The following is a 461,373-nucleotide window of genomic DNA, read 5'->3' as shown; positions in this document are numbered from 1 at the left end:
TTTCTGAACAGATTGCAAGATCTCCAGAAATCCCTCAATCCTTAAAAGATAAAGCGAGACAATATTACGGGGAGATCGAGAATTATTTTAAATCAGGTATTCGGCAAAAAGTATTCAAATCATATAACTCCATGGTTATGGAAGAATTGTTTTTTGGAAATGTTGTATCCCTAGTAAAAATTCACGAAAATGAAAAAGTGAAATTATTAGATAAACATATTAATCAAGCAATAGAAATATCCTGGAAAGGGTTTCTTAGAGATTAATTTTAAAAAAAACAATAATAAAAGTATCCTACAGACATATATCGATAGGATACTTTTATTATTGTTGTATTATATTTGAGCTAGCCTAATTAAATATTACATCTACGCAGGAATCTTTATATAATTTTTTGACCGCTGCTTGTATGGCTTTTTTGGGCTCTTTTGTCTTTCCTATAGATTTACCTTTATAATAGACACCTCCGTTTCCTTTCCAAGAAAATTCATCACTATGAGATTTAATAACTCTTACTCCATCCTTTTTAGTAATCTGAAAAGACTCCAATTTTTGATCGTATTCTAATCCTGCAGGAAAATAAACTTCTGTAACAAATTTAGTGTCTCCATTTCCATACATATAACAAACACACTCTCCTATATCTTTTGCTTCTGAAACCCTCACCATATTATTTTGAACAATCCTCCACCTCTCATTAACTTTTACACCCACCAAGTCCATCAACATGGTTCCCCTCTCCGCTAATTTCTTATCTATAAATGACTCAAAATTAACCACTGCAGAAATGATTCCTGCATTCTCTTTTTGGTTTTGAAAAACAACTTTGTCTAATGTAAGTTTAAAACTATAATTATCATCATTAATGATATCATCCAATTGCGATGAAATATTCTTTTTATCGTAATCTTTTCTTACCAAAGCTCCTGATAGATTAACATAAACTGTATTTCCACTATATTTCTCATCAAATAGATATAAAACACTATTTTTTTTTGCTCCTCTTTCTAAATCATTAATCTTATTGATATAATCCATCAATAATTTTTTTATAGGTTCTTTGTCATTCGCATGAGCAACATATGCGTTATTATAGATAAAAACGATAATAAGTATTAGTGTAATTTTTTTCATAGTGTATAAGGTAATGGTTAAACCTTTTTAATATACGAAATTTTACACAGATTTCCGAGAAGTATTTATACAACTTATTTAGATAAAGAACTTAATTCCAATAATTTATTCATTGTTTTAAGGTTTCTAGCTGTGGCTTGACACTTTAGTTTCTTTTCAAAGAAATTACTGTGAAGCTTTGTTTTACCATAACCATTTGCAGCGAATAAATAGACTACATCTTTGGTTATACTAAACTCTTCTGGAACAAACGAAACTAAAGACAGTTCTTCTGAAACTTTTATATCTGGATGCTCATATAGAAGCATAAAATACATTTTTTTACTTTCAAGCTCATCCTCTTTGATTTTATTAATAAATGGATTATTCTTAAGTATCTTATCTAATTTTTCATAAGTAATCATCAAAACAGGAACATCAAAACCAAACCGCTCCTCAATACCAACTCTAATTCTCATTTCTAACGATCGAATATCTTCTGAACTATGTTGAACAATAACATTACCACTTTGGATATATGTAACCACCGAAGTAAATTCTAAGTTTAAAAAAAGCTGTTTAAGATCAGCCATTTTAATCTTTTTATGACCCCCAACATTAATTCCTCTCAATAAGACTATGTATGTATTCATATTTAAGATATAATAGCTTGAGCAGCAATATACGCACCTGTCCAGGCATTCTGAAAATTAAACCCTCCTGTAATTGCGTCAATATTTAATATTTCTCCGGCGAAGTATAGATTCTTATATTTCTTACTTTCAAAAGTTTTAAAATTAATCTCCTTAAGATCAATTCCACCAGCGGTAACAAACTCTTCTTTAAAGGTACTCTTCCCTTTGACCTTAAAAATTCCTTGAGTCAATTCTTCTGATAATTTAAATAATTGAGATTTATTAATATCTGCCCATCGAGTAGTATTATGTATCCCAGACGTAAGAACTAAGCTTTGCCATAACCTTTTTGGTAATTCAAATTGAGCATATTTAAAAACCTGTTGCTTAGGGTTTTTATTTTTTAGTGATTTTAGCACATCTACCACCTCTTCTTTAGTATAATCCTGTAGCCAATTAACAATAATCTCAAAATTATACTGATAGGAATTCAACTCTACCGCGCCCCAAGCGGATAATTTGAGTATAGCGGGACCACTCATACCCCAATGTGTAATAAGCAAAGGACCATCACTAGTCAATTTGGAATTCTTTACTGCAACCGAAGCTTCTGTAGCGATTCCTGGCAATTCTTTAATTCTACTATCTTTTATATTAAATGTAAATAATGATGGGACAGCATCAATAGTTTTAAGATCTAACTCATTAAGTTTTGTCCATATCTTAGGGTTACTTCCGGTAGCCAACATTAATTTTTCAGCTTCAAAATCACCTTGATTCGTAATTACCTTCCAAATTTCTTCTTCCTTATAAAAATTTTTGACAACATGATTTTTTAGAACTTCAATACCAAGTTTTTTTGATTCTGAAAGGAAGCAATCAATAATAGTCTGTGAAGAATCAGAAACAGGAAAAATTCTTCCATCATCTTCTATTTTTAATTCTACTCCACGACCACTAAACCATTCTATAGTATCACCAGTCATAAAAGTATGAAAAGGACCTATAAGTTCTTTCTCTCCCCTAGGGTAATTCTTGCTTAATTCATCCGGAACAAACTCTGCATGAGTAACATTACATCTTCCACCTCCCGAAATTCTTACTTTGGATAAGACCTCTTTCCCTCTTTCTAGAATCCCTATCTTAAGGTTAGGGTTCTTTTCTGCTACATTTATAGCTGTAAAAAACCCTGCTGCACCTCCACCAATTATTAAGAAATCATATTGCATTAAGCAAAATTAGGGAAATCTGTAATGATACCATCAACCTTCCAAGTTTTTGACGACTTTATCTTAGACGAATCATTTACCGTCCATGTATACACTTTAAACCCATTGTTCTTCGCCGAAGTGACTTCTTCTTTTTGTAAAGAAAGTATTGGAGTATGCAGAGAAAATGCTTCTAGCACTACTGCAACCTTAAGTATTGATGGAATACTTTTTTCCGTCAAAACACCTAATTTAAACTTAGAAGTTTTCGATTTTATCTGAAATAATTGAGAATGATCAAAACTAGACAAGATAAAATCATCATAATCCCAATCTGAATCTTTGATTTGTCGTTCTAAAAGCTCCAGGACAGGACCAGCAGTCCCTATTCCTTTTAGCTCTATATTAAGTATACATTTGGCGTTTACAAAATCTAACACCTCATTAAGTGTTGGAATTCTATACCCTTCTTTTGTTCTATATTTTTTTAACTCCTGAAACGTAAATTCAGAAACTTTCCCTTTACCATTTGTTGTTCTCTCTAAGGTTTCGTCATGGATTACAACAAGCTCTCCTGATTTACATTTATGAATGTCTATTTCAATTCCGTCAACATTATATTTAAAAGCCTCAGCTATAGACTCTACTGTGTTTTCTGCAACTAATCCAGCTGCTCCACGATGTCCAATTATCTTCATAATTAAAACTATTTTCTAAACCACAAAAATATTAGCACAAAACATCTTACTATTTCAAGACGTTTGTGTTTTCCTTAAATTATCAATTATTTAAACGCTGCAATTCCTGTTATATCCATACCAGTTATCAAAAGATGAATATCATGAGTTCCTTCATAGGTAATTACACTCTCTAAATTCATCATATGCCTCATAATACTATATTCTCCTGTAATCCCCATTCCTCCGAGAATTTGTCTAGCTTCACGTGCTATTTTTATCGCCATATCGACATTATTTCTCTTTGCCATAGAGATTTGTGCAGAGGTAGCTTTTCCTTCTTCTCTTAACACTCCCAATCGCCAAGCTAGTAACTGCGCTTTAGTAATTTCAGTAATCATTTCTGCCAATTTCTTTTGCTGTAACTGAGTACCTCCAATCGGTTTATCAAACTGAATTCTTTCCTTAGAATATCGTAATGCGGTATCATAACAATCCATAGCTGCCCCTATTGCTCCCCAAGCGATCCCAAAACGAGCTGAATCTAAACAACCTAGCGGAGCTCCTAATCCACTTTTTCCTGGTAATAAGTTCTCTTTTGGCACTTTTACATTATCGAAAATAAGCTCTCCAGTTGCAGATGCACGTAATGACCATTTATTATGTGTTTCTGGTGTAGAAAAACCTTCCATACCTCTTTCTACAACAAGTCCGTGAACTCTTCCTTCTTCATTCTTTGCCCAAACTACAGCAATATCTGCAAAAGGAGCATTTGATATCCATAACTTTGCCCCATTGAGTAAATAATGATCTCCCTTATCTTTAAAATTAGTTGTCATCCCGCCTGGATTAGATCCATGATCAGGTTCCGTAAGCCCAAAACATCCCATAAATTCTCCAGACGCTAACTTAGGAAGGTATTTATTTCGTTGGTCTTCAGTTCCATATTTCCAAATTGGATACATCACTAATGAAGATTGTACTGATGCCGTAGAACGTACTCCAGAATCTCCTCGCTCTATTTCCTGCATAATTAAGCCGTAACTAATCTGATCCAGTCCTGCTCCACCATATTTTTCTGGAATATAAGGTCCAAAAGCTCCTATTTCTGCTAATCCCTTAATAATTTGATTAGGAAATTCTGCACGTTGCGCATATTCTTCTATAATAGGAGACACATCTCGTTTTACCCAACTACGAGCAGCATCACGAACCAATTTATGTTCGTCTGTCAAAAGTTCATCTAAATTATAATAGTCTGGTGCTTCAAAAAGATCGGGCTTCATTATATTTTCTATTTATATTTTATACTATTTTCAAAATTATGGTTATTAAACCGCTAACAAATGTAATTAATGAAAAAAGAGCAACCAATTTTTTTTGACTTCTTAAAATATATTATAAAACACTGAGGATAATTTATAGGTAAAATTTAATTGTTGACACAATGTATACAAAGTAATCTATAAGTATAGAACCCAAGTAATTTGTTGCAAATTTCCGCATTACTCACTTTATTTCTACACATTTTAGATACCCTTAACATTATTAATATTTTATTTAAAACACTATCTATCAGTATTTTAAATTCAAAACTGTCTAAAAACATCCTCTGGCATAGTTATTCCAATTAATTAATCATCGAAATAAAGAATAATTAAAACCTAAAAACAAAATGAAAAATTTATTTGCATTACCAGTATTAGCTTTTGGACTTTTATTAGGAACTCAGAATATAAATGCACAGGAAACATCTTCTGATGAAACTGTAGAAGTTATTACTCAAGAAAAATATATCGAATTAGCTGTTGAAAATTTACCTCAACCAGTACTTGACGCTGTGGCAAAAGATTTTGCAGGTGCAACGATAAGCAAAGCTGCTGCAAAAGAAGATGCATCTGAGTTTAAATTAGAACTTACAAAAGAAGATGGTGAAACAGTTGAAGTATTATGTGATGCTGAAGGAAACTGGATTGGCAAAAGTTAACCGTATTAAAAATCTTTAAGAGTGTTTGTTTATAGAAATATAGACTAAACTTCGTAGAGTGATTGAATTTGGAAAAAGAGGAGTTATTTATAGCTCCTCTTTTTTATTTACATTTTTAAATAAAAATCTTTAGTTAACTCTATATACTCAGGAGTATACTGATGCCTACCAGTTTCAATAATTAGCTCATCCTTTTCGATTTCAACCTGATCAAAACCAAACAACAACAAACTTCTCTTAATTTCAGAAGAAGGATTTCCCTGAACCCTAGTTATCTTTTCCGGAAACAATCCCGCACTTTTAGCAATGTTTATGGCGTTATTCTCTTCTTTAAAAGGCAGCACAACCGCAAACTTACCTTTTTCAGAAAGTAAGTGGGAAGCTCCTATAAAAAGATGTTCAAATGGAAGCGCATCCTCGAATCTAGCTATGGCACGAGTAGCATCTTCAGTTTTATAAGTATCAGTATAAAATGGAGGGTTACTAATTAATAAATCATATTTATCATCGATCTCTTGAAAGAATTCCTGAAAAGAAGCATGATAACAAAATAAACGATCACCCCAATCAGAAGCTTCGAAGTTTTCCACTGATTGCTCATATGCAGCAGCATCAATCTCCACAGCATCTATAATCTCCGCATAAGAACGCTGAGCCATTATCAAGGCAATTACACCGGTTCCTGTTCCTACATCGAGGACGGAAGACACATTATCTGATAAAGGAACCCAAGACCCTAATAAAACAGCATCAGTTCCTATTTTCATGGCACACCTATCTTGATGTACAGTAAACTGTTTAAAACGAAATGGTTTAGACATATATTAAAGATATAGATCTATCAATCCCTCTGGAGTACTTACAAAAACTGTATTTGTTTTTCTATCTACCTTATCTATAAATTCATCATTCATTGGTATCAATATCTCAATACCATCACGATCAATCTCAAAAAGAGCTTGAGCAGTACTATCATTTATATGCTTAATAACACCTACCTCCCCAAAAGCAGCATCTACAATCTTAAAACCTATCACTTCATGGAAATAAAATTTATCTCCTTCCAGTTTTGGCAAAAGATTTAAGGGTAAATATATTTCTGATTTCATTAGATCATCTGCATCCTCTTCTGAGTCTACATCTTCAAATTTCACTCGAAGCAAATCACTTTTATGAAGTGAGCTTTTTTCTATAAAAAATGGAACCAAGTTTTTATTATAATTAATAAAAACTGATTCCATTTTTACATAATTTTCAGGTTCATCAGTATCAAGTTTTATCAATACCTCACCTTTAAAACTAAATTTGCTTACGATTTTGCCTAGATAGAAGCAATCTTCTTTCTTCATCGTTAGTAATGCAACTATTCTTCCTCGTTGCTAGCTTCTTCAGTTACTTCTTCTGCTGCCTGTGCAGCAACTTCTTCCGCTTTTGCAGCAGCCTCAGCCTCAGCGGCTTCAGCTTCACGCTTAGCGTTTACTTCTTTTTCTGCAGCAATAGCTTTTGCTTTTGCATCAGCTTCTGCTTTTGCTAGAGAATCTTTCTTAGCAGTTACAGAACCTTCTTTTTCCTGAACCCAAGCATTGAATTTTTCCTCAGCTTGTTCTTCAGTTAAAGCTCCTTTTCTAACACCTCCTGCAAGGTGGTTTTTTAGCATTGCTCCTTTATAAGACAAAATAGCTCTAGCGGTATCAGTAGGTTGCGCTCCATTTTGTAACCATTTTACAGCACCATCTACATTTAAGTCAATTGTTGCTGGGTTAGTGTTTGGATTGTAAGTACCGATTTTTTCTAAAAATCTACCATCTCTTTTTGCTCTAGCATCAGCTGCTACGATCCAGTAAAAAGGTTTTCCTTTTTTACCGTGTCTCTGTAATCTAATTTTAACAGACATATGAATTAATTTTTGGGTACTCGACCCCGATTATAATTAAGTGCGCAAATGTAATCATTTTTAGCAAATTAGCTTCAAAATAATTAATCTTTAATTCTAACAGAAATTTACCTAATACTAGTCTTATTAAAAAACGAACTCTTAAAAGGAAATAAGTAACATAAATCAATAACCGTAAAAACTTACTTTTTGAACGTTAAATATTATTTTTTGTGTATTTCATCGGTATTATTTTGACATTAATCGTTTAAAAAAATGATTTTGTTTGCCAAAAAATTGTTTTATACAGATTTTCATGATATGTTTGCATAAGTAATTTTAGTTACAGTTAGCTGTATCTAGATTTTTTAAAGCCCCAAGCGTATGATTAAAAAAATTACTCCAATACTGGCAATTATATGCCTTTTTCTTAATTCTTGTACTACTGATATCGAGGTTAACACACCCGGTTTACAAGCTACTATTGACGGAAAATTATTTAGACCAGAGATCAAGAAAGCTATAATCCATGATGATGGCACATTAGTGATTGTAGGTAATACAGGTACTGAATCTATAAGTTTCACCACTTCATCAACAGACGTAGGAACCTATAGACTAGAACAACAAGCTATTAATACTGTAAGTTTTGAAGAAAATGACATAAAGTTTATTTCGGAGAATGGAATAAGTAACGGACAAATTGTAATAACAGAAATCTACAACAATCAAGTTTCTGGTAATTTCTATTTTGAAGACTTAAAAGGAACAAATGGTAAATCCGTAAGTTTTAGAAATGGATGGTTTTACAGATTACCAATTGAAAATTTTGTTCCCGAAGTACAAGAAGAAGAAGAGGAAGAAATTATCATAAATGTTGAAGAAGAGGAAGAGGAAGAAGATCCCGAAATAAATCCTTGTCTACTCAATGCTTCTTTAGTCGCTATGATTAATGGTAATGAAATGATTACTGATGATCACGATGCCATACCATTTGGAGTAAACAATCCTTCTATATTGATCAAAGCAAGTAATGAAAATGAAGAAATAACGATTGTTTTCCCTATTGACGTAACTGTTGGAGAGCATTCTTTAACTGGATCAGGCGCTTACAGTGCTACTTACAGTTTATACAATGATAAAGCATCAGCTGTCTCCGGAACATTGACAATAACTTCTCATGATACTGAAACAAAATGTATCAGTGGTAGTTTTGAATTCACCACTACAAGTGGAGTAGTTGTTACCGAGGGACGTTTTGAGTACGGATATTAATCACAACTCAACTATAATTCGAAAAGCGTTCACTAACCCAGTTAGTGAACGCTTTTTACTTACTACAAGTATTGGTATTTATTCAGCACCTTTTATGTTTTCTTCATCTTTAATAATATCACAAAGAATACTTCAGACATTAATAGTTAATAAATCTGAATAACTTTTAACCAATGTAACCTATCATTTTGGTTATTTTTGTGAATCACTTCCTTTGGAAGCTTGAACTTTCTCGAAACTGATCTTTTTATGTATTTAATTTTTGATACCGAAACCACAGGTTTACCTAAACGCTGGGATGCTCCTATAAGTGACACTGATAATTGGCCAAGGTGTATACAGATTGCTTGGCAATTACATGATGAAATGGGGAACTGTATCGAGCATCAAGATTATTTAGTAAAACCTGAAGGATTTAACATTCCTTATGACGCAGAAAAAATACATGGGATTTCCACTGCTCTAGCAGAACAAGATGGTATTACTCTAGAAGAAGTTTTAGAGAAATTTAATATCGCCTTATCAAAAACTAAATTCGTTGTAGGTCAAAATGTTGGCTTTGATGTTAATATTATGGGAGCTGAGTTTTACAGACTTGGTGTTGATAATGCACTACAAGAATTACCCGTTCTGGATACCTGTACAGAAACTACTGCTAGCTTATGTCAGATTCCCGGAGGACGTGGAGGAAAATTTAAACTTCCAACGTTAACAGAATTACATCAGTATTTATTTGGAACTGCATTTGGAGAAGCCCATAACGCAACAGCCGATGTAGAAGCCACTACTAGGTGTTTTCTGGAACTAATACGTAAACAAGTTTTTACTCAGGAAGAACTTGATGTACAACCTGATTATTTCCAAAACTTTAAAGAAATTAATAAAGAGCCTATTCAACTGATAGGTCTTAAACACATAAACCTAAAGAAAGCTTCACAAAAGATACAAGAAGCTCTGAATCAACAAGGAGGTTCTGATATTTCTCAACAAGAGATTAAAGACAATATTGCCGCTCTAGATTCTGTAAATTTCGCACATCTTCATAATCATACTCAATTTTCTGTTCTACAATCAACTACTAGTATTCCTGATTTAGTAAAAGAAACTGCCAAACATAAAATGACAGCAGTAGCGATGACAGATCATGCTAATATGATGGGAGCTTTTCATTTCGTTTCTGCTGTTACAAATCATAACAAAAGTGTAAAAGCAGCAAATAAAGAAGCTATAGAAAATGGTGAAGAACCTACAGGTGTAGAAATAAAACCAATCGTTGGTGTTGAATTCTTTGTTTGCGAAAATCATAAAGACAAAACCAGAAAAGATAACGGGTATCAAATAGTTTTACTTGCTAAAAACAAAAATGGATATCACAATTTAGCAAAAATGTCTTCTATAGGTTTTGTAGATGGATTCTACTATTTACCTAGAATTGACAAAGAAGTTATTAAACAATATAAAGAGGATATCATAGTACTTACTGGAAACCTCTATGGAGAAGTTCCTAGTAAAGTATTAAATATTGGTGAAAAACAAGCAGAAGAAGCTTTGCTGTGGTGGAAAGAAGAATTTGGAGATGACTTGTATATAGAGGTTATGCGCCATAATCAAGAGGATGAAAATCGTGTAAACCAAGTTCTGATAGATTTCTCCAAAAAACACAATATCAAAACCATTGCCTCTAACAATACTTATTATTGTGAAAAAGAAGATGCCAATGCTCACGATATTCTTTTATGTGTAAAGGATGGTGAAAAACAGGCTACGCCAATTGGTAGAGGAAGAGGATATCGTTACGGCTTACCAAATCAAGAATATTATTTTAAATCTTCTAAAGAGATGAAAAATTTATTCAAGGATCTTCCTGAAGCTATTGTTAACATACAAGAGGTCATTGATAAAATAGAACCTTTTGTACTAGCAAGAGATGTATTATTACCTGCATTTAATATTCCTGAAAAATTTCAATTTGAAGAAGATCTAGCCGACGGAGGTAAAAGAGGTGAAAATGCATACCTAAGGCATATCACCTATGAAGGCGCAAAAATACGCTATGGAGAAATCACCCCTTCTATTGATGAACGACTTGATTTTGAATTAAAAGTAATTGAAAAAACTGGATATCCAGGATATTTCTTGATTGTAGAAGACTTTATTCGTGCAGCTAGAGACATGGGAGTATCAGTTGGTCCTGGACGTGGATCCGCAGCAGGATCTGCAGTTGCCTATTGTTTATGGATTACCAATCTAGATCCTATTAAGTATGATTTACTTTTTGAGAGATTTTTAAATCCGGATCGTGTAAGTATGCCCGATATTGATATTGATTTTGATGATGAAGGACGTGGACGTGTTATGGATTATGTAATTGAAAAATACGGCGCCAATCAGGTAGCGCAGATCATTACATATGGTACCATGGCAGCTAAATCTTCTATTAGAGATACTGCTCGTGTACTTGATCTACCTCTTGGAGACTCAGATCGTATTGCCAAATTGATTCCTAACATGTCCAAACTAGGAAAAATATTTGGCGTAGATGAAGCTACGTTAAAGAAGAAATTTAGAAGTGACGAATTAGAAAAAGTAAATGAACTTCTGAAAATTGCAGAAGGTGATGATCTAGAAGCAGAAACCTTAAATCAAGCAAGAATACTAGAAGGTTCTGTGAGAAATACAGGGATCCATGCTTGTGGAGTAATTATTACTCCCGATGATATTACCAAGTTCGTTCCTGTGGCATTAGCTAAGGACTCGGATATGTACTGCACACAATTTGACAACTCTGTTGTAGAAGATGCAGGACTGCTAAAAATGGATTTCTTGGGATTAAAGACACTAACTTTAATCAAGGATACAGTTAAGATTGTAAAAGCTAAACACAATGTAGATCTTGATCCGGAGAATTTCCCATTGGATGATGAAGAAACATATGCATTGTTCCAGCGCGGAGAAACCGTTGGGGTTTTCCAATATGAATCTCCTGGAATGCAAAAATATATGAAGGAATTAAAACCTACTGTTTTTGCTGATCTTATTGCAATGAACGCATTATATCGTCCAGGTCCATTAGAATATATTCCTAGTTTTATTAATAGAAAGCACGGTACAGAAGAAATTATTTACGATTTAGAAGCCTGTGAAGAATACCTAAAAGAAACTTATGGAATTACAGTATATCAAGAGCAAGTAATGCTACTATCACAGAAGCTTGCGGATTTTACCAAAGGTGAAGCAGATGTACTTCGTAAAGCGATGGGTAAAAAGCAAAAAGCTGTTCTGGATAAAATGAAACCTAAATTCATTGAACAAGCTGCCGCCAAAGGTCATGCCGAAGAGAGTCTAGAAAAAATATGGAAAGATTGGGAAGCTTTTGCGGCCTATGCCTTTAACAAATCTCACTCTACCTGTTATGCATGGATTGCCTACCAGACAGCATACCTAAAAGCACACTATCCAGCAGAATATATGGCTGCTGTACTTTCTAATAACATGAACGATATCAAACAGGTTACTTTCTTTATGGAAGAATGTAAACGTATGAAATTAGAAGTACTAGGACCAGATGTTAATGAATCCTATCGAAAATTTTCTGTAAATAAAGATGGCGCCGTTAGATTTGGTATGGGTGCTATCAAAGGAGTTGGAACTGGTGCGGTAGCAACTATTGTGGAAAACAGAAAAGAAGACGGTCCTTACAAATCTATTTTTGATATGGCAAAACGTATAGATTTGCGTGCTGCCAATAAAAAAGCTTTTGAAAGTTTAGCACTAGCAGGTGGTTTTGATTCTTTTGTTGAAACACATAGAGGTCAATATTTCTTCCAAGAAGGAGATAATGTTACGTTCCTAGAAAAAGCAATGAAATATGGATCTAAGTATCAGGAAAATGAAAACTCTTCTCAAGTAAGTTTATTTGGTGAAGCCAGTGATGTTCAGATTCCTGAACCTGTAGTTCCTCCTTGCGAAGAATGGGGGACGATGGAAAAACTCGCTAGAGAAAAAGAAGTTGTTGGTATATATCTTTCCGGACATCCTTTGGATGATTTTAAATATGAAATGAAATATTTCTGTAATGGTAGTTTATTAAATTTTGCTGATTTAGAAAATAATCTAAATCGTGAAATCTCGTTTGGTGGGGTTATAACAGGTGTAGAACATCGTACATCAAAAAACGGAAAAGGTTGGGCGACATTTACTATCGAAGATTATAATACAGCACACGAGTTCAGAATTTTTGGAGAAGATTATTTGAAACATCGCCCTTTCTTGGTACAAAGCACCTTTGTATACGCCAAAGCTTTTATAAAAGAAGGTTGGGTAAATAGAGATACAGGTAAAAAAGGGGATCCGAGAATACAATTTAATAGTTTCCAATTATTACACGATGTCATGGAAACTTATGCCAGAAAATTGACTATACAACTGGACATTAATGATCTTTCTGACAAAAGAATAGATGGTTTAAAAGAATTATTAACGGAACATGCCGGAAACCATACTTTGAATTTTGTGATATTTGAAATGGCCGAAAAACTTAAATTACATATGCCAAGTCGAAAACAAAAGGTAAATATTTCTCAAGAATTATTAATGGCTCTGGAAAATGACTCAGTATATTATAAGTTGAATTAAGCAACATAAAAAACTTTATTTTTTCTATAATTCTTATAGTTAAAAACAATGACTTAACATGTTAGTTATCTAACACTTACAATTTATTTTATGTTCCTAAAAAAACATAAAAACAAGTTAATTATTTATTAAAAAAGCACTCTTTTTGAAATACCTCTTCTAGCTCAATTACGCACTAAAGTCTTTAAAATCAGTAATTTTTGAAATTAATCAAATTATAAAACAATCTTATTTGTTTTATTTTGAAATTTCCCTGTGTAAGTACAAAATATTGATATCGTCTCAACATATATATCAAATCTTAAAACCTTTGATACTTTTAAAACGATTGGCCGATTGTTTCTTTTTTTCAAATTTTTTAGAATATAACTTTTAAAACACAAAAAATGAAGAATTTTAAAACCACGCTTTTAAGTATTTTTGCTGCCTCATTACTCATAGCCTGTAGCACTGACGACAATATTATTGCAGAAGATCAATTAACAATAACTGAAACGGCAGAAGATGCTCTAGAAAAAGAAGCTCAATCCAAAGGCCTATTTCAATCATTTAGAGCTTTAAGAGAAGCTAAAGTGTTATTAAAAAGTATTCGTAGAGATGGAGGAGTCCCTTATAATGTATTTAATCCTGTACTTAGATTCACCTCTCCGCAAAATGTTTTTTTACCTAGTGTATTAGGTATTGATTATAGAATTGACAGATCTGTTGTACCAGCTGGACCTACAGCAAGGTTCCCTATGTTTAAAGGTTGGGAAACTTTACCCGATGGAAATCTCAGAGAAGCATATTATGTTATAACTGAATCATCTGATAAGTTGATGGCTAAAAAACTAGGAGTTATTTTTTCTCCAAGAATGGCTGCATCAGTAGGATCAGGAGGTGAGCAAAAAGGATACTTTACCCGAAGAGGAAGACTCGTTTTTGAAGGATCTGTAGATTTTTCGCCTAAAAGATCCTTAGTAGCTGGAGGAGCTGATGGTTTATTATTTGGTTTTCCACCAGCAGCGGCTAATCCTGGAGCGATAGCTGACTCTAAATGGTCTTCTTATGTAGTATTACCTAGCGGTGTAGTTATTAATGCTCAATTGGTAGCTAACAGCACAGGTATTCACGATAGAATTCCAAATCCAAATGGAAATAGCATTGAAGATCAAGACGACCTTGATAACCCAAACTTAGCTATCAATCAAGCCTCAGTGGTAATGCAACTTTTAGATGGATGGCAAGATGGGAAACCATATTATTTTCATATAGTTACTGATACATCTGATCCAGGACCAGCAGCAATAGAGCTAGGGGTTTTTGCTCCTAGATTGGCAAACCTTCCAACATTTGGGTTATTTCCTGGAGGCTCTATGTTACCTTTTAGCCCAACAGCAAATGGTAGAACCACAGACACAGATGGTTTTGGAGTACAAGGTTTAAATACTGCTTCTTTAAGTGATCAACAAGTACAGGACCCAACAAACACCTTCCCTATTGATCCTAGAGACGAAAGATATGCACCAATGTGGGATGCGCACGTTACAGAATTTACAGTGCCAGAAGAGAATCGTCCAATATTAAGAAGTTTTGATCAAGTAAATCAACTTTTAGAAGAAGGAATTTTAATCCCTTTCAGAGGAAATGCCAATCCTAATCCATTAGCAAATTCACTATCTGATTTACTAACGGCAACAGGAGCCATTATAAACTGCCCGGTAATTACGCAACCTGCAGCGAGTGTAATTGGAACTCAGATTGGATTGCCTCGTAATAATTAATCCAAAATTATATAAAGTGTAGAAAAGCTCAGAAGTATTATGAATTCTGAGCTTTTTTTTAAAATCATCCTCCAAACATCCCAGTTCTTGGCCTCATCTGATTACCAATTGCATCTTCGTCTGATGTATTTGACGAATTATTATTACCTCCTTTAATTGTTATAAGAGTTTCTCTTTTAATTTTATGAGTCTCTAAAATAGTCTTAATAGTTTTCATATCCGGATAATTAAATTATATCTATAAATATAAGAGAAAACAAAAACATAAAGCCGGCATCAAGTTGTTGAATCACAACTTAAGATACCGACTTTGCAAAAGGAGAATATTACTATTTATCGACAAGCTCTTACTTTTGCTTCAAGACCATCTCTATAAGATTCAAAGCAATCTTCATGATCATGGACATGACCACCAATATTATCGACTAATTTGCTCTCATAACCACTATCTCCAAACCTATCTCTTTCTACATGGTAAAATATATCATAGGCTCCATTTGGCGGAGTAATTGCTGTTTTAGCTCCGTCGGTTGTATTAAATTTCCAATCAATTTTATCATAAGAGACATCGTTAGTAAGATTGTTCTTATACTCTATCCCAACCCTAAAATTATCTGCCAAATTATTTGTAAATATTATCTGATTGTGTGTAACACCTACCTTAGTACAATTTAAAGCTACATAATTTGTTGAATATCCCATTTTTGCTAAACTATTATCTTTTAAGAATCGTATGGTATATGCAATAGGAACTCCTGGATTATTTCTACTGTATGTTGCATTTTCACCTTTTATGATGGTTTGCAGGTCTCCAAAATTTTGTGCAGACACCGCTTGAGAAGCTACTGCAGCATTTCCTCCTATAGTAACGGTAGTAATATTAGATTCATTCAAGATTTCTTTATACTTTGCTTCTAAAGTTCCAGAAGCACTGGTTACACCACTAGCATAGTTAAAAGCACCTGTTAATTGAGCCTCTGTTGCTTCTGCCGTAGTCTCCATTCTAAACATAATAATCCTACCGTAATTTACCGAATGTACATATGCTGGTGGTGTACCAGAATTAAATGCATTCTCAACTTGTGCTAATGATACATCCGCTCCAAATACAGCTGCCGGATTACTTGGTGTATCCATCGTTATTGTATAAAAAACTTGCTTAAATACCATGATAGCTACTCTTCTGGTCGAAGTGGTTTCATAATTAAATTGCGCAGATACATCCCCAGTCGCCCATTCTGTATTCATACCTACTTCTAAGCTCATTTGTTTAGAGCTATAAGAAGTACTTGCAGCATAAGAAGAATTAGATGGGTTCGTGTATCCTTCATCATAGGCATTGGCATTCCAATATTCTAATGCTTCATCAATTTTAGCTTGTACATTAGAATTTATTGGATCTTCTACTCTAATGTTTCCTGCTTCACCAATACCTGGCAGATCTAAACGGATTGTCATTGGTGCCCTACCCAAGGTAAATGCTTCTGGCAAACCATCTCTCATAGATTCATTTCCAACCACTAATGCTCCTGGCCAAATGATTCCTCTAGTTGGTCTTAGAATTGCCACATCCTCAAAATTCGCTTTAAGATTATAATCTACACGAACACAGGTTGTTTTTTCGCCTTCTAAAGTGGTTACATCAGTAGTTGTTTCACCTGGCGTTTTCAATAATGCTTCTCCACCAGTTTCTTCAACACCCAATAACTGATTAGCATCATATTCAAGATTATTTATAAAATCATTAATAGTATTCGCTTCGGGATTAGTAGATTCTCCTGGAATAGGATCTTCATCCTTACTACATGAACTGCAAGCAATACAAGAACATATTAAGCTAATTAATATAAACGCTTGGGGCATTTTTAAAATTGAAGTTTTCATGATTTATGTTTTTTCGATTCAACGTGTCAAAACTATTTGAAAACTCACCTTTTGCCTAATTTTCAGTATGGACAAAGTATGGACAGTTATTAAAAATCAATGAATTACATAAATTCATTGTCTTTCGTTTTATTGTAAGTTCATGTTGTACATTTCTTAGTGTTTTCAGCAATTTACACAATTTTAAGTAGGGGAAAAATTCATTGTAAAAAGAGGTTTTCTTATAAAAAAGCTTATTTGCAAAATGGACAAACTCTTATAATTACAGTATTTATTACCTAACTTAGATGAAAACTAAATGATCCTCTTTTATGAAGTTTTCTGCTTTTATTCTGCTCATATTTCTTTTTAGTCTTCAAAACATATACAGCCAAAATCAAAAGGTGATCGACAGTATGATAAGAGTCTATGACTCTCTTCCTGACAATTATGAAAAAGTAATGACATCTGCCAGATTATATTATGCAGAAGTATATACCAACCCTCAAAAAGGAGAAAAGCACGCAAGAAATTCAATTCGGATATCTCAAAAAATTGATTACACATCAGGAGTGACTGTAGGCCATTTTCATATAGGTGTATATTTTTATCTGGTTCGCGACTTAGATTCTGCAAAGTTCTATTATAACAAAACATTAGATCTTGCCCAAACATCACAAGACCGAGTTATGATCTCGAAGGCGTATTCTGAATTAGCACAGATTGCACAGGATGAAGGAAGTTTTGAAAAGGCACTACAATTAAGGGATTTTGGTAATCAAGAATTTAAAGAAGCTAACGATTATCTAAATTATGGAATTGGAATTGGCAGTAAAGCAATGATTTACAACGATAAAGGTGATTTTAAAAAAGCTGTAGAACAAAGTTTATTGGCCTTAAGAATTTTAGACACAATAGATAGAGAACCTTATCGGAAAGCTGATATCAATTCTCAGATTGGAAATATTGAAGCTCGACGCAATAATTTACACCAAGCTATAAAATACTATAATGATGCTTTAAATATATATATAGAAACAAATGACAATATCTATATAAGCAATACATATATTAAAATAGGTGAGTCCTACCAAAGTCTTAAAAATTATAAAGAAGCAAAAAAAAATATCAGCTTAGGATTGGAAATAGCTAAAAAATATGACATCAAAGACAATATAATGAATGCATTCTCCGGACTTGGAGAAATTTATACAAAAGAAAAAAAATATGAAAAAGCAGTGGAATATCTAAACAAAAGTCTAGAAATGAGTACTGAAAATGATTTTTTGAATCATATTTCTATCCTTAATACTATGGGATATGTGCTAACTCAAAAAGGAGAAGAAAAAAAAGCATTGCAATACTTGCAGACATCTATTAGAAAAGCAGATTCTTTGGGAGCTATTTTTCAATTAAAAAATGCTTTTCAGCAAAGAGCCGCCACGTTTGAATCTTTAAAAGAGTATCAAAAAGCCTTATCAGATACAAAAGAGTTTACTCGAATTGCGGACAGCCTCGATAATGTTACCAAATCAAAACAGATTGAAGAACTTAAAATAACTTACGAAACAGAAAAAAAAGAAGCTGCCATAGCTCTTCAAGAAAAAGAGATTGAGAATTTAAATAAAGAGGTAGAAATCAGCAACCTTAGAAAAGGTCTATATGCCGGAGGAATGATCTCGTTTATTGCAGTATCTGGGTTATTATTCTTCGGATTCAAACAACGTATAAAAAAGAACAAAATAGAACGTGAAAAACAAGAAGAAATATACAAACAAGAAATCGAATTCAAAAAGAAAGAACTGACTTCTCAAACATTGCATTTAGTCCAAAAGAATAGTTTTATACAAGAATTAAAGGAAAATCTAGAACGTATTAAAGATTCTCCAGAACTTTTTAAAATAGAATTCAGACGTTTGGTATTATTACTAAAAAAGGAAAGTGCAGAAGATAAAGACTGGGAAGTATTTAAATCTTACTTTGCTGATGTTCATAATAACTTCGACAATAAACTTAAATCAATCTATAGTGAAATCTCTGAAAAAGAAATACGACTAGCTTCTTTTTTACGAATGAATCTTACTACCAAAGAAATAGCAACTATGCTAAATGTATTACCTGATAGTGTTCTGAAATCTAAGTACCGATTAAAAAAGAAATTGAATCTTGATAAGGAAACAGATTTGTATCAATTCTTAAATACTTTATAAACTCTTCTGTTTTTAAATTATCCTATCTTGTGAAAAGAATAGCACATCATAATACATGCAAAAGAATAGGTTTTACATTATAAGTATTGGTATTATTACTCTTGGTATCATATTCTATTTTACTTTTTATCAAGAAAAACTAAACAGTACAAGCGAATATATTGCTATTACCCCTATAGCAACTCATACAAATGGAATGGAGTTTATTAGTTCTTCAACCTGTGTTGAGTGTCATCAACAAATCATAGAAGATCATTATAAAACTCCACATTTTAATTCATTCCAACCTGCAAGCAAAAACATTATCAAAGGTAGTTTTGAGGAAAACAAAAATACTTTAAACTTAAATGACAAGACCATTTTTAATTTCATAGAAAAGGACTCAGGGTTTTACCAGGAACCCATAATTAATAATCAGAACACCCCTTTTTACTCAGCCAAAATGGATATTGTAATAGGTTCAGGTACTAAAGGACAATCCTTTTTAATGTGGAATGCTAATAACTTATTCCAGCTGCAAGCTTCTTATTTCACTCCTACTGACAGTTGGATTAATAGTCCAGGTGCTCCTGATCAATTAGCTCCTGCCAGACCTGTATTAGAACGTTGTCTAGAATGTCATACCACCTACGCCCAGAATATCTCAGGAAACAAAAACAGTAATCAATTTCATAGAAAAAATCTAGTATACGGAATAGATTGTCAACGTTGTCACGGACCTGTAAAAGATCATGTAATATATCACAAACAAAACCCACAGGATAAAGTGGCTAAACATATTATAAAATACAGTTCTTTATCGCGTCAACAACGATTAGATGCGTGTGCTTTATGTCATTCTGGTTTAAGGACAGAAACAACAGAGCGTGCTTTTTCTTTCATGGTAGGAGACACATTAAAAAAGTTTTCATTCCCTGACTACGATGAATCAAGTCTTTCAGAACTGGACGTTCACGGAAATCAATATGGTTTATTAAAAGCCAGTAAATGTTTCACAAAAAGTGTCGCTCTTGATTGTACAACTTGTCATAATCCACATAAACAAGAAAGAGGAAATTTTGCTTCGTTTAACCAAAAATGTATGGATTGTCACACAACTTTGCAAAAACCTATTGGCTGTTCAGGCGATAAAAATAGAATTGAGAAAATGGACAATAATTGCATACAATGTCATATGCCGTTGGTAAAAAGCAAAACTATGAAGATACAGATTTCAAAAAATGAAGAAATTTCTGTTGATGTTAGAACACATCTTATAGGCATCTATAACCTGAAGAATAATTAACCAGTAAATAAAATAATAAAAACAATTATTCTAAGTCAGAACAATTTAATAGTATATTTGGGTATCAGCAAATTCAATACCCCTATAGTCAAAACTAATATTATGACTGTAAGCTTTGGGAGAATTATTGACTAATTTTGTGAAATTAAAAATGAATAAAAATTTAAATAATAAATAACTATGGCATTAGAAATAACAGATGCTACTTTTGATGAAGTAGTACTTAAGAGTGATAAACCAGTATTAGTTGATTTTTGGGCAGCATGGTGTGGCCCTTGTAGAATGGTAGGTCCTATCATCGAACAAATCAGTGAAGAGTATGATGGAAAAGCAGTAGTAGGTAAAGTAGATGTAGATGCAAATCAAGAATTTGCGGCAAAATATGGAGTAAGAAATATCCCTACTGTATTAGTTTTTCAAAATGGAGAAGTAGTTGGTCGCCAAGTAGGTGTTTCTCCTAAAAACGTATATGCCGAAGCTTTAGATTCTTTAATCTAATAAAGTATATTTTTTCATATAGAGAAAGCCACATAGACATGTGGCTTTTTTGATTTTAGATTATTAAATAATGAATCTATTTTTCGTTATTGTACTGGAAGCGATACGTGGAAATTTAATAATAACACCATTAATCAGAATATACATCAAAATTGTTTGATTATATGAAAACTGTATAAATTCTCTTACTTAGGTAGATGACTGTAACCATTAATTCGCGCTATATTTAATTACATTCGCTTTTGTTTCTCAAATCAAACATTAGCAACCCCAAACAATAATCCATTTGTTTTCTTGCTTCTGTTAGTGAAAAACTATGTACTCTAATACAAAACCTGTTAGTATAATCAGAACTTGTCATAAGAAAGGGAACAATCTCATCACATATATTAAATGCTCCATTAAGAATCTTTAATTCCTCTATCATATATTAAATCGCATCCTTCCTTGTTCTTCTTTAAATAAATCGATTTGTGGAAGATCTTAAAAATTACAAATCCCGTTTCCATAAGAAACCTTATGATCTCCACGAATAGGAATCAAATCTGATTGTAATCGACCACCCGTTCGATTAAGAAGCTCATAAATAACAATGTTTTTCATTTATACTCAGTATTGTTAATCAATTGATATGCAATATAAAGACCAGAAATAATTACAATATCAACATCTTCGCGATCTGAAATTTCATTAAATTTTAGTTAGACCTGTTATTTAGAATTTAAAAAAATATAAGGAGGTGTTTCCTCAAATCTCCATCATTATTTCAAACAATAAAAAGCGTAAAAACCCCTGTTTTTAAAACTAAACACAAATTAAAAACAATAAAACAGGGGTTTTTACCTATACTAAAAATTCCCCTAATTATATAGCTTTGAGAAGCAAGGCTTAACTAAAATACAACTCACTATTATGTCTGGTAAAAAGAAAATAAAATCTCAATATGAACAGGTAAAAGAAATCCTTAATTTATTACAAGGAAAAACAGTTCCTAGTTATCAAGGGTTACATGCTTTTTGGTTAGATCCAGAAACTTTTATGACGGCCTCCTTATATGGACAACGATTAATTGCGCCTAAAGCTGGTAATGACTCTAATCAAGATCCTAATGAATGTTGTGGAACTAAGAGTTCATCATCCTCATCAATCTCATCAAAACAACCTGCTAATAATAATACTGGATGCTGTGGATCAAAAGAAAAGGCCTCCGATACAGCTTCATTACAACCAGCCGTAACTGCTGTGCAACAGCCGCCTACATTAGAATCGATAGGAGATTGCTGGCCATCAGGAGGTTCTGGTGGCGGTGGCAATAATCCTACTAAAAAACGAAGTGATAATTCTGCAATTATTATAGGACTTAAAGGTCAATATCCATTTGATGATAGTATTTTCCCAAAACTATTATGGGATGCAGATGCCTCTGCTTCAACGGATCAAATACAGACCATTGCTAACTGGATAGATGCTGATTGTCCCTTAACTCTAGAGGAAGAAAAAAATAATCAATCAGAAATACTAAGGGCCTCTACTACCAATAATCATGTAGCACTTGCTAAAGGAGAATTACTCCATCAAGTATCCACCAATAAAACCAATAAGGATCATCGAGATAATAAAGGGTTAACTATCAGAAAAGAAGTAAGCTCGCTAACTTCTGAAGAACTAAAAACGTTTAGAGAAGCGCTGAACTGTATGTTTCAATATACGGATTATTGGCAAGATGAAAGAAGTTTTGACTATTGGGCAAGGATTCATACAGATTCTTGTCAGCATGGATGGGAGCAATTTACCACTTGGCATCGATTATATTTATATTTTTTCGAGCAGAAACTACAAGATTATGACCCGAATATTGCTTTGCCATATTGGTCATGGACTGACTATGCAGATCAGAACAAAAATACCTTTAACAATAAGGAATATGATCTAGGAATACTGCCAGAAGCCTATGGTTGTTACCTTACCGAAAAAGGATTAAACAAATTAAAAGATCAAAAAAATTCTGAAGGTAAATCCATACTAAATAAAAAAGAAGTTTCTGCATTAGAAAAAATTGTAAAAAAAGGTACCATATACAATTCTGGTCTACGTTTTTTAAAAGCTGCCAGAATCCCTTATGAAATTATCAATGTAAATAATGTAGCTGTATGGTCAGACAAAATAAGAATCATTTACGACACTTTAAAAGAAACTAATCCATTATGGTTCCCGAATCGATGGCCAGGATCTATGGGACCTCTTTCTCAATACCCAACAAAAGATGACATCAATTTACTTCTTTCATTGGATAACTTTGGTGATTTTGGAGGAGGACCATCATACGATCATCATTATGGATCTTTGGAAAAAGTACATAATGGTATGCATAACTTCTCTGGTGGCACTAATCCTACTTACCCAGATAATAGTGATGAATGGAAAAAAATATACCAAAAGTTAAAGCTAACTCCTGATCCTCAAAGCAAGGAAAATCCAATATATGGATGGATGACAGACAATAGAATAACTGCTTTTGATCCGTTGTTTTGGGCACATCATTCTAATGTTGATCGATTATGGGCTAGATGGCAGGAATTACATACTGGAACTCCTCAGGAAATGAATGCGGTTCTAGCACCGTGGTCTATGACAGTTCAGGATACTATGAGTATTCAAAAACTAGGATATACCTATATGAAAGATTCTGTCTTTTATAATGTATCAAGTAAAGTAGGATTAATAAAATTTAATAGCGCACCGACTAAAGTTTCTTCAAATACATTAGATACGCATCGCAAAGCAGAAATTAAAATTCATAGAGTACAACGAGGAAATCTACAAAATGCTCATATCAGAGTATTCTTAAACTCACCTAAGGCTACTATCGACACTCCTACTAATGGGAATGAACACTTTGTAGAAGAAATTTCTACGTTTCACGGAAGCTGTTATGGAGGTCCAGGACATTGTAATTTACCTCTGGACAAAACAAGGCAATTTGATTATAGACAACTACACCACCATGAACCCAGAAACTATAAAATTAATGCTACCGATGCTGTACAACGCGTCTTAAACAATGGCGATAAAGATATTACAATACAACTAGTGATCTTAGGTATTGATGGAAAACAGATTGATAATGCGGTATATATCGATGGTGTATCCTTAAACTTCATGGACTAAATAAAAGCAACATATAATGGACAACACATATACTACTTTTAAAATTCATCCAAGTATTGGAATTGCAAGACTTGGTAATACAGAGGATGACTTCTACCTTACTCCAGAGCAACCTGGGACATTACCTATTGCCTGTGATGAAATGGGAAGAGAACAAAAAGACTCAAAAGGAAATCCGATAAGAGTAAGCTCTTTTAAAGACAGTAGTGATCTTTCTAAAATTAAAAAACAAGCAGCAAGGTTTAGAGTATTTGCTTATAAAAGCGAAAAAGATACTCAAGGAGAAGAAATTAAAATAGGAGGAACTTATGATTTTGTATATCAAACTGCTGTAACAGCTCCTCGGATAGTCCAAGGAAAAGTAACCGACATTGATTGGACAGTACATTTAGCTAACAAAAAAGCTTCTTGGTATGAGTTTCAAGAAACAAATGGACAGCAAGGATATGCACCTAATCATCCTCTTAGAAATCCTGAAGTTACGCAACCAGACTTAAGAAGACAACTGATTATTGATCCAGGACCACTAACAGTAAACCTTAAAAATAATAAAGGTGCTTTTGCCAAATTCGGTTCAGAAAGTAAAAAAATGGATATTAGTAAATATAAAAAAGTATCATATCCACAAACTTTTCCTCCTTCGGATATACAACCAAATTCTATAGAAACATTAGGTAGTTTATTAGTGAATGAGCAAGAAAAAAACATCCGATTGATTGTATTAGGAGGAAATGGAAATTCCGGTTCCACAAAAACTCCTGTTATAGAAAGTTTTGTTAATAACAATGGCTGGTTTGATGATATTTCAGATGGACCTGTGACTGCAAAAATCGAGTACACCTTCACAGATATTACTTATGAAGGTGATAAAGAAATAAAAACCAAAACTACTGGAACTATGGACGTACAGGTTCCTGCTTGGGTTGTGGTTGGTTATCCACGATATGTTCCTGAAATGGAAGATATGATCACAATGGACGAAAAGATGTATGATCTTTTTGTTCGTAAAATGGCATATGATCCACAAGTCTTCGGAGTACCTCCATTCACCAAAGAAAACAATAACCCACAAACTCCAGAAGAGCTAGACATCTGGAGAAACGAAGCCCGATACAACCCAGATTATTATCCAAAATTTTACAAAGAATTATGGCCTCAATTACGAAGGCCTGATGACTTCAAATACACTTTTGTTTTTGATTTTTTTGGAGGTGGAGACCCACATAATAGAGGAACTGGAGGAAATTTAAATTATGAAACACTTTCTATTCCTCCAGAAAATGGAAAAGATCCTTATTACAGATTAAGGCAATTTATTTTAGGGATTATGAGGCAAACCGATCAACTAAACGACTATGAAGTGGAAGGCAATTATAATTCTACTTCAAACAAACCACGTTTAATGCCAATGCTTTGTGGTGATAATCCACTTAGTAATACTGCTCCTCAAAAGTTTCTATCCATGACAGAAACACAATTATTCTTTTTAAAACAATGGGCTAGCGGAAAATTTGTAAATGAATGTGTTGAGTGGGGAGAAAATAATAAAAAATGCACCAATCCTTGGTCTAGTCCGCCTAAAACTGGGATTGGAATTGACAGAGGTGTACTGAGTAATGTTTTAGGCGGTGCTTTTTGTCCAGGAGGAGAACTCTCTTGGATTGTAGATAATCCTGCCATCTACAGTGAACCGTATAGAATCAAACACGCTACATATATAGCAGGAGGACTAAGCCTTCCTCAACCTATTGCCAATCAAGATGGCAGTGCAGCTCCAAACCTTTCTAAAGGTCTAGAACCAGGGGATCTTACCAAATATATAGGAATTCCTTGGCAAGCAGATTTTCATGAATGTACATTTCAGAATATAAATACCACCTATGAAAAATGGAATACTATTTATCCTGAATCCGTTGGAGATCCGGTAGAACAGCAAATAGCGTATAACATTCCTTGGTGGCCTGCTCACAGGCCTATTGTAGTGCCTGAATCCCTAAATGGTTCACAGGTTTATTGGGCATCTGGAATCCCTAATAACAATGCTGGAGATTTACAAATGGTTCAAGCCTGGAAAGACCTAGGGTTTTTAATAACTGAAGGAACCGGAATTACAAGACAATTTTATCAGATAGAACGTAATAATGAAGCTTTAGGAGAACCTGTAAAACCAGGAGATCGTGTATTAGGGCAAAGTTTTGGAGAATCTAATAAGGAAAATAACAGAAATTAAGACATTATGAACACACCAATTAATTCAGTTCCTGAAATCCTAACCGGAACATGGACGTATCGAAGTTTTCTAAGCAATCCTGATCTAGATGCAGATTTTGATTCTTTAGAATTTGGAAGAGGAAATATTAAAATAAACGAAGCGCCTATGCAGACCTTAGATGGTTTAATATACGGTCCTGGATGGGAACTTAAACTAACAGGTAGTATTGGATATGGAAATCCTTTTACACTTCAGTTTCAAGGAAAAGGAATTGTAGGTGGTGCCGAATGGATCTATAATTATTTGGGATACTATTTACCAAATTGGATGAACGGTATAGATCAGCGACCAGCTATTGTTGGATCAATTGTTAGAGAAATACCACATCCAACGGGACCAAACGGAAAATCAACAGCTCCAGCTGGAGTAGTTGCTCAATGGATCGCTGTAAAACAAGATCCAAGTTAATGAATAACGACGCTATCACATATGATGTAATTATAATCGGCGCAGGTGTTGCTGGATGTGCTACCGCTATTTCTTTAAAAAATGAAGCTCCACACCTAAACATTGCAATTATCGAGCGTGCTTCTGAACTAAAAACTGAAGACCCAACCTCCTATAGAATAGGAGAAACATTACCGCCACACGCATCTCAACAATTACAAAATTTAGGCATATGGAAATCCTTTTTAAAATGTAATTTCATCAATGCATACGGAACTTCTGCAGCTTGGGGTTCTTCAGAATTATATCATAATGAATATATATATTCTCCTTATGGATATGGATGGCATTTAGATAGGATAGTTTTTGATCAATTTATGATTAAAGAAACTAAAAAAAAAGGAGTCTTTACCTATTTCGAGACAAGCGTAATATCTTCAGAAAAGACCTCAAACTATTGGCACCTACAAATTAACACTAAGAAAAGACAAACTGCCATAAAATGCAGCTTCGTAATTGACGCCACAGGAAAAAAAGCTGCTTTTTCTTGCCTTCAAAAAACTTTCAAAATAAAGGAAGATCAAATGGTTGGGATTTATCGCTTTTACGATATTTCTAATCAAAATGAAAATAAATCTAGGTTAGGAAATGGAACTTGCGTAGAATCTGATCCATACGGTTGGTGGTACAGCGCTACTTTACCAAATAAAACACTTGTAATTGGATACATGACAGATACTGACATTGCCAATGAAATGCAATTAAAAAAAACAACTGTTTTTAACGAACTGCTTTATAATTCCTGTTACACCTATTCTAGAACACTCAAAACAAAAAAACTTTCGGAACCTAGAGTGGTCGCAGCACACACACAATATTTAAGTTCTGTAGTAGGCAACTCTTGGCTAGCAGTAGGTGATGCAGCATCTAGTTATGACCCTATTTCATCTTTAGGAATTTTTAAATCTTTAGCTATGAGTCAATTTGCTGCCTACGCAACTTTAGATGATTTAAAAGGTAACCGATCTGGATTACATAAATATCAACAAATCATAACAAATGATTATCTAGGATACCAAAAAAAGATACAAGAATATTATAACCAGGAAAGTCGATTTACCTCATCTCCTTTTTGGAAAAGAAGACACACAAACATCAACTATAACTAATTAACCTTAAACCTTCATATTATGAAACATGCATTACAACTTTTTAAATCGAATACAAATCGAGTCATAGCTATTTTATGTATTTCATTTATATTATTTTGCTGTAACGATAAAGTAACTGTGGAAGAAAATAATGATACAGCAGAAATAACCATAAATAATGATGATTACAAAAAAATACCTCCTCCAGTAAAATTTTCTGCTGATATCCCTGTAGATGTAAATCCAATAGTTCAAAAAAAGCTTAAAGACAAAAACCAACTATTTAAGCTTAACGAAAAATTTAATGAATACAGTTGGCAAGCTTTTATAGCAATTATGTGGCCTAGAAATGACAAGGGAGCTCCAACACCAAAATTTACAGACAAAGGGGAACCAACTTGGTTAGGATGGAAAGAAGCTTTTCAGGTATACCGCGCAGACGGCAAAACACCTGCACCTTGGGGAAGTCCAAGAACTGCTTCAGGATTAGGATTATCTAATGATGTTCTTACTAATACAAACGCTAGAGTAGTACTTTCTTCTAGGACACCAACAACCCCAAAAAATTTCGATATAGCAGATGAAGTGGATCAGGCTTTTGCGGGAAAACTTTTTGATCAAAATGGAAATGTAGTGGTATATGAAGTACTAATGAACAAAGAAGAGTTTGATTATATAGTTACCAACAAGCTTTATAATATCAATGGGCAAACAAAATTTTCTGAAAATGGAGTAATCGCAGATTTTCCTAAAGGTAATTATGACGAGAAACAACTTGGTGCTATAGAAATTAAATTTGCATGGAAAATCCTTACCGATAGCGATCATAAAGATCGATACTATCGGGAGGAAGGATATATTATTGGCCCAGATGGTTCTTCTTTAGTCAAAAAGGATTTGGGTATGATCGGTTTTCATATTAGTCAAAAAACTCCAACTGGAAAGCAATGGGTATGGTCTACTTTTGAACATATTGATAATTTAGATCAAAATATCATCGAAAAAGATGGAAAATCAACTGTAATCCCTCCTTCTCTTACAGATCCTAACTGTGAGATTTGTCCTGTAAATATCGACGTGACAAATGGTGGTACAACCTATACACATAACAAAGGAATACACGGTGATTTTTGGACTATTTCGAATAATAAAACTAGTAAGTATTTTGCTAATAGCGATGTTATGAAAACTCAAGCTAAACGTATGGTAGATATTCCTGTGCGAGTAACTCGAGTAAATGAAAAAATGCAAGCTTATTTTAAACAACAAAAGAGTGTTTGGCAATATTATCAGTTAATTGACACTCAATATCCAACAGATCAAAATGTACTCCCTGGAAATCATACAGAAAGTGGATACAAGGTCCCAAATTCTGTAGTCAATAAACCTGGTGGCAATCCGAATCTGGCTTTGCTGACTAATATTACTATGGAAACTTTTTTTCAGTCAGGAAACCAATCAGCCTCTAACCTAATGGAGGGAAATCCCGCTAGTGACATTACCATTTTTGGTACAGAAAGTTGTATGGGTTGTCATTCTAGTGCCGGAATCTATGAATACAAAAATGGAAAATTGACATCGGGAGATCAATTAAGTGGTGATTTTAGTTGGCTACTAGGCAAAGCGAAATGGGAAGAAGGAAAACCTAAAAAACCATCCAACTAATCTAATATATAGTGAAGTTAAATTATATCAAAAAACATAAGACTTTATTCTAATAAATTAAATACCCTTTTTGCCCAAAATCAAGTTTAACTTTAAAAACGCAGCAGCAAATGTACTATTCTAAACAAAACTCTTGTTCTTGTAATACAGAAGTTTCTACAAAGCAGGTTGGTAAACATACCAAGAAAATTAATGTTTTGAATATTCTATCTGCTGTTGTGTTTTTTTTATTTCCAAAATGCGCTTTCTGTTGGGCAGCTTATGCTTCTTTCTTTAGTTTTATTGGACTCGGTAAATTGGACTATAATTCTAAATGGAAGTATGTTATTCTTACTATATTTTTATCAGGAAGTATAATCTTAATGTGGAGACATTACAAAAACAAATCTTGGATTAATATTCTTCTATACACTTTTGGGCTATCTATTTTACTTCTTACCTATTACCTCAACTACAGTCAAACGTGGTGGTTATATATAGTTGCTTTTTTAATGATTCTAAGTAATTTTCATTTAAAGAAAAAACAAGTACTTAGTCATCCTTAATATTTATTAAATAGTATCCCATAAAAACATATAGTATTGTATATTTATACAAAAAGTACTGTATATGTCATCCCAATCCCGTCTGGATCGTGCTTATAAAAATGCAAAAGTTATTTCTTTTGATGACAGTTCTAAGTTCATCTTATTTAGCGATTGTCATCGAGGCGACAATAGTTTTGCAGATGACTTTGCTAATAACAGAAACATCTATTTTCACGCACTAAAGCACTATTATAATGAAGGATATACCTACTGCGAATTAGGAGATGGAGATGAACTATGGGAAAATCTTAATTTCGAAATCATTCTTAGAGCTCATAAAAATGTCTATGAGTTATTGCAGAAATTCTTTTTTGAAAATAGACTAGAAATGATTTGGGGAAATCATGATATGGTATATCGAGATCCAAAATATGTAAAAAAATATTTAAGCTCTTATTTTGATCGAAAAACTAATAAAGAAACACCACTTTTTCCGGATATAATATTCCAAGAAGCTATTATATTAAAACACACAACATCCAATCAAGAGATTTTTTTATTACACGGACATCAAGCAGATTTCATGAATTATGTAGGTTGGAGAATTAATAGATTTTTGGTTCGTTTTTTATGGAAACCTCTACAAGTAGTAGGAATAGCAGACCCTACAAGTCCTGCCAAAAATTATAAAGAAACTATCAAGGTAGAGCGAAGAATCAAGAAATGGATTGCTAATCAAAAAAATCAGTTTACTATTATTGGTCATACGCATCGTCCTCGTTTTCCTGAAGCGGGCGAATTAGCCCTATTTAATGATGGTAGTTGTGTACATCCAAGATCAATTACTGGAATCGAAATAGAAAACGGTTGTATCACCTTAATAAAATGGCAAATTGCTACTACAGAAGATGGCTCTCTAAAAATAATTAGAGTTCCACTGGAAGGACCTCAAAAATTAACTGATTTTATTACAGAATAACATAGTTAATAATGCAGAATTTAAACGAAATACTCGATCAGATTCCAGTTCGGCACGACGTTTTTTCCTATATCATGTTTTTAGGAATCACTATAGGTTTCCTGTTGAGTTTTGTAATTCTTTTACGAAGCTATAAAAAAAACATCGCATTTCGGTTTCTTGCACTATTCCTTATTATACAAGGCACTATTACACTGGATAACTTTTTATGTTATACCGGTTTAATGAAATATACCATTGGGTTTAATGATTCTAGTGAGCCTCTAGTACTTATTCTAGGGCCAAGCATATATCTATTTGTTTATACCTTATTAAAGCGAAAAAGGATCGCATTAAAACATAGTGGATTGCATCTAATTCCTGCTATTTTGTATGGTATTTCTCAGCTGCAATACTATCTTCAACCTGATTCGATTAAACTCAATGCCTATCTCAACGCATATTTTCCAAAATTAAAAACAGCGTCCGTCCCCGACAACATAGACTATAGTTACCTTTTGATCAAAGATGAGTTTAGATGGCTAATACTAGCAAGCTTTACTATATACATCTTGTTATCATTTAGAATCCTTTACTTTTATTTACGAAAACAAAACACAAGTCTTAGTCGAAAAACAATTCATAATAAATACTCCTTTACTCGTAATCTAGTTATTTCATTTCTGATCGTTTTTATTATAATTTTTTCAATTTATTTGAATTATGAAGATGATTCGGGAGATCACTACATAACTGTTTTTGTAAATTTTACGGTTATTATAATTGCCTTAATTATGGTGTCCGAATCTAGGTTTTTTGAAAACACATGGATTGCTGATAAATACGAAACTTCTAGTTTTAAAGATCAGAAAATCTCCATAGAGGAAATCAAAGAATTTGTAGAAAAGGATAAATTTTATCTACAAAGTTCTGCCTCTTTAAAAAAACTTTCAGAAGAGTTAAATTCAAGCTCTAATTACATATCCCAGGTCATCAATACATCTACTGGACTTAATTTTAATGATTTTATTAATCAGTACAGAATTGAAACATCCAAATTACGTTTAACAGACCCTAATTACAGTCACTTAACTATAGAAGCTATAGGAAATTCTGTTGGATTTAACTCAAAATCAACGTTCTACAATTCTTTCAAAAAACATGTAGCTATGTCTCCTAAAGCATTTGTTACACTAAAAAAAGCTACTTGACCGTAGAATAAAATGTCTAAAATTACAATTCTGCACGTAATTCGATTAATTTTCAATCCAATTAGAAAAGAAATATTTCACTTTTGGAAAAACAAATTTTTCAAAAGATATGGACAAAAATATTCGTCGTTGTGACCTAGATTGGTTACGAGTTATTGTATTTGGTTTACTAATTTTTTATCACGTTGGGATGTTTTTTGTTCCTTGGGGATGGCATATTAAAAACAATGAAATTTCTGAAGGAATGCGTTGGCCAATGTTATTTTTAAATCAATGGCGTTTACCTATACTATTTGTCATATCAGGCATGGGAACTTATTACGCATTATCTAAACGAAGTTTATCAAAGTTCAACTTAGAGCGATGCTTACGACTTGGTATTCCATTGATATTTGGTATGCTGGTAATAGTACCTCCTCAGATTTATTTCGAAAGATTGGTTACAAATCAATTTACTGGATCTTATTTTTATTATCTAGCAACAGAAGCTTTTATTGGAGTTTATCCAGAAGGAAATATCAGCTGGCATCATCTTTGGTTTTTACCGTACCTATTAATATTCTCCATTATTCTTTCTCCTTTATTTATAAGAATTAAGAGAAATCCATCACGATTCATTAATTGGATACGACGACAAATTCAAAAACCCTATGGATTATATTTATTTATTATACCATTATATCTAATAGAATCTTTAATAGAACCTTTCTTTGATATTACACATGCCTTAATTGATGATTGGTTCAATTTTATTAACTCTATAACCTTGTTTTTATTTGGTTTTATATTAATAGCTATTGGTAAAGAATTCTGGCAATCGATCGAGAATATAAAATCTAAAGCACTAGTTATTGGTATTATTGCCTTTTCCATTCAGCTTTTTATATGGATACAAGGAAAAGACAGTTTTCTTATTCACTTTACTGAAGCGTTGGTTAAAGTAACTAATTTATGGTCTTGGATATTAGTGTTATTTGGTTATGCTGCAAAGTATTTAAATAGAAAGAGTGAAACTCTATCTTATTGCAATAGAGCAGTATATCCTTTTTATATTCTGCATCAAACAATCACGATTATAATTGGGTATTATTTAATGAATTTAGAATGGAATATACTCCCAAAATTTATTGTAATGGTATTAGGAACTTTTTTAGGAAGTTGGATAATCTATCACTTCCTAATATTGAAGATTCCTTTGCTACAAACACTTTTTGGACTAAAAAAAAGATAATCATTAGTCTATTGAGGTATTAGGTATTGTTAATTCATTGTCATTTGGGACCGTGTATTCTGTGCACGATCCTTTTTTAAGATTATAGCTTTCTAATGGGATTTCTATCCAATATTCATCTCCAAAGAATTTGAAAAAATAACGCTTATCTACATGAACTTCGAACACGTCTTGAACCTCATAATAACCATCTTTTTCTACTATATTACCAGCTGAATCTTTAGATTTTATAGAGATATATTTTTCTTTTAGATAATGAATATATGTAGAATCTTTACAAAAAAGAAGATTTTTGGGCTCTGCTGTTCCTCCATTCCAATTAACATCTCCATTATTAACGGTAAACTTATAACTATAACTATGAGTAGTACCGTAATTAGAATTTGTTATAATACCTCTATGAGTAGTACTTTTATTAGTCTTTTCGACTACTAAATGCGTATCATTTCCTAATAACGTATTTGTTATATCGATACGTTCTGTAGTTTTTGATCTACAACTTGTAATTAAAAAAATTAACCCAAAACTAATGATCTGTAGATAAACTAATTTTTTCATTACTATCCTTCTTTAGGTTTTTAGAATTGAAACTAAAAAGTATATGCTCAAGAAAACTATTTTTCTTGAGCATATACTTATAAAATTTATTACATCTACCTTTATTCGATGTTTACAACTTCCTCGATTTGAGGAGCATATTTTTTGATAGTCATCTCAACTCCTGATTTTAAAGTCATTTGATTTACACTACAACCAACACAAGCTCCTTCCAACTGAACTTTGACTCTTTTATCATCTTCAATACCTACTAATGAAATATTACCTCCATCACTTTCTAAAAAAGGACGAATTTCATCTAGTGCTTTCTCTACATTAATCTTTAATTCTTCAGATGTCATTTTCTATTTTTTTACTGCAGAACACCCTGCCATTGTTGTTATTTTTATCGCCTCTGTTGGTGGAAGGTTTTCATTTCTATCCACAACTTCCTGAACAACATTTCTTGTTAATTCTTCGAAAGCCTTTTCTATAGGAGTTGCTGTTTGCAATGCTGCAGGTCGACCTACATCTCCTGCCTCACGTATACTTTGTACTAAGGGTATTTCTCCTAAAAACGGAACCTCAATATCTTCTGCAAGATGTTTAGCTCCTTCTTTACCAAAGATATAATATTTATTCTTAGGAAGCTCTTCTGGAGTAAAATATGCCATATTTTCTATAATACCTAGTACAGGTACACTAATACTTTCTTGTTGAAACATTGCTACTCCTTTTCTAGCATCGGCAAGTGCTACATTCTGAGGTGTACTAACTACTACTGCTCCTGTAATCGGTAAAGATTGCATAATCGATAAGTGAATATCACCTGTTCCTGGAGGTAAATCCAGCAATAGAAAATCTAATTCTCCCCAAGCGGCATCAAAAATCATCTGATTTAATGCTTTTGCTGCCATTGGACCTCTCCAAACAACGGCTTGATTGGGTTGCGTAAAAAATCCTATCGATAATATTTTTACTCCGTAATTCTCTACAGGCTTCATTTTGGATTTATCACCAACCTTTACTGATAATGGTCTCTCTCTTTCTACATCGAACATAATCGGAGCAGATGGTCCATAGATATCTGCATCTAATAGCCCAACGCTAAATCCCATTTTTGATAAGGTTACTGCCAAATTAGAAGTCACAGTAGATTTACCAACACCTCCTTTACCAGAAGCAACAGCAATTATGTTTTTAATCCCAGGAATTGCTTTTCCTTTAATTACATTTTTTTCTGATTGCTTAGGAGCGGGGGCTTCTACTTTAATATTTACTTTTATTTTAGCTTTTTCATATACCTTTTCATGAATAGCTTTCATAATATCAACTTCTGCTCTTTTCTTAATATGCAATGCAGGAGTAGATAATTCTAAATCAACGATTACTTCATCTCCAAAAGTGATAACATTTTTAACGGCACCGCTCTCCACCATATTCTTTCCCTCTCCAGCAACTGTAATTGTTTCCAAAGCTTTTAATATCTCTGATTTTTCTAACTTCATGTGTATTTTTCCTTTTTCTAAAAACGAATCAATATAGAATGATTCTGAAGGCAAAGATAGGTCTAAAAGTTAAGATTCTAAAACCTATAAACATTGGAATCTCCTATGGCTATATCATGAGTAACAATATACCTATATGCTTTAATGGTATGATTTGTGATAAACTAGAATTTCTAGATTAAATCAATCATTATTTATGAAACGAACACTTTTTTTCTCATTACTATGCATCATCATTTCATTCCATTCCTTTGGTCAAGGAAAACTAGAAAAAGCAGAAAAAGGATTGAACAAAAGTAGCAACTATTACTCATCATCTTCTAGATCTAGAACATCGTCCAGTTCCTCTTATGAAGATAATTCTCTTTGGGGTGGATTAGCTATGGTTTTTATAGAAATGGGGTTATACGCAACCTATTATGGTTTAATTGAAAGTCCTACAGAAAAAGAACATCTTGCTAGTAATGCATTTATTACTAAATATCCTTATCACAGCTCTAATAGAGGAAACTATGCATATAATTGGGATGGAGACACTAACCTTTCTAGAATTACCTTAACCAATCGATTTGTCGCTGAAAACAATGAACTATATGGTAATCATATCAATGCGGATTTTAGATTTTTAAAGAGAGTTAGTATTGAAGCGGATTACCTGCAATTATGGGAGAACAATACTTTTTTTGGAGATAATTCTCTTGCTACATTTACATTTCTAGCAAAATATCATAGAGTTCGTACAGAAAAATTTAATGCCTATTGGGGTATGGGTGCTACCTATATTGCGGGAGATGTAGAGGAATTAGGATTTACCTATGCTATCGGAGCAGAATACTTTTTTGCAAAACCACTAAGTATAGAACTAAATTATAACCAATCTTTAATTAATACGCGCTCTTCGGATAAGTTCAATGCATTGCTTAACTATCATATCAACCAATTTAAATTTAATGGAGGATATGAATACCTACGAATTGGTGGTATTGGTTTTTCTACGTTTTCTGTTGGTTTAGGAGTTTTTATTTAAGAAATAGGAAGTAGTACGAAATTTATAATTCTTCCATAGGATCCCAAAATAATTTTTCAAAATTCTGTATTTGATTATCAATTACTTCAACACCTTCATTTTCTAATAACTGTTGCATTAAGTTTGTTCCATCAAAATGATGCTTTCCAGTTAAAATTCCTTTTCTATTTACCACTCTATGCGCTGGTACATCTTCTTGTTTACCAGAAGCATTCATAGCCCAACCCACCATTCTCGCACTTCTTGCTGCTCCAAGATATTTTGCAATAGCACCATAGGAAGTTACTCTTCCATAAGGAATTAGTTTTGCTACTTCGTAAACTCTATCAAAAAAATTATCATTCTTATCCTTCATCCCAAGTATAAATTATTCTAGCTAAAGTTAGCATAACCAAAACCAACATTAGTATTCCCATAAAATAATTAGAATACTTAGTTATAGAAGCTGTCTTCTTTTCTATTTTAAGAAAAGAAAGCACATAGAAATATAAGGTTACAAAAGTTCCTGTTCCCGCCGCAATCCCAAAAGCTACGATTCTCAATGCATCATATTGTATCTTTCCACTTACACTCATTGCTGCTGCTATAGTACAGAAATAGGGTATTGGTAACACATTTACAAGAGACATCATCATTCCTTTAAAAAGACTACGCGAACCCGCATGTTTATATACTTTAATCTTGGTTCTTCTTTGTTTTGCTTTTACAAAAAAATAAATAGCCATTAAGAAAAATATTACTGCTCCTGTTCTGAGTAACATATTTTTTACATAAGGATTAAAAAATATATATTTTGCGAGTAAAATAGCTAGTAAAGCTTGTATAAAAACCACCGCAGAAGCACCGATTGCCACTAAGATACCATTTTTCTTACCTCTTTCTAAACATGTCTTGGCTACAGTCATGTTAATTAATCCTGGAGGAATAACCCCCACCAGGGATGCAAAAAAAGTAACGAGAAAGAGTTTAGTAGTTTCCAAATCGATGACGCAATTAGGTAATTTTAAACTGAATGTAAGTTATAGGTTTATTTTCTTCCAAATATTGTTTTTCATAAAAAGTTTGAATGGAAGTTACTGCTTCTGGAGATCCTTCTTGATGATATACATTATGGTTAGCATACAACACTTCATGACCTTCTCCGTGTAATAATCCTAGCGTATACCCATGCATAAATTCACTATCAGTTTTAAGATGCATTATTCCATCTTCTTTAAGAATTTTTTTATAGCGTTGTAAAAAATCATGATTGGTCATTCGATGTTTTGTACGCTTGTATTTAATCTGTGGATCAGGAAAAGTTATCCAAATCTCATCAATCTCTCCTGTATCAAAAATATGATCCACCAATTCTATCTGAGTTCGAATAAAAGCAACATTGTTCATCTCTTTCTCAATAGCTGTTTTGGCTCCTCTCCAAAACCGAGCACCTTTTATATCTATTCCAATAAAATTTTTATCAGGATATTTTTCTGCTAATCCAACAGTATACTCTCCTTTACCACATCCTAGTTCTAATATAATCGGGTTTTCGTTTTTGAAAAACTTCTCTCTCCATTTCCCTTTAAATCCCAGAGAATTACTAAGTACTTCCTCTCTTGTAGGCTCCACTACATTCTGAAAACTCCTATTCTCATTAAACCTTTTTAATTTATTCTTACTTCCCACCTGTTTATCTTCTTCTATATGTATTTGACTATTTAACTTGTTTTATGTTACATATAAGTCTTGATTTCTTTTTCTTCATTAAAAAGAATCAATCCTAACTACCTAAAAACATATACAATACATCCATTACGCTATTGTATTGTTGATTTCACCCTTTTTATACATCTTTAATATTATGAAAAGATTATTGCACTAACCTAAACATAATTTTTTGGTAAAATTAAGGAAATATATACTTAGAAGAATACTATTAATTTTAAAATAGCACTAGCAATTTTTGAATGATTAACTTACAAAACCTTAGATTTTGAGTAAAAAAGTACTTGTAGCACCCCTTAATTGGGGTTTAGGTCATGCAACCCGCTGTATTCCGATAATTCATGCCTTAATTCACGAAGGTTTCGAGCCTGTTATAGCCTCTGATGGAGCAGCACTAGCTTTATTAAGAAAAGAGTTTCCAGAATTAAGAACAGAAGAGATTCCTTCTTATAATATAGAATATTCTAAAAAAGCTAGTAATTTTAAACTAAAGATGTTGCTTAATAGCCCGAAAATTGCACACGCAATTACAGCCGAAAAAAAAGCGACTAAACGTATTGTAGAATCTGATGATTTTTATGGTATTATATCCGATAATAGAATGGGAGTTAGATATAAAAGCCTACCATCTGTATTTATTACCCATCAGCTTACGGTTCTAAGTGGTAAAACAACCTCCATTAGTACAAAAATCCATAATAAATATATTAAGAAATTTGATGTTTGTTGGGTTCCTGATATGGCGGATGATCCAAGTTTAAGTGGAGAACTTGGTCATCCAAAACACAGTAACATTCCTGTTACTTACCTAGGCCCTTTAAGTAGATTTAATTATCAAAATTTACCTAAGAAATATGATATTATGGTACTATTATCTGGGCCGGAACCGCAACGTACCATGTTAGAAGAAAAACTGTTTCAGGAATTTGAACGTAGTGATAAAAAAATAGTTTTTGTAAGAGGTATTATTGAAGAAAATCAAGAGACCTATATTAAAAACAATATCACCATACATAATTACCTTACCGGAATAGCCTTAGAAAACACTATTAACAGTAGTAACATCATAATTTCCAGATCAGGATATACAACCGTAATGGATCTTGCTAAATTAAAGAAAAAAGCCTTTTTTATACCTACGCCGGGTCAATTTGAACAAGAATACCTGGCAGAACGACTTACTAACAATAAGCTGGTTCCCAGTTGCAAGCAAAATGAGTTTACACTAAAGAAATTATATGATTTAAATGCTTATAAAGGGTTAAGTAGTTTTAGCACCGACATCGACTACAGGGAACTTTTTCACTTTTTCCAAAGTAAATGAAAATTCACTTCCTATTCGATAATCACTTTCTACATAAATGCGTTCATGATGTGCTTCGATAATATGTTTTACAATAGCTAGGCCAAGTCCAGAACCTCCTTCTTTACGGGAACCACTTTTATCCACTCGATAAAAACGTTCGAATAATCTTGGTATATGGGCTTGGGCAATACCTTCGCCATTATCAGTTACTCTAACGATTACTTTATTTTTAATTAGATTTTCTATACTTACTTCTGTTGTACCATCTTCTTTCCCATACTTAATAGAATTAACGATCAGATTGGACAGTACCTGTTGGATTCTTTCCTTATCTGCATGAACAATTATTGGATCTTGATAATTCATATCAAACGTCAAAGCAATGTTCTTTTTTGATGCCTTCATTTCGAATAGATCAAAAACACTTTGCACCAATTCTATAATATCAAAATTAGTATAGTTAAGATTTAAATCTCCCACTTCTAATTTGGTGATCATATCCAAATCTTTGACGATATAGATAAGTCGTTCTACTCCTTTATTAGCACGGTTTAAGTATTTATCCAGAATCGCAGGATCATTCATCGCTCCATCAATCAGTGTTAGAATATATCCTTGCACTGTAAATAATGGAGTTTTAAGCTCATGAGAAACATTACCCATAAACTCTTTACGATAATCTTCTCTAACCTTTAGGCTTTCTATTTCTGTTTTTCGTTTTTGAGCAAATTTTTCGACTTCCTTAATTAACGTTTTCATATCCGTCGTAACTGGACTTTCGCCTAAAGTATCCATATCCAACATTTCAATATCATCGTATATCTTTCGTACCCTTCGATAAATAAATTTCTGAACACGATATTGTATAATAAGAAAACATATCCCATAACACAGTAAAATAAAACCTGCTATAAATAGTAAATTAAATTGATTTTGGGTATATAAAAAAACGCTCACTAAGAGCGTTAATAATAACGTTATGTACAAAGATGACAGGTATGCAAACCTGTACGATCTCTTAAAATTTTCTGCCATTATACTACAAACTTATAGCCGACTCCTTTTATTGTTTTAAAACTTTCATCTCCTAATTTTTCTCTCAATTTTCGGATATGAACATCAATAGTACGTCCGCCTACAATTACCTCGTTACCCCAAACCTTATCAAGTATATCTTCTCTTTTAAAGACTTTACCCGGTTTAGAGGCTAATAAAGATAGTAATTCAAACTCTTTTCTTGGTAATATTATTTCTTTTTTATCCTTTACAATTTTATACTCATCTCTATTAATAACAAGATTTCCTATCTTAACAACATTATCATTAGAGTCATCTTCTTTTAATCTACGCAATAATGCTTTTACCTTACTAACCAATACTTTTGGCCTAATAGGTTTGGTTATATAATCATCTGCCCCGGCATCAAATCCTGCCACTTGAGAGTAATCTTCTCCACGAGCTGTTAGAAAAGTAATAATTGTATTTTGTAAATCTGGTATTTTACGAATCTGCTCGCAAGCCTCTATACCATCCATTTCTGGCATCATCACATCTAAGATGATCAAATGCGGTTTTTTCTTCTTAGCAATTTTAACAGCTTCATTACCATTTTCTGCCGTTAAGACGTTATAGCCTTCGGCAGTTAAGTTATAGCCAACTATTTCTAAAATATCCGGCTCATCATCTACTAGTAAAATTGTAATATCTTTTTTATTCATTTTCTTATTGAATTACTTCACTATCGTAAATATACTAAGGTTAAAATGAAGTATTGATAAACATTTATCCAGGAAACAATAAACTAACGTAAAAATTTCATAAGCATAACATTAAGTTAACTTAATAAAATTGATTCAATAATTAATCTTGATGATCTCTATAAGTAGTTAGCAAATTCATAGTAGCCGTTATAAGATCTTTCGTCTCCATAAGAAGTCCAAAATAGAGCGTTGTATTTTTAGGACTACTTTCTTCTGTTCTTGTTCGTTCTACTTGTTTGTTAATTTTATCATTTACTAATGTAAACAATCCTTGTTTTTCTTCAATAATACTATTCAGACCATTAAATTCTCTACTATCGAAAATATTCTTGATACTAACAAAAAACTCTTGTAATTGATCCTCGATTTCTTTAAGATCCTTGATTTGGTTAAATCGTAGTTTTTTGTGATTATTATTCACGTGCTTATGACTGTTTTTAGAAATATAATCTAAAGACTGAGTGATGTCCTCTAAATGTCCTAGAATCGAAATATAAAAGCTACTAGCTCCTACACTTGATTCATCAAGGTTTTTAATAAAATAGAAAATACTATCTCTTAATTCTTCGACCTCAGTTTCTAATTTAGCAATTCCTTTTCTACTCTTTTTAAGAGATGCAAGATCATATTTTGCCAAACTATCTACGGTACTACTATAAATTTTATTCCCTCTATTTACAAAAGATTTAATATTACCAGCACTTTCTTCAATCACTCCTTGGATAGAACTACTCTCTGATTTCTTAAGACTATCTTCTGCTTTATCTGCTCTGGTTTTATTGCGATATCTAATAGTATTTCTTACCAAAAGTATAATTGCTACCAACAATAAAATACCGGTCATAATCGGCTGATTAAAGTTGATCAAAAATGCTATTAATGCAGCTGCCAAAAATGCACTGATTGCTGTAAAAAACCAACCTCCAATTACATTTAACACTCCTGCTACACGATACACGGCACTTTCAGTTCCCCAAGCTCTATCTGCTAATGAGGTACCCATTGCCACCATAAATGTTACATAGGTTGTGGACAGCGGTAGTTTCATAGAAGTTGCTATAGAAATCAGTACTCCTGCGACCATAAGATTTACAGCAGCTCTTACCATATCAAATGCCGGAAGATCTTCTTTTCTAGCAACTACAGGAGCCGCTACTTGTTCAAACTGTTTATCCGAAAACTTCTTAAATGAAGCAGGTGTAATTGATGATATAACTTCAGAAATAAAAACCGTTCCTCTAACCACACCTCTTGAAAGAAAATTAGGACTAAATTTCTCATCTCCTTCTCCTTGACGCGATAAATCAATCGAAGTCTTCACAACATTTTTTGCTTTCGAAGAAAACCAAAGTGTTAAAACCATAATAAGTCCTGCTCCTAATAAAAGTAAGGTTGGTGTTTCTGCTTTACCGCTTAATGAAGACATCAAAAACTCAGTAGCTGGAACTCCAGAGGAACTCCACATTTGATACCCTTCCCAAGCAGCTATTGGAACACCTATAAAGTTAACCAAGTCATTACCTGCAAAAGCAAGCGCTAACGCAAAAGTTCCTACTATTATAATCAACTTATATATATTCACTTTTAAAAAGCTCATAAACACATAAGAGATCAAGGATAATAATCCAAATCCAGCTACTACTATAGACAAAACATTAGTTTCTAAAAAACCTCTAAGTGTTGTAGATATCGTTCCAGTTTCTGCATTTATGAGAAACAAGTCTTTCTTTGCTTTTGCTAACTCCTTAACCGTCTCATAAGAACTTTCAAAATACAAGTTAGCCCATTCTAAAAACCCTAGTTTGGTGTCATTAGAAAATGTATCAACTACTAATTTAGCGTAATTGGTACCTTTAATACCTTTAATAAAAATAAAATAAAGTATTGCCGTTAATGCAATTCCTCCAAACAATGCTCCTACCCATTTTGCTTTTTTAGCAAAATTAAAAGACAATAATAATCGGGACACATATTGAACAATTGCTCCTATAGAAAATGCAACCACTACTGAGAGTAAAATCCCTGCAATAATTTCACCTGCTTTTTTAGTATTGATATAATCCCCTAAATCTCCGAAGGATAGATCGGCATCCGCAGCAATCTTAATCAAAGCTACACAAACTGCAGCTCCTAACAATTCAAATACTATAGAAACCGTTGTTGATGTTGGCATACCTAAAGTATTGAAAAAATCCAATAGCAAGATATCGGTAATCATAACCGCCATAAAAATGATCATGATCTCATCAAAATAAAACTCGCCAGGAACAAAAATACCTTTACGAGCAACCTCCATTAATCCACTGGAAAATATTGCTCCTGCAGCTATTCCTATACTAGCAACAATCATAATAGTTCTAAAAGAAATCGCCTTAGATCCTATCGCAGAATTTAAAAAATTAACCGCATCGTTACTAACCCCAACCACTAAATCAGCGATAGCTAAAATAGCTAGCGCAACAATCATTAAAATATAAATGTCGTTCATATTTTTCTTACAATCTTATAAACCACAAAAATGTTACTAATAATCTAGTCGTATGTTATTGAAATGTTATCTTTTTTCTCTATTCTAAAAATGATGTGCATCCTGATTATGATTAAAATCATAATCATCTCAAGACGAATATCATTTATGCAAATCAACTTTTAAAAAACACCTTCTTACTAAAAACTTTAATCAGTTTTAAAGCAATGTTTTTTCAGGCCTTATTATATACTAGTTTTGAGAAACCTTTATAGAAATCAACACTTCAAAAAATTGACCTTATCGAAGTTTAACTTTATATATCCCCAATACATATAACTTAATTAAACCACTCATTTTTTTCAATTTACAACTTCGAATATTGACAAATATAATATTGTTTACATTGTAATTTGCTATTTTTCAAATACTTATGGATTTAATGTTAACTTAATGTTATGCAAATGTTGCTTAAAAGTAAAATTAGTGTTATATTTGTAATGTAATCATTAAGAATCCCCCAATTAAAAAATATATTATGAAGAATTTATTATTAACATTTGCGATCCTTTTTTCTGGAGTGATGATGGCTCAAGATGCGAAACCTACTTTCGAAAAAGAAGGAAACTCAATAAAAGGAACTTACTTTTATGACAATGGTGAAATCCGTCAACAAGGATTTTACAATAAAGAAGGAAAGTTACACGGAGAATGGAAGTCATACGATGTATCTGGAAAGAAAATCGCTATGGGACAATATAATAATGGAGTGAAAACTGGAAAATGGTTCTTTTGGAAAGGTGAAAAACTATCAGAAGTAAATTATTCAGATAACTCTATCGCTTCTGTAACAACTTGGTCTAACAAAAGCGACGTTGTTGTTAATTACGAACAATAATTAAAATTTGCCAATATAATTAATATGAAACGCTCAGAAATTCTGGGCGTTTTTTTATTATACACATCTCAATAAAACTAAAAAAAACATTTCCTTTTCGAAGTTTATAGACAGAATTCAAAATTCATTTTTTAAAAATAAATTTACATAAACTACAAATAGCACGCTTCTTAACAATTAGGTAAACAAAAACAAATCACCTCTAAACACCTTATAAATTAACACTTTATACAAAAATCATTTTCCTAAAAACTAATCACAATAATCTTATTAATCCTTTTTAGGTAACAATTACATAACACTATAATTACTCTTATTTAATTTCCAAGTAACGCACAGGTAACAATAGCTAACGTTATTTGCACCGAATTTAGAACACGTTATGAGAAATATTGTTATTCTCTGTGCACTATTCGTTGTTGGAATAGTTAGTGCGCAGGAAACTGGCTCTATAGCCGGTACTTTGCTTGATAAAGAAGCAAACAGTCAACCATTACCCTTTGCTAATGTTTTAATCAAAGGAACTAGTAAAGGTACTACTACAGATTTTGATGGTCTATACACTATCGAAAATTTAGAACCTGGAACATACGTTGTAGAATTTAGTTTTGTTGGATACGAAACACTTGAAAAAGAAGTTATCGTAAAACCAAATGAAACTACTACTGTAAACGCATCCATTGGTGCTAGTGCAGCAGCCTTAGATGAAGTTGTTATTAAGACAACTAGTAGAAAAAAAGAAAGTGTGCAAGCACTTCTTTTAGATCAAAAAGGTGCCGTAGTTCAGAAACAAAGTATTGGAGCTCAGGAACTTTCGAACAAAGGTGTGAGTAACGCTGCTGGAGCTGTTACCAAAATTTCTGGAATCTCAAAACAAGAAGGTGGAGGTAATGTTTATGTTAGAGGTCTCGGAGACAGATACCTGAACACAACATTTAATGGTTTATCATTACCAGCAAATAATGTAGATAAGAAAAATATAGATCTTGGGCTTTTCTCTTCTGATGTTATTCAAAATATCGGTGTAAGCAAAACATATGCTGCTAATTTTTATGGTGATTTTGCAGCAGGTAATGTAGATATTATTGCCAAAGAACATGTCGGAAAAGCATATATTAATGTAGATCTAGGTAATACAATAAACACAGCTGCAATCGGAGAAAAGTTCGTTAAGAGTGAAGGAACGGGATTCTTTGGATTTTACAATAGATATAAAAATGATCCATTTGCTGTTGTACTATCTCACGGTATTGATCCAGTTTCATCAGAAGGACCGGTTGGACTTTCTGGATCCATAACTGCAGGAAAATCCTGGGAAATTGGTGAGGAATCAAAACTAAGCATCTTTGGAACCGCTTCTTTTGGAAGTAGTTATGAATACGCAAGAGGACAAGCGGCAAATGTAACTGCCGCAGAGAATCAAATATTTAGAGATGCTGAAAGCTTTGAATATAGCCGTACTACTACTGCAATGGCAAATATTGTATATCGAATTAATCCAGATCATAGAATAAAGTTTACTTCTTTATTTATTAATGATGCAACAGATGAAGTAGGTCGTTTTGGAATCGACGGTAATGGATTTAACAGAAATACTATTGCAGATATTGACGATTTTGGTTTTTTTACTCAAAATGTTCAATTCGAACAAGACATGATTTATGTGAATCAACTATCTGGAGTTAGTAATATTAATGAAAAAATAAAAGTAGATTACGGAATTGGTTTTAACAGTGTTCTTGCTCGTCAACCAGATAGAAAGCGTATTGCATTAGAGCAGTTTGACCTGGCATTAGATAATGATCCAACTACAAACCCAGTTCTTTTCCGTAACGTAGATTTTGATAACCAACGTTATTTTCAAAATATCGAAGACCAAGAATGGAACGGTCGTATAAACGTAGCGTACGAGCAATCAGAAAATTTGTCCTTTAATTTTGGGTACAATGGACGTATAAAACAACGTGATTTTGATAATCAACGTTTTGGATTAAGTATTATTGAACCGAGAACAGAAGTTACTGATGTTAATGATTTTAATTCAATTTTTAATATTGATAATCTGGGTGTTACCTATAACACAGTAGTGATAAATGCTTTAGATCCTTCAGCCGGATTAGGAAACACAAACCTTCCGGGACTTCCAGAAAACACTTATACTGGAAACTTAGATATACACGCCTTATATGCTAATGCAATCTATAAATACGGAGAAAAATGGACATTTGTTCCTGGATTGCGTGTAGAATCATTCAAACAAAGCATTGAATACGATGTAATCAACCTTGCATTTAACAATCCTGGACGTAATGAGGCAACAGAGACTTTTTTATTACCTAGTTTAAATGTAAAATATGCATTAAACGAGGATCAAAATTTACGTTTTTCTGTGAGTAGAACCGTTTCTAATCCAGAATTTAAAGAGGTTGCTCCATTTGTATATGAAAATGTAACTGATCGTATCGGTGGTAATCCAGACCTATTAAATGATCCTGCATTCTCTTCTATTATCAATCTAGATTTAAAATACGAATGGTTCTTTAATAGAGGGCAGATATTTTCTATTGCTGCTTTTGCAAAACAAATTAATGATCCTGTAAACTTAGTATCTGCGAATGATGCTACAGGAACACAACGTTTCTTTAGAACAGGTGACAAAGCAGAAGTTTTTGGTCTTGAATTAGAAGCACGCAAAGCTTTGTTAGTAAACACTGAAGAAGAAAGTCTTCTTTCTGCAGGTCTAAATGTTACGTATACGGCTACAAAACAAGATTTAAAAACTGTTTCAGGAACCTTCAATACCAATTTTAATAGAGATTCTGATCAACTACAAGGTGCATCACCATTTTTGATCAATGCTGATGTAAGTTATACGCCAACTTTTGGAGATTATAAGCCTGTAGCAAACCTTGTGTTTTCTTATTTTTCTGATCGTATCGATGCATTAGGAGCAGGGCAATTAGGAAACATAGTTGAAAAGGGAGTGCCGACATTAGATTTCGTCTGGAAAAACAAAGTACGTGACAACTTTGAAATTAACCTTAGTATTAAAAACCTGTTGAACCCAACGATTGAAAGAGTTCGAGAAAACGCTACAATATCTGAAGATGTACTTACCACTTTAGGCATTCCATTTAGTAGAAATGCAACTAATGAAATCAATCCAATAGATGAATTTGCGCTGTCTAGTTATAAAAGAGGAGTGAATATCGGATTACAATTTAAATATACATTTTAACCCAATTAAAACGAACACGAATACAATTAATTAAAATAAAAATCATGAAAGCAAACATATTTCTTTTAAAAATTACTGTCATTGCAATGCTTTTCGCAGCATGTGCAAGTGACGATACATCAGACATAACGATTAACATCAATGGTGATGGTTCTCCAGTTGATCCTACGAGTGAAGTTATAGGAGGTACTCTTACAGAAGACCTTACTCTTGAGTCAAATACTGAGTACTCGCTTACTAGCGCACTTATAGTTCCTGAAGGTTTTACATTAACTGTAGAGCCTGGTGTAGTTGTACGTGCAGCAACCGGATCTGATGTATACATCGCTGTATTACAAGGAGGAATAATCAACGCAGAAGGAACTTCTTCTAACCCAATTGTATTTACTTCTGCTACCTCAACTCCTAATCCTGGAGACTGGGGAGGTTTAATCTTATTAGGTAAAGCACCTATAAACTCCGTTGTTGGAGGAGATGCAACTTCTACTTCCGAAATTGGAGGATTACCATACGGTGGTAGTGTAGTAGATGACAACTCAGGGATCCTTAGATACGTTCGTATCGAATATTCTGGTGGTGCAGCGGATGCAGCTTCAGAAAATAATGGATTTTCATTCTACGCAGTAGGAAATGGAACTACGATAGAATACATACAAGCTTTTGAAGGAGCAGATGATGGAGTAGAGTTTTTTGGAGGAACGGTTAACGCTTCATTCATATCTGTTGTAGGTTCGCAGGATGATTCTGTAGACTGGACTGAAGGATTTACAGGAACTTTAACAAATGTATATATCGAGCACAGACAATCTCATGACAAAGGAATAGAAGGTGATGGTTTTAATACAGATATCGGAAACAACTCTAACCCTGTATTTTGGTCTGCTCCTACAGTTACAAACCTAACCATTAATGGACTTGGTTCTTCTAATGAGAATGAAGCTATCAGATTACGTGCGGGAACAAGAGCTGTATTTACCAATGTGTTATTAGAAGGTTTTGCAGAAGGTTTTGACCTTGATGATACCGAGACTGGAAACGGTGTATTAAGTGATGAAACTTCTGTTACAGATATCACTTTTGATGATATTACTCTTACTCTTAAAAATGATACTGGAGCCACTTTTGGAGAAGCAGATGTAATCACTGGCGTTGGTAATGGAACCGGTGCAGATTACAACTCATGGAATTCTGGATGGACTCGTAACTAATTCGAAATAAGAATTCAGCTAATTATAAGCTATTTAAAAGCATCTTGAAGATTTTCAAGATGCTTTTTTTTACGAGATCTTATTTTAAATAACTGTAAAGCACTTCTGAAAGTTTAATACCATTTAACGTTGAGATAATACTTTTTTAATAATTAAAAATAAAAAAGTCTATTATTAAAATATCATAATAAACACGCTCAAAACCAGTAAACGCAACAAAACCTACTGAAAAACAAACAATTAATTCTCGATGCAATCTAAAAAAAACAAATCACAGTGCTAAAAACCTAAATCAAACCTATCTATTACTTTTCGGTAAAAGTTACACTTCCTTAATTCAAGAATAATAATAAGTTAAAACAAATCACAGCTAAACTCCTGTAATTTGCTTTCAGATTTTATCCCAAAAAAATATTTAAACAAATACAAAATTATCAGTTCAGTTTCTTTAAGAATCAGAAGATATTCGATTGATATAAAGATACGTGTTCGTAGAAGGCTGGAAGATCATTATTGTCCAACAACAATAATGTTTCTCTTCAGCCTTCTCTTTTTTTATTAGACTCTTAAAAAGAAGCTTTTTTAAGAGTTTACAAATAAGACTATTATAAATGCAAGAGAATTTTAAGGTAATTCCTAAAAAAATACAAAAATATATTAAGTATAGTTAGCACGAGTTTATCTGATTGTTAACCCAAAAATCTAAAATAGCCCCCATTTAACACTAAGATAATCTTTTTGTAAAGTTTTATACAAATTAACGTAATCTGCTCCTGTGATTTTCAAAAAACAAAATCAATTTTAGCAGGTAAAGCGAAATATATTTTAACTACTTGATTATTAGTATTTTATTTTTAATATTTAATCGGTAAAACAAAACAAAAAAGAGTACTAAAAACAACTTTTCTCTCATTTATACCAAATTACAATCCCTTAAACTAAGGATAATAGTAGGATAAGATTTCTTACTGTAAAACCGTATTTATTTGTATCAGATTTTTTAAGGACACGAAATGAGAAAATTTTTCACAGTTATCGCACTGTTTTATCTTGGATTAAATTTTGCACAAGAAACCGGATCCATTGCCGGAACACTTCTAGATAAAGAAGTAAACAACCAACCATTACCATTTGCCAATATTGTTATTGTAGGTACAACTCAAGGTACATCCTCGGATTTTGATGGAAAATATGAAATCACTAACATCACTCCAGGAACATACACCTTAGAATTTAGTTTTACAGGATATGAAACGTTACGTATTCCTGATGTAGTTATAGAGCCTAATAAGGTAACTGTAATTGACACTGCTCTTGGCGCTACTGCAGCAGCGCTTGAAGAAGTCGTGATAAAAGTGCAAACAAGTAGAGAAAGAGAAGAAGCTTTATTATTAGAACAAAAAAATGCAGTTCAAATAAAAGAGAGTATAGGAGCAGAACAACTAACACGACTTGGAGTATCTAACGCCTCCGCAGCTACCACCAAAATATCTGGTGTATCTAAAGCAGAAGGATCTGGAGATATTTATGTACGTGGTTTAGGTGATCGTTATCTAAGCACTACTCTTAATGGATTACCGATACCTTCCGACAATATCGACAAAAAAAATATAGACTTAGAATTATTCCCAACAAGATTTATTGGAAATGTTTCCATAAGTAAAACCTTTGCTCCTTCTAATTCGGCGGATCTTGCTTCTGGAAATATCGACATCGTTTCTAAACAAGTTACAAAAACCAAAGATATTGGTGTAAGTGTTAGTGCAGGAGTCAATTCGAATGCTGCAGATAGTGATATTTTTAGCAATTTTAAGACAACAGCTAATAACAATGATATTTCTTTAGGAATATATAGCCGTGAATTTGAAGCTAATAATCTTGTAAACGCTTTAACCCAACAGTCTTGGAACACAACAGAAGCAACTGCACCTATTAACTATGGATTTGGATTTAATATTGGAGGAATATTAGGTGAAGCTAGAAATCTTAAACTTTATTTCAGTGGAGGTCAATCCGTTGATCACGAATATAGAGAAGGTTTGTTTAGAGAATATGATCAAGGGAACTTAAGAGATATCGTACCAGAAGATGATTTAAGACGTTGGTTACGTACTGTTAACTCCACAGCAATGTTACACAGTCAATATAAGATTAGTGATGATCATAAACTATCTTTTAACAGTTTTGTCATTAACAAAGTTTTTGAAGAAACCTTAGAAGCTGGGCGTGAACGTACTACAGAGTTTTTCGAAGAACTAGATAATATTGAAGAAGGATCTCAGTTTCTTAGAGATCAAAATATAAAGAATACTTTTCTTTCCGCAACGCAGCTTATTGGAGAACATAGACTTTCTGAAAAGAATAACTTAGAATGGGCAGCGGGATTTAATTATTTAGTAGCTAATGAACCTAATAGAATTCGTAATGAGGTAAATATTCTTAATGACAACCCAAATACACCTGAGAACGAAGATGGGATTATAGAACTTGGATTTACCGGAGGGTTTCAGCAAAGAAAATCTGTTCAAGAAATTACCGATCAAGAAATTAATGCTAGAATCTCTGATAAATGGGTTCTTAAGCAAAATGAGGATGAAGAAGACATTTTTGTCTTAAATGTAGGTGGAGATTTTAGAAATAAAACCAGAGATTTCTTATCTCAATTTTTCGGAGTTGAAGAAGGTAATGTAGAAATCAACCCTACATCAATAGATGCTTTAGGTGATATCTTCACTCAACAAAATTTTGACACTGGTGCACTACAACTTAATACGCAGCCAATAGATACTTATGACGCAGAACTTCTTTCTTACTCTGGAAACGCAAACTTTACAGGAACATTTAACAAGTTCACAGCACAAGTTGGTGTTCGTTATCAGAAAGATGAAATCGATGTTAACTTTGATGTAGGAAACTTTGTAAACCCTCTTACAGGACAAGCAAGAATTGGATCTTCAAATAAAGAATACGATAATTTCTACCCATACTTGAACTTAAAGTATTCCGTAAACGAAAAATTAGCATTACGTCTTTCAGGAAGTTTAGGACAAACATTACCTGAATTTAAAGAAATTGCACCTTTCCAGTACGTATCTCAAGTTGGTCAGGTATTTCAAGGAAATCCTAATGTAGAAAGATCTCAGAACTATAACGTAGATTTTAAAGTAGAATTTTTTCCAGAAAATGATGAGTTAATATCCTTCAGTGCCTTCTATAAGAGAATAGAAGACCCTATAAACCGTGGATTACAAAGAGGAGGAGAGGATATTTTCTCTTACTTCAATACAGGTGATAGAGCTCGTATTTTAGGATTCGAACTAGAAGGAAGAGTATATATAATTAAGAAACGAGAATCAAATCCTAATTTAAGACTTAGTGGAAACATATCTTATTTAGATCACGTGCAGGATTTAAAAGATGTTATTAGAGAAGACGGAACTCTTGAACAGACCTTTAAGTATGGGAACAGAACGGAAATTGGATTAGAAGGAGCTTCTGATTGGATCTCTAACCTATCCTTAACTTTTAACTCTGGTGAAGAATTCCCATATGAACTTACACTTACAGGAAACTATACATCGGATAAGATTTTTGCTTTAGGAGCTCCTAGAAACCAACAGCAACCAGATGTTTTCTTCAATGGTGAAATTATAGAAAAAGGGTTTGTTACGTTAGACTTTATCGCTAACAAACAGATAAATGACAATTGGAGCATTGGATTAACTGCTAAAAACTTATTAAATCCTACAATAGAAAGAACACAATTTATTCAGGAAGTTGTAAGTGGGGATCAATTTGAAGATACCATCTTATCATATTCTACAGGAGTAAACACTTCTTTAAGTGTTAGTTATAAATTTTAAAACTTTATTTTAATTAAATATAAACAATGATGAAAACGTTAAGTAAATTATTAAGCTTTGCACTAATCACAGGATTACTTTCAGTTTCCTGTGGTAGTGATGATGACAATGGTGGACCAATAATTCCAACTGATGATTCTATCCTAAATGGCCTTATCAGTGAAGATCGCACATTAGACGCTAGTATTGAATATTCAATTACAGGAACTGTAACTGTTGCATCAGGAGTTACTCTTACTATACCTGCAGGTACTGAAATCGTATCAGAACCAGGAGTAGATAATTATCTGGCAATATTGAAAGGAGCTGATATTGATGTTCAAGGAACAGCAGCTAATCCAGTAATTATGCGTTCTAATGGTACAGCAGGAGCTTGGGGTGGTTTATTAATCTGTGGTGATGCTACGACTACAGAAGGAGCAGATGCAATAGCGGAAGTTGGAGGTCTTATTTATGGAGGAAATAATGACACTGATAGTTCTGGTAATATCGATTATTTAATCATTAGAGATGCTGGTGCACAAATTACTACAACTTCACAATTCAATGGCCTTACATTATATGCTGTAGGTTCTGGAACTACTATCGACAACGTAGGTATCATCAATGGTACGGATGATGGTGTTGAATTTTTTGGAGGAACCGTAAATGTAAATAACTTATACTTACAAAACAATGAAGATGATGCTGTAGACTGGACAGAAGGTTGGAATGGAACACTTACTAACGGATATGTTCTAAACACTATCTCAAATTTCTCCACTGCTATCGAAGCAGACGGTGCAAATAATAACCCAACACTTATTAATTTTACTGCAATCTCTTCTACTGGAGGAACCGCAATCCAAATCAAAAATGATTCTGGTGCTACTATCAACGGTTTAACTTTAACTGGATTTGATACATCTTTCGATTTTAGAGATAGCGCTCCAGCTTCTAACTTACAAATTGACGGAGCTGATGCAGATACTGCTGATGACGCTGTATTTAGTACATCTTCTACAAACGCTAGTTTATTTGCTTGGGTAATTGATGCAGGAACTGGTTCTGGTAATGTACTTCCTGCTACTATTTCTAGCGATCTTACGCTTGATGCTTCTGTAGCATACGAAATAAGTGGACCTGTTTTAGTAAGTAATGGTGCTACTTTAACAATTCCAGCTGGAACTACAATTACTTCTGAGTCTGGAACTGCAAACTACTTAGCTGTATTAAAAGGAGCTTCTATAGATATCCAGGGAACAATGGCTGATCCAGTAGTAATGGAGTCAAATGACGGTCAAGCTTGGGGTGGATTGCTTATTTGTGGTGACGCTACTACTACTGAAGGAGTAAACGCTATTGCTGAAGTAGGTGGTCTTGTTTATGGTGGTACTAACGATACAGATAATTCTGGTACTATTAATTACTTAGTTCTTAAAAATACAGGTGCTCAGATCAATGCTGATTCTCAGTTCAATGGTTTAACTCTTTATGCAGTAGGTAGTGGAACTACAATTACTAACGTTGCTGTTATCGGAGGTTCTGATGACGGAGTTGAATTCTTCGGAGGAACTGTAAACATGACTAATTTCTATGCAGAAAATCTTGAAGATGATGCTGTAGACTGGACTGAAGGATGGAACGGTACACTTACGAACACATTCGTAAACATCACCATCGCTGATTTCTCTACTGCCATCGAAGCTGATGGTGTAAATAACAACCCAACACTGGTTAACTTTACTGCAGTTTCTACAATGGGAGGAACAGGGATACAAATCAAAAACAACTCTGGAGCAACTATTACTGGTCTTTCATTAACTGGATTTGATACTCAGTTTGATTTTAGAGATAGCGCGCCAGCTTCTAACCTACAAGCTGATGGTGCTGATGCAGCAGAAGCTACAACATATAGTACTTCTACGACAGTAGCAGCTGATTTTGCTTGGGCAACTTCTTTATAGAACTAAATTATAAAAGAAAGAGATAAAATCTCATCTTATATAGAAAACACCCTCAAATTTGAGGGTGTTTTTTGTTTATACTTTTACTGATTTCCAAGTGCCCTTCCTAAACCATATAATTCCAACAACAGCAATTAACACTTCTGCAAATGTAATTGCTAAGAAAACTCCCATAGCTCCCCAATCCAATACTATTGCAGCTAAATAGGCGAATGGTAATTGAAACACCCAAAAGCAAAAGAAATTAATAATAGTTGGTGTTTTGGTATCTCCTGCTCCATTAAAAGATTGAATAATCACCATACCATATGCATAAAACACATAACCTGCTGCAATTACTCGTAAACTTAAAGCTCCATATTTTACCACTTCAGGCTCACTGCTAAAAATTTTGATAATTACCTCTGCAAAAATTAAATATAGTACAGATACAACAATCATAAAATAAGCATTGTATTTCCCAGTTTTCCATACTGATTGTTCTGCTCGATCTGGCTTAGCCGCTCCTAGATTTTGCCCTACTAATGTTGCAGCCGCATTACTCATTCCCCATGATGGCATTAATGTAAACATCAATACTCTGATTGCAATAGTATACCCTGCAAGTACCTCGCTCCCAAACTCCGCCATAATGCGCATTAAAAATACCCAACTAGAAGTACCTATAATGAACTGACCAATCCCGCCAAGAGACACCTTAATTAAATTAATCATCACTTTCGATCTAAGAACAATATCCTTAAAAGTTACTTTAATTTTACTCCACCCAAAGAAAAGAATTGCAAGTTGTAATAATACTGCACTACCTCTACCAATTGTTGTTGCAATAGCAGCTCCCTGCACACCAAAACTTGGTATTGGTCCAAAACCAAAAATAAAAAGTGGGTCCAGAATAATATTTAACAAATTAGAAACTATTAGAACTTTCATAGCAACAGAAGCATCTCCTGCTCCTCGGAAAACCGCATTAATCAAAAACAATAACATAATTGTTATATTTCCTCCTAATAAAACCTGAGTATACCCATATCCATCAGCTATTAAATCTGCCTCAGCACCCATAAGAGCTAAAATTTCTTTCGGATAAAGTATCCCTATTATACTAATAATTACCGCTACAGAAATTCCTAAAAAGATAGATTGAACTGCCGCTTGTGAAGCTCCTTCAATATCCTTTTCTCCCACTCTTCGAGCAACGATAGCTGTAACACCCATACTGAGTCCAATTGCCACTGCATAAATTAAAGTAATCACGGATTCTGTTAAACCTACAGTAGCAATTGCATTTGCACCTAAGTTAGAAACCCAGTATGCATCAACTAAAGCAAAAATAGATTCCATCATCATCTCTAAGATCATAGGAATTGCAAGCATAAAAACCGCCTTACGGATACTTCCGGACGTAAATTGTTGTTCTTTGCCGCTAACGGCTAGTTTAAAATATGAGAACAGTTTGGTGGGAGTAAGTTTATTTTGTGTCATGAATAAAAGAATTACGTTGAAAAAAAGATATAAATGGAAACTGGCTAAAGAAGATTTCTCTAGCTATATAATATCGATACCGATATTTCCAAAAAGACGTACCTAATTCTTTATAACTTCATAATAAACAAATATCTACTTTTTTTATGAAACTACAAAAATCAAAACAAGGATTTAAAAATGGTAAAACCGTAATTATGAAAATAAAATGGTTTTTTTGTAGAGATTTAACATTTAAAAACGACAACCCTAACTCAATTATTAATAAAATATTGTACTTTTATAGTCCCAAAATAAAGTTTTATGAAAAAAATCTACTTACTACTCATACTTACTGGCCTTTTTGTACTCTCCTTTTCTAAAGGAGTTAGTGCACAATCCACTATAAAAACAGACGATCAAGAAGAAGTTCAAGTATTTCCAAATCCGGTTTCTGGTAATATTCTTAATATTACTTCTAAATCTGGGAAATCAATGACTTGTAGGGTTTATAGTGTTTTAGGTAGAACCGTATTATTTAAAGTAATCACAACTAAAGAGCAGTTAGATATTTCATCGCTCCCTCCTGGTGTTTATGTTTTAAAAATTAAGATCGGAGAAGAAGATTTTTCTAAAAAATTAATTAGACAATAATTGGTGATATTTTATTAATAATAATAAAAATATTTAATAAAGTCAGTTTTTATAACATACAAACACGCTATTTTATGTAGTGTGTTTTTTTATACCTTTGTTTTAAAATAACCTCCATACGCCTATATGCTCTCTGAGACAATTTTTACGATTCAAAATAATGAAGATTTTGAAAAAATGGCGATAAGAGTATTTCAACATCAATATATTAATTGTCAGGTATACCAACGTTTTTGTAATCTTCTTGGAATTACCAAAAGCGCTGTTACTACAAGTAAAGAAATCCCATTCCTACCTGTAGAGTTTTTTAAACAAGAAAAAATTACTAGCTCACCTTCTAACGTTCAACAAGTTTTTACTAGTAGTGGAACAACTGGTAGTATTACAAGTAAACACTATGTAACCAATTTAGGTATTTATGAAAACAGCTTCTCTAAAGGGTTCAAACACTTTTATGGAGATATAACAGATTATACAATATTGGCACTATTACCATCATATCTAGAACGCGAAGGTTCCTCTCTAGTATATATGGCGGATAAATTAATTAAGGACAGTAAACAAACGAATAGTGGTTTTTACCTTGATGAAACTAAAAAGCTTATCACGACCCTTAAAGAACTTACTAAAGAACATAAAAAAATTATATTGATTGGTGTTTCTTTTGCTTTATTAGATCTTATCGAAAGTAACGATATTCAACTTAATGAGAATACTATTGTTATGGAAACGGGAGGAATGAAAGGTCGACGAAAAGAGATCATTCGTGAAGAACTGCATCAAATTCTAAAAAAAGGATTTGGTATTTCTAAAATCCATAGTGAATACGGCATGACAGAGTTATTATCTCAAGCATATTCTAAAGGTGATGGTCTTTTTCATTGTCCACCATGGATGAACATTTCTACACGAGATCCTGAGGACGCACTTACTCCCCTAGAAACGAATAAAACAGGAGGAATTAATATTATTGACTTGGCAAACATAAATTCATGTTCGTTTATTGCTACACAAGACCTCGGAAAAACCTATGATGACGGAAGTTTCGAAATTCTCGGTCGATTTGACAACAGTGATATTAGAGGTTGCAACTTAATGGCGCTATAACCTGGTTTCTTTTATAGATCATCTATTTACTTAAAAAATCACAAAGAACAAATTTTAAAAAACTTTTGTTTTTTATGCAACTTTCACTTTTATGAAACGTATTTATAAGTGAAAGAAATTTTAGATTGAGAATACATAGAACTTGTATTCAACTATACTAAAAAAACTTATAATTATGTTAAAATTGTAATGTTCTGTTTTTTTAACGACTGAATGGATGTAACAACAAAAAAACATTGCATAAAATGAAAAAGTTCATAGTCTTATTGTTTTTAGGATTAGCTACAACGGTCTCAGCACAGCAAGTTGATTATAATGTAAAAAAGGGATTTGTAGCCGAAGGATATGATGTTACCGAATACTTTAATAATAAAGCGACAAAGGGTGATAGTAGATATACGGCAACCTATGATAATGCAAAATATAAATTTGTAAGTCAATCTAATCTGGAGAAATTTAAAAGCAATCCAGAAAAGTTTATCCCACAATACGGAGGATACTGCGCTTATGCGGTTGGAGCAAAAGCAGAAAAAGTAGACATTGATCCTGAAACATATGAAATTAGAGATGGTAAACTGTACTTATTCTACAATTCTTGGGGAATAAATACATTGACAAAATGGAATGAAGAAGGTGCTGTGGTATTAAAAGAAAAAGCCGATGTGAATTGGCAAAAAATAAAAACGAAAAAATAATCGAATAAGTTTCGATAAACAATATAGAACGCTAAGTTTTTTTCAATAATTGATTGGTTAGTTGACAAAGCCTACTAAGAAGAAATTCTGGTAGGCTTTGTTTTTTATGTTATTTAATATGAGTTCAAAAAGCTTATACTGCTCTAATCACAAAATAGTTTTTCTTTCCTCTTTGTAATAATACAAATTGATCATTAATGAGATCTTCAGTAGCTATTGAATACCCTTCTTTGATTTTTTCTTTATTTACGGAAATAGAGTTCTCCTTAAGCGCTCTTCTAGCTTCTCCATTAGATTTCAAAAAACCCGTATGCTCAGCTAGCGCACCAATTACATCCAATCCATCAGCAATCATACTCTTAGAAATTTCAGCTTGTGGAACTCCTTCAAAAACGTCTAGAAATGTGGCTTCATCTAACCCTTTTAAATCTTCAGAAGTAGATCTTCCAAATAAAATATTAGAAGCTTTAATAGCATTATCAAGATCTTCCTGAGAATGCACCATAATTGTAATTTCGTCAGCTAATTTCTTCTGAAGAATTCTTTGGTGTGGTGCTTCGGCATGTTCAGTAACCAAATTTTCAATTTCATCTTTAGTCAAAAATGTAAAAATTTTAATGTACTTCTCTGCATCCTCATCACTGGTATTTAGCCAATATTGGTAAAACTTATAAGGAGATGTCCTTTTAGCATCTAACCAAACATTTCCTCCTTCAGATTTACCAAATTTAGATCCATCCGATTTTGTAATTAATGGACAGGTCAAAGCATATCCTTTTCCACTACCGATACGTCTAATTAATTCGGTACCTGTAGTGATATTACCCCATTGATCGCTACCTCCCATCTGTAGTGTACAATCATGTTCTTTATACAAATGTAAAAAATCATATCCTTGTACCAATTGATATGTAAATTCTGTAAAAGACATTCCATCAGAAGACTCCGAAGAAATTCTATTCTTTACAGAATCCTTAGCCATCATGTAGTTTACCGTGATATGTTTACCTACATCCCTAATAAAGTCAAGGAATGAAAAGTCTTTCATCCAATCATAGTTATTTACTAAAACTGCAGCATTAGCGGCATCGCTTTCAAAATCTAGAAACTGAGCTAGCTGTCCTTTTATTGACTCTTGATTATGGCGTAATGTTTTTTCGTCTAAGAGATTACGCTCTGCAGATTTACCAGATGGATCTCCGATCATTCCAGTAGCACCTCCAACTAAAGCAAATGGTTTATGACCCGCTCGTTGATAGTGTGCTAACAACATAATTGGAACTAAATTCCCAATATGCAAAGAATCTGCAGTGGGATCAAACCCAACATATGCAGCTCTCATCTGTTCCATTAGGTATTCTTCTGTTCCAGGCATGGCATCATGCAACATTCCTCTCCAGCGTAGTTCTTCTATAAAGTTTACGGCCATTTTAGTAGTATTCAATTTATCCGGCAAAGATAGAAATATGGATTATATACTACTATGAATAATTAAGAAATCATTTCTAATACAACGATTCTAAATCTCCTTTCAGTTGTATTGCTTTCTCTTTGTAAATTCCATTAAATTTGATAATTTCATTCAAGATTTCTATAGAAGTATCTGTTTTTCCTAACTTAAGATAAGTAAGAGCTCGATACCAACTAGCACCTTCGTGATATTTACTTTCCTCTTTTATTTTTTCAAATTGTAATAGCGCTTCTTTTTCTTTTCCCATATGGAGATAACTATTTCCTAGATAAAGTTCTAATTGTTCTGAAGTAACTAAGGAAGTGTTCTCTTCAAACTTCTCTACCACCACATCATGATTACCTTGAGCATAATTCTTCATAATAATATCCAATTGTGCTAGAGCATTTCCCCTTGTAGCATCTTCTACTGGATATAATTCATAATAAGATCCATATAAATTAGAAAAATCATTAGATGAATTAAAAGTATTCCATAATAATGTTCCAGCACCAATAATCACAACTATAGAAGCCGCAATTTTTAAATATGGGAAAAATGATGTTTTAGTATCTTCTAATTTTTCATTTTTTACTTCTTCTCCAATTTTTTGTAATTTCTTTTTAAAATCCAACACATCTGTATCACTTAAAACTTTGTGCAATTCTTCGTGTTTCTCTACTTCATGTTTAAGTTCTGGATTAGTAGCCATTTCCGTTTCAAAAGCAATTGCTTCTTGTTCGGATAATGTTTTATCTAAATATCTTTCTATTTTTTCAAATAATTCCTGAGTCCTTTCCATACCATTATTCTTTTAACGAAGTTATTTTTAACTCCTTATACATGGGATCCTTTTCGATTTTTTCAAGAAGTGATTTTTTACATTCAAATTTTTTCTTTCTTGTATATCCATCAGAATACCCTGTGATATTTGCGATCTCCTTCATACTATTTCCATCAAAAACTAGATTTAGTAATTCTTTACAACTATCACTTAATTTAAGAAAATATTTCCTGTATACATGCTCACGTTCCTTATTTTCTATGTCCTCTGCTATAGACGCTTCTATTTCTTCATTAGCTTCTATTGCATCATTATCTACAATTAATTTCTTTTTCTTTCGTAATCTACTTCTCCAAATATTCTTACATACTGCATATAGATACGTTCGTATCGAAACATTCATCTCTAATGTACCTGATTTAAGTTTCTGATAAATAACTATCATCGCATCCTGGAATACATCTTCTACATCTACATCATCTCCAGAATTCTTTAAGATATATCCTTTAATGTAATTATAATTGTCTTTATAGAAAGATTTAATAACCTTAGCATCTCCTGCTGCAATTCCTTCTAAAATTTTTCGTTCTTCATTAATACTCATAGGTTAATGTCATCAAACGGCAATCTGTTACCTTTATTTTAAATTTTATTTTATTAGTAAAAGTAACATTTTTACCTTCTATGCTATAAATAAATAGATAACGTTATCTATTTTTGATTGAAATCTTATAAAAAACAATTTTAAGACAATTTTCAAAAACATCCTCTTTTCTTAACTTAAAATAATCAGTTATTATATAAAGAGGTGGAATAAGTTAATCACCATTTGCCTATCTTGTAATCTATGGAACGACTAGAATATCTTTTTAATCTAAAGATCTTATGCTTTTTTATTCTTGTCATTCCTTTTAACAAAGTTTCCGCACAATCAGCTCAGGATAGTATTTTAGCTGCCAAATATTTAAAAAAAGCAGAGTCACTATTAGCAGAAAAGAAACTAGAGCGCTCTGTTATTTATTTTAAAAAAGCACTGGATGTTGAACTTAAAATATATGGACAGAATCATGAAAAAACCATTATTTATTACGATCGAATCGGTCTTATCTATAAAAATATTGGACAACATGAAATTGCTCTTGATTATTTTAAAACCTTTTTAAATCTTGCCATCAAAAGATACGGAAGGTATCATTTTTATGCAGGTTACGGGTTTTTAAACATCGGAGTTACTTATAAAAATCTATTCCAATATGATTTAGCCTTAGAAAATTATGAAAAGTCCTTAATTACATTTCAACATCTCAGAAAAAAAGATATGATTTGTTTCATATATAACAACATAGGAATTGTTTTTACTAAGAAAGGAGAAAACACTAAAGCTATTGAATACTATAACAAAAGTATAAAAATAGGTGTTAAATTATTTGGTAAAAACTATATAGAAAATGGAAAAAGTTACCAAAACATTGGAGTGCTCTATAGCAATAAAAAAGAGTATGATAAATCATTATCCTATTACAATAAAAGTATAAATATATACATTAACGCATATGGTAAAAATAGCTTAAGAGTCGCTAAACTTTATTCTGATATAGGGGATATATATAACCGTAAAAAAGAATATGACCTCTCTCTAGATTATTATCAAAAATCCCTTGAAGCCTACTCTACAATTTTAGATCTAAACGATCCAAAAATTGTAAATCTGAACTTAAGAATCGCTAGTATTTATATCAGAAAAAAGAAATTTGAAGAAGCCATTAAATATTATGAAAAGGGATTAGACACCTTTAAGGAAACATATGGGACAAACCATTTACTTACATCTGACTTCTATTATAATATTGCCAAAGCGTATGACAAAAAGAAGGATTTTAACACAGCTATCACTTATTATAACAAAGCTGTAATTGCAAACAAAAAAGATCAATCATCTAATAATGATGAAACCTTTTTTGATCCTAGCAAGTTTTATGATTTAAAATTACTGCTGACCGTTCTTCATGGAAAAGCAAAAACATTACAATCTAAATATATTGAAAATGAAAACATAGAAGATTTATGTATCAGCCTAAAAATATATGAGGAAGCAGATATCCTTATCGATTACATCAGAAAATCTTATCAGAATTATCAAGATAAAATAGCATTTGCCTCCAGTGCAAGAGAAGTCTATTCTGATGCTATAAAAACTCAATTCCTATTTTATAAAGAAATAGAGGAACAACAAATTCTTGAAAAGATAATTTACTATATCGAGAAAAGCAAAGCCAACACACTTAAAGATCTAATCAACGAATCAAAAACAAAAGAATTTGCAGGATTATCTAAAGAATTATTAGAGTTAGAAAAAAACCAAAGAATTAAAAGAGCGTTTTACCAATCTAGAATCATAGAAGAAAAATCCAAATCCGTTACAAATAATTCAAGAATTCAAGAATATGAGAACAAGTTATTTCGCTTAAAAAATATAGAAGATTCATTAACCATCATTATAAAAAACAACTATCCCAAATATCATAGACTGAAATATCAAAATACAATTATCCTAGTTGATGATATTCAAAAAACACTAAAAAACAACACTACTTTATTGGAATTATTTGTATCCGATGATATCATTTATGCATTTATAATTACCAAAAACAAAATAGAAGTAAAGGAACTAAATAGTCCCGAATTAGAAGAAAAAATCAAAGAATTTAGGAGAACAATTACAGGTAAGCAAACACTAGAATATAAAACGGTTGCTTATGATTTATATAAGAATTTAATAGCGCCTTTAAAGCATTTATTTAATGGGGGCGAATTAATCATTGTACCAGATGGAGCTTTATGGCATCTTAATTTTGATTTATTATTAAGCAAGAAAGATGACTCTAACAATCCAAAAGAGTTATCATATTTATTGAAAGAACATGTAATTTCGTATGCAAACTCTGCTAACTTATTGCTAGCACCACGAGAAAAAAGTGTTTTCAATTTCAAGCAAATGCAGAAGGAATGTTTAGCATTTTCTTTCTCTAATAGCAATGATCAACAAAACTCAAATACTATTAGCTTATCTGCTCTTACTGAATATGAAAACGATCTTCCTGGAACTCGAAAAGAAATCAAATCAATTGCAAACATCATCAATGGAAACTACTTTTATGGATTAGAAGCTGTAGAAAAGAATTTTAAAAAAAATGTGAGTCAATATAATATTCTGCATCTTGCATTACACGGTGAGGTTGATAACGAAAAACCTGAAAACTCTAAACTCTTTTTTACTCAAAGTAATGATTCTATAGAAGATGATCTTTTACATAGCCACGAATTATTTGCATTAAACATCCCTGCAGAACTCACCGTTCTCAGCGCCTGCAATACTGGAACAGGAAAAATCGCCAAAGGCGAAGGCATTATGAGTCTTGGAACTGCGTTCCAATACGCTGGTGCTAAAAGTCTATTATTGAGCAGTTGGGAAGTATCTGATCAAACCACACCTGATTTAATGAAACATTTTTATACTAATTTAAAAGAAGGCATGAGTAAATCAGAAGCGTTACAACAAGCAAAACTTCAATACTTAAACAACGCCAATATAAATCGTATACATCCCTTTTATTGGGGAGGCTTTTATGTTTTAGGAGACACTACTCCGATTCAATTTAACCGCTATTATAATTGGTATTGGTCGATAACTATTTTTTCAATACTTATTTTACTTATTCTAGGATATCTTTGGTACAAAAAGAAAAAACAGACTTTATAAAACTCTAATAACTAGAATCGCTATTCATCTAAAAAGGTTACTACTTTTTAACAAACCAAACTTATTATTAATCACTGATTGTTTACATTAGTATTATAGAATAAAAACTATGATATTAGTTACCGGAGCTACAGGCTTAGTAGGCACTCATTTATTAATTAAACTAGTAGAAGAAAAGCAGCACGTACGTGCATTATACAGAACAATTGATAAAAAAGAATATGCAAAAAATATATTTGCTCAATGCTGTAAACCTGAAGATAAAAATATATTTGACACTATAGATTGGGTACAAGGCGATCTTAATGATATTCCTAATCTTACAAACGCTTTTGATGGAATTACTCACGTATACCACTGTGCAGCTATGATATCATTTAATCCTTCTCACTATAAAAAACTTCGTAAAACTAATATACAAGGCACTGCTAATGTTGTAAATTTATCACTGATTCATAATATACAGAAGCTTTGCTATGTAAGTTCCATAGCAACAATAAGCGAAAACAATTTACAAAAACCAATTAATGAAACTTCGGAGTGGAATCCAGAAATTTCTGATTCTGTTTATGCTATTACAAAATATGGTGCCGAAATGGAAGTTTGGCGTGGCACACAAGAAGGATTAGATACTGTAATTGTAAATCCAGGTATTATTATTGGTCGTGGTTTCTATAATTCTGGAAGTGGATATTTATTTAAGAAAATCCATAAAGGAATGAAATTCTATACCACAGGCACCACAGGATATGTCGCAGTAAATGATGTAGTAAAAATAATGCATCGACTTATGAATAGTGAAATAAAAAATCAGCGATACATATTAGTATCAGAAAACTTGAGCTTTAAAAGTGCATTCTCAATGATTGCTAAGGCACTTAATAAACCTTCTCCCAAAAAGAAAGTATCTCCATTTTTAATGAAAGTTGCTTTTTACTTACAAAAGTTCAGTCATACATTCTTTAAAACAAAAAGAACCATATTTAAGTCTTCTATAAAAAGTGCTTTCTCTAATTCCTTTTATGAAAATGATAAGATAAAAAAAGAACTTACCTATAGTTTTACTCCTATGGAAAAAGCTATTGAGACTACTGCTTCTTTTTTCCAGAAACAGCACTAGGATTGGTTCTTTTCCTTACAGCATTTTCTTTTTCTACGTCCATTAATTCTTCTTTAATAGATTCTAGTTCATCCAAATCTTCAGACAAAACTCTATAATCATTAATCTCGTTTTTTATTTTCTTAATAGAGTCTGATATCTTTTTTAGTGAATCCTCTTCCTTTTTTAGCTTTTCAAATTTAATTTTTGAGATCTCTATATTGCTTTTCACCTTTTTAAAAATCTCTTCGTATTGATCCAACTGACTAGTATACCAATTATTATTGGCTTCAAATACTAAACTGTCAATCCCATGTTTTTCTAAAATATACGACTCCGGATTTATTTTTTGGATATCAAAAACCTTTTTATAACTTCCTTTTGCAGCTTTTACAAAGGCAATATCGGTAAGTATTTCAACCATCTTGTCCTCTGCAATAAGATTATCAGGTTTATCAGGCGAGTTTAATTTTTGACAAGAAAAACTAACCAAAATGATTGCAAAAACACTATATACTAAGCTCTTTTTCATCTATCAAAAGTTAATCGTTGCGCATTTTTAACATCATAAAATTTAAAATTCTTATATACTAAACTTCCATTGACGAATGTATGAGTAATTCTTGATTTGAAGGTAGTTCCTTCAAATGGCGACCAGCCACATTTATATGCTATATTATCGGTATTAACAGTCCACGGAGCATTTAGATCTACTAAAACCGCATCAGCACAATACCCTTCTTTAATGTAACCTCTCTTCTCAACCTGAAATAAGATCGCGGGATTATGACACATTTTCTCTACAATTTTTTCTAAAGAAATCTTATCTCTATGATAAAACTCCAACATCGCAGGTAATGCATGCTGCACTAATGGCCCTCCTGAAGGCGCTTTTGTATATACATTGTCTTTTTCATCCTTAGTGTGTGGAGCGTGATCTGTAGCAATCACATCTAATTTATCATCAAGCAGTGCTTGAAACAAAGCATCTTTATCTTTTGGAGTTTTCACAGCTGGGTTCCATTTTATCAAAGTACCTTTTTGTCTATAGTCCTCATTAGAAAACCAAAGGTGATGTATACACACCTCTGCCGTGATTTTTTTATCTTTTAATGGTATTTTATTTGTAAATAACTCTAATTCCTTTGCCGTAGAAAGATGAAAAACATGCAATCTCGCTCCGGTTTTTTTAGCTAAAGCAACAGCTCTAGAAGATGATAAATAACACGCTTCTTCACTTCTAATTATGGGATGCATATCAATGGGAATATCATCTCCATATCGCTCTTTATATATTGCAGTATTATTTTTAATCGTTTCCTCATCCTCACAATGTACCGAAATTAACAAGTCCGTCGATGAAAATATCTTTTCTAACACTTCAGGATTATCCACTAACATATTCCCTGTAGAAGAACCTAAAAATAACTTAAGACCTGCTACATTATTCGGATCGACCTTTAATATTTCTTCGAGATTATCATTTGTACCCCCAAACATAAAAGAGTAGTTAGCATAACTAGTTTTAGCTGCTATATCAAACTTTTCTTCAAGCTTTTCTATGGTGGTTGTCTGTGGATTTGTATTTGGCATCTCGATAAAAGAGGTTATTCCTCCTGCTATAGCAGCTCTAGATTCTGTCTCTATCGTGGCCTTATGTGTTAGCCCTGGTTCTCTAAAATGAACTTGATCATCTATAACTCCTGGCAAAAGATATTTTCCTTCTGCATCAAACACCTGCACATCTGGAGATTTAGCACTAATTTGGGAAGCTATTTCTTTAAAGAAACCATTCTCTATGTATACATCTCCGTTAAAAATCTTTCCTTCATTAACAATATTAGCATTCTTAATCAATACACTATTCATGATCATATTTCATAACTATTAAACATACTCTTTAATTTCATTAGTAAAACTCCAAAAACAGCTTCAGAAATAATTCCTTTACTCATCTTAGAGGTACCACGTGTTCGATCCGTAAATATTACGGGTATTTCTTTTATTTTAAATTTTGACAAATATGCTTTGTACTTCATTTCTATCTGAAAAGCATATCCAACAAACTTTATTTTATTTAGATTAATTTTCTCCAAAACTTCTCTTTTGTAGCAAACAAAACCTGCAGTAGTATCATGAATATTCATTCCAGTAATAAAGCGCACATATTTTGATGCTAACCAAGATAAAAGCACTCTACTCATTGGCCAATTAACAACATTGACACCTGTTACATATCGCGATCCTACCGCCACCTGTGATGTACCTTTAGCACAAGCATTATATAATCTTATTAAATCATTTGGATTATGTGAAAAATCTGCATCCATTTCAAAAATATATTCATAAGATCTTTCTAATGCCCATTTAAATCCAGTTATATAAGCTGTCCCCAGCCCCAACTTACCTTCTCTTTCTAATAAAAACAAATGTTCCGGATACTCTTCCTGTAGCTCCTTAACTTTTGCTGCTGTACCATCTGGAGAGTTATCATCTACAATCAAAATATCGAAATCACGCTGGAGTGCAAGCACATTTTTTATAATACGCTCCACATTTTCAATCTCATTGTAGGTAGGAATAATTACTACGGCATCCACCATCTAAGCTGTTTTCAGGCAAATATAACTAAATAATCACTAGATTATTTTTAGTTTTTAAGGCTATTATTATTGTTTATTTATATAACTATCCTAAAAAATTAGTGTTGCATCTTTATTTACAACACTTTATTTTATTATGTTATACCTATGACTTAATTTTACCCCTTTAGAAGAGTATGAAATTTATTGCAAGAGAACTTATTTCGACAGATTGGATCACCATAGTAATTATGGTATCAATTACGTTATTAGCATCTGCTAAACTTATAAATTCTATTCGTTTTTCTGAATTTATAATGCTTTTTAATACTAATAAATATATAGTTGTTAATCAAAAAGGAAATAAACTTTCTACATTTTTCAACTCAGTTCTTATTCTAGCACAGATTCTTTCTATATCTCTATTTGCATACTTATGTATAGAAGCTTTCCAATGGCAAGGAGATACTATTGATATGATGCTCTATTTTAAAATTGTTTCTCTTTACCTTTTTGTGTTTATCTGTAAAATTTTAGTTGAAAAGATCATTTCAACAATATTTTCAATAGAAACTTTGATTGAAGATTATTTATTCTATAAAATATCATATCGTAATTTTTTGGGGGTTATTTTATTACCTCTTAATTTATTATTCGTTTATAGTGTGAAACCTTCAAAAATTGTTATGATTGTTTTGATAGTTTCTTTACTATTATTAAACCTAATCATACTTTTTTCTGTATACAGAAGGAATGAAAACGTCATTTTAAACAACTTGTTTTATTTTATTTTGTATCTTTGCGCTCTTGAAATCGCACCCTATTTTATGCTGTACAAGCTAATTATATAATTATTAGGATGACGTATTAGAAATAAAGACTATATATGAAAGTGAAAACGATTTTGGTCTCACAGCCAGAGCCTAAAGTAGAAAATTCGCCTTATTTCGAACTTGAGGAGAAAGAAAAGGTAAAAATTGACTTTATACCGTTTATTCACGTAGAGGGCGTAGATGCTAAGGAAGTGAGACAACAAAAAGTAGATTTATCGCAATACACCGCGATTATACTTACCAGCAGAAACTCTGTAGATCATTTTTTCAGAATCGCTGAAGAAATGCGTTTTAAAGTTCCTGACGCTCTTAAGTATTTTTGTCAGAGTGAAGCAGTTGCTTATTACTTGCAAAAGTATGTAGTTTACAGAAAAAGAAAGATTTACGTGGGTAAACGTACTTTTCAAGAGTTAACTCCTCTGATTAAGAAATATAAAAATGAGAAGTTTTTATTACCTTCTTCCGATAAATTAAAGCCAGAAATTCCAGACACTTTAGATAATTTAAAAGTACAATGGAAGCAAGCTATCTTTTATAAAACAGTAGTTAGTGACCTTTCTAACTTAAGAGATGTATTTTATGATATTTTAGTGTTTTTTAGCCCTTCTGGGATAAAATCACTATTTGAAAACTTCCCTGATTTCAAACAGAACGATACACGTATTGCCGTTTTTGGAAATTCTACAGTAAAAGCTGCTAAGGAACATAATTTGGAAGTAAACATACAAGCTCCAACTCCAGAAACACCTTCAATGACTATGGCTTTACAGAAATACATTAAAGAAGCAAATAAAAAATAAACATATACTAATTATCTATTTAGATAGTTAGTAAAATAAATAAAGCCAGGAACTTAAATTCCTGGCTTTATTTATTTCCGAAAATTACTTTTTCGTTATCTATTCCTAAAAACCATATCGTTGTGGACCTCCTCTACGGATCTCCTCATTTGCATATGATTCAAACTTTTTGAAATTTTCTCTAAATGCATTTGTTAACTTAAATGCAGTTTTATAATACTTTTCATCATTATCCCAAGTTGCTCTTGGGCTAAGTAATTTTGTTGGAACTCCTGGGCACTCTCTTGGCTGAGCAACTCCAAACACAGAATGAATATGATAGTTGTCATAAGAATATAATCCTAGATCACCATTAAGAACCGCCTGAATCATAGCACGTGTATATTTTAGCTTAATCCTAGTCCCAACACCATAAGGTCCACCGGTCCATCCTGTATTTACTAACCATACATTTACACCAGTATCCTTCATTTTTTTAACCAACATTTCTGCATATTTAGCAGGATGTAATGGCATAAATGGCGCACCAAAACAAGCAGAAAAAGAAGGTGTCGGTTCAACAACTCCAGCTTCAGTTCCAGCAACTTTTGCCGTATACCCCGATATAAAATGATATGCGGCTTGACTTGGAGTTAGTTTTGAAATAGGAGGCATTACACCAAATGCATCAGCAGTTAAAAAGAATATGTTCTTTGGGTTTTTACCAATAGAAGACTCCTGAATATTTTCAATATGATAAATTGGATAACTTACTCGTGTATTCTGAGTTATTGAAGTATCTGCATAATCAACCTCTCCATCATTATCCATTATTACATTTTCCAGAATCGCTCCTTTTTTAATAGCTCCATATATCTCTGGTTCTTTTTCTGCAGAAAGGTCAATTACTTTTGCATAGCAACCACCTTCGAAATTGAAAATAGTATTTTCTTTTGTCCATCCGTGTTCATCGTCTCCAATTAATTTACGATTAGGATCCGTAGACAATGTAGTTTTACCTGTTCCAGAAAGACCAAAAAAGATAGCTGTATCTCCTTGTTCACCAACATTAGCTGAGCAATGCATTGGAAGCGTCTCTTTATATACCGGTAATATGAAATTCAATGCAGAAAAAATACCTTTTTTGATCTCACCTGTATATCCAGTTCCACCAATAAGTGCTATTTTTTTTGTAAAATTTAATATTGCAAAATTATGCTGGCGTGTACCATCAACCGATGCATCAGCCATAAAACCCGGAGCATTAATCACCGTCCATTCTGGATCAAACTCTTTTAACTCCTCTTCTGTTGGCCTAAGAAACATATTATAAGCAAACATATTAGACCAAGGATACTCATTGATCACTCTTATGTTTAATTTATAATCGGGATCTGCACAAGCATAGCTATCTCTTACAAATATCTCCTTACCGGAAAGGTATGAGATAACTTTATCATACAGCGCATCAAAAGCATCTGGCTCGAAAGGAATATTGATATCACCCCACCAAATTTTTTCGGCGGTTATTTGATCTTTTACAATAAAACGATCCATTGGTGAACGACCGGTAAACTCACCCGTGTTAACAGCTAATGTTCCATTTTTGGTAAGTTTTCCCTGTTCTTTTTGCACCGTTTCTTCCTGAAGCTCTTCTGGAGATAACTGGTAGCGTATTGTTGCATTTTCAATACCGTAATGCTTTAACGAAATCGTTTTCGTAATTGGATACAGTGGTTCCATAAAAATATGTTGTGTTTGTTATGTTTGACAAAATTATAAATAAAAACTACACCAACCGTCAAAAAAATCACTTAATCTTAACAAGGGAAATTATAAAGAAAATCCAACCAAAAATTAACATTAACCCTCCTAAAGGTGTAATAAAACCAATACTTGATAAAGAAATTCCTAATAATTCATCCATGACCAAAAGATAAATTGATCCAGAAAAAAGAATCATTCCTATTAAGATGAAATAAAAAACACGTTTTTTGGCAACATCTTGTATTATAGTCATGTTACCTAAAATAATACAAAAAATCGCATGATACATTTGATAACGAATACCCGTCTTAAAGGATTCGATATTACCCCCATCTACCATTTTCTCTAATCCATGTGCTCCAAATGCCCCTAACAATACGGCTAATAAAGCCGCAACTCCTCCGGTAATCAAAATTGTTTTATTCATTCCTTTTTCAGCAATAATTGATCATTTTTTTAAATAAAAAATGAATTTTAGACAAATTTTATCTCAAAATATAATGAATACGCCAAAATAGAGAACTTACTTTTTGATGTATTTACTACATTCGCATCAAAGTTATCAAAATAATATTTAGATATGCGAAAGATACTAGTCATTGGCGCAGGTAAATCAACAGCAGTTTTAATCAAATATTTTCAGGACAAATCTATTTCTGAAAATTTAGATATTACCATTGGAGACATTTCTCTTACAAACGCAAAAGCATTAGCTGCTAACCACCCTAATACCAAGGCTATTACACTAGATGTTTTTGATCAAAACTCTAGAAAAAAAGCTATCGAAAGTGCAGATATTGTAGTCTCCATGTTACCTGCACGATTTCACATTGAAGTTGCCAAAGATTGCCTAAGATTAGAAAAATCAATGGTAACTGCTTCTTACGTGAGCCAGGAAATGAAAGAACTGCATGAAGAAGTGAAGAAAAAAGGACTTATCTTCATGAACGAAATCGGAGTAGATCCTGGCATTGATCACATGAGTGCTATGCAAGTGATTGATAGAATAAGAAATCAAGGAGGTAAAATAATTTTATTCGAATCTTTTACCGGAGGACTTGTAGCCCCAGAAAGCGACACTAATCTTTGGAATTATAAATTCACTTGGAACCCCAGAAATGTGGTAGTTGCAGGACAAGGAGGTGCTGCAGAATTTCTTCAAGAAGGAACGTACAAATACATCCCTTATCATAAACTATTTAGAAGGACAGAATTTCTAGAAGTAGAAAAATATGGTCGTTTTGAAGCATATGCGAATAGAAATTCATTAAAATACCAAAGCATATATGGCTTAGAAGACATTCTAACTTTGTACCGTGGTACAATAAGAAGAGTAGGGTTTTCTAAAGCTTGGAATATTTTTGTACAATTAGGAATGACCGCAGATGATTACACCTTAACCAACTCAGAACACATGAGTTACCGTGATTTCACAAACTCATTTCTAGCATACTCACCGACAGATTCAGTAGAATTAAAGCTACGCCATTATCTAAAAATCGATCAAGATGATATCATATGGGATAAGTTATTAGAACTCGACATTTTTAACATTGATAAAAAAGTCGGGATTCCTAATGCAACACCAGCACAGATCTTACAAAAAATTTTAATGGACAAATGGACATTAGATGAAGGTGATAAAGATATGATTGTTATGTACCATAAGTTTGGATATGAACTTAATGGAGAGCGTAAACAAATAGACGCTACGATGGTTAGCATTGGAGAAGATCAAAAATACACTTCTATGGCAAAAACTGTTGGACTCCCTGTGGCAATGGCCACGTTAAAAATACTAAATAAAGAAATCACATCTACTGGAGTACAAATACCTATTACCGAAGAAATATATGCACCTATTCTAAAAGAACTAGAAGAGTACGGAATTATATTTAATGAAAAAGAGCGTGAATACCTAGGATATAATCCTGATGGTGTTAAAGGATAATTCTAAAAAAAGTCCTAATTCTAAATCTTATCCTCTATTTTTGGTTAATAATTGTAATCATATACCTTTATGAAAAGCCAATATGGTAATCTAAAAATAGACGGTATAGACAAAGAGATTCTTCGTAACCTTATGGAAGATGCGCGAAGACCTATCCTCGAAATTGCCAGAAAAATTGGTATTTCGGGTGCTGCTATTCACCAAAGATTAAGAAAACTAGAAGCTTCAGGTCTTATCGCAGGATCTAAATTTATTATCGATCCAAAAATATTAGGATACAAGACTATGGCTTTTGTCGGAGTGTACTTAGATAAAGCTGTCAGCAACCCTAAAGCGGTTAGACAGTTAAAAGATATCCCTGAAGTTATCGAATGCCATTACACCACTGGAAATTGGTCGATTTTTATTAAAATCCTTTGTAAAGACAATGAACACTTGATGAATGTATTGAATAAAGAAATACAAGCCATTGAAGGTGTTTCAAGAACAGAAACATTTATATCTTTAGACCAACAAATAAGCAGACAGATCAAAATATGACAATCAAGATTAGTCCTTTTACTATTGGCTTAATAGGATTTCATCTTTTATTCTTGATAATAAAAATTTTCATTGGAGATTTTTTCTTAATGGATTCCTATGAATATTATGAATTAGCTAAGAACATTTTAACTGATTTCGAATTCTACTCAAGAGATTTGAATGACGCTATAGATTACCGACATTATACAAAAAGACCTCCTTTATATAGTATATTTATCATTATCTCTTCTTTATTTTTAAAAACCAAAATAGGGATATTACTGTGTCAAAATCTTATTTCCATATGCAGCATATTACTGATCAAAAAAGTGTTTGAGGAAAATAATTTCAAAATAAACAATGGTCTATTTTTCTTTTTTATTATTACATCTATAAATCAATTCATATACAGCAATCTTATAATGAGTGAGATTTTTTTTCAATTCATTATAGTACTGCTCGTCTATAGATTGCATCAGTGCTTAAAAAACCCTTCTTGGAAAAATATCCTTTGGTATCAAATAGTTATAATACTATTGTTTCTAACAAAACCTGTTTTTTATTTATTTATAGTTCCTAATATTCTTATCACCTATTTACTATATAAAAAAACCAAAATCCGATTTAGCCCTCTTAGCGCTATCCTACCAATCCTAATTTTTATTTTATACTCTTCATGGAATTTTAAAAGAACCGGAAGCACTGATTTTTCAAGCATTCAGAACATTAATTTATTAGAATGGAATCTGAAATACTTTCATGAGAATAAATTCGGTGCAGAAAAAGCTAAAACAATTTCTGATCAAATCAAACAAGATGCAATAGCAATTAATAGTTACAAAAAGCAACAAGATTTTATAAAAAGAGAAGTGATCTCGTATCTAAAAGATGACATCGTAGGCTACGGTATATTTCACGCAAAAGGATGTGTACGAATATTTATAGATCCGGGTAGATTTGATTTATTTAATTTTTTCAAAATGCATTCTGAGAACCCAGAAATTGGTCTACTACACCATATTAATAACAAAGGTATTCGAGGAGCAATAACCTTTCTAAAAAACCAACCGATACCCCTTCTTTTTATCTTGAGTATTATTTTGATTTTTAACCTCTTAAAAGGCGTTGGATTTATTTGGTTTTGGATAAAGAATTATCGTGAAACAAGTTTCATATTAGCAACAATATTATTTATTATTTTATATATCGTTGCACTGACAGGTCCTTTGGGAGCTTCAAGATTTTTCGTACCTATTCTGCCTAGTTATTTAGTTATATCCGTATTAGGCTTTAGTAATTTAACAACTTCACTAAAGAGTTACTACACAGAGAAAAAAGAAAGAAATTATTGAATTAATACATCCTTAACTTCACCATCTTCCTGATATTCTGTATCTGTATTAATTTTCCATAAATCAATTTTGGTGTTGTTTACGATATTCTCTGCTGCTAGGATTCCCATTAAAATAGAATGATCCTGATTATTATATTTAAAAGCACCATATCTACCTATTGGAGTTAATTTGTCTATCCCAATAAGATAATCTTCTATAACATCAAGATGCTCACGATATCCTATTTCGTATACAGGATAACATTTAGGAACTCGTACAATCTTGGTATTTTCTATTATTTCTGTCTCTCCTATTAATTTTAGAGTTTTCAGCTCTTTGATAGCTATATCGCTAAGATATTGATCCTTTTCTTTCCATATTGGGTCTGCATCAAAAGCCCAAAATTCTAAACACAGAATAGTGCTGTTTTTACCTTTATTTAAACTTGGACACCAATTCCTAAAATTGGTAATTCTCCCATGTCTAACTTCTGGAGAATGCACGTAAATCCAATTATCCTCAAATAAATCATCTCTATCTATCTCTAAATACACCAAAATTGTGTTTCTAAAATATAACTTATTAGAGGCATCTAAAACCGACTTTGGAACAGAACCTATTCCTTTGAGCAAAGAGGTTAGCGGCATAGATGATATTACATAATCGGCTTCGTGTTTCTCTCCATCAACTGTTATTACTCCTTTACACTGATTATTCTCTATAACAATACTCTGAACAGGTTTATTTTTATGTATAACTCCACCGTTATCTTCGACATAACTTGCTGAACGCTCATATAGAGTACCTGTACCATTTTTAGGATATGAAAACTCATCCACCAAAGTTTTATGTTTATTTCCTTTATTTCCCTTTAAGGCGTTCCACACCGCTTCAAATAAAGAGAGTCCTTTTATTCGTTGTGCAGCCCAATCAGCATCAATTTTAGAGCAGGGTATACCCCACAATTTTTCTGTATAATATTTAAAGAAAATAGTATATAGCTTTTTTCCAAAACGATTAGTAACCCATTTTTCGAAGGTTTCCGGATTTCTAATTGGGAATATGCGCTGTTTTCCGTAATAAAATAGAATACTAAAAATAGTAGCAATTGATAAATTGCTCAATACATTTAATAATTTAAGAGGGTAATCAAAAAACCTTTTTTTGTAATATATCCGCGTAAGACGACTTACTAATGTATAATCTTCTTTTATTATTTCATCAAAAAAATTATTGATTTTAGGTTCTTTAGAAAAGAATCTATGAGGTCCTAAGTCAACTCTTTGTCCCCAAAGATCAAAACTTCTAGACATTCCTCCAATATACGGAGATGCCTCAAAAACCACTACATCTATATCATTTTTACTAAGCGTATAAGCGGCGCTTAATCCTGCCGGTCCAGCACCAATGACAATTACCTTTTTCACCAATTTATTTTATATATATAAAATTAGTGCCAAAAGATACTGAAATAAAAACAAGACAAAGCCTAATATCTTTCTATATTACCTAATCTCTTCTCCCTAAAAACATAGATATAAAATAAAGCAATGTGGCTAATGATCCTAAAGCAGCTACTAAATACGTTCTTGCCGCCCATTTTAATGCATCTTTTGCACCAGCGTATTCTTCTTGATTAACGATTCTATTATCTTCTAACCAAGCTAACGCACGATTACTAGCATCATACTCCACCGGAAGTGTAATAAAAGCAAATAATGTAGTCACTGCAAACAAAATAATACCTATTAGAAAGATTGTATTTCCTAGTAAAGAACCTGTAAAAGATAATCCTAAACCAACCATGATAACAAGGTTAGACAATTTACTAGCAATACCTACCGCTGGAACGATCTTAGATCTCATTGTAAGCCAACTATATGCTGTTGCGTGTTGCACTGCATGACCAACCTCATGAGCTGCTACGGCTGCAGCGGCTGCATTTCTTTGGCTATACACTACCTCACTTAAATTAACTGTTTTATTTCTCGGATTATAGTGATCCGTTAATTGTCCTTTAGTCGAAATAACCTTTACATCACGTATCCCATTATCATCCAACATTTTTTGAGCAATCTCAGCCCCACTCATTCCATTTTGTAAGTGTACATTAGAATAATGCTTGAATTTACTTTTTAGCTTATTACTAACATAAGAACTTACTAAGAAGATAACCCCTGCTATTACATAATATCCCATCATAATTAAAAACTTTTTGTTATTAAATTTACAACAATAAAAGCAAAAACCTCGCCATAAAGACGAGGTTTTCAGTTAAATAAACTTGAGTTAGCCAATAAGTCGAGTTTAACTTAAATAGTTATTTACATCTTCCAGAGGAAGGTTAAATGCTTCTGAAATAGCAGGATACACAACATCTCCATTGATTACATTTAATCCTTTTTTAAGAGGTTCGTTATCTGCACAAGCTGCTTTCCAACCTTTATTTGCTAATTGGATAGCATATGACAAAGTTACATTTGTAAGTGCCAAAGTTGACGTATAAGGTACTGCTCCTGGCATATTTGCTACAGAATAATGCACCACATCATCTATAATATAAACTGGATCTTGATGTGTAGTTGGTTTTGTAGTTTCAAAACACCCGCCTTGATCTACAGCTACATCTACCAATACCGTTCCTGTTCGCATATCTTTAAGCATATCACGAGTGATAAGCTTAGGTGCTTTTGCTCCTGGTATTAATACACCTCCAATAATTAAATCAGACGTTTTTATATGTTTACGAACTGTATATTCGTTTGAGAATTCAGTATTTACGTTAGCTGGCATTACGTCATCTAGGTAACGTAATCTTTTCATACTAATATCAAGAATAGTTACATCAGCTCCCATTCCTGCTGCCATCTTAGCTGCTTGAGTACCTACTACACCACCACCAAGAACTAATACCTTAGCTGGAGCAACTCCAGGCACACCACCAAGAAGAATTCCTCTTCCTTTTAATGGTTTCTCCAAATATTTAGCTCCTTGTTGGATCGACATACGTCCCGCTACTTCACTCATCGGTGTAAGCAATGGCAAACTACGATCAGGATCTTCTACTGTTTCGTAAGAAATACAAACCGATCCATTCTCGATCATAGCTTTTGTTAAAGGCTCACTTGATGCGAAATGGAAATATGTGAATAATAACTGATCTTTCTTGATCAATTTATATTCTGGTTCTATAGGCTCCTTCACCTTTATAATCATTTCTGCCGTTGCATACACCTCTTCTATAGTAGGTAATATTTTTGCACCAGCTTCAATATATTCTTCATCACTAAAACCACTCTGAAGACCAGCATTTTGCTGAATGAAAACAGTGTGACCATGTCCAACGAGCGCCATTGTACCAGCAGGTGTAACACCTACTCTGTTCTCGTTATTCTTGATTTCCTTAGGAACACCAATTATCATATTCTTATTTTTGGGTCGAAAATAGAAGTTTTCTTGAAATAAACCAATAAAATACACTTAAAAAATATCTTATCCGTAATTTAACAAAACTTAGCAAAACTTGTTAAAAAACAATCAGGATTGGTAGTTTTCTTTAGTTTTTATAGCGAATTTTAAAATAGAGTAATAAAAAGCCTGATATCAAAGTAATCAGATTACATAAAATTATAGGTAAACTTTTTATCAAAAGACCATAACCCAACCAACATGATACTCCGATCACAAAAATTAATAACATCGACAGTGATAAACTTTCTGCAGATTTAGTCTTCCAGGTTTTATACACTTGTGGCAAAAAAGCAGCTGTAGTCAAAGTTGCTGCAACAAATCCAAGAATTTCTACCGAGTTGATCATATCTGTTACTAAAAAAGTCATAAACTTATTATAGTCACACTGAACCTGTCGAAGTATTACAACACAAAAGTCTTCGACAGGCTCAAACTGACATAAATTTCTTTCTAAGAACTACCCAACAACATTTACAATCTTACCTGGCACTACGATCACTTTTTTAGGTGTTCGTCCATCCAATTGTTGTTGTGTTTTTTCGTGTGCCATAACTGCAGCTTCAATATCCTCTTTACTTAAATCCAAAGGAAGTTCCATTGTAAAACGCATCTTACCATTAAAGGATATAGGATATTGTTTTGTGCTTTCTACCAAATGTTTTTCCTCAAAAATTGGAAAAGCAGCTGTAGCTATAGATTCATTATGACCTAATTTATTCCATAATTCTTCTGCTATATGCGGAGCATATGGAGAAACTAGTATCAATAATGGTTCTAAAATTTCTTTGCTATTACATTTCTGAGCAGTTAATTCATTTACTGCAATCATAAAGGTACTTACCGAAGTATTAAAAGAAAAGTTCTCTATATCTTCTTCTACCTTTTTAATGGTTTTATGTAAGGTCTTTAAATTATCCTTTGTAGGTTCTGCATCCGTTACACCAAAAGCATCTCCATTATGGTATAGTTTCCATAATTTCTTTAAAAATCCATGTACACCAGTAATTCCTGCTGTATTCCAAGGTTTTGCTTGCTCTAATGGCCCTAAGAACATTTCGTATAATCGTAAACTATCGGCTCCATATTGATCGCAAACACCATCCGGATTTACTACATTAAACCATCTTTTGGACATTTTTTCTACCTCTCTCCCGACAATGTACTTACCATTTTCAAGTTCAAATTCTGCATCCTTAAATTGCGGTTGCCAATTTTTTAAATCCTCAGGCAATAACTCATCAGATGCATTTATCATATTAACATCCACTCTAAGTTCCTCTACATCGTACTGATCTTTCAATCCTTTGGAAACATATTTATTCGTGCCACTGATCCTATAAACAATAGCACTAGTGCCCAAAATCATTCCTTGGTTGATTAGCTTCTTCGCAAATTCATCCACAGGAACAATTCCTCTATCAAATAAAAATTTCTGCCAGAAACGTGCATATAATAAGTGACCAGTTGCGTGCTCACTTCCTCCTATATATAGATCTACTTCTTTCCAGTAGTTAATTGCATCTTGCGAAAAAACCTCATCTTCGTTATTAGGGTCTATATATCTATTAAAATAATACGAACTTCCCGCCCAACCCGGCATAGTATTTAACTCCAAAGGAAAAACTGTATCATGATCTATAAAATCATTAGATACGACTTCATTTTTAGTAGTATCCCAAGCCCAAACATCTGCTCTACCTAATGGCGGTTCACCTGTTTCGGTTGGTAAATATTTTTCTACTTCAGGTAATTCTATTGGTAAATGTTTTAGCTCAATCATTTGCGGCATACTGTCTACATAATACACCGGAAACGGCTCTCCCCAATATCGCTGACGACTAAATACAGCATCACGCAATCTATAATTGATTTTACCTTTTCCTTGACCTAACTTTTCTAATTCGTAAATCGCAGTTTTTACTGCTTTTTTATACTTTAATCCATTTAAGAAATCAGAATTAGCAATGATGGTATTGTCTTTATCCGCAAACGCTTCTTCAGAAATATCTACTCCTTCAAAAATATTAGGAATATCAATATCAAAGTGTTTTGCAAAATCATAATCACGTTGATCTCCACAAGGTACAGCCATTACAGCTCCTGTACCATATCCTGCTAACACGTAATCGCCAATCCAGATTGGCACAGGTTCTTTTGTAAATGGATGCTCTGCGTAAGCACCTGTAAAAACCCCACTGATTGTTTTTACATCAGCCATACGATCACGTTCACTACGTTTTGCTGTAGCTTCTATATATGTATTTATCGCTTCTTTTTGTTCGGGAGTAGTAATTTTAGCTACCAATTCATGTTCTGGAGCCAATGTCATAAAACTTACACCAAAAATAGTATCGGGACGCGTAGTAAAAACATCGATCACCTCATCATGACCTTTTACATTAAAGGTTACACTTGCTCCTTCTGAACGACCAATCCAATTCGTTTGAGAATCTTTTAGAGGCTGTGGCCAATCAATCGTATTTAATCCGTCAATTAAACGTTGTGCATATGCAGAAATACGCATACTCCATTGCGTCATCTTTTTACGGATCACCGGATAACCGCCACGTTCAGAAACTCCATTAACGATTTCGTCATTTGCTAACACTGTTCCTAATTGCGGACACCAGTTCACCTCTGTTTCAGCAAGATAGGTTAATCTATATTTTAATAATACTTCTTGTTTTTCTTTAGATGAAAAAGCATTCCAACCTTCAGACGTGAAAACAATCACATCTTCATCACATACTGCATTAATATTTGTATTTCCTTCTTCGGAAAACAATTGTTCTAATTCAGAAACTGACCTTGCCTTATCAGCATCATTATCATACCAAGAATTAAAAAGCTGAATAAAAATCCACTGTGTCCATTTATAAAATGTAGGATCACTCGTTTTAACTTCTCGACTCCAATCAAAAGAAAAACCAATTTTATCTAATTGTTGACGATATCTAGCAATATTATCCTTGGTAGTGATTGCAGGATGTTGCCCAGTCTGGATAGCATATTGCTCTGCTGGCAACCCAAATGAGTCATATCCTTGCGGATGTAATACATTGAAACCTTTGTGACGTTTATATCGAGCATAGATATCACTAGCAATATATCCTAATGGATGCCCAACATGAAGTCCAGCTCCTGACGGATAAGGGAACATATCAAGTACATAATATTTTGGTTTATCGCTGTTATTTTCAGCTTTAAACGTTCCATTCTCTGCCCAATAGGCTTGCCATCTGGCTTCAATCGTATTAAAATCGTAACTCATGATCTGAAATTAAGACCGCAAATTTACGATTTTATGCGAGTTAAGTATACTTTTTTATCTTAGTTTTTAGCCTTTCTAGCTTTTGCTTCCATTGGTTGTAAACAACTATAAACAAATGCGTTTGTAGGTGTCTCTACGCCTAGTTTTTTACCTTCTTTTACAATAAATCCATTAAAATTATCTAACTCTGAAGGCTTACCCTCCATAATATCCCGCTGTGTAGAGGCTGTTGCAGTATATGGCTGTTTACCAATAAAATTCATAATTCCTTCTACAATGTTTGGTGGCATTGCAACTTCTTTTTTTAGAGCGACTTGATATATCTCCAGAACAGTATTTCTAAGCATTTTATTCAATTCTGGATGCGCATACATTTCTCCTATTGTCGCTCTAGTTAATGCTCCTAAACCACTAACGGTAGCAATGAACATAAATTTACTCCAGATATCTCCTTGAATATTCTCTGAAACTTTATTCTTAAACCCTGCTTTATCAAAAACTTCTTTTACTTTTAATAAACGCTCCGAAGTATTTTCATTTAATTCTCCAAAAATTACCTCTGGAGCATGACCGAAATGTGAAATAACTCCAGGAGATTCAATTTTGCTATAAATCTTACACAACCCTCCCAAAACATATTTTGGATCAATGACAGACATTACTTTTTCAGCATTATCTGCGCCATTTTGAAGGGGAATTACAATAGTATCTTCTTTTAGCATTGGCTTAATAAGTTCTGCAGCTTCTATAACCTGCCAAGATTTAGTACAGATCAATATCAGATCCGCCTTATCAACTTTTTTGATATCATCCGTTACAAGAAAAGGCTTAGTTTCGAAATCGCCATCAATACTTTTAATCTTTAATCCATTATTAAGTATTGCTTGAAGATGGGTTCCTCTAGCAATCATAGATACTTTTTGTCCAGAATGAGATATTTTACCTCCGAAATATCCTCCAACACCACCAACACCAATAATTACTGTATGCATATTTATGGATTATTTGATCAAATGAGGCAATCCCTAATTTAAGCATTAGACCATTATTAAAATTCCTTTGTACGGAATATACTCTTTATTAAGATTTCAAAAAAAGAAAATGGCGATAATATCAATTACCACCATTTTATCACTTAATAAAAATCTTTACTTTAACAAAGTTGAGAAGCAGTAGTATGGCAGAGTGCTCTGCGACTTGCTAGACTAATTCCTCCTCCTTTAATCTTATTTAAATTAAGTAAAGAAATCTTTGTTTTTTTAAGCTTTAACGTTTTGATGTCTTTTTTCATAATGGTTTTAAGTTTTAGTGAATTATAAATTTAACACCCAATCTTATCACATATTAACAATTGAGCGTTTTGGTTTATTTAATGTTGAAGTTCTACTTAAATCTGTGGAATTACGAAACAAAATAAAATAACCTGACAGAGTTTTAGTATCCAAAAGACATTTTAGACAAACATATAGTTAAAACCGAAAAATTTTTACTCTTATTATTCGTTATCCAAATAGTAAAAATTAATTACACCTCTTAATATCGAGATCCTGTTTTAGTAACAGGATTAATTTATTATTTTTACCTGCAAAACAAATCTCTATGGGCTCATCTTTCGAAAAATATCAGAAGCGTAGACTAATATCCTCTTACTTCTCTGTGGTGATTAGTATCTCTCTGGTACTTTTCCTTTTAGGTTTATTAGGGCTTTTGGTATTAAACACTAAAAAAGTAGCTGATCACTTTAAAGAAAAAATTGCACTTACCATTTATTTAAAAGATACTGCAAAAGAAGTAGAGATAAAACAGATGGAAAAAAGTTTAGCACTTGCAGAATACACAAAATCAACTACCTACATTTCTAAGGAAGAAGCGGCCGAAGAGCACAGCAAAGATATAGGAGAGAATTTTATGGATTTTCTTGGTTATAATCCTTTACAAAATTCAATTGATGTTTATCTTAAAGCTGACTTTGTAGATCAAGTAAAAATTGATGAAATTACTACTACTATTACCAAAAAAGATTTTGTTGACGAAGTAACATATGATAAGCCTCTAATTTCTTTGTTAAATGATAATATCAAGAAAATAAGCTTTTGGGTATTACTAATTAGTGGGATTTTTACTTTTATCGCAGTACTTTTAATTAATAGTTCTATACGACTTTCCGTTTATTCTAAACGATTTATTATTAAGACTATGCAGATGGTAGGAGCCACGAAAAGATTTATACGCAAACCTTTTGTTTGGAAAAGTGTTCGTTTAGGAATGATAGGTGCTATTGTTGCTCTAATTGGTGTTGCTGTAGTTTTATATTATTTAGATAAGGCTTTTCCGGAACTAACATTGCTTAGTGATAAAATATTATTGATAGGTTTGTTCGGAGGAGTTTTTGGGATTGGAATTTTAATTACCTGGATTAGTACTTTTTTTGCTACCCAACGTTTCCTAAATCTGAGAACTGATGAATTATATTATTAAAGAGTAAATTCATGAAACCAATTTATTGGAACGTTGACCCAGAAATCACAACTCTTTTTGGTGTTTTTCCATTAAAATATTATGGATTGTTATTTGTAATAGGACTGCTATTAAGCTACCGAATTCTAAAAAAAATATTTATTACAGAAAACATTTCTTTAAAAAACCTGGATACACTTGCTAACTTTATATTTATTGGCACGCTAGTAGGTGCAAGATTAGGACATTGTTTATTTTACGATTTTGAATATTTCTCGCAACACCCTTTAGAAATTTTCCTCCCATTTAAAATATCCTCCAATGGTTGGAATTTTACTGGTTTTACAGGTCTTGCCAGCCATGGCGGTGCGATTGGAATTTTAATCGCCATTACAATTTTTATAAAAAAGACCAAACTACCTTTTTTATGGATTATGGATAAAATAGCCATTGTAATTCCTATTGGATGTGCTTTTATTAGATTTGGCAACTTTATGAATTCAGAAATCTATGGCAAACCAACCAATAGTAATTATGGAGTTGTTTTTATGAAAGATGATTTAATCGCTAGACACCCTACTCAATTGTACGAAGCCTTTTCTTTTCTAACTATTTTTGTAATTCTGTGGTTTATAAATAAAAAGAAAACATTCTTTAACCAAAATGGAGTTGTATTTGGTATATTTTTGATTTTAATGTTTTCTGCTAGATTCATCATAGAATTTTCTAAAGAGAATCAGGTAGCTTTTGAAGATAGTATGGTATTAAACATGGGGCAAATGCTTAGTATTCCATTTATTGTTGCTGGTACAATTTTAATAATTTTGAAAATCAAGAAAACAGAAGTAGTTACTTCTCAAACTTAAAGCATATGAAAAAATTAGGAAAAATATGGTTTGCTTGTGCTTTTATTCTTTTTATAGTTTTTATAACAATTGCTTTTCAAACCTTTAAACCTATACAAAATGTACAACCAGATGATGTAATAAAAATAACAGGAGTTGTTTCAAAAATAGAAGAACGAAGTGGTTTTGATATTGCCATCACTTTAGAAAACGATCCTCATTACTATTATATCAATCGTGGATTAGAATATGGATTAACTATAGAAAAGTTACAAGATCAAATACTAAATAAAAAAGTGGTTTTGTATCCTATTCATAGATGGACTATATTTACACCTGACAAGATCATGGGACATATAGCTAAACTAATGATTGATGATCAGGTAATTTTTAATGAAATTAACAACGACATTCATGAGCAAACATTCTAACAATACTTCAGTGCACAAACCGGATTTTGTTTTTGGTAAAAAGAACTATGTAGTAATGGCTATCGGAATTGCAGTAATTGCACTAGGATTTATTCTTATGGCAGGAGGAGGAAGTGACGATCCTAACGTTTTTAATCCTGACATCTATAGTTTTAGAAGAATCCGATTAGCTCCTATGGTCGTTTTAATTGGTTTTGGAATTGAGGTCTACGCTATTTTATTGAATCCTGACAAGAAGAAAAACTAACAAACAAACAATTTCTATTCTGGTAATTATATATTTGCATCGAAATTTACAAATTGTTCCTTATGGAAACTATTGATGCGATTATTTTAGGTGTTATTCAAGGGCTTACAGAATTCTTACCTGTTTCTTCTAGTGGCCATTTAGAACTTGGCAAAGCTATTCTTGGTGATGAAAGTGTCCCAGAAGAATCATTACTGTTTACAGTAGTCTTACATTTTGCAACTGCGCTTAGTACTATTGTTATATTTAGAAAAGATATTTTTCAAATTATCAAAGGTCTTCTACAATTCAAAAGGAATGATGAAACCATGTTTTCTTTAAGAATTATAGTATCAATGATTCCCGCAGTATTAGTTGGTTTATTTTTTGAAGAACAATTGGAACAACTTTTCGGAGGAAATATTCTTCTAGTAGGTTTTATGTTAATTATTACCGCAATCCTTTTATGGCTAGCTGATAAAGCTAAGGATACCAATAAGATAGTTACTACATCTAATGCATTTGTTATAGGAATCGCGCAAGCGATTGCTATGCTACCTGGAATTTCCCGAAGCGGTGCTACCATTTCTACTTCTGTATTACTTGGTAATGACAAAACAAAAGCGGCTCGATTTTCCTTCTTAATGGTAATTCCATTAATTTTTGGTAAAATTGGAAAAGACCTACTAAGTGGAGATTTAAATTTTTCTGCAGAAAACAATACACCTTTAATTCTTGGGTTCATTGCTGCATTTATATCAGGCCTTTTTGCCTGTACTTGGATGATTTCTTTAGTAAAAAAGAGTAAATTATCATATTTTGCCTTATATTGTGTTATTGTTGGCGTTGTAGCCATCATTTTTGGTTTTATTAAATAGCCCCCAATAATGTTAACCGAACAAGATTATAAAGACGGTCAAGTCCTTTTGATCGACAAACCTTTACAATGGACATCCTTTCAGGTTGTTAACAAACTTCGTTGGTTAATTCGTAAAAATTTTGGGATTAAGAAAATAAAGGTAGGACATGCAGGAACTTTAGATCCTCTTGCTTCTGGATTACTTATTATATGTACCGGTAAATTCACAAAAAGAATACAAGAATTTATGGGGCAAACCAAGGAATATACTGGAACTATTACGCTAGGAGCAACCACTCCTTCTTATGATTTAGAAACAGAAGTTGATCAAACTTTTCCTATAGATCATATTTCGGAGGAAATAATACACACCACCACAAAACAATTTATTGGTGAAATCGAACAATATCCTCCTGTTTTTTCTGCTTTAAAAAAAGATGGAAAACGACTCTATGAATATGCTCGAGAAGGAGAAGAAGTAACAATCGCATCTAGAAAAATTACAATTACAGAATTTGAAATTACAAGAATAGAATTACCCGAAGTAGATTTTAAAGTAGTCTGCGGAAAGGGAACATATATTAGATCATTAGCACACGATTTTGGAAAAGCATTGAAAAGTGGTGGTCACCTAAGTGTTTTAAGAAGAACTAAAATAGGTGAATTCTCGGTACATGATGCTATCAGTCCAGAAACATTTGAGAAACAGCTACGTACAGAAATTGAAACCGCATAAAATATTGTAACAGAAAAGTAGTTATAGATACCTATGGAATTTATAGAAAGACATAAAGCCTTAATAATCACATCAATGTTGATGGGTATTTTCGTTTTGACACTCTATAATATCAACATGGTCAACAAGAAAAAGGAACAATCTGAGATTCTTATGGAAATTCCAGAAGAATTAATGGAAGAACTTACCAAGGAAGAAGAACCAGAAATTCCCCAAGAAGAAGATCGACAATTGATAGCTTCTAAAAGGACTCATGATGCCTTTAATGAAGATTTTGAGGATTCTGAAGATTTCGAACAAAGAATAAAATCCCTTACCGAAACTGCAGAAGCAACAGAAGAAACCTCCAACAGTGATCAACTTACCGAAGGACAAGAGGCAATCGAAGAAGACATCACAACTGAAGAAGTTCCTGAGGCAAAAAAAGAAGAAAAACCAATTACTGAAGAGGTAAACAATCGAAATAGCTCCGTTACCTTTACCTTAAAAGGAAGAGAAAAAAAGGATATCCCTAATCCGATTTATACCTGTAATGGAAGCGGAAAAGTTGTTGTAAAAATTGAGGTGAACCAAAACGGCTATGTAACTGATGCAAAAATTGACAAAAAGAAATCCACTACTAGGAATGAATGTCTTTTTGACAATGCTTTGGACTATGCGCAAGATGCTCTATTTTCTTCTTCAGATTTAAAAGAACAAAAAGGATTTATTACCTATTACTTCAATTATGGAGGGTAAACTATAATAATTTCAACAAATCTTCTGCCACATTTTGTCCTTTATCCTTATTATACCAAACTTGTAAATCTTGTTTAAATTGTGGATCTAAACCTCCATGCTTCTCTTTATAATCGTTTACCATTTTAGTAGCAACAGATGGTCTTGGTCCCCAAGTATTTAATACTTGTTGTGTATCTTTGTTATATGCTATTAACTTAGGTATGGATTTTCCACCATTAGTTAAAAAATTATTCATTAACTCATCATTATCATCTCTGGATACAATTCTAAGATCAATCCCTTCATTCATCTCAGAAAGCTTATTGATTACTGGTAAGGATTGCGCAGCATCACCACACCAACCTTCTGTAAGTACTAACCAAGTAATATTTGTTTCCGCTTTTGAAACTGTATCGGCTATGGTTTCATTAATTTTTATAGTCTTATCTAATCGTTTCATTCTACGATCATTTAACATACTATAATTAGTAAGTGCTTCAGATTGTTCGTGTCCGGTTGATTTTCCTTCAGCTAACAAACTGCTCACTATATTTCTATATTCTTGATAAGAATAGGAGTTCTCTATTCCTCCTTCTATTAATTCATTTATTGTCATTGTAGTTGTATCCATGATTATTTGCTTATATCTTACACAATAGGACGATATAAAAGCTTAAAACTTACAAATAGTGTGCTATAACGAATAACCAAATAGCTTTTCAAAAATACATTTTATGCTTCATTTATTATTTAGATAAAATTATCTTTTTCAGTAAATGACAACTTTGAATTCATAAAAAAACAATTTCCTATCAATTCAAAATATATATTAGAATAATGTATTTTTAAAAAATCAAAAATCAAATCATGGAAAAACATAGATGTGGTTGGTGTGTTGGAGATTCTTTATATGAATCCTATCACGATAATGAATGGGGAGTTCCTCTACACGATGAGCGTCTTCTATTTGAATTTTTAGTTTTAGAAACATTTCAAGCTGGATTAAGCTGGATTACCATTCTTAGAAAACGAGAAAATTTTAGAGTTGCTTTTGACAACTTTGATTATAAAATCGTAGCCCAATATAATGAGTCTAAAAAAGAAGAATTGCTTCAAAATGCAGGGATTATTAGAAATAAATTAAAAGTAAATTCCGCAATTACCAATGCTCAAAATTTCATGAAAATCCAAGAAGAGTTCGGAAGTTTTGACTCTTATATCTGGGGATTTATAGACAGCAAACCTATTGTAAATAAATGGAACCATCATAAAGAATGCCCTGCTACCACCGAAATTTCTGACATTATTAGTAAAGATTTAAAAAAACGCGGTTTCAAGTTTGTTGGATCAACGGTTATTTACGCATTTATGCAAGCCATCGGAATGGTAAATGATCACACTATAGATTGTTTTAGATACAATGAAGTTTAAAAAATGGCTGGCGAAAAGAATTTAACCACACTTATTCAAAAAATGACTCCAGAACTACAACCTGGAGTGTATGTTTTTACAACAGTAAAAACAACAGATTTAATTGAAAGAAAAGATATTATCTGTGAGTTCAAAGAACAAAAAGGAATTACACTAGTTTTAAAACGCGAAACAGCTGATAATCTTAACTTAAAATACGAATTTATTGCCTCTTGGATAACACTAAAAATTCTTTCTTCTCTTGATGCAATTGGGTTTACTGCAATTTTTTCTGCAGAATTAGCAGCTAATGAAATAAGTTGCAACGTGATCGCAGGTTATTATCACGATCACATTTTCGTTAACACGAAGGATGCAGAAAAAACAATTGAGATTCTTAAAAGATTATCGCAAAACTATCCGAATAAAAACTGATTACTCTATAATTTCACTCCGTATGATAGATCCCCAGAATCGCCTAATCCAGGAATAATATAACCTTTACTATTTAATTTTTCATCTATGGCAGCGATCCAAAGATGCGTATTTTTTGGAAAAACATCCTTAATATATTCTACACCCTTGCGAGAGCCAATAACAGATATGATATGAATTTGCTTTGGTTCTCCATGACTTTTCATAGCGTTTATAGTGTTCTCTAATGTTTTTCCTGTGGCAAGCATAGGATCCGCTAATAACAGTGTTTTATTTTCTAAAGAAGGAGATGCTAGATAATTAACAATCACTTCAAAATCATCAGTATCATCAACATGATCTCTATAAGCAGATATAAATGCATTTTCTGCAGTATCAAAATAATTAAGCAGTCCCTGATGTAAGGGCAAACCTGCTCGTAAAATAGAACATAAAACCAATTCTTTTTCTGGTACAGAAATTTCTCTATTGCCTAGTGGCGTTTGAACACTCTTTGTAGTGAATTCTAAAGTTTTACTTAACTCATAACCTAAAACTTCTCCTATGCGCTCTATATTTTTTCTAAAACGCATCCTATCTTTTTGGATCACTTGATCCCTAATTTCACCAATAAATTGATTTAAAATAGAATTTTCTGTTTCAAGATTGTGAATAATCATACTAAGTAAAATTTAATAGATATAAAACTACTTTAAATATTCCATAAAAGCATCTCTTGGGATTTCTTTTGCTCCTAAACTTTCTAAATGATCAGTGTGAACCTGACAATCTACCAATTGCACTCCTTTTATCTGTAAAAACTCAATTAACTTAATAAACCCATATTTAGATGCATTACTTACTTTAGAAAACATACTCTCTCCACAAAATATTTTTTTGTCTTCTAACCATATACCATATAAACCACCTACTAATTCGGATCCTTGCCATACTTCTGTAGAAACTGCGTAACCTTCCTGATGAAGTAATGTGTATGCATGTTTCATATCTGATGTTATCCAAGTACCTAATTGATCAGGACGACTTATAGTTGCACAATTACTAATTACTTGGTCAAAGTTTTTATTAAAAGTAACTTCGAAGGAATTCTTTCGAAGTAGTTTTCTCATACTTTTACTAATTTTAAGATCTTCCGGAAAAAGAACCATTCTGGGGTCAGGACTAAACCATAAAATTGGTTGATCATCATCATACCAAGGAAAAATACCATTATAGTATGCGTGTAACAATCTAGGGATAGAAAGATCTCCTCCTACCGCCAATAACCCGTCTTTATTAGTCGCAGATACGGGTGGAAAATCTATGGAATCATTAAGTATATACAAATCTGAATGCTCTAACGTTTCTACAACGTTAAATATCAATTAGTTGTTTGAATTGACCAAAAAAATCGCAATATTTGTTAGAACCTTTTAAGATAAATTTTGTTCATCATTGCTTTTTTGAGTTTTATTAAAAGGTTAACCTAAAACCACAATATGAAAAGTCCGATACTAATGTATCGGACTTTTTACTTTTATACTAGGTACTAGGACAAGCCTAGTGCTAATCTATATGTATTGATTTACCTAAAATGGTAAATCATCATGATCTTCTTCCTTAAGGTTTGTTGCAGGTTCAAACGCATCTGCTGGTGGCATAGGAGCTGAACCAGAAGGAGCAGCTGCCTGTAAGTTTTCTATTCTCCATCCTTGGATTGAGTTAAAATATTTAGTTTCTCCTTGAGGATTCACCCATTCACGACCACGCAAATTGATACTTATTTTTACATCTTGACCTACCTGAAAGCTGTTTAATAAATCACATTTATCCTGAACAAACTCTACCATTATATGTTGCGGATATTGTTCTTCTGTAGTAACCACTATCTCACGCTTTCTGAAACCATTGTTTCCAAAAGTTTGTGTCTCACCGACCATCTTTACTTTACCTTGTACTTCCATCTTTTTAATTATTGTATTGCTGCTAAAATATTCCAGGCAGTATAAATATCATCCATATCTAAATACTGCTGTGCAAATTTATGAATTTCTATTAGGTTAGCATCCTGAATTTTATCCTTAATATCAGTATTGTTATTAACAAAATCTTGAACCTCAACATTTGTAGGTATTCTCTGTACATTACCTAATTTTCCTAAATCATTTCCAGTAAACACAGTACTATTTTTTACATTATCGGGCAAAGCATCTATACCTATACCGATGGTACTTAAAGGTTTTGGAACCTCAAACATACCCATATTGGCTCTTGTGTACCAATTACCACCCATACGAGCAACTTGATCAATTTTATATTGATCAATCTTACCATCATTATCAAGTATCTCTTTTTTAACATGCATTAGTAACACTTCGCAAATAACAAGGTTCCCAGCACCTCCTTCATTCCCCAAAGAAACTATCTCATTCACTTTACACTCAAACTGAACAGGAGCTTCTGCTACTCTAAACGATTTTATCTTTTCGGATGGCAACATCGTTAAACCAGCTTTATCGAACTCATTTACACCTTCAGGATACTCAGTGCTAGACAATGACATTTGCTGAACAATATCATAATTAACAATATTGATAACCACTTCCTTTGAAGCTATGCTATTTTCTAAAGTATGCTTAGTCGAATTATCTCTTACTCTTCTTGCAGGCGAAAAAATAAGAATTGGCGGATTAGCACTAAAAACATTAAAAAAACTAAACGGCGAAAGGTTAGGATTACCATCTTCATCGATAGTACTTGCAAAAGCGATAGGCCTAGGGCCAATTGCTCCAAGCATCATTCCATGTAATTTTCCTGTGGAAACTTCTGAGGGATCTATACGTATCATAAATAAAATCTATTACACAAAGATACTTAAACTTTATAGCTCTTAGGCTTCAATCGATTGGTTTTACTTACCTTAGTTTAGAAACAATAAATTAGTTTTAAAACGTTTATATTTAGAGTTTGGTAACACATTTTTTATGAATTTTTCTGATGAACGTAATCTAGCTAGTTACTTTATAATATTTGCGGTTCTTGTAATTACAGGTCTTGTACTATGGAACACATCTTTATTTCTTCAACGATTAAAAAAGGATGAAAATATTAAAATGCAAGTTTGGGCGCAGTCGTTTAAGGCATTAAGTAGTTCTGGAATAGACGGATCTAGTGATTTAAGTCTAGATGAATATTTAGAATTATCTAACCTTATTAATCGTACCAACACTACTATTCCAACAATAATTACAAATTCTGAAGGTGATTTTATTAAAAGTCCATCAGGAGAAATAAATATCGCAAGTACCACACTTAACCTACCAGACAATGTTACTGAAGAAGAACTCGTTGATTATTTAGCACGAATGAAATCTGAAAATGAGCCGATAGTATTAGATCTTAAAGGAACGGTGCAATATGTGTATTATGGAAATTCTTCTATTCTTAATAAATTAAAATATTACCCAATAGCAATTGCTTTAATAATCTTTCTATTAATTGGTGTTATTTATTTCTTCTTTACCACCTCTAAAGCTAGCGAACAAAATAAGCTCTGGGCAGGTATGGCTAAAGAAACTGCTCATCAAATTGGAACACCTCTTTCTTCTTTAGTTGGATGGAATGAAATTTTAAAAGTAGAACATGTTAATCCCGAATATATAGTAGAAATAGAAAAAGATATTTCTAGATTAAAAGTTATTACAGAGCGTTTTTCTAAAATTGGATCTATTCCCAAATTAGAAGAAGTAGACATTGTACAAGAAACGAGTGAAGCATATACTTATCTACAATCTCGAAGTTCTAAGTTGATTAATTTTTCAATTAATTTACTTGAAAAACCAATTCCGGTTCATTTAAACTCTCAGTTATATAGCTGGACTATTGAAAATTTAGTTAAAAATGCAATTGATGCCATGCGCGGTAAAGGGGATTTAAATATTGATTTATCAGAGGACTCCAAACGAGTATACATTAGAATTACAGATACGGGAAAGGGAATTCCTAAAAGTAAGTTTACTAAAATATTTGAACCTGGTTATACCTCTAAAACTAGAGGTTGGGGACTTGGTCTTTCGCTAGCTAAAAGAATCATTGAGGATTATCACTCTGGTAAAATTAGAGTTTTAAGATCGGAAATAGGCAAGGGCACTACTTTTCAGATTACATTAAGTAAATCTGATACTGTTAGTATAACATAATTCTCTTATAAACGTTATAAGCTACAAACCTTATAAAGTGAAAACCGAGTATATTGTTTTAAAAGAAACTGTTCTAAATAATAATTGTCCTGAATGTTATTCTACAGAAAGCTTATTACTTTCATTTAAGCAAAAGAAATCATTTTCTAAACTTTTTGTCAAAACTAAGAAAGAAGTTATTGAAAGCATGGATTGCAAAAAATGTGAAACTACTATTTTTCCAGGACGTTGGACAGATGATATCGAAAGAGTATATAATTATCACAAAAAAACCATTAACCTAAAACCATCAGGAATTAAATTTACTGGGTTATTTTACCTAATAGTTACTTTAGTAATTGTTATAGGAGTTGTATTAGGTATATTTCTTCTACGCCCAGAACTTTTTCAAATGTAATATTGTATTACTCATATTGACTCATTATTTCTCGTAATTCATCTGGGATACTAAAAGTCTTATCTATATTAAAATCAAAACAAACGGCTACATCATTACCTATAGCGCATAATACTTCATTATCGTTATAAAGTTCATGATACAATCCAAAACTAGAGTTTTTTATAAACGCTACTCTGGTTTTAATCAATACATTTCCAGGAAAGAAAAGTGGGTTTTTAAAATCACATTTTGTAGAAACAAGCATCGGTCCTTTCTTAGTTTCGGTATGTAATTTGGCCAATCCAGAAACTTCCCAAAACTGAACGCGAGCACTTTGCATATACTTCATGAAATTCACATTATTTACATGCTGATACGTATCCATTTCACTCCAATCAATTCTTAATTGTAGCGACAATTTAAATTCTGAAGTAGTACTCATTTTATAAATTCGATTGAATCTTTTCGGCTAATATTTCAAATTCATCTTTGGTCATGGCTACTTTCGATTGAAAAGTCATCTCTTTCATTTCATTAATCGGTATTAAATGAACGTGAACATGGGGTACTTCTAGACCTACTACTGCAATACCAACTCTCTTACAAACAACAGATTTTTCAATTGCCTTAGCTACTTTTCGAGAAAAACGCATTAATTCGATATAAGTTTCTTCATCGAGATCAAATATTTTGTTTTCTTCTTTTTTAGGAATACATAAGGTATGCCCTTTTGCATTTGGATTTATATCCAAAAAAGCATAAAAATGCTCATCCTCAGCGACTTTATAAGAGGGTATTTCGCCATTAATAATCTTAGTGAACAGGGTAGACATCCGTTAAAACTTTTAGTTGGTTTATTAAAACGGAATATAGGATATTTCTGGCAAAATAAAGGTCATAAAAAAACCTTTCTCATTTTTTTAAGAAAGGTTTTCGTAACTACCTGTAATATTTTACTCTCGTGTAATTTCTACAACATCAAATTTCATAATCCCATTAGGGACTTGAATTTCTGCTACTTCTCCCACACTTTTTCCTAAAAGACCTTTTCCAATAGGCGAATCAACAGATATCTTACCTGTTTTAAGATCAGCCTCACTCTGCGCAACTAACTTATATGTCATTTGTGCGCCATTCGTTTGGTTTTTAATTTTAACTGTAGAGTGTATTAATGCTTTTGAGGTGTCTAATTGAGATTCATCAATTAAACGCGCTCCAGATAATGTTGCTTCTAATTTAGAAATTCTCATCTCTAGTAACCCTTGTGCTTCTTTGGCCGCATCATACTCAGCATTTTCACTTAAATCCCCTTTATCACGAGCTTCTGCAATAGCCTGCGACGCCTTTGGTCTCTCTATATCTTTAAGGTTATTTAATTCGTCTCTTAACTTTTTTAGCCCTTCTGCAGTGTAATAAGATACTTTGCTCATAACTTCATCGTTTATATAAATACAAAAAATCCCACGGCTATGGGACTTTAACTATAAACAAATATAATAAAAAATAATACCGAATCACATTTTTACTTAATTTGGTCATTTAAAAAATTGCACTTGGATTAGTAAAGAATATCTTTCTTTATTATTAATACAACAAAAAATGAAAAAGATAATATTAGTAGTTTTTATTTCAGTATTTATTCTCTCCTGTAGTAACGATGATGGGCGTTCTAATAATCCTAATCTCCCTTCTATTGGTTTTAATCATACGGTAAATTTAGACTTGCCACAATTTAACGAGCTTAAATTTCCTGGAAACTTCGAAGTAATCAGAATTGAAGGAGTAGGGATAAAAGGAGTTATTATTTATAATATAGATAACACTTTGTATTCTGCTTTTGAATTGAGTGATCCTAATATCACTCCTAGTAGCTGCTCTGCATTAAGCGTAACAGGGATTAGAGCTGAATCTAATTGTGGAAATGATAATGCTTATGAAATTATTAATGGACAACAATTAGAAGGAGAAGGAGGGTTTCCTCTTTTAAGATATCAAATTAGAAGAGAAGGAAATATTTTAGTCGTTTCTAATTAATAGGTGGACAAACCATCTTTTAAATTAATTAAATGAAGGTCATCCCTATACTCACGGATAATTTCGATCGCTTTTTTACTACGTAAACCAGATTGACAGCAAACTACAATTGATTTTTTATTGTTTAGCTCAGAAGTTTTGGTGGATATCGTATCTAAAGGGATATGAATACCTCCAATATTATAATGCTCAAATTCTTTTTGAGACCTAACATCTAGAATTTGATAGTTTTCTAAATTTTTCTTTAGTTCAGTAGCAGAAATTTCCTTGAAAGTATTTGATTTAATACCACAGAAAAAATCATAGTCGTCAACCAATTGATCTATATAGATATTTTCATTTTTATTAAAGCTTAATATTTGCTGTTGTAAGGTAAGGGCGTCAAAATAGAGTAATTTCCCTTTTAAAACTTCTCCTATACCAACGATTATTTTAATAGTTTCATTTGCTTGAAGGTTTCCTATAATTCCGGGTAATATTCCCAAAACTCCTATATCCGAACAATTTGGAACAGCACCTTCTTCTGGAGGGTTAGGAAATAAGCATCGATATGTAGGACCATTTTCATAATTCAATACAGAAACTTGTCCTTGAAATTTAAATATAGAACCAAATACTAACGGCTTATCAGTAATCACACACGCGTCGTTTACTAAATACCTAGTTGGAAAATTATCACTTCCGTCTACGATAATATCATACTCGGAAAAAAGTTCTAATGCATTATCATTATCCAATTTTTCTTCATATACTTTAAAAAACACAAAAGGATTTAGTTTTGATAATTTTTCTGAAGCTACCTTAGCTTTTGATTTTCCAATATCATCTACCGTATATAAAACTTGTCTTTGAAGATTTGTTTGGTCAACAACGTCGTTATCTATAATCCCAATAGTGCCAACACCGGCAGCAGTAAGATACTGTAAAATAGGGCAGCCCAATCCTCCTGCGCCAATCACTAAAACCTTAGCCGACTTTAATTTTTCTTGGCCTTCTAAACCTATCTCATTTAATAAAATATGACGGCTATATTGTATTTTTTCTTCTTTATCTAGCATTTTACGAACAAACTATAAAGGTATTACAATTTATTTCCAATTATGAGCCCAATCTTTCCAAACTACCTCCAACCCTTTAGATTTTAACATCATTACTACTTCTTCCGTAGAACGTTCGTCAGAAATTTCAAACTGTTCTAGTGATTGAGGTTCTACGGCATAGCCTCCAGGATTTGTCTTAGACTCTGCACTAATAGAAGTAATCCCTAGATTCACAATATTTTCTCGAAAAATTTCACTTTCTCTAGTAGACATAGATAACTCTACATCCTCATCCAATAAACGGAATGCACAGATTAACTGCACTAAATCAGCATCTGTCATTTCAACTTTTGGTTCTAATCCACCACTATGAGGTCTCAACCTGGGAAATGATATAGAATATTTGGTTTTCCAATACGTCTTCTGTAAATACTGCAGATGTAAAGCAGTAAAAAAACTATCAGCCCTCCAATCTTCTAAACCAAATAAAGCACCTAGACCTATTTTATGAATTCCTGCGCGTCCCAATCTATCTGGAGTCTCTAATCGATAATCAAAATTTGATTTTCTTCCTTTCGGATGATGTTTTTTATACTCTCCTTTATGATATGTTTCTTGATATACTAAAACCGCATATAAACCACTATCAATCAACAACTCATAATCTTCTTGATCTAATGGTTGTACTTCTATAGTGATATTAGCAAATTGAGAATGTATTAATTTAATTGCTTTATTAATATAATCTACCCCAACCTTTTTATTGGCTTCTCCAGTAACTAAAAGAATGTGGTCATAGCCTTTGGATTTCAAAAAAGCTACTTCTTTAAGTATTTCCTCATTGGTTAAGGTTCTGCGAGGAATTTTATTAGTCATACTAAAACCACAATATGTGCAAATATTTTGACATTCGTTACTTAGATACATGGGCGCATACATCTGTATCGTATTTCCGAACCGTTTCTTTGTAACCTGATAACTCAATTGTGCCATTTGTTCCAAATATGGTTTAGCAGCTGGAGAAATTAAAGCTTTAAAATCCTCAATAGTCCTATTATTTGCATCTAAAGCTTTCTGAACATCCCGTTCAGTTTTCCTAAGAATATCGGATAAGACGGAGTCCCAATCATATTGGTCAAATATGTGTTTGAAACTAGTCATTCAAAAAACTTGTTAAAGGGCTACTTGCTTCTGCGTGCTTTTTGATTGGAGCCAATTTAGCTTTATATGCCAACCTACCTGCTTCAACCGACATTTTAAAAGCTTTAGCCATCGCTACTGGGTCTTCCGAAACAGCAATAGCTGTATTTACTAAGACTGCATCAGCACCGATTTCCATTGCATGAGCTGCATGAGATGGACTACCTATACCAGCATCTACTATTACAGGAACATTACTCTGATCTATGATTATTTCTAAAAAATCCAATGTCTTTAATCCTTTATTACTTCCTATTGGCGCTCCTAAGGGCATTACACATTGCGTACCTACTTCTTCTAATCGTTTACATAAAACAGGATCTGCATGTATATAAGGCATCACAACAAAACCAAGTCTTACGAGCTCTTCTGCCGCTTTTAATGTTTCAATAGCATCTGGCAATAAATATTTTGGATCCGGATGAATCTCTAATTTAATCCAATTGGTCTCTAGAGCTTCTCTTGCCAACTGAGCAGCAAAAACAGCTTCTTTAGCATCTCTAACTCCAGAAGTATTTGGTAATAAATTAATTCTTGGATGATCTAAATGAGTCAGTATATCATCATCTTCATTTGTAACATCAACTCTCTTAAGTGCCACAGTTATCAACTCACTCTCAGAAACTACTAATGCTTCTCTCATCTGATCCGATGAACTAAATTTCCCTGTTCCGGTAAACAACCTAGACGAAAACTGTTTGTCTGCAATTTTTAATGTATCCATTGTGTTTTTAGCTTTCGGTTATAGCCATTAGCTTTTTTATATTTTTTATTCTTTCTTCTAAATCATCTTGCTTTGTAAGCATTCCTGAGACAGCAATTCCGTTTATTCCAGTATCTAAAATTTGACCTATGTCATTCTGCTCAACACCTCCAATTGCAACTATTGGCGTATTATGATCATCTAATTCTGAAATAATTTTTTGATATCCATCTAACCCCAATACTGGACTTAACTTTTTTTTGGTATCGGTATGTCTAAAAGGTCCTAATCCTATATAATCCACTCCATCTTCCTTATGTTTTATACAATCTTGTAATGTATTAGCGGTACCTCCGATAATAAAATTATCTCCTAAAATAGTTCTCGCCTCTTTAGGATTCATATCTTCTAATCCCAAATGCACACCATCAGCTTGAGAAGCTTTTGCTATGCTTACGCTATCATTAACAATCATAACAGCTGCATATTGATCACAGATTTCTCTACATTTTAAAGCCGTATTTAATACCGTAGCAGGATCCATATCCTTTAAACGTAATTGTACCCATCGAACACCAGCTTCACATGCTTCTCCAATATGTTGTAAATGTTCTTGTGGAGATTTGCCTTGAGAGATATATTGTAGTGTAGTCATTATATTTTAGAATTTATGATACGCCAAAAGCGAGGTGTTAGAACTTAGCACTTTTTCTATGTATCGCTTTCCTCGATAACAGGATTTTAATAACGGAAAACCTTGAGACAGATATGCTGTTATCGCCGATGATAACACACAACCACTTCCATGTTTTTCAGTCATGTTTTTGTTTTTAGGATTTAATACAAAGTAAGTTCCCTGTTTGGTAAATAATTCGTCTTTTCCCAGCATTTCTTCTCGATGGCCTCCTTTTAGCAATACATTCGTTTTATTAGAAATATGTTGTATCGTTTCTTCAATAGTTTTATCAGGATAAAAAGCATTAATTTCACTATAATTTGGAGTCAAAAGATATATTTTATCTAATATCTCTTCGAATTCAGGTGCTACAATTGAAAGCTCATGAAAATCATAAGCCGAACTTGATTTTAAAACTGGATCTAAGACAATTTTCATATTACTATTCTTCTCTAATAGAAAGTCAATAATATCAAGAAGTACTTCCCAATTTTGGATAATCCCGATTTTTACATAATCAATCTTAAATCTTTTCAATAAAACTTCTATCTGATTCTTTATAATTTGTTCTTCGATCCAATGACATGCCTCAAAATCTTTGTCATTCTGAATAGTATTTGCCGTACAAACTGCTATTCCATAACATTTTAAAGCTTCAAAAGTTTTAATGTCTGCTGTTAATCCTGCTCCCGAAGAAGGGTCAAAACCGGCAATTGTAAGTACATTAGGACGATTTTGCATATAGAATCTAAATCGTGTCTTTTAACACTATATTATTTGCTTCCTGTATTTTAGAAAAACTATTTATAGGATCTTCAGTATTCCAAATACCACCTAAAATACCAACTCCTTTAAATCCTAAATCATAGGTTTTTTGTAAAGTAGTTTCATTAATTCCTCCCATTCCGATAATGGTATGATTCAAGTCATTTACATCAAAACCTTTCCCTTCATAACCTGCTTTAGAAATTGATCCAAAAACCGGACTTAATAAAACATATTCGAAATCTGCTTTACATGCTTCAATATCCTCTTTAGAATGAAAAGAACTTGTCACAGAAAACCCTTTATTAGTATAAACTTTAATAGTAACTTCTAATGCATCTTCTAGATCAATACGTGCTTGCTCTTGTAAATGAATCCCTCTTAATTTATATTCTTGAGTAAGCTCGGGAAACTGATGCGTCATTATTCTATTATGATATTTAGCCTCTATTAAATCTAACAAAGATCGATATCCATCAATCGTAAAAGTCGGTTTACGAAGATGTAATATTTCTAAATCAGCTTTAAATAATTGATTAATCTGATTGGCTTCGTTAGGAATTGGTTTTTCTGATGTTAATACTATAATCATCTTTTTGGTGTCAGGTAATTGGACATCAAGCATTGAGTATCATAATTACAGAAACTCAATGCCCGACAACTTATACTTATAGATATACTTCGCTTCCCTTTTCTTTAAACTCCTCTGCTTTCTCCTGCATTCCTTCTTCTAGAGCTTTCTGATCATCAATTTCTTTTTGAGCAGCATAATCACGTACTTCTTGTGAGATTTTCATAGAACAAAATTTTGGACCACACATACTACAAAAATGAGCAATCTTTGCTCCTTCTGCCGGTAATGTCTCATCATGATATTCTCTGGCTCTTTCTGGATCTAGAGCTAAATTGAATTGATCTTCCCAACGGAATTCGAATCGGGCTTTACTTAATGCGTCATCCCTATGTTGTGCTCCTGGATGTCCTTTTGCCAAATCAGCCGCGTGAGCTGCTAACTTATAGGTAATCACACCAACGCGAACATCTTCTTTATTAGGCAAACCTAAATGTTCTTTAGGAGTTACATAACATAACATGGCTGTACCATACCAACCGATCATTGCTGCACCGATTCCTGATGTTATATGATCATATCCTGGTGCAATGTCAGTTGTTAAAGGACCTAATGTATAAAAAGGTGCTTCTCCACAAGCTTCTAATTGCTTATCCATATTTTGTTTAATCATATGCATAGGAACGTGCCCTGGTCCTTCTATAAAAGTTTGTACATCGTGTTTCCAGGCAATCTTTGTTAATTCACCTAGCGTTTCTAATTCTGCAAATTGTGCTTCGTCATTAGCATCAGCTATACTCCCTGGACGTAAACCATCTCCTAAAGAGAAGGCTACATCGTAGGATTTCATAATCTCACAAATTTCTTCAAAATGAGTATATAAAAAACTTTCTTTATGATGTGCTAAACACCATTTTGCCATAATAGAACCTCCTCGAGAAACAATTCCTGTAACTCTTTTTGCTGTCATAGGAACATATGCTAAACGTACACCCGCATGTATTGTAAAATAATCCACTCCTTGTTCTGCTTGCTCTATCAAAGTATCTCTAAAAATCTCCCAAGTAAGGTCTTCTGCTTTTCCATTTACCTTTTCTAAAGCTTGATAAATAGGCACTGTACCAATTGGTACTGGAGAATTACGAACGATCCATTCTCGTGTTTCGTGAATATTCTGACCTGTAGAAAGATCCATAATATTATCAGCTCCCCAACGGCAAGCCCAAACCGCTTTTTCTACTTCTTCTTCTATACTAGAAGTTGTAGCAGAGTTACCAATATTGGCATTTATCTTTACCAAAAAATTACGCCCCAAGATCATTGGTTCTGCTTCTGGATGATTTATATTAGAAGGGATTACTGCTCTTCCTCTAGCTACTTCTTCTCTTACAAACTCTGCTGTAATTTTTTTAGGAATACTTGCTCCAAAATCTTGACCTGGATGTTGATTAGCAATTCTGGTAGCTTCTTCAATTTTTTGATTTTCTCGGATAGCAACATATTCCATTTCAGGAGTTATGATTCCTTGCTTAGCATAATACATTTGGGAAACATTCTTTCCTGCTTTTGCTCTCTTAGGCTTTCTTAAATGGTTAAACCTAAGATGATCTAAACTTGCATCATTTAGACGTTGATTACAATATTCTGAAGAAAAATTATCCAATTCTTCTACATCACCACGATCCAAAATCCATTGTTCTCTAATACGCTCAATCCCTTCATGCACATTAATTTCTTTGCTCGGATCGGTATATGGCCCACTGGTATCATATACTACTACTGATTCATTGGGTGTTTTCTTACGAGTCATCGAATCTACGGTATCACTTAACTCTATTTCTCGCATGGCCACTTTAATCTTTGGATGGATATTTCCATTTACGTAGATCTTCTTAGAACTTGGAAAAGGAGTTGTTGTTATTTTCCCCTCCTGTGGTGCAGTATCTTTTTTCTTCATAAGTAAGTCGTTTTAACTTTTTAGTAAGCCTAGTTAGTATTTTATTTATCCTCCTTGTGTAGCACGAATGATGGTAACATTATCATTTACCTTAACGATGGTATCACTCCAAGTATCTTTGGTTATGATTTGATTATTAATAGCAATAGCAATTCCGTTTTTAGAAAGTGATAGCTCTTCTAATAGAAAATCTATCGAACTATTTTCTGAAATAATTTGCTTTTGATTATTAACGTTTATGGTCATTTATTTAGATTTAAATCCATAAACTTTAGGTAAAACCTGTTCTTTGAGAAGAAAATCATATTCTTATATATCTTATCATATAAGAAATGAGATTAACTTTTCCCTTCGTCAGTACTAACTGCATCAGGTTCAAAGGGTATTTCTCAGACTCCATAATAAGGAGTCACCCCTAAAGTTCATTTGATAAAAATAATAAAACCCAGAAAACTATACTAAGAAATATTAGTTTTCTAGGTTTTTTAACTTAAAATTTTAATGTTGCTCCGAGTAAAAAGTTAATTCCAGCTTGTGGATAGAATCCTGCTCCTTCAACCGTTGTAACTGTTCCTGGATTACTAAAATCATCATCAAAAGTGAAGAAATACCCATTAGACACATATTCTGCATCAAAAATATTATTCACTAAACCTGTTAGCACAATAGATTTAAAAACTGGTATGTTTTTGATCTCATATACTACGTTTAGGTCATTTATAAAGAAGCTATCCAATTTAGAGGTTTCACTATCTATATTACCCATATATTGTTCTCCAACAAATTTAGAAAGAAATCCAAGTTGAAGGTTTTTTACAGGTTGATATATAAACATATTCCCTGCTACTATATTTGGAGAATAAGAAATATTAGTGTTTCCTAAATTTACTAAACTACCATCTCTAGAAGTTACAAAATCTTTATTTTTATTGGTACTAATAGCTATATTAGGCTTTACAATAAATTTGTCCGTAATAGTTATATCGGCATCAATTTCTATCCCTAAACGATAACTCTCTCCACTTGTAGCTCTTATAGGTGCTCCTACATCATCCAATGCTCCGGTAAGTACTAATTGATCTTTATACCACATGTAATATAAATTAGCATTTACTATCGTTCTCTTTTTATTAAACCTCCAACCTAATTCGATATCATTAAGTTTTTCTGCCTTGTTAATTCCATTTTCAAAATCGCTTCTTCTTGGCTCTCGATTCGCTCTTGCATAAGATGCATATAATTGATTAGAAGCATTGATTTGGTATGTAGTTCCCAATTTTGGATTAAAGAAATCATAGTCTTCATCTACTTCTAATGGAACTCGATCGGATGTTAAACCAGTTGTTTTATACCCTACAAAACGCCCTTGTAAATCTACAAATGCGCTCCATTTATTGTTAACTCTATAGGTAGTTTTCCCAAAAATGGTAAACTCATTTTTCTTTCCATTACCGAAATAATAGTTATCCCTGATTTCTGATCCTCCAGCATTTTGTGCCCAAATTACTTCTCCAAAATGATCACCATCATAAAAACTATAAAATGCACCAAAATCAACATCCAAATTATTATTCTTATAATTAGCGGTGGCATTAATTACATAAAAATCATTGTCTAACCATCGACGACGAACTAAATCCGTAGTATTGATAGTTTCACCACCGATAACAATAGGAGTAAAGTCATAATCAGCAAAATCTTCATCCTCCTTGTACTGCTCAAAAAACCCTCTACCATACGTATAATTAAGTCCCACATTAGTAGACCAATAATTATTATATTTCTGGTTCCAGTGCAATTGATAATGATCTTGTTTATAGTTATCTACTTCGTTATCATAAAAACGTGTATTTCCGTCCTCATCTGTATATTGACCTGCAGGATTAAAAGTACGATCACTTTCTAGAGTTGCTTGATCTATTCCGAACCAAGATTGATATGTAATTTCATGCCCTCCAAAAGCAACTGCCTTAATTAATGTATTTTCATCTACATAAGAACCTTGTAAAAAATATGATTTCAAATCCGATGATGCTCTATCGATATATCCATCAGATGCAATTGCCGATAAACGACCTGCAATTTCTATATGATCATTGAGCAATCCAGTACTAAACTTAAGATTATGCCTTCTTGTACCAAAAGATCCAAATGAATTAGAAATTTCTGCATTTGCATTTTCGGAAACAGCATCCGTTAGTAGATTTAAACTAGCTCCAAAGGCTCCAGAACCATTGGTAGAAGTTCCAACTCCACGCTGAAGTTGTAAGTTTTCTACAGAAGATGCAAAATCAGGTAGGTTAACCCAAAAGGTACCTTGACTCTCCGCATCATTAAAAGGAATTCCATTTAAAGTAACATTTACTCGGGATGCATCACTACCTCTCACTCTAATATATGTATACCCGACTCCTGCTCCTGCATCCGTGGTAGTTACAACGCCTGGTAAATAGTTAAGTAATATTGGTATATCCTGACCAAGATTACGAGTAGCCAATTCTTCTTTAGAAAGATTAGAATGTGTTATTGGTGAATCTGCATCAACACGAACAGATTTAACTAGAACTTCATCTAGTTTTTCAACTTTATTAGTTATGGAATCTTTTTGCTTTTCCTGAGCCGAGATTTGTAGACTCACTAAAAAGATGATGAGATAAAACAATATGTTTTTCATTCGTAAAATATTGTTACGAATAAAAGGAGTAATTATTCAACGATTAAAATTAATTTGACCTAATTACACTGTATAACAAGCATAATTATTATTCCCTAAAGTACTATTATCCAAAGATATTAATAACTTCTAGCGTCCCTTGGCAGCATTACCTGCCCAGGTTCATCGGGTATGATCTCAGCTTTGTCTAAAAAAATTCTTTTTTTAAGACGTTGCACCCCTTTGAGATTTTGCCGCAAAAGTACTATGTTTAATTGATTTATTGTAACTTTATTAAAGATAAAAACAATGCTTCTGTTTTTTTGAAGTTAGTATAGTATGAAAAATACAAAACGTTCTATTACGTTAAAAATAATTGCTGGTTACACACTGGCAATTGTACTTGCAGTAATTGCTTTTTGGGTGATCTACAGGCAGTTTAGCAATTATTCTGAAATCACTAAAATTAAAAATGACAACAATGAAAAACTTTTCTTAGTTGGCGAAGCCATAACCGGTCTTTACGAGGCAGAAAGTCTAACAAGAAATATCATCCAAACCTCAGATACAGAGAAATTCAAAAATTATAAAACAAAAATTGATTCTATTATAAGTACCATAGATAGAGTTAGTACAATGTCTCTTGACACATTACAATCCAGAAAAATTGACAGCATTAAGGTTTTAATTGACAATAAAAACCAAAACTTTGAGAAACTTATTGCAATATATGAGCAAAGTAAAGAAAAAGGGTTGCAGGAAAATGTAATGGACCAACTAAAGAAGAATGAGAATTTTGGGAATTATACCGATTATGATAAACGCTTTAGAAAATATAGTCCTCAAAAAAAAGAGGCTATTATAGCTTGGTTAGAATATACGAGAAAAGATAATGAAGAGCGTTTAACCAATCAAACTATTGATTCTATTGCCAGATCTATTTATCAGGCACTTTCGGATGCTGAGGAAAAAGAAAGAAGATACCAAAGACAGATCAAAGCTAGAGAAAATAAACTCTTAAAGAACGATCAAATTATTACTCGACAGCTTCGAGATTTGATGGCTGCTATAGAAGATAATGAGCGAAAGGAATATGTGGCGAAACTAGAACGATCTAATAATATTCTTGATAAAACTGCTCAATTCATTATAATTATTACTGCAATTAGCTTAATAATCGCTATTACTTTTCTCTTTTTGATCACCAAAGATGTATCAAAGAGTCAGAAATATCGAAACGAATTAGAAGCAGAAAAGACCTACAAAGAAACTTTACTAAAAACTAGAGAATCGTTAATAAACACAGTAACTCACGATCTTCGCTCTCCTTTAAATACAGTTATTGGGTATTCCGATTTATTAGAAAAAACAGGGTTAACTAATAAACAAAAACACTATTTAGGACATCTAAAAAAATCCTCTGATTATATTCTTCATTTAGTAAATGATCTCTTGGATCTATCTAAACTTGAGGCTGGTAGAATGGTTATAGAAGAATTACCTTTTTCTCCTAAAAAGTTAATAGAAAATACTATTACCAGTATCATCCCTGTGAACGATACTAAAAACCTAGAGGTTTTTATAAACGTGGATAAAAGTCTAAACAAGCAGTACTTAGGAGATCCATTTAGAATCAAACAAATTCTCACTAACTTATTAAACAACGCCTATAAGTTTACTGATCAAGGTTCAATTACTATAGATGGTAAAATAACTGAAAACGGTCTTGCGGAAAAGGAGCTTATAATTTCTGTAAAAGACACCGGTATTGGAATTACTAAAGAACAACAGAAATACATTTTCGAAGAATTCTCCCAAGGAGATGACGATACGGAAAAAAAATATGGTGGTTTTGGTTTAGGTCTAGCAATTACCAAAAAAATAATCAAACTACTTAATGGAAAAATCAAGTTAGAGAGTGAAGTTGAAGAAGGAAGTAATTTTATATTTTGTATACCTATTGAACTTGCTAAAACTCAAATTACAGAAGAAGACAATGAATCTGTAGAAATTCAACATTTTACAAACAAAAAGGTCCTTATAGTAGATGATGATCTCAGCCAACTAGATTTAACTAGTGAAGTAGTATCACTAATAGGGTTATCATATGATATAGCAGAACATGGAATAGATGCATTGGAACTTTTAAACAAAAACGAGTACGATCTAATTCTGACCGATATACAAATGCCTAAAATGGATGGTTTTGAACTACTAAAAGAAATTCAGAATAATTCTAAATATAACAATTTACCAATTATTGCGTTATCAGGTAGAACTGCAGTTTCTTTATCAGAATATGAAGATGCAGGTTTTTCTGGAAGCCTTCGTAAACCATATGCTCCACAAGCTTTAATAGATTTAATCGCAGGTGTTTTAAAAATTAAAACCATCGATGTAGATCTTGGGTATGAAAATAACACGTCTGATCAAGAAAAAGACGCCAATTACTCATTAAACGATCTAATGCTTTTTGCTCAAGGAGATTCAGAATCTTTATATGCTATTTTAGAAACTTTCTGCAATAGCACAATAGATCACATAACAGAATTAAAATCTGCCATTAGCAATGAAGACTTTGAACAAATTAAAAGATTAGCTCATAAAATGTTACCCATGTTTAAGCAAATAAAAGCAAGGGAAATTGTTCCTATTTTAAACACTTTAGAACATCAAGACGATTACGAGTTCACACCTAATAAAATACTTTCACTTACGGAAGAAGGAATACACAAAATAGAAGATTTAATCAATAAATTAAAAGTCAAAAATTAAAGACTTATATCGTATTGTTTTAACTTATTGTATAGTGTTTTTCTATCGATATCCAACATACGTGCTGCTTTAGCCTTATTGCCATTTGCTTTTTCTAAAGCATCCAAAATCAACTCCTGTTCATTCTGATTTTTAAACAAACCGTACGTTTGTTTAGAATTATGAGAAGCATACGCTATATCACTAGGTAGTATATCCATAGTTATCATCTCATTTTGAGATAGCAAAACTGATCTCTTTACAATATTTTTCAACTCCCTTAAGTTTCCTGGCCAATCGTATTTTTTAAAAGTATCCAATACCTCATCCGCAAAACCTACTACATGCTTATCTAGTTCTACATTAGATTCTTCTAAAAAATAATTCGCAAAAAGCATCAAATCTTCTATTCTATCTTTTAATGGAGGGACTTTTATCGAAAATTCATTTAGTCGATGGTACAGATCTTCTCTAAATTCTCCTTCTTTAACAGCGTTACTAAGATCTTCATTGGTAGCAGCAATAACCCTAATATCTACCTCTATTTCTTTATTACTACCTACTGGCTTGATTTTTCGTTCTTGTAACGCCCGAAGTAGCTGAACTTGCAATTCATAACTAAGATTACCTATTTCATCTAAAAACAGAGTACCTCCGTTAGCAGCTTCAAAATGTCCTACTTTGTCATTTACTGCCCCTGTAAAAGATCCTTTAATATGACCAAAAAATTCACTTGAAGCTATTTCTTTCGGAATTGCACCACAATCTACAGGAACAAAAGGTTTATCCGATCTTTTACTAGCTTTATGGATACTACTTGCCACATATTCTTTTCCTGTACCACTATCCCCTATAACTAGCACAGACATACGCGTAGGTGCTACCAATGCAACGTATTCATTTAATTTTTTAGAAGCATCACTAATTCCCTTTACAAAAGAATTATTATTAGCAATAACTACATCGTTCTTCTTAGAATCTTTATTTCTATTTGGTTCTAGCTCCTTAGTATCAGCTTTTAAAGCATTTTCTATAATCTGAAGTATCTTATCTGGATTAAATGGCTTAGAAACATAGTCAAAAGCACCTTGCTTAATAGCACTAACTGCCATATTAATTTCTGCATAACCCGTCATAACTACAACTTGAGTCTTTGGGTTTTTCGCTCTAATATCTTCTAATAAGGTAATTCCATCTCTATCCGGCAACCTTACATCAGTGAGTACAACATCAAATGTATGCTCTTGAATTTGCAAAACTGCTTCGCTACCAGAAAATGAAGTAGATACATCATATCCTTTTTTCTGCAAAAAAGTTTTAAGCATTGTACAAAAAGCAACATCATCTTCAACAATCAGTAATTTGGACATATTGACATCATTTAATTCTAAATGTATTACATAAAATTAAACATTAAAAACATTTAATAATTCTCTACATCAAAGAAACGTAAAAAATAAAAAAGAGACCCTTGGGATTGGGTCTCTTTTTAGCACTAAACAACTTTATATCGTCTTTTGGTTGCAAAACGATATCCTTTTCTACCCCTAGATTTAAGATTTGTCGTCTGGCTTTATCCATTCGCCATTAGCGCTAGCAAATACAACTTTAGTGTAGTTATCTTTACCTTTAAGAATAATTTTATAAGTATTATCCTTTGAAATGTAGGCTTTGTGTATACGTAAGTTTTCAAAATCTCTAGCAGCAGCATCTTGAATTGACATTGGTAATTCTACAATTTCGATCTCTGCATACTCCTGTACTTCATATTCATAATCCATAAATTCCCATCCGTCATTTTCAGCCAACTCATCTTGAGCTATCACTCCTTGTGCTGATATAATGCTAACTACTATCGCGATGATCATTTGTAAATTTTTCATTTTTATAATTATTGTAAAAACTAGTCTTACGGTATTATAAATAGGAATAATTGTTCCAAAAAATAAATAGCAAAAGAAAATGATTTAAAATACTATATTACAGGTGTTTAAGTATTTTCTGCGAAAATAAAAAACTGTAGAAATTTGTAAAATCCACACAAAAGTGTAGAAATTTTACACACTTTTAATACGATTATTATTACAACAGTGGTTTTCTACGATTAGACTTTTTTAAAGCTTGTCTTTTTTTGCTTTCTAATCGTTTTTTAATAGAAGATTTAGTGGGTTTAGACCGTTTTCTTGGTTTAGGAGCAAGCAAGCTTGCTTTTAAAATATCCAAACATCTACTAATTACAAGTTCTTTATTTCTATGTTGACTTCTAGTATCCCCACAATTTAAAATGAGCTCACCAGATTTGGTAATTCTTGAAGTCAACTTTTGAGTAATTCTTAATTTTTCTTCATCAGTCAACCCTTTAGAATCCAAAATATTAAAAACAAGCTCAACTTTAGAAGACACCTTATTAACATGCTGGCCTCCTGCGCCAGAACTTCTAACCGCTTTAAATTTTAATTCATTAATTATGATAGCAGTGTTCACGAGAAAAGTTTTACTTGATGTGCTGACTTTAATAAATCATTTACCGTTTTAACAGGATTAAAAGTAGTTAGCGGAACTTCTACAAAAACACTAATCCAATTTGCCATAGCTCCATTCCACAAACCTGGTAACTCTAATGCTTTTAAAACCTTACCATTAAGTGATTTTGTCGTTATGAATCCAGCATCTGGGTCTACAAAATTCAATAAATTAAATTTATTCCCTTTATAATCGCGAACGCCACAAACTAAATCTACTGGATTAAAATGAGTAGCACTTTTTAAAATATCCTGCTGTCTATTGTCCTCGGAGTTTATCTGAGGTGTTTCGATAATTTGTAAAACCAGTCTTCCATTTTCTTTTTTAATCCAAAAAGGCCCTCCACCAGGTTCTCCTTCGTTAATTACCATACCACAAACTCTAATAGGCCTATCTAATGATTCTTTTAAAAATTGAAGTTTATAATTTTCTGAAAACTTATCAAAATCCAAAGGCAATCTCACATTAAGCTGTTCCACCAAAAACTTCTTGATATCCTTTAATTCCGCTTCTGTAGGAGCTTCTTTATCAATTGCATTTAATATTCTAAACGCTTCATCCTGAATCTCAATTAACTTACCAGCTAATACCTTTTTATACCCAGACACTTCGTCTTGATATTTCCTAACCACGACATTATCAATATTTTTAATATATATAATATCAGAATCTAAATCATTCAGATTTTCAATTAAAGCTCCATGTCCTCCTGGTCTAAACAATAACGAGCCATCTTCTTTTCTAAATGGTTCATTATTTTCATCTACTGCAATCGTATCTGTTTCTGATTTTTGAAAAGAATATGTAATTATAAAATTTGTATCAGTCTCTGCTTCTACTTTTTTCTTAATTCTCTCGAATTCATCTTTAAAAGCGTCTAAATGTTCTTTAGAAATGGTAAAATGTAATTTAGAATCACCATTCATATTTTTATTATATCCAGCAGCTTCAAACAAATGTTCCTCAAAAGAAGTCGATATGCTATTCGTATATTTATGAAATGGCAACAACCCTTTTGGATATACCCCAAAATTCAATCCTTTTTCCTTCAACATCATTTCCACAAAAATATGAAGCTGTCGCCCTTCTGAGAGTGATGCAAAATTAGGGTAAGCACTTTTCACTTTTTGCATAACGATATCATAGAAAGGAAACTTCTCTAGTCCTATTAAAAAAAGCCGAATTGCATTAGCTTTCTCATGATTGGTATATGAATTTAAACTTTCTTTTTGATACTCATAATTATCTAAAAACTTGAACAATTCCTTAAACATTCTCGTTGCGGCTCCAGAAGCAGGAACAAATTTGGTTGTATCTAGATTAGCAGATCTTGACTCATATAATTTAGTTAACTCAGATTGATAGTGCTCAGAAAATTTTAAAATTCCATTATCTAAACTAGCTGCGCTTCTTAAGGCTACAAAAGGAATTTCGTTCTTAAATGTCTCTATCTGAGATAATACTTTTTCTACAGTTAATTCTTTTGATCTTATTAGTTTAATATCCTTATCCGTAATATTCACTTTGCTTCTTTTATTAATTGGTCAATGATAACTTTTGCTTTCTTAAAACGAGTATCTGGATCTCCTTTTAATGTAACATAATTACAATTATTTTCTTCTAAAGATTCTTTGAAATTCAAAAACATCTCTTCTCTCTGATCCGGCTTATCCCTTAAATCATCCGGAACCCAAGGAGTGTCAATATAAGTTAAAAGATACAAATCATATGTGTTTTCTAGCGAAAATTTCTCTATAACTTCTGGGACCAATCCATCATAATAAGCCTCAGAATAGACTTTAATCTCCAAAAGATTTGTGTCACAAAAGATTATTGGATCATCTTTTTTAATCATTTGATTTTCTAACTTCATTTGTCCCGTAGCAATGGGAATCAAATCTTCATAGACACAAACTTCTTTAAGTCTATTCCATTTATCTTGAAGATATATTCTCATATATTCTGGCACCCAAGAAACATTATAATGATTTGCCAATTGTCTGGATAAAGTAGTTTTACCCGTTGATTCAGGGCCAAATAATACAATTCTTATACAGTCACTGGGTTCTTGTCTAAGCTTTTCTTCCATCCTAAATATCCTTGAATTGCCATAAATGTAAATATCACATACTGAAAACTGGTAAAAGTAAACCCTTTATAAAAGTACAAAGGAATAGAAATAATATCTCCTATAATCCAAAAAATCCAATTCTCTATTTTTCTTCTTGCCATCAACCACATCCCAACAAAAAATATTGCTGTTGTCAATGTGTCTACATATGCGGTCCAATCATTCCATTTATCAAATGTTCTATAAACAACAAATACAAAAATTAAAGTACCAATAAAAATTAAAAATTCTATTTTCTTTTCTGTAGAAGTTGCTCTAGAAATGGGAGTTGTATTTGTTTCATCTATTTTCTTTGTCCATATATACCAACCATATATACTCATCACAAAATAATATGCATTGATCATCATATCACCCAATAACGACCATTTTAAAAGTAAATACACATAAATAGAAGTACTGATTAATCCGGTAGGATATACCCATATTTTATTAAACCAAGCAAAAAAAACACTTGCTATCCCGAATAATACTGCAATAACTTCTAAAGAAATATCTAGTGTAGAATATTCCGAATATTGTCCGAAAAGGAAATCAAAAATTTGGCTCATAGTCACTTCTATTACTTTTCACCATTTTCATATAAACCAAAACATGCTCCATATCCCCAAAGGCTTTCCTAATTTCTTTAGTTAAAAACGGCATTACCTCATCATAACCTCCATATACCTGAGTACTCAAAGGATTTTCTAATACTATAAATTTTGAATCTCTAAGTCTTTTTATAAACTTAATAATGTGTTCTTCAAAATCATTTTGTAAAGGGGTAAGTGTTAACTCTATTGATATCTGCATCTTGTCAAATTTTCAAAAATTCTAGTTCTTATACTCAGACATAGGGCAAAGCATATACACAGGTAAACCCATCAAATTCTAAAAAAGTTATATCATAATGACTAATCGTTTCATTATAATGAATACTGCCTGCAGTAAAAGGCATATTTAGATCAAATGGCATGATGTGTATATTTTGCTCAAAACTCAACCCTGCAGTACCATATAATTTATATAAGGATTCTTTTGCTCCCCAAATAACGGTCAACACTCGGGTTTTGTCCTCTTGTTGATTTACAAAATCTTGTTCAGAATCTACAAACTTATGAGCAATTCTAAGAATTTTTTCGCGTTGTTTTTCAATATCAATACCCACAAGTTTATCGCTTATAATAATTCCTGCATACTCGTAAGAATGTGTTATTGAAATTTGCTTTCCATCTTTTAGATGTGGCTTACCAAAATCATCATAATATAAATCGTGATCATTGTATCCAAAAACTGCTAATAAATGACGGACACTCATAAACCCTCTTCTATGCATATCAGATTTCATATTATCAACGCGATTCTGACAATGATCTGTTAACTTAATTCCTTCCGACAGCGTCTCAAAAGACTCTTCTATCTTCCAAATCAATATATTAGTACTATCATCTACTGTTATAGTTTTGTAAAGAGGCATGTGAATTCTTAAAGTTATTATGTACCTTTGCAAACTGAAATTCAGGACATCAGTATCTTGATTTTCAGGAGACGAATTTAGAATAATTTAGTGCGAAATACTAAAATTATTGCACTTCATAAACATAAAACAGATACTATGAGTACCAAAACAGTACCTTATGTTCCTTACAAAGTTAAAGACATTTCATTAGCTGCCTGGGGAAGAAAAGAAATCGAACTAGCAGAAGCTGAGATGCCAGGTCTTATGTCCCTTAGAGAAGAGTATAAAGACGAACAACCTCTTAAAGGTTCTCGTATCGCAGGATGTCTTCATATGACTATCCAAACTGCTGTGTTAATAGAAACATTACAAGCTCTTGGTGCAGAGGTTACTTGGAGTTCTTGTAACATATTTTCTACACAAGATCAAGCTGCAGCTGCTATTGCTGATGCAGGGATCCCTGTATATGCTTGGAAAGGCATGAACGAGGAAGAATTTGACTGGTGTATTGAGCAAACTTTATTCTTTGGAGAAGATCGCAAACCATTAAATATGATTCTTGATGATGGTGGTGATTTAACAAATATGGTATTAGATCGTTATCCGGAATTAGCTGAAGGAATTAAAGGTTTATCAGAAGAAACTACAACAGGTGTTCATAGATTATACGAAAGAGTAAAAAACGGAACATTACCAATGCCTGCTATCAATGTAAATGACTCTGTTACTAAATCTAAATTTGATAACAAATACGGATGTAAAGAAAGTGCAGTAGATGCAATAAGAAGAGCAACCGATGTGATGCTAGCAGGAAAACGAGTTACTGTTTGTGGTTATGGTGATGTTGGTAAAGGTACTGCAGCTTCTTTTAAAGGTGCAGGAAGTATAGTTACTGTTACCGAAATTGATCCTATCTGCGCATTACAAGCTGCTATGGACGGTTTTGAAGTAAAGAAACTAGAAACTGTTATTGGAAATAGTGATATTGTTATTACTACTACTGGAAATAAAGATATCGTTCAAGGGCAACATTTTGAAGCCTTAAAAGACAAAGCTATTGTTTGTAACATTGGGCATTTTGATAATGAAATCGATATGGCTTGGTTAAACGAAAAGTATGGCCACACTAAAGATACCATCAAACCTCAAGTCGACAAGTACAACGTAAACGGAAATGATGTAATCATTCTTGCAGAAGGCCGTTTAGTAAACCTTGGTTGTGCTACTGGTCATCCAAGTTTTGTAATGAGTAATTCATTCACAAACCAAACATTAGCACAAATTGAGCTTTGGAAAAACAGTGAAAGCTACAAGAATGAAGTATATATGCTACCAAAACATTTAGATGAAAAAGTAGCAAAATTACACTTAGAAAAGATCGGAGTAGAATTAACAGAATTAAGAAACGATCAAGCTGAATATATTGGTGTAACTGTTGAAGGTCCTTTTAAACCTGAACATTACAGATACTAAAATCAGATAATAATTCCTCTACTTAAAATTGAATTTAAGTTTTTAGCAGGAATATATTATAAAAAACTCCTTGTTTTAGACAAGGAGTTTTTTTATCAGCTTAAACCATAAATAGTTTACAACCCCAATCTACTTAAATCGTAGAAATAAAAATCCTTTTGCTCATTCATTGCAACAAAAAGACCCTTTGTAAAAGTAGTACCCAAGGGAATTGTAACTACATCACACCCATCTGTTGCCGTAGTTCCTAAATTTATAGCCTTAATATAGCTATTATCTTTTCTAGAGAAAACATTAAATTGTCCTTTTTGCTGATCAGACACAATTAAAAAACCCTGACCATTTTCTTTGGAAGCAATCGCAATACCTTCAATATCTTCTTTAAAAAATTCACCTCCAAAAAAAGCTAATTCTTCATTTCCCATCTTAACGTCTGCATAATATTTTCTAATACCAACACCTTCATCAGAATAATATACAAACCCAAGCTCATCGTCTACAGCTATTGCTTCTATCTCCTTTTGCTTACTAAACTTTCCAAATTTCCTAACTAACTTAGCATGTACTCCCAAACTATCACTTACCAATTGATATTGGTAGAGGTAATCATTTTCGGGGCCTGATTTCCTGCTTACAATTGCGGTAACACTAAGGTTATCCGGATTTTTATACAAACCTATTCCCATAGGCCTTCTTAACTCTAGATTTTTTTCATCTTCAAAAACAGGAAAACCACCATCATCAAGTGGTTTCATATCAGGAACCGAAAATAAGCGGATTTGATTTTTTTCTCTTTCAGTAAAAACAATAATATCTGTTGTAGTAGAATCATTTAACCTAAATCCATATTCCAAATCGATATTATTTGGGTATTTTATATCTCTGATCACTTTTTCAGGAATTACCTTCCCATCTAAATCAAAGGCATAAATAGCTCCATTAGTATCTTTATCAGTTCCAAAAATTATACTTTTTGAAGGATCAGTTGGATGAACCCATATAGCAGGGTCATCAGTATCATATAACACTTTTTCTGTAATCAAATCTGGTTTGATTAACGGTTCTTTTTTATCGCACGAAATAATAAGTGAAGCACTCACTACAAGAATTAGTCTATAAATTTTCATAAAATAAATTATCTGTATTATTTCTTAAAAAGATCATATTTCAAACCAAAAGTAAGGCGCCTTTCGTAATATTCTGCCTGCATTATTCTTTCTGATATTCCCTGATAAAAACGTAGTGGTTGATTGGTAATATTATTTAAATCTGCATAAACACTTAAATTCTTCGTAATTGCATAGCTTACATTAAAATCCAGAAAAAACTGTTTATCATAATACCTGTCTTCAAAAGAGTTTCCACCTATCTCATCTATATATGCATCAGAAAAATTGGCAGACAATTGTAAGCTTAGCTTATTGTTGTTATATCCTAAAGATCCGTTAAACATATTTGGTGATGTATTCGGAAGATCGAGATCTGATCGTTCTTCTCCATCTTCATTTCGGATTCCATCTGCACTAGAAGTAAGAAATGTGTAATTAAGATATACACTAAAATTCTTAGCAAAACCAGGTAAAAAATCTAGTTGACGTTGAATAGATAACTCTGCTCCAAAAATAGAAGCCTTTTCTCCATTAAGTGGCTGAAAAATATCAAACCCCTCTGTACCTGCACCAAATCGATCATCCTCAGTTTCTCCTCTAAAAGTATAAATAAAATTATCTATTTTTTTGTAAAATAAACCTCCAGATAATATTCCAACTGATTTAAAATAATGTTCAGCCATTACATCAAAATTCATAGAAGTAGTTGGGTCAAGATCAGGGTTACCTGTAACAATCTCCTCATCCCCAAATAATACATCAAGAGACGGCACTAAATCAACATAATTGGGTCTTGCTAATGTATTGGTCCAAGCAAATCTAAAAACGGTTTGCGAATTAAGATCATATTTCAAATGTATTCCTGGCAACACATTTATATATGATTGCTCTTCTGTTACTTCACCCACTCTATTTTCTTCATCTTCAATTTGATTTCCAGTAGCATTAATTTTGGTATGTTCTAATCTAATACCTGCCAATACGCTAAACTTTTCTGAAAGCTTTTGATTCGTCATAAGATATCCTGCCAACACATCTTCTTCTACATCATAATTAGCTCTTAAAAACTCATCAGGAACTGATTCTCCATCCACGAGACTAAGACTTCCTAACCATCTTTCATCTGCATATAATCCGGCCTGATATTGACTTCCAGCAAGAAAATCAGGATCACTATAACTACGGGTAGGAACATTTCCCAACGTAGGAACACTTCCTTCTAAATCAAATTCAAAAAAGTCATTATCTCTTAATTTACTTTTCAATCTACTTCGTATTCCAAACTTTATAGTTCCATTACCATTACCAAAAAAATCAGAGGATAATTCAGCATTTACAAAGAAGTTAATATCTTGCTCTTCTGTATATTGATTTTCTTCGGTAATCTCACCAAATTCAAAAGCAGATACATCATTAGCATCAGTACTATTAACAGGCGTATATATCGGAAATTCTGGATCAGAGTTATCATTAATTATACTATATTCTGATTGATATTCCGCATATCTTTCATTAAGCCTTTCCTCCGATGCTTTAGCAAATGAGGCCATCCAATCTATCTTAACATTCCCAAACAAATGATCTCCACCTAAACTATAATTCTGCATACGCTGATCTTCTAATCTTCGGTTTTTACTCCTATTATTATCTATTCCGCCTTTCGTTTGTCGCGCTACTTCGACAGGAAAACGGGTAAGATTTCCATTTACCACCTCAAAATCGCCTGCTTCGATATCTTCCGCATCTAACATTTGATGCTCTAAACGAAACCTATTTTCTCTATCATCGCGCCAGTTATAAATTGTTTTCAGATACATCGAATTGTTATTATCAAATTCGTAATCAAAATTTGCTGCAAAACTTCTTCTAATTCTCTGAACGAGATATGTTCTTATCTGAAATTCATTAGTATACGGATTTACAGAAACCTCATCTAATATTGGTTCGCCATCAGCATCATCGACACCTGTATAAAACTCAAACTCATCTGTCCATTGCGCCTCGATATTGTCAGACCCAAAATCATTATCGTTAATTGATGCTGATAACATCCATCCAAACTTTTTGTTTTTAGATCGATCTCCAACTAAAAAGGAACCATTTAATATTCTTTTATCTGTAATGAAATTAATTCCTGAACCCAAGGTAGCAGAAAGCCTAAACCCTTGTGGAGCTGTTCTAGTTACTAGATTAACAGACCCTCCTAAAGCATCCGCCTCCATATCGGGAGTTACTGCCTTATTAACCTCTATGGTTTGAATCATATCGGACGGTATTAAATCCATTTGTACATTTCTATTATCACCTTCTGCAGAAGGGATTCTACTTCCATTTAATGTTACAGAATTTAACTGAGGAGATAAACCTCTTACAATAATATTTCGTGCCTCTCCTTGATCTACCTGCATAGTTATCCCTGGAATACGCTTTACCGCATCTCCAATGTTAGCATCAGGAAATTTTCCTATTTGATCCGTTGATACTACATTAGTAATATTAATATTATTCTTCTGCGTATTTAAAGCTCTTGCTTGCCCGCTATTTCCATAAGCCGAAATAGTAACATCATCTAATTGAACACCTTCTGCTTGTAGTGATAAAGAGACAAAAGTAGTTCGAGAAGAAGAGACATTTACTTTTTTTTGTAAATCAGCATATCCAAGATATTTCACTAAGATCATATAGCTACCTTCCTCTATATTTACAAGTGTAAACTTTCCGTCAAAATCAGAAATGGTAGCTTTGTTTATCGAATTAATTATAATAGAAGCTCCTGGCATGGAAATTCCATTCTCATCGGTAATAATTCCTTTAACAGAACCTTTTTGAGCATGTACAAAATGTATACTCAAAAAGAAAATGAGCGTTACAGATACTAATTTTAGTAATTTGATTGGTGTCATTTGTTAGTGTTTTAAAATCACTATAAAACTACTGCTACACAATGTTTTACTTTAAAAACGTAAAGCAACAAAGGATAAACATTTTTCTTAATAACGATAAACAACAAGGCAACAATTAAGATTTATTTACATTACAATAACATAGACTAAAAGAACAGTGTATTTTTCTGGTTTTTATTACAAAGCAATCATAAAATTAACCAACTCTTCTTTCTGATTGATAGGTAATTTTTTTCGTAATCGATAACGAGCTACTCTTACACTATCTGGAGTAACTCTAAGAATGGAAGCAATTTCTTTTGAAGATAAATTGAGTCGTAATAACATTCCTAAACGCAATTCTGAAGGTGATAGTTTGTCTTCAGATAACTGGGATAATCTCTTAATAAAATCTGGATGAATCTCTTTAAAAAAATTATGGAATTCGTCCCATTCTCTTTCTTGCTTTAAGTTGAAATTAATCTCTTTTACTATACGTTTTATATTGGTATTTACATCTATCCCTTTTCTATCCGCTATATTAGATAGGGTAGAAGACAAATCAGATAAAATTTTATTTTTCTGAGACAGATGAAGGCTATATCTGGATAATGTAGATGTCTTTAAGTGAATTTCCCTTTGTAAGTTTTTTTCTTCAAACTCCTTCTTCTCTAATTCTGCTTTCAAAGTTCTTTGTTCAAACTCCTGAATTTTTAAGCTCTCTTTCCCTTTCTTTCGATAATAAATATATAGGACACTTACAATTAACATAATAGCAGCTAAACTAACTAATAACAGATTTTGATTAGCACGACTAATTTCTTTTTGTTGCAATAATGTACTTATTTGAGCTTCTTTTCGTTTGGTTTCATAAATTACCTGAAGTGTATTCAGTTGATTAATATTTTCAGACAGAATAAGCTCTTCATTAATTTTTTCACTTTTGGAAAGATGATCAAAAGCTTTTTTAAAATCTCCCATAAGGTTATAAGTTTTAGAAAGATCCTTGTGAGCGCTTTTAATTTGATATTTATCATGAAAATACAGTGCCCATTGATGCGCTTTATTGGTATATTCGATAGCCTTACTATAATTTCCAGTTTTTCTACATATATCTCCTAGATTATTAAAAACACTGATTTTTCCAGCCTTATCCATTTTTTCAAAGTACTCATTTGACTTTTTAAAATATTCATAAGCTACATCATACTGTTCTAAATCTTCGTATATACTTCCTAAGTTTTCATTTACAACAGCAACACCTTCAATATTCTGAAGTTCCGAGAATATTTTAAGACTCTCTTTTTGATATTGCAAAGCGCTAAGGTAATCGCCTTCTTTTTCAAAACAAGACCCTAGCAATCTTTTAGCAATAGCTACTCCTTTTTTATATCCGAATTTAGAGGATATTAATTTGCTCTGATTAAAATACTGCTTGGCTTTAGGAAAATTCTTTGTAGAGAGATATATGTTACCTATCTCGTTTTTCAGAAGGACAAAAAGAGTGTCTTTCTCTTCAATTAAAACTAGAGCCTTATTATATTGTTCTAAAGCTTCATCATATACTCTTGCATTTTGATAAAAGCTACCTAAAAGATAATACTTCTCAGCAATACTAATAGGTGATCCTTTTTTCTGAGCAGTTCTTAACTCTACTCTTAAAACCTGCAATGCATCATTAATCTGTTTCTTATCTTTTTCTAAACTATTATCAACCTGTGCAACAACTTTACAAAAAGAAATGATTAACAATATACATATAAGTAACCATGACAATTCTTGTCTCATAAAAATCTATTCCAAAACTCTTACTAAAAAGTAAAAATCTTATAAATCTAGTGATACACCTATTATAGAATGTTATTTAGATATTATTTTTATGTTACACCTTAGTCTTTTATTTCCTCTTTCGGAAAATATAGCTCATCCATACGGGATCATTTTCCTCGGACACCACAGATTGACGATCTACGAACTCCCAATTAGCAGCATTCATATAGTTTAACAAATCAGAAGTCCCTTCTAAATCTTCGATTTCCTTAATCGTAATCTGCTTACCTTCCAATGATCTTTGCTCTTGTACTTTCACCCTTTTAACTCGCCCACTATTATTAGCTTTTTGGACTACGATGATTTCTAAATAATCGTATTTTGGTATTTCCTGGGATATTCCTATGCTTGTGATTAATAGAAAAACAAAAAAGAACAAAATTTTATGCTTTGATAATTTCATAAGAGTTATAGTTTAAGAGTTATAGTTTAAATAAAAAGCCCTTTTCAAATTAATTTGAAAAGGGCTTCATCTTTATTACAAAGGAAAATATTCTTATGCTTCAAAAGGAACTATAGAAACATAAGATTTATTATCTTTTTTCTTAGTGAATTTAACTACACCGTCTACTCTTGCGTGTAATGTGTGGTCTTTACCAGCATAAACATTCTCACCTGGTTTGTGTGCCGTACCTCTTTGTCTTACAATGATGTTACCGGCTATGGCAGCTTGTCCACCAAAAATCTTAACACCTAAACGTTTCGATTCTGATTCTCTACCATTCTTAGAACTACCAACTCCTTTTTTATGAGCCATTTTCTTAAGGTTTTATATCGTTAATAATAACGGAGATTATTTTTCAATCCCGCCGTCTAATTTATCTTGCCATTCTTTTAACTCGTCCCACTTACCATCAGCAGCCATTTCAGCTTGCTTAGGCCAAGTATCAGGAACATGATTTCCACGTACGTCTTTAATGAACTCTGCAATTTGCTTAGGATCTGCTTTAGAAAGATCAGCAAAAGTAACGATTCCATTAGCCTTTAAAGTTTCAGCTATTTTTGGTCCGATACCTTCAATCTTTTTTAGATCATCCGCTTTAGCTGATTTCTTAGGAGCAGCTTTCTTTGGTGCTTCTTCCTTTTTAGGAGCAGCAACTTTAGCTTCTACTTTCTTTTCAGTTTTTGGTGCAGCTTTTTTAGCTTCTTTCTTTGGTGCAGCTTTTTTAGCTCCAGAAGCAACTATACTTTCAATTACGATTTCAGTAAGAGATTGACGGTGACCATTTTTAACACGGTATCCTTTACGTCTCTTTTTCTTGAAAACAATAACTTTATCACCTCTAAGGTGTCTTGTGATTTTTGCTCCTACTTGAGCTCCATCTATAGCCGGGGCGCCTAAAGTAACTTTGTCTCCATCTGCAGTAAGAAGTACTTTGTCAAAAGAAACTTTATCTCCTTCTTCTCCTGCTAAACGATGAACAAAAACTTTTTGGTCTTTTGCAACTTTAAATTGCTGCCCTGCTATCTCTACAATTGCGTACATAGCGTAACGTTTAATTAATTTTTTATATAAAGAACTATCACTTATCTAAAATAAGCGGATGCAAATATACTGCTAATTAATTAACTGACAAATATTTTACGCTTTTATAGGAGGAGAATTATGAGTTTTTTTTATGTTCCAGCTTTCTTTTAATAATTGCATAAAAGACAATGTTAAGACAAAGGTAGTTGCAAAACCCATAATAGCTGCTACAAACACTACTATTCCTACACCCACATGGTAATGCGAACTCCAATTAGCTAGCATTTCTGGAAGAAAATTAGTATTTATATTGGTAACATAAATAGCAAAGAAAATAGTAAAAATAAGAGTAGCATTGAACCCTGTGAACAATCCAGCCATAAAGCCTTTTTGATATTCAAATTCGCTTCTCTTTTCGAATTTATAATCTTTCATAGCTTTATACAATCCAAAGGCAACAATTATTCCATTACCTAAACTAAAAACGGGATTTGTTTGCACCCCAAATAATGATAAAATTAGAAAATACGCAATCAGCCCTACTGCGATTAAAGAACCATATCTAACGGGAATTGTAGACTTTTTCATAATTTTTATTATTTAGATTTAACAGAAATTTATGGATAATTAGTCATTCTTTGGCTTAAAGAACTGTTAATTTATTAAAAACAAGTACTTTAGGTCGATAAAATTCTTTTTCGTTAAAATCATAACAAAATGCGATCTTTGCAAAAATTCAATAAACAAAATTATTACTAATGAAAAATAAACTTTACACAATCGCTTGTGCGCTCTTGATTGGAATTTCCGGAAGTGCTCAAGAAGTAGAATTTACAGAATATGACTTAGATAATGGTCTACATGTAATTTTACATCAAGAAAATAAAGCACCTGTAGTAACTGTAGGTGTTATGTATCATGTAGGAGCAAAAGATGAAGAAAAAGGAAGAACCGGTTTTGCTCATTTTTTCGAACACCTATTATTCGAAGGGACAGAAAACATAGAAAGAGGAAAGTGGTTTGATATCGTTTCTGCAAACGGTGGAAGAAACAACGCTAACACTACTCAGGATAGAACTTATTACTACGAAACATTACCTTCTAACAATCTAGAACTAGGGTTATGGATGGAATCTGAACGTATGTTACATCCTGTAATCAATAAAATTGGAGTAGACACCCAGAATGAAGTTGTAAAAGAAGAAAAAAGACAACGAATAGATAATGCGCCTTATGGTAAAATTATTTACAAGACTGGGATAAATAAATATCTGTTCAAAAAACACCCTTATGGTCAATCTGTGATCGGAAGTATGGAAGACCTTGACGCTGCTAAACTTGATGAGTTCGTAGCTTTTAATAAAAAATACTATAACCCAAATAATGCAACCTTAGTAGTAGCCGGAGATATCCAAATTGAAGATGCTAAGAAAATGATTTCGGATTATTTTGGTTCTATTAAAAATAATGGAGAAAAAATAACAAGAACGACAATAGTAGAAGATCCTATTACATCAGAAATCACTGCGGTAGAAAAAGATGCAAACATCCAAATCCCTGCAAAAGTATTAGTATACAGAACGCCTAAGCAAACTGAAAAAGACGCCTATGTGTTAGATTATATCTCTACTATTTTAACAGGAGGAAACAGCTCTAGAATGCAGAAAAACATGGTAGAGGATAAAAAAATGGCATTACAAGTAATCGCCTTTACAGATTCTCAAGAAGACTATGGCACTTATCTAATGGGAGCTTTACCTCTTGGAGATGTTAGTTTAGATAAACTTCTAGCAGAAATGGATAGCGAAATCGAAAAGTTACAAAATGAACTAATTTCTGAAAGAGAATTCAAAAAACTTCAGAATCAATTTGAAAATAACTTCGTAAACTCTAACTCCAGTATCGAAGGAATTGCAAATTCACTGGCTCGTTACAACATGCTTTATGACGATACTAATCTTATCAATAAAGAAATTGAAATCTACAGATCAATTACCAGAGAAGACATTCAAAATGTTGCTAAGAAATATCTGAATAAAAATCAACGTCTTAATCTTGACTACTTACCGGAGTCAAGCAAATAATATAAATGAATACAGAAATGAAAAAAAATATAACCTTTATCATAGCTTTTTTATTGGTTGCAATAAGTGCTCAAGCACAGATAGATCGATCAAAAATGCCAAAATCAGGACCTACTCCTGTTATAAATTTAGGAGAGCCATATACATTTAAAATGGGCAATGGACTTACCGTTCTTGTTGTAGAAAACAAAAAACTACCAAGAATCACAGTTAGCTTATCATTAGATAACCCACCAAATGCCGAAGGCGATAAAGCAGGAATCGAAGGAATTGTATCCCAAATAATGGGAAAAGGGACTAAAGAAATTAGCAAAGATGCTTTTAATGAGGAAGTCGATTTTCTTGGTGCTTTCATCAATACTGGAGCATCAGGTGGATTTGCGCAATCTTTATCTAAATATTCTGATCGAATCATCGAACTTTTTGCAAAAGCTTCCTTAAATCCAAACTTTACGCAAGAGGAACTAGACCTTGAAAAGAAAAAACTTATCGAAGGTATTAAATCAGGAGAAAATAGTGCAGAAGCAGTTGCTGATCGAGTAAGAAGCGTTCTTGGTTACGGAAAAAATCACCCAGCTGGAGAGTATATTACAGAAAAAACAATTAATAATATCACCTTAGCAGATGTAGAAACATACTACAGAAACAACTTTGTCCCTGCAAATGCATATATGGTAATTAGTGGAGACATCAGTAATGATAAAGCTAAAGAATTAGTAGAAAAGAATTTTACTTCTTGGAAAGCTGGAAAAGCTCCTTCTTTTGGAATGCCAGAAGTTAAAGACGCGCAATACAGACAGATCAATTTTATCGATATGCCGAATGCTGTACAAACAGAAATGGCTGTAATGAGCGTTTCTAATCTAAAGATGGCTGACGAAGATCATCACGCTGCATTGGTAGCTAACTATGTTTTAGGAGGGTCATTTGGTAGTTATATCAATATGAACCTAAGAGAAGAGCACGGGTACACATATGGAGGACGATCTACATTACCAAGAAACAAAAACTTTAAAACGCTATTTAGAGCTACAGCTAAAGTAAGAAATATGGTAACAGATAGTGCTGTTGTAGAAACTCTAAAAGAAATTAAAAGAATCAGAACTGAAGATGTAGATGACGAAGTATTAAAAAATGCGAAAGCAAAATTCTTAGGAGACTTTATTCTAGCTTCCGAAAATGATAGAACAATAGCAGCAAGAAGTATTGATATCAAAACTCAAAATCTTCCAAAAGATTTTTACGAAACTTTTATTGCAAAAATCAACGCAGTTAGCAAAGCTGATATTAAAAGGATTGCTAACAAATATTTTAATCTAGACAAAGCTAGAATTGTATTAGTTGGTAAAGGAAGTGATGTTCTAGAAAACCTAGAAAAAATTAGCTTCGAAGGAAAGAAAATTCCTATTCTATATTTTGACAAATATGGAAACAAAACTGAAAAACCTGATTACAATGCAGCTACCCCAGAGGGAGTTACTGCCCAGTCAGTTTTAGATAATTATTTAAAAGCTATAGGCGGTAAAGATAAATTGACAGCAGTACAATCTACCTTCACTACAGCCGAAGCATCTATGGGAGGAGCAACACTACAGATGATATCTAAAGTTACTTCGAAAAACCAAACGCTTACTGATATATTATTTGGAGGCAACTCTGTAAACAAAAATGTGTTCGACGGTACTAAAGGATATGCTATGGCTCAAGGTCAAAAAATTGACTATACAGAAGCTCAAATTGCTGATGCAAAAAAAGAAATATACCCTTTCCCGGAACTAAAAAATACAGATGCTAAACTAGAAGGTCTTGAACCTTACGAAAATGGTAAAGCTTATAAAGTTAAAATAAGCGATAAGAGAACCTCTTATTTCGATACAGAAACAGGATTAAAAATAAAAGATATTGTAATCCAGGAACAAGGAGGTCAAAAAATACCTTCTACAATTGGATATAGCAACTACAAAGAAGTAAATGGAATCAAATTCCCTCATACAATGTCAATATCTGCTGGTCCACAGAAGTTTGATTTTAATGTTTCAGAAATTAAAATTAACGAAGGAGTAACAGAAGAAGATTTTAAATAAAATCTATAACTCAGTTATTTATAAAGGTCCGTTATAATAAACGGGCCTTTATTTTTTTCGATTAGCGATATATACTCCTAAAATTATTATCCCAGTAGCAATTACTTGATAAAAAGAAAATTCTTCGCCATCCAGTAACCCCCACATCAAAGCTACTATCGGAATTGTATACGTTACCGAAGTGGCAAAAACAGGACTACTCATTTGAACTAATTTATTGAATAAAACCTTAGCAATTCCGGTTCCCACTACTGCAAGAATAGAAATATACATCAAACTCGTATGTACTTCTGGATTACTTATTACCGTATTATTAAAAAAATCAGAATAATATAACACTACAAGAGAAGGAATTACTAACACAATAAAATTACCATTAGCTATCGCCATAGGAGAAATTTCTTGCATATAACGTTTTATAATATTCACATTGGTTGCATAACAAACCGAAGCACAAAGCACTAACGCTGCGTACCAATAATTCTGATTAGGATTTATAGAAGCTCCTTCCCAAATAAGAGCCAAACATCCAATTAACCCAACGACAACACCAATTAATTGATTTCTACTAAATCGAATCGAGAATAGCAGCACCCCTAATATTAAGGTAACAAGTGGAGTTGTAGAATTAAGAACAGAAGCAATACCACTATCTATTTCCGTTTCTGCAAAAGCAAATAAAAATGCCGGAATAAATGTCCCTAAAAAACCAGAAATAACAATCCACTTCCATTCTCCTTTCTTAATGGTTTTCATACTTCGGAAACCAATCAGGAATAAAAAAATTGCTGCGAACAGAGTCCTTAAAGCCCCTAACTGCATAGGAGTAAGACCTATCAACGACTTCTTAATTAATATAAACGAACTACCCCATACTAGCGAAAGTATCGCAAGATATATCCATTTTAGTTTTGAGTTTTGCATCGATCATTTTATAAGCTGCAAAAATCAATAAAATTAAACAAGCGATACTCTTTTATGTAAAAAAATTAACGAACGTTTAGCGTTCTTCTTCCCATTGAATTGTTTCCATAAAATGAACAACATCATTTCTTAAATATTTCGCTGCAGGAAGAATTGAATCATAATTTGGTTTTACTTTAAAATACACTGAACCAGAAACAAAATGATTAAGACTATCTGTTACATAAAATTGGCAAGAAGAAGCAGCATTTCCCGTAACTTCAAAAATGCTTCCATAAACTTTTTTATCCGGCAGAATAAAATCTTTTTGATCTATTCCATCGGCTTTAATATAGTGTTCTTGTGTTAAGTTTTGTGCATCTCTTAATAACGAATCTAAGTTCTTATCCACATTGTAATACGAAACATAAATAGTTGCATTCAGCTTCGGGTAATCTATATTATACCAACATTCTTTATTGTTTTTAGCTTTTTTAAAATTTGCAATATTATTCTTCTCAAAAGTATATGAACAATCCAATGTAGCCTTTTCATATTTTGGTGTTGGATAAGCCAACCGTAACATTCCTTTAGGCTTTGGTAAAACATCTCCACCACAAGAATATAAAGCACTTGCAACTGCAATCACAAAAAAATTATAGATTTTACTCTTCATTAATCGTTAATTTAATCCTTTTGATACGTTTATTATCTAGAGATTCTATTTTAAAAACATATTCTTCTAATACAATTACATCCCCTCTTTTAGGAAAGCTTCCGGATATCTCCAATAGCAATCCTGCAATCGTTTCTGCATCCCCTTTTTTACTCTCAAAAACTGTTTGATCTTCCAACTTCAATACTTTATAAAAATCTTTTAAAGAAGTTCTTCCTTCGAACACATAATTGAGATCATCTAACTTAGAAAATATTAAATCTTCATCATCAAATTCATCACTAATATCCCCAACTATTTCTTCAATAATATCCTCTAAAGAGATCAAACCACTTGTTCCACCATATTCGTCTACTACAATTGCCAAATGATTCTTTTTATTCTTAAAATCATTAAGCAAATCATCTAACTTTTTGTTTTCCGGAACAAAATAAGGTTCTCTTACAAGATCTACCCAATTATAATCTTTATGATTGATATAAGGCAATAAATCCTTTACATAAAGAATACCAATAACTTTGTCAATACTATCTTCATATACTGGAATACGAGAATATCCTTTTTCTATAATTTCAGGAATAACCTCGGTATATTTCATATCGCGATTTAAGGCAAAAATATCTATCCTAGGTTTCATTACCTGTTTAGTATCAGTATTACCAAAAGAAACAATACCTTCTAAAATTTTCTTCTCCTCAGAAGTAGTATCGGTGTCTGAGGTTAACTCCAACGCTTGTGATAATTGATCAACACTGATATTCGATTTCTGCTTACCTAATTTATTATGAATTCGTATCGTCACACTTCTCATTGGTAAACTAATCGGAGTAATAACCCAGTCCAAAACTCTTAATGGTCTTGCCATAAAATTGGCAAATTTCACTTTATTTCTACTCGCATATATCTTTGGTAAAATTTCTCCAAATAATAAAATAAGGAATGCTACAATAATTACCTCTACAACAAATCTTACATCCATCCAACCCCACCAAATGATATCAAGATCTTTAAAATAAATCTCTCCTAAAGCATCAAAGAGTAATACAATAGCAATATTTATAAAATTATTAGCCACTAATATTGTAGCTAACAATTTCTTTGGCCTACTTAATAACTTTGATATTATCTTTTGATTTGCAGTTTCTTCTTCTCCTTCTATTTTAAGATCTGAGGGAGTAAGCGAAAATAAAGAAACCTCACTACCCGAGATTAAAGCAGAACAAATCAATAGTAAAATAAGGGCAAGTAAATTAATTGCCTGCATGGAATCAAAAGCAACAAATAAAACAAATAAAGGTTCGGGATCAGGATCCAAATTATAGCGGTTTAGTTAAACATATTAAAACGGAAGATCATCTTCTTCCATTTCTGTAGATAGGGATGATATCGATTGTGTTGTACCTACTGAAGGGTTTGCATTACTTACCGGCTGACTGCTTGCAGTTGTTTCGGATTGTTGTCCTTCAGTTTTTGGAGTTAAAAATGTAAAATCGGTACACTGTATCTCTGTATTATATCGATCTTTTCCTTGTTCATCTTGCCATTTTCTAGTTTTAAGACGACCTTCAATATATACTTTATCTCCTTTCTTTAAATATTTTTCACAGATTTCAGCTGCTTTATTACGCACCACAATATTGTGCCATTCTGTAGAAGTAACTCTCTCTCCAGTGGTTTTGTTTACATAAGAATCATTAGTTGCCAGCGGAAATCTGCCAATACAGTTTCCTCCTTCAAAATAATGCATCTTTACTTCATCTCCTGTATGACCAATAAGCATTACCTTATTCAACGTTCCAGACATATCCTTTATTATTTATAGTAAATGTAATAAAAAAGCATCATACCTAAAAAAAGCTATCTATAAAATTACCTAATAATATAGGAACTGGATATTCGCGAATATTATCTATTTTAACCTGCTCTAGTTCAGTATTGATTTTGGGCTTTTTATTGGTTTTTATGATATAAAATCGAGTATATAAGTGCTGGTGCGAAAGTTTATGTATTTTAAATGTTTCTTCATAGCAAGTGATATCATAAGATACATCTTCTAATAAACTTTTAAACAGAACATGTTCTTTTATATAATCAAGGTCTACGTCATTCTCGCTTTCTATCAGTGGAAACTCGTATAAATTCTGCCAGATACCTTTGCCTGTTCGTTGTTTAATAATAGTATATTGATCACTGACAGAAAATATCAGGTAATTGAAATATCTTTTCTTGACTTTAGTTTTTTTCAATTTAACCGGTAATGATGTAACTGTTCCTTTATTTAATGACTCACAACTATCATTTAATGGACAAACGATACAATATGGATTTTGTGGCTTACACTGCAACGCTCCAAATTCCATAATCGCCTGATTATAGGTAGCGGGTTGCTCTGGATCAATTAACTCAAAAGCAATTTTCTTAAACTCTTTAATTCCTTGAGTACTATTAATAGGAGTGTTAATATTAAAATATCTAGATAAAACGCGATATACATTACCATCTACCACAGGAACCACTTCATTATAACATATCGAAGCTATAGCACTGGCGGTATAATCACCCACACCTTTTAGTTTTAATAAATCATTATAGTTAGAAGGAAAAATACCATTAAGCTCATTTGCTATATATTTCGCAGTAGCATGTAAATTTCTGGCTCTAGAATAATAACCTAATCCTTGCCATAGTTTTAGCACTTGTTCTTCTTCTGCATTTGCTAAATCAAAAACAGTAGGATACTGATCGGTAAATGACAAATAATATGGTAATCCTTGTGCAACTCGCGTCTGTTGAAGTATGATTTCGCTTAACCAAATGTGATATGGATCGATTGTTTCTCGCCATGGCATCGATCTTTTGTTTTGTAAGTACCACGTAATGAGTTTTTTATAAAAAATCATGTGAAAATTGTAAGTTTTGTAAAATTAAACCTTTAAAAGATGATAATTTCATCTTAAGTATTGATATTTTGGATTTTAAATTGCTATATTTGCCCCCTTGAAAATTTAAAAACCCCTAAATAGGTAATATAATGACTAAAGCAGATATTGTAGCAAAAATTTCAGAAAAACTAGGAATTGAAAAAGGAGATGTTCAGGCAACTGTTGAAACCTTTATGGAAGAAGTAAAAAGTTCTTTAGAGAGCGGTGATAATGTATACCTTAGAGGTTTTGGTAGCTTTATCATCAAAACAAGAGCTGAAAAAACTGGCCGTAACATTTCTAAAAACACTACAATCAAAATACCTGCACATAATATTCCTGCCTTTAAACCGGCAAAAGTATTTGTGGAAGGTGTAAAAACTAACGTAGAAGTTAAGTAACAATTAATAATCAATAAATAGACGCACTATGCCAAGTGGTAAAAAACGTAAAAGACACAAGGTAGCTACGCACAAGCGTAAAAAGAGAAGAAGAGCTAATCGCCATAAGAAAAAGTAGTTTTCTAACTACTTTTTCTATTTAAGAATGTTCTTTGAAATCGAAATAAAGTATCTTATATCACTACCTTTATAAGACTTTATTTCAACGGAATTATAAAATTCCTGTGAAAAAATTTGTTTAATCCATCTGTCTCGAACATATCGAGGTGGATAAAAATCTAATCAGAGTGAACAAAGAATTGATCATTAGATCTGGTTCCTCTACTGATTTTGCCTTATTAAAAGATGGAAAACTAATTGAATTACATAAGGAAGAAGACGACAGCAATTTTGCAGTAGGTGATATTTTTATTGCCAAAATCCGTAAAGCTGTTCCAGGTCTTAACGCCGCATTTGTAAATGTGGGTTATGAAAAAGATGCATTTCTGCATTACCACGATCTGGGCCCTCAAGTATCTTCTTTACTTAAATTCATTAAACGTGTAAGCACAGGTAAATTAAAAGATTATTCTCTTAAGAATTTTCCTTTTGAGAACGATATTGATAAACACGGAGTAATAACCGATGTGTTAAAATCAAATCAATCGCTATTAGTACAAATAGTAAAAGAACCTATTTCTACAAAAGGCCCTCGAATTAGCTCAGAGCTTTCGATTGCCGGTAGATATATTGTATTAGTACCTTTTTCTAACAGAGTATCTATTTCTCAGAAAATAGAATCATCAGAAGAAAAAGAACGTCTAAAAAGACTGGTAAAAAGTATTAAGCCAAAAGGTTTTGGAATTATTGTTCGTACAGTAGCAGAAGGCAAGAAAGTAGCAGAACTAGACAGAGATTTGCAAAACTTGGTGGGTCGCTGGGAGTCTATGTGTAAAAAATTATACAAAGCACCCCATCCATCAAAAATTTTAGGTGAAATGAATAGAGCATCCTCTATATTAAGAGATGTTTTTAATGACACCTTCACTTCGATCGTTGTAGATGAAGAAGATCTCTACAACCAAATCAAAGATTATCTGCAAGAAATTGCACCAAAAAAAGAATCTATCGTAAAGTTACACACGTCTAAAGTACCTGTTTTTGAAAAACATGGTATCGAACGACAAATCAAAACAAGTTTTGGTAAAACGGTATCCATGAGTAAGGGAGCCTATCTTGTAATCGAACACACTGAGGCAATGCACGTCATTGACGTAAATAGTGGAAATCGATCTAACAAAGCCAAAAACCAAGAAGACACTGCACTAGAAGTCAACCTAATCAGTGCATCCGAAGTAGCACGCCAACTACGTCTTAGGGATATGGGAGGTATTATTGTAGTCGATTTTATAGACATGAATAATGCTGATAACCGCAGAACACTTTTCAACCACTTACGTGAAGAGATGAAAGACGACAGGGCAAAGCATAAAATTTTACCGCCAAGTAAGTTTGGCCTGATTCAAATAACGCGACAGCGTGTACGACCAGAAATGAATATCAAAACCCGTGAGGAAAACCCTAACGGAGGAAATGGCGAAGTTGAGGCGCCAATAGTTTTAGTAGATAAAATAAAGGTCGATTTAGAAAAATTAATTAAAAAAGAACATAAAAAGTTAACGCTTAGCGCGCATCCTTTTATTGCAGCTTTTTTAACTAAAGGATTTCCATCCGCCCGATCTAAATGGTTCATGGACCATAAAAGATGGGTAAAAATTATACCTAGAGACGCTTACACGTATTTAGAATATCATTTCCACGATAAAGACGGAGAAATGATAAAATAAAATGAAACCCAGCTTACATTGTAGGCTGGGTTTTTTTGTTTATTATATTTGTAATAATGTACCATAAAACACCCGAATCAATTACCGTTACAGAAGCAATTAAAAAGATGGAGCACTACTGTGCTTATCAAGATCGTTGTCATAAGGATGTTTCTCAAAAACTTAATACTATGAAACTGATTCCTGAGGCAAAAGAAAAGATCATTCTACACCTTTTGGAACATAATTTTCTTAATGAAGAACGTTTTGCTAAAAGTTTTGCAAGAGGAAAATTCCGAATTAAGAAATGGGGTAAACAACGAATTATTAGAGAATTAAAATTCAGACAAATATCCGAATACTGTACTAAAGTAGCGTTAAAAGAAATCTCTGAAAATGAATACCTAGAAACTTTTCATGATTTGGCAGAAAAGAAATTTAATTCAATAACAGATTCGGACACCTTCAAAAAAAGAAAAAAACTAATTGATTATCTTCTCTATAGAGGGTGGGAAAACCAATTAGTTTTTGAGAAAATTAATGAGCTTTTTTAATCACAAAAAACACCACTTAGTTCCGATTACTTAATATTTCTACAGCTCTATCTATTCCACTATCTTTTTCTTCTAAATAATCATCATTTGCGAATAGAGGAACTCTGTTTACTTCAAGAGGTCCTACTCCAATTGACTCGTATATTACTCCTTGAGCATCACTATATATTTCATTAGACAATCCAACAAATGCTCCGTTTGGTAATGCGTGAACCAAAATATCAGAAAAAACTCCATTCGTGTTATCACCTACAATAGTAACATATGACAAATCTTTCAGGCATAGAGTGAAAATTTCTGCAGCACTAGCGGTTAATGGGCTTGTTAGTAAAATAATCTCATCAGTGAACTGAAAATCTCCTTTAGGGCTAACCGAAACGGAAGTCGTTTCTGTAAAACTATCTCCTAACCTAGCTTTCTTAGAAAATGCAGATCTTTCTTGATCCATAAATCTAGATGCTATCTCTACAGATACCATATCATAACCTCCTCCATTAAAACGAACATCTATTATTAGTTTAGAAACTCCAGAGTTTTTAAAATCATCCATCATCTCATCCAGAACAATATTCAAAACCTGTAATTCTGTACTTTCATCATCACTATACCCTTGCATTCCTAAAACATTTATATAACCAATAGTATTATTAATCATACCCCAAGCAATATTTCCACTCTCATCTAGTTGATATTCTCCACCAAGGTATTTTAACCCGATAACCTCTAACCGTTGATTATAAAGCGCATTATAAGTTTCATCAGAATCTATAATTAAATCTCCTGTTAATCCTGCATTTAATCGCTCTAATAAATTGGGTAAACCAGCATCTATACTAATATTATTTTCTTCATCATCAATTGCAACATGACCATCATTTAGCAATAAAACTAGTTCACCAATAATCTGATAAAAATTTTCGGAAGTTACTTGTTCACCTAAATCTTCGTATTGCGACCAATCCACATTTCTAGTTTCAAAAAAAGCATAATAATCATTAAAAATATTCCAGAAATGATCATAATTAACTTTTGGATCATCAGTCTCCGAAATCTGATCAGCTAAACAAAATTCATTTTGATTCTCTAACCTTATAAATTTAATATCTGAGGCTATTAATTCTGATCTCCCAATCAGTTCATTATTATTCAGCATCTCTAATTGAAGACCTGCTAATTCTTCTATTTTAAAATTATCATCCGCAATTGAACAACCAGAAGTATTTACATTATAAAGGATGTCTTGATCATCTGTAAACTCAATCACATACCCTTTATCTTCTGCTAACCAAAACCCATTTATAGTATCTTCTTCAATTACTGGAGTATCATCATCTGATTTACATCCAATTAAAAAAACCATAATTAATACTAAGAAATACTTTTTAAAAAAATCTAAAATCATAACATCACATTTTAAGAATTATATCACTATTGACAATTAAACAATCAATCAGTTGCATCAGATTAATCCAAGAATCAAAATGAATTGATCCAACCTTTGATTTGATTCAAAACTAGATAGCTAATAAAAAAATGGTGTTCGGAATTATTAAAATTTAAAAAAACTGTACCTTTTTATGATCAATTTTAAACTGGTTTGGGGTTAATCCAGTTTCTTTTTTGAAAGAAGTGTAAAATGTAGACTTAGCTTTGAAACCTGCTTCTAAACCAATTGACAGTAAACTATATTTATCAAACTCTTCATTAAGTATCATCTCCTTTACTTCATTTACACGATAAGAATTTATATAGGCGGTAAAATTCTTTTTAGTAACATCATTTACGATCTGAGAAAGATAACCTGAGCTTATATTTAAGGTCTGTGCGACCATCTCTTGATTCAAATTAGGGTTTCGATAGATATAATCTTTTTCCAATAAACCTTCTAACTTTTGGAAATATATATTGTCTTTGGAAAAAGAAAGCTCCAGAGTTGAAACTTTAGGGTTTTTAGGCTCTAGAGTATCTTCATTAAAATTGACATCACTATTCTTGAAATTACTTATTTTCAAAGAGTAAATCCCATTATATACAATCCAAAATATAAAAAATGAGGTAATAGTGCATATGATAGAGATGCCTATATCATAACCTATATTAAAAATCATATCAGCAACGTCTATTAAGATCCAACAAGTTACTAATGAAACCTCATATACACATAATTTTTTGAGCCATTTACCAGGTATTTGGCTAGTATATTTGTTATGCTTAAGAATATTATAAGTCCAAATAGCAATTACAAAATTATAAGAATAATATCCGAATTCTTGCAGACCAAAAGCCCATTCATACATTAATGCTTGATCAGATAAAAACGATATTTCCCATTTGTAAATGTGCTCTAAATTATAAACTACATTCAATATAACAGAAAATATAAACGGAATGTACAACCAATTCCATTTTCTCTCTACTACAAAATCTTGATCAATTGATTTTAATATATATAGGAAGAAAAAAACTGGGAATAAGAATATCCACTCTATATCATATAAGATTAAAAACTCGGGATATTGTTCATATACATTTAAGGTATCTAGATATACATTAAACATCAAAAACGCTAAAATCAAGATTGAATACCCTAAATATTTATTTGTGGAACTTTTAAAATAAGGAGAAAACAAAATCGCAAAACCAAAAAGAAATCCTTGCGAAACACTTATTAATAGAATAATATTCACAAATTCCATCAAGAAAGATTTATAATTTCTAATAATAAAGACAAAAAGAAATTAAAAAGGTTGCAAGCTTTCTATAATTATAAGCTATTCCGTTTATTGGTTCTTTTAATAGCCAACTCATTTTTATGATCCATCCATTTCTGACCTCCAATCCTGCGCATAACATTATCGAAATAGCGCATAAAAAGAATGTTGTATGCTGCTTTATTCATATTCCCAAATCTAGTTGCCATTGCTCGAATGCTCATTGAAAATCCGGGAGTAAGGTAAGTCATTTGATGCCAATATCCTTCTGGCATATACAACGTTTCGCCATGTGTAAGATTTGCAATATATCCATTTGCTTTCTTAAGAGCAGGCCATTTTTCTAAATCGGGATTTGTAAAATCAATTTCTTGATGGGCGATTAATGCATGAGGGACCTTGTACAAATACTTCGTTTCCGAAGGAGGGAACAGAATACATTGTTTTTCTCCATGAAAATGAAAGTGAAGAATATTACCTAAATCTATATCATAATGCATAAATACTTTGGAACCGCCACCACCAAAGAACAAATAAGGCATTTTTTTTAGTAGTCTCAATCCTATTTCAGGATATTTATAATCCTCTCTAAGTTTTGGCACCTCTTTCAACAAGTTATACAAGAAAATTCTATAATTGGTAGGTTTCTTTTTTAAGAGGTCCACATACTCACTCATTTTCATGCTTGTATGGGGCTCATTAAACTTAAACTCAGAATTTATCGGTCTATCATCAAACAAAGGCACTTCTTTATCTCCAGCAACTTCATTAATATAATCTAAATTCCATTTCTGATATGCCGGCCAATCTTCAATTAGTCGTTCTATTACTACCGGTTTTTGAGGAATAAAATAATCCCTCAAAAATTCTTCTTTAGTAATTGTTTCTACTCTTGATATTTGCTCTAAATTTAATCCCACTAACTAAAAAATAATTCTAAAACTTTGTTTTTCAAAGTTTACTAAACTTCAAAATTATTTATTAAGTAAAGCTTCTTTCCCCTTTTGTTTAGCAAGTTCATTCTTTTCAATGATATGCTCAGGCCTAGACCATTTAGGTTTTTCTCCTTTAGCTTCAAACTTAGAGTTCTCAGCTTCAACTGTATCGGGTTGTGCCTTCTTAACAAATGGTTTTTGTGGGTTCAATCCTAATTTTTTAAACATTTCCATATCCTGATTAACATCTGGATTAGGAGTTGTCAATAATTTATCCCCTGCAAAAATTGAATTTGCTCCTGCAAAAAAGCACATAGCTTGTCCTTCTCTACTCATTTCCGTTCTCCCTGCCGAAAGTCTTACTTGTGTCTGTGGCATTACAATTCTAGTTGTAGCTACCATTCTAATCATATCCCAAATTTCCACAGGTGTTTGATCTTCCAGTGGTGTACCATCAACTGCTACAAGTGCATTAATAGGAACAGATTCTGGCTGTGGACTTAATTTTGCTAAAGCTACCAACATACCAGCACGATCTTCAGCCTTTTCACCCATTCCAATGATTCCTCCACTACAAACAGTAACGTTAGTTTTACGCACATTATCAATAGTCTGAAGACGGTCTTCATAACCTCGGGTAGAAATCACTTCTTTATAATATTCTTCTGATGTATCTAGATTATGATTATAAGCATATAATCCCGCTTCTGCCAATCTCTGAGCTTGATTTTCTGTTATCATACCTAATGTACAACAAACCTCCATCTCTAACTTATTGATAGTTCTCACCATCTCTAATACGTTATCAAACTCTGGTCCATCCTTTACATTACGCCAGGCAGCTCCCATACATACTCTAGAACTCCCAGATGCTTTAGCTCGAAGCGCTTGTGCTTTTACTTGCTGTACACTCATTAAATCATTACCTTCTATATCAGTATGATATCTTGCAGCTTGAGGGCAATACCCACAATCTTCTGGACAACCTCCTGTTTTAATAGATAGTAATGTAGAAACTTGAACTGTATTTGGATCGTGATATTCACGATGTACAGATGCCGCTTCATAAAGCAACTCCATTAATGGTTTATTGTATATATCTAATATTTCCTGTGATGTCCAATCGTGTCTAATAACGCTCATAAATCAATGGTATGTGAATTTTCAAAAGTAATTGTTTAAAATCAAAAAACACAAATTAGCTTTATCAAATTCGATAGTTTTAATAACAATCTATATTAACTTTCATGGTAGTTCTAACAGAATACTAACCGCATTTCCTCCAAATCCGACAGCGTTTACCATAATTTTATTCAATTTTTTAGGAATTACATTATGCTTTATATAAGGGACTGATATAAATTCCTGATGTTTCATCATTAAAACAGCCAATTCCATGCTTAAAATTCCACTAGCTCCAAATGTGTGACCTATTTTCCATTTATTGGTTGTTAACGCAGGAACAGCTTCTCCAAAAACAGCCTTAATTGCATTATATTCTGCTTGATCTCCTTTTACAGTTCCAGGAGCGTGTAAAACCACTGCATCAACAGCTTCTACCTTCGTAGTTCCTAAGGCCATCTTCATTGATTTCTGGAAACAATCCGCATTTGTAGATATGGATATATTATGTGTTAATGATTCAGTAGCATATCCAATTCCTGTAATCAACGCAATAGCGTTTTCTAAAATTCCATTTTCCAAACAAGCCACTCCAGCACCTTCTCCCAAAAACATTGTATTACTAGTTTTATCCCAGTTCATTGCCTGACAAGGATAAGGATCTTTAGATTCTGATGCATAAATTTTTAAAGCCTTCATTTGGGCGATAGTAAAAGGAGTTAAAGGAGCTTCGCTACCACCAACTAAAAACTTATTACTTAAACCAGATTGTAACCAAGCAACACCATTTAATACTGCGTGCAGAGCAGTAGAACAGGTAATAGAATGACTTATATCCGGCCCATTAGATCCTAAATCCTGAGCAATCCAAGAAGATACATTACCCAATGTAGTTGTTGGCGAACTTAATGTAGAGGATTGATTAGTTTCTATAAATTCTTTATGATATTTTTCAAAAAGACTCGTTGCTCCTCTAGAAGATCCAACATTAATTCCAAAATCTACTTCATCTCCCCAGTTCGCATCTTTTACAGCATTTCTTGCTGCTAATAAAGCAAACAAAACAGAATCATCCAAAGAAGCATATTGAGAATTCTTTTCCTTCAGTTTTTCTATTTCTTTTCTTGATATTGAATTTAATTTTGCAACTGGCGCTATACTTCCAGCAAAGTCTTCAAAAGTAATCCGATGTGATGATTGTTTATATAAGTTCCAGATCTCCTCAGATGAAATTCCTAGAGGGGATATAGATGAAATTCCAGTTATCGATATTGGGTTTTGCAACACTTAATTTTTGAACAAATGTAGGGGTTTGTTCTCGCATGTTCAACTGTTAATTTATTAATTGATATAGGATCATAATTATCAAATTACTTTTTGATTTTTAGATGAGAATATACTTTTTCCTTATAACTAATTCCAATAGGAATTTCTATAAGACCAAGTTCTATATCATGCTGGGTATAGGCCGTTATTTTATCCAAATTAATGATGAAAGATCTATGAATTCTTAAAAATGATTTTTCGGGGAGTACTTTTTCAAAATCACTGATTTTATATTTCGTTTGTATCTCTTTTGTATTCGTATATATTTTTATATAATCCTTTAGACTTTCTACATACATAATATCATCAGGATGTATTTTATGATATTTATTTCCAGTTTTTACAAGTAAACATTCTTCTGTAGATTCCTTATTCTTTTCAGAAAACAAAATCGTCTCTTGTTCATTTCTAAAAAAACGTTCTATTGCTCTAAAAAATCTTTCAAACGTAATGGGCTTCAGTAAATAATCTAAAATATCTAAATCATATCCCTCTAGCGCATATTCTCTATATGCAGTAGTAATAATAGTTTTTGGAGGAGTTTTTATGGTTTTTAAAAATTCTAACCCCGTAATATTTGGCATTTTTATATCTAAAAATAATAAATCAACCTTCTCTTTTTTTAAAATCTCTAGCGCTTTGATTGCGTTATTGCAAGTAGCAACTATCTCTAAAGAATCTATTTTAGAAATATGGTTTTCTAGCAGCCGTATTGCCAGTGGTTCATCATCTACAAGTAAACATCTAGTTTTCATTAGTAATTTTTATTTTCAACTCGACCACAAACAAGTTTTTCTGGTTGCTATTTATTTCTAATTTATATTGGTTATTATATAATAAATCTAACTGCTTTTTGATATTGGCAAGTCCAATTTTCTTTTTTTGACTATCATCTGGGACAGCATCAACGGTATTAGAGATATTAAATATAAATAATCCGTTAGTATAACTAATCAAAATATCGATCTTAGGAGAACCACTATCTTCTCCAGCACCATGCTTAAAAGCATTTTCTACAAAAGAGAGTAGAATCAGTGGTGCTATATTTATATCTTTTTCTATATGCTTTTCTAGAGTCACCTGTAATCGATCATCATACCTTAACTTTTCTAATTCTATATAGTTCTCTAACATCTTTACCTCACCTTTTAAAGAACCGTATTTATCCGTACATCGGTACAAAATATAATCTAAAATCTCAGATAGTTTTTCAATAGAATAAGCTGTTTTGGAAGAGTTTTCTAATGCTAAAAGGTAAATGTTATTCAAGGTGTTAAACAAAAAATGCGGGTTTAGTTGCGCTTTTAATAAATTTAATTCTGTTTCAATTTTTTCTTTATCGATTTGTAACGTTTTTTGTTTAGCCTCCATATAATGAATAAAGAATTTTATAAAAAGGAATCCTAATACTACAGCATAAATAGGAGTGAAGTATTCTGATAATAATTTCTTCCAATCCAATATTATTTCTACTAAAGACTCTTGCCTATAAGGCAGCGTTCTGGTAAGTGTTTCTGAAACATGAATAATTAAATATCTCGCTAAAACAATAGTCACGTATACAGTCAAAAACAGAAATAATATATATAGAAACTTCTTACTACTAACAATATATTTTGGGATCCAATAATATGCTAAAAAATAGGATCCGATTAGTTGTGGAATTAAAAGACATAGCTGACGAACCCAAGATGTATACAAAGTATGTTCATCAAGGATTCGGTCCCTTGCAATAAAACTTAGAATTACTACAACCCAAAAAATCAAATGTCTCGTCCATTCCTTTTTCTGTAGTCTTACTATTAATTTTTCCAAAAAGATCCAATCAAAAACCATATAATCTAAAGTAATAAATATGTCTAGATTATTTTTAACTATCGACGAATAACTCCATAAAACCAATGAATCATCGAGTTTTAATGACAAATACAATAGGTCTTTGAAAACCACTTTTCTAGGCGTTTACTTATCTAAGTAATCGATATCAAAAAATAATAGGTTATAAATTTCCAATTTTTGATAAAACATTAAAAATTATATCAAAATGAAACGAATAGTATACCTTATAATTTTAGCTTGTGTATCTTTTACATTTGGTCAAAATAAAAAAATATCTATCCTAGAAGGCCCCGGAATATTTACCATTAAAGGAGGTAAAGGGAATGAAAACAAAATCATTACGGTTCATTATTACAAACCAAAAAAATTCAATCCTTCATCAAAGGTCTTATTAGTGATTCCTGGGTCTGGCAGAAATGGTGATAGTTATCGAGATAGCTGGATTGAAGAATCTGAAAAGCACAATATTCTAATCTTATCTCCCAGTTATCCTGAAATAGAATATCAGTATGAGGATTATCATCTAGGAGGAATTGTCAAAGATGTAAATACCCGCGAAAGCATATCTTTCATCGAAAATACAAATCAGGTCTTTCTTGATGAAGACAAAACTTCTATTCAACTAAATTTAGATAAAACAACATGGATATATCATGATTTCGATACCATATTTGAATCAGCAATAGCTGCTCTAAATAGTTCTCAAAAAAGTTATGATATATTCGGACATTCCGCAGGAGGGCAGATATTACATCGATTTGCTATTTTGCATACCAAATCGAAAGCAAATAAAATAGTTGCTGCAAACTCTGGTAGCTATACATTAACCGACTTTGATACAAAATATCCATTTGGTATAGAAGATCTTAACCTTTCGAAACAAGAATTAAAAAAAGCTTTTCTACAAAAGCTAATAATTTTTGTTGGAGAATTAGATAATGAAAATGAAACCGGCGGAATTTTACTGCGTTCCAAAACTGTTGATAAACAAGGATTACATAGATTGGCAAGAGCAAAGTACTTTTTTAAAGTAGCCAAATCAAAAGCCAAAGAAATGGGATATCCATTTAATTGGGAGCTAAAAATAATTCCTAATGTTGGTCATAATATGAGAAAAATGGGTGACGCGGCAGGAAACTATCTTTATGAATAAATATATCTTGTAACAAAACAGCAAAAATTCCTACCTATAGAGTAACCAAAAAGCACTTTATACTATGGAAGAACAAATATCTAAAAAAAGTTGGTTTAGCAGAAATTGGCCTTGGGTAGTACCAGTTGGTGGTTGTTTTACTATAATCGTCATTTTCTTTGTATTCCTTGGCTCAGTTGTCTTCGGGGTTTCTAAAGCTTTTACAAACTCTGGACCATACCAAGACGGCCTTTTAAAAGCACAACAAGATGAGTATATCGTACAAATGTTAGGAGAGCCAATAGAAACTAATGGTATAATGAATGGTAGTTTAAAATTTGAAAATGATCAAGGTTCTGCCGACATCTCTATCCCAATCAAAGGTCCTAATGGAGAAGCTAAAATATACATTGTTGGTACTAAACAAAACGACACTTGGACGTATTCTGAACTATATGTAATATTAGAAGAAACAAACGAACAAGTCGATTTATTGTGGGGAAAAGGATCAGAAGAAAATTAACCCAAAAAGTATTATAAAAAATAAGAGGGCTCTTTTTCAAGAAGTCCTCTTATTTTTTTTGAATAGGCTCTACAAGATTATTGCTTATAAGTATATGTTATTGTATACACTGAAGACAACTCATCTTCATCAATCACAGTTAATGTTGCAGAAGTTGGATAATTATCTGCATCGTATACATATTCAATTTTAAGTTCGCCAACTACTTCACCAACTTCATCCTTGTAAACAATAGATTTAATGTTATTTAAAGGAAATAGTGCACGTGCTCTAACAATTTCAGGACTTTGTGGCATCATACTAAAGTTTAATTGAACTTTATCTAAAACCTCAATTAAACCGGCAGCTTCAAAAGTGTAGAAATAAGGATTCGGCGCAGCATCATAAGTTATTGTTGCAATATATTCTTCTATAGTTTCTTCATACTCTCCTGTATTTTGATTGTATTCATAATACTCCTCGAGTACACTAATGGAAATTGGGTTTCCACTGATATCATACTCTAATACATCTCCTGTTTCGAACGCATCATATGGATCTTGATATAATTCACTTAAACTAAAAGGATCACCATCTCCTGTAATCGTTGACAATTCGTCGTTTTCATGCACTAAAACAGCGGTTTCGATTCCGTTAGATGCACTTGTTACTTTATTATTGGCATCGTAGTTCACTGTAAACACTTGATCTTCTTCGTCAACTTGCGCAGGGTTAAATTCAACGCTTTCTATTAATTTTTTTGCAGTATCCCCGTTGGCATTATCAAATTCATCAGAGACAGAATCACTATCACAACTTGCAAAAATTGTAATCGCAGATAGAAATAAAAGTTTTTTCATTATTAAATGGGTTTAATTATCCTCGCTATACACGAAGTCGATAGTTAGTGTCTTAAAAGCGATATTTGTTACCCTAAAATTTGATCAAATTTTATAGTTATTTTATAGCTATCTGTTTACAAAGAGTTTAAAACAGAAATAATTGTATCATAAATTTTATCTAACTGATCTTTCTTAATAACATAAGGCGGTAATAGATAGATTGTTTTTCCTAACGGACGAAGACAAACCCCATTTTTCATAAAATGATCAAATATCTGATATCTTTTTTTGCCATAACGATCCATCTCTATATCCAAATCTAACGCATAAATAACTCCTTTTTGTCTGGTAGTTTTTACCTTAGAATGGTTTCGTATGATCGCATCAAAATTCTGATGTGATTTAATAATAGTATTAATGTTATTTTGAATTTCTTGGGATTTCAAAAGTTCTATTCCGGCTATTGCAACAGAACACGCTATTGGGTTCGCAGAGTATGTATGTGCATGAAAGAATGCTTTACCAATAGAATCGTCTAAAAATGCATCATATATATTTTGAGTACAACTAGTAACAGCCATAGGCACAAAACCAGCAGTTAAAGCTTTAGACATAGAAATAATATCAGGCTTGGTTTCTATATATTCTGAGGCAAAGTGTTTTCCCGTCTTACCAAAACCGGTCATCACCTCATCAGCAATGGTAATGATATTATTCGTTGCACAAATTTTTAGAATTTCATTAAGACACTCTGTATCAAACATATGCATAGCATTAGCTCCTTGTACAAGAGGTTCATAGATAAAAGCAGCTACATTGTATGAATTGATAATCCCTAGTAATTGTTTTATTACCTCATCAAAATTTTCTTTGTTTGGTGTTGGAATTCGTTGTACATCAATAAAAAAATCCTCAAAAGGACCATTATAAACAGATAATCCTGATGCAGACATAGCTCCAAATGTATCTCCATGAAATCCATCCTGAAAAGCAATAATCGTATTTCTTTTTTCTCCTTTATTAAAATGATATTGCAATGCCATTTTAATCCCTACTTCATTTGCTGTAGATCCATTATCAGAGAAAAATATCTTTTCCTGATTATTTGGCAATATATCAATCAGTTCTTCAGAAAGCTTAATTGCAGGCTCATGCGTAAACCCTGCAAAAACAATCTGATCTAACCTACGCATTTGTTCCTCTACTTTTTTCAAAATATATGGATTACAATGTCCATACATAGCGGTATACCAAGAAGCTATCCCATCAATATATTCTTTCCCTTGATCGTCATATAGCAAAGCTCCTTCTGCTTTTATTATTGGCAATGCATCTGGATGAATTTTATGCTGTGTTAATGGGTGCCAAAGATGTTTCTTATCTCTTTCTTTTAAATTCATAAAGCTTCTAATTTATCTTTAAAAACGGATGCATACTCTTTTACCACCATAGTATCAAAATAAGGTTCATTATCTATTCTACCTATAACTCGAACACCTGTCATTTTCTGAATAATATCTTCTGTAGTTACGTGCTCTTCTCCGCTAAAAATAATTACCGGATCAAATCCTTTTTCTTGTAATAATTTTACTGTTAGCAATGTGTGATTTATACTGCCCAAATAATGTCTAGAAACAACTATTACATTATAATCAGAACTTATAAGATCTAGAATAGTTTCTTCTTCATTAAGAGGAACTAATAATCCTCCCGCTCCTTCAACAACAATATCATTATTAGTTTCCGGCAATTTTACTGTTTTTAAATCTATTGTAACCCCATCAATTTCTGCTGCTGCGTGAGGACTCATTGGAGTTTGCAATGCATAACTATTTGGATGAAATTTTGAAGTAGTATTAGACACTAATTCTTTTACTTTATCTGTATCTGAATATGTAAGATCTCCTGCTTGAACTGGTTTAAAATAATCTGCTTCTAATGCCTCTACGACTATAGCCGACACAATCGTTTTTCCGACATCGGTTCCAATACCAGTAATGAATATTTTTTTTGACTTTGTCTCAGAATTACTAGACATGATATGATGTGTTTTTAATTTTTGGTAAAGGTAGCTAACAACTCTAAAACTTCAGCAAGTTCTTCTTTTGTATTATAACTATGCAGACAAAATCGTAATCGTTCTTTTCCATCAGGAACTGTAGGCGACATAATCGGCTTAACATCAAAACCCTTTTCCTGTATTTGCGATGCAATCTTTTTTATCCTCTCATTACCAGAAATAACACAACAATGAATTGCTGAATTACTTTCTATAAAAAGAGATCGCTGTTTTGTTTCCTCTAATTTTTGCTGAAAAAATAAAATGTTCTGTTTTAACTTTTCAATTTCCAATGTTGTCTGGAGTTCTATCAAAGCAGTCTGAATTGTAACTAAAGAATGAGGAGGTAATCCAGTAGTATAAATAAAACTTCTGGCAAAATTTACCAAATAGCTTTTCAACTCAGAAGATCCCAATATAGCCGCACCATGACAACCCATCGCTTTTCCGAATGTATGTATACGAGCAAATACGCTATCTTCCAATCCTAATTGTTGGACAAGACCAACACCATTATCTCCAAAAACTCCTGTAGCGTGAGCTTCGTCAATTATAAGCTGACACTTATTCTCTTTACAAAATGTACTAAAAGCACCTAGATCAGGTGTATCTCCATCCATGGAAAACACCGATTCTGTAACGACATACACTTCTAAAGGTTCGCTACTACTTTTTTTATTCTCCCTAGTTTGTTGAAGCCTTTGTTTTAAGTCATCTATATCATTATGATTAAATTTATAAGACCTAGCATTACTCATCTTTATTCCATCTCGAATAGAAGCATGTATAAATTCATCGTATAAAATGATATCGCCTCTTTGTGGAACAGATGAAAAAAAACCAACATTTGCGTCATATCCAGAATTAAAAATCAAAGCAGCTTCGGCATTATGAAAAGTGGTAAGCATTGTTTCTGTTTCAACATATAATGGGTGGTTCCCAGACAATAATCTAGAACCTGTAGCGCCATTTTGATGAATCCCTTTTTCTATTAATGATTTATGAGTATTATCAAAAATTAACTTAGAAGAAGAAAAACCTATATAATCATTCGATGCAAAATCTATTACCGCAGCTTGTTCAGAAAGGCTGCGTAATGCCATATTATCTTCTCTATCCTTAAGTCTTTTCTCAAGTTTTTTTGGAAAACCATTCATGCCGTAAAAATACAATAAAATGGAACCATTAGAATTATTCTAGCTTATACTTGTAATTTTGAAAAACAACAATTAAGTATTCTTTTTTGATAAAAAATTATTGTTTTTCAATAATTTTTATATATTTGTTATCGTAAAACGATAATAATTATGGAAACAAAACGAATTATAACATTAATGAAAATAGTATCCTGGATATTATTTATTGGCTTATGTATCAAACTAGGAGCCTTACTAATATCTGGAGGAATTAGTCTATTAATAAACCCAGAAGCCACAGAAAACTTATATCTAGATATAGACTTGTCTAATCTTTACGAGTCTTCTGTTAAGTATTATACTTTTGTATTATCATTAATTATTTCAGTAACTGCTCTAAAAGCTTATTTGTTCTATTTAGTAATTAAGATTTTTTCAATAATTGACTTTGATAAACCCTTTACCAAAGCTGTAGCCAGATTAATTTCTTCTATTAGTTATGTATCCTTATGGACAGGTTTATTAGCATATATAGCAAATCACTATTGCAAGTGGTTACAAAAAAAGGGATTTATATTTGAATTAGACTGGGGAAGTTCTGAATTCCTTTTCATGGCTGGAATTATTTTTATTATTGCATTCATCTTTAAAAGAGGAGTAGAAATTCAATCCGAAAACCAATTAACTGTATAATTATGGAGCTAAAAATGTTTGGAAAAAAATCCCTATCAACTGTATTATTCTATAGTACACGATTAATAATGATGGGGTATGGAGCTTTTCTACTATTTCTAATAGTATCCTTAGTAAGTAATAATTTTATTATCACGGAATCAGATGAATTGCAGATATACATCCCTTTTACGACTTCTATGATAAAAGGAGGTTATAATACAATTACATTTATAGGTGTTTTCTGTTTTCTAATACTGTATTCAGCGTTTTTCTTAGTACTATCTTTGATTTTTAAAACATTTAGTGCTGAAAAACTTTTTACAGAAGAAGCTATAAAATACTTAAGATGGTTTACCATATTAAATCTAATTTTACCCATAGCTTATGTAATTATAGGAATTCTGATAAGCAACAAAATTGTTTTTAACGATATAACTCCTGGACTGCTACACTTGGGATTAGGTATTTTTGCAGCATTTATTGCTACCATATTCAAATTAGGTTTTACACTACAAGAAGAAAACGAACTAACAATATAGCTATGCCAATAATTATAAATCTAGATGTTATGCTCGCTAAGCGAAAAATGAAAAGTAAAGAGTTGGCAGAAAAAATAGGCATAACTACGGCCAACTTATCTATTCTAAAATCAGGAAAAGCTAAAGCTATACGTTTTTCTACTTTAGAAGCAATCTGTGAAGCATTAGAATGTCAACCATCTGATATTCTGGAATACCAACCTTAATTTTTTAAACCAATCAATCAAATGAAATCAATCGCATTATTACTTAGCCTATTCTTAGATACTTTTATGTAAAAACCCTTTCCATTACTAAAATTCTATAGAATTCCAAGGATTCTAACTATCAATTTATTGAGCTCACAAAAAGCCTCGATAGGTCACTCCTTTGTCTCATTTTAAAAATTAAACTCATGAAAAAATCAAAAAAAATACGCGTATTCATTTTTTATCCAGTTTTAGGTATAATTCTAATTATGCTTACTCTTATCTTGTATAAGCTCAATCAAAGTTCTGTTTTCTTTTCTGAAAATGGAATATACACCTCACTTCAAGTGCCAATAAAAGAAAAATTTATAGATATCAATATCAACTTATCAGGTACCGCTGATTCTACCAGTTTTACTAAGGATTTTATAGAAGGACCTATAGTTACTTATGATAAAAATCAGGACATATCAGTGGATTGGTTTTTTAATGGTACTGTACACCACAAAAATTACAATAACAGTATTAAAAATTTTAGCATATATACAGGAGATAAACAACTAGATTTTATGTTACCAAAAATCAACAAACCTGCAATTGAAATAAACAATGCTCCTGATAAAATTGCATTTATAAGTGATATTCACGGAGATTATACATACATGGATTGTACGCTAAAGAATCTAAATGTTATTAATTCTGAAGGAAATTGGAACTTTAATAAAAACCATTTAGTAATTGCAGGCGATATGGTTGACCGTGGTAATGAAGTTAGTAAAGTCTTATGGAAAATAGTTGCTCTATCAGAACAAGCAAGAGAAGCTGGCGGTATGATACATTATCTTATTGGAAATCACGAACAATATATTCTTAAAGGAAATTTTAGTCGAGTAGATCCTCTTAACCTATACGCAATACAACAAATGATGTCTTTTAAAGATGCTTTTTCTGATAAAACCTATTTAGGAAAATGGCTAAGAACTCGACCCGTTATTGTTAAAGTTGGTTCTATGATTATTACCCATGGCGGAATAAGTCCAGATACAGCTAACAAAAACTTTAGTTTACAGCAAATTAATCAAGCAATGTGGGATTATTGGGAAAACAAATCAGTAGATGATAACCTAAAAGAGGTTATTTTAGGAAAAACAGGTGTTACGCAATACAGAGGTTACGTTAGACAAAACGATGAAGTTAAAAAAGCAACTCCACAACAAATCGATACTATTCTTGATACCTATAATGCATCCCAAATCATAGTTGGACATACAAATGTTGCGAAAATCAAACCTCTTTATAATGGAAAGATATATGATATTAATGCTATCGAGACATCTTCTGAAGCTTTAGTTTTTGAAAACGGCTCATTAAACGTCGTTGATATTGGTATTATTAAGCAAGAAAATACTCACAATATGTATCATAGAGATTTTTCTTTTGGTAAAATAAACGATTGGAAAATGATAACATCTACAATAGGAAATATTATTAGACTCTCTTCAATTAGTCATCCGTATTAAAATTTAGACAGTATTTCCTTTGATCTCTCCGCATGAAAGGTTAGGTTCATATTACATTATAATTATAAAAAGAAACTGTAATTGTATAGACAAGCTGCACAATTACAGTTTCTTTTTTATCCTCTAATAATTATCAATAAGATATTACATATAACTATCTCCTTTTCTTTTTAGGAGTTTCTTCTTTTAGAGAAACAATATTCATTTTTTCTTTCAAATGATTAGCTAGTATTTTCTCGATCAATTCTTCTTTTGTAAGATGATGGAAAACAGTTTTAATTTTTTCTTTAAACTCAGCTGACACATCATGATTGGGCTTAGTTTTAAATATTTTCTTAGCCCACAAAAGTGTATTATTCTCTTCTATACTTTGCGGATCTGCCTTTTTGAATTCCTTAAATGTAATTCCTAATTCTTCTGTAAATTCGGCTAAATCCTCAACTTCTTCTTTTTGCAATACTGTTAATGAAAGCCCTTTGGCTCCAGCTCTTGCCGTTCGTCCACTACGATGTACATAGGTATCATACACATCTGGTAAATGGTAATTCACCACATAGGATATCTCTTTTACATCGATTCCTCTAGCAGCTAAGTCTGTAGCGACAAGAATATTAATATGACCTTCTCTAAATTGCCCCATTATCCTATCACGTATAGACTGCGATAAACTTCCATGAAGTGCTCCTGAAGAGAACTTGTTAATTGCTAAGTTTTTTGCCAATTTATTAACTGCCGCTTTCGTTTTACAGAAAATAATCCCACGCTCTCCTTCTCTAGCACTAAGAAAATGCATGAGAACTTCTAATTTTTCTATAGGCTCTACAACCACATATTGATGATCGATTCCTTGATGACCAATCGTTTCCATATCTGCAGTCACCTGAATCACATGTTTAGACATATAATTCTGGATTAATTGCTTTATGGTCCCTGGCATTGTAGCAGTAAACAAAATAGTCCTTCTTTTCTTTGGTAAGACTGCAACGATTTCATCTAATCCTTCTTTTAAGGAATTCATCATTTCATCAGCCTCATCAAGAATCAAATAATCAGCAGCTGTGATATCAATTTTATCACGCTTTATTAAATCAATTAAACGTCCAGGAGTTGCCACTACGATATGAGTGGTGTTTTTTAAACGTTCTATTTGTGGTTTAATAGGAATTCCTCCACATATAGAAGCGATCGACATGGTAGGTAAATAGGTAGAAAAGGACACTAAATTATCATAAATCTGTTGTCCTAATTCTCTTGTTGGAGCAAGGATTACCGCCTGAACTTTTGGAGTATCTAAATCAATTAATTGTAATAAAGGCAAACCAAAAGCTGCTGTTTTCCCTGTTCCTGTCTTTGCTAATCCTACAAAATCATCTTTCTTTTGTAACAAAACAGGAATTGATTTCTCCTGAATATCTGTAGGAGTAGAAAATTTTAAGTCTTCTAAACTCTTTTGCAAAGGAGCAGTAACTCCTAGATTTAAAAACTGATTTGACATAAAAATATTTTGGTCAAAGATAGGTGTATAATACTATCTTTATATCTAAATTCTAAAGTTAAAAAGATGACTATTCAACATCTAAAATATACGACTGTAACATCTCACGAAGAATTAGAACAAATCCTTCTCCTTCAACAAAAAAACCTAACTACTTTAATTTCCTCAGAAGAGAAGAAAAAAGAAGGTTTTGTTACGGTAGAACATGATTTTGAAATCTTAAAAAAGATGAATGACCAACAACCTCATATTATTGCTAAAGATCACGGTAAAGTTATTGGTTATGCGTTATGTATGACTTCGGACTTTGGGAATGATATTGAAGTTCTCAAACCTATGTTCAAAAAAATAGAAAACTCATTAGATCAACCAAACAAATATATCGTAATGGGACAAGTTTGTGTTGATAAAGAGTATCGCGGCCAAGGTGTTTTTAGAGGTTTATATCAACATATGAAAACCAAACTACAGAATACATACGATCTTTTAATTACTGAAGTAGCTTCAGACAACATACGCTCCTTAAACGCTCACAATGCTATAGGTTTCAAAACACTCCTAATTTATGAAGCTGACCAGATATCTTGGCATATTATCTATTGGAACTGGGAGTAATTTTTTCTACCTCCACAGGTTTTTTATCTAAATCATACCCAAGATTTTTTCCTTTATCAATCCTAGGAACACCTTTTGTCATCCATGTTGGCACTGGTTTATCTTGTAAATAATAATCGAAGAATTGCATCATTCTAATAGATAAATCCTGTCTATTCTTTTCTTTTCTAAGATTATGTGCTTCATCATTATATACCAACAACCAAGCAGGTTTTCCTAATCTACGCATACCCATAAACATTTCTATACCCTGATAATAAGGAACTGCTCCATCTTTATCATTATGCATCATAAGTAAGGGAGTTTCTATTTTAGGAATTCCAAATAACGGAGAGTTTTCAATATATAAATCAAAACCGTCCCATAAATTCTTTCCAATTCTACTCTGAGATCTTTCATACTGGAATGCTCTACTCAGTCCAGATTGCCATCGAATTCCTCCGTATGCAGATGTCATATTACTTACTGGAGCTCCTGCCATTGCCGCTTTAAACTTATTAGTCACAGTTACTAAATATGCTACCTGATATCCACCCCAACTCTGACCTTGAATTCCTATGTTCTCACTATCTACATAGCCTAATTTCTCTAAAGCTTCTACTCCAGAGACTACACAGTTATATGAACTTGGACCAGGTTTTCCATCCTCATACACAATATCTGGTACAAACATAATATAATCATTACTTACTAAATATGATGGATTTACGATAGAAGCACTTGGTCTAGGTGTATAATATGTTCTATAACTATCGGACCTCTTTTCATAAAAATAAGTAATAAGAGGATACTTTTTAGAGGGATCAAAATCTTCTGGTTTATAAATAATTCCATCTAGTTTGGTACCATCATAAGCTTTCCAACTAAAAAGCTCTGCAGTACCCCATTTAAATTCTTCTTTCTGAGGATTAGCCTTTGTTATTTGGGTTATATTTTCAAAATTATTATTGGTATAATGTAGATCTTGAAACGTATTAAAATTTTGTTTCCTAAAAGTAATAACTTCTCCTTTTTTTGCTTTGTTGTATTCATCTAAAAAGAACTCAGTAGGTTTAATTTTTTCAACTAATTTATTATCTCTCAAAACATATAACCCAGAGGATTTAGTAGTCTTATCAAAACTTGTAATCAATAAATCTTGACCAGAATAAGATGCATTATCTCGATTTTCAGAATCTAACCTTTCTGTTCTATATTCTATGTTCTTTTTCCTACCAATGGCAGTAATATTAATAGGCTTAGTTTCTCCAGACATAGAAACCTTCCAAATATCAAATTTATCATAAATTAAGCCATTCCCATCTTTATCAAAACCTCCAAAACCATAAGGATAGGGTAGCATTGGATGATCGTCATCTTCGTCATAAAAAGCAACTTTTACTTTTTCTGTAAGATTAACTTTCTTTAGAGTAGATAATTCCAAGGAAAACCAATGCTTCTTAAAAATATCGTAATATAATGCATACCTCCCATCTGGGGACAAAAAAGGTCGTAAAGCAGTTTTGGTAAGTCCTAAACGTTTTTGACCTGTATATGTATCTATAACATAAAAATCTCTGGTCCAAGGCAACAACCAAGAACGCTCACTATCATAGGGGGTTCCTGTAGCTCCTAATATGTATTTTTGCTGTTGATCTTTATCGAAAATAAGATCCTCAAATGTATCATCCTGTATATGTACTACAGACGATTTCTCTGTGTCATAATATGAGATAAACGCCCTTTTTTTTAATTCCTCAAACCGTGCACTTTGTTCGGGCTGTATCATTTTATCTTTCCAATTCCATACATCTACTTGCGGAATTTCATCTTCTAAAAGTGTCGTATCCTGAATAAATTCTACTTTAGGTTTAGAATAAAAATAAAGTCTACTACCGTTTTCAGAAAAGAAGGATGTCTGATCATCTTCTAACTCCCAATTGTTTCTCAGATTTTTCCCTAAAACATCAACTAAATCTATTAGCTTTTGATTTTTATAATAGAATAACTCATACTGTAAAGAATCTACATGAGTGGAATCTTTAGCAGCTATAAATGAAAAATGTTCTCCACTCTTATCAACCGACAACTTATTATAAATATATCTAGTAGAATCTATCAAAAACTTGGATTTAGAAACAATATCATATTCAAATACTCCTATATCTTTTTTCTTTTTCTTTTCATCTTTCTTAGTATAATAGAACTTTTTTCCCTTCTCTGAAAGAACAAAATTTTTGATCTGCAAAATAGTATCTCGCTCCTTAGTCTTTAGATCATATACCAGCACGTAGTTCTGTTTAAATGCCTTTCCTAATTTAAGTTTTACTGTATCTTTTGCTTTAGCCTTTAGCGTATCCTTTTTCTTTTTTTCTGGTTTCTTATTCTTAAATTTTTCTATTACCAGCCAACCATTAGAATCATCTGGAACTTTATAAGAGCTTACTCTTGTAATAGAGTCATAAATTTTATTGGCTTTTACATCGTAAACAAAAAGATCATCTTTTGTAGTTTTATCTTTTTTTAATTTTTTCTTTTTCTCTTTTCGTACAGTTTCATACTTCGGTTTTCGTTTAAAAACTACATAACTCTCATCCTCTGTGATCGAAGAATCATATCCGTTAAAAAAAGTGAATTTTTTATTACTTTCTGTATTATAAATCTCTATATAGCCATCTCCTCTTTTTGTAGCGGTCTCAATCACGGAAACTATTAATTTCCCTGAATTAGAAATTTTGGTATCAGTAATACTCTTCCATAAATCATAATCATCATGGGTCAAAGATCGTTTCTGAGCAAAAATCAATGTTGTAAAACTGAAAAAAAATAGAGCAATTATGTTCTTAATCATTACGTTTAGCTATGTTTTCCCCGAAATGTATAAAACGTTTTACCTACAAATATCTCTTTAACATAATTTTATACAAAATTCTTACTATAATCTAATTTTTAATCAATTATAATATAAAAAAGGAGCCAAGTACATCTATGCTTTGGCTCCTCTATATACATTCAACATTATTTTTGATTATTCTATCCCCAAGGATGGATTGTAGATATAAGTTTTACTAAAACTTCCTAGTCCATTAAAATATTCATCCACTAAATGCGCAGGATAATATGCAATACCTCCTGCTAATAAACCTTGATTGCCTCCGTCATTTTTATCATCCCAATTCCAAGGCGCATTGGCGCTTCCATTACCATAGGATTTCTGAAATGATTTAGCATTACTAAAAAGATTAGTATTAAAACGCTGATCCCACATACCTCCATTTTCAAATATATTAACTAATTTATATTTTACGTTTCTATCATAAATATCGGATGGGTATTCGCTAGTAGTTTTACTTGGAAAATATACTACATAATCGCTTCCTCCTGGTTGTTGTTTTGCGTGTGCTTTGACACCATGACCTTTTGCCTCGGCAGAAGTTTTAAATCGACTAACTCCGTTATGATTTTGTGTAGTCAAAGTTCCATCTATGCTTTCATTTCCATTGGTTAACCCAGAATTAGATGCCATATAAGAATAAAAATCGGAGTGAAATACCGTTACTGCTCCGATCGCTTTACCATAAGTAGAATTATCTTTTTTAACTATAGTAAGCACTCCTTCCAGATCATTTTCATGTTCATCAAAATGATACAAAAACCATATATCCGTCCAATCTCTAGGGTGAAAAAAAGCATACGTAATAAAGTAATGTGTACTTGTTTCTACCACAGAATAATATCCCACTGCATTTCCTTTTCTGGAAGTATTGGCAATATTATCCCAATTATTTTTAGCATTAAGATCACCATCGAAATCATAACGAGTAATATAATCTGCTTTTCCACTTAAACCATGAGAACCTGTGCGATCTACATCTTGATAATGTACAGGAGCGTGCTGATAAGCTAGATCCAAATAGAAATTAGAGTTTTTATTTTCTGGTAATTTCTCGTCAAAAAGGTAGATATCCTCATTTGATTCACATCCACAAAAGATTGTAATTAAAACTAAAAGTGCAAGAATTTTTTTCATGTTTTGGTAATTTAAAAGTTAGTTAAACACTAAAAATAATACTGTAATTCTTAGTTTGGTTTAGTTCAACTTTAAGACTTTATGAAACTAACATTGATCAAAAGTTATGAATGTTATCTTTCTTTAAAAATTACTTAACAAAAAAACATCTAGTCAATTTATTACATCCATAAACCTTTGAACATATTCATCTTCATAATCAAATATCGCTTTAATATGCTTTCCTTTAATCTCCCAAAACTGAGTATTTGTTTTATTTGAAGCTTCATAAAGCTTCTTCCCCAACTCATAAGGAACCTGTTCATCAGTATCACTATGGATAATGATTACTGGCTTACTTATCTTTTTTATTTCCTTTTCAGCAGGAAAATCATTATTCATTAACAATGGTATCATCCATCTGAAGTTTTCTAAGTTTATTGCTTTGGCATATACTTTTCCTATATCAGGAAACGAATTAAACGTACCCTCTACAATTACTCCAGCTATTTTATCACTGCGCTCTGCTGCATTCATTATAGCAAATGATCCTCCCAATGATTGCCCCCAAATCACTATTGGTTTTTCTGTCATATTCTCATCAACTATGATCTTATCAAATACATATAAAGCATCTTCTTTTAGCATTAATGAATTATCAGCTACTCCAGTAGATCTTCCAAAATTCCTACGTTCGAAACTAAATACTTGAAATCCTTTTTTCGTTAAAATCTCATAATACTTTTGGGATGCCATTAAATGCATACCCTTACCAGAATAATGAATAATAGTAGCTATTGGATCCTGAGTCTTCGGTTTAAAAAGAACTCCATGTAATTGAGTATTCTGATCAATTTCAAAATAGTACTCTGAATGATTCATAGAGGTTTCAAAACTTTCATATTCTAATCCATTGGTGTGATAAATCATTGCATCAGTATATCTAGAAAATCTGATGTATAGTATACTCCCAACTATCAAGAGAACTGTTGCTGCGATAACTATCTTTCCTGCTTTAATAAATGTCTTCATTTGTAATATTTCTAATCGTTTAATGATTCAAATAAACGTGCTATACTACACACAAAAAAAAGAATGTGATGATTACATACTTTCTGTGGTAGAGAAATATTTTTTGTGGTGAAATTTTACTTTTCTGGGGTCAATTCATATGGGATTTTACCTCATCAAAATAAGTTTTAGACACAGGAATGACTTCTTCTATATTATCCAAACGCACTTTACCATTCTGCGCATTACCTTCTAATGAAGAAATATAACTCGGATTAATAATATACGATCTATGGACTCTAATCATACTTTCTAATTGATCAAATACCGAAGAAAGTGTGTTACGCATTACTTTCTTCTTTATCTCTTGTCCTTCTTCGTAATAAATGTTCACGTAATTATCTTCTGACTTAACATAGATAACTTTTGCTAATACCACCAAAAAAGATTCCTTTTTCAAAGAGCTTTTTAGCAAGACTGCTTTATCAGAATCCTTATTAATTTCTTTTTCACTCTCATTAGTTTTTCCATAGTAGTTTCTTACAAACATAGATACTATAGATAAAATTATTCCAAAACCAAAAAACATTAATCTAAACCAAGTCACAAAAAAATCAAGATAAATATGTTCTGGTTTCTTATTTATAAATAGTTCTGTATAGAAAAAAGCAATAATAATAGCTAATGAAACGTAGAGAAAACTAAATACTAACTCCTCTTTCCATTTCCATGTTTTATTACTAACGTAGTACCAACTTGATGAAAAATAAAGAGCAATATAGACTATCAACGAGATAATACCATATCCTATAAAATAAAGATTCTTATATGGGTTATTAAAATTACCTGCTCCAAAAGGCTGTAAAAAAATTAGTATAAAAACTACCAGAAAACTTAAAATAGTCGCAATCAGTAAATGATCCCTAAAGGACGTAGAATATGGAAAAGACTTATTAAAAAACATAAAAAAATCCCTGTTAGTATATAACAGGGATTAAATATAATAATCTTTAGAATTGTAATAACTAATAAAAATACATTTAGTCAGCTAAAACGATTACTTTGTTATCTTTCATTTCGATAGTTCCAGAATTGATAGAAAGAAGTGTAACTCCATTTTCTTTAGAAAACTTCTCTGCTACTTCTTCTTCTAGATTCATATCTCCATACACTTTTACATTTCCTTTTCCTAATAAAGAAACTATTGGTGCGTGATTATCCAACATCTGAAATTCTCCGTTCACACCTGGCACAGCAACAGAAGTTACCTCGCCACTAAATAAAACTGCTTCTGGAGTTACTATTTCTAAATACATATTTTATAAGTATTAAGTATTGAGTAATTAGCACATAAGGAGAAAAATCACTCTCACTACTTCAGTACTAACTTCTCTATACTAATTTATGCTTCAGCTAACATTTTCTCACCAGCTTCGATAGCTTCTTCGATTGTTCCTTTAAGGTTAAACGCTGCTTCTGGTAAGTGATCTAATTCACCGTCCATAATCATCGTAAATGCCTTAATAGTATCTTTAATATCTACTAAACATCCTGGGATACCTGTAAACTGTTCTGCTACGTGGAAGGGCTGAGATAAGAAACGTTGTACACGACGTGCACGTCCTACCGCTAACTTATCTTCTTCAGATAATTCTTCCATACCAAGGATAGCAATAATATCTTGTAATTCTTTATAACGTTGTAAAAGCTCTTTTACTCTTTGTGCACAATTATAGTGTTCATCACCTAATATATCGGCTGTAAGAATTCTTGATGTAGAATCTAATGGATCTACAGCTGGGTAAATACCAAGCTCAGCAATCTTACGAGATAATACCGTTGTTGCATCTAAGTGAGCAAATGTTGTTGCCGGTGCTGGATCCGTTAAATCATCTGCAGGTACATAAACTGCCTGTACAGATGTAATAGACCCTTTCTTAGTAGAAGTAATACGCTCCTGCATCACACCCATCTCTGTAGCTAGTGTTGGCTGATATCCTACAGCTGATGGCATACGACCTAGAAGTGCTGACACCTCAGAACCTGCTTGTGTAAAACGGAAGATGTTATCTACGAAGAAAAGTACATCTTTTCCTTGTCCATCTCCAGCTCCATCACGGAAATATTCTGCAATCGTAAGACCAGAAAGTGCAACACGAGCACGTGCTCCTGGTGGCTCATTCATCTGTCCGAATACGAAAGTAGCTTTAGATTCTTTCATTACTTCTTTATCAACCTTAGAAAGATCCCATCCTCCTTCTTCCATAGAATGCATAAAGTCATCACCATATTTGATAATTCCTGACTCTAACATCTCACGAAGTAAATCATTTCCTTCACGAGTTCTTTCTCCTACTCCAGCGAATACAGAAAGACCACCGTGACCTTTTGCTATATTGTTAATCAACTCTTGGATCAATACTGTTTTACCTACTCCAGCACCTCCAAATAATCCAATTTTACCTCCTTTTGCATAAGGCTCGATAAGATCAATTACTTTAATACCTGTAAATAAAACTTCTGTAGAAGTTGATAAATCTTCAAATTTTGGTGCTTGACGGTGGATAGGAAGACCACTATCTCCTGCTTTAGGAAGATCTCCTAAACCATCAATTGCGTCACCAATTACATTAAATAGACGTCCGTATACATCTCCTCCGATAGGCATCTGAATTGGAGCTCCTGTTCCAACAGCTTCCATTCCTCTGCTTAATCCATCACTGGAATCCATCGCAATAGTACGAACAGTATCTTCACCAATGTGAGACTGAATCTCTAACACCAACTTGGTACCGTCTACTTTATTAATTTCTAACGAATCGTAAATTTTTGGTAATTCAGTACCGGCAGCGAATGCTACGTCTATAACCGGACCTACAATTTGTGATACTTTACCCGTAACTTGAGACATTATATAACTATTTAATGTTTAGTATTTAACTATTTAAAAAGACCCTTTTTCCGAATGTATCGAATACGACCTTTTTTCAGGCTGCAAATATAGGCTTTTAAAATGAATAAAATAGCCTCTTTTATTTTGTTTTTTCAATGTTGAAATCTAAAGTTTATATACCGTCTAAAAAGTATTGATTTTAGTACCGTTTTATTTGATTTTAAAATCATAAAATTGTAATTTTCCTACAAACATAAAGTCTATTTCTAATTTTTTTAAACTATGGAAACATATGCCGAAGCGTTAACTTATGCTATTCCAGGTTTCATAGTTTTAATTTTTATAGAGTATTTAATCGGTAGATGGAAAGGAGTTCAGGTAAACCAATCTATGGACACCATTTCTAGTATTAGTTCTGGTATTACGGATAGTTTAAGAAGTTTAACAGGTCTAGCAGTAATTATTATTAGTTATGATTGGATGGTAGCTCATATTGCATTAATTAAGATCGAATCTTCTCTTTTAGTATATATCTTAACATTTATAGGGTTAGATTTTGTAGGATATTGGTCTCACCGTTTTAATCACACTATAAATCTATTTTGGAATAGACACATTATACATCATAGTAGTGAAGAATTTAACTTGGCATGTGCGCTTCGTCAAAGTATTTCTGCTATAGTTTCTATTTATTTCTTTCTTTATATACCATTAGCCTTATTAGGCATCCCTGCAAGCGTTGTAGCTCTTGTTGCTCCGATACATTTATTCGCGCAATTTTGGTATCATACTCGCTTAATAAATAAAATGGGCCTTTTAGAACATATCATTGTTACTCCATCACACCATAGAGTTCACCACGCAATAAATGATGAGTATCTTGACAAGAATTATTCTCAAATTTTTATTTTTTGGGATAAGATTTTCGGAACATTTCAAGAAGAGATTCTTGAGAAACCACCGGTATATGGTGTCAAAAAACAAGTAAATACCTGGAATCCGTTTCTAATTAATTTCATACATGTTTGGGGGATATTTAAAGATGCCTGGAGAACTAAAAATACTTTTGATAAAATTAGAATTTGGTATATGCCAACTGGTTGGAGACCAGAAGATGTTAAAGAAAAATATCCTATTAAAATCATTACTGACCCTTATACAAGAGAAAAGTATCAAACAGAGAGCTCGTTATTATTAAAAATATGGTCTTGGATACAATTAATAATTACCATAGCGCTACTATATTACTTATTAATAAACTTTGGTGATCTTGACTTTATAGAAATTATAAACTACGCAATCTTTTTAGTTGTTTCGATATTCGCTTATACTTCCTTAATGGACAGAAACATTATTTCTATTTACGTAGAATTTATAAAACTTAGCCTTGGGGTATATTTCATTGCTAAAGAAGGTAATTGGTTTGGAATTGATGCAATACTATCAGGAATGACAACTATAATATTCATATATATTATTTCATCATTTATAATATCAATTTACTTTCAATTTATCGAAAGAAAGTATGTTACTAGAACAAGTAGACCTACAATGTAAAGAAGCCAATAAAGAAGAATATTTCTTTATTGGCTTTCTATTTAAAACATTTGAATTCTATTGTAACATCGGCGAATAAAACGTAGGATAATCTACCGCTTTTACCATTGGCAAATTAGAACCATAAGTTGCATTAATTGCTTTCATAGTTTCATTCGCAAGGAGAGCATATCCACGAGCTGTAGGATGCACTCCATCTAATGAAAATGCTCCACCAAATACTAGATCATCCTGTATAAGAAAATCATCAAAAGTAATTCCTGTAGAAGCAACTTCTACCAATAAAGCATTAGCATCTACCAATGCTAGTCCTGCTTGTGTCGCAGCAGCAGAAATTGTATTATTAAACCCTGCTGTTGCTATAGCTATCGTCTCTTGTTCTTCTGGAGTCAACACCCATCTATCCGCTAAAGGAATTGCTACTCCATTTACTGTTTGTGGATTTCCAGGAATAGCTTCTGTACCAATAAAAGAAGATGCAGTTAAAACTAATAAATCTTCCGCGGTTGCTTGACGCATATTCGTAAGAGCTGCGTTTATAGACGTTAAATCAGTTAAATCTTCATCTATAATTACAACGGCATTGCCTTCACCTTCACTGAAGGTAATTTTTCTTCTCGCTACTTCAGCTGTTGCTAATTCTAAAGAAGTCATATCTGAGGTAGGAGGAAAAAGAGCACCTAGAGTTGCTGGGTTAGCAGTTAAAAAAGCTAAAGTTGCATCTAATCCACCATTATATGCCCCATAAGCACCAGCACTATTTAAAAAACCAGCAGTTGCCGCATCTAATGGAACTGGATTATGTGGTACTGTTGTAAAATGAGCAATTGATGTCACATCTGGAATATTTGCGATTACACCTTTTGCTCCGCCAGATGTCAAGCTAGCTATCAATGCATTATATGCACCATCAAATGTACCGCTATCTGTAATAGGATCTGTTCCATCCCCTCCACTTAATGCATATCCTAACACATCATTATTTCCGATCCATAAAGAGAAAAACGTAGGGTTTTGATCCATCGCATCTTCTATTACAGATGCATTTGGCTCTGATGCCATACGTACAAAATACGGATTCGCAAGTGGTGGGTTTAAAGCTAAACCAGCTGCATTACCATATCCATTAGCTAATAAATGAAAACTTTTAGCCCCAGGAACTCCCATATTGTTAAAGCTCGAACCAAGATTTGTTGTAGCCTCTGTTCCTGGCGTTTCTGGTGTAAAGTCTAACATATCAGGAACAATCCCCAAAGGATAAGGTCCAGAACCAAAGTCATCATCTGGATTAACATCACTATAAAAATATAATCTAGGTCCAAAACTACCATTCGCCATTGGCATACCACCAAAAAGAAAGCCACCAATATTATCACCCATTAAAGGTTGGGTAAATGTTCCTCCTCCTACCAACGCAAATTGTTGCGCCAGAATATTGGGCATAGAATTTTCTTGTGCCTCAATAAATAAAGCTCCATCTGTAAAGCCAGCAGTCAAGGAGTTTCCTAGTGCAACATAGGTAGAAAAATCGGCTGTTCCAGAAGTCAGTACCACTTCTTCTGTGGTTGCAGAATCATCATCTGATTCGCAAGCTATAATCCCAAAAACTATTAAGATTAATAACCATTTATATTGAATATTCATAATCTATTATTTCTTAAAATCGTTTATATTATTTTACAAATTATTTATAGATACCCCGATATAATATTGAGATCCAATAAATCCAGTACCAAAAGCAGTAAAGTACTCGTCTCCTAGGATATTGGTAGCACCTCCTTTTATTGTTGCTTTTAATTTAGGAATAGTATAATTAATTTGTGCATTCACAACATTAAAAGACGGAACATCTCCGTCACCAAAAGAAGCTTCCCAGAAATAAGAATCACTCCAAGTCCAACTAGTATTGAATCCAAAATTTTTAAATAATCTCGTATTACCAAAAGATGCCTTTACTTTATGTTCTGGAGTATTAAAATTTGTTCTAAAATCAGGATCTTCATTTTCATCAAAATCTTGCTTTGTAAATGTATAATTAACACCTATATCAAAATTACCAAATACCTTAGTATCGACTCCAATGGTTCCTCCAAATGACTTAATATCTACATCAGAATTAGTGTACGCCTGATATACCTCTGTATCGCCATTTTGTAGAGCCGCAAGAGATAATGTTCCATCTCCTACCTCTCCATAAAGAGGAACTAAGACATTCTCTGTAGAAATAAAATCAGTGTAAAGGTTGTAATAACCACTTAAATCAATTATAAACTTATCAATCTTACCTCGGTATCCAAGCTCTACCGCAACAACTTTTTCAGGCTCTACTAAATCAACATTTGAAACTGTAGGAGTGCCTGCTAACACAGAGTTTAAAGAAAATGAATTCTCATAAGCTTGCCTTCCAACTACGTCTGCAGTGCTACTTCCAGTTAATAACTGACCATCACCACTTAGATCAAAAGTTCTAACATCTCTATCCAAGTTTTCCGAAGCAGATCCTACAAGAATTGCTCTCCCAACATTAAGTCCTATAAACAAATCCTGCGTTGTTGGATTTCTAAAACCAGTTTGCGCAGATAGACGAATATTATGATTTCTATCAGCACCAGCAGTATATCCTAAAGATAATCTTGGAGAAAAGTTTCCGTCGAATAGTTCGGATTTATCATATCTTATTGATCCTGTTATTTTTAATCTATCATCAATTAACTTCTTTTGGATCTGTGTATAAACTCCAAATTCCGAATAACGAATTGGACCATCGAAATCGGTAAATATAGTACCTGCAGAATTCAACTTATACTCTCTAAATGACCCTCCTACTTGAATGTCTGCAAAGCTCTTTGTAATATGACTAAAATTGTAATTAACGTCTACATGTCTCAATTGACTCTCATCCTGAAATTTAGATCCTGTAGCAAGATCAGGGTCTGTAGTCACTGTATTAAATGCACTTTCAAATTCTGGTGTTCCCGGTAATAATCTTCCTGTGTCTGCCGTTTGTCTAGCGATTAAATGCGCTTGTTCTGGCAACTGACCAGCAAGAGTTGCTTGGGCAAATGCCCCCGCATATTCTCCAAACCAAGTTAAGTCATCTTTCCATAGTCTATTTATATTAATTCCTGTAAATCTAGAATCATAGGAATCTCCTGCATCTTCATCTGTAATATATCCTCTAATAAAAAAGTTATCATTTTTGATCTCTAATTTATGTTGTTGTAAGAAAAAATTACGAATAGAGTACCTGTTTGCTCCTTGGTAAATCGTCGTTCCCCGACCAACTTTTCCTAAATAAATAATTTCGAAATCATCTGCAAAAGGACGATAATGTAAAGCCGCATCAAACTTAATACTTTCCGCGTTGTAATTATTTAGATCACTTTCTAAATAACCAGTTCTACTTACTTCTTCATTAGGTAATAAATTCTCTGCTCCAGCTGGTAACACTCCAAGATTTACTAAAGCCACACCAACTCCTCTGATATTAGTACTTACTTCATCTCCATAAACATTAAGCCCATCATAATTAGGATCTAATCTAGTACCTGTAATATTATCATCCGACACACTTACCTCACTCGTTGCAAACCAATCTGTACCTCTTAAGTACGAGAAATTAGCTTTTGCAGCAAACTTATCAGAAAATGCGTGCGCAATTCTAATCCCATAATCATAATACTCGTTATCCCCTGAAGCATCTTGAGAAGTAATACCTCCTTTAAAATATGCACTTATTCCTTGATGATCAAAAGGATTTTTACTGGTCATAAACAATATTCCATTAAAAGCGTTCGCTCCATATAATGCAGAAGATGCCCCAGGAAGTAATTCTATACTATTTACATCCAATTCTGTCATCCCCAATAGATTACCAAGAACAAAATTTAATGCAGGAGCAGAATTATCCATTCCATCTACTAACTGCACAAATCTAGTATTAGCAAAATCCGCAAATCCCCTAGTATTTACAGATTTAAACGTCAGACTATTAGTATTAATATCAACACCTTTTAAATTCTCTAATCCGTCATAAAAATCAGCAGCTGGTGTAGTTTTTATTTTCTTAATACCAAAACGCTCTACGCTCACTGGAGATTCAAACACTCTTTCGGGTGTTCTAGAAGCAGAGATAATAACTTCATCTAATTCTGTTCCTTCTTTTAAAGTAATCGTTAAATCATTTGAGCTAGATGTAATATCTACATTTATAGACTCAAAACCAACACTACTTACTATAATAGTAAAAGGAGGGGTTTCCTCCAGTGTTAATGTAAATAATCCATCAAAATCGGTAACAGTACCTACAGAAGCCCCTTGTAAAGCAATGTTCGCTCCAGGAATTGGTTGATTATTATCATCAACGACCTTTCCACTAATTGTTGTTTGTGCAGTAGAAATAATGCCTAAAAAAAGCATTATCACTAACGTAATTGTCCTCATATCCTAAATTAGTTTTTATGTTATGACAACAATATACGTTTTTTTGTCAATTCTTTAAAAAAAAGTTAAAATCATGTGTTTTTCATAAACTTAATACTCATATTTTGATTATTTCATTATTTGTTTCTTTAATAATTGATTTTCAAATAAAATAACATCATTAAATAGTGCTCTGTTATTTAATGATGTTATTTTGTTTTTATCCACAAAAAAGCCTGTCTTAAAATCAAGACAGGCTTCCTAATAATCTTATTTTTAATTAACAAACAACTGATTTACAGATGCTTTATCAAAAGTCAATTACATTATTATCACTAATATATTCATTTGAACTAGAAATTATTAATTGTCAATCCAAGGTAATATAGTGAACCAATTGGAGCAGTTCCCACCGCAGTAAAATACTCACTACCTCCTATATTAGTTCCACCAAGCTTAAGAGTAGTTTTTAATGATGGTATTCTATAATTAACCTGCGCATCAAAAACAGTAAATGATGGAACATCACCTACAGCAAATGCAGATTCCCAAACATACTCTTCACTCCATTTAACAGCTGTATTGAAACCAAAATTTCTAAATAAATTATCATGTCCGAAATTTAATTTCACCTTATGCTCAGGTGTGTTAAAATTCGTTCTAAAACCTGGATCTTCATTTTGATCAAAATCTTGTTTAGCATAGCTATAACTTGCACCTAAATCAAAATCTCCAAATACTTTAGCACTAACACCTAATACAGCACCATAAGAGTTAATATCTACATCAGAATTAGTAATCGCTTGAAAACCTGCGAAGTTTCCTGTTCCGATTGCTCCTTCAGCTTCTGGAGTACCTACGCCCCCAGCTAAAGGGCTAACTACATCAATTGTAGAAATAAAATCTTCATACATATTATAGTAACCACTTAGATCTAATAAAAATTTACCAAAATCCGCTCTATATCCTATTTCAATAGCTGTTACTCTTTCTGGCTGTACAATATCTGGATTAGCGATTTCTAAATCTGCAGTTCCACCAGACCTGATAAATGCTTCTACAGATTCTGCGGTATACGAATTTTCATAAGCTGCACGACCTGTTATCGCCGTACCATTTATTGTCCTTGTAAAACGATCTAAATTATCCGGTGCAGAACCTACAATTGCTCCCTCACCAATATCAAGTCCCAAATATAAATCCTGAGTAGTTGGATTTCTAAAACCTGTTTGGATAGAAGCACGAAGATTACGATTTCTATTCTTACCAAGCGTATATCCTATTGAAAATCTTGGAGAGAAGTTACCATCAAATAATTGTGACTTATCATAACGAACCGACCCTGTTAACTTTAATCTATCGTCTAATAATTTTTTCTGAATTTGTGAATACACACCAATTTCTGAGTAGTTAATTGCTCCATCAAAATCAGTATAAAACGTACCAGCAGAGTTTAAGGAATACTCTCTAAACGATCCCCCAACTTGGATATCAGCAAAATTATTTGTGATATGACCTAAATTATAATTAGCATCTACATGTCTTAACTCCGTTTTAGATTTAAATCTTGATCCCGTTTGAAAATCTGGAGTACTAGTTACTTCATTAAAAGCACTTTCAAAACCAACCGAGCCAGGCTCTAATCGATCTCTATCTGCAAAAGCTCTTGCAGCTTGATGTCTTTCCTGATCTGTACCTACTGCCGTTGCGAATGTAGTCGCGTACTCTCCGAACCAATCTTCATCGCTTTTCCAGCTTCTGTTAATATTAATACCTGTAAATCTTAAATCGTAAGTATCTCCAGCATCTTCTGCAGAAATATATCCTCTTACAAAGAAGTTATCATTTCTTACCTCTAATTTATGTTGCTGAAAAAAGAAATTTTTTAAAGAAAACCTGTTTGAATCTTGAAAAATCGTTTGTCCTTTTCCTAATTTACCTGCATAAATAATCTCAAAATCATCATTAAAAGGTTTGTAATGAACCGCTCCGTCAAACTTAATACTTTCAGCGTTGTAATCAGTAAGATCAGATTCATTATATCCAGTTCTGGTAACAACTCCTGCTCCAGGAAGAAGTGCTCTTACCTCATCACCATATACATTTAATCCATTATAAGCAGGATCTAATTCTCTACTTAATCCCGGGTTTTCTATATTATCTCGACTTACTGCAAACCAATCTGTACCATTTAAATATGAAAAGTTTGCCTTAGCTGCAAAATTATCTGTAAAAGCATGAGCTACTCTTACACCTACATCATAAAATTCATTATTACCCGCAGCATCCTGAGATGTAATACCTCCTTTGGCATAAGCACTAATACCTTGCTTCTCGAAAGGACTTTTACTAGTCATAAATAAAATACCGTTAAAGGCATTCGCTCCATATAATGCAGAAGAGGCTCCAGGAAGAAGCTCGACATTTTCCACATCCAACTCATTCATTCCGATAAGGTTTCCTAATGCGAAATTTAATGATGGAGAAGTATTATCCATTCCATCAATTAATTGAACAAAACGAGTATTCGTAAAAGAAGCAAAACCTCTGGTATTAATAGACTTAAAAGTTAAACTATTTGTATTTACATCTACTCCTTTTAAATTCTCCAAACCATCATAGAAATCAACAGATGGTGTGTTTTTAATTTCTTTAACACCAAATCTTTCAATACTTACTGGTGATTCAAATAAACGTTCTGGTGCTCTGGAAGCCGATATTACTATCAAATCAAGAACGTTACCTTCCGTTAGAACTATAACCACTTCTTCTGATTCTGAAGTTACCTCTACAGAACTAGCTTCATATCCAATACTACTTGCTATAATTGTAAAAGGTGGTTTTTTTGTTACTTTTAACGTAAAAAGGCCGTCAAAATCTGTAACTGTTCCTATTGCATCTCCTTTCAACGAGATATTAGCTCCTGGAATTGGTTGATTAAATTCATCAACTACTCTACCGCTAATTGCAGTTTGAGCATTACTAATAACGCATGTAAATAGCGCTATTATAAAAGTAATTTTTTTCATAAATAGGTTATTTTTAAGGCTTAAGTTTGTTGGGGCAACTTAAATTTGTAAAAACGAAATCTTTATAATTTCGGCCGCGAAACTACTAAAAAAAGTTGTCAAATAACAATTTTTGCATTAGTTTTTATCGATTAAATGCAAAAAAGTACGATATATCGTACTTTTTTGCATTTAAAATATGTATTTCGTCTATTTACATCTACTACTCTACGGTTACAGATTTTGCCAAATTTCTTGGCTGATCTACATTCTTATCCAACATAACTGCAATATGATATGACAATAACTGAAGTGGTATTGTAGTCAGTAAGGGAGTCAAAAACTCAATAGTTTCTGGTATCTCAATTACATGATCCGCAAGTCCTTTTACAGTCTCATCACCCTCAGTTACGATTCCAATAATCTTTCCTTTTCTAGATTTAATTTCTTGAATATTACTAACAACCTTATCATAATGCCCTTTTTTAGTTGCAATCACTACCACTGGCATCTGCTCATCAATTAATGCTATAGGACCGTGTTTCATTTCTGCAGCAGGATATCCCTCTGCGTGGATATATGAAATTTCTTTTAATTTCAAAGCACCTTCTAAAGCTACTGGAAAATTATATCCTCTTCCTAAATACAAGAAATTCTTAGCGTCTTTGTACGTATCTGCAATTAATTTTATATGTTCATTGGACTCTAAAGCAATCTTTACTTTTTCTGGAACGCGCTCTAACTCCTGAAGATAATAATGGAAGTCACTATTAGAAATAGTTCCTTTTCTTTCTGCTAATTTTAGCGCAATTAAAGAAAGTACGGTAATCTGAGTGGTAAATGCTTTTGTGGAAGCAACACCTATCTCAGGTCCTGCATGAGTATATGCACCTGCATGGGTCTCTCTAGAAATAGAAGATCCTACCACATTACAAACTCCAAAAACAAAAGCCCCTCTTTCTTTGGCCAATTTAATAGCAGCCATAGTATCAGCTGTTTCTCCACTTTGGGATATTGCTATAACAACATCATCTTGATGGATTACTGGGTTTCTATATCTAAACTCAGAAGCGTATTCTACCTCCACTGGGATTCGTACTAACTCTTCGAAAATATATTCCGCTACAAGACCAGCATGCCATGAGGTTCCGCATGCAATGATAATAATACGTTTGGCATTTAATAATTTAGCCAAATTATCATCAATTCCTGCCATTTTAATAATCCCTTCAGCAACTCTTATCCTACCTCTATATGTGTCGCTAATTGCACTTGGTTGCTCATAAATCTCTTTAAGCATAAAATGATCGTAACCACCTTTTTCAATTTGCTCTAAATTAATTTGCAACTCCTGAAGATAAGGATCAACTAGACTATCATCCTTTATTTTTCTTACTTTTATACCTTTTTTTCTACGAACTATTGCCATCTCACCATCTTCAAGATATATAGCGTTGTTTGTATACTCTATAAATGGGGATGCATCCGATGCAATGAAAAACTCATCTTCTCCAACTCCTATAGCCAAGGGACTTCCTAACCTAGCCACAACAATTTCGTCTGGTTTTCTTTTATCAAAAACAGCAATTGCATATGCTCCCACTGTTTGGTTTAAGGCAATCTGAACTGCCTTTCCTAACTTTACATCTTCTTTAGTTTTTACATCTTCTATCAGATTTACTAATACTTCTGTATCTGTTTCTGATGTAAAAGTATATCCTCTATTTATTAATTCCTTTCTAAGAGATTCATAATTTTCAATAATACCATTATGAATGATTACCAAATCACCAGAATTGGAATAATGCGGATGAGAATTCACATCATTTGGCACTCCATGAGTAGCCCATCTAGTATGACCAATACCAACACTCCCACTAGTAGAAATTTCATTCACTAACCTTTCTTCCAGATCGGCTACTTTACCTTTGGTTTTAGATAATTTAATATCCTCTCCATCGTACAGAGCGATTCCTGCTGAATCGTACCCTCTATATTCTAATCTCTTTAATCCTTTTAATACAATTGGATAAGCCTCCCTATGACCTATATACCCTACTATTCCACACATGGTTTAATTTTTTTGTCAGTTAATTACTTATTGATTCTGTATAAAAAATATCAAGCTTTAAACGCTTTTCTTCTGGAACATTGGTTCCATTTCCATAAAGAATTGTTCCTTCATGGGATATTATAGATGAAAAGGGGATAATTTCATCTTCAGTATTAGTGGGGGTAAATCCTTCGGCATTTGCCGTAATATTAACATTTTGAGAAACTGACAATCCTAATTTAACATTATCATCACCCTCATTCAAAACACCTGTAATATGCCTTGTTAATCTAATTTTATAAAACTCACCATTTTCGTCGTTATCTCTTGTTATCACACCCAAATGTTCGGTAACAGAAATAGTTGGGTTTGTCGAATTGGATGTAGGATCAAATGTATAATCCAAAAGAACCTCACCTGTATCCAAATTAAATATATAAATTCTTTCTGGCTCAGTATCTCCAGAAGATACTTCATCTTGATTTATATAAAATTTCATACTTACTTCATTAATAAGCCAATTCTGCCTTCTTAAAAAATCCAGCTCATTTTCCTGCTCTCCATCTTCATTTACTATTAGACCTGAAAACAAGTCTATAACAGCATAAGATCCTTCTCCACCCTTAAGATATAAATTTTCTTCACCATTAATAACATCTTGGTCATCTAATTCGTCTTCTATTGTAGTATTAAAACTTGTTTCAATACCATTAACAATATTATTAAAAAAACCTAATTCCAGTTCTTCTGAATCTCGAACTATATCAGTTGTATCATCATCCTCATCTTCGTCTAAAGTATCAACTTTATCAAAAGAATAATGAAGTGTAATATTTGCATCAGCTATATCAAAAAACACAAGACTTCCGTCGAGACTATTTAATTCTGCCTTAAAATAAACACCTCTAAAATAATTATTAAAATTATTCACATTACTTAACTCGATACTACCCTCCATATCCAAAAATACAGTAGTAAAATAATCTATAAGCTCTTGATTACCGACTCTAGCATTACTTGGATTTAGCTCTGTCGCCTCGAAGGCAGCTGCATCAGAAATTAATACTTGTCTTAATGCTGGTATTGTAGTACTTACTTGAGGATCTGTATCCTCATCTGTATCGTTATCCTCTGTAAGAAGCGAAACTTCATTTTCATCTGGTCTGAAATCATTGATTTCAAACAACAATCTACCCTCTACGGTTGGCCCAAAATTTTCTCTTATATCATTAGAATAATATACTTGTCTTTGTTCCGATCCTTCTTCTAAATCAAAATCTCTTAGAAAATATTCAGACCTATAAAGTGATAAATTCACAGTTCCTGATCCATAAATAGAATCAACTTCAAATGTATTCGTTACTTCTCCATCATCATCTGTAACTGTCTCTACTAACTCACTAAAATAAGGCAGTCTAAGTACTACACTATCTAAAACTGCATTATCTCCAAAAGTAGGACTTACTCTAGCAGGCAATACCTGTGATAACACATTGTAAGTAGATTGTCCGTATATCGGATCATTGTAAACACCTAGTAAATAGTTAGGCAAACCACTGGTTTGTACTCTTTCGAATCTCTTACTGTAGGCTACAGGAACCGCATTATACTCATTATCCTCGAAGTTCACATCTCCAATCACCTCACTTCCAACCGAATTAAAATCATCGTCACAAGATACAATAGTAAAAATAACAGTTACTATAACTGTTATTTTGATCAATACATTTTTCAAATTCATAATAGTTCCTATTGCTATACCAACACCTCTGTCTGATAGAAGGCTTCATAGGCATCTGCAAATTCATCTGGTTTTTTATATTCTAATACAGGTTGGTCGATAGTTTCTAAATGTTTAGAAAGTTCTGCTGGAATTTCTTCAGACCCAATAATAATCGCATCAGAATTATCAATCGCAACTTTCATAACATTGTTATACGTTGGTTTTGCTAAATCAGTGATCTTATCTTCATCAATACCATCAAATTTTACTTTCTCCAGCATGTTTTTATCCAATGTTCCTTTATATCCATGATCATAAACAGAAGTTACAATCTTACTATCATTAAACAAAGGTTCATTCGCATAATAGTTTCTAAGATATAGAGGCAGCATTGACGCTAGCCATCCATGAACATGAATTACATCTGGCGACCAATTTAATTTCTTAACTGTTTCAATTACACCTTTTGCAAAGAATATTGCTCGTTCATCATTATCAGGGAACAAGTTTCCTTCTTCATCAGTTAGCGTTGCCTTTCTTTTAAAATAATCCTCATTATCAATAAAATAAACCTGCATCCTTTCTTTAGGAATAGAAGCAACTTTGATAATTAAAGGCATATCTAGGTCATTAATGACTAGATTCATCCCAGATAAACGAATTACTTCGTGTAACTGGTGTCTTCGTTCATTAATATTTCCATATCTAGGCATAAAAATTCTAATTTGCCCGCCTTTACTATTTACCATTCGTGGTGCTTCAAAAGACATAGATGAAATCTCTGTCTCTGGTAGGTAAGGTATTACTTCTGATGATACGTACAATATCCTCTTGTCTTTCATATGATCTACTTTTCTCGTCTCCTTCGGAATAAATTTTTGCAAAATTACGAAAATTTATGTAGTCTGCCAGTAATATCTTATTTTTGCACGCCTTTAACTTTTAGATAAATGCGGGTATACGAGAAAAGACTGGACGTTGAACAAGATGTTGCAGACTTACATAAACAAAAAAAAAGCATTGGTTTTGTCCCCACAATGGGAGCTTTACACCTTGGCCACCTTGCTCTAGTAAAAAAAGCAATTGATGAAAATCAAATTGTAGTAGTCAGCATATTTGTTAATCCTACTCAATTTAATAATTCTGAAGATTTAATAAATTATCCGCGTACTTTGGAGTCTGATATAGCACTTTTATCTCAAGTATCTGATGATATTATTGTGTTTGCTCCTCTACCGAAAGAAATATACGGAGAGGAAACAAAATCCATTAATTATGATTTTAAAGGGTTAGAAAATGAAATGGAAGGTAAATTTAGACCAGGTCATTTTGATGGAGTAGGAACCGTACTTAAACATTTTTTCACTATCATTTCACCAACTAGAGCCTATTTTGGCGAAAAAGATTTTCAGCAACTACAAATTGTCAGAAAATTAGTTGCAATCGAAAAAATGTCATTAGAAATTATAGGTTGTCCAATTTATAGAGAAGAAAGTGGTTTAGCGTTAAGTTCTAGAAACAAAAGACTAACCCAGGAACAACTTCTAACATCTCCTTTGATTTACAAAACATTAAGTCAAGTCAAAAATGATTTTGGCACAAAAAGTGTAAAGGAATTAACAGATTGGGTTTCGAAACAATTTAAAAACAATGATCTTCTAGAACTAGAATATTTTGAGATCGCTAAAGTTTCTGACCTGAAATCAATCCGAAGAAAACGGAAGAACACTAAATATCGAGCTTTTATAGCAGTTTTTGCAGGAGAAGTTAGACTTATTGATAACATAGCCCTAAATTAAAAATAACTAAATTTGTAACATGTTTGTACACGTTGTAAAATCAAAAATTCACCGCGTCAAGGTAACTGGCGCAGACCTAAATTATATAGGAAGCATAACCATTGATGAAGATTTAATGGACGCTGCTAATATAGTAGAAGGTGAAAAAGTCCAGATCGTCAATAATAACAATGGCGAACGACTAGAAACCTATGCAATTCCAGGACCCAGAAACAGTGGAGAAATAACACTTAATGGAGCTGCTGCCAGAAAAGTAGCTAAAGGAGATGTATTAATCCTTATTACTTATGCAATGATGGATATCGAAGAAGCTAAAAAATTTAAACCATCTCTTTTATTTCCTAATGAGGAAAATAATTTACTAAAGTAAAAGAGTGAACCCTAAATTTATAAAAATCTTAAAAATAATACTCCCATTTATGTTGGGAGTTTTTTTAATATGGTATTTTCTAAGCTCTGCAACTCCAGAGTACAGAAAAGAATTATTGGAAAACATAAAGAATGCTGATCCAATTTGGGTATTATTATCTCTCGGACTTGGTATTATTTCCCATATTTCCAGAGCGTATCGTTGGAAGTTTCTATTAAATCCATTAGGGTACAACCCAAAACTGTACAATAGTTTTATGGCAATAATGGCTGGGTACTTAGCGAACTTAGGCGTACCTAGATCAGGAGAAGTACTACGAGGTTTTACTGTATCAACTTATGAAAAAATTCCTTTCGAAAAAGCATTTGGAACCATCGTCTCCGAAAGAATAATAGACCTTATCATGCTAATTATTGTAACCACTGGAGCTGGTATTTTGCAAACTGAGTATTTACTTAATTTTCTAGAAGAGAAAAATATTAATCCTTTACTTACTCTAGGAATCATATTAGGATTAATTCTTTTAGGAATTTTAGGACTTAAGATCCTTCAGAAATCATCTAATAAGTGGATAGTTAAAATTAGAGATTTTGGTATGGGTTTATTAGACGGAATGAAAAGTATATTCAAAATGAAACAAAAATGGGCTTTTCTATTTCATACACTATTAATATGGTTCCTATATATATTAATGTTTTATGTAGTAAAATTTGCTGTCCCAAATTTACACAGTGCTTCCTTAGGAGTAATTCTAGTAGCATTTGTAGTTGGTTCTTTTTCGATGTCTACTACTAATGGCGGGATTGGTATTTTACCATTTCCAATTGTAGTTGGTGCTGTTTTCGTTTTTTTTAGCTTCGAAAAAAGTGATGGAGAAGCTTTTGGATGGATTCTTTGGGGCTCGCAAACAGCAATAAATATTATTGTTGGAGCGTTATCGTTTTTATTCCTCCCCCTTTTAAACAGAGGAAAAACAACATAAAAAGAAAAATATTAAATCCTTTATAAACAATGTATTAATTGTTTATTGTTATCAAATTTTAAAGGTTTAAAATAATTTATATATTGTCACTCGCTTAACCTTAATCTTACTACTTATGAAGAAAAGTATATTTTTAATTCTTATATCCTTCTTTACCTCCGTATCGTTTGGTCAGGTAAAATATGAAACATTTAGATCTATAAAGTTAGATCAAAACCGCGATTTAAAAATCCAACTACCTCGAAATTATGAGAAAAATGAGGATAAAATATATCCTGTTATCATTGTTTTAGATGGAGATCATTTATTTGAACCCGTAGCAGGTAATGTTGATTATTTTTCCTATTGGGAAGACATGCCAGAATCAATCGTAGTAGGAGTTTTACAAAGAAAAACAAGAGAGGATGATTGCAGATATGACTTAGCTAGCTACCTACCTGAAGGAAAAGGAGCTGCGTTTTTTGAGTTTATTGGCCAAGAATTATTACCATATATTGACGAGACATATAGAACAGCTCAACTTAAAATGATCGTTGGTCACGATTATACTTCTAATTTTATTAATTACTTCTTATTTAAAGATAACCCGATTTTTCAAGCATATATAAATCTAAGTCCAGAATTAACCCCTCCAATGGAAGAGCGAATTTTTAATGTACTTAGCAATGCAAAATCAGATGTATGGTACTACCTAGCCACAGCTACAAATGATGCCGATAATATTAAGAAAAACCTGATAGCTGTAGACGAGAAATTAGCTACTATTGAAAATCCAGAAGTTAATTATTTCTTTGATAACTTTAACGAATCCTCTCATTATACTCTAGTAGGTAGTGCTATTCCAAAGGCATTAGAAACAATTTTCGAAATGTACCGCCCGATTAGTAAGAAAACTTATAAAGAAGACATTCTTACTTTAGAAACATCGCTCTATGATTATCTAGTAGATATATACGATACTACAGAAAAATTATACGGGTTTAAACGACAGATAAGAGTAAATGATTTTATCGCTATTTCTACCGCGATAGAAAAAAAGGAATTATGGGAGGAGTTAGAGCCTTTAGGAAAATTAGCTATCAAAGAACATCCAGAAACTATGCTAGGTTACTATTATCTTGGTTTAGGATACGAACAACTTGGAGAACCTAAAAAAGCAATGAGAGCATACGAGAATGGATTCTTATTAAATGAAATAGCTTTTCTTACTAAAGACTATATGCTGGAAAAGGTGAATAAAATTAAAGAAGATTTTGGTTACTAATTAAGATACCTTCTTTTTTTAAAAATATCTTAGAAAAGATCCTTAAACTAGGATCTTTTTGTTTTCTACATCGTTAGAAAACCAATTTAAATAATAGTATTTTTACTCCAATTAATAAGCTATGGCAAAAACTAAAACTGTTTTTTTCTGTCAAAATTGTGGTGCTCAATATCCCAAATGGCAAGGGCAATGCACATCATGTAAAGAATGGAATACCATCGCAGAGGAAGTAGTGCAGAAAGCTTCAAAAAATGACTGGAAAGACCCTAACACATCTTCCAAAGAAAATAGAATTTCTAAACCATTAAAAATTTCAGAAATTGATACTAGTCATGAAGCAAGATATAATACTGATGACTTAGAGCTGAATAGGGTTCTTGGTGGCGGGATTGTACCTGGTTCACTTACTTTATTGGGAGGAGAGCCTGGCATAGGAAAAAGTACATTATTATTACAGATTAGTTTAAAACTACCATATAAAACTTTATATGTTTCTGGAGAAGAAAGTCAGAAACAAATTAAGATGCGTGCAGAACGGATTCAATCTAAAACAGATAATTGTTTAATTCTTACTGAAACTAAAACTCAGAATATCTTTAGACAGATTGAAGCTACTGAACCGGATATCGTAATTATAGATTCAATCCAAACACTACATAGCGACTATATAGAAAGCAGTGCTGGGAGTATTTCACAAATTAGAGAATGTACCACAGAACTAATAAAGTTTGCTAAAGAAACTGCTACTCCTGTTATCCTAATTGGTCACATCACAAAAGACGGAAATATTGCAGGACCTAAAATTCTCGAACATATGGTAGATACTGTACTTCAGTTTGAAGGGGATCGAAATCACGTTTACAGAATTTTAAGAGCTCTAAAAAACCGTTTTGGATCTACATCCGAATTAGGAATTTATGAAATGCTAGGAAGTGGGTTAAGAGAAGTTTCCAATCCTAGTGAAATTCTGATCTCTAAAAAAGAAGAAGAGCTAAGCGGAACAGCAATCGCTGCTACAGTCGAAGGCATGAGACCATTAATGATAGAAATACAAGCACTAGTTAGCACAGCAGTTTATGGAACACCGCAAAGAAGTGCTACAGGTTATAATCTGAAACGTTTAAACATGATACTTGCAGTATTAGAAAAGCGTGCAGGATTTAGATTAGGAGCTAAGGATGTATTCTTAAATATAACTGGTGGTATTTCTGTAGATGATCCAGCAATTGATTTAGCTGTAGTTGCAGCCATATTATCTTCTAATGAAGATATTCCGATAGCCAAAGATTTTTGCTTTGCAGCAGAGGTAGGGTTAGCCGGAGAAATTAGACCTATAAATAAAGTAGAACAAAGAATTCAGGAAGCGGAGAAATTAGGTTTTGCGACCATTTTCGTTTCTAAATACAATAAAATTTCTAATCAAAATACCGCAATCAACATTCAACTTGTTGCCAAAATTGAAGATGTAGTTGAGTATTTATTTGGTTAAAATCCAACCACTAAGGAGCTGGATTGGGTATTTGCGCGTGAACTTCATTAATTTCATTGATTATTTCGTTTGATAAAATCACATCGATGCTATTAATATTTTCGGTTAGTTGCTCGATAGAAGTTGCACCAATAATATTACTAGTTACAAAAGGTTGCTGATTCACAAATGCTAGTGATAATTGTGTCAGACTAATATTATGTTTTTTAGCAATCTCATTATACAATCTAGTTGCCTTATAACTATTCTCATTCATATATCGATTATAGTTAGGAAAAAGGTCTACTCTAGAGTTTTTAGGTATTTCCTCTAGATATTTACCTGTAAGCATCCCGAATCCTAGTGGAGAATACGGTAGATGTCCTACATTTTCGCGATGTAAAACTTCTACAAGTCCTATTTCATCTTTTCTATTTAATAAGTTATATGGATTTTGTATTGTAATCATTTTAGGCGCTCCTTTTCTAGCTTCTTCGGTATAACGCATCATACCATACGCAGTCTCATTAGAAACACCAATATTTCTTATCTTACCTTCTTTTATAAAATCATTAAGGCTCTCTAAAATTGTAGCAAAATTATCTTTCCAAGCATCTTCTTCATCATGTGTATATCCGAGTTGCCCAAAATAATTAGTATGTCTTTCTGGCCAATGCAACTGGTACAAATCAATATAATCAGTTTGTAATCTTCCTAAACTCTTATGAACTGCATCTCTAATTTCTTCTTTAGTAAAACCTTTATTCCTAATATGTTTAGAAAAATCCGCAGGACCTACAATTTTTGAAGCTATTACTACCTTATCCCTTTTTCCTGATTTTTTTAACCAACTACCAATTATTCGTTCAGTACTTCCTTGAGTTTCTTTTTTGGCAGGTACAGAATAAAGCTCAGCAGTATCTATAAAATTTACTCCTTGATTAATTGCGTAGTCTATTTGCTGATGACCTTCTAACTCGGTGTTTTGCTCGCCCCAAGTCATAGAGCCTAAACATATTTTACTAACTTTAATATCTGTATTTGGTAACGTTGTATACTTCATTCTCTAATTGTGGCTAATTTTCTAGATACATAAAGACTCAAAAATAAAAACTCTCTTTTTAGTTATTCAAAAAATTATCTTAATAAAACTGTAATGCGAGAACATTATCCACAGTAGTGATTTAAAACATCTACATAATTACAAGTCAAAAAACACTTTACAAATAATCAACATATTGATTATTAAACACTTATGCTAAATTTTGTTTTGTGGTATAATTATTCCAGTAGATCATATATCCAAGAAAGCAGTAAATTCTTGAGATCATGAACAAAACAACTACAAATTTACACCAACCAAAAGGAGGTTTATTGACAACCTCAAAATAAGGGTTCATTTTTGTCACCCTATACTTTTTTAACCGGAAAAAGAGCTTCTATAATAGGAGCTCTTTTTTTATATAAAATCATTCTTAGCTTAAGAAATCATATATTTTTATATATATTTAATTGCATTTTGTATATTTTTATATACATTTTAACACAACTCATGCATAATCATTAATACAAATTCATGTTAAACACTCATTATAAGGATCTTAGTGAAGAAAACAAACAGTTTGCAGTCCACAGAATTGCCGCTAAAACACTCTTTACCACAAAAATAGTTCAAAAAGTATTACAACGTTATAACCCCTTAATGGAAATACAACAAAACAGAATTGTAATTAATCGTAATTCTTACCAGAAACTTATTCGTGAAATACGCAAAGAACATCTCTTAGCAAAATAAAAAACGGATGCAGTTACCCCATTACTACATCCGTTTCACAACTAACCAACCTAAAAATTAATTCCTCACACATCCAACACTTATTATTCTTTAGATTGATATAAAAGTATTGTCTTTCTGTGATTGATAAAAGCAATAATGAGGGAAGCAAGGCTTTTAATTAGGGAAATAGTCAGTTTTATTATGCAGTAATATATGTCGTAGTGAAAAGAAGCTAGTATTTCTAAAATCGATTTTAGAAAACAATCAAACTCTAATTTTAATTGAAAATGACTTTTAGGATATTTTATAGAGGTTGTTTTTACAAACAAAAAAAGCGCTTACCGCGCTGCTCTTATGATATCGGTAATATCTCTATTACTTTACCATATACATTTTTGGTCCATCCGTTGATGCGACCTCGATTGTTACCGATCAATAATCCTAGTTTTACATTTTTGCCTTTGACTAAATGTGTAAAACAGTTTCCTCTTACTTTACAGAAAACAATGTCTCCCGCTTCGCAATCTTCCCAGTTTACGGGTTCCAATACAACGGGTTGTTTTGATCGTAAGATTGGTAACATAGAATTACCTGGTTCTTTGGAGACAATCGTCTCTCCATTCAATAGCTTTTGAATTTTCCAATTCATAATCATAGTTTTAAAAATTAATATTTAATTCAAAAACTATGGAGTATGGCTTTACAAAGAACATGTACCTAAGTACATCACAAAGATAGGTGTTTTTTAATAATCCTTATTGCTCTTCTACTTCATTTACTTTTTTGGTTACACCGCATTTTCTGCGAACCGTTCTTTCGGAAAGTGCCGCTGCATTTCTTGCCTGATTCTCAGAGGCGCGACCATCATTAATTATTGCATCATACACAGTTTTATTTTCTATAAGACCACGTAAAACACAAATAAAACCAGGACTGTCTTTACCTTTATAATGACTCTTTTTTTTAGGCTTCGTAACCAATTCGCCAAATAAACGACCTTTTAGTACTTTATTTTGATTAACTGCTACCACAAACTCATATAATAAATTCTCTTCTTCAGAATCCATATCACTTACTTTATCTAAGACATTGGAATACTGATCGTTGGTGAAATCAAAATATTTGTAAAAATCAAAATAAGTGCCTTGGTCTTCTTCCTCCTCTTCACCATCTTCTGAATACTCATCACTTTGCGTTTCTTCTTCCTCGTAGTATTCTTCTTCGCTTTCCTGACTCACACCTTTAATCACAGATAATACTACTATTATAAAAATGGATAACCTCTTCATTTGCTATATGGTTTTAAATTAATTTTGGGTATTATAAACGTACGAGAATGTTCTTTTGTTATCTATCTCCTTTATTTTTAAGAATTTTACGCTATGCATAATTAAGGATTTTATTTTTGTTTCCTAAATTCGTGGCATACTTTTTGGAAACTTCAAATTAAAATAGTTAATTTAAAGCAGTTTTTAAGATAACTTTAATACTAAATTTATATTTATTCCGTTTTGGAATACGTGAAATCAAATACGTAGTTTTGATACTAAATTATTATAACACCCAAATATTATGAAAAAATTATTTCTACTTTTACTTATGGTAGGCGCAGGATTAACCACCCAAGCTCAGGTTCAAAATGGTAAGGATACTGATTGGTCTCAACTTTATGAAGAGCAAAAAGAGTTATATGCTTTAGCTTCTGATATTGGAGAAATAACAGATAAAGTAACAGCTCAAGACAACATAATCTCTTTTGTTCTAAAGTCAGGTACTATTTCACTAGAAACGAAAAAAGATAAATCTAAAGCTAAAGAGTTTTATAATTATACTTTATTAACAAGCGCTGGTAAACAAATTCGACTTGGAAAAGACACAGCAAGTGATGTAATAGATAGTTTTAGAAGTAAACTCTTAATCTTAAAAGAACAGTTAAAAGCTAATAATGGTAAAGAAGTTGATAGCATCTTATCTGAATTATTTAGTAATTAACAAAAATTAGCTCTATAAAATATAAAAAAAGCGCTCACTTGAGCGCTTTTTTTATACATTCTATTTACTATTATATATCGTTTAACAATTTAGATATTTCATCCAACTTAGGTGTTAAAATCACTTCTATCCTTCTGTTCTTTGCCTTACCTGTTGATGTTTCATTAGATGCTACTGGAGAGAATTCTCCTCTTCCTGCAGCGGTGAGATTCTGTGCATCTATTTGTGGATTCTCTAATAAAAGATTTACAATAGCCGTTGCTCTCTTGGTAGATAAATCCCAGTTTCCTTTTAACTGGCCATTACCCGTGTATGGTACATTATCCGTATGACCTTCTATAAGTACAGCAATATCATTATTTTCTCCTAAAACAGATCCTAATTGTTTTACCGCCTGTCTTCCCTGCGTTCCTACCGCCCAACTACCAGAAGCAAATAACAGTTTGTTTTCCATAGAGATATACACTTTACCATTTCGTTCTTCGACCGTTAATCCCTTTCCTTCAAAATTTCGTAAAGCTTTAGAAATAGCACTTTTTAGAGCTTGCATTTTAGCATCCTTTGCTGCAATCAATCCTTCTAATTCATCTACACGTTTAGAACGACTCTCTAAATCTCTCTGCAGTTTTTCTAATCGATTTCGTTCTGCGGCTAATGTTCTTTCTTTATCTTCTAGCTGGGACAATAACTCTCTATTTCTCTTATTATTTGCATTTAGAGCTTCTGCACTATTTTTTCCTAATGCATCATAGGAGTTTTTTAGATTTTCATAATTCGTAGAAAGCGCATCATATTTGGTTCGTAATTCATCTCTTTCTACCCTTGTCTTTTCATACTCCTTATTGAGCCGATCCAATGCCAATTTATCCGCATCACTAGTTTTTTGTAAAGCTTTATAGGTATCCTGCAACTTTCTATTATCTCTTTTTAATCGAGCATATTTACCTTCTAATTCCTTATGTACTTTAGAAGAAACACACGAAGTAGCAAATGTTCCTATACATATTAGTATCGCAATTCTTTTTATCATAATTCTTATTTTATTAATGTCTACTAAGGCAAAGTACACCTATTACATATTCAATTCTACCATAATCGGACAATGATCGCTATGCTTTGCTTCTGATAAAATAACGGCTCTTTCTAATTTATCTTGCAATGGTTTCGCGACCATACCATAATCTAAACGCCAACCCTTATTATTAGCTCTAGCATTCGCTCTATAACTCCACCACGAATAATTATGAGGTTCGGTATTAAAATGCCTAAAAGAATCTATAAATCCGCTTTCTATAAAATTACCGATCCATTCTCTCTCTACTGGCAAAAACCCTGATACATTTTTATTACGTACCGGATCATGAATATCAATTGCTTGATGACAAATATTATAATCTCCTAGGATTACTAAATTAGGATGTGATTTTTTTAACTCATTAATATATTCCTGAAAGTCATCCATAAACTTAAGTTTATGGTCTACACGTTCTATATTCGTTCCACTTGGTAGATATAAACTCATAATAGAAACACCATTAAAATCGGCTCTAAGATTACGACCTTCATGATCCATATAATCGATACCTGTTCCGTACTCTATATGATCTGGTTCTGTTTTAGATAAAATAGCGACACCACTATATCCTTTTTTCTGTGCGCTATACCAATAATTATATTTGTATCCTGCATCTGCAAAAACATCTAGATCTAATTGTTCCTTATTTGCCTTGATTTCTTGTAAACAAATCACATCCGGATCTGCTTGTATCAACCATTCTATAAACCCTTTTTTTAGTGCTGCACGGATTCCATTTACGTTGTATGATATTATTTTCACTTATTTATTATTTTATGTATTCATATTAAACTTCGCTTATGAGAGGAGAGGGATAGTATTTCAGCTTGCGCCAAATGCAAAAGCTAGAAATTCTTGGGTGTATTAACCGAAAACTTAAACCCTTTTTGAATAACACACCCCTAGCCCCTCTCAAGAGGGGACTGCTTTAGTCCCTGTCTCAAGACGGAAACTAAATATTAAATTAGATATTTTCATTTTCATAACTTTGAATATAATTTTCTATAGCTAATAATACATTAAACATATCTTTAAATATCTGTTGGTCTGTAAATCTCAGAATATTAACCCCAAGTCTGTTCATTGCCTTTTCTTTGACAATATCTTTGTTGTAAACTTCAACTAATTGATGAGAATATCCGTCAATCTCTATTCCTAACATCAACTCATAACAAAAGAAATCTAATATATAATTATCTATTGGTTTTTGTCTATGAAAATCATACCCATATAATTGCTTTCTTTTTAATTTTTGCCATAACAATATTTCTGACTTTGTGCTATTATTTCGCAATTGTCTTGCATATTCTTTTAGCTTAGGATTATATGGAATGATTTTTCTTTTTTTCATAAATAATAGGCTTCCCTCTAGAGAGGGATAGTATTTCAGCTTTTGCCAAAAGGCTAAAGTTAGAAATTCTTGGGTGTGTCACTTACCTAATTCATTTGCTATTTTCAAATTAACACACCCTAACCCCTCTCGAGAGGGGAATTTCTTTTTCTATACCAAAACAAACTTACTAAGATCAATACTAAAATACCAACACCAATGAACCAATATCCATAATTATTACTCTCAAGTTGGATTGCGGCTGTATCTCCTAATAAATAAAACCCTCCCCAATAATAAGGATGATCAGTTTCTTGATTGGTAGTAGCAAGAAATTGTAATTTTGCTTGTTGCAGAGCCTCTGCTTTATTTTTACCGTCCCTAAGGTTGGTATAAAAATACTCCATAATCTTAGGCGTAGTTTCATCAGAAACTTCCCAATTGGTCAGTAATAAACTTTTTGTTCCTGCATACTGAAATGCATTCCCCAAACTCATAATTCCCTCGCCTTTGGCAATTTTACCAGTTCCGGTATTACAAGCACTAAGTACGGTAAGTTCTGCAGGGATATCTAACGCAAATAGCTCGTGACTGTATAAATAATTATCCTCTACGGTATCTTTACTTTTAGTGAAGTATAGCTTAGAATTTTCTGGTCGTTCATTATCTACATCGCCATGTAATGCTAGATGTAAAATATTATAGGCTCCTGCATGTTTTTTAAAGTTTTGCTCTGTAGCTTCTGATCCATAAAAATATTGTCCATCTACAATATTAGAAATAGCTTTAATTTCTTCTCGAGTTCCAGGTAAATCCATACTCGAATTTCTAAAAGCTTTTAAACTTACGTTTCGTGTATTAGAAAGGTTATCTCCACTAGAAAAAGAAAACGCTAGGCATTCTTGTAATTCTTTTGGAGCGACACCTTCATCTATTTTGTTTTGGAACAACAATGTAGCAGAATTAGCATAGGAAATCGCATACTCTTTAAGAAGATATGGCCAAGTTTTTGGATTATCAGAGGTGTCTTCTGCAGTTAATAACAAATCAAAATTAAGGTGCCATAATGATCCATCAGGAACTATGATTAATTGATTTCCTACGAATTCATTTTTTACGGGAGCTATTAATTTTTTATACAGTTGATGGGAAAGTTCTTTATAAACTTCATAGTTTTTAGTGATCGCACCTTGGAATTCTTCAATATGTCGTTCTAGCTTTGGCGTCAATAATTCTTTTACAGCAATCTTATTTTTTGAAATCGTAAAAGCATAGGTGATACTATCTGTCGTAAAAAACTCCAACAAAGTAGTTTCATCATCTAATTTTTCTTGAACATCAGCTACAGAAACTACTTCATTGGTATATTTTAATTGATGATATTTAGGATATTTTTTTTCTATGACTTCGGTCAACGAATCTTGTCTTCTAGATATACTAAAAAGTCTATTTTCGTACTCCATAATTTTTGTACTATCGCTTTCCTTTTTAGAAAATTCTTCATTGATACGCGATTGATAAAATGCCTTACTAATTCTTAGTTTTTTTTCTAAATCAACAAGGTCAATCGATAATCCAGAAAAACTCTTGGCATTGGAATCGTCTAATATGTCTTTTAGAGTGTTGGATTTACTTTTTTCCGCAAAGTAAAAAGCATTTCTTAGCGAATTCTGATTTTGATTAGAATATAAGACATGTAAATGAACAGCGCTTTTATAAACCTCCTTTACTTTATTCCCTAACAATATTTTATCTTCATAATTTTGAAAAGATTGTCTTAAATGATCAATTAACAAATCTACTTTTCGATGTATCTCCAGCTGTTTATTAAAATCATTAATATCTCTGTTTAAAATATATTTCGATTTAAATAAATCACCCTTACCAAAAAGTGTTTCCAACAATACTTCTAAATTATAATACTGATTGGAATTAAAATTATCTATACACTCAAAACTATTATTATTTATAAAATTAGAGTGTAATGCTTTATTAAAAAAGGTAATTCCTTTATTATACCTATTCTGCTTACTATAAACCTTAGCTATAGAATTATATAAGTTCGCAATAAGAGGATGACTCTCCCCATATATATGTTGAAACATAATCAACCCTTTTTGATAACTTAATAAAGCCTGATCATAAAGTCCATTTTCAAAATAAGAGTCCCCTATGTTCTCATAAATTATAGCTTTTTCAGGATGATTTTCGTTATCAAAAATATTGTTATATATCTGTAATGCTTTATTAAAATAATCTCTAGCTCTATAATATTCTTTATTTTTAATATAAGTATTACCTATTATCCTATAAGTAAATGCAACCTTATTATGATTTTCTCCTGTAGAAGATTTTCGAATTTCCAAAGCTTTATTATAATACTCTAAAGCGTTTTTAAAATCACCTCTATCTCTATAAATAGTACCAATATTAGTATAATTAAGTGTAGTCTTAGGATGATCTTTACCATATATTTTAAGCTTAATATCTAGACTCCTCTTATAATACTTTAGCGCTTCTATATCTTTCCCTTCATTAGAAATAACGCTTCCAATATTCATATATACAGTAGATAAACCTTTAGAGTAATTGTTTTTTTTATAAATAGACAATGCTTTCTGGAAGCATTTTAAAGCCTTTTCATTATGCATTAATCTAAAATAAGCACTTCCAATATTTATATAATTATCTGCAACACCCAAATGATTTTCACCGTTATTCTTAATAGAAACCTCTAAAGCCTTATTATAAAAATCTATAGCCTCTTCATATTTACCTAAAGCACTATAGACATATCCCAAATTATTATAGTTAAAACCAGTATTTCTATGATATGGACCAAGTATCTCTGCATGTAATTTGGCTGCTTTTTTATTGAATTTTATAGCCTTCTTATAATTAGAAGTACGAGTATGAATAACTGCCAAATGACTATACGACAAAGCCATCTCTCTGTCATTCTTAGAAAATATTTGTTTCCTTATATCTAGCGCTTTTTCAAAATATAATAGTGCTTGTTCAAAATCAGGAATTCTCGTATAATAATTCCCTATATTGTCAAAAGCACGAGCAACCTCTTTATTCTCAAAACTTAAATAGGTTTTACAAATTTCTATCGCTTTATTTGAATTTTTTAGTGATTTTTCTAATTTATGGGTTGCCCATTGATTTTTGGATATCCTATTATAACATTGGGCAACTTGCTCCCAGACCTCTGCTTTTTGATATATTGGTAATGCTTTTTTAAAATATAAACTAGAGCTATCTAACTTTCTGTCATTAAACAATGAATCTGCTTTCTTAAAATATTGAGAAGCTAGAATCGTGTCATTTACAATCTTAGTCTGCGAAAAAGAAAGACTCGAAAAGAATAAAAAAAAGACGATGGTTTTTAGAGAGTTCATGTGGGTAAGATTAAAGCTTACGATACTAAATCATTTTTACAGAAACAAATATACTATAAACAACACACCCCTAACCCCTCTCAAGAGGGGAATATGATACTTTTACTTTACGAAGCTTTTCTCTCGAAAGGGTGATCAGAATTTATTCGCTATCCAGTACCTCAATAGTCTTCTTTGGTTTTTTAGTTCGTATTCTGATTGTTTGGTATTGCCAACTATCATTTCTTTTATTTGCTACGACATCCATTTTTCCTTTTTGTTTAGATCCTTTTATCCCAACCGTTATAATGGCTTTACCTTCTTCGGCATATCGAACTTCTCCTTCCAGAAGCTCAAAAACACTAATTGGCTGTACTTCTCCCAAGAGTGCAATAACACGTTCGTCGTCTTGCACCATATCAAAAGCATTATCATATATAGACGGGTCTACCATAGCTTTAGTAAAATCACCTATTGGTTTCCCTAAAAGCACCAATAAGGTCAGGACAAATCCACTAATCAATGCTAAAAGCCCTAAAAACCAACTTCTATTCTTATGCCACCAACTTTTTTTATCTATATAATCAGTCATAAATTTTTATTTAAATTATTTCGGACTAATAAAACTTAATCTTACTTTTATCGTTATTGCTATTATAAAAACCTTTCCAATCAATAGTTGTTGCATAAATCATAGTAATTTAAGAAGCTTAGCAAGTCTCTGTAGGCGAAAAACTTTAGTTTTGTATTGATGCGTATTTTTACGGTTTTAGGTTTTTTATTATTCTTCGGTACCAGTAGTTTATTGGCTCAAGATACTTTTGGTAATTTCAGAAGTAAGAAGGTACGTGTTACTGATACTATACGTATTGATTCTGTAAGTATCAACTCATTTAAATTCAAATTACTTTCCAAAAAAGGAATTGCTATAGACAGTACATTATATGACGTAAGTTTTAAAGATGCCTCTGTTGTCTTATCATCACAAGTAAAATCACAAAATGATTCAATTACCATACAATATTTTCGCTATCCTGATTTTTTGACTAAAAAGTATTTTGAATTCGATTCTTCTATCATTGTTGAAGAGAATGGTAACCTACAAAAACTATATAGCTTATCGGAAGCCAATAATAAAAAAGAGTTCACTCCTTTTGATGGACTTACCACCAACGGAAGTATATCAAGAGGTGTTACCGTAGGTAGTAATCAAAATACCGTTTTAAACTCTGAACTAGATTTACAGATTTCTGGTAAAATAAGTGATAATATATCCTTACGTGCATCAATACAAGACGCAAACGTACCAGTACAGCAAAGTGGGTATTCACAAAATTTAGATGAATTTGATCAAGTTTTTATAGAATTATATAGCAAAAATTGGAATGTAAGAGCAGGTGATGTGCAACTGCAAAACACCACGAGTTATTTTAATAGATTTACTAAAAACGTACAAGGTATATCTATTAATGGGACTTTAAACCATCCCGAATCTAAGACCGATTTATTTGCTTCAGGAGCTTTAGTAAGAGGCGTCTTTACCAGAAGTCAATTTACTGGCCAAGAAGGTAATCAAGGACCCTATAAATTAACCGGTCCTAATGGAGAATTATTTATTCTCATAGTCTCTGGAAGTGAACGTGTATATGTAAATGGATTACTCTTAGAAAGAGGTGAGAATAAAGATTATATTATTGATTACAATGCTGGGGAAGTTCGATTTAATCCTACATATCCTATTACATCAGATATGAGAATATCTATAGAATATCAGACCACAGAACGTAATTACTCTAGAATCATCGTTTATGGTGGAGGAGAACACAAAAGTGACAAACTAAAAATTGGGGCTTTTGTCTACTCAGAAAATGATGCAAAAAACCAACCACTACAGCAAAACTTAAGCGATGAACAAAAAGAAACACTATCCAATGCTGGTGATGACACTTCTCAAATGATTTCACCATCTGCTGTTCCAGATGTTTTTAGTGAAAACAAAATTCTTTATAGAAGGGATATGATAAACGGTCAAGAAGTTTTTGTATTTTCTAGTAATCCAGAGGATGAATTATTTAATGTTAGGTTCTCTTTGGTTGGAGATAATCAAGGTGATTATATTGTAGGAGATGTAACCACAATTAGTAGAATTTTTGAATACGTTGCACCTGTTAATGGAATACGTCAAGGTAATTATGCACCAATAATTCAATTAGTCGCTCCTACCAAACTTCAAACAGCTGTGGTTCAAGGTTCTTATACTCCAAACGAAAAAACATCTGTAGCATTTGAAATTTCAGGAAGTAAAAATGATTTGAATCTATTTTCTGATATTGATGATAATGATAATGATGGAGTAGCAGGGAGATTACAACTAAGGCAAAATATTTTTTCTAGAGATAGTAGCTGGACCATGAATGCGTTTGCAAATGGAGATTATATCCAGAAAGAGTTTAAGAGTATAGAAAGAATTTATAATGTAGAATTTAACCGTGATTGGAATTTAAACAACCCTCTAGGAGACCAGCAGTTTTTTACATCTGGTTTGGAGCTACTTCATCCCCAAAAAGGGTTTACTCGATACTCATTTCAGCATCTTAATTTTTCTGAAAACTATAATGGGAATCGACATTTACTAAGTACAGAACTAAAATTAAATAAATTTGGTGTTTCTTTATATTCTAGTTTATTAAATAGTAAGAATTCGAACTTAGATTCAAGATTCTTCAGAATCTATAATATTCTGACCTATAGCTTTCCAAAAAATTGGATAGGAACCAAAATAGGAATCGAGGAAAATAAAGAAATCAATCTAAGTGATCAAACTTTTACATTAAATACGCAACGGTTTAAATCATATGAGATCTACAGTGGAGTAGGCGATAGCACAAAAATATATACAGAAATTGGATATAGGCATCGTATTAATGATAGTGTTAGAAATAATCTTTTAAATAAAGTAAGTACATCTAATACCTATTTTCTTAAATCCAACTTACTAAATACGACAAATACTCAATTATCTTTATTTATTAACTATAGAACATTAAATAATGAAGATCAAAATAGAGAAAATGAAGAGTCTCTAAATTCGAGATTATTATACAATCAGAAATTTTTTAATGGTAAAGTAAATTGGAATACGGTTTTTGAAACAAATAGCGGAACTTTACCTCAGCAAGAATTTACGTATGTCCAAGTAGATCCAGGACAAGGAACGTATACGTGGAATGATTACAACAATAATGGCATACAAGAATTAGAAGAGTTTGAAATTGCTCAGTTTACAGATGAAGCCATTTACCTAAGAGTATTACTCCCCAACCAGCTCTTTATAAAAACTCACCAAAATCGACTAAGCCAGATTATAACTCTAAATCCTCTTTCTTGGTCTGGATCAGATAACAAAACAAAGAAGTTATTATCACATTTTTATAATCAAACATCTTATATCATTGATCGAAAAAACCTTCGAGATGACAGTTCTTTTGATCTCAACCCATTTAAAAAAAATGATAACGAATTAGCATTAAACCTAAGTTTTAGAAATACCTTGTTCTTTAATAGAGGAAAACAACGTTACACAACCTCGTATACTTTTCTTTCCACAAAAAACACTAATTTACAAGTTACCGGACTTCAGGAAAATATTATAGATAGTCACCAACTAACATTTGCACATAAAATGGCAAAGACTTGGCTTTTTGATTTAAAAAATGAACTTGTTAAAACCGAAAGTATCTCAGAAAATTTTATCAATAGAAACTACCTTCTAGAAGGTTATAAAATAGAACCCAAATTATCCTACTTATTATCTCCCCAAACACAGTTTAGCATTTTTTATCTTTTAAATGATCAAGAAAACAATTCTGGAGAAGAAGTACTGACCCAACAAAAACTAGGTGTTTCTTTTGCATATGCAAATAAACAACAGATATCCATTTCTGGTGAATTTAACTATTTTAATAATGATTTTACAGGAAATGCTTTCTCTCCGGTGGGCTATCAATTACTTAATGGTTTGCAACCGGGAGATAATTACACCTGGTCTATGTTAGCCCAAAAAAAATTAACTAAATATCTCGATCTTAACATATCTTATTTAGGTAGAAAAAGTGAAACAACCAGTACAATTCATACAGGAAGCGTGCAACTTAGAGCATATTTCTAATTTTTTGTTCATCTTTTAAATAAAAAAATCTAATTTGTAATTCTTAAAACTAAAACCACTTAACAATGAAAAATATTCTTAAAATTTGTGTCGTGTTAATTTCATTACTTTCGTATAGCTGCGTTACAACTCAAGGAGCAGATGGAAAAAAAGGTGAAGATGGAAAAGAAAGTGCTCAAATTATAGATTCTAAAGAAATGATTGAAAAAGGTTTTATCAAAGGAACATTGTCTATCAATAAATCAAAAGACTGCTCATATATTCTTACAGTAGAAAAATATGCGGATAAGTTAGATCCAATTAATATTCAAGATTTCTTTAAAACCGACGACATGCCAGAAAAAGTATGGGTTAAATATAGTGATCTAAGAATGAAAAGCAGATGTAAGGAAGTAAGACCTGTATCAATACAGGAAATAAGTAAGCGTACTGATTAGTTTACAGAAAACTTGGCGGACTTTCCAGTTTTGCCACCTCCTAATCTAACAAAGTAAATACCCGTGCTAGCATATGACATATCCAATAAATATGTAAATCTGCTATTAGCATCTTTTTCTACTAGATTAGAAGCAATTGTTTTTCCTGTAATTGTAAAAATACTCAGCCTAAGGATATCATCTGCATTAACATCACTCATCGTAATCAAAAATTGATTATTAGGCTGACTAATCACTATAAGATCAGAATTTGGGTTTGTATTTTCTCCTATTTCTACAGTATAGTCATGAGTTGTACCAAACTGCATAGAACCACAAGGATCATTAAGATCAGATCCATTATTTGTATTCGTATCTCCAGCTCTAACTCTTAATAAATGGGTGCCTAATGGCGCGTCATTATTTAATGAAAAAAGAAAAGTCTGATTTACATTTTCTTCAGAAATCACTTGATTACTAATTACTAATTCTTCATCTTCAAAAACCGTATCATCATCAAAATCTATCCATAACGATAATTGTTCTGCATCACCTTCTGCAAAACCTGCTTGAACAGTAAGCGCGTATACACCGATAGACTTATCAAGATTAATTACCATACTGGTAAAATCTTCATAACCATCTCCACATTCAATATTCTGGTTTGATATATTAGAAAGCTCGAAAGAAGACAAACCATCTCCAAATCTCAAGCAATCTGATGTTGGTGAGCATAGTTGATGAACAACTTCTCTTGTAATGGCATCATTAAGAGTATCCTCATCTGTAGTTAAAGCAGTACCAATTTCAAATGAATAATTTGAAAATTCTGACAAATCAGCGGTAACTGTAAACGTATATTCTGCCGATTCTCCTACTGCAATAGTTCCAGTGAAAACCTCATTAACTGGAGTTCCTCCATCAAGTGCATAAAAAACAGGAATATTAGATTGCGGAGAACCTCCATAGTTTCTTATTAAAACCGTAACAGCTTCTGTAGAAGAAAGACCTCCTCCTGACACAGGAGAAACCAAACTTATCACTCCTACATCATTCAAAAACAAATTAGAAACCTCTTTAGTTGTACAATCGTTTTCTGGAGTTACATCACCCACTTGATTCGTTTCTGCAGAAATAAAAGAACTATTTCCTACTGTTAAATCGGCCGTAGCACTAAATGTAAACGACGCAGTTTGTCCTGCTGCAATAGATCCTGTAAAAATTTCATCCACTGTACTTCCTCCGTTAACCGAATAGCTTACTGGAATATTACTTTGTGCTGTTGTCCCAAAATTTTTAATTGTAATTGTAATAACTTCAGATGTTGTAAAAGTAGCATCTTCTGGAGCATCAATACTAACAACTCCGACATCATTTGGTATATTATCTGCAATTTTAAAAACCCCTACAATATTTCTTGCATTATTTCCTGAATTCTCAAAATACTCTGCAATATGCCAAAAGGTTTGATCATCTAATGGATCCACAGTCATCTGTGCATAATCTCCATAACGATTTCTTGTCGTTCTATCAACATCTGCACCTATGGCAATTGTTTCTTCGGCAAAAGTCATGGTTCCTAAAGGATCATCTGCCAATCGACCAGTATACCTGATAGAAGCAAAACTATTTTGGCTTGCTCCATTATCTATGGTCCCCATAGTAGTATATCCCATTCCGATATTTCCAAAAATATCCATCGCCATACTCGCACACCAAGCACTTTTCCCATCAGGTGAAGTATAGGTTCCTTCTTGAAAAACAGACCATGGTTGATTATCACCATTCTGGCGAAGTTCATACCATCTGATCGCAGCTATATTATCTGAATCCTGACGATTATCAATATCTACTGGAAAATTTAATACTACTGAATTATAATCACAAAATCTTCTGTAATTAGTAGCAAACATTACAGTTCCCTGTAATACATCAATATTTTGACCATCTGATCCTGGTTGTGGAAGATTTGCAAAGGAACCTCCATCAAATGTAGAATCAAAAGAAGTGATATTACCATTACTTACTGTTAACTCTTCGGCCTCTGAGATTGTAGATTGTTGTGGATTAATCCAATCCACATTAATAGTCCATAACTTTAATGCATCTTCATTTACTCCTTGCCAATCATCATCCTGAAAATAAATAATTCTAGCATCTCCAACTGGAGGAAGTGTGCTTCCTATGGCATTGAATGACGCCGGACTATAAAAACCACCTATTCTTGCTCCTGGAAGAGGAAATCCAACCATTTGTGCCGTATCAACTCCAGCAAGTATTTGTTCTCTATCTATAACATATACTACTTCACTTGTCATTTGCTGACCTTGATCTTTATTAGCAGTTATATAATATCCATCAGACCAAATTGAAAATTTCGTGTAATCAGGAAAGCTACCGGTATTAAAACGATAGGTATACCAACCATCATTTACTGGATCTGACCCTCTACATACAGCAACCAAAAAACCATTAGGTGTATCACTAAACTGAGTAATAACGAATCGATCGGCAAAATTATCATAAAATACTATTGGATCTCCCAGTGATTCTCCTGGAAAAATATTTGCTAAAGAAGTAGAAGGTACTAATACATTTCCATTTCTATCATGAATAGCAAAAGCAGAATTTTTAGCACTTATATAATGATTAGGACCGATTGCTCCCGTAGGATCTGATGGTGAAGTTGTACTAGAATTGGTTTCAAAAACCAATGAAGGTGATCTATTACTTCTAGTATTACTTGCACTTTTTTGGTTTACTATTAGCGCGTCTTGCCCTTTTGGAAGTCCTTTACCGGGTACAATTTTATTCGCATCCGTTCTCTTAGGATTTACTTCTCCTTCTCTTGGTATCTCAGGAATTAGTTTTTTACCAATCAAAGGCTCTACTTCTTTCATATAATTAGAAGAAGTAACCAAAGTTGCCTTAGCGGTCTTTTTATTTTGAGAAAAACCAACTATACAAAAAAAGAAAAAAGAAAAGAAAATGATCCTTTTCAATAGCATAATAACAAGATTTGAATGACGGAATATCCTAATTTTTAAGTCAAAATACAACTAATACTGCAATATTTGATATTAATAATATAAAGCCTCTATTTTATTTAACGAATACATTAGTGCAAATATTTTCACCACACCCTATAATTATCAATGTAAAAAACTCGTAATAATCATATTCCTAATAATTATAATCAAACATTATAGAATGAGAATATTTTTTCAATGAAAACCAAAACTGGGGTAGGGATTTTAACAACATACGTGTTTATTATATAACAAATCAAACGAAATATAAATCATGTTTAAAAATTCACTCTTATTAATCCCATTACTCGTACTTTTTAGTTTTGGGACTTTTGCACAAACAAAACCTAGTGCAAAACCTAACTTTTATTCAAAATCCACCTCTATGAGAGTGGTGTCCCCTATTGGATCAAAAAAAACACTTATCCCAGCTAAAGACTCAAATGAAGAGATTAGAGATGGTAGATATTCCAAGGATAACAGATCTTCTAAAGGTAAAATCATTATCGGTAAAGGATCTACAGGAGATGACATCTTAGCTAAAGCACAAAAATCCAACACAACCCGTGTTCCTGGATTTGATCCTGAGATTGTTTTTGATACCACAGAACAAAATAGTCAACCTACAGACCCATCTCTAGCAGTTGGACCTAATCATGTACTTGCTGTATTTAATACTGGTTATCGAATTTTTGATAAAGATGGTAATCCACTTACAGGTAACTTATCTTCTAATAATATTTTTACAGCAGCTAATGTTTGTTGTGACCTTACTATATCCTATGACAACGCAGCTGATCGATGGGTTATGTCTATATTATTTTTTGATGGATCAGTAGAAGTCGCTGTATCTCAAGGACCAGATCCTATTAATGACGCTTGGTCTGTATATTCATTCGCAGGTATTGACGATTACCAAAAAGTATCTGTATGGTCAGATGGTTATTATATGACTGCCAACGTAAACTCCGGTTCTGCAGATACTCAAAATTCAGTTTTTGCTCTAGAAAGAGATGCTATGTTAGCGGGAGCAACCAGCGCACAGATTATTGGCTTTCCTTTACCAGGAATAGCTACTGATGGTTTTTACGCTCCTCAAGCTTTTAATATTAGTGATGATAACTTACCTGCAACAGGAAACGCACCAATCGTATATATGCAGGATGATGCTTTTAATGGAATTACAGAAGATCATATCAAAATATGGACAATTAATGTAGATTTTACAACTCCTGCCAATTCTACTATTTCTCAACCCACGGAATTAACTACTACGCCTTTCATTGGAGCTTTTGATGGAGGCTCCTTTGCAAATCTTACTCAGCCAGGTGGACAAGATATCGATGCTTTACAAAATACAATCATGAATCAAGCACAGTTTCGAAAATTTCCTACTCACAACTCGGCCTTATTCAATTTTGTTGTTGATACAGATGGTGGAGCTGGAGAAATCGCTGGAGTACGATGGTTCGAATTAAGGCAATCTGGTGATGGTCAACCTTGGACCATTTATCAAGAAGGAACTTATACTTCTCCAGATGGAAAAAATGCTTGGAATGCTAGTTTGATTATGGATGATAACGGAAATATAGGAATGGGGTACACTGGTATGGGTGGCACTACCGACACCTTTGTCAGCTCATATTACACCGGAAGATTTGCAAATGATCCCTTAGGGACGATGACCATAGATGAAACATTAATTGCAGCTGGTGGTGGAAACATACCTGGTTCCGAAAGATATGGGGATTACAGCAAAATTGACCTAGATCCATCTAATGGAGAAAAGTTCTGGTTTGTTACAGAATATGTAAATACCGCTGGTAATAGAGCTAATGTTGCAGGTGTTTTTCAGATTGCTCCTAGCAATACAAATGATGTTGGTGTAGTTTCAATTGATATACCTCAGGAAGGAAGTTTCACTAACGCAGAAGATATCACTATTGAAATTCGTAATTTCGGAAGTGCTCCAATTTCTAATTTCGATGTAACTTATCAGGTGGATAGTGGTGCTATAATAACTGAAACATTTACTGGCACTATCGAATCCTCCAGTATAGCTACTTATACATTTACGCAAACAGCAGATTTATCTACTGAAGGTCAGACTTACACAATCACAGCATCTACGAATTTAACAAACGATGAATTAAACACAAATGATCAAACTTCTATTGTAGTTAATCATTTAGCTCAAAACGATATAGGAATTATCGCCATACCAGCACCTATATCCAGTGATGGATTGGGAACAGAAGCAATAACAATAACTATAGAGAATTTCGGTACTCAAGAACAATCAAACTTTGATGTATCCTATGTTATTAACGGTGGAACTGTGGTTACGGAAACAGTAGCAGGACCACTTGCAGCGGATAGCACAATAGATTATACTTTTACAGAAACTGCAGATCTATCACAATCAGGGTCTTATGAAATAGTTGCTACTACAGTGCTATCGAATGACACTAATACTAGTAATGATAGTTTTACTGCCACTGTAGAAAATTTCACTTGTAACTCGGAAAACAATACAACACCAGTTGCGATAAGTGAAAGTGGTACTCCAACGATAACTTCTGAAATAGAAATAACAGAGAGTGTTATAATTTCTGACATAAATGTATCTCTTAACATAGAACACACTTGGAATGAAGATCTTACTATTACATTAACAGCGCCAGATAACACAACTATAGTTGAATTAACAAGTGTTAACGGAGGTAATAGTGATAATTACACAAATACTATGTTTGATGACCAAGCAGGAAATCCAATTACAGGAGGAACGGGACCTTTTACAGGAACCTTTCAGCCAGAAGGGAATCTTGCCGATTTTAACGGATTATCTTCTGCAGGAACTTGGACACTTACCATAGCGGATGGAGCAAATCAGGATGGTGGACAATTGTTAGATTGGGCTATTGAATTCTGTGAAGTTGAAGATATTACACTTGGTGTTAACGAAAACCTAGATCCAAATACTGACTTAAAAATTATTTATAGAGAAAATAATCAATTCGAAATACGATTTGATTCTGACGCTGTTACTGATCAATTAGAAATGGATATTTTTAACCTAAATGGTCAAAGACTATTAAATTATAGACTAAATAAAATAAACAACATTGGTTATGTATATGACCTTGATATGTCTTATGCTTCTGCTGGTATATATTTGGTAAGAATTAAAGACAAGCAAAACAAATCTAAAATAAAAAGATTTATAGTTAGATAATTGTAGTTACATTATAACCCAAAAAAAGAGGTCTAAAAATTCAATTTTTAGACCTCTTTTTATTTATTTAATTCCAGTATTGAAATGTCTTATGTTAAACTCTTATTTCAACCAATTTTCTGCATCAACTTTTTCAGAAATAATAGATTTAAGTTCTGAAATCGGAACACGTTTCTGTTCCATAGTATCTCTATCTCTTATAGTTACTGTTTGATCATTTAAAGTATCGTGATCTATAGTAATACATATTGGAGTTCCTGCAGCATCTTGCCTTCTATAACGACGTCCTATTGCGTCTTTCTCATCGTAAGCAACATTGAATTTCCATTTAAGATCTTTTACAATTTGCTCTGCAACCTCTGGTAAACCATCTTTTTTAACTAGTGGTAAAATTGCAGCCTTTACAGGTGCAACAACAGCAGGTAGTTTTAATACTACTCTACTAGATCCATCTTCTAGTTGTTCATCTTGTAAAGCGGTAGAAAAAACAGCCAAGAACATTCTATCTAACCCTACAGAAGTCTCTACCACGTATGGCACATAACTTTCTTTTAATTCAGGATCAAAAAACTGTAATTTTTTACCAGAAAATTCCTCATGTGCTTTTAGATCAAAATCAGTTCTAGAATGAATCCCTTCTAATTCTTTAAACCCAAATGGAAAATTAAATTCTATATCAGCTGCCGCATTTGCATAATGCGCTAATTTATCATGATCATGGAAACGATAATTTTCTTTTCCTAATCCTAATGATAAGTGCCAGTTTAAACGTGTTTCTTTCCAGTACTCATACCATTTCATTTCTTCTCCTGGGCGAACAAAAAACTGCATTTCCATTTGTTCAAACTCACGCATTCTAAAGATAAACTGTCGTGCTACTATTTCGTTTCTAAATGCTTTACCTGTTTGTGCGATTCCAAAAGGAATCTTCATTCTACCAGTTTTCTGAACATTCAAAAAATTCACAAAAATACCTTGAGCAGTTTCAGGTCTTAAAAATAAATCTGTAGCAGATTCTGCAGATGCTCCTAGTTTTGTCCCAAACATTAAATTAAACTGTCTAACATCTGTCCAATTCTTAGATCCTGTTTCGGGATCTGCAATACCTAACTCTTCTATCAATGCTTTTACATCAGCTAAATCTTCGTTTTCTAAAGACTTCGCCATACGTTTCAACACTCTTTGTTGTTCCGAAAGATATTTTACAACTCTAGGATTCGTTGTAACATATTGCTCCTCGTCAAAAGAATCTCCAAATCGCTTTTTAGCTTTGTTTATCTCTTTTTGAGCCTTTTGATATTGTTTTTCTGCATAATCTTCCAACAACACATCTGCTCTATATCTTTTTTTAGAATCTTTATTATCTATTAATGGATCATTGAATGCATCTACGTGCCCCGAAGCTTTCCATGTTGTAGGGTGCATAAATATGGCTGCATCTAAACCTACAATATTCTGATGCATATACACCATACTTTTCCACCAATATTCTCTAATATTCTTTTTAAGTTCTGCTCCATTTTGCCCGTAATCATATACCGCACTTAATCCATCATAGATCTCACTAGAACCAAAAATATACCCATACTCCTTAGCGTGGGCTATAACTTTTTTAAATTTATCTTCTTGATTTGCCATTGCGCAAAAATAACCGAATTTACAAGAATTGGAAACGAATTTATTTAATTAATGACCGTATAAAGTAATTTCTGACAAAAACATAAAAAAACCACCATATGAATAATAACATGGTGGTTCATTTTTTATATGTTTAACTATCTTATTTCAATTCAAACTGTGTATTAGATATCATTCTAGGTCCAGAGAATAAATTTACTACATAATTACCTTTCATCAATTCACCTTCTGCAGTATCTACTAAAACACACACATCTAAGGCGTCATTCTCATAAAATACCTTATTACGACCACTATATGTTAATACAGCATCGTCAAAATTTACAGAAATTTTATCTCCAATTAGATTATTTTCTGGATTGATTACCTGAACAAATAATTCTTTATCTCCTTTTTCGGTTAACTTATTTGGTGAAAGTGTAAAACAAACTCTTACCTTCTCTGCTCTACTAGATCTAGAAGTAGTAGTGATTTTTCCACTATTACGAACTCTAACTCCTTCGGCTTTAATTCCTGAAGCCTGAAGAGCAGAACCTCTTTCTACTATTTCAGCTAATTTACTATTCTGTGTTGCTAAAGAATCGGAAAAAACAATTCTTTCTGTCAATGCTGTAGAAGTACTATCTAAATCGGTAGCTAACTGCGCATTTGCAGTTGTTAAACTATCCGCTAGTTTAAATAACCTTTCACGTTCTTTTTTCAACTTACTAACTTCTCTTCTATATCTTGCGATCAAAGCTACGTTAGCATCATAGTCTTTTAAACTATCTAGCAAAACAACAACACGCTGTTTTTCTTTTAATAAATGATCATCCATTACTTCATTTAGAGCAATAGCATTATCATATTTTGTAATTAATTCCCCAAGCTCACTCTCAATTAAATCCTTTTCCTGTTGCAAAATTGCTTTTTCTCTCTTTTCTTCGTTGTAAAACTTATACGTGAAGATCCCCAGAATTAATAAAAGAGCTCCCAGAACACCGATTAGTATCTTAAGGGTCAAGTTATTGTTTTGAGTTGTCATAATAAATTTCTAATTTTTGATGGTTACGTTAAATAGTAAATTTAGTTAAATATAATAATTAATGTTAATTCACCTAATATGTTAAGCGACTTAGCTTATTTATTTTATCCTATATATTGTGCTGCCTGTGACAACCCGTTATACAAAAACGAAAGAATTTTATGTACTTCTTGTAGACATAAACTTCCTTTAGGTAATTTCCATAAGGTTAACGCTAAAAAGATCGAAAAAGTATTTTATGGGCGTGCTAAAATAGAAAATGCAACCTCTTTATTGGTCTTTGAGAAGGATAGTTTAGTACAAAATTTGATTCATAATCTTAAGTATAGAGGTAGAGAGGAAATAGGAAAAGAACTCGGTGTTTGGCTAGGTCAAGAACTAAGTCAATCTTCTGTTTATCAGAATATTGATACTATAATACCAGTACCCCTTCATCCAAAGAGATTACGCGAAAGAGGGTTCAATCAGGTGGAAAAGTTTGGACAAGAGATTGCAGAAAAATTGAATGCAGAATATGTTGATTTTGTTTTGAAAAAAAATTCCTACAATAAAAAACAATCAAAAAATAGTCGTCATACACGTTGGATAAACACTTCTGAAACATTTGGAATACAAAATGAGTCTTTATTGGCAAACAAACATATTTTGATTGTTGATGATATTGTAACTACAGGTGCTACTTTAGAAGCTTGCATACAAGTTCTTAAATCAATACCTGGTATTAAAATAAGCATTGCGACTATGGCTATCACTCTATAGATTTTTTGTTTGTTATAAATAGTCGTTTCTTTGTGTCTTTAAAAATTGTAACGGAGCTATGTATAAAAGATCCCACACGTTATTACTAACTGCTTTTTCTTTCTTATTGATCGTTGGTTGTGCCAAAAAGGGTACCATAACAGGTGGAGAAAAGGATGAAATCCCTCCAAAATTTGTAAAAGCCATTCCTCCAAACTACTCAACCAATTTTAATAGAAATGAAATTAGAATTTATTTTGATGAGTATGTAAAACTAAAGGATCCACAAAAACAAATCATCATATCCCCTCCTATGGATCCTAAACCAGAAATAACACCTTTGGGAGGAGCTAGTAAATACCTTAAAATTAAATTTTTAGATACTTTATTAGAAAACACAACATATAGTATCAATTTTGGTCAAAGTATCGTTGACAATAATGAGGGAAATCCTAATCCTTTTTTTAAATATGTATTCTCTACAGGAGATTCTTTAGATTCACTTAGTATAAAAGGAGTTATTGCAGATGCCTTAGAAAAAAAAGCAGACCCTTTTATTACAGTTGCCTTGTATGAAGTAAACGAACAATATTCTGATTCTTTAGTTTTTAATGAAGTACCAAGATATATTACAAGTACTTTAGATAGCATTAATTTTGATTTAGAAAACCTAAAAGAAGGAACATATAAATTGATTGCGATTAAAGACGCGGCTACTAATTATACCTATCAACCTAAGCAAGATAAAATTGGTTTTTATGATGAAATTATTTCACTGCCTGCAGATACAGCAAAAACATTTAAGATAAATTTGTTCGAAGAAGTTTTGGATTTCAAAGCGCTTAAACCAAAACAAGTTTCTAAAAACGCATTTATCTTTGGATATGAAGGTGAATTAGAAGACATGAAAATTAATCTAATAAGTAAGGCACCCGAAAATTTCGAAACTAGAATTTTTCCTGATAAAGTAAAGGATACAATGAACTACTGGTTTAGACCTTTTTTTGAAGCCGATTCTTTAATTTTTGAAGTGACTAATACCAGAAATTACAGAGATACCCTTGTTGCAAGATTTAAAGATCAATATAAAGATTCTATAAAGCTTAGCAGTAATGTTAAAGGAAACCTAGCTTTTAACCAAGATTTTACGCTTTATTCTAGTACACCTATAGAAACCGTTAATGAGAAATTAATTAAATTAACCGATAAAGATACCTTAGAAGTTCCATTTTCTATGGAAGTAGATAAAATTAATAATGAGGCGAGGTTTTCTTTCGAAAGAACAGAGAGCAATGCATATAATATTCAATTACTACCAGAAGCTGTTAAAGATTTTATAGGAAATGTAAACGACACTATCAGTATTAATTTCAGAACTAAGAAATTGGCAGATTATGGTACTATATTTTTTACATTAGAAAATGTAAAGGAGTATCCCGTATTGATTCAAGTTACTGATGAACAAGGAAAATTTATATCTGAAAAAATAGTTGCAAAACAAGAGACTACTGTTTTTGATAACTTAGACCCCGGAAAATATAACTTACGAGTAATCTTAGATACCAATAAAAATGGAATATGGGATACTGGTAATTTTCTTAAAGGAATCCAGCCAGAAAAAGTGGTTTATTTCCCAGAAGCAATAGAAGTACGAGCTAATTGGGAGTTAAAACAAACCTTTATTTTGGAGTAATCTGAAAGGAATCTGCATCCTCTAAAAATGGTAATTTTTCACGAACTCTCTCTATATAAGACTTACTTAAAGTTGTATATAATATAGTTTCTTTTTCAACAGGGTTTTCTTCTAAAACAGAATATCCTAACACATCATAGACTGCAGAATGTCCATTATATTCATATCCTTTACCATCAAGACCTACCCTATTAACACCTATACAATATGACATGTTTTCGATTGCCCTAGCTTTTAATAAAGCATCCCAAGCATTTACTCGCGGCTTTGGCCAACTTGCTACATAAAGTAACACATCATATCCAGAAGTATTTCTGGCCCAAACAGGGAATCTAAGGTCATAACATACTTGTGGTTTAATCTTCCAACCCTTATATGTGATAATTACCTCATCATTACCCGCCGTAAAAACTTCTTGCTCTTTAGCCAATGTAAATAATTGATGCTTATCATATTTCTGAATAGCCCCATCAGAACTTACAAACAAAAAACGGTTAAAATAATTTTCACCATCCTTTACAATAATACTCCCTGCAATTGCACAAGTCTTTTCTTTAGCTAACCTCTGGAGCCAACTGATTGTTTCTCCTTTCATAGACTCAGCAACATCAATAACATTCATTGTGAACCCAGTAGTAAACATTTCTGGCAAGACAATCAAATCTACTTCCTGATCAATAGCATTTATTTTTTGTTCAAAAACAGCTCTATTTTGTATGGGATTTTCCCACGCCAAATGAGATTGGATTAAAGCAACATTTAAGGTAGTATTCATAGTTTAAAAATAGTGAAATCACATTTTTTCAAAAAAGATTTAACGAACTATTCTTCTTCATCGTGAATTACAATGTTTTCAAAATGAGCAGTTTTCTTTTTTGAGGTTAACGTTATTGAATTTATTTTCGATGGTTTGATTTTATCAAGATCCTGTTCTTCAATAATAAAATCTATTTGGGTAATACTTCTATTCGATACGTTTGAAAAATCAGACTCTATCTCCTGCATATCCGAAACCAAATTCAACTCAAAATCCCTTCCACCAATTAACAGATTAGCTCCTTTCCAAGTTTTAATATGAAAACTACCTAAGACAATAGTCTTTACATAATAGTAACCTGCCAACTCCACAATGTCCATATAGATTTCATTTAATTGTGAGGTAGCAAACCGCGTACCTTCAACTTTAATGATTATATCCTCTGTATGGCTATCAACGTGTAATTTTTCCATAGCCCTAACATTACCCAAGGCAGCTTGTACTTTAAGAATTGAATGTTTTAAACCCATCATTATAATTTAGATTTCAAAAATAACTTTTCATGTATTACCAAGAGCATACTATTTTAATTTTATAGATGGTTTCTTTAATCGGTTTCAAATTAAATCAAAAGCGAACTAAATACTAGATTTAATATTCAAAATTTTATAGTCAAATAATCACCAATATTTGAGCTGTTTACACTCGTCATTTTTATAGAAAATCCTTATTTTCGCAGACTTAACAGAAAGAACGATCAAATGAGCACGAAGTTTCCTGAATATAAAGGACTTGACTTGCCCAAAGTGGCAGACGATATACTAGAATTCTGGCAACAGAATAATATTTTCGAAAAGAGTATTTCTGAGCGAGAAGGTGCAACTCCTTTTGTATTTTTTGAAGGACCACCATCAGCGAATGGATTACCAGGAATTCACCACGTAATGGCTCGTGCTATTAAAGATATTTTTTGTCGTTATAAAACTCAAAAAGGATTTCAAGTAAAGCGTAAAGCTGGATGGGATACTCACGGACTTCCTGTAGAATTAGGAGTCGAGAAAGAATTAGGTATCACTAAAGAAGATATCGGCAAGAAAATTACCGTTGAAGAATATAACGAAGCTTGTAAAAAAGCCGTAATGCGTTATACGGACATCTGGAATGATCTTACCCAAAAAATTGGATATTGGGTAGATATGGAAGATCCATACATTACTTATAAATCTAAGTATATGGAAACCGTATGGTGGTTACTTTCTGAAATCTATAAGAAAGGGTTATTATACAAAGGATATACAATACAACCATATTCTCCCAAAGCGGGAACAGGATTAAGTTCACATGAGCTTAATCAACCAGGAACATACCAAGATGTAACGGATACAACAATAGTTGCACAGTTCAAATCTAAAAAAGAAACACTGCCTTCTTTCTTAACAGATGTGATTGGTGATATTTATTTCTTAGCTTGGACAACTACTCCTTGGACATTACCATCGAATACTGCATTAACCGTTGGGCCCAAGATTGATTATGTAGTTGTAAAAACTTTCAATCAGTATACGTTCGAACCGATTAATGTGATTCTGGCTAAAAATCTAGTTGGAAAACAGTTTGGCGGAAAATTTGTTTTAGTGGAAAATGAAAACGAAGTAGATGCTTTTAAAGAAGGAGATAAAAAAGTTCCATATTACATCCTTAAAGAATTTAAAGGAATTGATCTAGTAGAAATCCGTTATGAGCAACTACTAGATTATGCAACTCCTTATGACAATCCAGAAAATGCTTTTAGAGTAATATCTGGTGATTTTGTAACTACCGAAGATGGTACTGGTATTGTACATACTGCTCCTACGTTTGGTGCAGATGATGCTATGGTTGCCAAACAAGCAACTCCAGAAATTCCACCTTTACTCGTTAAAGATGATAACGACAATTTAGTTCCGTTAGTTGATTTACAAGGTAAATTCACAAAACACGTTGGAGAATTTGGTGGAAAATATGTAAAAAACGAGTACTACAATGATGGTGAAGCTCCGGAAAAGTCCGTTGACGTAGAGATTGCTATCAAATTAAAAATAGAAAACAAAGCATTTAAGGTTGAAAAATATGTTCACAGTTACCCTAATTGTTGGCGTACAGACAAGCCTATTTTATATTACCCTTTAGACTCTTGGTTTATAAAAGTAACCGACTTTAAGGATCGTATGCATGAGTTAAACCTTGGCATCAACTGGAAACCAAAAGCTACAGGAGAAGGACGATTTGGTAATTGGCTAGCAAATGCTAATGATTGGAATTTATCTAGATCTCGTTTTTGGGGAATTCCATTACCTATTTGGAGAACTGAAGACGGTAAAGAAGAGATGATCATAGGATCTGTAGAAGAGTTGAAAGCTGAAATGAAAAAAGCGGTAGAAGCTGGTGTTCTAGAAGCAGATATTTTTGCAGATTTTATTGTCGGAGATATGAGCGAAGAAAACTATAACAAAATAGATCTTCATAAAAATGTTGTTGACAAGATCACTTTAGTTTCACCTTCAGGAAAACCAATGAAACGCGAAAGTGACCTTATTGACGTGTGGTTTGATTCTGGATCCATGCCATATGCACAATGGCATTATCCATTTGAAAACAAAGAAAAGGTAGAATCTGGAGAGAAAAAAGCAGATTTTATAGCAGAAGGTGTTGATCAAACCCGTGGATGGTTTTATACACTTCATGCAATAGGAACTATGATATTTGATGATGTTGCATACAAAAATGTGGTATCCAATGGCTTGGTTTTAGATAAACATGGTCAAAAAATGTCTAAGCGTTTAGGAAATGCAACAGATCCGTTTGAAACCTTAAAAACATTCGGCCCTGATGCTACTAGATGGTATATGATTAGTAATGCTAATCCTTGGGATAACCTAAAATTTGATACAGAAGGAATCGGTGAAGTTCGCCGTAAGTTCTTTGGAACTTTATACAATACGTATTCTTTTTTTACATTATATGCCAATATCGACAATTTCTCTTATGCCGAAGCTGATATTCCATTAGCAGAACGTCCGGAGATTGATCGTTGGATTCTAAGCGAACTACACACATTAATAAAAAGTGTAGATGAATATTACAATGAATACGAACCTACAAAGGCTTCTAGAGCCATATCTGATTTTGTTCAAGAAAATCTGAGTAATTGGTTTGTTCGTTTGAGTAGAAGAAGATATTGGAAAGGTGATTACCAGAAAGACAAAATATCGGCGTACCAAACATTATATACTTGTATGGTAACAGTAGCTAAATTAGGAGCTCCGGTTGCACCATTTTTTATGGATCGATTATATAAAGATCTTGTTTCTAATTCTGGTCAAAAATCTTTCGAAAGTGTTCACCTTTCGCATTTCCCAGAATATGATAGTTCATATGTAGATAAAGCGCTAGAGCACAAAATGCAAAAAGCTCAATCTGTATGTTCTTTAGTACTTTCTTTACGTCAAAAAGAAAAAATAAAAGTACGACAGCCATTACAGAGAATTATGATTCCTGTATTAAATGAAGCCGACAAAGCTGAGATAAATGACATCGCTGGCTTGATTAAAAGTGAAGTTAATGTTAAGGAAATTGAGCTATTAGATGACGCTTCTGGTATATTAGTAAAACAAATTAAGCCAAATTTTAAAAATCTAGGTCCTCGTTTCGGGAAAGACATGAAACTGATAGCCAATAAGATACAATCTTTTGATCAAGAATCAATTAAAATTCTTGAACAAACTGGTAGTTTTGATATAGAAATTAATGATAAAATTATTACATTAGGTACCGATGATGTAGAAATCAGTTCTCAGGATATCGAGGGTTGGTTAGTTGCAAATTCTGGATCACTTACTGTAGCTTTGGACATAACCATAACTCCAGAGCTTAGAAAAGAAGGTATCGCAAGGGAACTTGTAAATAGAATTCAAAATATTCGTAAGGATAGTGGATTAGAAGTGACTGATCGTATAGAAGTTGTAATAAAAGAAAACAAATCTATACAAGAAGCTGTTGCAACTAATGAAGCATACATCAAGAATGAAACCTTAACCGATACAATTGAATTTGCAACAGATGTAATAAATGGTACAGAAATTGCGTTTGACGACATTGCAACCCAATTGGTAATAAAAAAACAATAAGAGTATGGCAGAAGATGTAAAAGTAAGGTATAGCGACGCCGATTTAACGATGTTCAAGGAAATCATCGTTGAAAAAATGGAAAAAGCTCAGAAGGATTTAGAATTACTTCAGAGCGCTTACAAAAACGACGGTAACAATGGTACAGATGATACTTCACCTACATTCAAAGCTTTTGAAGAGGGGAGTGAAACTATGTCTAAAGAAGCAAACACTCAATTAGCTATTAGACAAGAAAAATTTGTCCGTGATTTAAAAAATGCGATTTTACGCATAGAAAATAAAACATATGGTATCTGCCGTGTGACTGGAAAGCTTATTAATCCCGAAAGGTTAAAACTAGTTCCGCACGCTACTCTTAGTATTGAAGCTAAGAATATGCAGAAATAAATATCAAAATATTGTAAATTTAAAGTGCTTTCTCAATCGGAAAGCACTTTTTTTATACCCTAATGTAACCTTTTTAAAAAATTCTGGTATTACTTATAGAGACTAACCAAAAAGAGTAACATCTTGAAAAATCTAACTGACGAAGAATTAATGATTCTAGTATCTAATGATGATTTAGATATGATGAGTATCCTTTTTGATCGATACCATATAAGAATATTTAATTTTTTATTGAAAATGACTCGAGATAAAGATGTCAGCCAAGATATCACTCAAGAGGTTTTCTATAAAGCTATCAAATACAGAAAGTCTTATAAAAAAGGTAAGTTTTCATCTTGGATTTATACAATTGCTAGGAATATCTTTTCTGATCACTATCAAAATCAGAAAAATAAAGATCAGCGATTAGATGAAATCGAATACAAAATAGAACGAAAAGAAACCGATCATATAGAAAAAGAAGAAATTAAAGAACAACTTGATAACGCATTAAAAGAGCTAAACCCTAACGATAGAGAATTAGTAATCATGAATCGATATCAAGGAATCAAGTATCAAGAAATTGCAGAAATTACAGGATCCACAACAGGAGCCGTTAAAACCAAAGTACATCGTGCAATTCATAAATTAAAAGATCATTACTTACAAAATATATAGTATTATGAACTGTAAACAAATAGAAGAAAAATTCATCGATTATCTTGATGACAACTTAGATCAACAAGAACGCGAAACTATTACAGCTCATCTAACAAACTGTAATAGCTGTAAAGAATCATTAAATGAATTACGTCTCATTCTTAATGGAATAGACAATACTGACCAAGAATTACCAAATAAAACCCTGAAAGAAGGTTTTGAAAAAATGCTTGAGCAAGAAAAAAAGTTATTGTCAGAATCTAAAGTAATATCGCTTCATAATTCTTCAAAAAAATATTGGAAAACAGCTTTACAAATCGCGGCAACAATTGCGCTAATCATTTCTTCATATTTCTATGGAAAGCAACAAAACGATGCATCTTTTTATAAAGAAATGGCCGTATTGGAGAAAGAAAAAATACAACTAAAACAAGAAGTTACTATTTCTCTAATAGAAAATGAATCGGCAAGTAAACGTTTGCAAGCTGTAAACTATGCTGAAGAATTCGAAAAACCAGGTAATGACATATTAGAAGCTTTAATAAGTAAAATGTTTTATGATGATCATATCAATGTGCGACTAGCTGCAGCAGAAGCACTTGCTAAATTTTCGGATTTAGAAATGGTACGTAAATCATTTATAAATGCACTGGAAACAGAACAAGATCCAGGCATGCAAATTGAATTAATTCAAATATTAGTATCCATACAGGAAAAACGCGCAGTTCCTTCTATGGAAAAGTTACTTCAAAATGAAGAAACTCCAAGTTATGTAAAAGATCAAGTAAACATTGGTCTCCCTAATTTAATTTAAAATTTCAATCAAAAAACATTAAAACAGAACAGATGAAAAATATAGCAATCGCCATAGTACTTTTTATTACTATAGGGCAACTAAAAGCACAAGAGAACTATACACAACCTTTAAAAGGTGTTAAAAAGGTAAAAATTAGTTCAGACGCTAGCCTATCGATAACTGCTCACGACAAGAATGAAATAACAATAATCGGAGAAAACCGACGCTTACCTGAGAAAGCAAAAGGTCTCAAAGCAGTATATGCGGGTGGTTCTGACAATACCGGTGTTGGTATTTTTACTAAAAGAGAAGGTGAAACATTGATTGTAAAAAACCTAAAAGGTATGCATAGTAATACTCTAAAAATATACCTTCCAAAAAACGTCAACATTTCTATTGAAAGGAGTAATCTCGGAGATATCAAATTAATTGGATTTTCCTCAGAAATTGAAGCTTCTACTAATATAGGAGAGATAACTCTTAAAGATATCACCGGACCTGTAGTAGCTAGAACAGCGACAGGAGAAATCAATGTTGTTTTTGAGAAAGTTAGCCAAAAATCTCCTATCTCTTTAATATCTGCAGCAGGTTCTATAGATGTTAGTCTTCCTTCAAATACAGCAACAAACCTTGAACTCAAAACTACAATGGGTGAAATCTTTACAGACTTTGAACTTGCCTTCCCTAAAGAAGAAAATAATATGAAAATTGTGGGATCAAGAAGGACAATAAAAACAAAACTTAATAAAGGTGGAGTAGAAATTAGCTTAAGGTCAGCCACCGGTAATATATATCTAAGAAAACAATAAAGAGGTCAATCATCAATCAAAACAAGAAAATCATGAAAATTTTAGTAAACCTAATCGCAGTATGCTTCACTTTATCTCAAGTAAGTGCACAAAAAGTAATAGAAAAAGAAATCACTCCTTCTTCCAATGAAGTTCGGGTAGAATTTAAATTTGCCGAAGATATCGTTATCAAAACTTGGGATAAAAGCACTGTCTACCTTAAAGCCGAAGTAAGTATTAACGATGGAGAATTTGATGACTATTTTGATCTAAAAATAAACAACGCTGATGCTGTCCTGGATATCGAATCAAGTTATGGTGATTTATTCAAAAAATGGAACAAAAAGAAAGGATCAAACAAAAACAATAACTGGGGCCCTTGTAATAATCTAGATATGGATGCCAATTACACATTATACTTGCCAGAAGATATGAGCCTAAGAGTTAAAAGTATATCAGGAAGTGTTGCATCAGAAAACTATCAAGGAGAACTAGAAATTGATATCATAAGTGGTGATATTGATATTAAAAAATATCAGGGAGATTTAAGTCTTAAGACAGTAAGCGGTACTATCGATATTCATATTGCAAAATCCAAACTAAAAGCAGAAACTGTTACAGGAATGATCTATTCTGACAAAGAATTAGAATTTGATCAAGGAAAAAACAGAATAGTAGGAAGCAAGGTAACAGGTACTTTTGGAGATACTAAAAGTCAGTTGGCACTTCAGACAGTAAGTGGTGACATTTTTATAAGAAAACAATAATGAAACACGCTTTATAAATTTAACCTTCTATTCTAAAAAAATCAAGTTTAAAATATAAATTAAAATCAGGAAAAAGGCTACCTTAGAAAATATGAGGAAGTCTTTTTTCTTTTTAATCTTTTTGTTTGTGTTTAATTGGATGCAATCACAATCAAGTTTTAACAAAAGTATTGATGCTACGGATCTAACCGAAGTTTCTATAACTCTAGATAACACATTTCAAATAGAAGTTACAAATACTTCAGAAAACAAAATCATAGTAACTGCTGTTTCCGAGGGAGAATATCAAAACAATGTGTTTATCAACACAAAAAGAAACGAAAATTCACTTTCTATAATCGACGACATCCAACCATTTTCAGAAAACCACAATGATAAATTAAGTGCTCATAAAGTTATTGTATTAAAGGTTAAAATACAATTACCCAAACATCTAAATGTTGTTATCACTTCCAGGCTGGCATCATTAAATTTAAACGCTAAAATCAAATCTTTGTTTGTAGAACTTAATTCTGGAGATTGTTTCTTGAACGATTTTATAGGGAATGCTGTAATCAATACTTTAGACGGATCTATTACGATATACACAAAAAATGCTACAATAAATGCATCAACAAAAAAGGGGATTCTTTCTGCTGAAAAAATTTTTGGAGAACATCTCATTGAGTTAAAATCTATAAGTGGAGATATAAGTGTCTACAAAACAAAATAAAACACTATTTTTGTCCGTCACTGTATGAAATAAGAGAAATTTATGTCCCTCAAGAAGTCTATTTTAGTTATAATCGTAGTTCTGCTAATTGATCAGATTTCCAAAATATATATCAAAACTAGTTTTTCATTACATGAAGAAGTGCCAGTATTTAGCTGGTTTCGAATTGTATTTGTAGAAAATAAAGGAATGGCTTGGGGTTTTGAACTTCCAGGAAATTATGGCAAGCTTATACTTACATTATTTAGACTGGTAGCAATCACTGGAATTGGGTACTGGTTGTATGATTCTGTTCGTAAAAATAGTTCTAGAATTCTTACATTTTGTATTGCTTTAATATTTGCAGGAGCTTTCGGAAATATTATTGACTCGATTCTATATGGAATAATTTTTAATGAAAGTACATCTACACAGATTGCTCAGTTTCTTCCAGAAGGTGGTGGATATGAAAGCGTATTCTACGGAAAAGTAGTAGATATGATTCAGTTTACGTTTTATGATGACATCTTACCAGACTGGATACCTTTTTGGGGAGGAGAACATTTCTCATTCTTTGATCCTGTATTCAATATTGCAGATTCTGCAATTAGTATTGGTGTTTTCTTATTACTTATTTTTAACAAAAGAGCTTTTCCTAAGAAAGAAGAAGAAGTATCTTAGGTTTTAAACTAGGATCTTTTCGAAATCACCTAACTTAATAGGCTTAGTCAAATAATCTGACACCAAATCAATTGATTTAGCCTTATTAATATCCCTACTATCAATAGATGAACTTACCACGTATAAATCTATCGATTCCTCTATTTTATCTTTGATTTTATCAAACTCTTGAAGAAACTCCCAACCGTCCATAATAGGCATATTTAGGTCGAGGAATATAACCTGAGGGATCCTATTATTGATATCATCATTAATAGATGTTATAAAAAAATCTAAAGCTTCCTTACCATTTTTAAAGACTATAACATTCTTCGATAATTTTTTTAACTTGATAATTTTACTCACTAAATTAATGTACATATTGTCATCATCTATGATGCAAACACTTTTAGTATTCTGGGGCATGCTGGGGTAATATTTAAAATCTTATTGCAATATAACTACTCTTCCAATTAATAAGGGTTCATCAATCGTTAAAACTGTAAATTTTAACTGGAGTTACGCAATAGTCTAATTTAATATCAGTCTGTGAAATTTCCCCTATTTCTTCTTCTACCGAAAAAAAAGAAAGACCAATCTTTATCGTTTCCGGATTACAATTAGACAAAAACTTATCGTAAAAACCTTTTCCGTACCCGACGCGATTTCCTTTTTTATCAAAAGCTAATAGGGGAACAAAAACGACATCAATTTTAGACTCAGGAATAGGAATTCCATCCGTGGGTTCTGGAATTCCATAGCGATTTGTTTTAAGAATAGTGCCATCAGTAAGCAATATATGTTCTAAAGTATTTTCTTCGAAATCACTTTTCGACACCACAATATTTTTATCTTTTCCTTGAAGAATATGAAGTATAAACTCTGTATTTATTTCCCTTTGCTTTTTAATAGATAAGAAAATATGATAGAAAGATTGCTCCCAAATTGGCAAACTCAGTAGATTATTGGCGATATCCATGCTCAGATCATCAATCTCTTCTTCATTAAGATGTGATCTCACGTTTTTATACTTAATCCTCAACTCTTTTTTATTCATTTTCTACGGAACTAATTGTGTAGTAATTCTAAAAATAGCATCACCTTTATATACTATTGGAGCCTCATTTACATTAATTATGTATCCCGGATTGGTTGCCTTTACCTCATGTCTCATTTTACCATAAGGGTCTGTTATAGTTGCAAGAATTTCTCCTTTTTCCACAAGCTTTCCATAAGGAATTTTAATATGAAGTAACCCACTATATTTAGCCCTAATCCAGAAACTCTTTTCTACAACAATAGTGTCTTGTTCTGGTTCAGGTATTGAAAAAGAAGCTCCTAACATTTCTAAATATCTAAGTATTCGCATCACCCCTAGAACACCTTCTTTTGCAATATCTCTATTACTATTCTGAGATTTTCCGCCTTCGAACAATAAAATATCTACTCCCTTTTTAGTACAAGTAGCACGATATGATCCATCCAAATTTTTTGATAATAGCGTAAAAGGAGCATTAAAAACTTTAGCTAATGTTACTAACCTTTCGTTTTTACCATCTACTCTTATATGTGGAGCATTAAATCTACTTGCACCCCCTGTATGAAAATCTAAACAAAAATCCGCAACTGGTAAAATTTCATTTACAAATTGATATGCAAACCGGCTTGCTAATGATCCACTTTTTGTTCCCGGAAACACTCTATTTAAATCTCTCCCATCCGGAAAAAAACGATTCATACTGAGAAAACCAAATACATTAAGAACAGGAATACAAATAATCGTTCCTTTTGCAGGTTTATTTATTTTTTTAGCAATAATCTGGCGTACAACTTCCACCCCATTGATCTCATCTCCATGAATCCCTGCAGTTATTAATATTGTAGGGCCAATCTTCTTTGACCGTTCAATAATAATTGGGATTTCTACCTTTGTTGAAGTATATAAATTAGCAATGTTAAAATTAATCGTTTTGCTTGTACCTAATGGAATATACTCTCCTAAAATATTTAGGATATCTTTTTCTCCTGTTTTCGTCATATTGATCTACACACTTCTCTCTATAAAGCGAATAATTGATTTGGCAATATCCTTACCAGTTGCAGTTTGTATACCTTCAAGTCCTGGAGAAGAGTTAACTTCTAAAATTAAAGGACCTCTTTCACTCTGTAGCATATCTACGCCTGCAACTCCTAATTTTAATGCTTTTGCAGCCTTAATAGCAGCGTTCTCTTCTTCATCAGATAATTCAATAATTTTAGCACTACCTCCTCTATGTAAATTCGATCGAAACTCACCTTCTTTCCCTTGTCTTTTCATCGCTCCAACCACCTGACCATCTACTACTAACACTCTAATATCAGCACCTTTGGCTTCTTTAATATATTCTTGCACAATAACTCTGGCCTGTAGTCCATTAAAAGCTTCTAATACAGATTCTGCTGCCGTTTTAGTCTCTGCTAAAACCACACCTAATCCTTGCGTTCCTTCCAATAATTTTATAATAAGCGGAGCGCCTCCTACATGTGAGATCACCTCAGAAACATCTTTGGAGTAATTCGTAAACACTGTTTTTGGTAATCCTAATCCAGCTTTTGACAAAATCTGAAGACTTCTTAATTTATCTCTAGAATTTACCAATGCCTGAGATTGAACCGTAGTAAAAACATTCATCATTTCGAATTGTCTTACCACAGCTGTACCATAAAAAGTAATAGAAGAGCCTATCCTAGGAATTACAGCGTCCACATGGTCTAGCTTTTTCCCCTTATAATAGATCTCTGGTTTTTTTTTCTCTATAACAATATCACAGTTTAGTGGATCTATAACTTGTACATTGTGTTTACGTTTTACTGCAGCTTGAACCAAAGCATCAGTAGAAAACAAACTCGCACTGCGAGAAAGAATTTTTATATTCATTAGGATTTTAAATTATAAGACTGATCTTCTAACTGTGGATCTACCAAAAATTTTCCGCTAAGAAATTTACGCCCAATTAATAATGGGAAACGCATATCATCACGAGAAGACAATGTAAGTGTTATAGAATTAGTTTTATTAAACAATGTGATTTTAGTTCTAATAGCATACCTAACTTCTACCTTTCCATTACTACTCTTAACTGCTGTTATATCGTAGTTCTTGAAAGTAAATTTTTTGCCATTATATTCGGGGTGAGTAGGGTCTAAAAAACGACATTCCAGAATCTGACCAACCTCCTTGATTTCCTTACAATGTATAGAGGAAGTATATGCTCCTGTATCGATTTTTGCATCTATATCTTGTAAATCCAAAAGAGGAAAGTCCACCTTATCTGTCCTACCAATTATTTTTTTATGATCTTCCAAAAAAATGTCTTTGAAATAATATAATTACTAAAGTAATAAAAAACCAGATGCATTTTATACTATAACACTTTTTAATAGCTAAATTCACTTTTTTTGTTTTTAACATAATATTCCCGTTAAGTATATTTAATAATTCAGGTAAAGCACTAAATTTACATTTAGAATATGCAGAAACCTTCTTTAGATATACAAGTTAAAACGTTACCAACTGATCCTGGTGTTTATCAATATTATGACAAAGACGATAAATTACTATACGTAGGTAAAGCTAAAAACCTTAAGAAAAGAGTTACTTCCTACTTTACTAAGAGTCATGACAACTACAAAACAAAAGTACTTGTTAAAAAAATCAATACAATAAAACATATTGTTGTAGAAACAGAAACAGATGCTTTACTATTAGAAAACAACTTAATTAAAAAACATCAACCACGATTTAATGTGATGCTTAAAGATGACAAAACCTATCCTTGGATTTGTATTAAAAAAGAACGTTTTCCCAGAGTTTTTCCTACCCGTAATCTTATTAAGGATGGTTCTGAATATTTTGGACCTTATACTAATTTTAAAACAGTAAATACGTTATTAGAACTTATCAAAGGGTTATACCAGTTAAGGACCTGTAATTACGACTTGTCGCAACAAAAAATTGATAGTGGAAAATATAAAGTATGTCTTGAGTATCATTTAGGAAATTGCAAAGGTGGATGTGAAGGATTACAAGACGAAAAGGAATACCATCAAAACATAGAAGCAATTCGAGAAATCGTTAAAGGAAATTTTAAAGATTCGCTCAATAGATTTCGGAAACAAATGATTACTCATGCCGAAAAAATGGAGTTTGAAGATGCCCAACGAATAAAGGAAAAAATTGAAGTTTTAGAAAAATATCAAGCAAAATCTACAGTAGTTAATCCCAAAATCAGTAATGTAGATGTATTTTCTATAATCTCAGATGAATCCTATGGGTACATAAATTTTCTTCAGCTTTCTTATGGTGCTATTATAAGATCCCATACAACAGAAATCAAAAAGAAATTAGAAGAGACTGATAAAGAATTACTAGAACTGGCTATTATTGAACTAAGACAGCGATTTGGTTCGAGATCTAAAGAAATATTTGTTCCCATAAAAGTTGATGTTGGAGAGGATTTGAAAATTACGATTCCTCAATTGGGAGACAAAAAGAAAATTGTAGACTTATCGCTAAGAAATGCCAAATACTATCGCCAAGAGCGGTTTAAGCAGATTAAGATTATTGATCCAGATCGCCATGTAAAACGATTAATGGCTCAGATGAAAAAAGATCTTAGATTGCCAGAAGAACCAAGACATATAGAATGTTTTGACAATTCTAATATACAAGGAACAAATCCGGTAGCGGCCTGTGTGGTTTTTAAAAACGGAAAACCAAGTAAAAAAGAATATCGAAAATTTAACATCAAAACAGTAAAAGGAGCCAATGACTTTGCATCCATGGAAGAAGTTGTTTATCGAAGATATAAACGCCTTTTAGAAGAGAAGCAACCACTGCCTCAATTAATAATTGTGGACGGAGGTAAGGGACAATTGTCTTCTGGATTAAAGGCTCTAGATGATCTTAATTTAAGAGGGAAAATTACTATTATTGGAATCGCTAAAAGACTTGAAGAAATCTACTATCCTGGAGATTCTATACCGCTATATTTAGATAAAAAATCAGAATCTTTAAAGATCATACAACATCTTAGAAATGAAGCACACCGTTTTGGTATAACTTTCCATAGACAAAAAAGAAGTAAAGCTGCCTTAGATACAGAACTCGATTCTATACCTGGAATTGGGGAAAAAACCGTTGTAGAATTACTAAAACATTTCAGGTCTGTGAAAAGAATTAGTGAAGCATCGAAAAAAGAACTAGAAGAAGTCGTTGGAAATTCACGCGCAACCAAAGTGTATAATTACTATCTTTCTAAAAAAGAATAAGCCTATTATGCGATCTACCACGAACAAAGTTTTACATATACTATTACTAATTGTGGTATTCTTTACTTTTAAAACAGGCTGGACTCAAGATCAAGGCACTCCAGAAATTGATGTTAAATCAGAAGAACAAGATGTTAAGGTAGGATTAGTTCTAAGTGGTGGTGGCGCTAAAGGGTTAGCACATATTGGTGCATTAAAGATTATAGAAGAAGCTGGGATTAGAATAGATTATATTGGCGGAACAAGCATGGGAGCAATTGTGGGTTCGTTATACGCTTCTGGATACAATGCTAAAGAATTAGATTCAATATTTAGAGCTGTTGATTTTAATGTGCTTATACAAGATGATTTACCAAGAAAAGCAAAAACTTTTTATGAACGTGAGGATTCAGAAAAATATGCATTAACATTACCATTTGACAATTTTAAGGTTGGATTACCACAAGGGTTGTCAAAAGGTCAGAACTTTTTTAATGAATTTGCCCGTTTAACATCTCATGTACATGAAATTGACGATTTCAGTAAGCTTCCAATTCCCTTTTTTTGTATGTCTACAGATATTGCAACAGGAAAACAGGTTTTATTAGACAAAGGATACTTACCTGAAGCTGTTTCAGCCAGTGGAGCTTTACCATCTATTTTTAGTCCAATCGAGTTAAACGGAGTTTTAATGACTGATGGTGGAGTTGCTAATAATTATCCCATTAAAGAAATACGTGAAAAAGGAGCCGAAATAGTTATCGGAATAGATGTTCAAGATAGTCTAATACCAAGAGATCAATTAAACTCTGCAACTAACATAATGCTACAGATCAGCAATTTTAGAACTATTAATGACATGAAATCTAAAATGCCTGAAACAGACATATACATAAAACCCTCTATTTCGGAATTTTCTCTAATATCTTTTGATCAAGCTGATAAAATAATTGCTAATGGAGAAAAAGCAGCTTTTGCCAGTTATGAAAAATTGAGAGAAATAAAAAGGCTTCAAAAAACTTCTAGCCCAAGAATAAAAATTCCTAAAAACTCAGATACACTTCTAATTAACAGTCTAGTCATTTCGGGAAATAAAAGATACACAAGGTCATATATTAAAGGTAAATTAAAACTAAAATTAAACAATCCGAAAACCACTACGTATAAGAAATTATATGAAGGAATTAATAACTTATCCGCTACTGGGAATTTTGATAGAGTAAGTCACCGACTAATCGATAAAAAAGATGGAAAAGAACTAGTTCTTAATGTAAAAGAATCAGAAAATACTATGCTGTTACGTTTTGCATTGCATTATGATGATTTATATCAAACAGCAGCTCTAGTCAACTTCACTAAAAAAAGTTTACTTTTTAATAATGATGTTCTTTCGTTTGATGTCGCTTTAGGTGATAATATAAGATACAATTTTGACTATTATATTGACAAAGGGTTTTATTGGAGTATTGGATTAAAAAATAGTCTAAATCGTTTTAATCGAAATGTAGAATATGAATTGGTTAGAGAGGATTTTAGCTTGCCGGATATCGAAGTGAATAAGATAAATCTTGATTACTTAGATTTTAAAACCCAATTTTATTTAGAAACTTTATTAAACCAAACTTTTTCTTTAGGCCTTGGAGCAGAATATAGAAGATTTCGACTTATTTCTGAAACCATCGGAGAAGATGAGGATCAATTGCCTAGGGTTGTATTTGATAATAGTAACTACTGGAGTGCACTATCTTACTTAAAATTTGATAGTTATAATAATAAATACTTTCCTTCTTCAGGGTTTTTCTTTGATGGACAGGTTAATTATTACTTATTTGATGATAATCCAAATAGCACGGATAGTAATTTTGTTATTGCAAAAGCCGATTTTGGATATGCCTTTAAAGTTTTTGAAAAAACCGCTATTAATTTAGGGGTAAGTGCAGGTAATAGGTGGGAAGAACAAAATGTAAGAAGCTTAAACTTCTTTGTTGGTGGTTTTGGTGCAAAAATGATCAATAATAATATTCCATTTTATGGATATGATTTCTTAAGTATCGTAGGAGATAGTTTTGCTAAAGCTTCTGTTACATTGGACTATGAAATCTTTCCAAAAAACCATATTAATTTAGCAGCAAATTATGCTAATGTTGGCACTAGATTATTTGACTCTGGAGATTGGTTAGAATCTCCAGAGTATTCTGGATATGCTTTGGGATATGGTCTAGAAACTTTTGCAGGTCCAGTGCAAGTAAAATATTCTTATTCTCCTGAACAAAAAGAAGGAGAATGGTATTTCAGTATTGGTTTTTGGTTTTAATACCTTTTATAATCCAAAAGATGGAAATATTTACGATATTTGTATTGTTATGAGCTTGTACTGGCAGAATTTATTATTGCTACTACACTACCTTATTAAGCGAAATCCGGAATAAGGCAGCGGTTTACTATTGCATTACTTTTTTCAAAACTAATAGTTAACACCATAATCTTAAAAAATCATGCCTTTTTATCATTCTCTAGGTAAAATACCACCTAAGCGCCATACCATCTTTAGAAAACCCGATGGCAATCTATTCTATGAGCAATTATTCGGAACCATTGGTTTTGACGGAATGTCCACCAATCTATATCATTATCAGCGACCTACTCAGGTAAAAGAAATTAAAGGAAGCTATAGTGTAGCTCCAGAAATTGCAATTAAAAATAATATTAAATCGTATAGACTACACGGTTTTAATGTTGCACCAGAAAAAGATTATTTAAATAGTAGAAAAAATGTACTTACCAATAGTGATGTGAGTATTATTTTATCGGCTCCTCAGGAATCTACTTCAGAATATTTCTATAAAAATACAGATGCAGATGAATTAATTTTTGTGCATCGAGGAAGTGGCAAATTTAGAAGTCATTTAGGTAATTTAAATTTCAAATACGGAGATTATATTCTAATCCCACGTGGAACTATTTATAAGTTAGATTTTGACACCACTGAAAATCGGTTGTTTATTGTAGAGTCCAGAAGGCCAATTTACACACCAAAAAGATATAGAAATTGGTTTGGTCAATTATTAGAACATTCTCCTTTTTGTGAACGAGACTTAAGAGCTCCATATGAATTGGAGAGTAATGATGAAAAAGGTGATTTTCTAATCAAAGTAAAAAAACAAGACGAAATTTTTGATATGGTCTATGCATCACATCCTTTTGATGTTGTAGGATATGATGGATTTAATTTTCCATATGCATTTTCGATTCACGATTTTGAACCTATTACCGGAAGAGTTCATCAACCACCGCCAGTACACCAAACTTTTGAAACAGATGCGTTCGTAGTTTGTTCATTTGTTCCTCGATTATATGATTATCACCCAGAAAGTATTCCTGCTCCATATAATCACAGTAATATCGATAGCGATGAAGTTTTGTATTACGTAGATGGTGATTTTATGAGTAGAAATGATATTGATGCTGGTCACATATCACTTCATCCCGCGGGTATTCCTCACGGACCGCATCCAGGAGCAGCTGAAAGAAGCATCGGTAAAACAAAAACAGATGAACTAGCCGTAATGGTTGACACTTTTAAACCTCTTATGGTTACCAAAGAGGCAATGAAAATAGCTGATGAAGATTATCACAAATCCTGGTTAGAATAGTCAGTTTTTATAAATATAAATTCATGTTGAATTACAGAAAAGATATTTCGGCACATCTTAGAGCTATGTGGTAGATTGTATCCAGAAAATAATTTTTTAGTTTTCTGGATGAATAGTCTCATTATATAATTTTTACAACAATAAAATAAGATATTATGTCAACAAATATAACTTCCCAAAATTTAGAAAAAATAATTCCCGAAGCTGAAGACTTTTTACCACTTTTAGGTACTGATTATGTAGAATTATATGTCGGTAATGCAAAGCAAGCCGCATACTATTATCAAACAGCTTGGGGATTTCAACCTATAGCCTATGCTGGATTAGAAACTGGACTTAAAGATCGTGTTTCTTACGTTCTAAGACAGGACAAAATTACATTAATACTTACTTCGCCTTTACAACCTGATGGAGATATCAATAGACATATCAATGCACATGGTGATGGAGTAAAAGTAGTAGCTCTTTGGGTAGATGATGCAACAAAAAGTTATGAAGAAACTACTAAACGTGGTGCTAAATCATATATGGAACCGGTTACAAGAGAAGATAAAGATGGTACTGTTGTATTCTCTGGTATACACACCTATGGAGAAACAGTTCATATTTTTGTAGAAAGAAAAAATTATAACGGTGTATTCTTACCAGGATACGTCGCTTGGGATAAACCATATAACACCGAATCTACAGGTCTTAAATATATTGATCATATGGTTGGTAATGTTGGTTGGAATGAAATGAACAAATGGTGTGAGTTTTATGCTAAAGTTATGGGGTTTGCTCAATTAGTCTCTTTTGATGATAAAGATATTTCTACAGAATATACCGCTTTAATGAGTAAGGTAATGAGTAATGGTAACGGTAGAATTAAGTTCCCTATAAATGAGCCAGCAGAAGGAAGAAAAAAATCTCAGATCGAGGAATATATAGATTTTTACAACGGAGCAGGTGTACAACATATGGCGCTAGCGACCGATAATATTATAGAAACTGTTTCTGCGCTTCAACAAAGAGGAGTTGAATTTCTTACGGTACCTGCTAGTTATTATGAAACTGTTTTGGATAGAGTTGGAGAAATTGATGAAGATTTACAACCCTTAAAAGAACTTGGAATTTTAATTGATAGAGATGATGAGGGATATCTATTACAGATTTTTACTAAACCCGTTTTAGATCGACCAACTATGTTTTTTGAAATAATCCAGCGAAAAGGAGCTCAATCTTTTGGAAAAGGAAATTTTAAAGCGTTATTTGAGGCTATAGAAAGAGAACAAGAACAAAGAGGGACACTGTAAACCAGCTACTTCATTTAAAACTCTTAAATCCTTTTGAATAATTAAAGCAAGCATTGTTAATAAATTGAGATTATTGAAAAATAATGCGTTTCTGCCTAAATTTTTGTTAAATATCATAATAAAAAAACGTTTTCGTTTGATAATTATGCAAAAAAAGCTGATGTTTGTATCATAAGCGGAGTGGTTACTGCTTATACCAAAAACAATAATTATTCTCATAATTTAAGTTTTTAGTTGGTTAATAAAAGTAAAAGAGAGCTGTGGTGGCTCTCTTTTTTTATCAACTTTTTTTAAGAATTAAGTAATACTACTAATTTTTATCTGTTTATATTATATAGTATTTTTGGAATGGATATTGTAAATATTCATCATAATAACACATACGTTAATAAAACAATGCCCAAAACAGTCATGAAAAGATATCTTCTTTTATTACTAATTATGATTTCAGCTTCTTCGGTTGCTCAAGAAAACCACAAGTCTTTTGAAAATGGCGAATGGTTCAAATTTAAAATCCGTTACGGAGTTTTTACAGCCAGTTACGCTACCTTAGAAGTTAAAGATGAAATTCTTAATGGAATGCCCGTCCATCATATTGTAGGAACGGGGAAATCTTCAGGGCTTTTAAGTGTGTTTTTTAAAGTAGAGGATTACTATGAAACATATGTAGATAAAAACGAAATAAAACCTTATCGGTTTATTCGTAAGATCAACGAAGGAGGCCATACCAAGGATATTGAAATTAATTTTGATCACGATAATAAAAAAGCGCAAGTATTTAATAAAAAATACAACAAGAAAGAGACATTCAATACCAAAGACAACATACAAGATATGATGTCTTCATTTTATTACCTAAGAAATAATATTGATGTATCTTCGCTAAAGAAAGGTGATGAACAATTTGTCAATATGTTTTTTGATAATGAAAATTACCTATTCAAATTACGCTTTTTAGGACGAGAAACTATAAAAATGAATGGGAACAAAATTCGTTGTTTAAAATTTCGTCCAATTGTACAAGCCGAAAGAGTATTTAAAGAAGAGGAAAGTTTAACTGTTTGGGTAAGTGATGATGATAATCGCATGCCAATTAGAATAAAAGCTGATATTCTCGTAGGATCTATTAACGCAGATCTAATAGCTTACAAAGGTCTTAAACACCCTCTCAAAATTGTTATAGATTAATGGACCAATCCATAAAACCCGAGATTGCTGAAAAAATATTACAGCTCGAAAAAAAGTTTAAAAATTCCGGTCAGGATCTTGGATCCTATTTAGATGGTTTACTTCATGATAAGTACCTTACTTACTGGGATTATATTCATCTGGACACATTGCTTAGTTTACAAATTCCGAGAACACATTTCCCTGATGAAGAAATTTTTATAATGTACCATCAGATTACCGAGCTCTATTTTAAGCTAATCATCCATGAACTAAAACAAATCATTGATGACAAACTGCAGAATGCAGAGTTTTTTACAAAAAAATTAGATAGAATTAATAGGTATTTTAGAGTTCTCATAAACTCTTTTGATGTTATGATCAAAGGAATGGATAGAGATCAGTTTTTAAAATACCGAATGTCTCTTTTACCTGCTAGTGGATTTCAGTCTGTACAATTCAGAATGATAGAAATATATGCTACTCCTTTAGTAAATCTTGTAAACGCTAAAGAAAGAGATCAATTTTCTGAACAAGATTCGCTCGAAGAAGTATATGAACATTTATACTGGAAATCTGGAGCTACAGATATTAAAACCGGCGAAAAAACATTGACACTTAAGCAATTTGAATATCGCTATACTCCTAGAATGATGCGTATTGCAAATCAAGTAAAACAAAGTACGATCTATCACAAATACTTGGAACTTCCGGAAAAAGAGCAAAATAATGTGCAGCTTATCAATGCAATGCGTACTTTTGACACCAATGTAAATATTAATTGGTTATTAATGCATATGGGTGCCGCCTACAGGTATCTTAATAAAGATAAAGGCGAAGTATTGGCTACAGGAGGAACTAACTGGAAAAAGTTTCTACCACCAAGTTTTCAAAGGATCATGTTTTTTCCTAATCTTTGGAGCGCAGAAGAACAGGAAAACTGGGGACAACAATGGGTAACCCATCAATTTAATACCACAAAATAAAGTCAGTTGAAGAATTTAGGTTACATACTACTTTTGTCGGTAGTATTGATTTCATGTCAGCAAGAGAAAAAAGAACCAGTAGTTACAGTTCCTGAAATAATTGAAAAAATAAAAGAGCCGCCAGTTGTTAAGGAATTTGGATACAACCTTAATAATTTTATGGTAGTTAGGGATACTGTCCGACCAGGAGATAGTTTTGGAGCTATTTTGGACAGTCACGGTATTTCTAGAGCCAAAGTTTTCGAAATTTCGAATAAAATTAAAGACACGTTTAATGTAGCCAGAATTACTGCTGGAAAAGCATACACACTTCTTAAATCAAAAGACACTACTGAAAAAGCACAAGTTTTTGTGTATCAAAACGGGCTTATAGATTATACTGTTGTCGATTTTAGAGATAGTATTGTCGCAAGAAAAAGTGCGAAACCAGTAAAGATTGTAGAAAGAATAGCTTCTGGAACTATAGAAAGCAATCTATCACAAACTTTTGATGAAATGGATCTTAGTTTTCTTGTTGCTTATAAAATGGCAGACATCTACGCATGGACCATAGATTTTACAAGACTACAGGCGGGAGATCAGTTTAAGGTAATTTATACAGAGAAATATATAAATGACACAATTCCGGCAGGAATTGGAGAAATCAAAGCATCTTACTTTGAGCATAGAAGTAAACCTATATACGCATTCCAATTCGAAGACGACACTATCAATAGAACCTCAGATTATTTTGATCAAGAAGCAAATAATCTTCGAAGAGCGTTTCTTCGAGCACCAGTTCAGTTTAGTAGAATTTCTTCGAGATACAATCTTAAAAGAAGAATAAAATACTACGGAAATAAAATAAGACCGCATCGAGGAACAGACTTTGCCGCACCGATTGGAACTCAAATTTTAGCTACAGCGGATGGAACCGTAACCAAGTCCGAACGTAGAGGAGGAAATGGTAAGTATGTAAAAATTCGACATAATTCGACATACGAAACACAATACTTACACATGAGTAGAAGAGCAGTAAAAGTTGGAGAATATGTTAGACAGGGAGATGTAATTGGTTATATAGGAATGACAGGAAATACAAGTGGGCCTCATGTTTGCTACCGTTTCTGGAAAAACGGAAAAGAAGTAGACCCATTTAAGCAAGATTTACCAGCGTCTAAACCTTTAAAAGATAGCTTACGGCCCGCTTTTTACAAACATATCGAACCTTTTAAAACTAGACTAGACAGTATCGTATTCAAACCAAAACAAGAAATATTATAACCACATGGCATTACCAACTATTAATCCCACCACCACAAAAGCTTGGGAAGCACTTGAAAACCATTACAAAAATATTAAAGACACTCATCTAAAAGATCTTTTTGCAGGATCTCCAGATCGTGCAGAAGAACTCTCTATTGAATGGAAAGATTTTTATATCGATTACTCTAAAAACAGGATAGATGAAACTACTAAAAAATTATTAATCGATCTTGCAAAAGAAGTTAAGCTGGATAAAGCAATACAAAGTTATTTTGCCGGAGATCTTATTAATGAAACAGAAGGAAGAGCTGTTTTACACACCGCCCTTAGAGCACCATCAGATAAAACCATAACTGTTAATAACAAAAATGTTGTTCCAGAAGTAGTCGCTGTAAAAAACAAAATTGAAGGATTCTGTGACAAAGTTATCAATGGAGAACTAAAAGGACATACCAATAAAGCTTTTACAGATATCGTAAATATTGGTATTGGCGGTTCGGATCTTGGTCCGGCTATGATAACAGAATCTTTAGAGTATTATAAAAATCATTTAAAAGTACATTTCATATCCAATGTTGATGGTGATCATGTACATCAAAAATTAAAAAATCTAGATCCAGAAACTACATTATTCGTTGTAGTTTCAAAAACTTTCTCTACACAAGAAACATTATCAAATGCTACTACTGCTAGAAGTTGGTTTATAAAACAAGCTTCTCAAGAAGCTGTAGGCAAACATTTTATTGCAGTATCTAGTAATATTCCTAACGTTACTAAATTTGGTATTTCTGAAGATAATATTTTCCCATTATGGGATTGGGTTGGAGGTCGTTTTTCTCTCTGGAGCGCAGTTGGACTATCTATAAGCTTATCCGTTGGATATAAAAATTTTGAAGCTTTATTAGAAGGTGCCCACGAAATGGATGAGCATTTTAAAACTACCGATTTCGAAGAAAACATACCTGTTATTTTAGGATTATTAAGCGTATGGTATAATAATTTCTTTAAAGCCGAAAGTGAAGCCATTATACCCTATTCTCAATATTTACATAGATTACCTGCATATCTACAACAAGGGATTATGGAAAGTAATGGAAAAAGTGTAGATCGCAACGGAAAAACAATTGACTATCAAACAGGAACCATCATTTGGGGTGAACCAGGAACAAATGCTCAGCATGCATTCTTTCAACTAATACACCAAGGTACAAAGCTTATTCCTGCAGAATTTATAGGTTTTAAAAAGTCCTTATTTGCTGATAAAGATCATCAGGATAAATTAATGGCTAATTTCTTTGCACAGACCGAAGCTTTAATGAATGGAAAAACTGAGTTAGAAGTTGTTCAAGAATTAAAGTCTAAAAATCTTCCTACAGAAACATTAGATCAGTTAAAACCTTTTAAAATATTTACAGGTAATAAGCCTACCACAACCATACTTATCAACAAACTAACTCCCAAAAGTTTAGGCAAACTCGTATCCATGTATGAACAAAGAATATTTGTTCAAGGAGTTATCTGGAACATCTTCAGTTATGACCAATGGGGCGTAGAACTTGGTAAGCAATTAGCTACAAATATTCTAAACGAAATCGATAATTCGCAGATTTCTGACCATGATTCATCTACAAAAACATTGTTAAAAAAGTATTTAGATTAATTATTCTTTTGGTTAATAACTTTTTGATATTTTCAACCAATTACAAATCAATTAAATACGAAATAGAGTTACCTTAAAACCGTTAAATTTTTATGTGAAAAATTTTAACGTTTAGATAAACTTAGATTGCACAAAGATTCGTTCTTTTGCGCCAAACAATTAACTCAATTCATTATAATGAAAAAGATTACATTTTTATTTGTTGTAATTCTTTTGGCGACATTTGCAGAAATGTCCGCCCAAGGTGTTACAAAATCTTCCATGAATGGAAAAGTTACAGATAATACAGGTGCCGCACTTCCGGGTGCTAATGTAATTGCAATTCATACACCATCTGGTACTAAGTATGGAGCAATTACAGATTTTGATGGTTATTATAGAATCGCCAATATGAGAACCGGTGGACCATATAGAGTAACAATCTCTTATGTTGGTTTTTTAGGTTTCGTACAGGATGGAGTATTTCTTCAATTAGGAAGCTCTAAATCTATTAGCACTCAAATGAAAGAAGAAGCAAATGCTCTTGAAGAAGTTGTAATTACAGCTAATCGTAATGGAGTATTTGATTCTGGTAAAACTGGAACTGAAACTACAGTAAGCGAAAGACAAATTAACTCTCTGCCTTCTGTATCTAGATCGGTAGCGGATTTCGTAAGAATTACTCCGCAAGCACAGATTACTGAAGGTGATGACGGATTCTCAGTTTCTTTAGCAGGTCAAAACAACCGATACAATGCATTATACATCGATGGTGGTGTAAGTAATGACGTATTTGGTTTAGCTGGTTCGGGAACAGATGGAGGACAAACTGGAGTAAATCCATTCTCTATTGATGCGATTGAAACTTTTCAGATTAACATTGCTCCTTTTGATGTAAGACAATCAGGTTTTGCTGGTGGTGCTATTAATGCAATTACTAGATCTGGAACAAACAGAATCGAAGGATCTGCATACACATACTTTAGAAACCAAGATCTTGCAGGAAAAACTCCTCCTAGCTTAGTTGGTGATGGAGAGTCTAGAGAAAAATTAGCAGACTTTTCTTCTAATATCTATGGTGTTAGAATCGGTGGTCCAATTATAAAAGACAAATTATTCTATTTTGTAAATTACGAAAGAGAAGAAACTGAAACTCCACAACCATTTAACTTTAGTAATTACCAAGGAGATTCTAGTTTATCCGAAGTTCAAGATCTTTCTAACTTCTTACAAACAACATACGGATTTAATCCAGGTGGTTTTGACAACAATACTAGAACACTAGAAAGTAACAAGTTTACAGTAAGATTAGATTGGAATATTAATGAAAACAATCAATTAAGTGTAAAACATAATTATGTTAGTGCAGATAATCTAGAAGCTAGAAACAGTGGTAACACAAGAATTGGTTTCATCAACGGATCTGAGCTTTTCGAAAGTGTAAAGAACGAAACAACATTAGAGCTTAACTCATCATTTGGTAGCTGGGCATCTAACAGTTTATTAGTAGGATACAAAACAGTAAGAGATGATAGAGACCCATCAGGTGACCCATTCCCTTCTGTAGATATTAGAGATGGTAATGGTACTATTACTTTTGGTGCAGAACCGTTCTCTACAGCGAACTTATTAGATCAGGATATCTTAAACATTGCTGATAATTTTGAAATCTATAGTGGTAAACACACCATAACAATTGGTACTCAACACGAGTTTTCTAAAATAAAGAACCTTTTCTTTGCATTTAACTACGGTGATTACACTTTTAATAGTGTTAGTGATTTCTATGCTGGAATTATTGACGAATATCAAAGAGGTTATTCTCTAGTTGGAGGTACTGCTGTTGGTGATGAGTCTGATGGAGCTTCAGAATTTAAATTATACCAGCCAAGTGTATATGTTCAGGATGAAGTTAGTATTTCTGAAAACTTTAAGTTCACTGCTGGTTTAAGAGTAGATGTTCCTATTTTTGAAGACGGTCCAGTAAATGATGACTTTAACAATAGAACTATTCCTATCTTAGAAGCAGCTGGAAAAGATTTACGTGGAGCTAGAGTTGGTAAAGCAATTAATCCTAAAGCACATTTATCTCCAAGAGTTGGATTTAACTGGGACGTAAAAAATGATAGAACTACTCAAATACGTGGTGGATTAGGAATGTTTACTTCTAGAATTCCATTAGTATGGCCTGGAGGATCTTACAACAATAATGGAATTACAGGTGGATTTACAGGTGGATTTAACTTAGATCCTTCTACGATTACTTTTAATCCTGATATCAACCAACAGCCTGTAGCAGTAGAGCCAGGTACTGGAGGTTTAGCTGGGAATGTGGATATCTTTAGTCCTGACCTAAGATTACCACAATTCATGAAATATAATATTGCGATAGATCAAAAATTACCATTCTGGGGATTAATTGCTAGCGCAGATTTCTTATATACAGATGTAATTACAAATATCTATTATGAAAACTTAAACATTGCTGAAGCAGAAGGTTTCTTGAATGGTGCTGATAACAGACCTTTTTACAGCGATAGTTTTGGTGATTTAATTGATAACACATATGGAAGAATTACATTAGGAACAAATACAGGTGAAGGTTTCTCTTATAACGCTTCTGTTACTTTAAGAAAACCATTCTCTAATGGTTTCCAAGGAAGTGTATCTTATTCTTATGGTGAAGCTGAATCAATTTTTGATGGAACTTCTTCTCAGAATAGTTCTCAATGGAGAAACATACAAACTGTAAACGGTAAGAATGCAGATATACCTCTAGCAAGATCTGATTTCTCTCAAGGTTCTCGTATAACAGCAAATGTAAGTTATGAAAAAGAATATCTTGGATTCATGAAATCTACTATTGCTCTTTTCTACGAAGCTAATCAAGGTTCTCCTTATTCTTTTATTTACAGAGAAGGTAGAGATCTTTTAAATGATGATTCTAGAGATAACGCATTAATCTATATCCCAGCTAATCAGAGTGAAATTGTATTAGTTGATGGAGAAAATGGATTAAGTTCTCAACAACAGTGGGATGCTTTAGATGCATTTATCGAAGGAAATGATTACTTAAGAAGTAGAAGAGGTCAATATGCAGAGCGTAATGGATCTAGAGGTCCTTGGAGTAACACTATTGATTTAAAATTCTTACAAGACTTTTATATCAATACTGGAAAATACAAAAACACACTTCAGGTGTCTTTAGATATCTTTAACTTCACTAACCTTCTTAATAAAGATTGGGGAAAACGTAAGTTTATAAGTGATGTTCGTTTATTAGAAACAGAACAAGCTGGTCCTGATCCAGAATTTAGTTTTAACCCTGCTTCTTTCGAAGACGGTTTAGAGCAATTAGATGATGCTGGATTACAATCATCAAGATGGCAAATGCAAATTGGTTTAAGATATATCTTTAACTAAAAATTATATACATAGAATTGAAAACCTCGCTCAAATTGAGCGAGGTTTTTTTATATAATAATTTGTCATATCTAATTTTAAAAATTAAAAAACTTGTTCTATAGGGGTAACATTATGGTCATTAAGTACACTTAATAATAAAACCATTTATTAATAGCATAAACAATATCAGGTTAGTAAGAATAATATTACATATTCTGTTAAAGTTCTGAAAGTTAAAATTTTCCCTTTGTTAAATGTTAAAAAAAACTTAAATTCGCCAACCCCAAATCAAGCCCCATATTGAATAAAAGATTACTTTATTTACTGGTTTTACTCACTTCTCCCCTTCTTGGCCAAGATCTTGGTCAAATTGGAAAAGCTCCTTTAGTCAAGATTAATGGGGGAATTTCTGCGAATTCTGTGTACTATAATGGCACTGCCAATAGAGAACCTTTTACTTATTTTCTTAATGGTAATTTAAATTTTAACATAAGTGGTATTTACAACATCCCTTTATCATTTTCATATACAAATCAGGATTTTGCTTATAGTACACCGTTTAAAATTAACAGACTTAGCATTCATCCTTCATATAAATGGGTAGCAACACATATTGGAGATGTTGCTATGACTTTTTCTCCATATACAGTTAGTGGACATCAATTTACAGGTTTTGGAACAGATCTTACCCCAAATGGTCCGTTTAAAATTAGTGCTCTATACGGTAGATTTTTAAAAGCAACCGAATACAATTCTGAAGTACCTGAGGCAATACCAGCATACAAAAGAATGGGATACGGATTAAAAACCTCATATGATTTCAATAGATTTAATATTGCTTTAATTTTTTTCAAAGCAAAAGATGAAGCTTCCTCTTTAGAAATTCCAATAACCGATGATCTTAATATAGATCCTAAAGAAAACTTAGTAATCAGCCTAGCCTCTTCAGTTGAGATTACCAAAGGGTTAAACTTTAATCTAGAAGTAGCGCAAAGTGCCGTTACCGAAAATCTAAACGATGACGAAACAGATGCAAACAGCAATCCACTAGGTTTCTTTATTAACGAAAAAGCCTCTACTGACTATTATACTGCTTTCAATGCGGATATTACCTATTCTTTTGGAAAAGGTAGTTTAGGTGTAGGATATGAGCGTATCGATCCTCAATACAGAACCTTTGGAGCATATTTCTTTAATAATGACTTAGAAAACGTCACTGCAAACGCGACACAAGAGTTATTTAACGGACGTGTATCGCTTGCTTTAAATGCTGGTTTACAAAGAGATGATCTTAAGAATGAAAAAGAATCTCAATCCAATAGGGTTGTAGCAGCACTAAATACCAATATCAAAGCATCTGACCGATTTAATATTGCCGCTTCTTATTCGAATTTCCAATCGTATACTAATATCAGAACAGCTTTTGATGTTATCAATGAAGTAGATCCGTTGCAAAATTTAGATACGTTAGATTTTAAACAAGTGTCCCAAAATGCATCGTTAAACTTGGGATACATTTTATCTCAGAGCAAGCAAAAGCAACAAAATGTGGGTCTTAGTTTAACATATCAAACGACCAAAGATGAACAAGGCACCGCAGATGAAACGAATAATCAAACAGACTTTTACAATGCGGGCGCTAACTATTCTATAGCATATCCAGAACGTGCTTTAACAATTAGTGGAGCTATAAATGCTGCTTACAACGTTATCGAAGAAAACGATGCACTAACCTATGGCCCAACATTATCTATTAATAAACAGTTTTTTGACAAGAAACTAAGAACAGGGGTTTCTGCTTCTTATAATCAAAGTTTAGCCAACGGAACTTCACAAGGAAATGTCACGAATTTTAGAGCCAATGCTGGTTATGTATATAAGGAAAAGCATAATCTGAATTTAAATGCACTAGCCTTGTTTAGAAATAATACTTCGACAGCCAGTGCTAATGATTTTACGGTTACCCTTGGATATAGTTATTCATTTGATGTTAAAAAACCTGATTTACGATTCAGAAAAAGAGATCCTAATTCTTCAAATGATAAAAAGAATACTAAAAAATCAAAAGACACGCTACAGCAACTAGAAGAAAAGCTTGACAAGCAAAATTACTATCGATTCCGTTATCGAGGTATTATTTATGAAGGTAACGCCAATAAGGTTGCTGATCAAATAGAAACCATTACAAACCAAGAATATTTTGATAAAAAAGAAGCTTTTGGAGTATCTAAATTACAAAATGAATTAGTACAGCTCAAGCAAAAAGCAGTATTGGATGAAGATTTCAAAAATTTAGCAATTGATTTTCTGGATAGTATTTATGTACGCAAAGATTACATCCCAGTATATCAGAACATATTGCGATCTACATTATCCAGTTTACGCAAAGAACTGGTAAATAAGGATCAGCAAATGAAGGATGTATATGCTAAAGCGAAATTTGAATTAGAAAATCATCCTCTACACGCACTCTCGGAAACAGAAAGAAATACAGAATCAGAAGAAGTACAATTCGAATACATGAAGATCTATACCAAATATGAGGTAGAAGGAGAAAAGTTTGAAGCATATCTATTCCTTAGAATAGAAGTAGATCAATTATTAAAAGGCAATAAGGTAATCGCTAACAGTGACCACACCAAAAACATAAAAGAACGTACTCAGGAAGCTACATTTAGGATGTATTCCGAGAAAAAAGATTTAGAAAAAATTAACATATATTTAGAGGAGCAAATTATCATCTATTTCGACGAGCTATATCGTAGTTCGGATAACTAGTTGATAATTACCCCAAAACGCTTATGAAGAAACTATTATTTATACTAATAGCACTATTACAGCTAAAGGTTGCCATGGCGCAGACTTTTCCTGTTCGTGTTACTCCACAAGCCATTCCTCCATATCCTACCAATCTGTCTGGATATGCCAATTCTGGAATTACCAATAGTCCTCTAAGAGTTCAACTAGTATTAAGTGATGTAACGGCATCCAGCAGAGAAGTTCGGTTAGCAGTGGCTATAGAAGGCAATGGAATCAACGCCATTAGTGCCCCAGTAGTCATCGGAGCACCCACTTTAATCCTAGATGGTGGTATTCCTTTAAACCTAACGATATCAGAATTAGCACCCTATTTCGAACAACAAAACTTACAAGGCATATCCTCAGTACAATATAACAGTCCACTACCGGATGGATCGTATAGGTTTTGTTTTGAAGTATTTGATGCTTTTACTGGAAATCGATTATCATCAAAAAATTGTGCCACTATTTTTCTGATCAATAACGATCCTCCGTTTTTAAATAAACCTGATAACCAAGCTAAAATAAGTGAGCAAAACCCTACGAATATTATTTTTCAATGGACACCAAGACATATCAATGTACCGAATGTTTCGTACGAATTTAGTCTTGTAGAAGTTTGGGATCCTTATATAGATCCGCAAGCTATTTTTGTAGCATCACCACCATTATACCAAGAAGTTACAACCAATACCTCCTTATTGTACGGCCCTGTTCAGCCATTGTTATTAGCGGGCAAAAGATATGCTTGGCGCGTGCGAGCATTTGCTACCAATAATGGCGAAGAAGTTTCGGTATTTAATAATAACGGAAATAGTGAAATCTTCTGGTTCGATTACCAAGCTAGTTGCGAATTACCAAGTAATATTCAGGTGCAAGATGTAAGTATGACCAATGCTACTATTAGTTGGATTGGACATCCGGATCATTTGGATTATACGATAAAATATAGAGAAGCCGGTAGCGACAGATGGTATAGTAAAACTACTCCAAGAGATTATGTAACCATCGATGAATTTAAAGCAGACACCGTTTATGAATATAGGGTTGTTGGGAACTGTACTCAGAATAGTTTTGGAGAATCTCCAGTAGACACCTTTAGAACACTTAGCGAAGAATTGGCAGATTATGCTTCTTGTGGTATACAACCAGATCCTGTGGATCTATCGAATCAGGAACTACTCACCGAACTTTTTGTAAACGATGTATTTACTGCTGGCGATTTTCCTGTATATGTAAAAGAAGTATCAGGATCCACTTCTTTTACCGGAGAAGGGTATATCAGTACACCTTGGTTGGCAACAGTACGTATTCCAGTAAAATTCGAAAATATCAAAATCAATACCGAGATGAAACTGGTAGATGGTTTTGTAGTTACTACTTATGACCCGAACTGGGGTAGTATTGTGGATGGTGACGTTATCATAGATACAATTCTCGGCGATGATGGTGATGTTCAGGTGATTAATGTAGATGTGAATATTACTGATATTAAGATTGATGAAAATGGAGATATTATCATCATTACTTCAGATGGCCCAATACCAGATACATTTGATGGTGGCAACGATATCATATTTGTAGACAATACCGGAGAAGAGTGGCATGTAGATGCAGATGGCGATGTATCGAATGGAGAGCAAGCAGAAGGAGGTCCTGCTAATTCTGGAAACACCGATGGAGTATCCAGTGGTGGTGTTAATGAAATTACAGCCGCTGGGATTACGGTTACCTTTAACAATACTAACGGATTTTATAGCTTCGATACGGTACCAGAAAATGCTGGCGGTTCCATTGCCAATGAATATGACAAAGTACCGATATCTGGCGGTGGAGAATATAACATCCCATATAAAGCAATCGCTGCATTACCAGATCATCCTACAGATTTTATAACAGCAGAAGTAGCTATTAGTACAAATGATCACAGTGCTTCGGATATTATTTTTAAGACCAAAGAAGGAACCAAAGTACAGGCCTCATGGAATCGCGATAGCACAACTGCAACCCTATCACTCAAAAAAGCTTTTGATTTTGCCAAACAGCAAATCATCGCTACGGTTAGGCCTAAGGATTCTACAGATAAGTATAAAGTAGCGGGAGCAGCAAATTTATGGCATCTAGCAAATCAGGATGTAGCTACGATCAATGTAAAATTAATCTCGGTTAATGGCGCTAGTTTATCTGGTATCGGTGAACGTATCAATAAAATTTACAACCCAGCAGGCGTTCAATTTAATGTTACCTCTGCCTCGCCATTAACAGTATCAGATACCACCTTGGATGTAGGTGATAGTAGTTTACTATCTCAATATACCGAAGGTGAAAAAGCATGGATTAGCCAGTTTAAAACATTACCAGGATATCAACGAGACACCTATTATTTATTTGTTACTGATATTCCACCTTCTGATTCGGGTACAGAAGGGTTTATGCCTCTAAAACGACAATTTGGTTTTGTCTTTACTGGTGATGATAAAGGCCGAACTGCAGCTCACGAATTGGGTCATGGAGTCTTTGGGTTAGAACATCCATTTAAAAAATACAATACTACCGGAACAACAGACTTATTGATGGATTATGGTACTGGAGTGCGCTTATCTCATATGGATTGGGAAAAAATGCATGCGCCAGGTATTCAAATCTACTGGTTCCAAGGTGATGAGGATGGGGAGTCAGTTCAAAATGCTATAACAAAATATTTAAGTATTGACAACAACAAGTGGAGAGATTTTTGTTTTTTATCTCCGATTGGTACAGCTATACGACTTGATGAGGCTTCCCATTTAAAATTTAATGAAGATGGCGCTGTAATCTCATTTATACAGAATGAAACCAAATACCAAGGAGTCTATTCAGAGCAGAATCAAAAGTTTTTAGGTTATCTATCAGAAGAACATATTGAATTAGTAAGAGGCGGTGTAGTTCTAACTGATAGTTTTTTAGAAGAGTTTAATAGAAAGAAATATTCCAATATCAAATATGCACCAGTTGGACAAATAATTTTCACTATTTCCAAAAAGAAATATCAAAATACTTATTTGGATTGTATTATTGAAGCTTCTTGGAATAATCCTGTTTTATCAAATACATATACAGGAAATGCAATCCCTCCATTCCTACCTGAAAGTGTACTAACAATTAGTAGAGAAGGAAACCAGTGTGGTGATGCCGAAACGGAAGGAGTTTTAGATGGTTTAGGGGTAAATGTATTCTATGCCTTTGAAAATTCCATTGATGACGCAAATAGACAAGAACTTATTGATTTTTCTAATCACATAACAAATAAACTAAAGGATAAAACTTATGCCTTTTATAGAGAAGAATTTAAAGATAAATGGACTTTGAATTCTTTTCAACAAATCCTTGGCTACCTAAAAGAGAACGGTATATATTCTATAAATAAATTTAATGATCATTTTCCTGTAGAAACTTATGCAAGAGATGCAGAAATTATATTTTCTTCAATTGATCTTAGAGATGGCATTCCTGAAGGATATAATCAAAACACAATAGATTGGGTAAAATATAAAATTAATTTAGAACAAATTCCCTATGAATACTCCCTAAATGACTTAGAATCAAGATATGAAATAATGAATGATGTATCTGTTTACAAATCTTATTTAACAGATATAGAATCAGAAGGGTATAGTGAAGCAATTTCTATGAAAGACGGTTATGATCAATATGTCGCTCGTTTTGGAACAGACTCCGCAGTATTTGCCTGGAGCGCTTTTGCGGCAAAAGCATCAAAAGATGTTCTGATGGCTTACATGACTTATAGATTGATTGCTCAACACGGAGTACAGATTTTAAATAAATTAGGTCAAGATGCTTACAAAAGATTTATAGCAGGTGCTTTAGAAGAAGGTTTAGGAAACTTAATTGCGCATGAAATTCTTAGTCCAGGAGAATCAATCCCATACTCTGATTTTGCTGAAGACATGCTACTAGGAGGCGTTAAAAATATATTCGATAATAAAATTACTGATGTAATTCTAGATTGCGCCATCGGACTTGATCAAAATCAGGTTTCTGGAATGATTATGGCTACAAGTAGGGAGGAATTTTACAATAATTTGAAGCTTGCTGGTCTTCAATGTGCAATACCAGTTGCACTTGGTCAAATACTACCAAAGATAAAACTTCATCAACAAACAAAGTATCTATCAAAAAATGCATTTCTGTTCTTTAAAAATAAAATAAAACTTGGTACTCCAGAGACTGTAGAATTAATGAAAAAATTAATAAGCTTTGAGGAATTATTTTCGAGAAAAAGTGATTTTTACAAAAGCTCCATTGAAAAATTATTGGCAAAAGAATCTGGTGTAAAAGCAATCGATGTCATTTTCAAATCGGAATATGACATAACACGATTAAGCGCTAAAAGCATTGAGAGATTAGCTAATGTAATTGAAAAATTTGATCTCAAAACCAATGATGAATTATCTGAATTATCCAGAATATTGAGAGAAACCATAGACATTCCAAGAATGTTAATTTTTATGAACAAAATGAGTTCTTCTATATCAGAATACAAAAAAATAATGAGTAAAATTCGATCTCACGAAATGTTTGATCAAGTAGTTGTAACTAATGGAAAATCTACAAGAGTAAGGGACTTTCTTAATGATACTGGCTTATATGATTATTTCTGGAAAAATGAAGGAAATAAATATTATTTCGCAAAATTAGAAGAAAAAGAAGGAATATTAATAATTTGGAATAAAACGGATGATATAATTATCGGGAGTATAACAAATATAACTAAGGATATATCATCTGATATTTTAAAAGATTTTTTAAAGATGGATAATTAATGAGAAAAGTACTTTTATATTTTTATTCAATAACTATGATCTTTTTGGCAATACATTTTAGCGGTGTTTTACGTCACCTACAATCATATTGTATATTTCATAATCAATCAAGCTTTTTATCATTTTTATTGAGTTTAGCAGCTATCCCTTCTTTGTTCTACTTTATTTTTAAATTAAGTAAAATAGAAAAATCTAGTTGGATTCTTATTATGCCAATATTAATGTTTTTTTTATACGCTATACTTTATGAAAAAAAACAAGAGAGATTTTTTCAAAAAAACGACATTATAATTGACCAAGCTATTATAACAAAAAAAACTCATTCAAAATTGAGTTGGTATGTGGAAGCTAAGTTCCAAATACGCCAAGACACATTTAGGCGTGAATTTAAGATAAATGGAAATTTATTAAAAACTAAAAACAAAGGAGATACCATTCTAATAAAATATATAAAAGATTGCCCTAAGATTATGACAGAGTTTGATTTTTCTCCGTCTAAAGAAGACCTAAAATTTTATAGAAATGGAAAGTTAATACAAAATCAATAATTTTTATATAAGAAGGAAAACTCTATGAGAATAGAAACTAATAAAAAACAAACCACCCCTTCGAACCATAAAAGTAATAGGAGAAAGCCCTTACAACATTCGTTCGAAGCGTTACAAAACTAGGATAAAAGAGTAAAATACAGCTTAGTGATGGTAACAAATGGCCCAAAAGCCGCACATAATAATAGAAGAAGTATGAAAATATGCCTAGCAAGCATGGAAAAAAATTGGAAAAACAGAAAATGAATTAATATGATGAAACAACAAATATTTCTTTGCATATCATTTCTTATGTTATTCTCGGGAATAAAAGCCCAATGGAATCAGATTGGTCAAGATATTTTTGGAGAAACTAAAGGGAATCAGTTTGGTAATTCAATCAGCCTAAACTATGAAGGAAATATAATTGCCATTGGAAGTAGTCGTCACCAAGAGAATAAGGGGCAGGTAAAAATTTACGAAAAAATCAATGATACCTGGGTGCAAATTGGACATGATATTTATGGAGATAGGATAGCAGATGAACTTGGTAAATCAATAAGTTTAAATGCTGAGGGTAATATAATTGCTATTGGTAGTCCCGCAGCTGCAACTTTTGGGAGCGGAAATGGTAAAGTAAAAATATTTAAGAACACTAACGGAGAATGGATGCAAATAGGAGATGACATAAGAGGAATTAGCAAAGACCAATTTGGATCATCTGTAAGTTTAAGTGCGGATGGAAAAACAGTAGCTATTGGTTCAGTATATAACAATAGTACTACTTTTCGTTCTGCCGGTGATGTTAAAGTCTATGAATACTTAGATCAAAACTGGGTGCAAATTGGAGAAGACATAGATACCGATTATGGAAATTTAGATTCGCAATTGCCAACACAAGGCCCATCGGTTAGTTTAAGCGCAAATGGTAAAATCCTTGCAATTGGGGCTAGTAGTGCCGTTATCAGTGGAATATTTAAAAATGGAAAAGTCAAAATTTATGAGAATATAAATAATAGTTGGACACAAATAGGAGAAGATTTAATTGGAGAAGGTCAAAATGGATTTGGGGCTTCAGTAGATCTAAATGACGACGGATCAATTCTTGCAATAGGCGAACCTTACCACAGTACTGACGACTACCTAAGTGCAGGACAGATAAAAATTTTTAAGAATACCAATAATACTTGGAATCAAATTGGAGATGATATCCAAGGAAAAAGTTACAAAAACAGTATTGGAATGACAGTGAGTCTAAATTCTAATGGAAATATAATTGCCGTAGGTACCAGAAAAGGAGATCGTGATTTTGCAGGCCAGGTTAGAGTTTATAGATATGAAAATGATCAATGGAATCAAACTGGAGAAGATTTTAATGGAGAAAATTTACGAGATTTATTAGGCTCTTCAATAAGTCTAAACGGTACAGGAAATATACTAGCAATAGGAATTCCTAAATGGGTAGTATCTGGAGAATTTAGTTCGATCAAAATTTTCCAACATAATGATATAACCCTTGATGTTTCCGAGTTTTTAATCGAAAAAAGTGTTATCAGTCCAAATCCAACAACCGGTATTTTAAACATCTCTTTGGAGAATCTTGATCTAATAAATATTGATTTATATTCCTTGGACGGCAAATTATTGGCGAAATATATTCCTAACACTTCTAATAATAAGGTTGATATTTCTGATATTTCTGAAGGTATTTACCTCTTAAAATTAAATACAAATAAAGGTAGTTTCTTTAAACGAATATTAAAAAACTAATAACTGAAAATGTTTATAAACAAGAGCATAATCTACTACTAGTTCAAAGATCATCATTGTTGATTAAAATAAGAAAAGATATAAAACCCAAAATATGAAGCAATATTACCTACTATTGTTATTACTACTCTTCGTAGTTGCTGCCCAGGCAAGTACGGAAGACGGTGAGGATAAAAAAACTACTTCAAAAGAAGTGGCTGCGCCTTTGCCAGCCATGATGATGAGTCGCTCTTTTGCAGATTTGGATATCAAAATCGAAAAAGATATACAAACGCTCGTAAAAAGTTCTGAAGGACAAGATTTTTGGCAGAACGAGTTATACGAACGTTTCGAAAGTGATACCATCGCAAATAATCTTCGCGGCAAAGCAGAAGCTGTGATCGATGAGCTTATCGAAGGTGATAAGTTTTTGGAATCGCTAAAAGAATACTTAACTGGTCAGCAACCTGTAACCTTACCCATCGGAATCAAGAAAAAAGTAGGTAATTCTGATTTCATCATGGGCGTAAGCCAGATTAAAATTGGGAAAGATTATTCTGAGCTAGAAGTATTTGTACGACTCATGTTACCACAAGTAGATGACACAGGAAAAAGACGTCAATTGTTTTTTGGAGCTAGTGGTGTAAAACTTTCGCACAAAGGTGGATTGTTTGGCGATGCAGATTTGGTATTATTGGGTGATGTAGGTATCCCATTCCAAGGAAAAGAGGTTATGATGATCCTCAAAGGTGGATTTGATCTCAAAACAGGAGATTTAGACAAAAAAACATACGTTACCATAGATTGCGATGGTTTCAAAGAATTAGGATTAGCCGTAGATGTAGAATTTTCCAGAAATAAATTATTACCAGTTAATGCCAATAACAAGGTAGATAATACTCCAATTCCTGGTACCAATAGACTAAAAAAGGTGACCACTAGCTTTGAGTTGGTGGCAAGCGATTGGAATGATATTTTGGTAGAGATTAATATGCCTAGATTCCAGGTGCCTTCTCTAAAAAATACCATTTTCGAACTGAATACTGCCATTTTTGATTTTAGTGATCTTAGAAATTCTTCTGGTATACAATGGCCCAAAGATTATAAGGAAACGTATCTGATTGCGGGAGAAGAAGATTTATGGCGTGGCGTATATGTACAATCGGTAACCGTAGTATTACCAGAACAGTTCCAAAGAAAAGGTAGTAATGAACGGATAAGTTTTGGAGCAGAAAAACTACTGATTGATAACAATGGAGTATCTGGAAATTTTGAAGCTGAAAACATACTACCTATCAATCAAGGAAACGCAGACGGATGGCAAATTTCTGTAGACCGATTACAGCTTAATTTTGTGGCTGGTAGTTTATCGGGTGCAGGCTTTGGTGGTGCTTTGGTATTACCCGTAACTACAGAAACTGTTTCGGGCACGCAAACAGAAAAGTATATCGATGATGATGGTAAGGAACAAAGTAGATTAAGCAATATTGATTACAAATCTGGCGCTACTGTATTGGTATACAATGCAGTAATTGACCCATTAAACGAAGAATATATTCTTAATGCAAGTCCAGAAGAAAGTATCGCCTTCAATGTATTTAAAGCCAAAGCCACGCTTACGAATAATAGTTTTGTAGAACTAAAGCTTACCGAAGGCAAATTTAGACCCAAAGCCGTATTACACGGTAACATGGCTATCAAAGGATCTAATATTGGTTCATCATCCACGTCAGCAACAGCAGATTTTCAAGGGATTACTTTTAGGAATTTTCAATTACAAACCATAAGCCCAATTATATCAATTGGTCATGCTGGTTATACCGGAGAAGTCAAATTCGGTAATTTCCCAGTAACTATTTCAGAAATAGGAATACGAGCCGAAGATAATATCGCTGCCCTAGATTTTACGATTGCAATTAATTTAATGGGATCTGGTGATGGAGGATTTAGTGGTAACGCAAGTCTATCCATAGAGGGTGATCTAAAACAAGGAGAAGGCTTCGAAAAATGGAAATTTAAACGCATCAAACTACGACGTGTAGAGATCAATGCCGATATGGGCTTTAAGATCGAAGGATTTGTAGAGTTTAGAGACGATGATCCAATTTATGGAAATGGATTTTTTGGAAGCGTAAAAGCTACATTTAGCGGAGGAATTGCAGTAACTATTAGTGCCACCTTTGGTAAAACAGATTTTAGATATTGGTACGTAGATGGACTGGTCGAAGGATTAACCATTCTTATACCTCCAGTATTTACAATAACAGGATTTGGTGGCGGAGCTTCCTATCGCATGAAAAAAAATGGGTTTAGTTCGAATATGGGAATAGGTAAATCTGGAGTCAACTATGTTCCTGACAGAGATTCGGGACTTACCGTAAAAGCCATGATGTTATTCTCCATAGCAAAAGGAGACAGTCTAGTTAATGGAGGGTTTGGTTTTGAAGTTGCGTTTAACAGCCGAGGAGGTATCAATAGAGTGAGTCTGTATGGAGAAGCGCATATGTTACAGATTCCAGGTTTCGACGATGCCGGCGATGAAATCACAGAAAACTTTGGAGGTATTATCGAAAATGAAGAACAAATACCCGATGCCACAGAAAATCAATTAAAAGAAACGGATCTGATGGAAGCTTCTAAAGCTATTTATCCTGCAGTAATGACCGGACAAAAAGGATTGAATGCCTATATGGCGATTGAAATGGATTTTCAATCAAAAACCTTCCACGGAACTTTTGAGTTATATATCGACATCTTAGGAGGGGTCTTTAAAGGTATCGGACCTGGTGGTCGTGCCGCATGGGCAGTGATCCATTTCGGTCCTGGAGAATGGTACATTCATATCGGTACTCCTTCAGATCCAATAGGAATTAAGATGGGTATAGGTAGTGTAGCCTTAACATCCAGAAGTTATTTTATGATGGGCGATTATATGCCACCATCACCTCCTCCACCCGCTCAAGTGGCAGAAATCCTTGGACTAGATGCAGAAGTATTAGATTATATGCGTGATGAAAATGCATTAGAAGCAGGAAGAGGTATAGCCTTTGGAGCCAGCTTAGATTTTGATACTGGTAACATGCAATTCTTAATGTTTTATGCAAGATTTAACGCTGGATTTGGTTTTGATATCATGGTAAAAGATTATGGAGATACTATGTGCAAAGGCAGTGGTCAGATAGGAATGAATGGATGGTATGCCAACGGACAAAGTTATGTGTACCTACAGGGATCTATGGGTATTAGTTTCAAACTCTTCGGAAAAAGAAAGAAAATTCCAATTATCGAAGCTGGAGCAGCAACATTAATGCAAGCTAAACTTCCTAATCCGGTTTGGTTTAGAGGATATATTGGCGGATATTATAACCTATTAGGTGGTTTGGTAAAAGGACGTTTTAGATTCGAGTTACAATTTGGAGAAGAATGTGAAGTCATTAGTGGTGGATCTCCCCTAGCTGACATCAAAATTATCGGAGGCATCTCTCCAAGAGATAAAACAAACGAAGTAGATGTATTTGCAGTGCCACAAGTAGCCTTTAATATGCAAATTGCAAGTGAAATTCCTGTAGAAGATGATGACTTTAATGTAAATTATTATCGCTTTAAACTCGATGATTTTTGGATCAAAGATGATACTGGAAAGATTATTTCTGGTGATGCAAAACTTAATAACACCAATGATCTGTTAAGTTTTACTTCTGATGAAATCTTACCACCAGAAACACCCATGAGCCTTCATGTTTCGGTTACTTTCGAACAAAAAGTAAACAAAGAATGGGTACCTGCTACGTATAATGGAGAAGTACTGAAAGAAGAAGAAACGATTTCTTTTGTAACAGGTACTGCACCAGACTACATTCCGCTAGAGAATATTGTATACAGCTATCCAGTGATTGGACAACAATATTTCTTCCCTAAAGAATACAATAAGGCCTATATCAAGTTAAAAAGAGGGCAGTCCTATCTGTTTAGTTTAGATGAAGGATGGTCACAACGTGCTTATTTTTCGGATGAATATGATATGGCAGTAGAAAGTTCTGTTTCCTATAATGCTGGCGAAAAAATGGTGAATATTCCAATGCCACAAATAGAAAACTCCAAAACGCTAATGATAAAACTACTCACGCTTCCTCCAGGTGCTGCATCAAGTAATACTACTGAGAATTATACCACTACAGGAGATGGTGAAAATACGTTAGAAGTCAGAAATGTAAGTATCGAAGGACTTGCTACAAATCCTGATACGATTGAAATGTTATCGTACGAATTTACCACAAGTGCACACGATACCTTTAGAGAAAAAGTAGAAAATAAAAACCTTACTTCTTCTTTACGAGAAATTATTTATGCCGATGTGCATAAACTAAAAGCCGTGGTGGCAGATGGAGAAGCTTTTGACCTTACAGAATTAGTAGGTAGTACATATTCTGAGAACAAACCTTTAATTCAGGTAGAAGCTAAACTAGATGATTCTTATTATCAAAATGAGATCTATCCTTTAATCTATAAAAATTATCCGATTAAACCTCAATTTACTGTGGATAGAGATATCAATCAATTAGGATTACCTCCTAAAAAAGGAATGGATCAATTGACATGGTATCAAACCTATTTAGAAAATGAGGTAAATAGTGGTTATCTGCGAGAACGATTACCACATACCTATAATTTGCCAATCTATTATAAAGCAGACTTTATAGATATCCAGTATAAAGTGGTGAATGCTTATCTAGGAAATCCATCATCATATCAAAACGAAATAGAACAATATCATTACATCATAAATGGCATATTCCCATATATAAAACCAGGAAACTACAATAGTACTTACAGATATGTATTACCTGGTGGAATTAATGGGACCTCAGCCAATTTTACATATGTAAACCCAAACTAGCCCTTCGAAAGGCTACGAGTAATAAAAAAGATAAAAAACTAGAAACAAAATGTCAGACTGAGCCTGTCGAAGTCCAGATCAAGACAAAAAGTTGAAAAACATAAAAATGAATCAAAAATTAATCATAACAATACTTTTACTTCTGATTACACCAAAACTATCTTTTGCACAATCAACAGAGGTGATTCCAGAAGTAAGAGTTATTGCAAGAGCACAAGAAGATCGAATCCTATTGCGATGGACCCTAAACACTCCTGTTTCATGGCGAAAAGCAAACAGATATGGATATACCTTAGAACGCTATACCATTTCTAGAGATAGAAAAACCTTAACCGATCCCGAAAAGTTGATCATTGGTCAGAACTTTATTCCTGCACCAATGATGGAATGGGAAACTATTGCCGAAACTAGTGATAACGGTGCTATTATGGCACAAGCCTTATATGGAGAAAGTTTTGTGGTAGAAGGTGGTGGAGGTTTTGCTTCTATTATTAATAAAGCCGAAGAGCAGCAACAACGTTTTGCTTTTGGATTATATGCAGCAGATCAGGATTTTGAGATTGCGAAAAAAGCAGGATTAGGATATGTAGATACCGCTATAAAACCCAATGAAAAATATTTATATAAAGTAATTGCTAATATTCCCGAAACAGAACTAGCCACTAAAGAAGGTGGTGTGTATACTGGAATCATTGACTATGAGCCACTCCCAGAACCGGTGGATTTTGTAGGGATTTTTCAGGATGGGGCTACTTTATTAAGTTGGGACTCTAAATTGCTAAAAAATACCTATAACAGTTACATCATCGAAAGATCTGAAGATGGTAGTACCTTCAAAAAACTAGGAGATTTACCTTATGCTGCCATCAACAGAGACGAAAAAGAAACTGCCCGTACAGTGTACATAGACTCCATAGCTAATAACACCAATTATCAATATAGAATTAAAGGAGTTTCTTCTTTTGGAGAAATAGGTCCTGCCTCTATCATAGTAGAAGGTGAAGGAAAGGAAATATTAAAATTTGTACCGCATTTAAAAACAAAACATATCAAATCTGAAGATGAAGTGGAACTCACCTGGAAATTCCCAGAGGAAGGGAATGATGCCATAACCGGATTTACCTTAAAAAGATCAGATACAGATCGCGGAGCTTATAAACCAGTTGTTACGAATATTCCACCTACTGCTCGAAAAATAAGTTATGACAAACTAAGAGCTTCTAATTATTTTAAAATTACGGCAATTGGGAAAAATAATGATCAACGAGATTCTTTTTCGATGCTAGTACAACCCATTGATTCCATTCCTCCAGAAAAACCTATTGGGCTTAAAGGAGTTGTAGACAGTACTGGTATCGTTTCTTTAGAATGGACTGCAAACAAGGAAGAAGATTTGTTAGGATACAGAATCTATCGTGGAAATCTTAAAAACGAAGAATACTCACAGGTAACTAAATCTCCACATAGTTCTAATACGTATATAGATACGGTAAAAGTTGAAAGCTTGAACAGCAAAGTATATTATCAAATTATGGCTGTGGACAAGCGGTATAATATGTCTGAATTTTCTGAAGTACTAGAATTGGTAAAACCTGATGTAATTCCACCAACATCCCCAGTATTTACCTCTTACAAAATTGTTAATGGTAAAGTGAACCTAGAATGGGCTAATAGCTCTAGTGAAGATGTAGAAGCACACTATATCTACAGAAAAGCAAAGGACGAAAGCAATTGGCAGTTTATACACAGTACTAATAAAAACAAAACAACTACTTTTGCAGACAAACAAGTAGAAGAAGGGAACTATTATAGTTACACCATTTTAGCGAGAGATATCAGTGGCTTAGAATCTCAACCATCGCCTCCAGTTTCTGTATTAATTCCAAAAACTACATTAAAACCGGCAGTAAAAGGGTTTTATGGAAATGTCAACACATATGACAAAACCATTTTACTAAGTTGGCGATATAAAGAAGAAGAGGTCTCGAGTTTTGAATTATTCAGAGCTGTGAATGAGCAACCATCTTCGTTGTATCGAGTGCTTCCTGCTGGAACAAAAAGGTTTAGCGACACAGGCTTAACCATTAACTCTTCATACAAATACATTATCAGGGCTGTTTTTTATGATGGTACGTACTCTAAGTATAGTACAATAACCGTAGAATATTAATTGTTATGAGGAAATTAGTACTAAGTATATTTTTGGGATTATTCTTTTTATCCTCTTATGGTCAAGATCAAACTATAGTCTATATGAGTTTTGACGCTATAGTAGACATATCGATTCGAAGAGATAATGCCGGTGACAGGGAAGTTGACAAAACAATTTCCAATAGAGCAGCTTATAAGTTCCCTAGTGAAACGGATTATACTTCAATTACAGGATCACTAAGAACAGATATAAACAATTCATTAAATTTAATTGATCTACAATTTCACGAAGAGTTAACACGAAATGCCACTTCTACTAATGGAGGTCCAACTACAGATCAATGCTGGTTTGCGAATAATGGTTGTTTTGAACCTTATAATATTGTAAATACAAACGTAAGTCTTTATGGAACCACAGAATATGGTGACGCAACTGGGTCTACAATAAATTCAAATGGAGGAAGAACCTATGGTAAGGTATGGCTATTACCCTTTGTAGAAGTTCCAACTGCTGACAATACCAGATCTTTTGAAAGTTTATTTTTTGAAGTTCCTGGTCAAAATATTCAAGATGGTTATTGGGAATATTCTATTGCTGGTGCTCCATTTCAGGAATTAACGAATACTACCTATCGAAGTAGATTTCCACTAGACATATCGGTAGAAGACTTTGATGCTATTATACCAGAGACTATTTCATTGGGAAATACGGTAGTTTTACGATTTAAATTATTTGGTTCTGGTTCAGGAAGATATACGGATGTTGCATTTCCTACCTTTGATCCACCTCCAACAGTCTCTACTAGTAGTAGAACTATTATCCTTGATACATATATTTTTAGTATATCGACAATACAATCTCCTGAAATTCTTGGTATTTCAACAGATGAAACTGATTGCTCAGATGGTCTTGGTGGTGGATCGTTTACCTTGGAATTAGACAGAACAATAGATGCAGGAGAAAAACTTGATTTTAATTTATTTAGTATCAATCCTTCGCGACCTCAAGTAAACAGAGATGTATTTCCTAGCGATATTCAAGAGGTTAGTGGTCGATTCTTCTATACTTGGAACGATTTAGAAGCTGGTCAATATAGAGTCCAATACCAATTGAACCCCGTAGGAACACTAGAACCACCAGCAGATCAACCTTTAATTTTTAATATAGGAACACCGACTCCTGTTACGTACAGTGTTTCTTCTAGCAATATTTCATGTGTATCGGGTCAAGGAACTAGTAATAATGGAGCTATTCTTATCAGTGGTGTATCAGGCGGAGCAGGATCTTACGAATATAGCATATCTGGAGGTGCTTGGACATCTTTCTCTGGTAATAATATAACTATTTCCAGAACTAATGGAACCTATACCGTTCGAGTAAGGGATGGTAATGAATGTATTGGAGCTGCTGGAGGAAATAATCAACCATCGGTTACTATTAACCCTGCCACAGCCATAACTATAAGAAGTACTCCTTCTCCTGTTACAAACGTAACCGTTTTTGGAGGTAATAACGGAAGTATTTCTCCTAATGTTTCAGGAGGAACCACTCCACCGCTTACCTATAGCTGGACAGGACCCAATGGATTTTCATCTAATCAACAAAGCATATCAGGTAGACCTGCAGGTATATATACGCTTACCGTTACGGATAACCCAGAAGGTTGTAGTACTTCTAGAAGTTTTACCATAACTCAACCCCCATTATTTCAATTCACAACCGAAAGTTCAAGTAATGTAACCTGTGGTGATAATGACTCTTCTAATGATAATGGAACAATTACCGTAAGAGCAATCGGTGGGCTAACAAACTACCGCTATGAATTGTTCTTAAGAAATGCATCTAATCAATATATCTCTCAAGGAGCTCCTCAAACATTAGGTGATGGAGTTAATTTTCAAAGATCCAATTTATCTACGGGCATGTACAGAGTAACTGCAACGGATAATAATGGAACTGGCATCACCATCAGTACAGATCTTGAAATTACGGTACCTCCTGTTTTCTCATTTAGTACTAATAAAACAGATGTAGTTTGCCGAGGAGACTCAACAGGAAGTATCAATCTTACCATTTCCGGTGGAAATACAGGGGGCTATTCCCGATTAAGATGGACTTCGGATTCTGGAACGGTATATAACCAAGAAGATCTAAGTAATATTCCTGCTGGACTATATACATTGGAGTTAGTAGACGCTTTAGGATGTACTCCTGTAAATCCAGTTGTAGAATATTCTGTAGAGATCATTGAACCACCAACGGCTGTTACCGTAAGTATTCCAGTAGGAGGAGTACAAAATCCAAGTGCAAACGGTGCTGCAGATGGTAGTATTAATATAGAAGTAAACGGTGGCAGTAATGGGACATATACTTATTTGTGGTCCAAAAACGGTGACCCAGGATTTAGTAGAACCACCCAAGATATTACTGGTTTGTCCGATGGAGTATACAATGTAATGGTTACGGAAAATGTAACAGGTTGTAGTGATCAGATCTTAGCTATTTCAATTGAGGAACCAGAGCCACTAATAGCCTCTATTACAGAAGAAATAGAAATTTTGTGCTCTTCTGGTTCTAATTCTACTGGAGCTTTACGAGCGGGTGCAACAGGTGGAGTTCCAAACCCAATTACTGGGTATAGTTATAACTGGTTTAGAAGAAATGCGTCCAACCTATTTGTTTCAATTGGTCAATTTAATGAAGTGGCTACCAATTTATCAGCAGGTTTTTATCAAGTAGAAGTTACCGATAACAACAGTATTTCGAACCGTTCAGCTACATTTAATTTAGAAGGTAAACCAGAAATTATTATAAATAACATTGGCGTAACTGATGTTAATTGTTTTGGTGGTAATGATGGAATATTAAGCATAAATGCAACAGGTGGAACTGGTGCTTTAGAATACTCTATCGATAATGGTGTTTCATACGAAACGAATAACACCAATACATTTACTTTTACAGGCTTAGCTGCAAATACGTACCAAATCATCGTAAAAGATGCTAATAATTGTGAATCTTCTGTATTTACCGAAACGGTAGCCGGACCTACCAATCCGATCAGCATTCCTGGAACAGAAACTCCTGTGACCATTTTTGGTCAAAATACAGGAGCCATTACCATCAATCCAACAGGTGGAAATAATGGATATACCTATAGCTGGACAGGCCCGAATGGATTTTCGAGTTCCGATAAGGATCTTTCTAATTTATTTGCCGGAACCTACACAGTTACCGTACAAGATAATCGTTTTGGCAGCACTTCTGATAACAGTGGTTGCGAAGCAATCCGAGCATTTATCGTTACAGAACCTGATGAATTACTAGTAACGATTGCTTATGAAACACTAAATACCAATCTAAAATGTAATGGTGATGATAATGCGCGTCTATTCGCGGCGGTATCAGGCGGAGACACTCCATATACCTATAATTGGTTTAAAGAGACTTTTGTAGGATCAGGGATTTTTGATCCATTATCAGATACTTCAGCATTATTAATAGGAGTAGATGAAGGAAATTACCGAGTAGAGATAGGCGATCCTAATGGAGCAATGACTTTTGATGAATTTTATGTAGATGAACCGAATCCCTTAGCAATAAGTGTTGCAGAAACCGAGATAAAGTGTTTTGGTGATGCAACAGGTGCCATCGATATTACCGTTTCTGGTGGTACCACTCCTTATAGATACCTCTGGTCTAATGGAGAAACTACAGAAGATATTTCAGGACTTCTTACAGGCGATTATTCAGTTGTTGTAACTGATGCTAATAATTGCGTACTTTCTTCTTCTACCATTAATTTACCTCAGCCTGCAGCACCCTTAGGAATTACAAATGAAACTGTGTCAGAACTTTCTGGTTTTCAAACAGGTAATGGAAGTATCGACATTACGGTTTCTGGTGGTACCAGTCCTTATAGATATGAATGGCGTGTACAAGGAAATACTACTGTCATAGGAAATACTAGTCGTATCGAGAATCTAGCTTCAGAAACCTATGAAGTTACCATCATGGATGATAATGATTGTATACTAATCAAAGATTATTTTGTAGACGAACCAGATCTTTTAGAAATTACCAATATACAATTGGATAATCCTTTGCAATGTTTTGGAGATACTTCTGTATCACTAATAGTCACAGTAGCTGGAGGTGTGACCCCTTATAATTATAGATGGTACAATACACTAGATCCTACCAATGATCTATCCATTACTAATACGATTGCCAATTTAGGAGAAGGAACCTATATTGTTGAAATCGTAGATGCAAATGGAAATCGAACTTCAGAAACCACTATAATAGTCAACCCTCCATTATTAGAAGCATCCTATACTTCTGAAGATGTTTCTTGTAATGGTGGAAATGATGCTAGTATTGATGTAACGGTTACTGGTGGTACTGGAGCGTATAGCTTTTTCTGGAGTAATGGAGCTAATACCGAAGATATTTCAGGACTTAGCATAGGTACTTATGATCTTACCATTAGAGATGCCAATCTTTGTGAAACTACTCTTAGCGTTACTATCACAGAACCTCCAGTGGGATTAAATATTACTGATTTTACTATTATCGATGCCTCTGGGAATGGACTCAGCAATGGAAGTATTGAAGTTGTAGCAAATGGCGGAACTCCTGCTTATACCTATAACTGGACGGATACCACGAATACCCCTATTGGAACTAATAGTAATATACTAAACAATGTAGCAGCTGGAAGCTATTTCCTAACCCTTACAGATGCTAATAACTGTATGCTTGGTCCCATAGAATATGTTGTAGGAGAACCTGATCCACTTTTGGTAACAACAGATGAAACTGCTATTCCTTGTTTTGGTGAAAATGGAGAATTATTTGCTATCGTAACAGGTGGAATCACTCCTTATTCCTATCAGTGGTTTGATAGCGCTGATAATCTCATCAGTACAGCTAGCAATACAGGGTCAATCCCTACAGGTCAATACAGAGTGATCGTTACGGATGCAAATTTAAACCAAACAGAAGTACCAAATATAAACTTAACGCAACCTGATGTATTAGAAATAACAAATATTGCAGTAACCGATGTTAGTTGTTATAATGGTAGTGACGGAAGTATTGAAATTACAGTCTCTGGTGGTACAGGAAACTATACCTATCAATGGAATACATTAGGCTCCGCTACCAATACACTCTCTAACATAAATGCTGGAGATTATACGGTAACTGTTATTGATGAAAACAATTGTTCTGCGAGTAGTGGAGTTATTACAATAACACAACCAGTAGTATATGATATCACAAATGTGGCTATTATACGTCCTTCAGCAACAGGAACCACAGATGGAAGTATTGCCATCTCTATTACTGGAGGTGTAGCTCCATATACCTATCAATGGACAGACAATACAAATGCTGTTATATTATTAGAATCTAATGTAACTAACACTTCAAGTACCTTAGTTAACCAAGCAGAAGGAACTTACAATATTCTAGTTACTGATGCCGATGGGTGTACCATTAATGATACTTATAACTTAGCAAATCCTGGTGAATTAATAGTATCCATTAATCAAACGCAGCAAATCAGTTGCTTTGGAGGAAGCGATGGAATCCTGGAAGTAATCACTACCGGAGGTGTGGGTGGAAATAACTATCAATGGTTTGATGCAACTACCAATACACAGATAGGAAACACAAATATACTTAGCGGTATTTCTGTAGGATCTTACTATATCATTGTAAGCAATGCAGAAGGAATCTCTGAACAAAGTGCTGTATTTAACGTAACACAACCAGCAGCTGTAACCGGAAATCTTGTTGGAGATAATCCAGATTGCTTTGGTGGAACTGATGGAAGTATTACCATCACTGCATCTGGAGGAAACAACAGCTATTCTTATAGATATCGATTAATAAATGGTGTGTATAGCGATTGGATTTCTTTTGATAATGGAACAACCACTCAAATTAGAAATCTCGTTGATGGAACTTACCAAGTACAATTACAGGATGGAAACGGTTGTTTTTATGAAAATAATGGTAGCATAGGAACGTTATCAATAGTTATCAATCAACCAGATGAACTTTTAATAAGCAATGTAGTACCAAATAATCCTACTGGTTTTGGGCTAACTAATGGAAGCATAACGACTACAATTATTGGAGGAACACCTCCTTACATATTCGAATGGTCAGACACTAATGGTGTGCTTACTGAGACAAGTAGTACAATTACTAATATAGGAACAGGAACATACACCATAACGATCACTGACTCATTAGGATGTCAAACTTCTGAAACTTATATATTAACGCAACCAGATGAGTTATTAGTAACTGTAGAAATTGTAAATATTGTTTTATGTAAAGGAGATAACGGAGCAAGTCTAAGAGCTGTTCCTACTGGAGGAATTGGCCCCTACAGTTATCAATGGTTTGAAAACGGCAATTCTAATATATTAGGTACAGACCAACTATTATCTGATATTCCAGCAGGATCGTATTATGTAATTATTACTGATTCGCAATCCAATATGGTTCAAAGTGGCGACGTACTAGTTTCTGAACCTGACGAGTTAACACTTAGCTTATCTGCTGATTTTATTTTGTGTGGAGATGGATTTGATTGGACGATAGAAAGCACTGTCACTGGAGGAACTGCACCTTACACCTATTTTTGGACAAATGTAAATCAGAATACTCCAAACATAACAGATGTACTACCAGGAACATATATACTTATCGTAAGAGATAGCCAAGGATGTAGCACTCAGGAAAATATTACATTAGTTCCTCCTGAAATGCTAAACACTACATTTACTAGTACCAATCCAACTTGTTTTGAAGGTAATGATGGAACCATTGATATAACTCCTAATGGTGGAACTCCTCCATACTCCTATTTTTGGGATAACGGATCCAACACCGAAGACCTAACAGGACTCTCAGCTGGATTATATTCCGTAGAGATTTTCGATAGTAAAGGATGTTCTATCATTCAAGATTTTGAACTTATTGATCCAGAAGAATTAATTATTGATCTAGGGCCTGACAAAACATTATGTCTAGGACAATCTTATACGATAGATGCTGTTATTTTGGATTCTGGAGCAACATATTCCTGGACAGGAGACAATGGATTTACAGCTAATTCATCAGAAGTAACACTATCTGAAAGTGGAATGTATACGGTTTCTGTTACTACCTCACTCGGATGCGTTAGTACAGATACTATAGAAATTATTGCTTTAGAAGATGAGATATCTGCTGAATTCTTAGTCTCTACAGACTTATTTGTGAATGAAAGCTTTATTATTGTAGATGTTAGTAATCCTATTCCAGATACTTTAGAATGGATACTTCCTGAAACTGCAGAACAAATTGATATCACAGATCAGTATGCAGAAATCATGTTTCCCGAAGAAGGCGAATATATCATCACTTTAAAAACAATTATAGGAGATTGCGAAACATTCTTCTCTAAAAGAATTACTGTAAGAGAATCAGTATTTGATCAGGAAGAAGAAAATCAAAGTGGATTACAACAATATATGATGTATCCAAACCCTACAAGAGGAAACTTTACAATCGAATTATCTTTTGACAAAGAGATTCCTATAGACGTTAAATTATTTAGCATAGCAAATAACAGTTTGATTTATCAATATAGCGATGAACAACAAACAGAATATACCATTCCCTTTAATCTGGAAGGAACCATTCCAACTGGGTTATATTTTATTCTATTAGAAACTCCAGAAAAAAGTTATGTTCGCAAAATCGTAGTAGAATAATTCCCATTAAGCTATTGTAAAAACCTCGCTCAAATTGAGCGAGGTTTTTTTGTACATTATGTTTACCTTTGGATAAACTAAACACATCATTATGTACGAAGCTATACAAATCGTTCACTCTTATTGGGCATACCTAGTTGTTCTTGTTGTTACCCTTGCTACCTTCAACGCTTTAATTGGTTTTTTTACTAAAAGAGAATATGCTCCAAAAGATTTTAGAATATCTCTTTTTGGATTAATAGTTACGCATCTTCAGTTATTAATAGGAATTATAATCTTTTTTGTATCTCCAAGTATCATGTGGTTTACAGAGGGAGTTTCTGTAAGCGATATCATGGGAGATCCTTTACTAAGATTGTACAATGTAGAACACCCTATGATGATGATAGCTATGGTTGTTTTTATTACTATTGGATATTCTAAGCATAAAAAGAAATTGACCTCTACTCCAAAACTTAAAATGTTGGCAATTTTTTATACAATTGCATGGTTATTAATGTTATCTAGAATTCCTTGGGCAAACTGGTTCTAAGAACCAAATAAGGTTAGCACTAATTTTCTAGAACCTCCATAGTTTCTATGTTCACATAAATAGATCCCTTGCCAGGTTCCCAAATTAAGTTTACCTCCAGTAATTGGCACTTGTACAGAAACTCCCATTAATGAAGCCTTAATATGGGCAGGCATATCATCAGGACCCTCATAGGTATGGATATAGTATGGTTGGTTTTCTGGCACCATTTGATTCATATGACTTTCAAAATCCTGACGAACTGTAGGATCAGCATTTTCATTAATGGTTAAACTCGCTGAAGTATGTTTGATAAAAACCTGTAACTGACCAATAGTTATTTCACTAATCTCAGGAATTTTAGAAATCACTTCATCTGTAATCAAATGAAAACCTCTAGAATAAGGCTGTAATTTTATTTCTTTTTGAAAGAATTTCATAACAAGAAGATTAAAGAACCAATTTAATACAAATTTTACAAGAAGAGTTCACATTGTTACTGTAAACTCTAATACCTTTGCTATCTTAACTTTTATCACATGGATTTATCTCAAATAAAATTAGTTGCTACTGACATGGATGGTACACTTCTCAATTCAAGGGGAGACGTAAGTCAATCATTTTTTTATTTATTTGATGAATTAAAAGAATTGGGGGTTACATTTGTTGCAGCTAGTGGAAGACAATATTATAGTATTCTACACAAATTGAGTGCGATTAAAGATGATATGATTGTTATTGCAGAAAACGGTGCTTTAACAATGCATAGAGATGAAGAATTACAAACTACAGAGATTGATCGCAAAACTTATTTAGAACTCTTAGATGCGACAAAAGATCTTAAAGGCTCCCAAGTAATACTATGTGGACGAAAAAAAGCATATATAGAAGATTATGGTAAAGATTTCGAAAATATGCTAAACGAATTTTATGGAAGATACGAAATAGTAAAAAATTTATCAGAGGTAATAGATGACCAATATCTAAAAATTGCTATCTGCAATGAAAAAGGAGCAGAAAAATATCTATATCCAGCACTTAAGCACCTAGAAAATCGACTAAAAGTAAAAGTCTCGGGAAAAGTCTGGCTCGATTTATCTCATAATAACGCCAATAAAGGACATGCCTTAAAAAATGTTCAGAAAAGTCTAAATATTTCTACCAATGAGACCATGGTATTTGGTGATTATAATAATGATCTAGAAATGATGTCTCAGGCAACATATAGCTTTGCAATGCAAAACGCACATCCTAATGTAAAAGCTGCTGCTAATTATACTACCAAAAGTAATGATGAAAACGGTGTTGAATATATGCTATCGAAGATGATTGAAGCTAAAAAGAAAAACGCTGTTAAATAAAGTATACATCATCTACAGGAAAACTTAATGTTTCTCTATATTATCGATAATTCTTTATGAAATACAAGCTAATACGATAGAAATAATGAAAAAATAAACGTAGATAGGTTGCTTAGTAAAAAAATTCTGCATAGCTATTTATATTATCGTTATTTAATTAATTCCAGATACAAAAGTGAATTTTCGAACTATGTATCCGAGTACAAATATATAAAAAAAAGGTTAAAAGTAGTTTTTTATCTTAAAAAAATGCATTTCACCCTTTTTTATTCAGACTAATATAGGTTTTTTCTTACTGAATATAAATTGTAAAGCAATTAATCATTTAGCTTTAATACAGCCATAAATGCTTCCTGAGGAATTTCTACATTACCTACCTGACGCATACGCTTTTTACCTTTTTTCTGTTTTTCCAATAATTTACGCTTACGAGAGATATCACCTCCATAACACTTAGCAGTAACATCTTTACGCAATGCTTTTACTGTTTCACGAGCAATAAACTTTGCACCAATGGCAGCTTGAATTGGAATATCAAATTGTTGACGAGGAATTAATTCCTTTAGTTTTTCACAGATTTTTTTACCAATACCATAAGCATTATCCTTATGTAATAATGCAGATAAAGCATCTACAATATTTCCATTAAGTAGCATATCCACTTTTACCAGTTTTGATGGACGCATTCCTATAGGTGTATAATCAAAAGAAGCATATCCTTTAGAAACTGTTTTAAGTCTATCATAAAAATCGAATACGATTTCTGCTAGTGGCATATCAAATGTCAACTCTACTCGTTCTGTAGTTAAATATGTCTGATTGGTTATCTCACCACGCTTTTCAATACATAGAGACATCACCGAACCTACAAAATCTGACTTGGTAATAATAGTTGCCTTTATATAAGGTTCTTCTACACGATTCATAGAGGAAGGATCCGGTAAATCAGTAGGGTTATTTACGATAATAATATCATCCGGATTTTTATTAGTAAATGCATGATAAGATACGTTAGGCACTGTAGTAATCACAGTCATATTAAACTCACGCTCTAATCGCTCTTGAATGATTTCCATATGTAGCATTCCTAAGAATCCACAGCGAAAACCAAATCCTAATGCTGCTGAACTCTCAGGTACAAACACCAATGAAGCATCATTAAGCTGTAATTTCTCCATGGAAGAACGTAACTCTTCATAATCCTCTGTATCTACCGGATAAATACCAGCAAATACCATTGGTTTTACATCTTCAAAACCTTCAATAGCATTCTGAGTAGGATTTTTAGCATCTGTAATAGTATCTCCAACTTTTACCTCTCTGGCATCTTTAATACCTGTGATCAGATATCCTACATCACCCGTTTTAATACTTTTCTTTACTACTTGATTTAGCTTTAGTGTTCCTACTTCATCAGCAGAATAATCTTTTCCGGTTGCAACAAACTTGATTTGCTGACCTTTTTTGATCTCACCATTTACTACTTTAAAATAAGTTTCTACACCTCTAAAAGAATTGTAGACAGAATCAAAAATTAATGCCTGCAATGGTTCATCAGGATTTCCTTCTGGTGCTGGAACTCTTTCTACAATCGCTGCAAGAATTTCTTCAATCCCAATACCCGTTTTTGCACTAGCAGGAATTACTTCTTCGGGATCACATCCCAATAGATCTACAATATCATCAGTTACTTCTTCGGGATTAGCACTAGGTAAATCTACTTTATTTAAAACTGGAATAATTTCCAGATCATTTTCTAATGCTAAATATAAATTAGAAATCGTCTGAGCCTGTATACTTTGTGCTGCATCTACAATAAGCAAAGCGCCTTCGCAAGCGGCAATAGAACGAGAAACTTCATAAGAAAAATCCACGTGACCTGGAGTATCAATAAGATTCAAAATATATTCTTCCCCTTTATATGTATACTCCATCTGGATCGCGTGACTCTTGATCGTAATTCCACGCTCACGTTCTAGATCCATACTATCCAATAACTGCGCTTGAGCTTCACGAGCTGTAACAGATCCTGTAAAATCTAACAATCGATCTGCTAATGTACTTTTACCGTGATCAATATGCGCAATAATGCAAAAATTTCTTATGTTTTTCATTTTTCTTTTTTTTGGCGGACTGAACCGGGCTATCCATTATATCTTTTTTGCTTACCACCGCTCTTTCCATCAGCAACAAAAAAGGATGACACTTCTATCCCTGTCCGAAAAAATTCGATCCAATTGAACCAAAATCATTTAGTCTGCAAATATAATCGATTTTAAAAGGTTTATATCATCTACTACATCATTTTTAAACCTACACGATAATTGAAATCTCATTCATCTTTGAAGATTACTTATAATTCGTACTTTTGCTACCTATTACAACAATAAAATTCATTAAAACATAGGGTTTTGGCAAAGATAGGAGACATAGATGTAGGAGAATTTCCATTGCTGTTAGCACCAATGGAAGATGTAAGTGACCCACCATTCAGAGCTTTGTGCAAAGAACAAGGGGCGGATGTGGTATACACTGAATTCATTTCTAGCGAAGGGCTGATTCGTGATGCTGCAAAAAGCGTAATGAAGTTAGATATTTATGAAAAAGAACGTCCTGTAGGAATTCAAATTTTTGGTGCTAATCTTGATTCCATGCTTAAATCTGTAGAGATTGTAGAGGCATCCGGTCCAGATATTATTGATATAAATTTTGGATGCCCAGTTAAAAAGGTTGTTAGTAAAGGTGCAGGAGCAGGTATTCTAAAAGATATCGATCTAATGGTATCCTTAACCAAAGCAATGGTAGAACATACCAAATTACCAGTTACCGTTAAAACTAGATTAGGCTGGGATCATGACTCTATCAAAATTGTAGAAGTCGCAGAACGAATACAAGATGTTGGTGCAAAAGCAATTGCAATCCACGGCAGAACACGTGCGCAGATGTATAAAGGTAATGCAGATTGGAAACCAATTGCAGCAGTAAAAAACAACCCAAGAATGCATATTCCTGTTTTTGGAAATGGAGATGTTGACAGCCCTGAACGTGCTATGGAAATGAGAGATCAATATGGATTAGATGGCGCCATGATTGGACGTGCAAGTATTGGATATCCTTGGTTTTTTAAAGAAGTAAAACACTATTTTAAAACTGGAGAGCATCTACCTCCTCCAACGATAGAAGAAAGAGTAATTGCGGCTCGTAGACATCTGCAAATGGCAATTGATTGGAAAGGAGAAAAGCTAGGTGTTTTCGAAACTAGAAGACATTACACCAATTATTTTAAAGGAATTCCTCACTTTAAAGAATATCGCATGAAAATGGTAACTAGTGATGATTCTATCGATGTATTTAATGCATTTGATGAAATACAAGAAAAATTCAGTGGATTTGAATTTGTATAAAAAGCTTCTTATCTAAAAATTTACTAACTTTTGATTAATTCTACCCGATGCTAATAAAGATGCAATAACTCCAATGATCGTTATTGTAAAAAATACTAGCGCAAAACTAACTAATGTAATTTTAGTTGGATATGGCAATGTGGGCGTAATCATTAACAAACCAAACTGTTGCTGACACGTAATCACTATAAATCCTAAAAGTAATCCTAATAAGGTTCCTAGAATTGTCATTAAAGATCCTTGAAACAAAAATATTTTTCTAATATTTTGTAATGATGCTCCAACACTATGCAATGTTTTAATATTTTTTCTTTTATCAATAATCATCATAATAATAGCTCCAGCAACATTAAACAAAGCTATAATTGCTATCAAGGTAATCACTAAATATGCTGCAAGGTTCTCAGTATTTAGCATTTTGTACAAAGTATCATTAAGCTGTACTCTATCCTTTACAATAACTTGATTATCAAAAATCTTTAAAATATCATTTTTTACAGATTCTGGATCTGATTCAGGTGTTAATTTAAGCTCTACATTAGTAACTTTGTCATTTGGCAAAGCCAATAACTCTCTTGCTAAACCAATAGTGCTAAAAACATACTTTTTATCTAAATCTTCATTTACCGAGTACATGCCAATATTTACACCACTTTTTTTCCTAAAAGCTTTGGATGGATCTTTAGGGATTCCTTTACCAGGTTTTGGTACATATATATTTAAGAAGTTAGTATAAACTTGCTCAACACCCATTCCTAACTCTCTACTAATCCCTAAACCAGCAACCACTTGCGCATTATTGCCAGTTAACCATTCCCCATGAATAATAATACTATCGGTCTGAATTACATTCTTATAATTAGTATCAACACCTTTGATAATGCCCGTTTTTTGTTTGTCTTTAAACTTAAGAAATACTCGCTCCTCTACAATTTCAGAAAAACTTACTACACTTTTCAAATCTGTTAGTTTTTCCTTTTGAGCATCTGCAAAAACAAATGTTTTTCCATTTGCTGGAAAAATCTTAAGATCCGGATCAAAATAAGATGAAAATTGAAGACTAAAATCTTTCAAACCCGCAAATCCACATAACACTAAAAATAAGGACATAGCTCCTATTACAACTCCAGCTGCTGCGATACCCGTAATAATATTAATAGCATTGCTACTACCAGGAGAAAATAAATAACGCTTAGCGATGTAGTAAGAAAATTTCAAATTGTTAGATCCTAAGTTTTAGGTAAGTTTAATTTTAATTAAAGATAATAGAATAATGGTGTACTTTTATTTTGCAATAACGATAAAGTTTTACTTCTTCTTGCGACGTGGCAATAAATCTGGATTCTCTAATGGGTTTTCTTTTCCTTTTATTGCTTTATCGATATTATCAATATACTCTAAAGAATCATCTATATAATAGGATAATTCTGGCATACGACGAAGTTGATTTTTTGTTCGCTGTGCTACTTGATGTTTTATTTGTGATTTTACTGCATTCACTTCCTGTAAAACTTTCTCTCCTTCGTTATGCGGAAAAACACTCATATATACCTTAGCGATCGATAAATCAGTCGTAACACTTACTTTAGTAACAGAAACTAAAATCCCCTGTACTCCAGCTTCACGCAATGCATGTTGTATTACATCAGCAACATCACGCTGTAATACTCCACCTATTTTTTTCTGTCTATTTGTTTCCATAACTGCAAAAATAGCTAAATATGTGATGCTTTGATTTTCTTTTGCTATAAAATCCTTTGCTTATACCTATTTTGTACTTTTACTTCCAAAGTTATAACAACATCTCATGAATCATATTAATAAAATAGAACACATCGGAATTGCTGTAAAAGATATTGATCAATCGAACAGTTTATATGAACAATTATTGGGCGTTGCTCCTTACAAACAAGAAATAGTAGAAAGTGAATCTGTTATTACTTCTTTTTTTAAAGTAGGTGAAAATAAAATCGAGCTCGTTGCAAGTACTAAAGAAGATGGACCTATTGGAAAATTTATTTCTAAAAAGGGAGAAGGGATACATCATATTGCTTTTGACGTAGATGATATCGAAAAAGAATTAGAAAGATTAGAAAAAGAAGGGTTTCAACTAATCAATAAAACTCCTAAAAAAGGGGCTGACAATAAGCTCGTTGCCTTTATACATCCCAAAACTACGAATGGTGTTTTGGTAGAGCTTTGCCAAGAGATAAATTAAATTAAAAAAATGTTTGGCGTGTTTGATGCAATTACTTAAATTTGCCCTCCGTTTTAGGTCCCATAGCTCAGCTGGTTAGAGCACCTGACTCATAATCAGGGGGTCCTTGGTTCGAGCCCAAGTGGGACCACCGAAAAGCCTTAGTGAAAACTAAGGCTTTTTTTGTTTTATAGAGTTATTGGCTACTAGAAAGAAAACTCATAACATATTCCTTATAACTTGCTCCAATAGGAATTTCTTTATCCCCGATCTCTACATCAACCTTAGTAAAAGCTGTTACTTTTATAATATTAACGATAAATGAACGATGTATTCTTAAAAAATTATCAGGCAATTTAAGTTTAAAATTAGTAATCGAATCCTTTGTCATAATAGAGGCATCTTTCAAGTGGATTCTTACGTAATCTTTAATACTTTCAATATAAAGTATTTCTTCAAAATTAATTTTAATAAACTTCTTATTAGAATTCACGTATAGATGATCATTAGTAATTGCAGATTCCTTAATTTCTTCTCTTATAACTACAGTATTAACTAATGCTTTGTATTTGTTGATAGCTTTAAAAAAACGCATAAATGAAATTGGCTTCAATAAATAATCTACTACATCCAGCAGTTCATAACTTTCAATAGCATAGTTACGATAAGCCGTTGTGAAAATAATTTTCGGTGGGTTTTTAAGTGATTTAACAAAATCTAAACCAGACAATAAAGGCATTTCAATATCCAAAAAAATAAGATCAATTGTTGAATCTTTAAGCTTATCAAAAGCTTCAATAGGATCCGTATAACTTGCTACAAGTTCTGCATCCGGAATTTGCTTTAAATGAGCTTGTATTACTTCGAGCGCTAGAGGTTCATCATCAATAGCTATACATCTTATTGTTTTCATAGCCTAACTCAAATCTATCAATAATTCTACAAAATAACTATCCTGTTTCTCATCTATTTCTAATGTATACTTGTTAGGATAATTAATTTCTAATTGGCGTTTAAGGTTACTAGTTCCAATTCCTGATTTTGTATTCGTTACCTCTTTTACTGAATCATTAAGTTTTGTATTAAATACTTTAAACTTTATACTATTACCAGAAACTAATAAATCAATATGTATTTTGGCATTCTTAGGATCGCTGCTCACTCCATGCTTGAATGCATTTTCTATAAGCGGTAATAAAACCAAGGGTGCTATTTGAGTATTCAGGTCATCTACTCTCTTTTCAAACGAAACATCCAGTGCATTACCATATCGTAGGGATTCAAGATCTATAAAACCTTGTATTAGTTCAATTTCTTTTTCAATCGAGATACTTGCCTGATCACTTTGATATAAAATAAAATCAAGTAATTCTGATAGTTTCAAAACTACTTTTGGTGCTAAATCTGATTTTGCCAATGTAAGCGCATATAAATTATTAAGTGTATTAAATAAAAAATGTGGTTGAATTTGAGCCTTTAAAAATTTTAGTTCACTCGTAGCTTTTTCTTTCTGCAATATTTCTATTTGATGTTTCTCTTCGAATCGAGTTTTAATAGCTTTAACAGCTAACATGATAAGCGCATATGTATACACTGCAGGACAGTATACAGAAAATATATAGATAAAATCTAGCAAGATTTCTTTAATAGTTTCTTGTTCAAAATTTTCTCTAAAAAAGGGTTCTACAATATGAACTACATTAAACCTTGCAAAAGCAGATAGAAAATATACACTTAAAAAAATGGATACAAAAAATAAAAAGTATCGCTTTTTTAAAAGAAGTTTAGGTAACTGATAATAATTAAGAAAATAAGCTGCGGCAATTTGCGAGGGTAACATTGCCAAATTGCTTAGCGCATTAGGTTTAAAAGTTCCTGAATCCAAAACTCCTAATATTGTAAATATCACTAGAAAAGAACACCAAAACAGTATATGCGAAAGAACTCTATTCTGTAGAACATTATCCAAAAATGAATTATTGTTTTTCATACACCATAAAAATACATATTAATGATGCGTAATAGAGCACAAAACTCCTAACACTGAATAACTCCGTACAGAAAGCTGTTTCCAACTGATCAATGTAACAATCCTTATTAATCAAGTTTCTATTTGCAGAAAACATCAGTTCGTCTATTTAATATTTTATGTGGCCTTTTAACCAATACTTTTGGTTTATAATCAAAATAAAACGAATACTTATGAAAACTTTAATTACATTTTTGATCATCTTATTTATTAGCAGTATATCTGCAAAATCTCAAACTTGCGAAGATCTCCTAAAAGCAGTTAAAAGCAATGATAAAAACAAAGTCGAACAGCTTTTAAAAACTGTTAATCCCAATTGCACATATAAAGGATTAATACAACCAAGAACTCCATTAGGAATGGCATCTTTAAACGGGAATCTACCTATCGCGAAACTGCTTTTTAGCGCAGGAGCTAAAACCTCTTATAGATATAAAAATGATGCAAGTGCACTTATGATTGCTGCACAAAATAGTCATTTTGAATTCTCAAAATACTTGATCTCAAAAGGAGCCGACGTAAACCAAAAAATTAGTGGTGATGGAACTCCATTAATGTCCGCCGTAAAAGGAAATAATAGCGAAATTGTAAAACTGTTTTTAAAAGAAGGCGCTAACCCCAATAGCGAAGTAGAAGGAGATGGCAATCCAATTCAATTAGCAGGAGCTTCAGGAAATATCGAAATTTTAAAACTACTACTTTCCTCTAATGGGGATATTGATAAAGAAACTATTGGTGATGGAACTGCTTTGATACAAGCGTCAGTCAAAGGAGATCTTGCGATGGTAAAAGCTTTGGTATCTCTTGGTGCCGACGTGAATAAAAAAAGTGATCGCGATGGAAATCCATTAATCGTAGCATCTAAAAGAGGCCATTTAGAAATCGTTAAGTTCTTGGTAAACAAAGGTGCCGATGTAAATGCTTTTGTTTCTGGAGATGAAACACCTCTTATCGGAGCCGCGTGGAATGGACATTTAGAAACAGTAAAATTCCTAGTTGATAAAGGTGCTGATATAAATAAATCTGTACGAGACAGTTACTCTATACTATCCGAAAAAAGAAGTGCTTTAAAAATGGCTAAGAGAGGAAATCATCAAGAGGTTATTAGTTATTTAGTAGACAAAGGAGCGGTAAGATAAATTCATAATTTACATACTAATGAAAACAATATATATCTACTTTTTACTATTATTATTTTCAACTTTTGTTGTACGGGCTCAAAACAACAGCAGTAAACTTTCAAATTCGGTAAATTCTAAAATTGAAACTTTAGCAAAAGCCTTTTTAGCACAAACCCATACTGCAGGAATGTCAATTGCCATTAGTAAAAATGGAGACCTGATATATGCAGATGGATTTGGCTACGCAAATATTGAAGAGGGTATTAAAATGGAACCAACTATACGAGTACGTACAGCATCTGTAGCCAAAGTCATAACGGCCACTGCATTGGGCCGTTTGGCATCAGAAGGGAAATTAGATTTTGATGCTCCAATAAAAACATATATCCCCTACATAAAAGAACCTTATAAAAACTTGACTACACGTCAACTAGCAGGGCACACTTCTGGATTAGAGCACCGTCCAAAAGGAAATCGGTATAAAAAAAAACAATACACTTCTATTAGGGAAACAGTAGAATTAATGAAGGCTCCGCTTCTTTTTCCACCTGATACAGATTATAAATATTCCACGCACGCTTATAATTTATTAGCAGCAGTTATTGAAGGTGCATCAGGAAAAAGCTACTTGGAGTATATGCAAAAATATATATTCGATCCTTTAAAAATGGTTAACACCAAAGCTGAAAACATAAATATGCTATCTAAAAAAGATGCACAATTATATTATATAAAAAAGAACCAATTACGCGAGGAGAGAATTACTAACGGAAGTTATAAAATTCCTGGAGCTAGCTTTAGAAGTACCTCCATAGACTTAGTAAAAATGATGAATGCATACAGCACTGATTTCATTTCAGAAGCTGTGGTTGCAGAAATGTTTAAAAGTCATCAATTACTAAATGGGACAAAAACCAATGTAGGAATTGCTTGGCGCACCTCAATTGATCCTTTTGGAAACAAAGTTATTGAACATGCTGGCAATTGGTTAGGTGCTAGAACTGTAGTCGCCTATTTTCCAGAAGAAAATGTAAGTATTTCCCTGATGGTAAATACCAGTTGTCAAGTATTAATTGAAGAAACCGCACATATATTTGCTCAAATCGTGAGAGAGCATCACAAAACAAATTCACTTCTACGAATAAAGAATCAAAAAGTCGAGTTAACTTTTAACTCTAATAAAGGTTCAAAAGAATTTAAAGGAACACTTTCGTTTGATCAAAAAAACGGATTATTAGAGACTACAAATGACAACTTTTTAAAATCCAATCCTATTTATTATTTAGGCAGCAAAGATCATTATACATTAGCGACACCATATGGTCTTTTATATCTAAGTCTTCTAGAAAAAGAGTTCCTAAAAGGTAGATTGTACACTTATTTTAATAGACAATCAGTAAATCCAAAACAAGAAAAACCGTTAGCAAGTTTTAAAAGCCTTAGAAAAAACTAAGGTTTTCGGAGGTTTTAGTCCAACAACCCTAAAAACCTACTTAAACTTTGAAAATCAAAGCATTAAACCAATATTGTTAATAAAACCTGATAAAATAATTTTTAAATTTGAATCACTCATCTTAGATTTACAACCTAGGATCACTACATTATGGTATGTTTTTTGGGGAAAGAACAGCTATAATGATATAAGGGAATACAAATCAAAACTTGTGATTATGCAGTATAAAGTAATTGATACTAAAAGCCAACATTTTGGTAAAGTATTGGATTTTAAATCGTGCGCCGATGTTAAAGATCTAGGAGGTGTAATTTTAAAGATAGATGAAGAAACTTTCTCTCTTTTTCGGTTTAATGAAGTAGAAAAAATAGATACGATTCTTGCTAGTTAAAATATATCATTAATTGATACGTCAGATTTTTAATTGGACTGGAGTAATTCCATAATTCAACATAGGTTTATTAAATTAATTATTAATCTATCTTTTCCAAAGATATGATCAAGTCATCAATCCAGATATTTCTTGTTCCACCTCCAGTTTGATAATCAACCCAACCTAGTAGTATATTTTCCATTATCGGAAATTCCCATTGACCATTAGTATCATTTTCCACACAACCTTCTCCATTACCTACCACAGTTAGGGATTCTATTGATTCTCCATCCAACCATAACCGCATTGTATCTTGATTTCCATTAAAATACCATTGTAACGTAAACCATTTACCTTCTGGCATTTCTATATCAGAATGCTTCCAGCAATCACTTTTTACCCCTTGTGTTTCATAATTAGCCATCAACTTTTTATTATGCTGACCACCATATCTAATTTCCGAAGAATAATCTTCACTTTTTACCTTACCTGAACTCTGGATCATTGTCCAATGGATTCCGTTAGGAGAAGCCTCTTGAACATACATTTTTAGACTACCATAGTATGCATTATTTTTTAATGGAAAAATATGATTGATCCCTAAAAAAGCACGGTTATTATATCCTTCTCCCGTTACAAAATGGACTGATTTATTTCCGCTAAACGATTTGGTATCATCAATAACAGCAATTCCATTACCTGTCTTTTCCCAAGGATCACTTGGCGTTTCTCCAACAGAATACGCCTCGAAACTATCTTTATATAGAACTTCACTAGTCTCATTACAAGAAAGAAGTGACAAAAAAGCTAGTATCATTAAAATCCTTTTCTTCATTTTCTTAACTATTACCTAACCTAATTCTGTAATTCTTTTCACATATTTACCAATAACATCAAACTCCAAATTTACCACAGTACCAACATTAAAAGTATTAAAATTAGTATGTTCATATGTAAACGGGATAATAGCTACACTAAATTCATTCTTTTTAGAATTCACAACTGTTAAACTAACTCCATTAACAGTAACAGAACCTTTTTCGATCGTGATATTATTTAGCAAAGGATCATATTCAAAAGTAAAATACCAACTCCCATTTGCCTCTTTTATATTATTACAAACTGCAGTTTGATCTACATGCCCCTGAACAATATGGCCATCTAATCTAGCACCAAGTTTCATTCCTCTTTCTAGATTAACAACACTTCCTTCTGTAAGATCATTTAAATTAGTTTTTTCTAAAGTCTCTTTAATAGCAGTAACAGTATAAGTGTCATCTAAAATAGAAACAACAGTAAGACAAACTCCATTATGGGAAACACTTTGGTCAATTTTTAATTCTGAAGTAAAATTCGCACGAACGGTAATATCTAAATTTTCTTGATCAATTTTCAGATTAGTAACTGTTCCCAATTCTTCGATGATTCCTGTAAACATAAATGCGAATTATTTAGTTAAATTTGTGACCTCAAAATTTGAGATCTTTTTTTAGATTTCAAAAATACTTATAAAGTAGATTATAATGAAGAAAGAAGAAAAAATAAGATTAGGTATATCAATAGGTGATCTAAACGGCATAGGAAGTGAAGTAGCTTTAAAGACATTTGCAGATTCTAGAATGCTTGATTTCTGCACTCCTGTAATTTTTGCATCCGTTAAAATTCTTTCTTTTCTTAAAAAGAAGTATAATATTAATGTTAATCTTCATGGAATTGATAAGACTTCACAAATTATAGATGGAAAAATAAATGTCTTAAATGTCTGGAAAGAAGGAGTTGATATTAATTTTGGACAAGAAGATGAAAAAATTGGAGCTTATGCTATAAAATCACTAAAAGCAGCTACCAAATCATTAAAAAATGATGAAATAGATGTACTTGTAACCGCTCCAATTAACAAACATAGTATTCAATCAGAAGATTTTAATTTTCCAGGGCATACAGATTATTTAGACAAAGAATTAGAGGGAAACAGCTTAATGTTTATGATTACAGATACATTAAAAGTTGGTTTGCTCACAGATCATGTAGCCGTTAAGGACATTGCTGATACGATAACTCCTAAACTTATCGAGCAAAAAGTTGATACCATTTACACTACTTTAAAACAAGATTTTGGCATTAGTAAACCAAAAATAGCAATTTTAGGAATTAATCCTCATAGTGGAGACAATGGTGTCATAGGAAAAGAAGATGAAGAAATTCTAAAACCTACTATCAAGAAAATAAATGAGTCCGGTAAATTAGTATACGGACCTTATGCAGCGGACAGTTTTTTTGGATCAAATAGTTATAAAACATTCGATGCGATCGTTGCATCTTACCATGATCAAGGTTTGATTCCTTTTAAAACATTATCTTTTGGCAAAGGCGTTAACTATACAGCAGGTTTACACAAAGTACGAACATCTCCCGATCATGGGACTGCATTTGAAATTGCAGGAAAAAATAAAGCTGATAATGGATCGTTTAAGGAGGCTGTATTTGCGGCTTTGAAAATTTTCAAAAACAGAAATGAGTACAAAGAGTTAACAAAAAATCCATTAAAGAAACAACCTCGAAAACCCCAATATAAAAGCAACAAAGAACAATAATTAAAAAGAAAATTAATTGAGTATATCCATACTTAAGAGCTAAAACATTGTCAGAGACTAACTTTCTGATATAATTTTATTTACAAAAATGCATTCATAACGATTTTTTGTTATCTTTGCACCCGCCTTTGCCGAATTGGCAGAGACTCAAAACTGATGATGAAATGAAACCACTAAAAGAGTTTAATATCCCTTTTGTTGGACTGAAGCAAGGATTACACAAGTTTGAGTATCAGATTGGCAATACGTTCTTTGAACATTTTGAGTATGATGAATTTAATGCATCTGCAATTAAAGTTGATTTGGAGTTTAATAAAAAAACGACAATGTTAGAGCTTGGATTTGTGGCCAATGGTACCATAAATGTTAATTGCGATGTCACCAATGAACCTTTTAATTTACCTATTAAGAATGAATTCTTTTTAGTTGTTAAATTTGGAGAAGAGTACAACAATGAGAACGAAGAAATTCTTATTATTCCTTACGGAGAATATGAAATCAACGTTCAACAATATATTTATGAACTTATTGTATTAGGAGTACCTTCTAAAAGAGTTCACCCTGGTGTCGAAGATGGAACATTAGAATCTGATATACTTGAAAAACTAGAAGAATTAAGCCCGAAAGAGAAAACATTAGAAAATGATAACGAGGAAATTGATCCTCGTTGGGATAAATTAAAAAACTTATTAAACGATAAATAATAGCTAAGCAATGGCACATCCTAAGAGAAAAATCTCCAAAACAAGAAGAGATAAGAGAAGAACACATTATAAAGCTACTGTACCACAAATAGCTACAGATCCTACAACAGGAGAAGCACATTTATACCACAGAGCACATTGGTTCGAAGGTAAATTATATTACCGTGGTCAAGTAATTATTGACAATACTGAAGAAGAAGTAGCTTAAGTATATTGTTAAAATTCTAACAAGAACTCTCACAAATGTGAGAGTTTTTTTGTTTTTAGTTGAATATGTGTCAAAATCCAATTATTTTGCGCCATATTTGCATGTAATTTAGTATTTTCAACCACTTTTTATGCGTTTTGTATAACAAGTAACGAAATGAGCTAAGCAATTTATTGATGCTAATTCCTGAAAAGCGAGCAAGCAACAGAGTTATTAGCGAATTCCATCTGAAACCAAATAAAAGATTCAGGTGAAACTAAAATCAAGATATGAGTAAAATCACAGCCGCTATCACAGCTGTAGGCGCTTATGTGCCGGACTATGTGTTATCTAATGATATATTAGCAACCATGGTCGATACAAACGATGAATGGATCACCACTCGTACTGGTATTAAAGAACGAAGAATACTTAAAGAAGAAGGCAAAGGAAGCTCTTTCTTAGGTATAAAAGCAGCAGAAGATTTAATTGCTAAAAAAAATCTCGATCCCAAAGAGATAGATATGGTAATATTCGCAACTGCTACTCCGGATCTTCCAGTAGCAGCAACAGCAGCATATGCTGCATCTGAGATAGGAGCGATAAACGCTTTTTCTTATGACTTACAAGCTGCTTGTTCTAGCTTTTTATACGGAATGTCTACCGCAGCCAGCTATATAGAAGCAGGAAGATATAAGAAAATATTACTAATCGGAGCTGATAAAATGTCTTCAATAATTGATTATACAGATCGAACGACTTGTATCATCTTTGGAGATGGAGGTGGTGCAGCCCTTTTTGAACCTAATGAAGAAGGATTAGGACTACAAGACGAATATTTACGTACGGATGGAGTGGGTCGCCAATTTTTAAAAATTGAAGCCGGAGGATCTATTTTACCACCAACCGAAGAAACAATAGCAAATAGACAACATTTTGTACAACAAGACGGTAAATCTGTTTTTAAGTACGCTGTTTCCAATATGGCAGATGCTAGTACTAAAATCATGGAGCGTAATAATATTACAGGAGATGATGTAGATTGGCTTGTTGCGCATCAAGCTAATAAACGTATTATTGATGCTACTGCTAATAGAATGAACCTAGATGATAGTAAAGTTCTTATGAATATTCATAGATATGGTAATACTACCTCAGCAACTTTACCTTTATTATTAAGTGATTACGAAAAACAACTCAAAAAAGGAGATAATATAGTATTTGCCTCATTCGGTGGAGGCTTTACTTGGGGTTCCATTTTCTTAAAATGGGCCTATAATTCCTAAACAACTAAAACACACAATACCCAACATTATGGATTTAAAAGAAATTCAGAATTTAATCAAATTCGTGGCCAAATCTGGGGCTAGCGAAGTGAAGTTAGAGATGGAAGATGTAAAAATTACTATCAGAACAACTTCAGAAGACAACAAAGAAACAACAATTGTACAACAAATACCTGTAGGTAGTGCAGTCCCAGCAGCACAACCTGTAACACAAGTACAAGCTGCTGCGCCAGTTGCAGCTACAGAAACACCCGCAGCAAAAGAAGAAGACGATTCTAAATACATTACTATAAAATCTCCTATCATAGGAACGCTTTATAGAAAACCATCTCCGGATAAATCAACTTTTGTAGAAGTTGGAGACACAATCAAAGAAGGAGATGTGCTTTGTATCATCGAAGCAATGAAACTTTTCAATGAAATTGAAAGTGAAGTCTCAGGTAAAATTGTTAAGATTTTAGCTGATGATAATTCTCCTGTAGAATTTGATCAACCATTATTTTTAATAGACCCATCATAACCCAATTTTAAAATTCCAATTGACAAATCCCAAAATCCAATAGTATGGAATTTGGAACATGGAATTTGAGATTTTTAAATTTAGAACGTTATGTTTAAAAAAATTCTAATAGCCAATAGAGGTGAGATTGCAATGCGTGTAATCAGAACCTGTAAAGAAATGGGTATAAAATCCGTAGCAGTATACTCCACTGCTGACGCTGAAAGTTTACATGTTCGTTTTGCTGATGAAGCTGTATGTATAGGACCAGCACCAAGTAGCGAATCATACTTAAAAATGTCCAATATAATAGCAGCTGCAGAAATCACAAATGCCGATGCTATTCATCCAGGATATGGATTCTTATCAGAGAATGCTAAATTCTCTAAAATTTGTGAAGAGCACGAGATAAAGTTCATCGGTGCTAGTGCAGAAATGATTGATAGAATGGGAGATAAAGCATCTGCTAAATCTACTATGATTGAAGCAGGAGTCCCTTGTGTTCCTGGAAGCGAAGGTGTAATTCCTGATTTCGAAACCTGTATAAAAGTTGCTAAAGAAACAGGCTACCCGGTAATGCTTAAAGCAAGTGCTGGAGGTGGTGGTAAAGGTATGCGTGCAGTTTGGAAAGAAGAAGATTTACAAAATGCTTGGGAATCTGCCAGACAAGAAAGTAAAGCAGCCTTTGGTAACGATGATATGTACATGGAAAAACTGATCGAAGAACCAAGACATATCGAAATCCAAGTTGTAGGTGATAGTAATGGTAGAGCTTGTCACTTGTCTGAAAGAGACTGTTCTGTACAACGAAGACACCAAAAACTTACTGAAGAAACTCCTTCTCCGTTCATGACAGATGAACTAAGAGATGAGATGGGAGCAGCAGCAGTTAAAGCTGCAGAATATATTAAATACGAGGGAGCTGGAACTGTAGAATTCTTAGTTGATAAACATCGTAACTTCTACTTTATGGAGATGAATACTAGAATCCAAGTAGAGCATCCTATCACAGAGCAAGTAGTAGATTATGATTTAATTAGAGAACAAATACTAGTTGCTGCTGGAGTACCAATTTCTGGTAAAAACTATTACCCACAATTACACTCTATTGAATGTAGAATCAACGCTGAAGATCCGTACAAAGATTTTCGCCCTTCACCAGGTAAGATAACGAATTTACATCTTCCAGGTGGTCACGGAGTACGTATAGATACTCATGTATACAGTGGTTATATTATTCCACCGAATTACGATTCTATGATCGCTAAATTAATCACCACTGCTCAAACTCGCGAAGAAGCAATCAATAAAATGAAAAGGGCTCTTGATGAATTTGTAGTAGAAGGAATAAAAACTACTGTCCCATTCCATAGGCAACTTATGGATCATCCCGATTATGTTTCTGGAAATTACACCACGAAGTTTATGGAGGATTTTGAGATGGAAGAACCAAAAGATAACTAACTAACAATTAAGCCTCATTACTGAGGCTTTTTTTATGAACTTATTATAATGGATTTTAGCTATTGGGAATATAAAACGTGGTTATCCAATGTCGATTTTACTATCATCGGTAGTGGAATTGTTGGATTAAACAGTGCTCTAAGAATACACCAAAAGTTTCCAAAGGCTAAAATACTTATATTAGAACGAGGAGTTTTTCCTAATGGAGCAAGCACTAAAAATGCAGGTTTCGCCTGTTTTGGAAGTATCTCCGAAATTCTGGATGACCTAGAGACTCACTCTCAAGAAGAAGTTTTAGATTTAGTACAAAAGAGAAGAAATGGCCTTCAATTATTGCGTAATAATCTCGGTGATTCTAATATTGATTATCATCGTAACGGAGGTTACGAGCTTTTCACAAAAACTGATTTTAATCTATATGAAAATTGCATTTCTAAAATCTCAGATATAAACTCCCTATTAACACCTGTTTTTAAAGATGACGTATTTTTAGAAACAAAGAATACTTTCAGCTTCAAAAATATTCAACCGCATTATATCGTAAATCAATTTGAAGGGCAAATCGATACCGGTAAAATGATGAGCGCATTACTGCAAAAAGTTCAAACTTCTGGTGTTAAGATATTAAACAACTGTATTGTCGAGGATCTTATTGAAAATCAGAACACTGTCGAAATAAAAACAAATCATTTTACGTTTTCCTCTAATAAAGTACTAATCGCCACCAATGGTTTCGCCTCTCGATTTGGAATTCAAAATGTAAAGCCTGCGCGAGCACAAGTAGTAATAACCAAACCAATTGAAGGCTTAAATATTAAGGGTACATTTCACCTAGACAAAGGGTATTATTACTTCAGAAATATTGATAATCGAATACTTTTTGGTGGAGGAAGAAATCTTGATTTCAAAGCTGAGGAGACTACTAAACAAGGTCAAACAGAATTAGTACAACAAGAACTAGAAAAGATTTTAAAAGAAACTATCTTACCAGGTACTACTTTTGAAATTGAATATCGCTGGAGTGGTATTATGGGAGTTGGTTCCCAAAAAAAATCTATTGTCAAACAAGTATCCAATAATATTTTCTGCGGAGTTCGGCTTGGTGGTATGGGTATAGCAATTGGAAGTCAGGTTGGCATGGAGCTAGCAGATTTGTTATAAATCAATTTCCGATTAACTATGAAAAAAATCTTTCGTTTGATTTTCAAAGGTTTTTTAGCCTTCTTAATCCTTAGTGTAATCTGGGTATTCATATACAAATGGGTCAATGTTCCTGTGACTCCACTGATGATTATTAGAAACGCTCAATCCATCGAAAAAATCCCAATAGAACATCAATGGGTTGACCTAAAAAATATCTCTAAAAACTTACAACTTGCCGTTATCTGTAGTGAGGATCAACATTTTCTAGAACATAAAGGTTTTGACACCAAGGCAATTGAAAAAGCAATTAAAGAACACAAAACAGGGAAACGATTAAGAGGTGCTAGCACTATATCCCAACAAACAGCAAAGAATGTTTTCTTATGGCCACAACGAAGTTGGATACGTAAAGGGCTAGAAAGTTATTTTACTTTTTTGATAGAAACTCTCTGGAGTAAAGAACGTATTCTTGAAGTATACCTTAACAGCATAGAAATGGGAAATCAAATTTATGGTGCAGAAGCTGCTGCTATATTTTGGTTTAATAAACCTGCCACAAGTCTTACTAAAAATGAAGCTGCCGCAGTAGCAGCAATACTTCCTAACCCTAGAAAATATCTAGCAGAACCAGCATCTAATTATATACAAAAAAGAAAAAAATGGATTCTCCTACAGATGCGTAATTATGGAGCTTTTTCTATTTCTAAGTAGAAAAAATATCTCCAGATGGTAGGGTAAAATCCGAGTGGTTTGTTTTAAAGTAAATCCCTTAAAATTCTTTATTATGAAAACCAATTCAGGAAATAATACCTTTTTACAACATACGAATGGGATAAAAAATAGCTTAGCTACCCAATATTCTGACTTCTCTACATCACATCAATTTGTAAATCTAAATACCAAAAACCTACCTGGAATTCCCACAATAATATCGGGAAAAATCTTTACCAAAAACAAACAGATAGTACCAAATGCAAAAATAGAAATCTGGCATGCAGACGATGCAGGTGCGTATCATAATGATGGTAATTTTTATTTTCCATCCCAAACAACGTTAACAGGATGTATTATTACGGACGCATCTGGAGCTTATAAAATAAAAACTATACGACCAGGTGTATATGGATATAGAGCTAGGCATTTTCATTATAAAATTTCTGCTAAAGGGCATCATTCATTGGAAACTCAAATTTATTTTAAAGACGACCCAAGAATATTAATTGATGAAATTGCTATAGTAGCAGAAAATTGTAGAGTTATCGATTTTAATTATAATAATATGGGATATCTAGAAGGTATTGTAGATGTTTTTCTTCCAAAAACTTAATTTTAGTGAATCCACTAAAGAAGAAAATTATTAGTTTAAAATTAGTCTTCTTTTTGCTTAACGAAGTTCATATTTGTGCAATTATTACAGTTGTTCTATATTAGAATTCTAAATCTATTTTTTTTTGGGAAACATTAAAGAAACTCTATATGATCATTGTCAACAATTTGTACAGGATCGCTTAAATCGTATTGAACATAGAATTGCTAATATTCAGGAATCTCTTAACTCTGAGACAAAAAGTACCGCTGGTGACAAACATGAAACTGGGAGGGCAATGTTGCAATTAGAAAGAGAAAAAGCAGGAGCGCAATTAGCAGAGGTTCAAAAACTTCAAGAAACCTTAGCTAAAATTGATATATACTCGTCTTCTAAAGTAATACGATTAGGAAACATCATAGAAACATCACTAGGGAATTATTTCTTAAGCATTTCGTCCGGGAAAATTATTATAGACAATAAAACGTATTTCGCAATAGCTACCAATACTCCAATTGGAAAATTACTATTAGGAAAAAAGATAGGTGATTATTTTAACTTTAATGGGAATGAAATACAAATAAAAAATTTGGTGTAATTATAAAATAAAATCTAATAGATTTGTACAATATAAACATCTACAATAATGAAAAACAACTACTCATTACTTTCTATAATTGTTCTTTTGATCACTAGTTCATTACAAGCTCAAACAAATGCTGTAACGGAAACTGGTGAAGAAGTAATTTTATATACCGATGGCACGTGGAAATACTTAAATCAAGAAGAGGAAATTGAAAAAGAAATTACTACGAATCCTGCTACATTCGAAAAAAGTGAGAAATCAACTTTCTTATTAAAAAGCAACAGTACTAAATTAGGATTTTGGTTAAACCCCAAAAAATGGTCTTTTAAAAAAGGGGTTAATAATGATGATGCTGAGTACGAACTTCAATTACGTGGAGAAGATTTATATGCTATAATTATTACTGAAAAAGTAGAAATCCCTCTAGAATCATTTAAAGAATTAGCACTTGAAAATGGAAGAGAAATTGCTCCTGACATACAAGTTGTAAAAGAAGAATACAGAATGGTCAATGGACTGAAAATGTTATTGATGCAGATGAACGGTACTATGCAAGGAATAAAGATTTCTTATTACGGGTACTATTTTTCGAATGAAGAAGGATCTGTTCAATTTTTAGCATACACATCTCAAAATCTTTTAGAGGAATATAAGCCTGTTGCCGAAGAATTATTAAATGGTATTGTTATAACAGAATAGATCAAACGCCCCCATTAATATAATATATAAATAGAGGTACTAGAAATTTGTTAAATCTAATAGTATAAAAAAATGATTTTAAGTAAATTGCTACCTCACAAATTGTCAATCTAAATGAAGAAGCTTTCTTTATTACTTCTAATCGTAGTAATTGTTTTTGGGTGCAAACCATATCAGAATACTAAAATCAGAAAAGGTCAAATGACTTATGAAGAATTTAGAGCCCAACAACGATCATTTCCAAGTAAAGATGGCATAATTAAATATATAGATAAAGGAAGTGGACCGGCAATTGTACTTCTTCATGGGGTTCCTACTTCTGGATGGCTATATCGTAAAATGATAGACCCTCTGGTTGCTGGAGGCTATCGAGTTATTGTTCCAGATATGTTAGGATATGGTTCTAGCGATTCTCCAGAAGGATATAAAATTTATAGTGAAAAAGAACATGTAAAAAGGCTTCTTGCTTTAATGGATGGTTTAGGTATTGAATATTGGTCTCACGTAATGCACGATGTAGGAGGTGTATGGACTTGGGAGCTCTTTAATCAAGCTCCTAAACGAATTGAAGAACTTATTATACTAAATACATTATTGTATGAGGAAGGTTTTTATCCGCCAATACGATTTAGTCCTGGTCCAGCTGCTAAAGCTGCAATGTGGTCCTATCGGAATGGAGTTACAACCAATACACTTCTGAAATCATTATTCAAAGAAGGGCTTAAAGAAAATACGTTAAACGAAATAGATGTAGAGGGTTATAAAACTCCTTTATTAGAAGGTAAAACTGATGGAATGTATTATTTCTTTACAAGAACTTGTAATTATTTTCCTGATTATTCTTTAGTTTTTGAAAATATTGAAATTCCTGTTGCAGTTATTTGGGGGATTCATGACACCATGTTACAATGGACTCCTCAACAAACTAAAGTGACAAATGCCCTGAAAATTGATGAGGCAGATATTCATTTTATAGATGAAAAACATTTTATACAAGAAACTAAAGCAGAAGAAATATCTTATAAAATTTTGGATTTTCTTCGATAGAAAAATACTATTAGTTTCGTCCAGTACTGGTTATCCATTTTTGTAATTCTACTCTAAAAACAGTACCGTTGATTAACTCATGTACTTGTTCTAGTTCATCTTTACTTATTGCTAAATCAATTTTATCAGATGGCGTTCTAAGTAATAGTGATCTGCAATTATGACTACATTGATCACAACATTGAGATTGCTCGGTAAGTCTGCATGAATCCGAAAAATCCTTAAGTTCATTTAAGGTAAGTAAAAATCCAATATCCCTAAATACCAATTGAACTTTTGGCGAATCATCTGATTTTTGTTTTCTCCAAAAGAAAGATATTCCAATTTTATTACTGTAAATTCTATCTATAGCACTCATTCTGAATCATATTTGATTCAAAAATATTAATTATTTATAATTAATCTAAATAAAAATAGATTAAATTATATCTTTTAACTTCAATTGTAGAGAAACTGTTCCGTTCCACTCATTTTCATCAATGTTATATGCTACTTTCACATTCTTATTATCGGATATCAAATTAAATTTAGGTCCTAGATTAAAACCAATTCCTCCTATTGCCAATCCATTTTTTTGCATCTTGCACTTTAAATGTTTCTCATCTGCTCCTACGCATTTTGCATACCCCGTATCTTTTACATTTTCTGTCATAAACACAGGCGCCAGATTCCCTGGACCAAAGGGTGCAAATTGTTTTAAAATTCTAAAAAACTTAGGTGTAATTTGATCCAACTCCATTGTTGTATCTATCATTATTTCTGGTGTCAATAATCTTTTGTCGATAGTGGTAGCTACTACTTCTTCAAATTTTTTCTTAAACGGCTCATACTGTTCTTCTTTCAATGTTAATCCTGCTGCGTATTTATGACCTCCAAATTGTTCTATATATTCTGCGCATTCATTCAATGCGTTATATACATCAAATCCTTTAACTGATCTGGCAGAAGCGGCTAACTTAGAGCCACTCTTTGTGAAAACTAAGGTTGGTCGATAATATGTTTCTGTAAGTCTGGATGCTACAATTCCGATTACTCCTTTATGCCAATTCTCATCATAAACTACTGTTGTGAATTTATCTTCTTCAGAATTTTGGCTTATTTGCTCTAAAGCTTCTTCAGTAATACTTTTATCAGCATCTTTTCGATCACTATTATACGTTTCTATCTCAGAAGCATATTGTAATGCAAGCTCTAAATCATTCTCCTTAAGCAAGTTTACCGCATGCAATCCATGTTTCATTCTTCCTGCTGCATTAATTCTAGGAGCCAACATAAATACTACATCAGTAATTGTTAGCGTTTTCTTTTTTACTTGCGATAACATTGCTTTAAAACCTGTTCTTGGATTTTGATTTATTACTTTTAAACCAAAATAAGCAAGCACCCTATTCTCTCCTGTTATCGGAACAATATCCGCTCCGATTGCTGTAGCAACAAGGTCTAAATATATTAGAAGATCTTCTATAGAATCACCTCTTTTAGAAGCAATAGCTTGTATTAGTTTGAAACCTACTCCACAACCACATAATTCTTTATAAGGATAATCACAATCTTCTCTCTTAGGATCCAATACTGCAATTGCTTTTGGAATTATATCTCCCGGTCTATGATGATCACAAATGATAAAATCAATTCCTTTTGATTTTGCATATGCCACCTTTTCTATTGCTTTTATACCACAATCCAACGCTACAATAAGTGAAATATCATTATCAGAGGCATAATCAATTCCTTGATAAGAAACCCCATATCCTTCTGCATATCGATCCGGAATATATGTTGCTACTTGTGATGTAATGGTTTCTAAATACGAAGACATCAGAGCTACAGAAGTAGTTCCATCTACATCATAATCTCCATAAACCATAATATTCTCTTCATCTGATATTGCTTTTTCTATTCTAGAAACAGCAATATCCATATCTTTCATCAAAAAAGGATCATGTAAATCTTTTAAGGAAGGTCTAAAAAACTGTTTAGCTTGATCGAATGTATCAACTCCTCTTTGAACTAGTAAAGAAGCAATGATTTCATCTACATTAAGTGCTTTTGACAGGTTGGTAATTGCAGTAATATTTGGTTTTGGTCTAAGCGTCCATCTCATTGGCATTATCCTTCCGAAATTATTTAAAAAACCAAAGTACAAAAAACATCGCTACTCGTTCCGGTTTGACATTAGTTTTGTATTTTGGTTTGCTAAAATTAAATTAACTCAAAAAAATATACATACACATGCCATTAGTTACACCTCTATCCGCAGAACATGATATAGAAACCAAAGAATTGGCGGAATTCTTTAACGAAACCTTAGGTTTCTGTCCAAATTCTGTATTGACCATGCAGCGAAGACCAGCCATTTCTAAAGCCTTTATTAATCTTAACAAAGCGGTTATGGCAAATGAAGGTCGTGTAACCTCTGCTCTAAAACGTATGATTGCTTGGGTAAGTAGTAATGCTACAGGATGTAGATATTGTCAAGCGCACGCTATACGTGCTGCAGAACGTTATGGTGCAGAACAGGAACAGTTAGATAATATTTGGGAATATAAAACACACCCAGCTTTTAGTGATGCGGAACGTGCTGCACTAGATTTTTCACTTGCTGCTTCTTTGGTACCTAACAATGTTGATGAGGCTATCAAAACAGAACTTTATAAATATTGGGATGAAGGTGAAATCGTAGAAATGCTTGGTGTGATTTCTTTGTTTGGATATCTAAATCGTTGGAATGACTCTATGGGAACTACCGTAGAAGAAGGCGCTATTGAATCTGGCGAACAATATCTCGGAAAACACGGTTGGGAAAAAGGAAAACACGTATAATATCTATTGAACATATAGGTTTTCTTATCTCTTAAAATATCAGGCCTCACAAATTTCAATAATCTGTGAGGCCTTTTTATGATTGTTTTTAGACAGAAATAATCTTCTCTCGTACTGCTTTAATAATCAATCCCGCAGTGTTTTTTACCTCTAATTTCATCATTAAATTTTTTCGATGGCCTTCTATGGTTCGAACACTCAAAAATAATTCCGCCGCAATTTCTGCCGTCGTAAATTCTTTGGTCACCAACTCCAACACTTCTAACTCTCTAGTAGTAAGATGATAATCTTTTCCAATTACAGGAGGCTTGTTGGACTTATTCTTTAATCCTTTCAGTAACGCCTGAGAAACAAAAGGATTAAAATAAAAACCTTTATCACATACAGATCGTATTGCATCCTCTAATTCTTGTGGATTGGTATCTTTAAGCAAGTATCCATTAGCTCCAACTTCCATCAAATATGATATCATTCGCTCTTCTTTATGCATAGTGAGAATAATAACTTTCATATTTGGATATGACTCTTTTATTTTTAACGTAGCGTCTACTCCATTCATTTCTTCCATTTCTAAATCTAATAGAATCACATCTGGAACAAGTTTATTTAATTTAGCTAATAGATCTTTGCCGCTTACAGCTTCTAAAACCAGTTCTATATTGTCCATTTTATCCAAAAGTGATTTAATCCCTTCTCGAAACAAATTATGATCATCTACTAATCCTAGTTTTATAATTTCCATGGGTATTTATTTAGGTTGTTAAGAGTGCATTTACTATGGTATTTTGAGTAATACTTTCATTCCAGATTTTTCTTCTAAAAAGCTAATGGTTCCTGATAAAATGGACAACCTGCTTTCTATATTTTTTAGTCCTAATCCTTTTCTATATTGAAGCTGTTTTTGATTTAAACCTTTTCCATCATCCTCATAAACAATGATTAATGTCTCTTTTTCATTTTTCATTTCGATTTTTATTTCTGTAGCTTCTGCGTGTTTAAGTGTATTGGTAATTAACTCCTGAATAATTCTATAAAGATTTAGCTCTTTTGTCTTAGATACAGAATATGTGGTGTTATTTATAAAAGAAATATTGATTTTACCAGTGTCTCGTATGGTTTGCACTAAACTATCTATGGCCTCCATAAATCCCAATTTTTCTAATACTACAGGTCTTAAATCTTTAGAAATACTGCGTACACTCTGTATCATATCATCAAAAAAACCACTTATTTTATCTGCTATCGTTGTTAATTCTTCTGGATTTAATTCATGAGTTATTTGACCAATATATAATTTAGTAGTTGTTAACATAGCTCCAACATCGTCATGTAATTCCTTTGCGATTCTGCTGCGTTCTACTTCTTGACTTTGGATAGCCGTTTTTAGTAACTCCTTTTGATAATCTGACTCTGCTTTTTGATGCCTTTTTTGTTGTTCTAATAGTCTTCGCTGATAAATAATAAAAAATACAATCACTGATAGTGATAATAAAAAAATCACTATCATACCAATGATAATAATCTTTAATGCTATGGCTTCTTCGGATTCACCCATAAAGCGATGGTATAAAAAATTGTCAATACAATGTTTACAATAGCATGGAGTCCCCAAACGAGATAACTAGCTTCTGTAGACCCTTGAAACATATTGTTATTAATAAAAAACAGGATTAAGTTACTGGAAAAATAAATTAAAAAACCAGCATTGATCCAAAACATAGGATTGGTTTCCAGCGCATTGTATTTTACTTCCTTTAATAAAGCATAAAAATAACTAAGTGAAAGAAATATTACTATGATACCTAAAAGTGTCGTTACATTAGAATTAAATGTATTTAAATTTTGAAAAAATAGCGTATTTGTTATGGCAAAAACAGTAAATGTAATCCCCAGAATAATAAAAAACTGTTTTGGGAAAATTTTTGACAGTACAATTCTATAGATATTAATAATTAATATAAACTCGATCACTGCATAAAAGTGATAAAGAGGGAGATTATTAATTTTTTGATACCATAATATATTAGCAATGAATTCAACTATAAAAACGATTATGAGTAAATAAAATAGTTTTAGTTGGGTTGCGGATAATGATTTGAATTTAAATATTGATAATATTAAAGGTATAACCACTATAAAAGATGAAATCAGACGTAAACTATCAAAAAGTTCTTTACTCATTCGAATTGAATTTTTGTCCTTTATGCTTCGGGACACGTGGGTGGACAAGGACTAGAATATTCTATAAAAATCTCTTCATCAGTAAATTCTAATAACGCATGCCTTGATAAAATTTCAGTGATAACTTCACCCACAGGAGTGATTCCTATGACTGGAGTAAACGAAATCATATCTCTTTTATGAAACTTATTCATATCAACTCCGGGATAGAGAATAAACTCCTCAATTTCTCCCAATAAAGAATCATTAATAAGATCGATTATATCAATATTATCAATTAAATAATAATTTACTCGCTCTCTTTGTCTTGTTTTTGTATCAACCGCTACAAAAAGATCATCTATCAAATTATCTTCAAGATTGTTCCAATTGGTTAAAATCATCTCTTTAAAAATCCCTGGCACCAATACTCCTCCAGTATCTAGATCTCCTATTGTTCCATTCTGAATTGGCTCTACCGGTTCCTTATATTTTGGAATCAAAGTAAAAAACAAATTGTTGATTGTATCTTCTAGGTCTACTTCTATAATTGGCACAAAAGTGAAATTCTTTTTGTCTTCTACTTCTAATGCCATATGAGTTTTAATTCTTTGAATAGTTTTTCCATCATCTTTAAGGCTATTTAATATAGCAACATCTACAGCATCCATCTGAAAGTAATTAGCTCTAGTATAGTATCCACTAAAGGGCCTACCTTTTGTTTCATTTAGGCGTTGAAAGTGTCTGGCTAACAACAATACTTCTTCCTGTTGCCATCTCTCAATTTTCTCTGCTTGTTCTAAAGTCATTAATTGTTTTGGTTGGATTGCCTGTTCCATTTGTGTGAAAATTTATACGTTAAATTGGTTTATTCCTTTAAAACTAAACAAAAAACACCTTTGGAGCTAATAATGAATGCATTAACAAGTAATAACCATTAAAAAACACGTATTTACCACGTGTTTATTTCGTTGAACCTACCATTAATTTTTTACAAACAGGTAATTCTACGGCATAATTGCAGTAAATACTTAAATATAAAAACAGATACTTATACGCTATTGAAAAACAACCAGTTACAATACTTTTGAATGTAATTAAAAAACACATTAAAGGGTAGCTACTTTTTTGATTACATCGGCGGATTCGAAAAGCCTAATTTTAAACAGAGTAGAGGATTAATAACATAAATCATGGAATTAAAAGAAGCAGTATTAACTCATTTAGATGCAAAACAAACAGGCTCTATTCTGATAAGGTGTGAAGGTGGATACGTAGCCCGTTTTACGTTATCTTATACATTAAATGGCAAGGAGTTTAGTAAACACTCTGGAGATATATCATTAGGAGTGAATAAATCCGAAACTATCCCAGAAGGTGCTACTTCTATTTACTTAAAAGTGGAAGAAAACTGGGCATTTGGATGGTCCACTATTTTTACAAAGAGCTACGATAAGCCCGTAACAGAATGCTATAAGGTGTATGGTACTACCTTAGATCCTAAATACGCAAAAATCTCTTGTTAGTTTTATTAACGATTTTGAAAAAAATCATCTTACACTTCTATAACCATATAGCAACCTTTATCACTGGATTTAGGTTGTTATTTTTTAAAGTAAAATCGAAAACTTTTCCAAAGTAAATAAGCGCTCATAAGTATAATAAGAATAGCCCACATCCAATAAGTACCAAAGGTATTTTCTGCAATAGCCTGCGTATCTGATATCTGAATTGCTCCATCTCTTTCGAACTGTTTTGTAAATAAATAATCCAGCTGAAGATATGTACTTAATACAGATTGTAAACCTAAAAACAAGATAACAACTACTTCGAGTTTTCTACTCTTAAATAAGGTAATAACAAATAAAAAGATTGCAAAACCACTCATTACAGATACTCCCCAAAAAGATCTAATCCATAATAACAACGAAAGTATCATAACTCCTATTAATACTCTAAGTGCTATCATAGAATTTCTGTGCGATTTTGCAGACATTATTAACAAAGCTCCAATTACAGCTGGTCCTAATAATCCTCCTGCCGCTACTAAGGCATTACCTATAAAAGGAGAAACATAGCTTCCTCCTAAATGGTAGTAAGCAACACCACCTCCATTCTCATAAATTTCTAAATGCTCAAAATTACCTCCTAGTAATACCGCCATAAGACCGTGACCCATTTCGTGGAACCAAGTCCCCAATAATCTAAATGGATATTGAAACCACCCAAAATATGGTAATTGCCATAATATGACTACAACAATAGCCACGATAATTATAGTATAATCGAAACGTTTAGAGATACTTGTAATTTTTAAATTATTTTACAGTTTATAGTATAGATAGAGGCAAAATTTGCAACTTCAAATTCACAAAAATCATTCTTATGAACTCGCCAAAAAACAAATATTTACTTTCTATTCTAGTTTGCTTCCTAACTATTGGTATATATGGCCAGGAAAAAGTTACAGAAGAAACATTTTTTTCAAACAAAAAATCTTCGTCAGAAAAATCCACAATGCCCATATATAAACCCAACTATAAGTTAGATGAACAAATAAAAAACACCCTCATTAATGATACTGATCCTATAATGCCAATATATAAGCCTTATCTTTCTTTAGAATTTAAATCTAAGAATTCCTTAGCGAAGGTTAATTTAAAAACCTTGAAAGAAATCAAAGAAAATTTGAAAAACAATTAAGTCAAATTACCTAAGTCTTTTAGTAAGAGTCTGATCTTTAAAAGAAATTCCACTCCAACCTGTTTTCATAAAATTCCGAATATTTTGGTGGTCAGTTCCTTCAGGGTTTTGCAAAACATTTCTATAATGTTCTCCAAAACAATTCAATGTTTCCTCTACTTCTAAATTGTGAATTTTTGCAAACGAAAATAACTTACAAGAACCAGAGTTTTGTCCAGTTTCATTAGTTACATTTCCATTAATGAAGGATGTAGGCTCAAAACTATAGTGAGCTTCAATAATATCCATAGTATTCTGGAATGTAATTTCTGTAGGATATTTTCTAAGTCTCTTAATAAAATCAGATATATTCATATATTATTTTTTTCCTCCAACGACAATAACTATTTCACCTTTAGGAGGTTTATTTTCATAATGTGATAATACTTCTTGTGCAGTTCCACGAACGGTTTCCTCATGAAGTTTACTTAATTCTCTCGATACAGAAAGCATTCTATCAGCTCCAAAATATTCTACAAAATTACCTAAAGTCTTAATAAGTTTATGTGGAGATTCATAAAATATCATGGTTCTAGTTTCCTCTGCCAATATTTTCAATCGTGTTTGCCTACCCTTTTTTACTGGAAGAAATCCTTCGAAAACAAATTTATCATTTGGCAAACCACTATTAACCAAGGCTGGAACAAATGCCGTAGCTCCTGGTAAACATTCTACATCAATACTATTTTCTACACACGCCCTGGTCAATAAAAATCCAGGATCGCTAATTGCAGGTGTTCCAGCATCACTAATTAAAGCTATATTTTCTCCACTTTGCAACTTTCTAATGACACTATCTATAGTTTTATGTTCATTATGCATATGATGACTTTGCATATGAGTAGTAATTTCGAAATGTTTTAACAATTTACCACTAGTACGGGTATCTTCGGCTAGAATTAAATCCACTTCTTTTAGCACTTTAATAGCTCTAAAAGTCATATCTTCTAAATTACCAATTGGAGTAGGGACGATAAATAATTTGGACATATTTTAGGGTCTTACTTTTTTTCCTATTGTATATGATATAATAAGGAATATTAATCCTAAAGTAGCAAATAACCCTTGTCCATCATCTTTCATATAATGTGCTGTAAAAGCAAGTACCATATCAAAAAAGAATCCAGCATACGCCCATTCCTTCAACCATTTTATTTTATTAGTAAGAATTACAATAATCCCGCCTATTTTTGCTATCGCCAGAGGAATAACCAGATATGTTGGATAGTCTAGGTTTTCAAAAAAACCTCTTACCATTTCTGTATTTCTAAAGTACATCTGTGCAGAAAACAACATAATTCCGCACATCGCTACCGTGGCAATCCAGTAGATAATTTTCATATAAATAGTTTTATTTTTATTAAGGTTATTAGTAACAAAAGAATGTTAATCCTTACCTAGAATTCATACTTATTAGTTACGATCTCCATAAAACGTTCTTCATACTCTTCTTTTCCTTGCCAATTGTTATAATCAGGCTTTACCATATTTTTAATAAATTGCTTCGCTCCACTTTTACTATTAAGTGTATTTAATTGTGAAAGTACACGATTATAATCTGTAGAACTCCCATCAAACAAATGTTTTATAAAAGCCAATCTATCATTTAATCCAATATTGATTCCCCTTTTTAATTGATCATTTAGTGATTTTGGTTTTTCTTCTACATCATTCATCTTTTCTAAAATAGGCATACTTTGAGGTACTGATCCTATTTCTTCCATATCATTTTTTTCATAAACAGGTTCGGATAAAGAAACATTCTCTTCTGTAAACTTAGGAGCAGGGACAAAAAGATCTTCTGTAACTTTCTCATTAATCTTTTCGATTACGATTTCTGGTTTTTGTTCCTCAATTACTTCAGGTATTGATTCCGCAACTTTATCTTCCAGACTAAACATAGTCTCTGCAACTTCATTTGTTTCTATTTCTTGATCTAAACTAACAATTGGTTTAGGTTTTATCTCATCTGAAACATCCTCTGTATGAGTATCTGATGTATCTGTTACTTCTAAAGCCTCATTGATACTCCCTATTGTTGGTTGAATATCTGCAAAATGAGACTCTGCAAAATTTAAAACACTTAATTTTTCATATAACAACCTTGCCTCTTCCTGCAATTGTGGTAAGGTAGATCTATCTTTAAGTTGCAATATCCTATGTGCAATACTTATCAATTCTGCTTCCAATTTCTTCTTCATAACTTTCTTATTCGTTTGGGCTATGCTTTTTGTTTTTTAATAAATTTACCTCATCTTTAAAGCAATACCAAAAAGTAAAAATGAAATGAAGGATTATTTCCATTATCATCTTAAAATTCAATTGGTATTATTAAAGAGTAGGGTTTCTTTTAATTGATGCTGAAAAATACAAAATGTTTCTCGAAAATACAGTAAATCATAAAGAGCAATTTGGCTGGATAGAAGTTATCTGTGGTTCGATGTTTTCGGGAAAGACCGAAGAATTGATCCGTAGATTAAAACGCGCGCAATTTGCTAAACAAAAAGTTGAAATTTTTAAACCAGCTATCGATGTCAGATATGATGACGAGATGGTTGTTTCTCATGATGCCAATGAAATTCGTTCTACTCCTGTTCCTGCAGCAGCAAATATTAGAATTCTTGCAGATACTTGTGATGTAGTCGGTATTGACGAAGCACAATTTTTTGACGATGAAATAGTCAGTGTCTGTAACGACTTAGCGAATAAAGGTATTCGGGTTATCGTTGCAGGTTTGGATATGGATTTTAAAGGAAATCCTTTTGGACCTATGCCGGCACTTATGGCTACAGCAGAATACGTAACCAAAGTCCACGCAGTTTGTACAAGAACTGGTAATCTTGCTCAATTTAGTTATCGAAAATCTAAAAAAGATGATTTAGTACTACTTGGCGAAACTGATGAATACGAACCTTTAAGTCGTGCAGCTTACTATAAAGCTTCTTTAAAAGAAAAAGTAAAACAAATAGAAGTTACCGATCCCAAAGAATTATCTGAAAATTCTAAAAAATCTGATGAGTAAAGTAAAAGAAACAATTCTTGAAATTAATCTGACTCATCTTACTCATAATTACACATACTTAAAAAGTAAGCTTGATTCAAAAGTTAAATTGTTAGCTGTAGTAAAAGCTGCAGGATATGGAAGTGATGCTGTAACAATAGCAAAACATCTGGAAAAAATAGGTGCTGATTATTTTGCTGTTGCTTATGTTTCAGAAGGAATTATTTTACGAAAAGCAGGAGTAAAAACACCTATATTAGTACTACACCCACAACCCATAAATTTTTCAGCACTAATTGAATATAATTTAGAACCTAGTGTATATAGTCCAAGAATTATACAAGAATTCATAAAGGTTGCAGAAGCGGAAAATCAAAAAGATTATCCTGTACATGTTAAGTTTAATACGGGTTTAAATCGATTAGGTTTTTGGGAGAATGATGTAGATTATATAATGAGTTGTTTACATCAAACCAACGCTATTAAAGTAAAATCGCTATTCTCTCACCTTGCAGCAAGTGAGGATCATAATGAGAAAAAGTTTACAGTGAGTCAAGTCAACTCATTTCAGAAAATAAGCTCAGACATTATTAATAAGTTAGGTTATAAACCTATACTTCATCAATGTAATACCTCAGGAATATTGAATTATCCCGAAGCGCATTTTGATATGGTTCGTGCCGGAATAGGATTATACGGTTATGGGAATGATGCAGATTATGATACTCATTTAAAACCTATAGCATCCCTTAAGTCGATTATCTCACAGATTCATACACTAGAGCCTGGTGAAACTTTAGGATACAACAGAGCTTTTGTTTCTAATGGCTATACCAAAACGGCAACTATACCAATCGGTCACGCGGATGGAATCGGAAGACAATATGGAAATAGGAAAGGTTTCTTTATTGTAAATGGAAAAAAAGCTTTTATCCTTGGAAATGTCTGTATGGATATGATAATGATTGATATCACAGACATTGATTGTAAAGAAGGAGATGAAGTAATTATATTCGACAACATTTCTTCTGCATCTATAATTGCTGAAAGTGCAGGAACAATTTCTTATGAACTCCTTACAGCTATTTCTCCAAGAGTAAAACGTGTTATTATCGGTAATAATTGAATTTGATCGAATTTACAGTCTATTTTTTTTAACACTTTTTTAAATATTGATTTATTTTTTACGTATTTTGTTATCAATAATACTAACTAAAATAAAATAATCATGCTTAAAGAATTTAAGGAATTTATAATGACAGGTAATGTCGTTGAATTTGCTGTCGCTGTTATTATGGCAACTGCAATTGGTGGCGTTGTCAAAGGTTTTGTATCCAATATTGTAATGCCTGTTGTAGGTTATTTCTCAGGAGGAATGGACTTTAGCAGTAAAAAAATCATTCTTCAAGAAGCAGTTGTAGATGCTACAGGTGCCATAACTACCGCTGAAAACGCAATAACTTATGGAGCTTGGATTAATACCATTATTAATTTAATCATTGTTGGATTCGTAATGTTTATGATTGTTAAAGCATATAATAAAACTAAGAAGCCTGTAGAAGAAGCTCCTGCTGAACCAGCTGGACCAAGTCAAGAAGAGTTATTAGCAGAAATAAGAGATCTACTTAAAAAGTAACACCTAATCTTATTATTAAATGAATTATCTATAGCTACCGCTATACTACATATTCTAACTAAACCACTCAATTTCTTGAGTGGTTCTTTTTTACAATTTGTTTTATATATAACAAATTGTTTAAATTAATATTATTTTATTAAAAAATATAAAACTGTTATAAATAATCAGCACATTTGCTGGAATCTAAAAAAAAGACCGATTTTTGTGTCTATAAAAGTCATTAATAAATTAAGCAGATGAAAGTAGCTGTTGTTGGTGCCACTGGATTGGTAGGTACTGTAATGTTAAAAGTATTAGAAGAACGTAATTTTCCAGTAACAGAATTAATTCCTGTTGCCTCAGAAAGGTCTATTGGAAAAAAAATATCGTATAAAAGTCAAGAGTTTTCTGTTGTTGGTTTAACTACAGCTATAGAAATGAAACCTGATGTAGCTTTGTTTTCTGCCGGTGGAAGTACTTCTCTAGAATGGGCTCCTAAATTTGCAGATGCTGGGATCACGGTAATCGATAACTCTTCTGCCTGGAGAATGGATCCAACCAAAAAGTTGGTTGTACCAGAAATTAATGCTAAAGATTTAACTAAAGAAGATAAAATTATAGCCAACCCTAATTGTTCTACTATACAACTAGTAATGGCACTAGGACCGTTACACTCATCATATAAGATAAAACGTGCTATTATTTCTACCTACCAATCCATTACCGGAACAGGAGTAAAAGCTGTTCAACAATTAGAAAATGAATACGCTGGAGAAAAAGGTGAAATGGCTTATCCTTATCCAATCCATCGTAATGCAATTCCACATTGTGATGTGTTCCAGGAAAATGGTTATACAAAAGAAGAGATGAAATTGGTTAATGAGACTCAAAAAATTCTTGATGATCGAACTATTGCAGTTACCGCCACTGCTATTCGTATTCCTGTTGTTGGTGGACATAGTGAAAGTGTAAATCTAGAATTTGAAAACGAGTTTCAGGAAAATGAAGTTCGTCAAATCTTAAATAACACTTCTGGAGTTACAGTACAAGATAACCCAGATACTAATACATACCCAATGCCCATTTATGCGGAAGGGAAAAATGATGTTTTTGTAGGTAGGATCAGAAGAGATCATTCTAGAGAAAATGCATTAAACATGTGGATTGTAGCAGATAACCTTAGAAAAGGAGCCGCTACAAATGCAGTACAAATTGGAGAATATTTAGTAGAAAATAATTTAATCGGCTAATAACCAACCACTATTATAAAAAGCCCTTGTTATATCAAAGAAATAACAAGGGCTTTCTCATTTTTATTAGATTAGAAATACATCTATTCTCTTACTCTTGGTACATACATATGTTTTCCTAAAAACAAAGCGTTCATAAATAAACGATTCGTTCCATACCAAGAACCTCTAAAATTAGGGTTATCTGCAAATAAAATAACTCGGCCACTTCCTATAGGACTTACAACAAGTGAAGCAGAAGGTTTTAGATAATGTTCATAATTATCAATCGATATATACCCGTCAATATGGGCATTTTTAGTATATTTTGCCACCGTAGCATACGGATTCTTACTTGGCGAAATAAATACTTCATTATTTTTATATACAGGTAATGAATTGTCTCGATATCCAAAACCTAATGGATGGGTAGTATCAAGATCCACCTCAAAAATAGCACCTCCTACTTGCTCTCTCCCAATATTTTCTCCAGCATCTACATATGGTAATCGTTTTACAATTTTATTCTTAGAAGTATCTTTTTCTTTTTTGGTTAATTGTTCTTTAACGATTTTTTTATCAATAGCCCATTTAGAAGCATTTGCAATAGTTATCAGCGTATTTCCGTGAGAAACCCATTCCTTTATTCTTTTTTGTTGTAGAGAATCCAATTGATAATATCTTCCGGACACCATGACTAACGTATTATATTCTTTTAATGGAATACCATTAAACCTATTCATTCTTAATTTAGTTATTGGCATATGAATTCTGGTATCTAGCAAATGCCATACTTCTCCTGCCTCATAAGAATTAATACCTTCTCCAATTAACAACAATGCTTTAGGTGTTTCTAATTTTCTAAAATTACCACTTCCTAAGTCAATTCCCGATGAACTAAATCCTGTATTAGTACTAAAAATAGGTACGTTAAATTTTTCTTGGGCTGTTTTTACAATAGCAAACACCTCATCAATATCTTTTTTCTGCTTACTTACCGGAACTAAAATACTTCCGTAATTAAAGCTTTTATTTCCTTCTGAAGTAATAATACTAAACGGTTTAAATGCAGAAGCAACTAACAATCCTTTTGATTGCATGTAATACAATGCCGCCGGTGCATTATAATCATCCCAATTCATAATATATGCATAATCGGACTTAGATACTTTAGAAACGATGGTTATCTCTTTTGTAGATGTTATTTCTTGCCCTAAATCAATAGATTTTAACCCTTTATATTTCATGTTATAAAAATTGGCTACACTCCAAGCAGAAGCATCATAAAAAACACTATCTCGATATTTGTTGTATGTTTCAAATACCGTTTGAACCATTCTTTTTTGTGCTTGTTTTACAGGAACTACATATTTATTTCCTTTTTTATAAACCTTTATTTTATGTAGTAATAATTTATCTATAAATGCTTTATTTCTATTATTATCATATGCATCTCCAAATTCATAACCAGCAAAATTATTTTTAGCAACCCCAGATTCCGATGATTTAAAAAAGTCCTGCTGATACTTTCGTAACCTAGCTTTATTTTCTACTGCAGCTTTTACTGTGGCTATACTAGAAACATATTGATTACGAATTGTAAAAGGAAACGAGATTGTTCCGTAATCAGTATCTTGTAAATGTCCTCGAGAACTAGCTTGCTCAAACAATAATGCTAGTGCTCCTTGAAGATCCGGGTATGACGACCCGTAACCTGGATATGTCCCGTCAAATGCTTCTTTTGTAAAATAAAAAGATCCAATATTATCCAATGCTTTCGAAAAATAAGGAGCAAACAAATTGTTTAAATCTTCATAATTCTCTTTTGGCATAATAGGATCTAAAGAACCAATAGGTTTCATTGGCTCAAAAAAGTATGTGCTATTCGTTCCCATTTCATGAAAATCAGTAACCACATTAGGATACCATTCGTGATACCATTTTAATTTTCCTCGACTCTCAGGATTAATAGCTAATAACCAGTCTCTATTAAGATCAAACCAATAATGATTAGTTCTCCCACGAGGCCATCCTTCATTATGTTCTGCATCATATTTGTCACTAACCAACGGACTTCCCTTAAATTGATTTGCCCATTGCGTATGTCTATCTCGACCATCTGGATTAATCGCAGGGTCAATAAATACAATTGCATTATCAAGATATGTTTTTACTTCGGAACTATTAGAAGCAACAAGCGTATATGCGGTTAGCATAGCCGCCTCAGCACCAGAAGGCTCATTTCCATGAACATTATAACCTAGTTGAACAAAAATAGGTATGCCATTATAATTCGTTGGGTTAGCCAAAGCATCAGTAAATGCAAGATGTTGTTTTTTTATACTTGGTAAACTGCCAATGTTTTCTGGTTTAGAAATAGTAAGTATTACTAATTTTCTGTTTTCATGAGATTTTCCGTAGTTCTCTATAGTGGCTCTATCTGATATTTCAGCCAGCTTAGTTAAGTATGCTACAATTTGATCATGACGTGTGTGTTGTTCTCCAATAGGATATCCAAGAAATTCTTCTGGTGTCGGTATTTCAGAATTAAAAGGAGCCTTATCCTTAAAAAAATAATCTTGTCCTACAATAGACGATATAGAGAACAAATAGATTAAGGAAGAGAGTATGAAAAGTTGTGTGATCTTCATTAGAAATAAGATTAAAAAAGTTAGGTCAATCAGTTAGTTTTCAGAAGCCGTAAGATATTTTTTTAGCTTCAGTTTTTAATAACATTTGTAAGGTTTTTAACATTTAGCCCTCTAATAAATCACTTAATCATAAAAAAACAAACAATGAATACTAAAATAATTTTAGCCTTAAGAATCCTATTAGGTGTCTTATTAATCGTTTTCGGAAGTAATAAATTTATAGGGTTTTTACCTGATTTTGAATTTGCAAATCCAGAAGCAGGAATTCTATTTGGAGCTCTTGCAAATAGTTACATTTTAAAAACAGTTGGTCTTATTGAAATAATCGTTGGATTGTTATTAGTAAGTAATAAAGCTGTGCCATTTGCACTAGTATTGATGGCTCCTATTTCTGTCAATATTATACTATTTCATGCAACCCTTGATCCTGCAAATATAGGTCCTGGAGCATTTGTTTTTCTTGCAAATGCCTTCTTGATTTATAAAAACTGGAATACTTTTAAAGGTCTATTCCAATAAACTACTTCTATAACATTACTGGTATAAAAGTAAAATTTTTCGTTTCTTAGAGGACGGAAAATTCCGACTGCTCTACGAAAATGATCAACTGAGTTGCTAAACCCCAAAGCAACGCTCTAAATGTGTAATAGCTATCTGATCATTGTTAGAGCAGTCTTTTTTTATGCTTTATTTAGCACTTTACAGTTATAAGTTTTGATAATTTTGTAAACTACTTTATTTGGTTTTATAGGTATTACCAAAATAAAAACTAATAATTAATATTTAATTATTTATAAAATTTAACTCATCATGAAAAAAACTCTTTTAATACTATTTTTGTTAGCGTCTATCATAGGATGTAAAAATGAAACAAAAATAGAAACTGCTAAAACTATTATTCCCTTGAATTATCCAGAAACTAAAAAAGTAGATACCGTAGATACTTATTTTGACACTGAGGTTAAAGACCCTTACAGATGGCTAGAGGATGATCGTAGTAAAGAAACTGAAAGTTGGGTAGCTGAACAAAACAAAGTAACTTTTGGATATCTAGATAGTATTCCATTTAGAGATCAAGTAAAAAATCGTTTATCGGGATTATGGAATTATGAAAAAGTTGGCTCACCATTTAAAGAAGGTGATTACACCTACTTTTATAAAAATGATGGTTTACAAAATCAATATGTAATTTACAGATTCAAAAACGAAGGAGATGAACCTGAAATATTTTTAGATCCTAATACTTTTAGTAACGATGGTACAACTTCACTTGGTGGTGTTAGTTTTTCTAAAAATGGAAAACTTTTAGCTTACTCTATCTCTGAAGGTGGCAGTGATTGGAGAAAAGTCATTGTTAAAAATGCAGAGACTAAAGAGATTATAGAAGATACCCTTGTAGATATCAAATTTTCTGGAATGTCTTGGCGAGGAAATGAAGGTTTCTATTATTCCAGTTACGATAAGCCTAAAGGAAGTGAGCTTTCTGCAAAAACAGATCAGCATAAAGTATATTATCATAAACTAGGTACAGCTCAAAAAGAAGATCAACTAATTTTTGGAGGTACACCAGAAGAAAAACATCGATATATAAGTGGACGTGTAACAGAAGACGATAAGTATTTAATTATCTCTGCTAGCACCTCTACTTCTGGAAATAAATTATTTATAAAAAACTTAACTAGTAATAATGATAAACTTGTTACTATTCTAGATAACACAGAAAGTGATACCTATGTAATTGAAAATGTTGGTTCTAAGTTATACCTAGTTACAAACCTAAATGCTCCTAATCAAAAAATTGTAACGGTTGATGCATCTAATCCAACACCAGAAAACTGGAAAGATTTTATTCCTGAAACAGAAAATGTACTAAGCCCAAATACAGGTGGAGGTTACTTTTTTGCAGAATATATGGTAGATGCAGTATCCAAAGTATTACAATACGATTATGAAGGAAAATTAGTAAGAGATGTAGAATTACCAGGAGTGGGAAGTATTGGTGGTTTTGGAGCGAAAAAAGAAGATAAAGAATTATACTATTCTTTTACTAATTATAAAACTCCAGGAAGCATTTATAAATATGATATTGCAAATGGAACTTCAGAACTATATCGCAAACCCAAAATAGATTTTAATCCTGAAGATTACGAAAGCAAGCAAGTTTTCTATAACTCTAAAGATGGTACTAAAATTCCAATGATCATTACACATAAAAAAGGAATAGAACTAACAGGTAAAAATCCGACTATCCTATATGCATATGGAGGATTTAATGTTAGTCTAACTCCTTCTTTTAGTATTACGAATGCGGTATGGATGGAACAAGGTGGAGTTTATGCAGTTCCTAACCTAAGAGGTGGTGGAGAATATGGAAAAAAATGGCATGATGCAGGAACAAAAATGCAAAAGCAAAATGTATTTGATGATTTTATTGCAGCTGCAGAATATTTAATAGAAAATAAATATACATCAAGCGAATATCTAGCCATAAGAGGAGGATCTAACGGAGGGTTATTAGTAGGAGCTACCATGACGCAGCGACCTGATTTAATGAAAGTAGCTTTACCTGCTGTTGGTGTAATGGATATGCTACGTTATCACACCTTTACTGCTGGTGCAGGATGGGCATATGATTACGGAACTGTGGAAGATGACAAACAGATGTTCGAATACTTAAAAGGATATTCTCCAGTACACAATGTAAAAGAAGGAGTATCATATCCTGCAACATTAGTAACTACGGGAGATCACGATGATCGTGTAGTACCTGCACACTCATTTAAATTTGCCGCAGAATTACAATCAAAACAACAAGGTACTAACCCAACTTTGATACGAATCGAAACAAACGCAGGTCACGGAGCTGGTACACCGGTTGCCAAAACAATAGAGCAATATGCTGATATTTTTAGCTTTACGCTATACAATATGGGATATGAAGTTTTACCAGAGCAAGTAAGTGACAATGTAAAAGGATAATTTTTTTATAATTAAAATTAAAAGATCCGTTTTCTAAAAAGAGACGGATTTTTTTATTGAAGTTATTTATATTTGAAATATGCTTACAGTTAAAAATGTTTCCTTTGCCTATAATACCATTCCGGTTTTAAAAAATATCAATTTTACTATTGAAAAGGGGAAACACGTGGCACTTATTGGAGCAAGTGGTTGCGGAAAAAGCACCTTGTTAAAAATAATTTACGGACTCTTAGACACAAACCAAGGAACGTTATTCTGGGATGATCAAGAAATATTAGGCCCTGCTTATAACTTGGTTCCAGGACAAGAAAATATGAAATTCTTATCTCAAGGCTTCGAACTACAAGCATATAGAACAGTTTCTGAAAATATAGGACAATATCTATCCAATTTTGAACCTGAATTAAAAATTGGTCGTGTTAATGAGCTTTTAGAAATAGTAGAAATGTTACCATTTGCGGATGCCCAGGTTGAAAACTTAAGTGGTGGTCAAAAACAACGTGTAGCATTGGCAAAAGCATTAGCTAAAAGACCTGAATTATTACTATTAGATGAACCTTTTGGTAATATTGATAACTTCAGACGTAGTTCCCTAAGAAGAAATCTTTTTACGTATCTAAAAAGAAATAAGATCACTAGTATCACTGCTACTCACGATAAAACTGATATACTTTCTTTTGCCGAAGAAACAATTGTAATCCACAATGGAGAGGTTATCAGTAAAGGGAATACAAAAAATATTTATAATAATCCAGAAAACTATTACATTGCATCACTTTTTGGCGAAGTAAATCAATTACCGATCAATACTTTTTTACCAGATTTTAATAACGATCAAACAATCCTATTATATCCTCACGAATTACAAATTGTCGAGAACTCTGATATAAAAGTCAGGGTAAAAAAGTCCTATTTTAATGGAAATCATTATCTAATTGAAGCTATTTTTAATAATAAAATTATTTTTATTGAACACCCATACGCAATAGAAAATTCTAAAGAAGTAGCGATACATGTCTCTGAAAAAACACTTACTTCTAGAACAAAAAATATTTAGTCTAAGACTATCAAATTTAGAGCTTAAAAATAGTATCCTGAATACTTGATCGAACCAGATCCTACGTAGACTAATTAATCCTCTACGGATTCTATTTAATTACATTTTGATTCCCTCTATTAAGGTATCTTTAAAGTTGGTGTTTTTTATATATATCACCGATAATTATTGTTATCTTTTAAAATATTAACCCTTAAAACCAATATACCATGAAACGTAAACTATTTATTTTAAAGTTTTTAGCACTTTTATTTGTCGTCAATATTTCAATAGCCCAACAACCAAGCCCAACCAATAGTTCTAAAGCCAATGTCGAAGATACGGGTTGTACTGGTCAAGATACTTTTGACCAAGGTGTGAGAATTGTTCCTAATGCAAATTCGTGGAAAGATAGTTATCAAGCAAATGGCTTTTGTTTTTGTAAATCCTCTTTTGATCACGGTGTTGGCAATTTCAAAATTGATATTAATGGACAAGGCAGAAATATTAAAGATATCTGTGATGAGCTTAAAAAACACCCTAGTTATAGAGATTTAGCAAATGGAGATCCCAGATATAATACAATACAATGTGGCAACGAACCCGGGCATGATGACGCCATTACTATACAAGGTAAGAGAATTAAAGATGAAAAAGTATGTCCTGGTCGTGTAGACCAAGGTAGCAAAGGGTGTCAATGTAAAGGGCCTAAATTTGATATGGACTGGTTAAGTTCTAGACCTCGATTTGGAGGTGATGGAGACGGAAACGGAGACAACACTGGTCCTAACACTTCATTCACAACTCCATCAAACAATGCATCTTTTTCGGCTCCTGCAACTATAGAGGCTATTGTGACTGCAACTGACAGTGACGGTGTTAGTAACGTACGATTATATCTTAATGATTCTTTTATCAGACAAGAAAATGTTAGCCCTTATACTTGGAATAACAATAATCAAGATAACGCCTTAAAGAATCTTGGCGAAGGAAATTATACGTTAAGAGCTGAAGCAACAGATAGTAAAGGAGCTAAAACCACTAAAACGATCTCTTTTACCGTTGGAAATGATAACGGAACGGATGATTTTGTAACTATACTTGGGCAAAGTATTAATAAATATGTAAGCTCTGAAGGAGGTACGCGAACCATGCAAGCCAACAGAAACAATGCTGGTACAGATGAACAATTTATTATGGAATCTGCCGGAAACGGAACAGTGAGTTTTAAAGGAAGTAATGGAAAGTATGTAAGTTCAGAAAATGGAGGAAAGCCTATGAACTGTAACAGAAATGCAGTTGGGTCTTGGGAAAAATTTACTTTAGAGTCTTTGGGAGGTGATCTTTATGCGATCAAAGGAAATAATGGTAAATACGTAAGTCATGAAAATGGAAACAAGGCCATTAATTGCAATAGAAATGCCATCGGAGCCTGGGAAAAATTTGTAATTAGCGGTCTAAATCCAAATAGAATAAACGAAATAGTAAAAGGGAGTAAAGCATCTTATTCTATAAGTGTATATCCAGTTCCGTTGACTTTAGATAATGCTAGCATTACAATCTCACTACCTCAAAAAGTTTCTTATTCTTCTATAGAAATTATAGATCTAAAAGGAAACAGTATCGCTAAGAAAAATACTGGAGCTATGGAATCTGGAACTAAATCAATCTCACTAGATGACATGGGAAGAAGTATGCATTCTAGTGGACTTTACATTATCAAAGTACAATTGGATAATACTGTAATAACTAAGAAAATAGCGAAACAATAATCTTAGTTACTTTTATAAATATCTTAAACGGATGATCAAAAAATGATTATCCGTTTTTTTTATTCATTTTCTGTATACTTCATCATCTTCATTTCGGCACCATCAAAGATTGCATATGTATAATGTATGATCCAATCTCCTAAGTTTGTATATTTAGATTTATCATTTAGGTTTATTTCCATTGGAAGGTGTCTATGACCAAAAACAAAATGATCTGTATGTTTTATCTCTAATTTTCGTTTACAGTATTGTACTAGCCACTCATTCTCTTCTCCAAGAAAAGTGACATCCTCGTCTCCAGAAATCAATTTGTTTTTTACAGAAAGATATTGTGCTAATTTTACTCCTAAATCCGGATGTAACCAACGAAAAAACCATTTTGCAACAGGGTTTGTGAATACTTTTTTCATTCGTTTATATCCTTTATCACCAGGACCTAATCCATCACCATGACCAATAAGAAATGTAGTTTCATTAAAAGTAAATTCTTGTGGCTTATGAAATACCGGAATATTCAATTCTGCTTCGAAATATCCATTCATCCAGAGGTCATGGTTTCCGACAAAATAATAAACCGGGATTCCGGCATCAGTAATTTCTGCAAGTTTCCCTAAAGTTCTTGTAAAACCTTTCGGAATTACTGTTTTATATTCGAACCAAAAATCAAAAAGATCTCCTAATAAAAATATAGCCCCTGCATCTTCTTTAACCTCATCTAACCATTTTACAAATTTTTGTTCTCTAGGAAAACTTTTTTCTTGAGTTGGCGCTCCTAAATGATTGTCAGATGCAAAGTATATTTTTTTACCTTCGGATAAACTTATCTTTTTCATTAATTTCTATAGATACTATGAAGTGAAAAAATATTCGTTATTCATCATTATCTGATGCATACCACTCTGCATAAGAAGTTTCTGTTTCTTGGAGCTTTAAGGAGTGTAATTTTATCGTTTCAGGAAGTTTAGCTTTTATTTTAGCAGCGAAATCGATGATCATATTTTCAGTAGATGGCTGATAATCCACCAAAATAACATGATGTCCTCTTTTTTCTAACTCCTGGGCTAATTCTAAGTGCGGGGTATTTTTGTTAAAAATAGTAGCATGATCAAATACATCTTCTATATCCTTCTTTACTATTCTCTTTAGATCTCCAAAATCCATAACCATTCCTAACTTTACATGAGATGTATCTGTAATCGGTTCTCCTATTACAGTTACACTTAACTTGTAGCTATGTCCATGTAGATTTTTACATTTACCATCATATCCATACAGTGCATGCCCTGCTTCAAAAGTAAACTTCTTGGTAATTCTAATCTTACTCATTTTTTGATCAAACTTTTTTGCAAAGTTAGTGAAGATTATTTTCTATTTTATTTTAAAACGTAAATAAGAGCTATTTACTAGTGATTGTTTGTAAATGTCCTGTACCCCAATTTGCCATTTCATTGAGTACAGGAGCCAAACTTTTACCATAATCAGATAAACAATACTCCACACGTGGAGGGACTTCGGGATAAATCTTTCTTATTATAATACCATCAGTTTCTAACTCTCGTAATTGCTGTGTCAGCATTTTCTGAGTAATAGTTCCCAATCTTTTTTTAATTGACCAAAACGCAGTATTTCATTGTTTTGCAATTCCCATAAAATACCAGGCTTCCATTTACCTCCAATAACACTAAGTGTTGTCATTACTGGGCATTTTATCGGACCCTCACATTCTTTTTTTGATAAAAAACTCATAAAATTCAATTTTTAAAATACTGATAATCAATATTAGTATAGAAAAAGAAACTACTGCACTTTTATGTACCTACTTGCACTAAGATACTAATGTATTTACCTTGTTACAAAAAAGATCATCATTATGTCAACTTATTTTATTACTGGTGCTACAGGTACTATAGGAAAAGAAGTAGTAAACAACCTACTTACTAAAAAAGAACATATAATTGCAGGTACTCGAAATACCCAAAAAGTCAAAGACATTTTTGAAAATTCGGTTACTGGAACGTACTTTGATTATGAGGATAAAGCATCGTATCGGGAAGTTTTGCAGTCAGATGGAATTTTCTTATTAGGCCCTCCATTAAACCCTAGGCTCTATGAATTACTAGAACCTTTTGTTGATTATTTACAGGATAACTATAACGGACGACTCATATATTTATCGGGGAATGGAATGGAAAATCTTGAAGAATTACCTTTTCATAAAAAAATGGAAGAAAAGCTAAGGGGTTCTTCTTTAGATTGGAATATTGTTCGTCCTGGATTTTTCATGCAAAATTTCGGTAACTATGAGCGAGAAAATATTCAAGATCGTAATATTATTTTTTCTCCTGCAGGAGAAGGTAAATCATCCTTTGTTTCTTCTAGAGATGTTGGAAGTGCCATCGCTGAATTACTTACAGATCAGAATAGAGTTAAAGAAACTCATATACTTACAGGAGCAAAAGCCTATTCTCATTTTGATGTTGCCTCTATGCTAAGTGACCTATTAGAAAGAGAAATCACATATCCAAATCCAGATGAAAACACCTATAAAGAGGTGTTAAAAGAATCTGGTGCTCCAGATTTCATTGCGGATTATATGATTCCTGTTTACGGAATGATTAAACAAGGGAAAGTAAGCGAAGTAACAACAGCTATAAAAGATCTAACAGGACAAGAACCCGAAAGTTTAGAAGCAGTTTTAAAAAGAGATTTCTTATAAAAATCAAATGTATAAATATCGGGATGCTTACATCCTGATATTTATCTTCTCTTTCTTTTATTATAAAAGTAAACTACTACTAATATGATTCCCAGAATTAAGAATAGTCCATTTCCTCCTAAAAAATTTAAAATATCCATTTGTTTTATTTTTTGAATTTTTTTAACGCTTCTTTTGTAAAATCAGAAAGCACCAACTCTCCAGAAACAGCAGCTCTTTCAATTAATAACTCATCCCAATGACTTGTTCCTTTCCAATTTACTTCTTTCATTTTTTCAGTAGCTCGTGGATTATAACTAGCTAATTTTTCGGCAAACAATTGTACCTCTTTATCCAATTCTGTTATCGTTTCAAAAACTCTAGTAAATAGCCCTTGATCTTTTGCCCAATAGGCATTTTTCCATTGAGAAGCATCCCAAGCTAGTGCTTCGAAAGCCGCTAATCCTATTTTTCTTGATACAGCTGGTTCTATTACAAACGGTCCTATCCCAATCGTTAATTCACTTAACTTAATAGAAGCTGCTTCTGTAGCCATACAATAATCGCAAGCAGAAGCTAATCCAACTCCTCCTCCAACAGTTTTTCCTTGTATTCTGCCAATGATTGGTTTTTTACATCTTCTCATAGCATTAATTACATTGGCAAATCCGGAAAAGAACTTTTTTCCATCCTCTAAATTTGTAATTGATACAAGTTCATCAAAAGAAGCCCCCGCGCAAAAAGCTTTTTCTCCTTCCGATTTTAAAACAATCACATAAATTGATGCATCATCAGATAAAATATCAATAGCTTTTGTTAATCTTTCTAATAATTCTGATGGAAAAGAATTACTAGACGGATGTCCAAACTCTATGGTTGCAATATGATTATCCGAATGTGTATATAAACTTCCGTTAGTTCTTGTAGTAGTCATTAAGCTAGATTTTTGATAAAAATAAATAATATTTTAGACTCTCATTCTACATTCTTAACCACAATATAAAACCCGTATTTTCACGGGTTTACGTTTTTTAATTGATAAATTATATTTGGTTTATGGAAAAAAAGTATTTAGAAAAATTTAGATTAGTAGCTTTTCTAATCTGTTTATACGTCATTATTGTGATGGTAATTATGAAATTTGCATTTTAAACATTTGCTAATGGATAATATTTATTCCTAAACTTAATAACCAAAGCTACCCCTCTAATTAACATCCAAACTGAAATTGCAATCCATATTCCATAAAGTTTCCAATCAAAATATCTAGCAATTAATAACATTGGTATAAAACCCAAAAAAGTAGATCCTACTAATACATTTCGTAAAAAACCAGTTTCTCCCAACCCTTTGAATATTCCATCACCTACAAATGCTAACGCATTAATTGGCAAAGCGATTACAACTAAATAAAAGAAACCTATAAATACATTTAGCACCTCTGGATCCTTAGTAAAGATCAAACCTAATCGTTCAGGAATTAGTAACGAAATTCCTCCTAAGATACAAGCTACAATAACTCCATAAATATTCACTTTCTTAGCCATCGAAACAAGGTTGGTATAGTCTTTTGCCCCTAATAATCTCCCTCCTAAAATATTACCAGCACCTCCATATCCATCAATAAAAAATGCAAAGAACAACCATAATTGTATCGCAATACTATGAGCCGCGATATAGTTTGTTCCTAAGCTTGTCGCTTCTCTTACTGCCAAAAGTAATGTAGTATTTAATGCAAGAGAACGAATGAATAGATTTCCACTCATTACCAAAAAACGTTTCATCTCTGGGTGCCAAAGTTTTTCTAATCGCAATGACACCTCCGTTTTTTTAAGTAATAATACTAATGACAAAACAGCCATTAAAATCTGAGAGAATAGGCTTGCCCATGCTGCTCCTTCGAGATACATTGGTTCTAAAAAACCTTGTATTCCATAAACTAAAACAAAATCCAATATAATATTTGCTACAACTCCTATAATAGCAATAATCATCGGCCAATATGTGTTTTGTAATCCTCTAAAAATCCCAAAAATTGCAAATACAAAAAGGGATAATGGAAAGCCCCACACTCTGATACTATAATAAGAAATACAATAATCCAATACCAATCCTTCTGCTTTTAGAAGAATAAAAATTTCTTTAATAAAAGGAACTGTGGCTAAAAGAATGGTAATACTCAATCCAATATTAAAAAGAATTGCTTGCGCAGGTAGTGTCTTTATCTCATCCAATTTGCCCGCTCCCAAATATTGTGAAATAATAGCAGAAATTGCTGCTCGAGTTTGTGCTAAAACCCATATCAACATAGAAAGAAATGAACCAACGATTCCTACAGCAGCAAGGGATTCTGTTCCATTTATTGGAATATTACCAACAATTGCAGTATCTGTAGCTGATAATACAGGCTCTGCAATTCCAGCAATGATCGCAGGAATTGCCAATCGGTTTATATTTTTAAAACTTATAACACTGCTCACAATACAAGTTCATAACAATAAAAGGGGTGTTCACTTTGTTTAGGGAAGAAAATATTTCCTAATTTCCTATATCCTCTAGTTTCATAAAATTTTTGATTTCTTTTATTCTCACTAAATGTATCTAGACGAACTGATACATAGTTATTATTTTTTGCGTAAGCTTCTGCCCAACTCATTAGTTCCTGAGCATATCCTTTACCCCAATAATCAGGATGTACAGCTAATCTATGTATATAGATATTATTTTTATTCTTGGTAATCCATTTGATCGGTATATATTCATCATCCATCAATTCAGTAATTACAATAATTCCTTTAATCAAATTTTCTTCTTCTAAAAGATATAACTCTTGTAATTCAATGTCTTTTTCGAAACGTGATCGAGTAGGGTAGTGTTCATTCCATTGATAAATTTCTTTTGCTATCATAGCCCTAGCACAAGACTGGGTTAGTTTATGAATAGCGTCTAAATCAGAAAGTGTAGCTTTACGGATCATACTTTTTTACAAATGCCAAAAATACAAACTATTCCTTCTAAGAAAACGACTTATAGTATAACAAAACATCATTTTATATAAACTTTAAGAAAAGAAATAATAACCCGTATATCTTCAACCTATCAAAAGAGAGATTTACTGCTCAAAAATTGTAATTTTGCATCCTGACACACAAATTAAGCTTAGAAATGAAAAATATTCTTGTTCCTTTAGGACTATCAGAAAACTCTGTAAGTATCGCACGACTTCAATATGCAATTGATTTTGCAAAAGAACTAGGAGGAACCATTTACGCCGTACAAGTTTTTAAAGAACTACCTAGATCCGGTAGTCTCCCTTCGGTAAATGAAACACTAAAAAATATTTCGGTTACAACAATTGAAGAAAAATTTGCTCAAGTAGAAAAAAAAGGTGTATCGGTCATTGCCCTTCCGCTAGAAGGTGATCTATTAGAAGCTATTCCAGAATTTAATCTAAAACACTCTATAGATTTAATTGTTCTAGGTTCGGAAAGCCATGATATCAAAAACTCTTATTTCCTTGGAGAGACCTCTGGAAGTTTACTAAAGAAAACAGAGATACCTGTATTAATTGTTCCCGAGAATTATGTTTTTCAGCCAATCAATAGGACATTAATGGCTATAAAATCAGGAGTCATTAAAAAGCAAAAAACATTGAACCCCATAAAAGAAATTCTAAGTGCTTTTGATTCAGAAATAAAATTACTTCAGGTTAAAACAAAAGAATTTTTGCCCGAAGACGCGGAATTTCAGAAAGATTTAGCAGAAATTATAACATCCTATAAATCTTCAGAAAACGCAACCTTGTTTCAGGGAGTTTTAGAACATCTTAATGAGAACAATCCAGATTTGTTATGTGTATTTAGGCGTAGTAGAGGTTTTTTTGCTAAACTATGGGAGGAGAATACCATATTGAAAAAAGATTTTGAAAGTAGGATTCCTTTATTAGTCCTTAAGGGTGCATTGCGTGATTAACTTATAATCAGGGGATGTAGCTCAGCTGGCTAGAGCGTTTGACTGGCAGTCAAGAGGTCGTGGGTTCGAGTCCCATCTTCTCCACAGATCATCAGATACATTACTAATATTACAAACATTCCGTTTCGTAACGTAGTATTACTATATCCAAAATTAAGTTGCAAAATAGTTGTTAATGACATTAACCTTAAAACTGTTTATTTAACAGTTCTTATGTTAAAAATGACTCATAATGGTTAAACACCGTTAAAGAGCTTGACATCGCTTGAATGGATTCTATTTTAATTAATGTACAGTACTAAACTAACTAGTTTTAAATATTTTTAGTTTAAGAAAAAAATATTAATCCTGAAAACTGTTGATTCGAAATATAATGGAAATAAAAATTTAATCGTATTAACCAGCATTTCCCTTTTCGTATTTGCTATAGCTTTAATTTCTATCCTAATCTAAATCCAAGGCTCATATTTAATTGTTAAAAGGATTCCCTTATTTACAATTAAAAAAAGAAAAGTCGAAAATGCATTACCTAATAACAACAAATAATTTAAATGAAACGAAAAATAAACTTTAAACAAAGACTAATTAAATCATTATTACTATTATTTCTAGGATTTTTAATCCTTTATGGCTCTTCTTTTGTCGCTATTATGGTTTTCTAAAATCAACAAATAAAACTTATAGCCAACAATTAATACATATTCAAAATGATTTGAGTTAATCTATCTCTTTTTTCAGCACCTTAATTCAGAACAGGAAATCTACCTTTATCTGAAGTTACATTTTTAAAAAAGAAAAAAGCATGGAATTAGAAAATAAAAATATTAAAAAAGAAACAAAACTCGAAATTTTACCAATACTTAAAGATCGATATTCTCCAAGAATTTTTGCAAAAACTTCAATATCAGAAACCGAAATACGCACAATCTTAGAGGCTGGAAGGTGGGCGCCAAGTTCATATAACAGACAACCTTGGAGAACGATATGGGGTATAAAAGGAAGTAAAACATATGATAGAATATTGGACTGCTTAAGCGATTTTAATAAATCTTGGGCCATAAATGCTCCCGCTCTGTTTCTCAATGCATTTAAAAAAACCACAGATCAAGGAGAAGAAAACTTTCACGCATTACACGATCTAGGGCTATATATGGGAAATGTTACTGCCCAAGCTCAACATTTAGGTATTGCACTTCATCAAATGGCAGGAGTAAACCACGAGCAGGCGAAGAAAGAGTTTAAGTTTCCCGAAGAATACCATGTGGTCACCGCCATAGCCTTAGGATATTACGGAGGCAATATCGAAGATCTCCCTGAAGATTTGAGAACACAAGAAACTCCAGAACATAGAACAAGAATGCCTCAACTAAATTTCACTTTTAACGGTAATTACATACCAAACGAAGTTATTTAGTCTTAAAGAGATTGATAAATAGGGCTCAATAATAATTGAAACAACAAACACTATCAGGTTTCCCTATTATTATGATAGCAGTTACCATAAAACATTAATAATGAAAACAATTTTTGAATACACTAACATAAGTAAAAGCGATAGATTGGAATCTTTTGTACAAGAAAAACTAAATGATCTATCCACAAAATATTCATTTGTCATTCGTGGAGATATTTTCTTTAAAAAAGAAAATAAAACAGATGGCACTGGTCATATTTGTGGAATTCGTTTAAGTGCTCCTGGACCAAGATTATATGCTTCTTCTGATGAATTAAATTTTGAAGACGCTATATCTAAAACTATTAGCGATCTAAAAGATCAATTAGAAAGAAGAAAAGAAAAAATGAAAACTTATTAAAAAATAAAATCATGAAAATACTATTTGTTTTAACATCTCACGATAAACTCGGGGATACAGGAAAAAAAACAGGATTTTGGATCGAAGAATTCGCCACTCCTTATTATTATTTAATAGATAAAGGTGTTGACATTACGCTGGCATCTCCTAAAGGCGGACAGCCTCCTATCGACCCCTCTAGCGATGAATCACAAAATCAAACTGATTCTACAAAACGTTTCCATAAAGACGAAGCATTAAAAGATAAGTTAAGCAAAACAATCAAACTATCTGAGATAGACGAAAAAAACTATGATGCTATTTTTTATCCTGGAGGTCACGGACCACTATGGGATCTATCTAACGACACTGATTCTATTAGATTGATTCAATCTTTTTATGAAAACCAAAAACCAACTGGTCTTGTTTGCCATGCTCCCGCCGCATTAAAAAATGTAAAAACATCTAACGGAGATTATTTAGTTAAAGGTAAGAAAGTGACTGGTTTTACCAATAGTGAGGAAGCCGCTGTGGAACTTACAGAAGTAGTTCCTTTTTTGGTAGAAAACATGCTAAAAGAAAATGGAGGCACTTACAGTAAAGCAAATGACTGGGAACCTTATGCAGTACAAGATAATAATCTTATCACTGGGCAAAATCCCGCATCATCAGAGAAAGTAGTAGAAAAATTATTTAATCTTCTTAAGAATTAATTACTTTTCTGATCAAAAAATAATATTAGAAAAAAGCAGGGGATTTTGCTTTTTTCTAATATTTTTAAAACATCAATGAATAAATAATGTAACTGTTTTTATCCAACAATATACTTTAGTTAGTTCTTCTTTGATACGTTATCAGAAATCAATCGAATCTCACGTTGTGGAAAAGGTATTGATACACCTTTACCTTCTAAACGTCTTTTTGCTTCCTCAATTATGTAGAAATGAACTTCCCAAAAATCATCATTTAATGCCCAATAACGCAACGATAGAGTAACTGAGCTCTCTCCAAGTTCTGACACATATATTTCTGGAGCAGGATCCTTAATTACCTTTTCCTGACTATCAATTAATTCTAACAAAGTGTCTTTTGCATCCTTGATATTACTTTTATAAGATATTCCTATTTCTATTTTATCTCTTCTTTTATTTTCTGAAGAATAATTAATTATGTTTCCGTTAGAAATTTTACCATTTGGAATAACTGCTAATTGATTCCCAAATGTGTTTAGTTTTGTAGTAAAAATTGAAATTTCTTTTACTGTGCCAGAAACTCCTTGTGCTTCGATAAAATCTCCTATTTTAAAAGGCTTAAAAAACAAAATTAAGACACCTCCTGCAAAATTTGCCAATGAACCTTGAAGAGCTAGACCAATTGCTAATCCTGCTGCTCCTAATATTGCAACCAAAGAGGATGTTTGAACACCAAGTTGGGTCACAACCAATACAATTAAAAGGATTTTCAGACCAATATTAATTAAGTCATATAAGAATTTTTCTAAAGTAACATCGTAATCTTTCCTTTGAAAAAATTTACGAAGTGCCTTACTAAAAATATTGATAACCCACACTCCTACCAAAAATATTAGAATAGCAGAAATCAATCCTGGCACAAAATCCCATACCCAGGCAATAAATTGATTCCAGTTTTCTGCGATAAGCCCTAATTTTTCCATATTACGATTAATTTTTATCTATTATCAACTTGATTATTTCCCTTTCCATCATTAAAGATTATATTAATCAAGATATACTTCAATTTTTTACTTGATGTTCTACTATTATTCTTTTTCTTTGTTATCGCTCCAAATTTTCTTTCACTTATGACAAATTTTCGAATCTTTGTCTATGTCTAGTCAAAATTTATTACTAAAAAACCAGTTTAGATTCAAATGCTTCTGACCACTTAGATGCCCTAAATACTGCAGGAATTAACGTTCCAAACACCTTAAAGTTTCTATGATACACAGAACTGTTACCCTGAAGTTTGCCTAATTTCACAGACATTGGAGTCTTAATCACTAATTCTTTTTTATTTGCTTGATCACATTTAATTAGTACACTTTCTTTACACAAAAAATCATCTTTTCTATCATCCTGTTCTACCCTTACAATTTTAGTTTCGTCCCAATTAGAAATCAACACAGGAACATCACTGGCTCCATGCATATCATAAACGAAAAGGTGCAGCAAATACTCCATATTGCCACTTATATCTAATGGATGAAATTCGATTTCTGTATTTACTATAATATTATTTATTTTATGATCATCTACTTCTACATATTCTGGTATTCTGTCTAATATTATCTGTTTTATTTTTGCCATTTTTTATCTTTTATTTAATTATTACATTTTAAAAAAAAGGGGAATTGAATACCCCAAATCCAATCCCCCAATCATCATTAATCAAATCTAATCATCTATCAATTCACACAATTATTTTCGTACCAATATAGATCTACCTAATGTGTTTTATTATCTTTTATTTATTCTAAAAAATTTTTATTCTTTTCGTTACTACAAATATTGACTTTTACTAATTTATTTTAGATTTACAATAGACATTACCTCTTTCCAAATTATGATTGATTCATTTAAAAATATTCTAGAAATATTCCTGATGCAATTACTCCGACTATCAAAAGTGCAAGAACTATTACAATAAATTTAGCTCCAGTTATTGTTTTTTTATTCTTCTGAAAAATGTAATCTCTTCTATTTTCTTCTTCTTCTTTTATAAATTTCATTTGTATTTTCTTTTTATTTTACTTCAATTATTTTATGTAAACCGTTTTTTTATTTACAAACTCCAGTATTCCTTCTTTAGAAAGTTCTCTTCCATATCCTGAGTATTTAGTTCCGCCAAAAGGTAATCTAGGATCAGATTTCACCATTTCATTAATGAATAAAGCCCCATCTTGGATTTCTCCAATTAACCTTTTAGCTTCTTCGATTTTTTCGGTAAAAATCATGGTCCCCAAACCGTACTTAGAATTGGTAGCTAGTTCTACTGCGTGCTTTTCGTTATTTGCTCTTATTACTGAGGCTACGGGACCAAAAACCTCATCATCAAACACAGGCATTCCTGGTTCTACATCCGTTAAAATCGTTGGTTCAAAATAGGCTTTTTCACGTTTATTACCGATCAATACTTTTGCTCCTTTCTTGACAGAGTCACTAATTTGCTGTTCAACTTCTTCTGCTAAATCAACTCTTGCCATGGTCGCTATATCAGTTTCTGGCTCAAGTGGACTTCCGAATTTTAATTTTTCGATATTGGCTTTAAAACGACTCAAAAACTTATCGTAAATTTCCTCTTCGACAATAAATCTTTTGGCAGCGATACAACTTTGACCTGCATTTTGCATTCTAGCAGTAACCATAGTCTCTATATGTTTTTCTAAATCTGCATCTTTTAACACGATGCAAGCATTGCTTCCGCCTAACTCAAGAACAAGCTTTTTAAGATGTTTTCCCGTCGTTTCTGCAATTTTTCGACCTGCTTTTTCACTACCTGTTAGACTTACTGCTTTTACAATATCATTACCAATCATGTAATTTATTTGATTGTGGGATGCAATTACTGACATAAAACAACCATCTGGATACCCCGCTTCTTCAAAAATATTTTGAATTTTTAATGAACATCCAGTTACATTATTGGCATGTTTAAGTATCACAGTGTTCCCTGCTGTAATGGTTGGAATAGCAAAACGCATTACTTGCCATAATGGATAATTCCATGGCATAATTCCTAAAATAGTTCCTAAAGGATCATAACTTATAAAACTTTCCTTAGCCTCTGTCTCGATAATACTATCAGCAAGAAATTGTTCTGAGTTCCTTATATAAAAGTCACCTAGCCAAATACATTTTTCAATTTCCGAAACGCTTTCTTTAAAAGGCTTACCCATTTCCTGCGTTATCAAATTAGCCAATACTTCTTTCTGCTTATTTAAAATAGAAACCAGTTTTTTTAAAAGATCTGTTCTCTCGGAAATTGATGTTCTTTTCCAAGCAAGAAAAGTTTTATTCGAAGTTTTTAAGACATCTTCTACTTGTTTATCTGTAAACAAATTGTATTCTTTTAAAACTTCTCCTGTAAAGGGATAGTTTGTTTCTATTTTATTAGACATTAGATATAGTATTATAAATTTAATCTGCTCCAAAGATAAATTCGAAATAAAGGAAGGATGAACGCATTTAAAATAAATGTTGATCCTTTTACCAAAATGCGTTTACGTTAACATCGTTACGATTTGAGTTAAACATAATGAGTATGTTTTCAGAACTTTGAAGAAGAAATTAATCTTTAAACAATATATTATGAGTTCTAACAACAATTCTCTATTAGGAATACTAGCAGCAACTGCAGTAGGAGCAGCTTTAGGCGTATTATTTGCTCCCGATAAAGGAGTTAATACCAGAAAAAAAATAGTTGATGAAGCACAAAATGCAAAAGAAAATCTAACTAGAGAGGCTTCTATTCTTCAACATAAAATTACAGACACTGTAGTTGCTCAAAAAGATACTTTAGACACTAAGGTTGAATCTTTAGTATCTGATGCCAGTTATAAAGCTGAGGATCTTATTACTACTTTAGAAAAAAAGCTTAACGAATTGAAAGCTAAAAACAAAAAATTACAAAAATCATAATGGGAGTTTTTGAAGCGCTAAACGAAACATCCAATAAAGCTTTAGACTCTGGAGAATCTTATATAAAACACTCAAAAGAATATTATAAGTTAAAAGTATTTCAACAACTAACCAGATCTTTTAGTTCTATAACCAAATTATTTATTATTGGGGGATTGGTTTTTCTTGGAATCATTTTTAGCACCGTTGCTGGAGCAATCTGGTTAGGCAAATTATTGGATAGTACCGTTGTAGCCTGCTTAATAATAGCAGGTGCGTTATTCTTATTTTCTACTATTAGTTTTTTAATGAGAAAAAAGATCGATCACTATATCATAAGAAAAATTTCGAAAGAATTTTTTGATTAAAACTTCTAATAGTATGAAAAAAATAAAAGTATACACTTCATTTGAGGAAATTCATAATGAATTAAAAACATTACAACTTAAGAGACAAATTTCGTTAGAAGAAATGAAATTAGCAAAATCCGAATTTAAAGAGGATCTCCAGCCTTACCAATGGATGTCTACTTTTTTAAGTGCACTTAAAAAATATGGTCTTCTTTATTTGATAAAAAGAATGTTTAAATAGTTTTTCTTCTGCTATCCCGCTACTACTTGTTCTACAGGACTTTCTACACTATTTTTAAATTCGTTTGGACTAATATTATATTTTTGTTTGAAAATTTTTGAAAAATAACTTCTACTACTAAATCCTATTGAATATACAACCTCGGAAATATTCATATCCGTGTTTCTTATCAAATCTCTTGCAGCTTCTAATCTTACATGACGTATATATTCTGTAACAGTTCTAGCGTATAATAACTTAAATCCTTCCTGAAGTTTAGCTTGGGAAAGCCCAGTTTCATCAGATAATTGTTCTAAACAATAATCCTTTGATACATTTTTAATAATTTCTTTCGCAAGATTTCTTACTATTTTTAACTCCCTTTTTAACAAAGTTGTCGGTAATACCTTCTCTTTCATAGCACGATCATGCTGCTGTATATGCATAGAAAGAATCTGATAAACCATTCCTTCGATTTGTAAAATTCTAATCATTCCTTTTTGCTTTACCTTACGTAAAGCTCCTATCTGATCTGCTAGTTTTAGATTATATGTTCCAAAATAGGCAAAGGCCTTTTCATGATCTTCATCCATAAAAATCCTGTATAGGTTTTCATTAAGTTGAGATACATTATTTAATCTCTTTTTTAGGTATTTATTTCTAGCTATCTGAATGACATTAATCTCCAATTTTTCTTCCTTCGGAAAATACCCGTAATTAAATCCACCATCCCTACTAGTAATGATAACGGATTGAAATTTTTCTAAAGTGTGTATATTTTCTTGGTAACCGAAACGATGTCCACAAAACCCATCTAAACAATAAGCAAAGTGTATAGGGTTGTATTCTGAAGCATCCATCTTTAAGATTATTTCCTCATGAAATATAATATCATATTCCAACAAACTAACTCCCCAATCAAAAGTGATAAACCTAATCGTACCGTGAGCATTAAGATTATTGACTGTAAGGATATACTCTCCCCATCTTTCTTTAATTTCTCCTCCTATAACCTGTTGTATCTGTTTTACGGTTCCTTCTGTATCTTGGGCTGTTATATTTATTTCTAGTGGTTGGTTAGGGTAATTATACATGAACTAAAGATTTAACAATAACTATTAAGTTTGTTTAACTTTTTTTCAAAAATAATAAACAAAATGATTTTTATGAAAATCTTACTTGTAAAAATTTGTTAAAAACAACTTCATTTTGACCTCTATTCCTTTCTATAAACACACATAGGATAGTTCTCTAAAAATAGAAAACTATCCTATGTGTTTTAAAAAAAATGTATTTAAGATCTAGATGGTATCGAATTCGTCCACAAAGAAGAAATCACGATCCTCGTTATTAACGAAGTATACACCTTCTCCAAAAATGTATTCTACATTTTTGTTATCCACAATTACTTTGAAACCCTTTTCTGTTTGTTTTAATTCAAAACTATCACTAGGATCTTTATTATAACGTAGTACAATATATTTATCATAGTCACTCCAAACATCATTATCTACATAAATCAATTTTGTTACTTGAGTCGACACTTCTTTTTTACCTTGATTTAACTTTCCTTTATCTGCTTTCTTTAATTTTAAAGGAGTTTTACTGGTTTTATAAACAGTAATTCTATAGGGAATTGTTTTTCCATCTTTCTTAAACTCGAACGTTTTAGTTGTTTTAGTTTTTATCCTTTGTGAATCGCTTTGCGATACTGCATTAGTAGCTACCGTGAAGCAAATAAGTAATGCCATTATTGTTTTTAAGATATTCATATTGTTGTTGAGTATTTAATTTATTAAAATGTTTATGCTTCTCTAATTAAGCTAGTATCTAATTTATCTGATGTGCTTTTTGACCAAGCGTTTAACATCCAGCTGAACTTTTCCAACTCACGAATGTATGCTCCAATCATATCTATAGTCCCTTCATCACCTGCTTCATCCGCATGTTTAAGAACTACTCGCATTTGTGCTAGAATCTTTACATGATCTTTTAACAGTTCTTCGATCATTTCTGTGTCCTTCATCAATGGAGAAACTTCTTCTACATCAGCTAATTTTATATATTCTTTAAACTGACTTACCGGATGATGTTGCAAGGTTAAAATACGTTCCGCTATCTCATCGATTTTTACCTTTGCATCGTTATATAATTCCTCAAACTTTACATGAAGGTCGAAAAAGTTTTTCCCCAATATATTCCAGTGAAAACCTCTTAACTTTTGATAGTATAAATTATAATCCGCCAGTAAAACATTGAGTTCTAATACAACTGGTAACAATTTTTTTTCATCTATATTTAAATAATTCATAGCAATTTTTTTTAAGATTAGTATTCTATTAAAATCAACTAAAAAGAAGCGCTTCATTTTAGTTAATACAAAGATACTTTAACGAACAAGGTGTTATTTGCTCATATACTATTTATCTTAACGCTATCGTAAATAGGTAATAACTAGTCTTAATCCTCTAGAAAAGAAGTAATTATTTAAAATTGACTTTTTTGTATGAAGAAATTAGGATTGCAGGGGTCTTAAATCAATATAACTATAATTAACCTCTCCAATATGTTCATATTCTGTTTCTCTGTCGTGAAGTTTTCCCCAACCAAAATTACGATCGATAATATGATCCTTATATTCTGACAAAAGGTTTTCTGATAATAAAATATACTCGTCTATTGGCACCTTATTCTTGAGTAAACGATGTGCAATAATTACATCCTCTCCCATCAGTTTTATATTTTTACCAATAGGAACCGCACTAACTTGTTTCCCCAGATGTAAAACAATTTTTAATCCTAACATATTTGGGATATGCTCTCTTTCTTTATTGTCTGAATGTTTCTTATATAATATATTCAATTGAGAATAAAACTCATCATAGAATTTTCTGCATTGATCTATAAGCACTTTAAAAGTTGGTAGTTCTCCAGGTCTATAAAATAACACTGCATCGCCCTCTATTTCGGATACCTTGAGTCCAATTTCATTTGCATAAATTACCTTATTAAGTAAAGCAGGAATTACCTCAGAGCTCAATTCAATTTCTGTTGAACTCATAAATTCCGTAAAACCACTAATATCCGGTATACAGATTAGTATTGATTCCGATTCCATTCTAACTTTGTTTATTCAATAGCATTAAGATACGTTTTAGATCATTATTATTGGTAATATTATCTTTCAAATCATGTATTAGGGCTTCTATCTCTGACTGTACAGCTTCTTTATACTCAGAACATATATTTTTGCTATTTCCCAAGAAAATTAAAGCATTCAATAATTCGTAGGAAACAGAACTATCCGCTTTAGAATATTGTCTTATTGGCTCTATAATGATGCGCATCATTTCTGCAGCTGGAATCTTATTATGTATAACCTTGATCTTACAATTCTTTTCAGAAATAACAGTTTTAGGTTGAATTTGTAGCGCTTCGTACAATAATTGTCCTATCTTAGAAATAGCATTGATTGCTGTACCTGGATCATTAATTCCAGGTGATAAAGCCTTCACTGCAACTTCTGTGAGTTTTATCATCCCACCAACTCCACTATCATCCTCATGTCTATTAGACAAAATATACACACAAACGTGCAGAGATTCTAATTCTTCTTTGGTAATCGGTTTCTCAATTCTTAGTATTGGATCTCCCTTCCAAACATGCTGATCTGGATATGGGATTATTTCAATGATATTTTCTTCCATTTTTAATGAATCCATAAGAAAGAATTGATCAAATGATCTGTAATAACCTGTTTTATTACTATTAATTGTTTTCCAAAATTTATCTGGAATATCTTCTATACTATAATCGAATTTTTCTTGATCCTCTTTTTCTTTGGTAAACAAATTAATACAAGATTTATAGATCTTGTCTATAATATTATGTATTTGAATAGCTTGAGAGATACTATGAATAAAATATACGAATAAGCCTATGCAAAATGCGCCTAAAGCTGCTGCTATCATTACAGAAAAGCCTACATTATTCGACGATCCATATGCGCCCAATGACATTAAAACAATAATAGTATATAATATCGTCCCTATATAAAAGCCTAAAATTATTTGATGTTTTTTATTGGATATCAATCCAGGAAGTAACCTTGGAGAAAAGTTAGAAGAAGCTTGATTAAGCACTACCATTACCATAGTAAAGCTAAAAACAGTCAACGATAAAATTCCTCCAAACAAAGTTGACAAAATTGTTCTTGCAGTTTCATTATCCTGAACTATGAGATAGGTGACCTTATTTTTAATAGAGTCTATAACTTTTAAATTCTCAATATACAATAACGTAATTGCTAATAAAAAAAAACCTAAACTAATAAGGATTGGATAAAAAGCTATGCTATGAAATACAGCGCTTTTTAATCTTTTTAAAAACTTTAAAGTCGACTTCATAGCTAAAAATTAATTGAATTAAATAGGTTTTATTAACGGTATTCAGGGTTTTCAAAATTCCATCGTGTACCATCATCCCACGCCGACCTAGAATTACCATAAGAAGGAAAACCAGCATTACTCTTTATTAAATTAGCTAGGTGCAATAAATTATACGTCATAAAAGTTGTATTTCGATTAGTGAATTCGTTATTTTTTGCTCCCGATTCTTCATCCATATAACTTGGTCCAGGTCCAGCCTCGCCTATCCAACCACAGTCTGCTTGTGGTGGAATGCTGTATCCTAAATGTTGTAACGCATATAGTGTACTCATAGCACAATGTTTAATTCCATCTTCATTACCTGTTATTATACAACCCCCTACTTTTCCGTAATAAATATATTGTCCTTTATCATTCATTTCTCCACTCATTCCATATAATCTTTCTATTAATTTAGTAGCGACCGATGATTTTTCGCCCAACCATATAGGTGTTCCTACTACCAAAATATCCGCACTCATTATTCTTTTATAAATATCAGGCCATTCATCTACATCTTTCCCTTCTTTCTTCATATCAGGCATTAAACCATATGCAATATTATGATCCACTAATCGAAGATACTCGACCATTACATTTTCTGATCTCATTATATTCATTGATACCTTCATCAAACCTTCTGTATGACTTTTCCGCGAAGAATTTTTTAACGTACAGTTGATATAGATAGCCTTTAAGTTCGAAAAATCTATTTTCTTTTCAGTTCTCATAAATGTAGAATTAAGAATTATTTATTACTCCGATAAAATGTATAATTTATTTTAAGCTTAGGTGTGCAAATGCAATATTTATTAACTCAATAACTATAAATCCTTTTTTTAAAAAAACCTCAAACCAAAGCAGTTAATCAAAATAGTATATGCGCACAGTTTAAGAGAACTAGTGCCATAGCTTTGCAGTATCTAAAAAAATTGAGGGCTACTACAACAATTAAAAAGATCTCATTAGAGCAAATGTGATGTGTTAAATAATAAGGTAGCCCTTAGTAATTTCTAATCTTAAACAATTTAATTATGAAAAAATTTATAGGGGTTTTAATGATCATTCTTTTGATTAGTAGTTGTGATGTACAACAAAAAAAAGAAGCTAAATTACCTGATGTTGATGTTGATATAGAGACCGAATCAGGTCAACTGCCAACTTTTGATGTTGATTGGGCTGATGTAAATGTGGGAACTAAAACCAAAATGGTTAAAATCCCGAAAGTTGTCGTGGTAATGGAAGAAGTAGAAGTAGAGGTTCCGTATGTTGATGTTGATATGCCTAATTCTGTTGAAAAAGAAGAACTTACATTAACTGTAGAAGCTGAAGTTAGCGACAAAGAACACACTATAGAAATTCAAGAAATTGTAGCTAGTAAAGATAAGCTGTATGTAATTTCTCAATTAAAAGAAACAGACCAAACCTTAGGTGACAAAAAATTACGTGTATCAGATAGAGTTATTCTTAACGCTCCTGATCTAAATGTTAAACATATTATTGTTGGAGAAAAACCTGACCGTGTTTTTAACGATCAATATAAGTATGTTAAAGATTTAAATGAATTCAAATCTAATATGCAAAATACTAAAGTAATCTATACTAAGTAGTATCAACGATAGATATGGTTGATTTTTCAATCGAAAATGATCTCTTTGCATTTAGTAAACGAGATCATTTTCATTTAAAATTGAAGTAATAAATATTTACGAAGTACTGAGAAAAAATAGAGTGCTTTTACTTATCCATTATCTCAAAGTATCCGATGCAGAATAATTTGTCCGATTAATGATTCCTGATATTACAAATCCAACGTTTTTAACTAAACTTATCAAAACTCCAGAAAAAGTTATTGATAAACTAAACTTGGTGTATACAAATGATCACAAATTAGCGATTCGTAGATATAAAAAAGGTGAAGATTTCATTTATAAACTAAACGGAGAGATATTATCAGTTCAAAAGGATATTGATAGAATCAAAAAGTTAGTAATCCCACCAGCATGGAAAAACGTTCGAATTACTGTATTAGACAATGGTCATCTACAAGCTACTGGCAGAGATCTAAAAAAACGAAAGCAGTATCGCTATCATCCGCTTTGGCAAAAAATTAGAAGCCAAACTAAGTTTTATAAAATGTATGATTTTGGAAAGCAACTTCCTAAAATCAGAAAAAAAGTCGATACAGATCTAGAACAAAAAGGCTGGCCTAAAAGTAAGGTCTTAGCACTCATTATACGACTGATGGAAGAAACACATATTCGCATAGGTAATGAGCAATATGCAAAAAGAAATAAAACCTATGGATTATCTACCATGAGAACTCGTCATGTTAATATCCAAAAAGATAAAACAAAATTTGAATTCGTAGGTAAAAAAGGTAAACGACACTCTGTTACGCTTCGAAATAAAAAATTAACCCGTTTGATAAATAAATGTGAAGAAATTCCTGGATGGGAACTCTTTCAGTATTATGATAACGATGGTATAAAACATTCTGTAGAGAGTGGTATGGTAAATAATTATTTACACGAGATAGGCGGTGAGCTTTTTACAGCAAAAGATTTTAGAACCTGGGGAGCTACTACTATTGTATTTGAACAACTTATGGAAAAAGGAGTTACAAATAGCAAAAGAAAAATACACCAGAACATACTTGCCGCTTATGATAAGGCAGCACAAAGTTTAGGGAATACCAGAAACGTTTGTAAAAAATACTATGTGCACCCGGCTATAATTGCACATTATGTAAATGGATCTATAAAGTCTTATTTCGATAAGGTAGATAGTTATAATGGGGATACTGCTTATTTTTCTAATACCGAACTAGCGATATTGGAATTACTAAAAAACTATAGACCAGAATTTTTAAATCAAAAATAAACCATTTAAATAGAATACTATGTACGATCAATTAGTAGAAGCTTGGAATAAAATGTTATCAAAACTAAAATCTTGGTTAGATACTATTATAATAAATTTACCTAATTTACTAATCGCAGTAATAGTCTTTATTATAGCACTGATCGCATCTAAATATGTTAGTAAACTGGCCTTAAAACTTTTGGACAAAAGTAATCTCCAGCGTTCAATGAAAAGGGTGATTGCAAAACTAGTTTCAATTTTTGTTATATTATTAGGGCTATTTTTTATCTTAGGTATACTAAATCTTGGTAAGGCTCTTAATACCATTTTAGCAGGTGCAGGAGTTGCAGGGTTAGCAGTTGGTTTAGCACTTCAAGGCGCACTCGCTAACACATATTCTGGTATCGTACTGTCTTATATAAAAAACTTAAAATACGGTGATTGGATAGAAACTAATGATTATGAAGGAGAAGTAATTGATATTGATTTAAGAGCCGTGACTATTAAACAAGTTGATAATAATCTAGTATATATTCCAAACAAATTAGTTGTTGAGAATCCTATAAAAAACTATTCTACAACAGCGCAATCAAGAGTTATACTTAAATGTGGTGTTGGTTACGAATCAGACTTAAAAAAAGTTAAAAGACTTACTATAGATACCGTTGTAAATCATTTTAAAGCTGTCGAAAATCAGGAAGATGTCCTATTTTTATGGAGAGAATTTGGCGACAGTTCTATTAATTATGAATTGCGATTTTGGATTAATTCTACCTCGGCACTGGAAGTGGCAAAAGCAAAAAGTGAAACAATGATGTTGATCAAAGAAGTTTATGATCAAAATAATATTAATATTCCATTCCCAATACGTACTTTAGATCTACCTAAAAATTTTAGTTTAACACATAACGCAAGCCAATCATCAATAGAAGAATAGTGGTAAGAAAAATTATCTAATCTCAATATATCTATGATAAAAAACATAAGTCCTAACATTATACGACAGGTATTTATTCTTCTTCTGATTTTTCTTATCGGAGGACTTATATTTCGTGAGATTCTACCGTATCTGTCTGGAATATTAGGAGCAATAACTATCTATGTTATATTAAGAAAATGGATGATATTACTTATTAGAAAAGGCTGGCACCCAGACCTAGCAGCAAGTTTATTATTATTGATATCATTTGTTGGCATACTAGTACCAGTAATAGGTCTAATTCTTATGTTAAGTAATAAAATAGGTAATGTTACTGAAAACTCGGAAAAATTTGTTTTTGCGATTAAAAAACAACTTGATACCTGGGAATCCCAAATTGGGTATGATATAAGTGATCAAATTGACCCTGATGCTGTTTCTTCTTGGATTGCTGAAAATTTTCAGAATTTAGCTGGTGGAACTTTTAACGTTTTCATTTCTATTGGTATTATGTATTTTTTGCTTTATTACATGCTTACTAATCGAAAAAAGCTAAGAGAATCTCTCTTTGAATATATTCCTATTAACGATGATAATTTAAGAATTATAGGAGATGAAAGTCAAAAAATGGTACGTTCTAATGCTGTCGGAATTCCTTTAGTCGCAATAATTCAAGGGGTGGTTGCACTGATTGGTTTTTTTATTTTTGGAATACCAGATCCTATGTTTTGGTTTGTGATTGTTACTGTAGGTTCTATGATACCTTTTATCGGTACACTAATCGCTATCATTCCAATTTTTATAATAGCATTATCTACAGGAAATACGTTTCAGGCATGGGGAATACTTATTTATGGTCTAGTAATTGTCGGATCTTCTGATAATTTAGTGCGTTTATACGTGCTGAAAAGATTAGACAATGTACACCCAATAATTACATTAATTGGGGTAATCGTTGGAGTTCCTCTTTTTGGATTTATAGGACTTATTTTTGGTCCTCTTCTAATAAGTTTATTTTTAATAGTAGTTCAAATCTATAAATCCGAATATGGCAAAATAGATAATAAAGGCGAAGAACGACTATAAGATCGTTTCTAAATATTTTTAAGAATTTTTATAAAAGTAACTACTTCGATTTTTTTGTAATTCTATTTGTTGTTTTTCGAGCTCCTTTGCTTTAAATTCTTCTATCTTATTATTTCCATCTATACCATTAAATATTAAAGAAGTACAAATTTTAGTCAAAACTTCAAGAATATCTAATGGTATTTTATTGTTTTTTAAACAGACAATACAAGCTTTAATCAACTTTTGATCAAGTTTTAAACATGAATGCACTAGTGATACATAGGCCTGCTTTTTATGATTTAGTTCAATATTTATCTCATTAAAACCAGACTCAATTATACCATGCTCGATGTCGAAAACAGCTAACTCTATTTCGTTGAACGCAAATGCTTCTGTTAAATCATTTATATATTTATTTCTAACAATATTTTGATGATTTAAAAAACGAGATAACTCCGGAACCTGAACTTTTCTTGAGACTTCAAGATATTTCCTTTCAGTAGCAAAAATCGCTTTTAAAACTTCCTGTAATTCTATAAAATTCTTCACAAAATTATTTATTAACAATAAAAGCATGAATTACACCAGGAATCCAACCGATAATTGTTAGAACTAAACTAATTAAAAATGTAGTCCCTAATCCGTGTTTCAAAAAGACTGCTAAGGGTGGTAAAAATATATTTAGAATAATGGTTAATAATGACATACTTTTTAATTTTAATAATTTATATTTTTCTCTTTTTTATTTACTGATTGAAGATTAAGCAGTACTTCTGTTTCATTTTTTAATACAAATGTCCCATCGATTACTTTAATATATAGGGCTACGCTAGTATTGCTAAAACTGACTACTGAATTTTCTTTTATTTTTCTAGTTACTTTATATGTATAAGTCTCTTCTACAACTCCAAAATGCACAAATTGATCTTGCGCCCACTGTACTTTTGTTCCTTTTTTTATCATAAGCTCTAAGTCTATTAAAACAAAAAAATCTAAAAAGTTCTCTCAACCTCACTTTCACTTTTGAGAACGTGATCTCCGTTTTCTTGCTCGATGTATAATGCCTTATTATTTTCTTTTCCATTTCTAGAGACTTTAGTTCCTTTAATAGTTCTAGTAACTTCTTTCGTGTACGTTTCTATAACTTTACCCTCTGCAATTCCATTTCCCCACTTCCATTGTACTAAAGTTCCTTTTCTTATCATGATTTTTAGCGACAATATCAATTTATTATATCACACTAACTGATTCAATCGAAATTTTTATTAACTCAAAACCACTACAATCTTAGTGCTCTTACCGAAAATCAAATGAGTTAACTTTTCACTGTTTAGAACAAATGTTTTACTCATCATTACTCTAATTTAGAGTTCAGAAACATAAGATATGTTATTAGAAATTCTATTGATTTTTGTTTGTGGATTCGCAACTGGTATCATCTTAGTTGTTACGAAAGGATTAATCAAAACTAAAATCAATCGCAAACAAATTTTCTCAAAAAAGAATTTTAAAAATATAAGATGAAAAGCGATAGACATCTCAAAAGAAAATATCGTAAAACTTAAAAATTGAAAAAATATGGCAACGTATTCTGAAAAAACAGGTAATAAACTAAATGATTTGCTTGAAAAAACGTATGATGCGGAAAAAGGCTTTAAAAAAGCTGCTGAGAATGTAACTCATACTCCTCTTAAAAATTATTTTAATCAGAAAGCTCAAGAACGCTATGATTTTGGGCATGAATTAAAAAATGAAATTAAATCTTTTGGCCAAGAAGTAGATAAGGGTGGTAGTATATCCGGAAACTTACACAGAACGTGGATGGATATTAAATCTTTCGTTTCTGGTGATAATGAAGAATCTATGCTTGAAGAAGCGATTAGAGGTGAAAAAGCTTCGGTAGAAGAATATAACGATGTACTTTCAGAAACGACACTTCCTTTAAGTACCAAGTCAATTTTAGTGGAGCAAAAAAATAAGATAGAAAGTGGATTATCTACGATCAAAAGATTAGAAGATCTTACCTAAACTAATTGATATAAAAAGATCACTCCATCTAATATTTTAGACTACGGAGTGATCTTTTTATGTTTCTATTATTTAAACTTATGAATTAGATCGTCTGCTAATTATATTTAACAAGACTTTCTTATTTTATATTCTTTAGGGCTACAGAAGTACTTTCTCTTAAAAATTTTACAGAAATAACTTCTACTTGTCAATCCTATAGAATAAACAATTTCAGATATCGATAAATCTGTTGTTCTAATCAATTTTTCCGCCTTTTCTAAGCGAATATTTCTAACAAAATCTGATACTGTTCTATCAAATATAAACTTAAAACCTTCTTGTAATTTAGCTGGAGAAAGTCCTGATTGCAAACACAATGTTCTAATACTATGTTGGATTTCGGGATGTTCTTTAATATACTCGCCCAATTCGGAAATAGATATCAACTCGTTTTTAAGAAGGCCACTTGTATTAGAATTATTCTCGATCTCTGTATGGAATTGTTCTATATGTTTAGCCAAAATAAGATAGTACCTACCCTTCTGTGAAAGTAGCTCAGAAATTTCATTACTATGCTCTATCCCAAACAACAATTTTAGTTGTTCTGCTATTTTTAAATTATAATTACCTAAATGAAAGTGTTTTGATTTATTTTTAATATCAGATAAAAGATCTTGAATCTTCTTATCGAAACGATTATTTTCTGCACTAAACTTATCAAAATATTCTTTTTTATTAATACATATAATATTAAACATAAAAGAAGTATTTTTTTCTATTATTATACTGTTAGACAATTGAGGATTACTATGAGCAACAGCGGTTTGAAATTGATCTATTTTTACCTTTTCCTCGAAATCTTCAAATTGATGATTACAATACCCTTCTAAACAGTAAAAAAACTGAAGAGCGTCTGTTGCAATATAATTTATAGGAATTTTTACAGTTTGATATAACTTAATGTCAAAGTCATAGCTTTCCAATCCATTTTGCAAACTTGTATGCCTAACCTGACCTTTACCAAAGGATGAATCTATCGTGAGTATGTGAATATCGTAATTTACTTCTATATTTCCAGGTAGATACGTATTTAGTACACCTAATTCGGATGGAATATTTATGCCATTGTCTTTTACATTTTCCATAACACCCAGATTAACTATTTACCTAATTGATTTTTAGAATCTTACAACTAAACTCTTATTGCAAAATTAGCAGCTAAATTGTCAATTCTTTATCTTTATTAAGTTTTTGCTTAACTCTATTGAAAAAAAAGTCGAACATTTATTAATATATTTACCAATAACTAGTAAATGCGTTACGAATTAAATTATACGAGATAATTTTATTTCTTAAATTTTTTTTACTTGCAACGGTAAGAAAAAGAGATGTTTAAAAAAATTGCAAACGAAGCGGAAAGAGAAGTTATTGAAGAGGAAGTAGGATTCAATTTTAAGTTTCCTAAACTTTACTCTCCTAGACGTGTAATCGATGGAAGCGAAGAATCAACCATTTCTATCATTACTACAGAAAATCCTGATTATATATCTTATGGTATTTGGGGGCTATTGCCTCATGATTACAAAGATGAATGGAATGATTTTCAAAAAGTTTATAATACTCTTCAAATTCATACAGAACAATTAGACACAAATCAATTATTCCGAGATTCTTTTAAAAACAGACGGTGTGTTATTATTATTACGGGATTTTTCGTTTATCATTTGTCTAATGGAAGTCTATATCCATATTATGTTTATCAAAAAAATAAAAAGCCTTTTTTTATAGCGGGAGTTTACAACACATTAGATGATGGGTTTATTACTTGTAGCATGTTGACATCAACATCGACTGGAGTAGTTAAAGCAATACAAAACCTTAACTCTACTATGCCCATTATTATATCAAAAAAAACTCTTAAAAACTGGTTAAACACCGAAACAGAAATGACAGAAATTGATCATATCCTTAGAACATCATCCTCTTCTGAATTAGAAGCACACACTATTGCTAAAGAGTTTTTTAAAAACGATATATCATATGAATCCATGTTAGCGCCTGTCTATTATAAAAACATCCCTACTCCATAATATTGCCATAAGAATCTAAGTTTTCTCCATCAATTTTATACTTAACAGCACCTATATCAATTTTAAGTGTTTTAGCAATAACACCATATTTAGGACCCATTCCTTCAGTTAAAAAATTTTCTAAATACTGATTAGCAAACCTAATTTCCTCAAACATAAAAATCCCTCCAAAGGTTTTAGTTTCGTCATTTACATAACAATGCAAAGAAACCAATCCTCTAGTCTTTTTTAGAATACGCTTCCTTTCTGATGAGATTTTTTCTAGATCTTCTAAGGGTAAGGTTGTTTTAAATTTTAAATTAACTATTGCTTTTTCGTTTTGTATTAAGGTTTTATTCATACAAATTTGGGTTATACTTTATTCTACAAGTTATCAAAATTTAATATCCCAATAATAAAAGACATACCTTTCCTAAAAGATACTCCTCTTATCCACATTCTAAACATGTGCTTACGCAAAACTTATTTATCCCTTTTAACTTTTTTTCTATACTCTGTAGGCAGAATCCCGTAACGTTCAAAAAATATTTTAGAAAAGTAACTTCTACTTTTTAAACCTATATTATATACTATTTCAGAAATAGAATCATTTGTATTCTTAATATAATCTCGAGAAACTTCTAATTTTAGTTGCCTGATATACTCATTCACAGACTTAGAATATAGTATATTAAATCCTAATTGTAATTTCTTAGTACTAACACCGGCTTTATTGGCCAATAAATTTACAGAAAGAGGATCAGAAATATTATCTATGATGTAACCCGAGAGGTTTTGAATCTTTTTTATATCCTCTTTTGACAAGGATTCTGGTAAGCCTACCTCATTTTCGTGATTAAAATGTTCTAATAACTGCATTGCCATTATTAGATTTAACTGACCTTCTATAGAAAGAGTCCTAACAATTCCAATATCATTACTCTTTTTTAACTGCTCTATCTGATCAGCTATTTTGAGATTGTAATTACCAAAATGATGATAAGGTAATGATGATTCTTCTTGATTAAATACAGATAGTAACTTCTTACCTAAATAAGAGAGATTATTATTGTTTTTCTTAGCATACTCTCTAGGTAAAATGTATATAAAATTAACTTTTACATCCTCTAACTTAGGAAAAACATACGCTTCCTTAGATAGCTTTTTTGTAGATATAATAATATTTTGATAACGTTCAAAACACTGCGATTTTTCATCATTTGAATCATTATCATATTCTAATCTACCTTCAGAAATAAAAATAAATTCTATCGGATTGACATCTTTTATTGTAAAAATGACTTTAGTATCTTCAAAAAAGTGAAGATCATAATCTAATAATGACACTCCCCAATCAAACGAAATACTACGTATAATTCCTTTTCCAAACTTATTATCAAAACGGAGAACATACTCACCCCATTGTTCTTCAACTTCCCCTTTTAAATAATCATTTAATTGTTTTAATATTTCCGAACCTTCAATACTATGTATTTCAATTCTCTGCATACTATTGTGTAATCTAACTTATAATTTGCGCTTTTTACAAAGAAATTAGATTTACCTCAAACACATTAACAATTTTGAAATTTATACTAACACTATTGATCAGTTTTATAAAAAAGAAAAGTATAAGAAAAAGAAAAGTACTTAATAAAATAGCTTACGCATTAAGCAAAAAAAAGTGTCAAGCTGATCTAGAATCGTCTTTATTATTTCTAACTTTATCAAGATATTGTTTAGGAGCAATCCCATATTTTTTCTTAAATAATTTAGAAAAATAACTTCTAGAGTTTATTCCGACCTTGTATGTGATTTCGGTAATATTAAGATTTGAAGATTCTAACAAATCCTTTGCTGTCTCAATTCTATGATTTTTTATAAACTCATTAACCGAAGTATTGTATAATTGTTTAAAACCGTTTTGGAGAGTATTCTGATTTAATCCTACTCGTTTAGCAATATTAACAATATTACCAATAGTTTCGATTTCATTTTCTATGATAGATACAGCAGTTTCTATAGACTCTATAGTAGCCTGTCGTATAATCTGACGTTTATCGGGATCTCTTAAATCATCTAAATATTGTTTTAAAAGAAGTGTAAATATTTCATAAGCTTTACCTTCTAAATAAACTTGCCTCATAAATCCTGTTAGTTCGCACTCTGTAAACTCAGAAATTAGTTTTGAAATCTCTAAGCTATAATAGTTTTTATAATAAAATTGTCTGATTCCGTTCACATCTCGAAATAAATTCATGAGATCTTCATTCATATCCGGAAGAAAAGACTCTATTTTCTCTTCAAACAATTTTCTATTTATTTCTAAACTAAAAATACAAATCGGTTGATCGGCAGGGATTTTAAAAATATGATTATTAGTAGGCGTACTGGCAGCAATAACACTTTCTAATCTTTTTACTTCATTCAATTTATCATCTTCTTCAAAACAATGAAAAAAGTTAGATTCTCTATTAAAAATTACTTTTAGTGGATGTACAATTCCTTTTTTTAAATGAAATTGAAATTCCTTTTTCAATAAATAATCTGTCTCTACAACACCTACTCCAAAATCAAATTCAAAAGAACGAATATATCCTGAACCCATATTTTCTGGTATACGAACACAATACTCTTGGTTAGATTTCTCATAACTTACTCCTAGATCATTGGCCATATCTATGACAATATCCTGGACCTTTTGATCTTGTAAGCGTATCTTTTTTTTCAACTAAATATACTTTTAGAAAAATTACAATCTAAAGATACCCTTATTTTATAGAATTTTAACAAAATAATAACCAAAAAGCAAAGGAGTCAATGTTACAAGCGATACAGCTAAAGAGTTAAGATAGATTTATTGACCTTTACACTGTAAACGATTTGAAAAACAAATCACTCACTTAGAGTCATTTAATAATTAAAAACACTAATTATGTTACGTTGGACAGTAATTTTCATCATTTTGGCAATAGTTGCTGGAGTTTTCGGATTTGGTGGTATCGCAGCAGGGGCTGCTAGTATTGCAAAAATCTTATTTTTTATATTCATAGTACTTTTTATAGTATCTCTCATATTCGGTAAGAAATTTAAAGCTTAAATTAAATATAATATCATGAAAAAAACAATCATATCAATTACTGCTATGTGCTTCTTATTTGCGAGTACATTAAGCTGTAGAGAAAAAACCACAGGAGAAAAAGTAGAAGATGCAGTAGAAGATGTAGGTGATGCAGTAGAAGATGGTGCTGAAGAAGTAAAAGACGCTGTAGAAGATGCTACAGATGACAACTAATTTTTAAATAAAATTAGTTGAATAAAAACAGGTAACTGTACGTTGGTCAATTACCTGTTTTTGTAAAAAAAATAAACTTAAATTAACAAGAGATGCGAAATTTTCAGTTAAAGAAAATCGTAAAAATGGCGATTAATTTCTTTTTCGTATTGTTTCTAATCATGTGCATCTATTACATTAATATTTTGACTTAAATAGTATGTCGTTTATGACGAATGCATCTTTGAAATAGTTAGATTAATAAAACATTTATTTTATCCTTCTTTTGAGGGAGTATTTAATTCGTCAGCACTGTTAGATTCCATAATCCTTACAAAATCAGATGGAGTTTCTATTTGATGGAATTGTTCTCCTATTATTAGAATAGGCCGCCTTACGATTCTAGGATTCTTTTTTATAACCTTTAACCAATCATGCGTATTTAGGGTTACATTTGGATCATATAGTCCTTGATAATTTGGAAATTTTTTTTGAATCAAATCCGAAATATTTATACCCAGATTTTCTGCTATTTCTAACCATTGTGTCCCAGGTATTTCCGTTTTAGTTGTATCTATAGCAAGAATATCTTTTTCTGATGCGACAACATAGCTATATGTTTGCTTACCAATAGACTCTTTGGAATTGTAAATTAATATGATTTTATTTTTATCAGTCGAAATAACCCCCATAATCAATGAATTTTTTATTTTTATAAAAATATATTTTTAGATTATGCTTTGATAATCCGATCCGAATAAATGGTAGCCCATTTACAAAATAAATTTGCTAATACATTACATTAATACCTCATAAAATGATCATTGCTATTAGCCTCTATATTCTTCTTACTTCACTCGCAATTTTACATATTATATTATATGGTTCAAGGCCTACAAAATCCCTAAGCTGGTTACTTATTGTTTTGATTCTGCCAGTAATAGGAATTTTTCTTTATATCATTTTTGGTGTTAATCGAAGACGTTTCAAATTTTTTAAACTTAAACAAACAGTCAGAAGGCGTTTATATGAACAAAATTTTGGAGATAGGTTTACCAAGGAGAAACACTTAGTATTTACGGACAATAAATCTTCAAAACTATCAAAACTAATGCGAAACAGTTCTAATTTCGGAACACAAGCATCAAATAAAGTTGAAGTACTGCAGAACGGTAAAAAAACATTCGATACCATTTTCGAAGAATTACAAAAAGCTGAAAAGTTTATTCATTTACAATATTACATTTTTGAAGAAGGAGAGCTTTTTGAAAAACTCTATTCACTGTTGAAAGAAAAACTTGAAAACAAAGTTGAAGTTAGAATATTATATGATGCAATTGGAAGCTACTCACTTCGCAAAAAAGCAGTTAAAAAATTAAAAAGTATTGGAGTAAAAGTATATCCAATTATGCCTTTACATTATGGTAGTTTTTTGTTCACTTTAAACTATCGAAATCATAGAAAAATAATTATTGTGGACGGTAAAGTTGGCTTTACTGGTGGGGTTAATATTTCTGACAAATATATTAAGTCAAATTCGGAATTAGGTATTTGGGATGACACACACTTATATATTAAAGGCCCAGCAGTAGACAACTTGCATAGAGTTTTCATTAAAGACTATTACTTTGCGAGTGATCAAGAACTTCTATTAACCGACCATTATCTTCCAAAAATAGAAGATGAAGGAACAATACCAGTCCAAATTGTTGCTGGAGGACCTGATTCGGATTATGCATCAATAATGCATCAATACATATCGATGATCAATCTGGCAGAAAAGTATATCTATATTTCTAACCCATATTTTATCCCTAATAATGCAATGCTAGAAGCATTAAGAATGGCTGCACTCAGTGGAGTAAATATAAAATTATTAGTTCCTAAAAAATCAGATTCTTGGTTAGCCAAATATAGTATGCTATCTTTTTTCGAAGAATTGCTCTTTTTAGGTATTGAAATACACCAACAAAAAGATGATTTTCTTCATAGTAAAGTAATTGTAATGGATGGTGAAATAGTCTCCATAGGATCTGGAAATTTTGACCATAGAAGTTTTGAACACAATTTTGAAACAAATGCTTTAATTTATGATAAAACTGTGGCAGAAAATGTTTGTAAAGACTTTATTTCAGACTGTAATAACAGTTTCTTATTAGAATATAAAACTTACAAAAATAGATCTATTAAAAGAAAACTATCAGAAGGAGTTGCCAGATTTTTTAGTCCTTTATTATAATTTCAATTTAAGTCCTCCTCTTATATAAAAGCTGTTCTGATCGTTTATTGTTAGCACATTTTCCTGATCATCATTTCGTAATCTTATATCGTTCAACAAGGTATATCCAAAATAACTATAAAAAACTAAGTGTTTCGTAAATAAATGTTCATAACCTAAACCTCCTAAGGCTATTGTCATTGATATATTTTCTGCTACTTGATTTCTTGAGCCAATGGAACCATTGGTAACTAATCGGTCATTTTGAAGGTTTGCATAAAAACCATCTAAGGTAGCAAACACCTGTAATTTGTTTTTTTCATCAATAGCATATTTTATATTACTCTTAGGAACTCCTAAGGAATACGACCAAGAAGGATGAAACTCTTTAAAATAATTGACAATTGGTAGTGGAAATGGTCTTCCTGCTGTAGTCGAATATTGAAGACCTAAAATCAATCTCCATGGTTTTTTTAAACCTTCATTTTTTTTGTCTTTAATAAAGAAAATCGCACCAGAATATAGTAAATCATCACTTGTAATTTTATTGTTTTCAAAATTGGAAGCAACCATGGCACCAGATTTTATGGCAAAACGCCAATCATTCTTTAATTTAAAAGTATATCCTATAGTAAATTCTGCAGAGCGTAAACGGTCAAATCCTGATACATCAAACGAAGTAAGATCTTCATAGTCAAAATTAACTTCTCTATACTCTAATCCAGTTACCAGATAACTTCCTTTATCATCTAGTTTTATGGGGTAATTTAATAATGCTCTAAACCGTTTAAAAGAGTTATCACTTCCTCTTTGTGGAAAATAAGTGTACTCAACTCTAGCTAGATCACTGACTTGACCTAACATGGTAAATGAACAGAAAAAAAAGAAAATGGATATAGAAAAACAGAATTTATTCATTGATTTACAATTAATTAAAAAAAATTAAGCACCTTATTTCTTTAGAAACGATAAGAAAGCCTGATACTTTGTTGATGTAATCCGATACCTGGTGTAATACTTAATTTTTTGTTTTTCTTTTTATGTAATTCTGGAACTAAAATACCAGTAGTAGCTCCAATTGCGTATCCTAAAATCACATCCGTAAGGAAATGATTTCCTGATTGAACACGAAAGTAACTTACCACTGCGGGTAATACAGCTGCACCTGCCCAAACAAATGGTTTAGCTTTGGAATTTGGAAAATAGTCGCTAAAAACTTTAGCAGCAAAAAAAGTTGCTGCTGCGGATGCCGCAGCGTGTCCACTAAAAAATGAACGTTGCGAGTCTTTTGACAATCTATCTTTTAAAGGAGTGTCTTCTGCATATACTAAAGGACGTGGTCTATTTACCAAACCAGCAGTAATTGTAAATAAAGCTCCCGCTGTTGCCATACTTTCCACTAACATAATTGATAATTTTCCAGAATCACGTCTTGTGTTTTTATTTAACAACAATAAAAAGGGGGTTGCAAAAGAGGTATAAAAAGGGATATCACTAATTTGACTGGCTCGCTCAGAATAATTTCCTGCTGCCCAGCGATCAATAAAAAAAATATCATCTTTATTAAGATTTCCTAATTCTTGCTCAGTAATTCCTTCTTTATTCAATAGTAATGTGAAGCCATATACAGAGCCTCCTACAGCTCCAGTAACCCAAGCACCATCTATCCATAGATCAGTTTCATATGGAGAATCCGTTTGTGAAAACAAATTAGATATAAGAAACATTGATGTTAATAATATTACGTATTTAAAAGTCATATTATAATAGTTTTTAAAATTTAAATGCAAATGCAAAAGAAAATCTAGCACCATCTTCTCCAGCAAAAAGATTAAAAGTTGCTTTCATGGCATTAGTACTATTTATCCATAGACCTCCTCCATAATCACTGTGCCACTTATCAGATGTATCATTATCGGCAATCCAAACTCTTCCAGTGTCAACTCCTGTAAACACTCCTATTTGAAGGGGTAAAATTCTAGTTTTAAACTGTTTGAAACTATATCTTATATCAGCACTACCTGCTAATGAAGATTGTCCTGTAAATCGTTCCGTTCTGTAACCACGTAATAGATTATCCGCTCCAAGTTGAGCAGCTTGATAGAATTCATAATTCTCTCCTATATTAAATTGACCTTGAATGGCTGTTTTTAAAACTACTCTACGGTTACGACTCAATGAGTTATAAAATCCTAAGTGTGGTTTTATATAACCGAAAGTTCTTTTAGTATCATCCAGATTCATTCTTCCTCCAACATTAACTTCAAATTTCATTCCTCGAGTGGGGTTTAAAACCACATCATAACTTTCATATCGATAGGTTCCATCTAGCCCAGCAAACCATTTGCGCTCAAAAAACTCTGAATTATCAAAACCTGCTTCCTGAGTAATAAATCTATTCGCGGTGTCGTCAACTTTGATTCCTTCTAGAGATCCTTTATATTCAAAATTACTTCCCAAACGACCATTTTTAACAGCACCTAAGGATACAGCGTATGTACTTAATTTTACTCGGTTATAATCAAAATCAAGTTCATCTTGATTGTTTTCAGTTTCATTTCCAAAACCAAAAAAGTTAGCTGCAAAATTTGGACTTGTATAAGTGGCTCCTACAAACAAGTTATAATCACCTAAAATTCCTGCAAACTCTCCTCGATAACCTAAATCAAAACCTTGGGTTGCAAAATAATATCCGCCAGAAAAACTATGACTACTAGAAAAAGGATTACGATGAAATCCATTAATAGTATAAATTAACATAGGTCCAACACGAACCCCATCATCTGGATTAAAACCTATAACTGGTAATACAGAAGAAGTGGTTCTTACTTTTTCATCTTTATCAAAACTATTTATATGATAATTATCTGTAAATCTAATTTTTGCACCTCCTCTTTTCTCCACAGTGTTAGGTTTACTTTTATGATCATACACAGAAATTCTGCGACCTTTCATGAATTTGTAAACATCATTATTTTGTCCTCCAATTATATTTATTCGAATTGGGTCCTGAGGTTTTCCACTCGACTCAAAAACGTCATCATCATCCAATCCATAAATCCAAATTTCTTTAGTTTCTTTTTTATCAAAAATTTTATCACTTACAACAATCCCTTTCTTTCCATCTTTTATTCGAGAAACAAGGACTCTTGTTTTTCCTTTTTCTGTTCGTATAATCTCTATTAAATCATCTTTATCCGTCCCCATCACGATAGCTAGACTTGCTAGGTAATCATAATACCTATTAGCAATATCCATTAAGTTCTTTCTTCTACCTTTTAGGTTTTTCTTAATACGGTCTAAATCTTCCCCTTTTGCTTCTGGAGGGATATTTTTAAATGCATTTTCAATTTCAATATCCGTAAGATTTTCCTGAATGTATTTTGCTTGTTTTAGCCATTCTTCTCTTCCACTATTTTGGATTAAGGTTCGGTCTAATCTGGTTGCGGATGCATTGATCCATTTTACCTCTTTTAATTCTTCATCATAAATCTGAAATTGATTTGCAAATCCAAGTAGCCCTTTTAGTGTTCCCAAAAACCCACCATCGAAATTAGAAAATGCTTGATCTCTATCTCGTGGAATAGGTTTAAAAATATGATTCCCATTTTCTAATTTATACTCTGCCCAGCGCCATTGATCTTGATGTCTATCCCAATCACCTATTAACATATCGAACAGTCTTGCTCTAATAAAAGCAGGTTCATCTATTTTATATTTTTCATCTCTTCGTAGACGCTCATATACATCAGAAGTACTCTCTATATCGTCCGGTTTACCAAATGATTCTAAATTCTTATGATTTTCTTCTGGACGCTCTTCAATCATATATAATTCATCTCCATGCGTATCATTATGTTTACCCAAAGCCTTCTGCTTAGGCACATAATAAACCTTTGGATTTGTATGATAAATCCCAACTGCATCAGATAAATCAGGAATAACAGTAAAAATATAAGGGTGTGATGCAGTATAAAAATCTAATAAGATATCCTCAGAAATCGTATTCTCTAAAGATTCTTCTATATAATTACTTTGGAAAACAGTAGATTGAAGAAATTTAACCCCACTTTTTTTAAGTGCACGCATGTTATATTCCCTATCATCTTTACTCTTTAACCTTAAGGAACGTGTTTGATGTCCTCCTCCTTTTCTTACCACTTCCAAACCTCCGTAAAGCGTATCTAAGATAGCAACCTTGATTTTAATTTTTTTTCCATACAAATCTCTATAATGATCTCCCCAGATACTCTCATAAAAATCGGTGCGATCCGTACCTTCTTTTTTATAGACAGACGCCATCACTGTTTGATCTGTACTCTCGGGTATACTAGAAATATCATATTGCTCTACTTTTTTATAAATTTCTTTTCGAAAAAGCAGTTTTGGCTCACTATTCTCAACTCCAAAAAAAGAAGCCCAGGAAGACCCATCTTTATGGATATCTAATCGAATAAAACCTTGACCTCCGTAAGCAAAAAGTCCATTATTATTAAGTTTTGCGAAAGAGTTTTTAGCTCCAGCACCAGATACAATTTGCTTAATCCCTTTGTGCTCTATGTATTGTAAAGAATGTTCATGTCCCGAAGTAAAAATAATTCGTTCTACTCCTCTTGCTAATGTTTCTAATCTCCTGACTAGAGATTTATATTGTTTATTCTGATTATCCTGAGTTGAAATGGCTCCAGAAGTACGTATTTGCATTGCTAGAGATCCAAGAACAGGTAATGGTATCTTTTTTTGAGAAGGATATAAGTGTTTTATTGGTGCATATTTACCTCCGTGAACTCCGTTTGTATATAAAGGATGGTGTAATGCAAATACAATGGTTTTATCTTGATTTTTCTTAAATTCACTTTCTACTTCGAGAAACATAGCTTCTCTTGTTTTGATTTCTGGGCAATTGTCATTAATTGTAGGATGTTTATCCCAATCTTCTAAGTACCATTGAGAATCTAAAATAATTAATTGAATATCGTCGGTGATCTCTATACTTTCTAATGCACAGCCTTTTGATGGACGAAATACTTTCTTGTCTTTTAATTTTTTCTCAAAATACTTTTCTTGTCGTTCTAATCCTTTTAAACCTTCATTATACCAATCATGATTCCCAGGAATAAAAAACACTTGTCCTTCAAAATTTTTAACCGCTTCGATTTGGACATCTAATCGATGTTCTGCAATTTTCCTGTCTTTTTTATCTTTTTTAGGCATTCCATCTGGATAAATATTATCTCCTAAAAAAATAGTATAGTTTCCTTCTTGTTTATGGTTATCAAGATATTTCTCGAAGGCTAATAATGCAGGTGTGCTCTTATTAGGCTGTGCATATCCCGCATCACCTATTAAATAAAAAGTCTTTTCAATTTCTTTTTCATTAGCAGTAATCGATTCATCAAAAGGTTCTCTGTACTTAGGTTCGTAAAGTGCACAACTAGAAACTAGTATTGTTAGAATAAGAAGAATTGTATGTTTTATTTTTATCATTATTGTTTCATTTAGGGTTGTTTTCAGAAATAAAGGCTTCCCAAGTAGCAAACTTCTCTTCAGACATTACTCGTTCCATTTTTACTTGTCCTCCTTTTTTCTTTTGTGCTCCACTCCATTCTGAAAAAACAATAGGAGAAACAGTGGTTACTTTTACACCTTTTAATGCTTTACTTCTAGCGACTTTATAGTTTTTATTAGCTTTTTTTAATACCTCATCAAGCTCTTTGGCCAACATTGTATTATCAATTGTTGTCTCTGAACCTAGGTACCAATGATGATAGAATTCATCGTGTATCCTAGTTGCTGCTAATGTGAATTCTGGAATTTCTATATCAAATTTCTCTTCTATTTCTCTTAAAGCTGCATTCATTTTATTAACCGATAACTGAGACCCTACTACATTCAAAAAGAATTTAGTTCTACCAGTAATTCTAATCTCGGCTCTTTCTACATTTGTAAACTCTATAGTGTCGCCTATGATGTAACGCCAGGCTCCAGAAACAGTGGTTATCAAGAGTACATAATCCTGATCAGTTTCCACTTCTTTTAAGGTTATCGAAGGCGCTTCCTGCTTTAATGATCCATCCTGATTAATATATTCTGGCTGAAAAGGGACAAACTCGAAATAAATTCCATTGTCAGTAATCAATTTCATTGCATCGGTCTCAGGTCGCTCCTGACAGGCAATGAATCCCTCAGAAGCTAAATATGTATCTATTACAGTTATAGGTTGTTTTAATAGACTATTAAAACTTTTTTCATAAGGACTAAATGCAACCCCTCCTGAGGTGTACACCTGTAGGTTTGGCCAGATATCATGAATGTTTTCTACATTGTGATATTCGATCACTTTTTGTATCATCAATTCCATCCACGAAGGAATCCCACTTAACGCTCCTATATCCCAACTTTTTGCATTTTCAGCAATTTTATGAACTCTTTTATCCCAGTCATCTATTTTTGCAATTTCTTTACCTGGCTTGTAAAAACCTTCAAACCAAAAAGGAATATTACTCGCACTTATTCCACTAATTTCTCCTTCTAAATGTCCTTCTCTTTCTTGTAGATCAGTAGAGCTACCTAACATCATAATATCTTTTTCAAAAAAAGAAGCTGGAAGATCAAAATTAGATAAAGCTTCTACCTGTTTAATACCTGCTCTACGAATAGATTCTATCATTTCGTTAGTTACAGGAATACGTTTACTCTTCTTACCTGTAGTTCCTGAGCTTAAGGCAAAATAATCCGGGCTTCCCGGCCAAGTTACATTTGATTCTCCATCAATAACTCGACCCCACCATTTTTCTAATAATTGATGATAATCGAAGTATGGAACTTTGTTTGCAAACTCTTCCTGTATATTTTTAGATTTTAATATATTTTCAAAATCATAATTTTTACCAAATTCAGTATTTGAAGCTGTCGTTAGTAATTCTTCTAATACTCTTTGTTGCGATTCTTCATGATTCAGTTCTGGAGACAATGCATCTTTTAAGTTGATTGCTCCTTTGATTAACGATCCTATAATTGCCATATCTAGTTTGTAATTTTCTCTATAATTTCTGGTGTACTTACTTCTTGTACCAAGTCAATTCCTGTAAAAGCCACGATAAAAGCCACAACAGATAAGATGATTCCAATTGTAAATACTATGTATGTTATTTTGAGAAGCGCATATTTTTTCTTGAGCACTAAACCCAACAAATAAAGGTCTTTAGTAAGCATTTTATAAACATATTCTTTGTCTCCAATTACTTCATCAATTGCTTCCTGATATCTATCGTAAGACATTTTAAAAAAGTTACCGAAGAACAAAAGATTTACTTTTCTATTTTTCACTTGCTCTCTTGTGAACTCTCCTCCAGTAACCTTTGGTTGAGTTGACATTATCGAAAGGATTATTGCAGCTACACTGAACAAAACTAATATCAGACTAGGTATCATCAAATGTCTGTTTGAAGGAGCATCTAACTTTGGGATTAGATTTGCTAGTGCCAAAGAAATAATTATCGCGTTTACCGAAAGAAGTATATTGGCTTTGGTATCTGCTATATCACTAAGTTTTATATGGTTTCTTAGAGAAACACGATATAAAGTTTGTATACCTCGTTCAGGACTTTCATCTTTATATTTTGCCTTTAGTTTCGCTTTTAAATCCTCTTTTTGTCTTTTCTTTTTTCTTTTCTTTCCTTTTTTAATAATATTTAAAAGGTTTTTATTTTTTAATGGTTCCCATTTTTCAATCGCATATCTCGTATAATACTTATGCTTTTCTGTAAAAAGTTTTAAATTTTCAATTCTCCATTCTTCTGAAGAATATTCTGCCACTTTTAATAAACTTAATTCTTGTCTTAATAATTCATTTACTTCTTTATAGTAATCTTTTGACAAATGAGAACTATCCGCATCCTTTACTATTTCTTCTAGTAAATTTGCTGGTTCTTTATTGATTTTTGTGGCTCTTATGCATCCTAAAATCTTCGTTTTTTTTGTCTCATTTAGTGTTACTCCTTTTAAGAATATTTCGAATATTTTTATGCTTTCTTCCTCATGATTTTTTGTACCTCTTACATAACCTGCATCGTGAAACCAAGCTGATATTAATACAACTTCTTTATCTTCTTCATCAATATTTATATGCTCACAAATTTCTTTTACACTATTTACGACTCGCTGAGTATGCAAAAAGTTGTGATATAAAAATATCTTGGATAAATTATCCTTAAAAAGATTAAATATGTAGTCTTCAGCTTTATCTAGTATCATTTCCATTATTATTTACTTTTTTAATGTTAATTAAGAAAAAGATTAATCCTCCTCTTGTTCTTTAATCAATAACATTATTTCATCAGGAGATAGGTATAATTTCTTTATTCTTGCTTTATATTTTTCGGATAAAGAGCTATGATTTAGAATAAAGTTTTTAGTAGCCAATATGTAATCTTTCATCCCGTGAGATACTGCCTGCGTATCTGCTGTGCGTTCCGCATCCCTAATAAAACTAGATGAAAACAAATATTTTATACCGAACGAAATTAGGTTTACACTACTTCTTCTATGATAATCCATGATATGTCCTAACTCATGCCCAAGCCAACCCACAAGAATATCTGAAGGCACATCCTTTATAGATAATTCTAGACCATCAATTTTAAATGTCTCGCTCATTAGTATTAGATAACTTCTTTTCCTTTTTGATTTAAAAAGTGATAAAAAAACAGGTTGAGCTTTCATGAAGGATTTCTTAAGCGATGATTTAAACTTAAACTCGATTAAAACATCTTCTAATTCTGGGTAATAGTTCAAAGAAATCTTAGCTTCTTCCATAATCTCGTTTGGAATAATTTTATTTTTAGTTGATACGTCTTGAGCTATGATCATGAAAGGATATAAAACTATAATCAGTCTTGTTAAACAAAGAATTCTAAATACAAATGATTCTGTCATTATTACTTGGGCAAGTTAAATAACAACTTAGATTTTGCTTAATCCATATGATATAAAGGGTGACTCTTTTAGTCAAAACTCGTAAGAAAAAAGCCTTATGGGCTAAAAACTAATTGTCGTGGAACTAATTGAGCTTCTCGAAATATGTATCCAAAAAAACTAATCTTTTTTCTAACCAGTTCTCTAAATACTCGTAATGATCATGTAATTTTATATCAGATCCCCAAACTAGTACTTCTCTTTCGTAGATCTTATTGTTTTTAAAAAAATCATAGTTTTCTCTAAGCGTATGTGACAGCTGTTGATCACTAAGTGCTTCTTTTCTTAATTCAAACCAACGGTTTTTTAATCTTTGACGATAATTGTTAGGATTTACTCTTAATAATTTATCAAATAATTCATTACTTAGAACGTCATCGGTAGTGGAAATTCTTTTACCATCTTGGATCACACCTAACACACCATCTAAATCCCAAGGAATATTAAAATATGGAGTTTGTTTCGTGTATCGAGCTACGTAGAAATTCTTGCCCAAATTATCGGTAGCTCTAATTAAGTTTACAAATAGAAAGTAATCTATTGCATTATCTAGATAAAACTTTTTACTAATCTTTTTCTTAAAAGAGTTCTCTTTTGATTTAATTACAAACTTTGTGTATTTATGAATATTTTTCCAATGAGATTTATAATTAATAAAAGGATATTCCATTTCATATCCTGCCCAATGCGGAAAGATATTTCTATATTTTGGAGCGCTCTTATAAGATGGGCCTCCGCTGTAACTCGCTGCTTTAAATAATTCTCCGTAAACAGAACCTTTCTTATATTTTTTTAATTTCAGCAGTTTTCGATCAACTTGTTCTGTCAATGCATATACACCTTTATATGCTTTATTTACAAAAACCTCAACATACATTAAATCAATACCACTTTTAGCTTCTGGTTCTTTATCCAGATAATATGGTTTATGTATTGATAACCATAATTTATTGCAGAAATATGATCTCAATCTTAAAGGTTCATTATACAATCCATCTAAAATCCAATCATCATCTTCTCTTAGGTTACCAAACTGTATATCCTCTGATTCTTGTATGTCAGGATCTTTCCAAAACTCTAAATCATACGATTTTTTAGGAAACTTTAATGAAATATTACCCCGATGTTCAATTCCAACTATTGCAGACTTTACGAGACTGTCTCTAACTATTGAAAATGTAGCATCCCTTTTGGGATCATCTATTATTTTTTCGGAGGTATTAATTTGAATAAGAGGTAATTCTGTAAAATAAAGTTTAAACAAATTCCCATTCCTGTTAACCTCAAAACTTCTTTGATAAGAAAGTTCTTTTACCTCTTCGGAAAATATCAAATTATCATTAAAAGTTGCCTTTATACCAGTGAAACCTTCATTCTTATATTTTGAAATACTAGAATACCATATGATTATATTATTTTTTTCGTCTACACAATAGCTTTCTTTTTTTGGGACAATGGTTTTAACATTTTGTGAGTGAAGTACCGAACAAAATAAAACAACATATAAAAGTAGTCCTCGAATTTTCATATAGTGTTTTAGGATTTAAAACAAAGATCGATGTAATAAAATGAAAAAATAACACTATCCATATAAAGTTTATCGTAATCCATAAAATTGCTCTATAATTAAAAGCATTTTAAGTAACTTCAACTTCTATGATTTTTAAAAAAACTTTTATTCTATTTTTTATAATATTTTCTGCTGTAAATGCACAGCAAAAAGGCGATCAAAAAAAGGCCGAAAAAAAAACCAAATTGGTTGTTGGTATTGTTGTTGATCAAATGCGGTATGATTATTTGACCCGTTTCTACAATAAGTACGGTACCGGCGGATTTAAAAAAATTATATCGAATGGGTTTTCCTGTAATAATCATCATTTTGATTATATACCTACTAACACTGGGCCAGGGCACGCTTCAATTTTTACAGGTACGACTCCCAGATATCATGGAATCATTGGAAATATTTGGTATGACAGAGAGAAAAAAGAAAAAATATACTGCGTGTCTGATTCTGATGTATCTCCTACAGGAACAAGTAGCCCAGATGGCAAAATGTCTCCTTCTCTTCTTAAACTTACTACAATTGCAGATCAAAATCGAATCCATACCCAAATGAAAGGCAAATCGATTAGTATTGGTCTTAAAGAAAGAGGAGCTATATTATCCGGAGGACATACTGCAAATGCGGCATACTGGTTTAGAGGGAAGGCTCAAGGAAATTGGATATCATCTTCTTTCTATATGGACAGGTTACCTAAATGGGTTATTGATTTTAATGAATCAGAACTTATTGATAGTTATTATAAAACATGGAATACTTTATACGACATTAATACTTACGATGAAAGTGGTCCTGATTTCACTAATTTTGAAAGAGGTTTTAAAGGGAAGGAAAAAGCTGTATTTCCTTATGATTTAGATAAATTAAAAAACCTCAATGGAGAATATGATATTATAACCCGAACTCCTTTTGGTAACAGTTTGACAACAAATTTTGCAATTAAAGCTATAGAAGAAGAGAAGCTAGGAAAAGATAATCACACTGATTTCTTAATGATTAGTTTTTCGAGCACAGACTATATAGGTCATAATTTTGGAGTAAATTCTAAAGAAATTGAAGATACATATATCAGACTGGATAAAGATATTGAGTTACTCATAAAAAAATTGGACTTTTTTGTTGGAAAGGAAGAATACATATTATTTCTGACTTCTGATCACGGTGCTACTCACGTGCCCAGTTATCTAAAAACGAAGAAAATACCTTCAGGTTATTTTAAAGAAGCTACTATACATTTGGAATTAAAAAATTATATCCAGAAATTATATAAGAGGGATAGTATTATCGAAAATATTTCTAATCATCAGGTTTTTTTAAACTATCAACTAATAAATAAACTTCAGCTCGATAGTAAAAAAATACAAAAGGAGATTGCTGATTATCTATTCCAAAAAAAACAAATTAACAGAGTGTTTACTAGATCTCAAATTGAGGCTTCTGACTTTTCGAGTATTATTGGATCAAAGATTAAAAAAGGATTTGACCCTAAGCGTAGTGGTGATGTTTGTTACGTTTTGACACCTTCTACCATAACATACTCCAAAACTGGTTCCGCGCATAGTAGTGGATATATATATGACACTCATGTTCCACTACTTTTCTATGGATCTAATATTAAAAAAGGAGTTACTAATAAATCAACTTTTGTATCAGATATTGCACCTACTATTGCTGTATTATTAGGTATTTCTTTCCCAAACGGAACTACTGGAAATGTAATAAGTGAAGTTACAGAATAATTTTTTTATCTAAAAGTGAATAGAATCATCATGAAAATTAAATCATTTTTTAAGATTTTAGTTACAACTTATAAAAACTGGAGCTCCAATGAACCATTTCAAATGAGTGCATCCGTTAGTTATTATGCATTATTTTCTTTTCCAGCATTGCTTATTATTATAATACAGACAACGGGTATTTTTTATAAAAAAAATGAAATAAAGGGGAAAATTATTAGAGAAATATCGGAAGTACTTGGTCAAGACGTTGCAAATACGATAGAAGGTATGTTGAAAAATGCTATTGATCAAGAACAATCAACTTTAGTAATTATTATCGGAATAGTAACATTACTATATGGAGCTACAGGAATGTTTATTGCACTTCAGAAGTCCTTGAATATAATATGGAAGGTAAAGCCCAAACCGAAGAATGAAATCTTTAAAATGATTAAAGACCGTATTTTTTCTTTGGGCCTTATTCTCGTAATTGGGTTCTTATTACTTACATCCTTGGTATTAACAGCTTTTATTACCGCAACAACAGATTGGATTGGTCAACATTTCCCAAATTTTGTCATCTATGTGATTCAAATTATCAATTTTATTTTATCATTGATACTGATAACAGTACTTTTTGCAATGATTTTTAAAATTCTGCCTGATGTAAAAATTAAATGGAAAGATGTCTGGCTTGGCGCTTTTGTGACTACCATTTTATTTAGTATCGGAAAAAGTGCTTTAGGCATTTATTTTGGTACAGTTAATCCTCAATCAACTTTTGGAGCGGCAGGCTCCGTGATACTAATTTTACTTTGGGTTTCGTATTCCAGCTTAATTCTTTTTTTTGGCGCAGAATTCACCAAAGTTTTAGCCTCTAAATATGGCTCAGGAATACACCCTGCTTCATATGCAGAGAAATTATCCTAAAAATTTAAATATTTATATAAATTTATTTGGACGTAAGAATTTTTCTAAATTTCTTTTATCTGATGTTTAAAATCCGAAATTTAACCCTAAGGATACTCCACTATATTCTGATAAACTATATTCTAAATTAGCCTTAAAAAACCCTACCGATACTTTAGCTCCTAACGTTCCTCTTACCCCTGAAACTTTATTTTCTACAGAAAATGGATTTGTTATTTCCTCCTCTGACACAATTCCTGACCGCACTCTATAAGTTCCCTTAAGATCAGTAGTTGAAGTTCCAGAAATATAACCAATCCCTCCATACACATTAAACACTGGTAATTTTGTAGATCCTATTAATTGAAAAAGTAATGTATTAGTATTATTCTCGAATTGTTGATTTTCTCCATCTACTATATTTGTGTTAGTAAAATCATAGCTTCCATCAAGATGTGTATATGCTATCAATCCAGCAATAGCTATTGGGAATAATTTATCAGCTGGTAACCAAGAAGTAAATTCGTGCTGTAACCCAATTCCATAAAAACTTACTTTTGCATCACTAGTTTTAATTTGCGGAAAGAATCTTGCTTTTATTTCTGTTCCCTTCAGAGGGCTAAAACTAGCTTGTAAAAAAGCCGTTGGAACAAAATTAATATTAGATTCTCCTAGTCCAGTAGGTAGTTCGAATTCTGCATCTTGCGGAGGTAATCCAGGAATTGAACTTTCTCCTTCTACAACAACAATAACACCTTCAATATCTCCAAAAGCAGTAGCTACTTCTTTCTCAACACTACCATCTCTAAATTGCAAATTTTCATATTGTGAAGTATCTAAAATAAATGATTTGTTATCACTCCCCACAAAAGAGGTATTTAGAATAACTGAGATATCAAATCCAAATTTTCTTTTAGACTTTGCACTATTGAACCAACCTTGATTCATACTATAGATAAGCCCTCCAGAGACCGGTTCTAAATAATCAGTAGCAAAACGTTGAGCATCATTTACTCCGGCGGCTAATAAATCATCTATATTTTCTTGAGCTACCACATTAATAAAATTGAAAACAAAAAGAATAAGTAATAGTTTTTTCATAAGATTTTGGGAGTTTTATATATCATTTTACTTTTTAGGTGTCACGCTATGTTTCACTTTATTCCGGATTTTCCTTAAAAACCCTCTGCTACCAAAATGCTTTTTCTTTAATCCTGGTCGCTGTATATTGTTTTTATTTTTCAAAATGTTTTGTTTTAAAATTACTAAAATTTAATTTCCTACAGGAAGTATGAGTAATAAAATTGATATGCAAAAGTGAAATAACTAAAACAGAAAAATTAATCAATTCAAAAAAAAATTAGCCTTATTAATCTGTTTTCGTTATTACAACGTTTTAAAAACACTATTAAATACTAATATAAAATGATTTTGGGTATATAAATTGTAGTTTAAGTGTTTTTTCCATTATTAATTTATTATTACTGAAAATCTATCTAGAAGGTTAACTAAACTGTCCTCAAATTCTATATAATAAAATTCTATCTGCCCGTTAATCTCTGAAAAATTATAGATTTCTTGTGTTCAATTCTTAAACATAATACGCTAACTTCTTTCATATATTGATAAAAGTTTTTGTTTATTATTTCTAGATGCTAAAGAAATTTATTCGTACTAAAACAATTCTAAAAGGGGATTGCAACATAGTAGTAGAAAAGAATATATTTTAAAGATTGTTTATATATCAAATACATCTTTAATATAAGTAATAATTAAATTTTGTCAAGACATTTAACTGGCTTTAACTTGTGTTAAGACTCTTTAACATAAGCATTGTTAAATCACTGATTAAAATGTTAACAAAACACTAAAAAATTGTTTTGATGATTTCATTTTTTACTTAAAATGGAGTGAAATTTATAAAAAAACTACAATTTTTATTCAAAAAGAGTGTGTTTTCAAGCAAAAAAATCTCTTTTATCTCCGTTTCATTAATTTGCTTAAGAACAAATACTATATCTTTTTTTGTTAAAAAAACAATAATATATTATATCTGAAATATCTTTTCATTTTAGAGAGTTTACAAGGAATAATATTGATTTTTCTAAAAATAGAATCCCTGTAAATTTTACTAAACAGGGATTTTATAATACTTGTTAAAAGGTAAACCGAAGTTAATTAATTACTACCTTCTCAACTATTGATTTCTTGTTCTTATATACCTTCAAAAGATAAACACCTTTGCTAAGATTACTGAAACTATATTCTTTTTGATTTATCTCTCTGATACTTCTTATCTCTCTACCGGATAAATCAAATAAAACCATTTGTCTTATATCATTGTAATCTGATACTTCTATGTTTACATTCCCTTTACTTGGATTAGGAAAAACTCTAATAGTTTCTTCTTCATCTTTTAATCCAATTTCCTCGTTAATTCGTTGATCGCATTCAGCTTTAAAGCTAATCCAATCTAATTGAATATTTCTACTTGCATTATGAAAATACAAATACACAACATGATTACCAGATCCTGATATATCAACTGTTTCTTCTACATAGTTATTCCATCCTCCTGTACTTTCTGGATATATCTCTGCTATATTATTACTATCCTGATTATTATCAAGTCTTATTTTCATATAACCGTTTTCATTATTTCCCTTAGAATACCTAAAGGTAAACTTGCCACCTGATATATCAATATTATCAAACTTCAACCAATGAGAATAACCAATATTTGTTACTATTCCATTTACAGTATTCAATTGATAAAAACTGTCTGAATTATTTTCTGCTTGTATTTTATTACAGATTGAACCTCCTGTGTCACCTTCCGATTCTTCGAATCTTATCCAATTGATATTAAAAAGACCTCCTGAAATGTCTAATCGTAATACTTGATTTGCGTTTCCACTGGAAATTTGTACATTTTCTATACGTAAACTTTGCCATGATTGCCATCCATTTGTATTAGGAATAACTGTAGAACCTAATTCTGATGTTCCTAATTTAAGTGATAGTGATTTAGAATTATTTTGAGTACTTGCAACTCTTAAGACTATGTCATAAGTTCCAGGAGTAACATTTCCTATTGTATACTCTAACCATTCTCCATTATTTGTCCATCCTACATTAGTACCACTTCCAGTATCAGATGTATTCTGTAGATCAACACCCTCATCTGTTCTACCTTGACCTCCATTATTACTTGAATCGGAATCATTATAAGCAACTCCTTGCCCTCCATTATCATAATCTTCTGCTTGTATTATTCCAGGAATAGTATGATTTATAAATGGTGACTGTATAGGATCTACTATATCTCCTTGTTCTATTACCACATTGCCTAAACTAATAGGACAATCGTTATTACCCCAACGAACCCATACATTATAAATTCCTGGAGCAACATTATCAAAAGTTGCAGAACCTAAATTATCATTTACGTCTAGAGGATATGTTAACCCTCCATCACTACTAAACTCTATAGCTCCTCTATCAGGTTCATCAGAAAACGTAAAGGTGATTTTTCCATCATTAGCTCCTTGGGTAGTTTCATCAGTTGCAGTTACAGTAGCCGTTGGAAAAGGTGTGCCATTACAATCCGGAATATCTACATTACCCGTAATTGCTTTAAAATTTCCTGATAAATGCATAAAACTCATCATATATAATAACCCATCATAATACCTAAATTGCCCTGAAGGAATTGGAGTATCAAAAAACTCATCAATAAAAGGCCATACTTTTGAATCTTCCAGTGCCAAAGCTCCAACTGCGTTACAGGCCACTAAACCAGGTGAATGATCATTGTTTCTACTAAATGAACCATCCAATGTCCATAAGGTGCTATACCCCGGTTTATCTTTAAAAAAATTGATCTGCTTGTTTATTAATGGTTGTATATCGTTTTTACTTTTTTGAAACCAAGCAAAATCAAATCCCATATTCATAATATTTCGCCAAGCATCAAACTCAAAATTACCATGATTTCCTTGATTTACAGGTCTACCATCAAACTCCGAATAATCTGGCATTAATCCAGTTTGGGGATGTGCTGCTCTCGGAAGTAAATAAGTACGGCTTACTGTCGCCATATCTGCCCATAATTGATTATTACTATCAGCTTCTATAGCCCATATTTCATAAAAAGCCGGAAGATGATACGATGGATCAGTAAAACTTGCAGAATTTCCACAAATCCCAAAAACTATTTGTTTCTCATTCTCATCTATCAAACTAGTAGGGCAACCTCCTGAACTAGGTGCTGGTTTATTAAGCATATTATCAAGAATATAATTTGCCTCTGCTCTATAATCAATAGAACCATTACTGCCCCAAAGAGCATCTGCAAAGAATAAAGCAGTTACAAAATATTCTTCTCCATCCGGTGCAGAATTTTGGTCAATCATAGAAAAATTTGATCGACTTAATTGCCAGGAAAACAAGCCTTCTCTTTCTGTTCCCTCTGGGTGTTGACTATAAGTTTCTGCAAAACGCCATAATTTATCAAACTGTGCTTTCTTTCCTAGTTGAACACAGATCATCATTCCATAAGACATTCCTTCTGATCTTATATCATTATTTCCTGTATCCAAAATATACGCCATATCATTACCTACTTCATAATAAAGCCTTTCATTGTTACTATCTCCGTTTACAAAATAATGCTCCCAGATAGCGTTCATCTTTTGTTGTACTTCCGTTTCGGTTTTTCCAAATTCTACAAACATATTTCTGTATACTCCAGATTCGAATGAAGGTACTGACGGAATAACCGGGGCTTGTCTTGGTGGTGGCGGAAATCCTAAAAATGTAAAAGTAATTCGATCTAAAAATGTATCATTTGATCCATTATCTGTTATCAATTCTAAAGAGAAATTAAGAGGATTACTGCCTATAATGCTAATCTCTCTAGAACTATTAGAAACAGAAGTTCCAGAAAAACTAAACGAACTAACATTATCGTCTATATTTAAATTAATCTTAGCCTCAGTATCAGTGGAGGATGCTCCTCTAATTTCTACTTTATATATACCGGGTAATGTTGAAAGATTAATTGATCCTTCGGCCTTATCACCATTACCATAAAAACCAATACCGTTAAATGGTGAATCAATTGCTCCTGCATACGGACCGCTAATGTTTAAATCTTCAATCTGAACAGTATTTTGTCCAGAGACGATTACTACGCTGAGTAAAAATAATTTTAAAAAAAAAGTTTTAATTGTTTTCATAAGAAGTTTGTGTTTAGAAATTTAGTTAATCTAAACTATGATATTTTCACACAAACAATTAGCAAACAATTAAATACATAAAAAACCATTTATAAAAGTAATTAACTAACACCTTTTGATAACGTAAAAACAATTTTTGAAAATAAGTTAATTTTCTGGTAATCAATTTTTTATGATTATTCTTGTAGTATATAATTTCTACTTTTTTTACGAAAACGTTTTCGTAAAAAATTCCAAGAAGTATTTATATATAATCTATACCTAAGTAAACGTATAAATCTTTATAAAAAATACATTACAAAGCATAGGATACCTCAAAAGATGACTAGAAAAGAGACTTATTAATATGATCAGAAATAAGAATCCCTGTAAAAATGCATTTACAGGGATCATTTACGACGATTGTTTATGGGAATAAAATCACTATAATCCTTCTAAAAATCCTTGATACGCAGATTTTTTATTAAAGGAAGCATCAAACAATAGAGGCCACTCTGGTCGGCCGTTATTTTCGGGAATTAACCAAGTATCATCATCTTTTAATCCCCAAACCGTTATTGCATATTTTTTGTTCTGCGGAATTGCATTAAAAATCTCAACTACTTCTCGCACTCTTTGCCTTTGTGCCTCAGATCTTTCTTCTGTTAATTCTGTTAAATCATTCGCTGCATTAACCTTTACATCCAATTCTGCAAAATGCACCAATACATCCTTTGCTACTAATTCATCCGTAGCTTCTTGTATCTGCTCTCTACTAGGGAAATTATAGTCTATATGCATCTGATAACCAACACCGTCAATAAGATTGTTTACCAATAAATCATCTACCAATACTAGTACTTTTCCTCTTTTTGTGCCATCAAAAGTCATATTATAATCGTTATAAAACAATTTTACATTAGGGTCAGCGGCTCTAGCAAAAGCAAAACATTTTTCTACATAATCATCTCCCATTCGCTGTAAGAATAAAGTATTTCTCCATTGAGTACCTGCATCATCATCTATAGCTTCATTTACAACATCCCAAGAATTAATTTTACCTTGATATCTTGTAAACACATCAGTAATATATTGTTCTATTAAATCTTCGAACTCCTGATCCGTACCACTAAAATTCTCTAAAGCTTCGGGAATACTTCTATGCCATATTAAGGTATGTCCATGCACATTTAGACTATTAGCTTCTGCGTAAGCAACTAGTGCATCTATTTTACTCCAATCATAAATAATATTTCCCGAACCATCTATCCCTGTAAAAATAGAAGCCATTTTCATATCATTTTCGGCAGTAATACTGCTAAATTCTCTTGTATAAAGATCATCGTAGGCAGTTATATTGGTTCTAGCTTCAGATACTGCAACTCCAACAAAGAAATTATTCTCTGTAGCAGATTTTAGGGTTATATCATCTGGAAACTCCTCATTGGTTTCTACACTGATAGTATTTGAGTTTTCGGAAACAACACCATTTACTATAGCCCTTACTCTATAGTAATACTGAGTATTTAAAGATAAACCTGGTATATCTTGAAACAACTGATTTACCGCTAAACTTTCATATCCTTGTACAAAGGATCCAAAATTAGGATCGGTAGCTACATCCAGTTCGTACCCACTTGCCAAAAACACATTACTCCAATTGGCAGTAAAACTTGTAAAATTAATTTCGGAAGCATCTTGTGCAACCGGTGGGACTGCTGAAAAACTTACTGTATTGTCATCATCAGAACAAGCTACAAAGTTCATCATCATAATAAAAAACAAGGCATAAATGACCTTATTATATACTTTTTCTATTTTCATTGTAATTATTTTATAGAACACATATCTAGAGGAGTAAAACCAATCAAATTAGATGAAATCCCTCTGGATATGTATTATTATTATTTTATTTTGAAAAGGGCTTTAATCAAGCTCCAATACCTCTAACTTTAGATTATCATATCTATAACCCGATGGTACTACTCCGGTATCACCCTCGTGACTGATTTGCATTCTTACCGCTACGAGCGTAGCAGGATTAGGATCACCCATACTTTGGTTGTTAACATCAAAACCAAATCCAAAATCGGATAGTTTTAATCTTAATGTTTGCCACCCTGATCCTGTTAAAGGAACTTTAAAAATCCAGTTGTCTGTAGTTGCATCTTTTAAAATAAACTCCATAACGGTCCCTGGATAATCATCTCCATTAATGTCAAGAAGGATAAATGCATTTTCCGAATCAGTTGAAGTAGTAACAGGAGCTACTTCTTGGTGACCACTTCCTGTAAAACCATCTGTACCTGTATCATCCCAAACAATTTCTGCTCCTCCACTACCATCTACACCAAGACCGTTACTAACCTGAAAGATATTATCTCCATAAGAAAACCAATCAGCATTGTAATCATTATTAATATTTGGTATTCCATTTCCATCAAAATCACTAAATAAAATCTGAACAATACCTCCAACGATAGGTAAATCTTTAGAAACCATTCCTCCAGCCGTAACTACAGTAAAAATGGTAGTTTCGGTCTTTCCTTCAGGAAAAGTAAATAAGATTTCTTGTGGAGAAACTACGGTAAAATCTCCTACTGATTCTCCATCAACAAGTACATCTTCTACATTAAAAAACCAATTACCAAATGCTCTCATCTCGATACCTCCTTCTCCCTTTGATGGTGAAAATGTATCTGCTACTGTTAAGGTAGGGCCTGGTTGCTTAATAGTAAACTCTGTAGAAACAGATTCTCCATATAGGTTCGTAAAGGTTACTGTTTGATTTCCAAAACGACTTCCTTGATCCGCATCAAATGGAACATTAAAAAATAATGCTACATTAGAATTTAATGTGGAGTTAAAAAAGGTATTTACAGTTCCATCAAAAATAATTTCTTTCATATCATTAAGTCCTGTACCTTCTACTCTTACTAGCTCTGCAGGGAATCCTTCATTGATCGCGGGTTCATCTCCAAGTGATACTATATTTACTATTTGTGGATCTCCAAATTGAAGTCCATCTCCGTTATCATCATCACAAGATGATATACATACCAATAAGCCAATTACTGAGCACAAAACAAGCAACTTCTTGATATACATCATTTCTTTATTTTTTTTCATCATTACTTATTTATTAATCATTAATTATATAGTCTACTGCAGGACTAGTTGTATCTATAAATGATGACTCTGCAGATGGTATTGGTAATAAAAAGTCATCATCATCAATGCTATCTACAAAAAACGATTCTACATTAAATGGAACTAACGTATTTACAGTTCCTCTATCTTGATTTCTAATAATGTTTTTTGCAGTTTCTCTATCCATTCTTACTAAATCTAACCAGAATTTACCTGCTTCAAAAGCAAATTCTATTCTTCTTTCATCTGTAAGTGACTGTCTTGTGATCATTCCTTTTTCGGATAATCCAGCTCTTCTTCTTATTTGATTAAATGCATCTACAGCTGCTGCATCTCCAGTAGAATCTGCATCACCCATTATTGCCTCGGCATATATCAATAGTACATCTGCATATCTCATCAATTGGGTACTCATATCTGTTCTCATAAAGAACACATTTGGATGTTCGTCTAATGATCCTACTACATATTTTCTATATCGTAGTTTTGTAGCTGAATCATCTCCGTTTTCTGGAAATGTCCATCCGCCTTGACTAGTTAACAATTCAGGGTAGAATCTTCCAGGTTCACAAATAATCCATTGTCTACGTAGATCTTCTTCTCCAGCATCAGTAACATTATCAAAGGAAAGAAACAAATCTATACTAGGATTTACAGAACCAAAAGATCCATCATTACCAATCACATCATCACTAGCAATAAGATAGGCTTGGTTAGTATTCTGAATACCCCACAATCCATTAATGGATGTCCAAACCCATCGATAGATACCTTCACTATTTACACTTGCAGACGGATTTATAAACTGATCTTGATAATTAGACTGCAAACTGTGTTGCCCGCTATCAATAACTAACTGAGCATAATCTCTAGCCTTATTATATTCTTTACGTGTTAAATACATTTCTGCGAGGTACGACCAAGCGGCTGTTTTTCCAACTCGTATTCCACCTGCTGTTCCGTCAGGTAATAACTCTGCTGCTTTTTGCAAATCATTTTCAATAAAATCATAAATACTGGAAACTGTATTTAACGGATATAGGGTAGAAGTATCTGAAGTAACCTCATCGATTACTGGAATTTCTCCCCATAAACGGACTAAATAGAAATACGAAAAAGCGCGCACAAATCGAGCTTCACCTTCTACTTGATTTCTTACATCTTCAGAAATTTCAGCATTTAATGGTTGACTAACCACTTTTAATAATTGATTTGCATCTGCAATTCCTTTATAGAAACCTTCCCAACCTTCTAATAATACTCCATTATTTACTCCAACGGAAAACAATCTCCAAGCGGCATCTGATTCAAAACCAATAGAGTTACCTGCTAACATATCCAATGAATACATAAACTTATCATTCGTTGTAAAAAAGGATTGCCCATACAGGGAATTAGCTCCAGCTAATAATTGTTCATCCGTTTGATAAAAATTATCTTCAGTAATAGAATCAACAACCTCTATTTCTAAAAAATCTTCACCACAAGATGAGAGAAAGGTCAATACAATAGCATATGTAAAAATTCTCTTTATACTTTTCATACTAAACATATTATTTTCTTTTTCATGTTAAAATTGTACATTAAGTCCAAGTGTCATTGTTCTTGGAACAGGATATCTTCCAAAATCTATACCTTTAAATAAAGCACTTTGATTAAGTGATCCTACTTCAGGATCGTATCCTGAGTAGTTCGTAAATGTGTATAAATTTTGTATTGTTGTATACACTCTTATCTGATCAAAAAACTTAATTTTTTCTCCAAAAGTGCCTTTAGGTAATGTACATCCCAAAGTAACACTCTGAATTCTTAAGTAAGAACCATCTTCTATAAATCTATCGGATACTCTAATATTTCCGTTTTTATCTCCATCGGAATATCTAGGTAAACTTCCATCAGTATTCGTAGCGCTATATCTATCAATTACAGAAGTAGCTTGATTTGCATTAAATCGGTTAACTCCTTCGATATAGGTACGAGTATAGTTATAAATATCGTTTCCATAAGTTCCTTGTAAGAATACTGATAAATCAAACATTCCATATCGGAAATTATTAGTCATACTAAATGTAAAATCTGGATGTGGATTTCCAATAAATGTTCTATCGTTATCATCAATCACTCCATCACCATTTAAATCCTTAAATCTAACATCTCCTAACCAAGTACCGTTAGCTTCATCCACAGAGCTTTCTGCAGGAATAGCAGCAGGTTCAGCACCTGTTAATTCATCTATATCTCTAAATAACCCATCGGTTACAAAACCATAGAACATTCCGATAGGTTGCCCTACTTCTGACCTTGTTAGATTGGCAATAATTTCCTCATCTTGTAGCGTTCCAATGATAGCATCATTTTCACCTGATAATTCAGTAATCTCATTACGATATAAACTAAATACAATGTTGGTATCCCAGCTAAATTTTTCATTCGTAATGTTCTTTGTATTCAAAGTTAAATCAATACCATCATTGATCATTTCACCAAAATTTTCTACTGGAGCATTAACTCCTATAAAAGACAAGGTGTTCAAACTACCTAAGAAACCTGGTATAGGTCTAGTTGCTAAGAAATCTTTAGAAGTTTTTCTATACACATCTACATCTAATCTAATATTGTTATCCAAGAAACCAAGTTCTACTCCCAGGTTTGGAGAAATTAAAGATTCCCATGCAACATTAGGGTTGTTAAAATTAGCTAGGCTAAATCCACTTCCAAGTGCTGTATTTTGATTTCTAAGAAAGCTCAGATATAGAAAATTATTTATATCCTGGTTTCCACTAGTTCCGTATCCAGCTCGTATTTTAAAATAACTCCAAGCGCTAGAAATACTCTCCATAAAAGGTTCATCACTTACTACCCACGCTGCAGATACTGATGGGAATAAACCCCATCTATTATTAGGTCCAAATTTTGAAGAACCATCATATCGTAAGGATGCTGAAAATAAATATTTTGAATTATAATCATAATTAATTCTACCAAAATAGGATAAGAGAGAAGCTGCACCTTCGAATGATTCGGATAAGGATGTCTCAGCATCTCCAGTATTTAAACCAGGAACATCATTACTAGGAAAGTTAGATCTTTGCCCAGACAATCCTTGAAACTCGGTTTTCTGAGCTTCTGTTCCTAATAGGATATCAAAATTATGATTTCCAATACTAGGAGTATAGGTTAAATAGTTTTTGAATAGGTAATATAACCCTTCATTGGCTGCTCTAAAAGACGAATTTAAGCGATTCGAAAGTGATCCAAAATCATAAGTCGGGAAGAAACTTTGCGTTTTAGCTGTATTATAGTCATACCCTAAATCTGTTCTGAACTTAAGATTATTCGCCAATTTAAGATCCAGATAAATATTTCCATTCATTTTAAATCTTTCTAGCGTACTGTTTCTTATTTCTGAAGCGGCTATCGGGTTTAATGCTCCTGTATTACCTAAACCGTTTTCTGGAGAACCAAAGGTTCCATCAGGATTTCTTACAGGTACATTAGGAGTCTGTCTTAATGCATTGATAATGGTACCATTTCGAGAATCATTTAATCCTATTTGCTCTAACGAACTACTTAGGTTTATGTTATGTCCAAATTTGATCCAATCATTATACTTGTAGTCTAAATTTAATCGTAATCCAAATCTTCTAAGACCAGAGTTGATTACAATACCTTCTTGATCAAAATAATTAGCTGAAGCATAGAATTTTGTTTTCTCTTTTCCTCCAGAAATTGATAATTGATGATTCGTTATTGGAGCTGCTCTAAAAATTTCTCTTTGCCAGTTTGTTCCATCTCCTAAAATATTTGGATTCTCAAACTGAGGAGCTGGTGGTAAATTAGTTGACGGACTCTGTCTAACCTCATTTGAATATGCCGCAAACTCTCTTAGATTCATCATATCTAATAACTTAGGAACTGTCTGAATTCCTGCATATGTCTCATAGCTTATCTTAGCTTTTCCTGCCTTTCCTCTTTTTGTAGTAATCAAAACTACTCCATTAGAGGATTGCGCTCCATATATTGCCGCGGCAGAAGCATCCTTTAAAACGGTTATGGATTCTATATCATTTGGATTCAGCGCAGAAAGAGGACTTATAGCCGTCTGTCCACCAGTTCCTCCAAAACGCGAAAAATTAAATGAATCACTCTCTGAATTCTGAACGTTTACACCATCAATAATATATAATGGTTCATTAGACCCAGTTACGGATGTTGTACCACGTATTCTTACAGATACCGCTCCTCCTGGTCTACCTGTACTTCGAGTCACAGTAACTCCAGATACTAATCCTTGAATCCCTTGATCGATATTAGTAACCGTCTGTTTATCTAACACATCTCCGCTAATTGTAGATATCGCAGATGTCAGATCTTTTTTTCTGCTTTGTCCATACCCAATAACCACAACTTGTTCTAAATCTGTCGCTTCGGGTATCATTACAACATTAATTTGTGCGGAGTCAATAACAATTTTTTGTATCGTTTGCATTCCAACATAGGAAAAAACTATAATATCCCCTTTCGATACCCCTTGTAATTCGTAATTACCGTCAAAATCAGTTAAAGCACCATTGGTGGTGCCTTTTACCAAAACGGTAACGCCTGGTAATGGCAAATTAGATTTATCCGTAACTGTTCCACTAACATTATCTTCTTGCGAAAAAACATGCTGTGTTCCAATTAAAATAAATACAATAATTGCTAGTTTAAGTCTTATCATATGACATTGTTTTTATGTAGTTAAGTTTAAAGTGCTTGATAGCTCCTTTTGTTTCCCTTTAATTAGTATTCCTTTTCCCTTACAATTGTTTAGATATAGCAATTAATCTAGGTTTCATTTTTACGCATTACTTAAGTGCTATTTTTTTATTTAAATGTTTGTTAGTTGCGGTATCTGAATCATCATTTCTGTTAGGTTGTTTTCCACCTACATAAATTTGAATTGCTCCTGACGCTTTTTGTTCTTTTCCTGCTGAATTAATCACAGCATATTGTTTTGGGGTAACCGTAAAACTTACCTTTTTTGTCTCTCCAACTTCTAAGTTGATTCTTTTAAATCCTATTAAAGAATGTTTTGGCCCGTCTGTATATTGCTTTTTATCGTGAGATACATAAAGTTGAACAACCTCATCACCTTTCATATCCCCCGTATTTGTAATTTGAACTGTTACAGGAATATTTTCATCTGTTTTTATAGCATCTGGCGCTTCTAGTTTTGAGTATTCGAAAGTGGTATATGACAATCCATGTCCAAATTCATATAAAGGATCTCCTTTAAAATATTTATAGGTTCGATTGGTCATATCATAAGATTTAAAATCTGGAAGATCATCAACAGATTTGTAGAAGGTAACAGGCAATCTACCCGCTGGATTATAATCTCCAAAAAGAACATCGGCAATTGCTCTCCCTCCAAATTCTCCTGGATACCAAGCCTCAAGAATTGCTGGGATGTTTTCATCTGCCCAGTTTATAGCAAGGGCACTCCCATTCATCAACACTAATATTGTTGGTTTACCCAAAGCCTGTACTTCTTTTAATAAAATAAGCTGTGATTGTGGTAATGAAATTTCTGATCTATCTCCCTTATCAAAACCTTCCAAAATTACTGGCATTTCTTCACCTTCTATATCTGGAGATAATCCTAAACACAGTACTACAACTTCTGATTTCTTAACTGCTTCTATTGCTGGAGACAATAGATCTTCATCTAATTTAGACCAAAGTAATTGGGCCTGTGGATCTGTATGATAATTGTAATATTTTATTTTAATATCATATGATTTACCAGCTTCAAGCCTCATATCTAAATACTTCATTTTTGGCTCGTGATCATCTTTAAAATCTACCCTTAAAGAATCATCCACATATAGTTTACCTGCACTACTAGCTCTTAATCCAATACGATATGAACCGCTTTCTTCTGGAACAATTTTTCCTGTCCATCTAACAGAAAAACTATCTGAAGTAGTAATCTCAATTGGTTTTTTTGAAACCCATATAAAATCAACAATACTATCATTTCTCGTTAATTTTGGTTTTCCTTTCCACTCCTCGTTATCAAAGTATTCTCCTTTTAATCCAACGTTATCTCCATTTCGCAATACAGAAGATGGTATTGGTTGTAATAACGGCCATCCTTTTGCTATGTGACTCCCTTTTGCGTAGTTTACCTTAGTGTTTGGTAATTTTTCCTTTATTGCTTTTAGCGGAGTGATATTATTAAGTGGAGTTCCGTGATAATTTCCTAATAAGACTTGTTTAGCATTGGCATTGGGTCCTATTACTGCAATGGATTTTAGATCTTTTCTTAATGGAAGTAGTTTACCTTCATTTTTTAATAAGACCATTGATTCCTTAGCGGTTTTCTCAGATAATTTATAATGAGCATCACTACATACCACATCATAAGATATTTTGGACCAAGACACCATTTCTTCAGGATCAAACATGCCTAGTTTAAATCGTGCTTCCATCAATCTAGATAATGCTCGATCAACCTTATCTTCATCTACTAAGCCTTTAAGAACAGCATCTCCTAAGTTTGGATCATATACATCTCCACAGTTTAAATCTGTACCTCTACTTACTGCTAATGCTGAAGCCTCAGCAGGGGTTTCGACTAATTCATGCTTATTTGGTTCCCAAAAATCATTGATCGCCCAACAATCTGAAACCACATAACCATCAAACCCCCACTCTTTACGAAGTATATCATTTAGTAACAAATTACTTCCGCAACAAGCTTCATCTCGGTATCTATTATATGCACACATTACTGATTGTACATTAGCTTCTTTAATCGCTGCTTCAAAAGCTGGTAAATACGTTTCTTTTAAATCTTTATCTGATGTATGATAATTATCCTCATGCCTTGATTTTTCCGGTCCACTATGTACTGCAAAATGTTTAGCAGTAGCTACCACTTTAAGGTATTTTGGATCATCTCCTTGTAGCCCTTTTATAAAATTTACTCCCATTCTTCCGGTCAAATAAGGATCTTCTCCATAAGTTTCTTGACCTCTTCCCCATCTAGGGTCTCTAAAAATATTGATATTAGGGGTCCAAAAAGTTAATCCTTGATATATCCCTCTTTTGTCTTCTTTAATAAAACGATGATGTTTTGCTCTAGCCTCATCGGAAATAATGGTGCCTATATCGAATAATAGAGGAGCATTCCAAGTAGCCCCCATACCAATTGCCTGAGGAAATACTGTAGCTTCACCTGCTCTAGCCACACCGTGTAAACACTCATTCCACCAATTATAAGCTGGAATACCTAAGCGTTCGATAGCAGGTGCATCATATCTCATTTGAGATACTTTTTCTGAAAGTGTCATATGACTTATTAAATCACTTACTCTTTCATTAATAGACAATTTAGGATCTTTAAACTTGTATGTTGTTTCTTTTTTCGTTTCACACCCTATACTCAACTGAAGAATAATTGAGATAATAATTAAACTACTAATTCTTAAAGGTTTTTTTAATCTATTTTTAGATTCTCTTCTTATCATTGTTATGTTTTAAAGCTGGTTTTTTTATGAAATCATGTCAAGTATAAAAACAAACAATCCGAGCACTACGATAATTAAAAATATCTCGCCCAAAATTTTAATATTTGAATATTTCTTGTTCACTATATTTAACTAATTCACAATTTTTTAACAATTTATGTATGAGATTAAAAAAAGGATGCAACAGATAAAGCATATAATAAAACATTTGTTGCATTCGAACATTGAAAGAGGTGAATTGCAACAATTTAGCCAATGGGAGCAACAAGAATAACAGGGGGAATGGTTAGAAAGGGAGCTAATTGCTAGCAATGTAATTTTTAATTCTATTTATTATTATATCGATAACAAATGCGGTATTACATTAACAAAATCTAAGAACATATCCTTAAATCAAGGTGAAAGAAGCATCTATCTTATAGATGCTTCTTTCTGCTATGCTTTTATAAAGCATATTGATTACATACATTGCGTAACCTTCTTATAAATATGTTTAGTTAATTTCTAAAAAAGAGTGGAATTATGTGTTTAATCAAGCAACTTTTTTTATGCTTTTATACACATAAGACTATTCGTTTATTGGCACTTCTGTAGGTAGGATTCCAAACTGAGTTTTAAAACATTTTGTAAAGTAAGATGGAGAAGAAAACCCTACCTTATAACAAACCTCACTAACGTTAGTAGAACCACTTTCTAAAATCTGTTTTGCTTTTTGAAGTCTAATATTTCTCAAAAACTGATTGGCCGTTTGCCCTGTCAGTGTTTTTATCTTTCTATAAAACTGACTTCTACTAAGGTGAAGTTCTGAGGATAATGATTCTACACTAAGGTTAGGATCGCTTAAATTCTCATAAATATGGTTTAATACTTTTTGTATAAACTCTTTATCTAGTGATGTATTGTTTTCATTGATTTGGGCATCACTAACATCACTAAAATACTTATTAAAAACTATCTGTCTTATAGTAAGCATCTGCGTTAAATATGATTTTAAAACCCTCATATCAAAAGGTTTATTTAAATACACATCTGCTCCTGATTCTATTCCTTTTAATCGATCATCTGCCATTGTTTTTGCTGTGAGCATTAAAATAGGAATATGACTGGTCTTTATATCTTTCTTAATATTTGAGCAAAACTCGAAGCCGTCCATTTCTGGCATAATTACATCTGTAATAATGATATCTGGCACTTCTTTTTTGGCTAATTCGAGACCTTCGGTACCATTTTTTGCATCAAACACTCTATAATTATTACTCAATTCTCTTTTTAAATAGTTTCGTAATTCTGTATTATCTTCGACTATTAATAACCTATTGGTTTTTTGTTCTTCTTCTATTTTATTTTCTAAATTCCTATTATGAACGTTACCTATAAATTTTGTTTTTACTAGAATATCAGAAGTTTTATCGCTAATAACAATTTCATCTTCGCTGAAATGTTTCTTCCCTAATGGTAAAATTACTGAAAACGTGGTTCCTTGATTTACGATACTATCAACGGTTACTTTTCCTTTATGGAGTTCTACAAAACTTCTTACCACTTCTAACCCTATTCCTGTACCACCGTAATATGACTTATTTAGGTTATCCACTTGATAAAACCGCTCGAATATTTTTTCTAATTGTTCCTTTTTTAGCCCAGGACCAGTATCTGACACACTTATTTCGAATGACTCTGATATGGCATCCTGATGGGTTTTCTCTCCTTCTTTTATCGCTATACTAATAGTAATAGTTCCCCCTTCTGGTGTAACTTTAAAGGCATTTGATAATAAATTAAAAATGATTTTCTCCAACATTCCTATATCAACCCATACTTTTAATTCAGAAACCTCGTGTGTTATATTTAAATCTATCTTTTTATTTGAAGCTTCTACTACAAAATAGCTTACCACATCCTGAACAAAATTAATGATATCAAGTTCTATTGCTTTTATACTTAGTTTATTAAACTCAAGTTTTCTGTAATCCATCAATTCATTAATTAACCGATATAATCTATCTGTGTTTTTATGAATAATTAGGTGTTTTTCATTTACTTCGTTAGGAAGATTTAACCCTTCGTTTTTAAGAATATCCTCTAATGGATTAATTATAAGCGTTAGTGGTGTACGGAATTCATGAGATATATTTGTAAAGAATTGTAGCTTTTTATTATGTAACTCTTCTTCTTTAATTCTTTTTTCTCTTTCGTATTTTATTAATTGTTTTTCCTTAATTCTATTTTGAGTTAACTTATTCAAAAGGTATATTCCGAATAGCAATAACAGAACATAAGATATCAATGCCCAATTTGTTTTCCACCAAGGTGGTAATATCTCTATTTGTAAATGCAATGGTGTTTCATTCCATTTACCATCGTTATTGGCTACCTTTAATTTAAAGGTATAATTTCCGGGATCTAGATTTGTGTATGTAGCACTTCTTGTATTTTCTACATAATTCCAAGAATCTTCTAGCCCTTCTAGATAGTAAGCATATTGATTCTTCTCAGAACGTGTATAGTTAATACCTGTGTAATCAATAGTAAAAACGGATTGTTCGTTACTTAAAGAAATACTATCAGTTTCAGAAATTACTTTGTTTAGAGGAGAACCTTCTTGATTAGGATATACCTTTTTATTAAAAATTTTAAAATCGGTTAAATATAAATTAGTAGAGCTACTATTGGTTTTGATGTCCTTAGGATTAAAATAATCTATACCTTCATAATTACCGAAATAAATATTTCCTTCATTATCTTTAAATGTTGCATTAAAGTTAAAATCATTTGATAATAAACCGTCATTAAAATTATAGTCGGTAATTTCTCCTTTTTTAAGATCTAACTTATGGATTCCTACATTACCACTCATCCAAATGTTATTATCTTCATCTTCAATTATCGCAGATACATTTTCATCTTTTAATTCATACAACTCGTTATACCAGACAAAACTATTCTTATTAGGATCGTATCTACACAAACCTGATCCTCTAGTGCCAATCCATATAGATCCATCAGTAGCTTCGTAAATTGATAGTATATGATTGGAGTTGGATTCATTTTGATATTTACTATTCATCTTATCTCTTAGAAACTCTACAGAGAATTGACCATTACTATTTTGTGTTACTTTATATAATCCATTAGCAGCTCCTATCCATAAATTATTTTTAGAATCTATTAGTATCTTTCGAATATCACTAGTATGGATACCATAATTAGAAAATTCCTCTGAATTATGATGCACGAAATTATTAGTAGTGGGATTATAAGAAATTACTCCACTAAAAAAAGTACCTATCCAAATAATACCATTAGCATCTTCTGCAAAACTTAATATACTATTAGAGGCTAATGCACCATCTGTGTTTTCTATTGTATAATTAACGAACTGTTTTGTTCCTTTTTTAAGCAAAAAAACACCTCCATTCCAGCTTCCTGCCCATACATTTTCTTTGCTATCTATAAATATGGTCTGAATATCGTAAGCTGTTAGGTTTGAGAATTCCTTATTACTATTTTTATTAATATGAATAAACCTCTGATCATCTCTATTGTATACATCTATTCCTCCTCCATCCATACTAATCCATAGTAATCCAGAACTATCCTGCACAATACCAGTAACAGATCCTGCCTCTAAAGAATTAGGATTACTAGCTAGGCTTTCTATGTTTTTAAATTTATCATATAATTTATCATATACTGCGATACCCTTATTATAATACCCCATCCATATCCTCTCATTACTATCTAAGAATAAAGACCATATAGAGTTAGATCGAATACTGTTTTCATTATTTTTATCAAAAAGATAATTTTTTATTAGATTACCATCTGCTTCAATATGAAATAGTCCATCATTTTCAGTTCCAAATATTACTGATCCATCGGCATTAGCGATCATTGACAATACTCGTTTTGTAGTAAAAGGAAAGTTATTAATCTCGTAAATAACATCAGAAGATTTTTTTACTCTATAGATACCGTCAGATATAGTCCCCAACCATATATTATTGTTATCATCGATTAACAGAGATTTGATAGGAACTGCTACAGATTGCTTTTCTTTTTCGGTATTAAAAACAGAAAGACTTAATGTATTTGTATTGGGATTATATATTCTCAATCCAAGACTAGTTGCTGCATATATATTTCCTTGCTTATCTTTTTCAAGATCATTTATATCCAGCAGGCCATTTTTGTGATCAATATCAAGGTTAATTATCTGTTTTATTATTCCCGTTTCCGGATTTAATGTAAGTAACCCTCTTTCAAAAGTACCAACAATAATGTTTCCTATTGAATCTTCGATTATACTACCAACCGCAATATTGATTTGATTAAAATCTTTTATTTGAGACACAATATCAATTCTCTTAAATTGATCCATTTCTTGATCATAAAGATCTAATCCATTTTCTGTACCCACCCAAAACCGATTCTTCTTATCAACAAACGAACTATAAATAAAATTACTACTAAGCGAAGTGGTATCCTTTAATTCATGTTTGTAAGAAACATAGTCAATCCCATCATATCTATGTAAACCTGCTCCACTTGTTCCAATCCAAATAAAACCATTATGATCCTGAGCAATTACAGGTACTGCTATTTTTGAAATACCATCCCCAATATTAACAAAATTGAAATCATTGGATTTTTGCTGTGTCCAAACGTAATTTAGACAACAACAAAAAAACAATATACACGCTATAAAACTTTTACTATTCATCATTTTATATTCCAGGGCTTAGGAATAAATATAGCATGTTTTATCATACTTAATCAATTTTTAATCTAGTTAAGGGTAAAGAACAAGATTTTATCAAAGCATTATCAACCCGTAAAATAAGTTAATATAGAAACTACTACTACTACCAATAATACTGATAAAACAATATCGGTAGGTGTATAACTATTTTTAGTTGCTTCTTTCTGTTCTGTTGACAATGTTCCAAATGCTAGGCCTTTAATAGTAGTATAATCTGGAGCGGTTGTAACTAAACTAGTAACTATACAGACTATTACCGAAAAGATAAACATGAAAATAGCCATATGCGCAAAATTGATAGTAGCAAACTGATATGCAATACCTGACAAATCATCTTTTACAATTTCCGCTGTGATTCTAAAAGCAGCTATCAAAAGACCAGAAAACAAGGTTACAATTGCAGCTTTGGAATTTACTCTTTTCCAGATTATTCCTAATATAAATACGGCGGTAATTGGTGGTGCGATATATGATTGTACACTCTGTAAATATTGATATAAAACACCTCCACCTATTTTGTTCATAATAGGAATCCATATGATTCCTAAAACCACTACCAATGCCGTTGCCACTCTTCCTATATTTAATAGCTTCTTTTCTGGAGTAGTAGGTTTTAATTTTTTGTAAATATCTATTGTAAATATCGTAGAACAAGAATTAAATACCGATGCTAATGAGCTCATTAATGCAGCCATTAATCCACCTGCAACCAGTCCTTTAAGTCCTGTAGGCAATAACGTTTTAACTAAGACTGGAAATACCTCATCTGCTTTATCATAAGTTAAAACACCTTGTTTTGCTAAGGCAAAAGCAATAATACCAGGAATCAGAAAAATAAAAATTGGTAAAATCTTAAGGTATGCTCCAAAAATAGCTCCACGCCTACCTATTTTTATATTATTAGCTGCTAACGTTCGCTGAACAATATATTGATCCGTACACCAGTACCAAATACCAACAATAGTTCCACCAAATAACAATCCTGTCCAAGGAAAATCTGGATCCGACATCGGTCTCCACATATTAAAATGATCCGAACCTACTGTAGTCCGAAGGTTTTCCCAACCACCGACTTCTTGTAATCCTAAATACGTAATAATTAACGACCCGGCAATTAAAACTACGGTTTGTAAAGTTTCTGTATAAATCACTGCTTTCATACCTCCTACTATAGTATATGCTCCAGTAAAAACTACAATACCAATTGCACCATACCAAAAAGGTATTCCTAACAGTTCAGAGACTACAATTCCCCCAGCATATATCGTTACTGATACTTTAGTGATTACATATCCAACTAACGAGAAAATCGATAAAAACCATCTTGACCTACTGTCAAATCTTTTTTCTAAAAACTCGGGCATAGTAAATACTTTACTTCGCATATAAAAAGGTAGAAATAACCAACCTAATAATAATACGATCCACGCGTGTAATTCATAATGTGCCATTGGCATTCCTGATTCTGCTCCTGTACCAGCCAAACCAACTACATGTTCGGATCCAATATTAGAAGCAAAAATTGATGCTCCAATCACAAACCAACCAACATTACGTCCAGCCAAAAAATAATCTGCTGTATCCTTATTTCTTTGTAATATCACCCAGATAGCTACCCCAATAAGTGCTAAAAAGTAAACACCTAATACTACCCAATCTAATTGTTCTAAGACTGATTCCATAAATCCTTTTTGGTTAAATATATTTGTATTATCTAATTTTAAAATGATTCTCTGATCTACTATGTTACTGTAGAAAACATTTGCAAACCTATGAACGATTAGCAATTTTCAGAAACATCGTTTAACAAATCGTTTAATTTTTACTTAAAATTTTAAGTAAAAACCAAAACTATTATGAGGCTCATCAATTAAATGGAAGATTTGAAGCGAATACTATAAATTATGATGCGTAGAAAACTATATTTATTTAAGTATTTCGAATTTTATTTTTTTTGACAGTGATTTGGTAATAAAAAAGAAAAAGAGTGTCTAAAACTCAAAAGGATTATATCTATTAAAAAGATCAGTAGTTATATTTTAATAATATTAAACTTTATTTCTACATACACGAAAACCTTGATCCGGACCGATTCCATCTGCTTCAAAGTAACCTCTATCATCATTTTTGTAATGTAATTCTAGACCTATCCAACCACCACCTCTTTGCGAACGAAAATGTCCACGAGGTATTCCATCATCCTCGTACCAATCGTCACACCATTCTCTAACATTTCCTGTTAGATCATATAAACCGAGTTCATTCGGTTTTTTAGAACTTACTGGATGTGTTCTGCAGTGATTTTGTTCTAAACGTCGATAATCCCATTTTTCTATTAAGATAGTATCTCCACTATTTCTCCAATACCAAGCTATTTCTTCTACAGTATCATCACCACTGTATGAATAGTTTTTACTTAACTGGCCTCCTCCAGCAGCATATTCCCATTCGATTTCTGTAGGAAGACGATATCCATTCGCTTTAGGATTTTTCTTAACCAGCCACTTTATACTATCGAACTCGGATTTGTTAAATTCATCCACGGAGTCCTTATAAATTTTATAATAAGGTAGCAATCCTTCTTTAATACTTTTTTTGATACAAAACTCTACACAATCATACCAACTTACCATTTCTACAGGTAAACTATCCCCTTTAAATCTGGATGGGTTATTTATCATAATATCCTTCCATTCCTTTTGTGTAACTTCACTTTTACCTATATAAAAATCATTAACAACAACATTTTTACCATATAAATTTGATTTTTTATTTACAAAAGATCCTCCTTTTATTAAAATCAAATTATCATTTACATGGCTTTTAGAATCCTTTGAGACACACGAATAGAATAGTATTAAAACTCCTAAAACAAAATAGAATAAAATCTTCTGCATAAAAATGTCAAAAATTAATAAATAATGCTTTTTAATGATTACTACATTTAGAAATAACAAAACATAAGACCATAGTATATTATGGCCTTATGCTCTAATTTTTCATGTACTTATTACCATATACTCGCATTGATTTTTCCCCATCCACCAGTGTACGACTCAATACCAAAGACTTGATAATCGAAATTTCTTAGGTTACCCCATTGAGGTTTGTGGCCACCATGTGCATTCCAATGATTAATATGTGCTTGCATATGAACTTGCTGATTAGAACCTGTAGGTGCATTCCCATGTTCGCTTATGTATTGATAAAAAGTTTTAGTTCCTAAAATCGAAGGAGCATTGGATCTTAGTTGTTTTTTAAACTTATAATTCTTGCCATTTACAGTATAATTCTTATTCTGATTTTGACCTGTGATACTTCCTTTTTCTACAACATAATATTCTATCAAGGGTGTTTGAGTCCAACCGTACACTCCGACAAAATTATATGACCCCTGTAATAGTCCAATATTATAATTTATTCTTCTACCATTACCTGTTGACCATCCTTTTCCTCCGACGATATCTTGATTGTTTTTGTATTCAATTTCAAAATTTCCACCATATTGATTCGCATAGGGAAATCTTAATCTACCCCAACCACCTTCTTTATAAATAGTCCAAAAATAACCTTGATTATATCCATCGGTGCGATTGTCACTAATATAACCATTACTATCAATCGATTTCTGCTCGTTTTCTAAGTCTTCTAAGATACTAGATTGCCCTAAATCATCGGAACAACTAGTAAAGAACAGCAGGCAAAATGTTGAAATGCTTAAAAATGTTTTCATAATTACATGTTTTTAAATTAGAATAATTCAAAAAATCGTATTTTTTAATAATACGTCTGAATTTGTGTTAAAAATTTAGTTAATGCTCAAAATTATGATTCATTATAAAAACAATTGATAATTTAGTCCGTTTTAAATTAAATTCTACGAAAACTTTTCGTTAGGTATTAAAAAACTGATAGTCAAGTAATTAAATCATTAACTTTCGTTGTTACTAAATCTACATTTAGTAAAAAAAATATTTTTTAGATTCTTTCTTAGAAAAACAAATATTCAGAATACTTATAACTGACTTAAAAAAGAGAATTCTAAAATATTTGAAGCAATCTTTGCAAATTTTGTTGCAATTAGAATTACACTCTATGGTAAATTAAATTATTAAGATTACTTTACGAATAAGGTTGATTTACTTAGTTTTTGCGAATAATTTATTGAAATTAAAGATAAAGTTTTGATAACTCAAAATAAGCTGCGAATAACTGTTGCTTAGCTAAAAACAGTCTTTAAAACTAGTATGAAAAAAAAGAGAATTACATTAAAAGATATTGCTAAAGAATTCAATGTGTCTATTGCTACGGTTTCTAAAGCTCTAAATGATAGTTATGAAATTAGTAATAGAACTAAATCTATGATTCAGGAATATGCTAATGAACTACAATATAAATCGAATCAAAGCAATTTTACTTATGAAAAACAAAAAAACACCAAAACTATTGGAGTAATTATACCCAATATGCTTAACCATTTTTTTACCAAAGTTTTTGTTGGTATCGAAAAAATAACAACTGAAAAAGGATATAATTTAATTACTTGTATTTCTAATGAATCTCGTGAGAAAGAAGTTACTGCTATGGAACTCTTAAAGAATTCTGATTTAGATGGATTCATATTATCAATCGCAGAAGAGACTCAGGTAAAAAAAGATTTTAATCATTTTAAAAATGCGATAGATCAAGGGATTCCTATTGTTATGATTGATAGAGTTACTGACGAAATCGAATGTGATAAAGTTATTGTAAATGATGATGAAGGAGCATTCAATGCCGTTAATTATTTCATTAAAACAGGTTGCAGAAATATTGCCATTGTTTCTAATATACATCAACTTAGTGTGGGAAAACATCGATTAGAAGGGTACAAGAGAGCCCTTATAGAAGCCAATATTCCTATTGATGAAGATTTAATACTTAAGGTCGATGAATTTAATGATATAGATACCTTACTAAAAATAGTTCTTGATGCTAAAAAAGTAGATGCCATTTTATGTCTAGAAGAAGATTCTGCAATTAGTACGCTTAAGATGGTGTTATATAAAGGATATAAAGTGCCAGAAGATATTTCGATTATTGGTTTTACCAATGGTGTTCTTCCACGTCATGTAACACCAGCAATAACTACGATAAGTCAGCATAGTACTTATCTAGGAGAAGCTGCTGCAAAAATACTTATAGACAAAATAGAAAATGAAAATATCGAAACGTCATATACAACCAAAGTAATAAAAACAAATCTCATAGAAAGAGATTCTACAAAACGCCTACACTAATAGGGTAGGAGCACTCGTTTTCTTTAAACAACAGAAAACTTAAAAACACTTTTATTCTCATAGTGTTTCCCCGCTTTTAGCAACGAAGAGGGAAAGTGTTTATGATTAGGTGCATCAGGATAATTCTGAGTTTCGAAACAAATAGCAGGAAAACGATCATATTTTACCTGATCTTTAAAATTCCAATCCGGAAAATTTTCTGGTGTAAAAATTACAACAGCTGGTTGGTTTGTCTTTACTTCCATTTTTAAACCACTTACTGAGGACTCTAAGCTGATTCTATTATGGCTACTTTTGTTCATATTAAAAATAAAAGTATCATCGATATGACCTGAATTTATTAATCTTCGCAAAGAGGTTGAAGTTAAGAAATCGAATTTGGTTCCTGTTACAGATTTTGTTTTTCCAGTTGGTAATTGTTTCGTATCAACTTCTAAATATTCGGGGCAATCTAATAATAATGTATGATCTAAAATCCCTCCGGAACCATTGAGGTTAAAATACGCATGGTTGGTAAGATTTACTACAGTATCAAGATCAGAAACAGCTTTATAAGTGATAGTTAAATCATTATCTTCTGACAAATGATATATTGCTTTCACCTCTAAATTCCCTGGATATCCTTCTTCCAAATGCCTACTGTTATAAGAAAAGATAGCCATATTGGTATTGTGATTAATTGAATCTACTTTCCAAAACTTTTTATCAAAGCCTTCACGTCCACCATGTAAATGAACTCCATTATTTTGATGTATTTCGTATTTATAGCCGTTAATCTCAAAATCTCCATTACTAATTCTACCTGCATATCTTCCTATTGAGGCTCCCAAAAACTTAGCACTTGGGTGATACGATACTTCTTTATATTCATCTACAGTCTCTAGCCCCAAAACTACATTAACCAATTGATTTTCTTTATTAGGAATCTCTAAGCTTACAATTGATGCTCCATAATTAGTGAGTTTTAATCTAGCTCCATTGGTATTTTGCAATGTAATAGCAACACAAATTGTATCCTTTGCGACATCCCCAGTTTTTTGAGTCATAATAATTTATGGTATTATAGTTTTAAGGCTACTATAAACTGACTAAATATACTGATTAATAATGTTTTCGAACAATTCCTGTTTACCACTTTGCAAAGAAAGTTCACCATTCTTAATAGCTATTTCATATAAGTCTTTTAATTGCAATGCTCCACTTTCAAATTCTTTACCTTTTCCTGTATCAAATGAATTATAACGTTGCTGTCTTAATTTTTCATAGGAAGACGAAGTAATAATCTTGTCTGCTGTAATTAGAGCTCTGGCAAAAACATCTGCTCCCCCAATATGCGCTAAAAACACATCTTCCATATCTGTAGAATTTCGTCTTATTTTTGCATCAAAGTTAACGCCTCCACCTTGAAGTCCTCCTGCCTTTAAGAACACCAACATAGCTTCTGTAGTTTCTAAAATACTATTAGGAAACTGATCAGTATCCCATCCATTTTGATAATCACCTCTATTAGCATCTATACTACCTAACATACCTGCACTTGCCGCTACTTCTAATTCGTGCTGAAAGGTATGCTGTGCCAACGTAGCATGATTTACTTCTATATTAATCTTGAAATCTTTGTCCAGTCCGTGTTCTTTTAAAAATCCAATTGATGTCGCTGTATCAAAATCATATTGATGTTTTGTTGGTTCCATTGGTTTTGGCTCAATAAAAAATGTTCCTTTAAAACCTTGTGCTCTAGCATAATCTCTTGATATTGTTAAAAACCGTGCCAAATGTTCTAATTCTCTCTTCATATCTGTATTAAGCAAAGACATATAGCCTTCTCTACCACCCCAAAAAACATAGTTTTCCCCGTCTAATGCTATTGTGGCATCTAAAGCTAATTTAACCTGAGCTCCAGCTCTAGCCAGTACATTAAAATCAGGATTTGTGGCAGCTCCATTCATGTATCTTGGGTTCGAAAAACAATTAGCTGTACCCCATAATAATTTGATACCTGATTCTTTCTTTTTTTCTTTTATATACTCTGTGATTGTAGCCAATCTTTTTTCTGACTCAGCAAATGTTGGAGCTTCTTGTACCAAATCAAAATCATGAAAACAAAAATAATCAAACCCCATCTTACTAATAAACTCAAATGCTGCATCTGCTTTATCTTTTGCTGCCTGAATAGGGTCTGACGACTTATCCCAAGAAAAATTCTGAGTTCCCCAACCAAATGGATCAGCACCTTGACCACAGAAAGTATGCCAATACGCAATAGCAAATTTAAAATGCTCTCTTAACGTTTTTCCTGCTACAATCCTTTCTGGATCATAATATTTAAATGCTAATGGATTGTCAGATTCTTTTCCTTCAAATTTAATTTCATCAATCCCTTTAAAGTATTCTTGGTTTCCTAGTACAATCATTTTTTATCTATTAAAATTCTATTAAGTTCTTTTTTCCAATTCTGATATGCCAACTGATAATCCTCTTTGTTCTGAAGAGGATGATAGGTCATTACTTTATCATTTTTAGTAATCATACCTCCAATATCATCGAATGTTCCTTTTGCCCATCCTGCTGCTCTTGCAGCGCCAACTGCGCCAGTGGTGTTATAAATTTCAATTTCTTGGTCGATTAAAGTAGAAACCGTATTAGAAAATATTTCTGACCTGAATAAATTATCATTTCCAGCTCGTATTACTTCTATTTTGGCACCATCTTTTCTTAAAATCTCCATCCCATAAACAAAAGAAAATGCTATTCCTTCTAAAGCCGCCCTGCATATATGGGATCTCGTATGTTTATTTAAATTGATATTACAGATCTGGGTTCCTATTGTTTTATTATCGAACATTCTTTCTGCTCCATTACCAAAAGGTATTAACTGCAGATTATCTGACCCAACGGGTATTTTTGAAGCAAGTGAATTCATAGTTTGATATGAGCTTGTCTCCAGATTAAGGTTGTTTTTTAACCATCTATATTGGATACCTGCTCCATTCACACACAACAATTTACCGATTACAGGTTTTTGTTCACTGTAATTGACGTGAGCAAAATTATTATACTTTACAGGTTCTTTACCTGATAAATTATCGGTTACAGCATAAATTACTCCAGATGTACCACCGGTAAGCGCCACTTCTCCTGTATTAAAAACATTAAGAGATAGTGCATTATTAGGTTGGTCACCTGCTCTATAAAAAATGGGGGTTCCTACTTTCAAACCACTTTCTTCTGCTCCTTTACTACTAAGTTCTCCTTGATTAGAAAATGTATCAACAATATCCGGAATAAGACTTGTATCAATATCATAATATTCTAACAACCATTTAGCGGGTTCTTGTTTTTTGTAATCCCATAAAATTCCTTCAGAAAGTCCAGATTTTGTAGTGTTAATTTGATCAGTAAACCTATATGCTATATAATCTCCTGGTAGCATAAATTTATACGCTTTTTTATAAATATCCGGTTCATTATCTCGTACCCATTTTAGTTTGGATGCAGTAAAATTTGCTGGAGAATTAAGGAGGTTTTCTTTACATTTTTCTTCTCCTAATTCTTTAAAAGCTTTATTTCCGATTTGAACCGCTCTGCTATCACACCAAATAATAGAATTTCGTAATAGTTCGCCATTAGCATCAATCAAAACAAGTCCATGCATCTGATAAGATATACCTATTCCTAGAACTAATTCTGAAGCAACTGCATTTTCCTTTAATAACCGTTTACAAGCTTTACAAACATTATCCCACCAAAAATCAGGATTTTGTTCTGCCCAATCACTATTTACTGAGATAATGTCCATCTCATTTTTTGGTTCATTTATTGAGGCTATACTTTTACCGTTATCTGCATCAATCAATGCAGCTTTAACCGATGAACTTCCTATATCGAATCCTATATAATACATGTTGCATTTTCGTTATTGGATATAAAAATCTAAAATCTATGTTGATTAGAATGGATAAATTATGGATATAAACGAAAACTTGTAGTTAAATTTTCGTAAAAACAATAAATAGAACAACAATTACCTTTGTAATAAAAGAACTAATTAACACAGGTATATTCCAAAAAAGTTCTGGCTGCTATTTTTCAAGGATTAAGCCAGAAAGCTTAATATATTAGGGTATAAAACTTCTAAAATAAATCCCCGTCTTGATCACTAACTCTAATTAGCTCGTTTCCTTCTTTTAATACAAATTGTAAACCATGTTCTTCTTGCCATAGACAATTACACAAGATTTGAACGTAAATGTTTTCATTTCTCTCATGTCGATCTTTGGTAATAATAATTTCTATTGGTGTTATATGATCCCAAACTTTATTAGGCTCTGTAAGATCTAAAAGTGGTAACATTCGTTTCAATGCACTAATCATCCATCCTGGTTTATTAGATGCCATTTGATAGGTTTCTATTGTATCCAGATAACCTACGGCATCATTAAATGTTATCCAATCATCAAATGCTTTTTTAGTCGCTTCTATTTTAACAGATTCATCAATATTCATAAAATTGAAAAGAACTTGGTCTACTCTAATTGGATCCATTTCCGAGACCTCGGTAAAATCCAATCGATATAATACTTCTTTTTGATCAAAGAAAGGAGTTGCAATTGGTTGTGTAGTTATCCAATCGTTTTCTAAAGGCCAATTACCAATATCCTGCTTTAATATTCCTAATGTTTTCAATTTCATGAGATCTAAATTAATTACATATTGTTTACCTCAAATCTAAATACCTTTCTTTTACTTCTAAAGATCTTTTATTACACATTTTATTCAATGTTATCCTATAAATATTAGTTCTTACAATCTTTAAACGGATTTACCGAACAGATATTAATCCACAGTTATTACAATAAAAAAGCTGATAAAAAAATACAATGCCTAAAACAGAAAGACCTGTTACGATACCAAAGCGCTTTAATGCCGAAATTTTAGAAAGAAACATAACACTGCCAAATGATATTGTAATAATCATACAAATTATAAAACCTCCTCCAAGTATTATACCTTCAAAAAAACCACTCAAACCATCCGCTCCGTGATATGCAAAAAATGCATTATAGATAAACAAACCTAGCAATAGCAAAGTAAAGACCAAAAAAACATAAAATGGAACTTTCATAAGTTAATCTATTTCACTTTACAAGTTAACATCTTATTACTAATTAGCAGAAATTTTATAATTTCTAATTTCATCTTGAATCATTTGAGATTTGAATTTCATTTTTTTATCTGGTGACACAATCTTTATTTCACGATCTCCTATAACTCCAAACTTACCTTCGAAAATTATGAATTCAAAATTCGTATAATCAGTATCTAAAGTGTTAACGGTAACCGTTCCTAAGTCAAAGCTTATTCTATAACTAACAATACTATCTGCTGGGTTCACATCTATTATTTTTATCCAACCATAACTTTTTTCGGGCAAATCCGAATCAGATACTGGCTGAATCAGCAAACCATAGTATTTATCTTCTATTTTAGGTAAACTCGTAAATTCAATACAATCATTCTCAAGTTCAATTGCATTTATATTATATATATATAAAATAATTACACTGATTGATATCGCTGTTACTACTGATAAAAATCGCATAGTCTTCCCATAATTGGAGTATTTCTTTTCAGCACCAGGAACCGGATAGTCTATCGCATACTGTCTGGCACTTTGCTTCATTTCATATGTCCAATCCTCTTCAGGCAAGTCTATACCATTGGACGCAAAGTAAAAAACTACTAAAGGCTTCTTTTTAACATTCACAGATATCTTAGAAGATACAATTCGTTTATATAATTGCACTTTTATCAACTCTCTTACTTGGTTATATGGAGAGACAAACTTACTTTCAAAACTTTTATATAGTTCTATATTCTCTTTCCTTCCTAACATTAGGGTATTCTTCTTTTTTAACCTGATCAAAATGCATACTTTTAATCACATCATTATGCTAAGTCAATTTTAAAAAGAAATACTGTAAAAATGGTTCCATTTTATAATTTGAAACCTGTATATGTTAGGCTTGCTTTAACGAACAAAGAAAGAATAACCGGATAACCTCCTAAATCTTAATCCAACGTAGCGTGTGTGTTTTGATACTCAGAAGGTGTTGATCCAACAAGATTTTTAAAAACTCGATTAAATGAAGTTTTACTAGAAAACCCTGCCTCATACCCAATAGATAAAATTTTATACTGTTTATATTTAGGGTTTTTCATCAGTGACTTTGCTTCACTTACTCTATATAAATTAATAAAGCTATTGAAATTTCGAAGAAAGCATACATTTAACACCTCAGAAAAAAGATGAACACTCATAGACAAATCACTTGCAATATCAGATTGTTTAATTTCATGATTTAAATATGGTTTTTTAGTATCCATATAATCCAAAATTTGTTGCATATATAATTTTCTATCTTCTAAATTAAGTGAAGAATTCTGGTAGGAGGTAGTGTTGGTGTCTTTTTCTTTTTTCGTGTTTTTAGCAATCCTTTTTAGCTTCACCTGTAACGCTTCGTTCTCATTCGTCAAAAGTTCTTTATCTGCCTTTAGTCTCAGAGATTCGAAAATAAGTTTCTTTCTTCTTTTTTTATATATAATAAAAGAGCCTATCAACAGAATAACTAATAAAGATCCTAAAAACAAATACAGCTGCTTTTCTTTAGCAAGGAATTCTAATTCTTCTGTCTGTTCAGTTAATAGCTCAGTCTTTTCTTCTGATTCTAGTTCTAATTGTTTTTTCTGTGCTCTAGAAAGTGTATTGAGATATTCTTCATTAGCTTCTGTATAATACTTCTGCTCTTCCAAAGATTTTTCAAAATCTCCTTTCACTTCATATACTTTAGCAAGTAATTTATGGCTGTCCCTTCGTATTTTAAAAAAATTTCCTGCTATAGAAAGGTCTCTTGCTTCTACTAAATATGGAAAAGCTTCTAATGGCTCATTATCACGAACCAAAGCATCCCCAATTAGTATCAGAGCATTAGCCTTTTGCTTCTTAGAATCTTCTTCGGTTATAGCGGATAATACCTCTTTACAATAAAAAACTACCTTATCATATTCTTGGAGCGCCAAAAAGTTATCACTCAAATTTAAAAGAATACTTATAATTGAGCTCTTTCGATTTAATTTTACTGCCAGATCTTTTGCCCTTAGGCTATATTCTACTGATTGGCAATATTCTTTTTTACTAGAACTAGCGTTTCCTAAGGCATTATAGGCGGTCAATAAATATACATCAGACTGATCGATTGTTGAAGCAATAGCAATCACTCGATTCATTGTCTCAATCGTCTTATCGTACTCATTTATTTTGTTATATAAATTACCTAAATTCGCTAAAACTGTAAGTTCGGCTCTTTTATTTTGTGGAAGTTTACTTAGGTTATCCAAGACCATTAAGTATTTTTCGATCGCTTTATCTAACTGCTCTACATTGCTATAATATATTCCCAAATTAACTAATGCTTGATTCCTTAAATCATCTAATTCGTGGGTGTCAGCAATTTTTAAAATAGCCTCACAGTATTCCTTATAAGTTTCAAAATCTCCTTTTTGATGGGCTTTTACAGATAACTGTTGATATTTAGCAATACTATCTACAGATAAACTGAACTGAACTTCCTTAATAGTAGCAATTGTATCCAATTCATTTTGAGCAAATAAAGAAAGTGGTACTAAAAAAAGTGTGAGATAAAAAAGGATACGCATTTATTAAGAATCAAATAGTGATAAACTGAGGTTCTAAACAAATGTAGGGTGAATATATGTTTTTAGGAAATAATTTGAAGTAGTGCACTTCTTTCTGTCAATCCAACAACCTAAATTATATAGACTTGAACATATACCTAAAAAAACAACCCTCAGGCTAACTACTTCCTGAGGGTCTGAATTGAAACTAAATTATAATATTTAACACAAACTCAACTTATACATAATTATGATTGTTTCAATTTTGCTGTTTTTTGGTTAGGTTTTTACGCCGCGAATATAAGCTCTAATCTTCAAATTTCATTACGAATTTTGAGTGGTAATACATATTTAACGATGTCATAATATCTCATTAAAATCTTTGAGATTAAACCACTAAAAATCAACCTTTACTATATATTAGTGTCTTTTCTCACTAATTTGTTACCATATTATTAGCTATTTTTAATCTTAAAGCGAATATTTTAATAAATATTTGACAAGAATTAATCAAAGTTCGTACCGAACTTAATATTTTATGGTTAAAATTTTGAGACAAAAAATATCTTTGGAATTAACCTCGAGAGTCCATTGAGCTTTTATTATCTTTTTTTGTATTATTACAACAATAAAAAATCAAAGAGTGTTAAGCCAAATAAGAGCATAAAATAACCCTTGGAATAAAATACTCCAAGGGTCTAAATTGAAACAAATCTGTACTAATAATAAAATACACAAACTCAACTTATTATTATACTATGATTTATGGCTGCTTCAATTATGATATATTTTATGTAATACTATAATGTATTTCTTTTGCTGGCAATCAAAATACAGGGCTCTTGAGGTAACTACTTCTCAAGAGCCTTGTCTTGAAAAAACGTTTGTTTTATAAAAACAAACTCAACTTACTTTTATACTTCTTATAGTTTTACTCGATAGTTAAATCAAATGACTGTGCGATATCTGTATCTCCACCAGCATCAGCTAAAGTTCCATCATTAGGCTTTGTAGGCTCATGACGTAGAGTAACAGTGAAACTTCCTGTACTAGCATCTGTTGTTGTTAGATCAAAAGTAATCCCAACTGGGTTAGTTCCAGTATTAGGAGGATAATCTGCTTCTGTATCTGTGTACATTGCAGTTGCGTTTAAAGTACCCGCTGCTTCATAAAAAAATTGGTGCTCATCAGCTTCTTCTTCAATTTCTTCATTTACATTTTCTGCTGGTGTTTCACTTTCATTAAGTAATTCTACCTCTCCAGCATACGTTGTATTAGCTGATAATGGTCCAGATACTGTAATCACAGGCGCATTAGGGCCATCAGGTCCATCCAAGTCACGAGATACTAAAGTAACTACATCTGTTCCATTAGTTAGGGTAACAGTCATTGTAGTTATAACTTCTTCTTCATTTACTACTACAGGGTTATCATCATCGTCAGAACAAGAATACATTAATACACTTGCAATTGCTAACATTGATAAAAATTTACGTGTGTTCATCATTTTAAAATTTAATAGTTAAAAGTTAATCTTAATAAAAAGTTTCGTCCCACTTCATCTGCAAAATAGCGTTGACGGTTCAGATAATTTCTATATTTTTTATTTGTAATATTATTAACGGTCATCCCAATATTCAACTCATTTTGTTTAAAAAAAGGAACCGAAATATCTGCATTCATATGTAAAAGATGATAATCACCAGGTGGTGTATTAATATCTAAAAGAACGTCTTCTTGTTCTTGAGGCGAAAAAACAATGATATTATCAGGAAATTCATTTTGTCTAAAAGTATAATCGCTTTCAAGACTCATCACTAAGCCCATCCAATCATCTTTTTGAAAAACAATACTATTGCTAAAATTAGCTGCAGGAATATTGATAAGAGGTATTTCAGTCTCAGTATCTTTTCCTTTAACCAATGAGAATCTATGATTAGTTTGCCAATTGGCAAACCATTTCTTAGTAAGTTTAGCATCGACACCTAATAATCTCGCATTAGTTTGTCGATATTCCCAAACTGGGAATGCTCCTCTTATAGAAAGTTCAACATCCGTAGGCTCTAATAGTATGTAATCATTAATAAAGTTAGCATATGGCGCTATTTCCCAACTCAAATTATCATCATTTTTCTGAAAAGAAAATGAAACTTTATGGGATGTTTCTTGATCAATCCTTAGATCTCCAAGTTCGATTCTAGATGCTGAATGGTGTAACCCATCACTAAATAATTCTGAAGGGTTTGGCGCTCTCTGAGCTAATGCATAATTACCTCTTAATTCGTAACTATCTCCGAAAACATAATTAAATCCTGTGGTCGCCGAAATACTATGATAATCAAACTTAGGATTTGTAAGCCATTGCGTACCTTCGTCTGCAATAATAAGATCATTAAATTCTTGATCATACCCTCGTTCTTCCCATCTAGTTTTTATATAAAACTTCTTCGCATCAATTTGGTTATAATCATATCGAACACCTGCATCAATTGTTACATTATCATTGATATCATATTTACCAGAAATAAATAATCCTGCATCATATTTCTCGTAATCTGGAATCAATCTTCTTGCTCTTGTACTAGGGTCAGCAAAATTATCCTGGTAGCGCATTACTATTCCAAAATCTAAATTATAATCAAATTTAGCATCTAGAACAAAATCCGAAGTCAGTGTATGTGTTGTAAGTTCCAAATCTAAACTTGGAATTTTTCTTAATTCTTCTGTTTGTCTAATATCAAATTCAAAACGTTGGTTATGTTGGAAATCGTATTGAGTAGTCCATTTACCTAATTTCTCGAATCTCTTAAAGTAACGTAATCTACCTAGATGATGTGTAACATCTTGTTTTGGATTATCGATAGTATATGTGAAATTTTCTATAACAGATGGTTCTCCACTATTAATAGATTCAATAAGGTCATCTGCATTTCCAATATGGGATGCAGCTAGAACTCCTATCTCATTTTGGTAGTATGAATAATAAACGTCCCAACCTTGTGTAAATTTATTATTTCCAAAGGACAAGGATCCGCCTCTTTCAAAAATACCAGTATTAGACAGGATATAATCAGGTGCTTCTACATCACCAAATCTTTTTAAGGTTCCTTGGGCTTTCCAAAACCAACCAGATTCATATCCTTTTATTATTTCGGAAGAAATCGTTCCACCTCGGCCATTAGAAGCTCCTGTAACGACAGTTTTTCCAAACAATGTATCTTTTGCCGGAACCTTGTTAGGTTCCATAACAATGACTCCTCCAATAGCATCTCCACCATAACGTAGTGCTGCTGCTCCTTTAACTACAGTTACGCTACCAGCAGTATTAATATCTACATTAGGTGCATGTTCATCTCCCCACTCCATATCCTGCATACGTACACCGTTGTTCATAATTAATACTCTACTTCCACTTAAACCTTGGATAATTGGTTTTACAATTGTAGAGCCAGTATTGAGAGAAGAAACACCTGTAATCTCTCTTAGTGCATCTCCTAACGCTGCACTACTATATCTTTCAATAACATTTTTGTTAATAGTTTCTTCTTGCGAAGAGGATGTTTTAGTTCTATTATTACCAGAAACCTTTACTTCTAACAATTCGTTTAAATGGTGTTCTAAATAAAAATCTTTATTCGAAATTTCGTTTATATCAATAGTAACGACCTGAGAATTACAATCCTCATGCGATATCGTAAAAGCGTAAGATGTGGCACAAAGCCCTGAAATTTTATACATCCCGTTACTATCTGTTTTAATTGTTGTATTATTAAAAGTAATTGTTGCTCCTTCTAGGGAAACTCCGTCGTGAAAATCAATTACACGACCAGAAAGCGTTTTATTGCAATCCTGAGCGAATATGTGATTAACCGCTAGAAGAAACACAATACATAATATGTTTCGTTTCATTTTAAAAATAAAAAAGGGTCTCTATTGCAAGTTAGGCAATAGTAAATAGGTATCAACACCTGATTGATTAGTATTTAAACTACAGGTGGTGCTTTATTTAGAAAAGAATAATTAGTTTTTCTATCAAAATAGATATCAAAACTATTGATCTGAATACGATCAACTGGAATAGAAACTACATTTGGCGTTTCTAATACACCTATAGGTATAAAATTATCATCCAGATTTTCTGGAGCTAATTGACACATCTCGCAATCTACTTCATTATCATCATGACCTACAATGTGTAAGTCTGATAACTGTATAAAACTGAATAATATCAGTAAAACAGTAGCAATGATATGTCTGTTATTAGACTTCATAATCGCAAATAAACAAAAAAAAATCAAAATCCTTCCAAATTCAATAATTAAAGTGTGTTAAAGTATTCCAAATTCTATAGATTTTTTGGTGATCGTTGATAAATCTTCAGGCATCTTCTCTTGCCTCCAAGGATGTTTTGCTCCGAAAACATGATCCGCTCCAGAAACTAAATACAGTTCGCTATTAGGATTCCAACTATTCAAATCTTCTGCTTCTTTCATACTTACCGTTGGATCTTCTGTACCATGAATAATCAAGTAAGGAACTTTTACATTCTTAGCAGCTTTAGCAATAGTGAGTCTTTCTTTATTTTCGGCAAAAGTGGTATAAAATTGAAAATCATGAGGCATTTTCTGTTTTGTTCTTCCATTTTCCACATAAAACACACCTTCATCCTTCCAAGTCTGAAATGTAGGGCCTTTAGGAAATCTATCTTCATAATCCGACACACCTGCCCAGGTAATAAGCTTAGAGATTCTCGAATCTTCAGATGCTTTAATCGTTGTGATTCCGCCTGCGCGAGAATGTCCTATAAGAACAATATTATTCGGATTTACATATTGTTGATATTCAAAACTCGCAGAAGTAACCTGATCTAAAACACATTTTAAATCATCTAATTCTATTAAGTAGTTATTGGCTCCAAATGCATCTAAATCAGGAAAGTCCATTGGTTGTTCTATTGTACCGCCATTATGAGAAAAATTAAACTTAATAAAGAAAAAGCCAGCTTGTGCAAAAGCATTAGCTACCAAATCCCACGCACCCCAATCCTTAAAACCCTTATATCCATGACAAAAAATAACGATAGGTTGTTTGTCTTTTTTATTGTTATAAAAAACATCCGTTAAAATAGGTTTATTATGTTCCCCCTTAAGTATTATATTCCTTTTTGCCGTAATCATAACTAAACTTCTTTTTCTGTAAATGGAATTTCTAAGGTAGAAATTTCTATAATCAATTTTTTAAGTTGTAATAAATATTCGTCAAATATATCTGAGGTAACCTCATAATCAACTTTCCCTCTTACAGATGTTTTAGTCCCAAATTTCAAAAATCCCTCTTTAAGATTTTTAAAAGAAATAATTCCTGCTTGAAAAGATGACGATAGTGGCTGTTCATTATGCTGCATATACGCATATGCCAGTATTTGTATCACTTTACTATACTTATAATCATTAGTGATCACTTCCCAATCCATTAAAACGACATCACTTTTATTGACCTTACCGGTCTTGTAATCAATAATCCTTAACTCACCGTCTAGTTCGTCAATGCGATCTACTTTTCCTTTTATAAAAACTGGAAAATCAAGTTCAGGTATATTCAATTCAGTTTTTAAATTACTTTCTATCGCTATAATTTTTAACTCCGATCCTGATATCAAAAGTTTTTCTTCTGATTTTAGAAAATTATAAATATACCTTTTTGCCACTTCAAAAATAAGTAAGTTTTTACCTTGGGTAATGTCTAATTTAGAATACTCTTTATGAAAATGATACTTGATTACTTCATCAATCTTAGTAATCATTCTCTGAACATCTGTAATAGATACATACTTATTTTCTAAAGGTTTATATAAATCCTCCAGTGTATTATGAATGACTGTTCCCAGTGTATTAGCAGCTATCGTTTCTTCTACTTGATCACTTTCTTTGATCCCTAATATATATTTATAATAAAAATCAATTGGGTTTCTAATATAAGATGTTAATGCTGAAGGGGATAATCCGTTCAAAGCTAATTCCTTAATTCTATCAATAATGGATATCTCTTTCGAAATAATGATGGGTTCGTGACTTAATTTTGGTATTTCTGAAGAAGCTATATATTTAGACAATTGATGTTTATCAACTTTATCTATTTCGAGCTGATATAAGAATCTACTTTTTTCTCCACCACCAACACCATCATCTTCTGTGTTATAAATAAGATATATCGTCTTAGCTCTCTGAATTAAACGATAAAAGTGATACGTATATATTGCATCCTTTTCTTTATATGTCGGAAGGCTATATGCTCTCTTAAGATCATAAGGTATAAAGGAGTTCATACTTTTTCCTGCAGGAAGAATACCCTCGTTAACGGAAGTAAGTATAACTGTGTCAAAATCCAAACAACGTGATTCTAACATTCCCATCAACTGCAAACCCTTAAAAGGTTCTCCTCTAAAATCTAACGTTTCTGCATTAATTATATCTCTATATAAATAGTATAAAGAAGCTATTGTTGTAACATATTGATAACTGTTACACAAAACTAACAATCTATTAAAAACAACATGAAAATGATATATATACTCTAATTCTAATGGAGATTTTTCTTTGTCTAAACCGTTTTTTAATAATTGAATAATTTTTCTACATTGTTCAATTGCATTTAATGCATTCTTCCAAGGAGCAAATAAAAGCTTAAGTATTTCATTTTTCTTGTCATCAGTTTCATTTTGCAATTTTTCTACGGTAACATAAACCAAATTTTCTTTTGAAATCTTGCTAATTAATTCATTAGCAAAAGAGCCCAATAACCATTGTGCTGGTTGACTATTTAAAATCTCTACCACAGATTTATAATACAACCCTTTGTGGTGAGTTGCTTTATGAAGCGAAAACAACAATTCAAAAAATGAAGATACAGGCACTTCCTTAAGTGGTAATCCCATTGTGATATTTAAAGACTCAATCGTGTCTGGCAATGAATTAAGAACAGGTAATAACAAAGATTCATCTGCCAATACCAATGCCGTTCGTTCTAAATCCTTTGATGGAATAGATTTAAGTATTTGTCCAGCTAATTTAGCTTGTCCAATATTTTTAGGAACACCAATTTGTTTAATATCCTTTGAAGAAGAAAAATTATCCTTTATCCATTTAAATGAATTGTCCTTGTAATACTCCCAATTGTCTTTATAATCTCGTATAAATAATGAAGCTTCGTGATACTTATTCTCTAAAAAGAATGTATCAGCATCCCAATATACCTCCGCAATCTTAGCTTCTAATAATGATTGAAAAATTATTTGCTCAGCATTGTTTAATGCATTAAATCCAACTAAAATATGCTTCTTAGTATTCTTCTCAATATAATCAGTTACATTTTCTGAAGCTTTACGATATAATAAACCTTGATATCCTACTTTCTTATCAAGTAGTTTGGTTTTAAAATTATTATAATATTCAGATAGATTATTCCAAAAGCTAATGTACTTCTGTATCAATTCTGTCTTTTCCTTCTGAAGATACCAATGATTCAGGTCCTGAATTCCCGCTAGATAAGAAAAAAAGCTATCGTTATCAATACAATATCTATCAATTTCATTAAAATCTTGTACCAGCGTCTGAGCCCAACTACTGAAAACTTCTAAACTTTCCTTTTCTAAATGTGCGTGTGTATTTAGATATGTTTCGTAAAAATCAAATAATGTTTGGATTGTATCGATCTGACGTAATCCAGATAATTCGGTAATAAACTCTTCTATGCTATATATTACAGGAGCAAAAAAGGTTTTATCACTATATAACTTAACCAATTCTCTTTTGAGAAAGAGTCCTGCTCTTTTACTAGGAAGAACAAAAATAAGCTCACTTACATCGTGGTTCTTTGCTTGTATTTCTGATATGACTTCTTTTAAAAAACTATCCACCTATTAAAAATAAAAAACGTCCCGAATAATCGGGACGTTTTATCTATGTATATTTATTTAGTGAAAAATAATTACTTCACTAAGTTGATCTCTACACGTCTGTTTTGTGCTCTACCAGCTCTTGTTTTGTTAGAAGCGATTGGTCTATCTTCTCCATATCCAACAGCAGATAACCTAAACTGATCGATTCCATTTTCAGTTAAGAAATTCTTAACAGCGTTAGCTCTAGAATCAGATAATCTTTGGTTAGATTTAGCAGCACCCTGACTATCAGTATGTCCTTCTACAGTAAATTTAGCAGTAGGATATTCTTTAAGAATCTTAATGATATCGTTTAATACTTTAGTAGACTGATCTTTGATAGTTGACTTACCTGAGTCAAATAATACTTGAGCAGCATACTCGTTTAATGTTTTCTGAATTTCTTCAGTTACTTCAGGACAACCATTGTTAGCAACAGTACCAGCAACATCAGGACAGTTATCGTCTTTGTCTAATACTCCGTCACCATCTTTATCTTGGTAAGGACATCCGTTATTAGCAGCAGGACCAGCTTCGTTAGGACAACCGTCTTTAGCGTCAGTGATTCCATCACCATCAGCATCAGGACATCCGTTTAAGTTAGCTAAACCAGCAACTGTAGGACACTCATCTTTAGGATCAGCAATTCCGTCACCGTCAGTATCAGCACATCCGTTAAATTCAGCTGTACCAGCAACATCTGGACAGTCATCTTTAGCATCAGTGATTCCATCACCATCAGTATCAGGACATCCATTAAATTCAGCTAAACCAGGAACGTCGATACACTCGTCGTCTTTATCAAATACACCATCACCATCAGTATCTTTACCTCCGAAAGCGAAAGTAATTCCTGCAGAATGTTGGAAATGAGTTGGAGGATAACCACCAGTCTCATAGTCCTCAAAGACATGCTTGTAAGTAGTTTGAAGATTGAACGCAAGGTTTTCTGTTAACCATAGGTTAAGACCTAAAGAACCATTTAAAGTTCCAGCACCAACTTCATCAACCCAAGTATAACCTCCACCTACACCGAGGTATGGATCAAACCACTTAGATTTTATTGCGTTTTTAAAACTATAACTTATTGTTCCATCCGCTGCGTAATAAGATAAGTCATTAGCGCTAACTTGAGTTCCATCAGCGGTTTCTCCTAATTTATCAATTTTGTTAACTGTACCAGCAACAGTAAAAGTAAATCCGTCTCCTATATATCTACCAACTGATAGTTTAGATACAGATGGAAGAATGTTCCAGTGGTCCGTGGCATTAAAAAACTCGTCAAAGATTTCTCCCTGTACAGGTAAATCTCCTCCAGTAGGAAAAATATCAACAGCATTAACGCCAATCGATATTGCCCAAGGGTTATTTTCATCCTGTGCATTCGCAGTACTAAACCCAAGTACTAATAACGAAGCCACTAAAAATCTGCTAAGATGTTTCATATTCAATAATTTAATTTTTAAGTGTTAATTAGAGCAAATGTAATATGTTAAAAATTACTGTCAAAGACAAAACTAATAAATTTTTCTTAATAGGCCAGTGTATATCGACCTTTGCGAAGTTTTTGAAGCCTTATTTTAAGTCCCTAAGCCCTTAACAAATGTGAAAAAAATGACGTATTAAGCCGAAATTTATGATTCTAATTTTTATAATTACGGTACAATTATAAGATAAAAATATTTTTTATCCGTAAATTTCTACTAGTAATTACGAAAATAATTGTTATTTATATATATTTTAAAGTGATTTCGGTGTTAAAATATACTAGTATCTTTTTACTTAGTTTGTATCCTAACTTTTGAAGAAGCATGCTGTACTCCTCAAGTTGTTTAGCATGAGACGAACTATACTCCCCTGTCTTATAGTCAATTACATAAGCAAACCCGTTAGAGTCAATTGTAACTCTATCAGGTCGATAGATCTGACCATTTGAAATGATATCCCTTTCGTTTAGTACGATATTACTATCCGAAAAATATTTAAAGAGTTCTGGGTGATCTAACACCATTTTTAACTCCTTATGAAGCGATTCTTTATCTAAATGACTTATTAAGCCGGTTTCTAATGCATTTTCCACCACGCTATCTAAATCTTTATAGGTATAAATAGAAGCCATTAATTCATGAATTACATTTCCTTTTTCTATAGCAGATTCCTGCAACGTACCCCACAGTTTTCCTGAATTAGTTACGACATATACTTTGTATTTCTTTTGAGAATTCTCTAGCCTACGAAGTACTATGTTTTTTGTTTTTGAATCATTAACTATACCTTCTGTATCTGGTTTTTTAGGATTCCCAAATTCATACAACAGTTGTTCATTATTCCATCTACCAATATGTTTTAAATAATTAATAAGTTTCCCTGAAAATTTATTGAAATTTGTTTCTCCTTTACTGTTAATTTCCGCTTTAGAAATAACATATAGCTGCTCTTCTGCTCTCGTTAAAGCAACGTATAATAAATTAAAAGTATCTAACTCTAATTGAGATTGATGCTCCCGCACAATCTGTTCTGCCTTTGTACTATATTCTGACAACTGTTTGCTATAGTTTATAAAAACCTCTTCAAACCCATTAAAATCATTTTTAGAAACCGGAAACCATGTTTTTGGTTCTATTTCCCTATAAATATCAATATTCGCATATGGATAAATCACACAAGGAAATTCTAATCCTTTAGATTTATGTATGGTCATTATTTGAATTGCTTCTTCTCCTTCGGGAGCTATGATACTTAATTTCTCCTTTTTATGCTCCCAGTAAGATAAGAACCCTACAACACCTTCTGCGTTTTTTTGAGTGTACGCAAAAATTACATCCAAAAGAAACTGCACATATGCTGGTGATGCTTCCGTGAGTTTAAAACTACTTACTATGTATTCTACGGCTTCATAAAAAGGCTTTATATCTAATTGATGAAAACTAAAATCTATTCCTAATAATTTAAGTTGATCGCAAAACTCTCTTTTATTTGTAAAAACTAATTTGCTTAAAAAACGATGCTGTTCTGAAATAGAAAACTCCTCTGTAATAAAATTTAAAATTCTTGTTTTAGACAACAGTTCATCTGGATACACAAACCAAGTAAGCATATCGATAACAAAACATACTTTAGGATCATTTTTAAGCAATAGCGTTTCTGATGAAATAATCGAAAGCCCTTTTTCTGTTAAAAAATCAGCAATCAAAGCTCCTTCCTTTTGTTTTCTGGTTAGGATGCATATTTCATTTAACAAATATCCTTTTCCCCTAAGTTCTAAAACCGAATCATAGACTTTCTCTGGATAAAGTTCATTTTCTTCTGTTACGTTTTTAGCCTCTATAAAAGAAAGTTTTACATATCCTTCTTTCTTATCATTATATTCCTGATTATTTCCTAGTAGATATAATTTCTTATGTAAATCATTACTGAAATCATTTGATAAAAAAGTAAATAAATCATTATTAAACCTAATAATCTCTTGATGACTGCGATAATTTCTGGGTAAATTCAGAACCTGTTTTTCTTCAATAGAAAATGGATTTTGATCCAAGGACAAATCAATAAACTGTTCTGCTTTTCCTCCTCTCCATCGATATATGGCTTGTTTAGCATCTCCTACTATCGTCAATTGCCCTCTTTTACCACTTAATGTTTCAGAAGATATTGCATTATCAATTAAAGGGATCATATTATTCCATTGGAGCTCCGAGGTATCCTGAAACTCATCTATAAAATAATCTCTATAACGTTCACCTAGTCTCTCATATATAAAAGGCGCAGGTTGGTCTTGAATTGCTTCACTGATTATTTTATTAAACTCCGATATCAGTAAAATACTTCTTTCTTTTTTAATATTTTGAAGTTCTTTATTAATAATATTTAATACAGAAAGCGGAATTAAATTTTTAATAATATTTTCATAAAGCTTTATCGTAAGAATTTTTTGCTTCGTATCTAAAAAAACTTGTTCGATCAAAGAACGTATTGCATCTATCGATTCTTTCTTAACTACATCCAACTTAGCGCCATAAAATGAAGCCGCTTGAATACTCTGTTTCCAAGAAGCCTTGAAATCAACATTAGTATCCCCTTGTTCTAATTTTTTAAAATGGGCCGGAATTGATCCACGAGTAAAATCTTTATGTTCTATTCCTTTTTCTCTTATTTGATCCAGAATTTCTTTAGAACTTGAAATAATACTCTTTTTATCCTTTGAAATTCTTGAAATCAGAGTCGTTTTTAAGCCTTTAAAATCTTCTGCTGTTTTATCAGAAAGATTATCCAAGTGCATACGATCATTTTCACTAAATAATAGACGTGCTATCTTATTTAACTCAACTGTAATATCCCAATTCTTATCATCTTCTAATTTACTTAATGCAAAATCTATAATCGTTTTTGTAAGCTCTTTATCCTCTCCTACTTTAGCTATAATAGCATCGACTGACTCTTCAATTAGTGATTCAGTATCCATTTCTATTTCAAAATTCATAGGGATACCCAAATCGCGGGCAAATGTTCTTATTACTCGATGCGTAAATGTATCTATTGTTACGATATCAAAAGCTGCATAATTATGCAATATGCTTTTAAGAATCCTATCGGCTTTTTTCTTTATTATTTGTTCCTCTAAACCAGTTTCCTTAATAATATCATCCACTAAAGATTGATACTTTGATGATAGTTCTACATTACTTAACCCAACTAGGTTTTCCAAAACTCTAGTTTTCATCTCACTAACAGCTTTATTTGTAAAAGTAATCGCCAAAATATTTTTATAAGCATCTTGATACTCACCAGTAAATAGTGCTATCAAATATGACTTTACTAATGTATAGGTTTTTCCAGCGCCTGCTGCTGCGTTATAAATTGTAAAGGGATATGGAGATTTCAAGTCTGTTTTTTTACTAAAGTATCAAAAAAGCGTAGTTTTCAAAGTCGAATTACTATTAAAAATAAATTTAACTCTATTAGATCATAAGAAGGTGTTTGAAAAAAAATCAATTTAATTAATTTATAACAGATATTAATTTTTATTCATCGCTCTTATTCCTAAATTTGGTTTCATTTTTTTCTTATTAACTAAAAAATAGATTATGTCATTCGAATTACCAAAATTAAACTATGCCTTTGATGCACTAGAACCTAATATAGACGCTCGTACCATGGAAATTCATCATGATAAGCATCATGCTGGATACACTAGTAAATTAAATGCGGCTATTTCTGGTACAGATTTAGACGGTAAGACTATAGAAAACATTCTGATAAACCTAGATATGTCTAATGGAGCTGTTAGAAATAATGGTGGTGGTTTTTATAATCACAGCTTATTTTGGGAAATCATGTCTCCAAATGGAGGAGGCGCTCCTTCTGGTGAGCTAGCTGATGCAATAAATAATGCTTTTGGTTCTTTTGAAGCTTTTAAAGATGCTTTTTCTAAAGCAGCAGCAACACAATTTGGTTCTGGATGGGCTTGGCTTTGTGTTCTAGAAGGCGGTAAAGTAGAAGTTTGTTCAACTCCTAACCAAGACAATCCTTTAATGCCAAGCACTGGTTGTGGAGGTACTCCAATTTTAGGGTTAGATGTTTGGGAACACGCTTATTATTTAAACTACCAAAATCGTAGACCTGATTATATTAATGCTTTTTTTAATGTAATTAATTGGGATGAAGTTTCTACCAGATACGCTAAGGGCAAATAATAGTTCAGTCATATAAAAAAGAAAAAGAGTCGTATTGTATATATGACTCTTTTTTTATATAAATATTTTACGAAATATTATAAAATAAAAAAAGGTGGAAAGTCCACCTTTTTTTGCCCCAAATCTACCATGAACTTAACCTACTTATGCTATGGCTCTGCTAATATAAAGCGTTATTTCATTGTGTAAAAATGTTTTAGATGAAAAGCTAAAATACTTGTTGAAATACACAAATTAACTGATTTTAACAACGCAGAAAATTATTTTTTTAGTACGCTCGCTCATCTTTACCTTCGAAAAAGTTTATAAATGCTTTGTTCACTACTCTATTACCCCCAATAGTAGGATAATCTCCTGTAAAGTACCAATCTCCTAAATTCTTAGGGCACGCAATATGTAGATTATCCACAGTTTGATAAATAATTTTTATTTCTGCATTTACTGTTTCATCACTTAACAATTCAGCGATCTTATCACTTATTTCTTGATCCGTAAAACCTTTATATATTTCTTTCACAAAATTCTGAACATCTTCATCTGCTAGATTTTCCTGCGCTTTACACTTTTCATATACCTGTTCTACTAAATCATAATTACCATTCTCTTTTAGTAAAGCTAATGAAGCTTTAAAAGCAATAAGCCCTTCTAGCCTGGCCATATCAATTCCATAACAATCAGGATAACGAATCTGCGGTGCAGAAGAAACTACAATAATCTTTTTTGGCTTTAGTCTATCAAGCATCTTGATAATACTCTTCTTTAGTGTAGTACCTCTTACGATACTATCATCTATGATCACCAAATTATCTTCAGATTTTACTACACCATATGTAACATCATATACGTGAGCCACTAAATCATCTCTACTACTGTCTTCTGTTATAAACGTTCTTAGTTTAGCATCTTTAATAGCTAATTTTTCTGTCCTAAGTCTAGCAGAAAGTATTTCTGACAAACGTTCGTCTGTTAATGACTCTTTTTCAGAAAGTATCGTTTCGTTTTTTTGTTTATTAAGTTCATCCTGAGCTGCCTCTACCATTCCGTAAAAGGAAGTTTCTGCAGTATTAGGAATAAAAGAAAACACTGTATTCACTGTATCGTGATTAATTTCTTTTAACACCTGTGGCATTATAAGTTTCCCTAGTTTTTTTCTTTCTTCATAAATTTCGGCGTCACTCCCTCTAGAAAAATAAATACGTTCAAAAGAACACGCTTTTCTTTCTAAAGGTTCAATGATCTTACTTATAGATGTTTTTCCATTCTTTTTAACAATAATGGCTTTTCCAGGGTCCAATTCGATCACTTTATCAAAAGGAACATTAAACACCGTTTGAATCACTGGTCTTTCTGAAGCCACTACAACTACCTCATCATCATGATAATAATAAGCAGGTCTTATTCCTGCAGGATCTCTAAGCACAAAAGCATCTCCATGTCCTAACATTCCTGCCATTGCATATCCTCCATCCCAATCTCTTGAAGATTTTTTAAGTATTTTGGCAACGTTTAATCTTTCTACAATTTGTGGAGATGCATCAACTTTACTAAAACCTTCTTTTTTCAGTTTCTTATATAATTTAGCTACTTCAGAATCTAAAAAATGTCCAATTTTCTCCATCACGGTAACGGTATCAACATGATCTTTTGGATGCTGACCTAATCGTACCAAATTATCAAATAGCACATTATTATTAGTCATATTAAAGTTACCCGCCACGATAAGATTACGATGCATCCAATTATTTTGTCTCAAAAACGGATGGACGCTTTCTACACTGTTTTTTCCAAAAGTTCCATAACGAACATGACCTAAAAGAACCTCTCCTATATATGGAATGTTTTTTTTCTGTAAATCAACATCATCAGCATACTCTGGATGTTCGACAAGTTCTTTATTAATTCTATCATTAATCTGGGAGAATATATGCTGAATTGGCTGAGAGTCGCTCGAACGAACTCTACTTATATATCTCTCTCCTGGAGGTGTATCTAATTTGATACTTGAAAATCCGGCTCCATCTTGTCCACGATTATGTTGCTTTTCCATCATCAGATACATTTTATTTACTCCATAAAATGCACTTCCGTATTTCTCCTTATAATACTCTAATGGTTTTAGTAGTCTAATAAATGCTATTCCGCATTCATGTTTTAAGGCATCACTCATTGTATTCCAAAAATTCTATTGTTGTGTTTGTATATCGTAGGTCTAATATTAATAGCCAATTAAAAAAGCCCTTACACGAAACGAGCAGGGCTAATTATTTATCATTAAGACAATTCTATTTCAAACTGCGTAAGTTCCTTAAATTGCTGAAGTCGTTTCTGAACTTCTTCCCGTTTTAAATTCTCCATTCTTTCCGTTCCAAATTTCTCTACACAAAAGGAAGCCAAATTAGAAGCGTGAATAATTGCTTTCTTCATACTCTCAAACGAAAGGTCTCCTGTTTTAGTCAAATATCCTGCAAAACCTCCTGCAAAAGTATCTCCTGCTCCAGTTGGATCAAAAACTTCTTCTAATGGTAATGCAGGAGCAAAGAAAATTTGACCATTATGAAATAACAGTGCCCCGTGTTCTCCTTTTTTAATCACCACATATTTAGGCCCCATCTTTTCGATCACTCTTGCTGCTTTAACCAAAGAATACTCACCACTTAACTGCCTTGCTTCTTCATCATTGATAGTAATAACATCTACTTTGGCAATTACTTTATGCAAATCATTGATAAATGCATCTTCCATCCAAAAGTTCATAGTATCTAGTATTGCTAACTTTGGCTTTACCTCAAACTGTTCAAGAACACTAAGCTGAACCAGTGGGTTTAAATTACCTAATACTACAATCTCAGCATCTTTATAACTATCCGGAACAACCGGCTGAAAATCTGCAAGTACATTAAGCTGCGTTTCTAAAGTATCTCTAGAATTTAAATCATTGTGATACTTACCTCTCCAGAAAAAAGTTTTTCCACCTTCTACAATTTTTATTGCAGAAGTATCAATATTCTTTTCTTCTAGTGTTTTAAAATAGTCTTTAGGAAAATCTTCTCCAACAACCGAAACAATTGCTGATGGAATATTAAAGTTAGAAGCCGAAAGTGCGATATAAGGTGCTGCTCCACCTAAAATTTTGTCTGTTTTGCCAAAAGGCGTCTCGATTGCATCAAAAGCAACAGAACCTACTATCAATAATTTGCTCATAAAATAGCTTATAATTTTTTTGCAAATATACGCTTTACTTTTAAGTAATTATATGATTGTAACAAACTTGGTTACTTCAATAATCTTCATGTGTTTAAAAGAACGTATTGTTACTTAATATAAACTTTTTACACCTCATAATTACTTCCTAAAAAATTAAAAATCGTTTGTAAATAAAATATTTAATGAAAGATATTTTACCTAGAAAAGGTAGGGTCTTCATATTTATAACTGTTTTCTATATAACTAATACACAAACTTTATATTATTATGAAAAAAGCCAAATTAACTAAACTGGTTTTAACAACTTTGATTTCATTTTCATTATTTAATTGTGAAAAAGATTCTGAAGATGTTTTTGAATCGAATCAAAATGAAGCTGCAAAATCAGCTCATGTTTGTATCGAAAAATGGAACACAGGCGACAACAATTCTAAAGCTGCTAGCCTAAAAGCCAAACAGTGGCAAACTGGTCAAACTATCCGAGTAAAGTTTTTAAATGGAAATAACTTTGTTCAATCCAAAGTAAGACAGTATGCTGTAGAATGGGAAAATCATGCTAACATTAAATTTGAATGGGTGGCGTCTAATAGTAGTGCAAACATTAAAATTGGTTTTAGAGAAGGCCAATTTGCAAATGATGGAGGATCTTGGTCATATCTTGGAACCGATTCGAATAATCAAGCGCACAGTATGCATTTTGGGTGGTTTAACAACAATACTTCCGATACAGAATTCAGAAGAACTACTATTCACGAATTTGGACATGCACTTGGTTTAATTCACGAACATCAGAATCCTGTAGCGGGCATAAACTGGGATAAAGAAGCAGTATATGCATATTACGCAGGACCACCTAACAACTGGAGTAGAGATCAGGTAGACAATAATCTTTTCAGACGTTATGATGCTAATATTTCGAACTACAGTGTATACGATCCAAAATCTATTATGCACTATCCTATTCCAGCAGAACACACTACAGATGGTGTTGCTGTAGGAAGTAATACGCAACTATCAGCAACAGATAAATCTTTTATAGCTTCTATTTATCCAGGTACTACTTCTGGTGGAGGCAACTGTGATGGTGTAGCAGCTTATAATAATAATACTTCTTATTCTGTAGGTGATAAAGTAACTTATCAAGGTAATTTATACCAAAGAACTGCAAGTGGATGGAATAACCTTGGAGCATGCGGTAGCTAATAATCACAAAAACTTATTGCTTAAATAACACCATTATAAGCAATAAATAGAAGTACCCTGAAGTATAAACAACAGGGTACTTCTATTCAATTTTAACAATTTTATCAGCACTGATATTAATTGATATTTTTATGATTTTACCACAATAATTTTACGGTTAAAAATTATTTTCCTTCAAAAAAACTTGTTTTCTTACTAAAATTGTGTTAATTTTATGAAATATTTAACAAACTCAACTACATTATGAAAACAAATAAGTTCGCCAGACTAGCTCTGGCTACACTAGTCTCATTTTCTCTTTCAAATTGTGATAAGGATACAGAAGATGTTTTTGAAACGAATGAAATTGATTATGCTAAAAGTGCACATGTATGTATTGCTAAGTGGGATTCTCCTTATGGCGCAAAAGCTACCAGCGTTAAAGATAAACAATGGGAAACAGGTCAAACGATTAGAATAAAATTTTTAAACGGAAGCAGCTTTGTTCAATCTAAGGTTAGACAATATGCTGTGCAATGGGAAGACTATGCAAACCTTAAGTTTGAATGGGTTTCTTCAAACAGTAGTGCAAACATCAAAATTGCTTTTAGAGAAGGTCAATATGCAAATGAAGCAGGTTCATGGTCTTATTTAGGAACTGATTCTAACGATTTTGCACATAGTATGCATTTTGGGTGGTTTAATGATAGTACCACGGATGCAGAATTTAGAAGAACAACAATCCATGAATTCGGACATGCATTGGGATTAATTCATGAGCATCAGAATCCTGTTGCTGGAATTAATTGGGATAAAGAAACTGTTTACGCATACTATGCTGGACCACCAAATAATTGGTCTAGAGCACAAGTTGATAATAACCTTTTTAGACGTTATGAGGCTAGTATTACTAATTATAGCACATATGATCCACTATCAATTATGCATTACCCAATTCCTGCAGAGCATACATTGGATGGAGTTGGAGTAGGTTCTAACAATCAATTATCTGCAACCGACAAAGCTTTTATTGGTTCCATCTATCCATTTCCTGATACAGGCGGTGATCCTTGTGCCGGAGTAGCTCCATATAGCGGAGGTGTTTCATATTCCGTTGGAGATCAAGTAACTTATAACGGAGATTTATACCAAAGAACTGCTAGTGGATGGTCTAATCTTGGAGCGTGTGGTCCCGTTAGCACTGATCCTTGTGATGGTGTAGCTCCATACAATGGTAGTACTTCGTATTCTACTGGAGATCAAGTGACTTATAATGGAGATTTATACCAAAGAACTGCTTCAGGATGGAGTAACCTAGGACCTTGTGGTGGATAAAAATCATTCACAAAACAAGTAAAATATTAAAAAATGCTCTGATAAAAATTTCAGAGCATTTTTTTTAACAATAGTAATTAGGTAGTATTCGGAATTTTATTTCCTACCAAAATCAGCTGGAATTTCTCCCCAGGCTTTGGTCTCCCATTTCACAATTGTAGTAGTATATTTATTTTCTTTGAGCCACAGAATTGCACGATCCACCAAATCAAACATCTCTCTATTCTTAGAATTACGTGTTAGTCTTGTCTTACACATTTTTTTTTGCACCCAACCCATAGCAATTCTAGAATCTGTATATAAAATTCGATCGCTTCCTTTCTTTTTTAGATATGCCAATCCGTGTACTAAAGCCAAAAATTCACCTATATTATTTGTTCCCTGAGGAAAAGGACCTTGATGAAAAAGTTGCTTCTCTGTTTGTGTATCCACGCCTCTATATTCCATCTTACCAGGATTTCCGCTTGATGCTGCATCTACTGCAATAGAATATAAGTTAGGTTCTCCTATTTTTGCCAATTGTTCCTTAGTAAGAGAAGATTTAGGTTTACTTTTCCCTTTATAATCTTCATAATTACCATTGTATGCCTTTTTGGCCAAATCAAAAGATTCGAATGACTTAAATTTTGCACTAGCATATCCTTTTACCGCAGCTTTACAATCATCCCATTTGGTATAAATTCCAGGTTTGTGTCCTTCCCAGACAACATAAAACTTTTCCTTTTTTGCCATAATTATTTATCTCCTTCAGAAAACAAAAGTTCTTCTATAACGATAGGAAAGTGTTTATATTCTAATTCATGAATTGCCCTAGCGACATCATCAGCTGAGTAATGCTGCTCTACAGGAGTTTTTGCCTGAAAAATAATGGCACCTTCATCATAATGTTCATTCACATAATGAATAGTTATACCTGTTTCTTTTTCCTTATTTCTTACTACTGCCTCATGCACGTGGTTACCATACATTCCTTTTCCACCATATTTAGGAAGTAATGCTGGATGTATATTAATCACTTTATTAGGAAAAATATCAATAATCTTTTTAGGAAAAATCCATAAGAATCCCGCCAAAACTATTACATCAGGCTGTGCGTCCTTTAATATATTTAATACATCATTAGACGTATAAAATGATTCTTTATCAAAGTGTAAGGCCTTTACCTTAAGGTCATGAGCACGTTTTAAAACTTTGGCACGCAGGTTGTTAGAAAACACATGTGTAACCTCGGCATTTTTCCGTTCTTGAAAGTATTTAATTATATTCTCGGCATTGGTACCGGAACCGGAAGCAAAAATTATGATACGCTTCATAGATAGAGTTGTTTTAGAGAGCACAAAAAAAATAATTATTATCCATTTTTAGGTAGCAAAAAGCCAATACTTCCATATATTTGATAAAATACAAATACATTTTTAGCGGATTGTGGGGTTTTAAAATAAAGTTTTTTATTTTTGCCACCTAATTAAAAAATTAAAATTAAACATTATGTCAGACATTGCATCAAGAGTAAAAGCGATAATCGTTGACAAATTAGGAGTAGACGAAAATGAGGTTGTAACTGAAGCTAGCTTCACAAATGACCTAGGCGCTGATTCGTTAGACACTGTAGAATTGATTATGGAATTCGAAAAAGAATTCGATATTCAGATTCCAGATGATCAAGCTGAAAACATTGCAACAGTTGGTCAAGCAATATCTTATATTGAAGACGCAAAGTAATAACTTCACAACACAATATGAATCTTAAGCGAGTTGTAGTCACAGGACTAGGGGCATTGACGCCCATCGGTAACAATATTGAAGAATATTGGGATGGATTAGTAAATGGTAAAAGCGGTTGCGCACCCATTACATATTTCGATACCGAACATTTCAAGACTAAATTTGCTTGCGAAGTCAAAAATTATAATCCCACAGATTATTTCGAAAGAAAAGAAGCACGTAAACTTGATAAGTTTGCGCAGTACGCTATTGTTTCTTCTGAAGAAGCTATAAAAGATGCTGCTATCGATCTTGAGAAGGTTGATAAATTTAGAGTTGGTGTTATCTGGGGTGCTGGTATTGGTGGATTAGAAACTTTTCAGGAAGAAGTAATTGGTTATGCCAATGGAAATGGAACACCGCGTTTCAATCCTTTCTTCATCCCAAAAATGATTGCCGATATTGCTCCTGGTCACATTTCTATTAGAAATGGTTTTATGGGACCTAATTATACCACGGTTTCGGCTTGTGCTTCATCAGCCAATTCTATGATCGATGCTCTAAACTATATTCGTTTAGGACATTGCGATATCATTGTAACAGGAGGAAGTGAAGCAGCAGTTACAATTGCTGGTATGGGAGGATTTAATGCTATGCATGCGTTATCTACAAGAAATGAGAGTCCGGAAACTGCCTCGAGACCTTTTGATGCAACCAGAGATGGTTTTGTCCTAGGAGAAGGTGGTGGTGCTCTTATCCTTGAAGAATATGAACACGCAAAAGCACGTGGCGCAAAAATCTATGCAGAGGTTGTTGGTGGTGGAATGTCTAGTGATGCTTATCACATGACTGCCCCGCATCCAGATGGGATTGGAGTAGAACGTGTAATGCTTAATTGTTTACGAGATGCAGGTGTAAACCCAGAACAAGTAGATGCTATAAATACTCATGGAACATCCACTCCTTTAGGAGATGTTGCAGAATTGAAAGCTATTACTAAAGTTTTTGGTGATCACGCACCTAACATGAATATAAATTCAACAAAATCTATGACTGGACACTTACTTGGTGCAGCTGGAGCTATAGAATCAATTGCTTCTATACTTGCAATGCAACATAGCATCGTGCCTCCAACGATCAATCACACTACTGTGGATGAAAACATAGACAACAGGTTAAATTTAACACTAAACAAAGCTCAAAAACGTGAGATTACGTATGCAATGAGTAACACATTTGGCTTCGGAGGTCATAATGCTTGTGTATTATTTAAAAAACTAGACGAATAATAATGAGTGTTATTCGCAACATATTAAATTCCCGCTCTGATAAGAACGGGAATTTTTTTTCTAAAATTCAAAATATCGTAGGCTTTAAGCCCAAAAACATTGGCCCTTACGAAAAAGCTTTTACGCATCGATCTCTAAACCTTAAGGATAAAAAAGGAAATGCGGTTAATTATGAACGACTAGAATTTCTTGGAGATGCCATGCTTAGTAGCGTTATCGCTGCCCATTTATTTAAAGAAGTGCCTGAAGGTAATGAAGGGTATCTTACCAAGATGCGAGCTAAAGTAGTAAGTAGAAAACACCTAAACGAACTAGGAAAAGATCTTAAATTAATAGAACTAGTAAGAACTAATATCCCAAAATCTCAATTTGGTATAAATATTCATGGTAATCTATTCGAAGCATTAATTGGGGCAATTTATCTAGATAGAGGATTTGTTTATTGTGAACGTTTTATACACGAATCTGTTATCAATCCTTATGTAGACATTGAAAGCCTAGAAGGACAAATTATTAGTTATAAAAGTTTGTTGATAGAATGGTGTCAAAAGGTAAAGAAGAATTTTAACTATGAAATCTATGAAGATACCGGAAAAGATGAAATGAAACATTTTGCGGTAAAACTCTGGATCGATGAAAAAGTAGTAGCAAAAGCAAGAGCAACTTCTAAGAAGAAAGCTGAAGAAAAAGCTTCTAAAAGAGCATATTTCGCATTTCAATCCAAAATTAATTTCCCATAAAAATTTAGTTTTCTTTTATTTCTATTCTAAAAAGCTGTTAATAGATTATAAAATTGTCATTTTAACGTCACTTTTACCCATGCTTACCTAAAAGATACTAACTCAATCGTTTTCGTACAATATCTTTATGTTTTATTAAACTCCTAAGGAGATTTTATTTGTATATTTCTCGATAATTCTGGAAAAATATAAATTTTAATGGCAATCCAAAGGTTAATTTTAGATACCCTAGAAGATGATGATTATGATCTAATTGCCATCCATAGTTCGCTAGCTTCATATCGATTAGCTTTTGCGTTAAATAAATATATGGATCTTAGACTTTTCAGAAAAGATCAAGATATAAAATTTGAATATGATGCCCAATCGGCGAGTTTTCCGCTGTTTCAATATCATGACCATTTTCAATATAATACTTATAGTCTTTTGGGAAATAAATTTAAGACAAAAGTTAAATCTGATAGTGCGCCAACAGAAGGTTTGTTTGCTGAGGCAACGGAAGAACGCTATGTTACCAAACACCTCATCCCAGAACTAAAAAATGTGGATTACTTTCTGAAAATAGAAGCTGAAACTTCTCAGTTTTCAAGTAAAACATTAACTACTAATCTACTTACTATACCACAAATTATTACAGCTTACGTAGTAGATTATACACAACTAAAATCAAAGAACAACTTAATATTTGAATAATGCCGAAAACTAAGAAAACTAAAATAGTGGCAACACTTGGACCCGCTACCAGTACAAAAGATGTATTGAAAAAAATGCTAGATGCGGGTGTAAATGTTTTTAGAATTAATTTTTCTCATGCTGACTATGAAGATGTAAAAGAACGAGTTAAAATGATACGTGATTTAGGTTCTAAACATGGCTACAATGCAGCTATTCTAGCAGACTTACAAGGCCCTAAATTAAGGGTTGGTGTTATGAAAGGAGATGTCATTGTTAATGATGGTGATCATATTAATTTTGTCACAGGAAAGCCTTTTGAAGGTACCGCAGAAAGTGTTTATATGAACTATGATACTTTTCCTAAAGATGTAAAATCAGGGGAAAGAATTTTACTAGATGATGGAAAATTAATTTTCGAAGTAGTTTCCTCTAATAATAAAGATACCGTAAAGGCCAAAGTAATTCAAGGTGGACCTCTAAGATCTAAAAAAGGGGTGAACTTACCTAATACAAATATTTCATTACCGGCTCTTACTGAAAAAGATATTAAGGATGCTATTTTTGCTTGTAGTCTACAGGTTGATTGGGTCGCATTATCTTTCGTGCGTCACGCACAGGATCTTATTCAATTACAAGATTTAATTAAAGAACATAGTGAACATAAAATTCCTATTGTTGCTAAAATCGAAAAACCTGAAGGTGTAGAAAACATTGATAAAATTGTTGCATACTGCGATGGTTTAATGGTAGCGCGAGGAGATCTTGGAGTAGAAATCCCTGCTCAAGAAGTTCCTCTTATACAAAAGAAACTAGTTTTAAAAGCTAAAACAGCAAGAATTCCAGTAATCATTGCCACTCAGATGATGGAAACTATGATTGATAGTTTAACCCCAACACGTGCAGAGGTTAATGATGTTGCTAATTCTGTTATGGATGGTGCGGATGCGGTTATGCTATCAGGTGAAACCTCTGTTGGTAAATATCCAGTGCAGGTTATTGAGACTATGACCAAAATTATTAATAGTGTTGAGAACTCTGAATTAATACAAGTACCTCAAAGTCCACCTCATATTAGAACAAATAGATTTATTACCAAATCTATTTGTTATCACGCTGCACATATGGCTAACGATATAGAGGCTAAAGCAATCTGCACACTTACTAATAGTGGATATACTGCTTTTCAGATCTCTGCTTGGAGACCTGGAGCTCATATTTTAGTTTTTACCAGTAATAGAAGAATTCTTTCTCAACTTAGTCTATTATGGGGAGTAAAAGCCTTCTATTATGATAAATATGTGAGTACTGATGAAACAGTACAAGACGTTAACAATTTAGCCTTAGAACGAGGTTTTGTTGAAAAAAACGACATGTTAATTAATCTTGCCGCAATGCCAGTCGCCGAAAAAGGAATGGTAAATACATTAAGAGTATCGCAGATGTAAGCATACCTCATAATATCTAAATGTTATAAAAAAGACTTCTTAATAAGAAGTCTTTTTTCTTTTACGCTACACTAAAGATCGATTCTAAGTCTTCAATTGTTACAGGTTTAATTAAGTAATCCTTTACACCTTTTATGTTCTTTGCCTTAGTAATATCGAGTGGGTTAATAGAAGAACTAACAATATATAGTGTAATAACTTTCCCAAAATTATTTTTAATACTGATAAATTGTTCTAAAAACTCCCAACCATCCATAACTGGCATGTTTAGATCTAAAAAAATTATTTCAGGAATATTTTCTTCGCTTACATTAGTTAAAATAGCTTCAAAATAACTCAAAGCTTCTTTTCCATTTTCGAAAACTAATAAATTTTTACAAAGCTGTTTTGCTTCAATTATTCGTTTTACCAAATTTACATAGACACTATCATCATCGATAATGCATGCCAATTCTATTTTATCGCCCATTATATAAGAATTATGTGTGTTTAAAATCCTATTGTAAAAGTAGTTCCTTTATTCACTTCACTTTCTACACTTATAGTACCATCCATCGATTCTACCTGATTCTTTGTTAAGAACAATCCGATGCCAACAGCATCTTTATTGTAATGAAAAGTTTTATACATCCCAAACACTTTATCTTTAAAGAGTTTCAGGTCAATACCTACACCATTATCAGAAACTTTTAAAAACTTATTTCCATCATCTACATATGTCTTTATAAAAATAATAGGTTCTCTATCTGGATGTTTATATTTTATTGCATTCGTTATTAAATTGAGTAAGATACTTTCTAAATACGCCGGTATATAGGCAATCTCTTCTACTTCATTAAAATCAGCTTGTATATCAGCGTTACTATTGCTAATCATATGACTAATACCATTTACTACCAATTTTAAAGCGTCTTTAAATTTAATTGGTACTCTTTCTTGTTTATTATTAGTCTGTATAGTAACAATCTCGTTAAGATGTTCTATCGTAGTATTTAAGTTAGTCGAAATTGTCTTCACTTCTTTAATTAACTCCTCCTTTTCTTTGGGATCATCAATATCTTCTATAAGCTGAACTAATAAGGACAAGTTACTTGTGTGTGATCTAAGATTATGTGAGACAATGTGCGCAAAATTGAATAATCTAGAATTCTGGGCGGCAATAATGTCCACTGATTTCTGTAAACTAACTTCTTTTCTTTTAATATCATCAATGTCCTGAAAAACTCCTCGAATACCAATAATTTCTTTGTTCTCGTTATATATTGGTTTTCCGATTGCTCTTGCCCAAAACTCCCTATTATTAGCAGTAACCATTTTAATTTCGGTATTAAATGGAGTTCCCATCATAGCACAATTAAAAAAACAATCAGCTGCCAATTGTCTATGATCTTCAGAATAATAATTTGCCGAATCTTTTAGAGATGGTTTATAATCTTCCGGATACTCGAGTATCCTATAAGTTTCAAAATCCCAAGAACTTTCTTTTTTATGAAAATCTACATACCAACTGCCTGTAGCAGTCATTTGAGCAGTCTCTTTATAGTAGAAATTATCTTTTTTTATAGTCTTGTCTGGTTCAAGTTTAATTTCGAAGAAAAAAACAAAACTAGCTTCTGCCTTAATATTTACAGGTAATGCATCATTAGTAACACAACGAAATAATTGATAATTTCCTTTAGCATTTAATATTTTAATATGCTGTTTAAAATTTACCGTATTTATTCGATAGTTCAAGAAATTATCTCTGAAGACATCAATATCTTCTTTGTGAATAAGATGCTCTAAAAAATAATCAAAATTTGATTGGACTTCATCTTTAGAGTATCCAAGAATTTCATAAAATCTTTCTGACCAATTTTCTCTATACGGATCGATATGCAACTCCCAATAACCCGTATTGAAGTCTTGCATCACATTGTTAAAAAGTTCATTCTGGAGCATTTAAAGTTGGTTAAAATATAAACGTTCTAACAATATAAGGATTTCTAATTGTTTTCTTCTATTCTGTCCAACCTTATAGACAATGCTTTTGTAGAAATCTGTACTTCTATAAATGATAATAAAAGCGAAATCATCAAAGCAAATAAACTTATCCCAAATATTAAATTCGCTAAGCTATTATTTTCTACATATAATAAGAACATAGTAATTACACTCGTAAGAAAACTAATAATAGCGATCGCTTGCATATTTCTAATCAACCACAATCGTTTTCTAAGATTTTTAATTTGTAATACGGTGTTTTTTGATGGTGAATTTAGGTATTCCTTATGCAACTGTCTTATTAATGCTGCTATTGCCAAATATCTAGCGTTATAAGCCAACATGGTTAACGATATTGCTGGAAAAAGTAAAGCTGGGATTCCCATGGTTAGTGCCATAATAATAAAAGTTTGACACTAAGTTAGTTTAATTTGGAATAGTTTGTTTTATAATTTTATAGGTTACCACCATTTTTTCATTTTTCAGAGATAAAAAATATAAACCTTGTGGAAAATTTCTTATATCTATTGGGGATTTACATCCTTCCTTTTTAAACAATAGTTTGCCATTTATATCCGTAAAAGCTACATCATATATGGCATTGATGCTGTTTATATAAATATAATCAGTAACTGGATTTGGGTAAATGAAAAAACTTTCCTGTAAGCTTTCTTCTATAGATAGATTAATATTTATAAATTCAAAAGCTCCTATATCTTTATTAGAACCAGATGGTCTTTGATTATTCATTATATCAAAAAAGACTGGTATGCTATTACTTCCTTGGTTGACCATTGGGCTGAATTCAGTGGGTGTATAATTTAAAATATTGTTTTGATCTGCCGCTGATTCAGGCAAAGTTCCTGAGATATAATTCGGATTTTCAGTAACTAAATTACTACTGGTAAAGATATTTGTGCTAAGGCCGTCTTGATTTAGAATTTCTCCTTCCATTTCATTAGAAACTGAAATAGCATTATTCTGGATATTTACTTCAAAAGCATCTCTAACTCTTACAATTCGACCAGATGTTCCGCTTTCTGGAGTTACAGGTCTCCAATTTACTGTATTATGAAACACATCTACTTCACCAGAAAGTACACCATTACCGTCATTACCTATAAAAACCGCATTACGATATCCATCAATAACATTGTTTCTGATAGTGACATTAGTCGCTTCTATATTAATTCCATTTATCGTTGGTCCAAAGGATTGACCAACGTAATCCGAATTTTGACCAATATAATTACCTTCTATAGTCACATCAGAAATTGCGGCAATAGTTTGAGCATTTTGAGGATTAACACCTAATATTCTATCCATATTATTTCTATAAATCATAACATGCCTTTGTCCATCACCTCTAACAGTGATAGCCGTTTTGGTATCTACCAAGTTTGTTAATATATTATGTGCTAAAAACTGCTTTTCCCCTCCTTGAATCCTGATGCCATGTTCGGGTTGCGCAGTACCTATTAATTGATCTATTGTATTTCCCACAAAAGAAAAACGATTACTATCACCAGAGAATACACCTATAACTCCAAAATCATGTAATTGAGAATCAAAAACTCCAAAAAGATTTGATTCATCTTGGTAAATTGCTCTTCCTGTTGCTTGTTCTATCTCCAGACGAAGTGCTACAATATTCTCGGAGTTGTTTAAAACTGTAATTGCTCCTGCTCCAAATGGACCAGTACCTTGTGGTATTAAATGAAGATCCATAATCCTTATATCAGAAGAATTTATTAATTGTAAAACTTCTTCTGTATTAGAAGTTAAAACTGGAGAGTTCCCTGATCCATATGCGCCAATAATAATAGGTCCATTTTGTAGTTCTTCAATATTTTCCCCATTAGTATCAAAAGTATCTCCTCTTCTAAACAATATTTGCTCATTACTATTCAATTGTTGTAAGGCATGTTCTGCAGTTTCCCAGGCGGTTTCTGCAGTAACTCCATCATTAGAATTATCCCCATCTTCTGATACATAATATGTTATTCCTGTAAAAGAAGTTGTTGTTATGGTAATAGTTTGCATATCTACATTCCCTTAAGGGTCTGTTACCGTGCATTGTACCGTATATACTCCTGGTTGTTCAAAAACATGTCCCGCTACCATACCTTTAGAGATCTCCCAAGTACCATCAGCATCTGTATTAGTAGTGTCAAAACTCCAAGAGAAATCGGAATTTGTCAAATCATTCGTTCCATCTAAACCTGCTGACTGTGTTGCATCAAAAAAAACATATAATGGAGCTACTCCTGTAATTCGACTTGTTTCTATTTGTAGTGTTACTTGACCAATTGCAGAAAAGTTACTAAATAATAAAAGGTAAAGAAAATTTCTCATCACTCTCCCTCTAGTGAAAACCTAAACGCTCCATTGATGTTTTCGATATTATTATTTTGATCAAACCCTTCTCCCCATTCTCCGTTAAACGTAGCTGCTGGTTCACCTCTTCTACCATTCACAATACCTTTCAATACACGATTGTTATTATCAAAATTGACTATCATAATTGATCCATCTATAATCCAAGTCCCCTCCATAGAAAATATATCACCATCACTAATACCTAATAACCCAGCTGTTCCTTCTTTTGTAAAATTTATAGAATTACCAGAACCAAAAGACTCGTTTGAATTATCGGTTACGTCGTTATTAAATCCACCATAAAACAGACCTTCGACAAAAGAGTTTTTAATCGTAACGGTTATTGTTGCGCTTTCTATTGAATTAGATGCTGTTATAAAAACTTCTGTCTCACCCAACGGGATCGATCTATCCCAGGAAAGTATACCTGTTTCTTCATCTATGGATAAAGTATTTCTATTAAATAAATCATCTGGTGCCGTGTTCGGCAATGTTGTAGCAGAGAATGTTCCTCTCTCTTCTGACCAATTCACTGCTGGTGGTAACGTTTCTCCAGCTTCTAAAAAACTGGTCTCAATGAAACTTTCTTCATATACAACTGTTAATCCATTGTTGTCATCATCATTATTACAAGCATTTATAATAATAAAAAAAAATAATGCTCCTATATATTTTATTGTCTTCATCTATTCTTCAATTAAAACATTATTATAGAGCAGTAAGCTTTAAAACTTATAAGCCTACTGCTCTTTTAAAAAGGGGTGAGGTGTGACTTACACAAATACGTATTATAGAATAAAAAAGTTTTTAATTTTTAGAAATCATCTTTAAAACTAAATGCTCCCATTAACTCTTCGATATTATCATTCTCATCAAGTCCTTTCCCCCATAACCCAGAAAATACAATTTCAGAATCAATTGCAGGATCATCGGGTAATATTGTAGATAAAACACCTTTCATTACTAGATTTTCTCCTGGATAATCGATATGTGTATATGAAGCCCTTATAGTATCTCCTTCTGCCTTCCAATTTCCGCCACCAACTACAGTTGATTCGAACTCAGAAAGTAATGTTACCACACCATCATCTCGTAATTTAAAAAGGAGATTATCTTCAATAATAGATGAGAAGGGATCATCTGAAGTATCATTATTGAAGCCTCCAGTCATAAACTTATTTCGCCCAGTAAATACATTGTTAATTGTTATCGTTACAGAGCCCGTTCCAAATTCATTCAATGCTGTAACAAATACATTAATTTCACCAAGAGGTAAAGAATTATTCCAACTAAGTACTCCGGTTTCCGAATTAATAAAAATAGAATTCCCTACGAGGTCAACTCCTTCTGATGAAGGTAATGTTGTAGCAGAGAATGTTCCATTTTCTTCTAACATATTTATTGTTGCAGGGCTCGTTTCTCCTTCCTCCAAAAAGCTAGTCTCAATAAAATTTTGTTCATACTCAATACTTATACTATTAGAGTCATCATCACTGTTGCAAGCACTTATAATTACCACAAACAATAATATTCCTATATATTTAATTATTTTCATCTGTTATTTAGTTTTAGTGATTTATAGGAAAAGCTGTAAATCTTTAATTTCTTAAGAGTCATCATTTAATATTAAAAAGGTCTACTATTTCCTCATAAGTCATGTTTTTATAATCAGCTACTGATTTTCCTGCGGCTACACCACCAGGTATTATAACATATCGGTAATCTTCGAAAAAATCAAAATCATTACTATTTCCACCTGTAACCAAACCTAATACTCTTATTTGACCACTATCAATTGAATATGTATATAATTGTTCTTCTGACCGATACTCATACGGCAGCGGTACAGCTTCCAATCCTACTGCTAAAAGAACACTTTCTCCTCTTGCATAAACTAACACTACACTTATGTCAAGGTCAATATCCAAATCAATAATTTCTTGACTGTTAGCCAGAGTAAAAACTTTTTGATTTAAACCTCCTCCAACAGAAAAACCATTAGGAATCCAATCAGAATAAATAACATTTGCCGTTCCCGTATCTCCATCGATCCCATCAACTCCATCAATCCCATCTTGACCAGCAAGACCAACAGCACCATCTTCTCCATCAGAACAAGAAAATATGAACAATGATATTGTAACTATTATCAAACATTTTACTAAATTTTTCATCCCTTTTATTGTTTTAAAATTATACGGCAAACATAAATATCACTTGTCCTTTACATGTCCGATATATTTGATATTCAAGGAATCCGGACGTATTTGGGTGGATAAAAATTCCTTCTAATAAATAAGCCTTTTATTCATTTCATATTCGTCATTAGTGCAGCCCAAAGGATCATAACTATGAGTATTCCCAATCCTGCAAATTGCCAAATCGGTCCTTTAGTTTTATTTTTTAAAGCAATACAATCTTGTTTTATAGGTTCCGGCATCTCCTTTATATTAAGAACATTTTTACAATGCTGACACTGAGACATTCCTTTTTTACCTATGGGAAATATTGGAATCCAAAAAACATGAACATGTCTTCTAAACACAATTAGCCTTAATGAACCTTTAGTACCACAACTTGGACAAATAGATCCGGTAGATTGTTTAGATGTTACATAAACTGATCTGCTGCCAAAAATTATCATAGTGTTTTAATTTTTATAATTTTCCTTAAAACTACACCTATAATCTTCTGTGTTTTCAGGGTAATTTTAACTTATATTATTGTTATTTGATTTAATCAAAATCAATTTTTTAACTTCTAAATATTCATCCTTTTTGGACATTAGGTTGCTACTAATATTTCTTTTTCCACCTTCGAAATGAAGAATTAATAAATAACTATCATTTATATAAACTTCATTGATTTCAAATATGCTCAATAGCGCTATAGTGGTGAACTTTCTTTTTAAACCTATAGATGGTATTCTTATTTTAAAATCATCTATGGTTAAATACCCTCCCAAATATTTATATTTCTTTTCTTCTGTAATGAAAAATGAATTTCTACTCCTCGATACGTGTTCACTCATACAATACTATTTCTCATTAAACTGAATCTCTAATACTCATAAAAATTTATAAAAACCCCGAGATAGGGGACTCAGGGTTTTTTAAATTATTCTAGGACGATTATTGGATATTAAAAAGCTGAACTATTTCTTCATAAGACATGTTCTCATAGTCCGTTGCAGATTTTCCAGCAGCTACTCCACCGGGAATTATGACATATCTGAAGTCATTGAAAAAAGTGAAATTGTTATTTCCATCATTATCCAATGCTGATACTTCAATTCGTATAGTTACACCAGTTGTAAAATTTGCCACCTGAAAAGTATAATATTCCTGTTGGCTAGTGAGAGCATAAGGAAGTTGATATACCTCAGACAAAATAGCGTTTACTTCACGACGCCCATAAACTAATACTACATCTTCACTAAGATTTAACTCAGCAGAACTAAGTGTAGTTAGTAACTGTGTGTTGGATGGTTGCGGTCCACTAACTTCGAAATCTCTGGCAATCCAATCAGAATACACAACATTCGCTGTTCCTGTATCTCCTTGATCACCCTGATCCCCTTGATCTCCTTGCGGACCCTGATCACCCTGAATACCTTGTTCGCCTTGCGGTCCTACCGCACCATCTTCTCCCTCACAAGAGATACTGCATATGGATAGTAATACAATCATCACACATCCAATTAAATTTTTCATTGCTTTCATTTTATAAAAGTTTTTAATGTTAATGAAGCAAACTTAAATAAGGGTGGTTTTTTCACTATCCGAAAAGTTTGAATTTCAATAAATTCGGACGTATTTAGATAATTAATACCGTCTTCAATTAAAGATACCTAACATATATCTATCACTCCACTAGCTACGGTTTTAGATTTGAAGAATTAGGAGATATAAAAACTTTGATTCAGAATGGATAGTGTCTAGTACTTACTCTTAGTTTATAAAATTCCTCAATATTCTGTGAATTCTTTCCTGCTTTCTTTAAACAAACTTAGTATATCGTTATCCCACTTAAAGTCATTCAGATACCAATTGTCATTTTTTCCTTTATAAAATGTAAACTTTATTAGTACACCACTCATTTCATATTTTAAGACATACGTTATCATATACATCAAATCTTCGATTACATCTTCCTTCACCAACTTATTCCCAATTGAAGCACCATATTCGACTTCAAATGTGTCAAAGTGATCCATTGCTCTCTGCTGTGTATATTTATATTCATCTCGTATGAAAACCCACATCATCCCTATTTTGATGAGGCCACCAACAATATCCTTTTGTGAAAAATCATCAATTATTTGTTGACATTCCTCTTTTATTTCTTCTCGATTTGCAAATTCTTTTTCTTTTTGTGAAAAGCAAAAATGCTGACAAATCATAAACGTAATACAAATTAGAATTTTGCTCCCTCTCATCATTTTTTAAACAATTTAAAAACTTTATATACAATCCTTGCTTCTACATTATATCCATTCCATATTGGAGGAAACTCATCATCATATCCTTTTTCAGAAATGCTTTTGCCTGCTTTAATCCATAAAAATAAATTACGTTGTCGTTTTTTGTTTAGTTTAAATCGAATTCCCAAATTAATATTTCCGTTACTGAATCTTCGCGTCACCTCATCTTCTTTAGTCTTATAAAAATTCGTACTATAATCAATGGTCATAAATCGATATCCCATACCAGTTTCAAAATGAAAAAAAATAACTGGAGCAATTCCAGCAGAAACTCCCGGTAAGGCATATATTGAACCTTTCCCAATAGTATATTCTATACCTGCAGATAACTTAAAAGTATATGGTGGTATTGCTATACCTTGTATTCCATAAGCCACTCCCCCAGCAAGATTCATATTAATGTTTTTCTCTATATAAAGATTATGATCCCCTTGTCCAAGAAGAGTAGGTATACTTATTATATGTACTAATAAAAACGTTATTAATCTCATTACTTTCATATGTGGGATGAAAAGTTTGTTAAGCATATCGTTTAATGCATAGTTTCGTAGCTTAGCCAGCGGGTAGCCATGAATTATACATCTTGTTGTGTTGTGTTTATTTTGTTTGAAATGTAGGTTTTGATATATTGATAGTCGGATTTTTTTTCCAATAAATTGCTAGTAACTGTTCGTTTACCACCTTCAAAAACAATTGTCAAAAATAGATTTCTATTAACTTCCATCTCATCTATAGATATGACATTAGAAAACTTGATTTCAGTTCTTACTCTTTTAAAACCTACTGGGGGAATAATAATAGAATCTGTTTTTAATACTAAAAACTCTTTCTTTTTAAGTTTGAGATATGCACCAGTAGATGCAGCAATTACAAATAAAAGACTAATGGTAAAAAATATCCAATGAAAAATAGCCGCTTCTGTTTCAGATAACTTAATTAGTTTATTAATAATTAACCCTTTTTCATTATCAATAGCTTTAATAAAAAATAAAACAGCGGCTCCTCCAAAAAGAATAATACCTAAAATGATTAAAAACCATTTGCCTTGATATGGGTATTTTTTTTCAAACTCATCCATTTAATTAATATTTAGATCATTTTTTCAATTAAACACAACATACTAGTATCTACAATCATAACTTCGGTTTTTATTAGTCTTATTCTCTCCTAAAGTCTTCTATGAGTTGTCTAATATCAGCTCTTATTCGATCTATGACCCACTTCTGTTCTGCTTTATCAATACCTTCTAAAATCTCATTATTATCCAAATTAAAATCTAGTAAAGTATCTTCTAGAAATTCATTTTCTAATTCAGATATTCTTTGCTTCTTATTGTGATCCACAGCCCCTATTTTAGAAATAGCACTATCTAATCTATTTTTAGTCAAATAATTCCGTATTTCAGCTATTAAAAATGATAGTTCTTCTGTATAAGAATTAGTGTTTTCAGTAAAAGCCCACTTTTTTGCCTGATGGAATTTATTTTCTTCTTCGAACTTATTGTTCTTAATTTTAACGACTGGTCTCTTATTTACATTTATTGTATAATCATATGGTTTTACTATTATTCCCTCGATTAAATTATCAGATATATTGGGTAAGTTTAACTCTTGCGGTATTTTAGAATTTATTGATATATTAAAATTTAAAGCCTCTGATAATTTACCAACGAATAGTGGTTTGACAAATGATATATTGTATTTTTCAAAATATGTTATACTTTCTTTGTATGATAGATAGTACTTAGCATCGGAAATTATTGCTATATCGAAGGCGAAGAAGTTTATAGAAGGGTCATAATAAACACCTGTTTGTATAGCCTGTACTCTTTTATCTGGAGTAACATTTTCATGTGGATATATGCCTCCAAAAAGCTCTCCGTAAATAATATACCTTGTTGCTTTATATTGTAAGCTTAACTCTTCAAAAAGCTCAAGAATATTACTTTCGATTTGTTTTACCACTAGTTGAAAACCAAAAAAATCACTTTTCCAGGTCAGTAATTCCTTTCTTTTAGCAAATGTAAGCTCTCTATTTTCATAGATAAAACTAAAATTGGCACCGTGTATTTTTTCTGTTGCAACCCAATCTAACTTATCCAAAGACTTAAAATCATTCGCATCAAAACCTTTTAAATTCTTAGCAGTTTTTTCATATCCAGAAAAACTTTCTATCATTGGGTTTTAATTTTAGAGAATAGTTCTTTTACAAGAAATAATTTGTCTCAGTTCTGATCCAAGTTCTATTTCTTCCCAAATGTGTACATCATCTTCGATAGACAGGGGATTTTGGTCTGATTGAATGTATCGTTTTATTGATGTTACAATTGGATCATTACCCTCGCTAATCTTTAGTATTGATTTTCCACCAGGAATACTATTACTACCTTCATATTCATAACAAAAAACGATCACTTTATCTCCTTTCTTAACATCTACATTAGCAAAACAATCAGAAGAAACGTATGTTTCTTCTTGGTAGCTGCTGTTTTTAAGTTCTTTTGAAAGAAGCACCTCATCTATTCTTACAATTCCCGTTTGAAATTCATACTGTTCTTTTTCGGTTTTTTTATAAATTTCATTAATAGTTCCTTGAAAAACCAGACTGTATTTTTCGCCACAATTACCAATAAAAGGACCATTTTGTGGCCACCAATAGGTATATCCTATAGCAAGTGTATCCTCTACTTTGGTTTCAATACTAGAAACCTTTTCTAAATTCTTTGATTTAGTATTACAACTTAAACCTAGGAAACATAATAGGCACATTAATAAAACTGGATTCATTTGAACTATTTTAATCATAATTATTCTAGCGAAAAAACAACCTTAATATAATACTTTGTTGGCTCCTTTACGGCCACCGCATTATAATATTTGTATTTGTTATTTGGGTTTTCAATTTGGATAACGTCTCCTACTTTCTTTCCTATATTGATAGCTATCTGATCAGCTGTTTTTCTCGCATCATCTACAGCCTCTTTAGTTAATTTTCCAATTTGTTCATTGGTCATTTCCTTAGCAATAATATCTACTTTAGTATTAGTGACACCTTCTATTTTTTGACTTATTATTTTTTTTACTTCATCTAACGAAGTTGTCTTGTAAAAATAAAAAGAAGAGTTTGTATAATCATAAGAAGAAATACGATACATTATATCCTCTTCGAAACGACTGAAATTAATATTCACTTTGCTTAATGCAGCTGCAAATTCCTTTTCTAATTCGCTTACTGTTTTGCTTTTTATATTAATATTATTTCTATTCTTATAACCTATAACTTCCCTAAATTCTACATTTACAATATAGGTGTTGATTTCATTTGTTTTATTCGCTTCACCAATAACCGAAATCGAATTTTGTTGTTGTGCGTTTAAAAAGCCTTGACATAGTATGAAAACTATGAGTATTTTTTTTATCAAGTTCATAACGTTTTTTTTAAATTATTTATTTAAATATTAAGTTGTTAACCGAATTTAAAAGAGCTTTTTTTACTTTATTTTGGATATATTTCTTAGCCACTCTTTATAGCTCACATCATAAATTGAAGACTTATTTTTTTGAAAAAAAATGATTGCTTCATTTGTGCCTTTCGTCTGATAAATTGTTTTTAATCTATTTCTAAATATTTCCTGATTATGTAATTGTTTTTCACTAGGTAATGGCCGTAAAGGTATTTCCACTCTTGGCATTAATCCTATGAAGTATTTTAATTTAGATATGTACTTATATAATTCATCATCCTTACTTTTTCCGGATAAAATGTTGACAGCAGTTTCTATTAACCATTTATTATAAGGCAGATCATCTTCTATTTCTTTTAGCTGTTCTATCATATATGATTTTGGATATGGCGTTATGCAACCTGTCCAACAAGCCCATACTATTCCTCTCCAATTAAAATTGACAAAATCCTGAAACAGTTTTTCATCCATAGCCTGCACAGTTCTATAACAGAGATATAAAAATTCTAAGCGTTCGCATTTGACCGAAGGATATAGTGGGATATATTTTGAGTATATATCAATGAATTCGACTTGATACTCAAGTAATCTTTTTGCACTGCTCAATCGCGCTATCTTCTGGTAATAGGGATATTGTAAAAACTCTCTAAAATCAAGATAATTATATTTTTTACTGTAATTCATTCCCACACCCTTAACAATCTATAAAGCAATTATTTAACTCATATTAAATTTTATCGATGACCTACTAAGGAATAACTGTTTCTGCAGTACACCATTCTTCAGAAAAGTTAATGTGTTGTTGTACAAAATTTTCTGTTCCGAATTGTAGTGGACACCTTGCTATATTTTGATCATCATTTACTTGAAGTTCTGTCCTGTTTCCAATACCAATAACACCAATAATCTGACCTGCATCCACTTGATCACCAACAGAAATATTTATATCCAATGCATGGTCATAAATAATGAGCCAGTTAGAATTATTACTTGGTTTTATCCATACCTCTAAATCCTCAATATTTATATTCATTCTGATATCTTCAACAACACCGTCACAAACTGCTCTTACCTCTATATCCGATTGGTTGGTGAAATATTCAATCGCTGGGTTTTGTTGAGTTGGAGTTAACGACTCGCCAAATGGAATAAATGAACTAACCTGATCAATTGGTATAGGTGTAATACTAAAAGATGGAGAAATCTGATCGATTAAAGAATCATCATCACCACAACCTATTACTAGCATAAAAATCATTAAAAACCTGATTAATCTCATATCGAAACCTAGCCTGTTTTTACCTTATCAAGTATTATTGATATCCCCACATATCCTGAAAATATGTAGCACCATTTTCCAGACTAAAACCATTAAGAACTAATAATTTATTAGCAAAATATAAAGAAGTATGATATCCTCTAGAAGGAAATTTTTTCTTCACATTCACATGCTCCCAAGCAATCCCATCTTGACTAAACCAAATATCATCATAATAATCATTTTTAGGACCTATACCTGCTGTTAACCACATTCCTTTTTCACTTACGGTAACAGCGTGATTTCTTCTAGGAGAAAACTGAGTGCTAGTAGTAGCTAAATTCCATTGAAATCCATTTATAGAATACCAAACATCATTTAGGTAATTTCCATTATTGTCGTATCCTCCGATAACCCATATTTTATTATCATATACCACCGTTGCATGTCCATATCGCCTGCCAAATGGAGCTAGATTCGTTACCAAGTTCCATTGTACTCCATCACTACTAATCCACACATCTCCTTTTACATCAAAATTATCACTTAACCCACCAATCAAAAACATCCTGTTTTCTATGCTTGCCAGCGTGTGCCATCTACGTGCAGAAAAAGGAGCATTTTTTGCAGTCTGTATCCAATCCTTTCCATTAGTACTGCGCCAAACATCATTAAAGTACTGATTTCCTTGAGTACCTCCTACAATCCACATGTTCTTATCCGCTACAGTCATAGTATGACCATAACGCTCTGCAAATGACGCATTAGGATTTACTTCTTCCCAATTTTTACCATCTTTGCTACTCCAAACATCGTTATACGTAAATTGGTTTCTGATGCCCGCAATCACCCACATTTTATCATCAAACACGGTTGAAGTATGAGCTGCTCTTCCTCCATATGGAGTTTCTTCATTTACTACAGTATTTGGAAGCGTAATTCCACCTATTGGGAGCATTTTTTCTGAAGAAACCTGAGAAGCCTCTTCATGTATATCTTCTTCTTTTAATTCACAACTACAAACAATCAACAAAACTGTTAATAGCCTAAAAATGTATCCAATTCTAAATCTATTTTTCATATCACACGTTTTTAATAACATATGATCAAAAATAACCTCCAATTTTACCTTACATGTCCGAGAAGTTTGAATTTCAAAGAATTCGGATATTTTTTTACAAATACATAATCTAAACCAAGTGGGTTGAGTATTCAACCCACTTGGTTATTTTATTAATTAGTGACTAAGACATCTTTAAATTTTGAATCAACAACTGATCCTGTTTTTTTATTATATACCATATATTCTATGCGCCACCTAGTTGTGCTACCACTTCCATACACAGGAAAACTAAGGCTTGAAGTACTAGCACCTACGTTATCGGTTTGAATTGGTATTAGAAACCCAAAAGTATTTTCTGCCCAAAATCTTATTCTAAAACCTCTTAGGCTACTAGGAAGTGAAGCTAATACATCTTTTGGCAAAAAATATGAATACGTTCCTACCTCATAGGCATCTAAAGAAGAAGGACCGTACACCCCAACAAGATGTGGAATTTGCCATTCATCATCACCCGGAAATCCCCAGTCTTTTGCACTTTCTACAATTTCGACTTTTGGTGTAGCTAAGGTTTCATCTGTATTGTCTAATTCAGGTTTTGAGCACGATGCAACTAGTGCTATTATACAAAATAGTGCTAGTTTTTTGATTTGTTTTTTCATGTAAAATAATTTTTAGTTAATACATTAAAAGTATTGTGACTCTTGCTCTTAGATGTCCGAAAACATTGAATTTCAAAGAATCCGGATATTATTTAGGACTTTTAAAGATGTCATATCTATTATGGAAGACCCCTCTTGTTTAATAGTACATTAATCTTCATTTTGTTTAAAAAATCATTGTTACTCCAAATAGGACTTTCTCTACAGAGGCTTTGAGTATTTTCCGGCTTAATTTTTACGATTTTGGTTTGAAAATGTTGTCTTTTTTTGAAAGTAGTATCTTTTATCATTATAAATTTCTCATACAATTTCCCTTTTCCCGAGACTATTAGTATATAGCAACCATTACATAATGGGAATTGATTAAAACTAGAGCGTTTCTGTATAATCTTGTCTATATTTTGAGTAAACACCAATTCATTTGTTCCGTTTTCTCCATAAGATTCATTTTCATACGGATTTCCTTTAGAATCTGTTACAATAATTTTCAAACCATTGATTGTTTTCCCTGTTTTAGATTCACTAACATCAACTATTACAATTGACGACAAATCCCAAGGGCAATGTTGCGCATGAGATTCGGAAATACTAACTAACGCAATAAAAAATACTATATACCTCATTTTAGATATGATTTCTTTTGCAAAAGAGTTTTACTAAAATTTTGTTCCACGAACTTTAATAGCGTACACTAAAATGATAATAACAACAGGAATTATGAAGAAAACTATGGTAGGTATATTCGTTTGATTATTATCTGTTGCCTTTTGTTCTTTTTCTAGTTTTGTATCAGTTTCAGTTTCTAGATTATCCTTCAAAAAAATAGTGTCTTTTGACGATAGTTTTAGATGAGTCGTCTCATCTGGTTTATATTTTTGATAATTATTTTCAACTATATCTATTGAAGTACTTGCTTCCTGAATTCGTGTCCCAAGTGATGGTTCTTGATAATATTTTTTTGAAAACTCAATCTCCGGATCTTTGTCAAGTTCTATCCACCTGATCTCGTCTTTACGTATTTTTTCATAATATGCAGTTCCTTCTGTAATTTCCTCTTTTAATAATTTTTCTAGCTCATCGATTGTAAATCGACCACCTCTTCTTTTTGTATACTGGTAATAGAGTGTAAGTGCAATCTTCTGATCATACAACTCCTTTGTAGCTTTTTCTTTGCTGTGGTAAGAAGCCTTAAAATATGCTCTTGCGGCTAATTGTCTTGCTCCACTTTTCCAACCACTTGCCATTAATAAATCTCCTAGGGCTTCTAGTAAAATTGGTGAGTCATAATTACCAAACTTCATCATCCCCATAACGCCTTTGACTGCTTTTTGAAGTTCTTCTTTTGGCAATAATTTCTTTTCTATAGTATCTGCTTTCTTACTATAGTATTTATCACTTATAAAAGTATAAAAATTATCAAATGTCTTTATAGGAAAACCTCCACGAGTATCATCAAATCCCAATGATAATGGAAGAACAACTTTTCCGTTTTTCCTTTTACTTAGTACATATTCAACTAAATGTCGTTGATAAATCTCTCTTCCGAAATGAGCTTCTGGATTTATTGCAATTGCTTTGTCAATATATTCTATTCCTTTTTCTAATTGATTATTATGGATGTAGAAAGTTCCGAGATTAGCATATGTTTTATAGTTATTAGGAGCGATACTATCCTTTTTTAGAATAATTTGAATTGCTTTAGGATCATCACCAATTTTTGAATACGCAACGGCAAGATCATCATATAGTTCTAAGTTATCCGGAGATTTCTCTAGTTTTTCCTTTCTATCTTGTATTCGCCATTGATAAAACTCTGGTGAATGCCTTAAAAACTTTCCTGATATTAACTCAATTACATCTGGAAACTGCATTCTTTCCATTTCTATAGTGTCATAATCCCAAAAACAAGAATACCCAAAAAAACAAGTAGAAAAGGTACATACTAAAATTATTGTAAATCGTCTCATATCTTAAATTTAAAAAAAAGGATCCTCATCACTGCGGTTAGGTTAGATAATGAGGATCCACAAGTAATGAAAAGCAAATTGGACAAAAAAACTCTATCACTACATAATTTTGTCTAACTGTTTATTCTAACTTTACTACCCAATAATCCCATTTACCTTTACCAGAACCACTAATATCACCTCCAGGCCCTTGAACATGTCCTGTTACAATATAACCATCGTTGGTTTGCTGAATTGCGTTGGCATAATCTGGTTCTGGACCTCCAACGCTAATTTCCCAAGATAGTTCTCCTAAATCACTTAGTTTAACAATCCAATAGTCTCGATACCCACCATTATTAGTACTTACATCTCCATCACTTGCTCCAGAGTAACCTGCGACAACATATCCTTGATCCGTAGTTTGCTGAATAGATTGACCGCTATCACTTTCTGAACTTCCCAAACTGGTTTCCCAAACTATTTCTCCTGAGCTATTTAACTTAACAATCCACATATCTTTTTTTCCGTTGTTATTACTAACATCAAAATCAGAGGATTCAGAAAATCCTGCTACGATATACCCGTTATCCATAGTTTGATGAACATCATTAGCAAAATCCTCTAATGTGCCTCCTAGAGATTTTTCCCAGACAAGGTTTCCAGAAGGATCTAATTTTATAATCCAGTAATCTCTGTCACCATAATGATTACTTACATCACCATCAAAAGATTCCGTATATCCTCCTACTATATATCCGCCATCGTTAGTTTGCTCTATTGAATTCGCGATATCAAACTCACTCCCTCCAAAGTTTTTTTCCCATTCTAAAGCTCCTAAACTATCTATTTTTATGATCCAAAAATCCATCATTCCATTATTACCACTTACATTTCCATCTGATGAACCAGCGAAACCAGCAACGATATATCCTCCATCTGATGTTTCGTTAATAGAGTTCGCACCCTCATTTCCACTTCCTCCATAATTATTTTCCCAAATCACGTTTCCGGATGCATCTAATTTTATAACCCAAAAATCGAAAAAAGAAGGACTTCCATCAATACTTGTTTGAGAATTACTAGATCCTGTTGCAATATATCCTCCATCTGATGTTTGTTGTATACTATAAACATCATCATTCGAAGAGCCTCCAATATTAGTTTCCCATAATAAATCTCCTGAACCATTTAATTTAATTACCCAAAAATCCCCTCCTAAAAAACCGTCTGCATCATTATTCCCTCCTACATCACCATCATCAGAATTGGATCCTCCTGCTATTACATATCCTCCATCAGTGGTAAGTGCTATTGAATATGCAATATCAATTTCAGAGCCTCCAAAGGATTTCTCCCAGGCAATTGCTACCATATCCCCTGTTGTTTCAGCTGAGGTAAATGAAAAAGTGCTTTGAGTAGCACCATTGTTACCATCAGAAGCTATAACAGTTCCGTTATAATTAGTATTAGGAGAAAGTTCTTCTAATAAATACTCCGTATCTGTAAGAGAGGAGGCTATTTCAGTTCCGTTTAGTGTTATTGTATACGAAACAGTATCACCATCTGGGTCAATTGCTGCATCCCAATTTAATAACGAACTATTTGCTGTAACTTGACTAACACCTATTAAGAAATTTCCTGGATTTTGGTTTTGGGGTAAAACGATTAAATCATCATCATTTTTGCAACTAATTATTATTAAACCTATTACTAGGAACAGATATAAAAAATTATTCTTTTTCATAATATTCAAATTTATTATCAAAAAATGTTTGTAGCATCTTTATCAGAATGAACTATAACATACTCTGGACAATAAATGTAGATCAGTTTAAAGCGTGAAGTATCCGGAAAGTTTGAATTTCAAAGAATTGGGACATTTTTAACCTGTTTTTCTATAAACACTAGGGGAAATACCAGTCACTTTTTTAAACGAACTATAAAATGTAGATTTAGAGTTAAATCCAGATTCTAAAGCAATACCAACAATGGTATAATTTATAAAATTAGTATTCCTTAATTTTAATTTAGCATCTTCTACCCTAAATGTATTTATATAATCTGCGAAATTTTTTCCAGTTAATTTATTCACTAACTGAGACAAATAGTTACTACTAATTTTTAATTTATGTGCTACACTATCTAAACCTAAATTAGGATCTCTATATAATTTTGCTTCTTTCATTAAGAATTCAAGTTCCTTATAGTATGTATTATCATTTGTTATATTACAGCTAGTATTATTACCACAGATTTGCTTTAATTTTTTTTCTGTTAGTTTTGCTATTAAATGGAATAGGAATACATGATCATTGGTAAAAAAGTTTTTTTCCGAATGTTCCGAATCTAAAACACCTATAATGTTCCCTTCAATACATATTGGTACTGATAGTTCGGACATTCTAGTTTCATCATCAACAATATAAGCTTTGTTTTTACTTACATCATTAATGCGTTGATACCTTTGGGATTTTGCCACATTTCCGACAATACCATCTCCCATCTTAATTTTTATCGGACTAACAATTTTCTTCTCTCCATTGTTTTTGTTTCCGAAAGCTGCTTTTTGAATCAAATACTCTTTTTCTTTGTCCAACATATAAATAACACAATCTTCTAGATAAAGATGAGAAATACAGTTTTCTACAATATCCCAGAGTACATCGTTTACATTATTCTTTTCAAAAAGTGATGTTGCAAAATAACTTAGTATAGCTATTGTTTGGATCGGAGCGTTTTGCAAATAATCATCTTCAAATTCATCAAAAACCTCATCAAGATAGGGGATTGATAATCTATTGATACTTTTCTCTGTTGGTTTGTTTTCCTTTTTGGGATATACTTTCTTTTTAGTCTTCTGAAGATTTAAAGCATTATGCTGATCAAAGGAAGTAATAAAAGAATCATTTAATAACAATTCTGATGTTTCTTTAGTCTCAAAAAATAAGAAAAGAAGGGATGTGATTAGAATACACCAAATGTTTAATTCTGTATATAGACGACTTAGTGATATTGAATTACGATCTAGTATAGATATTATAATTGCAATTATAGCAAATAACAAACATACTATTATAAACTTACGAGTGATTTCTTCGGCAGTACTATTGCCTGATTTTTTCTTAATGTCCATTTTGATTTTTTTTGTCCTTACCAAAACTGCTTGAATTAAGTCACAAAAAAAGCGGCTATATTATTCAAACAGGAATTGATTGCTTTCAATTACAAAAGCAAGGTAAAACAAGAATTAAATCCTCTGTTGTACTGTCGTTACGAATGCTTGTACTACAGTTACATGAATGGATTATCTACTATAAACACTGAGGTTTTGTGGTTTACTTTCTTGATTCTGAAGGTGGCTTTCCAAATTCTTCTACATAAACTCTACTGAAATAAGCAGGGTCTTTAAACCCTGTTTGATATGCGATCTCTGCAATCGTGAACTCATTATTTCTCAATAAATCACGTGCATGTTGTAACCGAACTTTTCGAATAAACTTAGTCGGAGACATACCAGTAAGGTTTTTAATTTTTCTAAATAAATGAACTCTACTCATATGTAGTTCTTCTGCTAATAATGGCACATTAAATTCATCATTATCCATATGGTTTTTAATGCTGTCTATGACAGATTGTATAAAGCTATCTATTACCTGATTTTCCGAGACATTCCCCACATCCTCCCGATCATATTTTTCTCTTAATATTTTTCTTGTTTCTATCAGGTGATTTACTCTAATCAATAATTCTTCTCTATCGAACGGTTTTGCTAAATACGCATCTGCACCAATTTTTAAACCTTCGATTTGACTATTTTGATTAGCCTTAGCTGTTAGATAAATAAGAGGAATATGGTTCGTTGCTATATTGTCTCTAATCATAGTACCTAATTTAATACCGTCCCATTTAGGCATCATAATATCAGAGATTACCAGATCAGGAAGATGTTTTTGACATAAATCCCAAGCTTCTTGTCCATTATTTGCCACAAGAACCTTATAGCTTGATGCTAAACAAAACTCTATGTATTCTTGCACTTCTTTATGATCTTCTGCTACTAAAACAATGGGTAAAGATGATTCTTCGGAAATAATTATCTCTTCCGAATTCTGGGCTTTATTAACATTAATTACAGGCACACTAATAGTAAAAACAGTTCCGAACCCTTCTTTACTTTCTACTTTAATAGTACCTTTCATTAACTCTACTAGCTCCTTGGTTAATGTTAATCCAAGCCCTACACCATTTTGATTTTCTGTTTGAGATCTAGTAAAAGGGTCATATAGAATTTTTATAAAGTCGGAAGAAATCCCAATCCCAGAATCCTTTACAATAACATTGACGATAGAATTTTCTTCATCTTCAATACATTTAATTTGTAAAGAAACTTCTCCTCCAATTTTATTATATTTAATAGCATTAGAAACTAAGTTGGTAGTGACTTTTCTCCACTTATCGTCATCATAATAAATTAACAATTCTTCTTGATTGCTAGAAAATGTAAGTGAAATTTCTTTTTCTTCGGCAAGAGATTTAAATGAATACAAAAGATATTTCTGAAAAGAAATAAAATCTTCTACCTGTTCATCAATTTCTAATTGATCCTCTTGCATCTGTGCAATTTCCAAAATTTGATGCACTTGATTCGATAAATGATTTGCCTGATTTTGAATTTGATGTAAATGCTTATTTTCTTTACCCAAACCATCTTTTGCAGATCTAGTTCTTATCTGGTCTACAGCTCCTAAAATAACCGTAAGAGGTGTTCTAAACTCATGGGCAATCTGATTAAACCATCGTGTTTTAACCTCAGCCAAACTAGAAACATGCTCTTTCTCTGTTTCAGCTATTTTTCTTCTTAACTGGATTTTATAAAAAGAAAAAATCAACAGTAATAAAGATAAACCATATAAAATATAAGCTAAATTAGTTTTATGCCAAGGAGGCAATACTAAAATGGATATTGGTTCATGTACTACTTCCCATTTATTCTCTGAACTAGATGCTCTAACGTGTAATTTGTATTTTCCTTTGGGTAAATATGATAGTGTAATCAATCCTTTCTCTTGTAATGGCAGCCAATCGTTATGAAACCCTTGCAGCCAAAATTGATATCTAACATTTTGTGGTTCTTTAAAAGTTAAAGCTAAAAATTGAAAACTAACGTTCTGATCATCAGGACCAACCTTAATAACATCATTTAATTTATTCGGAAAATGTCTTGTAATAACTGTATCCTTTTGGTGTTTTGCATAAGATGACCAAACCAAATTTGGTTTATAATCAGAGGTAACCTCTACTTGTTCTGGATTAAAATAATTTACACCTCTTTCACTTCCCATCCAGATATATCCATCTTCTTCTCGGTAAATAGAACTCAACAACATAGAGTTATCATATAGACCATCTTTGACAGTATATGTATTAAATTTATTTTTCTCAGGATCGAATGAAGTTATACCGTTACTTATTGTACTTAACCATAATACTCCTTTTTTATCACTAGTAATATTTAATATTTTATCACTTGGCATTCGATCATTTCGCATATATCGGGTGAACTTCTCTTCTTCGATATCCATGCTATTTAAACCTCCATCAGTTCCCATCCATAGCTTTCCATCTTCTGTTTGATGTAACGATTGAATCAAACTAGAACTAATACTATTTAAATCATCCTTATTATGTACAAAACGCTTAAAATTATAATTAGCAGATTCTACAATTTCGCTAGCATTAGAAAACTTAAGAAGACCTCCGCTTATAGTCCCTAACCATAAATTGTCATCCTTGTCTAAAAATAAATCAATAATTCCTATATTTTTCTTAGTTACTTTAAATCTAAAATAACTGCCATCAGTGGTATCATAAACCATCAAATAATCCCATTGAGTAATCCACAAACGTTTATTTGAATCTTCAACAATCCTCCAGGGATTCCCTACTATTTTCTCAGATTCAAATATTTGCTCAACTATGCGTTCATTTTCTGCATCTATCTTTAATATTCCAACAGATTCATTCTTAAATAATCCATAAACTGAACCATTAGATGCGCATACCAAAGATGTCATTCTATAATCAATAACTTTTTCTAATTGTGTTCCTTTAGACTTGTCCCAAGTATACAATCCATCAGGTAATGTAAACCACATTTTACCTTGACACTCTACAATCTCTCTAACGTTTCCGATTGCTCCTATCTCAGGATGTCTAAAAGGTTTATTTTCTATAAGTTGAAAAGCACCTGCATTAGTTCCTATCCAAAAATTATCATCCCTATCCTGAAAAATACAAAGAAGCCTTAACCTATCCGAAAAATCATATCCTAATAAATCCTCTGCATTAAGTACAATTTGTGTCTTAAAATCTGGAGAGAATTTCCATATATTTTTTCCTGCCGCTAGCCAAACCCAATCTCGATTGTCTTGAAAAATGAATGATTTGTCTGTTGGCTTACTGATATATGAGCTATCAAAATTAAGTCTCTCTTTTACCCATTGGTCATTTCTTTTTTCTATACTATATAACTCATTACCAATATATACTATAGTCCTCTTGTTGGATAAAGTAAGAATATTAGTAATCAGTCTTCCATTAAATAGCTCTAATTTTTTTGTAATAGTATCCGTTACCTCAAACAAGCCTTCTTTAGTCGCTATTAATGACATTCTTTCATTAAGAACCGAAATATTTGATGATCTTTTACTATAAAACGAAGTTAATTTTTGAGTTTTAGGAACATATTTATAGGCCCCACTTGTAGAGGATATCCATAGATTATCTTTTCCATATTTGATCAAATTATTGACCATTAATATGTCTTTTTTACCCTCTAATTTTTCAAGATTTTCGAATACTCCACTATGTGGATCTAAAATATCTATTCCCCCACCTAAAGTCCCTATATAAAGTTTGCCATCACTTAACTGAAGTATAGATCTTACCCAATTACCTGATAAACTTCTCGAATTTTTTGATGTGTAAGTATATTTTTTATAGGATTGTCCATCGAACCTATTAAGTCCATATTGGGTAGCAAACCACATAAAACCATCTTCATCTTGGAATATATCAGAAACCCAATTATTAGATAATCCATTAAAAACATTATAAGATTTAACATTATAAGTAACCTCTCCTTGTCCGTAAGTATGAAAACAAGACAATAGAAAGCAAGCACCAAACACTATTAATTTATGTATGTACTTCATTAGTTTTAAGGAGTCTAATACAATTTAGCAGAACGCATAATTAATCGTCCTTTACTGTAAAAGAACAACTTTTTTTACAATATCTTATCCTAAAAAATTGAGTACTTATTTCTAATTCATTTAACCTCCTGCTCGGATTGTCTATATTCTTTTGGAGAAACACCAACGTGTTTTTTAAAAATATTATAAAAATTTGATTCAGAATTAAAACCAGATTCTAAACCAATAGCTAGTGTTGTATATTTTACGAATTTAGGATTCTTTAGTTTAGACTTAGCATCTTCGACTCTAAAACTATTTACATAATCTGAAAAATCAGATCCTCTCAAACCGGTAACCATTTGAGATAAGTAATTACTGCTAATTTTGAGCATTTTGGAGATTCCTTCTAATCCCAAACTAGCGTCTCTATAAATTTTAGCTTCTTTCATTAAAAAATCAAGCTCTTTAAAATATAGATTATCATTAGTTATGTTTGTAGTGTTTTCAACATTAATCTGCGCAAGCTTCTTTGCTGTAAGTTTAGCAATTAATTGAAATAACAAAATATGATGTTCATTAAAAAAACCTTCTTGCGAGTGTTCTGAATCTAATACTCCAACTACTTTATCGTCAATAGTAATGGGAACTGCTAACTCTGAACTACGACTAATATCATCTACTACATATCTTTCATCATACGTAACGTTATAAACACATTCGTACTCTCCAGATTGAGCCACTTGCCCTACAATTCCCTGACCTAGAGAAATTTCTATAGGGCTTAAAATTTTACGTTCTCCTTGATTTTTATTACCAAATGCCGCCTTTTGAATAAGTACTTTTTTCGAATCATCTAATATATATATGATACAATCTTCTAATTGTAGATAAGCAATACAATTCTCTACAATATCCCATAATACATCATCTAATTTATCTTTATCGAATAATGATGTAGAAAAATAACTTAATATTCCCGTAATCTGAGAAGGTTTATCATAATGTATCAGTTCTAATTCTTCTTCCGAAAACATATGATTTAATCCAGACATTCTAAAGTTCTGAATTGCCTTTTGAACAGCTTCTTCCTCAGATTCTTTAGTTTTGGAGACTTCATCAAAAGATTTTGATCCTAAAAACCTATTAAAATATTTAGGTTTATTATTCTTTTTCCAATATGTATAAAACCTCCACAATGCTATAGCAACGATTGCTATGCACGCAAAAAAGATTGCCGCATTATATAGGTTAATTTTCATTACGTTGGTTAATAAACTTTTATCTAAAGCAATAAAAAGTAAATTGCTTTTATACATGTGAATATAAATCCTATCCGTAATAAATCCAAGTTTAAGCTTTATTTTACTTCAAAAGGAACTTTTTCTATTTGTTTCCCATTTGAAATAACAACCTCATATTTCCCTACAGGAAGATAATATTTACCATTTTTCTTTTCAGATATATCTTCATCTGGAAACTCTTTTAAAAGTGCTTTTCTTCCTTTTTCAGAAATAGTAAGATCATACTCCACATAATTCAATCCTCTATCCGAACTAGAAGAAAATTCCTGAAGTATTTTCTCGCTTTCTGTTGCTATTTTTATTGTGACTTTTCCTGCAGTTTTTGCATAATACTTAACCGTTGTCGAAGGTTCATACGCTTCTAACCATTTACTCCAAGAGCTTCCCCATCGTCGAGAAGCTTTTATTGAACTCATTGGATACAAGTATAATTCAGAAGTTAAAACCTCAGAAGTTAAATTCTGTAATGGTTCAATATTAGTTTTATAAATACTTCTTCCATGAGTTCCTAATAAAAGATCATTAGCTACTGGTTGTATAACTATATCATGAACGGCTACATTTGGTATTCCTTTAGAAAAAACCTGCCAAGTGTTTCCTCTATCCAACGAAACATATGCGCCATTATCAGATCCTACGTATAAAACATCCTCATTTTTAGGATCTTCTGTTATCACATTAACCGCTGATATTGGCAATTCTTTCCCAATATTTTTCCAGCTTTGCCCATAATTATCACTCATATAAACGTATGCTTTAAAATCATCCCATCTATATCCATTTAAGCTTACATAAACACGTTCTTTTTTATGCTTAGAAGCAACCACTCTAGACACCCATAAATCTGCTGGAAAACTATCTGAGATTTTATTCCAATTTCCTCCTGCATTTTTAGTTACATATACTAGGCCATCGTCGCTTCCCGTATATATTAATCCAAACTGAAACATAGATTCAGAAATAGAAGTCAATGTACCATACGCCACATTTCCCTTTTTACCACCCTTGGTTAAATCTTTAGAAATTGCTGTCCATTCATCTCCTTGATCCATAGATCTCATTAACTTATTTCCTCCTAAATACAAAATATCCTGATTATGTGGAGATAATAAAATAGGTGTTTGCCAATTAAATCTGTATGGAGATTCTCCTAATTCATGTTTTGGCTGGATATACGTTTGTTCGTCAGTATCACGGTTAAGTCTAAAATAATTCCCAAACTGGAAACCAGTATACACAACATTACTATTCCTATTATCGATTTGCACCTGCATTCCATCACCTCCCATAATACTTTCCCAAGGATAATGACCACTTTGGTGCCATGAAGCATTCTCTTGAGCGGTTACAGAACCTACCCAAACTCCATTGTCTTGTAATCCTCCATATACATTGTACGGTTTCTCATGATCTACATTAATTGCATAAAACTGTCCTACACTTGGTTGATTAGCTTTGATCCAATTCTCTCCATCATCATAAGTAATATTTACACCACCATCATTTCCGTTAATAAGGTGATTTGGATTCTTTGGATTTATCCAAAGTGAATGATGATCTGCATGAACGTTCTCTGCACTTATGCTTTTATACGTTGCTCCTCCATCTTTAGATTTCAAAATTGGTACTCCAGAAATATAAATGTGATCTTTATTTACTGGATTAACTTGTATTTGAGCAAAATAATATCCATAACTATAAAAAATATCATCTAAATATTCTTTGTGCGTTTTCTTCCAAGTTTTACCCCCATCATCACTTCTATAAACTTCTGCGCCAATCACTGGCGTATCAAAAAGTGCAGCATTTGCATTTTCTAAATACTTTGCCAAATCGATCGGTTTTACAGAACCGCTACGTACCATTTGCTTCACATTTTCTGCACGATACTTTTCCTGAAATCCATTTGTTTTTAAATATCTATTTAACTTTTTATCCTCTAAACTCAAAAATGTATCAACAGACATTGCCTTAAAATCATCTTTAGTAAGTCCAGAACTTTTTTCAGTTTTTTTACTTCCGTCTCTTCTAAACTGACTATCATGAACCGCATATAAAGTATTAGAATCAAAAACAGCCAAACCAATTCTACCAACACCATTTCCTGTTGGAAAACCGCTTCCTTCTAATGAAATTTTATTCCAAGTATTACCTGCATCTATACTTTTATAAATTCCTGAACCTGATCCATTACCTTCAAAATTCCAAGCCTTACGATCCTTATCCCAAGCCGCTGCATACATAGTATTAAAATCATTGGGAGCATAAGCAACATCAATAATTCCAGTTTCGTTATTAATAAATAAGGTCTTTTTCCAAGTTATACCACCATCGGTAGTTTTATATATTCCTCTTTCTTCGTTATTAGAATAAAGATGACCAGTTACACCAATAATAACCTCATCAGAATTAGATGGATTTAGTATGATCCTACCTATATGATGAGAATCTGTAAGTCCTACATTTTTCCAGGTTTTCCCTTTATCAGTCGATTTTAGAATTCCCACTCCAGCATATGATGACCTTGATGAGTTATTTTCTCCTGTACCAACCCAGATAATTCCTTTTTGCCAGTCAACCGCAATATCACCAACATTAATAGTTTCTGCATTATCTAGAACAGGTTCGAAAGTTGTTCCATTATTGTTAGTGTACCATAAACCACCAGAGGCATAACCAACATAAAACTCCGTAGTGCTTTTAGGGTTTACATCCACATCAACTACACGGCCACTCATTACTGAAGGACCAATATTTTCAAAAGGAACATTTTTTACTAATGACGATTTTTCGAGCTTTGTTTTTTGTAATAAACCTTTCTGAATTTCATCAGCAGAGGTTGCTAATTGTTGAGAAAAAATCGAAATACTACTGAGTAATAGTAAAAAAGTTAAGCTATATGTTTTCATTACGATGGAAATTTAGTTGGCTGAAAGTATAGAATGCTAAAATAGTGTCAAAATTTTTAGATATTGTTTAACAATACGTTTTAAACAATTCTTCAAAAACAAATTCTTGATTTATTCATTTTTTGCTTTTGTTGCGGTTTTTTTGTTAATTTATTGACAACTAACCAATAAATTAAACAACTATGGAAGAATACTTGCCGTTAATTATTCAATTAGTCAGTGGAGCCGTAGGCGGAAATATTGCTGGCTCATTATTAAAAAATGCTTCTTTTGGAAAAATTGGAAACTCAATACTTGGAATTCTAGGAGGAGGAATAGGAGGTTATCTATTAAGTTATCTCGGAATTGACACTTCTGGAGGAATGGATATAGCAGGAATACTAGGTAGTGTTGCTGGTGGTGGTGTTGGTGGTGGTGTTTTAATGGCCATTATTGGATTTATTAAAAAAGCAATAAGTAAATAAAATACTTGTTTTAGGTAATAAAATATTAGGTATTTAGATACTTTATAAAGGGAACTCATAAGATTTGAGTTCCCTTTTTTATTACGCAAATATTTATTCTATTTTTGAAAACACATCTTTACTAAAATAGAACACATGAAATATCACCAAATAGACAAAAACCTTTTCATAAAGAACAGAAAGAACTTTACGGCTAAGATGAAGCCAAATAGTATTGCCGTTTTTAATAGTAATGATATCTACCCTATTAGTGCTGATAGTACCATGCCTTTTGAACAGCATAGAGATATTTTTTATTTAAGTGGTGTTGATCAAGAGGAAAGTATTTTGGTATTATTTCCTGACGCGCCAAATGAAAAACATCGTGAAATTTTATTCCTAAAAGAAACGAGTGAATTAATCGCTATCTGGGAAGGTGAAAAATTAACCAAGGAAAAAGCATTTGAAACTTCTGGAATAAAAACTGTGTATTGGCTACAGGATCTTGAAAAAATATTTTTTGAAATCATGACACAATGCGATACAGTATATGTAAATACGAATGAGCATTACAGAGCAAATGTAGAAACTGAAACAAGAGAGGATCGTTTCACTAAATGGTGGAAAGCAAAGTATCCTGCACATTCCGTAGCAAAAAGTAATCCTATTTTACAAAGGTTGCGTTCGGTAAAAGACCCTATAGAAATTGACCTAATGCAAACCGCTTGTAATATCACCGAAAAAGGATTTAGAAGATTGCTTGGTTTCGTAAAACCAAGAGTGTGGGAATATAATATTGAGGCAGAATTGCTACACGAATTTATAAATCATCGATCTAAAGGTTTTGCATATACTCCTATTATCGCTAGTGGTAATAATGCTAACGTATTGCATTATATAGAAAATAACCAACAATGTAAAGCTGGAGATCTTATTCTAATGGATATTGCTGCAGAGTACGCTAACTATTCTAGTGATTTAAGCCGCACGATTCCAGTATCAGGTAAGTTTACGGATCGACAGAGGGCTGTATATGATGCTGTTTTAAGAGTAAAGGACGAAGCCACCAAAATGTTAGTGCCAGGTACAATCTGGGCAGATTATCATATAGAGGTTGGTAAAATTATGACTTCAGAATTATTAGGCCTTGGACTTATTGATAAAGTCGATGTGCAAAAAGAAGATCCAGATTGGCCAGCATATAAAAAATACTTTATGCACGGTACTTCACACCATATTGGTTTAGATACACATGATTATGGAATCTTAACCGAGCCTATGCAAGCAAATATGGTATTTACAGTAGAACCGGGAATTTACATTCCTGAAGAAGGCTTTGGAATTAGATTAGAAGATGATGTTGTTATACAACAAGAAGGAGAGCCTTTTAATTTAATGGCGAACATTCCTATAAAAGCAGAAGAAATAGAGGAATTGATGAATCAATCATAAGTTGGATCTTATATTACTACAAATTCGTACACCTGATAGTTATAAAAAACTATCAGGTTTTTTTGTGATCGATTTTTGAAATTTTAGAAAATAATTATAATGATTTCATCGTTGGATATCAAAACCTTAAAGCATCAGAATGCAACGAATGAAAATTACAGCTGGACATCAACAAGCAATGCCTTATATGGTTGTTAAAAATGCAGAAGAATTTATAGATTTTATTCGAAAAATATTTAATGCGCAGGAAATGATTCGAAAAGTAGATCCTTCTTATAAAATCGAACATTCCGAAGTAATGATTGGTGATACCACCTTAATGATAACAGAAGCCTCTACAACCTACCCAGCACAAAACACATCCATGTATGTATATGTAAAAGATACAGATCAGACCTATTATAATGCGATAGATGCAGGCGCCAAATCCCTTATGGAACCAATGGAAGAAGATTACGGAGCTCGCGGAGCAGGTTTTAAAGATCCTTACGGTAATACTTGGTGGATTGCTACCTTAAATTAGTCACATCCCAAATCTGTTCTAGATACATTATCGTTATTTGGGAAACAATTTCCAGAATTTATAGATTCAGGAACATATCTAGTTAATTCGGGATCTCTTAAACTATTGGCAATAAATGAAGTCATATCATCTATTTCTTCTGCTGTTAATTGTATAGTACCAAATTGAGGAGCTAGATTTTCTAATGGTACTTCTGTGCTCTGTGGTACACCTTCATTCTTATAAGATATTACATCTTTTATTGAAGTAAATGTTCCTCCATGACCATAAAAACGACTGTCTATTAAATTATAAAGTGTTGGTGTTTTAAACTTAAAATCATCCGCGGGATTATTCGTAAAACCACCTCTTCCTCTTTTAACCTTATCAATATTTACATCATATAAAAGCAATGCACCATTTACATTATCAAAATCACCCATCCCAAAAGAATAAAAACTTTTATCATTTAATGCAGGTCCTGTATGACATTCATAACATCTTCCTTTTCCAAAAAAAGCAATCGCTCCCTTTTTCTCAGAATCAGTAAGTGATTCATTATTTCCTTTTAACCAATTCTGCCAAGGTGATTTGTTTGCTAATAAAGTTCTTTCATAAGCAGCAATAGCCAAAGCTCCAGTGCGTTTTGTATACCTTTCACTTTCTGCCACATCAGGAAATGCAGCATCAAAAAGTTCTTTATATCCAAAAGTATTCACAAACTCATCATCTATCTGTAGTCTATGCACTTTTTGTCCTTTTATTGCCTGAACTTCTACACCTTGAAATCCTAAAAAATTTTCTTGAATCTCTGTCCAGCTAGCTTCTGTTCCCGCATTTGTTCCCGTTCCTCCGAACTGTCCATTCCAAAGCATAACATCCTGATAAGCTACATTTAGTAATGTTGGAGATTTGATCGGTTGCACATCAATAGAATCTCTAGGAACAGTTGTATCTGCTACTCTTTCTTCTCCTCGTATCCCAAAACCTATTCCACATTCTCCAATACCTTGTCGTATACCAGCAGCAAAACCAGCTGCCGCTTGATGACAAGAAGCACAAGAGTATGTTGCTTTCATCTCAGTAATCTTTGGGTTTCCTCCAGTAGCAGTTTCGTGTAGTAATAATTTTCCTAAAACAACTTTTTCTTCAGTAATTGGATTTAAAGGATCTTGAGGAATACTTACATAATCATTACTCTCTGGCAACATAAAAAAAGACGTTCCTATTCCGTTAGAAGCCTCATCTAACACATTTAATAACTCTACATCAAGATCAGATTCAATAGGAATATAATCATCTTTAGAACAAGAAGATACTAGTAAAATAATTACTACAATAAATAATGGTTTTTTCATCGGTATAAGTTTTCCCTTTTTTAAAATTCCCCACATTAACACTCTTAATTAAATGTTAAAGAACGCGAATTTAATAAAAAAGGAAATACCGTATGTCGTTTACTTTTTAAAAATAAGATTAATTTATTTTTTAGAAGTTAATTGGATAAAAATACTACTAACTATAAAACTAAGAATAGCCGGTAATAACCAAGCCAAACTATAGCTACCTAAAGGAATAATTTCCAAAATATTCTGAACTTGTTCTTTGAACCCAATCGAAGCTAAAAAATCTGGTAAACTAAATAACATAGTTATAAAAACTACAGCCCTAAATACAAGTACAGAAGTAAATTTATCTGGTAAAACATTTAATAGAATCAATACAATCGTTATTGGATAAATAAACATTAAAGCAGGTATCGCAACGATAATAATATCGTGTACATCCAATTGCCCCATAACTACACCAAGTATACATCCTACTATTGCAGTTATAATATATGCCAATTGAGACTTTCTGAATACTCCTTTTATAAAGTCTGCTGTTCCTGTAACAATTCCAACGGCTGTGGTAAAGCAAGCAAGAGACACTAAAACACTTAAAAAAGTACTTCCTATATTCCCTAAAGTTTTCACACTTAAACCAGATAATAGTTCTGTTCTACTGATTCCCTGTTCAAAATCATTATTAAATAATGCTCCACAATATATTAGTCCTGCATAAACAATAAAAAGACCTATTCCCGCAATTAATCCAGAATTACGTATTAATAATCGATTTTCTTCAAAACTTTTTCTTCCATTTAATTGAAGAGAAATAATTATTACTCCACCAACTACTACCGCACCAATTGCATCAAATGTTTGATATCCTTCTAATAACCCTTCCACTATTGGAGTTTCAAAAACAGAAGCATTCATTGGAGAATGAGTAGAAAAAATCCCAATCAATATTATACTAAGAATTACAATAAAAATAATAGGAGTAAGGAATTTACCCAGAATATTTAAAATTTTAGATCGATTAAGTACGAAGAACAATACAATAGCAAAATAAATACTACTCGTGAGTAAAGAGCTTGTTCCAAAAAATGGTTGAATTGCCATTTCGTGAGTTACAGAAGCTGTTCTAGGCGATGGCAATGAAATAGAAATAGCATATACAATCAAACAATAAATAAGGCTAAATGTTGGAGAAACCTTTTTTCCAAAATCTAACATTGTTCCTTGTAACCTTGCATGAGCAAAAATCCCGAGCAATGGAAGTGCAACTGCTGATATGACAAAACCAATCGTAACCCAAAACCACATATCTCCTCCTTTGAAGCCCAGATTAGGTGGTAAAATCAAATTTCCTGCTCCAAAAAACATAGAGAACAATGCAAATCCTGTTATAAAAGTTTCTTTATTAAATCGCATTTGGTTACGTTTATATCGCTTTAGCGAATAATTATTAAAAGTTGAAATATAAAATTTCAAAATGACAATAGCATATAAAGGGATTGAAATTAATTATCATGTTTCAGGAAAAGGTTCTCCTTTAGTTTTTTTACACGGTTTTCTAGAAAATCTAACCATGTGGGATCAGGTGGTTTCGTATTTTTCTAATACACATACTTGTATTACAATTGATTTATTAGGACACGGAAAAACTGATTGTTTAGGCTATATTCATAAAATGGAAGATATGGCTAAAGCAGTTGATAGCGTGATAAGACACATCACAAAAGAACAACTAGTATTAATTGGTCATTCTATGGGAGGATATGTTTCATTATCCTATTTAGATTTATTTCCTCAAAAATTATCAGGACTCGTATTACTAAATTCTACATCATTTCCAGATAGTGAAGAAAGAAAAATAAATCGTAGTCGCGCAATTGATATTGTAAAGAAAAACCCTGGTGCATATACGAGCATGGCAATTGCAAATCTTTTTGCAGAAGAAAATCGAATTAAATACAAAACTGAGATTGAAAAAATTAAAAACGAAGCCTCCAAAAATCCATTGCAAGGAATTATCGCTGCTTTAGAAGGTATGAAAATTAGAAAAGATCATACAGAAACATTAATGAGGTTTAATAAGCCTAAGATGATTTTTGCCGGCAAAAATGATCCTGTATTGTCTTATCAACAAAATCTTAGAGAATCCAAACGCTGTAATACAGATTTCACCTCTTTTAATGGTGGTCATATGTCTTACATTGAGAACAAAGCAGATCTCTTAAAATCATTAGACCATTTTCTGTCAAAAAAATAAGCTATTTTCCCTTACTTATTAACTATTTAACCCTGTAATAAAAACACCATATCCAACCCTTAATTATTCGATTAAATACATTTTTAAGAGACAAAAACACTATAAAATACAATTTTTATGTATAAAATGACGTTTTTTCAAAAATTTTTCTTACAAATAATTGTTAATAACTAAAAAAATGCTATTATTGTATTGATAATGAACTTTTAACCCCTAAAATATGAAGAAATATACCCCACATTCGTCATTCTCCATATCAAAAATATATTGCGCTTTATTTGGTCACAATTATGTAACCTCCAAGCAAGTTACCCATCATATAAAAGAATTTACCTGCACACATTGTGGAGAACAAGCTACCACTAATAGTAGAGGAAGACTAGAAGTTATGACTCCTAAACTAAAAGAAATTAATGATGCTTTAGCGTCTGTGCATGCTAAAAAAACAGCAAGAACTAAAGGCAAAATAAATTTACAAGCTGCTTCTTAAATTATTCTTTTATAGGATTCCATCCCTGTGCCATTAATTGAATTTTTTCATTAGCCCGAGTTACTAATCCGATTCCACTTTTCTCATCAGTCATATGACCAATAACTGTAAGATTAGGGTTTGCTTTAATCTTTGGGAAATCATCTTGTTTAATTGTAAATAGTAATTCATAATCTTCACCTCCGCTAAGTGCAACCGTTGTGCTATTTAATTTAAACTCTTCGCAAGTAGAAATTACTACAGGATCTAAAGGTATTTTTTCTTCATAAAGATTAACACCAACTCCCGATTTTGTGCATAAATGGATAACTTCCGAAGATAAACCATCGCTAATATCTATCATACTAGTCGGTTTTACATCTAAAGCTTTAAGGAGTTCTTTAATGTCCTTTCGAGCTTCTGGTTTTAATTGTCGCTCTATTAAATACGAATACTGATCCAAATCTGGTTGAGAATTAGGGTTTGCTTTATATACTTGTTTTTCTCTTTCCAAAATTTGAAGACCTAAATAAGCGGCTCCTAAATCTCCTGAAACAACTAACAAATCGCTTTCTCCAGCGCCATTACGATACACTAAATCATCCTTATCCGCTTGTCCAATTGCAGTAATGCTAATCATTAAACCAGTAGTTGAAGAAGTTGTATCACCACCAACTACATCCACGTTATATATTTTTGCCGCAGTTTTAATTCCTGAATATAATTCTTCCAATGCTTCTAAAGGAAATCTATTTGATACCGCAATAGAAACTGTTATCTGTGTGGCAATTGCATTCATCGCATATACATCAGAAAGGTTTACCATTACTGCCTTATAACCCAAATGCTTAAGAGGCACATAAGATAAATCAAAATGTACACCTTCAATCAAAAGATCCGTAGTAAGAACACATTTTTTATCCTTAAAATCTAATACCGCTGCGTCATCACCAATACCTACGATAGTAGATTCCTGTTGAATGTTAAAATTTTTTGTCAAATGATCTATCAATCCAAATTCTCCTAATTCAGAAAGCGATGTTCTAGATGTATTTTTATCTTCAATCATAAATGCAAAGGTAGGGAACAAGGTGATTTGATTGCACAAAAAAATCCCGAAAATCGGGATTTTAATAATTCCAAATCTAATTACAAACATTCTCCTTACTTCTTCCTCTATAAAATGAGTACAATTAAATTATAAGTGCTATCAAAGCCAACACTTAACTCCAATTTCTAGCTATAGATACTTCTTTTATTTCCATTGCGTACTCAATACTATATCCCTACAAACTTAATTTTTAATAATTTCTTCGTTTTACATCTTTATATCAACAGTCATAAAATTTTGTTACCTTTTTAACCAAAGTATGGATAAAAAATAATCCCTCTAAATTACCTTTTAAGTAGCTTTAATACTATGGGTTTATAGGGTATTTCTTAATTAACTTGTTATATATATGTACTCTTCGTTAATAATTAATTCTATTAAATTAAATATGAAAAAATACTTTAGTCCCGTCGTATTTATTTCGATCCTTTTATCTTTTGTAAGCTGTAGTAATGATGATGACAATACAAATACTCCAATTATAGCTTGCTCAACTGAAAGTGACGGAGGGATTTACCAAAGTTGTGGAATTAATTTCGTTTCCTCAATATCACTTTCGGAAATGGGAGCAACTGGAGGAAATGATAGTTGGGGTTGGACAGATCCTAGCAACGGAAAAGAATATGTAATTATGTGTCTAAACAACGGTACTGCTTTTATTGATATTTCTACTCCTGAATCCCCTATTTATCTGGGAAAACTACCTACAGCAACAGAAAATAGTTCTTGGCGGGATGCAAAAGTATATCAAAACCATGCTTTTATAGTAAGTGAAGCTGCTGGCCACGGAATGCAAGTTTTTGATTTGACTAGTTTAAGAAATGTAACTAATCCACCACAAACATTTACTGCTAGTACAACATATACTGGCTTTGGCAACGCACATAATATTGTAATCAATGAAAACACCGGTTACGCATATGGGGTAGGAACATCTACTTTTGGCGGAGGACCTCATTTTGTAAATATTCAAGATCCTACAAACCCTGTAGCGGCAGGAGGTTTTATTTCTGATGGAGGAGATGCTTACAGCCATGATGCACAAGTAGTAACGTATAATGGCCCTGATACTGACTATACCGGTCGCGAAATTCTAATTGGTAGTAATCAGATAGAAATAGTAATTGCTGACATTACTGACAAAAATAATCCTATAACCATTTCTACTATCAATTATGAAAATATCGGATACACTCATCAAGGATGGTTTACAGAGAATCAACGGTTTTTCTTATTAGGCGACGAGCTTGATGAACAAAGAGTAGGTTTTAATACTAGAACAGTTGTATTCGATTTTGAAGATTTGGATAATCCAAAATTTCATATGAATTATATAGGATCAACTCCGGCTATTGATCATAATGGATATGTAAAAGGAAATAAGTTTTATTTAGCTAATTATAGAGCGGGTATTAGAATTATTGATATTTCAAATATTGCATCTATGTCGATGACCGAAATAGGATATATAGATACCTTTCCATCAAACGATAGTGCTGGATTTAGTGGTGCTTGGAATGTATATCCATATTTCGAAAGTGGAAATATTGTAATTAGCGATATCAACTCTGGATTTATATTAGTAAAAGAAAGTACTCCATAAAAATAACACAATTATACTCTTAAAAACCAAATCAATGCAAAAAAAAACCTTACTTAGTTTCTTGTTTTTATCATTCATTTTACAATCTCAAACAATATGTGAAAATGGAATGGCAGGTTCTTTTCCTTGTAACGATTATGATCTAATGTCTCAAATTTCATTATCTACTATGAATGCAAATGAAGGTAGCGATAGCTGGGGATGGACTGATTCTATAGATGGTAAAGAATATGCAATTATTGGTTTAGATAATGGAACCGCTTTTATTGATATTTCGGATCCATTAAGTCCTATATATTTAGGAAAATTACCTTCTGCAGTGGGATCTAGCTCTTGGAGAGATGTAAAAGTATATCAAAATCACGCCTATATCGTAGCCGATTTCATTTCATCCGGTAGTCACGGGATGCAAGTATTTGACCTTACTAGATTACGAAGCATTACTAATCCTCCGCAAACATTTACTGAAGATAATAGATATACAGGTTTTGGAAATGCGCATAATATTGTAATCAATGAGGGTTCTGGTTTTGCCTACGCTGTTGGAACAAGTAGATCAGGAACATACCAAGGAGGACCTTTATTTATTGATATTCGAGACCCAAAAAACCCGGTTGCTGCAGGTGGGTTTCTCTCTACAGGAGGAGAGGCATATAGTCATGATGCACAAGCAGTAATTTATAACGGTCCGGATACCGACTATACTGGTCGAGAAATTCTAATAGGTAGTAATGAAATAGAAATCGTTATTGCTGATATTACGGATAAATCGAACCCTGTAACAATATCAACTATTGGCTATTCCGATATAGGATATGTTCATCAAGGTTGGTTTACTGAAGACCAACGTTATTTTTTACTAGGCGATGAAGGCGATGAAAGTCGAGTGGGATTTAATACTAGAACTATAATTTTTGATTTTAATGATCTTGACAATCCAGCTTTCCACATGAATTATACTGGTCCTACTCCTGCAATTGATCATAACGGTTATGTAAAAGGAAATAAATTCTATATGGCCAACTATAGAGCTGGTTTGCGTGTCCTTGATATTTCTGACATTGCCAATAATAATGTAACCGAAATAGGTTCTTTCGATACTTATCCATCTAGTAACAGTGCTGCATTTAACGGTGCCTGGAGCATCTATCCATATTTTGAAAGTGGAAATATCGTAATTAGTGATATTGAAAGAGGGTTTTTACTTGTTAGACAAACAAATACCCTAAGTGTAAATGATTTTGAAGAAAAATCAAATTTTGCAATCTACCCTAACCCTACGAACTCTAGTATTACAATTGATGGAGGTGACATTAAAGGCTTAGAAAAAATAGAAATTTATAATGTAATTGGTAAGAAAATCGAAGAATTTCATAATCCAGATAATGCTAAAAATATTACATTATCTCTAGCATACGCGCCAGGAATATATCTTATTAAAATAAATGATGTAACTAAAAAATTGATTGTTAAATAACAACTTTATTTAAAGGTTAAAGTTTAATAACTCAACAATTAAATTAAATACTGATTACGAGATGGTTAAACCGGATAAATAGTGTGGAAAGCTAGGACCGAGTTTGGGTTTTTTTAGATTAATTTTGTGTAATTCGCTAGTCTAACTAACTAGTTTAACTAACTTCTAAAATTACACAAACTCATGAAAAGACTAACCTTAGCTCTATGCTTCCTAGTAAGCTTTACTATTTGCCATAGTCAAACGCCTTGTACCAATGGATTTGCAGGATCTTATCCATGTAAAGATTACGACCTTATGTCTACTATTACACTTTCTCAAATGAATGCTAGCTCTGGAAATGACAGTTGGGGGTGGACAGATACGCAAACATCTAAAGAATATGCAATTATTGGTTTAAACAATGGTACAGCATTTATAGATATTTCTAACCCCACTAACCCAGTTTATCTGGGAAAAATCCCTACCGCAACAGGTAATAGTCTATGGAGAGATGTTAAGGTTTATGATAATCATGCTTTTATTGTAAGTGAAGCTTCTGGTCATGGTATGCAGGTTTTTGATCTAACTAGGTTGCGTAACGTTTCTAATCCTCCTGCTACTTTTTCTGCAGATACTCGATATACTGAATTTGGAAACGCGCATAACATTGTAATTAATGAAGATACCGGATTTGCTTATATCGTAGGAGCACAAAGAGGTTCTGGGCCATATAACGGAGGACCATTATTCGTGAATATTCAAGATCCTAAAAATCCGACCAATGCTGGTGGTTTTTTATCAGGAGGCCAAAGAGCTTATACTCACGATGCTCAAGTAGTTACCTATAACGGTCCCGATCCAGATTATAACGGAAGAGAAATTCTTATCGGCAGTAATGAGATCGAAGTAGTAATTGCAGATATTACTGACAAATCAAATCCAACAACAATTTCTACCATACAGTATACAAATATTGGATATACACACCAAGGGTGGTTCACTGATGATATGAGATATTTTCTTTTAGGAGACGAGACAGATGAGCAAGGTGTAGGTTTTAATACAAGGACTATTATTTTTGATTTTGAAGATCTAGATAATCCGCAACAACATATGATATATAATGGACCTACTCCAGCTATTGATCATAATGGATATGTAAAAGGAGATAAGTTTTATTTGGCTAATTATAGAGCTGGGTTTAGAGTTATTGATATTGCAGATATAGGTAATACAAATATTAATGAAATTGGATATTTTGACACGTATCCATCTAGTAATAGTGCTTCTTTTAATGGAGCTTGGAATATATATCCATATTTTAACAGTGGAAATATAGTTATAAGTGACATAGAAGGTGGTTTTTTCTTAGTAAGAAAAAGTGAACCCGGAGATGGTGGTGGAGATGACTGTTCTTCTGTCGTAAATTCTTTTCCGTTTAGTGAAAGTTTTGAATCTAGTTTTGGGTTTTGGGAAAATGCTTCTGATGATGACCTAAATTGGACTAGAGATTCTGGAGGTACTCCTTCCACAGGAACAGGTCCAACCACTGCCTCAGATGGTAATACCTATATCTATGTAGAAGCTTCTGGTAACGGAACAGGTTATCCAAACAAAAGCGCAGTTTTAAATTCTCCTTGTTTAGATTTTACAAATCTTACATCACCGAGCTTAAGATTTCAGTATCACATGTTAGGAAGCGCTATTAACAGTTTAACAGTAGAAGCAAGAATTGACAACCAAGGAAATTGGTCATCTATTTTTAACAGAAACGGAGATCAAGGAAACAACTGGAATGCTGCAACAATAGATTTATCCTCATATTCTGGAGAAGCAAGTGTTCAATTACGATTTATTACTATAACAGGAAGTGGTTCTCAGGGATGGCAGAGCGATATTGCCTTAGATGATGTGAATATTACGGATGGTAACACTCCTCCTCCAACTTGTGATAGTATTGATTTTAGAGATTTTCAGATCACGCCATTCTCCAATCAGGATTCAGCTGGCGACTTTGTTGTAAATAATACAGGTACAACATTATCTTTAACCAATAATACTTGGAAATATATTCCTTATAACTATACTGTAACTCCCAATACCGTAATTGAATTTGAGTTTAGAAGCTCGTCTCAAGGAGAAATTCATGCTATTGGTTTTGAAAATGATAACACCTTAACTTCCACTAGATATTTCAAAGTTCATGGTACACAAAATTACGGTGTTACCAACTATGATAACTATTCCGGTAATGATTTTACAACATATGTAATTCCAGTAGGTAGTTTCTATACAGGAACAATGGACAGACTGGTATTTATAAATGACAATGATAGTGGTTCTGGTAATACCTCAGAGTTTTCTTCTGTAAAGATCTATGAAGGTTCTTGTGGAAGATCTAATAATGAGCAGATAGTAACCTCTAATATCATTCCGGTTTTTGGTAATGAGGATGAAGATATTCTGGCGTTGAAAATATACCCAAATCCAGTATTTGGTCAAGTCCTAGAAGTATTTTTAAATACAGATCAAACAGCATCGTATGAAATTATATCCATTACCGGACAATTGATAAGTAAAGGAAACGTTACAAAAACAATAGACGTCTCAAGTTTAAATTCTGGAGTTTATCTTTTAAAAGTTTTTAACGATAATAACCAGATTACCAAACGTTTAATAAAAAGATAATTTAATACTAACACATGTGTAAATTCAAGTTCTTTCATAAATTTCTATTAGTTTTTCTTGTTACAAGTATTGTAGGTTGTAGCAGTGATGATAATACAACTTCTGCACCTCCTGTAAATCCAGATGACGGTTTTCAGGGAACCGTAGAATGGGTTAAAACTTTTGGAGGAAGTGGAGAAGATGATGCTTTATCCATTATAGAGTCTGAAGACGGGAGTTATGTTGTTTTTGGATATACACAAAGTATAGATGGTGATATAACCGATAAAGATGCCACCGATAGTGATTTTTGGGTTTTAAAACTTTCTACGGAAGGAACTATTCTCTGGAGTAAAACCTATGGTGGTACTGGAGATGATCGTGGACAAAGAATTATTAAAACCATAGATGGCGGTTATGCTTTAGTTGGCTATAGTAGAAGTACTGATGGTGATGTAAGTGAAAATGCAGGACTACAAGACTATTGGATTGTAAAAATTGATGCTTCCGGAAATTTAGAATGGGAAAAATCTTTTGGGTTTCCTGGTATTGATCGTGCATTTTCTGTTGTACAAACTACTGATAATGGGTATTTCCTGACCGGTTTTCTAGATGTCACAGCTAGTAATGGTGAGGGAAATGACAATAGAACATTTTTTGAAAAACACGGAGTTGGAGAATTCTGGGGGATTAAATTAGATGCTTCAGGAAACAAAGAATGGAGACGTTATTTTGGAGGAACAAATAATGATAGAAGTTATGACACTGTGCAGACCGAAGATGGAGGTTTTTTAATGATAGGGTCTTCGGAAAGTGATGATTTTGATATTAGTGCTCCAAATGGCAGCTATGACTTTTGGGTCGTTAAAATTAACGCAGAAGGAACTAAAGTCTGGGAAAAATCTTTTGGAGGTTCTGAAATTGATGTTGGATATGCAATTGCAACATCTGGTGATGGAAAATATATCATTGTAGGAGATTCTAGAAGTTCTGATGGTGATATTTCTAACGCTAAAGGAAACGCAGACCTATGGATGATTCAAATTGATGATAATGGGAATTTAATCTGGGAAAAATCATTAGGAGGAACAGAGTTCGATACGGCAAGAGGAATTTATGCTACACAAGAAGGTGGTTTTATTATCACCGGCAATTCCAGAAGTAATAACGGAGATGTTGATGAAAATCAGGGTCAAAGTGATATCTGGAATATTCTAATTGATAGTACTGGAGATGTCATATGGAAATCTACCATTGGTGGATCTTTAGCAGAATTTGCAGTAGGATGTACAGAAACGCAAGATAAAAAGATTTTGATAGTCGGTAGTACTGAAAGCAATGATATAGACGTTCCGAATAATCAAGGAAATAAGGATATTATAATAATAAAATATAAATAATAAATAAGGTTTTGAATTCGTTATTAAAGAAATTTATGTTTTTTAAAAAACAGTGAAAATTTATTTTGTTACTCACAACAGTAATTTTGTAAAGTATACCTCAAATTACGAAATGAAAAATTAATGAACTTCTTTAAAACCTCAACCGTCTTTATTATACTAATCAATTTGATAAGTTGCAGCAAAGATAATAACAACACAAATGAACCTGTAATTACCCCAGATAGTGAATTTCAGGGTGAGATAGAATGGAGCAAAACTTTTGGTGGAAGCAATGAAGACAGTGCAGTATCTGTAGTAGAAACACTAGATGGAGGGTATGCAATTGCTGGGTTTACGCAAAGTCTCGATGGCGATATCATTGATAAAACAGCAACAGATAGTGATTATTGGTTGCTTAAATTAAACCAGGATGGCGATCTACAATGGAGTAAAACCTATGGTGGTACGAATGAGGATAGTGCAACAAAACTAATACAAGCCACAGATGGTGGGTTTGTAATAGTTGGGTATAGTAGAAGTAATGATGAGGATGTAAGTACCAATGCGGGACTTCAGGATTTATGGATGATCAAAACAAATGTAACAGGAGAAATTTCTTGGGAAAAAAGTTTTGGTTTTGGTGGTATTGATCAAGCTTTTTCTGTCATACAAACTGCAGATAATGGTTATTTTATTACTGGCTTTATTGAGGCAGCAGATATTAATGATCGTGGGAAGGCTAACAAAAATGTTACCACATTGCACGGTGGAAGTTCTTTTTGGGGAATCAAACTGGATGCTGAAGGAAATCAAGAATGGAATCATTATTTTGGAGGAACTGGTAATGACAGAGCTTACGATGTTATACAAACAGAAGATCAAGGCTATATCATGATTGGTTCATCTGAGAGTATAGATGTAAATATCACCAATAACAATGGTAGTTACGATTTTTGGATTATAAAAATTAATTCTGAAGGAACCCTAGTATGGGAAAAATCTTTTGGAGGCTCGCAAATTGATACTAGCTATACGATAGAAGCTACAGGCGATGGAAAATATATTATTGTAGGGGATACCAGAAGCAGTGATGGCTACATAACTGATGCCAAGGGAGTTGCAGACTTATGGGTCATACAAATTGATGCCACAGGTAATCTTATATGGCAAAAATCTATTGGTGGAACAGGATTTGACACCGGTAGAGGAATTCATAGAATGGATGATGGGAATTTTATACTCACAGGAAACACTAGAAGTACTGACCTAGATGTTTCAGACAATAAAGGTCAGACTGACCTCTGGAATATGATAATTAATGCCAATGGTGATATATTATGGAACGAAACAGCAGGTGGAAGTGCTAATGATATTGGTTTTAGTTGTATCCAAACTTCGGATAAAAAAATAGTAGTAGTTGGGAACTCAGAAAGTAATGATTTTGACATCCCAAATAATAAAGGATCTAAAGACCTCTTAATTATAAAATATAAATAACAAAGACACAAAAAATGAAAAAACTCACATTAATAATACTCGCTTTAATAACTATATTATCTTGTAAAGATGATGATCCAAATGTAGTAGATGTTGACAATACTCCTAAATTTGGCGCATTAGATATAGATTTCATTAATAAAGTTGGTACTGAACTTTTAATACTAAATACAGAATCTTACAATAACCAGAGCAATGAAAATTATACCGTTTCTGAACTAAAATATATCATTAGTAATATTGTTTTAATAAAAGAAAACGGAGATGAATTTATATATCCAGTTGCAGATAGTTATTTCTTAATTAATGAAGAGGTATCATCGAGCAAGCAAATTTCACTTAGTAATATTGATGTTGGTGAATATACCAAAATCAAATTTGGTGTTGGAGTTGATCAATCCAATTATCCTTTAAACGGAGTTGCTAATTTTATTCCAACAGCAGAAGAAGAAGGAATGTTATGGTCTTGGTCCGCTGGTTACAAGTTTGTTAAGTTCGAAGGTTCGTTTACTCCTCAAGGAGGAACTGCAAGTGATTTTTTATTACATATAGGAAGTCATGGAGAAGTTTTGGATAATTATAAAGAAATTACATTAAATATATCCAATACTATTACCATTGAAGATCAGGTTACTTCTAACTTATCAATTGATACAGATGTTTCTAAAATTTTTGACAGTACAAATACTCATTCTCTTCAGCAAAAAAGTGATGTTCAAGTAGATCCTATAAATGCACCTATTTTAGCAGAAAATATAAGCACAATGTTTACTATAAACAGTTCTAATTAAATGATAAAAAAAATAGGTTACATAGTCTTAATTCTTCTTGGAGTCGCATGTGGTTCTGATAAAGAAGACTATGTACCTATTAATCAAAATCCGGAGCTGGAATTTACAATTCCGTCCAACTTCCCAGAACCAACGTATAATGTAACTCTTAATCCTCCTACAGAAAAAGGATTCGAATTAGGTAAAAAACTATTTTATGATGGTCGCTTATCTTCTGATGGTGTTATATCCTGTGGATTCTGTCATATTCAAGATTTTGCTTTTACACATCATACACATATCGTAAGTCATGGAGTAAATGGGGCCCTTGGTACACGCAATGCACAACCATTGCACAACCTCGCATTTATGAAAGAATTTACTTGGGATGGTGCTGCCATACATTTAGATCTACAACCTATTATTCCTATTACCGCAGAAGTAGAAATGAATGAGTCTTTTTCAGGTATTATTAAAAAACTCGAAGAACAACCCGAATATGTAACGCTGTTTGCCGAGGCATTTGAAGATCAAAAAATCAACTCTGAAAATTTACTCAAAGCGTTATCACAATTTATGATTATGATGATTTCATCAAACTCTAAATACGATAAAATTGAGAGAAACGAAGGGTCTGTTTTTACTGATGATGAAGCTGCTGGTTTTGAATTATTCACCTCTAAATGTGCTTCTTGCCATTCTGGAACACTATCGACAGATCAATCATATCGTAATAACGGATTACCAGTGGATCCAGAATATAATGATATAGGCCGAAACCGTGTTACTGGTCTTGCTTCTGATCTACATAAGTTTAAGGTGCCTACGTTAAGAAATATCGAATTAACCTTTCCTTACATGCACGATGGTAGGTTAAAAACATTAAATGATGTACTAGATCATTATAGTGACGGTATGGTTGACTCAGAAACAATAGATCCTATTTTTAAAAATACTGATGGAACAATTATAGGAATTCCTATGACTGCAGAAGAAAAAAATCAAATTATCTCCTTTTTAAAAACATTAACGGATGATAATTTTGTAAACGATAATCGTTTTTCTGAATTCTAAAAAAGCTGTGGACAAATAGTATTTATTCACAGCTTTCTTTTTATATCTTAATTTTAATATTCTAACCCTATCTAATTTGGATAAAGAGACTTAGTTCCATTGGAAATAATATTGCTTCCTACTCCGCTTACGGAAACCTCAAAATTGTCTTCGTTAAATTTTAATGAAGCGATTGGTGTACAAAGACCTAAGGCATATTGACCTCTACCATAACTCCCTGTTTCTTTTAACACTCTACTTTCTGATTTAGCAGATCCAATATTCATATGTCCATAATCAGTAATATCAGTATTACTGACTGTACCATTAGTATGATACACTGTAATTTCATAATAAATAGTTCCTCTTCTAGAACCCCAAAGCCAATTTCCATACCAGCTTCTTTTGTATGAATTCCACCTAACGCCAGCTTTTTCATTAGCATTATTCTTAAGTTCCATTTCAGGTTCAGGATTCATCATAATAAGACCTATCATAAGATTATCCCAAGTAATACCTTCATCATTATAAAATGTTATTGTTTTGAAAGTTTCTCCTTTATAGTTCCAAGTCAATTCGATTGCTTTATCTCCTACTTTAATTTGATCTGATGCATATTCTTTTAAAAGATCAGTTCCTTCCTGCGTTTTACTAGGAAGCAACTTGTTTAAATTCCCAACAACAACTGTTTCGGGATCCATAATATTACCATAAGCTACAGTCGAAGAAGATTTTGATATTGCTTCAAAAGTCATATTTAAACTTTTCGCATTAGGAACTTTTCCTATGATGGTATAATCAACAATTTGTAATACATCACTCATGTATTTTTCCAAATTATCTTTAATTGTTTCTAGCTGATTTAGAACTTCTTGAGGAATTTCTTTATCAGAAATAGCTTCTAGTCCATATTCAGATTCCACCAGTGCATCCGGTTCTTGATACACCTCTGTTGTTTCATCTTTTGTACAAGAAAATACAAACATTAAAACCAATGCAATCTGCATCATTTTAACGATAGCTTTGTTTACGGTTTTCATAAAAATTGTTTTAAGAGTTAGTGAACAATATAGTTCTTAGGTTTCTCGATTTGCGCAAAATCAATTTTGTGTTTAAATACCTTCGTATTCAAAATAGACACACTATCAAAGTTATAGAAGTTAATTACTACAGAGTTCTAAATATTAGTAAATGGTTTAAAATATTTAGTAGATGGTTCATAAAGAATGATAGCTCGTTATTTATGTAAATGAATAGTAACCTTAGTTCCCGGTTCTAATATGTTTTCTTTTTCAAAATCCTCAATAAACAATCTGTTTTTAGGGTGTATCGCAAGAATTCTTTCCCTTGTGACCTTTGATCCAAACGAGCTGTTATCCGAAGTGTTTTTTAATTCTGACGCGTTTTTTCTTCCAATGCCATTATCTAAAATTACTATTTCCACACTTTCCTTGTCAGGTTGTTTAATTTCAATTTGTAATAGTTTTTCTGTTTTTTTGGATTGTAGACCATGCCAAATAGCATTTTCAACAAACGGTTGTAAACAAAGCGGAGGAATCTTTATTTTAGAGAGATCTGTTGTTTTTTCTATACAAAAGGAAAAATCACTTTTAATTCTTAGTCTTTCCAATTCGACATAACTTCTAACAACTTCAATCTCCTGTGATAATGGAATTGTTCTTTCGGTAGAATTTTTTAATACTTTTCTAATTAGCTTAGAAAATTTAGTTAAATAATCTGACGCTTTCTCGATATCATTTCTAAGAATATAATTGTTTATTGAATTAAGAACATTGAAGATAAAATGTGGGTTCATCTGTGCTTTAAGCGCTATTATTTTAAGTTCAGAAGCTTCTAACGAACTCCTCATTAGTCTCAATTGAGTTTCTTTTTTATCATCGGAGATCTTCTTAATCTTATTGCCAATTGCCAAAGCAAAAATCAAAACTTCTAGAATTGCTCCTATTTCCATAAAAATTATAGAATCAAATGATTCATTATACCCAGCATAAGAAAAGTAGAGGCTTATGTTCGCCATAATCACGTAAATACAAGACCCTGCAATAAGTAATTTGACTTGTGAAGCTTCAATTTTATATACTTTAAAATAGCTTACAAAAGCAAAAACCGTCATTAAAACCAGAACCAGAGCAACAAATACAAAAAGTTCTTTTGATGATACTAAAACGTCTAATATTCCTATCAAGAAAATACAACCTATAAAAACCCATCTTGTAACGTTTAAAATGTAATCCCATTTAGGAATATATTTTTTAGTTTCTAACAATTCTCGCATGAATGAGATGTAAAAAGAATATGCCAAAAACTGTACTCCATAGAATATAATTGGCTTTCTATAAGAAAAAAACAATTCGTAAAAAACAATGGATCCGTAATATGAAAAATAAAAAAGAAGGCAAATTACATAAAGACTATAAAAAAGAAATATTTTGTTTTTGCTTCTAAAGTATATCAATAAAGGATATAAAGAAATCACAAATAATACTCCTTGTAACCATATGTTGAAGTTTTGAAAATCCAAACAAAAAAAGGTTTAGTGCATCTTTATTAGAAATTCATTTTTTCGATTTCTACTAATACTAGCATGCTGACCATTACTCATAATTATAATGCCTCCTTGATTCTTTCTGTATTCCTGTACATGACGTAGATTAATACAATAAGAATTATGTACCCTAAAAAAGCAACTTTCTGGCAATACCTCTGTAACCTCTTTTAAGGTTTTTGATAAAAACAACTTACGGTCATCAATTAAAAATACCTTAGTATAATTTCCTTCTGCTTTTAACATTATAATCTCATCTTTTTTTAAAAAATGAATTACTCCATTTACACAAAGTTTTACTATAGTTGATTGAGAAGGGTTATTAATATTAATATGCTGACAAAGTTTTTTATAGATGCGCATTAGATCATCCTTATCAATAGGTTTCAATAAATAATCAAACACAGAAAATTGTATCGCTTTTAAAGCATAATTCTCAAAAGCTGATGTAATCACAACAAAGAAGTCTCTTTGGTGTAATGCCTCTAAAATATCAAAGCCAGTAAGATTTGGCATCTTTATATCTATAAAAACACAATCAAGATTTGTGTTTTCTATGATTTTTATAGCCTCTAAAGGATTAGAAATTGTCTCAACAATTTCAATATACGGACAATATCGACAAATTTTCCATTCTAATGATTGGATAGCATCTTCCTCGTCATCGATTAAAATTGACTTAATTGAATTCATTTCAAAAAAATTTACGATTCCAAAAAAAGCAACTCTCCTCTATTGATTTCCTTAGTTCAAGGAACGTTAAAATTGTTATTACACGTCATAAAAAAATGTTATTATAATATTATAGTTTTGTGAAAAAGTATTGATCACAGTTAGAAAATCAAATCTCATTTTTGATTTAAATCAATATTAAATTTTACAAATAAATACTAAACACACGCATAAGTATATTGATTATAGATTATACCTATTCCAATATATGTTAGATAAATGTTAGGTTATGTAAATAAAACCTACTTATGTAGTATATTTGCATTCAATTTAGAATTAATCTATCTATAAAATATGATTAAGGTATCAGACACAGCTAAAAAGAAAGTCGTAGAATTGATGAGTGATGACGGTTATGACGCTTCTTCAGACTACGTCCGTGTAGGTGTTAAAAGTGGAGGTTGTTCCGGTTTATCATATGACTTAAAATTTGATAAAACTCAAGAAGAAGGAGATAAAGTTTTTGAAGACAACGGTGTAAAAATAATTGTTGATAAAAAAAGCTTTTTATACCTTATTGGTACTACCCTAGAATATTCCGGAGGTCTTAACGGAACCGGTTTCGTTTTTAATAACCCAAACGCAAACAGAACTTGCGGTTGCGGAGAAAGTTTTTCCCTTTAAAAATTTAAAAAAAGATCTTAAGCTACCCCTTAAGACTTAGCAAGATGGCATATACTGAAGACGACTTAAAAAAAGAATTAGAAACCAAAGAATATGAGTACGGATTTTATACCGATATAGAATCTGAAACATTTCCTGTTGGTCTAAATGAAGATATTGTTCGTGCGATTTCAAAGAAAAAAAATGAACCTCAATGGATGACTGACTGGAGACTTGAGGCATTTAAAGTGTGGGAACAAATGGAAGAGCCTGAATGGGCAAACGTAAATTACGAAAAACCTAATTTTCAAGATATTTCTTATTACTCGGCACCTAATAAAAAGCCAAAATATGACAGTCTTGATGAAGTAGATCCAGAATTACTGGATACATTCAAAAGATTAGGTATCTCTTTAGATGAACAAAAGAAATTAGCAGGTGTGGCAGTAGACATTGTTATGGATTCTGTTTCTGTAGCCACCACTTTTAAAGATACTCTTGCAGAAAAAGGCATTATATTTTGTTCTATTTCTGAAGCAATACAAGAACATCCAGAACTAGTACGTAAACATATCGGATCTGTTGTTCCTCAAAAAGATAACTTTTATGCCGCTCTAAACTCTGCTGTTTTTAGCGATGGATCTTTTTGTTATATCCCAAAAGGTGTGAGATGCCCAATGGAACTATCTACCTATTTTAGGATTAATCAAGCGGG

Annotated in this window: 399 protein-coding genes, 2 tRNA genes, 2 pseudogenes and 1 riboswitch (2 of these 404 running past the window's edge); of the genes and pseudogenes, 173 read left to right on the top strand and 230 right to left on the bottom strand. The window is 32.4% G+C overall.

The genetic code is table 11. The annotated features are described in order from the left end of the window. A protein-coding gene (locus tag H526_RS0121390; protein ID WP_027394908.1) for a TetR/AcrR family transcriptional regulator crosses the window boundary here: on the top strand, positions 1-266 show its final stretch. The gene continues 292 nt to the left of window position 1, outside the view; the window shows 266 of its 558 coding nt (coding positions 293-558); its start codon lies beyond the left edge, outside the window; the stop codon is at positions 264-266. Between the two features lie 85 nt (positions 267-351). Here the strand turns inward: H526_RS0121390 and H526_RS0121385 are convergent, their stop codons facing one another. The 5 genes from H526_RS0121385 to H526_RS0121365 all read right to left on the bottom strand — a co-directional run bounded on the left by H526_RS0121385 (position 352) and on the right by H526_RS0121365 (position 4,919). Further along, positions 352-1,134 (bottom strand): hypothetical protein, encoded by a 783-nt coding sequence (locus H526_RS0121385; protein ID WP_027394907.1) that lies wholly within the window; start codon positions 1,132-1,134, stop codon positions 352-354. A gap of 74 nt (positions 1,135-1,208) precedes the next feature. Then, on the bottom strand, positions 1,209-1,766 hold the full coding sequence (locus H526_RS0121380; protein WP_027394906.1) for a DUF1697 domain-containing protein: 558 nt from the start codon (positions 1,764-1,766) through the stop codon (positions 1,209-1,211). A gap of 2 nt (positions 1,767-1,768) precedes the next feature. Beyond that, positions 1,769-2,977, bottom strand: coding sequence for a BaiN/RdsA family NAD(P)/FAD-dependent oxidoreductase (locus tag H526_RS0121375; protein ID WP_027394905.1), 1,209 nt, complete (start codon positions 2,975-2,977; stop codon positions 1,769-1,771). Continuing rightward, a complete protein-coding gene (locus H526_RS0121370) occupies positions 2,977-3,654 on the bottom strand; it encodes a glycerophosphodiester phosphodiesterase (RefSeq protein ID WP_027394904.1) in 678 nt (225 codons plus the stop codon). The genes H526_RS0121375 and H526_RS0121370 overlap by 1 nt, the downstream gene beginning before the upstream one ends. 86 nt (positions 3,655-3,740) lie before the next feature. Continuing rightward, on the bottom strand, positions 3,741-4,919 hold the full coding sequence (locus H526_RS0121365) for an acyl-CoA dehydrogenase family protein (protein ID WP_027394903.1): 1,179 nt from the start codon (positions 4,917-4,919) through the stop codon (positions 3,741-3,743). Between the two features lie 389 nt (positions 4,920-5,308). Here H526_RS0121365 and H526_RS0121360 point away from each other — a divergent pair, with 389 nt between their 5' ends. Further along, the gene (locus tag H526_RS0121360) at positions 5,309-5,620 is read left to right on the top strand and encodes a hypothetical protein (protein WP_027394902.1); all 312 of its coding nucleotides are present in this window, start codon (positions 5,309-5,311) and stop codon (positions 5,618-5,620) included. Positions 5,621-5,727: 107 nt separating this feature from the next. On the opposite strand, the gene H526_RS0121355 is transcribed toward H526_RS0121360, so the two are convergent. From H526_RS0121355 to H526_RS0121345, 3 genes are read right to left on the bottom strand one after another with little or no spacing between them, the layout of a single operon-like run. Then, the gene (locus H526_RS0121355; protein WP_027394901.1) at positions 5,728-6,441 is read right to left on the bottom strand and encodes a tRNA1(Val) (adenine(37)-N6)-methyltransferase; all 714 of its coding nucleotides are present in this window, start codon (positions 6,439-6,441) and stop codon (positions 5,728-5,730) included. A gap of 3 nt (positions 6,442-6,444) precedes the next feature. Next, positions 6,445-6,969, bottom strand: a complete 525-nt coding sequence (gene rimM, locus H526_RS0121350; protein ID WP_027394900.1) for a ribosome maturation factor RimM — start codon at positions 6,967-6,969, stop codon at positions 6,445-6,447. Between the two features lie 14 nt (positions 6,970-6,983). Beyond that, positions 6,984-7,514 carry a 30S ribosomal protein S16 gene (locus H526_RS0121345; RefSeq protein WP_027394899.1) on the bottom strand — a complete coding sequence of 177 codons (531 nt, stop codon included), beginning with the start codon at positions 7,512-7,514 and terminating at the stop codon, positions 6,984-6,986. 363 nt (positions 7,515-7,877) lie between these two features. Between H526_RS0121345 and H526_RS0121340 the strand changes: the two genes are divergently transcribed. The 3 genes from H526_RS0121340 (at position 7,878) to H526_RS29765 (ending at position 15,166) form a co-directional block, all read left to right on the top strand. Then, positions 7,878-8,768, top strand: coding sequence for a DUF6252 domain-containing protein (locus H526_RS0121340; RefSeq protein ID WP_027394898.1), 891 nt, complete (start codon positions 7,878-7,880; stop codon positions 8,766-8,768). Between the two features lie 249 nt (positions 8,769-9,017). Continuing rightward, on the top strand, positions 9,018-13,403 hold the full coding sequence (dnaE, locus tag H526_RS0121335) for a DNA polymerase III subunit alpha (protein WP_027394897.1): 4,386 nt from the start codon (positions 9,018-9,020) through the stop codon (positions 13,401-13,403). Between the two features lie 386 nt (positions 13,404-13,789). Then, positions 13,790-15,166, top strand: coding sequence for a hypothetical protein (locus H526_RS29765; protein ID WP_051336266.1), 1,377 nt, complete (start codon positions 13,790-13,792; stop codon positions 15,164-15,166). A gap of 64 nt (positions 15,167-15,230) precedes the next feature. On the opposite strand, the gene H526_RS31905 is transcribed toward H526_RS29765, so the two are convergent. Continuing rightward, the gene (locus tag H526_RS31905; RefSeq protein WP_155839741.1) at positions 15,231-15,383 is read right to left on the bottom strand and encodes a hypothetical protein; all 153 of its coding nucleotides are present in this window, start codon (positions 15,381-15,383) and stop codon (positions 15,231-15,233) included. A gap of 116 nt (positions 15,384-15,499) precedes the next feature. Further along, positions 15,500-17,050 (bottom strand): thiol-activated cytolysin family protein, encoded by a 1,551-nt coding sequence (locus H526_RS0121320; protein WP_027394896.1) that lies wholly within the window; start codon positions 17,048-17,050, stop codon positions 15,500-15,502. 395 nt (positions 17,051-17,445) lie between these two features. Here H526_RS0121320 and H526_RS29760 point away from each other — a divergent pair, with 395 nt between their 5' ends. From H526_RS29760 to H526_RS0121260, 12 genes are all read left to right on the top strand, one after another. Next, positions 17,446-19,239, top strand: coding sequence for a tetratricopeptide repeat protein (locus H526_RS29760; protein ID WP_051336265.1), 1,794 nt, complete (start codon positions 17,446-17,448; stop codon positions 19,237-19,239). 55 nt (positions 19,240-19,294) lie between these two features. After that, positions 19,295-20,524 carry a cytochrome c3 family protein gene (locus tag H526_RS0121310; protein ID WP_027394895.1) on the top strand — a complete coding sequence of 410 codons (1,230 nt, stop codon included), beginning with the start codon at positions 19,295-19,297 and terminating at the stop codon, positions 20,522-20,524. A gap of 180 nt (positions 20,525-20,704) precedes the next feature. Then, entirely contained in the window at positions 20,705-21,022 is a 318-nt protein-coding gene (gene trxA / locus H526_RS0121305) for a thioredoxin (protein WP_027394894.1), read from the top strand. A 912-nt stretch (positions 21,023-21,934) separates the two neighbouring features. After that, a complete protein-coding gene (locus H526_RS0121300) occupies positions 21,935-24,190 on the top strand; it encodes a tyrosinase family protein (protein WP_027394893.1) in 2,256 nt (751 codons plus the stop codon). Positions 24,191-24,206: 16 nt separating this feature from the next. After that, positions 24,207-26,420, top strand: a complete 2,214-nt coding sequence (locus tag H526_RS0121295; protein ID WP_027394892.1) for a LodA/GoxA family CTQ-dependent oxidase — start codon at positions 24,207-24,209, stop codon at positions 26,418-26,420. A gap of 6 nt (positions 26,421-26,426) precedes the next feature. Then, a complete protein-coding gene (locus tag H526_RS0121290) occupies positions 26,427-26,870 on the top strand; it encodes a hypothetical protein (protein WP_051336264.1) in 444 nt (147 codons plus the stop codon). Further along, a complete protein-coding gene (locus tag H526_RS0121285; protein WP_027394890.1) occupies positions 26,870-28,018 on the top strand; it encodes an NAD(P)/FAD-dependent oxidoreductase in 1,149 nt (382 codons plus the stop codon). The genes H526_RS0121290 and H526_RS0121285 overlap by 1 nt, the downstream gene beginning before the upstream one ends. A 21-nt stretch (positions 28,019-28,039) precedes the next feature. After that, a complete protein-coding gene (locus H526_RS0121280) occupies positions 28,040-29,665 on the top strand; it encodes a hypothetical protein (RefSeq protein WP_035086177.1) in 1,626 nt (541 codons plus the stop codon). Between the two features lie 110 nt (positions 29,666-29,775). Beyond that, a complete protein-coding gene (locus tag H526_RS0121275; RefSeq protein ID WP_027394888.1) occupies positions 29,776-30,210 on the top strand; it encodes a hypothetical protein in 435 nt (144 codons plus the stop codon). 64 nt (positions 30,211-30,274) lie between these two features. Beyond that, a complete protein-coding gene (locus H526_RS0121270) occupies positions 30,275-31,171 on the top strand; it encodes a metallophosphoesterase family protein (RefSeq protein ID WP_027394887.1) in 897 nt (298 codons plus the stop codon). An 11-nt stretch (positions 31,172-31,182) separates the two neighbouring features. After that, positions 31,183-32,361: a helix-turn-helix domain-containing protein gene (locus H526_RS31160; RefSeq protein WP_081415666.1), complete on the top strand. Its 1,179-nt coding sequence runs from the start codon at positions 31,183-31,185 to the stop codon at positions 32,359-32,361. Positions 32,362-32,470: 109 nt separating this feature from the next. After that, positions 32,471-33,592 (top strand): acyltransferase family protein, encoded by a 1,122-nt coding sequence (locus H526_RS0121260; RefSeq protein ID WP_211237854.1) that lies wholly within the window; start codon positions 32,471-32,473, stop codon positions 33,590-33,592. A gap of 3 nt (positions 33,593-33,595) precedes the next feature. Here the strand turns inward: H526_RS0121260 and H526_RS0121255 are convergent, their stop codons facing one another. The 3 genes from H526_RS0121255 to H526_RS0121245 all read right to left on the bottom strand — a co-directional run bounded on the left by H526_RS0121255 (position 33,596) and on the right by H526_RS0121245 (position 35,637). Continuing rightward, positions 33,596-34,150 (bottom strand): hypothetical protein, encoded by a 555-nt coding sequence (locus tag H526_RS0121255; protein ID WP_027394884.1) that lies wholly within the window; start codon positions 34,148-34,150, stop codon positions 33,596-33,598. A 101-nt stretch (positions 34,151-34,251) separates the two neighbouring features. Beyond that, complete coding sequence (locus H526_RS0121250) at positions 34,252-34,491, bottom strand: NifU family protein (protein ID WP_027394883.1); 240 nt, start codon at positions 34,489-34,491, stop codon at positions 34,252-34,254. Positions 34,492-34,494: 3 nt separating this feature from the next. Beyond that, entirely contained in the window at positions 34,495-35,637 is a 1,143-nt protein-coding gene (locus H526_RS0121245) for an Mrp/NBP35 family ATP-binding protein (protein ID WP_027394882.1), read from the bottom strand. Between the two features lie 196 nt (positions 35,638-35,833). On the opposite strand from H526_RS0121245, the gene H526_RS0121240 reads away from it, so the two are divergent. Next, positions 35,834-36,664 carry an outer membrane beta-barrel protein gene (locus tag H526_RS0121240; protein ID WP_027394881.1) on the top strand — a complete coding sequence of 277 codons (831 nt, stop codon included), beginning with the start codon at positions 35,834-35,836 and terminating at the stop codon, positions 36,662-36,664. A 22-nt stretch (positions 36,665-36,686) separates the two neighbouring features. Here H526_RS0121240 and H526_RS0121235 read toward each other — a convergent pair whose 3' ends face one another. Genes H526_RS0121235 through trmB form a run of 3 tightly spaced genes read right to left on the bottom strand, consistent with a single transcriptional unit; the run spans position 36,687 to position 38,332 of the window. After that, positions 36,687-37,019 carry an MGMT family protein gene (locus H526_RS0121235; RefSeq protein WP_027394880.1) on the bottom strand — a complete coding sequence of 111 codons (333 nt, stop codon included), beginning with the start codon at positions 37,017-37,019 and terminating at the stop codon, positions 36,687-36,689. After that, positions 37,009-37,644, bottom strand: a complete 636-nt coding sequence (locus H526_RS0121230; RefSeq protein ID WP_027394879.1) for a LysE family translocator — start codon at positions 37,642-37,644, stop codon at positions 37,009-37,011. Before H526_RS0121230 ends, H526_RS0121235 begins: the two co-directional genes overlap by 11 nt. Positions 37,645-37,657: 13 nt before the next feature. After that, positions 37,658-38,332 (bottom strand): tRNA (guanosine(46)-N7)-methyltransferase TrmB, encoded by a 675-nt coding sequence (trmB, locus tag H526_RS0121225; protein ID WP_027394878.1) that lies wholly within the window; start codon positions 38,330-38,332, stop codon positions 37,658-37,660. Between the two features lie 307 nt (positions 38,333-38,639). Here trmB and H526_RS0121220 point away from each other — a divergent pair, with 307 nt between their 5' ends. After that, positions 38,640-39,695, top strand: coding sequence for a glycosyltransferase (locus H526_RS0121220; RefSeq protein WP_027394877.1), 1,056 nt, complete (start codon positions 38,640-38,642; stop codon positions 39,693-39,695). Here H526_RS0121220 and H526_RS0121215 read toward each other — a convergent pair. From H526_RS0121215 to H526_RS0121205, 3 genes are all read right to left on the bottom strand, one after another. Beyond that, complete coding sequence (locus tag H526_RS0121215) at positions 39,633-40,712, bottom strand: sensor histidine kinase (RefSeq protein ID WP_027394876.1); 1,080 nt, start codon at positions 40,710-40,712, stop codon at positions 39,633-39,635. The two genes, H526_RS0121220 and H526_RS0121215, sit on opposite strands and share 63 nt — an antisense overlap. Continuing rightward, the gene (locus H526_RS0121210; RefSeq protein ID WP_027394875.1) at positions 40,712-41,395 is read right to left on the bottom strand and encodes a response regulator transcription factor; all 684 of its coding nucleotides are present in this window, start codon (positions 41,393-41,395) and stop codon (positions 40,712-40,714) included. Before H526_RS0121210 ends, H526_RS0121215 begins: the two co-directional genes overlap by 1 nt. A gap of 142 nt (positions 41,396-41,537) precedes the next feature. Then, on the bottom strand, positions 41,538-43,925 hold the full coding sequence (locus H526_RS0121205; protein ID WP_027394874.1) for an inorganic phosphate transporter: 2,388 nt from the start codon (positions 43,923-43,925) through the stop codon (positions 41,538-41,540). A 517-nt stretch (positions 43,926-44,442) separates the two neighbouring features. Here H526_RS0121205 and H526_RS0121200 point away from each other — a divergent pair. The 5 genes from H526_RS0121200 (at position 44,443) to H526_RS0121180 (ending at position 55,057) form a co-directional block, all read left to right on the top strand. Beyond that, positions 44,443-44,802, top strand: coding sequence for a toxin-antitoxin system YwqK family antitoxin (locus H526_RS0121200; RefSeq protein WP_027394873.1), 360 nt, complete (start codon positions 44,443-44,445; stop codon positions 44,800-44,802). Between the two features lie 382 nt (positions 44,803-45,184). After that, a complete protein-coding gene (locus H526_RS0121195) occupies positions 45,185-48,040 on the top strand; it encodes a TonB-dependent receptor (protein ID WP_027394872.1) in 2,856 nt (951 codons plus the stop codon). 44 nt (positions 48,041-48,084) lie between these two features. Further along, on the top strand, positions 48,085-49,248 hold the full coding sequence (locus H526_RS0121190) for a hypothetical protein (RefSeq protein ID WP_027394871.1): 1,164 nt from the start codon (positions 48,085-48,087) through the stop codon (positions 49,246-49,248). A gap of 1,013 nt (positions 49,249-50,261) precedes the next feature. Next, entirely contained in the window at positions 50,262-53,111 is a 2,850-nt protein-coding gene (locus tag H526_RS0121185) for a TonB-dependent receptor (RefSeq protein ID WP_027394870.1), read from the top strand. A 26-nt stretch (positions 53,112-53,137) separates the two neighbouring features. Beyond that, entirely contained in the window at positions 53,138-55,057 is a 1,920-nt protein-coding gene (locus H526_RS0121180; RefSeq protein WP_027394869.1) for a beta strand repeat-containing protein, read from the top strand. A gap of 75 nt (positions 55,058-55,132) precedes the next feature. Here the strand turns inward: H526_RS0121180 and H526_RS0121175 are convergent, their stop codons facing one another. Then, the gene (locus H526_RS0121175; protein ID WP_027394868.1) at positions 55,133-56,539 is read right to left on the bottom strand and encodes an MATE family efflux transporter; all 1,407 of its coding nucleotides are present in this window, start codon (positions 56,537-56,539) and stop codon (positions 55,133-55,135) included. Positions 56,540-56,842: 303 nt separating this feature from the next. On the opposite strand from H526_RS0121175, the gene H526_RS0121170 reads away from it, so the two are divergent. The 3 genes from H526_RS0121170 to H526_RS0121160 all read left to right on the top strand — a co-directional run bounded on the left by H526_RS0121170 (position 56,843) and on the right by H526_RS0121160 (position 58,974). Continuing rightward, positions 56,843-57,172, top strand: a complete 330-nt coding sequence (locus tag H526_RS0121170; RefSeq protein ID WP_027394867.1) for a T9SS type A sorting domain-containing protein — start codon at positions 56,843-56,845, stop codon at positions 57,170-57,172. A gap of 126 nt (positions 57,173-57,298) precedes the next feature. Next, the gene (locus H526_RS0121165; RefSeq protein ID WP_027394866.1) at positions 57,299-58,279 is read left to right on the top strand and encodes a LuxE/PaaK family acyltransferase; all 981 of its coding nucleotides are present in this window, start codon (positions 57,299-57,301) and stop codon (positions 58,277-58,279) included. A gap of 245 nt (positions 58,280-58,524) precedes the next feature. Next, the gene (locus H526_RS0121160; RefSeq protein WP_027394865.1) at positions 58,525-58,974 is read left to right on the top strand and encodes a YHS domain-containing (seleno)protein; all 450 of its coding nucleotides are present in this window, start codon (positions 58,525-58,527) and stop codon (positions 58,972-58,974) included. 133 nt (positions 58,975-59,107) lie between these two features. On the opposite strand, the gene tyrS is transcribed toward H526_RS0121160, so the two are convergent. The 3 genes from tyrS to H526_RS0121145 all read right to left on the bottom strand — a co-directional run bounded on the left by tyrS (position 59,108) and on the right by H526_RS0121145 (position 61,812). After that, positions 59,108-60,403 carry a tyrosine--tRNA ligase gene (gene tyrS, locus H526_RS0121155; RefSeq protein WP_027394864.1) on the bottom strand — a complete coding sequence of 432 codons (1,296 nt, stop codon included), beginning with the start codon at positions 60,401-60,403 and terminating at the stop codon, positions 59,108-59,110. A gap of 76 nt (positions 60,404-60,479) precedes the next feature. After that, on the bottom strand, positions 60,480-61,226 hold the full coding sequence (locus H526_RS0121150; RefSeq protein WP_027394863.1) for a tetratricopeptide repeat protein: 747 nt from the start codon (positions 61,224-61,226) through the stop codon (positions 60,480-60,482). Positions 61,227-61,230: 4 nt separating this feature from the next. Further along, positions 61,231-61,812 (bottom strand): RNA polymerase sigma factor, encoded by a 582-nt coding sequence (locus H526_RS0121145; RefSeq protein ID WP_027394862.1) that lies wholly within the window; start codon positions 61,810-61,812, stop codon positions 61,231-61,233. A gap of 243 nt (positions 61,813-62,055) precedes the next feature. Between H526_RS0121145 and H526_RS0121140 the strand changes: the two genes are divergently transcribed. Together H526_RS0121140 and H526_RS0121135 are read left to right on the top strand one after the other, a co-directional pair. Next, entirely contained in the window at positions 62,056-64,968 is a 2,913-nt protein-coding gene (locus H526_RS0121140; protein ID WP_027394861.1) for a CHAT domain-containing protein, read from the top strand. 109 nt (positions 64,969-65,077) lie between these two features. Beyond that, on the top strand, positions 65,078-66,088 hold the full coding sequence (locus tag H526_RS0121135) for an NAD-dependent epimerase/dehydratase family protein (RefSeq protein WP_027394860.1): 1,011 nt from the start codon (positions 65,078-65,080) through the stop codon (positions 66,086-66,088). Here the strand turns inward: H526_RS0121135 and H526_RS0121130 are convergent. The 3 genes from H526_RS0121130 to H526_RS0121120 are packed head-to-tail and all read right to left on the bottom strand — an operon-like array spanning position 66,057 to position 68,670. After that, on the bottom strand, positions 66,057-66,599 hold the full coding sequence (locus H526_RS0121130; protein ID WP_027394859.1) for a DUF4296 domain-containing protein: 543 nt from the start codon (positions 66,597-66,599) through the stop codon (positions 66,057-66,059). The two genes, H526_RS0121135 and H526_RS0121130, sit on opposite strands and share 32 nt — an antisense overlap. After that, positions 66,596-67,936 (bottom strand): dihydroorotase, encoded by a 1,341-nt coding sequence (locus H526_RS0121125; RefSeq protein ID WP_027394858.1) that lies wholly within the window; start codon positions 67,934-67,936, stop codon positions 66,596-66,598. Before H526_RS0121125 ends, H526_RS0121130 begins: the two co-directional genes overlap by 4 nt. A 2-nt stretch (positions 67,937-67,938) precedes the next feature. Beyond that, positions 67,939-68,670: a polyprenol monophosphomannose synthase gene (locus tag H526_RS0121120; RefSeq protein ID WP_027394857.1), complete on the bottom strand. Its 732-nt coding sequence runs from the start codon at positions 68,668-68,670 to the stop codon at positions 67,939-67,941. 176 nt (positions 68,671-68,846) lie between these two features. Here H526_RS0121120 and H526_RS0121115 point away from each other — a divergent pair, with 176 nt between their 5' ends. Then, positions 68,847-69,500, top strand: coding sequence for a DUF4271 domain-containing protein (locus H526_RS0121115; RefSeq protein WP_027394856.1), 654 nt, complete (start codon positions 68,847-68,849; stop codon positions 69,498-69,500). Positions 69,501-69,535: 35 nt separating this feature from the next. Beyond that, positions 69,536-70,282 carry a uroporphyrinogen-III synthase gene (locus H526_RS0121110; protein ID WP_027394855.1) on the top strand — a complete coding sequence of 249 codons (747 nt, stop codon included), beginning with the start codon at positions 69,536-69,538 and terminating at the stop codon, positions 70,280-70,282. 105 nt (positions 70,283-70,387) lie between these two features. Here H526_RS0121110 and pckA read toward each other — a convergent pair whose 3' ends face one another. Beyond that, on the bottom strand, positions 70,388-72,004 hold the full coding sequence (gene pckA, locus H526_RS0121105) for a phosphoenolpyruvate carboxykinase (ATP) (RefSeq protein ID WP_027394854.1): 1,617 nt from the start codon (positions 72,002-72,004) through the stop codon (positions 70,388-70,390). A gap of 67 nt (positions 72,005-72,071) precedes the next feature. Beyond that, a complete protein-coding gene (locus tag H526_RS0121100; RefSeq protein WP_027394853.1) occupies positions 72,072-72,455 on the bottom strand; it encodes a DUF423 domain-containing protein in 384 nt (127 codons plus the stop codon). 153 nt (positions 72,456-72,608) lie between these two features. Between H526_RS0121100 and H526_RS0121095 the strand changes: the two genes are divergently transcribed. The 3 genes from H526_RS0121095 to H526_RS0121085 all read left to right on the top strand — a co-directional run bounded on the left by H526_RS0121095 (position 72,609) and on the right by H526_RS0121085 (position 75,853). Further along, positions 72,609-73,979, top strand: coding sequence for a saccharopine dehydrogenase family protein (locus H526_RS0121095; protein ID WP_027394852.1), 1,371 nt, complete (start codon positions 72,609-72,611; stop codon positions 73,977-73,979). Positions 73,980-74,048: 69 nt separating this feature from the next. Further along, a complete protein-coding gene (locus H526_RS0121090) occupies positions 74,049-74,519 on the top strand; it encodes an Lrp/AsnC ligand binding domain-containing protein (protein ID WP_027394851.1) in 471 nt (156 codons plus the stop codon). Beyond that, the gene (locus H526_RS0121085) at positions 74,516-75,853 is read left to right on the top strand and encodes an ArnT family glycosyltransferase (RefSeq protein ID WP_027394850.1); all 1,338 of its coding nucleotides are present in this window, start codon (positions 74,516-74,518) and stop codon (positions 75,851-75,853) included. Before H526_RS0121090 ends, H526_RS0121085 begins: the two co-directional genes overlap by 4 nt. Here H526_RS0121085 and H526_RS29750 read toward each other — a convergent pair. The 7 genes from H526_RS29750 to H526_RS31900 form a co-directional block, all read right to left on the bottom strand. Further along, the gene (locus H526_RS29750; RefSeq protein WP_035086164.1) at positions 75,847-77,262 is read right to left on the bottom strand and encodes an FAD-dependent oxidoreductase; all 1,416 of its coding nucleotides are present in this window, start codon (positions 77,260-77,262) and stop codon (positions 75,847-75,849) included. The two genes, H526_RS0121085 and H526_RS29750, sit on opposite strands and share 7 nt — an antisense overlap. Before the next feature lie 82 nt (positions 77,263-77,344). Next, positions 77,345-78,037 (bottom strand): zinc metallopeptidase, encoded by a 693-nt coding sequence (locus tag H526_RS0121075; protein ID WP_027394849.1) that lies wholly within the window; start codon positions 78,035-78,037, stop codon positions 77,345-77,347. Between the two features lie 105 nt (positions 78,038-78,142). Then, positions 78,143-79,258, bottom strand: a complete 1,116-nt coding sequence (gene ald, locus H526_RS0121070) for an alanine dehydrogenase (protein WP_027394848.1) — start codon at positions 79,256-79,258, stop codon at positions 78,143-78,145. 133 nt (positions 79,259-79,391) lie between these two features. Next, complete coding sequence (locus H526_RS0121065; protein WP_233557452.1) at positions 79,392-79,673, bottom strand: SemiSWEET transporter; 282 nt, start codon at positions 79,671-79,673, stop codon at positions 79,392-79,394. A 90-nt stretch (positions 79,674-79,763) separates the two neighbouring features. After that, on the bottom strand, positions 79,764-82,577 hold the full coding sequence (gene leuS / locus H526_RS0121060) for a leucine--tRNA ligase (RefSeq protein ID WP_027394846.1): 2,814 nt from the start codon (positions 82,575-82,577) through the stop codon (positions 79,764-79,766). A 59-nt stretch (positions 82,578-82,636) separates the two neighbouring features. Continuing rightward, the gene (locus H526_RS0121055; protein ID WP_027394845.1) at positions 82,637-83,569 is read right to left on the bottom strand and encodes a ketopantoate reductase family protein; all 933 of its coding nucleotides are present in this window, start codon (positions 83,567-83,569) and stop codon (positions 82,637-82,639) included. 161 nt (positions 83,570-83,730) lie between these two features. Beyond that, on the bottom strand, positions 83,731-83,868 hold the full coding sequence (locus H526_RS31900) for a hypothetical protein (RefSeq protein ID WP_155839740.1): 138 nt from the start codon (positions 83,866-83,868) through the stop codon (positions 83,731-83,733). A 308-nt stretch (positions 83,869-84,176) separates the two neighbouring features. Between H526_RS31900 and H526_RS0121050 the strand changes: the two genes are divergently transcribed. The 7 genes from H526_RS0121050 to H526_RS31155 all read left to right on the top strand — a co-directional run bounded on the left by H526_RS0121050 (position 84,177) and on the right by H526_RS31155 (position 88,869). Then, positions 84,177-85,055, top strand: coding sequence for a cell division protein FtsX (locus H526_RS0121050; RefSeq protein WP_027394844.1), 879 nt, complete (start codon positions 84,177-84,179; stop codon positions 85,053-85,055). 11 nt (positions 85,056-85,066) lie between these two features. Beyond that, positions 85,067-85,900 carry a prolipoprotein diacylglyceryl transferase gene (lgt, locus tag H526_RS0121045; RefSeq protein WP_027394843.1) on the top strand — a complete coding sequence of 278 codons (834 nt, stop codon included), beginning with the start codon at positions 85,067-85,069 and terminating at the stop codon, positions 85,898-85,900. A gap of 5 nt (positions 85,901-85,905) precedes the next feature. Continuing rightward, positions 85,906-86,310 carry a hypothetical protein gene (locus H526_RS0121040; protein ID WP_051336263.1) on the top strand — a complete coding sequence of 135 codons (405 nt, stop codon included), beginning with the start codon at positions 85,906-85,908 and terminating at the stop codon, positions 86,308-86,310. Next, entirely contained in the window at positions 86,294-86,557 is a 264-nt protein-coding gene (locus H526_RS0121035; protein WP_027394841.1) for a DUF3098 domain-containing protein, read from the top strand. Before H526_RS0121040 ends, H526_RS0121035 begins: the two co-directional genes overlap by 17 nt. 62 nt (positions 86,558-86,619) lie before the next feature. Continuing rightward, positions 86,620-87,414: an undecaprenyl-diphosphate phosphatase gene (locus tag H526_RS0121030; protein ID WP_027394840.1), complete on the top strand. Its 795-nt coding sequence runs from the start codon at positions 86,620-86,622 to the stop codon at positions 87,412-87,414. Positions 87,415-87,423: 9 nt separating this feature from the next. Beyond that, on the top strand, positions 87,424-88,131 hold the full coding sequence (truB, locus tag H526_RS0121025; protein WP_027394839.1) for a tRNA pseudouridine(55) synthase TruB: 708 nt from the start codon (positions 87,424-87,426) through the stop codon (positions 88,129-88,131). A 117-nt stretch (positions 88,132-88,248) separates the two neighbouring features. Further along, the gene (locus tag H526_RS31155; RefSeq protein ID WP_027394838.1) at positions 88,249-88,869 is read left to right on the top strand and encodes a hypothetical protein; all 621 of its coding nucleotides are present in this window, start codon (positions 88,249-88,251) and stop codon (positions 88,867-88,869) included. A 1-nt stretch (position 88,870) separates the two neighbouring features. On the opposite strand, the gene H526_RS0121015 is transcribed toward H526_RS31155, so the two are convergent. Further along, positions 88,871-89,482 carry a thioredoxin family protein gene (locus H526_RS0121015; RefSeq protein ID WP_211237853.1) on the bottom strand — a complete coding sequence of 204 codons (612 nt, stop codon included), beginning with the start codon at positions 89,480-89,482 and terminating at the stop codon, positions 88,871-88,873. Between the two features lie 236 nt (positions 89,483-89,718). On the opposite strand from H526_RS0121015, the gene H526_RS0121010 reads away from it, so the two are divergent. Further along, positions 89,719-90,282: a DNA-3-methyladenine glycosylase I gene (locus tag H526_RS0121010; RefSeq protein ID WP_027394836.1), complete on the top strand. Its 564-nt coding sequence runs from the start codon at positions 89,719-89,721 to the stop codon at positions 90,280-90,282. Between the two features lie 3 nt (positions 90,283-90,285). Beyond that, the gene (locus H526_RS0121005) at positions 90,286-90,696 is read left to right on the top strand and encodes an ACT domain-containing protein (protein ID WP_027394835.1); all 411 of its coding nucleotides are present in this window, start codon (positions 90,286-90,288) and stop codon (positions 90,694-90,696) included. Between the two features lie 5 nt (positions 90,697-90,701). Here H526_RS0121005 and upp read toward each other — a convergent pair whose 3' ends face one another. The 4 genes from upp to H526_RS0120985 all read right to left on the bottom strand — a co-directional run bounded on the left by upp (position 90,702) and on the right by H526_RS0120985 (position 93,523). Then, positions 90,702-91,355, bottom strand: coding sequence for a uracil phosphoribosyltransferase (gene upp, locus H526_RS0121000; protein ID WP_027394834.1), 654 nt, complete (start codon positions 91,353-91,355; stop codon positions 90,702-90,704). A 27-nt stretch (positions 91,356-91,382) separates the two neighbouring features. Continuing rightward, positions 91,383-92,021: a leucyl/phenylalanyl-tRNA--protein transferase gene (gene aat, locus H526_RS0120995; protein WP_027394833.1), complete on the bottom strand. Its 639-nt coding sequence runs from the start codon at positions 92,019-92,021 to the stop codon at positions 91,383-91,385. A 243-nt stretch (positions 92,022-92,264) separates the two neighbouring features. Further along, positions 92,265-92,639 (bottom strand): DUF3127 domain-containing protein, encoded by a 375-nt coding sequence (locus H526_RS0120990; RefSeq protein ID WP_027394832.1) that lies wholly within the window; start codon positions 92,637-92,639, stop codon positions 92,265-92,267. 8 nt (positions 92,640-92,647) lie between these two features. After that, entirely contained in the window at positions 92,648-93,523 is an 876-nt protein-coding gene (locus tag H526_RS0120985) for a flavin reductase family protein (protein ID WP_027394831.1), read from the bottom strand. Positions 93,524-93,659: 136 nt separating this feature from the next. Between H526_RS0120985 and H526_RS0120980 the strand changes: the two genes are divergently transcribed. Together H526_RS0120980 and H526_RS0120975 are read left to right on the top strand one after the other, a co-directional pair. Then, positions 93,660-94,874, top strand: coding sequence for a sensor histidine kinase (locus H526_RS0120980; RefSeq protein WP_027394830.1), 1,215 nt, complete (start codon positions 93,660-93,662; stop codon positions 94,872-94,874). 37 nt (positions 94,875-94,911) lie between these two features. Beyond that, on the top strand, positions 94,912-95,271 hold the full coding sequence (locus tag H526_RS0120975; RefSeq protein WP_027394829.1) for a hypothetical protein: 360 nt from the start codon (positions 94,912-94,914) through the stop codon (positions 95,269-95,271). Positions 95,272-95,278: 7 nt separating this feature from the next. Here H526_RS0120975 and H526_RS0120970 read toward each other — a convergent pair whose 3' ends face one another. The 3 genes from H526_RS0120970 to greA all read right to left on the bottom strand — a co-directional run bounded on the left by H526_RS0120970 (position 95,279) and on the right by greA (position 96,683). After that, a complete protein-coding gene (locus H526_RS0120970; RefSeq protein WP_027394828.1) occupies positions 95,279-95,695 on the bottom strand; it encodes an acyl-CoA thioesterase in 417 nt (138 codons plus the stop codon). A gap of 1 nt (position 95,696) precedes the next feature. Beyond that, on the bottom strand, positions 95,697-96,086 hold the full coding sequence (locus H526_RS0120965) for an HIT family protein (protein WP_027394827.1): 390 nt from the start codon (positions 96,084-96,086) through the stop codon (positions 95,697-95,699). 120 nt (positions 96,087-96,206) lie between these two features. Then, positions 96,207-96,683: a transcription elongation factor GreA gene (gene greA / locus H526_RS0120960; RefSeq protein ID WP_027394826.1), complete on the bottom strand. Its 477-nt coding sequence runs from the start codon at positions 96,681-96,683 to the stop codon at positions 96,207-96,209. A 169-nt stretch (positions 96,684-96,852) separates the two neighbouring features. Between greA and H526_RS0120955 the strand changes: the two genes are divergently transcribed. Further along, the gene (locus tag H526_RS0120955) at positions 96,853-97,287 is read left to right on the top strand and encodes a hypothetical protein (RefSeq protein WP_027394825.1); all 435 of its coding nucleotides are present in this window, start codon (positions 96,853-96,855) and stop codon (positions 97,285-97,287) included. Here the strand turns inward: H526_RS0120955 and moeB are convergent. From moeB to H526_RS0120910, 9 genes are all read right to left on the bottom strand, one after another. Beyond that, the gene (gene moeB / locus H526_RS0120950) at positions 97,284-98,345 is read right to left on the bottom strand and encodes a molybdopterin-synthase adenylyltransferase MoeB (protein ID WP_027394824.1); all 1,062 of its coding nucleotides are present in this window, start codon (positions 98,343-98,345) and stop codon (positions 97,284-97,286) included. The genes H526_RS0120955 and moeB overlap by 4 nt on opposite strands. Before the next feature lie 30 nt (positions 98,346-98,375). After that, entirely contained in the window at positions 98,376-99,488 is a 1,113-nt protein-coding gene (thiH, locus tag H526_RS0120945) for a 2-iminoacetate synthase ThiH (protein ID WP_027394823.1), read from the bottom strand. Then, entirely contained in the window at positions 99,481-100,251 is a 771-nt protein-coding gene (locus H526_RS0120940; protein WP_027394822.1) for a thiazole synthase, read from the bottom strand. The genes thiH and H526_RS0120940 overlap by 8 nt, the downstream gene beginning before the upstream one ends. Before the next feature lie 7 nt (positions 100,252-100,258). Next, entirely contained in the window at positions 100,259-100,885 is a 627-nt protein-coding gene (locus H526_RS0120935; RefSeq protein WP_035086153.1) for a thiamine phosphate synthase, read from the bottom strand. Between the two features lie 6 nt (positions 100,886-100,891). Next, a complete protein-coding gene (locus H526_RS0120930) occupies positions 100,892-101,647 on the bottom strand; it encodes a hydroxymethylpyrimidine/phosphomethylpyrimidine kinase (RefSeq protein ID WP_027394820.1) in 756 nt (251 codons plus the stop codon). A 7-nt stretch (positions 101,648-101,654) separates the two neighbouring features. Then, positions 101,655-102,263 (bottom strand): thiamine phosphate synthase, encoded by a 609-nt coding sequence (locus H526_RS0120925; RefSeq protein WP_027394819.1) that lies wholly within the window; start codon positions 102,261-102,263, stop codon positions 101,655-101,657. A gap of 76 nt (positions 102,264-102,339) precedes the next feature. Further along, positions 102,340-104,199 (bottom strand): phosphomethylpyrimidine synthase ThiC, encoded by a 1,860-nt coding sequence (gene thiC, locus H526_RS0120920; RefSeq protein ID WP_027394818.1) that lies wholly within the window; start codon positions 104,197-104,199, stop codon positions 102,340-102,342. 45 nt (positions 104,200-104,244) lie between these two features. Further along, positions 104,245-104,445, bottom strand: coding sequence for a sulfur carrier protein ThiS (gene thiS / locus H526_RS0120915; RefSeq protein WP_027394817.1), 201 nt, complete (start codon positions 104,443-104,445; stop codon positions 104,245-104,247). Positions 104,446-104,528: 83 nt separating this feature from the next. Beyond that, positions 104,529-104,626, bottom strand: a riboswitch (TPP riboswitch). 63 nt (positions 104,627-104,689) lie between these two features. After that, positions 104,690-106,873: a TonB-dependent receptor gene (locus H526_RS0120910; protein WP_027394816.1), complete on the bottom strand. Its 2,184-nt coding sequence runs from the start codon at positions 106,871-106,873 to the stop codon at positions 104,690-104,692. Positions 106,874-107,191: 318 nt separating this feature from the next. Here H526_RS0120910 and H526_RS0120905 point away from each other — a divergent pair, with 318 nt between their 5' ends. Beyond that, the gene (locus H526_RS0120905) at positions 107,192-109,627 is read left to right on the top strand and encodes a hybrid sensor histidine kinase/response regulator (RefSeq protein ID WP_027394815.1); all 2,436 of its coding nucleotides are present in this window, start codon (positions 107,192-107,194) and stop codon (positions 109,625-109,627) included. On the opposite strand, the gene H526_RS0120900 is transcribed toward H526_RS0120905, so the two are convergent. From H526_RS0120900 to H526_RS0120865, 8 genes are all read right to left on the bottom strand, one after another. Further along, a complete protein-coding gene (locus H526_RS0120900) occupies positions 109,624-110,976 on the bottom strand; it encodes a sigma-54-dependent transcriptional regulator (RefSeq protein ID WP_027394814.1) in 1,353 nt (450 codons plus the stop codon). The two genes, H526_RS0120905 and H526_RS0120900, sit on opposite strands and share 4 nt — an antisense overlap. 183 nt (positions 110,977-111,159) lie before the next feature. Next, positions 111,160-111,489: a hypothetical protein gene (locus H526_RS0120895; protein WP_027394813.1), complete on the bottom strand. Its 330-nt coding sequence runs from the start codon at positions 111,487-111,489 to the stop codon at positions 111,160-111,162. Positions 111,490-111,688: 199 nt separating this feature from the next. Then, complete coding sequence (arfB, locus tag H526_RS0120890) at positions 111,689-112,090, bottom strand: alternative ribosome rescue aminoacyl-tRNA hydrolase ArfB (RefSeq protein WP_027394812.1); 402 nt, start codon at positions 112,088-112,090, stop codon at positions 111,689-111,691. Next, positions 112,087-113,652 carry a DUF4301 family protein gene (locus H526_RS0120885; RefSeq protein WP_027394811.1) on the bottom strand — a complete coding sequence of 522 codons (1,566 nt, stop codon included), beginning with the start codon at positions 113,650-113,652 and terminating at the stop codon, positions 112,087-112,089. The genes arfB and H526_RS0120885 overlap by 4 nt, the downstream gene beginning before the upstream one ends. Next, positions 113,649-114,218, bottom strand: a complete 570-nt coding sequence (locus H526_RS0120880) for an AAA family ATPase (protein WP_027394810.1) — start codon at positions 114,216-114,218, stop codon at positions 113,649-113,651. Before H526_RS0120880 ends, H526_RS0120885 begins: the two co-directional genes overlap by 4 nt. After that, positions 114,179-114,811 carry a nicotinamide riboside transporter PnuC gene (gene pnuC / locus H526_RS0120875; protein ID WP_027394809.1) on the bottom strand — a complete coding sequence of 211 codons (633 nt, stop codon included), beginning with the start codon at positions 114,809-114,811 and terminating at the stop codon, positions 114,179-114,181. The genes H526_RS0120880 and pnuC overlap by 40 nt, the downstream gene beginning before the upstream one ends. Continuing rightward, entirely contained in the window at positions 114,795-115,055 is a 261-nt protein-coding gene (locus H526_RS0120870; protein WP_027394808.1) for a hypothetical protein, read from the bottom strand. The genes pnuC and H526_RS0120870 overlap by 17 nt, the downstream gene beginning before the upstream one ends. A gap of 34 nt (positions 115,056-115,089) precedes the next feature. Next, the gene (locus tag H526_RS0120865) at positions 115,090-115,719 is read right to left on the bottom strand and encodes a 4'-phosphopantetheinyl transferase family protein (RefSeq protein ID WP_027394807.1); all 630 of its coding nucleotides are present in this window, start codon (positions 115,717-115,719) and stop codon (positions 115,090-115,092) included. A gap of 138 nt (positions 115,720-115,857) precedes the next feature. Between H526_RS0120865 and ahcY the strand changes: the two genes are divergently transcribed. Beyond that, the gene (gene ahcY / locus H526_RS0120860; RefSeq protein ID WP_027394806.1) at positions 115,858-117,174 is read left to right on the top strand and encodes an adenosylhomocysteinase; all 1,317 of its coding nucleotides are present in this window, start codon (positions 115,858-115,860) and stop codon (positions 117,172-117,174) included. 116 nt (positions 117,175-117,290) lie between these two features. Here the strand turns inward: ahcY and H526_RS0120855 are convergent, their stop codons facing one another. From H526_RS0120855 to H526_RS0120825, 7 genes are all read right to left on the bottom strand, one after another. Continuing rightward, on the bottom strand, positions 117,291-118,301 hold the full coding sequence (locus tag H526_RS0120855) for a phytase (protein ID WP_027394805.1): 1,011 nt from the start codon (positions 118,299-118,301) through the stop codon (positions 117,291-117,293). Between the two features lie 17 nt (positions 118,302-118,318). Beyond that, entirely contained in the window at positions 118,319-121,186 is a 2,868-nt protein-coding gene (locus tag H526_RS0120850; RefSeq protein WP_027394804.1) for a TonB-dependent receptor, read from the bottom strand. A gap of 177 nt (positions 121,187-121,363) precedes the next feature. Further along, positions 121,364-122,953, bottom strand: coding sequence for a tetratricopeptide repeat protein (locus H526_RS0120845; RefSeq protein WP_027394803.1), 1,590 nt, complete (start codon positions 122,951-122,953; stop codon positions 121,364-121,366). Positions 122,954-123,062: 109 nt separating this feature from the next. Beyond that, positions 123,063-123,398, bottom strand: coding sequence for a hypothetical protein (locus H526_RS0120840; RefSeq protein ID WP_027394802.1), 336 nt, complete (start codon positions 123,396-123,398; stop codon positions 123,063-123,065). Positions 123,399-123,491: 93 nt separating this feature from the next. Beyond that, a complete protein-coding gene (rpmA, locus tag H526_RS0120835; protein ID WP_027394801.1) occupies positions 123,492-123,752 on the bottom strand; it encodes a 50S ribosomal protein L27 in 261 nt (86 codons plus the stop codon). Between the two features lie 36 nt (positions 123,753-123,788). Beyond that, the gene (rplU, locus tag H526_RS0120830; protein WP_027394800.1) at positions 123,789-124,481 is read right to left on the bottom strand and encodes a 50S ribosomal protein L21; all 693 of its coding nucleotides are present in this window, start codon (positions 124,479-124,481) and stop codon (positions 123,789-123,791) included. Between the two features lie 96 nt (positions 124,482-124,577). Continuing rightward, on the bottom strand, positions 124,578-125,051 hold the full coding sequence (locus H526_RS0120825; RefSeq protein WP_027394799.1) for a DUF4199 domain-containing protein: 474 nt from the start codon (positions 125,049-125,051) through the stop codon (positions 124,578-124,580). A gap of 170 nt (positions 125,052-125,221) precedes the next feature. On the opposite strand from H526_RS0120825, the gene H526_RS0120820 reads away from it, so the two are divergent. Both H526_RS0120820 and H526_RS0120815 read left to right on the top strand, forming a co-directional pair. After that, positions 125,222-126,547, top strand: coding sequence for a M16 family metallopeptidase (locus H526_RS0120820; RefSeq protein ID WP_027394798.1), 1,326 nt, complete (start codon positions 125,222-125,224; stop codon positions 126,545-126,547). Between the two features lie 17 nt (positions 126,548-126,564). Beyond that, positions 126,565-128,631 carry a M16 family metallopeptidase gene (locus tag H526_RS0120815; RefSeq protein ID WP_027394797.1) on the top strand — a complete coding sequence of 689 codons (2,067 nt, stop codon included), beginning with the start codon at positions 126,565-126,567 and terminating at the stop codon, positions 128,629-128,631. Positions 128,632-128,679: 48 nt separating this feature from the next. Here H526_RS0120815 and H526_RS0120810 read toward each other — a convergent pair whose 3' ends face one another. The 5 genes from H526_RS0120810 to mutY form a co-directional block, all read right to left on the bottom strand. Next, complete coding sequence (locus tag H526_RS0120810) at positions 128,680-129,555, bottom strand: DMT family transporter (protein ID WP_027394796.1); 876 nt, start codon at positions 129,553-129,555, stop codon at positions 128,680-128,682. 76 nt (positions 129,556-129,631) lie between these two features. Continuing rightward, the gene (gene gldD / locus H526_RS0120805; protein WP_027394795.1) at positions 129,632-130,210 is read right to left on the bottom strand and encodes a gliding motility lipoprotein GldD; all 579 of its coding nucleotides are present in this window, start codon (positions 130,208-130,210) and stop codon (positions 129,632-129,634) included. Then, a complete protein-coding gene (locus H526_RS0120800; protein ID WP_027394794.1) occupies positions 130,200-131,525 on the bottom strand; it encodes a gliding motility-associated protein GldE in 1,326 nt (441 codons plus the stop codon). Before H526_RS0120800 ends, gldD begins: the two co-directional genes overlap by 11 nt. 24 nt (positions 131,526-131,549) lie before the next feature. Then, positions 131,550-132,014: a single-stranded DNA-binding protein gene (locus tag H526_RS0120795; RefSeq protein ID WP_027394793.1), complete on the bottom strand. Its 465-nt coding sequence runs from the start codon at positions 132,012-132,014 to the stop codon at positions 131,550-131,552. A 43-nt stretch (positions 132,015-132,057) separates the two neighbouring features. Then, positions 132,058-133,110 (bottom strand): A/G-specific adenine glycosylase, encoded by a 1,053-nt coding sequence (gene mutY, locus H526_RS0120790; protein ID WP_027394792.1) that lies wholly within the window; start codon positions 133,108-133,110, stop codon positions 132,058-132,060. A 131-nt stretch (positions 133,111-133,241) separates the two neighbouring features. Here mutY and H526_RS0120785 point away from each other — a divergent pair, with 131 nt between their 5' ends. The 3 genes from H526_RS0120785 to H526_RS0120775 all read left to right on the top strand — a co-directional run bounded on the left by H526_RS0120785 (position 133,242) and on the right by H526_RS0120775 (position 135,891). Beyond that, positions 133,242-133,532 carry an HU family DNA-binding protein gene (locus H526_RS0120785; protein WP_024768281.1) on the top strand — a complete coding sequence of 97 codons (291 nt, stop codon included), beginning with the start codon at positions 133,242-133,244 and terminating at the stop codon, positions 133,530-133,532. 287 nt (positions 133,533-133,819) lie between these two features. Further along, positions 133,820-135,358 (top strand): Rne/Rng family ribonuclease, encoded by a 1,539-nt coding sequence (locus H526_RS0120780; protein WP_027394791.1) that lies wholly within the window; start codon positions 133,820-133,822, stop codon positions 135,356-135,358. Between the two features lie 56 nt (positions 135,359-135,414). Further along, positions 135,415-135,891 carry a regulatory protein RecX gene (locus H526_RS0120775; RefSeq protein WP_027394790.1) on the top strand — a complete coding sequence of 159 codons (477 nt, stop codon included), beginning with the start codon at positions 135,415-135,417 and terminating at the stop codon, positions 135,889-135,891. Positions 135,892-135,907: 16 nt separating this feature from the next. Here the strand turns inward: H526_RS0120775 and H526_RS0120770 are convergent, their stop codons facing one another. The 7 genes from H526_RS0120770 to H526_RS0120740 all read right to left on the bottom strand — a co-directional run bounded on the left by H526_RS0120770 (position 135,908) and on the right by H526_RS0120740 (position 143,911). Beyond that, a complete protein-coding gene (locus H526_RS0120770) occupies positions 135,908-137,293 on the bottom strand; it encodes a S41 family peptidase (RefSeq protein ID WP_035086148.1) in 1,386 nt (461 codons plus the stop codon). 154 nt (positions 137,294-137,447) lie between these two features. Continuing rightward, complete coding sequence (locus H526_RS0120765; protein ID WP_027394788.1) at positions 137,448-138,587, bottom strand: helix-turn-helix domain-containing protein; 1,140 nt, start codon at positions 138,585-138,587, stop codon at positions 137,448-137,450. Positions 138,588-138,655: 68 nt separating this feature from the next. Beyond that, positions 138,656-139,522 (bottom strand): cupin-like domain-containing protein, encoded by an 867-nt coding sequence (locus H526_RS0120760; protein ID WP_027394787.1) that lies wholly within the window; start codon positions 139,520-139,522, stop codon positions 138,656-138,658. A gap of 54 nt (positions 139,523-139,576) precedes the next feature. After that, positions 139,577-140,680: a biotin synthase BioB gene (bioB, locus tag H526_RS0120755; protein ID WP_027394786.1), complete on the bottom strand. Its 1,104-nt coding sequence runs from the start codon at positions 140,678-140,680 to the stop codon at positions 139,577-139,579. Positions 140,681-140,782: 102 nt separating this feature from the next. Next, a complete protein-coding gene (locus tag H526_RS0120750) occupies positions 140,783-141,943 on the bottom strand; it encodes a beta-ketoacyl synthase N-terminal-like domain-containing protein (RefSeq protein WP_027394785.1) in 1,161 nt (386 codons plus the stop codon). Positions 141,944-142,029: 86 nt separating this feature from the next. Further along, complete coding sequence (locus H526_RS0120745) at positions 142,030-142,740, bottom strand: LytR/AlgR family response regulator transcription factor (RefSeq protein ID WP_027394784.1); 711 nt, start codon at positions 142,738-142,740, stop codon at positions 142,030-142,032. Then, on the bottom strand, positions 142,730-143,911 hold the full coding sequence (locus H526_RS0120740) for a sensor histidine kinase (RefSeq protein ID WP_245591222.1): 1,182 nt from the start codon (positions 143,909-143,911) through the stop codon (positions 142,730-142,732). Before H526_RS0120740 ends, H526_RS0120745 begins: the two co-directional genes overlap by 11 nt. Before the next feature lie 118 nt (positions 143,912-144,029). On the opposite strand from H526_RS0120740, the gene H526_RS0120735 reads away from it, so the two are divergent. Both H526_RS0120735 and H526_RS0120730 read left to right on the top strand, forming a co-directional pair. Continuing rightward, complete coding sequence (locus tag H526_RS0120735; RefSeq protein WP_027394782.1) at positions 144,030-144,977, top strand: hypothetical protein; 948 nt, start codon at positions 144,030-144,032, stop codon at positions 144,975-144,977. Between the two features lie 64 nt (positions 144,978-145,041). Further along, a complete protein-coding gene (locus H526_RS0120730; RefSeq protein WP_027394781.1) occupies positions 145,042-145,479 on the top strand; it encodes a cytochrome c oxidase assembly factor Coa1 family protein in 438 nt (145 codons plus the stop codon). 77 nt (positions 145,480-145,556) lie between these two features. On the opposite strand, the gene H526_RS0120725 is transcribed toward H526_RS0120730, so the two are convergent. The 4 genes from H526_RS0120725 to H526_RS0120710 form a co-directional block, all read right to left on the bottom strand. Next, positions 145,557-146,318 (bottom strand): hypothetical protein, encoded by a 762-nt coding sequence (locus tag H526_RS0120725; protein WP_027394780.1) that lies wholly within the window; start codon positions 146,316-146,318, stop codon positions 145,557-145,559. 116 nt (positions 146,319-146,434) lie between these two features. Then, positions 146,435-147,700 carry an adenosylmethionine--8-amino-7-oxononanoate transaminase gene (gene bioA, locus H526_RS0120720; RefSeq protein WP_027394779.1) on the bottom strand — a complete coding sequence of 422 codons (1,266 nt, stop codon included), beginning with the start codon at positions 147,698-147,700 and terminating at the stop codon, positions 146,435-146,437. Then, positions 147,697-148,338, bottom strand: coding sequence for a dethiobiotin synthase (gene bioD / locus H526_RS0120715; RefSeq protein ID WP_027394778.1), 642 nt, complete (start codon positions 148,336-148,338; stop codon positions 147,697-147,699). Before bioD ends, bioA begins: the two co-directional genes overlap by 4 nt. A 14-nt stretch (positions 148,339-148,352) precedes the next feature. Continuing rightward, the gene (locus H526_RS0120710) at positions 148,353-149,516 is read right to left on the bottom strand and encodes an aminotransferase class I/II-fold pyridoxal phosphate-dependent enzyme (protein ID WP_027394777.1); all 1,164 of its coding nucleotides are present in this window, start codon (positions 149,514-149,516) and stop codon (positions 148,353-148,355) included. A gap of 150 nt (positions 149,517-149,666) precedes the next feature. Here H526_RS0120710 and H526_RS0120705 point away from each other — a divergent pair, with 150 nt between their 5' ends. From H526_RS0120705 to H526_RS0120690, 4 genes are all read left to right on the top strand, one after another. Next, entirely contained in the window at positions 149,667-150,188 is a 522-nt protein-coding gene (locus H526_RS0120705) for a DUF2975 domain-containing protein (RefSeq protein WP_027394776.1), read from the top strand. Between the two features lie 2 nt (positions 150,189-150,190). Next, the gene (locus tag H526_RS0120700) at positions 150,191-150,709 is read left to right on the top strand and encodes a DUF2975 domain-containing protein (RefSeq protein ID WP_035086146.1); all 519 of its coding nucleotides are present in this window, start codon (positions 150,191-150,193) and stop codon (positions 150,707-150,709) included. A 2-nt stretch (positions 150,710-150,711) separates the two neighbouring features. Beyond that, positions 150,712-150,915 (top strand): helix-turn-helix domain-containing protein, encoded by a 204-nt coding sequence (locus H526_RS0120695; RefSeq protein ID WP_027394774.1) that lies wholly within the window; start codon positions 150,712-150,714, stop codon positions 150,913-150,915. A 188-nt stretch (positions 150,916-151,103) separates the two neighbouring features. Beyond that, positions 151,104-152,417, top strand: coding sequence for a metallophosphoesterase (locus H526_RS0120690; protein WP_027394773.1), 1,314 nt, complete (start codon positions 151,104-151,106; stop codon positions 152,415-152,417). Between the two features lie 154 nt (positions 152,418-152,571). On the opposite strand, the gene H526_RS0120685 is transcribed toward H526_RS0120690, so the two are convergent. Continuing rightward, entirely contained in the window at positions 152,572-153,912 is a 1,341-nt protein-coding gene (locus H526_RS0120685; RefSeq protein WP_027394772.1) for a DEAD/DEAH box helicase, read from the bottom strand. 66 nt (positions 153,913-153,978) lie between these two features. On the opposite strand from H526_RS0120685, the gene H526_RS0120680 reads away from it, so the two are divergent. Further along, the gene (locus H526_RS0120680) at positions 153,979-154,527 is read left to right on the top strand and encodes a GNAT family N-acetyltransferase (protein WP_035086143.1); all 549 of its coding nucleotides are present in this window, start codon (positions 153,979-153,981) and stop codon (positions 154,525-154,527) included. On the opposite strand, the gene H526_RS29740 is transcribed toward H526_RS0120680, so the two are convergent. From H526_RS29740 to atpD, 6 genes are all read right to left on the bottom strand, one after another. Then, on the bottom strand, positions 154,505-157,357 hold the full coding sequence (locus H526_RS29740; protein ID WP_051336261.1) for an alpha/beta hydrolase family protein: 2,853 nt from the start codon (positions 157,355-157,357) through the stop codon (positions 154,505-154,507). The genes H526_RS0120680 and H526_RS29740 overlap by 23 nt on opposite strands. Positions 157,358-157,534: 177 nt before the next feature. Next, complete coding sequence (locus tag H526_RS29735) at positions 157,535-158,536, bottom strand: hypothetical protein (RefSeq protein WP_051336260.1); 1,002 nt, start codon at positions 158,534-158,536, stop codon at positions 157,535-157,537. Between the two features lie 153 nt (positions 158,537-158,689). Next, positions 158,690-159,547, bottom strand: coding sequence for an alpha/beta hydrolase (locus H526_RS0120665; RefSeq protein WP_027394770.1), 858 nt, complete (start codon positions 159,545-159,547; stop codon positions 158,690-158,692). 130 nt (positions 159,548-159,677) lie between these two features. Beyond that, complete coding sequence (locus H526_RS0120660) at positions 159,678-160,490, bottom strand: LytR/AlgR family response regulator transcription factor (protein WP_027394769.1); 813 nt, start codon at positions 160,488-160,490, stop codon at positions 159,678-159,680. 76 nt (positions 160,491-160,566) lie between these two features. Next, entirely contained in the window at positions 160,567-160,842 is a 276-nt protein-coding gene (locus H526_RS0120655) for a F0F1 ATP synthase subunit delta/epsilon (RefSeq protein ID WP_027394768.1), read from the bottom strand. 86 nt (positions 160,843-160,928) lie between these two features. Further along, positions 160,929-162,437: a F0F1 ATP synthase subunit beta gene (gene atpD, locus H526_RS0120650; protein ID WP_027394767.1), complete on the bottom strand. Its 1,509-nt coding sequence runs from the start codon at positions 162,435-162,437 to the stop codon at positions 160,929-160,931. Positions 162,438-162,701: 264 nt separating this feature from the next. Between atpD and H526_RS0120645 the strand changes: the two genes are divergently transcribed. Continuing rightward, the gene (locus tag H526_RS0120645) at positions 162,702-163,976 is read left to right on the top strand and encodes a sterol desaturase family protein (protein ID WP_027394766.1); all 1,275 of its coding nucleotides are present in this window, start codon (positions 162,702-162,704) and stop codon (positions 163,974-163,976) included. A 57-nt stretch (positions 163,977-164,033) separates the two neighbouring features. Here the strand turns inward: H526_RS0120645 and H526_RS0120640 are convergent, their stop codons facing one another. From H526_RS0120640 to H526_RS0120615, 6 genes are all read right to left on the bottom strand, one after another. Then, the gene (locus tag H526_RS0120640; RefSeq protein ID WP_027394765.1) at positions 164,034-165,620 is read right to left on the bottom strand and encodes an SGNH/GDSL hydrolase family protein; all 1,587 of its coding nucleotides are present in this window, start codon (positions 165,618-165,620) and stop codon (positions 164,034-164,036) included. Positions 165,621-165,653: 33 nt separating this feature from the next. Further along, positions 165,654-168,419: a TonB-dependent receptor gene (locus H526_RS0120635; RefSeq protein WP_027394764.1), complete on the bottom strand. Its 2,766-nt coding sequence runs from the start codon at positions 168,417-168,419 to the stop codon at positions 165,654-165,656. 332 nt (positions 168,420-168,751) lie between these two features. Next, entirely contained in the window at positions 168,752-171,427 is a 2,676-nt protein-coding gene (locus H526_RS0120630) for a TonB-dependent receptor (RefSeq protein ID WP_027394763.1), read from the bottom strand. Positions 171,428-171,629: 202 nt separating this feature from the next. Further along, positions 171,630-173,477 (bottom strand): glutamine--fructose-6-phosphate transaminase (isomerizing), encoded by a 1,848-nt coding sequence (gene glmS, locus H526_RS0120625; protein ID WP_027394762.1) that lies wholly within the window; start codon positions 173,475-173,477, stop codon positions 171,630-171,632. Between the two features lie 19 nt (positions 173,478-173,496). Beyond that, a complete protein-coding gene (gene bamH / locus H526_RS0120620; protein ID WP_027394761.1) occupies positions 173,497-175,200 on the bottom strand; it encodes a BamH family beta-barrel-assembly machinery protein in 1,704 nt (567 codons plus the stop codon). A gap of 14 nt (positions 175,201-175,214) precedes the next feature. Beyond that, positions 175,215-176,024, bottom strand: a complete 810-nt coding sequence (locus H526_RS0120615; RefSeq protein WP_027394760.1) for a glycogen/starch synthase — start codon at positions 176,022-176,024, stop codon at positions 175,215-175,217. A 108-nt stretch (positions 176,025-176,132) separates the two neighbouring features. Here H526_RS0120615 and panC point away from each other — a divergent pair, with 108 nt between their 5' ends. The 5 genes from panC (at position 176,133) to radA (ending at position 181,086) form a co-directional block, all read left to right on the top strand. After that, positions 176,133-176,981: a pantoate--beta-alanine ligase gene (panC, locus tag H526_RS0120610; RefSeq protein ID WP_027394759.1), complete on the top strand. Its 849-nt coding sequence runs from the start codon at positions 176,133-176,135 to the stop codon at positions 176,979-176,981. A gap of 19 nt (positions 176,982-177,000) precedes the next feature. Next, positions 177,001-177,351 (top strand): aspartate 1-decarboxylase, encoded by a 351-nt coding sequence (panD, locus tag H526_RS0120605; RefSeq protein WP_027394758.1) that lies wholly within the window; start codon positions 177,001-177,003, stop codon positions 177,349-177,351. 4 nt (positions 177,352-177,355) lie between these two features. Continuing rightward, positions 177,356-178,333: a lysylphosphatidylglycerol synthase transmembrane domain-containing protein gene (locus tag H526_RS0120600; protein ID WP_027394757.1), complete on the top strand. Its 978-nt coding sequence runs from the start codon at positions 177,356-177,358 to the stop codon at positions 178,331-178,333. A gap of 115 nt (positions 178,334-178,448) precedes the next feature. After that, positions 178,449-179,597 carry an alpha/beta hydrolase gene (locus tag H526_RS0120595; RefSeq protein ID WP_027394756.1) on the top strand — a complete coding sequence of 383 codons (1,149 nt, stop codon included), beginning with the start codon at positions 178,449-178,451 and terminating at the stop codon, positions 179,595-179,597. A 121-nt stretch (positions 179,598-179,718) separates the two neighbouring features. After that, complete coding sequence (radA, locus tag H526_RS0120590; protein WP_027394755.1) at positions 179,719-181,086, top strand: DNA repair protein RadA; 1,368 nt, start codon at positions 179,719-179,721, stop codon at positions 181,084-181,086. 10 nt (positions 181,087-181,096) lie between these two features. Here radA and H526_RS0120585 read toward each other — a convergent pair whose 3' ends face one another. Beyond that, positions 181,097-182,128, bottom strand: coding sequence for an aldo/keto reductase (locus H526_RS0120585; protein WP_027394754.1), 1,032 nt, complete (start codon positions 182,126-182,128; stop codon positions 181,097-181,099). A gap of 513 nt (positions 182,129-182,641) precedes the next feature. Here H526_RS0120585 and H526_RS0120580 point away from each other — a divergent pair. After that, positions 182,642-182,860 carry a hypothetical protein gene (locus H526_RS0120580; RefSeq protein ID WP_027394753.1) on the top strand — a complete coding sequence of 73 codons (219 nt, stop codon included), beginning with the start codon at positions 182,642-182,644 and terminating at the stop codon, positions 182,858-182,860. Between the two features lie 334 nt (positions 182,861-183,194). On the opposite strand, the gene H526_RS0120575 is transcribed toward H526_RS0120580, so the two are convergent. Together H526_RS0120575 and H526_RS0120570 are read right to left on the bottom strand one after the other, a co-directional pair. Continuing rightward, entirely contained in the window at positions 183,195-183,491 is a 297-nt protein-coding gene (locus tag H526_RS0120575) for a hypothetical protein (protein ID WP_211237852.1), read from the bottom strand. Positions 183,492-183,597: 106 nt separating this feature from the next. Next, positions 183,598-184,131: a hypothetical protein gene (locus H526_RS0120570; protein WP_035086137.1), complete on the bottom strand. Its 534-nt coding sequence runs from the start codon at positions 184,129-184,131 to the stop codon at positions 183,598-183,600. A gap of 283 nt (positions 184,132-184,414) precedes the next feature. Between H526_RS0120570 and H526_RS0120565 the strand changes: the two genes are divergently transcribed. Continuing rightward, a complete protein-coding gene (locus tag H526_RS0120565) occupies positions 184,415-184,834 on the top strand; it encodes a hypothetical protein (protein ID WP_027394750.1) in 420 nt (139 codons plus the stop codon). Between the two features lie 70 nt (positions 184,835-184,904). On the opposite strand, the gene H526_RS0120560 is transcribed toward H526_RS0120565, so the two are convergent. The 5 genes from H526_RS0120560 to H526_RS0120540 form a co-directional block, all read right to left on the bottom strand. Continuing rightward, complete coding sequence (locus tag H526_RS0120560) at positions 184,905-185,864, bottom strand: OmpA family protein (protein WP_027394749.1); 960 nt, start codon at positions 185,862-185,864, stop codon at positions 184,905-184,907. Positions 185,865-185,906: 42 nt separating this feature from the next. Further along, positions 185,907-186,671 carry an exodeoxyribonuclease III gene (locus H526_RS0120555; RefSeq protein ID WP_027394748.1) on the bottom strand — a complete coding sequence of 255 codons (765 nt, stop codon included), beginning with the start codon at positions 186,669-186,671 and terminating at the stop codon, positions 185,907-185,909. A 202-nt stretch (positions 186,672-186,873) separates the two neighbouring features. After that, the gene (locus H526_RS0120550; protein ID WP_027394747.1) at positions 186,874-187,260 is read right to left on the bottom strand and encodes an endonuclease domain-containing protein; all 387 of its coding nucleotides are present in this window, start codon (positions 187,258-187,260) and stop codon (positions 186,874-186,876) included. Positions 187,261-187,379: 119 nt separating this feature from the next. Beyond that, a complete protein-coding gene (locus H526_RS0120545; RefSeq protein ID WP_027394746.1) occupies positions 187,380-190,643 on the bottom strand; it encodes a CHAT domain-containing protein in 3,264 nt (1,087 codons plus the stop codon). Positions 190,644-190,785: 142 nt separating this feature from the next. Beyond that, on the bottom strand, positions 190,786-191,214 hold the full coding sequence (locus H526_RS0120540) for a cytochrome c oxidase assembly factor Coa1 family protein (protein ID WP_027394745.1): 429 nt from the start codon (positions 191,212-191,214) through the stop codon (positions 190,786-190,788). A 159-nt stretch (positions 191,215-191,373) separates the two neighbouring features. On the opposite strand from H526_RS0120540, the gene H526_RS0120535 reads away from it, so the two are divergent. Then, positions 191,374-194,790 carry a hypothetical protein gene (locus tag H526_RS0120535; RefSeq protein ID WP_027394744.1) on the top strand — a complete coding sequence of 1,139 codons (3,417 nt, stop codon included), beginning with the start codon at positions 191,374-191,376 and terminating at the stop codon, positions 194,788-194,790. 65 nt (positions 194,791-194,855) lie between these two features. Next, positions 194,856-195,227 (top strand): hypothetical protein, encoded by a 372-nt coding sequence (locus tag H526_RS0120530; RefSeq protein WP_027394743.1) that lies wholly within the window; start codon positions 194,856-194,858, stop codon positions 195,225-195,227. On the opposite strand, the gene H526_RS0120525 is transcribed toward H526_RS0120530, so the two are convergent. Next, entirely contained in the window at positions 195,224-198,214 is a 2,991-nt protein-coding gene (locus H526_RS0120525; RefSeq protein WP_027394742.1) for a GEVED domain-containing protein, read from the bottom strand. The two genes, H526_RS0120530 and H526_RS0120525, sit on opposite strands and share 4 nt — an antisense overlap. Positions 198,215-198,509: 295 nt before the next feature. Here H526_RS0120525 and H526_RS31150 point away from each other — a divergent pair, with 295 nt between their 5' ends. Beyond that, on the top strand, positions 198,510-201,473 hold the full coding sequence (locus tag H526_RS31150) for a proprotein convertase P-domain-containing protein (RefSeq protein ID WP_051336258.1): 2,964 nt from the start codon (positions 198,510-198,512) through the stop codon (positions 201,471-201,473). A 102-nt stretch (positions 201,474-201,575) separates the two neighbouring features. On the opposite strand, the gene H526_RS0120515 is transcribed toward H526_RS31150, so the two are convergent. Next, positions 201,576-203,111, bottom strand: a complete 1,536-nt coding sequence (locus H526_RS0120515) for a glycine--tRNA ligase (RefSeq protein ID WP_027394741.1) — start codon at positions 203,109-203,111, stop codon at positions 201,576-201,578. 142 nt (positions 203,112-203,253) lie between these two features. Beyond that, positions 203,254-204,135, bottom strand: a complete 882-nt coding sequence (locus tag H526_RS0120510; protein ID WP_035086134.1) for a hypothetical protein — start codon at positions 204,133-204,135, stop codon at positions 203,254-203,256. A 78-nt stretch (positions 204,136-204,213) separates the two neighbouring features. Between H526_RS0120510 and H526_RS0120505 the strand changes: the two genes are divergently transcribed. Further along, positions 204,214-204,894 carry a ComF family protein gene (locus H526_RS0120505; RefSeq protein WP_027394739.1) on the top strand — a complete coding sequence of 227 codons (681 nt, stop codon included), beginning with the start codon at positions 204,214-204,216 and terminating at the stop codon, positions 204,892-204,894. 58 nt (positions 204,895-204,952) lie between these two features. Next, the gene (locus tag H526_RS0120500) at positions 204,953-206,566 is read left to right on the top strand and encodes an Ig-like domain-containing protein (protein WP_027394738.1); all 1,614 of its coding nucleotides are present in this window, start codon (positions 204,953-204,955) and stop codon (positions 206,564-206,566) included. Here H526_RS0120500 and H526_RS0120495 read toward each other — a convergent pair. Next, complete coding sequence (locus H526_RS0120495; protein ID WP_027394737.1) at positions 206,553-207,341, bottom strand: amidohydrolase; 789 nt, start codon at positions 207,339-207,341, stop codon at positions 206,553-206,555. The two genes, H526_RS0120500 and H526_RS0120495, sit on opposite strands and share 14 nt — an antisense overlap. A gap of 47 nt (positions 207,342-207,388) precedes the next feature. Then, the gene (locus H526_RS0120490) at positions 207,389-207,856 is read right to left on the bottom strand and encodes a hypothetical protein (RefSeq protein ID WP_035086132.1); all 468 of its coding nucleotides are present in this window, start codon (positions 207,854-207,856) and stop codon (positions 207,389-207,391) included. A 228-nt stretch (positions 207,857-208,084) separates the two neighbouring features. On the opposite strand from H526_RS0120490, the gene ileS reads away from it, so the two are divergent. From ileS to H526_RS0120450, 8 genes are all read left to right on the top strand, one after another. Continuing rightward, on the top strand, positions 208,085-211,489 hold the full coding sequence (gene ileS / locus H526_RS0120485; RefSeq protein ID WP_027394735.1) for an isoleucine--tRNA ligase: 3,405 nt from the start codon (positions 208,085-208,087) through the stop codon (positions 211,487-211,489). A 4-nt stretch (positions 211,490-211,493) separates the two neighbouring features. Continuing rightward, positions 211,494-211,877 (top strand): TraR/DksA family transcriptional regulator, encoded by a 384-nt coding sequence (locus tag H526_RS0120480; RefSeq protein WP_027394734.1) that lies wholly within the window; start codon positions 211,494-211,496, stop codon positions 211,875-211,877. A gap of 123 nt (positions 211,878-212,000) precedes the next feature. Further along, positions 212,001-212,534 (top strand): RNA polymerase sigma factor, encoded by a 534-nt coding sequence (locus H526_RS0120475; protein ID WP_051336257.1) that lies wholly within the window; start codon positions 212,001-212,003, stop codon positions 212,532-212,534. A gap of 4 nt (positions 212,535-212,538) precedes the next feature. Further along, a complete protein-coding gene (locus H526_RS0120470; RefSeq protein WP_027394732.1) occupies positions 212,539-213,330 on the top strand; it encodes a HEAT repeat domain-containing protein in 792 nt (263 codons plus the stop codon). A gap of 32 nt (positions 213,331-213,362) precedes the next feature. Further along, entirely contained in the window at positions 213,363-214,121 is a 759-nt protein-coding gene (locus tag H526_RS0120465) for a DUF4097 family beta strand repeat-containing protein (protein ID WP_027394731.1), read from the top strand. A 32-nt stretch (positions 214,122-214,153) separates the two neighbouring features. Next, a complete protein-coding gene (locus H526_RS0120460) occupies positions 214,154-214,867 on the top strand; it encodes a DUF4097 family beta strand repeat-containing protein (RefSeq protein WP_027394730.1) in 714 nt (237 codons plus the stop codon). Between the two features lie 91 nt (positions 214,868-214,958). Beyond that, positions 214,959-215,579, top strand: coding sequence for a hypothetical protein (locus H526_RS0120455; RefSeq protein WP_035086129.1), 621 nt, complete (start codon positions 214,959-214,961; stop codon positions 215,577-215,579). A gap of 42 nt (positions 215,580-215,621) precedes the next feature. Further along, the gene (locus H526_RS0120450) at positions 215,622-216,239 is read left to right on the top strand and encodes a lipoprotein signal peptidase (protein WP_027394728.1); all 618 of its coding nucleotides are present in this window, start codon (positions 215,622-215,624) and stop codon (positions 216,237-216,239) included. Between the two features lie 3 nt (positions 216,240-216,242). Here the strand turns inward: H526_RS0120450 and H526_RS0120445 are convergent, their stop codons facing one another. From H526_RS0120445 to H526_RS0120425, 5 genes are all read right to left on the bottom strand, one after another. Then, positions 216,243-216,644 carry a response regulator gene (locus H526_RS0120445; protein WP_027394727.1) on the bottom strand — a complete coding sequence of 134 codons (402 nt, stop codon included), beginning with the start codon at positions 216,642-216,644 and terminating at the stop codon, positions 216,243-216,245. 61 nt (positions 216,645-216,705) lie between these two features. Then, entirely contained in the window at positions 216,706-217,275 is a 570-nt protein-coding gene (locus H526_RS0120440; protein WP_027394726.1) for a 5-formyltetrahydrofolate cyclo-ligase, read from the bottom strand. Between the two features lie 3 nt (positions 217,276-217,278). Beyond that, positions 217,279-218,256 (bottom strand): succinylglutamate desuccinylase/aspartoacylase family protein, encoded by a 978-nt coding sequence (locus tag H526_RS0120435; RefSeq protein WP_027394725.1) that lies wholly within the window; start codon positions 218,254-218,256, stop codon positions 217,279-217,281. 6 nt (positions 218,257-218,262) lie between these two features. After that, positions 218,263-219,135 carry a 30S ribosomal protein S6--L-glutamate ligase gene (rimK, locus tag H526_RS0120430; protein ID WP_027394724.1) on the bottom strand — a complete coding sequence of 291 codons (873 nt, stop codon included), beginning with the start codon at positions 219,133-219,135 and terminating at the stop codon, positions 218,263-218,265. After that, positions 219,135-219,563 carry an ATP-dependent zinc protease family protein gene (locus tag H526_RS0120425; RefSeq protein ID WP_027394723.1) on the bottom strand — a complete coding sequence of 143 codons (429 nt, stop codon included), beginning with the start codon at positions 219,561-219,563 and terminating at the stop codon, positions 219,135-219,137. Before H526_RS0120425 ends, rimK begins: the two co-directional genes overlap by 1 nt. 165 nt (positions 219,564-219,728) lie before the next feature. On the opposite strand from H526_RS0120425, the gene uvrC reads away from it, so the two are divergent. From uvrC to H526_RS0120340, 17 genes are all read left to right on the top strand, one after another. Next, the gene (gene uvrC / locus H526_RS0120420; RefSeq protein ID WP_027394722.1) at positions 219,729-221,528 is read left to right on the top strand and encodes an excinuclease ABC subunit UvrC; all 1,800 of its coding nucleotides are present in this window, start codon (positions 219,729-219,731) and stop codon (positions 221,526-221,528) included. Positions 221,529-221,535: 7 nt separating this feature from the next. After that, positions 221,536-223,821: a patatin-like phospholipase family protein gene (locus H526_RS0120415; RefSeq protein ID WP_081415689.1), complete on the top strand. Its 2,286-nt coding sequence runs from the start codon at positions 221,536-221,538 to the stop codon at positions 223,819-223,821. 181 nt (positions 223,822-224,002) lie between these two features. Then, a complete protein-coding gene (locus H526_RS0120410; protein ID WP_027394720.1) occupies positions 224,003-225,160 on the top strand; it encodes a homogentisate 1,2-dioxygenase in 1,158 nt (385 codons plus the stop codon). A 155-nt stretch (positions 225,161-225,315) separates the two neighbouring features. Further along, positions 225,316-226,455, top strand: coding sequence for a 4-hydroxyphenylpyruvate dioxygenase (gene hppD / locus H526_RS0120405; RefSeq protein WP_027394719.1), 1,140 nt, complete (start codon positions 225,316-225,318; stop codon positions 226,453-226,455). Positions 226,456-226,866: 411 nt separating this feature from the next. Beyond that, positions 226,867-227,643: a DUF3108 domain-containing protein gene (locus H526_RS0120400; RefSeq protein ID WP_027394718.1), complete on the top strand. Its 777-nt coding sequence runs from the start codon at positions 226,867-226,869 to the stop codon at positions 227,641-227,643. Beyond that, the gene (locus tag H526_RS0120395; protein ID WP_027394717.1) at positions 227,643-228,608 is read left to right on the top strand and encodes a tryptophan 2,3-dioxygenase family protein; all 966 of its coding nucleotides are present in this window, start codon (positions 227,643-227,645) and stop codon (positions 228,606-228,608) included. The genes H526_RS0120400 and H526_RS0120395 overlap by 1 nt, the downstream gene beginning before the upstream one ends. Before the next feature lie 6 nt (positions 228,609-228,614). Next, positions 228,615-229,871 carry a peptidoglycan DD-metalloendopeptidase family protein gene (locus H526_RS0120390; protein ID WP_027394716.1) on the top strand — a complete coding sequence of 419 codons (1,257 nt, stop codon included), beginning with the start codon at positions 228,615-228,617 and terminating at the stop codon, positions 229,869-229,871. A gap of 4 nt (positions 229,872-229,875) precedes the next feature. After that, positions 229,876-231,513, top strand: a complete 1,638-nt coding sequence (gene pgi / locus H526_RS0120385; RefSeq protein WP_027394715.1) for a glucose-6-phosphate isomerase — start codon at positions 229,876-229,878, stop codon at positions 231,511-231,513. A gap of 177 nt (positions 231,514-231,690) precedes the next feature. Continuing rightward, the gene (locus H526_RS0120380) at positions 231,691-234,915 is read left to right on the top strand and encodes a TonB-dependent receptor (RefSeq protein WP_027394714.1); all 3,225 of its coding nucleotides are present in this window, start codon (positions 231,691-231,693) and stop codon (positions 234,913-234,915) included. Between the two features lie 282 nt (positions 234,916-235,197). Continuing rightward, complete coding sequence (locus H526_RS29725; RefSeq protein ID WP_051336256.1) at positions 235,198-237,675, top strand: TonB-dependent receptor; 2,478 nt, start codon at positions 235,198-235,200, stop codon at positions 237,673-237,675. Positions 237,676-237,698: 23 nt separating this feature from the next. Beyond that, complete coding sequence (locus H526_RS0120370) at positions 237,699-242,519, top strand: fibronectin type III domain-containing protein (protein WP_035086125.1); 4,821 nt, start codon at positions 237,699-237,701, stop codon at positions 242,517-242,519. After that, positions 242,519-243,067, top strand: a complete 549-nt coding sequence (locus H526_RS0120365) for a hypothetical protein (RefSeq protein ID WP_027394712.1) — start codon at positions 242,519-242,521, stop codon at positions 243,065-243,067. The genes H526_RS0120370 and H526_RS0120365 overlap by 1 nt, the downstream gene beginning before the upstream one ends. A gap of 252 nt (positions 243,068-243,319) precedes the next feature. Then, entirely contained in the window at positions 243,320-244,816 is a 1,497-nt protein-coding gene (locus H526_RS0120360; protein WP_081415663.1) for a T9SS type A sorting domain-containing protein, read from the top strand. Positions 244,817-244,910: 94 nt separating this feature from the next. Continuing rightward, entirely contained in the window at positions 244,911-249,692 is a 4,782-nt protein-coding gene (locus H526_RS0120355; RefSeq protein ID WP_027394710.1) for a hypothetical protein, read from the top strand. Positions 249,693-249,798: 106 nt separating this feature from the next. Then, entirely contained in the window at positions 249,799-251,862 is a 2,064-nt protein-coding gene (locus H526_RS29720) for a fibronectin type III domain-containing protein (protein WP_051336255.1), read from the top strand. A 5-nt stretch (positions 251,863-251,867) separates the two neighbouring features. After that, positions 251,868-259,622, top strand: coding sequence for a T9SS type A sorting domain-containing protein (locus H526_RS0120345; RefSeq protein WP_081415662.1), 7,755 nt, complete (start codon positions 251,868-251,870; stop codon positions 259,620-259,622). 91 nt (positions 259,623-259,713) lie between these two features. Next, positions 259,714-260,154 (top strand): hypothetical protein, encoded by a 441-nt coding sequence (locus H526_RS0120340; RefSeq protein WP_027394708.1) that lies wholly within the window; start codon positions 259,714-259,716, stop codon positions 260,152-260,154. Here H526_RS0120340 and H526_RS0120335 read toward each other — a convergent pair. Next, entirely contained in the window at positions 260,151-260,573 is a 423-nt protein-coding gene (locus H526_RS0120335) for a secondary thiamine-phosphate synthase enzyme YjbQ (RefSeq protein WP_027394707.1), read from the bottom strand. The genes H526_RS0120340 and H526_RS0120335 overlap by 4 nt on opposite strands. A gap of 99 nt (positions 260,574-260,672) precedes the next feature. On the opposite strand from H526_RS0120335, the gene H526_RS0120330 reads away from it, so the two are divergent. Continuing rightward, positions 260,673-261,494, top strand: a complete 822-nt coding sequence (locus H526_RS0120330) for a Cof-type HAD-IIB family hydrolase (RefSeq protein WP_027394706.1) — start codon at positions 260,673-260,675, stop codon at positions 261,492-261,494. 317 nt (positions 261,495-261,811) lie between these two features. On the opposite strand, the gene lepA is transcribed toward H526_RS0120330, so the two are convergent. After that, positions 261,812-263,608: a translation elongation factor 4 gene (gene lepA, locus H526_RS0120325; RefSeq protein WP_027394705.1), complete on the bottom strand. Its 1,797-nt coding sequence runs from the start codon at positions 263,606-263,608 to the stop codon at positions 261,812-261,814. Between the two features lie 297 nt (positions 263,609-263,905). On the opposite strand from lepA, the gene dusB reads away from it, so the two are divergent. Beyond that, positions 263,906-264,898 carry a tRNA dihydrouridine synthase DusB gene (gene dusB / locus H526_RS0120320; RefSeq protein WP_027394704.1) on the top strand — a complete coding sequence of 331 codons (993 nt, stop codon included), beginning with the start codon at positions 263,906-263,908 and terminating at the stop codon, positions 264,896-264,898. A gap of 12 nt (positions 264,899-264,910) precedes the next feature. Here the strand turns inward: dusB and H526_RS0120315 are convergent, their stop codons facing one another. Together H526_RS0120315 and rbfA are read right to left on the bottom strand one after the other, a co-directional pair. Then, positions 264,911-266,116, bottom strand: a complete 1,206-nt coding sequence (locus tag H526_RS0120315; protein ID WP_027394703.1) for an ABC transporter permease — start codon at positions 266,114-266,116, stop codon at positions 264,911-264,913. A 90-nt stretch (positions 266,117-266,206) separates the two neighbouring features. Beyond that, positions 266,207-266,599, bottom strand: a complete 393-nt coding sequence (rbfA, locus tag H526_RS0120310; RefSeq protein ID WP_027394702.1) for a 30S ribosome-binding factor RbfA — start codon at positions 266,597-266,599, stop codon at positions 266,207-266,209. A gap of 115 nt (positions 266,600-266,714) precedes the next feature. On the opposite strand from rbfA, the gene mce reads away from it, so the two are divergent. Both mce and H526_RS0120300 read left to right on the top strand, forming a co-directional pair. Further along, positions 266,715-267,116, top strand: coding sequence for a methylmalonyl-CoA epimerase (mce, locus tag H526_RS0120305; protein WP_027394701.1), 402 nt, complete (start codon positions 266,715-266,717; stop codon positions 267,114-267,116). 56 nt (positions 267,117-267,172) lie between these two features. After that, positions 267,173-267,246 (top strand) — tRNA-Ile (locus H526_RS0120300). A gap of 45 nt (positions 267,247-267,291) precedes the next feature. Here the strand turns inward: H526_RS0120300 and H526_RS0120295 are convergent. Further along, a complete protein-coding gene (locus H526_RS0120295; RefSeq protein WP_027394700.1) occupies positions 267,292-268,008 on the bottom strand; it encodes a LytR/AlgR family response regulator transcription factor in 717 nt (238 codons plus the stop codon). Between the two features lie 3 nt (positions 268,009-268,011). Beyond that, positions 268,012-269,085, bottom strand: coding sequence for a sensor histidine kinase (locus tag H526_RS0120290; RefSeq protein ID WP_027394699.1), 1,074 nt, complete (start codon positions 269,083-269,085; stop codon positions 268,012-268,014). Between the two features lie 212 nt (positions 269,086-269,297). Here H526_RS0120290 and H526_RS0120285 point away from each other — a divergent pair, with 212 nt between their 5' ends. The 3 genes from H526_RS0120285 (at position 269,298) to H526_RS31895 (ending at position 272,089) form a co-directional block, all read left to right on the top strand. Continuing rightward, positions 269,298-270,263 (top strand): ankyrin repeat domain-containing protein, encoded by a 966-nt coding sequence (locus H526_RS0120285; RefSeq protein ID WP_035086120.1) that lies wholly within the window; start codon positions 269,298-269,300, stop codon positions 270,261-270,263. Positions 270,264-270,282: 19 nt separating this feature from the next. Next, positions 270,283-271,698, top strand: a complete 1,416-nt coding sequence (locus H526_RS0120280; protein WP_027394697.1) for a serine hydrolase domain-containing protein — start codon at positions 270,283-270,285, stop codon at positions 271,696-271,698. A gap of 217 nt (positions 271,699-271,915) precedes the next feature. Then, positions 271,916-272,089, top strand: coding sequence for a hypothetical protein (locus H526_RS31895; protein WP_155839739.1), 174 nt, complete (start codon positions 271,916-271,918; stop codon positions 272,087-272,089). 82 nt (positions 272,090-272,171) lie between these two features. On the opposite strand, the gene H526_RS0120270 is transcribed toward H526_RS31895, so the two are convergent. Beyond that, positions 272,172-272,906, bottom strand: a complete 735-nt coding sequence (locus H526_RS0120270) for a hypothetical protein (RefSeq protein WP_027394695.1) — start codon at positions 272,904-272,906, stop codon at positions 272,172-272,174. A 15-nt stretch (positions 272,907-272,921) separates the two neighbouring features. Beyond that, positions 272,922-273,509: a riboflavin synthase gene (locus H526_RS0120265; RefSeq protein WP_027394694.1), complete on the bottom strand. Its 588-nt coding sequence runs from the start codon at positions 273,507-273,509 to the stop codon at positions 272,922-272,924. Positions 273,510-273,594: 85 nt separating this feature from the next. On the opposite strand from H526_RS0120265, the gene pdxA reads away from it, so the two are divergent. The 12 genes from pdxA (at position 273,595) to H526_RS29710 (ending at position 283,586) form a co-directional block, all read left to right on the top strand. After that, a complete protein-coding gene (gene pdxA, locus H526_RS0120260; protein WP_027394693.1) occupies positions 273,595-274,665 on the top strand; it encodes a 4-hydroxythreonine-4-phosphate dehydrogenase PdxA in 1,071 nt (356 codons plus the stop codon). A 164-nt stretch (positions 274,666-274,829) separates the two neighbouring features. Beyond that, a complete protein-coding gene (locus H526_RS0120255) occupies positions 274,830-275,369 on the top strand; it encodes a YceD family protein (protein WP_027394692.1) in 540 nt (179 codons plus the stop codon). A 10-nt stretch (positions 275,370-275,379) separates the two neighbouring features. Beyond that, positions 275,380-275,577: a 50S ribosomal protein L32 gene (gene rpmF, locus H526_RS0120250; protein ID WP_027394691.1), complete on the top strand. Its 198-nt coding sequence runs from the start codon at positions 275,380-275,382 to the stop codon at positions 275,575-275,577. A gap of 269 nt (positions 275,578-275,846) precedes the next feature. Then, the gene (locus tag H526_RS0120245) at positions 275,847-276,842 is read left to right on the top strand and encodes a beta-ketoacyl-ACP synthase III (RefSeq protein WP_027394690.1); all 996 of its coding nucleotides are present in this window, start codon (positions 275,847-275,849) and stop codon (positions 276,840-276,842) included. Positions 276,843-276,870: 28 nt separating this feature from the next. After that, the gene (accB, locus tag H526_RS0120240; protein WP_027394689.1) at positions 276,871-277,362 is read left to right on the top strand and encodes an acetyl-CoA carboxylase biotin carboxyl carrier protein; all 492 of its coding nucleotides are present in this window, start codon (positions 276,871-276,873) and stop codon (positions 277,360-277,362) included. A 90-nt stretch (positions 277,363-277,452) separates the two neighbouring features. After that, the gene (gene accC / locus H526_RS0120235; protein WP_027394688.1) at positions 277,453-278,805 is read left to right on the top strand and encodes an acetyl-CoA carboxylase biotin carboxylase subunit; all 1,353 of its coding nucleotides are present in this window, start codon (positions 277,453-277,455) and stop codon (positions 278,803-278,805) included. A gap of 48 nt (positions 278,806-278,853) precedes the next feature. Continuing rightward, positions 278,854-279,966 (top strand): NAD(P)/FAD-dependent oxidoreductase, encoded by a 1,113-nt coding sequence (locus tag H526_RS0120230; protein WP_027394687.1) that lies wholly within the window; start codon positions 278,854-278,856, stop codon positions 279,964-279,966. 18 nt (positions 279,967-279,984) lie between these two features. Next, positions 279,985-280,659, top strand: coding sequence for a monofunctional biosynthetic peptidoglycan transglycosylase (gene mtgA, locus H526_RS0120225; protein ID WP_027394686.1), 675 nt, complete (start codon positions 279,985-279,987; stop codon positions 280,657-280,659). 73 nt (positions 280,660-280,732) lie between these two features. After that, positions 280,733-281,275, top strand: a complete 543-nt coding sequence (locus H526_RS31145; RefSeq protein WP_051336254.1) for a dioxygenase family protein — start codon at positions 280,733-280,735, stop codon at positions 281,273-281,275. 124 nt (positions 281,276-281,399) lie between these two features. Next, positions 281,400-281,852, top strand: coding sequence for a 3-oxoacyl-ACP synthase (locus H526_RS0120215; protein WP_027394685.1), 453 nt, complete (start codon positions 281,400-281,402; stop codon positions 281,850-281,852). A 48-nt stretch (positions 281,853-281,900) separates the two neighbouring features. After that, positions 281,901-282,539, top strand: a complete 639-nt coding sequence (locus H526_RS0120210) for a hypothetical protein (RefSeq protein WP_027394684.1) — start codon at positions 281,901-281,903, stop codon at positions 282,537-282,539. A gap of 114 nt (positions 282,540-282,653) precedes the next feature. Further along, complete coding sequence (locus H526_RS29710) at positions 282,654-283,586, top strand: alpha/beta fold hydrolase (RefSeq protein ID WP_035086118.1); 933 nt, start codon at positions 282,654-282,656, stop codon at positions 283,584-283,586. A gap of 10 nt (positions 283,587-283,596) precedes the next feature. Here the strand turns inward: H526_RS29710 and H526_RS0120200 are convergent, their stop codons facing one another. Further along, positions 283,597-283,944 carry a hypothetical protein gene (locus tag H526_RS0120200; protein ID WP_027394683.1) on the bottom strand — a complete coding sequence of 116 codons (348 nt, stop codon included), beginning with the start codon at positions 283,942-283,944 and terminating at the stop codon, positions 283,597-283,599. A gap of 60 nt (positions 283,945-284,004) precedes the next feature. Continuing rightward, positions 284,005-285,690 (bottom strand): single-stranded-DNA-specific exonuclease RecJ, encoded by a 1,686-nt coding sequence (recJ, locus tag H526_RS0120195; protein WP_027394682.1) that lies wholly within the window; start codon positions 285,688-285,690, stop codon positions 284,005-284,007. A 128-nt stretch (positions 285,691-285,818) separates the two neighbouring features. On the opposite strand from recJ, the gene H526_RS0120190 reads away from it, so the two are divergent. Further along, positions 285,819-286,409, top strand: coding sequence for a carboxymuconolactone decarboxylase family protein (locus H526_RS0120190; RefSeq protein WP_027394681.1), 591 nt, complete (start codon positions 285,819-285,821; stop codon positions 286,407-286,409). 88 nt (positions 286,410-286,497) lie between these two features. On the opposite strand, the gene H526_RS0120185 is transcribed toward H526_RS0120190, so the two are convergent. From H526_RS0120185 to H526_RS0120170, 4 genes are read right to left on the bottom strand one after another with little or no spacing between them, the layout of a single operon-like run. Further along, the gene (locus tag H526_RS0120185) at positions 286,498-287,151 is read right to left on the bottom strand and encodes a response regulator transcription factor (protein WP_027394680.1); all 654 of its coding nucleotides are present in this window, start codon (positions 287,149-287,151) and stop codon (positions 286,498-286,500) included. A 33-nt stretch (positions 287,152-287,184) separates the two neighbouring features. After that, positions 287,185-287,964: a sensor histidine kinase gene (locus H526_RS0120180; RefSeq protein WP_051336253.1), complete on the bottom strand. Its 780-nt coding sequence runs from the start codon at positions 287,962-287,964 to the stop codon at positions 287,185-287,187. Further along, positions 287,940-288,590, bottom strand: a complete 651-nt coding sequence (locus H526_RS0120175; protein WP_035086116.1) for a hypothetical protein — start codon at positions 288,588-288,590, stop codon at positions 287,940-287,942. The genes H526_RS0120180 and H526_RS0120175 overlap by 25 nt, the downstream gene beginning before the upstream one ends. Before the next feature lie 20 nt (positions 288,591-288,610). Further along, a complete protein-coding gene (locus H526_RS0120170; RefSeq protein ID WP_027394677.1) occupies positions 288,611-289,408 on the bottom strand; it encodes a hypothetical protein in 798 nt (265 codons plus the stop codon). Positions 289,409-289,762: 354 nt separating this feature from the next. On the opposite strand from H526_RS0120170, the gene H526_RS0120165 reads away from it, so the two are divergent. Further along, complete coding sequence (locus H526_RS0120165; RefSeq protein WP_027394676.1) at positions 289,763-290,095, top strand: hypothetical protein; 333 nt, start codon at positions 289,763-289,765, stop codon at positions 290,093-290,095. A gap of 77 nt (positions 290,096-290,172) precedes the next feature. Here H526_RS0120165 and H526_RS0120160 read toward each other — a convergent pair whose 3' ends face one another. After that, positions 290,173-290,838, bottom strand: coding sequence for a M50 family metallopeptidase (locus tag H526_RS0120160; protein WP_245591221.1), 666 nt, complete (start codon positions 290,836-290,838; stop codon positions 290,173-290,175). A 116-nt stretch (positions 290,839-290,954) separates the two neighbouring features. Here H526_RS0120160 and H526_RS0120155 point away from each other — a divergent pair, with 116 nt between their 5' ends. Continuing rightward, positions 290,955-291,272, top strand: coding sequence for a hypothetical protein (locus H526_RS0120155; protein ID WP_027394674.1), 318 nt, complete (start codon positions 290,955-290,957; stop codon positions 291,270-291,272). Positions 291,273-291,278: 6 nt separating this feature from the next. On the opposite strand, the gene H526_RS0120150 is transcribed toward H526_RS0120155, so the two are convergent. From H526_RS0120150 to H526_RS0120135, 4 genes are read right to left on the bottom strand one after another with little or no spacing between them, the layout of a single operon-like run. Next, positions 291,279-291,626 carry a HopJ type III effector protein gene (locus H526_RS0120150; protein WP_027394673.1) on the bottom strand — a complete coding sequence of 116 codons (348 nt, stop codon included), beginning with the start codon at positions 291,624-291,626 and terminating at the stop codon, positions 291,279-291,281. A 3-nt stretch (positions 291,627-291,629) separates the two neighbouring features. Then, complete coding sequence (gene rsmI / locus H526_RS0120145; RefSeq protein WP_027394672.1) at positions 291,630-292,301, bottom strand: 16S rRNA (cytidine(1402)-2'-O)-methyltransferase; 672 nt, start codon at positions 292,299-292,301, stop codon at positions 291,630-291,632. A 3-nt stretch (positions 292,302-292,304) separates the two neighbouring features. Beyond that, positions 292,305-292,652, bottom strand: coding sequence for a DoxX family protein (locus tag H526_RS0120140; protein WP_035086114.1), 348 nt, complete (start codon positions 292,650-292,652; stop codon positions 292,305-292,307). Positions 292,653-292,708: 56 nt separating this feature from the next. Continuing rightward, complete coding sequence (locus tag H526_RS0120135) at positions 292,709-293,512, bottom strand: hypothetical protein (RefSeq protein ID WP_027394670.1); 804 nt, start codon at positions 293,510-293,512, stop codon at positions 292,709-292,711. 173 nt (positions 293,513-293,685) lie between these two features. On the opposite strand from H526_RS0120135, the gene H526_RS0120130 reads away from it, so the two are divergent. From H526_RS0120130 to H526_RS0120115, 4 genes are all read left to right on the top strand, one after another. Beyond that, positions 293,686-294,333 (top strand): thymidine kinase, encoded by a 648-nt coding sequence (locus H526_RS0120130; protein WP_027394669.1) that lies wholly within the window; start codon positions 293,686-293,688, stop codon positions 294,331-294,333. Continuing rightward, on the top strand, positions 294,326-295,438 hold the full coding sequence (gene alr, locus H526_RS0120125; protein WP_027394668.1) for an alanine racemase: 1,113 nt from the start codon (positions 294,326-294,328) through the stop codon (positions 295,436-295,438). Before H526_RS0120130 ends, alr begins: the two co-directional genes overlap by 8 nt. A gap of 102 nt (positions 295,439-295,540) precedes the next feature. Then, the gene (gene mscL, locus H526_RS0120120; RefSeq protein WP_027394667.1) at positions 295,541-295,948 is read left to right on the top strand and encodes a large conductance mechanosensitive channel protein MscL; all 408 of its coding nucleotides are present in this window, start codon (positions 295,541-295,543) and stop codon (positions 295,946-295,948) included. Between the two features lie 239 nt (positions 295,949-296,187). Further along, on the top strand, positions 296,188-297,180 hold the full coding sequence (locus H526_RS0120115) for an aspartate-semialdehyde dehydrogenase (protein ID WP_027394666.1): 993 nt from the start codon (positions 296,188-296,190) through the stop codon (positions 297,178-297,180). An 83-nt stretch (positions 297,181-297,263) separates the two neighbouring features. Here the strand turns inward: H526_RS0120115 and H526_RS0120110 are convergent, their stop codons facing one another. Further along, complete coding sequence (locus H526_RS0120110; RefSeq protein ID WP_035086111.1) at positions 297,264-299,810, bottom strand: M14 metallopeptidase family protein; 2,547 nt, start codon at positions 299,808-299,810, stop codon at positions 297,264-297,266. A gap of 144 nt (positions 299,811-299,954) precedes the next feature. Between H526_RS0120110 and H526_RS0120105 the strand changes: the two genes are divergently transcribed. The 4 genes from H526_RS0120105 to H526_RS0120090 all read left to right on the top strand — a co-directional run bounded on the left by H526_RS0120105 (position 299,955) and on the right by H526_RS0120090 (position 305,597). After that, positions 299,955-300,329 carry a DoxX family membrane protein gene (locus H526_RS0120105; protein ID WP_027394664.1) on the top strand — a complete coding sequence of 125 codons (375 nt, stop codon included), beginning with the start codon at positions 299,955-299,957 and terminating at the stop codon, positions 300,327-300,329. 291 nt (positions 300,330-300,620) lie between these two features. Next, entirely contained in the window at positions 300,621-302,789 is a 2,169-nt protein-coding gene (locus tag H526_RS0120100) for a prolyl oligopeptidase family serine peptidase (RefSeq protein WP_027394663.1), read from the top strand. Positions 302,790-302,868: 79 nt separating this feature from the next. Then, the gene (locus H526_RS0120095; protein ID WP_027394662.1) at positions 302,869-303,846 is read left to right on the top strand and encodes an ABC transporter ATP-binding protein; all 978 of its coding nucleotides are present in this window, start codon (positions 302,869-302,871) and stop codon (positions 303,844-303,846) included. Positions 303,847-304,055: 209 nt separating this feature from the next. Further along, positions 304,056-305,597 carry an Ig-like domain-containing protein gene (locus tag H526_RS0120090; RefSeq protein ID WP_027394661.1) on the top strand — a complete coding sequence of 514 codons (1,542 nt, stop codon included), beginning with the start codon at positions 304,056-304,058 and terminating at the stop codon, positions 305,595-305,597. A 59-nt stretch (positions 305,598-305,656) separates the two neighbouring features. Here the strand turns inward: H526_RS0120090 and H526_RS0120085 are convergent, their stop codons facing one another. The 4 genes from H526_RS0120085 to H526_RS32400 all read right to left on the bottom strand — a co-directional run bounded on the left by H526_RS0120085 (position 305,657) and on the right by H526_RS32400 (position 307,343). Then, entirely contained in the window at positions 305,657-306,430 is a 774-nt protein-coding gene (locus tag H526_RS0120085; RefSeq protein WP_247666396.1) for a UDP-2,3-diacylglucosamine diphosphatase, read from the bottom strand. Between the two features lie 37 nt (positions 306,431-306,467). Beyond that, a complete protein-coding gene (locus H526_RS0120080) occupies positions 306,468-306,923 on the bottom strand; it encodes a 6-pyruvoyl trahydropterin synthase family protein (protein WP_027394659.1) in 456 nt (151 codons plus the stop codon). 70 nt (positions 306,924-306,993) lie between these two features. Next, positions 306,994-307,194, bottom strand: coding sequence for a winged helix-turn-helix transcriptional regulator (locus tag H526_RS29705; protein WP_245591220.1), 201 nt, complete (start codon positions 307,192-307,194; stop codon positions 306,994-306,996). After that, positions 307,167-307,343 (bottom strand): winged helix-turn-helix transcriptional regulator, encoded by a 177-nt coding sequence (locus H526_RS32400; RefSeq protein ID WP_245591219.1) that lies wholly within the window; start codon positions 307,341-307,343, stop codon positions 307,167-307,169. Before H526_RS32400 ends, H526_RS29705 begins: the two co-directional genes overlap by 28 nt. Before the next feature lie 124 nt (positions 307,344-307,467). On the opposite strand from H526_RS32400, the gene H526_RS0120070 reads away from it, so the two are divergent. Next, complete coding sequence (locus H526_RS0120070) at positions 307,468-308,313, top strand: NmrA family NAD(P)-binding protein (protein ID WP_027394658.1); 846 nt, start codon at positions 307,468-307,470, stop codon at positions 308,311-308,313. Positions 308,314-308,458: 145 nt separating this feature from the next. On the opposite strand, the gene H526_RS0120065 is transcribed toward H526_RS0120070, so the two are convergent. The 3 genes from H526_RS0120065 to H526_RS0120055 form a co-directional block, all read right to left on the bottom strand. Further along, positions 308,459-309,226: an enoyl-CoA hydratase/isomerase family protein gene (locus H526_RS0120065; RefSeq protein ID WP_027394657.1), complete on the bottom strand. Its 768-nt coding sequence runs from the start codon at positions 309,224-309,226 to the stop codon at positions 308,459-308,461. 214 nt (positions 309,227-309,440) lie between these two features. Continuing rightward, complete coding sequence (locus H526_RS0120060; RefSeq protein WP_027394656.1) at positions 309,441-310,772, bottom strand: MATE family efflux transporter; 1,332 nt, start codon at positions 310,770-310,772, stop codon at positions 309,441-309,443. Then, positions 310,769-311,269: a GNAT family N-acetyltransferase gene (locus H526_RS0120055; protein ID WP_027394655.1), complete on the bottom strand. Its 501-nt coding sequence runs from the start codon at positions 311,267-311,269 to the stop codon at positions 310,769-310,771. Before H526_RS0120055 ends, H526_RS0120060 begins: the two co-directional genes overlap by 4 nt. A 188-nt stretch (positions 311,270-311,457) precedes the next feature. Here H526_RS0120055 and H526_RS0120050 point away from each other — a divergent pair, with 188 nt between their 5' ends. From H526_RS0120050 to H526_RS0120030, 5 genes are all read left to right on the top strand, one after another. Then, the gene (locus H526_RS0120050) at positions 311,458-312,264 is read left to right on the top strand and encodes a universal stress protein (protein WP_027394654.1); all 807 of its coding nucleotides are present in this window, start codon (positions 311,458-311,460) and stop codon (positions 312,262-312,264) included. A gap of 10 nt (positions 312,265-312,274) precedes the next feature. Then, positions 312,275-312,348, top strand: a tRNA-Ala gene (locus H526_RS0120045). A gap of 718 nt (positions 312,349-313,066) precedes the next feature. Continuing rightward, on the top strand, positions 313,067-313,678 hold the full coding sequence (locus tag H526_RS0120040) for a nitroreductase family protein (protein WP_027394653.1): 612 nt from the start codon (positions 313,067-313,069) through the stop codon (positions 313,676-313,678). A gap of 100 nt (positions 313,679-313,778) precedes the next feature. Then, complete coding sequence (locus H526_RS0120035) at positions 313,779-314,078, top strand: HPF/RaiA family ribosome-associated protein (protein ID WP_027394652.1); 300 nt, start codon at positions 313,779-313,781, stop codon at positions 314,076-314,078. Between the two features lie 11 nt (positions 314,079-314,089). Further along, positions 314,090-314,770, top strand: coding sequence for a type 1 glutamine amidotransferase domain-containing protein (locus H526_RS0120030; protein ID WP_027394651.1), 681 nt, complete (start codon positions 314,090-314,092; stop codon positions 314,768-314,770). Between the two features lie 119 nt (positions 314,771-314,889). On the opposite strand, the gene H526_RS0120025 is transcribed toward H526_RS0120030, so the two are convergent. From H526_RS0120025 to H526_RS0120010, 4 genes are all read right to left on the bottom strand, one after another. Continuing rightward, positions 314,890-315,732 (bottom strand): mechanosensitive ion channel family protein, encoded by an 843-nt coding sequence (locus H526_RS0120025; RefSeq protein ID WP_027394650.1) that lies wholly within the window; start codon positions 315,730-315,732, stop codon positions 314,890-314,892. A 193-nt stretch (positions 315,733-315,925) separates the two neighbouring features. Then, positions 315,926-316,384 carry a hypothetical protein gene (locus H526_RS0120020; protein ID WP_027394649.1) on the bottom strand — a complete coding sequence of 153 codons (459 nt, stop codon included), beginning with the start codon at positions 316,382-316,384 and terminating at the stop codon, positions 315,926-315,928. Between the two features lie 269 nt (positions 316,385-316,653). Then, positions 316,654-316,806, bottom strand: coding sequence for a hypothetical protein (locus tag H526_RS32185; protein ID WP_162897369.1), 153 nt, complete (start codon positions 316,804-316,806; stop codon positions 316,654-316,656). Positions 316,807-316,833: 27 nt separating this feature from the next. Next, the gene (locus tag H526_RS0120010) at positions 316,834-318,195 is read right to left on the bottom strand and encodes an NAD-dependent succinate-semialdehyde dehydrogenase (protein ID WP_027394648.1); all 1,362 of its coding nucleotides are present in this window, start codon (positions 318,193-318,195) and stop codon (positions 316,834-316,836) included. A gap of 190 nt (positions 318,196-318,385) precedes the next feature. Here H526_RS0120010 and H526_RS0120005 point away from each other — a divergent pair, with 190 nt between their 5' ends. The 3 genes from H526_RS0120005 to H526_RS0119995 are packed head-to-tail and all read left to right on the top strand — an operon-like array spanning position 318,386 to position 319,285. Next, on the top strand, positions 318,386-318,715 hold the full coding sequence (locus H526_RS0120005) for a YtxH domain-containing protein (protein WP_027394647.1): 330 nt from the start codon (positions 318,386-318,388) through the stop codon (positions 318,713-318,715). Next, positions 318,715-319,062, top strand: coding sequence for a hypothetical protein (locus H526_RS0120000; protein WP_027394646.1), 348 nt, complete (start codon positions 318,715-318,717; stop codon positions 319,060-319,062). The genes H526_RS0120005 and H526_RS0120000 overlap by 1 nt, the downstream gene beginning before the upstream one ends. Before the next feature lie 13 nt (positions 319,063-319,075). Beyond that, the gene (locus tag H526_RS0119995) at positions 319,076-319,285 is read left to right on the top strand and encodes a DUF6327 family protein (RefSeq protein WP_035086439.1); all 210 of its coding nucleotides are present in this window, start codon (positions 319,076-319,078) and stop codon (positions 319,283-319,285) included. An 11-nt stretch (positions 319,286-319,296) separates the two neighbouring features. On the opposite strand, the gene H526_RS29700 is transcribed toward H526_RS0119995, so the two are convergent. The 6 genes from H526_RS29700 to H526_RS0119965 all read right to left on the bottom strand — a co-directional run bounded on the left by H526_RS29700 (position 319,297) and on the right by H526_RS0119965 (position 324,422). Beyond that, entirely contained in the window at positions 319,297-320,358 is a 1,062-nt protein-coding gene (locus tag H526_RS29700) for a response regulator transcription factor (RefSeq protein ID WP_035086108.1), read from the bottom strand. Positions 320,359-320,565: 207 nt separating this feature from the next. Continuing rightward, on the bottom strand, positions 320,566-321,036 hold the full coding sequence (locus tag H526_RS0119985; RefSeq protein ID WP_027394644.1) for a hypothetical protein: 471 nt from the start codon (positions 321,034-321,036) through the stop codon (positions 320,566-320,568). 32 nt (positions 321,037-321,068) lie between these two features. Further along, positions 321,069-321,575 (bottom strand): Dps family protein, encoded by a 507-nt coding sequence (locus H526_RS0119980; protein WP_027394643.1) that lies wholly within the window; start codon positions 321,573-321,575, stop codon positions 321,069-321,071. Positions 321,576-321,779: 204 nt separating this feature from the next. Next, positions 321,780-322,382 (bottom strand): DUF2652 domain-containing protein, encoded by a 603-nt coding sequence (locus tag H526_RS0119975; RefSeq protein WP_027394642.1) that lies wholly within the window; start codon positions 322,380-322,382, stop codon positions 321,780-321,782. Position 322,383: 1 nt separating this feature from the next. Continuing rightward, the gene (locus tag H526_RS0119970) at positions 322,384-323,670 is read right to left on the bottom strand and encodes a DUF2254 domain-containing protein (protein ID WP_027394641.1); all 1,287 of its coding nucleotides are present in this window, start codon (positions 323,668-323,670) and stop codon (positions 322,384-322,386) included. Positions 323,671-323,702: 32 nt separating this feature from the next. After that, positions 323,703-324,422 carry a flavodoxin family protein gene (locus H526_RS0119965; protein ID WP_035086104.1) on the bottom strand — a complete coding sequence of 240 codons (720 nt, stop codon included), beginning with the start codon at positions 324,420-324,422 and terminating at the stop codon, positions 323,703-323,705. 303 nt (positions 324,423-324,725) lie between these two features. Here H526_RS0119965 and H526_RS0119960 point away from each other — a divergent pair, with 303 nt between their 5' ends. From H526_RS0119960 to H526_RS0119945, 4 genes are all read left to right on the top strand, one after another. Beyond that, positions 324,726-325,301, top strand: coding sequence for a hypothetical protein (locus H526_RS0119960; RefSeq protein WP_027394639.1), 576 nt, complete (start codon positions 324,726-324,728; stop codon positions 325,299-325,301). Between the two features lie 178 nt (positions 325,302-325,479). Then, positions 325,480-326,574: a DNA topoisomerase IB gene (locus H526_RS0119955; protein ID WP_027394638.1), complete on the top strand. Its 1,095-nt coding sequence runs from the start codon at positions 325,480-325,482 to the stop codon at positions 326,572-326,574. Between the two features lie 19 nt (positions 326,575-326,593). Further along, complete coding sequence (locus H526_RS0119950; protein WP_027394637.1) at positions 326,594-327,493, top strand: mechanosensitive ion channel family protein; 900 nt, start codon at positions 326,594-326,596, stop codon at positions 327,491-327,493. 36 nt (positions 327,494-327,529) lie between these two features. After that, positions 327,530-328,561, top strand: a complete 1,032-nt coding sequence (locus H526_RS0119945; RefSeq protein ID WP_118390040.1) for an AI-2E family transporter — start codon at positions 327,530-327,532, stop codon at positions 328,559-328,561. A gap of 18 nt (positions 328,562-328,579) precedes the next feature. On the opposite strand, the gene H526_RS0119940 is transcribed toward H526_RS0119945, so the two are convergent. Genes H526_RS0119940 through H526_RS0119925 form a run of 4 tightly spaced genes read right to left on the bottom strand, consistent with a single transcriptional unit; the run spans position 328,580 to position 329,748 of the window. Further along, positions 328,580-329,092, bottom strand: coding sequence for a hypothetical protein (locus H526_RS0119940; protein WP_155839738.1), 513 nt, complete (start codon positions 329,090-329,092; stop codon positions 328,580-328,582). Between the two features lie 4 nt (positions 329,093-329,096). Next, positions 329,097-329,249 carry a YqaE/Pmp3 family membrane protein gene (locus H526_RS0119935; protein ID WP_027394634.1) on the bottom strand — a complete coding sequence of 51 codons (153 nt, stop codon included), beginning with the start codon at positions 329,247-329,249 and terminating at the stop codon, positions 329,097-329,099. A gap of 11 nt (positions 329,250-329,260) precedes the next feature. After that, positions 329,261-329,506, bottom strand: coding sequence for a hypothetical protein (locus H526_RS29695; protein WP_027394633.1), 246 nt, complete (start codon positions 329,504-329,506; stop codon positions 329,261-329,263). Positions 329,507-329,535: 29 nt separating this feature from the next. Further along, on the bottom strand, positions 329,536-329,748 hold the full coding sequence (locus tag H526_RS0119925) for a hypervirulence associated TUDOR domain-containing protein (protein WP_027394632.1): 213 nt from the start codon (positions 329,746-329,748) through the stop codon (positions 329,536-329,538). A gap of 373 nt (positions 329,749-330,121) precedes the next feature. Here H526_RS0119925 and H526_RS0119920 point away from each other — a divergent pair, with 373 nt between their 5' ends. Continuing rightward, the gene (locus tag H526_RS0119920) at positions 330,122-330,571 is read left to right on the top strand and encodes a ferritin-like domain-containing protein (RefSeq protein ID WP_027394631.1); all 450 of its coding nucleotides are present in this window, start codon (positions 330,122-330,124) and stop codon (positions 330,569-330,571) included. Positions 330,572-330,678: 107 nt separating this feature from the next. Here the strand turns inward: H526_RS0119920 and H526_RS0119915 are convergent, their stop codons facing one another. Further along, positions 330,679-331,698, bottom strand: a complete 1,020-nt coding sequence (locus H526_RS0119915; protein ID WP_051336251.1) for a helix-turn-helix transcriptional regulator — start codon at positions 331,696-331,698, stop codon at positions 330,679-330,681. 243 nt (positions 331,699-331,941) lie between these two features. Here H526_RS0119915 and H526_RS0119910 point away from each other — a divergent pair, with 243 nt between their 5' ends. Next, positions 331,942-332,643 carry an SOS response-associated peptidase gene (locus tag H526_RS0119910; RefSeq protein ID WP_027394629.1) on the top strand — a complete coding sequence of 234 codons (702 nt, stop codon included), beginning with the start codon at positions 331,942-331,944 and terminating at the stop codon, positions 332,641-332,643. Here H526_RS0119910 and H526_RS0119905 read toward each other — a convergent pair. From H526_RS0119905 to H526_RS0119895, 3 genes are all read right to left on the bottom strand, one after another. After that, entirely contained in the window at positions 332,633-332,983 is a 351-nt protein-coding gene (locus tag H526_RS0119905) for a hypothetical protein (RefSeq protein WP_027394628.1), read from the bottom strand. The two genes, H526_RS0119910 and H526_RS0119905, sit on opposite strands and share 11 nt — an antisense overlap. A gap of 122 nt (positions 332,984-333,105) precedes the next feature. After that, a complete protein-coding gene (locus H526_RS0119900; protein ID WP_027394627.1) occupies positions 333,106-334,131 on the bottom strand; it encodes a helix-turn-helix domain-containing protein in 1,026 nt (341 codons plus the stop codon). Positions 334,132-334,309: 178 nt separating this feature from the next. Further along, entirely contained in the window at positions 334,310-335,353 is a 1,044-nt protein-coding gene (locus H526_RS0119895; protein ID WP_027394626.1) for a helix-turn-helix domain-containing protein, read from the bottom strand. Between the two features lie 204 nt (positions 335,354-335,557). Between H526_RS0119895 and H526_RS31535 the strand changes: the two genes are divergently transcribed. Together H526_RS31535 and H526_RS0119885 are read left to right on the top strand one after the other, a co-directional pair. Next, on the top strand, positions 335,558-335,722 hold the full coding sequence (locus H526_RS31535; protein ID WP_035086101.1) for a DUF1328 domain-containing protein: 165 nt from the start codon (positions 335,558-335,560) through the stop codon (positions 335,720-335,722). Between the two features lie 15 nt (positions 335,723-335,737). Continuing rightward, positions 335,738-335,917, top strand: a complete 180-nt coding sequence (locus H526_RS0119885) for a hypothetical protein (RefSeq protein ID WP_027394625.1) — start codon at positions 335,738-335,740, stop codon at positions 335,915-335,917. Positions 335,918-336,171: 254 nt separating this feature from the next. On the opposite strand, the gene H526_RS0119880 is transcribed toward H526_RS0119885, so the two are convergent. Beyond that, positions 336,172-336,588, bottom strand: coding sequence for an arsenate reductase family protein (locus H526_RS0119880; protein WP_027394624.1), 417 nt, complete (start codon positions 336,586-336,588; stop codon positions 336,172-336,174). Between the two features lie 125 nt (positions 336,589-336,713). Here H526_RS0119880 and cls point away from each other — a divergent pair, with 125 nt between their 5' ends. Next, positions 336,714-338,135: a cardiolipin synthase gene (gene cls / locus H526_RS0119875; RefSeq protein ID WP_027394623.1), complete on the top strand. Its 1,422-nt coding sequence runs from the start codon at positions 336,714-336,716 to the stop codon at positions 338,133-338,135. On the opposite strand, the gene H526_RS0119870 is transcribed toward cls, so the two are convergent. From H526_RS0119870 to H526_RS0119840, 7 genes are all read right to left on the bottom strand, one after another. Next, entirely contained in the window at positions 338,130-339,032 is a 903-nt protein-coding gene (locus H526_RS0119870) for a DUF6268 family outer membrane beta-barrel protein (protein ID WP_027394622.1), read from the bottom strand. The two genes, cls and H526_RS0119870, sit on opposite strands and share 6 nt — an antisense overlap. Positions 339,033-339,073: 41 nt before the next feature. Next, a complete protein-coding gene (locus H526_RS29685) occupies positions 339,074-339,874 on the bottom strand; it encodes a phosphatase PAP2 family protein (RefSeq protein WP_035086434.1) in 801 nt (266 codons plus the stop codon). Positions 339,875-339,887: 13 nt separating this feature from the next. Continuing rightward, complete coding sequence (locus H526_RS0119860) at positions 339,888-343,601, bottom strand: metallophosphoesterase (RefSeq protein ID WP_027394621.1); 3,714 nt, start codon at positions 343,599-343,601, stop codon at positions 339,888-339,890. A 7-nt stretch (positions 343,602-343,608) separates the two neighbouring features. Next, entirely contained in the window at positions 343,609-345,138 is a 1,530-nt protein-coding gene (locus H526_RS0119855) for a GH3 family acyl-acid amido synthetase (RefSeq protein ID WP_027394620.1), read from the bottom strand. A gap of 2 nt (positions 345,139-345,140) precedes the next feature. Beyond that, on the bottom strand, positions 345,141-346,376 hold the full coding sequence (locus H526_RS29680) for a Pycsar system effector family protein (protein ID WP_035086099.1): 1,236 nt from the start codon (positions 346,374-346,376) through the stop codon (positions 345,141-345,143). A 36-nt stretch (positions 346,377-346,412) separates the two neighbouring features. Next, positions 346,413-347,051 carry a M48 family metalloprotease gene (locus tag H526_RS0119845; RefSeq protein WP_027394619.1) on the bottom strand — a complete coding sequence of 213 codons (639 nt, stop codon included), beginning with the start codon at positions 347,049-347,051 and terminating at the stop codon, positions 346,413-346,415. A 124-nt stretch (positions 347,052-347,175) separates the two neighbouring features. Further along, positions 347,176-348,618 (bottom strand): CotH kinase family protein, encoded by a 1,443-nt coding sequence (locus tag H526_RS0119840; protein WP_035086097.1) that lies wholly within the window; start codon positions 348,616-348,618, stop codon positions 347,176-347,178. A 128-nt stretch (positions 348,619-348,746) separates the two neighbouring features. Here H526_RS0119840 and pafA point away from each other — a divergent pair, with 128 nt between their 5' ends. Continuing rightward, on the top strand, positions 348,747-350,393 hold the full coding sequence (gene pafA / locus H526_RS0119835; protein ID WP_027394617.1) for an alkaline phosphatase PafA: 1,647 nt from the start codon (positions 348,747-348,749) through the stop codon (positions 350,391-350,393). A gap of 30 nt (positions 350,394-350,423) precedes the next feature. Then, positions 350,424-351,302 (top strand): YihY/virulence factor BrkB family protein, encoded by an 879-nt coding sequence (locus H526_RS0119830; RefSeq protein WP_027394616.1) that lies wholly within the window; start codon positions 350,424-350,426, stop codon positions 351,300-351,302. Between the two features lie 66 nt (positions 351,303-351,368). On the opposite strand, the gene H526_RS0119825 is transcribed toward H526_RS0119830, so the two are convergent. From H526_RS0119825 to H526_RS31135, 11 genes are all read right to left on the bottom strand, one after another. Beyond that, positions 351,369-352,382, bottom strand: a complete 1,014-nt coding sequence (locus H526_RS0119825) for a DUF6588 family protein (RefSeq protein ID WP_027394615.1) — start codon at positions 352,380-352,382, stop codon at positions 351,369-351,371. Between the two features lie 1,073 nt (positions 352,383-353,455). Then, positions 353,456-356,521: a glycosyl hydrolase family 8 gene (locus tag H526_RS31140; RefSeq protein WP_051336249.1), complete on the bottom strand. Its 3,066-nt coding sequence runs from the start codon at positions 356,519-356,521 to the stop codon at positions 353,456-353,458. Positions 356,522-356,944: 423 nt separating this feature from the next. Further along, positions 356,945-358,324: an endo-1,4-beta-xylanase gene (locus H526_RS0119815; RefSeq protein WP_051336248.1), complete on the bottom strand. Its 1,380-nt coding sequence runs from the start codon at positions 358,322-358,324 to the stop codon at positions 356,945-356,947. Positions 358,325-358,426: 102 nt separating this feature from the next. Further along, positions 358,427-359,629: a hypothetical protein gene (locus H526_RS0119810; RefSeq protein ID WP_027394613.1), complete on the bottom strand. Its 1,203-nt coding sequence runs from the start codon at positions 359,627-359,629 to the stop codon at positions 358,427-358,429. 13 nt (positions 359,630-359,642) lie between these two features. Continuing rightward, positions 359,643-361,193, bottom strand: a complete 1,551-nt coding sequence (locus H526_RS0119805) for a RagB/SusD family nutrient uptake outer membrane protein (RefSeq protein ID WP_027394612.1) — start codon at positions 361,191-361,193, stop codon at positions 359,643-359,645. Between the two features lie 27 nt (positions 361,194-361,220). After that, complete coding sequence (locus H526_RS0119800; protein ID WP_035086093.1) at positions 361,221-364,370, bottom strand: SusC/RagA family TonB-linked outer membrane protein; 3,150 nt, start codon at positions 364,368-364,370, stop codon at positions 361,221-361,223. 127 nt (positions 364,371-364,497) lie between these two features. Further along, entirely contained in the window at positions 364,498-367,167 is a 2,670-nt protein-coding gene (locus tag H526_RS0119795) for a glycoside hydrolase family 3 protein (protein ID WP_035086091.1), read from the bottom strand. Between the two features lie 568 nt (positions 367,168-367,735). Beyond that, positions 367,736-371,890 carry a hybrid sensor histidine kinase/response regulator transcription factor gene (locus tag H526_RS0119790; RefSeq protein ID WP_245591218.1) on the bottom strand — a complete coding sequence of 1,385 codons (4,155 nt, stop codon included), beginning with the start codon at positions 371,888-371,890 and terminating at the stop codon, positions 367,736-367,738. Between the two features lie 104 nt (positions 371,891-371,994). Next, positions 371,995-373,611 (bottom strand): sodium:solute symporter, encoded by a 1,617-nt coding sequence (locus H526_RS0119785; protein WP_027394608.1) that lies wholly within the window; start codon positions 373,609-373,611, stop codon positions 371,995-371,997. A gap of 366 nt (positions 373,612-373,977) precedes the next feature. Then, on the bottom strand, positions 373,978-374,826 hold the full coding sequence (locus H526_RS0119780; protein ID WP_027394607.1) for a formylglycine-generating enzyme family protein: 849 nt from the start codon (positions 374,824-374,826) through the stop codon (positions 373,978-373,980). A gap of 113 nt (positions 374,827-374,939) precedes the next feature. Beyond that, positions 374,940-375,662: a glycoside hydrolase family 11 protein gene (locus H526_RS31135; protein ID WP_051336247.1), complete on the bottom strand. Its 723-nt coding sequence runs from the start codon at positions 375,660-375,662 to the stop codon at positions 374,940-374,942. Between the two features lie 514 nt (positions 375,663-376,176). Here H526_RS31135 and H526_RS0119770 point away from each other — a divergent pair. After that, entirely contained in the window at positions 376,177-377,208 is a 1,032-nt protein-coding gene (locus H526_RS0119770) for a LacI family DNA-binding transcriptional regulator (RefSeq protein WP_027394606.1), read from the top strand. Positions 377,209-377,231: 23 nt separating this feature from the next. Here H526_RS0119770 and H526_RS0119765 read toward each other — a convergent pair whose 3' ends face one another. The 14 genes from H526_RS0119765 to H526_RS0119700 all read right to left on the bottom strand — a co-directional run bounded on the left by H526_RS0119765 (position 377,232) and on the right by H526_RS0119700 (position 397,721). Then, positions 377,232-378,254 (bottom strand): aldose epimerase family protein, encoded by a 1,023-nt coding sequence (locus H526_RS0119765; RefSeq protein ID WP_081415661.1) that lies wholly within the window; start codon positions 378,252-378,254, stop codon positions 377,232-377,234. A 42-nt stretch (positions 378,255-378,296) separates the two neighbouring features. Beyond that, the gene (gene xylA, locus H526_RS0119760; protein ID WP_027394604.1) at positions 378,297-379,622 is read right to left on the bottom strand and encodes a xylose isomerase; all 1,326 of its coding nucleotides are present in this window, start codon (positions 379,620-379,622) and stop codon (positions 378,297-378,299) included. Next, positions 379,619-381,112, bottom strand: coding sequence for a xylulokinase (locus H526_RS0119755; protein ID WP_027394603.1), 1,494 nt, complete (start codon positions 381,110-381,112; stop codon positions 379,619-379,621). Before H526_RS0119755 ends, xylA begins: the two co-directional genes overlap by 4 nt. A 230-nt stretch (positions 381,113-381,342) precedes the next feature. After that, positions 381,343-381,900 (bottom strand): DUF6985 domain-containing protein, encoded by a 558-nt coding sequence (locus H526_RS31130; RefSeq protein WP_027394602.1) that lies wholly within the window; start codon positions 381,898-381,900, stop codon positions 381,343-381,345. Positions 381,901-382,030: 130 nt separating this feature from the next. After that, a complete protein-coding gene (locus H526_RS0119745) occupies positions 382,031-382,333 on the bottom strand; it encodes a hypothetical protein (protein WP_027394601.1) in 303 nt (100 codons plus the stop codon). A gap of 39 nt (positions 382,334-382,372) precedes the next feature. Next, positions 382,373-383,104 (bottom strand): hypothetical protein, encoded by a 732-nt coding sequence (locus H526_RS0119740; protein WP_027394600.1) that lies wholly within the window; start codon positions 383,102-383,104, stop codon positions 382,373-382,375. Positions 383,105-383,280: 176 nt separating this feature from the next. Beyond that, positions 383,281-384,924 (bottom strand): helix-turn-helix domain-containing protein, encoded by a 1,644-nt coding sequence (locus tag H526_RS31125; RefSeq protein WP_027394599.1) that lies wholly within the window; start codon positions 384,922-384,924, stop codon positions 383,281-383,283. Between the two features lie 910 nt (positions 384,925-385,834). Continuing rightward, a complete protein-coding gene (locus H526_RS0119730; RefSeq protein WP_027394598.1) occupies positions 385,835-386,407 on the bottom strand; it encodes a hypothetical protein in 573 nt (190 codons plus the stop codon). 11 nt (positions 386,408-386,418) lie between these two features. Next, complete coding sequence (locus H526_RS0119725) at positions 386,419-388,812, bottom strand: TonB-dependent receptor (RefSeq protein WP_027394597.1); 2,394 nt, start codon at positions 388,810-388,812, stop codon at positions 386,419-386,421. A gap of 74 nt (positions 388,813-388,886) precedes the next feature. Continuing rightward, positions 388,887-389,174 carry a hypothetical protein gene (locus tag H526_RS0119720; protein WP_027394596.1) on the bottom strand — a complete coding sequence of 96 codons (288 nt, stop codon included), beginning with the start codon at positions 389,172-389,174 and terminating at the stop codon, positions 388,887-388,889. 57 nt (positions 389,175-389,231) lie between these two features. Continuing rightward, positions 389,232-390,080, bottom strand: a complete 849-nt coding sequence (locus tag H526_RS0119715; protein WP_027394595.1) for a dienelactone hydrolase family protein — start codon at positions 390,078-390,080, stop codon at positions 389,232-389,234. Between the two features lie 2 nt (positions 390,081-390,082). Continuing rightward, positions 390,083-392,818 carry a PD-(D/E)XK nuclease family protein gene (locus H526_RS0119710; RefSeq protein WP_027394594.1) on the bottom strand — a complete coding sequence of 912 codons (2,736 nt, stop codon included), beginning with the start codon at positions 392,816-392,818 and terminating at the stop codon, positions 390,083-390,085. A gap of 71 nt (positions 392,819-392,889) precedes the next feature. Next, positions 392,890-394,284 carry an OmpA family protein gene (locus tag H526_RS0119705; protein ID WP_027394593.1) on the bottom strand — a complete coding sequence of 465 codons (1,395 nt, stop codon included), beginning with the start codon at positions 394,282-394,284 and terminating at the stop codon, positions 392,890-392,892. 284 nt (positions 394,285-394,568) lie between these two features. Further along, positions 394,569-397,721, bottom strand: a complete 3,153-nt coding sequence (locus tag H526_RS0119700; protein ID WP_027394592.1) for a UvrD-helicase domain-containing protein — start codon at positions 397,719-397,721, stop codon at positions 394,569-394,571. A 202-nt stretch (positions 397,722-397,923) separates the two neighbouring features. On the opposite strand from H526_RS0119700, the gene H526_RS0119695 reads away from it, so the two are divergent. Continuing rightward, positions 397,924-398,532 (top strand): superoxide dismutase, encoded by a 609-nt coding sequence (locus H526_RS0119695; protein ID WP_027394591.1) that lies wholly within the window; start codon positions 397,924-397,926, stop codon positions 398,530-398,532. Positions 398,533-398,800: 268 nt separating this feature from the next. Here the strand turns inward: H526_RS0119695 and H526_RS0119690 are convergent, their stop codons facing one another. Together H526_RS0119690 and H526_RS0119685 are read right to left on the bottom strand one after the other, a co-directional pair. After that, positions 398,801-400,699 carry an amidophosphoribosyltransferase gene (locus H526_RS0119690; RefSeq protein ID WP_027394590.1) on the bottom strand — a complete coding sequence of 633 codons (1,899 nt, stop codon included), beginning with the start codon at positions 400,697-400,699 and terminating at the stop codon, positions 398,801-398,803. Positions 400,700-400,803: 104 nt separating this feature from the next. After that, entirely contained in the window at positions 400,804-401,733 is a 930-nt protein-coding gene (locus H526_RS0119685) for a PfkB family carbohydrate kinase (RefSeq protein ID WP_027394589.1), read from the bottom strand. Between the two features lie 270 nt (positions 401,734-402,003). On the opposite strand from H526_RS0119685, the gene H526_RS29655 reads away from it, so the two are divergent. Further along, the gene (locus tag H526_RS29655; protein WP_081415660.1) at positions 402,004-402,939 is read left to right on the top strand and encodes a M12 family metallopeptidase; all 936 of its coding nucleotides are present in this window, start codon (positions 402,004-402,006) and stop codon (positions 402,937-402,939) included. A gap of 243 nt (positions 402,940-403,182) precedes the next feature. After that, the gene (locus H526_RS29650; protein ID WP_051336246.1) at positions 403,183-404,253 is read left to right on the top strand and encodes a matrixin family metalloprotease; all 1,071 of its coding nucleotides are present in this window, start codon (positions 403,183-403,185) and stop codon (positions 404,251-404,253) included. 96 nt (positions 404,254-404,349) lie between these two features. On the opposite strand, the gene H526_RS0119670 is transcribed toward H526_RS29650, so the two are convergent. Together H526_RS0119670 and purN are read right to left on the bottom strand one after the other, a co-directional pair. Further along, positions 404,350-404,985, bottom strand: coding sequence for a ribonuclease H1 domain-containing protein (locus H526_RS0119670; protein WP_027394588.1), 636 nt, complete (start codon positions 404,983-404,985; stop codon positions 404,350-404,352). Between the two features lie 2 nt (positions 404,986-404,987). After that, positions 404,988-405,566, bottom strand: a complete 579-nt coding sequence (gene purN, locus H526_RS0119665) for a phosphoribosylglycinamide formyltransferase (protein WP_027394587.1) — start codon at positions 405,564-405,566, stop codon at positions 404,988-404,990. A gap of 175 nt (positions 405,567-405,741) precedes the next feature. On the opposite strand from purN, the gene H526_RS0119660 reads away from it, so the two are divergent. From H526_RS0119660 to pyk, 5 genes are all read left to right on the top strand, one after another. Further along, a complete protein-coding gene (locus H526_RS0119660; protein ID WP_027394586.1) occupies positions 405,742-405,975 on the top strand; it encodes an acyl carrier protein in 234 nt (77 codons plus the stop codon). 17 nt (positions 405,976-405,992) lie between these two features. Beyond that, a complete protein-coding gene (fabF, locus tag H526_RS0119655) occupies positions 405,993-407,246 on the top strand; it encodes a beta-ketoacyl-ACP synthase II (RefSeq protein ID WP_027394585.1) in 1,254 nt (417 codons plus the stop codon). Between the two features lie 2 nt (positions 407,247-407,248). After that, complete coding sequence (rnc, locus tag H526_RS0119650; RefSeq protein WP_027394584.1) at positions 407,249-407,986, top strand: ribonuclease III; 738 nt, start codon at positions 407,249-407,251, stop codon at positions 407,984-407,986. A gap of 198 nt (positions 407,987-408,184) precedes the next feature. After that, complete coding sequence (locus H526_RS0119645) at positions 408,185-408,679, top strand: IPExxxVDY family protein (RefSeq protein ID WP_027394583.1); 495 nt, start codon at positions 408,185-408,187, stop codon at positions 408,677-408,679. Next, on the top strand, positions 408,679-410,106 hold the full coding sequence (gene pyk, locus H526_RS0119640) for a pyruvate kinase (protein WP_027394582.1): 1,428 nt from the start codon (positions 408,679-408,681) through the stop codon (positions 410,104-410,106). Before H526_RS0119645 ends, pyk begins: the two co-directional genes overlap by 1 nt. A 61-nt stretch (positions 410,107-410,167) precedes the next feature. Here the strand turns inward: pyk and H526_RS0119635 are convergent, their stop codons facing one another. The 28 genes from H526_RS0119635 to H526_RS29615 form a co-directional block, all read right to left on the bottom strand. Then, positions 410,168-410,575, bottom strand: coding sequence for a response regulator (locus tag H526_RS0119635; protein WP_027394581.1), 408 nt, complete (start codon positions 410,573-410,575; stop codon positions 410,168-410,170). Positions 410,576-410,595: 20 nt separating this feature from the next. After that, positions 410,596-412,047, bottom strand: coding sequence for a PAS domain-containing sensor histidine kinase (locus tag H526_RS0119630; RefSeq protein ID WP_027394580.1), 1,452 nt, complete (start codon positions 412,045-412,047; stop codon positions 410,596-410,598). A gap of 44 nt (positions 412,048-412,091) precedes the next feature. After that, positions 412,092-412,487, bottom strand: a complete 396-nt coding sequence (locus H526_RS0119625; protein ID WP_027394579.1) for a DUF2721 domain-containing protein — start codon at positions 412,485-412,487, stop codon at positions 412,092-412,094. 28 nt (positions 412,488-412,515) lie between these two features. Further along, positions 412,516-414,132 carry a T9SS type A sorting domain-containing protein gene (locus H526_RS0119620; RefSeq protein WP_027394578.1) on the bottom strand — a complete coding sequence of 539 codons (1,617 nt, stop codon included), beginning with the start codon at positions 414,130-414,132 and terminating at the stop codon, positions 412,516-412,518. 12 nt (positions 414,133-414,144) lie between these two features. Further along, positions 414,145-414,444, bottom strand: coding sequence for a PKD domain-containing protein (locus H526_RS0119615; protein ID WP_027394577.1), 300 nt, complete (start codon positions 414,442-414,444; stop codon positions 414,145-414,147). Then, positions 414,444-415,154, bottom strand: coding sequence for a hypothetical protein (locus H526_RS0119610; protein WP_027394576.1), 711 nt, complete (start codon positions 415,152-415,154; stop codon positions 414,444-414,446). The genes H526_RS0119615 and H526_RS0119610 overlap by 1 nt, the downstream gene beginning before the upstream one ends. Positions 415,155-415,282: 128 nt before the next feature. Beyond that, entirely contained in the window at positions 415,283-416,023 is a 741-nt protein-coding gene (locus H526_RS0119605; RefSeq protein ID WP_027394575.1) for a hypothetical protein, read from the bottom strand. Between the two features lie 61 nt (positions 416,024-416,084). Then, positions 416,085-416,642 (bottom strand): hypothetical protein, encoded by a 558-nt coding sequence (locus H526_RS31120; protein ID WP_027394574.1) that lies wholly within the window; start codon positions 416,640-416,642, stop codon positions 416,085-416,087. A 134-nt stretch (positions 416,643-416,776) separates the two neighbouring features. Next, entirely contained in the window at positions 416,777-417,112 is a 336-nt protein-coding gene (locus H526_RS29640; RefSeq protein WP_035086085.1) for a zinc-ribbon domain-containing protein, read from the bottom strand. Positions 417,113-417,178: 66 nt separating this feature from the next. Further along, positions 417,179-417,499: a hypothetical protein gene (locus H526_RS0119590; RefSeq protein ID WP_027394573.1), complete on the bottom strand. Its 321-nt coding sequence runs from the start codon at positions 417,497-417,499 to the stop codon at positions 417,179-417,181. Between the two features lie 100 nt (positions 417,500-417,599). Continuing rightward, positions 417,600-418,181, bottom strand: a complete 582-nt coding sequence (locus H526_RS0119585) for a hypothetical protein (RefSeq protein ID WP_155839737.1) — start codon at positions 418,179-418,181, stop codon at positions 417,600-417,602. 254 nt (positions 418,182-418,435) lie between these two features. Continuing rightward, on the bottom strand, positions 418,436-418,906 hold the full coding sequence (locus tag H526_RS0119580; protein ID WP_211237851.1) for a hypothetical protein: 471 nt from the start codon (positions 418,904-418,906) through the stop codon (positions 418,436-418,438). Then, positions 418,906-419,478, bottom strand: coding sequence for a hypothetical protein (locus H526_RS0119575; RefSeq protein WP_211237850.1), 573 nt, complete (start codon positions 419,476-419,478; stop codon positions 418,906-418,908). Before H526_RS0119575 ends, H526_RS0119580 begins: the two co-directional genes overlap by 1 nt. 47 nt (positions 419,479-419,525) lie before the next feature. Further along, positions 419,526-420,029: a hypothetical protein gene (locus tag H526_RS0119570; protein ID WP_027394569.1), complete on the bottom strand. Its 504-nt coding sequence runs from the start codon at positions 420,027-420,029 to the stop codon at positions 419,526-419,528. A 79-nt stretch (positions 420,030-420,108) separates the two neighbouring features. Further along, a complete protein-coding gene (locus tag H526_RS0119565; protein ID WP_027394568.1) occupies positions 420,109-421,128 on the bottom strand; it encodes an RNA ligase family protein in 1,020 nt (339 codons plus the stop codon). 12 nt (positions 421,129-421,140) lie between these two features. Next, complete coding sequence (locus H526_RS0119560) at positions 421,141-421,737, bottom strand: hypothetical protein (RefSeq protein WP_035086080.1); 597 nt, start codon at positions 421,735-421,737, stop codon at positions 421,141-421,143. A gap of 20 nt (positions 421,738-421,757) precedes the next feature. Further along, positions 421,758-422,378, bottom strand: a complete 621-nt coding sequence (locus H526_RS0119555; protein WP_027394566.1) for an SIMPL domain-containing protein — start codon at positions 422,376-422,378, stop codon at positions 421,758-421,760. A gap of 63 nt (positions 422,379-422,441) precedes the next feature. Continuing rightward, on the bottom strand, positions 422,442-423,098 hold the full coding sequence (locus H526_RS0119550; RefSeq protein ID WP_027394565.1) for a hypothetical protein: 657 nt from the start codon (positions 423,096-423,098) through the stop codon (positions 422,442-422,444). Positions 423,099-423,162: 64 nt separating this feature from the next. Next, a complete protein-coding gene (locus H526_RS0119545) occupies positions 423,163-423,672 on the bottom strand; it encodes a peptidoglycan DD-metalloendopeptidase family protein (RefSeq protein ID WP_027394564.1) in 510 nt (169 codons plus the stop codon). Between the two features lie 55 nt (positions 423,673-423,727). Then, complete coding sequence (locus H526_RS0119540) at positions 423,728-424,753, bottom strand: Kelch repeat-containing protein (protein WP_027394563.1); 1,026 nt, start codon at positions 424,751-424,753, stop codon at positions 423,728-423,730. Between the two features lie 152 nt (positions 424,754-424,905). Beyond that, the gene (locus H526_RS0119535) at positions 424,906-425,394 is read right to left on the bottom strand and encodes a hypothetical protein (protein WP_027394562.1); all 489 of its coding nucleotides are present in this window, start codon (positions 425,392-425,394) and stop codon (positions 424,906-424,908) included. A gap of 119 nt (positions 425,395-425,513) precedes the next feature. Beyond that, positions 425,514-426,017: a hypothetical protein gene (locus H526_RS0119530; protein ID WP_027394561.1), complete on the bottom strand. Its 504-nt coding sequence runs from the start codon at positions 426,015-426,017 to the stop codon at positions 425,514-425,516. Between the two features lie 33 nt (positions 426,018-426,050). Further along, complete coding sequence (locus H526_RS29635; protein WP_051336245.1) at positions 426,051-427,361, bottom strand: tetratricopeptide repeat protein; 1,311 nt, start codon at positions 427,359-427,361, stop codon at positions 426,051-426,053. A gap of 121 nt (positions 427,362-427,482) precedes the next feature. Further along, positions 427,483-429,087, bottom strand: a complete 1,605-nt coding sequence (locus tag H526_RS29630; protein ID WP_051336244.1) for a fibronectin type III domain-containing protein — start codon at positions 429,085-429,087, stop codon at positions 427,483-427,485. Positions 429,088-429,225: 138 nt separating this feature from the next. Beyond that, positions 429,226-430,476, bottom strand: coding sequence for a helix-turn-helix domain-containing protein (locus tag H526_RS31115; RefSeq protein ID WP_027394560.1), 1,251 nt, complete (start codon positions 430,474-430,476; stop codon positions 429,226-429,228). A gap of 202 nt (positions 430,477-430,678) precedes the next feature. Then, complete coding sequence (locus H526_RS0119510) at positions 430,679-434,557, bottom strand: hybrid sensor histidine kinase/response regulator transcription factor (protein ID WP_027394559.1); 3,879 nt, start codon at positions 434,555-434,557, stop codon at positions 430,679-430,681. A gap of 116 nt (positions 434,558-434,673) precedes the next feature. After that, positions 434,674-435,798: a helix-turn-helix domain-containing protein gene (locus H526_RS31110; RefSeq protein ID WP_162144509.1), complete on the bottom strand. Its 1,125-nt coding sequence runs from the start codon at positions 435,796-435,798 to the stop codon at positions 434,674-434,676. A gap of 98 nt (positions 435,799-435,896) precedes the next feature. Further along, complete coding sequence (locus H526_RS29615) at positions 435,897-438,749, bottom strand: VPS10 domain-containing protein (RefSeq protein ID WP_035086078.1); 2,853 nt, start codon at positions 438,747-438,749, stop codon at positions 435,897-435,899. Between the two features lie 182 nt (positions 438,750-438,931). Between H526_RS29615 and H526_RS0119495 the strand changes: the two genes are divergently transcribed. The 3 genes from H526_RS0119495 to H526_RS0119485 all read left to right on the top strand — a co-directional run bounded on the left by H526_RS0119495 (position 438,932) and on the right by H526_RS0119485 (position 441,167). Next, positions 438,932-439,213 carry a hypothetical protein gene (locus H526_RS0119495; protein ID WP_027394558.1) on the top strand — a complete coding sequence of 94 codons (282 nt, stop codon included), beginning with the start codon at positions 438,932-438,934 and terminating at the stop codon, positions 439,211-439,213. A 135-nt stretch (positions 439,214-439,348) separates the two neighbouring features. Then, the gene (locus H526_RS0119490; RefSeq protein WP_027394557.1) at positions 439,349-440,644 is read left to right on the top strand and encodes an aminopeptidase P family protein; all 1,296 of its coding nucleotides are present in this window, start codon (positions 439,349-439,351) and stop codon (positions 440,642-440,644) included. A gap of 139 nt (positions 440,645-440,783) precedes the next feature. Further along, positions 440,784-441,167, top strand: a complete 384-nt coding sequence (locus tag H526_RS0119485; protein ID WP_027394556.1) for a VOC family protein — start codon at positions 440,784-440,786, stop codon at positions 441,165-441,167. Here the strand turns inward: H526_RS0119485 and H526_RS0119480 are convergent. After that, complete coding sequence (locus tag H526_RS0119480) at positions 441,164-442,504, bottom strand: cytochrome-c peroxidase (RefSeq protein WP_027394555.1); 1,341 nt, start codon at positions 442,502-442,504, stop codon at positions 441,164-441,166. The genes H526_RS0119485 and H526_RS0119480 overlap by 4 nt on opposite strands. Before the next feature lie 123 nt (positions 442,505-442,627). Continuing rightward, positions 442,628-443,905 carry a branched-chain amino acid transport system II carrier protein gene (gene brnQ / locus H526_RS0119475; protein ID WP_027394554.1) on the bottom strand — a complete coding sequence of 426 codons (1,278 nt, stop codon included), beginning with the start codon at positions 443,903-443,905 and terminating at the stop codon, positions 442,628-442,630. Positions 443,906-443,966: 61 nt separating this feature from the next. On the opposite strand from brnQ, the gene H526_RS0119470 reads away from it, so the two are divergent. Both H526_RS0119470 and H526_RS0119465 read left to right on the top strand, forming a co-directional pair. Beyond that, a complete protein-coding gene (locus H526_RS0119470; RefSeq protein WP_027394553.1) occupies positions 443,967-444,746 on the top strand; it encodes an alpha/beta fold hydrolase in 780 nt (259 codons plus the stop codon). A 220-nt stretch (positions 444,747-444,966) separates the two neighbouring features. Further along, entirely contained in the window at positions 444,967-445,236 is a 270-nt protein-coding gene (locus tag H526_RS0119465; RefSeq protein WP_027394552.1) for a hypothetical protein, read from the top strand. A 1-nt stretch (position 445,237) separates the two neighbouring features. On the opposite strand, the gene thiL is transcribed toward H526_RS0119465, so the two are convergent. Further along, positions 445,238-446,284 (bottom strand): thiamine-phosphate kinase, encoded by a 1,047-nt coding sequence (thiL, locus tag H526_RS0119460; RefSeq protein WP_027394551.1) that lies wholly within the window; start codon positions 446,282-446,284, stop codon positions 445,238-445,240. Positions 446,285-446,714: 430 nt separating this feature from the next. Between thiL and H526_RS0119455 the strand changes: the two genes are divergently transcribed. The 9 genes and pseudogenes from H526_RS0119455 (at position 446,715) to H526_RS0119425 (ending at position 456,778) form a co-directional block, all read left to right on the top strand. After that, a complete protein-coding gene (locus H526_RS0119455; RefSeq protein WP_027394550.1) occupies positions 446,715-447,929 on the top strand; it encodes a choice-of-anchor B family protein in 1,215 nt (404 codons plus the stop codon). A gap of 34 nt (positions 447,930-447,963) precedes the next feature. Continuing rightward, positions 447,964-449,406 carry a choice-of-anchor B family protein gene (locus tag H526_RS0119450; RefSeq protein ID WP_027394549.1) on the top strand — a complete coding sequence of 481 codons (1,443 nt, stop codon included), beginning with the start codon at positions 447,964-447,966 and terminating at the stop codon, positions 449,404-449,406. A 183-nt stretch (positions 449,407-449,589) separates the two neighbouring features. Then, positions 449,590-450,771: pseudogene (locus tag H526_RS32680) on the top strand (choice-of-anchor B family protein); the annotation flags it as partial. Positions 450,772-450,846: 75 nt separating this feature from the next. After that, positions 450,847-451,305: pseudogene (locus H526_RS32675) on the top strand (peptidase S8); the annotation flags it as partial. A gap of 384 nt (positions 451,306-451,689) precedes the next feature. Then, positions 451,690-452,076, top strand: coding sequence for a T9SS type A sorting domain-containing protein (locus H526_RS32670; RefSeq protein ID WP_233557533.1), 387 nt, complete (start codon positions 451,690-451,692; stop codon positions 452,074-452,076). A gap of 14 nt (positions 452,077-452,090) precedes the next feature. Beyond that, on the top strand, positions 452,091-453,455 hold the full coding sequence (locus H526_RS0119440) for a hypothetical protein (RefSeq protein ID WP_027394548.1): 1,365 nt from the start codon (positions 452,091-452,093) through the stop codon (positions 453,453-453,455). A gap of 123 nt (positions 453,456-453,578) precedes the next feature. Further along, positions 453,579-454,934, top strand: a complete 1,356-nt coding sequence (locus H526_RS0119435) for a hypothetical protein (RefSeq protein ID WP_027394547.1) — start codon at positions 453,579-453,581, stop codon at positions 454,932-454,934. Between the two features lie 14 nt (positions 454,935-454,948). Beyond that, entirely contained in the window at positions 454,949-455,725 is a 777-nt protein-coding gene (locus H526_RS0119430; protein WP_027394546.1) for an MbnP family protein, read from the top strand. A 3-nt stretch (positions 455,726-455,728) separates the two neighbouring features. After that, the gene (locus H526_RS0119425; RefSeq protein WP_027394545.1) at positions 455,729-456,778 is read left to right on the top strand and encodes a cytochrome-c peroxidase; all 1,050 of its coding nucleotides are present in this window, start codon (positions 455,729-455,731) and stop codon (positions 456,776-456,778) included. 71 nt (positions 456,779-456,849) lie between these two features. Here the strand turns inward: H526_RS0119425 and H526_RS0119420 are convergent, their stop codons facing one another. The 3 genes from H526_RS0119420 to H526_RS0119410 all read right to left on the bottom strand — a co-directional run bounded on the left by H526_RS0119420 (position 456,850) and on the right by H526_RS0119410 (position 460,016). Further along, positions 456,850-457,797, bottom strand: coding sequence for a hypothetical protein (locus tag H526_RS0119420; RefSeq protein ID WP_027394544.1), 948 nt, complete (start codon positions 457,795-457,797; stop codon positions 456,850-456,852). A gap of 197 nt (positions 457,798-457,994) precedes the next feature. Continuing rightward, positions 457,995-459,299, bottom strand: a complete 1,305-nt coding sequence (locus H526_RS0119415; RefSeq protein WP_035086075.1) for a sensor histidine kinase — start codon at positions 459,297-459,299, stop codon at positions 457,995-457,997. A gap of 12 nt (positions 459,300-459,311) precedes the next feature. After that, on the bottom strand, positions 459,312-460,016 hold the full coding sequence (locus tag H526_RS0119410; protein WP_027394542.1) for a LytR/AlgR family response regulator transcription factor: 705 nt from the start codon (positions 460,014-460,016) through the stop codon (positions 459,312-459,314). 333 nt (positions 460,017-460,349) lie between these two features. Between H526_RS0119410 and H526_RS0119405 the strand changes: the two genes are divergently transcribed. Further along, positions 460,350-460,679, top strand: coding sequence for a HesB/IscA family protein (locus H526_RS0119405; protein WP_027394541.1), 330 nt, complete (start codon positions 460,350-460,352; stop codon positions 460,677-460,679). A gap of 44 nt (positions 460,680-460,723) precedes the next feature. After that, positions 460,724-461,373 carry the beginning of a Fe-S cluster assembly protein SufB gene (gene sufB / locus H526_RS0119400; protein ID WP_027394540.1) on the top strand. 796 nt of this gene lie beyond the right edge of the window, so only the first 650 of its 1,446 coding nucleotides appear in the window; it begins with the start codon at positions 460,724-460,726; its stop codon lies off the right edge, out of view.

Origin of the sequence: Aquimarina latercula DSM 2041, assembly GCF_000430645.1 — a bacterium.
Lineage (GTDB): Bacteria > Bacteroidota > Bacteroidia > Flavobacteriales > Flavobacteriaceae > Aquimarina > Aquimarina latercula.
Note: the sequence above shows the minus strand (reverse complement) of the source record. Positions and strands in the feature narration are given on the sequence as shown.

Excerpts from the sequence above, each read along its gene's own strand:
- H526_RS0121385 (WP_027394907.1), bottom strand. The coding sequence starts at position 1,134 with ATGAAAAAAATTACACTAATACTTATTATCGTTTTTATCTATAATAAC.
- H526_RS0121380 (WP_027394906.1), bottom strand. The coding sequence starts at position 1,766 with ATGAATACATACATAGTCTTATTGAGAGGAATTAATGTTGGGGGTCAT.
- H526_RS0121375 (WP_027394905.1), bottom strand. The coding sequence starts at position 2,977 with ATGCAATATGATTTCTTAATAATTGGTGGAGGTGCAGCAGGGTTTTTT.
- H526_RS0121370 (WP_027394904.1), bottom strand. The coding sequence starts at position 3,654 with ATGAAGATAATTGGACATCGTGGAGCAGCTGGATTAGTTGCAGAAAAC.
- H526_RS0121365 (WP_027394903.1), bottom strand. The coding sequence starts at position 4,919 with ATGAAGCCCGATCTTTTTGAAGCACCAGACTATTATAATTTAGATGAA.
- H526_RS0121360 (WP_027394902.1), top strand. The coding sequence starts at position 5,309 with ATGAAAAATTTATTTGCATTACCAGTATTAGCTTTTGGACTTTTATTA.
- H526_RS0121355 (WP_027394901.1), bottom strand. The coding sequence starts at position 6,441 with ATGTCTAAACCATTTCGTTTTAAACAGTTTACTGTACATCAAGATAGG.
- rimM (WP_027394900.1), bottom strand. The coding sequence starts at position 6,969 with ATGAAGAAAGAAGATTGCTTCTATCTAGGCAAAATCGTAAGCAAATTT.
- H526_RS0121345 (WP_027394899.1), bottom strand. The coding sequence starts at position 7,514 with ATGTCTGTTAAAATTAGATTACAGAGACACGGTAAAAAAGGAAAACCT.
- H526_RS0121340 (WP_027394898.1), top strand. The coding sequence starts at position 7,878 with ATGATTAAAAAAATTACTCCAATACTGGCAATTATATGCCTTTTTCTT.
- dnaE (WP_027394897.1), top strand. The coding sequence starts at position 9,018 with ATGTATTTAATTTTTGATACCGAAACCACAGGTTTACCTAAACGCTGG.
- H526_RS29765 (WP_051336266.1), top strand. The coding sequence starts at position 13,790 with ATGAAGAATTTTAAAACCACGCTTTTAAGTATTTTTGCTGCCTCATTA.
- H526_RS31905 (WP_155839741.1), bottom strand. The coding sequence starts at position 15,383 with ATGAAAACTATTAAGACTATTTTAGAGACTCATAAAATTAAAAGAGAA.
- H526_RS0121320 (WP_027394896.1), bottom strand. The coding sequence starts at position 17,050 with ATGAAAACTTCAATTTTAAAAATGCCCCAAGCGTTTATATTAATTAGC.
- H526_RS29760 (WP_051336265.1), top strand. The coding sequence starts at position 17,446 with ATGATAAGAGTCTATGACTCTCTTCCTGACAATTATGAAAAAGTAATG.
- H526_RS0121310 (WP_027394895.1), top strand. The coding sequence starts at position 19,295 with ATGCAAAAGAATAGGTTTTACATTATAAGTATTGGTATTATTACTCTT.
- trxA (WP_027394894.1), top strand. The coding sequence starts at position 20,705 with ATGGCATTAGAAATAACAGATGCTACTTTTGATGAAGTAGTACTTAAG.
- H526_RS0121300 (WP_027394893.1), top strand. The coding sequence starts at position 21,935 with ATGTCTGGTAAAAAGAAAATAAAATCTCAATATGAACAGGTAAAAGAA.
- H526_RS0121295 (WP_027394892.1), top strand. The coding sequence starts at position 24,207 with ATGGACAACACATATACTACTTTTAAAATTCATCCAAGTATTGGAATT.
- H526_RS0121290 (WP_051336264.1), top strand. The coding sequence starts at position 26,427 with ATGAACACACCAATTAATTCAGTTCCTGAAATCCTAACCGGAACATGG.
- H526_RS0121285 (WP_027394890.1), top strand. The coding sequence starts at position 26,870 with ATGAATAACGACGCTATCACATATGATGTAATTATAATCGGCGCAGGT.
- H526_RS0121280 (WP_035086177.1), top strand. The coding sequence starts at position 28,040 with ATGAAACATGCATTACAACTTTTTAAATCGAATACAAATCGAGTCATA.
- H526_RS0121275 (WP_027394888.1), top strand. The coding sequence starts at position 29,776 with ATGTACTATTCTAAACAAAACTCTTGTTCTTGTAATACAGAAGTTTCT.
- H526_RS0121270 (WP_027394887.1), top strand. The coding sequence starts at position 30,275 with ATGTCATCCCAATCCCGTCTGGATCGTGCTTATAAAAATGCAAAAGTT.
- H526_RS31160 (WP_081415666.1), top strand. The coding sequence starts at position 31,183 with ATGCAGAATTTAAACGAAATACTCGATCAGATTCCAGTTCGGCACGAC.
- H526_RS0121260 (WP_211237854.1), top strand. The coding sequence starts at position 32,471 with ATGGACAAAAATATTCGTCGTTGTGACCTAGATTGGTTACGAGTTATT.
- H526_RS0121255 (WP_027394884.1), bottom strand. The coding sequence starts at position 34,150 with ATGAAAAAATTAGTTTATCTACAGATCATTAGTTTTGGGTTAATTTTT.
- H526_RS0121250 (WP_027394883.1), bottom strand. The coding sequence starts at position 34,491 with ATGACATCTGAAGAATTAAAGATTAATGTAGAGAAAGCACTAGATGAA.
- H526_RS0121245 (WP_027394882.1), bottom strand. The coding sequence starts at position 35,637 with ATGAAGTTAGAAAAATCAGAGATATTAAAAGCTTTGGAAACAATTACA.
- H526_RS0121240 (WP_027394881.1), top strand. The coding sequence starts at position 35,834 with ATGAAACGAACACTTTTTTTCTCATTACTATGCATCATCATTTCATTC.
- H526_RS0121235 (WP_027394880.1), bottom strand. The coding sequence starts at position 37,019 with ATGAAGGATAAGAATGATAATTTTTTTGATAGAGTTTACGAAGTAGCA.
- H526_RS0121215 (WP_027394876.1), bottom strand. The coding sequence starts at position 40,712 with ATGGCAGAAAATTTTAAGAGATCGTACAGGTTTGCATACCTGTCATCT.
- H526_RS0121210 (WP_027394875.1), bottom strand. The coding sequence starts at position 41,395 with ATGAATAAAAAAGATATTACAATTTTACTAGTAGATGATGAGCCGGAT.
- H526_RS0121205 (WP_027394874.1), bottom strand. The coding sequence starts at position 43,925 with ATGAACGACATTTATATTTTAATGATTGTTGCGCTAGCTATTTTAGCT.
- H526_RS0121200 (WP_027394873.1), top strand. The coding sequence starts at position 44,443 with ATGAAGAATTTATTATTAACATTTGCGATCCTTTTTTCTGGAGTGATG.
- H526_RS0121195 (WP_027394872.1), top strand. The coding sequence starts at position 45,185 with ATGAGAAATATTGTTATTCTCTGTGCACTATTCGTTGTTGGAATAGTT.
- H526_RS0121190 (WP_027394871.1), top strand. The coding sequence starts at position 48,085 with ATGAAAGCAAACATATTTCTTTTAAAAATTACTGTCATTGCAATGCTT.
- H526_RS0121185 (WP_027394870.1), top strand. The coding sequence starts at position 50,262 with ATGAGAAAATTTTTCACAGTTATCGCACTGTTTTATCTTGGATTAAAT.
- H526_RS0121180 (WP_027394869.1), top strand. The coding sequence starts at position 53,138 with ATGATGAAAACGTTAAGTAAATTATTAAGCTTTGCACTAATCACAGGA.
- H526_RS0121175 (WP_027394868.1), bottom strand. The coding sequence starts at position 56,539 with ATGACACAAAATAAACTTACTCCCACCAAACTGTTCTCATATTTTAAA.
- H526_RS0121170 (WP_027394867.1), top strand. The coding sequence starts at position 56,843 with ATGAAAAAAATCTACTTACTACTCATACTTACTGGCCTTTTTGTACTC.
- H526_RS0121165 (WP_027394866.1), top strand. The coding sequence starts at position 57,299 with ATGCTCTCTGAGACAATTTTTACGATTCAAAATAATGAAGATTTTGAA.
- H526_RS0121160 (WP_027394865.1), top strand. The coding sequence starts at position 58,525 with ATGAAAAAGTTCATAGTCTTATTGTTTTTAGGATTAGCTACAACGGTC.
- tyrS (WP_027394864.1), bottom strand. The coding sequence starts at position 60,403 with ATGGCCGTAAACTTTATAGAAGAACTACGCTGGAGAGGAATGTTGCAT.
- H526_RS0121150 (WP_027394863.1), bottom strand. The coding sequence starts at position 61,226 with ATGGAAAGGACTCAGGAATTATTTGAAAAAATAGAAAGATATTTAGAT.
- H526_RS0121145 (WP_027394862.1), bottom strand. The coding sequence starts at position 61,812 with ATGAGTATTAATGAAGAACGAAAAATTTTAGAAGGAATTGCAGCAGGA.
- H526_RS0121140 (WP_027394861.1), top strand. The coding sequence starts at position 62,056 with ATGGAACGACTAGAATATCTTTTTAATCTAAAGATCTTATGCTTTTTT.
- H526_RS0121135 (WP_027394860.1), top strand. The coding sequence starts at position 65,078 with ATGATATTAGTTACCGGAGCTACAGGCTTAGTAGGCACTCATTTATTA.
- H526_RS0121130 (WP_027394859.1), bottom strand. The coding sequence starts at position 66,599 with ATGAAAAAGAGCTTAGTATATAGTGTTTTTGCAATCATTTTGGTTAGT.
- H526_RS0121125 (WP_027394858.1), bottom strand. The coding sequence starts at position 67,936 with ATGAATAGTGTATTGATTAAGAATGCTAATATTGTTAATGAAGGAAAG.
- H526_RS0121120 (WP_027394857.1), bottom strand. The coding sequence starts at position 68,670 with ATGGTGGATGCCGTAGTAATTATTCCTACCTACAATGAGATTGAAAAT.
- H526_RS0121115 (WP_027394856.1), top strand. The coding sequence starts at position 68,847 with ATGAAATTTATTGCAAGAGAACTTATTTCGACAGATTGGATCACCATA.
- H526_RS0121110 (WP_027394855.1), top strand. The coding sequence starts at position 69,536 with ATGAAAGTGAAAACGATTTTGGTCTCACAGCCAGAGCCTAAAGTAGAA.
- pckA (WP_027394854.1), bottom strand. The coding sequence starts at position 72,004 with ATGGAACCACTGTATCCAATTACGAAAACGATTTCGTTAAAGCATTAC.
- H526_RS0121100 (WP_027394853.1), bottom strand. The coding sequence starts at position 72,455 with ATGAATAAAACAATTTTGATTACCGGAGGAGTTGCGGCTTTATTAGCC.
- H526_RS0121095 (WP_027394852.1), top strand. The coding sequence starts at position 72,609 with ATGCGAAAGATACTAGTCATTGGCGCAGGTAAATCAACAGCAGTTTTA.
- H526_RS0121090 (WP_027394851.1), top strand. The coding sequence starts at position 74,049 with ATGAAAAGCCAATATGGTAATCTAAAAATAGACGGTATAGACAAAGAG.
- H526_RS0121085 (WP_027394850.1), top strand. The coding sequence starts at position 74,516 with ATGACAATCAAGATTAGTCCTTTTACTATTGGCTTAATAGGATTTCAT.
- H526_RS0121075 (WP_027394849.1), bottom strand. The coding sequence starts at position 78,037 with ATGATGGGATATTATGTAATAGCAGGGGTTATCTTCTTAGTAAGTTCT.
- ald (WP_027394848.1), bottom strand. The coding sequence starts at position 79,258 with ATGATAATTGGTGTTCCTAAGGAAATCAAGAATAACGAGAACAGAGTA.
- H526_RS0121065 (WP_233557452.1), bottom strand. The coding sequence starts at position 79,673 with ATGACTTTTTTAGTAACAGATATGATCAACTCGGTAGAAATTCTTGGA.
- leuS (WP_027394846.1), bottom strand. The coding sequence starts at position 82,577 with ATGAGTTACGATTTTAATACGATTGAAGCCAGATGGCAAGCCTATTGG.
- H526_RS0121055 (WP_027394845.1), bottom strand. The coding sequence starts at position 83,569 with ATGCATACAGTAATTATTGGTGTTGGTGGTGTTGGAGGATATTTCGGA.
- H526_RS31900 (WP_155839740.1), bottom strand. The coding sequence starts at position 83,868 with ATGAAAAAAGACATCAAAACGTTAAAGCTTAAAAAAACAAAGATTTCT.
- H526_RS0121050 (WP_027394844.1), top strand. The coding sequence starts at position 84,177 with ATGGGCTCATCTTTCGAAAAATATCAGAAGCGTAGACTAATATCCTCT.
- lgt (WP_027394843.1), top strand. The coding sequence starts at position 85,067 with ATGAAACCAATTTATTGGAACGTTGACCCAGAAATCACAACTCTTTTT.
- H526_RS0121040 (WP_051336263.1), top strand. The coding sequence starts at position 85,906 with ATGAAAAAATTAGGAAAAATATGGTTTGCTTGTGCTTTTATTCTTTTT.
- H526_RS0121035 (WP_027394841.1), top strand. The coding sequence starts at position 86,294 with ATGAGCAAACATTCTAACAATACTTCAGTGCACAAACCGGATTTTGTT.
- H526_RS0121030 (WP_027394840.1), top strand. The coding sequence starts at position 86,620 with ATGGAAACTATTGATGCGATTATTTTAGGTGTTATTCAAGGGCTTACA.
- truB (WP_027394839.1), top strand. The coding sequence starts at position 87,424 with ATGTTAACCGAACAAGATTATAAAGACGGTCAAGTCCTTTTGATCGAC.
- H526_RS31155 (WP_027394838.1), top strand. The coding sequence starts at position 88,249 with ATGGTCAACAAGAAAAAGGAACAATCTGAGATTCTTATGGAAATTCCA.
- H526_RS0121015 (WP_211237853.1), bottom strand. The coding sequence starts at position 89,482 with ATGGATACAACTACAATGACAATAAATGAATTAATAGAAGGAGGAATA.
- H526_RS0121010 (WP_027394836.1), top strand. The coding sequence starts at position 89,719 with ATGGAAAAACATAGATGTGGTTGGTGTGTTGGAGATTCTTTATATGAA.
- H526_RS0121005 (WP_027394835.1), top strand. The coding sequence starts at position 90,286 with ATGGCTGGCGAAAAGAATTTAACCACACTTATTCAAAAAATGACTCCA.
- upp (WP_027394834.1), bottom strand. The coding sequence starts at position 91,355 with ATGATTATTCACAATCTTGAAACAGAAAATTCTATTTTAAATCAATTT.
- H526_RS0120990 (WP_027394832.1), bottom strand. The coding sequence starts at position 92,639 with ATGGAAGTACAAGGTAAAGTAAAGATGGTCGGTGAGACACAAACTTTT.
- H526_RS0120985 (WP_027394831.1), bottom strand. The coding sequence starts at position 93,523 with ATGATACGTATAGATCCCTCAGAAGTTTCCACAGGAAAATTACATGGA.
- H526_RS0120980 (WP_027394830.1), top strand. The coding sequence starts at position 93,660 with ATGAATTTTTCTGATGAACGTAATCTAGCTAGTTACTTTATAATATTT.
- H526_RS0120970 (WP_027394828.1), bottom strand. The coding sequence starts at position 95,695 with ATGAGTACTACTTCAGAATTTAAATTGTCGCTACAATTAAGAATTGAT.
- H526_RS0120965 (WP_027394827.1), bottom strand. The coding sequence starts at position 96,086 with ATGTCTACCCTGTTCACTAAGATTATTAATGGCGAAATACCCTCTTAT.
- greA (WP_027394826.1), bottom strand. The coding sequence starts at position 96,683 with ATGAGCAAAGTATCTTATTACACTGCAGAAGGGCTAAAAAAGTTAAGA.
- H526_RS0120955 (WP_027394825.1), top strand. The coding sequence starts at position 96,853 with ATGAAAAAGATAATATTAGTAGTTTTTATTTCAGTATTTATTCTCTCC.
- moeB (WP_027394824.1), bottom strand. The coding sequence starts at position 98,345 with ATGCTAGATAAAGAAGAAAAAATACAATATAGCCGTCATATTTTATTA.
- thiH (WP_027394823.1), bottom strand. The coding sequence starts at position 99,488 with ATGACTAGTTTCAAACACATATTTGACCAATATGATTGGGACTCCGTC.
- H526_RS0120940 (WP_027394822.1), bottom strand. The coding sequence starts at position 100,251 with ATGGATACATTAAAAATTGCAGACAAACAGTTTTCGTCTAGGTTGTTT.
- H526_RS0120935 (WP_035086153.1), bottom strand. The coding sequence starts at position 100,885 with ATGACTACACTACAATATATCTCTCAAGGCAAATCTCCACAAGAACAT.
- H526_RS0120930 (WP_027394820.1), bottom strand. The coding sequence starts at position 101,647 with ATGCAAAATCGTCCTAATGTACTTACAATTGCCGGTTTTGACCCTTCT.
- H526_RS0120925 (WP_027394819.1), bottom strand. The coding sequence starts at position 102,263 with ATGATTATAGTATTAACATCAGAAAAACCAATTCCTAACGAAGCCAAT.
- thiC (WP_027394818.1), bottom strand. The coding sequence starts at position 104,199 with ATGAAGAAAAAAGATACTGCACCACAGGAGGGGAAAATAACAACAACT.
- thiS (WP_027394817.1), bottom strand. The coding sequence starts at position 104,445 with ATGACCATAAACGTTAATAATCAAAAGCAAATTATTTCAGAAAATAGT.
- H526_RS0120910 (WP_027394816.1), bottom strand. The coding sequence starts at position 106,873 with ATGAAAAACATATTGTTTTATCTCATCATCTTTTTAGTGAGTCTACAA.
- H526_RS0120905 (WP_027394815.1), top strand. The coding sequence starts at position 107,192 with ATGAAAAATACAAAACGTTCTATTACGTTAAAAATAATTGCTGGTTAC.
- H526_RS0120900 (WP_027394814.1), bottom strand. The coding sequence starts at position 110,976 with ATGTCCAAATTACTGATTGTTGAAGATGATGTTGCTTTTTGTACAATG.
- H526_RS0120895 (WP_027394813.1), bottom strand. The coding sequence starts at position 111,489 with ATGAAAAATTTACAAATGATCATCGCGATAGTAGTTAGCATTATATCA.
- H526_RS0120880 (WP_027394810.1), bottom strand. The coding sequence starts at position 114,218 with ATGGAAGAAAAGCTTAGACAAGAACCCAGTGACTGTATAAGAATTGTA.
- pnuC (WP_027394809.1), bottom strand. The coding sequence starts at position 114,811 with ATGAGCCAAATTTTTGATTTCCTTTTCGGACAATATTCGGAATATTCT.
- H526_RS0120870 (WP_027394808.1), bottom strand. The coding sequence starts at position 115,055 with ATGCAGATATCAATAGAGTTAACACTTACCCCTTTACAAAATGATTTT.
- H526_RS0120865 (WP_027394807.1), bottom strand. The coding sequence starts at position 115,719 with ATGCCTCTTTACAAAACTATAACAGTAGATGATAGTACTAATATATTG.
- ahcY (WP_027394806.1), top strand. The coding sequence starts at position 115,858 with ATGAGTACCAAAACAGTACCTTATGTTCCTTACAAAGTTAAAGACATT.
- H526_RS0120855 (WP_027394805.1), bottom strand. The coding sequence starts at position 118,301 with ATGAAAATTTATAGACTAATTCTTGTAGTGAGTGCTTCACTTATTATT.
- H526_RS0120850 (WP_027394804.1), bottom strand. The coding sequence starts at position 121,186 with ATGACACCAATCAAATTACTAAAATTAGTATCTGTAACGCTCATTTTC.
- H526_RS0120845 (WP_027394803.1), bottom strand. The coding sequence starts at position 122,953 with ATGAGACAAGAATTGTCATGGTTACTTATATGTATATTGTTAATCATT.
- H526_RS0120840 (WP_027394802.1), bottom strand. The coding sequence starts at position 123,398 with ATGAAATTATCAAAGCATAAAATTTTGTTCTTTTTTGTTTTTCTATTA.
- rpmA (WP_027394801.1), bottom strand. The coding sequence starts at position 123,752 with ATGGCTCATAAAAAAGGAGTTGGTAGTTCTAAGAATGGTAGAGAATCA.
- rplU (WP_027394800.1), bottom strand. The coding sequence starts at position 124,481 with ATGTACGCAATTGTAGAGATAGCAGGGCAGCAATTTAAAGTTGCAAAA.
- H526_RS0120825 (WP_027394799.1), bottom strand. The coding sequence starts at position 125,051 with ATGAAAAAGTCTACAATTCCCGTTAGATATGGTTCTTTAATCGCAGTA.
- H526_RS0120820 (WP_027394798.1), top strand. The coding sequence starts at position 125,222 with ATGAAAAATAAACTTTACACAATCGCTTGTGCGCTCTTGATTGGAATT.
- H526_RS0120815 (WP_027394797.1), top strand. The coding sequence starts at position 126,565 with ATGAAAAAAAATATAACCTTTATCATAGCTTTTTTATTGGTTGCAATA.
- H526_RS0120810 (WP_027394796.1), bottom strand. The coding sequence starts at position 129,555 with ATGCAAAACTCAAAACTAAAATGGATATATCTTGCGATACTTTCGCTA.
- gldD (WP_027394795.1), bottom strand. The coding sequence starts at position 130,210 with ATGAAGAGTAAAATCTATAATTTTTTTGTGATTGCAGTTGCAAGTGCT.
- H526_RS0120795 (WP_027394793.1), bottom strand. The coding sequence starts at position 132,014 with ATGTCTGGAACGTTGAATAAGGTAATGCTTATTGGTCATACAGGAGAT.
- mutY (WP_027394792.1), bottom strand. The coding sequence starts at position 133,110 with ATGATTTTTTATAAAAAACTCATTACGTGGTACTTACAAAACAAAAGA.
- H526_RS0120785 (WP_024768281.1), top strand. The coding sequence starts at position 133,242 with ATGACTAAAGCAGATATTGTAGCAAAAATTTCAGAAAAACTAGGAATT.
- H526_RS0120775 (WP_027394790.1), top strand. The coding sequence starts at position 135,415 with ATGTACCATAAAACACCCGAATCAATTACCGTTACAGAAGCAATTAAA.
- H526_RS0120770 (WP_035086148.1), bottom strand. The coding sequence starts at position 137,293 with ATGATTTTAGATTTTTTTAAAAAGTATTTCTTAGTATTAATTATGGTT.
- H526_RS0120765 (WP_027394788.1), bottom strand. The coding sequence starts at position 138,587 with ATGGAATTTGTGAATATTATTCTATTAATAAGTGTTTCGCAAGGATTT.
- bioB (WP_027394786.1), bottom strand. The coding sequence starts at position 140,680 with ATGAGCGTTATTAGACACGATTGGACATCACAGGAAATATTAGATATA.
- H526_RS0120745 (WP_027394784.1), bottom strand. The coding sequence starts at position 142,740 with ATGAAAACTAGATGTTTACTTGTAGATGATGAACCACTGGCAATACGG.
- H526_RS0120735 (WP_027394782.1), top strand. The coding sequence starts at position 144,030 with ATGAAACGAATAGTATACCTTATAATTTTAGCTTGTGTATCTTTTACA.
- H526_RS0120730 (WP_027394781.1), top strand. The coding sequence starts at position 145,042 with ATGGAAGAACAAATATCTAAAAAAAGTTGGTTTAGCAGAAATTGGCCT.
- H526_RS0120725 (WP_027394780.1), bottom strand. The coding sequence starts at position 146,318 with ATGAAAAAACTTTTATTTCTATCTGCGATTACAATTTTTGCAAGTTGT.
- bioA (WP_027394779.1), bottom strand. The coding sequence starts at position 147,700 with ATGAATTTAAAAGAAAGAGATAAGAAACATCTTTGGCACCCATTAACA.
- bioD (WP_027394778.1), bottom strand. The coding sequence starts at position 148,338 with ATGTCTAGTAATTCTGAGACAAAGTCAAAAAAAATATTCATTACTGGT.
- H526_RS0120710 (WP_027394777.1), bottom strand. The coding sequence starts at position 149,516 with ATGAATGGTTTTCCAAAAAAACTTGAGAAAAGACTTAAGGATAGAGAA.
- H526_RS0120705 (WP_027394776.1), top strand. The coding sequence starts at position 149,667 with ATGGAAACAAAACGAATTATAACATTAATGAAAATAGTATCCTGGATA.
- H526_RS0120700 (WP_035086146.1), top strand. The coding sequence starts at position 150,191 with ATGGAGCTAAAAATGTTTGGAAAAAAATCCCTATCAACTGTATTATTC.
- H526_RS0120695 (WP_027394774.1), top strand. The coding sequence starts at position 150,712 with ATGCCAATAATTATAAATCTAGATGTTATGCTCGCTAAGCGAAAAATG.
- H526_RS0120690 (WP_027394773.1), top strand. The coding sequence starts at position 151,104 with ATGAAAAAATCAAAAAAAATACGCGTATTCATTTTTTATCCAGTTTTA.
- H526_RS0120685 (WP_027394772.1), bottom strand. The coding sequence starts at position 153,912 with ATGTCAAATCAGTTTTTAAATCTAGGAGTTACTGCTCCTTTGCAAAAG.
- H526_RS0120680 (WP_035086143.1), top strand. The coding sequence starts at position 153,979 with ATGACTATTCAACATCTAAAATATACGACTGTAACATCTCACGAAGAA.
- H526_RS29740 (WP_051336261.1), bottom strand. The coding sequence starts at position 157,357 with ATGATTAAGAACATAATTGCTCTATTTTTTTTCAGTTTTACAACATTG.
- H526_RS29735 (WP_051336260.1), bottom strand. The coding sequence starts at position 158,536 with ATGAAAAAAATTCTTGCACTTTTAGTTTTAATTACAATCTTTTGTGGA.
- H526_RS0120665 (WP_027394770.1), bottom strand. The coding sequence starts at position 159,547 with ATGAAGACATTTATTAAAGCAGGAAAGATAGTTATCGCAGCAACAGTT.
- H526_RS0120660 (WP_027394769.1), bottom strand. The coding sequence starts at position 160,490 with ATGTTTTTTAATAAGTCTTTTCCATATTCTACGTCCTTTAGGGATCAT.
- H526_RS0120655 (WP_027394768.1), bottom strand. The coding sequence starts at position 160,842 with ATGTATTTAGAAATAGTAACTCCAGAAGCAGTTTTATTTAGTGGCGAG.
- atpD (WP_027394767.1), bottom strand. The coding sequence starts at position 162,437 with ATGTCTCAAGTTACGGGTAAAGTATCACAAATTGTAGGTCCGGTTATA.
- H526_RS0120645 (WP_027394766.1), top strand. The coding sequence starts at position 162,702 with ATGGAAACATATGCCGAAGCGTTAACTTATGCTATTCCAGGTTTCATA.
- H526_RS0120640 (WP_027394765.1), bottom strand. The coding sequence starts at position 165,620 with ATGAATATTCAATATAAATGGTTATTAATCTTAATAGTTTTTGGGATT.
- H526_RS0120635 (WP_027394764.1), bottom strand. The coding sequence starts at position 168,419 with ATGAGGACAATTACGTTAGTGATAATGCTTTTTTTAGGCATTATTTCT.
- H526_RS0120630 (WP_027394763.1), bottom strand. The coding sequence starts at position 171,427 with ATGAAAAAAATTACTTTTATAATAGCGCTATTTACATGCGTTATTAGT.
- glmS (WP_027394762.1), bottom strand. The coding sequence starts at position 173,477 with ATGTGTGGAATAGTAGGGTATATAGGTCATAGGGAGGCTTATCCAATT.
- bamH (WP_027394761.1), bottom strand. The coding sequence starts at position 175,200 with ATGAATTTGAAAAATGTATTGATCAAAATAACAGTTATAGTAACTGTT.
- H526_RS0120615 (WP_027394760.1), bottom strand. The coding sequence starts at position 176,024 with ATGAAAGACAAGAGGATATTGTACGTATCATCAGAAGTAATACCTTAC.
- panC (WP_027394759.1), top strand. The coding sequence starts at position 176,133 with ATGCGGGTATACGAGAAAAGACTGGACGTTGAACAAGATGTTGCAGAC.
- panD (WP_027394758.1), top strand. The coding sequence starts at position 177,001 with ATGTTTGTACACGTTGTAAAATCAAAAATTCACCGCGTCAAGGTAACT.
- H526_RS0120595 (WP_027394756.1), top strand. The coding sequence starts at position 178,449 with ATGAAGAAAAGTATATTTTTAATTCTTATATCCTTCTTTACCTCCGTA.
- radA (WP_027394755.1), top strand. The coding sequence starts at position 179,719 with ATGGCAAAAACTAAAACTGTTTTTTTCTGTCAAAATTGTGGTGCTCAA.
- H526_RS0120585 (WP_027394754.1), bottom strand. The coding sequence starts at position 182,128 with ATGAAGTATACAACGTTACCAAATACAGATATTAAAGTTAGTAAAATA.
- H526_RS0120580 (WP_027394753.1), top strand. The coding sequence starts at position 182,642 with ATGTTAAACACTCATTATAAGGATCTTAGTGAAGAAAACAAACAGTTT.
- H526_RS0120575 (WP_211237852.1), bottom strand. The coding sequence starts at position 183,491 with ATGAATTGGAAAATTCAAAAGCTATTGAATGGAGAGACGATTGTCTCC.
- H526_RS0120570 (WP_035086137.1), bottom strand. The coding sequence starts at position 184,131 with ATGAAGAGGTTATCCATTTTTATAATAGTAGTATTATCTGTGATTAAA.
- H526_RS0120565 (WP_027394750.1), top strand. The coding sequence starts at position 184,415 with ATGAAAAAATTATTTCTACTTTTACTTATGGTAGGCGCAGGATTAACC.
- H526_RS0120560 (WP_027394749.1), bottom strand. The coding sequence starts at position 185,864 with ATGATAAAAAGAATTGCGATACTAATATGTATAGGAACATTTGCTACT.
- H526_RS0120550 (WP_027394747.1), bottom strand. The coding sequence starts at position 187,260 with ATGAAAAAAAGAAAAATCATTCCATATAATCCTAAGCTAAAAGAATAT.
- H526_RS0120545 (WP_027394746.1), bottom strand. The coding sequence starts at position 190,643 with ATGAACTCTCTAAAAACCATCGTCTTTTTTTTATTCTTTTCGAGTCTT.
- H526_RS0120540 (WP_027394745.1), bottom strand. The coding sequence starts at position 191,214 with ATGACTGATTATATAGATAAAAAAAGTTGGTGGCATAAGAATAGAAGT.
- H526_RS0120535 (WP_027394744.1), top strand. The coding sequence starts at position 191,374 with ATGCGTATTTTTACGGTTTTAGGTTTTTTATTATTCTTCGGTACCAGT.
- H526_RS0120530 (WP_027394743.1), top strand. The coding sequence starts at position 194,856 with ATGAAAAATATTCTTAAAATTTGTGTCGTGTTAATTTCATTACTTTCG.
- H526_RS0120525 (WP_027394742.1), bottom strand. The coding sequence starts at position 198,214 with ATGCTATTGAAAAGGATCATTTTCTTTTCTTTTTTCTTTTTTTGTATA.
- H526_RS31150 (WP_051336258.1), top strand. The coding sequence starts at position 198,510 with ATGTTTAAAAATTCACTCTTATTAATCCCATTACTCGTACTTTTTAGT.
- H526_RS0120515 (WP_027394741.1), bottom strand. The coding sequence starts at position 203,111 with ATGGCAAATCAAGAAGATAAATTTAAAAAAGTTATAGCCCACGCTAAG.
- H526_RS0120510 (WP_035086134.1), bottom strand. The coding sequence starts at position 204,135 with ATGACAACTCAAAACAATAACTTGACCCTTAAGATACTAATCGGTGTT.
- H526_RS0120505 (WP_027394739.1), top strand. The coding sequence starts at position 204,214 with ATGTTAAGCGACTTAGCTTATTTATTTTATCCTATATATTGTGCTGCC.
- H526_RS0120500 (WP_027394738.1), top strand. The coding sequence starts at position 204,953 with ATGTATAAAAGATCCCACACGTTATTACTAACTGCTTTTTCTTTCTTA.
- H526_RS0120495 (WP_027394737.1), bottom strand. The coding sequence starts at position 207,341 with ATGAATACTACCTTAAATGTTGCTTTAATCCAATCTCATTTGGCGTGG.
- H526_RS0120490 (WP_035086132.1), bottom strand. The coding sequence starts at position 207,856 with ATGATGGGTTTAAAACATTCAATTCTTAAAGTACAAGCTGCCTTGGGT.
- ileS (WP_027394735.1), top strand. The coding sequence starts at position 208,085 with ATGAGCACGAAGTTTCCTGAATATAAAGGACTTGACTTGCCCAAAGTG.
- H526_RS0120480 (WP_027394734.1), top strand. The coding sequence starts at position 211,494 with ATGGCAGAAGATGTAAAAGTAAGGTATAGCGACGCCGATTTAACGATG.
- H526_RS0120470 (WP_027394732.1), top strand. The coding sequence starts at position 212,539 with ATGAACTGTAAACAAATAGAAGAAAAATTCATCGATTATCTTGATGAC.
- H526_RS0120465 (WP_027394731.1), top strand. The coding sequence starts at position 213,363 with ATGAAAAATATAGCAATCGCCATAGTACTTTTTATTACTATAGGGCAA.
- H526_RS0120460 (WP_027394730.1), top strand. The coding sequence starts at position 214,154 with ATGAAAATTTTAGTAAACCTAATCGCAGTATGCTTCACTTTATCTCAA.
- H526_RS0120455 (WP_035086129.1), top strand. The coding sequence starts at position 214,959 with ATGAGGAAGTCTTTTTTCTTTTTAATCTTTTTGTTTGTGTTTAATTGG.
- H526_RS0120450 (WP_027394728.1), top strand. The coding sequence starts at position 215,622 with ATGTCCCTCAAGAAGTCTATTTTAGTTATAATCGTAGTTCTGCTAATT.
- H526_RS0120445 (WP_027394727.1), bottom strand. The coding sequence starts at position 216,644 with ATGCCCCAGAATACTAAAAGTGTTTGCATCATAGATGATGACAATATG.
- H526_RS0120440 (WP_027394726.1), bottom strand. The coding sequence starts at position 217,275 with ATGAATAAAAAAGAGTTGAGGATTAAGTATAAAAACGTGAGATCACAT.
- H526_RS0120435 (WP_027394725.1), bottom strand. The coding sequence starts at position 218,256 with ATGACGAAAACAGGAGAAAAAGATATCCTAAATATTTTAGGAGAGTAT.
- rimK (WP_027394724.1), bottom strand. The coding sequence starts at position 219,135 with ATGAATATAAAAATTCTTTCTCGCAGTGCGAGTTTGTTTTCTACTGAT.
- uvrC (WP_027394722.1), top strand. The coding sequence starts at position 219,729 with ATGCAGAAACCTTCTTTAGATATACAAGTTAAAACGTTACCAACTGAT.
- H526_RS0120415 (WP_081415689.1), top strand. The coding sequence starts at position 221,536 with ATGCGATCTACCACGAACAAAGTTTTACATATACTATTACTAATTGTG.
- H526_RS0120410 (WP_027394720.1), top strand. The coding sequence starts at position 224,003 with ATGCCTTTTTATCATTCTCTAGGTAAAATACCACCTAAGCGCCATACC.
- hppD (WP_027394719.1), top strand. The coding sequence starts at position 225,316 with ATGTCAACAAATATAACTTCCCAAAATTTAGAAAAAATAATTCCCGAA.
- H526_RS0120400 (WP_027394718.1), top strand. The coding sequence starts at position 226,867 with ATGAAAAGATATCTTCTTTTATTACTAATTATGATTTCAGCTTCTTCG.
- H526_RS0120395 (WP_027394717.1), top strand. The coding sequence starts at position 227,643 with ATGGACCAATCCATAAAACCCGAGATTGCTGAAAAAATATTACAGCTC.
- pgi (WP_027394715.1), top strand. The coding sequence starts at position 229,876 with ATGGCATTACCAACTATTAATCCCACCACCACAAAAGCTTGGGAAGCA.
- H526_RS0120380 (WP_027394714.1), top strand. The coding sequence starts at position 231,691 with ATGAAAAAGATTACATTTTTATTTGTTGTAATTCTTTTGGCGACATTT.
- H526_RS0120370 (WP_035086125.1), top strand. The coding sequence starts at position 237,699 with ATGAAGAAACTATTATTTATACTAATAGCACTATTACAGCTAAAGGTT.
- H526_RS0120365 (WP_027394712.1), top strand. The coding sequence starts at position 242,519 with ATGAGAAAAGTACTTTTATATTTTTATTCAATAACTATGATCTTTTTG.
- H526_RS0120360 (WP_081415663.1), top strand. The coding sequence starts at position 243,320 with ATGATGAAACAACAAATATTTCTTTGCATATCATTTCTTATGTTATTC.
- H526_RS0120355 (WP_027394710.1), top strand. The coding sequence starts at position 244,911 with ATGAAGCAATATTACCTACTATTGTTATTACTACTCTTCGTAGTTGCT.
- H526_RS29720 (WP_051336255.1), top strand. The coding sequence starts at position 249,799 with ATGAATCAAAAATTAATCATAACAATACTTTTACTTCTGATTACACCA.
- H526_RS0120345 (WP_081415662.1), top strand. The coding sequence starts at position 251,868 with ATGAGGAAATTAGTACTAAGTATATTTTTGGGATTATTCTTTTTATCC.
- H526_RS0120340 (WP_027394708.1), top strand. The coding sequence starts at position 259,714 with ATGTACGAAGCTATACAAATCGTTCACTCTTATTGGGCATACCTAGTT.
- H526_RS0120335 (WP_027394707.1), bottom strand. The coding sequence starts at position 260,573 with ATGAAATTCTTTCAAAAAGAAATAAAATTACAGCCTTATTCTAGAGGT.
- H526_RS0120330 (WP_027394706.1), top strand. The coding sequence starts at position 260,673 with ATGGATTTATCTCAAATAAAATTAGTTGCTACTGACATGGATGGTACA.
- lepA (WP_027394705.1), bottom strand. The coding sequence starts at position 263,608 with ATGAAAAACATAAGAAATTTTTGCATTATTGCGCATATTGATCACGGT.
- rbfA (WP_027394702.1), bottom strand. The coding sequence starts at position 266,599 with ATGGAAACAAATAGACAGAAAAAAATAGGTGGAGTATTACAGCGTGAT.
- H526_RS0120295 (WP_027394700.1), bottom strand. The coding sequence starts at position 268,008 with ATGAAAACAATAAGATGTATAGCTATTGATGATGAACCTCTAGCGCTC.
- H526_RS0120290 (WP_027394699.1), bottom strand. The coding sequence starts at position 269,085 with ATGAAAAACAATAATTCATTTTTGGATAATGTTCTACAGAATAGAGTT.
- H526_RS0120285 (WP_035086120.1), top strand. The coding sequence starts at position 269,298 with ATGAAAACTTTAATTACATTTTTGATCATCTTATTTATTAGCAGTATA.
- H526_RS0120280 (WP_027394697.1), top strand. The coding sequence starts at position 270,283 with ATGAAAACAATATATATCTACTTTTTACTATTATTATTTTCAACTTTT.
- H526_RS31895 (WP_155839739.1), top strand. The coding sequence starts at position 271,916 with ATGCAGTATAAAGTAATTGATACTAAAAGCCAACATTTTGGTAAAGTA.
- H526_RS0120270 (WP_027394695.1), bottom strand. The coding sequence starts at position 272,906 with ATGAAGAAAAGGATTTTAATGATACTAGCTTTTTTGTCACTTCTTTCT.
- H526_RS0120265 (WP_027394694.1), bottom strand. The coding sequence starts at position 273,509 with ATGTTTACAGGAATCATCGAAGAATTGGGAACAGTTACTAATCTGAAA.
- pdxA (WP_027394693.1), top strand. The coding sequence starts at position 273,595 with ATGAAGAAAGAAGAAAAAATAAGATTAGGTATATCAATAGGTGATCTA.
- H526_RS0120255 (WP_027394692.1), top strand. The coding sequence starts at position 274,830 with ATGAAACCACTAAAAGAGTTTAATATCCCTTTTGTTGGACTGAAGCAA.
- rpmF (WP_027394691.1), top strand. The coding sequence starts at position 275,380 with ATGGCACATCCTAAGAGAAAAATCTCCAAAACAAGAAGAGATAAGAGA.
- H526_RS0120245 (WP_027394690.1), top strand. The coding sequence starts at position 275,847 with ATGAGTAAAATCACAGCCGCTATCACAGCTGTAGGCGCTTATGTGCCG.
- accB (WP_027394689.1), top strand. The coding sequence starts at position 276,871 with ATGGATTTAAAAGAAATTCAGAATTTAATCAAATTCGTGGCCAAATCT.
- accC (WP_027394688.1), top strand. The coding sequence starts at position 277,453 with ATGTTTAAAAAAATTCTAATAGCCAATAGAGGTGAGATTGCAATGCGT.
- H526_RS0120230 (WP_027394687.1), top strand. The coding sequence starts at position 278,854 with ATGGATTTTAGCTATTGGGAATATAAAACGTGGTTATCCAATGTCGAT.
- mtgA (WP_027394686.1), top strand. The coding sequence starts at position 279,985 with ATGAAAAAAATCTTTCGTTTGATTTTCAAAGGTTTTTTAGCCTTCTTA.
- H526_RS31145 (WP_051336254.1), top strand. The coding sequence starts at position 280,733 with ATGAAAACCAATTCAGGAAATAATACCTTTTTACAACATACGAATGGG.
- H526_RS0120210 (WP_027394684.1), top strand. The coding sequence starts at position 281,901 with ATGAAAAACAACTACTCATTACTTTCTATAATTGTTCTTTTGATCACT.
- H526_RS29710 (WP_035086118.1), top strand. The coding sequence starts at position 282,654 with ATGAAGAAGCTTTCTTTATTACTTCTAATCGTAGTAATTGTTTTTGGG.
- H526_RS0120200 (WP_027394683.1), bottom strand. The coding sequence starts at position 283,944 with ATGAGTGCTATAGATAGAATTTACAGTAATAAAATTGGAATATCTTTC.
- recJ (WP_027394682.1), bottom strand. The coding sequence starts at position 285,690 with ATGAGATGGACGCTTAGACCAAAACCAAATATTACTGCAATTACCAAC.
- H526_RS0120190 (WP_027394681.1), top strand. The coding sequence starts at position 285,819 with ATGCCATTAGTTACACCTCTATCCGCAGAACATGATATAGAAACCAAA.
- H526_RS0120185 (WP_027394680.1), bottom strand. The coding sequence starts at position 287,151 with ATGGAAATTATAAAACTAGGATTAGTAGATGATCATAATTTGTTTCGA.
- H526_RS0120180 (WP_051336253.1), bottom strand. The coding sequence starts at position 287,964 with ATGGGTGAATCCGAAGAAGCCATAGCATTAAAGATTATTATCATTGGT.
- H526_RS0120175 (WP_035086116.1), bottom strand. The coding sequence starts at position 288,590 with ATGAGTAAAGAACTTTTTGATAGTTTACGTCTGATTTCATCTTTTATA.
- H526_RS0120170 (WP_027394677.1), bottom strand. The coding sequence starts at position 289,408 with ATGGAACAGGCAATCCAACCAAAACAATTAATGACTTTAGAACAAGCA.
- H526_RS0120165 (WP_027394676.1), top strand. The coding sequence starts at position 289,763 with ATGGAATTAAAAGAAGCAGTATTAACTCATTTAGATGCAAAACAAACA.
- H526_RS0120155 (WP_027394674.1), top strand. The coding sequence starts at position 290,955 with ATGAACTCGCCAAAAAACAAATATTTACTTTCTATTCTAGTTTGCTTC.
- H526_RS0120150 (WP_027394673.1), bottom strand. The coding sequence starts at position 291,626 with ATGAATATATCTGATTTTATTAAGAGACTTAGAAAATATCCTACAGAA.
- rsmI (WP_027394672.1), bottom strand. The coding sequence starts at position 292,301 with ATGTCCAAATTATTTATCGTCCCTACTCCAATTGGTAATTTAGAAGAT.
- H526_RS0120140 (WP_035086114.1), bottom strand. The coding sequence starts at position 292,652 with ATGAAAATTATCTACTGGATTGCCACGGTAGCGATGTGCGGAATTATG.
- H526_RS0120135 (WP_027394670.1), bottom strand. The coding sequence starts at position 293,512 with ATGAAGAAGAAATTGGAAGCAGAATTGATAAGTATTGCACATAGGATA.
- H526_RS0120130 (WP_027394669.1), top strand. The coding sequence starts at position 293,686 with ATGTTTCTCGAAAATACAGTAAATCATAAAGAGCAATTTGGCTGGATA.
- alr (WP_027394668.1), top strand. The coding sequence starts at position 294,326 with ATGAGTAAAGTAAAAGAAACAATTCTTGAAATTAATCTGACTCATCTT.
- mscL (WP_027394667.1), top strand. The coding sequence starts at position 295,541 with ATGCTTAAAGAATTTAAGGAATTTATAATGACAGGTAATGTCGTTGAA.
- H526_RS0120115 (WP_027394666.1), top strand. The coding sequence starts at position 296,188 with ATGAAAGTAGCTGTTGTTGGTGCCACTGGATTGGTAGGTACTGTAATG.
- H526_RS0120110 (WP_035086111.1), bottom strand. The coding sequence starts at position 299,810 with ATGAAGATCACACAACTTTTCATACTCTCTTCCTTAATCTATTTGTTC.
- H526_RS0120105 (WP_027394664.1), top strand. The coding sequence starts at position 299,955 with ATGAATACTAAAATAATTTTAGCCTTAAGAATCCTATTAGGTGTCTTA.
- H526_RS0120100 (WP_027394663.1), top strand. The coding sequence starts at position 300,621 with ATGAAAAAAACTCTTTTAATACTATTTTTGTTAGCGTCTATCATAGGA.
- H526_RS0120095 (WP_027394662.1), top strand. The coding sequence starts at position 302,869 with ATGCTTACAGTTAAAAATGTTTCCTTTGCCTATAATACCATTCCGGTT.
- H526_RS0120090 (WP_027394661.1), top strand. The coding sequence starts at position 304,056 with ATGAAACGTAAACTATTTATTTTAAAGTTTTTAGCACTTTTATTTGTC.
- H526_RS0120085 (WP_247666396.1), bottom strand. The coding sequence starts at position 306,430 with ATGAAAAAGATAAGTTTATCCGAAGGTAAAAAAATATACTTTGCATCT.
- H526_RS0120080 (WP_027394659.1), bottom strand. The coding sequence starts at position 306,923 with ATGAGTAAGATTAGAATTACCAAGAAGTTTACTTTTGAAGCAGGGCAT.
- H526_RS32400 (WP_245591219.1), bottom strand. The coding sequence starts at position 307,343 with ATGAGTTTTTTATCAAAAAAAGAATGTGAGGGTCCGATAAAATGCCCA.
- H526_RS0120070 (WP_027394658.1), top strand. The coding sequence starts at position 307,468 with ATGTCAACTTATTTTATTACTGGTGCTACAGGTACTATAGGAAAAGAA.
- H526_RS0120065 (WP_027394657.1), bottom strand. The coding sequence starts at position 309,226 with ATGACTACTACAAGAACTAACGGAAGTTTATATACACATTCGGATAAT.
- H526_RS0120055 (WP_027394655.1), bottom strand. The coding sequence starts at position 311,269 with ATGATCCGTAAAGCTACACTTTCTGATTTAGACGCTATTCATAAACTA.
- H526_RS0120050 (WP_027394654.1), top strand. The coding sequence starts at position 311,458 with ATGAAAAATATTCTTGTTCCTTTAGGACTATCAGAAAACTCTGTAAGT.
- H526_RS0120040 (WP_027394653.1), top strand. The coding sequence starts at position 313,067 with ATGGAATTAGAAAATAAAAATATTAAAAAAGAAACAAAACTCGAAATT.
- H526_RS0120035 (WP_027394652.1), top strand. The coding sequence starts at position 313,779 with ATGAAAACAATTTTTGAATACACTAACATAAGTAAAAGCGATAGATTG.
- H526_RS0120030 (WP_027394651.1), top strand. The coding sequence starts at position 314,090 with ATGAAAATACTATTTGTTTTAACATCTCACGATAAACTCGGGGATACA.
- H526_RS0120025 (WP_027394650.1), bottom strand. The coding sequence starts at position 315,732 with ATGGAAAAATTAGGGCTTATCGCAGAAAACTGGAATCAATTTATTGCC.
- H526_RS0120020 (WP_027394649.1), bottom strand. The coding sequence starts at position 316,384 with ATGGCAAAAATAAAACAGATAATATTAGACAGAATACCAGAATATGTA.
- H526_RS32185 (WP_162897369.1), bottom strand. The coding sequence starts at position 316,806 with ATGAAATTTATAAAAGAAGAAGAAGAAAATAGAAGAGATTACATTTTT.
- H526_RS0120010 (WP_027394648.1), bottom strand. The coding sequence starts at position 318,195 with ATGTCTAATAAAATAGAAACAAACTATCCCTTTACAGGAGAAGTTTTA.
- H526_RS0120005 (WP_027394647.1), top strand. The coding sequence starts at position 318,386 with ATGAGTTCTAACAACAATTCTCTATTAGGAATACTAGCAGCAACTGCA.
- H526_RS0120000 (WP_027394646.1), top strand. The coding sequence starts at position 318,715 with ATGGGAGTTTTTGAAGCGCTAAACGAAACATCCAATAAAGCTTTAGAC.
- H526_RS0119995 (WP_035086439.1), top strand. The coding sequence starts at position 319,076 with ATGAAAAAAATAAAAGTATACACTTCATTTGAGGAAATTCATAATGAA.
- H526_RS29700 (WP_035086108.1), bottom strand. The coding sequence starts at position 320,358 with ATGTATAATTACCCTAACCAACCACTAGAAATAAATATAACAGCCCAA.
- H526_RS0119985 (WP_027394644.1), bottom strand. The coding sequence starts at position 321,036 with ATGAATATCTTAAAAACAATAATGGCATTACTTATTTGCTTCACGGTA.
- H526_RS0119980 (WP_027394643.1), bottom strand. The coding sequence starts at position 321,575 with ATGAATTATTTAAATATAGATGAAAAAAAATTGTTACCAGTTGTATTA.
- H526_RS0119975 (WP_027394642.1), bottom strand. The coding sequence starts at position 322,382 with ATGGAATCGGAATCAATACTAATCTGTATACCGGATATTAGTGGTTTT.
- H526_RS0119970 (WP_027394641.1), bottom strand. The coding sequence starts at position 323,670 with ATGAAGTCGACTTTAAAGTTTTTAAAAAGATTAAAAAGCGCTGTATTT.
- H526_RS0119965 (WP_035086104.1), bottom strand. The coding sequence starts at position 324,422 with ATGAGAACTGAAAAGAAAATAGATTTTTCGAACTTAAAGGCTATCTAT.
- H526_RS0119960 (WP_027394639.1), top strand. The coding sequence starts at position 324,726 with ATGAAAAAATTTATAGGGGTTTTAATGATCATTCTTTTGATTAGTAGT.
- H526_RS0119955 (WP_027394638.1), top strand. The coding sequence starts at position 325,480 with ATGATTCCTGATATTACAAATCCAACGTTTTTAACTAAACTTATCAAA.
- H526_RS0119950 (WP_027394637.1), top strand. The coding sequence starts at position 326,594 with ATGTACGATCAATTAGTAGAAGCTTGGAATAAAATGTTATCAAAACTA.
- H526_RS0119935 (WP_027394634.1), bottom strand. The coding sequence starts at position 329,249 with ATGTCATTATTAACCATTATTCTAAATATATTTTTACCACCCTTAGCA.
- H526_RS29695 (WP_027394633.1), bottom strand. The coding sequence starts at position 329,506 with ATGATAAAAAAAGGAACAAAAGTACAGTGGGCGCAAGATCAATTTGTG.
- H526_RS0119925 (WP_027394632.1), bottom strand. The coding sequence starts at position 329,748 with ATGATAAGAAAAGGAACTTTAGTACAATGGAAGTGGGGAAATGGAATT.
- H526_RS0119920 (WP_027394631.1), top strand. The coding sequence starts at position 330,122 with ATGGCAACGTATTCTGAAAAAACAGGTAATAAACTAAATGATTTGCTT.
- H526_RS0119915 (WP_051336251.1), bottom strand. The coding sequence starts at position 331,698 with ATGGAAAATGTAAAAGACAATGGCATAAATATTCCATCCGAATTAGGT.
- H526_RS0119910 (WP_027394629.1), top strand. The coding sequence starts at position 331,942 with ATGTTTAAAAAAATTGCAAACGAAGCGGAAAGAGAAGTTATTGAAGAG.
- H526_RS0119905 (WP_027394628.1), bottom strand. The coding sequence starts at position 332,983 with ATGAATAAAACCTTAATACAAAACGAAAAAGCAATAGTTAATTTAAAA.
- H526_RS0119900 (WP_027394627.1), bottom strand. The coding sequence starts at position 334,131 with ATGCAGAGAATTGAAATACATAGTATTGAAGGTTCGGAAATATTAAAA.
- H526_RS31535 (WP_035086101.1), top strand. The coding sequence starts at position 335,558 with ATGTTACGTTGGACAGTAATTTTCATCATTTTGGCAATAGTTGCTGGA.
- H526_RS0119885 (WP_027394625.1), top strand. The coding sequence starts at position 335,738 with ATGAAAAAAACAATCATATCAATTACTGCTATGTGCTTCTTATTTGCG.
- H526_RS0119880 (WP_027394624.1), bottom strand. The coding sequence starts at position 336,588 with ATGGGGGTTATTTCGACTGATAAAAATAAAATCATATTAATTTACAAT.
- cls (WP_027394623.1), top strand. The coding sequence starts at position 336,714 with ATGATCATTGCTATTAGCCTCTATATTCTTCTTACTTCACTCGCAATT.
- H526_RS0119870 (WP_027394622.1), bottom strand. The coding sequence starts at position 339,032 with ATGAATAAATTCTGTTTTTCTATATCCATTTTCTTTTTTTTCTGTTCA.
- H526_RS29685 (WP_035086434.1), bottom strand. The coding sequence starts at position 339,874 with ATGACTTTTAAATACGTAATATTATTAACATCAATGTTTCTTATATCT.
- H526_RS0119860 (WP_027394621.1), bottom strand. The coding sequence starts at position 343,601 with ATGATAAAAATAAAACATACAATTCTTCTTATTCTAACAATACTAGTT.
- H526_RS0119855 (WP_027394620.1), bottom strand. The coding sequence starts at position 345,138 with ATGGCAATTATAGGATCGTTAATCAAAGGAGCAATCAACTTAAAAGAT.
- H526_RS29680 (WP_035086099.1), bottom strand. The coding sequence starts at position 346,376 with ATGGAAATGATACTAGATAAAGCTGAAGACTACATATTTAATCTTTTT.
- H526_RS0119845 (WP_027394619.1), bottom strand. The coding sequence starts at position 347,051 with ATGACAGAATCATTTGTATTTAGAATTCTTTGTTTAACAAGACTGATT.
- H526_RS0119840 (WP_035086097.1), bottom strand. The coding sequence starts at position 348,618 with ATGAAAATTCGAGGACTACTTTTATATGTTGTTTTATTTTGTTCGGTA.
- pafA (WP_027394617.1), top strand. The coding sequence starts at position 348,747 with ATGATTTTTAAAAAAACTTTTATTCTATTTTTTATAATATTTTCTGCT.
- H526_RS0119830 (WP_027394616.1), top strand. The coding sequence starts at position 350,424 with ATGAAAATTAAATCATTTTTTAAGATTTTAGTTACAACTTATAAAAAC.
- H526_RS0119825 (WP_027394615.1), bottom strand. The coding sequence starts at position 352,382 with ATGAAAAAACTATTACTTATTCTTTTTGTTTTCAATTTTATTAATGTG.
- H526_RS31140 (WP_051336249.1), bottom strand. The coding sequence starts at position 356,521 with ATGAAAACAATTAAAACTTTTTTTTTAAAATTATTTTTACTCAGCGTA.
- H526_RS0119815 (WP_051336248.1), bottom strand. The coding sequence starts at position 358,324 with ATGAAAATAGAAAAAGTATATAATAAGGTCATTTATGCCTTGTTTTTT.
- H526_RS0119810 (WP_027394613.1), bottom strand. The coding sequence starts at position 359,629 with ATGAAAAAAAATAAAGAAATGATGTATATCAAGAAGTTGCTTGTTTTG.
- H526_RS0119805 (WP_027394612.1), bottom strand. The coding sequence starts at position 361,193 with ATGAAAAGTATAAAGAGAATTTTTACATATGCTATTGTATTGACCTTT.
- H526_RS0119800 (WP_035086093.1), bottom strand. The coding sequence starts at position 364,370 with ATGATAAGACTTAAACTAGCAATTATTGTATTTATTTTAATTGGAACA.
- H526_RS0119795 (WP_035086091.1), bottom strand. The coding sequence starts at position 367,167 with ATGATAAGAAGAGAATCTAAAAATAGATTAAAAAAACCTTTAAGAATT.
- H526_RS0119790 (WP_245591218.1), bottom strand. The coding sequence starts at position 371,890 with ATGAATAGTAAAAGTTTTATAGCGTGTATATTGTTTTTTTGTTGTTGT.
- H526_RS0119785 (WP_027394608.1), bottom strand. The coding sequence starts at position 373,611 with ATGGAATCAGTCTTAGAACAATTAGATTGGGTAGTATTAGGTGTTTAC.
- H526_RS0119780 (WP_027394607.1), bottom strand. The coding sequence starts at position 374,826 with ATGCAGAAGATTTTATTCTATTTTGTTTTAGGAGTTTTAATACTATTC.
- H526_RS31135 (WP_051336247.1), bottom strand. The coding sequence starts at position 375,662 with ATGAAAACATTTTTAAGCATTTCAACATTTTGCCTGCTGTTCTTTACT.
- H526_RS0119770 (WP_027394606.1), top strand. The coding sequence starts at position 376,177 with ATGAAAAAAAAGAGAATTACATTAAAAGATATTGCTAAAGAATTCAAT.
- H526_RS0119765 (WP_081415661.1), bottom strand. The coding sequence starts at position 378,254 with ATGACTCAAAAAACTGGGGATGTCGCAAAGGATACAATTTGTGTTGCT.
- xylA (WP_027394604.1), bottom strand. The coding sequence starts at position 379,622 with ATGATTGTACTAGGAAACCAAGAATACTTTAAAGGGATTGATGAAATT.
- H526_RS0119755 (WP_027394603.1), bottom strand. The coding sequence starts at position 381,112 with ATGTATTATATAGGATTCGATATAGGAAGTTCATCGGTTAAAGCTGCA.
- H526_RS31130 (WP_027394602.1), bottom strand. The coding sequence starts at position 381,900 with ATGAAATTGAAAACATTAGGAATATTAAAGCAGGATATTGGTAATTGG.
- H526_RS0119745 (WP_027394601.1), bottom strand. The coding sequence starts at position 382,333 with ATGAAAGTTCCATTTTATGTTTTTTTGGTCTTTACTTTGCTATTGCTA.
- H526_RS0119740 (WP_027394600.1), bottom strand. The coding sequence starts at position 383,104 with ATGTTAGGAAGGAAAGAGAATATAGAACTATATAAAAGTTTTGAAAGT.
- H526_RS31125 (WP_027394599.1), bottom strand. The coding sequence starts at position 384,924 with ATGCGTATCCTTTTTTATCTCACACTTTTTTTAGTACCACTTTCTTTA.
- H526_RS0119730 (WP_027394598.1), bottom strand. The coding sequence starts at position 386,407 with ATGAACACACGTAAATTTTTATCAATGTTAGCAATTGCAAGTGTATTA.
- H526_RS0119725 (WP_027394597.1), bottom strand. The coding sequence starts at position 388,812 with ATGAAACGAAACATATTATGTATTGTGTTTCTTCTAGCGGTTAATCAC.
- H526_RS0119720 (WP_027394596.1), bottom strand. The coding sequence starts at position 389,174 with ATGAAGTCTAATAACAGACATATCATTGCTACTGTTTTACTGATATTA.
- H526_RS0119715 (WP_027394595.1), bottom strand. The coding sequence starts at position 390,080 with ATGATTACGGCAAAAAGGAATATAATACTTAAGGGGGAACATAATAAA.
- H526_RS0119705 (WP_027394593.1), bottom strand. The coding sequence starts at position 394,284 with ATGAAACATCTTAGCAGATTTTTAGTGGCTTCGTTATTAGTACTTGGG.
- H526_RS0119695 (WP_027394591.1), top strand. The coding sequence starts at position 397,924 with ATGTCATTCGAATTACCAAAATTAAACTATGCCTTTGATGCACTAGAA.
- H526_RS0119690 (WP_027394590.1), bottom strand. The coding sequence starts at position 400,699 with ATGAGTGATGCCTTAAAACATGAATGCGGAATAGCATTTATTAGACTA.
- H526_RS0119685 (WP_027394589.1), bottom strand. The coding sequence starts at position 401,733 with ATGAGCAAATTATTGATAGTAGGTTCTGTTGCTTTTGATGCAATCGAG.
- H526_RS29655 (WP_081415660.1), top strand. The coding sequence starts at position 402,004 with ATGAAAAAAGCCAAATTAACTAAACTGGTTTTAACAACTTTGATTTCA.
- H526_RS29650 (WP_051336246.1), top strand. The coding sequence starts at position 403,183 with ATGAAAACAAATAAGTTCGCCAGACTAGCTCTGGCTACACTAGTCTCA.
- H526_RS0119670 (WP_027394588.1), bottom strand. The coding sequence starts at position 404,985 with ATGGCAAAAAAGGAAAAGTTTTATGTTGTCTGGGAAGGACACAAACCT.
- purN (WP_027394587.1), bottom strand. The coding sequence starts at position 405,566 with ATGAAGCGTATCATAATTTTTGCTTCCGGTTCCGGTACCAATGCCGAG.
- H526_RS0119660 (WP_027394586.1), top strand. The coding sequence starts at position 405,742 with ATGTCAGACATTGCATCAAGAGTAAAAGCGATAATCGTTGACAAATTA.
- fabF (WP_027394585.1), top strand. The coding sequence starts at position 405,993 with ATGAATCTTAAGCGAGTTGTAGTCACAGGACTAGGGGCATTGACGCCC.
- rnc (WP_027394584.1), top strand. The coding sequence starts at position 407,249 with ATGAGTGTTATTCGCAACATATTAAATTCCCGCTCTGATAAGAACGGG.
- H526_RS0119645 (WP_027394583.1), top strand. The coding sequence starts at position 408,185 with ATGGCAATCCAAAGGTTAATTTTAGATACCCTAGAAGATGATGATTAT.
- pyk (WP_027394582.1), top strand. The coding sequence starts at position 408,679 with ATGCCGAAAACTAAGAAAACTAAAATAGTGGCAACACTTGGACCCGCT.
- H526_RS0119635 (WP_027394581.1), bottom strand. The coding sequence starts at position 410,575 with ATGGGCGATAAAATAGAATTGGCATGCATTATCGATGATGATAGTGTC.
- H526_RS0119630 (WP_027394580.1), bottom strand. The coding sequence starts at position 412,047 with ATGCTCCAGAATGAACTTTTTAACAATGTGATGCAAGACTTCAATACG.
- H526_RS0119625 (WP_027394579.1), bottom strand. The coding sequence starts at position 412,487 with ATGGCACTAACCATGGGAATCCCAGCTTTACTTTTTCCAGCAATATCG.
- H526_RS0119620 (WP_027394578.1), bottom strand. The coding sequence starts at position 414,132 with ATGCAAACTATTACCATAACAACAACTTCTTTTACAGGAATAACATAT.
- H526_RS0119615 (WP_027394577.1), bottom strand. The coding sequence starts at position 414,444 with ATGAGAAATTTTCTTTACCTTTTATTATTTAGTAACTTTTCTGCAATT.
- H526_RS0119610 (WP_027394576.1), bottom strand. The coding sequence starts at position 415,154 with ATGAAGACAATAAAATATATAGGAGCATTATTTTTTTTTATTATTATA.
- H526_RS0119605 (WP_027394575.1), bottom strand. The coding sequence starts at position 416,023 with ATGAAAATAATTAAATATATAGGAATATTATTGTTTGTGGTAATTATA.
- H526_RS31120 (WP_027394574.1), bottom strand. The coding sequence starts at position 416,642 with ATGAAAAATTTAGTAAAATGTTTGATAATAGTTACAATATCATTGTTC.
- H526_RS29640 (WP_035086085.1), bottom strand. The coding sequence starts at position 417,112 with ATGATAATTTTTGGCAGCAGATCAGTTTATGTAACATCTAAACAATCT.
- H526_RS0119590 (WP_027394573.1), bottom strand. The coding sequence starts at position 417,499 with ATGAGTGAACACGTATCGAGGAGTAGAAATTCATTTTTCATTACAGAA.
- H526_RS0119585 (WP_155839737.1), bottom strand. The coding sequence starts at position 418,181 with ATGAAAAATTTAATTGGATGTGTGATGATTGTATTACTATCCATATGC.
- H526_RS0119580 (WP_211237851.1), bottom strand. The coding sequence starts at position 418,906 with ATGAGAGGGAGCAAAATTCTAATTTGTATTACGTTTATGATTTGTCAG.
- H526_RS0119575 (WP_211237850.1), bottom strand. The coding sequence starts at position 419,478 with ATGCTTAACAAACTTTTCATCCCACATATGAAAGTAATGAGATTAATA.
- H526_RS0119570 (WP_027394569.1), bottom strand. The coding sequence starts at position 420,029 with ATGGATGAGTTTGAAAAAAAATACCCATATCAAGGCAAATGGTTTTTA.
- H526_RS0119565 (WP_027394568.1), bottom strand. The coding sequence starts at position 421,128 with ATGATAGAAAGTTTTTCTGGATATGAAAAAACTGCTAAGAATTTAAAA.
- H526_RS0119560 (WP_035086080.1), bottom strand. The coding sequence starts at position 421,737 with ATGAATCCAGTTTTATTAATGTGCCTATTATGTTTCCTAGGTTTAAGT.
- H526_RS0119555 (WP_027394566.1), bottom strand. The coding sequence starts at position 422,378 with ATGAACTTGATAAAAAAAATACTCATAGTTTTCATACTATGTCAAGGC.
- H526_RS0119550 (WP_027394565.1), bottom strand. The coding sequence starts at position 423,098 with ATGAATTACAGTAAAAAATATAATTATCTTGATTTTAGAGAGTTTTTA.
- H526_RS0119545 (WP_027394564.1), bottom strand. The coding sequence starts at position 423,672 with ATGATTTTTATGCTAGTAATAGGTTGTGGTGATGATGATTCTTTAATC.
- H526_RS0119540 (WP_027394563.1), bottom strand. The coding sequence starts at position 424,753 with ATGAAAAATAGATTTAGAATTGGATACATTTTTAGGCTATTAACAGTT.
- H526_RS0119535 (WP_027394562.1), bottom strand. The coding sequence starts at position 425,394 with ATGAAAAAACAAATCAAAAAACTAGCACTATTTTGTATAATAGCACTA.
- H526_RS0119530 (WP_027394561.1), bottom strand. The coding sequence starts at position 426,017 with ATGAGGTATATAGTATTTTTTATTGCGTTAGTTAGTATTTCCGAATCT.
- H526_RS29635 (WP_051336245.1), bottom strand. The coding sequence starts at position 427,361 with ATGAGACGATTTACAATAATTTTAGTATGTACCTTTTCTACTTGTTTT.
- H526_RS29630 (WP_051336244.1), bottom strand. The coding sequence starts at position 429,087 with ATGAAAAAGAATAATTTTTTATATCTGTTCCTAGTAATAGGTTTAATA.
- H526_RS31115 (WP_027394560.1), bottom strand. The coding sequence starts at position 430,476 with ATGGACATTAAGAAAAAATCAGGCAATAGTACTGCCGAAGAAATCACT.
- H526_RS0119510 (WP_027394559.1), bottom strand. The coding sequence starts at position 434,557 with ATGAAGTACATACATAAATTAATAGTGTTTGGTGCTTGCTTTCTATTG.
- H526_RS31110 (WP_162144509.1), bottom strand. The coding sequence starts at position 435,798 with ATGAAAATTAACCTATATAATGCGGCAATCTTTTTTGCGTGCATAGCA.
- H526_RS29615 (WP_035086078.1), bottom strand. The coding sequence starts at position 438,749 with ATGAAAACATATAGCTTAACTTTTTTACTATTACTCAGTAGTATTTCG.
- H526_RS0119495 (WP_027394558.1), top strand. The coding sequence starts at position 438,932 with ATGGAAGAATACTTGCCGTTAATTATTCAATTAGTCAGTGGAGCCGTA.
- H526_RS0119490 (WP_027394557.1), top strand. The coding sequence starts at position 439,349 with ATGAAATATCACCAAATAGACAAAAACCTTTTCATAAAGAACAGAAAG.
- H526_RS0119485 (WP_027394556.1), top strand. The coding sequence starts at position 440,784 with ATGCAACGAATGAAAATTACAGCTGGACATCAACAAGCAATGCCTTAT.
- H526_RS0119480 (WP_027394555.1), bottom strand. The coding sequence starts at position 442,504 with ATGAAAAAACCATTATTTATTGTAGTAATTATTTTACTAGTATCTTCT.
- brnQ (WP_027394554.1), bottom strand. The coding sequence starts at position 443,905 with ATGCGATTTAATAAAGAAACTTTTATAACAGGATTTGCATTGTTCTCT.
- H526_RS0119470 (WP_027394553.1), top strand. The coding sequence starts at position 443,967 with ATGACAATAGCATATAAAGGGATTGAAATTAATTATCATGTTTCAGGA.
- H526_RS0119465 (WP_027394552.1), top strand. The coding sequence starts at position 444,967 with ATGAAGAAATATACCCCACATTCGTCATTCTCCATATCAAAAATATAT.
- thiL (WP_027394551.1), bottom strand. The coding sequence starts at position 446,284 with ATGATTGAAGATAAAAATACATCTAGAACATCGCTTTCTGAATTAGGA.
- H526_RS0119455 (WP_027394550.1), top strand. The coding sequence starts at position 446,715 with ATGAAAAAATACTTTAGTCCCGTCGTATTTATTTCGATCCTTTTATCT.
- H526_RS0119450 (WP_027394549.1), top strand. The coding sequence starts at position 447,964 with ATGCAAAAAAAAACCTTACTTAGTTTCTTGTTTTTATCATTCATTTTA.
- H526_RS32670 (WP_233557533.1), top strand. The coding sequence starts at position 451,690 with ATGGACAGACTGGTATTTATAAATGACAATGATAGTGGTTCTGGTAAT.
- H526_RS0119440 (WP_027394548.1), top strand. The coding sequence starts at position 452,091 with ATGTGTAAATTCAAGTTCTTTCATAAATTTCTATTAGTTTTTCTTGTT.
- H526_RS0119435 (WP_027394547.1), top strand. The coding sequence starts at position 453,579 with ATGAACTTCTTTAAAACCTCAACCGTCTTTATTATACTAATCAATTTG.
- H526_RS0119430 (WP_027394546.1), top strand. The coding sequence starts at position 454,949 with ATGAAAAAACTCACATTAATAATACTCGCTTTAATAACTATATTATCT.
- H526_RS0119420 (WP_027394544.1), bottom strand. The coding sequence starts at position 457,797 with ATGAAAACCGTAAACAAAGCTATCGTTAAAATGATGCAGATTGCATTG.
- H526_RS0119410 (WP_027394542.1), bottom strand. The coding sequence starts at position 460,016 with ATGAATTCAATTAAGTCAATTTTAATCGATGACGAGGAAGATGCTATC.
- H526_RS0119405 (WP_027394541.1), top strand. The coding sequence starts at position 460,350 with ATGATTAAGGTATCAGACACAGCTAAAAAGAAAGTCGTAGAATTGATG.